Genomic DNA, 381,541 nt, shown 5'->3' with positions numbered 1-381,541 from the left:
CCTTTCACCTTTCACCTTTCACCTTTCACCTTTCACCTTTCACCTTTCACCTTTCACCTTTTACATCAATTGTAACTTTACAGTAACTAATTTCTTTTAACCATAAGTTTTCAGCATATTTAGGTTTGACATCTTTCCTGTATGCGTAAACTTTTACTATCAGCCTGCCTGTTATTAGCTATTGGGTTTCATGTATCTGCTCAAAAAAAAGCTAAAAAACCTTTAGATCATACTGTGTTTGATGGATGGCAAAGTATAACAGGCCAACGCATCAGCAATGATGGTAAATGGATAGGTTACGTCATAAAGCCGCAGCAGGGCGATGCTGAACTGATTATAAAAGACGCCAAGAACGCTACTTTGGTAAAAATTCCAAGAGCTGACACAATTAAGATAAGCAGCGATTCAAAATTTGCTGTATGCCTTATCCGGCCGTTTTATAAGGATACCAGGCAGGCCAAAATAAAGAAGAAAAAGCAGGCGGATTTCCCTAAAGATACTTTAGGCATAATTACTTTAGGATCATCATCCGTAAGCAAAGTCCCGGCCATCCGTTCATTTAAAATAGCCGAAGATGCAGCTGTTATAGCCTACCTGGCAACGGCCGATACACTTAAAAAACCAGCACCAGGCGATACCTCAAAAAAAGCTGTGGCTGCAACTGTTGCCCCGCCTACGCTTGAAGGTGCAGACCTAACTGTTAAAAAATTAAAAACCGGCATCGCACGAACTTTTAAATATGTGACCGAATACCAGGTCAGCAAAAACGGCAAATGGGTAACGTTTGCTGTTACAGCCCCGATAAAACAAAAAGAGACTGTATCCGGTCTGTATCTATTTGATTTGGAAAAAAACTCGGTCAAACGGCTAAGCACCGGCAGAGGCAATTACCATAACATCAGTATTGATGATGCCGGGCGCCAGGTAGCTTTTACTGCCGAGAAAAATCCGGAAAAGGCATTGGTAAAACCATTTAAGCTTTATTACTACAACACTGCAAAAGATAGCGCGGAAGTTATTGCCGCTGTCGGATCTGCAGGCATACCCAATAACTGGGCGGTAAGCGGCGATGGCAAAGTAAGCTTTAGCAAAAGCGGCAATAGCCTTTTCTTTGGCACTGCACCTATCCCCAAACCTGCCGATACCACCCTTGCTGATTTTGAGGTAGCCAAGCTGGATATCTGGAACTACAAAGATGATTACCTGCAGCCCCAGCAGCTCAAAAACCTGCAAACCGAGTTGAAGCGTAGCTATCTTGCAGTGATAAAACCTGAAGAAACGAATGCCAAAATTATTCAATTAGGTAGCAAGGCCATTCCCGAAATGTTAACTGCCGAAAATAAAGATGCCCGCTATGTTTTAGGGCTTACAGATACCGGCGCCCGCGTATCGGCCCAGTGGGAAGGCAGTACCAGGCAACAAGCCATTTTAATTGATACCCGGAGCGGCAATCACAGGTTTATTAATGCCTCTTTGGGCCGTTATTATATCTCTCCGCAGGGCAATTATGTACTATGGTTTGATGCTAAAGATCAGGCATGGTACTGCTATACCATAGCAACGGGGCAAAAAATAAACCTGAGCAAAGCAACCGGCACCAAAACGGGCGACGAACTGAACGATGTGCCCGGCTATCCTTCAGCTTACGGTGTGGCAGGCTGGACGGCTGGCGACAAGGCCGTATTTATTTACGACAGGTATGATATTTGGCGTTTTGACCCGGCAACGGGCGACGCGCTTAACTTTACCAAAGGCATAGGGCGCAAAAACAAACTGATCATGAGGTATGATCAAACCGATCCGGAGCAAAAATTCATCCCCCTGAAAGAGCCGATGTGGCTGTTAACCCAAAACGAAGAAACCAGGCAATGGGGATATTTCCGGAAGTTTCCTGAGACTAACAATCTGCCCGAAAAAGTGACCATGGCCCCAATGAGTTATGATAACCTGCTGAAAGCTAAAAATGCAGATGCTTACATCTACACCAAGGCAAGCTATAAACAGTCGCCTGATTTGTACTTTTCATCTGATTTGAAGAAAGAGATCAAGCTGAGCAACATCAACATACAACAAAATGAATATAACTGGGGCACTGCCGAGCTTGTGAGGTGGACGACACCTAAAGGCTATCAGTCGCAAGGCATCTTGTATAAGCCCGAAGATTTTGACCCGGCCAAAAAGTACCCGATGATAGTTTATTTTTATGAGAAACTTTCTGACGGGCTTTATAATTACATTGCTCCGGCTCCCACTCCTTCCCGCCTGCCTATCTCATTTTTTGTAAGCAACGGTTATCTTGTTTTCGCACCTGATATCAGCTACCAAACCGGTCATCCGGGGGCATCGGCAGTCGAGTTTGTAAATTCGGGCGTTGAGGCTTTAAAGAAAAACACATGGGTTGATGCTGCACATATTGGCTTACAGGGCCAAAGCTGGGGTGGTTACCAGGTGGCTTACCTCATTACCCAAACCAATATGTATGCCGCAGCCTGGGCAGGCGCGCCGGTAGCTAACATGACTTCGGCCTACGGGGGACTCCGCTGGGAATCGGGCCTGAACAGGCAATTTCAGTACGAAAAATCACAAAGCCGCATTGGTGCCACGCTTTGGGAAAAGCCTGAGCTGTACATCGAAAACTCGCCCTTGTTCCAGCTGCCCAAAGTAAAAACACCGGTGATGATCATGAGTAATGACGCCGACGGCGCTGTGCCATGGTACCAGGGGATTGAAATGTTTACAGCTTTACGCCGTTTAGGTAAACCTGTTTGGTTACTGCAATACAATGGCGAGGCTCATAACCTGGTACTGCGCCAAAACCGCAAAGACATTACTATACGTGAGCAGCAATTCTTCGATCACTTTTTAAAAGGCGCGCCAATGCCGGTTTGGATGGATAAGGGAGTGCCTGCGGTTGATAAAGGGAAAGACTTAGGCCTGGAGCTGGAAAAATAAAAACTTTATATAAAAATTAATTTTACATAAAGTAATAGGATTAATAATCTACAGCTCCTTCAAAAAACCCAGCAGCGCAATGACTACACCAGCTAATACCGCCATCATTTTACGCATATTGAAACGGTGATCAGCACTCGATTCAAAGAGGATGGTAGTGGAGATATGCAGGAAGATGCCGATAACAACCCCCATGATCCTGTTAAAATAATGCTGTAGGTTACCAATGTTTCCGCTGCTTAACGCGTCGCTGAAAAAATAACCTGCCGGCGCCATTACCGCGAATACCGCCACAAAAAGTATGGTTTTGTTTTTACCTTGTTTATTAGTGAGCAACACTGTAGCCAGTGCGAAGGCTGCCGGGATATGGTGTAAGGCAATGCCGTAAACTAATTGGTCCTGGTTGCCCTGGGCAAGCGGCATTCCCTCCAAAAAAGCATGCAGGCAAAGGCTTGCCATGATACCAATAGGGAAAACTGCCAGATCATGCGGGTGTTTCTGCATGTGGCCATGCTCAATCCCGTCCGAAAATTGTTCAAGCACAATCTGGAACAGGAAGCCGACCAATATGAATACGCCGACGTAGTTATCATTACCGTGGTAAGCATCGGGAATCAGGTGCAAAACGGTAATACCAAACAGGTAAGCCCCGCTGAACGACAGTACCAGTTTCAGCGTTTTATGGTTATCGCCCTTAAATAAAAACACAGAAGTACCGCCAAAAAAGGCAGCAAAAAAAAGCAGCAGAATTTTCCAATATCCCATTAAAAGGCAGGTTGTAATTTTTTAAACAATAATGAAAACAGCCATCCAACAAAGGCCCCATATAAAGCGCCGCACAATACATCTACCGGGAAATGCACCCCCACGTATACCTGTGCAAAGCAAATGCTGCCTGCCCAAAGTATCGCCCAAAGCCATACCCACTTCCATTTTCTGAAAAACACAAAGCTAAGGAATATCGCCATGGCAAAATGATCGGTGGCGTGGGTTGATGGAAAACTATACCCGCTACCACAGGGCACGCGGCTGATATCGGTTGCAGATACAACCGGGTCACGGCAAGGGCGAAGCCGCTGAATATTGTGCTTAATAATAACTCCACTGGTGAAATCAGCAACGCCTGCCGATGCCGCCAGCAGCATTATAATAATAGCGCCTGTTTTTTTATATCGCCATAAACAAAAAATAATGATGAAAATATACAGCGGGATCCAGAATTTGGGGTTACGCAACAAGGGCATGATCCAGTCGAAAAATGAATTGGACAGGTCATGATTAATGAAATAAAATAAATGCCGGTCGAGGTTTAAAAGATAGTCGGGCATTGTTTTTTACTATAGGTGTTTGTTTGCTGTAATTTCCAAAGTTATCAAATAGCTTAAAAAATCCTTTAAATTTTAATACTTAGCAGCAGCATTATCCCGTTAAGCATAAAATAATGCGCAGGGATGACAATTGAAACCACCCTGCACCGTATTAAAAAACAATAAATTAGCCGTAACCTTATATGCAAGCGTTTGCGTAAATCCTTAAAACAATATCATTTGTAGCTTATATTTTTTACTTTTACCACACCAAAAACTTCGCATTTTGACATTAATAAAATCTATTTCAGGAATACGCGGCACCATAGGCGGTGCTGTTGGCGATGGTTTAACACCGCTTGATATTGTAAAATTCACTTCGGCCTACGGATCATGGGCTGTAAAAAAATCGGGGATTAAAAAGATTGTAGTAGGCCGTGATGCCCGTTTATCGGGTGCTATGGTGAACAATCTTGTTATTGGCACGCTACAGGGTTTGGGGATTGATGTTATTGACCTCGGGTTATCAACTACGCCGACAGTTGAGGTTGCCGTTACCGGTGAGCAGGCGGCGGGTGGTATCATCCTAACCGCGAGCCACAACCCAAAACAATGGAACGCCCTTAAACTGCTCAATGCAAACGGCGAGTTTATCAGTGATGCCGATGGCAAGGAAGTGCTAACAATTGCCGAATACAGCGACTTTAATTATGCCGATGTAAACGATCTGGGTAAAGTTACTCATGATGATACATGGCTTCAAAAACACATCGACCTTGTACTGGCCTTGCCGCTGGTTGATGTTGAGGCTATAAAAAAAGCCAACTTTAAAGTAGTAATAGATTGTGTTAACTCAACAGGCGGTATTTTTGTACCGGCCTTGCTGAAAGCTTTGGGCGTTGAAACCGTTCACGAACTGTATTGTGAGCCGGATGGCAATTTCCCGCATAATCCCGAGCCGCTTCCTGAAAACCTGATAGCTTTATCAAAAGAGGTTGTGGGTAAACGTGCCGATTTGGGTATTGCTGTTGATCCGGATGTGGACCGCCTTTGCTTTGTTTGCGAAGATGGTAACATGTTTGGCGAAGAATATACGCTGGTTGCCGTAGCCGACTATGTTTTGAAAAACAATGTGGGCAACACGGTATCTAACCTGTCATCAACCCGTGCGCTACGCGACGTAACTGAAAAAGCAGGCGGCGAATACCACGCGGCTGCGGTTGGAGAGGTTAACGTGGTTAACAAAATGAAAGAAGTTAACGCGGTTATCGGTGGCGAAGGTAATGGCGGGGTTATCTACCCTGAGTTACATTACGGTCGTGACGCTTTAGTTGGTATCGCGTTGTTTTTAACTCATCTGGCTAAATATGGTAAGTCGGTTTCAAGTTTGCGTGCGTCATATCCGGGTTATTTTATTTCAAAAAACAAGATCACTTTAACACCTGAAATGGACATAGACGCCCTTTTGGCGAAAGTTGAAGAAAAATACATCAAGCAGCCCCACTCAACAATTGATGGCCTGAAAATAGAATTTGATAAAGAATGGGTACATTTGCGGAGGTCAAACACCGAGCCCATTATCAGGATTTACTCTGAAGGCAATTCTGAAACCGTGGCAAACGGTTTGGCCAATAAGATCATCATCGATATTAAGGAGATCTTACAGCTGAAAGGTTAATTTTACTGGTATTAAAAATAGCAGGCAACCGGCGGTAAATACCGTTGGTTGCTTGCTTATATATACATTACCGGGCATGTGTTTTTGAAGTTACTGATCCATTAATTTATAATTTTTAAAAAAATGCGCGTTTATTTTGATAATGCCGCCACTACACCGCTTGATCCTGATGTGATGAAGGAGATGTATAAGGTGATGGAAAGCCAGTTTGGTAATCCGTCGTCAATACATGCCCACGGCAGGGAAGCCCGTACTTTAATTGAGCGTTCGCGGAAAACGATTGCCGGTTTACTGCACACCTCGCCCGCCGAAATCTTTTTTACATCAAGCGGTACGGAGGCCGATAATACGGCTATCAGGTGCGGGATCATTGATCACAAAATTACCCATGCTATCACCAGCCCCACCGAGCATCACGCAGTGCTCCACACGCTGGAAGCAATGGAAAAATCGGGCATTATTAAATTGAGCCTGGTAAACATAGACAGCAAGGGTGTTATTGATTATAACCACCTGGAAACATTATTGAAAGAAAATGAACGCAGTTTTGTTTCATTAATGCATGCCAATAACGAAATAGGCACCCTATCAGATATGGAGCGCATTGGTGACCTGTGCGAAACATACAATGCCATTTATCATTGTGATACTGTGCAAACCATGGGCCATTACCAGCATGACCTGAGCAAGCTTAAAGCTCATTTTGTGGTATGTGCCGGTCATAAATTGCATGGGCCTAAGGGTGTAGGGTTCCTGCATATCAATCATAAAATCAAAATAAAACCATTTATTTACGGCGGCGCCCAGGAACGCAACATGCGCGGCGGTACCGAAAATATTTACGGCATAGTAGGTTTGGCCAAAGCGCTTGAACTTGCTTACGGCGAAATGGAACAGCATCAAAACCACATTCAGGGCTTAAAATCATACATGATGGAGCAACTGATTGCCAACGTGCCCGGTGTAAGCTTTAACGGCGAAACCGACCCCGAAAAAAGTTTATATACAGTATTGAACGTAGCATTTCCTGAGATGGAAATGAGCGATATGCTGCTGTTTAACCTTGATATTGCCGGCATTTCTGCGTCGGGCGGCAGTGCCTGCAGTTCGGGCAGCGATATTGGTTCGCATGTGTTAACTGCTATCGGTGCCAGCTCTTCACGGCCATCGGTACGTTTCTCGTTTTCAAAGTATAATACAAAAGAAGAAGTTGATTTTGTAGTAGCTAAAGTTCGCGAGCTTTGTGCTGTGAATGTGTAAACTTTGAAAGTACTGATATTATAAACGCCTTAAGGACTGGTTCTTAAGGCGTTTTACTTTGATAGGGGCATGCTGAGTAAATTAAATCCGGGGCCTCTGAAGGTGAAATGACAAAGAGGGCTTGTCAGTCTGAGCCCGTCGAAGACTCGTGCGCAGAGGCCTGCCCGCCATACTTCGACGGGCTCAGTATGACACCTCTCTTTTTAAGTTGTCATGGGTAACTTGTTTCAGCACCTCATATGCTAAGCACACTGCCAAGCAAATCGCCCACCCGTCCAGTGGGGTGCTGAAACAAGTTCAGCATGACGGTATGGGGGATTTTTCGTTAAGGATCGTGATTTGCAACTAATCTCTAATCTCCGGCCTCTAATCTCTAAGCTACAACTCCTTCCTTAACCTTGCCACCGGGATGTTCATTTGTTCGCGGTATTTGGCTACAGTACGGCGGGCTATGTTGTAGCCGGCATCTTTAAGAATCTCGGTCAATTTTTCATCAGCAAGCGGATGACGCTTATCTTCTTTGCCGATATGCTCTTCCAAAATCTTTTTAACTTCTTTATTGGATACTTCCTCACCGCTTTCGGTTTGGATGGCTTCAGAGAAGAAAGATTTCAGCAGGAAGGTACCAAACTCGGTTTGTACATACTTGGAGTTGGCTACACGGGATACCGTTGAAATATCCATGCCAATCCTGTCGGCAATGTCTTTCAGTATCATCGGCTTCAGATTTTTATCATCACCGGTAAGGAAAAACTCATACTGGTACTGCATAATGGCATTCATGGTTTTGAGCAGCGTTTGCTGGCGCTGTTTAATGGCATCAATAAACCATTTGGCCGAATCAAGCTTTTGCTTTACAAATTGCACTGCTTCCTTCAGTTTTTTATCCTTTTGGGAAGCCTTGTCATAATGCTGAAACATTTCCTGGTATGAGCGGCTTACTCTAAGTTCGGGGGCGTTTTTTGAATTGAGGGTAAGGATGAGCACACCATCATTGTTAGTGATATGAAAATCAGGGATCACCTGCATTTGCTTGGTGTTGATCTCGTTTGAATCGCCGGGTTTGGGATTGAGTTTCAAGATCTCATTGACCACCGCACGCAACTCAACGGAGTTCATATTCAATGATTTTTCAAGCTTATCGTAATGTTTGCGGGTAAACTCATCCAAATAATGTTCAACAACCTGTATCGCTTTTTTGATGATAGGGTCGTTTGCATCTTTTTTGCGAAGCTGGATCAGCAGGCATTCCTGTAAGCTGCGCGCGCCCACACCGGGAGGGTCAAAGCCCTGGATCACCCTGAGCATCTCTTCTACTTCGTCATCCTCAGCCAATACATTTTGTGAAAATGCAAGGTCGTCGGTTAGCGACATGATGGGGCGGCGCAGATAGCCGTCGTCATCAAGGCTGCCTATGATCTGCTTGCCGATCATGAAATCTTTATCACTCAAAGGAAGCAGGTCTAACTGGGCTTGCAGGCTTTCAAAAAATGAGCTTTGCACAGCAATGGGGATCTCTTTACGCTCATCCTCATCGTCACCATTTTGATCATAGCGCGATCCGTAATCATTTACGTTGTCTTCCTGCAGATAGTCGTCAATATTAAATTCATCCATCTCGCCCTTTTCCTCGTCATTGTTATAATTATCTTCGTCGGGGTCGCGGTCAGGATATTGTTCTTCGGGTTCGTTTAGGTTGGTAAGGCTCAGATCTTCAAGTGCGGGGTTTTCTTCCAGTTCTTCTTTTATCCGGGTATCAAGCGAAACAGTAGGCACCTGCAGCAATTTTATAAATTGTATTTGCTGGGGCGAAAGTTTTTGTAAAAGTTTTTGTTGAAGGTTCTGTTTAAGCATAATTAAGATGTAGCCAAAAATACATCAAATTAATATTAACTAAAAATTACTTGAGGTATCTGCTTTAAAGTTGTTAAATGTTTTAGGCATGCCAATTGTTTTAGCGCTATCAAAAAAACTATATGAATTGATAGTTTATGTAATATTATTAACTTTAAGTAACCAAACTTTAATTTATGGCAATAGTAAAAGAGTTCAAAGAATTTGCAATGCGGGGCAACGTGGTTGACCTTGCTGTAGGTGTTATCATTGGCGCTGCTTTTGGTAAAATTGTTACCTCGCTGGTTGCAGATATTATTATGCCGCCTATTGGCATGGCAACCGGGGGTATTGATTTTAAAGATTTAAAGTATGTACTTAAGCCGGCTGTTGATAAAACACCGGAAACCGCAATTAATTACGGTTTATTTATCAATAATGTAATTGATTTTTTGATCGTTGCTTTTTGTATCTTTTTAATTGTTAAGGGTATCAACTCATTGAAGAAAAAAGAAGAAGCAGCCCCTGCAGCACCACCTGAACCAACTAAAGAAGAAGTTTTACTTACAGAAATCCGCGATTTACTGGCTAAGAAAGCTTAAGTAATTTAGTTCGTAGTTGATGGTTCATAGTTCATGGATCATAGTTCATGGTTTTTGTGCTATATGGCTATGTATGAACCATCAACTATTTCTTAACTATCAATCATGGTTACCAAATTTTATGGTTCGCGGTTTTTCTTAATAGCTATGAACCATCGACACTAAAAACTTTTCGGCAGCTTAGGATCAGTTAAAATGATATAGTCGGCCATGCCAGCTAATTTGCTCCAGTCGGGCTTGTCAAAACTATCATCCATGTAGGTTGCTATGTTAAGCACACGTAATTTGGGTGCGTATTTTTTAAGTTGGGCTACCGCACCCAGTTTTTCTTCACTATGAAAGCCGCCGTTGAGCTGCAATACTTTAAAACCCGAATGGTTTTTCAGGAATTTCGCTATCGACCAGCCCATCGTAGCATCCCAAAGGTTTTGCGATTGGTAGATCTGCATGCCCGGCATTGAGGCATGACCTCCCATTATTTTAGCAAATTTATCATAATAAGCCCCGGTAGCGGTATCAATTGGCAGTGGTGCAAGATAGCTTTTAGCCTGGGCATCAAGCTGCTTTAAAGCATCAAGGCCGCCGCGTGTAACCATGTTGGTATAGCGGGTTGGAGCGTTGGCTGCTATTACCGGCAGATGATTGGATTTGGCAAGTTCAACAAGTGGTTTGTAATCCTTATAGTTAGGCCAGGTACGTGCATCTGTTACCAGATTTTTTTCGCGAATAAGCCCCGCGAGATATTCATTCAGCACCAGCTGACAGTCAGTTTGAAACATCTCCATGGAAAGCGCTGTTTTCTGCGGATATTTTTCCGAAAGCTTTTTGAACAAGCTAAATTCCAGGTAGTGCGCTGTTGAATCATTATGCTCTTCGCCAAAGAAAATCACGTCGGCATTGGCCATATCATTAACAATATCGTCGGGCGTGATAGTCTTTTGCGCGGATGTGCTGTAAATTTTATAATGTGTTGCAGGTAGCTCCTGCGCTATGGTAACGGCCGATAGAAATATGAATATTACGGAAAGGATTAATTTCATTTGTTAGGATAAGCTGTTGAATTTACACTTTGTTAATGATTCGGACCTGTTTATTCAGCTTTTTTTAATAAATGCACACTTCGCGAGTGCACATTGTTGCAAAATCTGAATCTGTAACAAATAATTAATGTTAAATTTAACTTTTTATTTAATTTGATTTGGAATGATAGCTTGCCGCTGTTATTTAGTTCAGATAATGAACAGGATTTCGAATTTAATTATTGCGCGTACAATTAGTTTTCCGAAAAAAGAGCCGCTGATTTACAGCCGCCGGGCGGCGGTACACATGTTATTATAAATAAGAAAAATAGTGTTTGAATTATTAAATAAAATAACTACATTTGCGCTCTTGTTTTAAAAAGACGAATAGAATAAAATATAGCCATGAAAAGAACGTTTCAGCCTTCTCAAAGAAAAAGAAGAAATAAACACGGTTTCCGTGAACGCATGTCAACTGCTAACGGTAGGAGAGTATTAGCAGCCAGAAGAGCTAAAGGCAGAAAAAGGTTAACTGTTTCTGACGAAGGCAGGCACAAAGCATAATTGAGGTTGCCCTACCCTATTTATAAGGGTTTGGAACCGCTTATCTGCTTTATCCTTCGGTTCAAAAATGGCAACTATGTATACTTTTAAAAAAGAAGAACGGTTATGTAACAAGAGGCTTATTGACAAGCTTTTTCATAACGGTTCTTCTTTTTTATGTTATCCCTTCCGGGTATCCTGGCTTGTCAATCCCGAGCCACAGCCCTATCCTGCGCAAATTCTTTTTTCCGTTCCTAAAAAGCGTTATAAGCACGCCGTTGACCGTAATTTGGTAAAACGTCTGATGCGCGAAGCGTACAGGCTCCACAAACAGCAGCATCTTTATGATATTTTGCAGCAAGCGGATAAAAAGATCATTGTTTCGGTAGGCTATGTAGGCAAAGAAATTGAACCATACCTTTTCATCGAAAAAAAAATGCTGAGGATGCTTGCCCAGCTTTCCGGTGAGTTAACTGCTGCAATACCCGTCACAGCTAATTAACATGAATGGGCTTATGGATACAATCGCCAGGTTTTTAAAAGTATTAGTTGGGGGAATTTTCATCATCCTGATCAAATTTTACCAATATTTTATATCGCCGCTTTCGGCGGCATCATGCCGGTATACACCCACCTGCTCGCAGTACGGTGTTGAAGCCATCAGGAAGTATGGTGCTTTTAAAGGTGGTTGGTTAACCATAAAGCGCATTGCCAGTTGTAATCCCTGGGGTGGTCATGGGCATGATCCGGTACCATAAATTTATAATATGAGCCTTATACTTCAAATAGAAACAGCAACAACATCCTGCTCGGTAGCACTTGCCCGCGATGGCAAGGTTTTAGGCTTTAAGCAAATAAATATCCGTAATATCCATGCTGAAGTTATTACTTTATATATCGATGAATTGCTGAATAAATCGGGATTAACTTATAACGAGCTTGATGCTATTGCTGTAAGCAGCGGTCCGGGGTCATACACCGGTTTACGGATAGGTGTATCTACCGCCAAAGGATTGTGCTTCGCCCTTGATAAACCTTTGATAGCGGTTGAAACACTTGAGGCTATGGCTTATGGCGTTATTAACAGCCCGGGGGATGCTACTGATGGTAATATGCTGTTATGCCCAATGATAGATGCCCGCCGAATGGAGGTTTATACAGCATTATTTGATGCTGCCGGCAACAGGGTGCGTGAAACAGCTGCTGATATTATAGAAGGAAACAGCTTTGCCAACTATTTGAAAGACCATCAGATCCTGTTTTTTGGTGATGGTGCCGAAAAATGCAAAGCTGTTTTAAGTGAAAGCCCAAATGCTTTGTTTTTGGATGATTTTGTAAATTCGGCAACATATCTTACTCAAAAAGCAGCTCAAAAATTTGCTGATGGCGCATTTGAAGATGTAGCTTATTACGAACCTTACTACCTTAAAGATTTTATAGCCGGGAAAAAAGCGCTTTAATTATTGGTTTTAAAAATACGGCCAAACAAACGGCCCAAAAACCCTTTTTCGCCCATAGGGATATAGCTGGAATTCATTGGATGTTCAATTACCCGTCCAAATTTCAGTGAAAAGCCCAGGAAGATATCCGCCCCGCTATAATTGCCTACCCTATTTATTTGATTGGTATTATTTAAAGCGGCCAGAGTAAGGCGGCCCGTATTTAGTAAGCGTTCGGAACCTATAAAAAATTCGACATTAGGGGATTTTACCATAATTTGTGCGCCGAGATTAAATAATTTATAATCGTCATAAGTGGCCGTTAAGGTAGCTATCAGGTTGTTTTTCTGTACCGAGTTAACCATTGCTCCGGTAAAACCGGAAAAGAACATTTCTTTTTGGGCTACAACTGTTGGGAAATATCTGTATGTTTTTTCATCATCAAGCCAATAGCTTTTGGATACGCTCAATTCGGCTTTGGCATTGGTTTTTGTGTTAAATGAAGTAACCATTCCGTTGCCCCTGACCAATTCATATACAGCGTTATATATATTCTCATCACGATGCTGGGATGTAATATCTGTTATATTTGTTGTGTTATTAAAATCAGTAATGGTTGAGCGCTTGTTCCAGTGAATAAAGCCAAGGTCTTTTATATTACCTTGTATCAGGATCCCATCCTCTGTTCGGTAAGTTGCACCCATTGATATCGCCGCACCTGGGTTGCGAAACGTTGGTAAAAAGTCACGCCCATCCAGTCTGCCGGGCACATAGCTCCTGTAATACCGTCCCCTCATATAAACGTCGGCATTGTCATTGTCAGGATTTGTCGGGTCCCGGTTAATCTGCAGGCTCGACTCCTCCACATCTATTTTGTTATATTGAACACCAGACAGGTAGCTCAGCTTAAAGCCTAAGGAGAGTTGTTTACTAACCTGCTCCCGGTAGATATAACTTAACTGGTCATACATCTGCATCCTATAATGGTTGTTGAATATATTATCATAATTATCACGCGCAAAATTTGACGGTCCATCAAGAAAAGCTATAGACTCATCGGTGACCAGGCCTTTACCTTCTACTTTGGTTTGGGCCGAAAAGCCCATTTCAACGTTGCCGTTTAAACTGGTGAAAAGTTTAACCATTACCGCATATGCATTGGCGTTTACATTGAAATGATTTAAAGCATTTTGACCGATGCGCAGTGATGAGGTATTATAATAAGAAGGGCTTGCAAATGCGCGGCTTTTTAGCGGCCGTTGTATATCGCCGGTTATATAGAAATTAGCATTAAAATTCGGGATTAAAAAATTGAAAGCTATTTCCCGGCTCGAATCGGGGATAAAGGCTCTTTGTGAAGGATTTTCAAATGAATCGTAAAGGGTGCCGGTATTATACTGCGAAAACTGTTGAGCCGATACCGATAAAGAATAAAAGATAAAAAAAAGAATAGTAAAGAAGATCTTATTCATAATTGGCCCACATATCTTGCCCGAATTTTCTTAAAGAAAAGAACTCAAAGCTGATTGTCTGTAAAATTTTTACAAATTGCTATTTGTAATGTTCTACGAAATTGAGCGGGTATTGTTGTGTAAACGTAAATAAATTTATTTTTTTACTGTACTTGTATCCGGAACATTCAGGCGCATACAAAAATTGGTATAAAAGTTTTTGTCGGATGCGGTGAGCTGGAAGGCAGCACCATAATAATTTTTCCACCCGGGGTCACTGTTTTCAAAAGCATCATAAAAAGTTTTTTTTAAATCGCGCTTTAATACAGGCTGTATGTTTTTAAAGTTAATAAAGAATGCCACATTGCTCCTTTCGGCCAGCAAATTATCAAACTGGGTATACTGTTCGGTTTTGCCGATGAATTTGCGATTGAAGTAAGTATCGTTATAACTTTCTAACTCGGATACCGACGTGGCAAGTATGAGATAATTATCAATGATCATAAAGTAGGGCTTCCGGAAAACGCTGAATGCATCCCCCAATAAAAAGAAAGGCAGTTTTTCATAATTAAACTGGCCTACTTTATCAGTAACCATATTACTGATGTTCATCATCACCGGAAAAAGCTTTGAGCCATCCCTAACAGAAATGATGGCAAATTTTTCAAAGTACCGCGTGGTAACTATCGCGAACTCGTTACCGAGCAGCTTTTCAAACTCAGGTTTTACAAACAGCCCTGCTTCTGATTTTACCTTGTTCAAAAGTTCATTCTTTTCCCTGCCCACTCCCGCTTTATCATGCCATTGTGAAAGGTCGGCCTCAAACTTTTTAGGATCTGAAACGGCGAAGCTTGTGCTGTAGGCAGTTGTAGCCGGGAAAATATCTTTTAAATGATTCTCGACAGGTTGCTGGGCTGAAAAAATGTTTAAATAACTGGTTGCATTATTTCGTTTAGTGGTGAACCCGTTAAACATCAAAGCATCGCTTTTATAATTTAAGTTTAATGCCGCATAGGCCGGCAGCATTCTAAAGCTCTTAAAAAGATCGGTAGTTTTATTAAGGAACAGCTGATCAAAAAACGGGTTTAGCTGGTTGTAATTAATATAAAGATTGGCAAGCGAATTGGCGTTTTGCTGCTCAGGCAACAGTACAAAGCCATTATGGCCTTTATCCTGCTGGTAGATGGCGCTATGATCAACCAAATCTTTTGAAAAACTGCCCGAAAATATATTGTCGCCGGTTTTAATGAGGTAAAAATGTTTGTTGAGCGACTTGACATATATATTATAACCCTGGCTTGCCGCTATTTGCATAGGTGCTATTTGTAAAGCGCTTTTGGCATTGCCTGTTAAATGATTGAACATGGTTGCCGAAAAAGCTTTTGATGCCGAGGTGGTTACGAGCAAGTCTATATTATCATTATTTGTAGGATGAAGGGAAACGAAAATGTTTTGGCCTGTAAAAAATTGATCAAGCTGTGGAGAGGCAATAAGCAACTTGCGTAAGGTGTCAAGTTCATGTAATTTGCCGGGGCCAACAAAAGTGCTCAAGAGCTGGTTGCCGGCAAAAATATCATAAAATCCCTTTTCATTACCAAACTCAAATACTGCCACCGCATTATCAGGAATAGCGCGCATAACCTGCCCGGTACGCACTCCCGGCGGACTTAAATTTTTAAAATATAACACCGTTACCAGCACGGTAGCTATAATCAAAAATATAGTGGTTACTATCAGTCGTTTCATAGCAGGGGGCGTGCAGCAAATATAGAATTTTACCCCACGGCGTTAAAGTAATACTTTCAATTGGTTAACTTAGCTTTTTATATCGCATGAACAAACAAATAATTATTACCGCTTCGTTTTTAGGTATGCTGGCCGTTATCACCGGCGCTTTTGGAGCCCACGGTTTAAAAGCGTTGCTTGCCCCCGCCCAGCTTGAGGTTTGGCATACTGCTGTACAATACAACTTCTATCATGTATTTGCTTTGCTTTTTTTAGCAGTTTTTGCGCGGGAAAAGAGCGGGGGCTTAATATCAGCAGCTTACTATCTGTTCACTTTCGGCATTATATTTTTTTCAGGCTCGCTGTACCTGTTATCATGTCGCGATCTGCTTGGCTGGAACTGGCTTATAGCCATGGGGCCAATTACACCCATTGGTGGTTTGTTGTTCATTTTGGGCTGGCTGATGCTGGCATTAGCTGCTATCCGCAACAAATAATAAACAATGTTAGAGTTTGCAGAAATTGAACATACCGACCGTGAAACACTCTTTGCCGAAGTGATTTTGCCATTGGCTATTTCAAAAAACTACACCTACCGGGTTCCTTATGAGCAAAATGATGCTATTGCTATTGGCAAAAGAGTGGTGGTGCAGTTCGGCAAAAGCAAGCTTTATACAGCCATCGTTAAAGAGATAGGGAAACTGGCGCCCGAAAAGTACGAAGCAAAATATATCATCGAGATCCTGGATGACCGCCCGGTTGTGACTCCTAAGCAGCTCGAATTTTGGCAGTGGCTGGCAGATTACTATATGTGCAACATAGGCGAAGTTATGAACGCCGCGCTGCCATCGGCATTGAAGCTGGCCAGCGAAACCCGCATCATGCTTAACCGGGAATATGAGATAGATAAAGCCACGCTTCACGATAAAGAGTTTTTAATTGTTGAAGCCCTCGAAATTCAACCGGAGCTTACCATAAGCGATATTACCAAGCTTTTGGGACAGAAAACTGTAATGCCGATATTGAAGCTGATGTTTGAAAAAAACATCATCAACATATCCGAAGAAGTAAACGAACGTTATAAGCCCCGCAAACGCACTTTTATTACACTTAACCCGGTTTATAATAACCAGGATAATCTGCGGGAGCTATTCCCGATATTGGAAAAGCGCGCGCCTAAACAGGCCGATGCCCTATTAGCTTACATCAAGCTTTCCCGTCATCAAAAAAACATCACCAAAAACGAACTTATTGAAGAGAGCGGTGCAGGTGAATCAAGCATTAAATCGCTCATTGAAAAAGAGATCTTCTTTTCGGAAGACAGGAGCGTTAGCCGCCTGCATTTTGAGGAAGAAGGAGAAGAAGGCAACAACTTTGAATTGAGCGAACAGCAAACGGAGGTACTTCAAAGTATCCGCGGGCAGTTTAAAGAAAAAGATGTAACGCTGTTGCATGGCGTAACCTCGTCAGGCAAAACACAATTATATGTAAGGCTGATAGAAGAGATTGTACGCAGCGGCAGACAGGTACTTTACCTTTTGCCTGAAATAGCCCTAACAACACATATTATTGAAAGGTTGCGGATGTATTTTGGTGCTGATATCGGCGTTTATCATTCGCGTTTTAATGACAATGAGCGGGTTGAGGTTTGGCAGAAAGTTTTAAGCGGAGAGTATAAGATTGTGCTCGGCGCGCGGTCATCCGTGTTTTTACCTTTTGCCGATCTGGGATTGATCATCGTTGATGAAGAACACGAAACATCATATAAGCAATTTGATCCGGCGCCGCGCTACAACGCACGCGACACCTCGATTTTTTTGGCTAACATGCACCAGGGTAAAGTGCTTTTGGGTTCGGCCACGCCATCCTTTGAAAGCTACTATAACGCCCGCACTCACAAATACGGTTTTGCAGAGCTCACCGAACGCTTTGGCGGCGTTGAGCTGCCCGATGTGCAGGTGGTGAGCATCGCTCACGAAACCAAACAAAAAACTATCCAGTCGCACTTTACCAGCGTACTGATGGAAGGCATCAAGCAGGCGCTTGAAAATAAAGAGCAGGTGATTTTATTCCAAAACCGCCGCGGATATGCCCCCATCCTGATGTGCAAAGTATGTGCTTATACTCCAAAATGTATCAACTGCGATGTAAGCCTTACTTATCATAAAAGCAGCGGCAAACTGCATTGCCACTACTGCGGTTACAAGGAAGATACGCCATCCATTTGCCCCGCCTGCGGATCTACCCACTTGGAATATAAAGGCTTCGGTACCGAAAAAATTGAAGATGAACTGAGCGTTTTATTGCCCGAAGCCCGGATTGCCCGGATGGACCTGGATACTACGCGGTCACGGAACTCCCTGCAAACTATCCTCAACGATCTGGAAGAGAAAAGGATAGATATATTGGTTGGCACCCAGATGGTGGCCAAAGGGCTTGATTTTTCAGATGTGACACTTATTGGTATTATTAATGCTGATAGCCTGCTGAAATTCCCTGACTATAGGGCAAATGAGCGTGGTTATCAACTACTTGCACAGGTAAGCGGCAGGGCCGGCCGCCGGGGTAAGCAAGGCAAAGTAGTAGTGCAAACCTATGATATTTATCACCGGGTGTTGAAGCAGGTGATTGATAACAACTACGCCGATCTTTATTTTACCGAGATGGAAGAGCGGAAAAGCTTTAAATACCCCCCCTTCTACCGGATCATTAACCTCGATATCAAGCATAAAAATCCCGATGTGCTCCATAACCAGGCAGAGTACCTTGGCGCACGGCTCCGGGAGCATTTTGGCGAGCGCGTGATTGGCCCGGAGCAGCCGCTCATCAGCAGGATCCGCAATTATTACATTAAAAGCATTATGCTCAAATTTGAGAAGGATGGGATCTCTATCATAAAAGCAAAAACTGTTTTAAGGGATGTGATCACTCAGTATTATACAACCAAACTTAGCACGGGCAGTATTGTACAGCCCGACGTTGATCCGTATTGATACAATCTTGAGTCGTGCCGGGCGGGAATTTTCTGATTAACAAATTCTGTATCTTAGTTAAATGCATATTGAACGCTTTACGCCCGGCGAAATACTAAAGCCTTTTATACGGCAATACGTTTTTATCGAGACTGCAAATGATCTGGTCAATCGTATTTTGCCCGATACATCGCTGGTAATGGCATTCAGGTACGGTGGCAAGATTAGCGATATTACCGAGGCACATAGCGGTAAGCTTCCCTCTTCTTTGATCACCGGCTTAAAAAAATCGCCCAGGCTAATTAATTACGCATCAGGCACAGGCAATATGTTGGTTTTATTTAAAGCAGCCGGCGCGACAGCGTTTTTCAAAAATCCGCTTCATGAATTGTTTGAAACAACTCTGCCGCTTGATAACTTTATTGACCGGTGTGAATTAGCGTTAATTGAAGAACAACTGGCAGAAGCTGCCAATAATCAGCAACGGGTAATCATCACCGAACAATTTCTGCTTAAACATATTGAAAGCCACAAACAGGACCAGTTGATCATATCTGCCCTGCAAAAGATCCGCTTATCAAAAGGCATGATCAAAATTAAGGACCTTGCCGATACACATTATATAAGCCAGGATGCATTTGAAAAACGCTTCAGGCGAGTGGTTGGTACTTCGCCAAAGCAGTTTTCCAATATTATTAAGATCAGGTCGTTAGTTGATAGTAAACCTAAAAACGTTTCGCTCAGCCAGGTAGCTTTAGAAGCCGGGTACTTTGATCAGCCGCATTTCAATAAGGAATTTAAACTGTTTACAGGGTTACCCCCTACCGATTTCTTTAAAATACCGCAAGCCTGGTAAATCAATGATTTTTTACAAGTATTGAGCTTCCATTATCCCGATTTTTGAAGAAAAACAAGGATAATCATGAAACAGATATTTATAGATCAATTTATTGTTCCCGCAACAGCTCAACATGAATTTAAAGAACGCATGAAAGTCAACAGGGATTTTATTAAAAAACTTGAGGGCTTTATTGAAGACAGGGCTTTTGAACGTTATGATGAGCAAGGCAACCTCATTTGCATTACAACTGCCATTTGGCAAAACGAACATGTTTTGCAAAAGGCTAAAGAAGCAGTGCAGCAGCTATATCAGCAACAGGGCTTTGATATGAAGGCGATGTTGCAAAGGCTAAAGGTAAGCATGGAAAGGAACACTTACCGGGAGATTGCCGATTAGAAACCAGCAACATATAATCAACACATAAAACGTTTTATATTGAATTAAAAGAACAGGCAAATATTACCCGGCCTAATTTTGCCGGGTAAGCCCGTTTTGTAATTTAATTTCTGATAGATTTGTGTTACGATTATAGTGTTTTATGACAATAACCAACTCCGATTTTAAAATAGATGTAACCTCCGAAATTGGCACACTCCGCACTTTGCTTATTCATAGTCCGGATAGCGGTTTGGGCAAAGTTGTGCCTTCAAAGGCGCAGGACTGGCTTTTTGAAGATATAATTCACCTGGATACGGTACGCAGGAATGAATACGATTACTACGTAAAGCTGTTGCTCTATTTTCTTGACCCGGATAAAATAAAAGGCAAGCTGCATCAAATTGATGATGAAGCTACCCGCCGTTCGTTTTTTAAACCTGATAATGCAGGCTTCCATTCATCAGATAAGGTTATCGAGATCCAAACCCTGTTAGCCGATATTTTACAGCAGCCGGATATCCGTAAAAAACTGGTAGCTTCTGTATGCGCGGTTGAAAGCTGCAATTACCGTTTACAACAGCAGCTTACCGATACCGACCCGATTGAGCTGGCCAAGATCTTTATTTCGGGCTCGTTAACAACTGAAGAAATGATCTTTGCCCCTATCCCCAACCTTATTTTTTCGAGGGATCTGGGTATAGCAGTGAATAATCATATGCTGCTCAACAAGCCGGCAAAGAAAGCCCGTTTCCGCGAAACTTTGCTGATGCGTTACATATTTTTCAATCATCCGCTGTTTGAGGCTTATCGCGATAATATTTTGGAGATTCCTGAAACCGCGCAGCATTTTTTACGCCCGGGCGAAGACGCGGAAGGCCGCACAACTTTAGAAGGCGGCGATGTGATGATGGTAAGTCCCGATCATTTAGTGATCGGCTGCAGCGAGCGGACATCTGTCAGCGGGGCTAATGAAGCTATCAGGCTGTTGTTTGAACACGATGTACTGAAGAAGGTAACCATCGTAAAAATTCCAAACAAGCGTGATTATATGCATATCGATACTGTTTTTACGCAGGTAAAGCGCGATACCTGGGTACTACTCCGCTCGCTTGCGGTGGCCGAAGCCCCCATTGAGGAACGGGAGCCGATATCATGGTTTGCTGATAAAAAACAAAAAGAACGGGCAGAAATTGTACAGTTTGAAAAAGATAAAAAACCAAGGCTATTTGGTTGTATTGAGGACCTGCTTTCCGACATCAGCGAGAACGATCTCAAAAGCGGTGTAAAAACCAAGTTTATTTACTCGGGCAACAACACCTTCCCCTTTGATGCCCGTGAACAATGGACAGACTCCTGCAACCTGCTTGCCCTAAAAGAAGGCGTTGTTGTTGGATATGATCGGAATGATAAAACTGTAGAGGCTTTTAAAGAAGGCGGTTTTAATGTGATCCGGGTAGCCGAACTGCTTCAAAAATTTGAGAATAATGAACTTGATCCGCAAAGTTTGACTGATACGCTGATATTAATGCCTTCAGCCGAACTTTCCCGTGCCCGCGGTGGTTTCCATTGCATGAGCATGCCGGTATTCAGGGACACTGTAATTTAATTTATCATTGAGTCATCTGGTCATTAAGTCATTGCTTTGCATGATTTAAAAAAAATGACTCAATGACTCAATGAAATAATGACAAAAATCATGAGTCAATCAACATCACATATATTAATGATCCGCCCGGTTAATTTCGGGTTTAACGAAGAAACCGCTGCAAGCAATGCTTTCCAAAACCCTGATGCCGAAAAAAATGGCGTACAGGAAAGAGCCTTGAGTGAGTTTAATAGTATGGTTAACATTTTGCGCCATAATGGCGTAGATGTTAGCGTTGTAGATGACACCCCACAGCCCTATACACCCGATTCAATATTTCCTAACAACTGGGTATCTTTTCACAACGATGGCGGCATTTTCCTTTACCCCATGCAGGCCGAAAACCGCCGGCTTGAGCGCAGGGAAGATATCATAACTGACCTGGAGGATAAATTTAAAGTAGCCCATGTAATTGACCTGAGCCGTTTTGAGCACGAGCACCGCTTTCTGGAAGGCACCGGCAGCATGGTACTTGACAGGGAGAATAAAATAGCATACGCCTGTTTGTCTCCCCGAACAGATAAAGATGTGCTTAATTATTTCTGTGAGCAATCGGGTTATCAGCCCATTAGTTTTGAAGCTGTAGATGAAAAAGGCAAGGCTATTTATCATACCAATGTATTGATGTGCATCGGCAGCCGGTTCGCGGTGATCTGCCTAAACAGTATTCCTAACCCGCATGAAAGAATAACGGTTATCGAATCGTTAAAATCATCGCACAAAGAAATTATTGAAATCACTTTTGAGCAGATGAGCCAGTTTGCAGGCAATATGCTGGAGGTGCAGAACAAAGCCGGTGATACTTTGATCGTGATGTCGCAAAATGCTTTTAGCGCTTTAACTGAGGCGCAGCGTTCCGCTTTACAACAGTATGGCAAATTGGTTCATGCTGATATCAATACAATTGAAACAAACGGCGGCGGCAGCGCAAGGTGTATGATGGCAGAGGTGCATTTACCGACTATTTAACTTAGCAGCTATCGAGCGAAGGCACTGCAGAGATAAAGAATTATCATTATGACGATATGCATAAGCAGGTACTTATCCTTAAACATACGTTATTAATTAGGATTTTTTACTAACGAATAAGCCCCTTCGTCAGGGGCCTATTCGTTAAGTATCCAATTAAACAGCTATTTAAGTTTATTCTGTAATGAAATAGAGGTAAGCCTGTTTTTGCTTCATTTTTGAGCGTACGCGTTTAAAACTATCTTCAATGTCTTTACGCTCGTCTTTTTCGGTCACTTCCATAAAGGCTTCCTGGTAATAGCCTAAGGATTTATTCCAGTCCTTTTGCTTTTCATAAAATAAACCAAGCAGCTCAAAGGTGCGGGCCTTGTTCACTCCCGGTGTGGTTAAAGCCTGGGCCGAAATTGTTGAAACCAGCTTATCCATTCCCAGGAATACTACCAGGTCAAGATAATGGGTGTAATTATCCGGAAAAGATGGCTCCAGCTCCATACAGGTTTTAAAATGATAACCTGCGGTTTGGTAATCCTGGATCTTGTAATAGTAGATCATCCCTAACTGGTAATGCGCCCTTGCAAAAAATGGCTCATCTGTAATGATCTGGTTTAATATGTTTAAGCCCTTAGGTGTCTCTCCGAACGATAGTTCATCAACAGCCTGGAGGTACTTTTCTTCTATTGAATAATAATTGTCCATATAAATTTCAAATTCAGTTAGGCTTACGTTTATGTAAGGCTTAATGTTATACTAATGTGGTAAATGCAGGATCGGTTTGGATGCTTCGAAAGCACTACACCGGAGTAGAGAAGAGAATTATCGACACAAAACCCTTCTGCTGTGACACCATGGGCCACATTATTGTTGAGCAGATTGATTTATTAAACAGCATCGGTTTGTACTTTATGAATACAAACTTACAATTATTGAACGAGAAAAGCAAGAGAAGAAGTGTTCATGCACAGCCCAATACTCTGTGCATGAGGTTTATTGACTTTATATGACTTGAAAAAGCAATGTGAAAAAATAGCAGCCTAAAATCAAGCTGCTATTGCGTTTTGTTTAACTGCCTCAATCAGGAAGTTGTTTTTTAATTCTTTTTCAGAGATCATGACGCTGAAATCATCAAACTTAACGCCGTGTTCAAGCGGGTAAAGTACATAGCCGCGTTTAAGGGCATCATATGCGCCAAGTTCAAATATTTCGTCGTGCTTTTTGCCTTTTATTTTCGCACCGTTTACTAACTGGTAAGCGTCGGATATGGTTTCAAAATTATTATTTTTCATAGTACGGGTAGCTATACAATTACTTTGCCAATTTTTATGCAAACCAGTCGAACAAGTCGCTTTGTTTTAAAGAAGCTTTGCCCGCGCCAGATAAGTCGTTAATAATCAACCCCTCGCCCATTTGTATTATTCGTGTGCCATAATTAAAAGCATCCTTCAAATTATGCGTAATGAATACTGCCGTTAAATTAAAATCGCGGATCAGTGTATCAGCTGTCCGCATAACCACGTCGGCCGAGCGTGGATCGAGGGCCGCGGTAGGTTCGTCCAGCAATAAAACTTTACAACTATCCATTACACTCATCAGCAGGGTAAGCGCCTGCCGCTGCCCGCCCGATAAAGTACCCATCGGCTGTTCTATCTTATCCTGCAAACCCATGCCAAGGACGGCTACTTTTTCCTGCACCTGTTTTTTAAAAGCGTCATTTACCCCAACGGATAAACCTTTTCTTTTTGTGCGGATAGATGCCAGCCGGAAATTATCTAAAATACTAAGATCTGGCGCAGTACCACTCAAAGGGTTTTGGAATACCCTCGCGATCCATTGGCTGCGTTTATAATCAGGCATGTTGGTTACATCGTTACCATCGATGCTTATAGTGCCGTTATCGGGCGATACGCTGCCGGCAATTAAATTAAGCATCGTGGTCTTGCCTGAGCCATTAGAACCAACTATCACCAAAAACTCACCGCTTTGTATCTCCAGCGTAACGCCATTAACCGCGTTTACCTGGTTAGCCTTACCTTTATTAAATATTTTATGTACGTCGGTTATCGTTATCATGATGATCTTAATAAGGATAAACGCGGCAAGCTTACAATTACCAGCACAAAACCGGCGGTAACTATTTTAAGTAATTTAGGGTCGACACCAACTGAGAGTGTAAATGCCAAAACCAGCTGAAATATCACTGCCCCTGCTAATACCAATACCAGACTTAACCATACTGAGGTAAGCTTAAACCAATTAATTAATGTTTCGGCAATGATCACCGATCCTAACCCTACTATCACAATCCCAATACCCATGCTGATATCTGTAAAACCCTGGAACTGGGCTACCAGGTAACCGCTCAAAGCCGTGAGCGCATTGGCCAGTGCCAGCCCGGTAATTTTCATCCTGTCGGTATTTACGCCTAATGAACGGATCATGGATTCACTGTTACCTGTAGCCCGCATGGCTATGCCAAAATCGGTTTTGAGCAGGTAGCCGATCAGAAAAGTGATCACGATAACAAAAATGGCAAGGATCCAGAATGTATTTTGATTAGGGTCGCTCACAACACTTACTATAGTAAATAACGAAGGCAAATTGATAAGCGGTAAATTTGAGCGGCCTAAAATAGTAAGGTTAACTGAGTAAAGCGCCGTCATAACCAGGATGCCGGCCAGCAGTGCATTGATCTTTAATTTGGTATGAATAATGCCGGTAAGTGCCCCCGCTGCTGCGCCTGCCAAAAGCACAGCAGGTAAAATAACATAGGCAGGCTGATGATTGGTCAGCAATACTGCCGTAACCACGCCACCCAGTGTATAACTGCCATCGGTTGTGATATCCGGAATATTGAAGATTTTCATGGATATATAAATCCCCAGCGCTATGGCCGAAAAGCATAGGCCCTGCAGTAAAGCGGTAAGGTAAAAATCCATTTATTTTACAGGCTCAAAATTTGGCGGAATGGTAATATTGTATTTTTTAGCAGCAGCCGGGTTATATACCCTCTTTCTGACCTTTACCATTTCGGGTTGCAGGCCATCGGTTTTATGAGTTTTAAGAAATTGGGCTGCCTGCTCGCCGGCTTGGTACCCCCATTGATAAATATCAGCCCCAAAAGCAGCGACGGCTCCACGCTGTACCAAACCTGCTTCGCTTGTAAAAATCGGGATGTTTTTTTGATTACAATTTTTAAGGATAGTTTCAAAAGATGCAAAAACGGTATTGTCCGGATTAGCAAAAAAGGCGTCGATGTTTTTACTTAGCAGCGACTGCGTAACCAACTGCGCATCGGCAGATGTATTTAACGGAAGCGCAACAATATCAACGTTTAGTCCTGCGGCCAATGATTTAATACGGTTTAAGGCATCGGCCGATTGCGGCTCCGACTGATTATAGATCATCCCGATAACCAGTTTTGCGCCTTTAGGCTTAAGTAGTTTGGGAATAATGCTAAACGAAGTATCGATATAATTTAGCTCTTCTACCGCACCGAAAAGGTTGGCGGGCGCTTTCCCGTTGGCATCAGTTACCTTCATGCGTTCGGCAGTTGGGGATACCATGGCAAAAACCGGGATATATTTTGTTTTTTGAAGCGCTGTTACCGTTGATAGCGTTGTACACGTTGCCAGCAGGTTAACACTATCAGTAACAAAGTGGTTAACTATCTGTGTAAGCGTTGGGATATCGCCCTGGGCATTGCTGTACTCAATCTGCACGGTCTTTTTTTCTTCGCTGAAACCATTTTTGTTCAAGGCATCAGTAAAGCCTTTGCGGGCCTGTGATATGGTGGCATCTTCAAAAGCATCAACAAAACCAACTACAGGCACCTGCATTGATTTGGTTTTGGGCTTACAGGATACAAAAAAAACAAGTAATATAGCTACCGGCAGATATTTGATAAACTTCATTTTACTAAATTAACTTTTTAGCCGTAAAGCTGAAAGTACAATGGCAAAAGCCGAAAATTGTTTTACAATAAGATTATCATTATACGAAAGCTTAAAGCAGAACACACAAAGCCAAGCCGGCAAGCCGATTGTGAAAGTCGGTTAATTATATATAATAATTTACTGCATTACCTTTCCGGGTAATGAGCTAACAACTATTCAACCCTAATATGATTAAAACACAATAATTTTAAAGCAGCTCTTTAAGGCCGGCAAAATTACTGATAGTTGCTACCATGCCATCAGGCACAACGCCAAAACCATAATTTGCAAAAATAAAAGGTACACCGGCTTGTTTGGCGGCATTATAATCGCCCATGGTGTCACCTACGTAAACCGGAGCTTTCAATTGGTGGTCGTTTACTACATCTTTGATATTATCGGCCTTAGGGTTTCCTTTTGTGCCAAAACACTGATGCCCAAGAAAATGGCCATGCAATTGGTTCAGATCCAAAAACAGTTCGATATAACCGTTTTGGCAATTACTCACGATATAAAGTTTATAATTTGCAGCAAGGTATTTAAGCGTTTCTACCAATTGCGGATAAAGCTCCCCTCCTTTGGTATGTAATATTTCCAGTTCGCTGACAGCACAAAGCGATTGTACTTCTTTACGTTGCTCAATATTTAGTTCCGGGAATAATTTATCAAAAATGGCATCGTAGGTCATTCCGGTGATGGAACGCACACGTTCCTGCGTCATTTCCTCTTTAATGTAATCAACCTTGCTTATAGCTGCCTGCCAAGCAAGAGCTACGTTTGCAGTGCTATCCCAAAGTGTACCGTCAAGGTCAAAAATTATGCTGTCGTATTTATTTTTAAGCGAATCATTCATATCGCCGGCAAAAGTAAAGGTTTTTTATTCCTGCCGGCTATCAGATTGATGTTAATTTAGGAAGTAAAGAGATATGAGGTTATTGAGCTGTAAGTACCCTTATCATATTATTAAAAGTATCAGCCACATAAACCTTCCCTACTCCTACAGACAGGCCATAAGGAACTGAGAAACTTGCCTTAGAACCCTCTCCATCGGCCAATCCCGAAAAACCTGTACCCGCAACTGTGGTAACCTGTCCAAAAGTATCAACAGCCCTGATAAAATGGTCTGAATCCCCTACATAAATGTTACCCTGATTGTCGGCGGTTATACTTACAGGTGCGTTAAAAGTAGCAGTATTACCAGCACCATCTGCCGAGCCTTTGATTCCGTTACCGGCCAATGTCGAAACAACGCCATCAGAAGTAATCTTCCTAATCATGTTATTGCCCAAATCTGTTACGTAGAGGTTACCCGACAAACCAATTACAATACCTGTAACCTGTGAAAAACTTGCTGCAGTTCCTGTTCCATTTGCTGAGCCACTTACACCCGAACCTGCAAACGTAGTCACAACACCGGCCGGAGTTATTTTACGGATCTTATAAACATCGGCAACAAATAAATTTCCACTTCCATCTACCGCTATTCCGGTTGGCGCACTGAAGCCTGCAGCTGTGCCTGCACCATCAACCCCGTTCGCCCCTCCCCCCGCCAATGTAGTAACAGCACCTGCCGAAGTTATTTTCCTGACCACTTTACCTGTACTTTCGGCTACATATAAGTTACCGTTCCCATCCAGTGTTATATCCTGAGGATTGTTAAAACTGGCAGCGGTACCAATACCGTCAGTGTCTCCCTGCGCACCACTCCCGGCAAAAGTAGTAACTACACCAGCCGGGGTTATTTTACGGATCAGGTTATTGCCAGCATCAGCTACATAGATATTGCCTGCTGCATCTGTGATCATACCGCTGGGCCTGTTAAAAGACGCTGTCGTTCCGGTGCCATCAGCTTTGCCCGGATTTATATTGCCTGCAAATGTGCTTACTACAACCTTTAGCGCCTGGGGAGCATTGTCATTATTTTTTTTTGAGCATGCGGAAACAGCAAGTAAAACTATTAGGCATGATATGGTCACTTTAAAAAAGGCTAATTGAGTTTTTTTCATAATGTAGTTTTAGATCGATGACCTCTTAATTGGTTTTATTGTAGATAAATGTAGTGAGCCAAATTAATTAAAATCAGGAAAGGCTAACCTGATTAAACACTAATATCACAACTGAAAATTTATTCATCTTTTAAACAAGATTACGAAGATAAACTGCTGTTTGTAACAGTGTAAAAAGTTTAATTTTTTTTATCGATCTTATAACGTTATATCAAATTTTCTTTCTACATTTAACTATTCATCTGTATCTATTAAAAAATGCGTAAAACTACGTACGCAAAACGGTGAAATCCCTGATTATTTTTTATAAAGCGTTGGTTATTTTTGGAGCATAATATGTTTCTGAACATCCGGAGGCATCTTTTAAAAACTTATACCTTGCTTATGAAATTATTCTACCATTTTCTTGTTTTGGTTGCGGCGTCTCTCATTTTGGTAGCTTGTGCCAATATGTTTTCCTCAACACCCGAAAAAAAAATCGATAAACCTGCGCAACGCAGCGGCATCTACTTAGGCAAAGATTCATTGTATAATTCAGAAATAAACACCCGGCTCACATTCTCGGATTCTTATTACTATGATGTTTTAAACCGGTATACAATCGGCAACCACCAGGCCTGGCACAAAATCAATAACAATTTATTTATTGCTGCAAATTACCTGGGCCTTAATCCAATCGAAAAATAATTTAGTTTAATAGTTAGTTAATTAGTTAGGAACAGTTGTAAACAGTCGCCGCAGAACGCTCCGACTGTTTTTTTATGATCAGAATTTGGGAAATGAACCCAGCCCGAAAAATATGGCGAATAAAGGGATAGCCAGCAAAAAGTATGCTTTTGCCAATTGCCTGTCATCGGCATTCCCTACTACAAATACATTATATAGATCGGCTTTCAGTGATTTAAGTTTCGCTTTCATGATAATAGATTTTAAGTAATTATAAACAGCTTAATTTCAAATACTTATTTAATTTACATAAATTAAGCTTGTTATTATTATGACTGTAGCTGCAGGTTTTGGTTTAAATGAAAATGCCCTTGATTTTTCAATCAAGGGCATCTGCGTGTATCTCAGTCAATTAAATTATTCCGGTTTATCCTCGCTCATCTCCGGATGATAATGCAAGCCCGGTGTAAGCCAGTGCAAAAGCATCACTCTTGAATACCTGAAATTAAACGGCGCTAAAATTACCGCTACCCCTAAAATAATAGTTACATACAACCAGGGGTTACTGCTACCTGTTAAAACGCTGATAGCAACTGCCAGTGTAACCATCTCGGCAACGTTAAGCGCATAACTGGCAAACATTGCTACATAAAAATAACCGGGTTCACGCTCATACACCAGGCCGCAGTGTGAACAGGTTTTATACATCTCCTGTCCTTTAAATTCATACATACCGGTGATAAATAAGTCTCCCCTCCTGCAACGCGGACATTTGGCGTTTACAAAGGCAGACCAGGCGGATAATTTATATTTAGGGGTTTCCATAACGTTATGATTTATTGTTTAAGGTTTTTTTTCTGAACTCTTCGGGGGTAATGCCCTCAATTTTTTTAAAGAACTTGGTAAAATAGGAGTTATCGCTAAAATTAAGGTTAAAAGCTATTTCACTTATATTAAGTCGCGGATTAGTTAATAGCCTTTTTGCTTCAAGCAAAGTACGGTTACGGATCACCTCTCCTGCCGATAGGCCAAGCACATCTTTACATACCGCATTTAAATGATTGGGGGTGATATAAAGCAGTTCTGCATAATCTTTAGGAAGCTTTACATCGATATAATGCTGTTCAATCAGCTTCTGAAAGTTACGGATCAGTGTTTGATTATAGCCCTGTTTGCCAAAGCTATCGCCTTTGCCCTGGCAACGATTTATCAGAATGAAAAGCTGAAGCATAAGCACCCTTACCATATCGCTGCCCAAAACTGCAGGCTTTTCAACTTCAGATACAATCCTTTCAAAAAGGGCAATGATTTCGGGTAACTGGTTGGCAGGTAAGTCAACTACTTCATCCTTTGGATTGCCGTTCAAAAAGTTAAAATTGTCAAAGTAGCCTGAGCGTAATAAAAACGACTGGATAAACGAGCTTGAGAAATTGATGATATAACCGTCAGTAAAACCTTCAAAAGCCCATGAATGCACCTGCCCGGGAATCATAAAGTAAATCTGCCCCGGCCTTACCTCAAAGCTTTCAAAGTCAATGGTATGTGATCCTCCGCCATCAGTAAACAATACCAGGTGGTAAAACGAGTGGCGGTGCGGGAAGAAAAGGTTTTTATGAGCATCCAAATAAGACGCAAACCTGCTGATCAGGATGTCATCCTGTTTAATATCATCGGCAAGTGTGCAAATATCAATTGTTGGAATACTTTGTAACATGACACAAAACTACACACAATAGCTTTGCCCTTAATGGTACTATTTTTATTTTGTATGGTACTAATCAACGATTGACATTTTTTTGATAAATCACGTCCATTTTTGGATGATATCTTCCAGCCGTTCAAAAGTAAAAGGTTTACTTACAAAATCTTTCATACCGGCCTGGGTGCATTCACGCTCATTTTCGCTAAGCACGTTGGCTGTCATGGCAATAATAGGCGGAGCGCCTTTACCATGCTTTGTTAATATATGGCGGGTAGCCTGTAAACCATCCATTTCGGGCATTTGAATGTCCATAAATATCAGATCGTAGTTACACTGCTCAACCATATTTACCGCGGCCAGTCCATTTTCGGCAATATCAATATTATAACCAACCTTTTTAAAAATCTTACTGGCTATTAACTGGTTCATTTTATTATCCTCGGCCAATAAAATGCGTAAAGGCCGGTACTGAAAAGCTTCCTTTTCATCCGGTTGCATCTCCGGTTCAATAATACCATAGGTAACATGTAAAGGCAAGGTAAAGCTAAACAATGAGCCCTGGGCTTCCTTACTTTCTACCCAGATTCTGCCGTGCATCATCTCCACAAGTTTTTTGCAAATGGATAAGCCCAGCCCCGTACCGCCATATTTGCGCAAAGCGGTAGTATTTACCTGTGAAAATGGTTTAAATAACTGTGCTAATGCCTCTTCACTTATGCCAATCCCGTCATCTTTGATGCTAAAGGTTATGTCCTGGACGTTGTTCCTGATCTCAGATGCCGTGACGCGTAAACTTACCGAACCTTCGTCGGTAAACTTAATGGCATTTCCGATCAAATTAACCAGGATTTGCTGAAGCCTGCCCTCATCTGCTATTACATAGTTTGCTACATTAGCATCAACATCATAAGTTAAGCTTAGGGGTTTGTGAAGAGATGTAATGGCCGGTTCGGTAATCTCAATAACTGTTTTTATACAGTTACGCAAATGCGTTGAAACCGGGTGAAGGACCAGTTTATCTGCTTCGATTTTTGAAATATCAAGAATATCACTGATGATGTTAATCAATAAATTACTGCTCGATTGTAAAGTTTGAAGCAGTTCCTGTTGCTCGGGCTGTAAATTGGTGCGGGATAGCAATTGAGCGGTACCGATGATACCATTAAGTGGTGTGCGAATTTCGTGGCTCATATTGGCCAGAAAATTCGATTTGGCAAACGTGGCCGCCTCAGCCTGGTCACGTGAGGCCGAAAGTTCAATTTGAGAAGCTTGTAACTCTTCACTCTTATGAATCAGGTCGCGCTTATCGGTTTCGTGGCTTTTTTTAATAAAACCTACCAGTAGCCCAACAGTCAATATGTTTACTACAGCCGAAGTGATGAGGTCAGATTCTTTTGATGCCGTGCTATCATAAGGCTGTACTAAACCAGGAAAATGTTTTTCAATAAAGTAGCATCCTAAAAATATAGCTATCAGCGCGCCAATAAAAATATAATGATATCGTTTTTTTACAAGCAGGGTTATAAGTACAATAAAAAAGACTCCCGAAAGCGTTGTTGATCCGGAGATACCGCCATTGTAAAACCAGCCCGGAATAATTGCAAACAGCCCTAAGCAAATGTAAATGAGGGTTGCATCCTCTTTATACTTTACGAACCTGCTCCTGTAAAAAGCCCAGCCCGACATCAGTATCACAAAAAGCTCAACAAGCTCAAGCTTATAACTTAAGCCTAAAAACAAATTGCAGATTAGCGAAAAAACGCTGCTGGCACAAATGAATAATGAGAGCGCATTAAACAGCTTATTCTCCAGCGACAAATCAGGCATCCCGTAGCCAATAATCCGCTTCAGCTTTTCCATTTAAAATAAAAAATTAATTAGAGAGAACTCTTTATACTCAAAAACAGGGAGTTCGGTTTAGTAAATAAACTATTTTTTAGGAAATATTTAAAACTTTAGTGTTTAAAAAAGTAAAAAACAGGATATTATTGTTTAATAATTAATTTAAAAAATCAATGTAATTATTAAGTAATCCAAAGTCAGTGATTGAAATGTTAATCAGGCAACTAAAAACAAACAGCGCAGCTTTCATTTAAAAAGCGCGCTGTTATATATAGTGAAATATAAATTAATATTTAATAAACACTGGCGATATTCAGCATTTCAATAGCTTCATTATCTAATTTCAAAGCGGCTGATTCAAAAAGATCAGTAAGTTGCTCCAAACTGGTGGCACTAACAATGGGTGCTGTAATACCAGGCCTTGCAATTAACCAGGCCAGTGCAATTGCCGACTGACTGGTTTGATACTGCCCGGCAAGGTCGTCCAGGACTTTTAATATTCTGTAGCCTCTTGGGTTAAGATATTTTTTGACCATACCGGCGCGGCTGCTTCCCTTCAGGTCGGCTTCCGAACGGTATTTGCCGCTTAAAAAACCGCTGGCCAACGAAAAATAACTGATCACCCCAAGGTTTTGCTCTTTAATGAAAGGCTCGTAAGTAGTTTCATATTTTTCCCTGTCGAACAGGTTATATTCGGGCTGAAGCGTTTGATAAGCTACCAGGCCTTTTTCAATACTCGTTTTGAGCGACTCATGCAACCGTTCGACAGACATATTGGAAGTTCCTATAGCCCTCACCTTACCGTCCTGCATAAGTTGATCATAAGCACGCAGGGTTTCTTCAACCGGGGTTGAGGGGTCATCGTAATGGGTTTGATACAAATCAATATAATCGGTTTGCAAGCGCTTTAATGAAGCCTCGGCCGATTTAATAATGTAATCCTTTTTAAGCCCTTTACTGCCCGAATCCATTTCGGCGCCTACTTTAGTGGCTATAACTACTTTATCGCGTTTGCCGCTTTGCTTAAGCCAGTTACCAATTTCGGTTTCCGATTCGCCGCCTTTATTGCCCTCGACCCAGCGCGAATAAACATCAGCGGTATCGATAGTGTTAAAACCGGCATCTACAAATGCATCCAATAAAAGGGCTGTATCTTTACCTTTAACAGTCCACCCAAACACATTTCCGCCAAAAACCAATGGCGCTGTTGATATGCCGGATGCTCCTAATTCACGATTTTTCATAATAATTTATTTAGGGTATTACAGGGATAAAGCGGCGTTAAGCGTATTTGTTTGTCAGTATAATGAAATAAAGGCTCAACCTGCGATGATGTTACAAAACGCACAAAACTTAACAAATTAGAGATTGAGAAGACATATCCTCAGCCAAAACTAAGTACATTTGCGCTTTGTTAACTTAATATAATGGCTAAAGTTTCTATCAACCTGGCAACAGGCTCATTGCAAAAAGAAGAAATCATTGTAGGAATTGATCTGGGTACCACTAACTCGCTGGTAGCGTTCATCAACCCTGATAAAAACCCGCAGGTAATTAATGATGCAGGCAAAGGTGTATTGGTGCCCTCTGTAGTTCATTTTGGTGATGCAGGCGATGTGCTGGTAGGTAATGAGGCAAAAGAATTCCTGATAACCGATCCGCAAAACACCATATTTTCGGTTAAACGCTTGCTTGGCCGCAGTTACCACGATATTGAAAACTACAAAGACTTTTTTAGCTATAAAGTAATTGACGACGATACCGAAAGCCTGGTTAAGATCAAAGTAGGCGATAAATTTTACACCCCTATCGAGCTATCGGCCCAGATATTGAAAGAACTTAAGGCACGCGCCGAACATGCCCTTAAAACCCCGGTTAACCGTGCTGTGATCACTGTTCCGGCATATTTTAATGATTCGCAGCGCCAGGCCACCCGTGATGCTGGTAAACTTGCAGGGCTTGATGTATTGCGGATAGTTAACGAACCTACCGCGGCAAGTTTGGCTTATGGGATAGGCCTCAACCCCGAAGAAACTAAAACTATAGCGGTTTATGACCTTGGAGGCGGTACGTTTGATGTATCCATACTGCAAATTCAAAACGGCATTTTTGAGGTATTATCTACCAATGGCGATACCTTTTTAGGTGGTGATGATTTTGACCGCATTATAGTTGATTACTGGATTGAGAAAAACCAGCTTAATAAAGCCGAAGTCCTTGCAAATAATGAGCTGGCCCAGCAACTACGCTTAAAGGCCGAAGAAGCTAAAAAAGCCTTCGCGCACCAAAGCCTGGTTAATGATAAAATCGGCGAGATCTGGTGTACGCTTGACCGCACTACTTTTGAAGAACTGATATTACCAAAAGTACAGCAAACCATCACCAGTTGCCGAAACGCACTTAAGGATGCTAAACTAACTATCGATCAGATTGATGAAGTGGTTATGGTTGGCGGCTCAACCCGTACGGCATTGGTTAAACGTATGGTTGCTGAGTTTTTTGGTCGCCCGGTGCATGATGATGTGAACCCTGATGAAGTAGTTGCTTTAGGCGCCGCCATACAGGCCGATATTTTAGCAGGCAACCGTAAAGATATTTTACTATTAGATGTTACCCCCCTGTCCTTAGGTATTGAAACTATGGGCGGCCTGATGGATGTGATCATCCCCCGAAATTCTAAAGTGCCAACCAAAGGCGGCAGGCAATATACGACATCAATAGACGGACAGGTAAACATGAAAATTGCCGTTTACCAGGGTGAGCGCGATCTGATCAAAGAAAACCGTAAACTCGCCGAGTTTGATTTAAAAGGCATCCCTTCCATGCCTGCAGGTTTCCCTAAAGTTGATATTAACTTTTTATTAAATGCCGACGGCATCCTAACCATACAGGCCATCGAACTACGTTCGGGCGTAAAGCAGGAGGTTGAAGTAAAACCAACCTATGGCATTACCGACGAACAGGTGGAACAAATGCTGATGGACAGCATTACCCACGCCAAAGATGATGTAAATCAGCGGATGCTTATTGAGGCGCGCACTGAAGGCGAACAAATGGTTTATACCGTTGAACGCTTCCTGCAAAAAAATGCTGATTATGTTTCGGTTACAGAAATTGCCGATACTACCAAACTTGTTCAGAAACTGAAAGAGGCCCTCACCAGCGGCGATAAAGACCTGATTTTAAAAACGATTGATGAGGTTAACGAGTTCACTCGTCCGTTTGCCGAACGCTTAATGGATCAGGCAATAAGTACAGCTATGAAGGGCAAAAGTATAGAATAGGCACAGATATTGCTCATTAAGTCAAAAATCTTAAAATTTGAAAAGGACAATTTCTGCTTTAGCCCTGTTTATTTTTATTGCCGTTGCTAATACGGCCTGTTCTACAACCCGCAAACATTTCCGCGATACGTCGGCAAGGTCATCCATGCTGGATACTTTAAAGTACGATTCGCTGATGAAAAAACTGGCCAACGGCGATAAAAGTGGTCGCTGGCCGGTAAAAACCAAAGAATATCCGCTTCCCGGAGCTATTTTACCATTTAACCGCATTGTAGCGTTTTATGGTAACCTCTATTCAAAAAACATGGGCGTGCTGGGCCAATACCCACGCAAAACCATGCTCAATAAATTAAAGGAAGAGGTAAAGAACTGGGAAAAGGCTGATACAGCTACTAACGTGGTACCGGCCTTACATTATATCTGCGTAACGGCCCAGGCTGATGCCGGCCGCAACGGCCTGCATAATCTGCGGATGCCTTTTAGCCAGATTGATACCGTGATTAGCTGGGCAAAAAGCATCAACGCACTTGTGTTTTTAGATATCCAGGTTGGCTTCAGCACAGTACAAACCGAATTGCCTTTATTAGAGAAATACATGAAGATGCCAAACGTTCATTTAGGCATCGACCCGGAATTTTCTATGAAGGAAGGCAGTGTGCCCGGCAAACGCATAGGTACCTTTGATGCCGATGATATTAACTACGTAACCGGCTACCTGGCCAAACTGGCAAAAAAGAATGACCTCCCACCTAAAATATTTGTTGTACACCGCTTTACCAAACGCATGGTAACCAACTACAAGGATATTAAATTACGTCCCGAAGTACAGGTGGTGATGGATATGGATGGCTGGGGTGGTCCGGAACTTAAAAAAGGCACTTACAAATATTTTATTTCAGAAGAGCCTGTACAGTTCACCGGCTTTAAACTTTTTTATAAAAACGACTTAAAGAACGAACCACACAGGATGCTTACGCCTAAGGAAGTGTTAAGTCTGAAGCCTGCCCCTATTTATATTCAGTACCAGTAGTGATGAACTATAAGACTTGCGAAGCTTAAAAACTTCGTAAGTTATAAGTTATTCAGTACCTGTAAAAGTTAACATTTTGGTTAAACTGGTTTCATATATTTAACCCATCTAAGCTTTATATATGAAACTTTTATTAAAGTACGTTTCTCTTTTTTCCTTTGTTATTTTAGGAAACTGTGCCTCTGCTCAAAACGGATTGCCCGCTGTTAACAATACATCTAACAAGCAAAACATGGACTTACAAATGGATCAACAGACGCCTCTCGCTATGTGGGACTTTTGGAGTGATCACAACAAGAGTACCAACAACCCAGCGTATACTTTCCTGGTAACGATGCGCAACGGATCTAAAAAAGAAGTTAAGTCCAGAATTTACGTAGATGCCTATGCACACAAAAGTTATCTGCTGTTTGTTGACCAGTCACTATCTAAAGCGGATACAAACAGGGAACAAGTGATATATCCGGAACAAACTATTGAAATAGCCCGAAACCTTACACCTCCATCAGCTGAAAAAAATGCCAATACTTTGGCCCCCAATTATTATGCAAGTATTGCTAAAGATAGCTGCTGGATGTTCAAGTTTATAAGCGGTCATATCAGTGCATACTCGCTTTTAAGCGAGCCTGAAGGAAAAATGTTCAATCCCAAATCCATCGTTGCCATTCAGCTTAACAATGGGCCAATTGTGCAATACAGCGAAGAAAATCTTAGGGCAATGGTTGGCGACGATCTTGATGCCATTGAAAGCATCCAATGGAAAAATTATCTTCAGGCCATAAAAAGGTATAACCGGAATAGTGGAAAAATCAACAAAAAATAATAGTGCTTTAGTATTAACACAACTATAAAAAAGAAAGGCCCCGGTTTCCCGGGGATTTTCTTTTTAACTTATTTTCCTAATGCTTCCTGTTCTTTCAGGGCTGCGATATTATTGCTATTGCTGAAGTTTTCAGTCTGATTAGCAAAATCCTCAAGGATAGCTGCAATAGTATCCAGGTTTTCGGATACGCGCTGGTGCATATCGGGCAGGTCCTTTTCAAGGCGTTTATCACCAAGTTCGATATTATCAACTTCTATTTTAGTTAACTTAGCAATAATAGCCTGCTGGCTGTTTTTCAAGTCTTCCAGTTCATGGACAATTTTTTCCATCAGTCCAAATTTCTTTAACTTATCCATAATGTGTGGTTTTAAGTATCACTTTACATTTTAACCACACCAATAAAAAATTGTTTCAGATTTGGATTTAACACCCATAACTAATAACTTAGTTTAACTAAATAATTAGTTATGAAAAATCTATTTATAACCCTATTCCTTATCCTATCAGTATCGCAATTATGCGCTCAGCAAGCCGCTAATGATTCGCTCCTGCTTGATTATTATCAAAACCAGCGTTTTGCCGACGCAGCAGATTACCTCAAAAAAATATATCCCGAGCCTGTTACCGACATAAAAGTATTGGCTAAACTGGCCTACACCTCCAAAATGGCCTCCCGCCTGCCCGATGCTGAAAACTATTATCAACGTATTTACGCTACTGATACCACCAGCCTAACTAACTTGTATAACATGAGTGAGATCATTAAAAGGCGCGGTAATAATAAAAAAGCGATCGTGTTTGTAAAGAAGATCCTGTTGAAAGATACCACCAACTTTGATGTGTATAAGCAACTGGCAGACCTGTCGCAAAATTTAGGCGATATAGAGGGGAGCATTGTATATCTGCAAAAAGCCAATAAGATCAATCCGCTTAATCCTGATGTGGCATATGACCTGTCGTCCTTCTTCATCAACCTAAAACTATATAGCAATGCTGAAAATATTATCGACAAAGCGCTTGTTGCCGATACTTCCAATTTGCTGCTCCTGAAAGGCAAGGCCCAGGCCTCGTACGCATTAAAAAGGTATCCGGTAACTATCGCCATTACCAAAAAACTAATAGACGCGGGCGAGCAGGCCGGCAGTATTGTATCCATGCTGGCCACTTCTTATTACATGACCGGCAATTATCCGGATTGTATTAAAACTTTCAAAACATTGGAGGACGGCAATACCGGCACCGAAGCTTCATATTATTATACAGCCATGAGCTACAAAGCCCTGCACAACAACTCAAAAGCGATAACTTACCTGGATAAGGCCATTGAAGAGGCCATATCTACAGGGGTGAGCTCCTATTGCAGTGAAAAAGGTGATTCGTACGACAGGCTACACCAGCTTAGAAATGCAGTTCAAGCTTACCAGAAAAGCTTGCTTTATAAACCGGACCCTATTACCTATTATGCCCTTGCAACCCTGTATGATACCGAACTGAAGAATAAGGCAACAGCTATTAAGTACTATAAAAAGTACCTGGCAAGCAAGCCAAAAGAGTCACAAAAAACTTATATCGCTTACTCCAAACAGCGCATTAAATCATTAGGGATTTAGCGTTGCATCAAGCGGGCAACGTATTTGCCTATGATATCGAACTCAAGGTTAACCTGGCTGCCAACTTGCACATTGTGCAGGTTGGTATGCTCAAATGTATAAGGAATAATTGCTACAGAAAAGCTGTTGGCGTGCGAATTAACCACGGTTAGGCTGATACCGTTCACACAAATGGATCCTTTCTCTACGGTTACGTTGCCGCTTGCTGCATCATATTCAAAGGTATATTCCCAACTGCCGTCAAGTTCTTTAAACGCGGTGCAAACAGCCACCTGGTCAACATGGCCCTGAACAATGTGGCCATCGAGCCGGGCATTCATTTGCATGCAGCGTTCCAGGTTTACCGGGTCGCCAACTTTGAGCTGGGAAAGATTGGTTTTATTTAAGGTTTCCTCAATCGCGGTTACCACGTGCAAGCCATCGGCTAAAGCCACCACAGTAAGGCATACACCATTGTGCGCTACCGATTGATCGATCTTGAGCTCGTGCGATATAGCCGATTCTACTGTAATATTAAGGTTGCCTTTTTCCCGCTGCAGATCGGTGATCTTCCCTAAAGTTTCTATAATTCCTGTAAACATATGCTTCCCGGCCCGTTGAAAGGGGCTATTTTGATTGGCTCAAAGCTAAAATATTTTGCACTATGGTTTGTCAGCAGTAAATGAAATTATTTGAAACTTGAGAACAGGTCTTTACGCTTATTGCGAAGATCTTTGCCACCCTCCAATACCGATTTCAGATTGGCCAGATAAAATGTCCAGCCAAGTTGGCATTGCACATAAAGGTTTTTTTCGGGGTCTGCTTCCTCGGGGATGTTTTCCTGCACCAGTTCAACAATAACAACGCCCAGTTTAGCAGTGATAGATACACTCACTATACTACCGCCTGTAAAAGTAAATTTTATGAAATCGGCACCGTTGGCTTCCAGCACCTGCCCGTTTTCGGAAATGGTATCATCAAACCCATGCCAATGCCAGGTATAAGTATCCTCTTTTTTTATAAATTCCTGCGGTTCACGCTGACGGCCTGCTATGGCAAAAAAATCGGCTTTACGCAAAAACCAGGTTTCCAGGCCTTCGGGAGTAGCCCAGGCTTCATACATGCTGCGTACGTCCGTATCAACATCAGCAGTTACTTTAAATTTGCTCCATCTGTTGTCTGCCATAATAATTGTATATCGGTTTGGGGCGTTTGTATCAAAAATAACAATTATAATTAAGCCTTTCATTAACTTGCCTTTAAATCTTAAACATGCCAAAGCAAAGCGCAGGGATCTTATTATACCGTAAAGCAGCGAAGGGTTTACAGGTATTTCTTGTACATCCGGGGGGGCCGTTTTTTAAAAACAAGGACGAAGGCTCATGGTCGGTACCCAAAGGTGAATATCTTCCCGACGAAGATCCCCTCATGGCGGCAAAGCGTGAATTTCAGGAAGAAACCGGGCATGAAATAACCGGGGATTTTATTGCGTTGAACGCTATCAAACAAAAAGGGGGTAAAACGGTACTGGCCTGGGCTGTTGAAGGCAGTATTGATCCGGGAAATATCAAAAGCAATACATTTGAAATAGAATGGCCGCCTCGCTCAGGAAAAAAACAAACTTTTGATGAAATTGATCGTGCCGAATGGTTTGATATGGCGACAGCAAAAATAAAGATCAACCCTGCTCAGGCAGCTTTGATAGATGAACTGGCCGCGATCAACAATTATTAAATCTGCTTCCTGTTCTTGATCCAGTTGCTTGAGTTAGCTACCTCCACCGGGGCTGCAATTGAAACCCTTTTTTTGCTCAAGAGCTGTTCCATTACTATTGCTGCTACTATAGCTTCATCCTCGCGACTTTCGCGCAGCACCTCGGGCGAAAAATATTTTTTTACAAAATGGGTATCAAAATTACCAGAGGTAAAAGCTTCGTGCTGCATTACAAAACGGCCGAAACCGAGGGTGGTAGTAATACCGGTGATCTGATATTCATCTATAGCCCTTATCATCCGCTCAATTGCTTCAGCGCGGGTATCCGCAAAGGTTATCAGCTTGGCTATCATCGGGTCGTAATAAATGGGAATCTCCATGCCTTGCTCAAACCCATCGTCTACCCGTACACCGGGCCCTTTGGGCGTTATATAAGTTTGCAGCGTACCAATATCTGGCAGGAAATTATTAGCCGGATCTTCGGCATAAACACGCAGTTCGACGGCATGACCATGAATTTTCAGATCTTCCTGTTTAAAACTGATAGCCCCGCCCCTTGCAATTTTAATTTGCTCCTTTACAAGGTCAATACCGGTTATCAGTTCCGTAACAGGGTGCTCAACCTGTAAACGGGTATTCATTTCCAGGAAATAAAAATTCAAACCTTCATCCATGATAAACTCAACCGTACCCGCTCCTGTATAATTTACAGACCGGGCTACATCAACCGCACAACGCCCCATCTTTTCCCTGATTTCAGGCGTTAATATTGCCGATGGAGCTTCTTCAACTACTTTTTGATGGCGGCGCTGTACCGAGCAGTCACGCTCAAACAGGTGCACGATATTACCATGCGTATCGCCAAGTACCTGGATCTCGATGTGTTTGGGGGATGATACATAGCGCTCAATGAAAACAGAGCCGTCGCCAAAAGCTGATGTAGCTTCAGATACCGCTAACTGCATCTGCTCTTCAAAGTCTGCCGGGCTTTCAACAATGCGCATCCCTTTACCCCCGCCCCCCGCAGCCGCTTTGATCAATATTGGAAAACCTACCTCAATAGCCCGCTTCTTAGCTTCGTTAACATCAGTAATGGCTTCCTCCGTTCCGGGGACCATCGGGATATTATACCTGAGTGCCGCAGCTTTGGCCGATAACTTGTTACCCATTACTTCCATGGCCTCGGGAGAAGGGCCAATAAGAATAAGTCCCGAATCCTTAACCAGCCTGGCAAAACCGGCATTTTCGCTCAAAAAACCATATCCCGGGTGGATACCTTCGGCCCCGGTTTGCTTACATGCAGCTATGATCTTTTCTCCAATAAGATAGGATTGACTGGATGGAGCTTCCCCGATATTTACAGCCTCATCGGCATAGCGCACGTGCAGGGCGTCCCGATCAGCATGTGAGTAAACCGCAACGGTTTTAATACCCATTTCGCGCGCCGAGCGCATAATTCGTAAAGCTATTTCACCACGGTTGGCAACCAGTATTTTCTGCATAAAACAAATGTAATTGATTTACACAAAAAGATACTACATACCCAATGCTTATAAAACGATTGAAATATTATTTGGGTGCCCACCTGTAGGTTTTACGGGAGCACTTATAACAGATATATTTTTTAAAGGGTAAACCCAACAATAAAAATTTGGCAAGGCTGCTCCGTTTGATACGGCTCAACCGGCTTTTGCAATTCCGGCAAAATAAATCGCTGGAATTTGTTGAGACATTAGCTTGCTCCTGTGGCTTAATCCGAAACTCAGCAGTCATTTATTAATTATGATAATATTAAAGGTTACAATAATCAGTCCCCGGTTTCATAAATCAACATTGCAAATTTGATCATAAATCAACCAGCAATTCCTAAATAAAACCAACGAATCTTTATCGTGTATAAAGATCGTTACCAAGCATGAATTTTTCATGAATACAGTTTGAAGCTATCTGTCAAAAAGGATAAATATTCAATAGTTAAATACAAAATCCTTAACCTAATTTTTACTTGCAGGTAAACACAGCTGATAATAACCCCTATAAAACAAAAATGCCCCTGGGATCACCAAAGGCATTTAATTATACTAATACGCTTGTTAATTATGGCTTAGTTGGCGCAGGGTTGCCCGGGGCAGGACCAGCAGGCGGCGGACCAGGCTGACCACCCGGACCTTTTCCGTCAGGTACCATAACCTCAGGATGAGCTGTACCACGGTGACAGGTATTGCAGTTAACACCACTTTGCATAATCATGCCTAAAGAATCCTTTTTGGCATGAAAATACTTCTGATTAATTTTGTTCATCATTTTATACATATCGCGCGCCATTGCTTTTTCAGGCTTGGCATCGCTTGCCCAATCCATCTTTTTAGTTTCTTCATTACGGGCATGGCAAAAGTTGCAATGTACACCTAATGAATGTTCCCAATCTTCCATAACCTTGTGCAGGTTCTCGCCCGAAATGTTTTTAGGCAAAACCTTAAGATTTTTAAAACCTTCGTCCTGTGGTTTAATGTTGGTCATGGCGCCAAACACTACTATGGATAGCAGACCGAGTGTAACTAATAATTTTTTGTTAACAGGCATAATTGTCATGTTTAAGTCATCTAAATTAAATCATTGGTTTTAATGTTGCAACATTTTTAAGCAAATGATTGAATTATTCACGGTAACTTCATTATTACAGAAGCATGTTTCCCGATAGTTAACCTGGCCGGACTACGCATTGCTGCCGACATTGTTAAGAAACTAAGTATTTTAGGAATAGCTTAAGGTTCCTCCACGAGTTTAAATTTGCTCACAAAATTGCTTGTCGTTTAAACAGCAAGTCGTCGTGTTTCGCCCCTCTGGGGGCAAAGGGCATTCTATAACTTTACGAGCTACAAGCCTTTTGCACCTTTGGTGCATCTGTCCTTGGGCAATTAATACATGTTTAATAAATTGTAAAATCCCCCAGAGGGGGAACAGGTTTGTAGAAATTGATTAAAGCAGAGAAAGGGAACACTAAATTACTTTTGCATTACCATTACACCATTCATGAGCAGGGTGCTACCGCCATCGGCAACAATGTTATATACTCTTTGTACACCGCCCGCGTGTTCTGTTTTTTGCAGTACGGTGAAAGTTTCATATTTGCCGGTTAGCTCGTTCAGGCAAAGTACTTCCTGGCCGGTAGCTACCTCTCCTATTTTTATATTGCCCTGTTTGGTTAACATAGGGTGATTAGGTGTTGCCTGTAACACTTTACTATTCAGTTTTACCTGCCTGCCTTCGGCCGTGTTTTTTGTTTGGGCCGATACCAGTACCAGTTGCGTTAAAGCGTAGTTTTTGGCCTCATGTATGGTAAGCTCTTTTACTTTTACAGCTGCACTTTTTTTAGTCAACGGATCAACCGTTATTACCTCATCGCCACTTTTCACAGCTTTCAACATTTTTTTATCGCCATTGGCCATGGTAACCAGTTCTTCGCCAGGAAAACAGATATCATTGCCATAGGTAGCTGCCTCTTCCTTCAGATCCTTACCCGCGTTAAGTGCCTTATATTGTTGAAAGCTAACTTCCTTTGACAGCACGTACGACAGCTTCAGGATAAAGTTCTGCTCCACTTTGTTGATATTATCAATATCCTGAAAATACTGCTCCCAAACTTTAGCATCGGCAGTAAAATCGGGCACGAGGGCTTTGTAAAGCTTGCCTTTTTCGTTGGTATAAAACACCATCAGACCTATTTCCTGCATACCTTCTTTGGCAACCAGTTTATACAGGTCGATACGTTTTTTCAAGCCGTCGGCCCCGGTTATAAAATAAGGCTTACGGTTTTCATAACGGTCAAGTACGTAGGTATTTTCAAATTTAACGTAGGTGTCATTATCCAAATTAGCAATCGCGAATGATTGCGCCTTTTTATACTCATCCATAGTAAGCGGACGAGGGTTTACAGTTTGCGCCTGGGCAAAATACAATGAAGAGCTCAGTAATAGTGTTAATGTTAGTTTGTGCACTTTGTTTTAGAGATTAGAGGTTGGAGATTAGTGATTAGGGAATGGTCAGAAATTGAAAGTTAGGGTTATTTGTATAAAACTATTGAAACCTAACCTCCAATCTCTAACCTCCAATCACTTAAGATAACTGTTTAAACGCATCGGCAAAGGCTTCCATTTCGTCCATGCGGCCAATACTTACGCGGCACCAGTCTTTGCCGTTAAATTGCCAGTTACGAATGCCTACGCCGCGCTTCATCATTTCGCCGACAAATTTTTTGCCGTCCATTTTCAGCGGGAACATGACAAAGTTTGCCGATGAGGGGATGTATTCATATCCTTCTTTTTTAAGCACCGAGTACAGGTACTCCTTAGAAGCATTTGTTTTTTCCAGGGTTTCTTTCAGAAATGCTTCTTCGCGATAACCCGCTATGGCGGCGGCGAGTGTAGTTGCGCTAATACTCCAGGCCTGGGTAGTATATTTTTCAAATGTTTTGATGGTATCCGGCTGCGATATAATATACCCGAGCCTTAAGCCGGCAAAGCCATAAAGTTTTGAAAAGGTACGTGCAACTATCACATTATTACCCGATTTGACAGAACTTATCATACTTGCAGCCTTCGGATCAGGCAGGTAATCTATATAAGCCTCATCGACAAAAACGGTTGTTTTTTTTGACACCCGCTCGCAAAAGGCCTTTAACTTTTCGGTATCAACCACAGTAGCGGTTGGGTTATTGGGATTGCATATATAAACTAAACCGGTATTGTCATCAACCTTTGCTTCCATGGCGTCCAGGTCGAGTTTATAATCGACGGTCAGCGGCACTTTTACCCACTTTCCCTCAAGCGCCTGGGCCCTGCCTGGCAGGTCATCATATGAAGGGTCGCCGGTGATTACGCTTTTACCACCCTTAGTAAAATGCATGGCAGCCGCAAGTAAAAGCGGGGTTGAGCCTGCATCCATCAGTATATTATTTGAGTTTACGCCTTCGTACGCAGCAATTTTCCCATAAATCTGGGACAGCTGCATAAAAGGGTACTGATAACTTTTATCAATAGCATCCTGAATGGCTTTTTTAACAGTAGCCGATGGACCAAACGGATTCTCGTTAGCAAGGAGCCTTGCTTTTAATTCAAAGCCTGCATTGGTAATAGCTTCCTGGTCGGTTAGGCCGCGGGTTAAGGGTTTAAATACACGGGCCGGCATGGCTGCCAGCTTACCAATTGTTCCTGAAAAAAGGGCCAGTCCCCCGGCCATAAATGCGCTGGATTTGATCCAGTTTCTGCGGTTAATTGTACTTGACATGGTGGTGGTATTTAATGTTTTTTTAACGTCGTTTTATTTTTGAACCGGGTATTGGGTACGCTGGTTGGTAACCCTTGCATGTACAGCGGCAACCGTGCTCCTGGCCGATTCAAAGGCACCGGCCATCCAGGCATTAAGGTATGTCAAATGCTCACCTGCAAAATATACCTGCTTATCGGGCTTTAACAGTACCGGGTATTGTGTTTTGCGGGTTTCTGTGGTATAAACCGCCCATCCGCCTAAATTATATTTTGTTTTATGCCAGCTTACCGAAAACGAGCTTTCAAACTCCTTGTCATATTGCGGGTGAATCAGCCTGCCTTTTTCCAGCGCGAACTTCTCCCTTTCGGCGTAGCCTAAAGCGCCGATCTTTTGCGCTTTTTCGTTAAAGTTGTAATATCCAATCAAGATACCCTTTTTTCCTAAATAATCATAGGATGGATAAAAAATCTGCGTTAAATCATTGTTAGTGTGCGTTATACCCCCGTATATATGTTCATCCTCCTCCCAAAACCTGCGTTTAAACTGCAGGCCAATCTTCCCGGTTTGGTTATAGCTGATATAATCAATAGCACGACTAACATCACCGCTGAAATTATTGCTGATATTGCTTAGTACCGGCAGCGGAATAGTGCAAATACACAGGTCGCCGTTTAAGGTATGCTCCCCTGTAGCGTCTTTATAAGTTATCTTAACACCATCAGGTACATTATTAATGGCAGTAACCTCCGCCCCCGTTTTTATTGACGGCGCCACTTTCTTTTCCAACGCTTTAGCTATCTGATCCATCCCACCCACGGCCTGAAACATGGTCATCTGCAGTTCGTAGGTATATTCGGCCACATTATAAAAATCGGGATCCATCAAACCTGAATGCAGCAGATCGGCCAGCTTATGCGGATCAGCAACTTTACCGGGCTTGTCGCCGGCTCCCGGCGTTTCGACATAACCCCGGCGTGCCGAAGCTTTGTACAGTTTATCAACATCCAATCCACCTTCGGCTTGCAGGTATTCGATGATCTTTTCGCCATCCTCTTTGGTAAAGCTGCTATCGAGACTACCGTGGTCAATGCTTTTAGCCAGCATTTCGGTCATGTATCCACGGATATCATTATGCACCTCCCTAACCTTTATCTTTTTGTTGGATAAAGGGCCTTTGCCTTCGGCAAAGTAATAAGCGCCTTCATTTACATTGTTATAAACCTGAATAGGCACCCCCAGCTCTTTACAGTAATGCAGCGTAAGCTCATGGTTGTGTGGTATGCGCGATGGGCCGGCATTGAAATATTGGCCGGCATCAAAACGGGCTGTAGCCGCAGGCTTATCAATTTCGGTATTGGTACTGCCGTTACGAATACTAAAGCAGCGACCGCCGGTGCGTTGCCGCGCCTCCAAAATGGTACATTGATAGCCGAGCTTACCAAGCTCATAGGCACAGGTCATGCCGGCTAACCCGGCCCCTAAAATAATAATGTGTTTGCCTTTGCCGCTGCCCTCAAGATTGAAAGCATGTGCTGGCGATGGTTTCAATAAGCCAAGGGCAAGCATAGCGGGATAAGCACCGCCAGCCAACATGGCACCTTTACTTAAAAAGTCCCTGCGGGTAATAGTTTTCAATAAGCGCGTATTTATGTTTTACAATCAACTCTGGTTTAAATATAGTTTTTTGTTTGCTTTTATGTTAAGCGTAAAACAACTTTTGTTACAGCTTTTATAAAATTAACAACGTTGTTTTGATGACCGGGGAATTTATGTTAAGATATGGTTGATGTTTTTGTCTGAACTCGAATTTTAGTCTGAATCAGAATTTTCAGAATTAATGAATTAACAAAATAACAGGCAAATTCAATAAATTATAACAATTGGTCTAACTCGGGTTCAGACAATTTCAAAGTAACATCCTGCCAATCCATTAATCCTAAAAATCATGGTTCAGATTAAGGGCGTTGCCTGCGGCCGGGCTTTCCGCTCATACGCCTGCAGGCCTTACGCTCATTGGCTGGTATCCGCTCCTCTCCCTAACGCATTTGTCTGAATCAGAATTTTCAGAATTATAAAATTTTCAGAATTGGTAATTTTCATGGAAGTAGCATTCAGTTAATTCTTAAATCTGTTAATTCTGATTAAGACAAGATTCTGTAAATTCTAAAATCCTGTTAATTCTGATTCGGACAACCTCCTAATCACTGATCTCCAATCACTAACCTCTCCTCCCAAACGTTAAATTCTGTTAAAAAGTTAAAATAAATTTGCATTACTACGAATAGTTCGTAGATTTACGAAACAATCGTAAAAACAATGGAAAAACTATCGCAACAAGAGGAAGAAGCAATGCAAGCGGTGTGGCAATCGGGCCCGGGATTTATCAAGGATTTTTTAGATCAGCTGGCCGAACCTAAGCCACCCTACACCACCCTTGCCTCGACCATAAAAAACCTGGAACGCAAAGGATTTTTGAAAAGCGAAAAATTAGGCAACTCGTTCCGCTACCTGCCCCTGATACAAGAAGAGGAATATAAAAAGCGCTTTATGAGCGGTTTTGTAAGCGACTATTTTCAAAACTCCTATAAAGACCTGGTGACGTTTTTTGCCAACGAAAAAAAGATCAGCGCTACCGACCTGAAAGAGATCATTAAACTCATTGAAAAACAATAAACCTTACAACCATGCCGGCAACATTTGTTTTTTTACTGAAAGTGAACATAGCCCTGCTATTGTTTTGCGCGGGCTATTACCTGGTGCTAAGGCCCCTCACCTTTTATACGCTTAACCGGATCTATTTGCTTGCAGCCATCCTGTTTGCCAGTATTTATCCACAGATCAATTTTTCGGCTTTTGTGCAGCGGCATGAGGAGCTGGCCAAACCTATGGAGCAGATAGCCATTAACTGGCAGTCGCCGGCTCAACTGGTGAACCAGCCGGTTCAAACATTTGATTACTGGTACTGGCTGAGCATTATTTTCTGGACGGGTGCCGGCTTGCTGCTCATCCGCCTGGCCTTACAGCTTTTTTCCCTTTTACGATTGTATAAAAACTCCAAACCTCAATACATAGGCGACCATTTAGTTAGGGTGATGGACAAAGACTCCGCCCCGTTTTCCTTTTGGCGAAGCATTTATGTAAACCCCGCCAAACATGAACCCGCCGATCTGAAATCAATCCTGCTGCATGAGCAGGTACACGTAAACCAGTGGCATACTGCCGATATTTTGTTAGCCGAGCTCAGCAGCATTTTCTACTGGTTTAACCCGGGCATCTGGCTTATTAAGCGGGCGGTAAGGGAAAACATCGAGTTTATTACTGATCGAAAGATCCTCAAAAACGGTATCGACAGTAAAGCATACCAATACAGTTTGGTTAATGTAAGCTTTAACAACAACCAACCCGGCATTGTAAACCATTTCAATATTTCAACTATAAAAAAACGGATAATCATGATGAACGCGAAAAGATCGTCGAAACTTAACCTCACCCGCTACGCTTTTGTAGTGCCGGCCGTTATGGCCCTGTTGCTGGTATTCAGCATTTCAAAAGCTGACTTTGCCAAACCGGTGAGGATCACCCTTGCCGCCGCGGTACAACCACTGGCCAGGATCATTAACATCAATGCAGACGAAATTCCATCTGCAAAACCGGTAAAAGCAGGTAAACCAATCCACAAAACACCTGCTGCAAAACCAATGGTTACACCGGCGGCCGTGCCTCAACCCTCACTTACACCATTAATAGCTATCGCGCCAATGGCCGCCAAACCGGATACTAATAAAGAGCTAAAGATATCTTTTGCATTCATTAAAAAAGATTCTTTGGTATTTGTGATAAATGGCGTGGTATCTACCAGTAAAACCCTCGATCCGACAAAAATCGAGAACATGTATATACTTACCGGCGATAACGCCCGAAAGTTTGTAAAAATTGATGATGACAAACCTGTTAAAGTTGCTTACATAATTACTAAAGACGCTCCTAATAAGGACGAGCTCGAAAAAGATGTACCCAACATTACTTTTAAAAAGGTTAACACCAACCTAAGCGGCTATACTGTGCTAAATGACAATGACAATATTAACATAGTAACTGTTGGTCCGGTTAGTAAAAGTGGTGGTAAAACTTACAGCAATGTAAAAACTTACATTTCAAAAAACACTACCAGCTCATCAAGCGGAACTGGCAGTAGCAGCATAACCATAAACGGCGTAAAAGCTAAACCAACGGCCCTTTCATACAGCATAAAATCCGATGATGACGCGATAGTGGCAAATGGAGGCGATGTGGTTGTTACCGGCTACGGCAAAAAAGCAAACGTTAAGGCGTTAAACGTAAACGGAATGAGCATTATGACTAATGGCGATAAAGACCCATTAATTGTAATAGACGGTAAAACAAGTTCCACAGAAGCCTTTAAGAAACTTAATCCCGACAAAATAGAAAGCATTTCGATATTGAAAGGCGATGACAGTACGAAAAAATACGGCGATAAAGCCAAAGACGGTGTAGTAGTGATTACCACCCGTAAAAAGTAAAGTAATTGGTTGATTAAGTTGGATTAGGTGAGTAGTTTTATTTCGATAAGATAAGATCAGTTAATATTTAATAGAAATAACCACTCTCTTAAGCAACTTTAAACATAATCAACCTTCAACTGGCCTCGGCCAGTTTTTCCGTTTCCAGCAGGTTGAGTAAGGCTTTCTCAGCAATATTAAGTTCGGCGGCTTTTACCTCTTCGCGTTCATCAAGCTGGCTGATATACTTAAAAATGGTGCCTTCTTCATAACTTTTAATAACCGATGGGTGCACGTAGTACTTTTTGCACACAGTACGCGTGTTCCCAAGGTTTATAGCAACTTCATCCAAAACGCTCACAATCTTCTTTTTGCATTCGGTTATACTATTAAACTCCCCGGCTTCTTTAAAGGCGTATAGCGCACTCACACTGCCGGCCCAGGTACGGAAATCCTTGGCTGTAAAATCCTCGCCGGTTATTTCGTGCAGGTAATTATTGATATCGCCTGAACCAACACTGCAACGGGTTCCATCCTCATTATAGTATTGAAAAAGCTCTTTTCCCGGAATATCCCGGCATTGCTTTACTAAACGGGCCAGCTTACGGCTCTGGAGCGATACTTTGTGAAACACCCCTTTTTTACCTTTAAACTCAAATCGTAAATTAGAACCTTCAACCTTTACATGCCTGTTTTGCAAAGTTGTTAAACCAAATGATCCATACAACTTTTTGTACGACTCATTCCCCACCCTGATACTTGTCAACTCCATTAACCTTACAACCAATGCTACCACCTTTTCATGACCAAGATCACGTCTTGCCAGATCTTTATCTACCTGCTCACGAATTGCCGGTAAGTGCGCGGCGAAAGACTGCATGCGATGATATTTGGATTGATTGCGGATCTGGTTCCAATAGGTGTGGTAACGGTATTGTTTGCGCCCAGCGGCATCTGTACCGGTAAATTGCAGGTGACCGTTGTCGTAAGGCGAAATCCAAACATTCGTATAAGCCGGCGGAATCACCAGCTTATTGAACCTTGTTATTAACTCTTTGTCTTTTATAAGGTTACCATCCGCATCATAATAGCTCCAGCCCTTTCCCGATTTTTTGCGGGTATATCCCGGCGATGAGTCAGAAACATAACGCAAGCCAACTGCCCTTGCAGTGATCTTAGGATCGCGGCCAATTTTTTCGAGCTTTTTAAGGAGACGGTTCATGTTGAGATAACATGTCAAGGCAAGATTAAGTTTTAATTAGGGATTTATCTTATGGAGATATTTCTGCAAGCTCAAGCGTGCTAACACCGACCACAAGCTGAATTATTGCAAATCTTTCGCGTAACCCCAACATCTTATTAAACAATTGACAATCAATAATTTATTTTAATAATTTTCAAATTATGTTAACCCTGTTAACCCCCTCCTGCTGCCTGTGTTATCATGCTATCGCATAATTTGATAAATTCTGTTTCATTGGAAAAGGTAAGCAGCCTGCTGGTGCGGTGATAATACCATAAGTGTTCGGAAGAAATAACAGAGCGTGGGATTGTGCGACTCCCTCCTTTGGGAGGGTGCAGGGAGGGGTTTCATTGACGTACTTATTCGTTTGAAATAGCGGATAAACCCCTCCCTGCCACCGCACATTTCCAACACACCCCTCCCAAGGGGGGAATTTGAAATCTTCCGAACACTCATAGTGATAACACCGACCACGCGCAAAAATTAAAAGGGATGCCGCCGGGCATCCCTTTTTAATTCAATAAACTCATGTCATTGCTGTAAGGTACGAAGCAATTGCATGCTGTACATGGCGGCTCTGCTTCCGTGCGATTGCCGCGCTACGCTCGCAATGACGTAGCAAGATGATCTACTTCCAAGAGGATCTACTTCAACACCGAGACCGCTTTGTTAGCTTCCCCAACGCCCCAAACAGTACCGGGCTTATCGCCCATGGTAATTACCAGTTCACCGCCTTGCATCACATCAGTGTGCTTGATATAAGTTTTGGTGTAATTAGCTCCATTAAGCGTCATGGCCTGGATATACTTATTTTTAGGGCCATTATTTTTAACTACTACATGGAATTTCTTGTTTCCCTGCAATTGCAGTGTAGCCTCGTTAACCACCGGGCTGCCAAATACGTACAGGCCGTTAGCCGGGTTAACCGGATAAAAACCAACTGCGGATAACACGTACCAGGCCGACATCTGGCCAACATCTTCGTTACCGATAATACCATCTGGTTTATCTGTATAAAAATCATCAAGGATGAACCTTACCTTTTCGGCTGTCTTCCATGGCTTGCCTGAGTAAGCATAATAGTAGCTCATCGGGTGGCTTGGCTCGTTACCGTGGGCATACTGACCTATCAAACCAGATACATCCGGCGATTTAAATTTACCCATATCGCCCTGTGCAATAAATAATGAATCGAGCTTGGTATTGAATTTATCAACGCCACCCAGCATATCAATCAAACCTTCCACATCCTGCGGAACAAGGAAAGTATATTGCCAGCCGTTGCCTTCGGTAAAATCGCCGGTTTCATGGATAGAGATGAATGGGCTATAAGGTGTACGCCATGCATCCTGCGATAAACGCCCACGCATAAAACCAGCTTTGGCGTCATAATAGTTTTTGTAGTAGGCACCGCGTTTGCTGAAGTAAGCATAATCTTCAGTTTTACCCAGTTTTTTGGCCACCTGCGCCAAGCTCCAATCGTCAATGGCATATTCCAGACCCATTGAAACTGATTCCCGGCTACTATCTGCCGGGATATAACCATATTTTTTCACATATTTAATACCACGGTCATCGCCCATGGCTGTAGTTTTCATGGCTTCGTAAGCCAGATTAGCATCAAAGCCTTTATAGCCTTTTAATAAAGCATCGGCAACAACAGGTACTGCGCTATAGCCCACCATACAATTGGTTTCATTAGCCATCAAATGCCAAACCGGCAAACTGCCCTGTTGCTGGTAGATGGCCAGCATAGAGTTGATCATATCGTTCACATGCTCCGGGTGGATAATGGTTGACAACGGGTTGTTGGAGCGATACGTATCCCATAATGAAAAGGTGGTTACATTATTGAAACCTTCGTTTTTGTGCACCTTTTTATCGGTTCCCCAGTATTCGCCATTTACATCGTTAAAAATAGACGGCGCTATCATAGTGTGATAAAAAGCTGTATAAAACTTCTTCATCTGAGACAATGAATCAGCTTTGATCACAATTTTCTGGAATTGCTTATTCCAGGCTGCATCGGCATCTGTAACAACTTTATTGAAATCCCAGCCCGGGATCTCCGCCTTAATATTAAGCATGGCATTTTCTGCGCTTACCGGCGAGATTCCCACTTTAGCGTAAACCACTTCACCTTTGGTGGTAGTAAAACTGATTACGCCTTTTACCTTTTCCCCTTTTAGCTCAGTACCTTTAACGTTGGCCGTACTGTCGTAAACCGCGAAAGTTTTAATGGGCTTTGAAAACACAGCAGTAAAGTAAATACGCTGATCATCTGCCCAGCCTTTGGAAAAACGGTAGCCGCAAATGGTATTCTTATCAACCTGTTTAATATAGGTTTCCATTGGCCTGTCCCAGCCTATGCCTTCCTGCAGATCAATAAGGATGTGCGCATCTTTTGACGCCGGGAAAGTGTACTTATGCATACCAACACGGGTACTGGCGGTAAGCTCGACGCCGATATCATATTTTTTAAGCTTTACTTTATAATATCCGGGTTTTACAACCTCATCCTTGTGACTGAACAACGACACATAACCACTTTTTAAATCTTTGTTACTGCCCTTGTATACGTTGATTGGCCCGGTTGTTGGCATAAAAGAAATATCGCCTAAATCACCTATGCCGGTACCGCTCAGGTGGGTATGCTGGAAGCCGATGATGGTAGAATCAGAAATGTGATAACCGGAGCACCAGTCCCAGCCTTCAGAAATGTTGGTTGGGCCTAACTGCACGGCACCAAAGGGAACGTTTGCGCCCACAAAAACGTGACCGTGGAAACCGGTACCGATGTACGGATCGACATATTGCGTTAAACCGCCTGCTTTTTTCATAGGCTGCGATTGATGCCTTTGTGCCTGGGAGCTTAAATTAACCAGGGCCAGTAAACTGGCCAAAACGAGTTGTTTTTTCATTCTTTACTTAAATGATAGTATTGAGGTTTATATTGCTGCCAATTAAACCCCAATACTTAATAGATTATTAATAAACGCTTAATTCGGCTACGGTAATACCATTGCCTGCAATTACATGCGTAGCTTCAAATTTAATATAACGCGCGCTAACCTCCTGCTTTAATGCGACAGGCTGCTCAATTGGGTTCGATTTGATATTAGAAAACTCGCCCGACGCCACCTTTTCCCAGGTTTTGCCGTCGTTGCTGACATAAAACACGTAGCTATCAACAATGCCCTGGGCCTGTTTATCCTGCCTTGGCAAATAGCCAAATGCTTTTATCTTTTGTTCTTTACCCAAATCAACGCTGATCTGCTGCGGGAATTGCGCATCTTCTTTTTTCAGTGTGCTGTAAAGACTACCGGTATTTTCATCAAAGGCATTTTCGGCCTTGTTCCATTGGTCATTAGCCGCAGTAGCATCCACTAATTTCCAATCGGTTTTAGCAAAGCCGAATGATGCATAAGCGCTTTCACTTTGTTGATTTTTACCTTCAAAGCTCCGGGCTTTTACTACTCCGCCCTCATTAAGCACAAACGGCTTAGTATAAACCGGAGAGCTCGATGTTGGCTCATGCCCGTCAAGCGTATAGCGTATCGCGCTTACCGGCGCTTCGGTGGTAATACTAATCTCTCCTTTTTTATTGCGTGATACTTTTGGTGCTGTTAAATGCACCGGCTCTTTATAGATCCCGAAATCGCTCAAGGCAATAGCCACCGGCGAAGCAGTAACCCTCAGCCGTAATTTACTTGCAGTGATATTTTGCGTTAAACGGATCAGCCTGTTACCTCCAATACTGGTAGCTTCGCCTATTTGCTCCCATTTGCCATTTAAATAAGCATCTACGGCAACGGCTTCAATACGCTGTCCAAGCTTGATATTTTCGCGCAGGCGGATCACATTAAATGTTTTAGGTGAATGCAGATCGATAGTTAATTCAGGAGTAGTCACTTTATCGTCAGTTGCCCAATAGCTGTAACGGTTGTCATCTAACAAAAACTGCGGACCGAATTTGGCTTTGTTGCCACCACGCACATTACTGGCTGTTAGTGTTGCGCCTTTTGCCAAATTAACTGCGAAAGTTTGTTTAAGCAGGTTACCAAACTCAGTTAATGATTTAACATCGATCTCGTTAATAATACCACGCGGATCAGGAGATAAACCTAAATCAAGCGCTGCACCACGGCCTACACTTTTGTAATACAGATCAAGCAAGGTATAAGGCGATTTCACACCTTCATCCTGTGTTTTATGGTAAAACCATCCGGGGCGTAATGAAACATCGCACTCGGCAGGCATCCAATATTTACCGTTACGGGTGCCTTCGGTGCCTTCATAATCTTTCACATAACCATTAGCCGGGGTTTTGCCTTCATCAGGAGCATGTGGCGTATAAGTTGCCCAGCAGGTTTCGCCCGCATGACCTTCCTCATTACCTACCCAACGCACATCCGGACCAACATCGCCAAATAAAACAGCATTTGGTTGCAATTTGCGGGTTATAGCCCAGGTAGTATCCCAGCCATAATAAGTTGAACGGTCAATTTTTCGCACTTCTCGTTTGCCGCCATAGTAGCCATCGCCACCATTAGCACCGTCATGCCATGAAATAAACAACGGACCGTAATTGGTATACAACTCTTTCAATTGCTCACGATAAGTCTTAACATATTCGGCCGTGCCATAGTTGGGGTTGTTCCTGTCCCATGGCGAGCAGTAAACACCCAGTTTCATACCAAGCTTATCGCAAGCCTCACGATATTCTTTCAGCATATCGCCCTTGCCATTTTTATATGGGCTTTTGGTGATATTGTGCTCCGTAGTTTTAGTTGGCCAAATACAAAAACCATCGTGGTGTTTGGCAACCACAACTACACCCTTAAAACCGCCGGCTTTTGCGGCTGCCACAATCTGCAGTGCACTAAACTGCGATGGGTTAAAAATCTTTGGGTCTTCATCGCCAAAGCCCCACTCCTTGTTGGTGTAAGTGTCCACCCCATAATGGATAATGCAATACATCCCGGTTTCCTGCCAGTTGAGCTGTCCCTGTGTGGGCAATACGCCATAAGGTTTTGGGGCCGTTTGACTAAAACCGTTTAAGCCTGTAGCCAATAATAATAAGGCGATGCCTGTAAACTTCTTCATAATTGGTTATTAGATAATTAGTTTTTGAACCATGACGACGGCACATCCTGTGGGGCCGAGCCATTAACACTATATTTTAGCAGCAGTTTAAAGCCGCCGCCGCCTTCAATAAAATCAAGCTTAAACGGATGTGCACCCATTTTAAGGGCAACCTGCCCGCTCCGTTCCTGCGCCGAGTGATTGCCATCGTTATCTACAACCGTTTTATCGCCAACGTAAAGTACGCCACCATCATCGCAGGTTAAATAAAAGCTGTAAATACCATCAGCTGGCACATCGATGTAACCTTTGTAAGTAATACCAAATGACGGAGCTTTAACCGTAGCAGGTACTTCTATTTTATCAGTACTAAACGTGCTGTCAACCTTTGCATTTTGCATTAACGCAGTCTTTTTAAAGAAAGCCTTATAATAAGTAGCTGTAAGCCCGGGTTTAGGTGGAGCAATTTTTACCGGACCAAGCATTTGCTGTTGTGTGTAGTTCAAATTATAAACATCACCACGTGTCCCGGTTGGTGTAAACGCGGCAACCCTTACCAATTCCGACTTTGAAATAGTTAATGGAGATGGCAATACAGGTGATTTAGCATCTGGCAAAGTACCATCGGTAGTGTAGCGGATAGTAAGGCTTGGCAATGGAGACGCTATGCTTAGCTTGCCTTCATCTATAAAAACATATTGATTAAGCAAATTTGGCAGATCGGGCAAACGATAGTTGATCTTCAACGCGTCCATCCTTTTGTACTGCTCTGTTAAACGCTTCAGGTATGAATCGTACTCACTATCCTTATGTGTCCAAAGCATTTCAGACAATGCGGTTAAACGCGGCATGTACATATAATCGGCACGCTTTTCTGAAGGGATCATTTCTGACCAAAGGTTAGCCTGCGCGCCTATAATTGACTTTGCTTCTTCGGCATTCAGCACTTTGGGTACCGGGTTAAAATGATATACCTTGCTAACAGAATACTGATCTGGCTGATTATCGAAATAAAGCGGTTCGCCGGGTGTCATGATTACGGTGTTGCCATTCTTAACAGCTTTAACCGGTGCATCAGGTACCCAGGTGCGCCAGTACATGATAATAGCCGTTGGGCTAATGCCACCTTCAATTACCTCATCCCAACCAATCAACTCACGACCTTTGGAATTGAAGAATTTCTCCATACGGTTAATAAAATAACTGTGCAAGCCGGCCAGGTCTTTAATACCTTCTTTAGCCATCAGGGCTTTACAAGCATCTGATTTGCCCCAATTGGTGCGATCAACCTCATCGCCGCCAATGTGGATATATTTTGACGGGAAGATCTGCATGATCTCGGTAAACACATTCTCGGCAAACTCAAAGGTGCTTTCGTTACACGGGCAGATTGGTTTGGTGAACAGCTCGCCCCATTTATTTTCGCCATCGCAGGTTAAAAACGGATATGAGTTGATCGCAGCCATCATGTGCCCCGGCATATCAATTTCAGGAACAATATCGATGTGACGTGCAGCAGCATAAGCAACAACGCCTTTCATTTCCTCCTGCGTATAAAAACCACCGTACATGGTTTTGCCATTTTTTTGAACGATGTGCTCTTTATCGATCACAAAATCGGGATTGTCCTTAGCCTTTTTCATGCAGGCCGAATCCTGGTTATTGAACGTACGCCATGCGCCAGCTTCGGTAAGCAGCGGGTATTTTTTTATTTCGATACGCCAGCCTTGATCATCCGTTAAATGCAGGTGCAGCTTATTCATTTTGTACAAAGCCATCCGGTCGATAAACTTTTTCAGGTAACTTACCGAGAAGAAGTGCCTCGATACATCCAGATGCATACCACGCCATTCGTAAACAGGTGCATCCTCTATAGCCACAACCGGCAATGACAATTGCCTTTGCACAACACCAGCTTCTATACCAACGGGCAATAACTGACGAATAGTTTCTACCGCATGAAACACACCTGCCGGATCTTTCGCGCGGATAACCACCTGCTCTTTAGTAACACTCATGCGATAAGCTTCGGGAGTAGTTATGCTTGCATCATAAACAAGATTTATGGCGTGGGCCTTCTTTATCTTGCTCACTTCAACAGGCGTGCCTAAACCTTTGTGCAACAAATCCTTCAAGGCATAAGCTTCGGTATTAAAAGCGCCGGCATTTACAATAGCCGTTTTAGAGGTGATAGTAAATGAGCCCTCTCCCGCAGTTAATTGGGCAGGATAAGGTATCAATGGAAATTTCGACGCCGTTTCCTGGGCATTAACACCACTTGTACAGGCAAGCAATAATGCTGCAGCCGACAAATATTTTGAAATAGTCTTCATTGTCTTCTTTTTGTTATTTGTCGATAGATATAGTACGTTCTGTTATGTTCCAGCCTCCAATAGTTACTGCAAGGTTTTTATCTGCACCTGGATTATGGTCGATAACAACTTTTTTAGTTTGTCCCGGCAATACCGTTACATAATTATCACTGTAAAAGGCCGGGAGGACGCGTTGTTTCGTATCAGCATTAACTAAAGACAGGCGGTTGAAAAATGCAAGCGCGCCATTACCTTCGTTGGTCAGCGTTACTTCTACTTTGCCATTTTTCAAATACCTGGCAGTAGCGCCCAAATTACCTTTCGGCATTGTTTGTAAGCCGGAGAAATCGCCGTTAGCGTCGGGCAGCCAATAAACGTTTTCGCTGATCACCTCTTTATCCGATTTAAACAGCTGCAGGCAAAGGAAAACACCTTTGTCTTTTGCTTCTTTTTCAATCTCTCTTTTAAGCGATAAATAGCGTTTGGTAGTAGTTGGTGTAACATCGGCAAAAACCTTTGTCAGCACTTTCTCCTTACCATCCATATCATAGGTTTTGGCAACCAGTAACATATTACTATGTGTTTTAAAAGTATTGTTGGCTACCATAACCATACCATCGGTTTGGTTATACATGATGTGTAACGGTTCGCTACCGTTATGTAAACCGTAAAGACAAGCATTAGGATCAAGGTAATAATCATACATCTGGCCACGCATGGCTGTCCATGGGTTTTGGGTTTTCCAGATGATAGTGCCTGTATACCAATCCCACATATGTGAGCTGAAGCCTTCCATGAGGGCACGGTACTGATCGTAATTTACTAACTGTGCTTTAGTTGCAAAGTCTTCAACGTTTTTAGCCTTACTGTATTTATCAATAAACCCATCATAACCAATGTATTTATGATACTCCCACACCGGGTCTGTTTTAGTTTTTCCGGTAGAAGCGTCAAACTCGGGCACTACCATATTTTCGGCAGGGATAAAGCGTTTTAATGATTCATAATCGCTCACCCCAACCGAACCTACTTCGGAGTTGAACGGATAGGTTTGATGGTCCCAGAAAGTTGTAAGGCTTTGGATGCCATAAGGGCCATCCCCGTTGCCGCCCTGTACATTGCGCGACATTTCTTCGGAGTTTGAATACGGGATAAACCAACGGGTATTATCGAGCTTAGGCATAATGGTATCACGCAGGGCCGCAAAAATATCTTCGGGCGGAGTGATCTCATTACCACCACACCAGATAGCAAGCGATGGGAAGTTACGCACCAGTTTAACCTGATCGGCAACCGATTTTAAATACAGGTCATGATCATCAGGGTATTTGCGGCGGGTCCATTGGTCATCAGCCTTCATCGGATCTATCCAGCGACCATTGCAATCGCCCGATCCCCACATATCCTGAAAAACCAGCATACCGTATTTATCGCAAGCCTCATAAAACTCCGGGCGTTCAATCAGCGCACCACCCCAAACACGGATCAGGTTCAGGTTCATATCACGGTGAAAACGAACTTCGGCATCATAACGGGCATCGCTGAAACGTAACATCTGATCAGAGATGATCCAGTTACCGCCTTTAATAAATACCTTTTGGCCGTTCACATTAACCTGGCGACTTTCGGTTTTATTGTTCCACTCGGTAGTGATCTGGCGTACGCCAACTTCAATGCGTTTTTGGTCGGATACCTTGCCACCTGCTACAAACTGCAAATTAAGCTTATACAAATTTTGCGGACCGTAGCCATTAGGCCACCAAAGCTTAGGGTTTTTAAGGCTGTAATCCGCCAGTTTAACTTCCTGTTTTGAATTGGCTTTCAGGGTAACCGGCTGTGACACCAGCTTGCCATCTAAATTATATTGTAAAGTACCACTTACTGCAGTACCTGTAGTATTTTCAACTTCGGCAGACACCTGTACAATAGCCGGCTGCTGCGCACCTTCCGGCTGACGAACACCCGGAACAAGGGTAACTACATGGGGATCTTTAATAACTACCGCGCCGGTATGCTCAATAGTTACCTTATCCCAAATGCCTGTGTTACGGTCACGAATAGGCTGGATCCAATCCCAGCCTGCGGTATATTGAATACCTACGCCACGTGCAATAGTGCCATCGCCACCCTGGCCCCCATTGGGGTTACCAACCACATCCGGAGGATAGACAACCACCGCTAAACGGTTATTACCATTTTTACTCAGCCATTTCGTAATGTTATAGCTCTGGCGCAAAAACATACCTTTATGTAGTTTGCTGTTAAGCTTATGCCCGTTAAGAAAAACATCGCAACTGTAATTTACACCCCTGAGGTTAAGGTAAGTTTGATTGCTGCCGGTTGGCGCGGCCTCTTTAAAATCTTTGGCGAACCAGTAAGTATAATAATCGCGGCCTACCTTATAGATATCAGGGATCTTCTCATTATTCATCCCGTAAAATGGATCAGGTACCTGTTTGTTGGCTACCTGGGTTGTAAGCACCGTTCCAGGCACAACTGCAGGATTCCATGCAGCCAGATCATAATTGGCTTGAGATATAATAGTGCCATTATCTTTAACACTATTCATTGACGTACATTTCCAGCCGCTATTAAGCTCGTAGCTGGTTTGCGCCCCTGCGTTTTGATAAACGCCAGAAGCAAGGACGGATAACACTAATGAAAATTTAAACAATGCAGATCTGCCTGCCGAACGGGTTGTTGTCATTTATTTGGGTTGGATGGATGATCAAAATTAAAAACTGCAAAATCATTTTAGCTGTAAAAACTTGGCTATATAATATGGGATTTTGTCGGTATAATTGTCATTTAGACGAGTATACAAGGCGTATGTGGTAGTAATCAGGAGAAATCTTGTACACCCTGTAAATTTGCCCGTCGCTTGTACAAGATTTCTCCTCGCCTTTCTTAGCCCTACCCTATTCGTCGAAATGACATTGTGGTTATTTGGTTGTTATGAAATATTAATAAACTATTTTAAAACCGGCCGCTTCATTAAGCCCGCTCGCTTGTTGTAATTTTGCCGGAATACTGATATCAATACCATCAGTCACCCGTTTCCATTTAAGGCTTTGAGTGCTGCCAAGCAAGGTCACTTTCTTTACCCTTTTTATATCCTTTAATTTTATAGATACTGTAGCAGGTAAAACCACCTTTTCCTGATCACTCAAAGCGAAGGCATAAATAGTGTTGCTGTTTTTAGCTTTCGTATAGTATATATTACCTGTTGAATATGGTGCAACCGACTGGCTGGCATAAATACCTTCACCGTTGATTTTCATCCAATTGCTAATACCTTGCAGGCGTTCATAGGCAACCGGATCCCAATCACCATCAGGGCCGGGGCCAATATTCATGAGCAGGTTACCACCGCGCGATACGATCTTCACCAACAACTGAACTATTTGCTGTACCGATTTATAATGATCGCCGGGAACATAGCTCCATGAATTACCCATGGTTATGCAGCTCTCCCAGGGATGATCAAGCGGTACTTCGGGTACTTCCTGTTCGGGAGTAGTGTAGTTTTCATATTTGCCTGCAACGGTACGATCAACCACAATCAAGCCTGGTTGCTTTTGCCTGCCCATAGCGGCTATTCTTGGCATGTCAATATCCTGGTCAAACTTAATTCCTCGCTGCCATTCTATGGTAGTATCAACACTGCTTTTCGGGCGTACCCATCCCCCATCAAGCCATAAAATATCAACCTTGCCATAATCGCTCATGAGCTCGCTGATCTGGTTATAGGTAAAATCTTTAAACTTTTGCCAGCGTTCAGGATATTTTTTCGGATCGTAATTTACGTTACGATCTTTAGGCGGGAAGTATGGCCACCAGTAATTTTCGGTGTGCCAGTCGGGCTTTGAAAAGTAAGCGCCAATCATAAAGTTATCTTTACGGAAAGCGTTGAAGATCTCCTTAGTTACATTGCTCCTTGGATTGCTTGAAAAAGGTGTTTTGCTGCTGGTGATCTTATAATCGGTTTCTTTGGTATCAAACATGCAAAAGCCATCGTGGTGCTTGGTAGTGAAAATCACATATTTCATTCCGGCATCTTTGGCCGCCTTTACCCATTTTTCGGGATTGAATTTGGTTGGGTTAAAAGTTGTTTGGAGATTTTCGTATGCCGCCTTATAACCATTATAGGTAGCGCCGTACGGACCGCGGCGTTGTGTCCAGCCTTCATCCTCGGGGCAAATACTCCAGCTTTCAACTACACCCCACTGGCTGTACGTACCCCAATGCATAAATAAACCGAACTTGAGATCCTGCCAGTTTGCAATTTTTTGCTCAACTGCAGGGTCGCCGGCAGGAACATATTGTTTTGACATATTGTGCTGTTGTCCAAACACTTCAAAGCCACCCAAAACCAAAAGAAATACTGTAAATAATCGTTTCATCAAGCTATTATTTTATTAATTACTGACAATTTTATATGGTGTATTGCTTACACACTTTTTAAAATTTTTTAAAAAACATCGCAACTTACATCATAAAATTTTATTTTTTGGTATTAATATGTTATTATTGTTACACCATTATTAAGTTTTAAATTTAGTTGATTAATTAAAAATCCTTCGGTTTGAGAGACAGAAAAGTTGATACGCTGAAATTATGGAAACTCATTTGTAATAATGATGATGAGAATGCTTTTGAGCTGTTTTTCCATATCCTTAACAACTCGCTCATTAAATTTTGTGTGTTATACGTACATCAACGGGAAATTGCCGAAGAGATAGTGTCAGATGTGTTTGTAAAGTGTTGGCTTAACCGTAAAAACCTCATCGAAATTCAAAACCCCGAAACCTACCTGTTTGTAGCGGTAAAAAACCAGTCGCTAAACCACATCAAAAAATACTCAACCATTCATCTTGTACAAATTGAAGAAACCAATTCGGTAGAATTTGTAAATACCTATAATCCCCAAAAAGAAATTGAAAACAAAGAGCTTATTTTTAGGATGGACCAGGCCATAGCCGGTTTACCGCAACAATGCCGCATTGTTTTCAGGCTGATAAAAGAGGATGGTATGAAGTATAAGGAAGTGGCCGAAATTCTTAATATTTCGCCCCGTACAGTACAAACGCAACTTTTCAGAGCGATCAAGAAGCTTAGTGTCGTTTTGACACAATATAACAAGCACCACGAAGCTGTATTAAAACCAATACAATCAACATTTTAGGAAGCACAATTGTAATTTTCAATTATTTTTTTTAACCTTGTAAGTAATTAACCTAAATAAGTTGTCCTATCATAAATAAGGATGCAATTATACGATGGGCAATGATAAATTTATAGAGCTGGTGGGCAAAAAACTGTCGAATGAAATCAGCTCTGATGAAAATAATGAATTTCAGCGTTGCTTAGCTAATGATGCTTCCCTTCGTGAACAATACGAAGCCCTTTCTGCTTACTGGAAACATAGCGATGCCCAATATGCCGACAATGCCCTCGCCTTTCAAAAAATAAAGTCAAAAATTAAAGCACAGGAAGTTATTGAACCTGCAACGGCCATTAACCCCGTTAAAAAGGGCACGATGCATTATCTTTGGCGTGCTGCGGCCGCTGTTGTTCTAATAGCAGGTTGCGCGTACCTTTTTTATTCAAAAACAGTTACTTTGGGCCACGGAATTGCAAGCGCAACATCCGGCGCCTGGCAAAATAAAAACACTTCTGCCCGCGATAAATCAACCATTGTATTAACCGACGGTACGCGTATCACCCTTAATTCGCAAAGTTCGTTAAGATATCCAACAAACTTCACAGGCAAAACCCGCGAAGTTTATTTAAGCGGCGAAGCCTTTTTTGATGTACATAAAGATCATGAACATCCGTTCATTATCCATACCGAAAAAATGAACATTAAGGTGCTGGGTACCGCTTTTAACGTTAAATCATACCCCGATGATCCGTCAAGTGAAACAACCCTGATCAGGGGCGCCATTGAAGTTACCCTTGACGACCGGCCATCGGACAGGATTATTTTAAAACCAAGCGAAAAACTGATTGTTAAAAAGGGCTCGTTTACTACTGTACGTAAAAACCAGGCTAAGCTTTCACCAGCTACCGACAGCAGTGCCGGTACGCAATATGTCTTAACCAGCTTTACCCGTCTTCACCAGGACGACAGTGCCATTTTAGAGACTTCGTGGACACAGAATAAACTCATTTTCAGGGATGAAAGCTTTGCCGACCTCGCCATGCGCATGGAACGCTGGTATGGTGTTGAGATCAAATTTAAAAATGATGAAATGAAAAAGTACCGTTTCAGCGGCACTTATGAAAAAGAATCCATTACTCAGGCTCTTGACGCATTACGCATTACCGAAGATTTTCATTATAAAATTAAAAATGCCGCTATTTATATCTATTAACTGATAATTCTACAGTTAGTTATCAGTACATTTGTTCCCATCAGTTGGCTTGGCTGTGGCTTTACAATATTCGTAATTGTTACCTACCAATTCGGTCATTTTACACTATTACCTGTGCTAATTATAAAATTTATGTAAATTTAGGCATCCCCAATGGATGTCGGCGACAGGTTTAGGTTATCAGTATAAATGAAAATACGGTTTACGTTAATATTATTCTTCAATTTACTGGCTATATTAACTGTATATTCACAAACCCGCGTCACTATCAATTTAAAATCGGCCGATTTTAAAAAGGTGATCTCAGCAATCGAACATCAAAGCATTTATCATTTTGTTTATAGTGAAAGAAAAATCCCTGCTTTAAACAAAGTTGACATAGATTCTGATAATGAAGATGTTAAAAGTATTTTAGATAAAATTTTGGCCAATTCGGGCTTCGCTTATACCGAGCTTGCCAATCACCTGATAGTAATTGCCCCGATTGATGAAATAGTTAATGTAGTTAAAGTAACGGGCGTTGTTGTTGATGAGAATGGCGCGCCGCTTGCAGGCGCTACAGTTAGGGTAAGAGGTTCAACCATGGGCTCACTCACCGACGCGAAGGGGGCGTTTTTGCTTGAAGTACCCTCCGGGTCAACATTGATAGTGAGTTTCGTAGGCTACGTTACAAAAGAGGTAAAACTTATTGGCGCTGTACCGGTAACTATTTCGCTTACGGTAAGTAACGTGCTAAACGAAGTGGTTGTAACGGCACTTGGCATTAACAAGGAACAAAAAAAGGTGGGTTATTCAGTAACTACTATTAGTGGTGAGGTGCTTGATAAAGCCAAGGAATCAAATGTAGCATACTCGTTGGAGGGGCGCGTAGCAGGTTTAAGTATCAATGGCATAAACGGCGGACCAGGATCTTCTGCGCGTATTTTACTAAGAGGCGTTACAAGTTTTGGTGCAAGCGCGCCACTCTTTATTATTAATGGTGTGCCCATGGATAATACCCAAAGGGGATCGGCCAATGAATGGGGCGGGGCCGACTTTGGCGATGGCATCAGCAATATAAATCCCGACGATGTTGAAAATATGACCGTTTTAAAGGGCCAGGCGGCATCGGCACTTTACGGAGCGCGAGCGGCCAATGGCGTAATTTTAATAACTACCAAAACAGGAAAAAAAAACACTCCATTTGGTGTTGAGTTTAATACCAATTACCAAACTGATAAGGCAATTAATACCTTTGATTATCAAACACAATACGGCCAGGGTTTGTATGGGATAAGGCCGACTACCGTAACCAATGCAATATCCTCAGGCAACTATGGCTGGGGTGAAAAACTGGATGGTAAACCCACAATTCAGTTTGATGGCGAATATTACCCCTACTCCGCCGTAAAAAATAATATCAGTAAGTTTTACCGGCAAGGTTATACTTTTACCAACACTGCTGCATTTAGCGGCGGTAACGACAATGGTAATTTCCGGTTGTCGTTATCAAACCTTAGCAACGGCTCAATAGTGCGTAACAGTGATCTCAATCGCAAAACGTTCAACTTATCGGCAAGTCAAAATGTTACCAAAAAACTGAATATTAATGTTGTAGCTAATTTTATCAACGAAACTTCTAATTTAAAACCCAACCTGAGCGATGGGCCTTTTAATGTAAATAACATTCAATACCTGGCAGCCAACGAAGATCAGGCTATCCTTGCGCCGGGTTATGCCCCAGATGGCAGTGAAATAAGATGGAATAGCGACACCTTTACTACAAACCCTTATTTTACCGTTAATCGGTTTATTAATGATGTAAACCGTAACCGCTTAATAGCCGCATTATCGGGTAAATACAATTTCAATAATTGGATGTATGCACAGTTGAGGTTAGGTAACGACATCCTTTACGATAAACGAAAAACGGTTACCCCAACCGGAACCGCTTATTACGCCGGCGGAATGGGAGGACTTGATGAACAGTCAAACACGCGACGATCTGAACTAAACAGTGACCTGCTAATAGGTGCCAAACATGACATTATTGCTAAAGTGCTGAGTTTTGACATATCTGCAGGGACTAACCTACGTAAAAACACATACGAATACACGAAGCTTTTTGGAGGCCCATTCATTATACCATATTTTTATAGCTATAATAATTTGAACATCAAAAACAGCAATTACAACTATAATAGTACCGAAACGCATTCAAGCTATTATGCTGTTGATTTTTCATTAAGAGACTATTTAACAATAACTACTACCGGCCGCTACGATACCTACTCCACGTTGCCAAGTGATAACCGGAGTATCTTTACGCCTTCGGTATCGGCAAGTCTTTTATTTTCCGATCTCGTTCATATCCCCAGCCTTGACTTCGGAAAATTAAGGTTATCGTATGCGCAAACGAGCGGCGAGCCAACTGATGCATATGTAACAACCCAATACTACACAACAAATTATTCAATAAACGGTGTTGCCATCGGGAGTTTCAGCGACAGCCTGCCCAATTTATTCCTTAAGCCTTACACGCTTACCGAAATGGAAGCCGGCACCGAGCTTAAATTTTTAAATGGCAGGCTTGGAATTGATGTAGCCTATTTTCACCGTAAAACAAAAAATGAGATCATTAAAGGAGACCTTGATCTGGCAACCGGTTTTGCACGGCGGTTTATCCCTACGGGCTCAACCCAAAACAACGGCATTGAAATTGAGCTAAGCGGCACTCCTGTTAAAACAACGAGTTTTAACTGGTCGCCATCGTTTAATTTTACCTATGTACAAAACAAGATCCTTCAAACAGACGGTACTCCCGAGTCGGCTAACATAAGCTTCGGTACTTACCGCCCGCTAAATGCCGCTACAGCACTGGTTAAAGGCTTGCCAGGTCCCCAGATTATGGCCAACGATTACCTTAGAAACGATAAAGGACAGATCATTTTCGACGAAAATGGTTTACCCATGGCCGGCCCCCGTGTACCTATGGGTAGCGCGGTACCTAATATATACGGCGGATTAAACAACAATTTCGCATTTGGCAAACTAAGTCTCTCATTTTTGATCGATTACCGTTTTGGCAACAAAATATTATCGGCTACAAATTATAATAGCATTTACAGGGGCTTTAACCAGCTTACCCTTGCAGGCAGGGAAAACGGCGTTGTTGGCGATGGCGTAAACGCCAATGGTGAAAGGAATACCATTGCTGTACCTGCGCAAAACTACTACCAAGCGCTGGCCCAAAATGTATCTGCATTAAATGTGCTTGACGGCAGGTTTATTAAATTACGGCAGGTTACTTTTGGCTATACTTTTTCAAAGGGCTTTCTTAATAAAACACCGTTTGAAGGCATAACCTTTTCACTGGTAGGCAGAAACCTCTGGACCATCATGAAGCGCTCGGCCAATATCGATCCGGAATCTGGATTTTCGCCGGATATAAAATATGCCGGAATCGAGGGAGCAAGCCTTCCGCCAACCCATACTTATGGAATAAATATTAACTTTAAACTCAAAAAATAAATCATCTAAAAATGGCTTCCACCATAAAACACAAACTCCTATGTTGTTTGGTAATGCTTACGGCATTACTAAAATTTTCTACCGCAAATGCACAAGCTCCTTTTTATAAAGACGGTTCGCAATCGATTGATTCACGCGTAAAAGATCTTTTATCGAAATTAACCATCGAAGAAAAAATCTCCTTATTAGGCTACCGCAGCCAGGCCGTGCCACGTTTAGGCATCCCTGCCTATAACTGGTGGAACGAGGCTTTGCATGGCGTAGCCCGTGCCGGTGAAGCTACCATATTCCCACAGGCTATCGGGATGTCGGCTACATTTAATGAAGATCTGTTAAAACAGGTATCAACGGCAATATCAACTGAAGCCCGTGCAAAATATAACCTGGCCATTGCACAAGACAGGCACCTGCAATACATGGGACTTACCTTTTGGACGCCCAACATCAATATTTTCCGCGATCCGCGCTGGGGACGCGGGCAGGAAACTTATGGCGAAGACCCTTTCCTGACCGGCCGTATGGGCTCAGCTTTTGTTAAAGGTTTGCAGGGCGATGATCCTAAATACCTGAAAACATCTGCCACGGCCAAACACTTTGCCGTACACAGCGGCCCCGAAGCCACCCGCGATAAATTTGACGCTAAGGTTGATGAAAAAGACCTTCGCGAAACCTACCTGTATGCTTTTCACGAACTGGTTAAAAACCACGTTGAATCGGTAATGAGCGCCTACAACCGTGTTAACGGTGTACCAAACTCTATCAATAAAATGCTACTTACCGACATTCTGCGGAAAGAATGGGGCTTTAACGGCCATGTAGTAACCGACTGTGGTGCCCTGGATGATGTGTACCTTACCCACAAAACACTACCAACTGCGGTTGAAGTAGCTGCTGCTGCCATCAAGGCTGGTGTTGACCTGGATTGCTCATCCATTTTGCAGAACGATGGTATCAAGGCCATTAAACAAGGTTTACTTACCGAAAAAGATGTTGACCAGGCCTTGAGCGCTATCTTACGCACCGAATTTAAACTGGGTTTTTATGACGATCCGGCCGCTAATCCTTATCATGGTTACGGGGCCGACAGTGTTCACAATGAACAACATTTGGCTTTGGCCCGTAAAGTGGCCCAGCAAAGTATGGTATTGTTAAAGAACAACAACAATGTTTTGCCATTCAAAAAAAGCAGCTACTCCAGCATTATGGTGGTTGGGCCAAACGCGGCCTCGCTCGACGCCATGATAGCTAATTACCACGGCACCAGCAGCAAGGTGATCAATTTTGTTGAGGGCATTACCGGCGCTGTTGATAAGGCAACCCGTGTTGAGTATGATTTAGGGTGCGACTATAAAGATACCACCCATTTTGGCGGCACCTGGGCTGCGGGTAATGCTGATGCTACCATTGCTGTGATAGGCCTCTCCCCCGTTTTGGAAGGCGAAGCAGGCGATGCTTTCCTATCTGAAAGCGGCGGCGATAAAAAAAACCTGAGCCTGCCTGCCAGCGAAATTGCCTTTATGAAAGAACTGCGCAAAAGTGTAAAAAACAAGCCCCTTGTAGCAGTAATTACCGCAGGCAGCGATGTTGATATATCCGCTATTGAGCCTTATGCCGATGCCATTATATTTGCCTGGTACCCCGGCGAACAGGGCGGTAACGCTTTAGCTGATATTATTTTTGGCGAAGTTTCGCCATCTGGTCACCTGCCGCTTACTTTTTATAAAGATATGAGCGACCTGCCTGATTACAGCGATTACAATATGAAAAACCGCACCTACCGTTACTATACCGGCCCGGTGCAATATCCTTTTGGTTTTGGTTTAAGCTATACGTCGTTTAACTACACCCTGGGCAGTAAATTAAAAACTACCTATAAAAAAGCCGATACCCTTGCAGTAACAGTAAACGTTAAAAACGCCGGTAAATTTAATGGCGATGAAGTAGTGCAGGCGTATATTAAATATCCCAACATCGACAGGATGCCGGTTAAAGAATTGAAAAGCTTTAAACGCATCAGCCTGGAGCAGGATAAAGAAGGTACCGTTACTTTGAAAATCCCTGTTCAGGATTTACAGAAATGGGACCTTGCCACACACAAATGGAAGCTTTATCCCGGCAGCTACAAATTAGTACTGGGCAGCAGCTCGGCCGATGAAAAGTTGGTAGCTGATTTCAAGATATCTAATTAAAAACTAATAAAGACTTACGAAGTTTTAAAAACTTCGTAAGTCTGGTAATACTTAAAGGTGTCATTGCGTGGAACGAAGCAATCCCAAGCTATACAGGCGAACCTGCTTATCGGGGATTGCTTCGTTCCTCGCAATGACGTTTTTTTTATAACTAACTCACAGTAAAGCCTCTAAATCCTTCATAATTCTACTTTTATCTGTAGCGGTCTTAGCCAGTTTCAGGGCAGTTTGCAAATGCGATACTGCCTTTTTACGATCTACCCCTGTATACAAGTAACCAAGCAGCACATGGTACAAATGATTAGTATCCAATTTTAACTTTTCGGCCTCAATAATGGCATTCTCCTTCCCTTTTACCTTTGCCAGGGCATAAGCCCGGTTCAACGCAGCCGCGGGCGAATAAGCAGCGATAAGTAACCTATTGTAGAGCATTAATATATTTTCCCACTTTTCGGTAGTATCAGTTTTAACGGTATGCCAATAAGCTATAGCAGCTTCAATATGATATTTACCGGCGTCGTTTCCTTTTTTTGAGGCAAGGTTTAGGTAGTATCGTCCTTTTACTATCAAATCATCATTCCAAAGCATTCTGTCCTGGTCATCATAGCGGATCATTTCGCCATGTTCATCTACCCGGGCATCAAACCTTGAAGCATGAAAACACATCAATGATAACAAGGCATTCACCTCGGGCAGGTTGGTTTGCTTGTTTTCTATAAGGAGATAGTTAAGCCGCATGGCTTCTAAACACAAATCTTTTCGCAATGTAGTGCTCTGGCAGCTGGAGTAATAGCCCTCATTAAACAGCAGGTATAAAGTTTTCAGTACGATGCCCAGCCGGTTAATAATATCAGCCGGTTCAGGAAAAACGATCTTTACTTTTTGTTCCCGAAGCTTTTCCTTAGCCCTGAACAGACGTTTGTTAATGGTTTCTTTATTTGATAAGAAAGCCTCCGCAATTTCATCAATTCCGAAACCGCAAAGGATACGTAACGCCAGGCCAATCTGCGCCTCGGCCGGCAATACCGGGTGACAAATAGCAAACATCATTTGCAGCTGGCTGTCGCTAATATTTTGGTCAGAAAGATCGATCTCTACATCGTAATTATCCTCTGCAACAACCCCTTCGGCTATTTTTTGCTTAAACCTGGAGCCACGCCTTACATAATCGGTTGCTTTATTGCGGGCCACAGTATATAACCATGCTTTAGGGTTATCCGGCAACCCTTTGATCCCCCATGTTTCGGCAGCAGTGAGGAAAGTATCACTGGCAATATCTTCGGCGGCTTCTATATGTTCAAAGCCGAAATAACGGCATAATACCGCGATTATCTTTTGATACTCGGAGCGGAACAAATGTGGTAGAAGCTGATCTTGCTGCATAAAACAAGCAGCCTCCCGTATATGGGAGGCCGCAAATCAATTAAATTTCCATTGGGATGATAGGACGCACCTCAACACTTCCCCCTACCGACAGGATCGGGCAGCCCTTTGATAACTCCGTGGCTTCTTCCAGCGATGACGCTTTGATAATACTGTAACCGCCTATGGCTTCCTTAACCTCAACATAAGGTCCGTCTGTTACCACATTGTCAGGTTTTACTACGCTGCCGGCGGTATCCAACCTGTTGCCTACAGCAACCAGTTTGTTTTGCGCGGCAATCCCGCCAATCCATTCGCGCCAGTAATTCATCATGGTTTGCATTTGCTCGGGCGACCGCGTTGCTGCAGTGGCTTCTGCGTCTCTTCTGAAGATCAATAAGAACTCGTTCATGTTTTTTGAATTTAATGGTTAAAAACCAAAAGACGATCAGGTTTAGCTGAATTGGACAACCACTCGATTTTTTTTTCAAATTAACCAGAAAAAGTTAATCTGCAATGTATAACCTTACATAATACTTATAAATTGAGGTTGATGTGCTTTTGTAATTTCACGTACTTTGATAGTACAACAATACTACCACGTTATGAAATACAGAAAATTAGGAAAAACCGAAGTACAACTTTCGGCCATTGGACTGGGATGTATGGGCATGAACCATGCTTACGGCCAGCCGGATGATGATGAATCAATAGCCACCCTTGAAAAATCAATAGAAATAGGTATTAACTTTTGGGATACGGCCGATGTTTATGCCAATGGCCGAAATGAAGAACTGGTATCCAAGGTATTGGTACCCAATCGTGATAAGATCTTCATTGCCACCAAATTTGGTTTCAGGGCCGGTGCCGATGGCAGGCTGACTGAATTTGACGGCTCGCCGACTTATCTTAAAACCGCGGTTGAGCAGAGCTTAAAACGCTTAAAAACGGATGTGATTGACTTGTACTACGCCCACCGGATCGACCCAAATGTGCCTGTTGAGGACATGGTTGGCGCCATGGCCGATCTGGTAAAAGAAGGTAAGGTAAAATACCTGGGCCTGTCTGAAGCTTCGGCAAATTCTGTCCGTCGTGCACATGCGGTGCATTCAATCAGCGCATTACAAAGTGAATATTCCTTGCTAACGCGCGATGTAGAGGCTGAGATATTACCAGTTTGCAAAGAGCTTGGGATTTCATTCGTGCCATTCAGCCCACTGGTACGTGGTTTGGTAACAAACGCGTTGGATGTAACCAAACTGGCTGATAACGATTTCAGGAAAAGCCTGCCCCGTTATCAGGATGCCAACGCCGAAAATAACATGGGGCTGGCTCATGAGTTTGCAAAGCTTGCCACTCAAAAAAATTGCACACCTGCCCAGTTGGCGCTTGCCTGGGTGCTGGCACAAGGCGATAACATTATCCCTATTCCAGGAACAAAGAGGAGAAAATACCTTTTGGACAATGCAGGTTCGGTTGATGTGGAATTAACAGCCAATGATTTACAGGATATTGAAACCGTTTTAGCTAAATACCCGGATACCGGCGACAGGTATAATGAGGCTAATTACAAATTTGTTGATAAGAATTAATTGTAATTTTATTTCACTAAGGCGCTAAGACGCCGGATTCCGTTGCCGTCTTGGCGCCTCTGCGTGAAAAAATATAAACCCTTATGGCATATAACGAACAAATGGCCGATCGTATTCGCGAAGAATTAATGGACCTTCCGGTGGTGGAAGAAAAGAAAATGTTCCAGGGAGTTTGTTTTATGGTAGATGATAAGTTATGTGTTTGCGTACGCGACAATAGCATTTTGTGCCGCATTGGCGAACAACAAGCCGCTATTGAACTTGAGAAAGGAAACTGTAACCAAATGGTAAGCGGCGAAAGAGTAATGAAAGGCTATGTTTATGTTGAAGACTTCAACCTGCAAACCAACGACCAGCTGAATTACTGGATTAATTTGTGCCTTGAATTTAATCCGCTGGCAGAAGCATCTAAAAAGAGGAAATCCAAAAAGAAATAACCCTCATTTATTCACCGTTGGTTTATCGACCATAGTAGTCAGTCTGAGTGATTAAATCCGATGGCCCCTGAAGGTGTAATGACAAACTTTGAACTGTCAGTCTAAGCCCATCGAAGACTCGCGCGCAGAGGCCCCGCCCACCATGTTTCGAGAGCCTCAACATGACATCCTTTTTAACTTGTCATGGGCAGGTAGGAAGCAACAACGCTTTCTTTACTTTTAAATAGTCGCTGCAAAACGACAACGTTTTACTTCTTCACCATTTTATAATGTTTGATCCCGGCTTCTTCAAACTCCGGCCCTGATGCTTCAAAACCCAGTTTTTCATAAAAAGGTACCGCGTGGGTTTGCGAATTAAGATAAACATAATCCGCATCGGCCGGCAAATCAGTTAACACCGCTTTAACCAGCTCTCCTCCTATCCCAAATCCTCTGAACGTTTTCAATACGGCAAACCGCTCAAGCTTATAACCATTTTCGGTTTTACGCCAGCGGCAGGCACCGGCCGGTTCTCCATCAACGGTAGCTAAAAAATGATGAGATACATCTTCATGTTCATATTCCAGCTCGGGAGGGCAATTTTGTTCAACTACAAATACTTCCCTCCTTATGGCATGCACGATATCAAGATCAGCTTGCTCCGTTACTTTTTTTACTATGATTTTTGCGGGCATTGATGTAATGCGGTTTTGTTTTGAAATGATTGAGTTTTGTGGTGTGGTTTTCTCTTGCCGCATCAATAGAGTGCGTACAGGTGATATCATCTTCCTCTTCGGCAAGTCCGGCCAGTTCCACATAAAATTTATGCAATTGATCGAGCTCCTTTTCGGTAATATCTTCAATATCAACCATCCGGTTACTTGCCCCCTGGTGCGAGGCAAGCAGCTCATTCAGTTTCAAATGTATAGCCTTCGAATCTTTATTTTGCGATTTTTGGATCAAAAAAACCATCAGAAAAGTAACCACAGTAGTACCGGTATTGATAACCAACTGCCAGGTATCTGAATAATGGAATAATGGTCCGGTTATTCCCCAAACAATGATGATACCAAAAGCCGTGATAAATGCGCCCGAACTGCCCGTGGCTATAGTGGCCCAATTGGCAAAGCGTTCAAACAAATTCTTTTTCTTTTTATTAATTTCAACCATATAGCAGACTTTATCTTTTTTTAATGGAATCGCCAGCTGCCTGTAAACAACAAAGCGCCTGTACAACAAATGTACAGGCGCTTTGTTAATTTCTGATGAATATTATAATTTGCTGTAAACGTCGATACAGTTAAGGTCTTCAAAGGCAACAGAAAGCCTTTTTACAAAGTTTTCCTCACCTTTGCGTAACCAAACGCGCGGGTCATAATATTTCTTGTTTGGAGAATCCTCACCATCCGGGCTACCGATCTGGCTTTGCAGGTATCCTTCTTTTGATTTATAGTAATCTTTAATGCCTTCCCAGTAAGCCCATTGCATATCGGTATCAATATTCATTTTGATAGCACCATATGAAATAGCTTCGCGGATTTCTTCCTGGCTTGAACCAGAACCACCATGGAATACAAAGTTGATCGGTTTTTCGGCAGTTAAACCAAATTTTTGTTTAACATACTCCTGTGAGTTATGCAGGATAACCGGTTGTAACTTAACATTACCTGGTTTGTACACACCATGAACGTTACCAAAAGCAGCAGCTACAGTAAAACGGGGGCTTACTTTTAAAAGGTGCTCATATGAATAAGAAACCTCTTCTGGCTGGGTATATAAACGAGAGCTGTCAACATCAGAATTGTCAACACCATCTTCTTCACCGCCGGTTACACCCAACTCAATTTCAAGGGTCATGCCCATTTTGGCCATACGCTCGAGATATTTAGCCGAAATTTCGATATTCTCTTCAATAGGCTCTTCTGAAAGGTCGAGCATGTGCGATGAAAATAGAGGCTTGCCTGTTTCGGCAAAAAATTTCTCGCCATGATCCAGGAGGCCATCAATCCACGGTAACAATTTCTTGGCAGCATGGTCTGTATGCAGGATAACCGCAACGCCGTAATGCTCAGCCAACAGGTGAACATGCTTTGCAGCAGATACACCACCTAAAATACAGGCCTGAAGTTTTGAATTATCCAATGATTTGCCGGCGTAAAACTGTGCACCGCCATTTGACAGCTGAATAATAACCGGAGAGTTAACAGCTTTAGCTGTTTCCATAACTGCATTGATAGTATTAGTACCAATAACGTTTACTGCCGGTAAAGCAAACTGGTGCTTTTTTGCTGCTTCAAATAGTTCCTGCACCTGATCGCCGTGCAGAACACCTCTATAATTTTTTAAATCCATTAGCGTTTATTTGGGGCTCGAAGTTATAAAATTTATTGAATTCGGATAAGCAATCTTAAAAGTATATTAAAACGGTAGTAAAAATAGGGTTAATTTAAAAATATGATATAATTAATTAACAATCCGATCCTTTTATTACAAAAATAGCATTAAATAAGTAATTAAACTTTCAAGCAAACAATTTGCCCCCTATAACTTTTTATATACCGGCACCACATGTTTAATATTTTTTGTTTCTTTGTACCCAATTGAAAGAGTTAGACACAGATATGGCATGGTTTAAACGAGAGTTGAAAGGGATAATTACGACTACTGAGGAAAAGAAGGAAGCCCCCGATGGCATCTGGAATAAATGCCCTAATTGTAAGAAACCTTTACACTATTCTGAGCAGGTAGAAAATCAATATGTGTGCCATTACTGTGGCTTCCACCTGCGCATAGGTTCAAAAGAATATTTTTCGGTACTATTTGATAATAACGAGTTTACAGAGCTTTTTCCTGAGCTTACATCCGGTGATCCGCTTCATTTTGAAGACACCAAAAAATACACCGACCGGCTTAAGGAAACTCAGCACAAAACAGGTTTAAAAGATGCAATAAGGGCAGGCGCCGGTAAAATTGACGGTCAGGACCTGGTTATCGCCTGTATGGACTTTAACTTTATTGGGGGCTCAATGGGATCGGTAGTTGGCGAAAAGATAGCCCGCTCTATTGATTACTGTATCCAACATAAAGTTCCGTTCCTGATGATTTCAAAATCGGGTGGTGCGCGCATGATGGAAGCGGCATTTTCACTGATGCAAATGGCTAAAACATCGGCTAAGCTTGCCTTGCTTTCACAGGCAAAAATCCCTTATATATCTTTACTTACCGATCCAACCACTGGTGGCGTAACAGCATCATACGCCATGCTAGGCGATATCAACATTGCCGAACCGGGCGCGCTGATAGGCTTTGCAGGGCCAAGGGTAATTAAGGAAACTATTAAAAAAGATCTCCCGAAGGGTTTCCAGACTGCCGAGTTTGTGCAGGAGCATGGTTTCCTTGATTTCATTGTCGACAGAAGAGAAATGAAAGAAAAATTAGCTTCGTTTATTAAGATGATGGCCAATTAACGATATAATCAATCTTTATATGGTAAGGGATAAGCTTAAATGTTTATCCCTTATTTTTTGCTATAGCTTCTGGAAAATCGTCATTGCGAGGAGGAACGACGAAGCAATCGCGAACTCTGCAGGGGCACTTACATAGCCGTCTGTAAAGTTGGGGATTGCTTGGAACCTCGCAATAACGGGTGAATAAGCCTTACCTCCACGACTTATCTGACCAAATTCCCCTGCCCCTGCCATTTTGACAATATAATAACAATTGGAACACACATTGATGTTGCATTGGCGACAATCATTAAATCAATCCTATTAAAATATAGTTATGCAAGAAAAAGGCAGCATTTCGATCCACACCGAGAACATTTTCCCGATCATTAAGAAGTTCTTATACTCTGATAATGAGATATTTTTGCGCGAGCTGGTATCAAACGCGGTAGATGCTACCCAAAAAATTAAACGTTTAGCTTCATTAGGCCAGTACACCGGCGAACTTGGTGACCTCCGTGTCGAGGTTGCTTTTGATGCAGACAAAAAGACCATCACCATTAGCGATAATGGTATCGGTATGACTGCCGAAGAGATTAAGAAATATATCAACCAGATCGCTTTCTCAGGCGCCACTGAATTCATGGAGAAATTCAAAGAAGCAAAAGATGCCAACGAGATCATCGGTCGCTTTGGTTTAGGTTTTTATTCGGCTTTCATGGTAGCTGATAAAGTAGAGATCCAAACCCTATCCTACCAGGAAGGTGCAGAACCTGCTTTCTGGGTATGCGATGGCAGCACCGAATTTGAAATTGGCGAAGGTATTTTAGAAGAGCGCGGTACTGAGATCACTTTGTATATCAATGATGAATCGGCCGAGTTTTTAAGCCAGTACAGATTACAGGAAATCCTTGATAAATACTGCAAATTTTTGCCTGTACCTATCAAATTCGGCACCAAAACCGAATCTGTTGAAGATGGCGTTGATGAAGAAGGCAAACCAAAATATACTTCAGTGGAGGTTGATAATATCATCAACACTACCAACCCTATCTGGACAAAAGCGCCATCTGAATTAAAAGATGAAGATTATCTTGACTTTTACAAACAGCTTTATCCTTTCAGCGAAGATCCATTGTTCTGGATCCACCTGAATGTTGATTATCCTTTCAACTTAACAGGTGTACTATATTTCCCTAAGCTGAAAAATGATTTTGAGTTCCAAAAAAACAAGATCAAATTATTTAGCCGCCAGGTATTTATTACTGATGAAGTAAAAGATATTGTCCCTGAATTTTTAATGCTGTTGCATGGTGTTATCGATTCACCGGATATTCCGCTTAACGTATCACGCAGCTTTTTGCAAGCGGACAGCAATGTTAAAAAGATCAACAGTTATATTACCAAAAAGGTAGCTGATAAATTGTCAGACCTGTTCAAAGCAGACCGTAAAGCTTACGAAGAAAAATGGACCGACATTGGCCTGTTTGTAAAGTATGGTATGGTGAGCGAAGACAAGTTTTATGACAAAGCCAAAGACTTTGTTTTGGTTACCAACACCGAAAAACAAAACTTTACGCTGCCCGAGTATAAAGACAAAGTTGAAGCTAACCAAACAGATAAAGACGGTCAATTGGTTTACATCTACACCAATGACCCTGCGAAACAGGATTCGTTTATCCAGTCTGCCAATAAAAAAGGCTATGATGTATTGGTGATGAACTCTCCTATTGACAATCACTTCATCAGCCAGTTGGAGCAAAAATTAGAGAAAACATCATTAAAACGTGTTGATGCTGATGTTGCTGATAAACTGATTAAAAAGGATGACGCGCTTGAAACGGTACTTACCGAAGAACAAAGCACCCAGGTAAAAAGCATTTTTGATAAAGCCATTAACAGGCCAGCTTACAACGTTCAAATAGAAAGCCTTAACCCAGACGAGTTACCGGTTACCGTAACTATGGACGAGTTTATGCGCCGCATGAAAGATATGGCAGCTATGGGCGGTGGCATGAGTTTTTACGGAAACATGCCTGATAACTACAAAGTAATTGTAAATGGCAACCACAAACTGGTAAGCCGTATTTTGCAGGAAGAAGACGAAACTGTACAGGCACAACTTTCAAAACAAGCTTTTGATTTGGCATTGTTATCACAAGGCTTATTAACCGGTGCCGATTTAACCGAGTTTGTTAAACGCAGTGTTAGCTTGATATAATACATTGCTTTAATAAAGCAGCAAATCCTTTACTTTAAAGGCCATCTGAAAAACAGGTGGCCTTTTACATTGAAAGGATCTCTGCTAAGTTTTCTTTAAGAAGAATAATTTCAAAAGGATCATGTGTTATTTTGCAGATTTGGCCATTACTTTCAATCCCTATAAAATCACCGTCTTCAAGATCTTCTATATGATAAAACACCCGGCCTTTCAGGTTTAGTTTATAAACATTCTCCGGCTTAATCAACTTCAGGTCATCTTTACTTATTATCCTTTTCAGGCTTTCATAATCCTCATTGTCATCCGCATAAAACTCCTTGACATAAGCATCTGTATCAGCACTAATAACATCAATAATCTGTTTTTTTAAACCGTGTATAGAATATCCTGTGATAACTCCGTTATGTACGTATATTACATACATAAATGTTTTACTCCCGCCAATATCCCGCACTTTTATATTGGTAATTTTATAGCCATGCTCGCGCTTGCGTTCAAAAGCACTAATCCCGTCGGCATAAGAAAATGCCACATAATCAGGATAAGAGGCACTATAACCAACAAGAGATGAGGCAAATATATCTGCTTCTATCTGGCGTTTCAGATATTCAAACTCCGTTGGCAGTTTTTCAAGCGTTTTATACATCAGCACCAATTCCCAATCCTGTACAGGGCGCTTTGACTTTTTTCTATTAAATAGCCGAAACATAATTTCAATATCTTTTTAGTGCCTAAATCTACTGAATTACCAGTGGGCTTTTTTGTTTAAAAGATTGCTTAAATTTGAATGTACTTAAACCTAAATAACTCTTTACTGTCTAACCACTTAAACATTTATATCATGAAAATCTTAAACAAAATAGCCCTTTTGGCTGCTTTCATATTTATTGGCGTTAACGTAAGCTTTGCTCAAACCAAGGCTGAAAAAAAGGCAGCCAAACAGGCTGAAATCAAAAAGATGGTAGAGGACCAAAACTTTGTATTTAAGGCAAATTATGCTTTACCGATGCGGGGCGGTACCAGGCCGCTTACCTCTGATTATGACATGACGATAAGCAAAGATACCATTGTATCATTTTTACCTTACTTTGGCCGGGCCTATGTAGCGCCTCCTCCGGGAACAACAGATGGCGGCATCAAAGTTAATACTACCAAATTCACATATTCGTCAGTAAAAAAGGGAAGCGGATGGAATATCACGATCAAACCCAAAGAAAAAAACATAGCCGACTGGCGCGATGTACAAACATTTAACCTAAGTATTTCGCAGGATGGATACGGCTCCCTGCAAGTGATCAGCAGTAACCGCGACCCAATATCATTCAATGGTTATGTGGAAGCGAGAAAAAGTAAATAGGAAAAGCCTAAGGCTTAAAGCAGCAAGAATTGGCCCGGAGCACAATGCTTTGGGCTTTTTGCTTTCAGCGTTTAGCTCATTAACCTTCAGCTATCAACCCCGCATTATCCTTCAGCTCCACTCCCGACAGTTTCCGTTTGAACGCTTCATTAATTAAATAAAAAATTTTCTTTGCTGCTTTTTTATAGGTTAAACCTTTGGGGCGGATATTAGAAACGCAGTTTCGTGATTCGTCTGTCAAACCGGGTTTGGGATTATAGGTAAGATATGCACCAAGACTATCCGCGGCACTTAGACCAGGGCGTTCACCTATCAGGATCAGCGAAAGTTTAGCCTTCAGGCCATACCCAATATCGTCGCCAATGGCTACCCTCCCCTGTTCAACCAGACTTATTGGCGCAAGCTTTAAACCATCGGCAACCAACAAAGGAATTAGTGCATCAAGCAGGCCTACAGCGTTTTCATTTACAGCGGTTGCCGAAAGGCCGTCAACTATCATGATAGCTATATCACTTTTAGCGCTATAGGCGTTTAATTCGTTCAGCGAGGCGTCGTTCAGCCTTCGTCCAAGGTCGGGTCGTTGCAGGTACTGCCGACGGTCGGTTATCCGGCTATGCAAGTGTAAAACCGGCAGTTCAAAGTGCATCAGCGAGTTTGTTAGCTTAGCAAGATCAAGCTCAGAATATACGGCATCACGTGCATGTGCATGTGCCAGTTTAAACTCAAGCGACTGTTTTAAGGGGATACTCGTTCCCACCCGGCCAATAGCTATCCGCGCGGAAGTAAATTCCTGCAAAGCTTTTAGTGGCTCAATTTCCTGTGGGATATTTCGTTTCATTTAATGGTTTACTTATGTCCTTGATATAGCAGCAACCTGTCACTCTGCCTTCGCTCGGCTCCAGCTGAATGACCATTATTCATAGGCCTCCGGCCTGTGTGCCATAAGAGCTACGTCGGCCAGAGGCCGTGAGATAGCTGACACTCGGCTGGAGCCGGGCGACGGCAGAGGATGACGCCGTATTTTTTATTTTTCGTCAGTTCAAAAAACCTTTTACCTTTCGCCTTTACCCTTTCGCCTTCAATCAAAAACCTCTCAACAACCCGTGTTCCGTAACAGGCAGCATATAACCTTTATCATCAACAATCCTCTGCTTTATCAACCAACCCTCAAACTCGGGAGCGGGTTTCAACCCCAATACTTTACGCAGGTAAAGGGCATCATGAAACGAAGTTGACTGGTAATTAAGCATAATATCATCCGAGCCCGGAATACCCATCACGAAGTTACAACCCGCTACACCAAGCAACGTAAGCAGGTTATCCATATCGTCCTGATCGGCTTCCGCATGATTGGTATAGCAAACGTCAACTCCCATGGGCAAGCCAAGCAGTTTTCCACAAAAATGATCTTCGAGCGCGGCACGGATGATCTGCTTGCCATCATATAAATATTCGGGGCCAATAAAACCAACTACAGTATTCACCAGCAAAGGATTAAACTTACGGGCGACGGCATAGGCCCTCACTTCGCAGGTTTGCTGATCTACCCCGAAATTGGCATTGGCTGATAAGGCGCTACCCTGTCCGGTTTCAAAGTACATTACATTATTACCAACAGTACCCCGCTTTAACGATAGTGTGGCCTGGTAAGCTTCCTCAATCAAGCTTAAATTAACCCCGAAACTGGCGTTGGCCTTCTCTGTACCGGCTATGGATTGAAAACACAGATCTACAGGAGCACCTTCGTTAACCAATTGTAATGTGGTAGTTATGTGGCTTAGCACGCAGGTTTGTGTAGGGATATCGAAACGGTGCCGTAACTCATCCATCAACGTCAATAAACTGCTCACCGCCGCCGGACTGTCAGTCGCCGGGTTAATGCCTATAACAGCATCGCCGCTACCAAATAATAAGCCGTCGATGATGCTGGCCGCTACTCCACGCGGATCATCAGTTGGGTGATTGGGCTGTAAACGGGTACTGAAATGTCCCTTTAAGCCTATGGTATTACGAAAGCGGGTAACCACCTGGCATTTATTGGCCATAGCAATCAGGTCCTGGTTGCGCATCAGTTTGGATACTGCAGCAACCATTTCGGGTGTCAAGCCGGGAGCTATAGTTGTTAAAATAGCACAGTCGGTTTCGTCACTTAATAACCAATCACGTAATTCGCCAACGGTTAAATGGCCAATGTGACTAAAGGCAGCCTTATCATGATCGTCAATAATCAGGCGGGTAATTTCATCGTCCTCATAAGGGATTACCGCTTCATTTAAAAAGTTTTTAAGCGGCACATCGGCCAGGGTAATTTGTGCAGCCACACGTTCCTCATACCCCACGGCACAAAGCCCGGCCAGTTCATCGCCCGAGCGGTAAGGTGACGCCTTGCCCAGCAATGTTTTCAGGTTGGGAAACTTATAAACCCGGTGATGTATGTTGTGGCGGTACATATTTATATCATTATGTCATTGATCATTGGGTCATTTTTTTCAATCATTATGTCATTGGTTAATTATTCAAAAAGCGAACAAACAAATGACTTATGACTCAATGATTAATGACCTCATCATCCATCGGTGCGCTCATCATGTCTTCTGTTAATGCAACTTTATGTTTACCCATCACTATAAAAATCAGCAATACAATTACTAATCCTCCTGCAAAAATGAGGCTCATATCGGGGTTAAAATATATAGTAGCAAATAAGCATACTACACAAATAACCAAAGCTATTGCCGGGAAAACCGGGTATACCGGGGCCAGGAAGGGCCGGTTTAAGCGCGGCTCCTTTTTGCGTAGTATAAACAGGCTCAGCATACTCATGATATACATAACCACTGCACCCAGTACCGAGAGCATGATGATCTGATCTGTTTTAAATTTATAAATGAAGATGGAACTTACTATACCGCTTATCACAAGGGCCCAATGCGGCGTTTTGAACCTGCGGTTAATATCAGATAGCATCCGGGGTAAATATCCACTGCGCGCCATGGCAAATACCTGCCTTGACGAAGCAAGGATGATCCCGTGCAGCGAGGCAATCAAACCAAACAAACCTATACTGGCAAATACTTTGGTTAAGCCATTACCTTTACCCAATACTATCCCAATAGCCTCGGGCAGCGGATAATCCAAATGGCTTAGCTTGCGCCAGTCGGTCAAGCCGCCGGTTATGATCATTACCCCTAAAGCCAGCACAACTAATGTTACGATGGCCGAAATATAGCCGCGGGGGATATTCCTTTTGGGGTTCTCCACTTCTTCGGCCACCATGGCTACCCCTTCAATAGCGAGGTAAAACCAAACTGCAAAAGGCAAGGCTGCAAATACGCCAGCCCAACCAAAAGGCATAGGATTTGTAAGATAGTTTACCATTTTAAAATGCGGCGACACAATGCCCAGGTAAAGCATTAGTTCAACCACAGCAAGTATGGTAATGAATACCGAAAAGGTTGCCGACTCCTTTACGCCCAACATATTGAGCAAGATAAAAAGAACATTAAAGCCCATGGCGGCCGCAGTTATAGGAATTACCGGATATAAAAAGTGAAGGTAACTTCCCAAAGAAACCGCCACGGCAGGCGTAGCGACCAGGAAGTCCACAAGCGTTGCATAACCCGCTATCAGCCCGCCAAACGGTCCCATAGCCCGATACGCATAAGCAAAAGCGCCTCCCGCATGAGGTATGGAGGCGGTGAGTTCGGTATAGCTAAAAATAAATGTAATATACATTAAGGTGATAACCAGGGTGGCTATGAGCAAACCTATAGTGCCGGATACAGCCCATCCCAAATTCCACCCGAAATATTCGCCCGAAATAACCAGACCTACGGCTATGGCCCATAAATGGATGGGGTTCAAAACCCTTTTTAAATGTTCTGTAGATGTTTCTGCCATACGCCGCCGTTATAAATAATATTTTATCGCCTTAAATTACTCAACAGGCAGGTTAAATCAAAATTACGGCACATTATGGAATTGTTAAGCCATACTTTTCCGAAAAATACAATAAGTTCCGGCGTCTTCTTTTACAAAAAAAGCTCATAAACTAAATTAAGAGACAAACAACGATCGTTAGCAAACAAAACAGCCGATAAAACTTAATCTATCGGCTGCAATTGTATTATAAAAACAATTAATAGTTAACAATTCGGATATCACTCCCTATTTACACCATCAGCTTATCCTTCAAATATCCCATACTGGCTGTAATACTTGCAAAGGCATCTTTAGGCATATCATGCTCTACAAAAAAGTGTTGCATACCTGCTGATTTAGCGGCTGCAAAAATTGGTTTAAAATCAATAGTGCCGCCTCCTACAGGTTGTATATTCTGCCTGCCTGCATCCAAATCTTTCACATGCCAAAGCGGGAAACGACCGGGATGTTCCTTAAACATTTCCACCGGATTTTTACCTGCCTTAACAGCCCAGGCCAAATCAAGCTCCATTTTTACATTACCCGCATCTGTTTCGCTTAATAGCATGTCATAAGGAACTTTACCGTCAACCGCGTGAAACTCCATATCGTGGTTATGATATGCAAACTGGATGCCGGCTTTTTTAGCAGCTTCTCCCGTTTTGTTCAGCACCTCAATGGTCGATTTTATTTCATCAAGCGTAGCCGTAGGCGAATTGGCGCAAACCAGGTATTGAACGCCGCCGTCAGCAACCTCGTCAATCACCTGCTGCATATTATCGCGCAGGTTCAATACAGGAGGCAATACCATCGGCTTACCATCTGCACCTGCAGGCATTTTTGCTCCCGGTGGCAGTTTAAACGGAGCGCCAAGAACATGGTGCGAGGTCCAGCTCATGCCCAAGTTATTCACCATGGCTTTAAATTCTTTAGGCTTCATACCATAATAGCCACCTTTTTTACTAAAGGCCGATTCTATTTCTTTGTAGCCAATAGCGGCTATTTTGCTAAGCGTACCCTTAACATCTTCGTCAATAACGCCAAAAAAAGTAAACAACTGCAGTCCTACAGGATGATGCTCCATGTTACTCAAAAAACTTGCTGCTTTACCCGATAAGGCCATGCCGCCAAGCACCAATGCACCGGTGCCTTTAATAAAATTTCTTCTGCTGTAAATCATGCTTGATAATGGTTAATAATTAACTGGTACAGTAAAGCTAATTAATTAATAATAAGCCAGGAAATTTTATTGTGTCTTTTTTACACAATAGTTTTATATAAAAGCTAAAAGCGCAATACTGAAAGTTTAAAACCGATAAATAGGTGGAATCAATATTAGTTAATGTTATCTATAATCTTTGTTAATTAACTATCACATGGTATTATTTAGTTAACAAACTGACGGGCTGCTGCAGAGGTGCAAAAGGTTTGTAGAAATAAATAGATGAACGTTAAGTGTGCCAGAGGTACGCAACCATTATGAGGATTTAAGTCGTTAAGACTCTACTCACAAAATGATATTTTTAATACGATCTTTGGGCGTTGCCTTCGGCCGGGCTATCCGCTCATACGCCTGCAGGCATTACGCTCAGGGCCGGTATCCGCTCCTATCCCTAACGCATTCAAAATAAAAGCATTACCTGTTTAATTGATCCTGATCAAACAATTCCAGGTAATTGATTATACAACGCCGACAGTATAATGATTTTTATTTCTGTAAATTTAGGTTATCAGGTTAACATTTATAAAAAATACAGGGTTGTGAGCTTTTACTCCAGGTACAAACAATTGGCTATCAAGCCTGTCCAGCCGGTTTGATGTGCGGCACCTAAACCAAGACCTGTATCGCCATCAAAAAACTCATAAAACAAAATGTGATCTTTAAAATGCGGATCGGTTTGCAGTTTGGGATTTTTACCATACACCGGCCGCTCAGCATTTTCGTTTTTCATAAACAGTTTGGAAACCCGGGCATATAGTTCGTTCGCTACCTCTTTCAGGTTCATAAAATTTCCCGAACCGGTTGGGCATTCTATTTTAAACTCGTCGCCATAAAACATATGGAACCGGTGCAAACTATCAATAATCAGGTAATTGATGGGCATCCAGATAGGGCCGCGCCAGTTGCTGTTACCACCAAATAAACCGCTGTCACTTTCGCCCGGCACATAGGATATGCCAAATTCAACTCCATTTACCGAAACATGGTAAGGGTGTTTAAGGTGATACTTTGAAAGTGACCGGATCCCGTAGTCGCTTAAAAATTCATTTTCATCTAACATGTATTTGAGCAATGACTTCATCCTGTAACCACGCAGCAAACTTATCAGGTGTTTGCCGTTGCTTCCCTTCTCGTTCCAGCGTGAAACCAGCGATGCAAGATCGGGGCGATTTTCGGCAAACCATTTCATGCGGTCTTTAAACACCGGGCTTTCCGTAATATCTTTTTCATCCAATACCTCGGTAGCAAACAGTGGAATCAACCCTACTATACTCCTAACCCGCATTTTAATAGAACCATCATCAGGGAAACGGATCTGATCATAAAAAAAGCCGTCGTCATCATCCCAAAGGCCTTCATTGTTTTCGCCCAGGTTTGACATGGCCCCAACAATATAAATGAAATGCTCAAAAAACTTAGAAGCGATATCAGCGTAGGCTTTGTCGGTTTCGGTAAGTTCGGTGGCAATGCGAAGCAGGTTAAGCGAATACATGGCCATCCAACTGGTACCATCGGCCTGTTCCAAATGCTGCCCGGATGGTAAATGCATATTACGGTCAAAAACACCGATGTTATCCATCCCCAGGAAACCACCCTCAAAAATATTATTGCCCGATTGGTCCTTGCGGTTAACCCACCAGGTAAAATTGAGCATCAGTTTGTGAAAAACCCGCTCCAGGAAATAAGTATCCCCTTTTCCATTGTTATTTTCCTTATCGGTTTTATATACGTTCCATACAGCCATGGCATGTACCGGAGGGTTTACATCACCAAAATCCCATTCATAGGCAGGCAACTGGCCGTTAGGGTGCATATACCAATCGCGGGTAAGCAAAATCAACTGATTTTTGGCAAAGGCCATATCAACGGTTGCCAGCGGCAGGCAGTGAAAAGCAAGGTCCCAGGCGGCAAACCAGGGATATTCCCACTTATCTGGCATTGAAACAATATCGCGGGTATTAAGATGCGTCCACTTACTGTTTCGGGTTTTTTGCCTTTGTGCAGGCGGGCGGGGCATCCCTTTATCACCGCTAAGCCAATGGCGGGTATCTGAATAGTAAAACTGCTTGTTCCATAACATGCCGGCAAAAGCCTGCCGCTGAATAAGGCGGCGATCGGGGTTCATGGTAGCGCCATGAATATCGTTATAAAACTGGTCGGCCTCTGTTTGGCGAACAGCAAAAACCTCGTCAAAATCCTCAAAACTATAATTTGCATCTTCAGACAGTCGCAAGCGTATGGTTACGCTTCGCCTGGCCGGGATATTTAAATCGTAGTTTATAGCTGCTTTGGTACCCATGTTTTTAGGATTTACCGTATCGGCAGCATGAATAATGTAATCGTTTATACCATCCTTATAATACTTTCGGCCATCGTCATAATTATAAAGCCTGCGCGAGTTAGTTTCATTATCACAGAACAGGAGTTGAGCTTGCCCTTCGATGTGCAGCCACATCTGCCCAAGGTCTTTATGAAAAATGCTGATCACTTTATCCGAAGAAGCACAAAGATCTGGTTTGCGCGAATCATATCCCCAAGCCCAGGTATTGCGGAACCATAAAGTAGGCATTACATTAAGCGGGGCATCCTCTTCACTCCGGTTATGAATAGTTATTTTAATTAGGATATCTTCCTGCGCGCTTTTGGCATATTCGGTAAAAACATCAAAATATTCGTTACGATCAAATATCTCCGTGTCCATCAGTTCAAATTCTGGATCCTGGCGGCCCCGGTGTTTGTTCTCATCAACCAGCCATTTGTACGGAAACTCGTTTTGCGGATATTTATACAACGTTTTCATGTACGAGTGTGTAGGTGTACTATCCAGATAGTAGTACATCTCTTTCACATCCTCGCCATGATTACCTTCGGGGTTGCTTAAACCAAAATATCGTTCTTTAATTATAGGGTCTTTCTTATTCCACAATGCTATTGCAAAACACAGATATTGCTGCCTATCGCAAATGCCGGCTATACCTTCCTCGCCCCAGCGATAAGCTTTGCTGCGGGCCATATCATGGGTTATGTAGTTCCAGGCATCACCATTTGCACTGTAATCCTCCCTCACGGTACCCCACTGCCTATCACTTACGTAAGGCCCCCACTTTTTCCAACCTGTATCCTTTAACCTTGATTGTTCTGCGTTCATAGTTTAGATGACAATTTACACTATCCCTAATTTAAGGTAAGTGTTTCGCAAAGTAGATTTAATTAAGGAAAGTTACAGATATAAAAGGCAGGTTTTACTGTTTAATGAAGAAATGGAAGGATTTGGGGGTATCTCTTTCGACTAAAACTTATCGACGACTTAACCTTCTGTCTTATAAATCTACCATTCGCCCCAAGAATGAAACATTGTCATCCGGTGCTTATTGGCATCTACCAATACATACCCTTTTGCTATCATAGCCTCTCCCTCAGTTACATAAGTCCAACCAGAATTAAATTCATACAGGGTACAGTAATCGTTAACGCAACCCGAAAAACTTAAATCAGCTTCGGTATTACCACCATAAACTGCTAAATCTGCTTTATCTGGTGTTTTATTGCCTTCGTTTCTGATGGAGATTTTTTTATTTCTAATGGTGTCGATAACCATGGTCTGTAGTAACCTCCAACCGTTGCCTTCTGCAAATCTGATTACATCCTGGCTATTATAATTACGTAACCGATTTTTCCAGGCAATCGTGCGTGTTCCGCCCCATGGTCCCTGATCGCTGGCAGATTTTATGATATGATCGCTGTCAAACCCTTTCCAAAACCCTGCCGGGCTCAATTTATTACAGCTAACCAATATCACAGCAAAAGCCATTATTGAAATCCGCTTCATCGATATCAAAGTAGATTAACATGCTGTACAGCCCACTGCAAGCTAAAAACTGCCAACTGATTTACGCCCATGCATTCCTTAAAAACCTGAGCCAGTTGCCGTGCATCATATTTTGAATATCCTCATCAGTATAACCGCGTCTCTTTAACAGATCGGGCACTTTTTGCAGATCGGCAATGGTTTCAAGGTCATAAGGGCATTGCTCACGTCCGAAAGCGCCATCCAAATCAGTACCCATACCTACGTGCAGGGCATTACCGGCAATCTGGCAAATATGATCGATATGATCAACCATAACTTCCATATTACAGTTCATTCCTTTTGGGGTAGATACACCCCTTACCCATCCGGGCACCATCATCCAGGCATCAAGGGCGGCGCCGATCACTGCGCCGCGGTCGATAAGGGCTTTGATCATCTCATCGCTGTACTGGCGGTTATGATTTACCAGTGCCCGGCAATTGTTATGACTTGCCCAAACGTGCCCGTTAAAATGATCAAGTGCTTCCCAAAAACTGTCATCGCAGAGATGGGTAGCATCTAAAATGATATTCAGCCGCTCCATTTCTTTAAGCAACTCATGACCTTTAGGCCCCATATAGCCGGTAGCATCAGTACCCTGAGCATACCTGCCGGGGCCATAATGCGCCGGACCAACAGCCCGCAAGCCATAATTATAAGCCCGTTCCAAATGCTGAACCGTCACTATCGAATCGGCACCTTCCAAACTTAAAATATACCCCACCGGCTTTTTTTCTGACGGGGTAACATCATTCCAAAGTTCCAGGTGTTTTTCAAGCGATGGCATATCGTTCACCTGCACCATTTCGCCGGCATCTTCCATGGCCTTGTACCAGGCTACCTGTCCCTGGGTTTGCGCCCAGGCCTGCTCGGGCGAGTGCCAGCCGGGCAAAGGGTTACCAGGTGCTACATAGCGCCCTATCTGGGTAGCTACCACCAGGCCAATATTCCCTCTACGCAATTCGGGCAGGGTAACAACAGCCTTGGCACGATCTGGCTTGTCGGTTAAGCCTTCTTCGCGCTGGTTTACTTCAGCAAGCGGACGCGTAAGGTCGCGGTTCCACTCCAGGGCGTTCATGCTTAAATCTAAATGGGCATCTATAACAAACATGGTATCAGGGGTATTTAGATGGTAATTTTGCGGTCGCGGGCCTTGTTAAGCCACTCACCGGTAACATTTTCGTTTTCGATAGTATAAACGCGCTCATACAACGCAACCGTAGGGCAAACATGGTGCGGAATGCCGTAAAGCACATCGCCTATTTGATATTGATGATTATCGCCTGCCTCAACCACCAAATGTTCTTCGCTTTGGCTCACCGGGTAAAGCTCCTGCGCATTTAAAAAATAAATACGTTTGCTTAATTCGTTTTCAGCCGATATCGACTTATGCCCCACATCCAGACAAAGCTTTGTTGGGCCGGGCAGGGAAATCACCCGGGTAACAATCAATGCTGCAGGTAAAAAGTCCTGCTCAGGCATTCCCACCTGGTAACCTTTATCCCAGTAAACAAACGTACCCGGGCTGCATTCAACATAATTACGTTTGGCATGGATAGGAAAAGTTGGTGAGCCTCCTGCTACGATAACCGGTTCGGGGTAACCTTTACTTTTTATAGTTTGCTGCAATTTAAGCACAGGATCAAACGCAAAATTACAGCGTTCGGCCCGTTTTTGCAGGTCTACATCATGGATGTGGCCATCATAGGCATGCAAACCCACGGGATTAATACCCGGCAGTACACCGCAATCCATATAAAGCTGAAGAGCTTCAAAACCTGGTGTTATACCTGTACGGTTCATGCCTACGTTCAAGTCCAGGTAAACATCGATATTAGCATTAAATCTTACCGCTTCGTCAGAGATTTCCTTTGCCGACGCGGAGTTATCAACCAAACACGAAAAACGCGTGTGCGGATAAGCATGGATCAGCCTGATGAAACGGTGCAGTTTAGGCCCCTGGGGTTGGTAAGCCAGCAAAACATCGGAGGCCTTGTTTATGGCCAGCAGTTCGGCCTCGGCAATGGTGGCGCATTTGAACTTACAGATGCCGGCCTCCAGCAGTAAAGCGGTAACCTCGGCATTTTTATAGGTTTTAACATGTGGGCGCAAACGCTTAATATCATCAATCATGCCTGTAAGCATGGCTATGTTTGTTTTAACCCTGTCGGGATAAACCACCAGTGCCGGGGTATCCAGCTTATCAACATCCTGTATATTATACCAGTTGGGGGTCATGGGTTTAATATTTTTTTGTAGAGACGTATAATTGCGTCTTCGAACATACAGAGCCGCCCTTATGGTGCCTCTGCAAGCGGGAGACGCAATTATGCGTCTCTACAGAATGGAAATTGTAGATTTTATTCTAATTCAAACAGGGCTTCAATCTCAACGGGGATATTATCAGGTAATGAGCCCATACCCACCGCGCTGCGTACGCCTATGCCGTTCTCCTCGCCCCAAATTTTGGCAAAAAGTTCGCTTGCGCCATTTATGATGAATGGGTGCTTTTCAAATTCGGGTGTACAGTTAACCATACCCAGCACTTTTATAACACGTTTAATTTTATTAAAACTGCCGATGTTGGCTTTAATGGTAGCGAGCATAGTTAAACCAACCTGTTGTGCAGCAAGCTTGCCATCTTCCTGGCTTACTGTTTCACCAATGCGGCCAATAATCAGCGAAGCATCATCCTGTACCGGACCATGGCCCGACAGGTATAAATATTTACCATCAACTAAACATGGTTTATAAACGCCAAGCGGCTTTGGTGCAGGCGGCAGATTTAAACCCAGCGCTGCAAAGTTTTCTTCGGGAGTGTTCATGAACGTAAAACTATTGTTTTTAAGTAAAAAAGTATCCATAAAAAATAATTTTACACGAATGCTGTCTGCCGAAGAGAATTTAATTCGGAAAAATTAGTTTTAAATAAAAAAGCCGGGGATCTCACTCCCGGCTTCACCAAATCAACTAAGTAGTATATATAATCTCAAAATTTAAACGACACACCAAAATTGATAGCATAATCGGCAAATGCCGCGTCGCCGATAACGTATTTACCGGTGGCTATCGAGTTTTCTTTATCAGTAACACTTTGTGTGCGGTCGCGTTTCAGGGCGATGGGCACGCTGGCAAAGATATTTACCCTTTTAAATGCATAGCTCAGGGCAGGCTCTGCAGAAATGATATAACCCGGACGGCGGAAAGCATCGCTTTTACCTATCAGGTCATGAACAGGGATCCCTTCAATACGGCCACCTGCAGATATGGTAAACACATGCGCTATGGTATAATTAACACCTAAACGGGCCAGGTACTGATCGGGCACACTTGAAATAGCTTCGTTGGCCAGTGATGAGCTCAAAGTTTCACGATAAGTGCGGGTGCCGTTGGTATTGCGCGGATTACTCATATAGTACAAGTTAGTATACCCGCTAAAGCCGCTGCCAAAACCCAGGTAACCGTTTGCTTCGGCAATGATGCCCAGGCCACCATCGCCTAACTGGATGGATTGATCAACAGGGCGCTCGGAAGGGATGACATTGTAAAAATGTGATTTATAATTAAAATCGCCGGTAGGCAACTTGATACCTAAACCAACCTGGATATTTCCCCTGGTTTTACGGCTATCAAACAACCACCTGTTAACAACGATGCGGGCATCGCCAATACCCTGAGAGTATGAATTATGGCGCTCTTTACCGCCGTGCTCATATAATGAAGAGCGGGTATTAACAAGATAAGGTACACCAACAGATACTGACCAATACTGGTTAAAATTACGGGTAAGATTTAGATCAAAAGTATGCTGATGGTTAATCACCTCGTTACCTATCACCAGGCGCTGCTTTTGCTCATCGCTGCCTTTAAAATGACGGAACGATTTAAAATAGCGCCACGAAGCGGTAAGCTCCCAGCCTTTGTATGAGGTATCCTGAGTAGTATGCTCCATGTTGCTGAACGGGCCATCAGCCTTAATGGCAACACAGCCCTGGGCATGCACACCAGTATAAGTTAACGTCAGGCATATCGCTGTACAAAAAAGAAATTGTAAAGTATGTTTCATAATATAATGTTTACGTTAAGGCGTTTTGTAAATGATTGGTTAAATAAAGCCGGGGATTCACGCCCGGCTTTAATCGACAAGCCAATTCTCTATTTAATTCTAAAAGTTACTCCTACGTTAATGGCATAATCTGCAAATGCAGCATCACCCTGGGCATAAGTTCCTGTTAAGCGGGTTGTAATTTTATCCGGTACACTTTGAGTGCGGTCGCGTTTTAATGCTACAGGAACAAAAGCATAAATTGAAAATGATTTAACACGATAGGTAACGCCGGGCTCGGCAGAGATGATATAGCCAGGCCTGCGGAAGCCATTACTGCCACCTACCAGGTCATGCACGGGCAAGCATTCGTAACGAACACCGGCCGAAAAATCAAACTTGCTGACACCATAACTTGCACCACCGCGGATCATTACCTGGTCGGGCACGCTCATAACATCGCTGCCGTTAGCAACCGCTTTGGCACTTGGTGTACCGCCACGGGCCGATGATACACCATTTTGCTCCCTTGGACTAATCAGGTAGTAAAAGCCGCCATACAGACCAAAGCTGTGTGTAAAATTGTAATAGGTATTGATCTCGGTGGTGATACCGGTTCCGCCGTCACCCAACTGAATGGATTGATCAACCGGTCCAAGCGTTTTGCCATCGTTGGCAGCTGTATGATAAAAATAATCCTGATAGTTGTAGTTTCCGGTTGGCAGTTTTAAACCCAAACCAACCTGGATATTTCCGCGGCGGGCCTTTGCTGGGTTTAGCAACCAGGCGTAAGCGGTTAAACGTACATCGCCCAAACCAAAGGAATGTGTTTCCAAACGCTCCTTACCTCCATGCTCATATAATGATGAGCGGCTGTTATCAACTATAGGTAAATCAACAGCAAACGACCAACGGTTATTAAATATGCGGGTTAAAGTAAGATCCTGTGTATATGAATGATTAATTACATTAGTTCCTTGTTGAATTCGTTGTTTTTGCTCTTTGGTACCAACGAAGTGTTTATATGAGCGAAAGTAACGGTTATTGCTGTTTAACAACCAGCTGCCATTGTTGGAAACACTATCAGGATGTTCATCCATAGTGCATAAGCCGCCTGTGCTCCTGATGGCAACGCAGCCTTGCGCATTTGCCTTTGCAAAAGTTGCAAATATGATGACCGTTGTAACGCCAATAAATTTCAGTACCAGTTTTTTCATAGTATTATTAAAAGTATTTGTGTGCATTTGCAATTGTTTAGTTAATATATTTACAAAGCAGGGCGATTTTTCAACCTGTTCAATAAACTTTTTTATGTTTTGATGATTTAGCTTACTCTTAAATGTGATGTATGTTTAAAAGGCCAGAGAATATAACCAGCCGGTGCTTTTTTAACCGCAAACCATAAGGCCAGCAATACACCGTAGCTGCCGCCGCGTTCTATCCACTCAAACATTTCGTATTTTGGATAAAAGAGCTCGCTGGATATTTTCCATATAATAAAAACGAGGAGTATATTTTTAAAAGGACGAATAAGCACTGTTAACGCAGCCAGCACTTCAAACAAGCCAACAAACTGAGCCGTTTTAGCCGGTTCAGCAAAACCAAGCGTATGGTATTGACTTAATAAACCTTGCTTTTGGATAAGGTTGAGCCAGCCATGGCCTATTAGCAGCAAAAATGCAAATACCCTTAACCAGGTAATAACTTTAGCCAGGGTTTCGGCATTGATACTAACATTATCATCCATATGGGCAAACCATTGTTTTTTACCTAATGGGAACCCTCCCTGTACCAACAGTAAAGCAAACGGTGCACCATAGTTACCGGCACGTTCAATGAACTCGGCAAAAGGTTCGCCCGACAGTGGGCGCATAGATGCAGTAGCCAGTCCCCAAACCACCAGCCATGCAGCTATGGCACGGGTTGGATAAACCAGCATAGAAATGCCCATTAATATATCCACGGTACCTACATAAGGCATCAGTGTATAGGCCATTTCTTTACCGATACCGAAAACACCAAAGTAGTTACACCAGATTTGTTTGGTAATAATACCAAAGCAACCGTGCCCTATAAAGCACATAACTACAGCCAGGCGAAGCGTGTGATATATTTTCTGATCGTTTGTTAAGCTGCGCATTGTTTATTCGTCCTCAATTCAACATCCTGTTATTTTGCGTCTGCCCTATCAGCCTTCCCTCTGTTAACTGCGTACTGGCCAACTTTATTTCCGGTTACCAAACCAACTTCGCAGTCGCTACGATAATGAATAGCCCCATACAACCTCGACATAGCCGCCGCATGCGCCATATCGGTAAATTTACTCCCCCTATCAGGCAGCAAATAGGTTAGCACAGTAGCAGCCGCACCGCTAAAGTTAGAGTGGCCTGATGTATAAGCCGGGAAGTTTGGCACCCCGGTTAAGGTTTTGATATTTGGATTGGCTTGCGACGGACGCTGGTTAAAGTAAAAATATTTGGTATCCCAGCATACAATAGCAGCATCCATTTCGGCCATGTTTAACAAGGCAAAGTTACGAGCCCAGCGTACTTCGCTGTAATTTTGTTTTACAAATTCATCAGCTGCAATAGCATTCCAGTGACCTGTAGGCGTATAAGTACCAGCACCATCGGCCCAGAAAGCAACCAGCTCTTCATGATCGCGGCTATGGTCTTTACTGAATGACAATACTTCTTCTGTTTCTTTTTTAAATTCGGCTGAATTTGTTGCGTACGGAGCCGGGGGCCTGATTGCAGCTACAGTAGTTGAATCGAACAAGAAAGGCGTAACTTTTGAAAACAACGGCAGCATTGGTGGCCTTTTGGGGGTTTCCAGGCTCACCCAAAATTGCTCGCCTTTTGCAGCGGTGATGGTTTCAAAGTTTTTCCAGATAGCGGGAGAACCGCCGGCCTTGCCTGCACCATCATTACGGGCGCGGGTGGCAAATATGGCGGCTACCTGCCTGCCTAACGATTCGCCGGCAGCAAATTCGCCACGGGTATTAGCTCCTGATGCCATCCTGTATAATCTTTCTTCATCAACCTTTTGTTGTATATAGGCTACATCCGCAGGGAATAATAATTTCATGATCTCAGATGTCGCACCAGATACTACCGCGTCCTCGCTTGGGTATGAGGGCAGTTCGGATGCCGGGATCAGTGCTTTAACACCCGAGTCATTTTTATATGGTGCTGTACGTTTATAAACGTTTTTGAAATGCCATGCAGCTATCAGCGCATCATATTGTGCAGCACTTACATAAGCGTAGGCACGTGCAGCATAAGGCGGGTTTGAAAACGGAAATTCGGGGTAATTAAAAGGATTGGTAGAACTTGGAGCCGGATAAGTACCATCAGGGTTCTGGTATGGCGGTATATTATGTTTGGCTACCAGTTCGCGCAAAATCTCATTCCATCTTAATACAGAGCCCGCGCTCCAATATTGGATCTTTGACTGCTGATCACTGGTTAGATTTTTCTGTAATCCTTTGATCTCGTTCAGGTCGGCTACATAGGCCGGTGATGTAACAGCATCAGGCGCGCCTACGTTCAACACACTAAAATCTTTAACAAGCACGGGGTTCCAGGTATCGGCAGTAAGGCCAAGATTTGAGGGTTTAAGTGCGGGATACAGCGAAGTACGGTCTAAAATATCCTTTCGGCATGAGCTAAAGGTTACCGCCGCCAAAGCTGTGATTGTAAATATATTAAGTATAGTTTTTTTCATTTCATTGATCATTGATTGTCCAACCTGTTATTACTTCTCCTTTTTGGTGCTAAACACATAGTACACACCTGCAAATCCCGACCGGGTTTGGCCTACATTACGTCCGTTTAAAACATAGTTACCGCCTGCAGTAAACTCAAGTCCGCTGACAGACTGGAAACTGTATTTCAATATTAGACCAACAGCTGTGCTATTCATGCGGTTACTTGGAAAAGGCATATCGTTTTTACGGATATCAAAGCCGCTTGTGCTTGTAATCTTTGTAAAAGTGGCCTCGGCATTAAATTTGAGGCTGCGGTAGCCGCTGCTAAACATAAAGTTGGTAGCGTTTGGTAACTGCACCTCATTGGTGTAATGCATTTCGGTAGTGTAGTATGAATTTCTATCGATAGTAATATTATCGCGGCGAATGTACTGACCTGAGCCTGCCACAAAGAATCTGCCTGTTTGATAGTTAAGCAACGCACGGAGCGCTACACTTTTACTATGTAAACCTACAGATAGGGGTAAATAATCGGCCTCATAATTGGCTAACGGCAAACTACCTGTAGCAATTGCATGAACGCTGAATAAACCGCGGCCTATCTCTTCTTTTACCGCCATCCATTTAAATGAAACCATAAGGTCCTGAAATGACTTTTCGCCCCTTAAAGTACCCGCAGAGGCGTTGGTGGTTACGTAAGGCACCATAAATAGCAGGTTGATCCGGTTTGAAAGACCATAATTTCCACCCAGACTGTAAACATTGGTACTTACAGTGCCCAAATTTGGATTATCCCTTTTAAAGGTACCCTCCCAGTAGTGGTCCCAACTCCCATGGGTGTATACTGCGGCAGCACAAAAATAATTTTTAGGGATCATCAATGCGTCAGCATCGGTTTGGGCTTTGGCACATTGTGCAACAGCCATTAAAAAAGAAACTACAATACAACATCTGTAAAAATACAGCGACATAAATTTCATTACGTTTAAATAAAGGGTATAAAAAAATGGTAAAACAAAAGCCGGATCAACATTATCAACTGAAATCGCTTAACCACCGATTGTTGATAATATCTCAGCATTAAAGAGCATGATCAAAGCCGTAAAAAAAGAAGCTATTGTCCCTAAATAAGGCGCGCAGACAATGTGCAGTCCAAAAAGCCAAATGATAAAAACGGTTTGTATCCTTAAAATACAGGCACACAAATCAATTTAACTCATAATTTACAGGCAATAATCAGCAGGCAGAGTTTGGCGGCTTGCCGGGTGACTCGATGAAGGGTGAATTTACATGGTAGGCTATAGGGCGTGGTTTTACCTTTAATGTCCTTCCGTAAGATAAGAATTGGTAATGCATAATCTGGAAGCTGTATTCCCCTCCAGCGTTTATCTTTTTTTGCGATGAATCATGTCCCTTTTTACTTAAGGGCACATCGCTTATTTCTTTGGCAATAATGAGGTTTGCATTAACCAAACGGGTTTTAACACTATTGGCTATACAAATAAATGACATGGTATCCTGTGTAACTTTATAACGCAGGTAGTTGTAGTAAACACCTTTTAATTGTAACTGGCCCTGATCGCGCACGTACCCGTTCCAACTGTGGATTTTTGGAAGATGTACAGGAATCTTGATCTCTACAAGTTTGGTAGCGTCAACCTTATTTTCATAGATCTGCTTAACAATTTGCACTTCGGACCGGTGAATAAAATACTCAAATACTAAACTGTATCCGCCCAAATTGAACAGATGTACGTTTAATAAAAGTATCGCTATAAGCTTCTTCACCAAGAGAAATTTTTGTTAGGGTATATAATTGCCAGTAAATATATGTAACAATATTGTTAAAACAAATAAAAAGTAAAATTGTATCAATCACAATTAAACGCCAGCCTAATTAGGATTTTGCCAATCTACATTAGATATATTTGCGGGTATTAACCCGTAAACTATGGATCTGATAACCCAACCCTGGCCCTGGTATGTAGCCGGCCCGCTGATAGGCCTTATTGTACCTGCCCTGCTTATTATCGGAAATAAAACTTTTGGTATCTCATCATCACTGAGACATATCTGCGCGGCATGCATTCCGGCTAATATTTCCTTTTTTAAGTACGATTGGAAAAAGGAAAGCTGGAACCTGTTTTTTGTTGCCGGCATCGTTTTAGGAGGCTTCATATCCGCGGAATTTTTATCAGCCAATCACCCGGTCGATATTAATCCGCAAACCCACGCTGTGTTGCGGCAACAGGGCGTTAAGGATTTTAACGGGTTACTGCCAAAAGATGTTTTTAGCTTCGATCAGCTCCTTACCTTAAGAGGTTTTATTTTTATGGTGATAGGCGGCTTTTTGGTAGGCTTTGGCACCCGGTATGCAGGCGGCTGCACATCAGGCCACGCCATTATGGGCATCTCCAACCTGCAGGGGCCATCCCTTGTGGCAACATGCTGTTTTATGGCAGGCGGCTTTATCATGACCTGGTTTATTTTACCCTACCTATTACATTTATAATATGCGCAATATCAAATACCTATTTGCAGGCCTCCTTTTTGGCATAGTGCTGGTGAAATCAGAAGTGATATCGTGGTTCAGGATCCAGGAAATGTTCAGGCTTCAATCGTTTCATATGTATGGTATCATTGGCAGCGCTATTATTGTAGGGATGATTTCTGTTATGATCATTAAACGCTATAAGATCAAAACCCTTACCGGCGATGCCATCGTTATTCCCGACAAAAAATTTAGCTGGGGCAACGTATATGGCGGGTTGATATTTGGTTTAGGCTGGGCAATTACAGGTGCCTGCCCCGGTCCGTTGTTTGCGCAGATTGGAAGCGGCTTTTTGGTCACTTCGGTTACGCTTTTAAGCGCTATTTTGGGGACATGGGTTTATGGCTTGCTCAGAGAAAAATTACAACATTAAATTAATTTCATGCAAAGGCGCAAAGCAGCAAAGAATTTACAAGCCCTTAATATCACTTCATGAGCCAACAAAAAAAGATCCCGGTTTCAAATATTTTCAGCATCCTCATTATGGCATTGGCGTTGTTGGTAATTTTTAATCCAAATGCAAAAGGCCATCTGATCAGGGGATTGATGTCGCTGGGCTTTTTCCAGCCCGATCCCGGGGGATACGTTAAGCATCCCGAAAATGTTACCAATGTACCGGATATCCAGTTTAAAGATGCAACCGGTAATACCATATCGTTAAGCACCTTAAAATCTAAAGTGGTATTTATAAACTATTGGGCTACCTGGTGCCCTCCCTGCATCGCCGAAATGCCCAAAGTAAATGAACTCTACAAAAAATTCAGGAACGATCCAAAAGTAGCCTTTCTTTTGGTTGATGTAGATAACGACCTGCCCAAAGCCAAAAATTTTATGCTTAAAAACAACTACGACCTACCTTTATATATACAAATGAGCAATGTACCCGGCACTTTACTGGATGGCACTATCCCTACTACCCTCGTATTTGATAAAGAGGGCATGCTTATTTATAAGCACTCCGGCGCGGCAGATTATAGCAGCGAAGAATTTGAAAAATTTATGAGGAACCTTGATTAGCTTGATTAAAGGATTCCCTGATAATACTTTTCTTAAAGGCTAACCACCGGTTTTATTCAATTATGCTTATAATTCAAGGTAATCCTTTAATCAAGCTAATCATGGTCAATATTTTTTATTGTTCTTTTAACACTTATTCTCATTTTTTTTCTTTTCTTTACTGCACAATTAGTTAAATCCTAAGTTTCAATGAAAAAGAACCCGTTTTTACACCTCGGCGTTATCGCTTTGTCCTTATTGAGCTCGGCATCCTTCGGGCAAACAGGTACACTTAATATCAGTACCGATTCAAAAACAACCATTAGCAAACACATTTATGGTCAATTTGCCGAACACCTTGGCCGTGGTATTTATGGAGGTTTTTGGGTTGATAAAACCCTCCCTGTAAAAAAACAGGACCGCATCAGGCTTGATATTGTTGATGCCCTCAAAAAGATAAAGATCCCTAACCTGCGCTGGCCCGGCGGATGCTTTGCCGACGAGTATCACTGGCGCGATGGTATTGGTCCGGCTACCGCGCGCCCACGCATGGTAAATACTAATTGGGGCGGTGTTACCGAAGATAATAGCTTTGGTACGCATGAGTTTTTGGAACTTTGTGATTTACTGGGTTGTGAACCTTATATTGCCGGTAACGTTGGCAGCGGCACGGTTGACGAAATGTCGAAATGGATAGAATATCTTAACTCAAACAGCAGCAGTACGGTAGTACAGGAACGCAAAAAGAATGGGCATCCAGCTCCTTATAAAGTAACATTTTGGGGCGTAGGTAACGAAAGCTGGGGTTGCGGCGGTAATATGACACCTGAATATTACTCCGACCTTTTTAAACGATATGCTTCATTCGCTAAAGATTACCCCGGCGCTAAATTAAATAAAATAGCCAGCGGACCGAATGCAGATGATTACCGCTGGACGGAGGTTTGCATGAAAAACATCTCGAGCGGTATGATGGCAGGTTTATCGTTGCATTATTATACCATACCAACAGGTAATTGGGGCAAAAAAGGTTCGGCAACTAACTTTGACGAAAAAGAATACTTCAGCACTATGGTAAATTGCCTTAAAATGGAGGAACTGGTTACCAAACATTCGGCCATTATGGATAAATATGACCCGGATAAAAAAGTGGCCCTCGTTGTTGACGAATGGGGCATCTGGACCGATCCGGAACCCGGCAACTGGGGTGTTCTGTATCAACAAAATAGCTTGCGCGATGCTTTAATAGCAGGCACAACGCTTAATATATTCAATAACCACAGCGACCGCGTTAGAATGGCTGCACTTGCACAAGCCATCAACGTACTGCAGGCGTTGATATTAACTGATAAAGAAAAAATGGTGCTTACGCCTACCTACCATGTATTTGATATGTATAAAGTACACCAGGATGCCAAATATCTGCCCATTAAGTTGAGCGTACCTGATTACGAAGTTGACGGCAAAAAAATTGAAGCTGTAAATGCATCTGCTTCGCAGGATGCGGCCGGCAAGGTACACATCTCATTAGTTAACCTTGATCCGCACAATACCATTACTATTACAACCAACCTAAGCGATATAAAATGGCAAACCGTTAGCGGCCAGGTATTAACTTCGGCTAAATTAACAGATATTAATACATTTAAAGATGCCAACAAAATTCACCTTAACGCTTTTACCGGCGCTAAAAAAGATGGTGACAAATTGGTAGTAAATCTGCCTGCAAAATCAATCGTAACGCTCGAATTGAAATAAAATCCTTTCCCCTAAATACAAAAGAGGCTGCATCATATACAAATGATGCGGTCTTTTTTTGCATATAAAGCAATTGAACAAACACGGATAACCAACTTATTAGTTTTAAGCTTTACGTATTCTGCTTTTAACTTTATAATGGCTCACGGTTTTTTCTTAAAGTTTGACGGCAGAGGCTTTTCAGACTAAATGTCAAAACCTTTGAAAGCTTTTGACGCAGCCCATCATGATCATATAATTAAATCAAAAAAAAATCCACCTGCTATTGCTAACAGGTGGATGGGGATATAAATTAAAACAATAAACTCTTAAGCCAAATTGCGCCCGGCATTTACAATACCGTAAACCGTACGGATCACCAGCTTGTTATAAACATCATTAAGCTCAGTATCCTTTTCATAATTGATACATTGCAGGGCGTAGTGCTGAATGATCACCAACGGTAACACTATTTTTTCGCGAATAGCGATAGAACGGCGCTCAACCGGGTATTCTTCCATCAGTACAGTGCTGCCGGTTAGTTCAAGAAGCATTTCGCGGGTAAGAATAAACTCATCGCGAAGCATTTTCCAGAAGGTGCCAAATTTTTCATCCTGTTCCAGGTACGCTGTAACCCTGAAGTCCGACTTCGACATCGACATCATACAGTTATCCAGCATAGTTTTAAAGAAGCCTGAGGTTTGATAAAGCTCTTTAATCTCGTCCCAACCGCCAGTTTCTTTAACCTGTTTAAGTGCTGTACCCACACCATAAAAACCGGGGATACTTTGCTTTAACTGGCTCCATGAAGTTACAAAACTGATAGCCCTAAGGTCTTCCAGTTTCAATTGAGCCCCTGCATTACGTTTAGTTGGGCGGCTGCTGATATTAATCCTCGACAATAATTTCAGCGGACTGAATTTTTCAAGGTATTCAACAAACAGCGGATGTGCGCGCAGATCGATAAACAGCTTGTAGCTCACGTCGGCCATTTGCTGAATGAGTTCCTTGTGACGGCTATCCAGCAGATCGTTACGGTTGGGGTGCAATGCTGAAATAATACCTGCATTGATCAGCTGCTCCATATTAAATTGGGCCGTTTCAACCGAACCATATTGCGAACTAACGGTTTGCCCTTGTATAGTTAACTGGATATGCTCGTTAGCAATCTCTTTACCCATCGATGCATAGAAACGGTGTGTTTTACCACCACCGCGGGCAGGCGGCCCTCCCCTGCCATCAAAAAACGCCAGCTGGATGCCGTATTTGCGGGCCATCGCGGTAAGCTCAACTTTAGCTTTATATATTGACCAGTTAGCCATCAGGTAACCGCCATCTTTAGTACTGTCGGAGAAACCAAGCATGATTGTTTGCTGGCTCCCCCTGTTTTTTAAATGTTCTGCATAAAACGGATGTGTATACAACTGTTCCATGATGCCTGCAGCATGTTCCAGATCGTTCACGGTTTCAAACAGCGGCATAAAATCAATGCTTAAGCTGTCTTTTTTCCACCCGCTCCATAAAAACAGGTTAATCAACTGCAAAATATCCGAAGCGCGCTGACAGTTACTGATAATGAAGCGCTGGCACGCCCTTTCACCATTACCCTGTTGAATTTGCTTAACCAACCTGATGGTATCCAGTGTATCGTGGATCATAGCATCTTTTTCCTCTTTAGGGCAAACAAAATCGGCCTCTTTAAAAGTGATGCTCTTTATTTTATCTTCTTCGCTTAGTTCCGAATAACCTTCCGCTACGCCTGTGTCAATATTTTGGGTTCCATATTCAAACACCTTACGTAAAATACGGCTGTCCTGCCTGATATCAAGTGTTGCAAAATAACATCCAAAAAGGCGTACCTTCTGGATCATATCCTCAACAATATTCACAAACAAACCATCGTGATCCCGAAGGATAACTTCTTTTATAGAAAGCAGCAACTCCAGCAGTTCGCCTTGAAGATCAACCGGGGTTAACTGTTCATTAGCGTTTTTGTAAAACAGCGTTTCCAGTTTAGTCATGGCCCCCTCAACACCGCGGAAAGTAATTCGGCGTTTTAGTACCCTGAAATCGCGGTAGTAACACCTGAACAGGCGCTGCCTTAAAAAGCTGGCAACTTCTTTAGTAGTTTGGGTTGTTACGTTAGGGTTACCATCACGGTCGCCACCTGGCCAAAAACCAAGTTCCAGTATCTGACGGCTTGCAGCGTCGATATCAAACTCCTCTTCCAGTTTTGATTGGATCCCAGATACGGCATGATAAAATATATTTTCCAGGAACCAGGAAAGGCTGATAGCCTCATCAACCGGCGTTGGCGATGTTTTATTAAAGAATGGCGTTTTACCTAATTGCTGCAGCAATACATCAATATTATTGATGTCGTTGGTTTTTACAGCTTCAATTAAATCCGTCATGATGCCCAGCACCGTACCGGGATAAAACTGCGTAGGGTGAGCGGTAAGCACCAGGCGCAACGAAAAATCTTTTAATTTTTCACTGATATCCTGCCGGCTTTCATCACTGATGGCTGCATGCTGCAACAAGCTTTGCAGGGTACCACTGTCATCAAACTTACCTATTTTATTAAATGAGGAATCTTCAATGGCGTCAAATAAAACCACCTGCCGTTCAATGTACTGAATAAACCTAAACATGCGGTTAATCTGCTCGCGATGATCGATATCCGGTACATACTTTTCAAAAAACGACTCGATAATATCTGTCGGCGAATCATGGGTGATAGCGCCTTTCTCACAATGTGAACTGAAAAACGGTAATAAGATCCCTGTATCCTTTACCTGGTAAAACGGAAGTGTTTGAAACAAACTGTTATATAACTCAAATCGGGTAACAACCTCGTTATTGAAGGCTGCTTCTCTTTGGCTGAGTTTTAACGTTGGCGACATAGTAAAAAATTAAATTGAGGTAAAATTGATTGGTTTAGCTTTTGGCCTTTTCCGGGGGGTGAATTTACTGATCTTTAATTTAATTTCATCAAAAAGTAAATATTTATTAACACAAATCTTCAATTAATGCCATTTTTATCAAAAACAGATACATAAATTAAAATTATGTAAATTTGAAACGTCATTTTAGGCCAATAAATTATATTTAATAAAAACAGGCCGAACAAACAAAATTGCTTATAATAGTTCTGTTATTTACAAAGCTACTGCTACCATGTCTATAAACATCAGGGAGATAAAAAGTTTCTTTTACAGTCAATATTTTTCTGATGGGATCCGCATTTGTATAGGCATTTTATTGCCCTCACTGCTCCTAATGCAGTTTGATAAGTTTGATCTGGGCCTCACACTTTCACTGGGCGCATTGTGTATCTGCGTTATAGATACTCCCGGGCCGGTATCGCACAAGCGTAATGCTATGGCGGCCGGCAACCTGTGTTTATTTTTGGTTGCCGCTATTACCGGGTTTGCTCGGCTCAATGTATTTACCCTTGGCTTCGAGATCACCTTCTTCGCTTTTTTGTTTTCCATGTTTACGGTTTATGGCAACAGGGCAGCATCCGTAGGTACTTCATCATTATTGATCATGATCTTTATGATGGATAAGGCATTGACAGCTCCCGAGGTATTGGGTTATAGTGCGACTATCTTAGCAGGCGGTGTTTGGTATATGATCTTCAGTTTGTTGTTTTTCGGTATCCGCCCTTACCGCGCGGCGCAGCAGGCCCTTGGCGAAAATGTGACCGATATAGCACGTTTTTTACGCATCAAAGCCGATTTTTATTTATCGGATACCGATATCGACGAAAACTACCGCAAGCTGGTTTCCAAACAAATTCAGGTGAGCCAGCACCAGGATGCTGTGCGCGAACTGCTTTTTAAAAGCCGCATCATGGCCCGCGAATCGACAGCACCAAGCAGGATCCTGGTGCTCACCTTTGTGGACCTTGTTGATATTTACGAACAGATCATGGCCACGCACTATGATTACAACCACATTCGCGAAAAATTTAAAGACACCGGCGTACTAACCGAAATAGCCCGTATTATCCATAATATGGCCGATGAGCTTGACGATATAGCCTATATTATATTATCCAACACACGCCGCCGCCATCTTACCGATTTTACAATTGAGTTGGAGAAGCTAAAAGTAAAGATCGACTCCATCGGAAAAAACAACCAGGAAACCAGCAATCTGGTGCTTAAAAAGGTGCTGGTAAACCTGCGTTCACTTAGCGAGGGGATCAACAATATTTACAAGTACTACAGCTCAAAAGCCGCCGAATCATTAAATGAGCCCAAAGGTGATGTGGAGTATTCGGCTTTTGTTACCCACCAGGATTTTGCACCGCATATTTTTTTCGACAACTTTACGCTGGCATCCGGCGCATTCAAACATGCCCTGCGTGTAGCGTTGGTATGTTTGGTAGGCTTTATCACAGCTAAATTGGTTTCATTAGGCCATCACAGCTATTGGGTACTGCTTACCATCATTGTAATATTGAAGCCCGGGTTTAGTCTTTCAAAACAGCGTAACTACCAGCGTTTAATAGGCACCATTGGCGGTGGTGTTATAGGTATAGCCATACTTACCTTTATCCCTAATCTTACTGTGCAGTTTATTTTCCTGGTGATATTTATGATGGGCGCCTACAGTTTTCAACGGCTTAATTATGTAGTGAGCGTAATTTTCATGACCCCGTATGTGCTTATCCTATTCAAGTTTTTAGGTGTGGGACTGTTAAATGTGGCGCAGGAAAGGATCATCGATACTATTATTGGCTCAACCATTGCCCTGGTAGCCAGCTACCTCATTTTCCCAACCTGGGAGTTTGAACAGATCCAGGAAACGCTTCGGGACGTCATTGTAGCCAACATCAATTACCTGGTTACCATTGCCGAAAGCATTTCGGGCAAAATGATCAGCATTACAACTTATAAGCTGGCGCGTAAAGAGGTTTATGTAAAATCGGCCAACCTTTCGGCCGCTTTTGAGCGCATGACATCAGAACCTAAAAGCAAACAGCGTAAAATAAAGGATGTACATAAATTTGTGGTGCTTAACCATATCCTTTCATCATACATCGCTACCATTGCATCAGCACAAAGCAAAAAGGAAATCCCGGTTGCGCACCCCGACGCCATGAAGCTCATCAAAAAAAGTATAACCGTTTTGAACGATACCGGTCAAAAACTGCATGCTCAAAATATTGAATTTAATATAGGTAAAATCCCCCCTGTTAACCCGGAAGCTCTAAAGCCGGTAGCCCAGGCCGAAGATGCTTTGTTGAAAGAGCAATTGGGCTTTATCAATAAGATCAGCTACGATATTGCAAAGATTACGGATAGTATATTGCTTGAACCATGATTTAGAGGATTTAGGATTGCCCTGACGCCAGGTAATGTAGGGTAAAGACCTATAATCTCCTCTCTATAGTATCAGAATAATCTTCTAATCCTAAAAATCATGGCACAGCAATATGTTTAAACCTTTAAATTAAAATATTTCCAAATACAAAAAATACCGGGTTATGGGGATACGTTCATAATGATTTTTCCCTACTTTAGCCATTGATGATACCTGTTGTTTCAAAATTACCCCAAACCGGAACTACCATATTCACCATTATGTCGGCCCTGGCCAACGAACTGGGTGCAATAAATCTGTCGCAGGGTTTTCCTGATTATGACTGTTCGCCCGACCTGATTGAGCTTGTAAATAAAGCCATGAAAGAAGGGCATAATCAATACGCGCCCATGGCTGGTGTCATGGCTTTAAGAGAGCGTATTGCCGAAAAAACCGAAAAGCTTTACGGCGCGGTTTATAACCCCGAAACAGAGATTACCATCACTGCCGGTGGTACACAGGCCATTTTTACAGCTATAAGTGCTGTAATTCACCCCAACGATGAGGTGATCATATTCGAGCCGGCTTTTGACTGCTATGCCCCTGCCATAAAACTGATGGGCGGCGTTGTAAAATCGCTTGCCCTTGAGCCGCCTAATTACCGCATTGCATGGGACATGGTTAAGCGGTTGATCAACCAAAAAACAAAAATGATCATCCTTAACTCGCCTCATAACCCAACGGCAACTATTTTGCATAAGGAAGATATTGACGAGTTGAGCGCATTGGTAAAAAACCAGGATATCCTGATCCTTAGCGATGAGGTATATGAACACCTGATCTATGATGGCGAAACCCACCACAGCATGGCCCGCTACCCTGATCTGCAGCAGCGCAGCTTCATCGTAGCATCGTTTGGCAAGCCTTTTCATGCCACTGGCTGGAAGGTGGGCTATTGCATGGCGCCTGCTTATTTGATGAATGAGTTCAGGAAAATCCACCAGTTTTTGGTATTCGCCGTAAACACTCCTATTCAGTATGCCATCGCCGAGCATTTAAAAAACGAAGAAACTTATCTCGGCCTGGCCGAATTTTTCAAGGAAAAACGCGACTATTTTAGAAAAGGCCTTGAACAAAGCCGTTTTAAGCTTTTGTCATGTTCAGGATCATACTTTCAGTCAGTAAGTTACCGCTCTATTACCGACGAAAAAGATGCCGACTTTTCTATCCGTGTGGCAAAGGAGTTTGGGGTAGCGTCCATACCTGTTTCGGCCTTTTACAGCAAGGGGATTGATCACCATGTGTTAAGGTTTTGTTTCGCCAAAAGGCAAGAAACTTTAGATAAAGCCGTTGATAGGTTAATTCGAGTTTAATTTTTGGTTAATGATCCATAGTTTATGGATAATAGCCAGATCATAAGTTTGATTTTGGATCATGGTCCATAGTTCATGGATCATAGCCAAATTGTATAAGTTTTATCCGTATGGGTCAACCAATCATCATGCGTTTTTTGCCGTGATCCATGATCCATCAACTATGAACCAAATATTATGGAGAATCTTAAAATTACTGTTTTTCAAGGCTACCTTTTTTGGGAAAATACCGATAAAAATCTTCAGAATATTACCCTCAGGTTATCGGGAGGGATCCGCGAAAAAACAGATCTCATCATACTGCCCGAGATGTTCAGTACGGGTTTTACCATGAACGCCGCCGAATTGGCTGAGCCTATGAATGGCAAAACCATGCAATGGATGGAAAAAATAGCCAAACAATATGATTGTGTGATAACCGGGACCGTTATTATTAAAGAGGGCGGCAAGTACTACAACCGGTTAATCTGGATGCGCCCTGACGGCAGCCATGAACATTACGACAAACGCCACCTCTTTGCACTTGGCCAGGAACACAATACCTACACCGCCGGCACCAAAAAGCTTTTCGTTGAACTTAACGGCTGGAAAATTTGCCCGGTAATCTGTTATGACCTGCGTTTCCCGGTGTGGCTGCGTAATATAGAAGCTAATCCTTACGATCTGCTCATCGTGGTTGCTAACTGGCCCGAGCGCAGGGCTGCACACTGGCGTACCCTGATACCTGCCCGTGCGGTTGAAAACCAGTCGTACGTGATAGCAGTTAACCGCGTAGGCCACGATGGAAACGAAATTTACCATAGCGGGGATTCCACCTGTATCGATCCTAACGGTAAGGTAGTTTACTATAAACGTGATGAAGAAGACCTTTATACTTTCAGTATCATAGGTGATGAGGTTGAAAAAGTACGCCGTGCACTACCTTTTTTGAAAGATGCGGATGATTTTGAAATAAATATCTGAAATAACCCTGATTCATGGGATTTGAAGATTTCTTGATTTTATCTGAACCGGAATTTGAAGAATTTATTGAATTGCCAGAATATAGAATTCAATAAATTCTTCAATTCGTTTAATTCGAGTTCAGACAGTTCCCCTTCTTACCATTAGTTTTCTTTCACTTCATACAAAATTCATAACCGTTTTGAAATTTTGTACTGTAGAATTGAAGAAGGAAACATGCGTACTATAAAATCCCTGCTATTTATATCACCGTTATTTTTTAGTTTATTAACACAAAAGGCCGAAGCACAAACAGATACGTTAAAGATCACTTTCCCTGATGCTGAAAAACAGTTCATTGAAAATAACCTGAGCCTGCTTGCCCAAAAGTATAATGTTGATGCCTCAAAGGCGCTCATTCAACAAGCTAAACTATGGGATAACCCAACCCTAAGCACCGATCAGAACATTCATGACGGCAGCACCAATAAGTTTTTTAACCACTCAAACGGAGGCGGACAAATATTTGTCCAGTTAAACCAGGTGTTTGCCACTGCCGGCAAACGCGGCAAACAGGTAAAAGTAGCCGAAGACGATGCTAAAGTTCAGGAAGCCGCCTTTAATGACTTGATGCGTAACCTGCGTTATAATCTGCAGCTTGATTTTAGCCAGTTGGGCTCCTTGAATGCACAGCAATTAGTTTATCAAAACGAAATTAAATCAGCCACTGAACTGGTTAATGCAATTCAAAAATCATTTGATGTAGGTAATACCTCCATGAAGGACCTCATCCGCCTGAAAGCTCTATTGTTCGGTTTGCAAAATGACATGGTTGAAAATAACCGCCAGATCAATGATCTGCAAACAGAGCTTAAAACATTACTCCAAACCAAGGAAACCACATTTGTACAGCCTGTCATAAATGACAAGCCGGTTGAAACCGTTGATCTTGATGTGCAATCGCTCATTAGCCAGGCCATGACCAACAGGCCCGACTACCTGTCAAACCAATACCAGTTAAGTTCGGCTACCCATAACCTCGCTTATCAGAAAGCACTTGCGGTGCCTGATGTTACCTTAGGTGTATCCTACGATCAACACAGCAGCTACGCCGCACACTACTATGGTTTACAAATTGGTTTCCCGATACCGTTGTTTAACCGCAACCAGGGCAATATAAAGTCGGCACAATACAATATCAAAAGCCAGGAGAGCACCCTGAAACAAAATGAATTCCAGCTTAAAAATGATGTAGTTGCTGCTGTTAATCAATATAAGCTAAACGTGCAGTTGTTCTCAACCCAGCAAATCGCCTTTAATGAGCAGTACGATAAACTGTTTGGCGCAATGCTCAAGAGCTTCCAGCAGCGCCAGATAAGCCTTGTGGAGTTTGTAGACTTTTTTGACACCTATAAGGACACCAAATTAAAAATATTGCAACAGCAATTCAACCTGCAAAAAGCAATTGCCGACCTCAATTTTGCCGTTGGCACAACCGTAATAAAATCCTGACTAAACTTTTAAGACTTACTATGATGAAAAGAGAAACGCTGTTTTCCGGCATCTCAGCTTTGCTACTACTTGCCGCCTGCAAAGGCAAGACACCTCCCGCTGTTGAAAACAAACAGGTAACTGTGAGTGATTCGATGGCTAAAATTATCACAATCGATACTGCCAAAATCGCTACCATAAAAAATGAGCTTACACTTTCGGGCGAGGTATCATATGATGACAACACTGTTGTTAAAGTATTCCCTTTTTCAAGCGGGCAGGTGTTAGATGTAAAAGTTTCGCTGGGCGATAAAGTGAGCAAAGGCCAAACCCTCGCCATTGTACGCAGCGCCGATGTTGCAGGTAATTATACCGACCTGAGCTCGTCAAAATCCGACCTTGCTATTTACAAACGCCAGCTTGAACAGGCCGAATACCTCTACAAAAACGGCATCTCAAGCGAGCGCGATTATACCGAGGCTAAAGAAAATTTCAACAAAGCCGAAGCCGCCTACAACAAAGTAAAAGAGCAGATTGCAATCAACGGCGGCGGTAATACCAGCCCCGGCGGTACATTGGTGATCAAAGCGCCTGAAAGCGGTTTCGTGGTCGAAAAAAATATTACAGCAGGCGGTTATATCCGTCCGGATAATAACAACAGCATGTTTACTATATCCAACATGAAAGATGTTTGGATTTGGGCCAACGTGTTTGAGTCAGACATTAGCCGTGTTAAAGTTGGTTATACCGCGAAGGTTACCACTATCGCTTATCCGGATAAAGTTTTTACCGGCAAGGTAGACGCCGTTAGTTCTGTGCTCGATCCGGACAACAAAGTATTGAAAATTAAAATCGTATTGCCTAACGATGGCATGCTGCTTAAGCCGGAGATGTTCACCAGTGTGGTAATAGCCAACAGCGAAAAAGCGCAGTCGGTTGCTATACCAGCAAAAGCCGTTGTTTATGACAATAGCAAAAACTTTGTAGTGGTTTATAACAATAAAGACGATTTGAAGGTGCGCCAGGTAGCGGTTATCAAAACCGTTGAAGACACCACCTATATATCGTCAGGTTTGCAAGCCGGTGATAAGATCATCTCAAAAAACCAGCTGCTTTTTTATGACGCCATTGCCGGCAACAACTAACAGGTGGGTAAACCAAAAATTGCCAGGTTTTAACCAGGGCATTTACGTTTTTAAAATACAAAGACTACAATGAACAAGTTCATCAAAAATATAATATACTTCTCGCTCAGGCACCGTTACTTTGTGTTTTTTATGACACTTGTATTGGTAGCATTGGGTGTGTGGAGTTACACCAACACCCCTATCGAGACTTTTCCCGACGTTACCAATACACAGATCATAATTATAGCCCAATGGCCGGGGCGCAGTGCCGAAGAAATGGAAAAAATGGTTACCATACCAATGGAAACCGTTTTAAACTCGGTGCAAAAAAAGGCTAACCTCCGTACCACATCATCTTTCGGTTTATCATACATCCGCATTATTTTTGATGATGATGTTGATGATGCGTTTGCCCGCCAACAGGTATTAAGCCGCTTGGGCAACGCTGATTTGCCCGATGGTGTTAAACCCGAGGTTGAACCGCCATACGGCCCAACAGGTGAAATTTTCCGCTACACCCTAAAAAGCCACACCAAATCTTTGCATGACCTTACCGCCATACAGGATTGGGTGCTTGACCGCCAGTTTAAATCAATCCCCGGCGTAGCTGACGTGAACAGTTTTGGTGGCGAGGAAAAAACTTATGAAGTGAGTGTAAACCCGTCGCTGTTACAAAAATACGGTCTTACTTCGCTTGATGTTTACACGGCCCTTAATCGCAGTAACATTAACGTAGGTGGTGATATCATCGAAAAAAACGACCAGGCTTATGTAGTGCGTGGTATTGGCTTAATCAATAATATCGAAGAAATTCAGAATATTATTATCAAAAACGTTAATAACGTTCCTATCCTGGCCCGTGATATTGCCGAGATTAAAGAGGGTGGTTTACCGCGTTTAGGCCAGGTGGGCCGGGATAAAAACAACGACGTTATTGAAGGTATTGTGGTAATGCGTAAAGGTGAAAACCCTGCCGAGGTATTAAAGCTCATTAATCAGAAAGTTGTCGACCTCAACAAAAGCGTGTTACCTGCCGATGTAAAGATCTCCACCTTTTATGATCGTACCAACCTGATGGATTTTTGTACCGAAACGGTGATCCATAATTTATGCGAGGGTATTATCCTGGTAACCGTTATCGTATTCCTGTTTATGGCCGATTGGCGCACAACGCTCATTGTTGCTATCATTATACCGCTGGCATTATTGTTTGCTTTCATCTGTCTACGATTAAAGGGAATGAGCGCCAACCTGCTCTCTATGGGTGCAGTCGATTTTGGTATCATTATAGATGGCGCGGTGGTAATGGTTGAGGGTATCTTCGTGGCGCTTGATCACCGGGCTAAGGAAGTAGGGATGCAAAAATTCAACGGGTTGGCTAAACTTGGCCTATTCAAAAATGTCGGAGCCGAGATGGGTAAAGCTATTTTCTTCTCCAAGCTTATCATCCTTACCTGTTTGGTACCAATTTTCGCTTTCCAAAAGGTTGAAGGTAAAATGTTCTCTCCGCTGGCTTACACTTTGGGTTTTGCTTTGCTTGGCGCGTTGATCTTGACCCTTACCCTGGTACCAGCTTTGTCAAGTATCTTACTTAACAAAAATGTAAGGGAGAAGCATAACCCGGTAGTGATATTCTTTGAAAACGGTATCCGCCGTATGTTCAGCTACACTTACCGTAACCAAAAACTGAGTCTCATTGTAGCAATAGCCTTTATGTCGGTTACCTTCTTTTCGGCTAAGTTTTTAGGTTCGGAATTCCTTCCGCAGCTTAACGAGGGCGCCCTGTGGGTAACCGCGCAGCTGCCAATGAGTACCTCGCTGGAAAGTTCGGTTAAGGTAACTGATAAAATGAGGCAGATCCTGTCAACCTTCCCCGAGGTGAAGCAAACCCTATCGCAAGTGGGCCGTACCAACGACGGTACCGACCCGAAAGGTTTCTTTAACGTTCAGATCCAGGTTGACCTTCTGCCTAAAAAGGAATGGAAACGAAGCATCAGCCAGGAAGAGCTGATAGCCGAAATGGACAAGAAATTAAGCCAGTTTCCGGGTATTGTATTTAACTATTCGCAGCCTATTATCGATAACGTAGCTGAGGCTGTTGCCGGTGTACCTGCATCTATGGCGGTAAAAATATTCGGGCCCGATTTCCAGGTGCTTGATCAGAAGGCCGACTCGGTAATGGCCGTGCTCAAGAAGATCCATGGTGTTGAAGACCTTGGTATTTTACGCAACCTTGGTCAGCCGGAGTTTCGTATTGAGCTTGACCAGCGCAAGATGGCGCTTTACGGTGTGTCTACTGCCGATGCCAACTCGGTTATTGAGATGGCGATAGGCGGTAAAGCCGCCTCGCAGCTTTATGAAGGCGAACGTAAATTTGATATCCGGATCCGTTATCAAAAACAATTCAGGGATACTCAAAGCAAAATTGAGAACCTGATGGTACCTACATTAAACGGTTCAAAAATTGCGATTAAAGAGATTTCTAAGATCACCACACTAACTGGCCCCGCATTTATTTACCGGGACAATAACATGCGTTACATCGCTGTGAAATTCTCGGTGCGTGGCCGCGACTTAGGTAGCACCATAGCCGAAGCGCAGGAAAAAGTAGGCGCCGCTGTAAAACTTGACCAGGGATATTCATTTACCTGGAACGGTGAGTTTGAAAACCAGATCAGGGCATCAAATACATTAGCGCACGTAGTGCCTGTATGTTTACTGGTGATATTCCTGATCCTGTTCATCACCTTCGGTAACGCTAAAGATGCAGTGTTGGTTATCCTGAACGTGCCTTTTGCGTTGATAGGCGGTATTTTAGCATTACATATTACTAATACAAATTTTAGTATATCAGCTGGTATCGGTTTCATTGCCTTGTTTGGCGTATGTATTCAGAATGGTGTGATCCTGATCTCAGTGTTTAAGAAAAACATTGAAGAAAAAATGCACCTTGATGAGGCCATTATGCAAGGCGTGATATCACGTGTGCGCCCGGTAGTGATGACCGCGCTGATGGCTGCCATTGGTTTAATGCCGGCAGCTATCTCAACCGGTATTGGTTCGGAAACTCAGAAACCGCTGGCTATAGTAGTTATAGGTGGGCTTGTGACATCTACCATACTAACCTTATTGATATTACCTATTATTTACGCAATCGTGTACCGTTTAATACACCTTCGTGAAAACCGTAAGCTACTGAAAAAAGTAGGTATGATAAAAGGATAAAACTGAATACTAATTATTTCGAATTAAATCGAATTTCACGAATTAGTTATTCTAATAAAATTTAACAAGTCGTCATTGCGAGGAACGAAGCAATCCCCTACTTACAGAGCCGCTCTGCATAGTTTGGGATTGCTTCGTTCCTCGCAATGACGTTTCGGGGCTATGCATGCTTCACACGGTTATTATTTATTGCGTTCAATCAGGTAATAAATAGTGACCGTTCCTGTTAGTAAATATTCGTGGTAATTAGTGTAATTTGTGCACACTCAAATCATATAATTGGTTTTAAATAATATGTCATTGATCAAACCCGTATTCCGCTCTGCTTTGCCGGTCACCCTGTTGCTTGTTCTGCCTTTTTTATCATCGGCACAAAAGAAAAAAGAGAAGGAAAAAGACTACGCCCAGCTGGTTGATCCATTTATAGGTACTGGGGGACATGGGCATACTTATCCCGGTGCAGTGAGGCCTTTCGGCATGGTACAGCTTAGTCCGGATACCCGGTTGGAGGGTTGGGATGGCTGTTCCGGTTATCATTATACCGATAGCCTGGTATATGGTTTCTCGCACACGCACCTGAGCGGTACCGGTGTCCCTGATTACTGTGATGTATTGTTTATGCCAACCACCGGCGATCCTAAATTTAAAAACACCGATTATCGGTCGCACTTCAGCAAAAAGAATGAGAGTGCAACACCGGGTTATTATAAAACACTGCTCGATAAATATAATATTGGCGTTGAGCTAACTGCAACTACCCGTGTAGGTATGCATCGCTACACTTACCCATCAACCGATAAGGCAAATATTATTATCGATTTGCAGCACCGCGATGAGGTTTTGGATTCATGGATAGAAGTAGTAAATGATCATGAAGTACGTGGTTTCCGTATGTCGAAATCATGGGCCGACAAACAGCAGATATATTTTTACGCTAAGTTTTCAAAGCCTTTTAAAACTTACGGTATTGCTGTAAATAACGAGGTACAAAATGGCCAAAGCAAAGCACAGGGCAAGAATATAAAGTTGTTTTTGCAGTTTGATAATCCCGGCGAAGTGATCAGTAAGGTGGGTATCTCCTCGGTAAGCACCGAAGGTGCTTTAAAAAACCTGGATGCAGAAATACCTGATTTCGACTTTAAAAAAGTTCAGAAAGAAGCCAAAATAGCCTGGAACCATGAATTGAATAAGATTCAGGTAGAGGGCGGCGCACCGGCCCCGGCAACCCAAACCCAACCCGTAGGCGGAACAAGTCCATACAGTTATGCTCCCCCTGCTAAAAAAGTAGTGCAGCCCGATTATGCTAAAATCAAACAAACCATATTTTATACCGCCTTATACCACAGCATGGTTGCTCCCAATATTTACAGTGATGTGGATGGGCAATACCGTTGCATGGACCAACAGGTACATACAGCTCAGGGATTTGACTATTATACCGTGTTTTCCTTATGGGACACCTACCGGGCCGAGAACCCGCTGCTTACGCTGATAGACCGCAAGCGCACGCTCGATTTTATCAAGAGTTTTATGGCGATGTATGATCAGGGCGGCTTATTACCGATATGGCCGCTTGCGAGTACCGAAACTTATTGCATGATCGGCAATCATTCTATCCCGGTTATAGTGGATGCTTACGCGAAGGGCATTCGTGATTTTGATGCCGAGAAAGCTTTCACCGCCATGAAAGCCGCCGTAAACCGTAACCAGTTTGGGCTGGATAATTATCGCCAAAACGGAGCTGTTCAATCAGACGAAGAAGATGCGTCTGTGTCTAAAACATTGGAGTATGCTTATGACGATTGGTGTATAGCCCAGATGGCAAAAATGCTCAATAAAACCGACGATTATACCCAATACATTCAGCGGGCACAATACTGGAAAAACGTCTTCAACAACCAGAATACTTTTATGCAAGCCCGTGCCAACGGCGGCTGGCTGGAGCCTTTCGATCCTGCAGAGATCAACGGCAATTATACCGAGGGCAACTCCTGGCAGTATTCGTTCCTGGTACCCCACGATGTAGGAACCCTGATTGATAAAATGGGCGGCAAACAGGCATTTGAAAATAAGCTCAATGAATTGTTTAGCACACAATCAAAACTTAGCGGCAGTGACATTCCCGATGTAAGCGGATTGATAGGCCAATACGCCCATGGCAACGAACCAAGTCATCACATGGCGTACTTATATAATTTTACCGACTCGCCGGATAAAACCCAGTTTTATGTGAGCCGTATTTTGCGGGAAGAATACAGCAACAAACCTGATGGTTTAGCCGGTAATGAGGATTGCGGGCAAATGTCAGCCTGGTATGTGATGAGTTCTTTAGGAATTTACAATATTGCCCCCGGCCAGCAGGGTTTTCAGATTGGGATCCCGCAGTTTGATAAGGCAGTGATCAATTTGGAGAACGGCAAAAAATTCAGCATTATTAACCCCGGCGCCGGCATTACCCGCAGCAATATCTATCTGCAGGGCATGAACCTTGATAAAAAGGTGTACAGTAAGCTTTTTATCAACTACGATGATATTACCAAAGGCGGGGATTTTGAAGTGTTTACCGGCAGGCTGGCTAATAAGATCTTTACCCAGGATCTGGAAAAACCAGTTTCAAAGGTTACTGATAACCTTATCGTACCTAATCCTTACATTATATCGCCCGCCAGGTCATTCAAGCAGCCGTTCAGCATCCAGATCAAAGATCAGGATACCGATGCAAAAATCTATTACACACTCGATGGCTCTGCTCCTACTGCATCGTCAACGCCTTATACACAGCCAATTACTATTAGCGATAATATCACGGTAAAAGCTATCGCGATAAAGGAGGGCAAAAGCAGCTTTGTTGATGAGGCAAGTTTCATCAAACTCCGCAACGATATTAAGCTAACTATACTGAATAAATACCTGCCTAATTACGCAGCAAAAGGCGATGAGACATTAATTGATGGACAGCACGGCACTATCAACTGGCGTTTAGGCAATTGGCAGGGTTACCAGGGAAAGGATTTTATAGCCATTGTTGATATGAGCGCCGTTAAACCCATCAAACAAATCAGCGTCAGTACCTTGCAGGATAGCCGCGCCTGGATTGTGTTCCCTAAATATGTACAGTTCTGGACATCAAATGATGGCAAAACTTACAAACTGGCGACCACCATTAACACCAAAGTTGATATTAAAGATACCAACGTGCAAACGCAGGAATTTACCGCGCCGTTAAACACCAGTGCCCGCTATATTAAACTGATAGCCAAGCAATACGGCCCGCTACCCGACTGGCATGAGAACAAAGGCAATCAATCCTACATTTTTGCCGATGAAATAACAATAGAGTAATGATTTGATGTGCGGATAAATAAAGTCTGCTATGAGATATCATTTAAAAATGAATAAAACTATTTCATTTTTAAACGGTTAGCTTTATACAAAAAACTTTACCACACATGGAAAATTACAAACCTACCTCTGACGACGGTAAGACCGCCGGCATCATCAGTTATTTTACGCTTATTGGATGGCTTATTGCCTACTTTGCATTGTACACTAATAATAAAACACCGCTGGCTGCCTACCAGATGAGACAAACATTATTGTTTCATCTCGTTTCAATCGTAATTTCATGGCTTGCCGGTTTTATTATAGGCATGGCCTTTGTAACATCAGGAATATTCATAGGTGCGTCAATCCTTTGGATTATACGTTTAGGCTTACTGATCATATGGGTTATCGGCTTAATTGGTGCTGTTAATGGCGAAAGAAAACCGATGCCGCTCATTGGAGAGCCCGCACAAAATATGTTTTCGGGCATTTAAGATTTTCACAGCGCAGTCTAAGACTTACGAAGTTTTGAAAATTTCGTAAGTCTTAATATTTCCGTTATTGCTTTTCTAACAAATGTTTAGCCTCCTGTAGTTTTTCCATTTCGTTTTTAGGCAAAACAGGGAATTCCAGCTTCAACTTTTTCAAGGTATCTCTGATTATAGTTGATATCGCGATGCGCGTAAACCATTTCTTATCAGCCGGGATAACATACCAGGGGCAATCATCTGTAGCGGTTTCGTTAATGGCTTTTTCATAAGCTTTCATATACTCATCCCAATGCTCCCGTTCCGCAATATCGCTGGCCTGGAACTTCCAATTTTTTTTGGGGTTATCTATTCGCTTTAAAAACCGCTTTTTTTGCTCCTGCTTTGAAACATTAAGGAAAAATTTGATCACAACAGTACCGCTGTTACAGATATGCTTTTCAAAATTGCGGATGCTCTCATACCGTTGTTCCCAAAACTGTTTATCAATATCTTCAACTTGTTTTATGGCCGGGTTATTTTCTTTTAAAACAAGTTCGGGATGGACTTTAACGACAAGTACATTTTCATAGTGCGACCTGTTATGGATACCAATACGCCCTCTTTCGGGCAGGGCTTTGTAATGCCGCCACAAAAAGTCGTGATCATAGTCTTCTGAACTGGGTTGTTTAAAGCTATAAACCTGGCACCCCTGCGGGTTTATGCCCGACATGGCGTGCGCTATAGCGCTGTCTTTTCCGGCAGCATCCATCGCTTGAAAAATAATAAGCAATGAATAACTATTTGAGGCATAAAGTTGTGCCTCCAATTTAGAAGTTTCAGCTATCAGTTCATCCAAAACAGACCCGGCATCTTCTTTTTCGTAACCATCACTAAATGCAGGATCATGATCATTCAGTGAAAATTTGCTATTACTTGGTACTTTAAATTGCTCTGTTAAACTTTTCATATAAATAGATATCCATACAAAGTACAAAAACAACATTAAAGTTTTAGCAACTTGATTTCAAATACACGCGGCAACCTTCAACAGGCTATTTTTTATATCCAAACAGCTTTTGATTTATTTATTGTGTACTTTGCACAATATAAATATGTATTATGCCAGTGTTAACCTAAAATTTACCTGTCTATTTTACGTTGTTTATATTTGTTAAACTGCACTATGATATAGTGTCATAATTTTACATTTTTACCCAATGTTCAGACGTATACGCAACCGATTTCTGAGATATTTTGTCATATTCATTTACTTCGTAATTATATTCTTTTGTTCTATTGAGCTTAACTTCCTTTGGCTTTTCGGATACTCACCTGACATGCAGGATATTAAAAGCCCCGTACTTTCGGTGGGATCAGAAGTTTACACTGCCGATGGAAAGCTAATAGGCCAATATTACAAGGAGAACCGCTCACCAATTGAATTTAAAGAGATCTCCCCCAACCTCATAAACGCCCTTGTGGCAACTGAGGATGTACGGTTTTACAGTCACGGCGGCGTAGATTTTTACTCCTTTTTTACCAGTGTACTCTCAACAGCCAAAGGCGACCGCCGCGGCGGCAGTACCATAACCCAGCAGTTAGCCAAAAACCTTTTTGAAACACGTAAAAAGAAATCGCAGGGCGTCATTAAGCATATCCCGGTACTGCGCACCATTGTTTATAAATGCAAGGAATGGCTTACCGCTTTTAAAATTGAGCACGTTTACAGCAAGCAGCAAATATTGACGCTGTACTTCAATACCGTGCCCTTTGGCAACAATTCATACGGTATTAAAACAGCATCGTTAAAATATTTTAATAAGCAGCCCGGCACCTTAAACCCTGCCGAATCAGCCTTACTTATCGGCATGCTGAAAGCCACATCGAGCTACAACCCCATTAAAAATCCGCAGCGCGCTACCGAAAGGCGCAATACTGTATTGGGACAAATGGAAAAATATAAGTTCCTCACTGCCGACCAGTATAAAAGTAACGTCGCATTGCCACTCGGGCTCGACCTGAGTTATGTTGAAGACGACTCCCACGGCGATTCATACCTGCGCCGCGCCGTTGAGAAATGGCTGGATAAATGGTGTAAGGAAAATGATTACAACCTTTATGAAGATGGCCTGAAGATCTATACTACCATCGATTCAAAAATGCAGCAATATGCCGAAGAAGCTGTTACCGAAAAAATGAAGATGCTGCAAAAACGCTTCTATAACCTTTGGGGGAACAAAAATCCGTGGCGCGATTCAAAAGGCGTTGAGATCAAAGATTTCATCCTCAAAAACGAACAAAGGCTCCCTATTTACAAGCTACTTGAAAAAAAATACGGCGGTGATACGATTAAGATCCAGGATTACTTTAAAACGAAAAAACGGATGACCGTGTTTACCTGGCATGGAGAACAGGACACTACTTTTTCTACTATAGATTCTATAAAATATTACGCTAAGATCCTGAACACCGGCATGATGACACTGGAGCCATCAACCGGTAAAATAAAAGTTTGGATTGGTGGTATCGATCATCGTTTCTTTAATTACGATCACGTAAACCAAAGCCGCAGACAGGCAGGCTCCACCTTTAAGCCATTTGCCTATTTAACAGCGCTTGATAATGGCTTTACCCCTTGCGATAAGTTTACCGACAAGCCGGTATCCATCAAGTACAAAGACAATGGCGAGGACAAAGTTTGGGAGCCTAACAATGCCGACTTCCATTTCTCCTATCGTGAAATGTCACTGCGCTGGGCTATGGGTAAATCTGTAAATTCCATTACGGCACAACTAACCGAAAAAGTGGGCTGGGATAAAATTGTGGAATATGCTCACCGCTGCGGCATCGAAAGCCCTTTAAAGTCCGTTCCATCGGTATCATTGGGTTCAAATGATGTTTCGGTTTATGAAATGGTTAGGGCTTATAGCACCTTTCTTAACAAGGGTGAAAAATTGGATCCGTTACTGGTCACTAAAATCACTGATCAGCAAGGCAATGTGATACAGGAGTTTAAGCTTAAAACCGAGAAAGTCTTAAGTGAAGAAACTGCCTGGCTGATGCTTTACATGTTCCGCGGGGGGATGGAAGAACCTGGCGGAACCTCACAGGCGCTTTGGGAATACAACGGCCTTTGGAAAAAAGACAACCAGATAGGCGGCAAAACCGGTACATCATCCGATTATGTGGATGGCTGGTATATGGGTATCACCAAAGATCTGGTAACAGGCATTTGGGTTGGTGCTGATGACCGTTCAGTACACTTTACCACATCCGAAACCGGCGAAGGCTCACATACGGCGTTGCCTATCTTCGGCAGGTTTATGGAAAAAGTATATGCCGATCAGTCGTTAGGTTATACTTACGGACCATTCCCCAAACCATGGACCAAGATCACCAAAACTTATAATTGCCCATCGCCGCATATTGAAGAAGATACAACTTCAACTGATAGCATAAGCAACCCTATTGATACAACAGGCGTAACACCTGTACAGGAAAACAATCCGGAAAACCCGGAAAGCACACCGCCTAATAACCAACGGTAAACGGATACAGGCGTTTTTTTCCATACTGTGAAGAGAAAATGAATAAGGTTGTTTTTTGAACTAAGAACAACCTTATTTTATTAAATTAGCCATATCTATTTAGTTAAATAATATATGAATAAAGTTTACTCACTTTTCAATAGAGTTAAAAAGCACACCATTATATTCATTTGTTTTGTTGGCTCGCTGTTGATAAGCATCAATGCCAGGGCACAATATTTTGGCCAAAACAAGGTAAGGTACAAAAACCTTAAGTTTAACGTTTATAAAACCCCTCACTTCGAGATTTACTATTACCTGAAAAACGATAGTATGGTAAAACGCTTTGCCCAGGAAAGTGAGCTTTGGTATACCTTGCACCAACAAGTTTTCAGAGATACCTTTAAACACGCCAACCCGATAATCCTATACGCCAACCATCCCGATTTTCAGCAAACAACCGCTATTGATGGTGAAATTAGCGTTGGCACCGGCGGTGTTACCGAAGGCCTTAAAAACCGTGTGGTAATGCCGGTGATGGAAACCAACCAAACCACAAGGCACGTAATAGGCCACGAGCTGGTGCATGCGTTTCAGTATCGCCTGCTGATGGGACATGATTCGTCCGAATATGAAAATATAAACAACATTCCGCTTTGGATGATTGAGGGTATGGCCGAGTACCTGTCCTTAGGTAAGAAGGACAGCTATACAGCCATGTGGATGCGTGACGCGTATTTGAACCATGATATCCCTACCGTTCGCGATCTTACCGAAAGCAGCAAATACTTCCCTTATCGTTATGGCGAAGCATTCTGGTCATTCATAGGTTCAACTTATGGTGATACGGTTGTAGTGCCCTTCTTTAAAAACGCGGCCAAATACGGTTTAGAGTATGGCATCAGGCGTACGTTTGGTTATGATGATCGCACCCTCTCCCGACTTTGGAAAAACTCTATCGAGGCTACTTATAAACCCTTTTTAAAGGATACCACTCAAACACCTAAAGGCATCAAACTGGTTGACAGTAAAAACGGTGGCGACCTTGTGGTTGCCCCGTCCGTTAGTCCCGATGGTAAATATGTCGCCTTTTTATCAGCCAAAAGTTTATTCAGCATTGATCTTTATTTGGCCGATGCTAAAACAGGGCGCATATTACGAAAACTCACGAGTAAGGTATCCAATACCCATATTGATGAGTTTAACTTCATCGAATCGGCGGGTGCATGGTCGCCGGATGGAACTAAATTTGCATTTAGCGTATTTAGCAAGGGCCGTAACAGGCTTGATGTAGTTGACCTGAAAAGCGGCAATGTAATTGACGATATTTCGATGGAGCAGGTAGGTCAGTTCAGTAACGTTTCATGGTCGCCCAATGGCAAGGATATTGTTTTCCAGGGATTGGTTGAAGGGCAGAGCGATTTGTATTCTTATAACTTCGATACCAAAAAGATTACGCAGCTTACCAACGATAAGTTTTCTGATTACCAGCCAAGCTATTCGCCGGATGGTAAAAAGATCATCTTTTCAAGCGACAGGACTACGTACGATCAAAGCCTGGAACAGGATATCCCTTTTAACCTTGCCGAACTTGATCTAACAACGGGAAAAGTAACCGATATTAAGATCTTCAATGGCGCAAACAATCTGAACCCGCAATATTCGGCTGATGGCAAGCAGATCTACTTCCTGTCAAACCGCGATGGCTTCCGTAACCTTTACCGCTATACTATCGCGTCGCGTCAGATAGAACAAATGACCAACCTGTTTACCGGCATCTCCGGCATTACAGAATATTCACCGGCATTAAGTATTTCCAATCACGATGATGTGGTTTACTCTTACTATCGCGCGCAAAAATATTCCATTTATAACGCCAAAGCGTCCGACTTTACTCCTGTTGTTGTGCAGCCGGGTGAAGTTAACTTTGCAGCAGGCACTCTGCCGCCAAACCGCTCTGTTGGCGTCGACCTGATCAACTCTAACCTGAACAACTTTTTAGCCTACCGTAAAATCCCGACTGATTCGGTTAAGGCTATTCCGTTCCGTTCAAAGTTTAAGCTTGATTACCTTGCAGGCAGCGGCATTGGTGTTGGTGTAAGTAACTTCTATGGCACAAGTCTTTCAAGCGGGATCCAGGGTGTATTCAGTGATATATTGGGGCGCAACCAAATCTTTGCCGCTGCATCGGTAAACGGGCAGATCTATGATTCAGGCGCTGCTGTAACCTACGTAAACCAAACCGGCCGCTGGAACCTTGGTGTGGGCGTTTCTCACATTCCTTACCAGTTCGGCTTCAATACAACCACCTACCCGGTCAGGAATGTGGGCGGTAAAAATCAAACCGTTTATTCTGATAACATTGACATTATCCGCAATTTTGAGGATGCGGGCAAGGTGTTCACCTCATACCCTATTTCCAGGACAACACGCTTTGAAGTGAGCGGAGCAGCTTCACACAACTATTACCGTGTTGACCGTTACAGCGATTATTACCTGCTTGATACCGCTATGGTAAATGGCAAGCAGCAAATAGGAATTGGTAATTACATCAGCTCCGACAGGAAAAAAATCCCTAATGAAGAAGAGTCTGCAACCCTTAATCAAAATTACGGTTCAACCTATTTCTATAATTTAAAATCATATTCCATTTTAACGCTTTCAACCGCGCTAATTGGTGACAACTCATTTTTTGGCGTTACAGCACCGTTGAATGGTTTCAGGTACAGGCTGGAAGCCGGTTATAATTTTGGCACCTATAAGTTCTTTGCGCCAACAATTGATGTAAGAAAATATGTACGTACAGCACCGGTTACCTTTGCTGCCAGGTTTTTTGCAACCGGTCGTTTTGGTGACGATAAAGGGCTTTATCCATTATTTGTGGGCTACCCTTTTTACATCAGGGGGTATGAGGGACAAACATTTTATAATAACGGCAAAGCCACAACTAATGGCTTCACTATCGATCAATTATCAGGCAGCCGTTTAGCTGTATTTAACTTTGAGGTACGTTTGCCGTTTACCGGCCCCGAAAAATTGGCTGCTATTAAATCCAAATTCCTGTTTACCGATCTTAACTTGTTTTTTGATGCGGGATTGGCCTGGAATGCCGGCGATCATATCTATTTTCAGAAAGATCCTCCGGTGATTGGTCAGCAGGATTTTATAAACTCTGATGGTACTACTACAACACAAAACATTTACGGCCGGGTACCTGCATTGAGTGCAGGTATTTCCCTGCGAATAAACGTTTTTGGTGCCTTTATATTAGAGCCTTACCTGGCTGTTCCATTTAACCGCAGCGATGTTAAAAAACCGTTGTTTGGTTTAGGTTTTACACCAGGTTGGTAATAATAATTATTGCTACGATATAAGAAAAGCGGCTTCCCGGCCGCTTTTTCTATTTTATCTCTGCGTCAATATCAAACTTTGGCAATAAACTGTGGGCCGTGTCCATCCACTTCTTAATTAATGCAACCCGGTCTTTCATAAACTTAGGCCCCCAAAACAAATTCGACCAATCATCAAAGTTTTCATACTGAAAGCCAAAATAAAACACCCAAAATCCAAAACCTAAATATGGTATGGCGGCTATTTCTTCATTTGATAAGGGCCGTACTTTACGGTAACTATTAACAAAAGTCCGGAAAGCATCACGCGCTTCTTGCTCAGTGATCTTTCCGTAGGTAAACTCTAAAAAATAGTGAATAAAAAATGATGTAACATCATAAGCCATCAAACCTTTACCTACGAAATCAAAATCAAAGAAAGTTATGTCACCCGCATCATCGAAATGAAAGTTTTTCGGAAGAAAATCAAAATGGCAATAGCCATAGCTAAAACCTTCATCAAATTGATTATACCTCTCCATTACTTCAGCGGCAGTTTGCTTTAAATAGGCATGGTCATCTTCAAGGCCTGCAAATGCAGGCTCAAGTATTTTAAGTGGATTAACGATAACAGTTTCTATTGAGTACGTATGACGGTGATAGCTAAGTTCAATTGCAGATGTAATATTATGTATCACAGCCATCTCCCTTCCAACGGTTTCAATCTGCCGATCATTCATAGTATAAACAACGTTACCTTGTGCCCATGCAAACAAAACACCATACCGGGTTCCTTCAGCAGCATTGAATACCTGTAACATTTCACCGCTTTTATCAGAGATAGGTCGGGACACTTTTGCACCTCTTTGAAATAGGATAGTTAATAACTCTACCTCGCCTTTGATCTCTTCCAGCTTTCGGTGCGCATCCCTGTAAATTTTAAAAATGTACTTTTCGGCTGCATTTTCTATAATATAAGTGTCGCTCACATTGCGGATCAATAACCGGCACGTTGTATGACTTAAACCATAACTTTCCTGAAGTTTTATATTCAGTGCTTTTGATGATAAGGTTGAGTATTGCGTAGGGAAGATTTCCATAGGTTAACAAAGGTAGCTTATAATCTACAACCCGGCTATCCATTTTAAAACCTATTTATATTTTGTATGTTTAACCTATAACCTACACACTATGAAAAAGTTACTGCTTTTAATATCCATTGTATTTTGCCCGGCATTATTGCTGGCCCAAACCGACAGCAAAAGCAGTAATACAACAACAATGCTTCCTGCCAATGATATTGTAAAAAACATATCTGTAGCGCCCAATACGCATACATTTTATATTTTCATTCAAAAAACAAACCTCGCACTCACTTACACAAGCCGCGGGCCTATCACCGTATTTGTACCGATTGATGGCGGGTTTAGCGACATGCCTACCGGTAAGTTCGACTCCCTTGCCAAACCTGCGCATATTTGGGAACTTACAGATTTAGTAGCTTATCATGCCATTGCAGGACAGCTAAAGGCAAGAGACATTCAGAAAAAGATCAATAAAGGAAAAGGCATAGCCACATTTACCACACTTTCGGGTGGTAAATTATTCGCTAAAATAGATAGCAACAGTAATATTGTTTTGATTGACGGCAATGGCGGTAAAAGTACAATCAGTCAGGTTGATATTAAACAAAACAACGGTATAGTACATCTGGTAAACAAAGTACTGGTACCCAAAAAGAAGCTCATATAAACAGACTGCCAAATGACAATCCCCATATAATAAAATTTCGTATTTGAGTTAAAGCATATAGTAGTTTCCGGCAACGAAAAGGAAGCATCTATAATTAAGATAACATCAAAACATAATGGGTTATGAAAACACTCATCTTAACAGTGATAGCTTTAAGTATCCTGATAGCATTTGGATGCCAAAATACCAACGGACAGGACGCTAAACGTAAACTGAGCAAACCTGCCGATGAATGGAAAAAGACGCTTACATCCAATCAATACCATATTATGGTTGAAAGCGGCACCGAGCCTCCCTATCAGAACGAGTATTGGAACAATCATGAAAAAGGTGTTTACGTAAGCGCCGCAACCGGCGATACGCTATTCACCTCTGATGACAAATTTGATAGCGGTACGGGCTGGCCAAGTTTTGTTAAACCTGTCGACTCGAAAAAAGTAGCAATAATTACTGATAACAGCTACGGCATGAGCCGTGATGAAGTTATTGAAAAAAGTACAGGCTTACACCTTGGCCACGTATTTGATGACGGACCTGCCGACCGCGGCGGCAAAAGGTACTGCATGAACTCAGGGGCTTTAAAATTTATTAAAAAGCCATAACCCTGCGGTTCACATTTAAGGACGGGCGTAGCTGCGGCCTTACACGTAAGCCCTGCTCATATTTTAACCCAATGGTCAAATCTATCCAGTCGGCATTAACAGATCTGATCATTTTTTCTTTTTGCGGGCGTGTAAAAGTGCTCACCACTTTAAAACGTTCCATTGCCTGCTCTTCGGTATTGATCTCCTCAAAGTAAACCAAACGGTTAAGCTGCTGCGCATTGTCGAAAAACAAAGTCGGCATTTCGCTGTAAAACTGGATGGTTTTCATCAGGTCTGAACATAAGCCTACATGCAGATTTTTACGGTTCCTGTCGGTAATGATATAAACAAAACGTTTCATTTTATGATAAAAAATTTGGTGAACAGATAATTATTACTAACTTTATGAGCATAAAATTACTAATAAATTTAGCAAATCCAAATTTTATGTCAATAATTTCACAAAATATTAAGTTTCTCCGCAAAAAGAAGGGTTTAACGCAACAGCAATTTGCGGATGAATTAGGTATAAAACGTTCATTAGTAGGCGCATACGAAGAAGACCGGGCCGATCCCAAATACGACTTACTAAAAACATTAGCAACCTATTTTGATGTTACTATTGATGACTTTATCAACGAAACCATCAACGAAAAATGGCAGCCAAAACCAAAAGGCAACCCCGCCAACCTGCGGATCCTGAGTATTTCTGTTGATAAGGAAGAAAATGAAAATATAGAAATGGTGCCCGTAAAAGCCAGCGCCGGATACCTTAATGGTTATGCCGATCCTGAATACGTGGCACAGCTTCCGAAGTTTTACCTGCCTATGTTTAAACAGGGCACTTACCGCGCTTTTGAGATCAAAGGCGACTCCATGCTCCCACTTGTATCAGGCACTATTATAATAGGTGAATATGTAGAAAACTGGGGCGATGTAAAAAGCGGCGAAACTTATGTGGTAATATCTAAAAATGACGGCGTGGTTTACAAACGCATTGGCAATAAATTTAAGGAGAACAAAAAGCTAAAGCTTATTTCTGACAACCCGGTTTACGAACCTTATGAAATATCGGGCGAGGATGTACTGGAACTGTGGAAAGCAAAAGGTTATATCTCCACCCAATTGCCATCGCCCTCACCGGAGCCAACCATGGAGAGCCTTACAGCAATGATGGCCCAGATGCAGCGTTCGATATCCAACTTACAGCAAGGCAACAATTAAGTTACATCGGCTTTTTTAAACTATTACGATATATCTTTATCATACTGATAAAACGTAAATTAAATTAAAAAGCTATGAAAAAATTATTGTTAATGTGCTGCTTCCTTTTAGGAATTTCTGCAGCCAGCTACGCGCAGGGCGGCATGAGAAGAAGCCCCGAAGAAAGAGCAAAAGAATTGCAAACCCAGCTTAAATTAACAGATGATCAAACAACTAAGATCACTGCAATTTACAAAGAGCAGGCAACCAAAATGGACAGCGTACGCACTGCTGCCAACGGCGACAGGGATGCAATGCGCTCGGCAATGCGCCCCATGATGGAAGCAACCAATACCAAGATCAAAGCTATTTTAACAGCAGAGCAGGCTGCTGCTTATGATAAGGCAATGAAGGAAAGAATGGATCGCATGCGCCAGGGCGGCGGCGGCCGGTAAATATTATCAAATAGAAAAAAGCGGCCAATGGTCGCTTTTTTTATTTTTGCACAAAACGAAGCACATTGAATACAGCCGAAGACTTTTTAAAACGCAGATTAGATGAAAGACAACAGGCAGGCACATACCGGCAACTGAAACCCGAAAGCAGCCTGATTGATTTTTGCTCTAATGATTACCTCGGCTTTGCCCGATCGGCAGTTCTGAAACAAAGCATCGCTCGCGAGGTAAACAACCATCCGCTTAGCTTAAATGGAGCCGCCGGTTCAAGGCTGCTATCGGGCAACATACAATATGCCGAAGATCTGGAGGATCAAATAGTTGCTTATCACCAAAGTGAAGCCGGCCTGCTTTTTAATTCGGGTTATGATGCTAACCTGGGTTTGCTTTCGTCCCTGGCCCAGCGCGGTGATACGCTAATTTTGGACGAGCTGGTACATGCCTCGATCATCGACGGCGCAAGGTTAAGCTATGCCAATCGCTATAGTTTCAGGCACAATGACCTGGAAAGTTTAGAAGCCAAATTAAAGTTAGGTAAGGGCAATTGCTATGTAGTTATTGAAAGCGTTTACTCCATGGATGGAGATACCCCTCCCCTTTTAGAGATTTTCAACCTTACTGAGAAATATAATGCCGCCCTGATTGTTGATGAAGCACATGCTGTAGGTCTCTATTCTAAAGGGTTGGTTTGTGAACTTGGTTTACAGCAAAGGATCTTTGCCCGTGTGATTACGTTTGGTAAAGCTTTGGGTAGTCATGGTGCAATAGTACTTGGAAGCAGCAACCTACGGAATTACCTCATCAATTTTTCACGTTCTTTTATTTATACTACTGCTGCATCTTTCCATCAGCTTGCGGCGATCAAAATGGCATATCAGCTATTGGAAAACTCAGACGAGGCCATCATTAACCTAAAAAGGAACATCCGGTTATTTAAACAGAAAGTAAACGCGGGCGAAACCTATACACTGCTAAACAGCGATAGCTCCATCCAATGTATCGTGCTCAAAAGTAACGAAACAGCCCGGGAAGCAGCCAGGCAGCTGCAAACCAATAATCTTGATGTGAGGCCCATTTTAAGCCCTACGGTTGCACAAGGTACCGAGCGCATCAGGATCTGCCTGCATAGTTTTAATACCGAAAATGAGTTAACTTTGCTTGCTGCAACGCTTAACAAATTTATACTATTACATGCCTGATAAGCAACCGATATTTATTTCCGGTATTGATACCGGCATAGGTAAAACCCTGGTTTCGGCTATTTTAACCGAAAAATTAAACGCAGATTACTGGAAGCCCATACAGTCGGGCGATCTTGATAAAAGCGATACGCTGAAAGTTAAAAGTCTTATCTCAAATCCGGTTACCCAATTTTTCCCGGAGGCCTATGCTTTAACTCAGCCATTCTCCCCTCATAAATCTGCTGCCCTTGATAAAGTGACTATCGATCTGGAAAACATCGTTCTGCCTAAAACCGATAACCAGTTAATTATAGAAGGAGCCGGTGGTTTGATGGTACCTTTGAATGATAACTTCCTGATCATCGATCTCATTAAACAGCTTAATGCCCGGGTAATACTGGTAAGCAAACACTATTTGGGCAGCATTAACCATACCCTGCTTTCCTTACACGCGTTAAAAAAATATGGCATCCCTGTTATGGGAGTGATTTTTAACGGTGATAAGGATATCTATTCAAAAAGTTATATTCTTGAATATTCAGAAGCTGCCGATCTCGGACAGATTCCTGAATTTAAAACTATCAACAAAAAAACTGTTAAAGAGGCCGGTAAGTTTATTACCTTGTAATACCGGCAGCTTATATAAACCGATATTTTGCCGGTTTCGTAAACATATACTATGAAGAACATTACCGTAATTGGCTCCGGAACGATGGGCAACGGCATTGCCCATACCTTTGCCCAGCATGGATTTAAGGTATCATTGGTTGATATCAGCGATGATGCATTGAGCAAAGCCCTGCAAACCATTAGCAACAACCTGGTGAGGCAGGTAAAAAAAGGCACTATAACAGAAGAGGGTAAAACCGAAACCCTAAGCCGCATACAAGTTTTTACTGATTTGGCTGAAGGAGCTAAAAATGCAGACCTGGTAATTGAAGCTGCTACCGAAAATCAGGAAATAAAACTAAAACTGTTTAAACAGCTCAGCGAAATTTGCAATGATAAAGTTATCCTTGCTTCCAATACCTCATCTATCTCCATTACTAAAATTGCTTCGGTTACCAGGCACCCCGGCAATGTAATAGGCATGCATTTCATGAATCCTGTACCGGTAATGAAACTGGTGGAGGTGATCAGAGGGTACGCCACAACCAATGCTGTTACCGAAGCCATTATGGAGCTTTCGCGTACATTAGGCAAAGATCCGGTTGAGGTAAACGACTATCCAGGCTTTGTAGCCAACCGCATTTTAATGCCCATGATAAACGAGGCTATTTATACCTTATATGAAGGCGTTGCTGGCGTACAGGAAATTGATATGGTGATGAAACTGGGTATGGCCCACCCGATGGGGCCGCTGCAATTAGCCGATTTCATTGGGCTGGATGTTTGCCTTGCTATTTTGAAGGTATTGCATGATGGCTTCGGAAACCCTAAATATGCCCCATGCCCGCTGCTGGTAAATATGGTTACGGCTGGCCACTTAGGAGCCAAGACAGGCAGTGGATTTTATAAATACTCCGCGGGCAGCAAAGATTTGGTTGTGGCCGATAAATTCATAGCCTAAACGCCGTTAAACTTTCGATGTTGGATGTTGTCAAAAGTTATTATACTGAACAACTAAAAACATCTGAAATGAAAACCATTGCTAAATTAGGAATAGTACTCGCCCTAACAGGCTCATTATTTGCATCATGCTCAAGCCAGGCTTACGTAACCGAACGCCCGGTTGAACCGGTTTATGTTCGTCCGGTAGCTCCCTACCCTAATGCTGTTTGGGTACCCGGCGAATGGGTTTGGCGCGGTAACCATTACGTTTACCGCCAGGGCTTTTATGCAAGGCCAAGATATAACCGGGTATATGTTCAGGGACATTGGCAACCAACCAATCGGGGATATGTTTGGGTAAGGGGGTATTGGAGGTAGCCCCCGGCCCCCTAAAGAGGGAGTTATAAAACAGAAAGCCTTTAGCAATTTTTTCTGCTAAAGGCTTTTCTTTTAACCGTGCTCGTTCCCCTTTCAGGGGGTTAGGGGGCAATTACATCCTCTCAGGCACTTCAATCCCCAAAAGTTTCATCCCTTTGCTGATCACCTTGGCTGATGATGCCGATAAGGCCAAACGGAATTGTTTTGAATCCTCATCTTCAGCCTGTAAGATCGACTTTTCATGATAGAACTTGTTATATGTTTTAGCAAGCTCATATACATAGTTGGCTATTACTGCCGGGCTATAACCTTTTGCTGCTTCTTTAACCGTTTCGGGGTATTTATCAAGCAGTACAATTAAATCGCGTTCAACGCCTGCCAGTTCAGTTACAGTCGGTTTAATTCCAACCTGATAATCAGCCCTGCTTAATACCGACTTAATCCGGGCGTGGGTATATTGAATAAATGGTCCTGTGTGCCCCTGAAAATCTACCGATTCGTTAGGGTCAAACAGCAAACGTTTTTTAGGATCAACTTTTAACAGAAAGTATTTAAGCGCGCCCATACCAATAGTATGATATAACGCAACTTTATCTTCCTTGCTAAACGCGTCAACCTTGCCCATGGCTTCGGTTTGCTCTTTAGCGGTTGTTTCCATCTCGGCCATCAGGTCATCGGCATCCACTACCGTCCCCTCGCGCGATTTCATTTTACCTGAAGGCAGGTCAACCATACCATATGACAGATGGAACAATCCATCCGCACCCGTTTTACCTAATTTTTGTAAGATCAGGAACAGCACCTTAAAATGATAATCCTGCTCGTTGCCCACCACATAAATGGACTTATCCATATGATAATCGTTGTACTTCAATTGTGCGGTACCCATGTCCTGGGTAATATAAACTGAAGTACCGTCACCACGAAGTACCAACTTTTCGTCAAGCCCCTCTGAGGTAAGGTCTATCCAAACCGAGTTATCCGCTTTTTTAAAGAATACGCCTTTTGTAAGCCCTTCTTCAATAATATCTTTACCTAACAGGTAAGTGTTGGATTCGTAATAGTATTTATCAAAATAAACACCCAGTTGCTTGTAAGTTTCAGCAAAACCGGCGTACACCCAGCCATTCATGGTGCGCCAAAGATTCATTACCTCTTCATCACCGGCTTCCCATTTTTGCAGCATCTGCTGGGTTTCGATCATGATAGGAGTGGCATTTTTGGCTATCTCTTTAATCTTGTCTTCTTCGCCGGCAATTTTATCGTCCAGTTCGCCAATAAGCTTTTGATTTGCTTCGTCGGTTTGAGTAACTTTTTCTTTTACCTTAGCTATGGTAGCTAACGATTCTTCAATCTTTGCTTTTTGGTTTTCTTTAAAGGCCGAAAGATCATGTTTTTCATAAACTTCGCTCAAAACCGGTTTAAGCTGCTCTCTCAGTTCCTTATCAAAAAGCACATAATATTTGCCTACCAGGTGATCGCCCTTCATGCCCGAAGATTCAGGCGTTTCGCCATTACCGAATTTTTGCCAGGCCAGCATGGATTTACAGATATGGATCCCACGATCATTCACCAGGTTGGTTTTGATCACCTCGTAACCATCAGCAGCCAAAATTTCAGCAACCGAATAACCCAACAGGTTGTTACGGATATGGCCAAGGTGCAGCGGTTTATTGGTATTGGGCGATGAATACTCAACCATCACCTTTTGTCCGTTAGGTTTTGCTGCCGCGAAGTCATCGGCTATAATATTGTTATATAAGCGGCCGATCCAATATTCATCGGTTATTGAAAGGTTCAAAAAGCCTTTGATTACATTAAAAGAAGCAACTTCCTTTAATTCGTTTTTGAGGTACTCCCCTATTTCGGTGCCGGTTTGCTCCGGGCCTTTGCGCGAAAATTTGGTAAACGGAAAAGTTACAATGGTTACTTGTCCTTCAAACTCTTTACGGGTTTCCTGTATGCTAACGGCAGCCGGTTCAATGTCAGTTTGGTACAATTGTTTAACTGCTTTTACGGCTGCTTCTATAATAAAATCCATTCGGCAAAATTAAATAAAATGGGCAGATTGCGAATACTAAAATGGCGATGTTTACATGTAGATTAGGAGGCACCTACAGAATCAACAGCAATTTATAATTGGCGCTACAAACAGGACACAGCTGTGGAGTACTGAGCTGCAAATATTGTTATGAGCTACATGCTTAAAGCATGCCCATAATCATTGCTTACCCGATTATATGCAAAAAAACACCCGGTCAACACTATTTTTGAGATCCATTATAAGAATAATTATTTAATTCAAGAGGTAAACAACTTCAAAACTCCGGTCTGATTATTTTGCTCTGCCAATTTCCTGGCTGATATCCCCTGTTTATTCTCTATATTAAAGTCGGCGCCATATTTCAGCAACAACCTGATCTGATCCAGTTTATACTTTCGTTTCACCGCATAAAAAAGTGCAGTATTCCCGTCTTTATCGGTAAAATTTACATCGGCGCCATTGCTTAAAAACCATTCGGCCACTTCAAAGCGTTTCCAGTTGAATGCGGCCATAAACGGGCTGTCATCTCCAGCACCCGGGTCTGTTTGTGCACCATAGCTTTTAAACAGACCGGCGGCTTTCACATCATTATACCAGGTTATGGCATACATGCAATGCTCCGGATTGGCGCCATTAGCCAGCAAATATTCATATAACAGCTTATTTCTTCCCCGGGTATAAGCATACCAAAGCGGGGTGGCCGGAAAAAAGCCGCATTCCTCTTTTATCCGGTGGATTGAATTGATATCCATGCCTTTTGCCAGCAACAGCTTAAGCATGGTCAAACTTTCTTCGGCTTTTGCAGGGCGTTTGGCGATTTCAATGCCACACAGGTAATGAAGTGCGTTTTTACCGCTGTCTTCAGCCCAGGTAAGCCAGCCGTGGTCTTCTTCGATCATCACTTTAACAGCTCCAACGTTAAGTTCTTTTATGTGCTGAATAAATTTGATCATAGCTTTCTCCTTTTATTTATCCAGCAAAGTCAACCAGGTTTTCACAACGTTTCGCAAAGCTTCTTCTTTTGCCTTAACTTCTTCCATATTGTGAAAAAAAGCCAACCGGCGGCCGTCGGCATAATCGCCGGAAAGCAAACCGGATGTATCATTGATCTTTGCCCCTGAGGGGAATACCAGTCTGATACAATCTTTTTGGTACACGTTCGAAACGATAATATATCTTTTATACTCTTTAGGATCAAAGGGTTTCATTTCACCGATATATAAAAAGCTCGGTGCATTCCATTTGATATGCTCGCCAATTTCATCGTCAATAGCCAGGATAATTTTTCTCAGCGCTCCTAACACTCCCTTCAATGGGTGATCAAGCTTTTGCATATAACTGTCTACCCCTGCCGAGTCGGCAAGGACAACTGGTTTGGTACTTTTGGCTTTCATGATTAACAGGTAATAAACTGGTTAAGAGGGCCTATCTAAATTTAAAAAAAGAAAACATAATACCAAAGGAACGTTGAATAGTACCATTAAATAACCCTGCATCGTCTTAACTTTGATATATCAAATCAGATTATTACCATCATGGAACAAAAGCTGCCATTACCGCCATTTAACTTTGAAACAGCCACCCAAAAAGTGCAATTAGCCGAAGACGCCTGGAACAGCCAGGACCCGGCAAGGGTTTCTTTAGCTTACACCATTGACACCGAATGGCGCAACCGCTCGGAATTTGTAAACGGGCGCCAACAGGTAGTGGAATTTTTAACCCGCAAATGGGAAAAAGAATTCGATTATAAATTAAAAAAAGAACTGTGGGCCTTTACAGATAACCGTATTGCAGTACGTTTTGAGTACGAATATCATAATGCCGAAGGCCAATGGTTTCGTGCTTATGGCAACGAGAACTGGGAGTTTGACGAAAACGGCTTAATGCAAAAGCGCTATGCCAGCATCAATGACCTGCCCATCAAAGAAGAAGACAGGCGGCTGTAAAAAGAAATAGCCCATTACGAAAGCCGATGACTCTTATAATGGGCTAAACATCAATATTAAATAATTGAGCAAAAAGGTTTAGGCCTTCCTTAAATTCAGTTAATATCGTTTCGAGCTGTAATTTCAATATCCCGACGCCTCTTCGCAGCACTTGAATATTTATTTTATCAGGTGTGTAAATTAAAAGTTGGGTATATTTCTTTCAACAACCAAATCTCGCTTAACAATTAAGAATTAAAAAGGGTGAAACCACCCTTTTTTGCTTTAAACTGCATGGTAAAATGAAATATAAGTTCATTATTTTTTTTACTTTGGCAATATGATTAACATCAGTTAACATATACACCTAATATTAATGCACACTTCAACATTTACCGGGCCTGTACAAATTGCCATAGTTGATAATCATACCTTATTTAGACAGGGAATGATCAGCTTACTGGGCGATTTTAAAGAGATCAATATCCTTTTTGACGCCGAAAATGGAGAGGATATGATCAGCAAGCTAAAAAAATCCTCCTTACCTGATATTATATTGATGGATATAACCATGCCGGTAATGGATGGTTACGCAGCTACGGCCTGGTTACGTGAAAATCACCCTACAGTAAAAGTGCTGGCGTTAAGCATGTCTGACGAAGATAAACCGATTATAAACATGCTTAAGAACGGGGCTGTTGGCTATATGCTTAAGGAATCGAAGATAAGAGACGTAGTTTATGCGATGCAAACTATCCAAAAGCACGGCTATTATCTAAATGAACTGGTAAGCGGCAAATTGCTTTATACCATGCAAAATAAAAATACACCCGCCGATAAATCCAAAGAGCTTAGCTCCAATGAACTTATATTTCTGAAACTAAGCTGCTCTGAGCTCACCTACAGGCAAATTGCCGACGAAATGAACCTGAGCCCGCATACTATTGATAATTATCGCGAATCGTTATTTCAAAAGTTTGGGCTTAAATCAAGAACAGGCATGGTACTTTTTGCCATCAAAAATCAGATCATAACCGTTTAAAAGATTTTATTAATACAATCCATTTGTTAAAAAATCAGCTTAAGCACAAAAGGGATCACTATTATACCCAAACTTATTAAAACATAATTACGATAGAGTTTACTATCCTTAGCGGGATATAAGTTCATCAACTTATTATAACGATTGTTGTAAAATATAAGCAGGTAATTCAATAGCACAAAGGGGATAAAAAATACAAGTAGCCCGGCTATGAATCCATTTATGGCTTTATCCCTGGTTAAGTCCAACGTAAAAAGGATAGGAATATCAGTAAAAAAACGAAGGAAAAACAATAATGTTAGCAGGTTAACCCCCTGAATCAAAGATATGGGGATAATTGTAAATGCCTTCCAATACTTGCCATCTTCGCCTTTCTTCGCCCTTTCCTGCGTAATGGCGTCAACCCAGATCTTATAATAAATGCTCAACATTTGTTTCAGATTTAGCATGCAACTATTTTAACTAACCTTAGCGCCGCAGATAAGTTTGTTTTACTATTTTATAACTCACAATTGCTATATTCCGTTAGTGATGGCAAATCGTGACGAGATTTCGTCATTTCAAAGTCAAACAGATTACAAATAACTCATTATCAATAATATAACAAAAAGGCATAAGTATTGATAAAACCTGTTTATTCTTAAGCAAATCACTTTTCAAAATATTATTAACCTTAAAAATCACTGTTATGCCAAATCATTTATCAACATTAGGAGTTATTCATACAGCCATAAGTCTTGTGGGAGTTGCCATCGGTTTTATTGCATTGTTTCAGGACGGGAAAATCGCCCCTAAAACAAAAAACGGCAGGCTTTACGGTGTTTTTACCGTGCTGGCCTGTTTATCCTCATTTTTGGTTATGAAAACCGGTCACCTGAGCAGTGCCCACAACCTTTCGTTTCTTATTTTAATATTATTGCCTGTTGTTTACTATGCCCCCTCCCTGCGCATTTTTGGCAGCAAGGCCGATTATGTACAAACTATAGGCATGACAGCCACCTTATTTTTCTCATTAGTACCTGCTGTAGTTGAAACGCTCACCAGACTTCCGGTTGAACAACCACTGGCTGAAGGACCTGACTCTCCCGTAGTAAAAATGGGACTTTTGATCCTGCTGGTGTTATTTATTCTGATTATGATATACCAGGCGATTAAACTAAAGGGCCAACGCAAAGGGTTTACTCCAGCTATGTGAATTGATATTTCGCCGGCACTTATGCCGATAATTTAAGCAAAGGGAATCATGTATTCGTTAGGCTCAACGTGTGGCCGGCGGAATTAATAAAGTATAAACAAAAAAGCACCCCGACCGGGGTGCTTAAAAAACAAAACTAAATCAAATAACTTTATCCTGAAGTACCATCGAAAAAATACTTTTCATAGCAGCCCCGGTATTGTCTTTATAGTTTATGGTCAATTTATAATTGTCGACAACAAACGCCGAATTGGTATAAAATTGAGCGTTAGAAGGGGCGGTACTGATAACATTACTACCTTCACTTACGATTTTTTTTGCGATAACAATGTTTAATCCATCTCCTTTAGTATGAAATTTCCCGGTGTACTGAACCGTTGTTGAATTACCATTTTTATAAGTTACATCAGCCAAAATAAAAGTACTATCCGACGAGAATACTAAATAACGCGCTTGTTCCCCCTCTTTAACCGGAATATACCACTGGCCAAAAAGGGATGTATTTTTTTTGACGGGTTGCTGCGCCTTGTCTTTTTTACAGGCGCCAAGAGAAAACAAAACCGATAGCAACAGGCAAACAGTTAAATTCTTAAATATCAATACAGGCTTAATCATAAAGTGAAGGCTTTACCTATCCATACGATAGAAACTTTTAATTCGCTACACTAATAACAAAAAAAGACCGCTATGAAGAAGCAGTCTTTCGATATAGTGAGTTAACCAGGTTTTAATCAGCTTTGCTAACCCTGCCTGATCCCGCGTAACGGGTTGTACCAATTGTTGCGGTACCGGAATATACAACACTTCCTGAACCAGAAATACGCGCAGAAACTGTTTTACTGGCAATCAAATTAATATTTCCTGAACCTGCAATTGAAGCTTCAACAGTTTCAGTTCTTAATGATTTACCGTTTATCTCTCCCGAACCTGAAATACGGCAGTCGGCCATACCTGTACTGCCATTAACATCAATTGAGCCCGATCCGCTGATTTTCAGGTCCAAAGTACCTGATTTAACGGCAGTTTTAATATTACCAGAACCGCTTAACGCAATTTTGGCATTTTCGGCGGTCATTGTACCATCAACAGTTGCATTTCCTGAACCGCTGTTAGCAAGGTATCCAAGGCTTTTGGCGGTGATATAAATGTTGGCGCGTTGCATATTGCGGTGGTTTTTCCAGTGATCTTTAAATTCAACTTTTAATATGCCGTTTTCTACTTCAGTTTTAATATCATCAACTACATTGGCATCAACATCAAGTTTCAGACTTTCGGTTCCATCAATTTTAATAAATACGTTAAACGGGCCACCACAGGCAATACCGTTATAACCCGATACGTTGCGGGTTACAGTTTGCGCGGAAGCATTAAAGGCTATCGAAACCGTTAGTAACGAAGCCATAAGTGAGAAGATTAGTTTTTTCATGATCGCGTGTTTAAGAATATGACGCTTTTTCAAAAAAAACGTTGCAATTTTTTTGATTTTTTTACCTCTACCAACTTCGGCAAAGATTCACTACAACCTGAAGTTAAGCGATATGTAAGGATACCAGCCCTCACTTGAATGACCGGCCAGCAATTGCAATACTGTTAAACTTGCCGGTGCAAAATATAACCCGCCGCCGGTACCGGTATGCCACTTATCCGAATGCTCATCTTCTATCCAAACACGCCCCGTATCATAAAAGCCTACCAAACCCAACTGGCCAGGTAAAATATAGCTGGCTATATCAGCAAGTTTAACCCTTGCCTGTAAATTATTGAACACGATATGCTTGCCTGCAAACCGGTTTTGCAGATACCCCAATAGGTTGCCTTGTCCGCCCAAAAACATTGATTGATAAAAGGCCGGCTTTCCAAAACTTACACCGCCACCAACACGATCAGATAATACAATAGCACCGCCAGGGGTTAGTTTTTGATAGAAAGTAAACTCTGGCTTAATCTGTACAAAAGATTTGGAATAACTGTTAAGTCCTTCATAACCTTGTACCGTTACAGTAAAATAGTAGCCCTTTGTAGGCAGGATGTTATTATCACGTTGATTTGTGATATAATTGATCAGTGCGCCAAGATGAGCTTTATTTTTCCCAACTGTTAAGCTATCGTAAGAATTGATGAGCGATGTTTGATTGATGAACCGCCCGGTATTGTCATTGAGATTGAGATGATAATATTGAAATGACGGACCAACACTGATATCGCTGTTCTTGCCCGTATGCCAGCGTAAAGCCGGATCAAACTGATAAATATCATACCGTGTACGGTAGTAAGTACGATAACCAGGAAATTTATTTAACGGGCTTTCATTACCCAGGCCAAAAAAGTTCACCGTATTATCAGGCGACTGGATGTTGGCCTGCATAGTAAAATCAGCTTTGCCAACGGCATCTATCCATTCCCCCCGGTATTTGATCCTGAAAGCATCCGTAGCAAACGAATGGGTGATCATTACCTGCTGTAATGTTGAATAAGGCAATTTCCTGAAACCATCATGACCGGTATATTGAAAACCCAGGCCAAGTAAAAAGCCATCATCCTTATTTAATGCTGCAGTGGCGAGCGGCATCCACACATTGTATAAATTGGTGGGTAAAAACTGAGTATTTGAGGTATCATTTGAAAGATGCTTATTTAATTGGCCGACGTTGCCGGTAAAATTGGTGCTATCCCGCCGACCATAAAATTTTATTGTTTGTGCCGACTGCTTAACCTCAACAGTTTTACTACCCACACTATCAATCAATCTTAACTTAATGGGCGAATTGGCATTATTAATAACTATGCGGTCATTTCCGGCAGAAACATACAATCTTATTTCTTTAGTGATTTCGGGCTTGTACACCATATCCATAAACTGATCTTTGGTTTCGCCATCTTTATTCAGTTTATTAATTGTTATACGCATAGCCTTGTCGGGCGCATCGGCAACGGTGATCAGTTCGCTTTTATCAGTAGCGCGGATATCCACTATCCTATTAGTGAATTTATAATACTCACTCATTGCTGCCGGTATATTATCCCGGCGTTGTTTTAATATGGCAAGCAACTCTTTATGCCTCAATTTATAGCTTTCTGCAGGCAGGCGTTTTAAACTTTCTTCGAGCACAGCATCAGTTTCGGCTTTAACAAATTCATTGGCAATCTGCATCCATCGTTCGTAGCCTATTTGTGCATCCGGATACTGTTTCATGAACCTTGTTTTGAAAAGAGAATATTTCACATGCGGAATATCCCCGGTAAAATCTTCCAATAAAGGATCAATCCATGGCAATGCAGCAATACTCGGAAACACACCCTGTGTAACATGAAATACCTGGTCACGATCTCGGGGTACAGCAACATAGGTTTTACCTTTACCATCTTTAGTATCAGCCCAGCGCCATTGATCTTCGTGCCTGTCCCAGTCGCCCATTAAAAGATCAAGCATGCGGGCACGTAAAAAGCCTTCCCCATCCAGCCTGTTATCGTAGCTTTTAAGCAGCTGCTCTTCCATTTTAAGGGTATTATCTGATGAACCAATCGGCTCTCTTTCTTCTATCAAACAAACAGTGCCAACAAACAACTTGCTGTATTGCCCAAGCGCCGGGTCTTCGGCCACAACACCTATGATAGGGTTAGCATGTGCTACATGCGCAGCTTCGGCAAGCGGTGGCACAATCAAAGCGGAATATGGGTGCTGGCCGCTAAATTCATCACCAACCCAATCAACAGCAAAGGTACCCTGCAAATTTTCGGGCAACAGTTTATCCGGTGTTTTTTCAACACTACGCAATACCCACTCGCGGCCGGTTTTATCTTCCAAACGTAACGACTTTGATTCCATACCACCACCCTGTTTAATAGGTGATAGGCCGCCATTTATTTGTGATAGTTTTATAACCGGAAGCTTCACTTTCATGGCCCAGTCCTTACGATAGTTTTCGCCGAACAGCCAACGGTGAATCCCGCTTACATCATCATATGAGGCGTGAACACTTACAACAGTGCTATCCGGAAATTTTTGCCAGGCCGATGGCGCTATAGCCTGGGCATTAGCATACACTGCCGAGCCCGTAAGAAATAAAATAGTAAGTATCCTTTTTGTCATGAGGTGATGTGTTTAAGATGCAGGACTTAAAATACAATAAACTAAACTGTTAACAAGAGACATACCAAACACGCAAGCATCTAAAATACAGATACTTAACAAAAATCAGCACAAAAAAAGTAGCGATATATCGTTATTTTAAAAGGCGATTCTGAATAACACAACAATATCGCTGTTATCTTAATAGTCTTTTAAACTCTTACACAGGTATAAAAATAATCAATCTGTAATCATTTTACACATCAGGCAGGCGGTTATGTTATTACCGTTCTGATATTGACCGAAAAAGATTTTGAAAGCAAACAGCCTCTAAATACTAAATTTTATTAGTTTTATGATTGTATGACCCGCAACGATAAATCGCCACACATCCTTAACGCAGCATCAAATTTACTGGGCTTGTGCTTTGTGGTGCTTACCTCATTGAAATTCCTGAAAATGTCCGACCGGACCTATATTGACGAAACAGTAACCATAGCACTTGTTTTTTTTATGCTAAGCTGTATACTGTCTTTTCTGTCCATCCGGGGAAATATAAAACCCGGCGGACGTTCGGAAGCCGTGGCAGATTACCTTTTCCTTGGTGGGATGATAGTGCTATTCATAACGGCTATACTGATCTTGTTTAAAATAATGGTTTAGCCATACTAAATATACCACTAAATTTTTCAAGATAACCTATTATAAAGAGACCTACAACATTAAAAGCATCTACCCCCCCGAGGGCAATATTTACTTTCCCCAACTGATATTCAAACTTCAAAAACCAGTTAAATTAGTCATTACATATATCAATTTATTGTTTGTAAAAAAAATTTTGCAATAGTGTAAATTGATTGTAACTTGTATTTCAATTAACCTTACTGCATTTTTTAATTTCTCTCTCCTGCACTATAATACTCTGTTTAAAGCAATTAACAGAGCGGCGCGTTTGTTAATAAATAATTTACTGAAAATTACGGCTTAACGATTTGATAACTTTGGGTTTTCATTATTTAAAAACTACCCTCCTACATTTATCAAATCATAAGTTTTAGCCGGATATGGCAACTTCTTATTTAAATTCTGAATCAGGAATTTGTAAAGAATTGGCCATGCAATATTTTGAAATTTGATATGACAACTACTCAACCTAACAATATTACTATGTCATCCGGCCAATTTCTTTTCACAACGGCTAACTACAGAATCTATACAAAATCGGTCTATACCTTAATGCCTTTCACAAACAAAATTTCGGGAATTAAAGCTAATTGAAATAAAAGGATGAAGAAAATATTATTCATTACCGGTTCAATTAACCAAACCACTCAAATGCACCAGATAGCTAATGAGCTGCCTGAGTTTGACTGCTGGTTTAGCCAGTTGTTTACTGATAATACTACCTTAAATACCATTATTAATAAAACTACCCTGCTTAGCGGCACAGTGCTTTCTACCAAATTCAGGCTTATTTCTGAAGAGTACCTTCAAAAACATGCTTTACAAATTGATTTCAGGGCACAAAAAAACAAATATGACCTTGTTGTATTCTGTACCGATTTGATTGTGCCTCCGCGCATGCGCAACATTAAAACCATTTGGGTGCAAGAGGGTATGATTGATCGTTACACTCCCTGGAGCAGTGTTGTTAAAGCCCTAAAGCTTCCTCCTACACTTTGCGGCAACACCTCGTTAAACGGTTCGTCAAACATATGTGATGTCTATTGTGCCGCATCAGAAGGTTACAAACAGTACTTTACAGGTAAAGGTACCAGCGAACGCAAAATTGTGGTAACCGGCATGCCAAACTATGATAACCTGGTTCAGCACGTTAATAATGATTTTCCGCACCACAACTATGTAATGGTAGCCACTACTGATATGCGCGAAACATTCCGCATTGAAAACAGGATTGCCTTTATTAAAAAAGCGGTAAAAATTGCCAATGGCCGTCCATTGCTCTTTAAGCTTCATCCTAACGAGAATTTTGCCAGGGCCGAAAAAGAAATCTACGCCAATACGCCGGCCGGTACATTGGTATACAGTAAAGGCAATACCAACCATATGATAGCTAATTGCTGTGAGCTCATTACTCAATACTCAACGGTAGTTTATACAGGTATTGCTTTAGGCAAAAAAGTTCATTCACTTTTTGATGTCGATGAGCTTAAAAGACTTGCACCGATACAAAACGATGGCGTATCAGCAAGAAATATCGCTGCCATTTGCCGCGGTTTTTTAAACCACGATGGCGATAAGAAAAGCTTTGACCCGCACGCGGCTATGGATAAATACCAGGTTAATAAGCCGGAGACGCAATTAACCGAAGAACTAATAGCTAACTGGTAATCATTTACCGTGAAACAGAAAATATTAATTGTAGTACAGGCCCGCATGGCTTCGAGCCGTTTACCGGGTAAGGTAATGCTGCCTATATTGGGTAAAAGCCTGCTGGCAAGGATGATTGAGCGGCTTAAAATGATCGGTCACGAGGCAGAAGTGATCATCGCCACATCCGAAACGCCGGCTGATGATATCATCATCAATGAAGCTATCAACATAGGTGTCCCTTATTATCGCGGCAGTCTGAATAACCTGCTCGACAGACATTACCAGGCAGCGAAATTGCATAATGCAGATGTTGTATTAAAGATCCCCTCTGATTGCCCGCTCATTGATCCGCGTATTGTGGACCATGTATTGGATTACTTTTTTGCCAACCAAAACAGCTTTGATTTTGTAAGCAACCTGCACCCGGCTACATATCCCGATGGTAACGATGTGGAGATCATGAGCATGGATTGCCTCACCAAAGCTTGGGAACAAGCAAGCCGGGAGCTGGAACTGGAGCATACCACTCCTTATATATGGGAAAATCCTCAATTATTCAGGCTTGGTAACGTAACCTGGCCTGCCGGTTTGGATTATTCCATGTCGCACCGGTTTACGATTGACTATGCAGAAGACTATTATTTCATAGAACGGGTATTCCGCGAATTATATGCAGATAACAATAATTTCTCGTGCGATGATATTCTTAACCTGCTAACTCAAAAACCCGAGATCTATAATATCAATGCACAATATGCCGGGGTAAACTGGTACAGGCACCATGTAGATGAGCTAAAAACCATTACATCTGCCCAAACCAAACAGGCACCCTCAAAAAACTTACAGGAATTATAACAAGCGAATGATAACAGTGGAGAACAACAATTACCAGGAATTAACAGGCACCGCTCTGAAGGTACGGGAGCACATCATCCGCATGTCTACCGATGGCGGGTGTTTTACAGGTGCATCGCTATCGGCGGTGGACCTTATTGTTTATTTATATAACCGCTTTTTAAACATTAACAAGGATAATCTTGATGATCCAAACCGCGATTACCTTTTTCTGTCAAAAGGCCATGATGTACCTGCCTTGTACGGCACCTTTGCCGAACTGGGTTTATTGGAAAAAGAACGTTTAAAAAACCACTTGCTACTTAATGATCATATTTACTGGCACCCAAACACCAAAATTCCAGGCATTGAGTTCCACTCAGGCTCATTAGGCCATTTACCTTCGGTAGCTATTGGCGTCGCTATGGATTTGAAGATCAGCGGCGGCACAAACAAAGTTGTTTGCATTTTGGGCGATGGCGAGTTGAATGAAGGCACCTGCTGGGAAGCCATGTTGGTAGCAAACGCTTATAAACTGGATAACCTGCTATTCGTGGTTGACCGCAACCATTTCCAGGCTAATATGCGTACGGAAGACTTGATTCCGCTGGAGCCGCTTACCGATAAATTTGAAGTCTTTGGCGCAGCCGTTAAAAGAATAAACGGACATAGTTTTGCCGAGCTTGACGAAGCATTTGGTGCTTTCCCTTTTCAGGCCGAAAAACTTAATGTCATTATTGCCGATACAGTGCGCGGCAAAGGCCTGCCAAGCATACAGGAACGTGCAGATAGGTGGTTTTGTAATTTCAATGCAGACGAGATTCAGCAGCTTTTATTAGAGCTGCACGGCGAACATCAAACAACATTAACATCAGAAACTTTAGTGGTGCGATAAGATGAGTTACGAAGAACTTTTAACCCAAACAGCCCTTGCCAACGAGCAAGTGATTGTAATGACCGCCGAAAACCGCGCGCTGGTACGTAACCTGCCCGGTATATTAGGCAAACGTTTTATTGATACCGGTATTACCGAGCAAACCATGATTGGTGCGGCGGCGGGCCTTGCCCTGCGTGGCCGTACCCCGGTAGTACACGCGCTTGCCGCTTTTTTAACCATGCGTGCGTTTGAGTTTGTACGTACCGATGTTGGCATCGCCAATTTGCCGGTTAAGTTGAGCTCATTCATCCCCGGTTTTTTATCAGATGGTAACGGGCCAACCCACCAGGCTGTTGAAGATATCTCGATTATGCGTGGCATCCCTAATGTAACCGTATTTGCCCCGGCTGATGAAGATGACCTGGTAAAAATGCTGCCTCAGATCTGGGAAAGCAAAAGCCCGGCATATACCCGCATCAACACACGCAAAACCACTTACGTACACGAACCTTTTACCCCAGGCAAAGCCGAAGTGATAGCTGAGGGCAGCGATGTAACCATTTTAACCTACGGCTTATTATTTGAGCAGGCGCTCATCGCTGTTGAAATGCTGAAAAGCGAAGGCCTTTCTGTGGGTTTGATCAACATGCGTAGCCTTAAACCTGTTGATGAGCAGGCTATATTGAAAGCATCGGCACAAAGCAAACTGGTAGTTACGCTTGAAGACCATTTTTTAACCGGTGGTCTTTACACCATCGTAGCCGAAGTTTTATTAAAACACCGTACCACAGCTAACGTACTGCCTATGGCGCTGAACGAAAAATGGTTCAGGCCGGCACTGCTTCCATCAGTATTGGAGCACGAAGGTTTTACAGGCAAACAGATCGCCGAAAAAATACTGGGCTACCAAACTACCCACAACCAACCACAAATTTTAACACCTGAATTTTCAGAATAAAAATATTGACCATGGCTAATAAAATAGACCTTAACAACGATTATCCAAACATTACCGAGTCAGATAAATTATACGAACGCGCTTTAAAAGTTCAGAAACCGGTTACTCAAACCCTCGCTAAAGGCCCGGGTCAATTTACCAAAGGTGTAGCGCCAAAATATCTTGTAAAAGGTAAAGGATCGCATGTATGGGATGTAGACGGTAACGAATATATTGACCTGAACTCGGCTATCGGCCCTATTTCTTTGGGTTATGCCTACCCTGCTGTTGACGAGGCTATCCGTCAGCAATTGAATGATGGTATTACCTTTTCATTGATGCACCCACTTGAGGTTGAACTTTCAGAACTGGTACAACAGGTTGTACCTAATGCTGAAGCGGTAAAGATCTCTAAAACAGGAGCCGACGTTTGTTCAGCAGCTATCCGCGTAGCACGTGCATTTACTGGTCGCGATAAGGTATTTTGCTGTGGTTACCATGGCTGGCACGACTGGTATATTGGTATCACCAGTCGCAACTCGGGTGTGCCTGAAGCTATCCAGGATTTAACTTACACTTTTGAATATAATGACATTGAATCAGTAAAAGCAGCTTTGGATGAAACAGTTGCTGCCCTTATACTGGAGCCTTTCATTTTTGAGGCACCGAAACCGGGCTATCTGCAGGAACTGGCAGAAGTTTGCAAAGCTAATGGCACCCTGCTCATTTTTGACGAAATGTGGACAGGCTTCCGTGTAGCAGTTGGTGGCGCGCAGGAGTATTTCAATGTTAAAGCTGATTTGGCTGTGTTTTCAAAAGCATGTGCCAACGGTATGCCAATAGCATTGTTAACAGGCCGTGCCGATGTGATGGAGTTGTTCAACTCTGAAGTATTCAGCTATACAACCTTTGGCGGCGAAGCTTTATCATTAGCGGCTTGCATCGCTACGATCAATGAGCTTCGCGATAAAAAGGTACCACAATACCTTGACGAACATGGTGCACTTTTAAAAGATGGCTACAACAGTCTTGCCATTGAGTTGGGCGTTGATAAATACACCTATTGTGTAGGTTTTAACTGCCGCAGCATGGTAACCTTTACTCCTGATGCAGGTAACGGTCTGGAAGTAAAAACCTTCATGCAGCAGGAAATGATAAAACGCGGCGTGCTTTGGGCTGGCTTCCACAATATGTGCTACAGCCACACCACCGAGGATATCGACTACATCCTTGCTGCTTACCGTGATGTATTGCCATTGCTAAAAGCAGCCATCGAAAGCGGTAACATCAAAGGTCAACTAAAAGGTGAAGTGTTAGAGGCCGTTTTCCGTAAGGTGAGCAATTACAACATCAAACCTAAAAGTATAGCCTAAGTCATGGATCTGTTTTCATTAAAAGGGAAAACTGCAGTTGTAACGGGTGCTTTAGGGCTCATCGGTCGTAAACATTGCGAAGCCCTTGCAGCAGCAGGTGCAAACGTAATAGTGGCCGATATAAATGCTGAAGCAACCACGGCATTTGCCGCAGAACTGGGCGATAATCATTTAGGGCTGGGCGTTGACGTAACCAGCAAGGAATCATTAATTGATGCGCTCAATGCAGCACTTGATAAATATGATTCGGTTGATGTATTGGTAAACAACGCCGCCATTAACGATAAATTCGAGAACCCGGCCATGGCTAAGGAGCTATCTGCGTTTGAAAACTATCCGCTGGAAGCTTTTCAGCAATCGCTTAATGTAAATGTTACCGGCGTATTCTTATGCTCACAGGTATTTGGTACACACATGGCCTTGCAACGCAGCGGTAGTATCATCAACATAGCTTCAACATATGGCATGGTTGGGCCCGATCAAAGCATTTACCGCGATTCGCGCGGTCAGCAGACTTTTTACAAGTCGGCAGCATACCCGGTTACTAAGGGGGCTATTATCAATTTCACCCGCTTTTTAGCAGCCTATTGGGGCCATACCGGCGTGAGGGTAAATACCCTTTCTCCGGGCGGCGTTGAAGCCGGGCAAACCGAAGATTTCATTGGCAACTATTCAGCAAAAACTTTATTAGGGCGCATGGCCCAAGCGTCAGACTATCAGGGCGCGCTTATATTCCTGGCCAGCGAGGCATCGGCTTATATGACCGGCGCTAACCTGGTTGTGGACGGGGGGTGGACAGCTATTTAATTTAAACCAACTATTATGAACGAGATTTTAAAACAAAAAGCGGCCGGCATTAAACTATTGCTTACCGACAACGATGGGGTTTTAACAGATGCCGGAGTATACTACAATCACGACGGCGAGCTTTTAAAAAAATTCAGCATGCGCGATGGTATGGGGGTTGAACGCCTTCGCAAATTTGCTGATGTAAATACTGGTATTATTACCGGCGAAAACTCGCCGTCATTAATTAAAAGAGCAGAAAAATTACACATCACCGAACTGCATTTAGGTACAAAAGATAAAGTAGCTGCTTTTAAAGAAATTTGCAGCCGCTTAGAGCTGCAACCTACCGAAGTTGCTTTTATCGGCGATGATTACAACGACCTTGAAGTGATGAAGCTGGCCGGGCTTACTGCCTCTCCTGCCGATGCTTTACCGCACGTTAAAGCACAGGTAGATTTCGTAAGTTCATTAAATGGTGGCGACGGGTGCTTCCGGGAGTTTGCCGAACTGATTATCGAAGCCAAAAACGAAAAATACCTATCGGGTAAAAGAAATGGCACCATCACTTTACAAAACGGCCGGATAATTGGCAAAGGCCAGCCAAGCTATATCATTGCCGAAATTGGCATCAACCACAATGGTTCACTTGATATTTGTAAGAAATTAATTGATGAGGCTGTAGCAGCCAAAGCCGATGCGGTTAAATTTCAAAAACGCACACCTGAAATTTGCGTGCCGCGCGATCAGTGGGAAATTATGCGTGACACCCCATGGGGCCGCATTACCTATATCGACTACAAACGTAAAACCGAATTTGGCATAGCCGAATATGCAACCATCGACCAATATTGCAAAAAAGTAGATATCGACTGGTTTGTATCTGCCTGGGACGCACCATCTGTCGATTTTATGGAACAGTTTGATACCATCCTATACAAACTGGCGTCGGCGTCATTAACCGACTTTGCCCTGATTCAGCGTATCCTTGAAACCGGCAAACCGTTAATGCTTTCAACCGGTATGTCGACCATGAAAGAGATCGAAGCAACTATGGATTATATCAATGCCTTTGATGAAAACTATCCACTGTTTATTGCTCATTCAACTTCGGCTTATCCATGCCCTCCGCATGAGCTTAACCTTAAAATGATCCAGACGCTGGAGAATAAATATCCGGGCATCCCTATCGGCTATTCGGGCCACGAAACAGGTTTGGCAACTACCGTGGGTGCAGTAGCTATGGGCGCAACTTTTGTTGAGCGCCACTTTACGCTCGACCGTGCCATGTGGGGATCTGACCATGCTGCTTCTGTTGAGCCTCAGGGTTTACAACGTTTAGTGCGCGACATCAGGGATGTTGAAACGGCAGCTGGTGACGGTGAAAAACGTGTTTACGAATCAGAACTTGCACCAATGAAACGTTTAAGGGTAAACATCAGCGACGAATATAAAGAGAAACCAAGCGTTAAATCATAATGTCTCCGGAAAAACTAGCCACCATAATTACATCTATTATCCTTTTTTGCTGGATAGGATTCATCATTGCCTGGGAACGAATATCGCCTTACAGAAAAGGCTTGAAATTTTTCAGGGAGGGGTTTTGGATTGATTTAGTGTGGTATACACTGATACAAAGTTATTTTTTAAAAATCCTCATTTTCGATTATATCATTAAGCCTTTAGAGGCGCATTTTGATCTGTCGCATATGCATTTAATAAGTAACTGGCCTGTAGCATTACAAGTTTTGTTTTTCCTGCTTACGCATGACCTTTATATCTATTTGTTTCACCGCTTTCAGCACTCCAATAAATTTTTCTGGCGTATTCATGAGGCGCACCACTCGGGCAAGGAGGTTGACTTTTTAGCCGGTTCGCGTTCGCATATCATGGAGATCATCATTAATCAAACCATTGAGTTTGCACCTATCATTTTGTTAGGTGCCAACCCAATAGTTATACCGATAAAAGCTATGTTAGATGCCATGTTTGGCATGTTTATACACGGCAATATTAAGGTAAACATGGGCAAGCTTAAGTACATCATTAACTCGCCCCAATTGCATTTATGGCACCATGCCAATTACCAGGAAGTTTTTCACGCCAACTTCGCAACGAAGTTTTCATTTTGGGATTACCTTTTCGGTACCGTTTATGACCCGGGCCACACGCCTGGCAACAAGCCCGAAAACTGGGGCCTCTATTATGATTACCCCAAAGATTACTTTTTGCAGCATGCATTCAGCGTAAAACGCTTCGACGAAAAAACGCTGCTCAAATACCGCTGGTTTAACTGGTATTATCACCTGCGGCCACGGTTTATGAATTGGATGAAAACTTTACTTCCTGTTAAAATAAACAATGCACCTAAATTGGAGATTGAGCAGCAACCCGTTACCTTAGTATCCGAACAAGAAAACGTACTACAACAAAACTAAAAACATATTGGCCTGGCTATATATTTTAATCGCAGCCGCATTTGAAGCGGCCTGGACATTCTCGCTAAAATTCATGAAATTCAGCGATTTGAAGGCACTTCGTCTTAATTCTGTTTTAAGCCTGCAACATGGCCTGCCAGTATGGTTACCTTTTGTTGGCTATATTGTTTTTGGCATCGGCAATATCTACTTTTTTTCGCTGGCCATAAAACTGGTGCCAACAGCCGTAGCATATGCTGTTTGGACAGCGGTAACCCTCATCCTGATTAAATTAGTAGAAGTTTCGTTTTTAAATCAGCGCCTCTCCTACGTGGAAATATTTTTCATGCTACTGATCATGACAGGTGTTTTAGGTTTGAAATTTTATGGACCGGAAATAAAGTAAGCCTGGCGAGTTATTTACCCAACGCCTCCTTTTTTAGTTTTGCCTTCAAAGTATCAAACCGTACCCAATAAAGGCAACAATCCTTTTCACTGGTGCCTTTGGTATAAATCAGGTATTTACCATCAGGAGTAACATATTCACCCCAGCGGTGGGCATCACCATCATTAATCAGCGGACCAAGGTTTAACGGTGCTGTCCAGCTATGATCGGGCTTACGAAAAGTGATCCCGAGCTCACATTCGTAATCTGGCTTTTCCTTATAGCTGATGATCATGTATGACTCATCGGACGCTACATAGAAATCGCCGTCGAATGCCGGTGTATTGATAACCGGTCCTAAGCTTTTAATAACTGTATCTGTTTTGGAGATGGTAAGCGTGCAGAAATCGTAAGTACTATAGTCCCTTACGTTGCCCTTATCACCGTTACTACCTACATAAAAAGTTCCGCTGTTGGTCGGCATAAAATTGTAAAGGCCATAACCCTTTTTCAGAAATACATATGGATCTGTCCAACCATCTTTGTTGCGATGTGATATCCAAACATATGAATGTTTACCATCGCCTTTGCCTGCAAAGTACATGCTCCTGCCATCAACAGAAAAAGTTGGTGTGCTATAATCATAGTTAAGTACAAAAGGGCCTTGCCATCTGTTATCATCATATTTAAAATAACGGATCTTATTACCTTTTGCATTAAACCAGTGTATGGAGTTGCCGTAATAGAACTCCTTGCCATTTGCAGAAAAGGCCGACCGCCCCATGGCTATGCCACTATCGGGCACCAACATGTGTTGCGCAAAAACACGCGGTGTATCATTAGGGCGCTGCTGTCCAAGATAAGCGTCCTTGCTATTGAAAAAATTGCTTTGAGCGCTTACACAGCTATAAAAGCAGCACAACACAAGCAGGAAAATTAAAATTCTCATGGTAAAATGGTTATGTTTATTTTATTGGATTTACTATCTGCAAAACAAAGTTAGCGGTGGTTAATTACAAACACCGGTTCAAACCCATTCAAGTTTGTTTCAATTAAAATCAAGTTGTTTTGCCCGTACCATATTCCTCCAGATTGCTCTCTTAAATTAGTGTAAATCAAAATAAAAGCACTTATGAAAAAGCCCATTTTATTAATCATCACCGCCGCCCTGCTTGGTACCGGTGCCGTGGTAAAAGCAACCGGCAGTTTAGAAGTACCAGTCGCTGTAAAGCAAAGCCTCGCCAAAAAATATCCAAATGCCACAAAAGTTACCTGGGAAAAAGAAAAAGGAAATTATGAAGCCAATTGGGGAGGCAAATCGGGCGAGGATACTTCGGTAACTTTTACCCCCAAAGGCGAATTTGTAGAAGAGGGGGATGCCATACCGGTTAACCAACTACCTCCTGCTGTTTTTGAATATGTTAAAACTAATTATAAAGGCACAAAAATTAAAGAAGCCGGGCGTGTAACCAATGCGGCGGGCAAAAAGATGTTTGAGGCAGAAATAAAAGGGAAAGATCTGTTATTTGACCAAAAAGGAAAGTTCATTAAAATTGATTGAATATAGCCGTCACAATCCTGTTAATCTTAAAATAATACTATCTTTTGTAACAATTCAAATTTAATTTGTACGTTTAAAACAATTGAAAAGCATATTCCGGGCACACGCCCGAAATATGAATAAAACTGAACACTTTTTGTACCCTTAATCTACCACAATTTGCTATCCTCTTTTGAGATTTATTCCCGAACGTCAAACTCAACAAGACTGCTATTCTCTAATCTTTTAACTCCATTGCTTATCCTTATGTTGTTTCCGTTGTGCAGCACAGCACAACAACCAGACAGCGTTAAAAAACCATCAGCTCAGGTAATAACGAGCATTAAAGGACAAGTGGTAGATGACGCCTCGGGGCAGCCGCTTCCGGGTATTAATGTTAAAGTTGTTGGCGGCAGGTACGGAACCATTGCAGAACCGGACGGGAAATTTGAGTTAAACGCCCCGGGAGCTTTTACGCATGTTACCTTCTCTTATATTGGCTATCAAACCGTTACAAAAGTGATTAAACCTGGACAGGTAAACGTTCTGCACATCAGGTTACATGATAGTCAAACCCAGCTTAAAGAGGTTAAGGTTGTTTCCGGAAAGAAACAACGATACCGTAATAAAGGCAACCCTGCGGTTGAGCTTATCCAGCAGGTGATCGACCATAAAAAGCAAAACCGCATGGAAAGCGCCGATTACCTGCAATATGACCAATATGAGCGCATCAATCTGTCATTTATCGACGTTCCTTCTAAACTGATGAACAGCCGTTATTTTAAGATGTACCAGTTTATGCTTGATACTGTAAAAGATAACGGGCAAACCCAGGTGTTGCTTCCCGCGTATCTTAGCGAAAAGCAATATCAAAATTACTATCGCAAAGATCCGGCTAAATCCATCAGTGTGCTCAAAGCGCAAAAGGAAGCCAACATCCTTAAATTTATTGATACGGCAGGCCTTGATGTTTATATGAACCGCCTTTACGGTAATGTAATTGATATTTATGATAACAATGTTTTTATCATTACCAACCAGTTCCTGAGCCCTATTGCAGATCACTCTCCTAATTATTACAAATTTTTCATTACCGATACCATACAGACTGCTAAGGAAAAACTGATTGAACTAAGTTTTACACCACGTACCAAAGGCGACTTGCTTTTTGAAGGTAAATTGCTTGTAAGTATGACGGGCAACTATGCCGTACGGAGCTGTGAACTTAATGTGAACAAACAGATCAATATTAACTTCATGCGAACGCTCAAGATCACGCTTGATTTTGAGCAAAACCCTAACGGCCGGTATTTTTTAAGCAAAAGCGATGTTAAAGCCGATTTCGGCATTTTAAAAAACAAGGGCCTTGGGTTAATGGGCGAACGAACGGTAATTTTCTCTAACTATATAGCAGACAAACCGCTTCCCGCCGCATTTTATGAGGGCAAAGAATTGCAGATAGCTCCCGATGCAGACAAGCCCGACACCTCATACTGGGCTCGTAACCGGCCGGATACACTAACCGATCATCAGTCGAAGATGTACCCGCGCATCTCCCGGTTAGAAAAAATGCCGCAATTTAAACGGGCAACCTGGTTTGCAGCTACTTTTACCGGAGGTTATGCCAAGGCGGGCCCGGTGCTGATAGGCCCCATTGGCACATTTTATTCCCGGGACAGCCAGGAAGGCTCCCGCTTTCAGATTGGCGGACGTACCACCACCGATTTAAGCAAATCAATTTATTTTGAAGGATTTGGCGCCTATGGTACTCGCGATAAGGCTTATAAATACAATATCGCAACTTTTTACTCATTCAATAAAACACCTTTTTACCGCTACCCTAATGACTACCTTAAGGCAAGCTATTTAAATGATGTTAATGTACCGGGGAGGGACCTTTCTACTATCAATCAGCAAGCCGCGCTTGCATCGTTTTCAACAGGAAAAACAATATACTGGCTTTATAGTAAGATTGCCAAAATTGAATATGTAAAGGACTTTGAAAACCATTTTTCGTTCGATCTTGCGTTTAGAAACTGGAACCAGCGCCCCGCCGCGGCATTAGTGTTTCAATATAATGATGATGCCAACACTATGGTTCATGACATTACTACCAGCGAGTTGAACCTCGCTTTCAGGTATGCACCGCATGAGCAAATTTTACAGGGAACGGTTTACCGCCGCACCATCTACAGCAAATACCCGATCATAAATTTGCAGATCAATCATGGCTTTAAAGGCCTGTTCAATGGTGAATATGATTTCACCAGTGTTAAAGCAAGCATTTTCAAACGGTTTTACCTGTCTCAGCTTGGTTATACTGATATTACTGTACTTGGAAATTATTTAGTGGGTAAAGTGCCATTTCCACTCCTCAATCTGGCCCCGGCTAACCAGTCACTCGCCTATGATGAGGATGCCTATAACCAGCAAACCTACCTTGAGTTTGTAAGCGATCATTATGCGGGTATTAACTTAACCCATAGCTTCAGCGGCTTTTTGCTGAATAAATTCCCATTGATAAAACACCTGAAATGGAGGGAATTTCTATCAGCCAAAATACTATTCGGTGGCTTGCGTAACGAAAATAATCCACTTTATTCACCTAACTTGTTCCGGTTCCCGGTAGGTGGTAACGGGGCAAATGGTACTTATGCTTTAGGCACTAAACCTTATATAGAAGCCGGAGTAGGTATAGGTAATATCTTTAAGTTTTTGCGGATAGACGGGATCAAAAGGTTTAATTACCTTGACCATCCGGGGGCTGCGGAATATGGCGTTAAATTTAGTTTCGCCCCGGATTTTTAAGCAATTTGGCATTACAGGTAATCATAGCCATTGACTAAAGTCAACGGCTATGAAACTTTCATTTTCAAACAACTTAAAAATTACAATCTTTTCCTGGATCGATATTTTCCTTATCGCGGGTAAGAACAGCTTCGCCGTTTTCAAAGGAGACAACCCAAATGCTATCGTAATCATCATCCGGCCATTTCAGGTTATCCTGTTTTATGCCTAAGGAACGTACTATTGGTGCAATGCCGCTATGCTCCCATACCACTAATATTACACCGGTACGGCTTTTTAAATCGGCAGCCAAACCTAAAGAATCCTTCTCGGTACGTGAGCTGTTTACCGTTAAATTGTATTTGGCAGCAAGCGGCACAATGGTCTGAAACATTCTCGAGTGTTTGGTAGCCTCTCCCAGCCCCAGGCCGGGCACAAATATTTTGTCAGGCACTCCAAATCTGGCGGTTAGTATAGCCGGTAACTTTAACGATCTGTTTATTCCCTGGCAATTCAGATTATCGCCCTTCAATGGCTTTTCAGCATGACGGATAAAGGCAATCTTTAAATCAGTTGATTGCGCCTTAACTGATAGTATAGCTAACAGGGATATGATAAATAAAAACAGGATACGAATGATCTTTTTCATTTTTGTAATTGAGTCTTTAAAAGGACGAGGCTGTATCATTAGTCGAATTGACTACCTTGGAGTTATGTTACCTGTGAATTGAAATTCAGCCGATAATATTTATACAAAACGGGGTTAACATGTTTTCTGAAGAAAGAACTATCAACTAACTGATTATTAGACACATAATTAAATATTTATACAAAAAAAGGGGGTTAACACTTTTTTGGATAAAAACAAATTCAATTAACTGATTATCAGCTATATAATTAAATGTCAACCCTGAATTGTGTTAACCCTGTTACCTCCCCTTTTATTAGTAAATTCAACCCGGAATTATATATCGCTTAAGCATCTGAATAAGTCAAAAAATGAGGCCGATCATGATATATGATACAGCCTCATCCTTATAATAGTTAATAATTTAATGCTGATTTCCTGAGCCATTTAACTGGTATGCCCCAAGATCGGCACCAGGTAATGTTGCGTCAGATAAGCCATAAACCTTATCAAGCGGTACCGTAATTAACGGTTTAATGGTAGTGTTACCCTTACCGATAAGCGGCGAGCCGGCCAGCAAACGGAAGTTAAAGTTACCTATGGCGTTATATTGGTACAACGGATGACCTACAGTTGGCAGCGGAAAGTTCAGGAACATCGGGTTATTTTTTTGTACAACATCGTTGCCATCATAAATAGAACCTAAAGTATAATTTGAAGGCAGGTATTTTGCCGATGTTGTGATTGATGGAATATCCGTGCTTTGCGGCTGCGTGATGTAGCCTGTTGGATAAAACTGGTTGGCTACACTTAATGAATCGGCCCATTGATAGTTATTACCATACGAAAGGTGGGCAACATCGGCAACCGGGCTGCCAACTACGCGATAACCGACCTTGCAATTAATTGCCACATTATTGTAATACATACCCGCTGCACCTTCTTCAAAATTGATACAACCACCGCGACCGCTTTGCACCTGGCGGTAGCCACCACTAACAAATGTATTGTTATACATTACAATATTGGTTTGCGGTGCACCCGTAGCCTGACCTTTGTTTGAAGCCTTTTGGCCATTGGTGGCGGTACCGATAAACATATTGTAGGCCATTGTACCAACAGTACCACCTTTGGCATTTAAACAGTCACCGCCGCTGACACCATTTTTTTCAAAAGTATTTCTGAAGATAGCTATTTTACCTGCTGAGATCCTAATAGGGTCATCCACCCCACCGTATAACCAGGAATCTTCCATTATGAAGCTGCCTTTATAGTTGGCAAATAAGATACTGTATTGGTTGCCTGTACCCGAACCGGCAATAGTTGATGTTGCTTTTCCCTCGGTTAAGCCGGCATACTCCACATGTGTCCATCTTAGCACTAATAAATTACAAGTTGGTCCGCCAATAATGCCTTTCCATTTACCAGCGTATGCAGGATCGGCAGCTGCTGTAAGGCCACCGGGAGCATCGTTTTTTACAATACCAGGGACGGTGATCCAGTTTGGCTGATTTTTTGACCCGTTACTCACCAGGGTACCAAGCGCTATAAGGCTGCTCCCGGCACCCATGTTTAATCTTACACCAGGCTGCAATAATAAAGTATCAGTTGGGTTGATCACCAAATCACAACCGTCTTCAACGGTGTATGTTTTGCCGGTAAGCATGGTACCTTTTACCGGGATTACTGTTGAACCGCTTGAGCTGCATGAAAGCGGGGCTTTATCACTTACCGGGTTTGCAGCCGGTGGTGTATAGCTGTAAATGTCCATGTGCTCACCTTTCCATTTCTGACAACCGGAAAACGCGGCTGCCATCAGGATACAAATAACTGGGATTATATATTTTTTCATCGTTGTTTTTATTATAATTTATACCTGAAACCACCAAGGAATAGTGTTTTGTAATAGTCGCTTTGTACAAGCGTTTGACCTGCAATGTCCTGTTTGCCTAAAAACTCCTGCTGCTTTGCATCAAGACTACCATGCGGGTATTTCAAATAGATTTTGCTGGCCGCGTTGGTGATATTATTAACCTTGCCATAGAAAGAAAATCTTTTGGCTATAGTTTTTTCGAAAGAAAAATCTAACTGGTTGTAGGCATGCTGGTAAAAATCGAGGTTATAATATGGTGATACCTGCGCCAAACGCTCGCCGGTGTAAACAAAAGCCAGTTGCATATCCAAACCTAACTTCGCGCTTTTGTACAATACAGATGCGTTACCCACATGGTCTGCCTGACCTTGCAGCGGACGCGTTTGATTCACATTGGTTTGCTGTAAACCCAATGTTGGGTCATTTGAGTAAAGCAATTTGTTGGTGGTTATCCTTGAGTGGGTATAAGTATAGTTGATTGAAAAGCCTATCACACCAAAGAATTTAGTAGCCAAAGCTTCAAAACCATAGTTGGTAGCATTACCAGGGTCATTTTGAGGTTTAATAACCTGATCGCTCGGACCACCATTGCGCACAACAAAGTACTCAATTGGATTATAGATCTTTTTGTAGAAAGAACCTAACAATAACTGATCGGCACCGCCAGGGAAAAACTCATAACGTACGTCGTAATTATCGGCAGTGATATGCTTTAAATATGGGTTACCTACCTGGTCATAATATTCCCCGGTAACTTTATATGGCACCTGCTCACCAAAGCCCGGACGGCTTATTGCCGCAAAGTATGAAGCACGGATATTTTGATTATCTGTTAACTGGTATTTTAAGTGGATGCTTGGTAATACATCGGTGTATTTAATGTTACCGCTTCTTTGTGTAACCGTTTCGGGCGATTGGGTGTTGTAGGTCAAATCGGTATTTTCGATTCGCACGCCGCCTAATATCTGCAGTTTCGGGAACAGATCAAACTTAATCTGTAAATATTCGGCATTATCATTTTCCCTTACGTGGTAGTTGTTTTGCAGATCGGGGTTATTGGCACCGATACCATCAGCAGCCGAATTGAATGCAAAAGGGATAGCGTCGAAATTATTATTGAACAAGGTTGATTTACCACCGGTTAATGAATAAGTGATATAATCAGCATCCCTCACTTTATGGCGATATAAACCACCTGCAGAAAACTCAACATCTTTACCGGCAATTTTAGGAGTATAGATCAGATTAGCGTATCCCGAAATGTCTTTATCGCGGTTATTTTCCCAATGATGGTCTAACTGGGTATTGTTGTCAACCTCGGCAGTGACGGCTCCCGAGTTATTGAGGCTTTTATTGGCATCATAAAAAAACTCGGTTCTATCCGGCTGGTGCCTCGTAGCTTCAGAATATACCCCATCCCAGTTTAAGCGCCACTCGTTACCAAGCCAGTGATCACCATGCAAGGTTGAGTTATAGATATTTTGCTTGGTTAGCATACTCCTGTTTGAGATGGTGATCTGCTTGCTTAAGCCAGTTGAGTTTAAGCCCAAACCAAGGGTATCAGAAGTAAAGCGCGATTCAAATTCGCTTTGATGAATGTATAGGTTGTATAACGAGATCTTGTTTTTGTCGTTAATCGCGTAATCTATTTTGTTGTGGATACCTACGCGTTCTGTTTGGGTTGAATAAGTACGGTCATAAGCATCAGAAAACTGCGGCGAGTTTGGTAGTGGGATAGCTGAAGGCTGCGCATTTGGCGTAAGCTGCTTTGAGTTAGAACCACGGTATATGTTCTGATAACTTGCAGATACAATAACGCCTAATTTTTTATTCAAAAACCTATCACCAATAGTGAGGCCGGCGGTTGAGCTAAAAGGAGTTGAAATATTTTTATCGCTTGTAAGCGCCTTATTGCTAAAATCGGCATAGGTAGCGGCATAGCTGTTACCATTGATTGCTGCCGGAGATTTGCTGTTAGGAGATGCGCTGAAACCAACAAATGGCCTGCTTGACGAAAACAGGGTAGAAAAGCCACCTGATACGTTAGCGCTGAAAGTAAACTGGCTTGGAGCACTTTTCATCACCAGGTTCATCACGCCGCCAATGGCATCGCCTTCCATACTTGGGGTAAGCGCTTTGATCACTTCAAGCCTTTCCAGCATTTCTGAAGGGAATATATCCATAGGCACAAACCGGTATTGAGCATCCGGGCTTGGTATTTTAATACCGTTTACCAATGTTGAGTTGTAACGCTGGTCCATACCCCTAATGATAGCGTAACGACCTTCGCCACTTGCCGAACGCTGAATGGTTACACCGCTAACACGCTGTAAAGCGTTAGCCACAGTAACGTCGGGCAATAACTTTATTGCATTTGCCGAAAGTACGTTGATAACCATCGGTGCATTTTTTTCAATGCTACGCACAGCGCCATCAGATTCTTTATTTGTCTGGGCTTTAACCTGTATTTCTGTCATCTGCATATCGGCGTCCTGCAAGGCCACGTTTACCGTAATGACTTCATTGACCGATGTAATATTGCCCTCCCTAACTTTAGAAGGGCCGTAACCAACATAATTTACCTGTATTTTGTATGGCCCATTCTTTAAATTTTTAAAGCTATAAGCGCCATTAAGGTTAACCGCAACAAATTTGCTAACCCCATCCTGGGTTAAGTGAACTGTTGCTCCGGTAAGGGGTTCGCCGGTTTTAGTATCGGTTACCTTTCCCCTTATGGTTTGGGCATTAGCCGAAACAGAAAATAACAGGCATATTGAAAACAAGAGCAATAGCCTGTAAAGAAAGTAGGTGTATTTCATGAACAACGGGTTTAATTTTCCGCAAAGAAACCCGCTGAAAACTGGAGAAAAATTGAATAAAAGAGCCTAAAACTATTAGATAACCCAAACTTAATAAATGCTTAACATAAAAGGCTGAATTGCATTAATTACCTCCAAATTAAGATGGGCAGCTTCTATAACAAGGCTGTCCTTTCAGCTTATCCGGCTTTTATTTTAGGTAGGATCAACTCCTAACCTGTTGATGCTACTATCCTCGAAAACAAGGTAGCTGATTATCCCCGATTAACACGATAGCTTAAAAATACACCATGCGAAGCTATGCTAACAGACTGTTTATCAATTAAAAATAACATTTCCATAAAATTGGTTAACCAAGCAAAAACGCAAACGTTTGCGTAAATAATTAACAGCATTGTGGGTGCAATATGTAAATACCATGTTATAATTGGTAATCGGTAAGTATTCTGTTAACCAATTTCTTTTAAGCTACCGGGTTAAACACATTAAACATCGAAAAATATGACGGCATTTAAAACTCTTGGACAATTTATTATTGAGCGGCAAAAAGATTTTCCTTATGCCAAAGGCGAGCTTTCTCGGCTACTTCGTGATATTGGGATCGCCGCCAAAATAGTAAACAGGGAAATTAACAAGGCCGGCCTTGTTGATATTTTAGGTGATGCCGGCTCCTCCAATATTCAGGGAGAGTCACAAAAAAAGCTGGACATTTATGCCAATGAGCAGTTTATAGCAGCATTAAGAAGCGGCGGGGAATGCTGTATAGTTGTTTCGGAAGAAAATGATGAATACCTGGTTATAGATTCGGATATTTCAAAAGAAGCAAACTACGTTGTTGCACTTGATCCTTTAGACGGATCATCCAATATCGATGTCAATGTAGGCGTAGGAACCATATTTTCTATTTACAGACGAAAATCAGACACAGGGAAACATTCCACAAACGAAGATGTATTACAGCTTGGTACCGAGCAGGTGGCTGCAGGATATGTCATTTATGGATCTTCAACGATGCTTGTATATACCACAGGCAAGGGTGTTAATGGCTTTACCCTTGATCCTTCAATCGGTGAGTTTTGTCTTTCGCACCCTAACATGACTGTTCCGGCAGCAGGAACAATTTACTCAATAAACGAAGGCAATTACATTCATTTTCCGGATGGGGTAAAAAAATATATCAAATATTGCCAGGTAGAAGATCCGGATACCAACCGACCATATACTTCCAGGTACACAGGATCGATGGTTGCGGATATACACCGGACCTTAATAAAAGGCGGAATTTTTATTTATCCCCCTACTACAGGCGCAAAAAAGGGAAAACTGCGGCTGATTTACGAGTGTAACCCTATGGCTTATATTATTGAGCAAGCCGGCGGCAAAGCATCAGACGGATACAAAAGAATTATGGAAATTGAAGTAAAGGAACTACACCAGCGATCCTCCATATTTATTGGCTCAATGGATATGGTACTCAAAGCCGAAGAATTTATGTCATCATTTTCTCCAAAATTATTTGTGAAATCGTTTGAAGGAGAAGTTAAAATTCAATAAGAATATTGAAAAACGCGATAGTGACCACGTTAAGCGCCAACTTTTTGTAAAGCTGCTTTCACAATTTAATGCTTTAATTGCAAGTTAAAAATACTGGGCAAAACTTGGTTTTAAAGTGACATAAGACAATAATCGACGAAAATTGTTTTTTCTTCTGAACTAAAATTGTCATCCAAATGTCATGAAGTGTAAAATACTTCACAACTATACGTGTCACAAATACACATAACTTTACACGTTTAAACAGCAGAATCAGCATTTTTGAACTATTTAAGCTTTTAGTCTATATCTTTAGGAAAAAATCAACGGTAATTTTTAATATAAGACCACGTTTCGAGGGCTTAATTAAAAATTATAACATGCAAAAAACAAAATCTTTAAAAAAAATGACTTTTGGCAGTTTGGCACTGAGCGCAATTATCCTCATCGGAAGTTGCTCCAAAAATGCAGACCAACCAGTAACCGTTCCAATTAATGATTTAAACGCCAGCAAAAGCCTGGCAACAACAGCCCCCACCGTCTACACGATGGCCACATCTTCAATCCGGTTAGATCAAGGTTACGCTTACAAATTCAGCCCCGTTCAGGTAAGCGGCGATTCAAACACGCAGCCAACAGCGTCAACACTCCAACTTTATGAAAATGGTGTTGCGTTAGGTCCGGCTCATTCTGTTCACAGTGACATCAGAAACCTTGGTAAAGGGCGTTACAGTCACTGGGATACCGGATTGTATTTCTCAACTTCCGACAATAGCAGCCCTCTGACAAACGGAAGAAAGTACACTTACACCCTTACCGGTACAACAACTACTACCACCACAACCGCTCCGGCTACAAGTACTTCAACAACAACCGCATCGGGCTCCGTTTTGAGTACAGTATTAACCGGTTACGCTGCTGTTAACGGTACAACAACCGGTGGTAAAGGCGGTACCACGGTAACTGTAAACACACTGGCTGCGTTCAAATCTGCGGTGTCAGGCAATTCGCCCAAGATTGTGTATGTTTCCGGAACAATTAGCGGATCAGGCGTAACTCCTGTGTATGTTGGTTCAAATACCACCATCATCGGTAAAACCGGCGCCGTTTTATCAAGCCTTAACCTTTACCTGTTCACTGTAAGCAATATCATTATCCAAAACGTTACGTTTAGAAACTACGTAACCGAATGCGGTGTTTACGTTAAATTCCAGTCGAACCACGTTTGGATTGACCATTGCGATTTTGCAACAGACCGCAGCCATGGCTGGGATTACTGGGGTAAAGATATCGGCGTTGCCGAAGGCTCTGACTACGTAACCATTTCATGGAACAAATTCCATGACACCTACTTGTCATTGCTTATTGGCTCGGTAACAAGCGATGCTGTTACAGCCAACACCGGCAAACTACACGTTACATTGCACCACAACTACTGGTACAATGTGTCTGAAAGGGAGCCAACTTTGGTATTCGGTACTATCCACATGTACAATAACTACCACTTAAACAACGATGGTTATTCCATCGGTGCAAGATACGGTGGTACAGTAAGGACAGATAATGAATATTTCTCAGGCTGCAGAAAGCCACTTACTACTAACTTAGATGGCGACCCTGTAGGTTACTTCAGCGGTATATCAACCAACATTTATTCTAATTGCGGTGCTAACGACATCACCTCATCTTTATCAAGTTGGGTGCCGTCATACGCTTACAGCACGTTGCTTGATGCTGCTGCAAACGTTCCGGCAGTGGTAACAGCAGGTGCCGGCGTTAAAACAGTTAATTAATTAAATTATTCATCCCCATGCTAAGTGAAAGGCCGCTTTATGAATTATCATAAAAGCGGCCTTTCACTTTTTATTGATCCCAGCTACGATACAATAATCAATTTTCACGCAGGGGCTCCTGGTTTTTACTGAAGTATTGAACGTTAGCCGCAGGGCTTAATCTTTTTTTCATAAAAGCCACAATGGTATCGGTATACAGGTCGGCTCCTCTGCCGTTTAAATGCGCCCTGTCCGAATAGTATTCCGGGTTTTTAAAATATGCATCGTTGGTAAAATCGTGAAAAACAACCTTGTTACTGTTACAAGTACTTTTCAATTTTAAATAGGAATTCTGTTGGGTATCATCGTTATACCTCGGCGATACAAATACAAACAATTGAATTTTTTGCCGCTTACATTCATTTATAAACAAATCCAGCGCATTTACATTATCGGCCGATATGCTGTCTGAATATGGTTTAAGCGATGTATGGGTTGAAACCCGGCTGACGTCCATTTTATTATCTAAAGGATTAAAGCCCATGACAGTGTTTCCTGATGATAAAAAGTAATGCTGAAATATAGAAACCACCTGGCCATTGTAGCGGTATGTTTGAAGATGGCTTTTTATTAGCTCCAGCCGGTCTTTCTTTTCAATCATATTGCCGATAACATCCGATTGTTTTAAATAAGGCAGTAAAATGGAAAGCCTGTTCTTTTCATCTTCCTTTTCACTTAACACATCGCTCGTTACATCTAATACAACAACCTTAGGAACGTGGTGCTGTAATGCCAGTTCAAAAATTGCTGTACTATATAAAAGCCCTTCGCCATCCCGGCCGCCATTAAAACAACTTAGGTGTAAACCATCCTTTATAATCGATGAGTTATAATGATGAGAAGCTCTTGAGCTTCCCAAAACCAACACATCTTCATTTAAATTATACACAACGTGATTAGCGACAGCGTATTCGCCGGAAACCTGGTGTGTAAAAAAATAATAAAGGAACATACCGGCTGCCTGATCAACAGCCACAAAAGCCACAATCATCAATAACAACCTGATAAAAAACTTATTGCTGTTTTCTTTCAACTGCTTCATAATCTAAAACTGAAAGTAAATGAATTGTCCGCCGTCAAAAACGCCAAACAACAGGATTATAAAAACCAACCCTAAATAGGAAGCCATGCGGATCCCCCAATTTTCATTGTGAAGAAACCGTAATGAATGATGGCCGTATTCCTGCTTTATTTCGTAAAAAAACAAGGCGGCTATAGCCATCAAGTCATACAGAAAATAAGAAGGTTCGCCTATGAAAAAGCCGGGTTTATAAATAAAAACACCTTTTAACAAACCCCAGGCCTGCTCTAATGATACAGCCCTGAAAAAGATCCAGCTTATAGTAACCAGGAATATTGTAAAAGATATATTTAAGAAATTGGCAAATACTCCGCTGCCTAACCCTAATTTACTTGCTGTTGCCGTCCTCCACTTCTGCGTTGCCATTCCGCAAATGAGGTAAAACCCGTGTAAAGCGCCCCAAACAATAAATGTCCAATTGGCGCCATGCCACAAACCGCTGATCATAAACACGGCGAATAAATTTAAATACAACCGGCCTTTGCTAACCCGGTTGCCTCCTAAGGGTATATACACATAATCTTTAAACCACGTAGAAAGTGATATATGCCACCTGCTCCAAAACTCGCTTATGCTTTTTGCAAAATAAGGTTGTTTAAAATTTTCCATCAGTTTAAAGCCCATCACCCTGGCACTGCCTATCGCAATATCCGAGTAGCCCGAAAAGTCGCAATAAATCTGGACTGCAAAAAACAATGAAGCAAGCACAATTGTGGCCGAGCCGTGTTCAGGATAATTGTTAAAAACAGTTTTTACATATATAGATAACCTGTCGGCAACAACAACCTTTTTAAAAAAACCGATCAGCATTCGTTTTAACCCTTCAGAAACATCCAAGGCATTAAAATGATGTTCGGTTTTAAATTGTGGTAACAGGTTTTGAGGACGTTCAATTGGGCCTGCAACTAATTGCGGATAAAACATCACGTATAAAGCATAAATACCGAAATGCCGTTCGGCCTTTTGATGGCCCCGGTAAACTTCAATAGTATAGCTCATGGCCTGAAAAGTGTGAAATGACAAACCTATGGGAAGCAGGATCTGTAAAAACGGAATCGGGTTAGTGTACCCCATCCAGTATAGCAATCCCGATAAATTGGCATTAAAAAAATTGAAATACTTAAATACCGCCAGTACGCCAATATTTGCCGTAAGACTTAATATTAACAAAAGCTTCTTCTTCTTAGGGGCATTAACTTTTTCCAGGTAAATGCCCGCGGTATAGTCGATAATTATTGTAAAAAACAGAATGAGGATATAAATGGCTTTAAAGAACATATAAAAATAGCAACTTGCTATAAGAAGCAGCAGCCACCTAAATTTATGGGGCACCAGAAAATATAAAGCCGTTACCACAGGAAAAAACAGCAGAAAAGTAAATGAGTTAAATATCATCGCCAGGTTCTTTTTGGTTAATTAAACCTAACTGAAAATAAAATGATATAAAATAGCGGCACTGCGATCGTAAATCATTCTGTAAAATCAGGCAACAAACTTCACAGCCAAAATCTGATCAGCACATAGCAAGTTCAGGAATACATGCACTGTAACCCCAAAGTGAATTGATTCTCCAACCATTTGATAAAAAATCTTTAACCGGCTTATCATATAACACAACAACTAAAATGTAAAGCGATTTATATCCTTTTACAGTTTAAACGTGTAAAATGGCGTCAGATTTACAATTTACGGGCAATTGAACTTAGCTCATACTTTATTGATAGTCAATTAAATAATTTTACTCACCAAGTAACAAATAAACTTAATTTATCATTTAAAGACCTAAAACTATGTGCGGAATTGTTGGTTACATCGGATCAAGAGATGCGTGGCCCGTTGTGTTGAACGGCCTCAAACGATTAGAATATCGTGGTTATGATAGCGCCGGTATTGCTATCATAAATAATGTAGGCTTCAATGTGTATAAAAAAACCGGAAAAGTGGCGTGTCTTGAGGCTCACACAGCAGATAAAGACAAAAGCGGGCATGTTGCAATAGGACATACCCGGTGGGCCACACATGGCGCCCCATCTGATGCAAATTCGCATCCGCATAGCTCAAACGATAACCGCCTGCACATTATCCATAACGGGATCATCGAAAATTACCTGATCCTTAAAGAAGAACTACTTGCCCGTGGGCATACCTTTAAAAGTGAAACAGATACAGAAATCCTGATCCACTTAATTGAGGAAATTCAAAATATCGAACAAACTGATTTACTGGAAGCTGTTCGATTGGCTTTAAATACAGTGATAGGTGCTTACGCTATAGTTATCCTGGACCGGGAAAACCCCGATCAGCTGATTGCCGCCCGAAAAGGCAGTCCATTGGTTATTGGTGTTGGCCATGGCGAGTATTTTATTGCATCAGACGCCACTCCTATTATCGAGTACACCAAAAACGTAGTGTATTTAAAAGATAACGAAATAGTACAGGTTAAACCCAGTGGGCTTTTAATAAAGAAGCTTGACAATGTTGTTCAAACCCCATTGATCCAGGAGTTAGAATTAAAACTTGAATCGTTAGAAAAAGGCGGCTTTGAGCACTTTATGATGAAGGAAATCTTTGAGCAGCCGCGTTCTATAAGGGATTGCATGCGTGGTCGCATCTTTCCGCTTGAAGGCAAGGTTGAGTTAGGTGGCATTAAACAATATACCGACAAGCTTAAAAATGCCGAGCGGATAATTATTATTGCCTGCGGTACCTCGTGGCATGCCGGCCTAACAGGCGAATACCTTATTGAAGAATACGGACGCATTAAGGTAGAAGTTGAATATGCTTCCGAATTCAGGTATCGTAACCCCATAATTACTGATAAGGATATTGTAATGGCGGTATCCCAATCGGGAGAAACTGCCGATACATTAGCCGCCATTGAAATAGCTAAAGAACGGGGTGCAACTATCCTGGGGATCTGCAATGTTGTTGGCGCTTCAATTCCGCGCGTAACTGATGCAGGGGTTTACACCCATGCCGGCCCGGAAATAGGCGTTGCCTCGACAAAAGCCTTTACAGCGCAGGTTACTGTTTTAACTTTAATTGCTTTATATATTGCGCAGCACAAAGGTACTTTAACACCAGGCAGGCTCACCAATTTATTAACGGAGCTTGATACCATACCCGATAAAATACAAACGCTGCTGCAGGATAATGAATTGATTGAAGACATTGCCTGCAAAATAAAGAATGCCCCTAACTGCCTGTTCTTAGGGCGTGGTTTCGGTTTCCCGGTTGCTTTGGAAGGGGCTTTAAAACTGAAGGAGATCTCCTATATCCATGCCGAAGGTTATCCCGCCGCCGAAATGAAGCACGGGCCAATTGCGTTAATTGACGAGCAGATGCCGGTGATCTTCATCGCCACAAAAAACTCATCGTATGAAAAAGTGATCAGCAATATACAGGAGGTTAAAGCCCGGAAAGGAATAGTAATAGCTATTGTTACCCGTGGTGATGTTAAAGTGAAAAACATGGCCGATTACTGCATTGAAATACCCGATGCCGACGAAGCCTTTTTACCACTGCTGGCCACTATCCCGCTACAACTTCTCTCCTATCATATAGCCGTAAAACGGGGCTGTAATGTTGATCAGCCCCGTAATCTGGCTAAATCGGTTACAGTAGAATAATTTGGAATAATTAACCAACAAACTCCATAAAAAAAGCAGGCTCAGGCCTGCTTTTTTTATGTGCTGTTATTTCTGGGTGTAACCACTATTATATGAACGTGTAGCCCCAAATTCCCAACTCAGACACTTTTTTCTCATCCCTTTACACATGCCTGCATTACTGGTTTACATGTTCTGTAAAGACTAAGATACAGGTTTACAAAAAAACGGCAATCGACTAAAACCGTATACTATCGATGCCCAAATAGATAAATTTGACTAACCAAATAAACCAGTTCAAAATAGTTCCCTAAACTCTCTTAAACTATTGATGATGAAAAAAATTAATATATACTGTTTCATTACAACATTGCTATTGATAACCGGATGTGCCGGAAGTCGGGATCTTGTTTACTTCAGCAACATGGCAAATACAGGTGCAGCAAATAACAATACAAGCGGAACAGTAGTCATTCATCAGAAAGACATTTTAAATGTAACTGTTACCAGCTTAAATCCCGAATCGAATATGTTATTCAACGGTAACAAAAATGTAGGCTTAAACAATCAATCAACCCGCGGCGGATATAAAGTAAACGAAAATGGATTTGTGAATTTACCGCTTATAGGTGACTATAAAATTGAAGGGCAAACCATTGAGGAAGCACAGACTGAAATAGCTAAAAAGCTATCGGCTTTTGTTAAAAGCCCGGTAGTTGACATCCAACTCCTAAATTTTAAAATAAGCGTGATAGGCGAGGTTAACAAACCATCAACATTTATAATAACTGATGAAAATGTAAACTTACTTGAAGCATTAGGTATGGCAGGGGATATGACAGTTTATGGACGCAGGGAAAATGTATTGGTGATCCGCACAGAAAACGGACGCAGAACAATGAACCGCCTTAACCTTAATAAAGTTGAATCAATGGATTCGCCTTACTTCAACCTTAAACAAAATGATATTGTTTATGTGGAGCCCGACAAATCAAAGGCGGTTGAGTATAGCCAAAGCACACGCTTAGCACCAATAGTAGTAGCCTCAATTTCGGCATTGGCCGTATTGGCGGCAGTACTGTTAAGAAGATAAAATACAGTTTTAAAGATACCTAAGAATAGCTGACATGGATAATAATTTTATTTTAAAAGAACCTTTGCCGGGCAACAAGTTCAGGAACAACATTAAGCCTTATTTAAATGGCTGGTATTTATTCCTGATAAGCATGGTTATCTGTTTTGGCGCAGCCTGGACATACCTTAACTATGTTACCCCGCTGTATAAAATAACAAGTACACTGCAAATCCCTGACGATAAAAAAGGCGATGGTATTTTAAAAGCTACTGCTTTCAGTGACCTGAACATGTTTCAGGAAACTAAAACCGTGGATAATGAAATGGAGGTATTACGATCAAAAGATTTGATTTATAGCGTATTCAAAAAACTTAACCTGGAAACTTCCTATTTTGATGAAAGCGGCTTTAAAGTAAAAGAACTGTATGGTAATGAGCGGCCTTTCACCGTTACTGTAAAGAGAATAGGGAAAACCGGCTATTTGAAAAAACTATATATCCAGCCATATTCACAAAGTAAGTTTTTGTTAAAAGAGGAAACCAAAACATGGATTTACAGCTATAACCAACTGATTAATCATAAGGATTATTCCTTTAAAGTAGAAAAAGGGCCGGCCCTTGCAGATAATGACACGCCGATACTGATCCAGTTTAAAAACCTTACCGGGCTGGCAGCAGCTTACAGCGCCGGATCATTACAGGTTAACCCTGTAGTTAAAGAATCAAACACCTTAACCTTAAGCCTGGTTGATGCTGTGCCCGAAAGAGGGATTGATATTTTGAACAACATCATATCTACCTATAACGCCGAAAACGTTGTTAAGAAAAACGTTACAGCCGTAAACACCATATTATTCATTGATAAACGATTACATGATTTAGAACGGGACCTGTCATACACCGAAGGTGACATTGAAACTTTCAAGCAAAGGAATGGAGCTGCAGAGATCAATGCAAGCACACAGGTAAATCTGACAAAATCTGCAGAATATAATCAACTGCTTGAAGAATCAAATACTCAGTTGGGTATTGTGAATTCCATTGAAGCATATTTAAAAAACTCGGCTAACCAATACGATGCTGTACCCAGTACCATGGGATTGAAGGATCCGGCGTTAAATACACTGGTTAGCCGTTTCAACGACCTGCAGTTGGAAAGGAACCGCATGCTGGGCAGCGCAAACCCTGCCAACCCTCTTATTGAAAACCTGAGCAACCAGATAGCCAGCCTTCGTGTAAATATCATGGAAAACCTCAGTAATATTAAAAAAGGCTTCTCAATCAGCCACAAATTGCTCAGCCAAAATTCTGCCCAGTATGACTCCCGCATCCGCTCGGTTCCGTCGCTTGAACGGGGGCTTTTACAGCGGAGCCGTGAACAGGGGGTAAAAACTAATTTATACCAATACTTGTTGCAAAAAAGAGAAGAAACGGCGTTGTCGTTATCAGCTACAATTCCTTCATCGCAATTGATTGATAAACCTGCCGCTAATCCGATAGCTGAATTTCCTAAGCAACAGCTCACCTATTTATTCGCTATTATAGCCGGGTTATTTATGCCGGGAATTTACATCTTCCTGAAAGATAAATTTAGCCTGAAAATCAGGAATCAATCAAGCCTGCTGAATATAAAAGGCGTAAAGATCCTGGGCGAATTATGCCATAATAATGAAGGTCAGAGCCCTGTAGTTATATCTAACGGCAGTAATACCAACATTTCAGAACTGTTCAGGTATATCAGGAGCAATATTGGCTTCCTGAACCAGGGAACACAGCACAAAACCATGCTTGTTACATCGTCTATGAAAGGCGAAGGCAAAACCTTTTTCAGCATCAACCTGGGCTTAACGCTTGCCATGCTCAATAAACGGGTATTAATTATGGAGTTTGACCTGCGCAAGCCCGATTTGCTTAAAAACATCAACATGGAGCAAACCAAGGGCATTACAGATTTTTTAATGGGTGATACCAATTCACCGGCCGAATGCATCCAGGCTTATAATGAATCAGATAACCTTTTTGTAATGGGAAGCGGCAGTAAAGCAATTAACCCCGCCGAGCTATTGTCAGATAAACGGCTTGACCTGCTTTTTAACTGGTGCAAAACTGAGTTTGATTATATCGTACTTGACACATCGCCTGTTGGTGCCGTTGCCGACGCTTTTAGCCTGGCGAAATACGCCGAGTTGAGTATTTATATCGTACGGTATAATTATACCAATACCGAGCAATTAAGTATCCTCAGAGATATTTATGATAATGATAAACTAAATAACCTTATGGTAGTGTTTAACGATGCGAAAAAAGAAAACCGGGAGGCCTATGCCTATGGTGGTTATGGATACGCATCTGCATATGGCAGTTGATAGCTATCATTTTTACAATAGCATAAGGTTAATGCTAATACGTGTTATAAACTTTTAGTTAGACTGTTTATTTGACCGCCGCTGTTCCATGTGACTGGATCGGCGGAGCCGTAAGCAACATAAGTTGCAATTGTTATGAACCAATAACCGGGTAAAACCGGAGAACTATATAAGCCGTTAGCTTGCTTTTTTACTGCCTGACCAGTGTGACTGGATTGGCGAAGCCGCAGAGAGACTGAGACACCTGTTATATTTTATAGTAAACGGGAAAAACCGGCGAATATTATAAACCATTAGTTCGATTATTTTTTATTAACCGCCTAACCATGTGACTGGATTGGCGGAGCCACAGCCAGCACAGGCTGCGTCCGTAATAAATCAGATAACCAGGTTAGTAATTTTCAATTACTATTTTTTAAAACCATCATCACTTGCGCCATGTGAGTGAGTTGGCGAAGCTATAATAAGCCCTTATTAATTCCCCTATCCAACTTTATTCATTTTATGGAAACCCAATTAAGAACACCGCAATTTCGCATGACAAATTATCATGAAAAAAAATGGCTTGTTATTTACACCAAGCCCCGATGGGAAAAAAAGGTGGACAAGCTTTTAAAGCAAAATGGCATTGAATGCTATTGCCCGGTCAGAGATGTAGTAAGCCAATGGTCTGACAGGAAAAAGGAGATCAGTGTTCCTCTGTTTAGCTCCTACGTATTTGTTCATGTCGATGCTTATGAGCAGTCAAGGGCGCTTTACGTAATGGGGGCGTTAGGCTTTGTTTACTATATGGGTAAACCTGCTGTAGTGAGGGACAACGTAATAGACGAGATCAGGACAAATCTTGTACGCTACAAAGACATGGAAATTGTGAGCCTTAACAACCTCAGTGTTGGTGATACAGTTAAAATAAAAGATGGCGCTCTTGTAAATCAAATGGGTAAGGTGTTGCAGATACAGGGTAAAAATGTATTAATGATTTTTGAAACCATCAATTGCGCTTTGGTAACACGTGTTTCAATCCAAAACTTATCAGTTCATAACATCAGCAGAAATCATGAAAATTGAGAATTACCAACCTAAATTAGGCATTATCGGTCTTGGTTATGTAGGCTTGCCCCTGGCCGTTGAATTTGCAAAAAAATACAAAGTTATTGGCTATGACATTAATGTAGATCGCATTAATGAGCTCAAATCGGGCATTGATCACACCTTAGAGATCGACCCCGATCAATTAAATGCTGTAATTACCCCTGTTTGTACAACCGCAACCGGTTTATACGTTACTGATGAAATTGAAAAACTACAGCAATGTTCCATATTCATTGTAACTGTGCCAACCCCTGTTGATAAAAATAACCGGCCTGATCTCTCACCGTTAATAAACGCCAGCAGGGTTGTAGGCAAAGTGTTAAAAAAGAATGATATCGTGGTTTACGAATCAACCGTATATCCTGGGGTAACAGAAGATGAATGTATGCCTATTTTAGAAAAAGTATCGGGGCTTACCTATAATGTTGATTTTTTTGCGGGCTACTCGCCTGAAAGGATCAATCCCGGAGATAAATTACATACCGTTTCAAAAATCCGCAAAATTACATCAGGCTCTACTCCGGAAACAGCCGAAACTGTAGATAAGCTTTACCAATCAATTATTACAGCCGGCACATTTAAAGCGCATTCGATAAAAGTAGCTGAGGCTGCTAAGGTAATTGAAAATGCGCAACGCGATATAAATATTGCATTTGTGAACGAGCTGGCCATGATCTTTAATAAACTGGGTATCGATACCCATAAAGTATTGGAGGCGGCGGGCACTAAATGGAACTTTCTGAATTTTCGCCCGGGCCTTGTTGGCGGCCACTGTATCGGGGTTGACCCATATTATCTTGCACAAAAGGCCCAGGAAGCAGGGTATCACCCTGAAATTATTTTGGCTGGCCGGCGTATCAATGACTCTATGGGTGCATATGTTGCCGATCAGTTTATTAAACAGATGATTTGTCGCGGTACTTCAATAACAGATAGTGAGGTGCTGATACTTGGTTTCACATTTAAAGAAAACTGCCCCGACGTAAGGAATACCCGTGTGATAGACATTGTTAAACGGTTGAAGGAGTATAAAGTAAAAGTGCATATCCATGATCCCTGGGCCAACGCGGCACATGCCAAAAAAGAGTATGGCATCATCTGCGAAAACGGCGAATCAAAAACCCGTACCTATGACGGGGTTTTACTTGCTGTTGCCCACGAAGAGTTTAAAGAAATGAATGTAAAAGCGCTTTGCAAACCCAATGCAGTATTGTATGATTTGAAGGCATTTTTACCAGAAAACGTTGTTAACGCCCGGCTTTAAAAATTTATGACCTACAAACAAAGAGCCGTGTCCGGCATAGTATGGGCGCTGTGGCAGCAATTAAGTTCAAAGGTGGTGAGCTTTGGCATATCCATTTTTCTGGCACGGATCCTGGAGCCGTCACAATTTGGTTTGATAGCTATGCTGTATCTTTTTATATCGATAGGCAATAGCCTTTTGGACGGCGGCCTTACAGCCTCGCTGATCCGAACCACCAATGCAGATCAGCGCGATTATTCAACCGTTTTCTATTTTAATATCATTGGCAGCAGCATTCTTTACCTGATACTTTTTATAACTGCGCCGCTCATCGCCGCTTTTTATCACCAGCCACTGTTAACCTCTGTTGTGCGCGTTTACACCTTAATTTTAATTATAAACGCGTTTTTTGGGGTACAAAGCACCTTACTGGTCAAGGATCTGAAGTTTAAAAAACAAACCAACATTCAAGTCCCGTCGGCCATTGGCGGCGGAATATTGGGTATCATACTTGCAAAATTAGGATACGGAGTTTGGAGCCTGGTTTGGATGGGCTTATGCACATCTTTTTTATCAACGGCCATACATTGGATCACTTCAAGCTGGCGACCGGCACTGATATTTGATAAGGCTTGTTTTAAAAAACATATCCATTTCGGCTACAAAATGACATTATCAGGTTTAATTGATACCGTTTATCAAAACATTTACCTGATAATCATAGGTAAGTTCTTTTCGGCAACCCAGCTTGGCTACTACAGCCGGGCCGATTCGATAAGCCAATTACCGATAAGTAATATTTCAGCAGCTATAAATAAAGTTACTTACCCAATGTTCGCAGAGATCTCAAACGACCCAATACAACTAAAAAATGTATATAAACGGCTTATGCAGCAGGTAGTATTCTGGAACGCACCGGCACTTATATTGCTCAGCGTTATTGCCAGGCCTTTGTTTCACATTTTGTTGACCGACAAATGGCTGCCAGCCGTTCCGTTTTTCCAGTTGCTATGCATAGGTGGCATCATGTACCCGCTTCATTCATACAACTTAAATGTTTTGAAAGTAATGGGGCAAAGCGCATTATTTTTAAAGTTAGAGGTTATTAAAAAGGTTTTAAGTGTAGTCGGCATCCTGCTCTTTATTCCCTTCGGGATTTATGGGTTATTATACTTTCAGTTACTTTTTAACATAATAGCCTACTACATCAATTCCATTTACAGCGGGCGCTTAATTGACTACCCGGTTACCGAACAGGTGAAAGATATTTTGCCAACAGTAACGTTGGCCGGAAGTATCGGCCTCTGCTGTTATTTTCTTGACAAGTTGCTGATCAATGATTTTTTCATCCCGACTATGCAAATTGGCATATTACTCATAGTATTCATTGCGGTTTATTATGGTGCCAGTTTATTAATTAAGCTCTCCGCTATTAAAGATTTTAACCAATTAATCCTAAAAAGATGATTCCAGTAACCAAACCATTTCTCCCTGCCGAAAAGGAGTTCAGAGCCTATGTTAAAAGTATCTGGGAAAGGCAATGGCTCACCAACAACGGCCCCCTTGTGAACACGCTCGAATTAAAGTTAAAACAATACCTGGGCGTTAGTCATATGCTGTTTGTTACAAACGGTACAATAGCTTTGCAACTGGCCATCAAAGCCCTTAACTTAAGCGGAGAAATTATCACAACGCCATTTTCATTTGTTGCTACTACAAGCACTATTGTATGGCAGGGTTGCGAACCTGTATTTGTGGATATCGACCCTGAGACGCTGAATATTGATCCGGCTAAAATAGAAGCAGCCATCACACCCAACACATCGGCTATACTGGCAACACACGTATTTGGTAACCCATGCGATATAACAGCCATACAGGCTATTGCTGATAAACATAACCTTAAGGTGATCTATGATGCCGCGCATTGCTTCGGTACTTTTTATAAAAACCGCTCCGTATTTGAATATGGCGACATCAGTGTAACCAGCTTTCACTCAACCAAATTATATCACACTATCGAAGGCGGCGCTGTATTTACCCAGGATCCGGAGTTATTAAAAACCATGGCACTGATGCGCAACTTCGGATATTCAGGTGTTGACACTTTTTCTGAAGAAGGTATCAACGCAAAAAACAGCGAGTTTCATGCAGCAATGGGTTTATGCAACCTGCGCCATGTTGACGAAATACTTAAAAAAAGAAAGTATTTGTATGAGCAATATCTGCAGCGCCTGGAAAACCTGGATGTTCAGTTTCAAAAACTTGAAAACGAACAGGATTACAATTATGCATATTTCCCCGTCGTTTTTCAAACAGAGGCCCTTATGCATCAAAGTAAAGCAAAATTAGAGTTGGCACAGATTTATTGCAGGAGGTATTTTTACCCCTCACTGTCATCATTGCCATACGTAAAAAGCCAACCAATGCCTGTTTGCGATTCCATAGCGTCACGGGTGGTTTGTCTTCCTTTATATCATACGCTGTCGCTGTCAGATCTCGACCTTATTTGCAGGTTGTTGCTCCGCGCACAAAACTTCGACAACAACTTTAAACCGAAACATTTTGGCACACTGGTGACAGATAAAATTGAATCTGAAATAAATGTAAGGGCAGCGAATGTAAATGGAACGGTATGAATGATGAAGAAATAATGGTAAGTGTTCTTTGTATTACTTACAACCATGAAAAATTCATTTCCGAGGCTATCCGAAGCTTCTTGATGCAGAAAACCAACTTTAAGTTTGAGATCATTATTGGCGACGATTGCTCGACAGATAAAACCCAGTCAATAATTAAATTTTACTCAGAAACCTATCCCGGCAGGATCAAGCTTATAGCCTCCCCTACCAACTTAGGCACGCATAAAAATTTAATTAATTGTGTTACACAGTGCAGGGGCAGGTACATAGCTCTTTGCGAGGGCGACGACTACTGGATAAATGAATATAAACTGCAAAAGCAGGTTGATTTTTTAGAAAACAATGCCGACTTCGTTATTTGCTGCCATTACCACAAAGTGATAAACGTTAATAACAAAACACTTTACGTACATCCTAACCCCACACCGCTAATACATACATATGCCGATTTGCTGGCGGGGAAACAGGAAGAAACAAAAACGGCAACAGTTGTTTATCGCAATATTCCCGAAACTCATCAGTTGTTCGCTGCCCCCTGGTTTTTTGAATGTTTTGCCGGCGATAAAATGTTTAAGCTATGGGCCACCCAGCATACCGGCGGTAAAATTTATGTAATACCCGAGGTAATGAGCTGTTACCGCAATCATGAAGGAGGTGTGTGGAGCATGATCAACGCCAAAGCACGCATGGAAATGGTTATAAGTGATTTCAATTTAATCATCAAGAACTTCACATACTCCGCGATCGCTAAAAAAAGACTTTTGCTGCTTTACATAAAACGCTATCTGCTTTTTGAATTACAAAACAAGCGGTTTCGTAAAGCTTACGATACGGTAAAATACCTGCTATAACTGCCCAGCGCATTTAACATTAACATGAACATACAAGCCGCCCCTTTTTCAAAACCCGTTCTGTTTTTCATTATTCCGTCGCTTAGAGGCGGAGGAGCAGAAAGAGTTATCATTTCGCTTGCTAATTATTTTAATAAAAACAACTTCCAGTCGGTACTTATTTCTTTAAACAATGATGTTCCAGCATATGAAATTGATAATGATGTTAAGGTATTTTACCTTGCTGACCGTCAAAAAAATTTGTTTGTTTACAGGTTGTATCATATTGCCGAAACTTTTTTTAAACTTATCAAGTTATTGCGGGCTCAAAAACCGGTGTGCGCTTTATCATTTATCACATCCGCCAATATTTGGACTGGTATTACCTGTTGGTTTACCCGGGTACCTTACATTGTTTCAGAGCGCACTTCGCCCGATAGAAGCGTTATCAGGTTTAACTATTTGCGTAAACAACTGGCTTTAAACTTATATAAAAGAGCCGAAGCGGTTGTAGTAAGTGCTAAAGGAGTTGGGGACTGCCTGCTTAAGGACAAAGACTTTAAAGTGCTAACAAACATCGAGCGCATAACAAATGCTGTTACTATTTTCCCATTACCGTCAGAGGAGAAGGTTCACCATCGGAGGTTTATTTTGGGAGTTGGCCGTTTGGCCTATGTAAAGGGCTTTGATATCCTTATTGAGGCCTATGCAAAATCAAGCCTTACCGATGTCGATCTGATAATCGTTGGCGATGGCGAAGAACGTGCTAACCTCGTTTGCCAGATCTTTAATCTGGGGTTAAGAGAACGGGTATTGCTACCTGGAAGCAAAAACAACCTTCAGGATTATTACAACCAGGCCGAAATGTTTGTCTTACCATCGCGCAACGAGGGATACCCTAATGCTTTAGTTGAGGCTATGAGCTTTGGATGCCCTTCCATAGCAGTTGATTGCAATTTTGGACCTTCGGAGATCATCAACAACGGCCAAAATGGGATATTGGTAAAAAGAGGATCAATAAGTGATTTAGCCGATGCAATGCACCGTTTGGCCAACAATGAGGTTGTAAAAACAACTCTTGGAAATCAGGCCCGCGTCATATCTAAAACCAACCATCCTGATAAGATACTGGGAGAATGGGAAACGTTAATCAAAAAGCACGTCGCTGCAACTGCAACAGCGGCACAACTAACAAACAGCCAACCAGCTTTATAAAACTATCAAACTGTTAATATGCTACAGTACTTAATTCGTTTGGATGATTTATGCCCGACAAATAACCTCCAAAAATGGCAACGTTTCTTCACCCTGTTTGACAAGTATGGCATAAAACCCATAATTGCTGTTATACCGGCAAATAAAGACCCAAAGTTAAAAGCCTGCGGTAATTTCAATCCTTACTACTGGCAGTTGGTGCGCGAACTTCAAAATCAAAATTATGTGATAGGCATGCACGGTTTTGATCATTATTACATAAATCACAACTCCGGCTTGCTGAAGATGAATAACCGGTCGGAATTTGCAGGCTTACCATTGCAAACACAAAAAGAAAAAATAAGAAAAGCAGCCCAAATTTTCAAACGTGAAAATATCAACCCCACTGTTTTTATTGCTCCTGCACATACTTTTGACCGTAATACATTGCTTGCTTTACACGAATACACCGACATTAAAATAATAAGTGACGGCCTGCTTAAGTCACCTTATGTAAGATTTGGCTTTAATTGGGTACCTGTTCAACTATCAGAAGTTGAACAAAAAACAAAACACACCTGGACATTCAATTATCATCCCGAAACCTGTTCTGACAAAACGTTTGCTGAGCTTGAAATTTTCATAGAAAAAAACCATCACCTTTTTGTTTCATTGGATGACCTCGATTTTTCAAATTATACCTGGGCAGATGCCCTTGCCGAAAAATATTGCATTTATAAACGATTAGCCCGTGATTATGCTCAAAAAGCAATCGCTTTTTTGGAACGGGTCCCTGCCGGAAACTAACTCTATTAAACCTGATATGAAAATTTCTTTTGCGCCACCTTACATTGACCAGGCTGTTATAAACGAGGTTATGGACACGCTTAATTCTGGCTGGATAACCACCGGGCCCAAAGTAGCCGCACTTGAACAGCAAATGAAGCAGCGTACAGCTTCGGATGCAGCTGTTTGCGTAAACTCCTGGACATCAGGAGCTATCCTGATGCTGAAATGGTTCGGCATAAAGGAAGGCGACGAGGTTATCATACCAGCATACACCTATTGTGCTACCGCCTTAAGTGTAATGCATTGCGGGGCTACGCCGGTGATAGTTGATGTTGATGACGACTGCTGCATCTCCACAGAAGCTGTGATTAAAGCAATAACTCCAAAAACAAAAGCAATTATTGCTGTTGACATAGCCGGCTGGCCATGCAACTACGAAGAATTAAAGGCGATTATCAATAAACCGGAAATTAAAAAATTATTCGTTGCTGAAAGCCCTAAGCAAAAGATTTTAGGCAGGATCCTCTTAATTGCCGATGCAGCGCACTCAATCGGTGCAACCATAAATGAATTGCCGGCAGCAAAGTATAGTGACGTATCGATATTTTCTTTTCACGCGGTAAAAAACATCACTACAGCCGAAGGAGGTTGTATCTGCATCAATTTACCTGCCCGCTTTAATTCGGCTGAAGAATACCGGTATTTAAAACTATATACTCTTAACGGCCAAACCAAAGATGCCTTCACCAAAAGTAATGGCGGCGGCTGGAAATACGATATTCTGTTTATGGGCCTCAAAATCAATATGCCCGACATTTGTGCCGCGATAGGCCTCGGCCAGCTCAGAAATTATGAGGCCAGCTTGCTCCCTATGCGCAAGCATGTTGCATCCGTATATTGTGACAGGTTCAAATCAATGGACTGGTTTGTTGAACCGCCACTAAAAAACGAGCAAAGGGAATCATCCTACCACTTGTTTGCCCTGCGGGTCAAAGGCATATCAGAGACACAGCGTGACCAGATAATTGAAAGTATTATGGCTGAAGGGATCATGGCCAATGTACATTTTACCCCGCTGCCAATGCTTACTCTTTTTAAAGATCTGGGTTATAAGATCGCTCAGTATCCATCAGCTTATGCTCTTTACGCAAATGAAATCTCGCTGCCCATTTATCCTCAACTTACCGGCGAGCAGATTGATTTCATAATTACAACCGTCATAAACTCGGTTAACACTGTGCTGGATGAGTGTAAAGAACTTGCAAAAGTGGAATTATAAAATAGAGTTATGATTAAACGGCTTTTTGATATTGTCATATCACTTATAGCACTGATAATGTTGCTCCCATTGTTTATTTTAATTGCCATAGCTATTAAAATAAATTCGAGGGGAAGCGCATTTTATAAACAAACAAGGGTTGGGAAAGATGGAAATGAGTTTGAACTGTTCAAATTCCGGACCATGTACATAAACTCGGACAGGGCCGGATTATTAACCATAGGCAGTAAAGATTACCGGATCACCAGTGTTGGTTACTGGCTCAGGAAATATAAACTTGATGAACTGCCGCAATTACTAAACGTGTTAAAAGGTGACATGAGCTTTGTTGGCCCGCGCCCCGAAGTACGGAAATATGTAAACCTGTATACACCTGCTCAACTAAGGGTATTAAGTGTTAAACCGGGAGTAACAGACTGGGCATCCATCAAATATTTTGATGAAAATGATATCCTGGCCGGCAGCGATGATCCTGAAGATATGTATATCAAGGTAATAGTTCCATCAAAGATCAGCAAGAATCTCGAATACATCGACAATCAGGATCTTTTCATGGATCTGAAGATAATACTATCTACAATAAAACGAATTTTTCAATAGTTCCACTTTATTATGCTGCTTAAAAAGTGCCTCTTTTATGGTTTAATGCTCTTCTATCTGTACACACTTGCTTTTAACATTTTCATGACAGATACTTTGAGGATTCCTGCGCCTGTAATTTTTTGCATGCTGCTATTCTTTGTGCAAAAACCTTTGCTGGATTTCGGCTATACCAAGGAGTTAATAATTTTTTTAATCGGCGTTTTTTTATATCAGGTAGTAGGGATGAACAATTATATTACCTTTTTTGCCATTCTCCTTACTATAATACCATGTTCGTTATACTTCAACTATTTTGTTGGTGCAAATAAATCGCGCTATTACGCTTCAATATTAATGTTTTTCTTTCTGCTCATGTGCTCTATGATCATTATGGTACTTGATCACAGCATGGCAGGCACCATTGATCCGATCAGGAGCATGCTATTGGGCGAGCCGGTTAAACAAAGTCCAGCCGGCCTGGCAGTAACGCAATTCAACTTCGGGTACCAGGTTGTAGCCATTACCACGTTTGCCTTTATTGCATCATGCACTACCGGGCAATATCTTATAGTAAGAGCATTGGTTTTAGCGGCCTGCATTGTTTGCATTTACCTTGGCATGAACAGGTCGGCATTTATAAGCTTTGGAGCCGGTGTAACGCTCTTCCTGTTTATTTACTATCGCTATAGAGCCGTTTTCCTGGTTGCAGCTACAGTGATCATATGTTTTGGGTTGTACACTTATGTATTAAAAGATAACACTGATGACAAAAACAACATCCTGTCAAAAAATCAGGCTAAAGAGGCAAATGATTTTAACAGGGCCGACATGGCTGCCGAAAACCTTAAAATATTTGCTGACTATCCTTTCGGACTTATATTTTATGGTAAAACCTGGAACGACGTAACTTACCGGAACCCCTTGTTCACTTTCGGATTATCATCGCACAATGCCTACCTGATGTTTATTACCCTGCTTGGCCCGTTTTTGGGGCTGGGGTTGCTATGGGCCATATATTACAAAACTGTCCGACTGTTTTGGCAAACTATAAAAAACGTAAAGCATAAAGGGAGTGCAATTTATGTAGCTATATTTTTCACTTTTATAGCAATTTCATTAAACGCGCTGTCACATAACGGGTGGCTGATGAGCGTGGACGGCCCTACTATATTTATTTATTTCGCCGTATTACACTACAACAGGTTGAAAGACCCTGTAAAACAAACCGAACCAGTGCAGGAAGAATTAGCTGTCGCTTAAAACTTGATCCAGATTTTTATTTATAATGAGAAAAAAGATTTTCCTTGTTCTTGGCTCGCTTGGCACAGGTGGTTCTGAGCGTGTTTACTGGCTGTTATCGCAATATTTCAACAAACCCGATTATGAGGTAGTTGTAGTATTACTTAATGGAGACGAGTGCAGTTTCTCAACAGAAATAGCAGGTATCAGATTTTTAAACCTGAAAACAATAAAGGCTTCACGCTCATTTTTTAAACTTCGCAAACTGCTGAAAGATGAAAAACCATACGCTGTTTTTTCAACTACCGATCATATTAATATCCTGGTAGCCTTTGTTTCAATGTTTGTTAAAGTGCCTAATTTAATAGCCAGGGCATCTAACAATCCGCAGCAAATGGCACAGTTTTATGGGTTTAAATCCCGTTTTTACAATTACTTTTCCAGGTTTTTGTTTGTACGCTTTAACTCAATAGTTTGCCAGTCGGAAGAAATGAAGCAATCCATTGCCCGGTTTTATAACATCAACCTAAACAAGCTTATTGTTATTCATAACCCGGTTATTATAACGAATGCAATAAAACCTCAAAACCAAATTTCGGGACTAAAGAGGCTTATTGCAGTTAACCGGCTCATCAAAGAGAAAGGATTATTTCGCTTGCTTGAGGTTATGAAAGCACTGCCTCAAAACTATGTTCTAACTATAGCCGGCAAGGGCCCGCTGATGGATACCTTAAAAGCAGAGGTACAAAATATCGGCCTCAACGAACGCGTGAAGTTCATCGGTGAAATTAAAAATGTTGCCGATGTTATTTCTAAGCATGACTTACTGGTTTTAAGCTCATTTACCGAAGGCTTCCCTAATGTAGTGCTCGAAGCACTGTCGGTAGGCGTTCCGGTAGTTACATTCAGAGTTGGCGGTGTTAACGAACTGATAAGGGAAGGCTTTAACGGTTTTATAGCCGAACAAAATGATCTTTGCACACTACGCCATCAAATTATCAGGGCATGCAATCAAACCTGGCAGCATCCTAATATCAAAGCCGATATCGTTGATCGCTTTAGTCTCGAGAAAATAGGCATGGAATATGAAACCCTGCTTGCTAATTAAACAAAACTATTAACCCCTTAGCGTTTTTTTATGTGCGGCATTTACGGATCAACAGTGAGATATGACGATAACATCATATTTCAAAAACTGGCTAGGGCCGATTTCAGGGGGCCCGATTATTCTGGCTTTGAACACAATGGTCCGGTTACCCTGGGCCATAACCGGCTGGCTATTGTTGATCTGGATCACCGGTCAGATCAGCCCTTAACTTACAATCACCTTAAAGTTGTATTTAATGGCGAAATCTACAACTATAAAACCTTAAAGGTAAAGCTCACAGCCCTGGGTTACAGATTCCTGACCGATTCCGATACAGAGGTTATTACAGCCGCCTATCTTGAATACGGCGAAAACTGTGTCAACCATTTCAACGGGATGTTTGCCTTTGTAATTTTTGACACCCGTACGCTCCAGCTTTTTGGCGCCCGCGACAGGCTTGGCAAAAAGCCGTTTTATTATACCCAAAATGGTTTAGATTTTGAATTTGCCAGCCAGCCATCGCAAATATGTATAGGCCGGAATGTAACTATCAATGAACAGGCTATTAACGAATATTTTGTATGGGGATACGTTCCCGAACCCAAATCGGCCTGGAACGAAATCCAAAAGCTTGAGGCCGGGCATTCATTTTGTTTTGATTGCAACACCGGCAGTTTCAGAAAAAGAAAATACTGGGAACTGGACTTAAACCATGCCGAACACTATGAAGGAGCATATCAGCAAGCACAGGCCGATTTAACCCGGCTGATTACCAACGCTGTTGATATACGCATGCATGCCGATGTGCCCCTTGGAGTATACCTTTCAGGCGGTATCGACTCATCACTTGTTGCGGCTATAGCTTCAAAAAACTATGATAATGTAAAAACCTTTTGCATAAAATTCAGAGAAAAAGGTTTTGATGAAAGCGTTTTTGCACAAAAAATTGCCGATCATTTAAAAACAGATCATCATACAATTGAATGTAATAAAGAAGAAGGCCTTGAACTAATTGAGAGTTTCGGCCGCTATTATGATGAGCCTTTTGCCGATTCAAGCGCCATCCCATCCCTGCTGTTAAGTAAACACACCAAAAAACACGTTACCGTGGTTTTAAGCGGTGATGGCGGCGACGAAAGCTTTTTAGGATACAGCCGTTACAAATGGTTTAATATGGTTAACCAGCTGTTTAAATGTCCGTTGGCGCTGCGTAAAAAAATAGCCGATGTAATTAGCATCTCTCCTAACTATCGTCATAAGCTAATTGCAATGGGGATCTGCAATCCGGAGGTCAAATCACTTTACGGGCTTATGCTGGGCGGCCTGGAATACTCCTGGCTCGAAAATCCTAACATTGGCCTGCAGGTTCCCTTCATGGACATCTGGTCGTCAAAATCAACAAGCATGCTTCAAAAGCTGTCGGCATTTGATACCAAGACCTATTTAAACGGTGATATAAATACTAAGGTTGACAGGGGCACAATGGCCTTTTCGTTAGAAGCAAGGGCGCCGCTTATGGATTACCGGGTAATTGCATTTGCGCAAACCCTGCCCGACAGCTATAAATTTAAATACGGTATTCAAAAGAGGATTTTGAAAGATATACTATACCAATATGCGCCGGCGCAACTGTTTGACAGGCCAAAATCCGGCTTTACAATGCCGCTAAGCCATTGGTTTAAAAACGAACTGAGAGATCACGTGATGGATCATCTTTCAATCAGCGAGTTAAAGAACATCCCCGGTATTAACGTACAAAAATCATTTGCTATGATAAACGACCACATGAGCGGCAAATGGAACAGGGCAACCCAGATCTGGAAACTGCTTGTGTATACACAATGGCTTAAAGATCAGCGTTCAAAAGCAATTTCAACATACCAGGTAGCTTAAAACATTCTAACCTTATGATCCAGATTAACAACAGGGCTATGCGTATAGTACCATACACAGTTGTGTGGTTTGCTGCTAAGCCCAATTTATGGGGTTGCCTGTTAAAATACTATAAACAAAGTAAAAGCAGCGAAACTGTTCCGGGATATCGTAAAGAGGATTTTTTTACAAAAATAATTGATATAACCGTACCTGTACCTGCTATTGAAGCCAATTTTGACAAAAACACAACATACGAAATACGCAGGGCCCTTAAAGATGGCGTATCAACCGTGATGGGTACCGGCATTAAACCCTTTATTGACTTTTACAATGCATTTGCAGTTACCAAGGGCCTAAAAAAAATCAATAAAGAATTTTATAAATACAAACCGCACCTGTTTATCTCCAAAGCGGTTTACCAGGACCAGGATATTGTTATGCACGCTTACATCCGCGATCATTCATCGCAAAGAGTAAGATTATTGCATTCGGCTTCCCTGTTCAGAAATGAAAATGACAGCCAGTTAAGAGCTGTCACAGGCCGGGCAAACCGCTTGCTGCATTTTGAAGATATCCGCTTTTTTAAACAGCTTGGGTTTAAAATATATGATTTGGGCGGCTATGCTTACAATACATCGGATGCCGAACTTTTAAAGATCAACAAATTCAAAGATAGTTTTGGTGGAAGCCTGCTGCAGGAAACCGATTATCTGCCTATATCACTAACGCTCCTGTCATTTTTAAAAAAAACATTTCGATTATGAAAGACCTTATCTCCTCATTCATTTCATTTATTCACAGAGTGTTTAGTTATGACAAATGGAATATAGGTTATATATCACAATCTCCAGAAAACCTTATCCACACTCAGCAGCTAAACGGAAAAATCAATTGGTTATCAGAAGATAAGGCGGATTATACGGCCGATCCTTTTACTGCAAATATCAACGGCCGTTTACATCTCTATTATGAAGAGCTTAATTTTTGGAAGGGAAAAGGCGAAATCATGATGACGGATAACATGCATTTCAAAAATAAGAAAAAAGTAAATGGCATCATGGAAGACGAAATACACCTCTCTTATCCTCACATGTTCACTGATAGTAACCGGTTATACTGTATTCCGGAAACAGGCAGAGCTAAACAGGTGGCTCTTTATCAAATTGATATGAACAACCCTTATAAGTTTGAAAAGATTAGGGTATTGCTGGAAGGCCAGGCATTTGTTGACAGTTCTATTATCCATTATAACAACAAATATTGGCTCTTTACAAGTGTTTCGGGTGAACAGGGTGTACTGTACTTATTTTATGCCGACACACTCGACGCTCCATTTAAGGCACATAAACAAAACCCGATAAATGTGGCGTCAAACGTGAGCCGGTCGGCAGGGAGGCTATTTGTAGTTGGGCAAAAACTTTATATGCCCAGCCAAAACCCTAAAAGGTGTTATGGAGGCTCGGTAATGATCAATGAAATAACCACTATAACCGAAACAGATTTTCAATACCATACTGCTTTTGAACTACTTCCCCAGGCACCTTATGACGAAGGGTTGCATACTATAAATTTTGAAGATGGATTGTTGATTGTTGATGGAAAACGCAAAGTATTGAGTGCAATGGGCCCCTTTAAAAAAGTGATCAGGAAACTGAAGACCCTTAATAACGCTAACTAATGCCCAAGATGAAGCCTAAATTACTTTTTGTTTCAATTACCAACAAGGCAAACGGCGCCGAGAACATACTGCTACAAGCCGCCCGTGCGAGTAACGCTTCTCTGCTATTTTTAAAGAAAGTTGAAAGCGGCGGGTTAAATATTCCCATCGATCAACAAGTGGAATATGTGAGCAACGGAAGCATATTAAGTGGCTTTTCAAGGTTAATAAAAAGCTTAAGCCCTTACCGCACAGATCATATTATTTTTAGTACACATCCTTACTTAAATGCTTTCCTGGGTTTTTTAAAGCGCATTGGATATTTAAAATCAAAACTCATAGTAAGGGAATGCTCTTCTGTTTTAACCCGGTACAGCGGTTTAAAAAAATTGAGTTACCAGATAGCATATTGGCTTGGCTACCCCGGGGTAAATTTGGTTGTATGCCAAACCAACAGCATGCGGGATAGCTTTGTACAGCATCTCCCATACATCGACAAGCGAAGGGTTATCATTCAGAAAAACCCGATCGATATTGAACAAAACCTGATAAAGGCCGAAGAAGCACTGCCCCCTGCCGATGCCGCTATTGAATTTATTTGCGCAGCCGGGCGGCTGATTCCTGAAAAGGGTTTTGATATACTAATTATGGCTTTTGATGAAATTAAAGCTTCCCAGCCCAATTTGCAGCTCCTGATATTTGGCGAAGGCCCGGAGCAAGCTTCGCTTCAGAAACTGATCAGTGAATTAAAATTGGAAGGCCGGGTAGTATTAAAAGGGTGGGTCGCAAACCCAATGCCTTATTTTAAGCATGCAAAAGCCTGCGTTATATCATCAATAAAAGAGGGCTTTCCGAACGTATTGTTGCAAATGATGATCCTGAACCCTGTTGTAATCAGCACCAATTGCGCGGGAGGTATCGATGAGATCCCGGGCATTTACCTGGCTGAAGCCGATAATGTAAACTCGTTAACAACAACGGTAAACACCGCCCTCAGCACTAATAGCAATCATAAAGACCTTATAATGCAATACGTAGAAGACCGCACCCCCGAAATATTCATCAAGTCGATACTGAATGCACTGGTATAAACAGCCCCTGACTTATACATAGTAGCGCAACAACTTTAACTAACTAAAATAAAATTTTTATGAAAACAATTATTAAATCCACCCGAAATGTTGTGTTGCCTATAATAACAATTGTAGCCATGCTATCTGCTATTAACGGCTGTAAAAAAGCCGACCAGCCAACACCAACTCCAACACCGCCTACAACTACTCCTCCGGTTACAACACCACAGGACGAATCTATCAAATCGATAAGCTTGATAGGGTTGAGAGTAGATAGCGGCTTTTGTTACAAAATTGGCTATGATTTACCTGAAATTGGGGATTCAAACACCTCTCCAACTGTTTCAAAGCTCAGGCTGTTTGAAAATGGCGTTGAACTGGGGCCGGCCCACTCTACCCACCATGATATCCGCAGTTTTGGACTGGGACAATTTAGCCATTGGGGCAACACATTGTATTTCTCAACGTCGGACAATAGTAATCCACTTACAAACGGGAGAAAATACACTTATACCATGAAGTAAGATTTATCAAATCACACTCAAACGCGCGCAATTTGATAAACTCCTTACTCAAAAGTATTCTGCAACAAGTACATCTACCTCCTTTTTCGTTACCATTCCTGATTCTTTTTCATACAGGCATTTACAATTAGTTAAGCGTTCGCGCTTATAATCAACCAATAATCAACGCCTTTCTCTAAGGCTTTCATTTAAACCTAATTTCACTTATTTATGAAAATTTTAATTACCGGCACTGCGGGATTTATCGGCTATCATTTAACCCAAAAATTACTTAAACGCGGTGACACCGTTGTAGGCATTGATAATATTAACGATTACTACGATGTAAAGCTAAAGCACGCCCGATTGCTGGATGCCGGCATAAAAGTATCAGGAATGGTTTATAACAAACCTGTTTGCAGCACAAAACATCCAAACTATACGTTTATAAAACTGGATATAACGGATAAAGAAAATCTGCAGCAGCAATTCCAAAACTATCAGTTTGATGCCGTTTGTAACTTGGCCGCACAGGCCGGTGTACGCTACAGTCTTACTAATCCTGATGTTTATATTGACACAAACGTAAAAGGATTTTTAAACATCCTGGAATGCTGCAGGCATTTCAAGATTAATCACCTTGTTTACGCCAGTTCATCAAGTGTTTACGGTTTAAACAAAAAAATGCCCTTCAGCGAGCATAATATTGCCGACCATCCGGTTTCATTATACGCAGCATCAAAAAAAGCCAATGAAATGATGGCCCATACCTACAGCCATTTATTTAATCTGCGAACTACGGGGTTACGTTTTTTTACAGTTTACGGACCGTGGGGCCGGCCGGACATGGCTTTATTTATTTTTACCAAAGCAATTCTGGAGGGGAGGCCTATTGAAGTTTTTAACAACGGCAATATGCTCCGCGATTTTACTTACGTAGATGACATTGTTGAAGGCATTACACATGTTATTGATCAACCGGCAGAGACCAATTTTCTGTGGGATGCCAAAGATCCCGATCCGGCTACATCATCTGCACCTTTCAGGGTGTTTAACATTGGCAGAGGAGCACCGGTTAACCTACTTGATTTTGTAAGCGAAATTGAGGCACAGGTGAACAAAAAAGCAATCAAAACACTAATGCCGATGCAGGATGGCGACGTTGCCGAAACCTGTGCTGATGTTTCAAATTTAGATGAAATGCTGAACTACAAGCCCCAGGTTTCTGTCCATACAGGGGTTGAGCGATTTATTGCATGGTATAAAAAATATTACCATATTAAAAGCATCAGCCCTGAGCCGGTCCTTGTTCACTAAAATACATCCCCGATAACAGTGCATTGTCTTTGACCAGCATTACATCCCCAATTAAATCCTCGCTCATAACCTATTGCTTATTATACCATCATGGCAAGCAAAAAAGTGCTGATCGCCTGCGATTCGGCCAAATCGTTGATTGATTTTAGAGGTAAATTAGTTGAGCTGATGCGGAGAGAACATACTGTTTATGCTTTTATCCCTGCGATACCGCCCGAGCAACGCGCAAGACTGGCATTGTTAAACATCGTTTTATTTGAAAATAATCTAAACGGAAGTAATGTATCGATCTTATCTGATCTGAAATATGCGTTGAAACTTTACCGGCTCATCAAACAGCTAAAGCCGGATGTTTTTTTTCCATACACCCTTAAACCGGTTATATATGGAACACTTGCAGCCAAACTGGGCGGCGTGCGAAAAATAACCCCAATGCTTTCGGGCCTTGGTTATAACTTTGTTAGCGGTAACACATCTTTAACAAGCAAAATTACCCGCTTCCTGCTTAGGTTCAGCCTTAAAAACAGGCAGGGGTTGTCTGTCATATTTCAAAATAAAGATGATGTACAAACTCTGCTTGATTCTAAAATAATATCAGCAAAACATCAAACCGCAGTAGTTAACGGATCGGGAGTAGACTTGAGCTACTATACCCCTACCCGGCCGGACATTAATAACATAAGCTTTATCATGGTATCCAGGCTAATCAATGCCAAAGGGATCCGCGAATATTTTGAAGCAGCGCAAATTGTATTCCTAAAGCATCCGCAGGTAACGTTCAAGCTAATCGGATCCTATGATGATAATGTTGACGCCATTCACCCCGACTTATTTTCGGAGATAAAGCACCGGAGTGTAATTAACTACCTGGGTGCCGTTGATGATGTAAGACCATATATAAGCAGTTCGTCTGTTGTGGTACTGCCTTCATACTATCGGGAGGGAATTCCACGGTGTTTACTTGAAGCCATGGCTATGGCGCGTGCCATTATAACCTGCGATTCTGTTGGTTGCAGGGAAACTGTTGATGCGTCACCCAACAGCAATGGATTTTTAATACCCGTAAAAAACACAGCCGAACTTGTGCACAAGATGGAGTATTTCATAACCAACAAGGAAGCTATCAGCAGTTTCGGGCTTAACGGACTGGCCTTGGCAAAGGAAAAATTTGATGTGCATAAAGTAAATGCTATGATGATGCAGATTATGGACCTGAATTAATTAGCCGAAAATCAACAATACAAATTCATGAGAAATAGACTTAACTACGGAGACAGGCATTTTGAAGATTTCCGCGTTGCGATGCGTGATTACGGATGGGTTATTTTTGAGAATGCATTAGACAGCGATTTTGTTGCAGTTATTAATGAGGATTTAAAGGAAGCGTACGTAAAACGACGGGCCATTCAGGAAAAAAATGGGATAAGCTCTAACATGGCCGGCACACTTCATCACCTTGTTGAAAAGGACAATTTCAGCTTGCCGTTTATTGAAAAAATGTATTGTGCCGATGAAATAGCTTATTTTTTGAGTGGTAATTATATACTGAATGGTTTTAATGCTGTAATACACACCCAGCAGCAACATCCTTATGTAAGTAACATGCACCGTGATGTGCGCACATTTTTAGGCGATACGAAATTATTAGTGCAAATGATAGTTACCCTTGATGATTTTACCGCAGAAAACGGTGCTACCTATTTTCTGTCGGGCTCACATAAAACAGATATCAAACCTAACGAAAATTATTTCTACGAAACCGCCGAAAGGGCTGTAACACCAAAAGGAAGCATCATCCTTTTCGACTCCAACATATGGCATGCTGCCGGAGAAAACAAAACAATTAAGCAACGCCGGGCATTAACACTGGGATTCACCCGCCCTTTTATTAAACCACAAATGGACTACCCAAGGGTATTAGGTTACGACTTTATTGATAAGCTTAGCTCTGATCAGCGGCAGGTATTGGGTTACAATTCACGTATCCCGGAAAGCCTGGAAGAATATTATCAACCCATTCATTTAAGAATGTATAAAAGCGACCAGGGATAACAACTTTATTTTTCACACTCAATTTACAGTCATGCAAAAAAATAAAGCCGCGTTAAAACCGATAGGCGGGTATTTGGAGCTGGAACTGCCCAAAGGGAATGAATACTATCCCGATTTGGTTAGGTTAAACACAGGACGTAATGCGTTAGAATACATATTGATACAAAAAAAATATCATAAAATTTATATTCCTTATTTCACCTGCGATGTACTGCTTGAACCAATTGCACGAACAGGTATTCAATACCAGTTTTATCATGTTGACCGGCAGTTAGATCCCATCATCGATTTTGAGATTGAGCCTGACGCTTGTTTTTTATATACCAATTACTTTGGCATAAAACAAACAAAAGCATTAGAGCTTAGCGGCAAAATCAAAAATCTTATAATTGATAATTCGCAAGCCTTTTTTTCAGAGCCCCTTGCCGGCATTGATACATTTTACTCGTGCCGTAAGTTTTTTGGCGTTCCAGACGGCGCATACTTAAGCATTAAAAGAAAACTTACTAAAAAGTTGCCCATAGATAGCTCAGTAAACCGGTTTTCGCACCTTATAAAAAGTATAGACGCAGGTATAGAAGCCGGGTATTCTGACTATATAAACAACAGCAAGGACCTGGAAAACAACGAGATAAGGTCCATGTCGTTATTGACCCGAAAGATACTTACAAGCATCAATTACAACGAATGTGTATTTGCAAGGCAACGAAACTTTAATTTTTTGCATAAGCACCTTGCTGAATTTAACCTGCTCAAGTTTGATGCCGCTGATGAGCACACAGTACCGTTGGTATACCCTTTTTTAACTAATGACCGGCACTTAAAAGTACATCTGATCCAGAAAAAAATATATGTTGCTACCTACTGGCCTAATGTATTTAAGTGGACTAAGAAAAACACCAACGAAAATTACCTGGCCCGGTGCTTAGTGCCATTACCAATTGATCAACGGTATGACCTTCAGGATATGTTTTATATGTTAAATACGCTAAGACTTTTTTTATGACCATTTCAGTTTACATACGCCCCCTTGTAATAGAAGATGCGTCCGTATCTTACGCATGGCGTAACGACCCATTGATATGGGTATATACAGGCTACAAACCCACTCATTATATTAGTTCGGAAATAGAAACAGCCTGGTTACGTGAAAAGCTGGCCAAGCCCGATCAGCTTAGATTTGCAATTTGTGTTAAAGAACTTAATACATATATAGGGAATATACAACTGCTCGATATTACTGATCATGACGCAGAACTACACCTGTTTATTGGTAACAAACTTTACTGGGGTAAAGGAATTGGTTACCAGGCAACAGTGCAGATGATACGATATGGCTTTTTAATAAAGGAACTGGATGAGATTTATTTAAAGGTACACCCTGCAAATATCGCGGCAATCACTGTTTATGAAAAGGCCGGATTTGAAATTACAGGTAAGGTAAATGATTTGATTACAATGAGTATTACCAAAAGTAAATTTGTTTGCCTTCAAAATCAACAATCATAATTTACTATCTCCTAAACTTTAATTCAATGATTAAGATCTTTACCCTGCTCAATAAAGAGGAATGGATTTCTTACGTCGGTAATTCGGCCGAATATGATTTTTATCATACATGGCATTATCACTCCCTTGAAACAGCGGGAGATCCTGTTCTATTTATTTATGAGGAGTCAGATACCTATATCGGCTTCCCCCTGCTGCAGCGAAAAATTCCGGGTTCTGATTATAGCGACCTAACCTGCGTATATGGTTTTTCGGGCCCGTTTTCAAACAAAAGAATTGATGAGATAGATGAGGAGCTGATGGAAAATTTTAAAAGCGCTTTCAACAATTTCCTTATAAAGGAAAAATACGTATCTGTTTTTGTAAGACTTCATCCTTTTTATAAGCAGCAAAAATTACTGGATAAATTTGGAGGTGTTCACGAAAACGGAAAAACGGTAGTATTTGACCTTTCAGTGCCTATTGATGAACAGCGCAAAAAATACAGGCAATCAACCATGGATGCTATTAAGCACGCATGGAAAAGAGGGTTTAAAGTAAAGGACGAAACAAATGCTGACGGCATAAACACCTTTGTCGAAATTTATACCGAAAACATGAAACGCGTTGGCGCCAGCAGCTACTACCTGTTTAATGAAAAATACTTTTCAGAAATATTAAACACATCTGAATATGAAGCCCGTTTGCTAACTGTTTACTACAACGACATTGCAATTGCAAGCACTATAATAACCTTTACAAATGGCATTATTCAAGCCCATTTAGTAGGTGCCCGCGCAGAATATTTACATCATAGTCCAACCAAATTTCTGGCCGATTGCATAACGCAGATAGGCAGAGAAAAAGGAATGAAATATTACAACCTGGGTGGTGGCCTTGGATTTAAAAACGACAAGCTCTTTGACTGGAAATGTGCCTTCTCCGACCTCCATCTTGACTTTAAAACATGGAGATATATTGCCAATCCCGAAATATACCAAAAGCTTTTGCAGGATAAGGGCATTGAAGAAAATGCCGAAGTAGACTTTTTTCCACTATACAGATACGCTTAAGATAATACCTAAATAAACCAGTTATGATATACCTCAAAAATTTGTTGTTCCAGGATAAGTTCCATTCAAGATGGCTAATCCTGGTAATTGACCTGATGGTAGTTTTGTTATCATTATGGACATCACTATATTTTAAAAACCGGCTTCAGTTTGATCCCATCAGTCTTTATTATATGCTCTTTTATTGCAGCAATGCGGTGCTGGTTTTTATGATAATGAAAATACATACCTGTATTATCAGGTATTCCAACACACGCGATATGATGCGGATTTTAATAACCGTACTGGCAAGTAACGTTACTTTTCTGCTGTTTTATAATTTGTTCTTCGCTTTCTATCTTAAAATAGATGTCAGCGGATTGATGGACGTGCTGCTGATCAATTTCTTTATCACTTCGTCTATGCTTATGTGTATGCGTATTATTATCAAGGATGTTTTTAAATACATTGAGGCAACAAGCTATAAAGTTGAAAAAGAAAATGTACTGATCTACGGCTCCAACGAACCTTCCATACTAATTAAAAATGCCCTTGAAGCGCAAAAAGGATTTATACTCAATGTTCAGGGCTTTATCGACACCGGGGTTGACAGAATATCAAAATGCATTGAGCAAAAGCAAGTTTATCCTATCAAATCAATTGATATGCTAAAAAAACGCTACGATATAAAGTCAATGCTGATAACATCCGAGGATATAAAAATCGATGGAAAACGAAAAGCGGTTGAAAAATGCATTGAACTTGGCATAAAAGTAATTATTGTGCCGTCATCAGACCAGTGGATCAACGGCAAGCCAAACCTAAATCAGTTTAAAGACTTAAAAATAGAAGACCTGTTGGAGCGAAAACCCATAAAAATCTGCAATGAACATATTTTAGATGACATTAAAGGTAAAAGGATTTTGATCACGGGTGCTGCCGGTTCAATAGGTTCTGAGCTGGTAAGGCAAGTGTTAATGTATAGTCCCGAATTTGTTGTATTATGTGACAGGGCCGAAACCCCGCTGCATGATATTCAAATGGAAATTGAAGATGGTTTGTACGGTAACCGCACCAGGATCTTTATTGCTGATATTCAAAATGCCGGTCGTATAAAAACACTATTTAATTTATACAGGCCTCAAATAGTATTTCATGCGGCAGCTTACAAGCATGTACCGATGATGGAAAATAATCCAACCGAAGCTATTTTAACCAACGTATGGGGCACAAAAATCCTGGCAGATATTTCAATAGAATTTAATGTCGAAAAATTTGTAATGATCTCAACAGATAAAGCGGTGCGTCCAACAAACATCATGGGGGCCTCAAAACGGATAGCCGAAATGTATATTCAATCGTTAAATAACCTGTTGTTTGAAGAGCATTTTTTTAACTCCGATCCGTCAAAAGGCAACCAAACCAGGTTTATAACAACCCGCTTTGGCAATGTCCTTGGGTCAAACGGCTCCGTGATCCCTCGCTTTAAAGCACAAATTGAAAAAGGCGGGCCCGTCACTGTTACCCATCCGGATATCACAAGATACTTTATGACTATACCCGAAGCTGTACAACTGGTACTTGAGGCAGCCGTAATGGGCAAAGGAGGTGAAATATTTTTATTTGACATGGGCGAGCCGGTAAAAATCGCCGATCTGGCGGCGAATATGATAAAAATGGCTGGTCTTGTTCCGGGAAAAGATATCCAGATTGTTTATACCGGATTGCGGCCTGGCGAAAAACTATATGAAGAGTTGTTAAACGCGGAAGAAGAGGTAATACCTACTTATAACAAAGACATCAAAATCTCCAAAAATATCCCGGTTAGTTACGCTAAGATCAATAATTTAATAAAGGACCTTTTGGAACTTAACCTGCATAATGAAGTTGATTTGATGGTATCGAAAATGAAAACCATATTGCCTGATTACATCAGCAACAACTCCCAATATGAAAAGCTCGACATAAAATTGATTGATAAACAAATGGTAAATTGAGCTTTTTTTTAATTTATATGATTTATCTTATAGGTTATCAATAATAATTTGCAGATTTAAGCAAATTAAAACCTAAGATCCCATTTACATCACGATGGGTAAAGCTGATGATTGTTATTTTTAAAGAGGAAATCTAATGTCCTTTGATCCGAATTCTGATTTTTTTGAGATAGCGTTCAACGTGACGGAGCATACAGAGGCTATGCTGGCTTATTGGGATAAAAACCTGATTTGCCGCTATGCCAATAAAGCTACCGCCGATTGGTTTGGGATAACCCCGGAGCACATGATCAATAAATCACATCTTTCAGAAATTTTAGGAACATTATTTGAAATACAACTTCCTTATATTAATGGTGTGTTAGGCGGTAAAATACAGGTTTTTGACCAGGTAATTCATTTGTATTCAGGCAGAGCAAAAAATGTGCGGGTAACTTATCATCCCAACTATGTTGAAGGTGAAATAAAGGGATTTTATGCACATATGGCAGACATTAGCCCGCTAAATAATAAATCCCACGATAATAATAAAACAGGGGTAGAAAAACTACCGGAGTTTGTAACTCAAAACGACCAGCTCCTTGAAAATGTTGCAAAAACACTAAATGAGAATGTGTTTATCGGATTTCCGAGTATCTCTGCACTTTCAAAAAAACATTTTGTATCCGAGTCAAAATTAAAAAGGGATTTTAAGCAAAGTTTCGGCAGAACTATTTTTTCCTATTACCGGTATCTGCAAATGGAAATTGCAGACAGGTATATCAGGGAAAAGCGCTGCAATAAAAACCAAATGGCAGTAATGCTTAATTTTTCCAATCCGTCGAATTTTTCGGCATGCTACCATAGATATTTAGAAGAAAAATCATCCGATAGTGAGCTCATCGAAACACAAAAAGAAGATAATACGCATAATAAAATGCTTATAGAACAGGCCCCTATTGCTATTGCCATGTTCGATAACCAGATGCAATTTATTGCGGCTTCAAAAAGATGGATTGCCGAATATAAACTTGAAAACACAGGTTTTATTGGAAAAAGTATTTATGAAGTTTTACCGGCTACAAAAAAGAAATGCGAAAAGCTCCACAATCATTGCTTAAAAGGTAATATATATCAATGTGATGGCCTGCTCTTAAAAAAGAATGATGGTACCCGCGTTTGGTTAAAGTGGAATATTCACCCATGGTTTACAACTTCGGGAGAAACAGGCGGACTATTTATCCATACCGAAGATATCTCCAAAATTAAAGCCATAGAGAAAGAAAACAAACAGGCCGAGAAGCTTTTAAAAAGAGCTGCAACCTTGTCAAAAATAGGTACCTGGACTCGGGATCTGCTTACCCATACTATGCAGTGGGATAACGTTATAAAAAGCATCCTTGAAGTACCTGAGTACTTTGTACCTGATATAAAAACGATATGGAAGCTTTTTAAACAAGGTAAAAGCGAGCGGCTTAGTAAAAAAGCTTTAAAAGACGCATTAAAATACGGAAGCTCTTTTGATATTGAAGTTGATATGATAACCGCCAAAGGTAATTCAAGAAAAATAAGAATTATTGGTTATCCTGAATTTCAAAATAATAAGTGTAAAAAGCTATCTGGAATATTACTGGATATCACTCCTCTTTCACCTTTCAAAACGGCCAACTTTTTGACGGATTGAGCTGTTTAGAAAAATACTTTATCGTGATGATCTCCAACCGGAAGACAAAAAAAATGATAATTCGCCATTATTTTATGAATTTATGCGTTTGCATTAGCTCCATGCGCTAAATTTATCTTATTTTGAAATAAATTACACCATTAGTAAAATTAACTAAAATAACACTTCATTGGATGGATAACAGTTTAATAACTTAACTACCACTCACAAAACCTGGCAAATATTGGCCCCAAAAACGTGCAGTGCCATTTTTACCATTCCCAATTAGTGTGTATTAACGCCTTCTACAGGTATAATTTGGCCTTTTATAGGTTGAATTAACAGCGGAAGTATACATAAATTTAATTCACAAACGATGATACGAATTATCAAATAAGGCCATCGTTTGTTTATTGATAAACAAATGTGAAGCACTAAATACTAAACAAATGAATAACCTAAACTCAAATCATGATTCAGAAAAAGCCGAGAACCGATATTTACGATCATAAGTATCTATAAATAACTTGCAGTTTATTATAACCTAAATTTAATTATGCTAACCAACTAAAATTGACACCTAATCGAATCTAATCTTATGCACAGCAAAGTTTATTACCCTGTTAGCTCATATATCAATAATGATCAAAGATCTATTGGTATTAATGACACTCAAGATTTACATTTTGGCAAAATTGTAGAGCGAATTGTTAGACGTGACCATATGGGGATAAGTGAAATCGCCCGGAAACTCAACGTAAGCCGCAGAACCTTATACAATTGGTTCAACACCAAAAGGCTTAGCTTTGATATAATTTGTCAGATCGGAATTGTTATCGAACATGATTTTTCAAAGGAATTTCCCAACGAATTTGCCTTGAGATTTAACTCGCCGAATGCCGAAAAGGATATCGAAACCCATGAGGCAAAAGACGCTCCGCTTGATGCCATATATTATTGGATGGACAAGTATATTAAATTGCTTGAAAAATTCAATGAAGCCTTGCGTAACGAGAACACATTAAAACCAGATTGACAGGTCCATCGGTATTACAAAATTATTATATTGACAAAAGACCTTTACTTTTTTATATTGTTATAAGTTGGTTGTTGTAAACAGCAATCAATTTTTTGTTGCTTTTTTATACATCTACCTCCACCTATTTTCCAGCCTCTGTACTTACTAAATATTCCTAAGTCAGCCACTTTGGCTATTTTTTAAAATTCACCATCATGCTTTTTAATTCCTTTGGGTTCGGAATATTTCTGATTGTGGTTTTTGTGCTTTATTGGTTTGTACTTAACCGAAAACTGCAACAGCAAAATTTATTACTGCTCGCTGCAAGTTATTTTTTTTACGCATGCTGGGATTGGCGGTTTCTTTTGTTGTTAATTTTTTCTACCCTTTTAGATTATTTTACCGGGCTAAAAATGTACCAGGCAAAAACACATAGCCTAAAAACCTTTTGGCTTTGGTTAAGCATATCTGTAAACCTGGGTTTTTTGGGTGTTTTTAAATACTACAACTTCTTTGCAGCATCGCTTGCCGGCCTATGCGCCAGTATAGGGATTCATTTAAGCCCGTTTACTCTAAATGTAATCCTGCCTGTCGGTATCTCTTTTTATACATTTCATGGTTTATCATATGTAATTGATGTTTATAAAAACTGTATTAAAGCCGAACGGAACTTCATTGACTATTCATTGTTCGTAAGTTTTTTTCCGCTTTTGGTGGCCGGCCCTATCGAGCGGGCAACACACCTTTTGCCCCAGGTAAAAACCAAGAGAGAGTTTAACTACCAGGAGGCAATTAATGGGCTGCGGCAAATTCTATGGGGCCTGTTTAAAAAAGCTGTAATTGCCGATCAATGTGCCGACTATGCCAACATGATATTTGCAAATAGTTCGCATTATCCAGGCAGTACCCTGGTTTTAGGCGCTATATTTTTTGCATTCCAAATCTATTGCGATTTCTCGGGGTATTCTGATATGGCATTAGGCATAGCAAAACTTTTTGGATTTGAACTGCTGAGAAATTTTGCATTCCCGTACTTTTCAAGAGATATGGCCGAGTTTTGGCGCAGATGGCATATCTCACTATCGTCATGGTTTAGAGATTACTTATACATACCTCTTGGGGGCAGCAAAACAGGCACCTGGCTCAAAGTAAGAAACACATTAATCATTTTCTTGGTTAGCGGTTTTTGGCACGGCGCCAACTGGACCTTCATCATCTGGGGCCTTCTAAATGCTTTATTCATTCTCCCTTCTATCCTTTTAAAAACAAACAGAAACCACCTCGAAATTGCAGCCAAAGGCAAAGCTATGCCAACGTTCACCGAATTCATGCAAATGGGGGTCACATTTCTACAGGTAATTTTTGCTTGGATCTTTTTTAGGGCTGATAGTGTTACACAAGCCTTTAAATATATCGGCCGGATTTTTTCACGATCTCTTTTTTCCGTACCTCAATTAGATGTTAACAAGGCACAATTGCTTGAAGTGATCATTCTTATCCTATGTTTTATAATAGTTGAGTGGCAGGGACGGGAAAATCAATATGCCATTGAGAAGTTAAGCTGGTTAAGAAAAAGAGGGTACAGATTGACCTTTTATTATACATTGGTTGTGGTGATTTTTTTATTTACAGGAAAAGAGCAGCAGTTTATTTACTTTCAATTTTAAGCAATGCACCGCTTTTTAATTAAAACCATATCATTTGTTTTAATGAGCTGCCTGCTCATATTGGCTATTGCCCTGATTCCGGGTTATATGGTAAATAAATTTTCAAAGTTTAGTGTAAAGAAAGACAATACTATTGCACTTTTTGGTCATTCACATTCAGAATGTGCCTACAATGATACCCTGATACCCAAACTAACCAATCTGTCGCACTCAGCCGAATCTTATTTTTACACCTTTCAGAAGGTTAAAAAATACCTGTCGCAAAACCCTCAGATAACCACTGTACTTATAGAATTTTCAAATAACCAGATTGACACAAAAATGGATGACTGGACATGGGGGTACACCTACATGTCAAATATGTTTCCGCAATACGCCTCTTTTATGAGCCTGGCCGATTTTGAATTGCTGGCTAAGCATAATTCAAAATATTTTATGAATTGTGTAGGCATAGCTGCGCGTACCAATTTTATTAAAGCACTTTCATTCAATTATGATTACACAGGAAAAACAGGAGGATATTTCAAAATAGAAGGTTCCAGGCCTTTACCTTCAAATAATCCGGCGGGTAAAAATATTCAAGCAGCATCAAATAAAAGTGCAATCTCAACAACCAATATTCAATATCTAAGGAAAATAATAGATTATTGCAACGGCATGCATAAAAGTGTCTTCCTGATCAGGAGCCCGCAACATCCTTTGTATGAGTACAGAAATAATGAGGCAGAGTTTTCGCGGATCCGTGAGCGTTACTTTAGCGATATAAAATTCCTGGACTTCAATAACTTTCCGCTAAAAAATGATGACTTTGCCGATTTTGGGCATTTGAATTTCAAAGGAGCTTTAAAGTTTTCAGCATACATCAATCAGCGCATTATGAACGGGATGCTTAATACCGTTAATACCGCATCCCTAAGTCAGCTTGATAATAAAACGGTCAGCGGCAATTAATAATAACATATCAAACAACTAACTAACAGCGCCTGGTACAAATGTATCGGGTTTTTTTGTCTTATAAGCTATCCGACGAACTATTACAGGAGGTTGCCGGCAATTTTAATAGCAGGTTAATAATAAAACGCCGATCAGGGACGGAGCTTTATTATTAACTAAACTGCATTTAAATAAGCAACATTATAAATCAACAACGTAGATAGCCAGGATATTAAAAACCCCGCTTCCTCCATCCTTAGTAATCCCGGCTTTGCCGCACTTTATTTAGCCGGGGCATACGCGCCGGTTTTTAACCAGGTAAGCCAGGCTTTCTTAAATGCTGCATGGCTCATTGGTGGAAGTTTACGGCCCTCCCCCGGTTTCCAGGCCCAAAGCACCAGTCCATCATCTGCATGTGCAATGAGCTTCTGCATGTCCTTATGCCCGTTTTGCTTCGGATCTATGATTTGTTTTGCCAATTGGCGGGGTGTCCTCCCCTGGAAAACCATTTTCATATCGGCCGGTGGGAGATGCCAATTGGGATTGCCCGGGGGCGTATGTAAGCCCGGAGTATTTGTTGGCTGATGGCAATTAGCGCATTTCATGGCATAAACACCCTTACCGTCCACCCCTCGTTTGGGCAACATGGCGTGCAAGTGATTATCTTCACCCTGCAGCGGTATATCACCTGAAGGATGACAATTCATACAGCGGGCACTCATCAATACAGTGTAAACCTGTTTAAAAGCTGCAACAGAAGCCACACTATCTTTAGGTAGTGCCGCATAATTAAATGTTGATTTTTCCTCTTTGAACGATAATATGACCGCGCTTGACATAAACAAAACGATCATGGTGATTATTAGTTTTTTCATGCCTGTTTTTCGAGTCGGTTGTTAACGATAGGTAAATTGTAAATCCGTTTTCCGGTTGCTGCAAAAATAGCATTAGCTACAGCCGGTGCTGTTGGCGGAACTGCACATTCTCCGGCACCTCCCATTTTTTCCTTGCTATCCACAATGTAAACATTGATCCGGGGTGCTTCATACATCCGGGTGATCCGGTAATCATAAAAATTATTTTGTTGTACTTCTCCATTAACGAACGTCAGCTCGCCGTACATTGCCATCGAGATACTGAAAATGATCCCGCTTTCCATTTGGGCTTTTACACCGTCGGGGTTCACGGCCAGGCCGCACTCAATTGCACAATCTACCTGATGTACCTTCGTAACTCCTTTTTCAACGCTTACTTCGGCTATAATCGCTACAACGCTGCCAAAAGCCTCATGTACCGCAATGCCTTTAAACCGCCTTGGAGCCAGTGTTCGGTTCCAATTGCCTTTTTCAGCCACAAGGTTAAGCGCAGCCAGGTGCCTCGAATGATTTTTAAATAAGCCGCGGCGGTACTCCACAGGGTCGATACCTGCATTTTGGGCAAGCTGGTCTATAAGCGTTTCCATAACAAATGCAGTATGCGTACCACCTACAGACCGGTACCACAAAACAGGTACTACTTCTTTAGTGGTGTGAAGGCCTACAAAATGATTTGGTATCTCGTCCAGGTATGGTGATCCTTTTACGCCTTCCACCGTTGTATCATCTATTGCCGGAGGCGGACCAAAAAGTATTGCCGCATCCGCCATAATTGACTGACCTGCAATATTATGGTTCCAGGCAATGGGAAGACCGTCCTTATCAACGCCAATCTTTACATTATGGACATAAAAAGGCCGGTAAAAGCCGCTCTTCATATCATCTTCCCGTGTCCATACCATTTTTACCGGCCTGCCGCTTGCTTTCGCAATATGAACCGCCTCCGAAACAAAATCGCAGGCAGGTGTAGCACGCCTGCCAAAGCCTCCGCCAAGGAATGGTATATTTACTTTTACCTGCTCCGGCTTAAATCCAAGAATTTTTGCCGCAGCAGCCTGTTCCCCGCCTGGCAACTGTGTACCCGTCCATATCTCGCAGCTGTCATTTTCAATCTTTACTGTGCAATTCAGTGGTTCCATAGGTGCGTGGGCCAGGTAAGGAAAAACATATTCTGCCGAAATGGTTTTTACCGCTTTTGTAAACGCTGCTTTAACATCGCCTTTTTCCTGAACCGGGAGGCCATCCGATGCAGCCAGTTTTCGGTAAGCCGCGGTCTGCGTACCGGTATTTAACTGCACGCCGGCGCCATAATCCCAGGTTATCTGTAAGGCCTTCCGTCCCTGTTGTGCCGCCCAGAAGTGGTCGGCAATAACAGCCACACCCGTCGGAATTTGTACAACCTCCCTTACGCCGGGAATTGTTTTCGCCTTACCGGCATCAAACGATTTAACTTTACCACCAAAAACAGGTGCATGTGCAACAACAGCGGTAAGTAACCCGGGAAACTGGATATCCATGCCAAATTTTGCGCTACCATCAGTCTTTACTCGCGCATCCATCCTTTTGCTTCCTTTGCCTATATACCTCCAGTCGGTAGATGAACGCAGCGGAACCTTTGCTGGTACAGGTAACTTTGCGGCATCGTTAGCTAACTCTCCATAAGTGTATCTTTTGCTCCCGGCAATAACAAACCCATCTTCCGTTTTGCAGCTTTCAACAGCAGTCCCCGAACGGGTAGCGGCTGTTTGAAGCAAGAGCGTCCGCGCGGTTGCGCCGGCATTACGATACCTGTCAAACTCAGACCAGGTGGTACTTGACCCGCCGGTAATTTGGGCACCGTAAATAACATGGTTAAACGCCTTATCGGCACCGCCATGTTTAATATTGATTTTTTTCAGATCCACATCAAGCTCATCCGCGATAAGCATGGGCAGTGTAGTCCAGATCCCCTGCCCCATTTCCACGTGGCTCAGATATACCGAAATGCTATTGTCTGTACCTATATTTAAAAATGCATTCGGGGCAAACACATTTAAATCAGCCGTATCTGCAAGGGCAGCAAGCTTATTGGCCTTTGGAATAGTAAATGAGATGAGCAAGCCACCGCTCAATAATGCACCTGATTGTATGAAGTTACGCCTGTTCATGATTTTGCTCCTTCCCGCTGCAGTTCTGCCGCTTTGTGTATAGCCGCCCGGATGCGGGGATAAGTACCGCAACGGCAAATATTACCTGACATCGCATCATCAATATCCTGATCTGTTGGGTTGGGATTTTCCCGCAGCAAAACAGCTGCAGACATGAGTTGACCCGACTGGCAATAACCACATTGCGGAACATCGAGTTCGGCCCAGGCAATTTGCAAAGCGTGGTCATTTAATTTAGACAGTCCTTCAATTGTAGTGACCTGCTGCCCTGCCGCACGGCTCACTTTTGTTACGCATGACCGTACAGCTTCGCCGTTCAGGTGTACAGTACATGCTCCGCACTGCGCCACGCCACAACCGAATTTGGTGCCGGTAAGGCCTAAAAGGTCACGAATAACCCACAATAAAGGCATGTCCGGGTCAGCGGCAACCTCCCGCTGTTTCCCATTGATTGTTATCGTTATCATATTGAAGAGTTTAAGTTAGGCTTGAGATCGGGAATTAATAATTAAATTTAAGTATTTCTACGAGGAATACCAGTGTAAATCAAATAGTTATTTTTCTTTAAATCTATTGCAGGTTAAATCTGGTGCCAGGATGAACCGATCTGGCCATTTCTCAATTCAATGTTCTATATTCCTGACGTGTTTGGCCAGTTACTTTTTTAAATACCCGTGTAAAATGCTGCGGGTACTTAAATCCCAAGCTGCAGGCGCTAACCAGCTAACTCATCCCGGTCACGCAACATGTCTCAAAAATCCGCAACGCTATTTATATGCATTGATAATTAATCACTGTTATTAACCTGTGTTACAACCTGATGGCCGTTTAATACCATCGGAGCAGGCAGATTTATTTGTTCAACTCATTTTAACATTTGCTGGCATATTATTTATCTTCACAACAAATACATATTACCCATGTCAAAAACAATCAAACCCTTGTTAGTTACCTGTGCAATTGCTTCATTTTGCTCTTTTTTTGATATTACGCAGGCTGTTGCCCAGTCACTGCCGCCCGTTGAAACGCAATCGCCAACGGCCGACTACAAGCCCGCTTTTCCGGGTCAGACAAGGGCCCCTGGTGCACAAACTAAAACCAAACTCAGTGTAAACGTGATCAATCATGAGCTGAAGCAGCCATTTGCTTTACGCTGCCTGCCCGACGGGCGCTTTTTAATTACAGAAAAAGGCGGCACCATGCGGATATTAAAGGCTGATGGAGGTTTAGACAAGAATATTCAAGGTTTACCGACAGTAGCGGTGGGTGGCCAGGGAGGCTTGTTAGATGTTAATTTTGATGCTTCTTTTGTAAAAGACCGGACTTTATTTTGGTCATACTCCGAAAAAGTTCCTGAGGGATTCCAGTTGGCTGTCGCCACTGGTGTACTTTCGTCAGATTACAGCAGGCTCGAAAACGTAAAGGTGATCTATCATGCTAAACCCGCCTATAACGGTCACCTGCAATTCGGCTCACGAATCGTTTTCGATAAACAGGGTAACCTGTTTGTAAGCACAGGCGAACATGGGGATGATGAAATGCGTGTCAAGGCCCAGGACCTGAATACCGCAATCGGAAAAGTATTGCATATAACCCGTGACGGGAAACCGGTGCCTGGCGGACCATTTTCGCAAAAAGCCGGCGCTTTGCCCGAAATTTATGCTTATGGCTTAAGAAACCCCGAAGGTATGACGATGAATCCAAATACCGGCGAATTATGGGAATCAGAATTCGGTCCGCGCGGAGGTGATGAAATTAACATTATCCGGCCGGGAAAGAACTATGGCTGGCCGGTTATTACTTACGGCATCGAATACCGGGGTGTAAAAGTTGGCGATGGAATACAGCAAAAAGAAGGCATGGCCCAACCCATTTATTACTGGAACCCAAGCATTTCACCGTGCGGCATAACCTTTTATACGGGCAACCTGATTCCCGAATGGAAAGGAAATCTATTTGTAGGCGCCTTAGGTGGATCACATATCATCAGGCTTATTATTAAAGACAATAAGATTGTAGCGGAAGAACGCCTGCTGAAAGACAAGGGCGAACGCTGGCGTTCTCTTGTTACCGGTAAGGACGGCGCATTATACGGTGTTACGGACAATGGCAATCTTTACAAAATAAGTAAGCTTTAATGTGAAAAGTTTATGGGAGAGTAATTTTGCTTAAATCGATCAGCGCTGCTTAATATAGCGGAACCGCCTGTTTACAATTCGGGAACGGGATATACAATTACATCAAAGGTTAGAGCTTGTCTTTTTAATTGGAAATTGAAAGTTTGAGTTTCATAACTTTAAGTCATGGACAATAAAATAGCGAGATCGGTTTCTCTCTTTAACAATGACCTCAGGTTAAAAGGCTTCAATGTTTTCCAGATAAAAGAAGACGATCAGGCTGTTCGGTTTTACAGTAGAAAAGACTTTTACAAAATTTGTTTAACTACAGGCAAAAGCAAGATTCACTATGCCGACCGCAGCTTTGAAGTGGAGGGCACTGTTTTGTTTTTTGGCAATCCGCATATTCCATATTCCTGGGAAACTATCTCAACCACTTATGTGGGTTATACCTGTCTCTTTTCCGAAGAATTTCTGTGCGTTTCAGAACGTACCGATATGCTGCAGCAATCACCCTTTTTCAAGATCGGCGGCACACCGGTACTAAAGATCACCGAACAGCAAAGAGCGTCTCTGAACATCCTCTTTCAGAAGATGATAGATGAGCAAAACAGTAGTTACGTATATAAAGACGACCTGATACGCAGTTACATCAACCTGATCATGCATGAAGCGATGAAAATGCAGCCCTCTGAAAATTTTGATCAGCATAAAAACGCTGCCTACCGGGTCGCTGCTGTATTTATGGAATTGCTTGAAAGACAATTCCCTGTAGAAAGCCCCAATAAGCCGTTGCAGTTGAAGACGGCCCAGGACTACGCCCAAAACCTCGCCCTTCACGTAAATTACCTCAACCGTATGGTAAAGGAAGTTACCGGCAGGCCAACATCTGCGCACATTGCAGAGCGGATTATCAGCGAAGCAAAAGCACTGTTACAACATACTGACTGGAACATAGCCGACATTGCTTATGCACTTGGCTTTGAATATCCCAGCTACTTCAACAACTATTTTAAACGCATGACTGGCACCAATCCAAGTTCGCTTCGCACCATGGAAGTTTGATTTTCATAAGCATTGGTTTGATTTTCTTAAACAGCAAAGTTGGCAACAGCACTAACTTTGCAAAATGAAAAACATCGGCAGATACAAAACTTCCATCATACTGCAGCTGATGATTTTAGCTGCAGGTAGTCTGTTTTCACTAAGTGCCACGGCGCAAAAATTTCTACATAAAGGTGATGTGGTCACCATTTCGCCGGGCATCTTACACTGGCATGGTACTACGTTCCAAAACAGCTTTACGCAAATAGCACTGAATTTCAATATAGAAAAAGGCATTGCGACATGGCTACATATTTCTGATAATGAATACAATATCGTTAAATAACCACATTATTATGAAAGATATTTTCGAACGGTTGAAAGCAGGGGAATTTGTTCCGCTTACTGACCTGGAATTTTACAAGGTAAATGCTGTGGTGGCCCGCACTCTGGCGTTGTCGCCTGCACTCAATGCAGCAACCACCGTTGAGCAGATCCGCCAGCAACTTAGCAACATTATTGGCGCAACAATAGACAAAAGCACCACTTTGTTCGCACCCTTCCATACCAACTTTGGCCGTTTCATTAGTATTGGCAAGCATGTGTTTATTAATCATGCCTGCTCGTTTCTTGACATGGGCGGTATTACGCTGGAAGATCATGTACTCCTCGGCCCTAAGGTAAACCTGATCACTGAAAATCATCCACTCGACCCGGTCAACCGGCGGGGTATGATTTGCAAACCTATCGTTATCAAGCGCAACGCATGGATTGGTGCTGGCGCTACTATATTGCCGGGTGTAACCGTTGGAGAGAATGCCGTTGTTGCCGCGGGTGCGGTTGTTAGCAAAGATGTGCCGGCAAATACTGTTGTCGGGGGTATTCCGGCAAAAATTTTAAAAACTATTGAACAATGAAGAACAATGGCGCATTAGCATATCGGAAACTTAAAAAGTTAATTACTATACAGATAATAACATTTACCCACAAATACAGGTTATTAAAGCACGACAAGTTAACGAAGCCAGGAAAATATAATGGCTGAAAAATACACTACATTATGTCATTGATGTCAAAACCATATAAACTCTCTCAATCTATTTATTATGGAAATAATTAAAAACGGTGCGCAAGCATCAGTAAAAGGTCCGGAAGCTTGGTTTACCGGCGCCGTGCGTATAGATCCCCTGTTTGCAAAAAAAGAAGCTACCAAAGGCGCGGGTGCGTTGGTCACCTTTGAGCCTGCCGCCAGAACAGCCTGGCACACTCACCCGGCAGGTCAAACACTTATTGTTATTTCCGGTCTTGGCCGGGTACAACGCGAAGGCGGGCCGATCGAAGATATAGGGCCGGGTGATGTAGTTTGGTTTGAACCAAACGAGAAACACTGGCATGGTGCATCGCCGGGTAAAGCTATGAGTCATATAGCCATTCAGGAAGCCGTTAACGGCGAGGTGGTTACCTGGCTGGAGAAAGTAAGTGATGATCAATATTCAAAATAAACGATTATGAAAACAACAACAGTAAAAGCATACGGTACTGAAGCTGCAGATGCCTCGATTCATGATTCCAATCTCAAATCGGCCGGCATCCTGCCGACCGATTCAGTAGAGAAAGCCAGTTACGGCAACTTTGTACATCTGATGGACCCGAGGGCAACAAAATTGAACTATGGGAACCTAATGATGTGGAATATGCCAAATTGGGTAAATTAACAACTAAATAGTGGTATCACGCCAACATGGGTCAACGGCTATCAGAGGCCTGCTGTAGGGCTGCGACGTCAACTTTCTTCATCGTCATAAAAGCCTGCGTAACGCGTGCAATTTGTTCGGGGCTGCCGTTTTTCAGTGTTTTTAACATAACTGTTGATGCAACCTGCCAGGACACGCCATATTTGTCCTTCAGCCAACCGCATTGGCCGGGTTTGCCATCAGCTGAAAGCGCTGACCAATAATAATCGATCTCTTCCTGTATTTCACAAGGGATCAATAGCGACACCGCGTCGTTAAAACTAAAACCGTGTGGATGCGCGCTGTCCATCGCTGCCAGCCAGGTTTGGTCGATATGAAAATCGGCAAACATAAGCGTGCCGGCTTTATCGGGCCCTATATCCTCGGGGCGCGGGGCAGTAATGCCTCGTTTACCATCTTTAAACACAGAACAATAAAAGTCAATGGCTTCATTGGCTTTACCGGCCACCTGGCCGGTATACATCAGCGACGGAACGATCACCGGTCTTTCTTCACCTGCCGGGTTGGTCAGTATCAGTTGCCAGGATACGCCATATTTATCGCTTACCCAACCGTAACGCTCGCTAAAAGGATACCGGTCGAGCGGCATCATTATCTTTCCGCTTTCTGACAGTTTGCTCCAAACTTCGTCAATACGCCTTGCGGCATCTGGATCACGCGACGGATCAAAATTGATCATAAAAGAAATAGAGGGACTGATCTTTAATCCATCCCCGGCGCTGATGCCCAGGAATGGCTGGCCGGCAAAGGTAAATTCAACTATTTCGCACTCCCCGCCGGGCATTGGGAAATGATTAACATAGTTTAAAGCCGAATCAGGCATTAAAGTTGCATAGAACTCGGCAGCTTCCCGGGCTTTATCCTGGTCGAACCAGATGTGTGGTTTGATGGGTAACATGGGTAAATGATTTTAGTGGTGATATATAATAAAAAATTGTAAGCGTTAATTGTTTTTACAGGCAGCACCGCCGGTTAAGGCTTCACCTTGCAGCCTTTATCGGGAATAAGAACTCAAGATCCTAATCTGTTCTTATTTTTCTTATTCAATACCTCAAAACTAATTGGTTTTTCATGGACAGACAAGGTGCATTAGTGACATTTAAGCGGCATATTATGACATGAGTTCGTTCACCGTCGGTCTGTAAAACCAAATGAAAAGCCCTCTATTTTCATCAGGGTGCACTATATTGCACATTCATTGAAAAACTATGAAAAAAACCGTGCCATTTGACTTCCTGCTCGATTACTTGCCGACAGGTATAATCATCAAGCCGGCGGTAGGCATGTTCTATATCTATTTCGATAAAAAGATTGTGCTGATCTTCCGAAAGGTTAGTAAAAATCCGCAGCATAACGGTATTTGGATCTCTACCAGGCGGGAAAATCATGCCAGCCTCAAAGGGGAAATACCGGCCATCACTGATTTTGTATTAGACGAGGGCTTTGATACGGCCTGGCTCCTGCTTAGTGACAGCCACGATGATTTTGAGAGTTCGGCAATACAGCTGTGCGAACTTGTTTTGCGCAGGGATAAAAGGATCGGGAAAGTAACGTCTAAAAGCACAGCGATGTTTTAATAGCCTCCTTAACAATTTAATCGTTGTCAGCATCAGCTTCTTCGGGATGATCTTTAAAATATTCCCGTGCCTTTTTTAAACCTGTGGCTATGGCAATGCCTTCATCGCCGCTTTCCTTCAAAATTTCATTGGCAATTTCTACCGCCTTTTCCCGCAATTTGGGAGGTTGATTTTTGTAAGATGGCGGGTAGTCTCCGTTATACCAGGGCATGCTTCCTCCTTTTTAGGTAACAACAATTACGATGAAGATTTGATTGCAAAAAGTGTTGATTGAGCGGCAAGAAGTTCAAAGCATTTCTTCAAAAGATCATTCGAACTACTCTTTCAAATACTTGCGAATAATATTCTTACGAGAGAAGCGGCCTGATTAAAAGTTAAATTCTGATAACGCTTTTCTGTTAGCATGCATTTGCATCAGCTTACTTTAAAAAATTGTTCAAGTAGGTCAACACCGTTGTTGTCTGCATCATCAGGCTTACATGTCCTTGCGAAGGGACAATGGCCAATTGCGATTTTGGCATTGGTGCTAAATCAGCAGAAACGCCGCCGCCTAATAATCTATATGTTTTTGCCAATTCAATTTTGTCCAGCCCATCGTTATCACCGGCTATGATCAATACCGGAGCAGAAATTTTCGAAATATTGTCATCACCGAAGTCGAACGGCTCCTGCGCGAAAGCGATCATCTGCCCTATAAACTTTGTCCATTTTGTTTTATCTGATGCTATTGCATCGTATGCGGTTTTCATAGGAGTATTCATAAAAAGCCCGGGCTTCCAGGATTTGAAAGCATTGGTTATTTCAGGCAGCCATCCGCTACTTTTATAAGTAGAAGAAATGATCACTAATTTTTTTAACCGTTTAGGGCTTTGTAAAGCAAACTTGTAAGCCACAGAGCCACCCATACTATACCCTGCTACGTCGGCACTGTCAATTTTCAGGTAGTCCATAACTCCTTCCACATCATTAGCTAAGGTAGCATATGATAACTTTCTATCCGAAAACGGTGTATGCCCGTGTCCCTGTAATTCAATGGCAATTACTTTCCTGTTTTTTGATAGTTCAGGGATCAATTCGGCCCAGTTTCCTTCAATTGTCATAAAAGCACCATGTAGTAAAATGAGCGGTTTACCCTCGCCATATACCTCATAATAAACTTTGATACCGTTCACAGGCGCGTAGCCACCGTTGGAAGGCTTGATTTGTTGTCCATTTGATCGTGATGTTGCAAACATAATTACAATTAACAGTATTGATTTAAGAGGGTTAAGTGCTTGGAGTAAATTTTTCATGGCGGTTAAGTTTGATTTTATTAACAATACAAAGATGGAACTCATTTCAGGGTTTGATAGCGTACAAAAACGACTACTTAGGGGACAATTGCGACAAAATATGCTTGTAAGCGAGGAAATGATTCTGCCTGCTCCCCGTTAAAGAAGATCAAGCATGGAAGCAAGTAAACATGAATCTGTAAAAAGAAAACCCTCTAAAATTGTAATTTAGAGGGTTTGATACTTGATATCGCTTTTTGTCGGGATGGCAGGATTCGAACCTGCGGCCTCCACATCCCAAATGTGGCGCGATACCGGGCTACGCTACATCCCGTTTTTTTATTCAGCCTGCGCTGGCATACTATTTCGCCAATCAGAAAAGAAAACCCTCTAAAATTCAATTTAGAGGGTTTTGATACTTGGTATCGCTTTAGTCGGGATGGCAGGATTCGAACCTGCGGCCTCCACATCCCAAATGTGGCGCGATACCGGGCTACGCTACATCCCGTCTCCCTGATTGGGTGTGCAAAAGTATGATTTTAAATTAAGTTGCAAAATTTTTTTTGAAAGATTTTGCAAGCCTGCCTATAATCTGCTCATTAACAAAATATTGCCTTAAATTAAATTCTTTATGGTTTCTCAAAATACTGAATAACCCTGTTATTACACTTGATTTCCCTCCAAAAAACTTAAAAAAGGATTGCATGTTGTTATGCTATAGCTGTTCAAATCCATGAATTTATATGAACAACAGCCTTACTGGCTAATAAAAAATGGCATAATTGCCTCCTACCCTTCTCTTCAAAAAGATTTGAAGCTGGATGTGGCCATTATTGGGGCCGGCATCAGCGCCGCTTTAACAGCCTGGCAGCTCCGCAACTCGGGTTTAAGTATAGCTGTTTTTGATAAGCGCCACGTTGGTATGGGCAGTACCGCGGCCAGCACTGCGTTCCTGCAATATGAAATTGATACGCCCCTTACATCTTTAAAACACCTGGTTGGCGAAGCAAATGCCGTAACAAGCTATCAACTTTGCCGCAAAGCTATTTATGACATTGCTGATTTATGTAAATCGCTTAAACCCGCCTTTGATTTTAGCTTGAGGCCAAGTTTGCAGTATGCCAGCTTCAAAACACATACAAATTCACTAAATCAGGAATATAACTTCCGTAAAAAGCATGGCTTTGAGGTACAATGGCTCGAAGCTGATGAAATTGAACAGAAATTCGGGTTTAAGGCTTCCGGGGCTATTTTCTCTGCAGATGGCGGGGAGGTTGATGCATATCTGCTTACCCATGCTTTACTTGCAAATTTTGCCAAAGCCGGTCATAAAGTATACAGCAATACCGATATTAAAGCCATTGAGCATCATAAACAAGGCATAACGCTGCAAACCGGCAACGGCTCAGTTATCAAAGCTAAAAAGCTGATTATTGCATGCGGTTATGAAAGTTTAAAATACGTCCCTAAAAAAATAGCCGAAATTAACTCAACTTACGCACTGGTTTCGGAGCCTTTGCCCGATGTACGTTTTTGGTATAAGAACAGTTTGATTTGGGAAACTGCTGTACCCTACATGTACTTTAGGGCTGTAAGTGAAAACCGCATCCTTGTTGGAGGCCGCGATGACCAGTTTCATCATCCGCATATACCGCCTTCTGTTATTAAACGAAAGGCGGACATGCTACAGCAGGCTTTTCTCAAAAAAATGCCGCACATCCCGTTAAAAGCTGATTTTAGCTGGGCCGGTGCTTTTGCGATCACTAAAGATGGCTTGCCTTACATTGGCTGCATTCCCGAAAGACCGAACACTTATTTTGCGCTTGGCTTTGGAGGTAATGGTATCACTTTTAGCGTAATTGCTGCCGAAATTATCCATGATCTTATCCTGGAGAGAAAGAACGAACATGTTCAATTGTTCAGTTTTAACAGGTAGCGCGTTTTCAAATAATAAAAGCCGATATTTAACCTTGAAATGACGGATCAATTACCCAAAATATACCTTTACCGCAGGCTTATACAGGCTAAGTTGTTCATTGATAAAAACTATCATGAACCGATCGACCTGAACGATATTGCCGACGAGGCCTATTTTTCCAAATATCATTTCATCAGGTTGTTTAAAAACATCTATGGTAAAACACCACACCAATACCTCATCCAGGTGCGGGTTGAAAACGCCCGGCTGCAATTAAAAAAAGGCCTTCCCATTGCTAATGTTTGTTATGCTGTAGGTTTTGACAGTGTTACTTCATTTTCTGCTTTATTTAAAAAGATCACCTCCCGTTCTCCTGCAAACTACCAGCAAACAGAACTTAAACGGCAGGCGGAGATGCAGCAATCGCCCCTCAAATTTATACCCGGTTGCTTTGCCCGGGAAAAAGAATGGCTGCGAAATCGCAATTTTCAATAAGCCCGGTTCTTTTTTGATAACGACTTTTGGTTTATCAAACAACATTAACATGATAACCAAATTAAACCATGTAAGCGTATTTGTACTTGACCAGAACAGCGCTTATGATTTTTATGTAAACAAATTAGGCTTTACCGTAAATACAGATGCTGCCATGGGGCCGGGAATGCGCTGGCTTACTGTATGTCCTCCCGGGCAGCCCGAATTGGAAATATCACTCATGGCTGTAACGGAGGGAATGATGTTCGACGCACAGTCGGCACATCAAATGCGCGAATTGGTACAGCGCGGCACCTTTGGGTTCGGGGTTTTTGAATGCAACGACCTTATAGCTACTTACGAAGAGTTAAAAGCGAAAGGCGTTGAGTTTACTAAAGCCCCCACTAAAGAGTTTTACGGCTTTGAAGCCTTATTCAAAGACGACTCGGGTAATTGGTTTTCATTAGGTGAAAAGAAAAGATAAACGCCTGCACATACGATGGCGCAAAACCACCCCAATTATGGCACAAACGACAAGGTGTAAATTTTGATTTTGCATGGAGATTTGTATTAATCAATCTTCAAAACATCATGGAAAATCAAATAACCACCACCCTCCAAACCGATGCACGTATTAACTTACTGGCAGTATTTGAGGATACTGCCAGCAACCTTTTATCAACCATTGCTTTATTCAATGAGCAACAAATTAATATTATACCACCCCACGGCGGATGGACAGCCGGACAGATAGCGGAACATGTTTTTAAATCGGCTTTACAACTTGTTCCGGTACTTACCGGCTCCGACAAACCAGCAGAAAGAGACCCGGCCGAAAAAGTCAAAATGATAAAAGACCTGTTTCTTGATTTTGAGGCTAAATTCAAATCAGCACCAAACATATTGCCATCAGACGGGCCTCACAATAAATCTGAGCTTATCGAATTATTACAAACAGTTATCATCCAGGTTAGAGAAATAATTAACTCCAAAGATCTTTATGCCATTAGTACTGATCTGGTAGTTCCTTTTTTTGGTGAGCTTACCCGGTTAGAATGGCTCTATCTTATTTGCTATCATACTCAAAAGCACATTCACCAGTTAAAAAACGTCGGGCAGTCTTTATGATTCATTTAATGATACCTGCATGTTCCTGGCTACCGAATTTACAACGTAAATAATGAGCCATAGCAAACCGATTAAAGCATACATACTAAGTATAACAAGCGATAAAGTGCTCACAGAAGCGCCTTCATCGCTTGTTTGCATAAAAAGTGTGAGTATAGACAAACCTACTCCGGCACCTAAAAAGTAAGCGGTAGTACCCAGGCTTGATGCCAACCCGTAGTGTTGTTTGGGGATGTTTTTTACAGCAAGTACCGACAAGCTTGTAAAACAGATGGTCATACCTAAACCGGATATAAAAGCAGCGGATAACAGCAGTAAAGCGAGAGAGTAACCTGTAAATACCGCGCAAATTAAAACCAGTCCCCCGGTTAACATACAACTCATACCCAACAACCCGGTTTGTTCGGTTGTTAACCGTTTCATGATGCCGGGTAGCATAAACTTAGCCACAATAGCTGATAAAAAACTAAAAGGTACCAGTAACAAGCCTGACCGTGCTGCGGTGTAATGCATATCTTTTTGCAATAATTGAGATATAATGAAAAGGTAACCGGTAAAAAATGCGCCTAATAAAATGAATACGCCATTTGCGGTAATAACTGATGACGCTTTAAAAACTGAAAGATCGATCAGCGGATTTGCACTCCGGGTTAAACGGACATATAAGAGCCTCATGCAAATAACCACGCCTATGGCACAAAGCATAATAAAAGTATATTGTTGTTTGATATCTGCAAGCTGGTGCACACCATAACTAAGCATCAGCAAACCTATCACCAATAAAATACCCGAAAACAAATCGGGGGATGGCTGCTTTTGTTCAGGAGCGTCATTAGCCAGGGACAGCCAGCCTATAACAATAATAAAAACCAGTATTGGCACGTTGATCAAAAACACCCAATGCCAGCCTAAGTAAGTGCTGATGATTCCGCCAATGGAAAGACCGCTTCCTGAACCAACCGCCGCGAATGAGCTAAAGATCCCGATAGCCTTGCTCCGCTCCAGTTCTTCGGTAAAAGTATGCGTTACTATGGAAAGTGCTGATGGCATGATCAACGCTGCTGCCAAGCCTTGTACAGCCCTCGATAAACTAAGAAACACAAAAGTACCTGATAAGCCGGCACCTAATGAAGTTACCAGGAATAATACCGCACCGGTAATAAAGACCTTCTTTGGTCCGGCAACATCAGACAGCTTCCCTCCTATAATCAGGAAACCACCGTACAATAGCACATAGAGCGTTTGAAGCCATTGAACTTGGTCGTTAGTGACCACAAACTGCTTTTGTATTGCCGGAATGGTGAGGTTAATGATGGCGATGTCAAGCGCTTCGACAAATATGGCCATAGAGGCTATGATCAGGACTTTGTTCTTTTTTTGTGCCATAATTTTGATTTTTGTCCTTTCAAAACTATGTTAATAGAAATTAACAATATTATTTATTATAATTTTGGAACATAATTAAAAATTAAAGCGCTTTAAAAGAACAAACGCCCAATTAACACACCGTTATGGCCCCACAAACAGAACAAGAAAAAGCCGGCATCCAGCTTGATGAAAAAGATTACGAAATATTACGGCTGGTTGAACGGAATGCCAAGCTTACTGTGCGGGAAATAGCTGTTAAGATCAACCTAAGCCCTACGCCTGCGCACGAACGCATTAAACGCCTTGAAAAAGCGGGGGTTATTAAAAGCTATACCGCCATTTTAGATAAGCGGATGCTGAACAAACGCATCATGGTTATTTGCATGGTAACCCTGCGCGAACATAGCCGCAAAGCAGGTGCCGATTTTATTAACGCTGTATTGGAATTTGACGAAGTGATAGAATGCTATAACATATCGGGCGATTTTGATTTTATGCTCAAAATTGTTTCTGAAAGTATGGATAGTTACCATTCGTTTTTTGTAAATAAACTAAGCGAAGTAAAGGGTATTGGCCACTCAAAAAGCACTTTTGTAATGGATATTATCAAAGAAACCAATCATTTGCTTTAACTTACACAATAGCAGCGTTCTCCGTCCGTTTATATGTCCGGATAATTAATCGGTTCAACACCCAGTTTTATCGATTCATTAACCCGGTATATCAAATTGTTATCTTAATTTTAAGCTCAACTAAAACGGCACTTTTATCGTAATTATTACCAACCGGGTTTATATACAGACATATATGACTGCAAAACATTTACTTTTTACTTCCAAAATTATTGGTTGTTTATTAATAACGGTTGCCTTTTTTTCCTGTAAAAAAGATAAAACCGCAGCGCCTCAAACACAAGTTAGTCCTGTTACACTTGGTTTATATGAATACGCCAGCGGGGTAAACAAACGGATCTTTTTACCCATTACGCTGGTAGGCACAAAAGCAGTGACTTATTATACCGTGTTTGATACGGGTTCATCGGGGATGACGCTTGATGCCGCAGGTATCCTGCCTGCATCAATGATCACATCGTCAGGCATCCAGTTTACCGGGGACTCGGTGGTTGTGAACGGTATTACGGTTACTAATACCAAGGGCACAATAAGCTTTGGCGACCAGTTAAGCTCCACAAAAGAATACGGCAATTTAGCCTACGCCAATATCACCATCGGCGACGCACAGGGCAACCTTACGTTAAAAAGGGTGCCATTTTTTTTATACTACAAAATAGTTGATGAAACTGGTGCGCAACTATCGGCCCATGCCAGCGATGTTTTTGGTGTTGGCCCCGGTACAAGTTATGTAACCAGTCTGATTCAGAGCCCGTTAAGATCCTTTAGCACCGGCACAGGTCTTACAAGCGGATTTAAGCTGGCCACGTTAAATAAAAGCTTATTTTCCACCAGTGGAACTTATGTAAGCAATCTGTTAACTATCGGCTTAAGCAACAGTGATCTTTCATCATCCGGATTCATTATGCACCCGCTTTCTTATTCAAACAGCGGCGGATACTCACCTAATATCCCTGCAACTATCACTTACAATGGAAAGACCATCTCCGGACAGATTTTGTTTGATACCGGAACCCCATCAACTACTGTAATTGAAGACAGGCTGGCAACCAATTCAATAGGCAGCCTTCCCGCAAATTCGACCGTAACCATAACTACCAACAAGGGCTTTGTTTATACTTATACGACATCAAGCACCGGAAACCTAACAGAAGTGCAAAATCCCAATAATACGGGTGATTACCGTACCATTTTCAGTCTCGATTTTTTCATCAGTAATGAATACCTAACCGATTATGGCAACCATCAGATCGGGTTAAAAAACAACTAAACATTAATGCTTAAGGTCGATACCATTATCTTCAAAAACCATACCCTCATAATTTCAACTCCTTTTTATACTCTGTCACGAGGTGAGTTTTTCAATGCGCTACAAATTTACAGCGACGCTTTTTAAATAAATCAAAGGATATTAAAAGTCTATTTTTTATTACAGATCTCTGTAACAGCAGTACGGCGGGTGGCAGTGTAAACTATTCCATTTACCATTTCATAGCCAGTAGAAACGCTTTGCGAATAGCGTTTTAAAATAACCCCGGTGTTGTTATCTATGAGCATTGATCCGTTTATCCGGCTATTTAAGCTACCGCCTAAAACCGAAGTTTTATAGGTAACAACGGTAGTTGTGCTGCTTATAGCATAAACTGTATAGTTGGTTTCGGCCGATGAAGTAGTCACCTTCCATGAATAGCCCTTTTTAAGCGCGACGCTTACTGGAAAATCAACCATTAACTGTAGTGTGGTCCCTGGCGACAACCGTTCGGGCTGGATGCCGGCAAAAGATAAAAGTGTATCATTGGCAACAGCCGGGCGTTTTAAATTCAGGATCTCGCCTTTGTTGTTTACTGAAACTATCGATTGATTATTGAACATCTTTTGCAAACCAACCTGGATAACAGAATTTGGGTCGGCAGGTTTACCTGAGTTATATACCAGGTTCTGGTTCATTGCATTTATGGTATCGATAAGCTTATCAGTAGTAATAGTAAAAGAGGCCCCCCTTTCAGAAGCATCGGTTACCTTGTACGTTTTAATAACTATTGAAACCGAACCAACACGCAAAGTTTGGCTGCCGCGCTGTAAAACACAATTTGACTTTGTATTTACCTGCCTTTGAAACTCATCTCCCTGTTTAAATCTGCCCTGGGCATAGGTAACACCGCTCGCAAAAGCTAATATTATAACAAATATATATTTTAACTCAATTGGGGTACTTTTCATTTTGGTATTCTTGTTATAATGCCTTTAATAATTTGACATTATGTCACAGTTAGTGTTTTTTCCTGTTTGATTGGGGTTTGCCTTTTAACTTATCATCCTTCGTTCCCGCAGGCGATATCATTTTAAAGCTCTCGCTTTCGGGAATTTCCGGGATAGACCAGGGTGTAAGATTTTCGGAAGGCTGTAAAAGCGGCACCGTACTTGTTATATCGGGCATTATCGGAATGGGGCCTTTTATAATATTCACCTGGCCTGATACGGTTGGCTCAACAGGCGCTGGCGGCAATTCCGGCGATTCTGGCAAAGGGAGGTCCATAACAGCTGAAAACTGAAGGTCCTGCATTGTTTGCTTTGGCAAATGTGGAGCCTCGGGCGCTTCAGGCGATGGAATTTCAGGTAACCCCGCAGTTGAACCATTAACATCGGGTTGGTCGGGTGCATCAACCACAGGCGGTGTTGAGCCAACTGCAGCCAGCACAGGCATTTGAGTTGCTGAAACAAAGGGCTGAGCAACTACCGGGATATCCGTAAGCGTAAGTACAATCGGCTTACCCGCTGAACCATTGCCTTGAGTGTTTCCTTTGGTAATTGTACCAGGCGTTAATGGCGGCGGCACGTTCCAGTCCGACTGATTATTGCGGCTCTGGGCCATAGTATTACTTAAGCCCCCCCAGGCAACTAATAACCAAATAAAGCATGGTATTAAGCTGTTGAGTCGCCGGTTTCTCTTCTTTTTTTGGACGATGTATGACATTTCCATTTAATTATCTTTATGCAGAAAGCGATTGCTTTCAATACAGTCAGTCAGTTTTATTTGGTGAATAATAGCTTATTAATTTAATTTTTATCGATTGTTAATGAGCAATAATGATTTTAGGTATAGGTTAGAATTATATTGTAAAATCATTATTAAAGTTAATCCTTTTTATCGATTACGGCACACGGCTTTCCAATATATGCTATCTGTATAATACTAAATAGTGTTTCTACATGATATACTTACCTCCAATATTTCATCTGTAAAAATAAGCTTTATGGTGTTACTCCAAAATACCAACTGCTTTGTATTGTGTGAATTTCGGCCTCTCCATAAAATTGTACTGTCAAGCACGATGGTGAAATAATATAAAACAAAGCCATAATGGTTTTGACCAAATTAATTCATCGCGTTTCATCTAAATTAAAAAAACCATGGAAAGTACTTTAAATTACCTCGCGGGCTTTGTTTCCCTAACTTTTATGGGATTATCGGCTATGTATAAATTTAAGCTCGACAAATTGCAGGGAACAGGCAAAATACCCAACATTATCAGTGCCAGGCAACGGCAAATTATGTTTTTCGTGTTAGCCGTATTATCTGCTTTAATAATATTCATCTCCAGATTTTAAAAACACATTAACCGGTAACAACCCCAAGCCCAACGGCTTTTGCTGATAAATATCAAATTGCTATCTTTAACCGGGACCAAAAACCCGGACATGAAATACCCTTTGTTTTTTCTGCTTATTTTGGCTGTAATTCCGTGTTGCGGTCAAAATATTGACAGTTTAGAAAAGGTTGTTTTCAGCAAATCACCCATACAAAAACGCTTAACCGCCGCTACTCAGATTGCCAACTATCCGGCTGAAAAAAATCCGACTAAAATCATTATAGTTGCAAAAGAAGGATTGAACCTTGCACATAAGCTAAACAATAAAAAAGCAATTACTTTACTATCGCAAACTTTAGGAGAAGCTTATTTCCAAACTAACCAATATGATTCCGCATCATATTATTACAACCTTGCCGCGGTTGCACTCAACAAAATAAATCAACAGTACATTTTAACCGATGGTTACTACAGGTTAGCGAAAGCGTATGTAAAATTAAAAAATCATAAAAAAGCGCTTGAATTTTGCATGCTGGCAATTTCGTATGCCCCAAAAACCGGCGACCGTACAGAATTGATAGAAGCTTTAAACCTGGCCGCAACGTTATATGAGGCAAAAAACAATTACCGGGAGGCCTTAAATTACTCCAGGCAGGCTTTCGACATAAACGACTCTTTAAACCTTGCCCGGCAAACAAATGAAAACACCTCTGAAGCCTACAGCCATAAATTTATGGGGGATGTTATGGGAAGTATTAAACCAAACGATTCAGAGCAGGAAATTTTAAAAATCATCGATGTCAAAAAATCATTAAATGATACCCTTGCGCTTTCAATTAACTATTTTAACCTTGGCGTATTGTATAAAAACAAACGGTTATATCTACAATCTCTCGATGCATTAAAAAACAGCCTTCAGTTTGCCACACAAATAAATTATGCAGATATGCAAAGAAGCGCCACAAATGAAATAGCTGATTTGTATGAGCAATTGGGCGACTATAAGCAATCGCTGATTTACTTAAAAAGGCATGCAGCAATTAAAACCTCAGGCAACAGCACCATTGATGAACTACAGGCAAAATACGAAATAAAACAACGTGAAGATCAGGTACTGCAACAACAATTTGAAATAACAAAGCGTAATTACTGGATGGCGGGTATCTGTGTTTTTATACTTTTAATGTTCTTTACAGGCTTTTTTTACTATAAACAAAACAAGCTAAAACAGCGCAATATGGCTATGCAGGCTATAATTGCAGCTGAAGAAAGTGAAAGGCAAAGAATTGCCAGGGATTTACATGATAGTGTGAGCCAAATAATATCGGCGGCAAAAATAAACCTGTCAGTTATAGGCAGTGAATTAGCTTTCATAAATGAAGAGCAAAGAACCCGTTTTGAAAAAGCAATTAACCTTGTTGATTATGGATTTAAAGAGGTAAGAACGATATCACACAATATGATGCCCTGGACACTTCATAAAACAGGGTTAGCACAAGTAATTAAACAATTTATTGAGAATATCAAGAACAATAATATTGCAATAAACTTTTTTTGCCAGGGATTTGATTCGCCGTTTGACGATACCATCGAGATCATTTTATACCGGGTATTACAGGAAAGTGTAAACAATGTAATGAAGCACGCTCATGCCGACAGGGTTGACATTTCACTTATAAGAAGTGATGAAAACATCAGCCTCACTATTGAAGATAATGGCATAGGTTTTGACGCAACCAATCCTGATATTTTTAAAGGCATGGGCTTAAACAATCTAATGTCGCGGATAAATTTTTTAAAAGGCATGGTTGAATTTGATTCGCATCCTAACAGGGGCACACTTGTTTCTATTTATATCCCACTCACCAATAAACCTTTATAAGTTATATTGCATGATAAACCGGTTAAGCTCAACCGGATTTTTCAGATTAAGCTTTTGCATAATATTTTTACGGTGTGTTTCAACAGTATAAATACTTAAGTGAAGATGATCGGCCATTTGCTGGTTGGTAAAATTCTGTTTTATAAATTGTAAAAGTTCAGTTTCCCGCTTAGTAAGCTGGAACTGCTTTAAAAAAGGATCTGGTTCATTAGGCATGGAATTAACAACCGGCTGCTTGCAGGGAAAACACAGTTGCCCTTGCGCTACGGAGCGCATTACCTGTAATAGTTCCGCCTTTTCGGCATTTTTGAACAAGTAGCCGTTAGCTCCTTCAGCTTTTGCTTTTTCAATCAGGTGCTCCTCATTGTATGTAGAAAGCATGATTACCTTAATTTTAGGATAGTAGTCCTTTATGCGCTTAAGTACGTCAAACCCGTTCATACCCGGCATATTGATATCAAGCAATACCAGATTGGGCGTTTTGGTGTGTAACGAATGCAATAACTCCTTACCGTTTGCTGCAATACTTATTACCTCTATATCCGGCTCTCCCTGCAACAACATGTGTAAACCGTTTATAAATAAAGTATGATCATCTGCTATTATTACTGATAATTTTTCCACGGTGCTTTCCATATAATAAATTCACTGTAAATCTATATTTTATCTTTATTTCATAAAATACCAACTGACTTGTATTGTGCATCCCAGCCTCTGTTCATAAAATTGTTCTACCGAAACAAACTTAAATAAATGAAAAGCCATCGCACATCTTATTTATATGAATTACGCTTACCCGGTTACTGTATCCAATATATACCGAAATCTATTAACAGAAAAAGTGATGGAATACTTTATTAGCACATTTATAATAATGCTGATTTGTATAATCGCATTATTGCAGGATAAATCTTATGACAACGGGATAGTTTTACCAAGGCCCCAAAACAAGCGCCCTTATTTAAAAAACAACCAGTTAACCCAATGTAATTATGTTCATCCTACGATTACAAAGGAGCCAGCCAGGTTTATTATCGATAAAAATGAATCACAAACTGAAGTATTTGTTACGCTATTGACGGATAATCTCGTAAATCCTTCAATTTTCAACACCCCTACAACAGTGTTCATCAAGGCCAATCCAACGATTCGTTTAAATATTAGTAAGAATGTTAACTCTGCGAATTGCTTCTGTTTTCAATACCGGATAAACCAGTTTACCCCCTACTATCTATATTTCGGGCAATGTTTTAACAAGCAGCAGGATAAATAGTTGACAGCTTGGTGCATGTATTTTCTATATACGCAATGACGAAATATCTGAGATAAAATAGATTTTCAAACATTTTTGATTAAAAAACCATCAAAATTTAGATTAAGAAAAAAAATAATTAATTATTTTTTTCCTTAATCTAAATATAAAAAGCCACGACCGGTCATTATTATTTACAAGAATACTGCATCAAAGAAATAAATCACCTTCAGGAATAATAAACCCCATCTACATAAAATAAATAACATACTCACAATCAATAACTTAAAAAAACAATCATTTAAGCTAATATTAATGATAAAAGCTTTTACCAAAAAATCATTCAATTTCGTCGTCCTGTAACTTTTTTTTTACAAAAAAATATTATTATTTTTAAAAGCCGAAACAGTTAAGCTTTTGTTAAACATGTATTCAACATTAAAAAACAAAATAAGCGCCTTTTTTGGCTCCTATCACTCAATTATAAAAAATAACTGAGTAATAGTACGTGATATTTCGCATCTTTTATCCATATTCCTACCTCAACCATTCCCAAAAATAAAAATCATATAAAATTTACATGAATTTTATATGAAGAATCTAAAAAAACCGTCATTTTATCGAAATTGAAGTAACGTTTTATCACTTTTTTTATCAATATTTAAATATATAATTGAAATATTAAACTTTTTTCAACTTTTTTTTCATTTTATTACAAAAATCGTAGTTTTGGGTATTAACTAAAACTGATTTTTTAACAATGAAAAAACTCCTACTCGCAAGCTGGTGTTTGTTCATGCTATTTATTAGTGTGGTACATGCACAAAACAAAACGGTTACCGGCCGGGTAACTTCAAAAGACGATGGACTACCGCTGCCAGGCGTGTCCGTAAGAGTTGTAGGTACCACACTCGGTACACAAACAAATGCAGATGGTAAATTTTCTTTATCTGTTCCTGCCTCTGCAAAATCTTTAAGCTTTAGCTTTATCGGTTTTACATCTCAAACAGTTGAAATCACTTCAGCACCATTAGATGTTAAACTAACAAGCAGTGCTAACAAATTATCAGAAGTGGTAATTACCGGTGCTTATGGTACCAAACAGTCATCACGTTCGGCTTCTTATGCGGCACAGGTGGTAAAGTCAGATGCACTTAATACCATACGCCAGCCTAACGTTAATAACGCGTTGGCCGGTAAAGTTGCAGGTGTTCAGGTACGTAGCCAGTCAGCTGCAGCTTTAGGTCGTAATACCAATATCAGGCTGCGTGGTGCTACCGGTTTTGGCAGCGGCAACAACCCTTTATATGTTGTAGACGGTACTATAATGCCAAATGCCGACGATTTGAGCAATGACGACATCGACAACATCAGTATCCTGAATGGTCCTGCAGCATCTGCTCAGTTCGGTTCACAAGGTGCTTATGGCGCTATCGTTATCTCAACTAAAAAAGGCAAGAAAACAAAAGGCGTTGGCGTTGAATTAAACCTTGGTGCCAATTTCGACAAGGCTTACATCCTGCCTAACTACCAAAACAGTTATGGCGGCGGTGCTTCTGCCGATTTTATCCAATACCATTGGAAAGATGGTGACCCTGAAGGATGGAAAGCTTTAGATGGCAAATATTACCCGGATTATACAGACGATAGCAGTTGGGGACCTAAAATGGTTGGCCAGGAGTATATCCCATGGTATGCATGGGCTGCTGGTACCAAATATTCTTTCAAAACTGCGAAATGGACCCCTCAGCCAGATAACGCCAAGGATTTCTTCCGTACCGGTGTTTCTTTAAATAACAGTGTGGCATTTACTAAAGCGGCTGATGATTACAACATCAGGATGTCATACAATAACCAGCACACTACAGGTATAGTGCCTGAAACCTGGCTAAACAAAAACAACTTCACCTTAAACGCCAACTACGATCTTAACAAACACCTCACAGCAGGTGCAAGTATTAACTTTTCGGGTACACAACTTCATGGCCAGATCAGTGATGCATACGCAAGCGCTTCAAGTGGCTCGTTCAACTCATGGTTCCACCGTGATTTGGACATGGGCATCATGAAAGAATTACAGGATCTAAAATCGCCCGACGGCACTTATGTGAGCTGGAACCACCAGAACCCTAACTCATACGATGCCTCTAATCCAAGCTCGTTTTATGCAGGCAACTACTGGTATAACCCATATTTATGGCAAAAACAATGGCAAAATATGAATACCCGTGATCGTTTGTACGGAAATATCTACTTACAGTACAAGATCAATAATGATCTTAGCTTCAAAGTTACCTACCGTCGCAACCAAACCAACACCTGGAACGAAGGTAAAATTTCATCTGAAATACAGGCAAGCGGCACTCAAACAGGGCAAAAAGCAGGTTATGGCACTTCAACGTCTTACTCAAACCGCGAAAACTACGAAACCTTGCTTAACTATGATAAGCAGATCAAAGATTTTCACATCAATGTTAACGCCGGTAGCGACTTTTATAACTGGAGCTATAAAGATAACGGCGCCAACACCAACAATGGTTTAAGTGTTCCTGACTTGTATACCCTGGCAAACTCTGTGGATCCGATCAGCGCTAGCAATACCAGGATCCAGGAGCAATACCGTGCGGTATTTGCGAAAGCTTCTGCCAATTACAAAAGGATTGTATATGCTGATGCGACTTTACGTAACGACTGGTTTTCAACCATCTCTACTATAAACAACGCTAACTCAGTGTTGTCAAAATCATTTGGTGGGTCATTCGTATTCAGCGAGGTATTGCCTGAATTTAAAGACTGGTTAAACTATGGTAAAATAAGGGGATCATGGGGCCAGGTACCATTAGCTTTAGGTAACACAACCGAAACATTTGGTGCATACAGGAACAATACACTATACGGTATCGCTCCAAATAAATGGAATGGCGCCTTATTGCAAGGTGGCCCAACCCAATTTGTTGACCCTGCCTTACATGGCACAACCACTACTTCAAAAGAAATTGGTTTAGACTTAGGTTTCTTTAACGACCGTTTAACTTTTGGCGCTACTTACTGGGCTGCAGATGACAAAGACCTTCCATTGGGCTTAGCGGTTAACGCTGCCAGTGGTGTATCATCTATCCTGACCAACGTAGGTTTGATCAAACGGAGAGGTTTGGAGATAACTGCAAGCGGTACCCCTATCCGGTTACCAAACTTTAGCTGGACAATTAATGCCAACTTTGCACAGTTATTGGATAATACAGTAGTAGAGATCAGCAATAAATACGGTGTTGACCGTGTGCAGGTTGCAGGTGTATGGGGTACAGACATGCCTTATCTGATCAATCAAAAAGGCAAATGGTGGGGCCAAATTTACGGTAACGGTATCAAACGTAACGCTGCCGGGATCCCAATCCTTACTTCATCCGGCGCTTACATCAATGATCCTAACGTATATTTCGGCAGTGCATTGCCTAAATATACCGGTGGTATACAAAATACATTCACTTTATTTAAAGAGTTTGTGTTGAGCGCAAATATCGACTATCAGTTTGGTGGCAAATTCGCTTCATTATCAAACCGTTGGGGGCAGTATAGCGGTTTAACGGCTAATACGGCGGCACTTAACGATAAAGGCATGTCGGTACGTGACCCTGTTGCTGATGGTGGCGGTGTTAAAGTTACCGGTGTTGATGCCGACAATAAAGCCGTGACCTATTACGTCGACGCAAAATCATACTATCAGGGTTTAACAAACAATAAAACTTACGATCCCTACATCTACGACTTGACTTTCATCAAACTTCGTGAGGTTGCTGTAGGTTACAACCTGCCGATTAAAAGATGGGGTTTAGGAAATGTATTCCAATCGGCAAGGATTGATTTAACCGGCCGTAACTTATTGTTGATATACGCTAAATCTAAGGATTTCGATCCGTCGGAGATCACCGCGACAGAAGGTGAAACTGCCCAATACCCAGGCACGAGGGGGTTTGGTTTCAACCTAAAAGTAACATTCTAAGCGAACAAGGATTATTAGACTAAGAAAAAATGAAAAAGATATATCTATATACATTAGCAGGCGCGTTCGCCTTTTTAGGCGCGGGTTGCAATAAGCTAAAGGATTTTGGCGACGTAAACAACAATCCTGCAGCAACAGTAACGCCAATCCCTTCGGCCTTGTTATCAAACGTTGAGGCAAATTTGGGTGGTTATGCATCAACCGGTACCGAGGCAATAAGCGGAGGCCAGTATGCTCAATATTTTACTGAAACACAGTATTCAGGTACTTCATTGTACAACCTCCCTCAAAACGGCTTTACCGGCAATTACGCAGGCAATCTTAATAACCTGCAGCTTATCATTAACCAAAACCCAAGTAAAAACATGGTTAATGTGGCTAAAATACTGCAGCAGTATATTTTTTGGATAGTGACGGATTCGTGGGGTGATGTTCCCTACAGCGACGCACTCAAAGGGGCGGCTAACATATTGCCTAAATATGATTCCCAGGAAACCATTTATAAGGGCATACTTACCACGCTGACTACGGCTATAAATTCGTTTGATTCATCGCCAATAAGCGGTGACATCATTTATGGTGGTGATGTAGCATCATGGAAAAGAATGGCAAACTCTCTTAAATTGCTTGTTGCAATTCAAATGTCAAAGGTAACCGCTTCTTCTTCCATCGCATCTGCTGCTACCAACGAAGCTATTAACCCAGCTAATGGAGGAGTGATTACTACTACCGATCAAAACTTCAAACTTCAATATCCTGGAGGTAATTACAAAAGCGCATGGTGGAACCTGTATAACGGACGTAAGGATTTTGCCGAATCAAAAACCCTTACCGATTATACCGCGAGCACCAGCGATCCGCGCCAGGCAGCTTTTGGCGGCGAAAGTGAGCAGGCGGGTAACGTTACAACATCAAATATTGGCGTTCCATACGGCTTAGCGCGTTTAGCGGTGACCTCTTTTACCGACGCTAACCCAAAATGGGCACGTGTTTTACGCGGCGACTTCAGGCTTGAAAACGGATCAGTAACCCTGATCACAGCTGCAGAGGTGTGGCTGGCAAGGGCCGAAGCTGTAAACCTGGGCTGGATCACCCCAACAACATCTGAAACAGTAGCTATCGATTTCCAAAATGGTATAGGTGAATCGTTCGTACAGTGGGGACTAACATCTGCTGCGGGTAAAACTTTCGCCCAAGGCTTGGGCACACCTAACATTCAGCTAATTTCAACTCAGCGTTGGGTGGCAAGTTATCCTGATGGCCATATGGCCTGGGATATCTGGAGGAAAAGTGGTTACCCGGTTCTTACTCCCGCTCCTGATGCTACAAACGCATCTAAGCAAATTGTAAGGAGGTTCGTGTATGCTACTTCAGAGTATAACACTAACGGCGCAAACGTTAACACGGCAGTTGCACGCATGGGCGGCGATACTCAGGATACAAGAGTTTGGTGGGATGGTGGTAAATAATCATTAAAAAAATTGACACAACATGAAAAAGAATATATTTATTAAGTATTTGCTTGTTGCCGGTATCGCATCTGTTGCCCTTTTTTCGGGCTGCCGGAAAGAAACTGCCGCCGATAAGGTTGGCGGCCAGGCAGCTGATAATGGAAAAACACTCATTGGTTTCCCTAATGGCATGATTAATGCAACTTTCTTTGAGCCATTCACCAATGTAAAAACCGTTAATGTATTTACACTAAAAAAAGATGCAAAGAGTGAGGCTGAATTAAACAAAGCCCAAACTTTTGTGCTTACATCTTTACCTGACGCGCTTACAAAATACAATGCAAAAAACGGATCATCTTACGAGTTGTTACCACAATCGTTTTATACATTGGGCAACGCAAACACTACACAGGCAACCAACGGCGATCTGACCTTTAAGTTTGCTTCAGGTACATTTGCGGAAGATTTCATTATAAAACTTAATGGAAGTAAACTGGATCTTTCAAAAACCTATGGTTTGGCTTACAAACTTACCGGAACTGATGGTTTAGGAGTTCACGCCGCCAGCAAGGATACCCTTTATGCTTTTTTTAGCGTAAAAAACAAATGGGATGGTGTTTATGAGATAACCGGCACAATGACTGATAAAGCTAATGCTACCTTAGGTCATATCAATGAGTACTTGTCAAGTGCAACCAACACATCGGATCCGAAAGGCCCTATGCAATTTGAGTTGAGAACAATATCTGCAACGAAATGTGAGGTTTATGATAATTACCTTTTTGGTGGTAACTACATGCCGATAAGGTCTGGAACCGGTGCCAGCTATTATGGTAACTTTGCCCTAATAATCGAATTTGACCCTGCCACCAACAAAGTTGCGGCTGTTACAAATTATTATGGCCAGCCGGCTTCCAATACCAGATCTGCAGCATTAGACCCTTCTGGCGCAAATGCATATGATCCCGGGACTAAAACTATTGATATTATCTACAATATGTTACAACCAAGTGTAATTACGACTGCTCCATATATCAGAGCTACCTGGACTGAGAAATGGAAGTATATCGGTTCACGTTAATAAAATCAAAAAAGAGCCGTTTTGCATTGCATAATGCGGCTCTTTTTATATCCTGTTACATCACATAATTGATGACATACTGACCTTATTAAACTAAATAAATCCGTATTGAATTGGGGTTTTAATAATTATTATAAACACCAACACTTTTAACTGCAGCTTCGTTCTTTTAGTTAATAGTTACAACAAGAAACCGTACACCGTAAGCTCGTGTACGGTTTTCCCTGTTATATCCCGGTTGTCAGAAATTCGGATCAAAATTAAAACAGATCGGGTTTGACAATCCTACCATATTCCCGCTCAGTGCTGCCGATTGCGGCACTTGTGGGTAAGGTGTAGACGGCCCTTCAACCGTAACCCGGTAATAAGTACGGCCGGCTATTGCCGGTGTATCAGTAAATTCAATCATGGGCGTTTTGCCTTCCATTTTTAAAGTACCAAACGGGTTGCCGTTTTTTACCACATTGATAGTGTAGGTAGTATCCTTTATACTGTTTCCGGTTAACTGAACTTTAAATTTAACCGGCTTACCGGTTGCCTTCACGTTATCCCCCATCATCAGATCCATTTTATCGTCGCCATTTAAATCGGCATAAAACTCAACACGGGGAGCATATGGGTTTGAACTTATGGATACCCGTCCGTTGGTTAAGGCGTCAATAACAGCTTGCTTAGTACGTGCAGTTGCAAATACCCAGGTAGTAGGCGTTCCTGCATAATTGGCTTTAGCCTGGTAAGTATTAGGGCCTGGTTTTTCGTCCCCTACAGGCACGCCGTGATGTGCATCGCTCCCTCCCCTGCCGGTTAGCTTTCGGCCCGATGACAGCATATCATCCCAGATCATGATCGCATTGGCATTTTTTGACCAGATGGCCGAATTCCATACTTCGATAGAATTAACCATATCATACGAATACCCAAAATGATCTTTACCGCTGGGATGGTTTGCCGACAGGTGAATACCAAGTTTATTTTTTATGCGCCCCACCACAGTATCGCGCTGATCGCGCACATCGTATAACTGCTGATGATCATAAGGCCTGGCCGAAAAGGCGTTGCCGTGGCCGCGGGTAGTTGTCCATTCGGCAGCGTAAAGCAGCAATACCGAATCTGATTTAAACTCCGGATCAGCCCAGGTATTGTGGGCTACGTCGCCTTCTACATGATTATCGTGATCGGTAATAGCCAGGAAATCGATCCCTACCAACTTGCAAAAAGTAATGATCTTGCTGATTGAATTATTTGACGACTCCTTGCTATGCCTGGAGTGCATATGCAGCTCGCCTTTAAGCCAGACACCCTGACTGAGACTGGCCGGCGGCGGCAGTGTGCCCAGCGGTTTGGGAGCCCAGGGGTTTACATGGGCCGATTGCCCCAACGCCGAACCGCTGATGCAGCCCGCAACCATAATTATTAAACCGGTTTTAATTAACAGTCCAATGTTCCTGTTAGTGCTTAGTACCATAAGTAATTTTGTCGATCTTTTTATTTTGTAATACTTTCGGCAGCCAACTTAGCCCACTCATGTTAGCTCACCGTTAACAAGAACAAATGATATAAAAATGTGACAGTGAAGCAAAAACCGAAACACCTGCTTTTATTTTTATTTGACTGAAAATTAAAGCTAACATCCCACAAAACATTTGTAATTTAGAGTTAAGCGATTAAAACCACAAACTATACCTATGAGCAACCCGACAACAACACGCTGGCCTAGGCTCGATTACCATGACCTTAAAGATACCCTTGCAAGTGTCCATATGTGGACTCAAATCATAGGTAAAGTAAGGTTACAGCAAATGCCCTGGATCAATCACTCCTAGCAAGTTACGCTGTATGTAAGTTCAACTGGCCTTACTACGGGGAGCATGCCGTTTGAGTGCGGTGTTTTTCAGATCGATCTTGACTTTATCAGTCATATGCTGAATATATCCACCAGCACTGGCGAAAAGCGGTCATTTGGGCTTGGTACCGGCAGCGTAGCCGTTTTTTACAGCTCCCTGATGGATAGCATCGCTTCGGTTAACGCGGGAGTGGAAATATATGCCGTACCAAATGAAGTGGAACCAGCTATTCCCTTTGCCGAAAACCATACACCCTGTAAGTATGACGCATCCATCATGCATGATTACTGGCAGGCGCTGGTGCGAATCCACAATGTTTTCACCGAATTCAGGGCCGGGTTTCAAGGAAAAAATAGCCCGGTACATTTCTTTTGGGGAGGATTTGACCTGGCGGTCACCCGCTTTTCGGGCAGGCCTGCACCAAAACACCAGGGCAGCGTTCCCAATATGCCCGCGATAGTAATGCAGGAAGCCTATTCGCAGGAAGTAAGCTCATGCGGCTTTTGGCCAGGCTCAGATGCCTTCCCTCATCCCGTTTTTTACGCATATTGCTACCCCACTCCCGAAAATTTTGCCAAACAGCAGGTATCGCCTCCCGAAGCATTTTACAGCGGGGAAATGGGTGAGTTTTTATTGACCTACGAAGTTGTTTCCCGATCGGCCGACCCGGAACGGACTTTGCTTCAATTTTTGCAATCCACGTATGACGCCGCGGCTAAAACGGGTAATTGGGATAAAGATCTGCAATGTGATTTGTCGGCATTAAAGAACGCATGAGATAAACATTGAGAGGACTCTTTCGACAGACCCTGAGGAAGCTGTTCTAAGAACCTGGAAATACATTTCAATTTGCTATTATGCAAATTATAAGTTAACTTTATTTAGCAATAATTATTTGATTATGAGCCAATTTCCAGATCCTGACGAAACCCCAACCCCTGAAGAAGACAGTGGAAATATCCCTGATATATGGGATATCAAAACATCGGGCAAGGGTCGTGTGGGCAGGTCTGACATTAACCTGGATGAGGCCATGCCTTGTGCCGAAGACAGCGAGCCTTATTGGGAAGGGGATATAGGTACACCCGGTTTATGGGATGATAACGACCTGTCATCGTCTGATCAGGCGGATTATCTGGGATCGGAATAGTCAGGAAGCTATAGTTGCAATAGCAAAAGCTATCCCCATAACTATGGGCGAAAAAAATATTGCCCGTAAACAAAGTACGTAAATATTCCATCTATCATCGTTTTTCTTTGTGTTTTGCTCAATCCGTTCCTGGTAATTGATGATCTCAACTTTGTAAAACCTCAGGATCCTTTCATCATCAGCAATATCCTTATGGAAAAATGCCTTATCAAAGTATATTTTGGGGCTTGTACCTGGCAAAAGATATTCGCTTGGGGTTAAACCTTGCAGTACAAACATTAAACCTACTATCAAAAAATAAAAGATCCCTACAATTGCTGTAAATAACAAACTATCCAAGTGAGGTGTATCCTTCCATTTTCCGATAGCATAAGCCACAAGACCAATTAAAACACCTGAAACCAGGGTTAATAATCCGTTTGATCGTTCATAAATACCCTTTGCCGTTTCTATGGTGTAGTTATATGATTTTTCGGCCTGTTCAAATATGAACTTTGCATCTTCCAGGGTCAATTTATTGAGCCATTCCTTTTTTTCCTGCCAGAAGTTTTCCATATGGATACTTTTAACCTAATTTAAACTAAATCTGGCGTAATTCATACAAAATCAAGCAAATAGATATTAAAACATCCACTTAAAGCTTATTAAGTGCCGGCAGAGTAATGATCAAGCTACGAGATTAATTAAGCAGGTTTAAGAGGCAAAGGATATTTTTATCCTTTGCAAAAGGTGTACAGATACTGAGCGGACTTTCACTGATGTTTAAGCGTTACGCGCCGTTTTCGGCCTTGATATTATGCTCGATCAGTCGGAAATTCACCATGAAATCGGTTGGGAAATAAAAAGGCATTAATGCCTGCAATGGAGCTATAAGAACTAAAGTTTATTAAAAAATTCACCAAAATGCCAGAGGATTCCGGAAGGGTCATGTAAAAAACATTCCCTACCCCATTGCTCTACACGGATTGGGGTTAATCTTACTCCGGCATATTTTGCAGGCAGATCAAGAGCCAGCAACTCATCCCAGTAGCGGGCAACATCATCAACCTCCAAAAACAGCATGGTATTATCTATCCAATCTTTAACATATGCGTTTTGAAGATAAAATGCCAGCTGACCTGTCTTGAACACCGACATATTAGGATCCAACACAACCTCCTCAAAACCCAGTTCACGATAAAAACTGCGAGAGGTTTCAAAATCTTTTGCACCGATGAACGGCCTGAGCGATATAGCTTTGTGTTGCATATTTGTGGCTTTAGATTTCGACCTGCAATCTACGTAAACATAACGCAGATTGCAGGTTAATTAGATACCAAGATACTTCATGGCCGTTGATTTTCAAATAACTAATTAATTCGCTTTTAATGTCAATTTTTTTGCTGAGATAGAAAAGTAACCAGTGAGGCAAATTCATCATATGATAATGCATTGGCAAGCCCTACAGGCATCATAGATGTTTTCAGTTCCTTCCTGGTAATCACATCGCTGGATTTAATGGTAAATACATCTCCGGTAATGTTTCTCATCACTATTTTTTGGGCAGACTCATCTGTAATAAATCCCATATAATTTTTATTTCCTTTAGCTGTGATCATCACCGTGGCAAATCCCTGCGAAATAGAAGCGCTGGGTTTTAGGATGGATTCGGCAATTTGCTGGCGGTTCATGATAGATCCTATCTGTCCCATAAACGGCCCTTTTAATTTTTCGCCACGGGTAAGGCTATGGCAGGCTACACAACCTTGCTGCATAAAGAGTGCCTTTCCTTTCTTTGGATCTCCTTTAACTTTGGCTAACATCAACATCACATCTTCAATAGATGAATTACCGATCTGCCCTTTTTTGTTCAGGATCTTTGACAAATCTACTTTAACCTCTTTTGTTGGAACACTTTTTTCTTCACCGCCAAAAGCTGTAATTCCCATTTGGTGGCGCTCATTCAGGTCGGCATAAAATTGTTTGCCCGCAGCGCCTGCTTTGCTTCGTTCAAGCGTCAGGAACTTCTCGATACGAGCCGAGCCTTCCCAGGTTATACCTTTGTAAATTGGGCCATGTGAATCGGGCCGGGTTCCCCACCACCAGGATGCATCATAAGGAGCTTCCTGCTTATAAAGGCGTGCCAGGGTTACCAATATTTGTTTCTTTGTTTTTACATCTTTGATTTTAGGGTAAGCAGCAATCAAACCATTTACCGCTTTAGTATCGTACATATACCGCAATGCCCATAATGCTAATGTCGAATTGGTAGTTCCAATTGCACCAACGCACGCATCAACCGCATTTATGCTTACAAGTGCTCTCACAGCCAGGTGGGGCAGTATTATGGCCGAATTGGGTGTGGCGTGCGGCCCTTCGGTATTTTTAGCGGGCGCTGCAAAACTTGCAGGAACTTGTGTTTTAAGTAATTCAGAAGCTGCCTCTAAACGGCCAAGACGACCCAAACCTATAATTGCCGCAGCCTTCACGCGCGGAGACGGATCTTTCAGCCCGTTCAAAAAGGGAGCTATTGGCACTTGTGCTATTCCTTCTTTCCTGTCTGTTAAGGCTCGTAATGCAAATTCCCTCAAAGCATTATCCTCCGTAAGTTGTACAAGGTTAGCTATTCCGCTCTCCCGGGCAATTTGTCCGTAAGTAAAAAGAGCAGCCACCCGTGCATATAAAGCAACACTTGCATCTGATGCTACGGCAAAAGCTGCCTTGCTGCTTTCGTCAGCCGGTCTTGTAATAAGTTCCTGTGAAGCATTTAATCTCGCCACTGCGCTTTCTGATTTTAACATATTGGCCAAATCAGCTACGGCCAGCGCTTTAACATCAGGAAATGCTTTATAGTTCCATCCATTAGGTATAGCCCTGATAACATAGCCCTTTGATGCACTGCCCGAATATCCCGCGCCATCCCAGGCTGAAAGATAAAGCCGCCCCGAACCATCAACATCTAGGTCAGTGATCTGAGGTAGTTCAATAAACGGTTCCTCAGTTTGTTTAAAACTGGCACCATCTGGTTTTATCCTATTAATATAAAGTTCGCTCCGTCCCCAGTCTGCCGTCATAGGTACATGGTTATATTTTTCGGGCCAGGTAGGTTCATCCATAAACAGCGAACCAGTCCCTGATCCGCCGCCCAAATCAACCAGGGCGGGCAGAATCTCATCTGTAAAATGCTGAAATAATAAGGGGTAACCATATTCTCCCGATTGAATATGATGCGAAAAACGGATGTTCCAGCCGCCGCCATCATTGGTATTGTCTCGGGTAAATACATTCATGTACGGATCTATGGCAACATCATAAATATTGCGGGTACCATGAGTATAAACCTCCATTTCTTTGCCATTAGGCCTTACCCTTATAATGCCGCCGCCAAGCATGGTCAGTTTTTTACCATCGCGGTCGGTAGCATCATGAAAGCCGAAATCGCCAACAGCTATGTAGATCCATCCATCAATCCCCATACGGATGCCATTAGTAGCATGGTCTGTTCCGCGTTCAACCAGCATGTGAGCATTACTCAGGTGCTCGACGAGTGGTTTTGGCGGCCCGTCGGCTATGCCATCATGATCTTTATCTTCAAAAACTTCAAGGATCATACCGGTCGCCTTAAGAGTTTCTTTTGAAAAAACTGTATGGAGCACAAAAACCTGGTCGCCCATGATGAGTATACCGCGCGGGTCATCAACATCAGCAAAATCTGTATGCTTATCTAATTTACCATCATTATCGCTATCGATAAGTTTAATTATCCGCCCTTTCCCGGGATCTTTACCCAGCGAACCAATCATATCAACGCCAACAAACACCTCGCCTGTGGCAGCCACAGCTAAACAAGCCGGACTTGGTGTAAGCTCAGGTCCGGCAAACCTGGTGATTGTAAAGCCGGCTGGCCAATGGAGCGAATCGCTCTTAGAATGACTTTGTCCTCGTATTGAAGCCAAAGTATTTGATTTAGTGGGTCCCGCTTCGTTACTGTGGATATTTGCAAAATATTTGAACGTCAAAATGAAAGAGAAACAGAGGAATAGGGTTAAGGAAAACTTTAACATTGTTATTTTTTAATTATACAGGTAAAAGGCAGTCAAATTAGTCTTTTTATTTTATTTATTGTTTAGGAATCCGTTTCTCAGCGGTCAACTGCTTAATTACGTCGGCTAATTTCTGAGGATCATGCGCGTATTTTTCAAGATTAACAATTTCAACTTTCCTAAACTCAACTGGATGGCTTTCGCTTTGCAGGGAAATTGTACCGCTTTTTAACAACGCACCTTCCTCTGCGCTGCCAACGGGATCTAATTGCGGACGCTGATAACTTAACACTTCTTCTCCGTTTACATAATGTACCACCAGCGAATCGCCTAAAACAAGGGCCTCCACCCTAACCCACTGATCGCCATGAAAGGTTTCGGATTTTGAATCCAGACAATGACTTTTAACAACCGAGTTATTTAAAACGTACTGTGTACCGGGGGTGCACACGTTGGCGGTCGGCCGTTTATCTTTACCGTTGCCGCCCAATAACTGAACCTCAATGGATATTGGAAAATCCTGGTCTACCTTCATAGTTTTAGGATCTTGCCCGTGTATCATAATTCCGCTGTTGCGGAACGCCCATGCTGGGCCACCTTTTACCTGGTTACCTGTGAAACGATACTCCACACCTATAAGATAATAAGAAAAAGGCTTTTTGTAAAACAAATGCCCAAACTGGTCATCAAATTTTTCATATTGATCATAATTTACCTGGATCTTATGATCAACAACCCTGAAGGTGTTACCAAAATTTTCATTTAATTGATGTTTCCTGATTTTAACAGTCCAATCCGTTAAATCCTTTCCGTTAAAAAGCTGTTCCCACTTAACTTTCAACTTTGGGTCTGGGCTTTTCAACGCCAGCAATATGGGCAGGCTTATTAAAAATAAAACATTCAATATTGAAAAAGTGAGTCCACGCTTTATCATGACATATTTTTTTATTATCTAACTATTAGTTTATTGCCCGAAAAATAAAAAAGCAGATTGCTATATAGGTTTAACCGGCTGCTGATCAAAAATGCAATAATAGAATTAGAAAAAAAGGGGGTAAAGCCCTAAATTTAAGGGGGTAAAATAAATTGCATGTAAAAATCAAGATACAGAAACCTATCTGGTAGTATAGAAGCAATTAGCTTATAGACATATACTCAAAACAGCACCCTGAACACTACCCCTGCCCTTGCTTTGTAACATTATCACTTGGATTAAAAAACAAGACACTTTTGTAAATCATTTTGATATTTTTACTTACCAATTATTAACTAATAATTTATAATGCATAGTAGGATAAATAACGTCTTAAATCCGAAAATATACTTTAGTTTCCTGTTCCTTTTCGTTTACCTAAATGTTTTTGGTTTCACAGCCGGGCAGCCCGTGCGGTATCTTGGTATCGAAAACGGACTATCTAATAATGCGGTTACATCTCTCTACCAGGATCAATATGGTTTTATGTGGATGGGTACTTATGATGGCTTAAACCGGTATGACAGTGATGAATTTAAAGTCTACAGAAACGAGTGGAACAACAACAAATCCCTCCCATACAATCATATAAGTGCCTTAAATGGTGTTGGTAACAAAATATTGATAGGCACACAACGCGGGCTTGTTTTTTATAATTACCCCAACTCTTATTTCTATCCGGAATATTTCCGGGAGCACAACAGCGGGCACCGGTTAAAAATAGCTTCAAATATCAATGTTATTGTAACCGGTAAGGACAGTAGCATATATATAGGATCCGATGAGCTGGGATTATTGAGATATGATAAAACCAGGAAACTTTACCTGCAAACGGGCCTTACCAACCAATATAATTATAGTGTAAAAGCATTATGCCTCACCCGGGCAGGAGTTTGGGTATTTGTAAAAAACCGCGGACTGGGTTTATACGATCCAAAATCTGATCGTATAAATATCATCAATACTCAACTTTACAGTGCCAGTTGCCTGCTTTCAGATAAAGCGGGTAACCTTTGGATAGGCACCGAAAACGGCTTGTTTATATTTAACAGTAAAACACTAGCTATCAAGAGGTTTAACCAGGCTATTGATAAACTTACAAGCGATAACATATCCAATTTAACTCTCGACGAAAAAGGTAATATCTGGATAGCTACCGACGGTGGCGGCATCAATATTTTAAATACAGATAGTGGCAAACTCACTTTTATTACCAATGGTAACAAAGCAGGTTCATTGCGCAGCGGGGCTGTTACCGCGGTTTATCATGACAGGGAATCAAGAAAGTGGATAGCAACCCTGCGCGGCGGGGTTAGCGTGGTGGACAATTTTAAAAAGTCATTTGCACTTTTTAACAATGATCCCTTCAACAAAAACAGCGTGATCAACAATTTTATCCTTTCATTTTGTGAAGATGAAAAGCATAACCTATGGATAGGCACAGATGGCGGCGGGCTTTCTTACTGGGACATAAAAAATAATTTATACACCGGTTATACTCATGCATCAACCGGTGGGGGCCTGAGTACCGATTTTATCGTGAGCATACTTAAAACCTTCGATAATAAAATATGGGTGGCTTCTTTCAACGGTGGTATTGACCAGTTTAGCAAAGCTACCGGCAAATTCAAGCATTACAACTGCTATAATACATTAACTCAAACAACCGATAGAAACCTATGGAAACTTTTTGAAGATTCCAGGCACCATTTATGGGCAGGTACTACCAGGGGCGGCCCATTGTATCTTTATAACCGAAAAAATGACCGCTTTGAACTATTTGATGAAAACCTCGTTAACATACATGCTATATTTGAAGACAGTAATGGAAACTTGTGGGCAGGCAATTACACCCGGCTCATTAAAATAGATACCGTTAAGAAGGCTCATCATTTTTTTAATGTGGGTTATGGCATCAGAACCATAGCGGCTGATAATTCAAATCATTTATGGGTTGGAACTGAGGGTGGTGGATTGTTAAAATTCAACCTTCCTGATATGGTCCGTGTGAGGTATACCAAGGCCAATGGTTTGCCGGGTAATTCCATCCTTAATATCCTTATCGACAATAAAGAAAACCTATGGTGCAGTACTTACAATGGTTTAAGCAGGTTTTCCCCGGCAAAAAATAAGTTTACAAATTATATTGTTTCTGACGGTTTGCAAAGCCTCCAATTTAATTACAACGCGGCTATCCGGCTTCAATCGGGCAATATGGCCTTTGGAGGGATTAATGGATTTAACATTTTTAATCCCGACAGCATACAGGTAGCAGACCATAGGCCCGATCTTCGCATTACCGGCTTGAAAATTGACAATTCAGAAACCGATGGCTCCAGCGAATTGCTCAAAAATCAATCTGTAGCGGATCTTAAAACAATCCGGCTTAATTATGAACAGGCTGCGCTTACCGTTCATTACACGGCGCTCGAATATTCGTTTCCGGATAAAATTGAATACGCTTATTATCTTGAGGGATGGGACCATGGGTGGAACTATGTGGGCAAGACCAAATCTGCATATTACACTCATTTAAATGAAGGCAATTACAGGCTAAGGATCAAAGCTACAGACACCCGGGGAAACTGGATGCCGAAACAGATCAGTGTTAAAGTTATTGTGTTTCCGCCATGGTACAGAACGTTGTGGGCCTACGGGGTATACCTGGTTATTATCTTTGGGATAATATACCTTTATTTCTTATATCGGGTAAAGCAGGCAAAGCTTAAATTTGAAATTAACCTGGCTAACTTAAAGGTTGAAAAGGAAAAAGAACTGAATGAAAAGAAGCTCGCTTTTTTTACCAATGTTTCGCACGAGTTCAGAACGCCGCTTACGCTGATCATTAATCCTATCAAAGATCTGCTGGACAAAAATAAAAGCCATTCGGACGAGCTAAATACGGTATATAGGAATGCCCGCCGCTTATTAGGATTAGTAGATCACCTCCTGTTGTTTCGCAAAACTGAAAGCGAAAACGCGCAGTTAAATATAAGTGAGGTAAATTTTGTACGGGTATGCGAAGAGGTATTTTCGTGCTTTGCACATCAGGCTAAAATCAAAAACCTCAATTTTACCATTGAAACAACCAGCAGGAATATTACGGTATTTGCCGATGTCGAAAAAATAGAGATCTCATTGTTTAACCTTATTTCGAACGCAGTTAAGTTCACACCTGATCATGGCACCATCAAGATTTTTGTAGATGAAGATGACACACATGTTTACTTTAAAATAACAGATAATGGCATTGGTATCAATACCGACACCGGCGATAAACTGTTTGATAAATTCTACCAGGTAAAGGATAATAATTACTTTAAAAAGGGTTTCGGTATCGGTTTGTACCTGGTTAAAGTATTTATTGATTACCATAAGGGCACAATAAATTATTTAAATAATAAAAATGGCGGAACAACCTTTACCTTAAAGCTATCAAAAGGAATAAAACACTTCTCGGCAGAGGAGATAAATATTGTAACAGCTCCTGACTATAATTTTGTAAATGACCTTATAGATCATGACAGTAAAGACCTGATTGAAGAAAATAGTGAATTGCAGAAGCTTGAACTATTTAGCCAGGAAAAGCATACCCTCGTTGTTATTGACGATAATGAACAGATAAGGACATATATAAAAAAAATATTTTTTGCCGACTATTTAGTTCTTGAAGCAAAAGATGGAGCAACCGGTCTTGAACTGATTAAAAAATACATACCAGATCTGATCATCAGCGATATTGTAATGGACGGAATAAACGGGTTGGATTTATGTAAAATGATTATGGAAGATGCGGCGATAAAGCATATCCCGGTTATTTTGCTCACCGGCGATACCACACCCGATATTATGGTTAAAAGCCTTGAACAAGGCGCAATAGACTTTTTGCGAAAACCATTTGATAAAGAATTGCTCACAGCAAGGGTTAAAAGTGTATTGAGGAATAAAACCAAACTTCAGCAATATTTTTATAAGGAGGTTACGAAGGAAAACATAGCCATTAATATTTCGCGGGAAAATAAAGACCTGCTCAACAACTGTATTGCTGTTATTGAGCAAAATTTCAACAGCGACAATTTTGATGTTTATGCCCTTGCCGATGCAGTCGGCATTAGTTATCCAACATTATTTAAAAGGATCAAAAGCACTACCGGTCAGTCTATCAACAACTTTATCAGGTTTGTTCGCCTGCGTAAAGCCGCCGAGCTCCTGATCCAAACCAATTGTAATATTAATGAGGCGGCAATACAGGTAGGTATCAGCGATATCAAATATTTCAGGGAACAATTTCACAAACAATTCGGCGTCAATCCATCAGAATTTATCAGAAAACACCGGGCAAATTTCCAGGTTTCCTATCGGTTAAACGAGTTTGAAAAACCTCCCGTAAATTAAATATCAACGGTACAAAGTTGGGAAGAAGAAACATCAGGCTGTCTTAAAAAAGAAGAACAACCTTGAACATAATTTCCCCCCCCTTTAATTTATGGTTTTATCCCTCCTTTATGCGTTAAACTATGCCTTATTTTGCTTCGGACGAAATCAATAAGATCATTTAAGATTTAAACTTATTTCATTTATGATTACTAAAATAATTACTGTCATACTGCTGATAGCAATTCCGGTTGTCGGTAAATGTCAGCAGGATACTGTGGGTGGCTATAAATTGGTTTGGGCAGATGAGTTTAACGAGTACGGCCCTCCCAGTCCGGATAACTGGGGGTTGGAATCGGGATTTGTACGCAATAACGAAGATCAATGGTATCAGGAACAAAACGCAATTTGCCGTGATGGTAAACTGATAATCGAAGCACGGAGGGTACATCTGACAAATCCTGGGTACGTACCTAACAGTACCAACTGGAAACAGAAAAGACAATTTATAAATTATACATCGTCAAGCATTAACACAAGGGGCAAGCACAGCTTCCGATACGGCCGGTTCATTATGCGCGGCCGTATAAGTACCGATGCCGGGCTATGGCCCGCTTTTTGGACCTTAGGTGTAGAAAAGCCCTGGCCTGCCAACGGAGAAATTGACATTATGGAATATTACCAGAATAAGCTTTTGGCTAATATTGCCTGCGGTACAGAGGTTCCTTATAAAGCTAAATGGTATAGCAATCGCAAAGCACTTGATACCTTTAAAGCCAACTGGAACAAAAAGTTCCATACCTGGCGTATGGACTGGGATCAAAACGCTATAAACTTATATGTAGATGATCTTTTACTTAACCATGTGGACCTGAAAGACCTGGTTAACCAGGACGGCACTCAATTTAATCCCTTTATGCAGCCTCATTATATATTGCTTAACCTTGCAATAGGTGGTGATAACGGTGGCGACCCATCTGCCACAAAATTCCCTAAACGGTTTGAAGTTGATTACGTTCGGGTGTATCAAAAAAATTAAACCGCCGGATCAATACATTTTGTTTGCTGCCTTTTAAAATTGTCATATATACATTATTCCTCACCAAAAACAGGGACATAAGACCGTTTTATTTTAAAAACATTGCATATAATGGATTTTATCCCCTTTTTTTTACAGCTTTACCCCCTTTTTTTCCAAAAAAATAGCGCTTAATTGTCGCTACCAATTAACATAGACTGTTTGTTATACCCTGCAAAAAAATTATACGGCCTTTTCGTACAGATTTTTTATTTGTTAAAAATTGCCTGCTGATGTTGTTCAATAATATAGCTTCTTAAGTTTTAAGAAACACCAGGCTATAATTATTAATGCAAGCTTAAAACGGGAAGCCATTGTTCTTTGAAATTACTGCCTGAATTGCATCCTAAATTTAAACTGTTGTTTTAACAATTATTCTATTAACTCATTTCATAACCTAACAAAAAATTATGACAAGACAGAAAAACTAAAAGGAAAACGGACCATGATCCATACGCATTAACTAATGCCAAGTTTTAAATTCTAATCACTCCCAATTATGCAATATTTTTTACCCGATAAAATATCTTTGAGAAGAAAATCCGGATCAGTAGTTTTATCACTGATCCTGCTGATAGCTATGCAAACAAGCAGCTATGCAGCTACTGCCTTTAACTCTTTCAGCGGAATAAAACTTAACCGATATACCGTCGCTGTACCTATTAAAGGTAAAGTAATTGACAAAACCACCGGCGAAACCATCATCGGCGCGTCTGTAAAAATCAAAGGAACCAGCACAGGTGCCGTTACCGATGTAAATGGTAGCTTCACGCTTAATGCCGATCCTAATGCTATATTGATAGTTAGCTATATAGGTTATGAACAGGCGGAGTTTCCTTTAAACGGACAAACTTCAGTAACCATCAGGTTGCAGGTGAACGCAAAAAACCTGAATGAAGTTATCGTTGTAGGTTACGGTACTCAAAAGAAAACATCCTCAACCGCAGCCGTATCAACCATTCAAACCACCGAAATTGCAAAAAAACCGGTGGTTAACTTAACCAACAGCCTTGTTGGTCGTGCCTCTGGCTTAATCATAACCCAGGGTAGCGGCGAACCAGGTTATGACGGTTCAAACATATTGATCAGGGGCATCGGATCAACCGGCGGCAGTTCTCCCCTGCTTATTGTTGATGGTGTGCCACGCGATTTCAGCCGTCTTGATCCTAATACTATCGAAAACGTATCGGTATTAAAAGATGCTGCTGCTGTTGCTCCATATGGTGTGGCGGGTGCAAATGGCGTAATACTGGTTACTACCAAAAAGGGTAAATCAGGCAAACCAACGCTAACTTATAACGGATACTATGGTATCCAAAACCCAACCAAGGTGCCCACATTTGTAGGCTCGTATGAGTATGCATTGCTGCGTAATGAGGCCAATGCCAATGATGGTCAGCCACCGGCATATACAGCAGATGATATTCAAAAATTCAAAGATCATTCAGATCCCGATGGGCACCCCGATGGACATCCTTTGCAGCAAATTATCCAGAAAAACCGTCCAATCACGTATCATAATGTGACACTTTCGGGAGGTACAGAAGACATCAAGTATTTCGCAGCCCTTGGATATACTCACCAGGCAGGTATGTGGAGCACAACCTATCTTGATAAATATAATGGTTCGTTAAACTTAACTGCAAACGCCACTAAAACCACAACGGTATCACTCTCTGTTAACAGTTATGTAGAAGATCAGCACTTTCCATCCCAAAGTGCTGCCACAATTATTGGGCAGGCTCAACGCCAGGCGCCGACAACGCCTATTTATTACAGTAACGGGTTATGGTCCGGCTATATCGGTCAGTCGCTTATAGGCGAAATTTATCACAGCGGTTATCAATTCAATGAAAATACCGCTGTATTATCACAGTTTACTGTGGATCAAAAATTACCGATTAAAGGGTTAAGCTTAAAAGGCGTAATCAGCTATGATAACGGGCCTGATCCGTTATTCACAGGAAATCAAACTTCGTTCCAGCGTATTTACACCACACCCATACCTTTCTATAACGTTGATGTAACTACTACTCCTTATACTTACAAACAAGGGATCCAGGGAAATTCAAAGGCGACCTTTGCGGAAAATTATAGTCAAAACCACACATTAACCATTCAGGGGTTACTATCTTATTCGGGTTCTTTCGGTAAAAGCGATATCACCGCTTTAGGCGTTTTTGAGAGCCGCCGCGTAAAGTATCAAACATTTGGGGCCACTAAATATAACTACAACCTTGATATTGATGAACTGGATTTTGGCGGTCCGGCAGCAGCGGATGCAACTAACTTCGGTCATTCTGAAGGCCAAAAACAAATTGGTTATGTGTACAGGATTGGCTACGCCTATGACAAGAAGTATCTGCTTGAAGCATCAGGAAGATATGACGGCAGCTATCTATTTGCCCCGGGCCAGAGATACGGCTTTTTCCCTGCTTTTTCTGCTGGTTGGCGACTATCTGAAGAAAAATTCATCAAAGATAATATCCTCTGGCTTGATAATTTAAAACTTCGGGCTTCTTGGGGAAAATCGGGAGCTTATCCGCGTGATGGTGGTGCTATACAAACATATCAGTATTTAAGCCCTTACAAACCTTACGCAAACTCGGCCGTTATTAACGGTAGTGCTACCCAGGGTATTTATGAATCTTTACAGGGCAATCCTGGAATTGGCTGGGAAAAAGCGACCAAAACCGATATTGGATTTGAAGCGACATTATGGAAGGGCCTATTAAGTATTGAGGCAGATTACTTTTATGAAAAAAGGGGGAATATGCTCGTGAAGGTTCAAAATACATTACCTGGTGAATATGGTCTGGGTTTAGGGCTTGTTAATGGCGGGATCATGAGCAATCACGGTATCGATCTTACACTACAAAGTTCTCATAGCTTTTCAAAAGACTTAAGGCTGGACGTTACGGGAACATTCACCTTTGCCAGAAATAAATTATTACAAACTTACGAAACAAGTGCTACAGCCGATAATCCCAACAGAAGAACCACCGGCCGGCCATTAAATACCATATTCGGGTACCAGGCCTTAGGTTATTTCAAAACAACTGATTTTAATGCTGACGGAACGCTAAAAGCCGGGTTGCCAGTTCCTTCTTTCGGGCCGGTTAAACCAGGTGACATCGAATACGCCGATTTAAGCGGTCCTAACGGCACGCCAGATGGTAAGATAGATGCCAATGACCAAACCGTAATAGGGCACCCTAATACCCCTGAAATCATCTATGGCTTAGAGCCCAGACTGACCTTCAAAAACTTCGATCTTGATGTTCTGTTCCAGGGTTCGGGAAACAGCAACATTGTTATCAGTAACTATTTCGCATTCCCTTTCAATGCATCTGGTTCGGCCTCTCAATTGGTGTATGATGATCATTGGACACCATCTACCCCTAATGCCTTATATCCAAGGGTTACCGGCACACCAACCTCAAATAATACACAAACCTCGTCCTGGTTCGTCAGAAATGACTCTTACATCCGCTTAAAAAGCTTTGAACTTGGTTATACGCTGTCAAACAAACTATTAAAAAACAAGGTCCAATCCATAAGGATCTATGTTGCAGGGCAAAACGTCATTAACCATTTACCTCATGTAAAGGAAATTATTGACCCGGAAAATAGCGGCAATAACACCAACTACTATCAGCAGCGTGTATTTTCATTAGGTTTAAATGCCACATTTTAACTAAAAATAAGAAAGCGATGAAACAGATTTTTATAAAATACCGAGAACTTTTTTTACTTGCTTTGCTTGTTGTAAGTATTAGTGGATGTAAAAAAGATGATTCTTTGAATGTCATTAACAAAGGATTTCTTACTGACGTAGCAACATTTAGTTCTCAAAACAACGCAGACCTCTTTATAAATGACATTTATAATCAAATCCCGGATGTCAATAACGATTACCAGTTAACCGAACAATATGCTGATAACAGCTTTTGTGGAGCGGCCTGGGAAAACGGTCAGGCAACTGTAAGGGCAGGTTCAATTGGGCCAAGTAATGTACCTACCGGCCCTGGCGGTATGTGGTCATGGGAAGGTAACTATACCAAAATACGAAAATGTAATGTATTTCTGCAGCAGGCAGCCTTAAATAAAGCCAAGTATACCGACGACTGGTATAAGCAACGCGTTGCCGAGGTTACGTTTCTAAGAGCTTATTTCTACTCACTATTGTTCACAGCTTATGGCGGGGTGCCTATTATTACTGTCCCGCTTGATAACCGGAACGGAACTGATATTTTTACTGCCCGTGGTACTATTGATGAAACAGTCGCTTTTATTGAAGCTGATTGCGATGCCGCGGCCGCTGTTTTACCCACAAAAGCAGCACAAACCGGGAGAGCCACAAAAGGCGCTGCACTAACACTTAAAGGCTGGGTAGAGCTTTTTGCAGCCAGCCCGCTGGTAAACACGGCCAATGACGCGGGAAAATGGAGTAAAGCAGCAGCTACCAACAAATCGGTGATGGATATGGGTACTTATAGCCTGTTCAACACTTCGGCTACTTCTTATGCCGATCAGTTTCTATCGGCAAACAACTGGAATGTTGAAACGATATTTGCTCGCGGCTACGCTACCGGACCAGCAAAGGGCAGTCACCGGGAAGGTTACCTGGGCCCGGTGTATGTAAACGGTGTTCAGCAGTCATGGGGAAACCTTGCTCCAACACAGGGCCTGATTGATGATTACTCGATGGATAATGGCTTGCCTATTACAGATGCGGCTTCAGGTTATAATCCTCAAGCCCCTTACACGCATCGTGAGCAACGTTTCTATCAGTCAATCTTATATGATGGTGCAACATGGCAGGGAGACATAATAAAAACGCGAATAGGTGGCAGTAACCAGATAGACCTTGGCTCGTCAAGTGATATTACCAATACCGGTTATTATGCCCGCAAAACACTGGATGAAAGCATCACCGGGCAAACCAGTATCAACCTGGCGCCGAGCTTTGCCAATTACATTATTTTCCGTTACGCGGAAGTGCTGTTAAGCTATGCTGAAGCGCAAAATGAAGCGGTCGGGCCGGATGCATCGGTTTATGACGCGGTTAATAAAGTAAGGGCGAGATCTGCATTGCCTGCTGTAAAAGCGGGCTTAACAAAGGATCAAATGCGTGCATATATTCGTCGCGAACGCCGCATTGAGCTCGCATTTGAGGATAAGCGATGGTTTGATATTCGCAGATGGCTGATAACTACCGGCACAAACGGTGTGCTTACCACGCCGGAATATGGTATGAAGATCGAAGCCGGCGGCTCAGGACTAACGTATACCCCGGTCAAGATATTCACCAATACCTTCTTCGAGCGGCAAAACTGGATGCCAATTCCGCAAGCGGAAATTGACAAGAATAAAAAACTGGTACAAAACCCAGGATACTAAAAGATTAATACCTTGATTTTACATAACCCCGGGGCAAATGTCCAGGGGTTATGTATTTAAAGACAACTCTCACCGATTAATATTTTTTAGCTTTAAGCTTTGTGCATTCTGTTTTTAGCTTTTGTATATTAAACGCCTTTTAAAATATTCATGAATAATAAACCTGATAGTCACCGTCCTGCAAAAAATCGCAAAGTTGTAATTGTTGGTTCGATTGTTTTGGTCATAACCGTTTTGGTAGTTTATTCAATATGGCATTTCTCTGAAAACAAACAGGATAATGCCGGTACAGATCTACGTACCGATTACCCGATGGCAACCCTTCAAAGCATTGCCAGGGGTAAGATATTATCACAACAATATTGCCGCTCGTGCCATATGCTGCCCGAACCAGCCTTGCTTAGCAGGTTTAAATGGAAAAATGTATTTCCGCAAATGGGTTTACGTATGGGCATTAAAGCCCACAGAGGTGAGTCATACGTAGGGACAATTAAGGGCGACGATTTGATTGTGCCCGACAAGCCCGCATTAAATGAGGAACAATGGCAGGATATTATCGATTATTACATGAACACCGCCCCTATCGCCTTACCTGCACAAAACAGGCCCATGGCTATTAAACGGGAACTCCCCTTTTTTAACATCCAAAAATCACAGCAATCATTTGACGGCAAACAAGTGCTGGGCTGCTATGTAAGAATTGACAACAGTGTTAAGCCCGCTCGTGTTTTTGTTGCCAACGGGCAAACAAAAAAGCTTTATCTTTTATCAGGTCAATTAAATATCATCGATTCGGTATCAACAACCGGCCCTGTGGTTGATATGCTTTTCGACCATGGCAATACCATGATCTGCACCATAGGCAATGAATTAGGTGCCAACAGCGATAAACTGGGGACTATAACCCCATTAACCATTTCCGCCGAAGGCAAAATGCAATTAGCATCTCAGCCTGTATTCAATAAGCTTGGTCGCCCGGTTCAAATACTGGCGGCCGATTTAAATAATGACAACAAAACCGACTATGTTATTTGTGAATTTGGGAGTATAACCGGTGAGCTTTGCTGGATGGAGAATTTGGGTAACGGCGCTTTCACCAAACACTTGATAAGTAATTTACCCGGAGCTATAAAAGCGTATATCGATTACCAGGACAACAAGTTGCCCGGCTTATATGTGCTTTTTGCACAGGGCGAAGAAGGCATTTTTCATTTCGAAAACAAAGGGAGCGGCAAATTTGATTCAAAGGAAATTTTAAGGTTCCCGCCGATTTATGGGTCGTCCTACTTTGAAATGGTTGACATGAACCATGACGGCTATAAAGACATAGTTTACACTTGCGGCGATAATGGGAATGCAACGCTCGTATTAAAACCATACCATGGTGTCTACATTTTTTTGAACGATGGGAAAGGCAATTACAAACAGCGGTATTTTTATCCCATAAACGGCTGCTATAAAGCCATCGCTAAAGATTTTGATGGTGACGGAAATATTGATCTTGCAACAATCAGCCTTTTTACCGATGCAAAGCAACCCGAAGAAGGTTTTATATATTTAAAGAACACCGGTAACTTAAACTTTGTACCATATGCTTTTCCGGCCGATACAAAGTTTGAACGCGCGGTAACTCTCGACGCCGGTGATATAAACGGTGATGGAAAACCCGACCTGCTTATCGGAAATGCTTTTTTTGATTTTGGCCCCTTCAGCTATAATATCAAAGAGCCGCTTTTCTACATTTTGAAAAACGCTTCTAAGTGAAAGCAGCAACTAAATTAATTTTCAATGCAAATGATCAGGGTTATTTGAGGGAATTATAGCTGTTTTTCAAACACCATATATATATCATTAGTACCCACATATGTAAAGCCTAACCTTTTACAAATATTTACTGCTTTGATGTTGTCAGCATTCACCTCGGTGCGGCATTTTTCAAATCCCTTCATTGTTAAATCTTTTAACGCAAATTCAACAAGCCTTCGGCCATAACCCATCCGTTTTGTAGAAGGATCAATGATCAGCATGGAGATAAACCCAACTTTATTCTCATAATCATTGGCATAATAAGCCAAAAAACCCTGTAAAGCATCCTGTGCCATAATAGTTATGATACATGCTTTTTCAATTAACTTATCAATATAACCATCCAAATCGCCTACTTCAAACAACCCGCTTTCATCGTTGATCATCAGGTTCATTAAATCATAAATTTTCGACTTTAGGTAAGTTCCCTGTTCAATCATGATTGGTATAAAATTTATTTTACTTAATTAAAATCGGTTATATCAGCCAGGTTGGCGACAAGTAACAGAGCAGATTAATACATATTAACCCTTTATCGAAAATCAAATAATGCCGATATAAAAGTGACTGATATTTAGATTACAGAACCAATTTATAGGTATGTTTTTAAAGAAACAACAAGAGTAAAATAATGGTATTAAATTGTATATGACTGCACATAAGGTTTACACCATTTGTAAATCGTTTTTTAAAGTTCTATCAATAGTCCTTTATGATGCGAATTAATGGAAATTTTGAGTATTTGACATAAAAATAAAAGCCTGCAATTATTTTATTTACAAACTTTTAAATAGCCCCACATCAACATCAGCAGAGTGAATGGAAACCTGTTAGAACACCTGGAAGGGATTTTGGAAATCGTAAAAAGTATTAAGAAAGTGTAAACTCAGTCCTGCTTTTAGTACTTGCCTACCAAATCGTGTATAAATTTGTTGTATTCATCCCGCATGGGCAGTTCCATGTTTGTATAAAGTGCACGTCGGTTAATTAACACGTGTTCATCGGTCTTCGGATTAAATCCTTCCTTTTTTAAATCCTTCCAATACAAACCTATTCCTCTTTTTTGCCAAGCGGGAAGATTGTTGAAATTTACGCCATACTGAAATAATAATTCATTTTTATTAGCAATGCTCATCCCCTCGATTTTTAAAGTTGCCTCATTCATGGTAAAACCATCTTGTCTTAGCCGCCAGTAACAATGTGCATTTAAGGCGTTTCTGTGTGCGTCTTCATTACGCCATCTAAAATAATCTTCCACTAAATTTCTATTGGGAAGCTCTGAGAGGCGGCAGTCAAAAGCTGCCACGCTGCCCAGCGATGCTGAGAATTTGGCGCTGGCTTCGCTTGCTAATATGGAAATGTATTTTCTGGTCTTTCGGCCAAAAAGATTTTCGTTTGGATGCAGGAGCAGTGATATTTCGTCACTTTCGGTATAACCATATATCACATTGAAACCGCAATTCATCAGGTGTTTTACTGTTTCAACCATCAAGTCCCGAAATTTTTCGTCAAAAGGTGCTTCGAATTTGTGTGTTTCTTTTGTAAGTCTGGTGAAACTTCGTCCATGGCTACAATGTACATATCAGGGAGTACGCAGCGGTCTTGTGAGGTTTCGTATATCCTCATTTTTTCATCTAAATCATCAAACTTCATCTGACCATTTGTTTACTGTAAATGTATTATTTTCCGCTACTACATAATAAAGTTCATCAAAACCTTCTGTTATCTGCGGTAAGACAAGACGCTTAAAAGTTCCCCGTATGCCAATTTCAGGGATATTTTCTTTACCAACACGTTGATTATTCCGCTTTATGGCATCCGTTATCTTATATTGAAAATAATATCCAATCACTTTAAAGTTATTTGCTTTCGCGATAGTTATATATTTTGCTCTTTCTTCCAGGGAAGAATTAGTGTTATCTATTACAAAAGGATGGGATGTTGGATGCAAGTTTCTATAAACCTCAATTCTTTATTTCTTGTGTTTAGCTGGTCTAAGGAAATACGCATGTGGGTGTTAAAAAAACTCTCTTTAAAGAAAGTAGTTTTACCTGTCGCCTGAATTCCGCAAAATATTAAACGCTTCCATTTGTGCAAATGTAAGCGTTTAATGGATGTAAGTAAACAGTGTCGACTTTTATGACGGGACCTATAGCAACAAAAAAGGACCGCAACTTGCGATCCTCTTGCGAAGCGGAGAGAGAGGGATTCGAACCCTCGGTACCGTTTCCAGTACGACAGTTTAGCAAACTGTTCCTTTCGGCCTCTCAGGCATCTCTCCGTTTTGTTTTTTTTAATTATATCCCTTTTTTCAGGGACTGCAAATATAGTAATTCAAGTATCCCCGCAAAAAAAAATTACATTTTTTAATAATCTATTCTAACATGATAAATACTCATCAGCATGCGCTTAAAAATAGCCTTGATTGTTTCTATGTCTTTCAAAGTTATATTACTGTCTTTCAACTGGTTTTGATCAAGCTTGTATTTTACAATACGGTCTACCAGTACACTGATGGATTCTTCATCGGGCTCTTTTAATGAGCGCGATGCGGCCTCAACTGAGTCGGCAAGCATTAAAACGGCACCTTCTTTGGTAAAAGGAATGGGGCCGGGATAGCGAAATATGTTTTCGTTGATGAATTTTTCCGGGAAATTTTTCAATGACGACTGGTAAAAATAATCCACGCGGGTATTACCATGATGGGTACGGATAAAATCGATCACCACCTCGGGCAGATTAGCTTTGCGTGCCATTTCAATACCCCTGCTCACGTGGCGGATAATGATCTGGGCACTTTCTTCATAAGGCAGTTTATCATGCGGGTTAAAGCCCGAACTTTGGTTTTCGATAAAGAACAGGGGGTTCTCCATTTTGCCTATATCATGATAAAGCGCCCCCGCCCTAACCAGCAGGGCATTGCCGCCAACTGCATAAATAGCGTTTTCGGCCAGGTTGGCCACCTGCAGCGAATGCTGAAAGGTACCCGGAGCGTTAAAAGCCAGTTCGCGCAATAATGGCGCGTTTGTATTGGTAAGCTCAATGAGCGTAATTTCGGAAGTGATGGCAAAAACCTTCTCGAACAAATAAATAAGCGGGTAAGCCAGCAGGGTAAGCAGCACGCTAACTACAAACGGCAAAAAGTCCATCCAGTCGATATTCAGGAAATCACCCTCACGAATAAAGGTAATCCCCAAAAATGCCACGAAGTAGGTAAAAATAATGATCACTGCCGAGATCAGAAACTGCTCGCGGCGTACCAGGTTTTTAATACTGTAGATGGATACCATACCCGCCGTAATTTCATAATAAGCAAACTCAAAGCTGTTAGGCACAAAAAAACCGGCTATGAGCACCACCAGCAAATGGATATTAAGCGCCAAACGGGTATCAAACAATATCCGGATAATAATAGGTACTATACAATAAGGGATATAGTACAAATTAGTCGGGAACTGGAGTTTTATAGCCAGCGATAAAGTGGCCAGCATGGTAGTAATTACCAGTAATATCAAACTTACCAACCTGTTATCGGCGTAAATATCCTTACGAAAAAGATACAGGAAAATCATGAGCAGCGAGATAGCTATAGCCACCAGGAAAAATTGCCCCAAGAGGACTAAGTTCCTGTTACCGTTAACACGGGCGTTATCCTCAAAGGCTTTTTTAAATGATTCCAGTTTTTGATAAACATCGTCATTAACTACCGAGCCTTTGTAAACTATCACCTCTCCTTTTTGCACCATTCCGCGTGTTACCGAAAGACCATCTACAACTTCCTTCTCCAGTCTTGAAGTAAGGTTATTATCATAGGCAAGATTATTTTGGAGGCGGTTGCTGATCAGATCGAGCAGGAAGGCTTTATCTAAATCAGTATGCCTGCTCAATACCTTATCACAATAAGCCTGCGCTTTTTCTTTGGTAAACAGTTCGCTGGTGTTTTTATCAGTGGCCACATTCCTGTCCAGGATCCGTATGGGATAATTTTCGGAGCTTTGCTGATATTTGGCATTGGGTTTAAAAACCCCTGTCTGGTAAATTTCGGTCAATAAATCGGTACCGACAGCAATGTACTTCGACTTGAGTTTGTCATTGATACCGGCATTATGCCATTTAATTTCCAGGTCGGCTTTAAAACCTTCTATCTGCTGGTTTTGCATCCCTGCGTCCAGCTGGTAAATTGGCGTTATGCTTTCTAGTGCCGATTTTTGATCGGCCATGATTTCCTGCGGTGTTTTTAGTATTGCGAAATTATAGGGCGATACCAGGTCTTTCTGGTTCCAGATCCTCCCCTTTTCGTGCTCGTAGCTAAATTTTGCCTGCTTCGGTAAAAAGTAAACAATAAGCACGATACTAATCAGCATCATCAAAAACTTAACATTACGGGCGTATTTGCGCAGTAAAGCCTTTTGGCGCGAAGTGGATAGTTTTGCCATTTAAATGATTAACCTGCCAAAAATAATATAAGTTTCTGTTATATGCAGTTTTTCTTGCTTTTGTAAAAATAAATTTGATATCTTTATGATATCATTTTAAAATCAAACTAAATCATGAATCCTGAAAAAACCATCAACCCGCCATCCGGCTTTGCTGTGCTTATTGTATTCCTTGCATTACTGGTAATAGCTGCCCTTTGCTTTTGGGCGGGTGAAGAACCTATTGGCGCTATGTTAGCTATCATCGGCTTCGTTTTTCTGCTCCCGGGACTTGTTGTCGTTAATCCTAACGAATCAAAAGTGCTTACCCTTTTCGGCAAGTACCTGGGTACTGTAAAAAAAGATGGCTTTTTTTGGGTGAACCCTTTCACCGTAAAAAGAAAAGTATCATTAAGAGCCTTTAACCTTAATGGCCAGCAACTGAAAGTAAACGATAGCATTGGCAACCCTATTGAAATCGCAGCGGTTATAGTATGGCAGATAAAAGATACCGCCGCTGCCGTATTTGCGGTTGAAAATTACATTCAATATGTAAATATCCAGAGCGAAGCTGCAGTAAGGCACCTGGCCAACTCTTTCCCTTATGATAACCTGGAGGATGAAACTGCAGCCATTACTCTACGCGGCGGCGCCGAACAGGTAAGCTCCATGCTGGAGAAGGAATTGAACGAAAGGCTTGACCGCGCCGGCATTGAAGTATTGGAAGCCCGCATCTCGCATTTGGCCTACGCGCCGGAAATCGCGCATTCCATGCTGCAAGTACAGCAGGCATCGGCCATTATAGCTGCCCGTAAGCTGATAGTTGAAGGTGCCGTTGGCATGGTTGAAATGGCACTGAACAAGCTATCCGAAAAAAACATAGTTGAACTTGATGAAGAACGCAAGGCGGCCATGGTAAGCAATCTGCTGGTTGTACTTTGCGGCGATAAAGCCGTTAACCCTGTTGTTAATACCGGTACTTTATACCATTAATACCATGGACCAATTCAGAAGCTTAGACCAACTCCGCGTGTCGGAATTACCAGTACTGAGGCATGGTTTTTGGCGGCCATGGTACGAACTTACCGACGGGCAGTTTAGCTATGGTAAACTCACCTATACAGGAGCTTTAAAACGCGCTTGCTTACTGGAAACAGCGAATGGAAACTGGATAGTAAAACGCAAGAACTGGTTAGGCCGAAAACTTGTTATTGAGCAGCCCGATGGCATGGAAACAGGTTTGGTGACACCAGACATCTGGAACCGTAAGATAACGCTCAATTTAAACAATGGGCTCATGGCTACTTTTTATAATAAAAAGATCCTTTCACGCACCTGCACCTGGGTAAACGAGCAATTGGGCGATATCCTGAATGTAGAAACCAAAATATGGAGCCGGAAAAAGCCATTTATTGTAAAAATGAACCTCGATATGATCAAAAAAGTACCAGAACTGCCGCTATTGGCGTTACTGGGCATAAATTTAGTTTTGTTAAAACAGGCCCAGGCAGCGGCCGCAAGTTGATATGGCCGAAAAAAAAGCATTTGTATTACGCATTAACCCCGACATGCTGAAGGAGATTGAGAGCTGGGCTGCCGAAGAATTCAGAAGCACCAACGGCCAGATCGAATACCTCATGCAACAAGCCCTGTATGCTCGTAAAAAAGGGAGTTCGAAGAAGAAAAAGGAAGATAGTGATTAGTGGCAGTAGCAGTAGGTAGCAACTGTTTGCCGTTTATAGTTTGCAGTTAGTATAATTATTGTCCCATTACAGAAGCCCTAATTTTACATAATCAAAAAACTGCAAACTAAACTATCAACTGATTTAAAACCTGCTACTGCCACTAAAAAACAGCAACTAATTTTATTATGCATGCATAGTATTTTCTTTCATCCAAATCACTAAATTTGCCCACCAATTTTAATGAGGGACACATGAAAGAAGTAGTAATAGTTGCAGCTACACGCACACCTATAGGTAGTTTTGGAGGCAGTCTGGCCGCTATCAGTGCCACACAGCTGGGCGCGGCAGTCATCAAATCGGCAGTTGAAAAAGCGGGTTTACAGCCCGATCAGGTTCAGGAAATTTATATGGGCAACGTAATGTCGGCCAATGTTGGGCAGGCGCCTGCTACACAGGCAGCCATATTTGCAGGGCTCCCCTATCTGCCCGCAACAACCGTTAACAAAGTTTGTGCATCGGGTATGAAAGCCATTATGTTAGCCGCCCAAAGCATAGCCATAGGGCAAAACGATATTGTTGTTGCAGGCGGCATGGAAAGCATGAGCAACGTACCTTATTACCTGGATAAGGCCCGCAACGGTTACCGTTTAGGTAACGGGCAAATCATTGACGGTTTGGTAAAAGACGGTCTTTGGGATGTTTACAACGACTATCACATGGGCTCAGCAGCCGAACTTTGCGCCGCCGACTGCAACATCAGCCGGGAGGAACAGGATGCATATGCCATACTATCATACCAGCGCGCCCAAAAAGCACAGGCAGACGGTAAATTTAAAGACGAAATTACCCCGGTTGGTCTTAAAGACAAAAAAGGCGATATCACCATGTTTACTGAAGATGAGGAACCTCAAACAGTTAAGTTTGACAAGATCCCATCATTAAAACCCGTATTTAAAAAAGATGGCACGGTTACGGCCGCCAACGCCTCGACCCTTAATGACGGTGCCGCAGCTGTAGTGCTTATGAGCCGCGAAAAAGCGGATGAACTCGGTATAACCCCATTGGCTAAGGTGGTTTCCTACGCCGATGCCCAGCAGGCACCCGAATGGTTTACCACTGCGCCCTCAAAAGCTATTCCGCTGGCACTGCACAGGGCGGGCCTGCAAAATTCCGATATCGACTTCTTTGAGATCAATGAAGCCTTCTCTGTAGTATCAATAGCCAACAACCAGCTTTTGACCCTCGACCCGGAAAAAGTAAACGTTAACGGTGGTGCTGTTTCATTGGGCCACCCTCTCGGCGCTTCGGGTGCGCGAATCATTGTTACCCTTTTACACGTATTAAAGCAAAATAACGGTAAATATGGCGCTGCAGGTATCTGTAACGGAGGCGGCGGTGCCAGTGCAATGGTTATCGAAAATTTACGTTAGTATTTTATAAATAACGTCATTATAAGCAAAATATATTTTTAGTGATGTTGCGTGTGGGCGCGTTAGGGATTGCAGTGAAAAGCCCACAGCGCAGGTTGGGTCGCGGGCATGCAAAGCGAGGACTTGTAACGGAAAGCCCGGGCCTCAGGCAACGCCCATATTTATAAAATAGATTATAAATACAATACTAACCAACAGCTTACTATTACGTCATTATAAGAAACGAAACAATCTCATTCTATATAAAGAAACTTACAAAGCCATCTCGCAAAGACATAAAAAATAAGCTCAACTAATTAAATTAAAATAGTGACAAAAAAAACCCTTCTTACTATCTTCTCCATACTGCTTTGCATGCAAACTTTTGCGCAATACCATGACGAAGGTACAAGGCTCAAAAAACTTAACGAATACCAGGATAGTCTCACTCGCCTTGGCAAAAAAATTGTAAATGATGAGAACGACATGGAGCGTAAAAATGCCAATTATCAGTTCATTAAAACACTGGTACAAGCGCTGAAGGTCAATAACTCATTCCTGTTCCCTTTTGATTCGGTTAAAAGCATCAGCATTGTAAACTCACCCGATAACCGTTTTCGCATCCTGAGCTGGCATGTTACAAACCTCGATGGCAGTTATCGCTTTTATGGAACTGTTCAAATAAATACCGGCGGCCCGCTCAAAATGTACCCGCTCGAAGATTATTCGCCTTTATTGAAGAACCCAGAGGATTCGGTAACCGATAGCCATAAATGGTATGGTGCCCAATACTATAAGATAATGTCGGTGTACGGCCCCAAACCATATTATGTATTATTAGGGTGGAAAGGTAATACCGTTAAATCCACAAAAAAAGTGATCGATGCAATTTCATTTAACAATGGTGTGCCGCAGTTTGGCATGCCCGTGTTTAACGGAAATGGCAAAACCCGCAGCCGTGTTATATTTGAGTACGCCCGGCAGGTATCGATGCTATTGAGATTTGTGCCAGAGAAAAATATTATTGTTTTTGACCATCTTTCGGCGCCAGATGGCCGGAGTAAAGACAAACCTGAAACCTTTGGCCCCGATTTGAGTTACGATGGCTACCAATTAAAAGATGGCCGCTGGACTTATATAGAAAACCTTGACATGCGCAACATTGCCGACGGCAATTCGGCCACCGATAACGAATATATTGATCCCAAAAAGCAAGCCGCAAAAGACCGCGCCCTTTTACCGGTAAAACATTAAGAAATTAAACAACAGCAATAGCCCCAAAATCAACACTTTTATTGTTTAAATTGTAACACTTTCGGTATTAAATTTCGGATTGGAAGATTTATATTACCTTTAGCAAATTTTAAGTTAACTGATGCAAGAAAAAACTGCTCCACTAAAATCAAAATTCCCCAAGAGCGTCCCTTACATTATTGGCAATGAAGCCGCTGAACGTTTTAGCTTTTATGGCATGCGTTCCATACTTACCCTTTTTTTGGTAAAACAATTCTTTAACCCTGCAGGTAATCCCGCGTTAGCCCAACAGGCTGATGCCCATGCCAATAAGCTGAACCATTTATTTGTTATGGTGGCTTACGCTTTACCATTTGTAGGCGGCATGGTGGCCGACTGGTTTACCGGCAAATACAAGCTCATCCTTTATATTTCTGTAGTATATTGCTTTGGACACCTGTTGCTGGCGATGTTTGATACAAGCCTTAGTGGCTTTGAGATAGGTATGCTTGTTGTCGCCATCGGTGCGGGTGGTATCAAATCGTGCGTTTCGGCCAACGTAGGCGACCAGTTTGATGCCAGCAACCAGGATTTGCTCTCAAAAGTTTACGGTTGGTTTTACTTTAGCATCAATGCAGGCTCTATGTTATCAACGATTGCTATCCCTACCATTTACAAATATTACGGCCCTAAATGGGCTTTTGGTGTTCCCGGCATATTAATGGGTTTGGCAACTGTGATATTTTTTATGGGCCGCAAAAAATATGTAAAAGTGCCTCCGCAGGGCGTAAACCGAAATAACCTGGTGTTTATTACCTGGTATGCACTTACCCATTTAAGTAAAAAGAAACCAGGGCAATCATTACTTGATATTGCCAAAGAAAGTTATGACCCGGAACGTGTTGAAGGAGTTAAAGCGGTATACCGCGTAATTTCTGTATTCTTTTTTGCGCTGGCGTTTTGGGCTGTTTGGGACCAATGCCTTTCAGAATGGACGCTGTATGCTGCAAAAATGGATCGAAACATCAATCTTGGTTTTACCTCATTCCAGATAGAACCGGGTTCAATGTCTACATTTAATACCATTTTCCTCCTGTTATTCATCCCGCTTTTTAACTATGTGATTTATCCAAATTTAGATAAGATCGGGTTGAAAACAACACCTTTGCGCAGGCTCGGAGCGGGCTTGATTTTGACGGCGTTATCGTTTGTAGTTATCGGTTTTACACATGTAAGTATTGATCATGGTGGCTCTCCGTCAATGTGGTGGCAAGTGCTGGCCTTTTTAATATTATCAGCTGCGGAAGTATTGGTGTCAATTACCGGTTTGGAATATGCTTATACCCATTCTCCAAAATCAATGAAAAGTACTATGTCAGGAATTTGGTTCCTGGTTGTTTCGTTTGGAAACCTGATCACCGCCCTTGTAAATGGTCTTATTGAAGACGGGGGCTGGTGGGCTGAAAATCTTAAGGGTGCCAATTACGAATGGTTTTTTGTGGCTTTCATCAGTGTATTCATCATCATATTCCTGATCGTTTCTCCACGCCTTAAAGAAAGAAATTACATTACCGACCCATACGTGGAAAACCAGGTTATTGCCGACACTCATAACCTGTAAAATATTACCCAAAATTGCAGGATTGCGCAAGCTTTCCTGTTTTTTTGTTTTGATGCTCTGTAAATTGATTATTTTCGCACCTTAAACGTTTACATCATTTTTCAAAATACGATTCAGTGCCCGATAGCATAGTAATTATACCCACGTATAACGAGAAGGAAAATATCGAGCGGATGATCCGCAAGGTATTTTCCTTGCCTCATGATTTTCATATCCTGATCATTGACGACGGATCACCCGACGGTACCCCGCAGATAGTAAAAAGTTTGCAAGCTGAATATGACGGTCGGCTTTTTATGGAAGAACGAGCGGGTAAACAGGGATTGGGCACTGCCTATATACATGGTTTTAAATGGTGTATAGCCCGCCATTACGACTATATTTTTGAGATGGATGCCGACTTTTCGCACAATCCGGATGACCTGTTGAAACTAAGGCAAGCCTGTATTGATGGTGCCGACGCGGCAATAGGCTCCCGTTATGTAACTGGCGTAAACGTGGTAAACTGGCCCATGAGCCGGGTGTTGATGAGCTATTTTGCATCAGTATATGTACGTTTTATAACCGGCATGAAAGTGCAAGACGCCACCGCGGGTTTTATGTGCTACAAACGCAGGGTGCTTGAAACCGTTAAGCTGGATAAAATCAAGTTTGTTGGTTACGCTTTCCAGATCGAGATGAAATATACTACCATTAAACATGGCTTTAAGCTGGTAGAAGTCCCGATTATATTTACCGACCGCACTGCCGGTACCTCCAAAATGTCGACGCGTATTTTCCGGGAAGCATTTTTAGGCGTGATCCAGATGAAGATCAACAGCATTTTCAGGAAGTACCCGGAGGGGTGATTTTTTAAAGGTGAAAGGATAAAGGCGAAAGGTTAAAGGTTACATTACAAAACTTTAACTTTTTGTCTTTAAAGCAAATTAATCTATCCACTGAAAGAAAAAACCTTTTGCCTTTTAGCTTTAACCTTTCGCCCCCTCAAAAGAAACAAACCTTTTACCTTTAACCTTTCACCTTTGGCCTAAAAAATTACTAATTTCGTTGGCAATGAATGAGCATCTTGACCCTGAACGCGAACGTCTCAGTCCGGCCGAACGTGATATTGAAAAAGTATTGCGCCCGCAGCAATTTGAAGACTTTACCGGTCAGCATAAAATATTAGCTAATTTAAAGATCTTTGTACAGGCGGCCCGCCAGCGCGGAGAGGCGCTTGATCATGTATTGCTGCATGGCCCTCCGGGTTTAGGCAAAACCACCCTTTCACACATTATCGCCAATGAAATGGGTGTAGGCATTAAGATCACCTCAGGCCCTGTTTTAGATAAACCCGGGGATTTGGCGGGTTTGCTTACCAATCTTGAAACCGGGGATATTCTTTTTATTGATGAAATTCACCGCTTAAGTCCGCTGGTTGAAGAATACCTTTACTCGGCCATGGAGGATTTTAAGATAGATATTATGCTGGAGAGCGGCCCCAATGCCCGTTCGGTACAAATTTCGCTTAATCCGTTTACCTTGGTAGGCGCAACTACCCGTTCCGGCTTGCTTACTGCGCCTCTAAGGGCCAGGTTTGGTATCAACTCGCGCCTGGAATATTATGATGCCAAACTGCTTACCACCATTGTACTACGTTCGGCATCGATACTAAAAACACCTATTACTGATGAAGGTGCTTATGAAATCGCCCGCCGCAGCCGTGGTACCCCCCGTATTGCCAATGCATTACTTCGCCGCACACGTGATTTCGCCCAAATCAAAGGAAATGGCAAGATTGATACGGAGATTGCCCAGTATGCATTGAACGCTTTAAATGTAGATAGTCACGGACTGGACGAAATGGACAACAAGATCCTGCTTACCATTATTGATAAGTTTAAAGGCGGTCCTGTAGGTTTAAAAACCGTTGCAACAGCAGTTGGTGAAGACGAGGGCACAATTGAAGAAGTTTACGAACCGTTTTTAATACAGGAAGGCTTTTTAATGCGTACAGCCCGCGGCCGTGAAGCTACTGAAGCTGCCTACAAACATTTAGGAAAGATAAAGCTGGGAGGAAATCCATCCTTATTTTGAGATAAACGTATACATCGCCACCAATCATGAAAACCAAATTAAAACTACTGCTCACTACAACTATGCTCTTTTTAAGCTGCATAACTATCGCATCGGCACAAACAACACCACCGCCACCGGGTACAGCACCAGCCCCTTCGGTTACGGCACCTACCGATTCAGTTAACAAGGCAAAAAAAGACACCATACCGGTGATACACAAGCCTGTACCGACGCTAAAAGTAGGTATTATGGGCTTAAACCATGACCATATCCACCTCATATTAAGTGAGTACCGAAAAGGAAACGTAAATATTGTAGGCATTGCCGAACCTGATAAAAAGCTTTGGGAAAAATTTGGCAAAGCATATAACCTGCCCGATTCCCTGTTTTTTGATGACCTAAGGAAAATGTGCACCACCCGTAAGCCTGCTATTGTGTTGGGTTACAACGCTGTTGGCAAACATGTGGATATTGTGGAGACCTGCGCACCCTTAGGTATTTCTGTAATGGTTGAAAAACCGTTGGCCGCCACCCTTGAGCAAGCTAAACGTATGGAGTTTCTGGCCCTTAAATACTACGTCAAAGTATTAACAAATTATGAAACTACCTGGTACCCATCCTTTCAGGATGTTTATAATACCGTTAAGCAGGACAGCATAGGTTTGATCCGTAAAATGGTGGTGCATGACGGGCACCAGGGGCCACGCGAAATTGGCTGCAGCGAAGACTTTTTGAGCTGGTTAACAGATCCCGTATTAAATGGTGCAGGCGCCCTGAATGATTTTGGCTGCTATGGCGCTGATTTGATGACCTGGCTAATGAAGGGCCAGCGCCCGATAGCAGTAACCGCTATCGCAAGGCATTATAAACCAAACATATATCCGAAGGTTGAGGATGATGCCACCATATTGGTTGAATACGCCAATGCCACCGGGCAAATTGAAGCCTCCTGGAACTGGCCTTTCAGTATCAAGGATATGGAGATTTTCGGTGCTAAGGGTTATATCCATGCCTTCGATAAGGATAGTGTTGAAATAAAAGTTAATAACCGTGTAAGAGGTTATAAAGCTGCCCCACTGGTAGCACCAGCTGATGCGCCGGTAGCCTATTTTACTTCGGCCCTCGCAAATCCGCTCAGGCACCCGGATGACCGTTCATCATTAAAATACAATATGATTGTTATGCAAATCCTGGATGCCGCCAAGCGGTCAATAAAAGAAGGAAAGCGTATAGTTTTATAACAAACACAACAGGGCCGATGAAATACATAACTTTATTACTGTTATTTTCCTCGGCCTTGTTAAGCTGCAGAACCAAAAAAGACAAAGCATCCGCTGAGATTTACCCAACGGTTAGTTACTTAAAGATCAAACTTGATGCTGCCGGGCACCTGCCTGCCAATCCCTACATATTAAGGTTTAAAAACGACAAAAAGGAGATTGTTTTTTGTGGCGTTAACCATTTGCCGGATAACAACGACACCGAAAATCCGATGTTTAAGGGGATCGAAAAGGCATTTTTTGAATTCAGACCTGATGTGTGTGTTAACGAAGGAGGAGATGTTTCAAAAAAGGTTTTCGCCTCAAAAAAAGAAGCCATTCAAAAAGATGGTGAAATAGGGCTTACCAAAACCCTTGCAGATAGCCTTAAAATTATAACCGTTAACGGCGACATGACCGATAGCCTTGAATTTAAAGAGCTATTGAAGAGATACACTACCAGCGAATTTTTAGCTTATATAGTTACCGAACGTTTTATGTGGGGCCAACGGCCTCCTGTTACCGATAGCGCGGCATTTAAAGCAAATTACGCTAAATTTATACAAGGCTATATCATGAAAACAGGTGGAGTAAAGCTTTCACCGGCTGAGCAAACCCTGGATTATTTTGAAGCCGCCTATCAAAAACTGCTTAACCGCCCTTTTAAGCTCGAGGAGCTGGAACCTACCAATCCGTTTGACCCCAAAGGAAAATTTCAGGAAATTGGCAGAGCCTCCAAAGAGATCAGGGATCAAAGCCTGCTTCGCACCATTGACAATCTGCTTAAAACCCATAACAAAGTGTTTGTAGTTTTTGGCGGATGGCACCTGCTTACATGCGAGCCGGGCCTGAAGCAGATCATCAATAAAAGCGAATAATTATCCGGTTATCATACTTAAAGTCTTAATTAATTTTGTTTACATCGCAAGGCTTGCGTGTTATATAATTATTATTTTAGCTGCCGTTAATTAAGGAATAAAACCAACCTATAATATGATAAAACAAACGTTAGCCATGCTGGCCCTTTGTGCTTTCGGCGCTGTTTCATGCCAGTCGAAGCCATCAGATAAATCAACTACTGCTGCCCCTGTTGCCGAAGTTCCGGCTGCCAATGCAACATCACAGGGTGATGCGGCCGCTATTTTAGCCCGCAAACAGGTACCTATCCTCTGCTACCACCAAATCCGCGACTGGAAGCCTACCGATTCAAAAAACGCTAAAGATTATATAGTTCAGGTTGCTGCTTTTAAAGAGCACATCAAAATGCTGGCCGACAGCGGTTACCATACCATACTGCCCGATCAGCTTTATGCATACCTTACCAAGGGCGCGCCGCTGCCTAAAAAGCCTATCATGCTTACGTTTGATGATACTGACCTTGATCAGTTCACCATTGCCAATCCTACCCTTAAAAAGTATGGTTTTAAGGCAGTTTATTTTGTGATGACCGTATCGTTAGGCCGTCCGCATTACATGACCAAAGAGCAGGTAAAACAACTATCTGACGAAGGTAACGTTATTGCCAGCCACACCTGGGACCACCACCGTGTTGACCGTTATTCACATACATCAACCCTTAAGATCATCGGCAAAAATGGTAAAATAACCAATCGCCCGGTGGACGACTGGGTTACCCAAATCGAAAAACCAACTAAAACATTGGAAGAAATCACCGGCAAAAAAATGGACTACTTTGCTTATCCGTTTGGTATCTGGAACAAAGCCGCTTTACCTGAACTTAGGAAACGTGGTTTTAAAATGGCTTTCCAATTAGCTGATAAACGTGATCAAGCCGATCCATTAATGACTGTGCGCCGGATTTTGGATAGCGGGTACTGGAGCACTAAAACGTTAAGCAACAGTATCAGGAACAGCTTTTAGCCCCCGCCCCCTTAAAGGGGAGATACGGAGGATATTTAAATAAGAAATGCCGGCTCAAAGAGTTGGCATTTCTTGTTTTCTGCCATCTATTTAGGCATAGCCATCAATTTAAGGACTAAAAAGCTGGGAACTTGCGATTCCCCTTTTGGGGGCGGACGCCTCACAAATCCTCACCCGCCGGGCCTTGCCCTTTGTTTGACGACGGCATTTTGCTAATATCCTTTTCGTCGGGTTTTAAATGAACTATCTCGGCTATTATGGTATCATCACCGGTATTTTCACCTAACTCATCATTGTGCAGATCTGAATCATCATTATTCATAGCTGCTCTTTCATCTATAGTTTCCATAATGATATTTATTTATTTCCTGTTATCCATTTTACGGCTTCGTCTAATTCTTCCAGCCTATAGCCTGCAAACTTGCCCGGTAAAATATATTTAAACAAATGACTGAACTCCCGAACACCGTCCTGATCGGTTACAACAGCAACTTTGTTCCATCGGGTAAAATATTTAAGGCCCAGCCTGATATTACCGCACCAGGCACCTGCTGTAAAATTTTTAATATTAGTTTCCAGCACCAGTAAAAAGTTTATCCGCCCGGTTTGTTTTACCTGTTGCTCAAGCAATGGTCGTAAAGCCCTTTCATAATCGCCAATAGTAACGTGGCCTGCTGCATGCATCCCTAACACATGCGCAGGCAAATATTTAATATGCTCAAGCATGCTATAAATTCTTATTTTTTAATCAGATACAAAAACTGAACCAATAGTAAACTTATAGCAAAACGGAGTAAAGTATAATAACGAATAATGTGCTTATGCAAGTATACAAACCTGATTGGGGGGGCGTCTCTGTACACTCACCAATTTCAATTTATAGTATCTTTGCACAAATGCAGCAAAACAAATCAACATACAGTCAACTCATTAAAAACGAGGCGCAAAAACTTGGCTTTCTGTTTTGCGGCATCGCCAGGGCTGATTTTTTGGAAGACGAAGCTCCACGCCTTGAAGCCTGGCTTAATAAAAACATGCATGGCGAAATGGCGTACATGGAGAACCATTTTGATAAGCGCCTTGACCCTCGTTTGTTGGTTGATGGGGCAAAATCTGTCATCTCGCTTGGTATAAATTACTATACCGATCAGCAACAGGATGATCCGTTATCGCCCAAAATCTCTAAATACGCTTATGGAATTGACTACCACACGGTGATTAAAGATAAGCTGAGGCTATTACTGCAAATCATTAATGATAAAATTGGTGAAGTAGGCGGCCGTGCGTTTGTTGATTCGGCCCCGGTACTTGATAAGGCATGGGCACGTAAAGCAGGAATGGGCTGGATTGGCAAAAACAGCAACCTGCTCAACAAAAAAGCCGGCTCGTTCTTTTTCCTGGCCGAACTGATCATTGACCTTGAACTGGAATACGATATAGCCCCCACAGCCGATCATTGCGGCACCTGCACCAATTGTATCGACGCCTGCCCTACCGATGCTATAGTTGGCCCATATGTGGTTGATGGCAGCCGCTGCATCTCCTATTTAACCATCGAGCTTAAAAATGAAATTCCGCAGGAGTTTAAAGGCAAGATGGATAACTGGATGTTTGGCTGCGATGTTTGTCAGGATGTTTGCCCCTGGAACCGTTTCTCGGTGCTTAATACCGAGCCGGCCTTTACTCCGCACCCCGATTTGCTACACTTGAAAACCACCGACTGGCAGGACATTACCCAGGATATTTTTCAGAAAGTATTTAAAAACTCGGCTGTTAAACGCACGAAATTTAGCGGGCTAAAAAGGAATATTGATTTTTTAAAGGCTAAAGGCTAAAGGCTAAAGGCTAAAGGCTAAAGGCTAAAGGCTAAAGGCTAAAGGCTAAAGTTGAACGAATCCATGAAGCTTAGGTTTCAGAATATTATCAACAAAAAGCCCTTGCACAAATACCTGCAAGGGCTTCATAAAAAATCCTGAAAATCCTTTAATCCTAAAAATCAGGGTTCAGACAAATTTACCCCTTTTTAAACTTCAAAGCTAACTGGGCCAGCATATCATCGTTAACCGGCTGGGCTGGTTCATCCTTCTTTTTAAAAGATTTGTTTTGATAATGTTGGTTTTTAGTATGATCGGGCTTTGTGTATTCTTTTTTCTGATACTCAGGTTTGGGGGCAGCAGGTTGTTGATCGGCCGGTTTTGGCTGGGCTGCTTTGTTTGCCTGACGCTCGGCAACTTTTTTGGCGTTCCAGCGGGTATAAATTTCTTCGAGCTTGCGCTTGGTATAAAGCGGAAAATCGCCCTGCATCATCCACGAATAATAACTTGGTTCAGCGTTTAATACGTCTTCAACACGTTTGCCTTTATGTTTGCCAAAGTTTATCAACTCCTCGCCCTGTTCATTATAAACCATACGACCGGCAAAATCAACCGGTTTGCTCAGGTTAGTAAATGCGTGCAGCGCTTCAACATCGCCCACAACAGGGATTACTTTATTACCTTTTTTATCCTCCCACTCCACATTTTCATAACGCTCAATCTGCGCCAGCAAAACCTCCATGGTAGCACGGGTATCTGCTTCGGCCGAATGGGCGTTTTCAATTACTTTATTGCAATAAAACTGGTAGGCCGCCTTTAACGTGCGTTGCTCCATTTGATGAAATATGTTCTGTACATCAACAAAATGGCGGGCATCCAGGTTGAAATCCACTCCGGAACGTAAAAATTCCTCCATAATCATGGGGATATCAAACTTATTTGAATTGTATCCGGCCAAATCACTATCACCAATAAAATCGGCTATTTCCTGTCCAAGTTCTTTAAATTGCTTTTCGTTTTGTATATGCTCATCATAAATGCCGTGCACCAGCGACGACTCGAGTGGGATAGGAATGCCCGGGTGAACACGCCACGTTTTCACTTCTTCGCTGCCATCAGGGTTAAGCTTGATAACAGATATTTCAACTATACGGTCGGCACCGATATTGGTACCTGTTGTTTCAAGATCAAAGAAAGCCAGGGGCCGTTTTAAATTTAATTTCATTTGTAAGTGTTCAGAGATGCAAAGGTCGCAAATGTCCTAAAATTAATCAGCAGAATAAATTTTTTAATTTATTTAATATACCAATTTATTATTTAATTTGATTATCCCTAATTATCACAATTTGCATGAACAGATTTCTTCTTATTCTTTTGATTTTCATTACCTTATCACACCTCGCGTCGGGCCAGGACTTTGAAACCGGTATAGAAGGACCGGAAATTGATATGGTTAAATATGATAAAGATCCGCAGGCCAACGCCGTTTTTTTAAACGAGTTTGGCAGTGTTCGTATAGATGAATACATGGACCATATCAGGCTCATTCACACCTATCATGCCAAAATTAAAATTTTCACCAAGGAAGGATTAACTCACGGTACTATAGCTATACCTATCCACAATGGCGATAACTCCGCAGAAGAAGTTAACAATGTTAGCGGGTTTACTTATTATAAAGATGATAACGGTATTATTCAAAAGGCCGAACTTGATTCCAAAAAGGTATTTACATCTAAAGATTATAAATATGGCAGCACTGTAAAGTTTGCGTTGCCGGCATTACGGCCCGGCTGCGTTATTGAATTTAAATACGAACTTATCTCACCATATTGGGACAATTTCCGGGAATGGGCATTTCAGGACGATATCCCCAAAATAAATTCGCAGTATGAAGTACACATCCCGGGCTTTTGGACATTCAACGCTTCGTTACGCGGGGCGCTGAAATTAACCAAAAGTAGTTCGGAAGTTGAGCGTGAATGCTTTTCATCGGGAGGTGCAAAAGCCGATTGCTCACATATTACTTACAACATGAAGGACATTCCTGCATTTGTTGATGAAGATTATATGACCGCCCGTAAAAACTTTTTATCAGCTATATTTTTTGAGCTTGTTGAATACACCAACCCTTATAACAACGTCAAAACCGTTATGACAAAAGAATGGGGCGACGTTGACCATCAATTAAAGATATCCGATGAATTTGGCGTTCAAATGAAAAGGACCAGCTTACTTAAAGAACGCATTGGGCCGGTAATTGCAGGTAAGGCAAATGACCTTGACAAGGCAAAAGCTATTTATGCATGGATCAAAAGCCAAATAAAGTGGAATGATTATATAGGTATCTACAGCACCGATGGCGTAAAAAAATCATTGGATACACATGCCGGCAGTATCGCCGATATTAATCTGACACTTATTACCGCGCTAAGCGCCGCTGGCCTTAACGCCGATGCCGTATTGCTTTCAACCCGCGACCATGGAATGGTGAATAACCTTTACCCGGTACTTAGCGACTTTAACTACGTTATAGCCAGGTTAACTATTGGCGATCAAACCTATCTGCTTGACGCTACCGATCCGCTGCTCTCGTTTGGCTTGCTTCCCCTTAAATGTATCAATGATAAGGGCAGGGTAATCAGCCTCAATAAACCATCATACTGGATAGAGTTAAGCACCCAGCCCAAAGCAGCCACTACACGGATGTTCGATCTTACACTGCTTGATAATGGGAAGTTAAAAGGCACAATAACCAATTACTACAAAGGTTACGACGCTTACGAAAAACGCAAAGCCATTAAAAAGTTTAATACAGTTGATGAATACGTTGAAGATTTTGATGAGAAACAACCTAAATTAAAAGTATTTAAATCAGATATAGCAAATCTCGACAGCCTTGACAACCCGCTACGTGAAACCTTTGAAGTGGAGATAGATGCGTTTGATAATACCAATCATGATAAGCTTGCATTTAACCCTTACTTTTGGGAAAAACGCACTACCAATCCCTTCAAACTTGCCGAACGTGATTATCCGGTAGACTGGGCCTTTGCCTCAGACAAGAGGCTGGTTTTGGTAATGCACCTGCCTGCACAATATATCATTGAAACCCCGCCCCAGATAGTGGCGTTTTCATTACCAAACAAAGGCGGCATGTTTGCTACCACGTTTGAGAGCCAGGACAATAGCAGTTTTACCTTTTCAAACATTACCCAGTTTAACAAGTCGGTTTATGATTCGGCCGAATACCCTTATCTTAAGGAGCTGTTTAATAAGATCATTCTAACGGAAAAAGGGGATATGATCTTCAGGAAAAAATAATGAAAGCATTTTTAACTACCCTTTTTATCTTTTTGGCGGTAACCTGTGTAAAAGCACAGGAAAACTACGACGTATCGCTCATTTCAAAAGACCTTTTGCCTTATGCCAGTTCAATAGTGCGTAATGAGGAAGTTACTGTTGAGGTTAAAGACTTAGATAACACACTTTGTCACGTAAAACAAGTAATAACTGTACTCAATAAAAATGGTGACGATGACGTTGATATAACGATATGGCATGACAAAAGCCGGTATATCAAGGATATAAAAGGCGTTATTTATAACCAATGGGGCAAACCCACAGGCAAATTTTCAGAAAGCGATTTTGAAGATAATACCAACCGTGATGGCTTTTCGCTTTTTACCGACCTGAAGATAAAACATTACCGGCCCAGGGTAGCAGATTATCCTTACACCATCAGTTATGAATATGATGTAAAGTCGAAACAATCACTTGACCTTGAAGGCTGGCTCCCAATACCTTCGGATGGTATAGCCGTTGAAAAAAGCTCATATACATTAATCTGCAAGCCCGATTTTAAGATCAAATACAAACAAACCAATTTATCTGTTAAACCAACAATTGGTACCAATAAACAGGGTATGCAAACATACACCTGGCAAACTAATAACCTTAAAGCTTTAAAGCATGAGCCATATAGCCCTGTTTACCGATCAATAATGCCCCGCCTGGAAATAGTGCCCGAAAAATTTATTTACCGTGGTGTCAGCGGCTCATTTACCAACTGGAAAGAACTTGGGCAATGGCAATATGATAAGCTTAATGCAGGCCGCCAGCAGCTTTCGCCTCAAACTGTGGCAAACATGAAAGAGCTTACAGCCTCAATAACTGATCCCAAAGCCAAAGCACGCAAGATTTATGAATACATGCAGGGCAAAACGCATTACATCAGCATCCAGGTAGGGATAGGCGGCTTACAACCCTTCCCGGCATCGGATGTTGATGCTCAAAATTACGGCGATTGCAAAGCCCTGGTTAACTACACACAGGCCTTGCTAAAAGCAGTTGACATTGATTCATATTACTGTGTGGTGTATGCGGGATCATCGAAGGTAAATTTCCAGCCCGACTTTGCAAGCATTGACCAGGGCAATCATGTTATTTTATGCCTGCCTTTTAAAAATGATACCACCTTTTTAGAATGTACCAGTCAGAACATACCGTTTGGCTTTTTAGGCGATTTCACCGACGACAGGATCGTACTGGCCTGTACCCCACAGGGCGGCAAATTAATGCATACGCCAAAATACACGGCCCAGGCTAATCTTGAACAACGCAAAGCCAATTTTACATTGAGTGCCAACGGTAACCTGTCGGGTACAATGGTTACCAATTTCAAGGGCACTAATTATGAAGATCGCGATCATGTGATCTATGAATCGAAAACAGAACAGATCAAAGATCTGAAGAAGATTTATCCCATTAATAACCTTGATATTGAAAGTGCAGATCTGAAGCAGTTTAAAGTTGAACAACCATACACCACCGAAACGTTAAAAATTTCGGCTACAGACTATGGCTCGGTATCTGACGGAAAAATAATTTTTCTGGCCAACCCGGCTAACCGTGTAAGTTCGCCGTTACGTGAGGTCCGTAACCGACATAACGATGTTTACATTAACCGTGGATATACCGATGAGGATGAGATCACTTATACCCTACCCGCGGGATACAAGGTTGATATGCGTCCTAAAAAAGTAAGTATCGAAAAACCTTTCGGAAAGTTTGAATCAAGTGCAACTGTAAATGGGGATAAGCTGGTATACAGTCGCAAGCTACAGATCATAGATGGTACATATAGTAAAGACACCTATCAGGACCTTGTTGATTTTTACCAGTCAATTGCGGATGTAGATAATGATAACGTTACCTTAGTTAAAGGTAACTAAATATCACGATACCGAGGATAATACCAAGCACCATGATCACATAAAGCATGATTTCGGTGCCTGCGAACCGCTTGTACTTAGTCCAGAATGAGTAATCTTGTTTTTTGTCGGCCATAACAGCGCAAAATTATTGAAAATAAACACACCAATTGGGTCAAATTTTAACGAATTACACGAATGCGATTTAAGCTTAACATTGGTGTAATTCGCAAAAATCCTTCTAAAATTTGTGTTACTTAATTCATGCTGGTGGGCACATTTTCGATTGAGCCAGCCCTTGAAAAGTATTTATATAACGAGGGATCGCGCAGTTTTACGATGATCACTCCACGGCGCGAGCTGGCATGCACAACATAGCCATTTTGCAGGTAAACACCCACATGGCTAAACTGCTTGCCATCGAAATCAAAAAACACCAGGTCGCCTTCCTTTAGCTCATCTTCATATTTTCGTTTGATGACGGAGATCTGCTTGCTGGTCATGCGGGGAATGGTGACGCCATAGACCTGCTGTTCCAGCAGAAATGCCAGGCCGGAGCAATCAATACCATCTTTATCAAGTCCGCCAAATTTGTAAGGCGTACCCATCCATTGATCAATAAAAGCGTAAAGGCGACCATTTTGAATACTGCCCTTATCAACCTCCATAATTTCAGAATATTTTGAAGCGATATCAGGCGAGGGATTAACCACCTCACCCGGCTGGCCGCGCATAGCGGCCTTGCGCGAGTGACATGAACTTAATATAAATGGGGAAAGGAAAAGTATAAACAAATAAAAACTACGACGCAGGTATATGCTCATAAAGTAAAATTAACTTTAATGTTTATTGAGAGGATGCGGATGTTTTTAACATATTAACATGGGTGGAAGAAGTCTGCAAGTCCGATGTCCGAAAGTCCGGAAGTTAATTTCTTTAAATTAAAACCTTTACAAACTTCGACCTTTCTGACTCGCCGACTTTCGGACATCAGACTTTCGGACCTCGAAAATCAACTCTTCACCACCCTTTGAATTTCATCCAGTTTCATGAGTGCTTCAACCGGGGTTAGGGTATTTACATCAAGGTTGTTCAGCGTATCGCGTATCTTCACCAATACGGGGTCATCTATTGAAAACATCTGCATTTGTACAGCTTGTTTCTGAACCTTGCGGATACTTTCTTTGATATGCTCGCCGCCGGTACGTTCGTTTTCCAATTTCTTTAGGATCTCATTGGCGCGGCTTAACACTTTTGAGGGCATCCCAGCCAGTTTAGCTACGTGGATCCCGAAGCTGTGTTCACTGCCACCCGGTACCAGCTTGCGTAAAAATATGATCTGCTGGCCCACTTCTTTTACCGATACGTTAAAGTTTTTAACCCGGTTAAATGAGTTGCTTAATTCATTAAGCTCATGATAATGTGTAGCAAATAAGGTTTTAGCCCTTGCCGTCGGGTGGTTATGCAGATACTCGGCGATTGACCAGGCAATAGAAATCCCATCATAGGTTGATGTACCACGACCGATCTCATCCAGCAGGATCAGGCTCCTGTCGCTCAGGTTATTGAGGATGCTTGCCGTTTCATTCATCTCTACCATAAAGGTTGATTCGCCGGATGAAAGGTTATCCGAAGCTCCCACCCTTGTAAAGATCTTATCAACCAGGCCTATTGACGCAGCTTTAGCCGGCACAAAACAGCCCATTTGGGCCATCAGTACTATCAAGCCTGTTTGCCTTAATAAAGCCGACTTTCCTGCCATATTAGGGCCGGTAATAATGATGATCTGCTGGGTTTCTGAATCGAGATAAACGCTGTTGGTGATGTACTCCTCGCCTATTGGCAGGTTCTTTTCAATAACAGGGTGGCGACCGCCCTTAATGTCAAGTACCTTACTTTCATTAATTTCGGGCTTAACGTAGTAGTTTTTAATGGAGATAGTTGCAAAGTTGAGCAGCACATCCAAACGGGCTATCAGTTGGGCATTCAACTGGATTGGCTTAATATATTCGGCCAGTGAATACAACAGGTCATTATATAATTGTGTTTCAAGCGCCAGGATCTTTTCTTCGGCACCTAAAATCTGTTCTTCATATTCTTTAAGCTCGGGCGTAATGTACCGCTCGGCATTAACCAGCGTTTGCTTGCGGATCCACTCGGTTGGTACTTTATCCCTGTGGGCATGGGTAACCTCCAGGTAGTAACCAAATACGTTATTGAACGATACTTTAAGCGACGGGATCCCGGTTAGCTCAGCCTCACGCTTCTGGATCTCCAACAGGTAACCTTTACCGCCGAAGGCGATCTTACGCAGCCTGTCAAGCTCTTCATTAATCCCCTCGTTCATTACAGAGCCTTTTACCAGCATCACCGGCGGCTCGGGGTTCAATTCCCGTTCTATCTTTTCACAGATCAACGCGCAGGGGTTAAGCTGCTCGCCAATGGCACGCAGCGGGGCACTTTGTGATGATTCGGCAATCCGCTTAATTTGTGCTATGGCAGTAAGTGCCTTTCTTAACTGGCAAACCTCGCGCGGGTTGGCTTTTTGGAGGCCAATTTTTGAGATGAGCCTTTCCAGGTCGCCTATCTGGCGCAGGTATTGGAGCAGCTCTTCCCTTAGTTCTTCGTTTTCTATCAGGTATTCAACCACACCTAAACGATCATTGATAGCTTTGATCTGCTTCAACGGCATCACAATCCAGCGGCGCAATAAACGCGCGCCCATGGGCGAACAAGTATGATCAAGTACATCAACCAGCGTCATGGCGTTTTCGTTAGCCGAGCCAACCAACTCCAGGTTGCGGATGCTGAACCTGTCGAGCCATAGGTACCTGTCTTCCTCTATCCTGCTGATGGCCGAAATGTGGCCCAGGTTGCGGTGTTCGGTTTCATTCAAATAATGAATAGCCACGCCGGCAGCGATGATGCCTAAATTCAGTTTATCAATACCAAAGCCTTTGAGCGATTTTACACCAAAGTGCTTAAGCAACGTTTCCGTAGCGTAATCGCCGCTGTAGGGCCATTCGTCAAGAGCATAGGTATAGAAGCGGTCGCCATAAGTATCCTTAAAATCGCGCGTACGGCTTTTAGGATAGATCACCTCACTGGGCGAAAAACTTTGCAGCAGTTTATCAATATAATCGCTGTTACCCTGGGCGGTCATGAACTCACCTGTCGAGATATCTATCAGCGCAATACCTATGCTGTTTTTTTCAAAGTGCAGCGAAGCAAGGTAATTATTGCTCTTTTGCTGTAGGATATTATCGTTGGTGGCCACGCCGGGGGTAACCAGTTCGGTTACACCACGTTTAACGATGGTTTTGGTAGTTTTGGGATCTTCCAGCTGATCACAGATGGCCACACGCTGCCCTGCGCGTACCAGCTTAGGCAGGTAAGTATCCAGCGAATGGTGCGGAAAACCGGCAAGCTCAATATGTGTAGCGGCGCCGTTTGCCCGGCGGGTTAGTACGATGCCTAAAATACCGGCAGCCTTAACGGCGTCTTCGCCAAATGTTTCATAAAAATCGCCCACCCTAAACAGCAGCAAAGCACCGGGGTACTTTACTTTAATAGCATTATATTGCTGCATTAAGGGGGTTTCTTTGGTAGTATCTTTAGCCAAGCGGTTACTCCTTCTGTTAATCGGGTAAAGTTAATGCATTGGCAGGGGTTTTAGGGCATTGTTGAAAAGTTGGGGGAGTGTGGAATACAAAGCTATCTTTCGGTCCGGTTAATATAATAAACACAATTTTTTATAGCAGCAAAGTGACTCTCCCGATTAAATGGGTAAGATATTTCAAAGAAATTATTTACTACGCAAATAGGTTGCGCATTGCATATTTTATTTTGTAAAAAAAAGTTATGAATAAGGGAAATTTAGAAAAGGAAGTTTTCAGATTGATGCGTTGTGATAATCTTGGGGATTGTCGAGATATGTTAAACATTTTTTTAGAGTACTTCTTTCGAGTTATCAGAAATAATGACAAGGTAGGAGGCTCAACATCTATGTATAAAGATGCAAGAATGGTTAATCAAATGATTTTTTCAAAAGTCGCTCATTTAAAGGAATTTTTAAATGGGATAGAGTATCAAGCAACTGATGGCATGAGGCTGAATAGAATTATTGACCCTACATTATTGGCAATTTTAGTAAGAAATATTTTCGAAACTATCGGGATGTTTAACGTTGTATATGTAAAACCTAAATCGAATGACGAAAAAAGCATCCTTTATAATTTATGGGTTTTAGCGGGGTTAAATTACAGACAAAGATTTGCTACAGAAAGTATGACAGAAGATGCAAAAAGAAAAGTGGCACATGAGATTGAACAGATAAAAACCTTTAAGGAAAGAATAACGGACACTAAACTCTATAAGTCGCTTTCGTTAAAAGACCAAGGGAAGATACTGACTAAAATAAAGGAAAAGGATTATAAAATATACTTTGAAAATAATGAAGTGCATTTTTTAACATGGTCAGACATTACTAAAATAATGAACATAAAGGATAAAATCACAGATGAAATGTATACCTATTTCTCCCTTTATGCTCATCCGTCAAATGTATCTGTATTTCAATTTGCAAATCTATTTAAAGCTTCTGAGGAGCACTTCGTTAACATGACTATATTCAATTTAAAATACTCTTTCTTTTTAATAAGCACATTCATCGATGATTATCGAAATCTTTTTCCAGAGATTATGCAAACGTTTGAAACTTTATCGATAAGGGATAAAATGGTACTACATAATCTTAACGTTATTTCCCGAGCGACATAATTTCATTGTCGTCGGTTAAACCGACAGCTTATGTTAGAAACAAACAGGTCTTGGCGATCCTTACCTCGCCGCTAACTTCCCGTTCACAATCCTGTCTGCATAATCTTGTATCAGGGCTTTACAATCCTGCATGCCTTTTTGCATTTCAGCGTTGGGTTGCGCGGTCATCAGGTTTTTCTCCAATCCTTTATCGGCAACGGCAAAAACGCCTGTGAAGTTTTTGCCATCAAACAGGTAGGTATAATTACCCTGCATAAACTGGTAGATGTTACCTGTTGAGTTAATAACCCTTGGCTGCTCATCGGGCAGGTTGCTTACCAAACTCCTCCCCCATGACCTGAAGGGTTTGTTATAACCGACTAAATCGACCAATGTTGGATAAATATCCATTTGTGATGCCAGGTCGGTACGCACGCCTTTCAGATTATAAGCGCTGTTGGCACTGTAAAACAGGATAGGCACCGCGAAACGGTTAACCTGCTTACTATATTCGGGATAATAAGTTTGGCTGGTATGATCGGCTGTGATCACAAAAATGGTGTTGTTAAACCAGGGCTGTGTTTTAGCGTAATTGAAAAAGATACGCAGGGAGTTATCTGTATACTGAACACATTTATCAATAGCCAGCGGACCGCCCTTAAACCTTGCTTTATATTTTTCGGGCAGTTGATATGGATCATGCGATGACAGTGTGAACAGCGTAGCCATAAATGGCTGCTTCTGGTTGCTTAGCGTACGCCCCATGAATGGGAAAAAATGCTCGTCCCAAATGCCCCAGATGCCGTCGAAATCTTTGTCGTCGTTGTATTCTGTACGGCCATAATAATTTTTATATCCCAAAATACTGCCAAAACCCTGAAATCCCATCGACCCATTGGCTGCCCCATGGAAGAACGAGGTTTGATATCCCATACTGTCACAAACTGATACCACCGACTGGATATTCTGCTTAGCATAAGGCGATGATGTAAAAGCATTCTGAAAAGATGGGATCCCCGCTATTACCGATGATACAGCATGAATGGATTGCCGTCCTGTAGCGTAAGCATTGGTAAAAATAAGACTGCTGTTTGATAGTGAATCCAAAAACGGCGTATATGATTTAAAGCCTGGGATATTAACATCGCGATTCATGCTGCCCCAATACTCGCGGGCCATGCTCTCCAGTATAATGATAACTACGTTGGGTTTAGCAGCCGGTTTGGTGTTGTATTTTTTTACGGGTTTGATATTACTGCTGATGTATGCTTCGTCTACCCAGTGTTGAAGCTTGTAGTTATTGGTTCCCAGTGTGCGGAATACAGCAAAAGGGGTGTTCAGCACAATATCGCCCTGGTTGGGAACAGTGATGTGTTTATATGCATCAACCATGTTGATAGGCCGTGTGCTATGTGCAAAATCGCCCCTGATACCACCAATAACCAGGGTAAGGATCAACAGGAAGGAAACTATCGACGATAGAAAATACACTTTCTTATCCGTTACCGCAGCGGGCTTTAACTTCACCTGTTTGTACAGCCAAACCCAGCAAACGGAACATAATATAAATATGATGATCACATACCAGTAAGCTTCCGAAAAATGGGTAAATAACAGTTTCTTGTTATTTTCATCGGCCAATACGTCAAGTGTTGCCTTGGTTGAACGCACCTGGCTAAAGCGATAGTAAATGATATCAACAAAGTTGGTGGCGTAAGCAAGCAAATTGGTAACAAAGTACAGGATAGCCATACCTTTTTGAAAAGCCGGCCGGGTATTTACAGTTAAGGGCAAAACGCTGAGCAGGATAAACAGGCTATTGATGTACAGTAAAGCCGTGGTATCAAAGGCCATACCGTAATAGCACAATTTGAGCAGCGCCCAAAAGCTATCAACAGCGAACAGGTGCGTATTGAATGCAAAGAACAATACCCTGGCAATAAAATAAAACAAATACCCCAAAAACAGCCTGTATAAAAGTACTTTATATTCGGCCAACCTCAATTTACTTTCCATGAAAAACGCTTTGCTTTAGTTTCCCCAAAAGCTTGACCGGCAGGAGTTGATCAAACCTAATTTACCCCAGGGAGCTAATAAAAAGCGAAAGTAAAAAAAATAGAATAACAATTATTTAATACGAAATCAACGGTGATTTAATGACATTAGGTTGGCAAAACGGAATGTTAAATATTTTCAAGAGAGGAAAAACGAACCCTGGGAAAGCTGAATCCCCTCTTTTATAAAAATATATCAAATAGCTTTCAATTGCCTGTACTGCCTTAAGGTAGCCTGATTGTTTCTTTTGATCCGGTAAGGCAGCTTTTTCAATTTTTCCTGTAATTGCATATAGGCCTGAAAATCGGCATTGCCCTGTAGTTTTTTCACCAGTTTATCCAACTGATCTTCAAACTTTACAATTTGCTTATAGGCCTCGTTATTATCCCTTAAGTTGGGCAAAAATTCCCGGATGGTGCTATACACCCAAACTTCAAACTTAGGGTTAAGCCAGCCTGCAAATTTCAATGCTAAAATTTCGCACATCCATAGCCCATCCAGCTTATTCACAAATATCATGGCTTCCAGGTCAGCAGAATTCTTTGCGCTGTTCCCTTCAAAATTCGATTCATTAAACGGCAAGGGCATGCTTTTCAATTCGTCAATAAAATCTTTAGTTTGTTTCAGCTTTAAAAACTCTGTTGGGTTTTTCCCAAAGATCTTGCCCATTTCTGTGGCATTGATCATTAAATCCTTATCGCTGATATCAAACTCAACAACCTGATTATTAAATTCAAATTCAAAAACTGCATTTACCATAAGCCTGCTTTAATATATATCTAACTAAAATACAAGTATACCACCAGCAATTTTAAAACTAAAAAAATTAGCAAAAAAGTTTTAAACAATCAAAAAGCGATAAAAATCAGCAATCGAATAACAGCCTAATTTAATACCCATCTCCCCCACTCTAAATAAATCGCCTGCTTTCTATTGCGAATCTCAAATTTTTCATTAACTTTGAAATACAAAGTACTTTTATATAACAAAGTAAAAACAACTAAAAACATATAACATGGAACTTTTTGTCGATGAACATTCGATAGTGCGCAGGATTTGGGGCAAGGCAGATACCATCCTGTTCATTTTCGCCGGGGCCGCAGCCGAGTTTGCCTTAAATAAGGCTGTCGACTGGCTTTATTTTACAGGTAAACTTCCCGCAGATCCATTAGCACGCTTGTTTAACACCGTAGCTTATTCGCGGCAAATCATCTTTTCGGAGCACGAAGCAGCTTTAAAGGCTATCGATAAAATAAACGCCATTCATAAAGGTGTTGAAACCGCCCGTGGTTCCCAAATACCCGACTGGGCTTATCGTGATGTGCTGTTCCTGTTGATCGATCTGTCCATCCGTTCATATGAATTACTGGAAAAGCCTCTTAGCGCAGCCGAAAAAGCCGAAGTGTTTAACGTATTTAACCGGGTTGGCAAACGAATGCAGCTAACAGTGATACCATCAGATTATCAACACTATCTTCAAATGCGTAAAGAACACCTTGAACGCAATTTAATTAACAGCGCCTTCACTGCCGATTTATATCATCAGTATAAAAAACATCTTGGTTTTGCCAGGTATCAGATTCTGAAGCAGGCACAGTTGCTAACCGTGCCCACGCAGGTTAGCCAACAACTGCCGCTGGGTAAAATAGCCTGGCTTTGGCCTGTACTAAAGGTATATAAGGCAATAAAAAACCTTAAACCCGGAAAGTTTTTAAGGGATGCCCTCCTGCCGGTGCAATACAAAATCCAGATCCAGGGAATGGACCATGCATATGCTTTAAATTAATCCATGAAAACAGCTATTAAACATTTCGGGATCTTTGTGCAGCAGCAGGCGCTCTCCTGCCTGTTCCCGGTTTTGGTATTTGCCATGCTGGCACTTTCGCATTTGTTTACAGGCATTTTGCCCCGTTATGACTTTATGCTGATAGCCTGCCTGCTTATTCAGGCTGCTTTATATTACACCGGGATCGAAACTAAGGATGAAGTACTGGTAATTTGCATATTTCACCTGCTGGGCCTGGTAATGGAGCTCTTCAAAGTTCACTACGGCTCATGGGCCTATCCTGAATTTGCTTATCTGAAAATAGGCGGCGTTCCGTTATACAGCGGCTTTATGTATGCCAGTGTTGCCAGCTATATGTGCCAGGCCTGGCGAAGGCTTAACCTGCAAATACAAAACTGGCCTAATCGTTACATTACCCGCATTATAGGTATTTTGATATACTTTAATTTTTTTAGCAATCATTTTATGCCCGATATCCGCTATGGCATAGGCGTGCTGATCCTTTATTTTTTCAGGCGGTCGGTAGTAGTTTTTCATTTACAGGGAAAAGTCTTTCGCATGCCAACAATATTATCATTTATGCTGATAGGTTTTTTCATCTGGCTTGCCGAAAATATAGCTACCCGGCTTGGGGCCTGGCGCTATGCATACCAGCACCATGCCTGGACAGTAGTAAATTATCAGAAAATAAGCTCCTGGGCCTTCCTGGTAATTGTAAGCTTTATCATTGTTGCCGAACTGAAATTATTAAAAGACAGCACAAAGCCGTTACCGGTGTTATCAGCTTGAATACTTTCACAATGTCAAGCTCGGTAATTTCAAAGTAAAGGGGCTAAGCATAAAAGAAGTTTCTTCAGTTCCTTCACATATGTCTAAAATAGCTTGCTCCCAAAGTCCCCAAATCCGAAATCGAAATTCCGAAATCCGAAATCGAAATTCCGAAATCCGAAATTATAATGAAATCACAATTCCCTGATCACCCGGCATGGATTTCCTGCAGCAACTATATTTGCCGGAATACTTTTGGTCACCACACTTCCTGCACCTATTGTCGTATTATCACCTATGGTGACTCCGGGACAAACAATTACACCACCACCCAGCCACACGTTATTGCCAATAGTAATAGGTGCCGCATATTCGGGGCCTTTGATCCGTTCGGCAGCTATTACCGGGTGATAGGCTGTATAGAGCTGCACATTGGGCGCCAGGAACACGTTATCGCCAAAGGTAACACGGGCACAATCCAATATAATGCAGTTAAAATTCAGAAACAGATTATCCCCGGCTATTATATTAAAGCCATAGTCGCAGTAAAAAGGCGATTGAATATCAATATTGCCTTTAAAGCTTCCCAGCAGTTGTTTTAACAGGGCGGTTTTGGTTTCTTTATCATCATAGCTTGCGGCATTGTATTGTGTAAACAATTGCCGGGCCTTTGAACGGGCGGCAACAAGTTCGGCATCTCCGGCATTATACAGTTCGCCGGATATCATTTTTTCAAGTTCAGTCATAGGGTAATGTTTGCATATGCAGGTTACAGGCAAATATAGGTGCTCAATATTTAAACCGGCCACTCATCAACAATGCAAACGCTGTTATAATTCGTTGCATTACCAGGGCATTTGCTTCAATAGGTGTGGTTAATGCACTGGACTTGGATTCATTTCAAATTTCAAAAACTATTCCTTTCCCGTTAAGTTATCTTAATAGTTAACTTTTCATAAATAAAAAGAAAAAAATATGAAAAATTTAAGAATAACAGCCGCAGCTATCGCCCTGTCATTAGCCGGCTCTTTGGCATTAGCTAACGGACACCAAGGTCAAAATACCGGTGTATCAGTAACAAAGTACACATTGACTACTGATACTGTGCCAGATAAAAATAAAAAGAAACCAAAAACTCCGGTACCCACACCAAAACCAACAGATCCTGTGCCAAGTCCAACACCAACACCAACGCCTACTGATCCAAATCGGGTACCAACTCCTGCGCCAACGCCAACACCAAACCCTTCACCAACACCTAATACCCCTAATCCGGCGCCGCAGCCAAACACCCCTAACCCAAGCCCTATACCAAATACGCCAAGCCCGACAACACCAAGCCCGACACCTAATCCGTCGAGCCCAACCAGGCCAAGTCCTGGCCAATAATTACGGATCGGTTTAAAAAAGAACGCCCCGGGATATTGCAACCCGAGGCGTTCATGTTATATTTTCTAATTTATTTAATTACTGACCTGGGTAAAGGTGTAAGGCAGATTAGTGAATGTACCACCTAATATCTGCGACGTTTCAATAGAGGCAATGGTACCATCATCATTATAGTTTACTTTTTTCGTGGTCATGCTATAGGTACCGGTTATCACATTTTTTGATGGATCTATAGAGGTAATTATGATAGAACCCGAACCTGGCTCAACCACCCCCACCTGATTATAGGATGTACCGCCTGTTGATGTGAAGTAAGCCATATTTACCCTGTTGGTAGCGTCAACCTTATAAGTAGCCACCGGAAAAGTATTGACATTGGTAGCATTAGCATCACTTAAAGTAATCGTCCATTTTACTCTTTTCAGGTCAGCAGTACCAACTACATTAAATGATTTTGTTTTAGCAGTAGCATCATAATTTATAGTAGCGGTAACATCATCCGGGATCCATGATGTACCATTTATAGTTGCGGCAAGTATTTGGTCGGAAGTAGTGGAAGCAGAAGTAACAACGTCCTTTTTACAGCCCTGGAATATTATAGCTGATAAAACGAACAGCATTAATAGTTGGATTTTCCTCATATATAAATTTTATGCAAATAACGATGTTTAAGAAGTAATAATCACAACCGAAATTACTTTTTTCACATATTTTAACATTCGCCGGCACGGCGGCTTTTAATAGTTAAGCCCCAATTATAATACAATTCATTTTATTTAACCATATTAGGCCGAAATTTTTAAACATGATCAACGTAAACGAATATTTTGAAGGTGCCGTAAAATCACTGGCATACACCACTCCGCAAGGGCGCTCAACCATCGGCGTTATTGAACCCGGCGAATATGAATTTGGCACATCAAGTCACGAAACCATGACCGTAATTGAAGGCAGCCTTGAAGCTTTATTACCAGGCCAAAGCCAATGGCAAACTTTTACCAACGGTCAAGTATTTGAGGTTGAAGCCAATACATCATTTAAAGTAAAAACAGAAATACAGAGTTCATATTTGTGTACTTACAGATAGTTTATAACTATGGTTCATGGATCATAGTTGATGGTTCATAGGACCGATCAATAATTTGAAGCGAATGGTGCATTAGGAATAATAGGAGCGGATACCGGCCCGTGGCTAATCCTGTGTAGTATAAGCGGATAGCCCGCCGCAGGCAACGCCCATTCAGTTGGCAGCTTAAAGTAGGCGGTTAGCCGTTTTTTTGTCTGAACCCGAATTAAGCTATTCCTTCGTTTACCCTGCAAAGATATTATGTGCCTCCGGTATCCCGAAACTTCTCCTATCTTCCTCAATTAATCCAACTTTCAACCATGATCTATGAACCATCAACTATGAACTAACTTCCCAAATCCTACTAATCACATAGAGAAACACCACAAAATTTAATTTGGTTATAGCTAAAAAGTCAGCTTTAATAAATGTATTGCACAAGTTTGGTATAACTTTATATTGATTCTAAATAATTTTTTTCGTACTTTCATTTTGTACATCATAATATTTGTCTCTTTTCGTTGAGATAATGTTAAATAATTATGATTTAAATAATTGATTTTTTAGAAATCTTTAAAAATTACCGTAAATTTTATAATTTATTTGAGTTTTGGTAACTTCGTGGTTACACCCCTTATAAAATTGTAAACGGTTTAATTTAAACAATGGATCAAACTGATAGCCACCAGGGTCTTTACAGACCGGAATTTGAACACGATTCGTGCGGAACGGGATTTATAACCAATATTAACGGTCATAAAACCAACCAAATTATTGATAACGCGTTAACCATGCTCGAAAACATGGAACATCGCGGTGCGTGCGGATGCGACCCCGAGAGCGGGGACGGTGCGGGAATTTTAATACAATTGCCCCATGAGTTTTTAATGGAAGAATGCTCAAACCTCGAGATCAGCCTGCCGGAACCCGGCGAGTATGGTGTAGGTATGATATTTTTACCTAAAGATTCGGCCCAGAAAAAGGCCTGCCGTACCATTATTAACAATGCTATTGAAAAATTAGGTTTACATAAGCTGGGCGAGCGTAAGCTTACCGTTGATTCATCAGTTATTGGTGAAACAGCCCGCCAGGCCGAGCCTGATATTGAGCAAATTTATATTGCCCGCCCACATCATATTACCAACGCCGATGATTTTGAACGCAAATTATTCGTGCTCAGAAGGTATATCAACAAAACCATTACTGAAACGGTAGCCGGCGCTTCTGATAATTTTTATTTTACATCGTTAAGCTGTAAAACAATTATTTACAAAGGGCAGCTTACTACCTACCAACTGCGTAAATACTATACTGATCTTTCTGATCCGCGTATTGCATCGGGCTTTGCCATGATCCACTCGCGTTTCTCTACCAATACTTTCCCTTCATGGAAACTGGCCCAACCATTCCGCTTAATTGCGCATAACGGCGAGATCAATACCCTTACAGGTAACTTAAACTGGTTTTATGCCGGCCTGAAATCATACGCTTCGTCGTACTTTACTGCCGAAGAAATGGATATGTTGTTGCCGGTGATTGATAACAACCAGTCGGATTCTGCCTGTCTGGATAATATCATTGAAATATTGTTGCACTCCGGCCGTTCATTGCCACATGTAATGATGATGCTGGTACCTGAAGCATGGGACGGCAACGAAGCTATGGATCCGCTTAAAAAAGCGTTCTACGAATTTCACGCTACTTTGATGGAGCCATGGGATGGACCTGCCGCAATTACCTTTACCGATGGTAAACTGGTAGGAGCTTTACTTGATCGTAACGGCTTGCGCCCACTGCGTTTCGTGATCACCAATGATGGTCGTGTAATAGCTGCTTCTGAAGCAGGTACTTTAGCTATCGACGAAAGCACTGTTTTACGCAAAGGCCGTTTACAGCCCGGTAAAATGTTATTGATCGACACTGAAAAAGGCCGTATCATTACAGATGAGGAGATCAAGAAACAAGTTGCTTCACAGCAGCCATATGGCCGCTGGTTAGAAAACTATAAAATTAACCTGAGCGAGCTTTCAGAACCGCGTTTGGCTTTCGCCAGTCTGTCTGAAGCTTCTGTTTACCGTTACCAGCAGGTGTTTGGCTACAGCCGTGAGGATATTGACACCATCATTAAACCGATGGCATTAGACGGCAAAGAACCGGTAGGCTCAATGGGTACCGATGTGCCTTTGGCTATCCTTTCGGACAAACCTCAGCACCTGTCAAGCTATTTCAAACAGTTCTTCGCACAGGTAACCAACCCGCCAATCGACCCAATCCGTGAGCGTTTGGTGATGAGCCTTGCTACCTTTATCGGCAACAATGGCAACCTGTTGGATGAAGACAAAATGCATTGCCATTGTGTGGTATTGAAACACCCGATATTGAAAAACCATCAGTTAGAAAAACTGCGTAGTATTGATACCGGCCTGTTCCACGCTAAAACACTGCAAACATACTTTAAGGCTGATGGCCTGCCGGGTTCACTGGAAAAAGGCATTGCACGCCTTTGCCGCTACGCCGAGGATGCCGTTGATGATGGTTTTGAGGTATTGATCCTTTCGGATCGTGCGGTTGACTCTGAGCATGCCCCCATCCCTACCCTGCTTGCAGTTTCTGCTGTACACCACCATTTGATCCGCAAGGGTCGCCGTGGCGCTGTTGGCCTGGTTGTTGAAACCGGCGATGCCTGGGAAGTGCACCACTTTGCCTGTTTACTGGCCTTTGGTGCTACAGCTATAAACCCGTACCTGGCGCTTTCAACCATTGAAACGCTCAAGGACAATGGCAGCCTTGAAACCAGCTACGATATCAAAAAGCTGCGTAATAACTACGTTAAATCTATTAACGATGGCTTGCTGAAGATCTTCTCAAAAATGGGGATTTCAACCTTACAGTCATACCATGGCGCACAGGTATTCGAGATCCTTGGCATAAACAAAACCGTTGTTGACAAATACTTCCACGGTGCTGTTACCCGTATAGGTGGTTTAGGCCTTGACGAAATTGCCCGTGAAGCACTTTGCAAACACAAAATGGGTTTTGAAGCTAAAGGAGCTGATAACCTGTTACCTGAAGGTGGTATTTACCAGTGGAAACGCCGCGGTGAAGCCCACTTGTTTAACCCAACCACTGTTCACCTGTTACAGCACGCCACACGTACTAATAGCTACGAGGTATATAAAAACTACGCTAAGGTAGTTAACGAGCAAACTGAAAAGCACTTCACCATCCGTGGTTTGCTTGATTTTGCCCACCACCGCGAAGCTATCAGCATCGAAGAGGTTGAGCCTGCAGAAAGCATCATGAAGCGTTTTGCTACAGGTGCCATGTCATTCGGCTCTATCTCTCACGAGGCACACAGCACCATGGCTATTGCTATGAACCGCATTGGCGGTAAAAGCAACACCGGCGAAGGTGGTGAGGATGAAATGCGTTACGACAAATTGCCAAATGGCGATTCATTACGTTCGGCTATTAAACAGGTAGCATCAGGCCGTTTTGGGGTAACTTCAAACTACCTTACCAACGCCGACGAGTTACAGATAAAAATGGCGCAGGGTGCAAAACCAGGTGAAGGCGGTCAGCTGCCGGGCCACAAGGTTGACGACTGGATCGCTAAAACCCGTCACTCTACTCCGGGTGTCGGTTTGATCTCTCCTCCGCCGCACCACGATATTTACTCTATCGAAGATTTGGCACAGCTTATCTTCGACCTTAAAAATGCAAACCGTGCTGCCCGTATCAACGTTAAGCTGGTATCAAAAGCCGGTGTAGGTACAATTGCAGCCGGTGTTGCCAAAGCTCATGCCGATGTGATCCTGATTGCAGGTTATGACGGTGGTACTGGTGCATCGCCAATAAGCTCTATCAAACACGCTGGCTTGCCATGGGAGCTTGGTTTAACCGAAGCTCACCAAACACTGGTACGTAATAAACTGCGCAGCCGTGTGGTACTACAAACAGACGGTCAGCTGAAAACCGGCAGGGATTTGGCAATCGCAGCTCTGATGGGTGCCGAAGAATGGGGTGTAGCTACTGCTGCCCTTGTTGCAGGCGGCTGTATCATGATGCGTAAATGCCACCTGAACACCTGCCCTGTAGGTGTAGCTACTCAAGATCCTGAATTACGTAAATTATTCTCGGGCAAACCTGAGCACATCGTTAACCTGTTCCGCTTTATGGCCGAAGAGTTGCGCGAAATCATGGCCGAGCTTGGTTTCCGTACTATTCATGAAATGGTTGGCCGCGTACAGTTCCTGAAAGTGAAAGATAACCTGCAAAGCTGGAAAGCCAAAAAGATCGACTTGAGCGGCATCCTGCACCCGGTTACCAACACCAAAGGTATGACCTTGTACAACAGTGAATCACAGGATCATGGCATGGCCAATATCCTTGACTGGAAACTATGGGAAGCTGCGAAGCCTGCTATTGAAGATAAAACCCCGGTATTTGCTTCGTTTGATGTGATCAACGTTGACCGCACTATCGGTACCTTGTTATCTAACGAGATTTCTAAAGTGTATGGTTCGGCCGGTTTACCTGACAATACCGTTAACTTCAAATTTAAAGGTTCGGCCGGTCAAAGTTTTGCAGCATTCACCACTAAAGGTGTTTCTTTCGAGCTGGAAGGCGAAGCTAATGATTATGTAGGTAAAGGTCTTTCGGGCGCTCAGATAGCCGTTTATCCGGCAGCTAACGCCACATTCGTACCTGAAGATAACATCATCATCGGTAACGTAGCCCTTTATGGTGCTACATCAGGTGAGTTGTTTGTAGGCGGTATGGCCGGCGAGCGTTTCGCGGTACGTAACTCTGGCGCTACCACTGTTGTTGAAGGTATCGGCGACCATGGTTGCGAGTACATGACCGGTGGTCGTGCGCTTATCCTTGGTAATACAGGCCGCAATTTTGCAGCCGGTATGAGCGGAGGTATAGCATGGGTTTACAATCCTGAAGGTACGTTTGCAGAAAATTGCAATACTGAGATGGTTGACCTTGACCCGCTAAGTGTACAAGACGAAGAACAGATCCTCACCCTGCTGCGTAAACACATCACCTTAACAGGCAGCAAGCTGGCGCAAAAGATACTAAACAACTGGAATGAAGCATCAACCCAGTTTGTGAAAGTATTCCCGAGAGAGTATAAAAAAGTATTAGAGAAATTACAATATCAAACCATAGGCTAAGAAATGGGAAAACCTACAGGATTTCAGGAGTTTAATCGCGAACTTCCATCAAAAGTTCCGGCTGCTGAACGCGTTAAGAACTATAACGAATTTGTGAATTTATATACTGAAGAGAAGCTTAACCAGCAATCGGCCAGGTGTATGAATTGCGGTATCCCTTTCTGCCATTCGGGATGCCCCCTTGGTAATATCATTCCTGAGTTTAACGACGCCGTGTATCGTAAAAACTGGGAAGAAGCTTACCATATATTATCATCAACTAATAACTTCCCTGAGTTTACGGGGCGCATCTGCCCTGCTCCATGCGAATCTGCATGTGTGTTAGGCATCAATAAGCCGCCTGTTGCTATTGAGGAAATTGAGCGCCACATCATCGAGATCGCTTATGAGAAAAACCTTGTAAAACCAACTGCACCGCTTGTTAAAACGGGCAAAAAGGTAGCCGTTGTAGGTTCGGGCCCTGCGGGTCTTGCCGCAGCAGCCCAACTGGTAAAAGTTGGCCACACCGTTACCGTTTACGAACGTGATGACCGTGCAGGCGGCTTGCTTCGCTATGGCATCCCCGATTTTAAACTGGAAAAATGGGTTGTTGAGCGCCGTGTTGAGGTGATGGAAAAAGATGGCGTTGTATTTAAATACAACAGCGAGGTTGGCGTAAACGTAGCTGCCGACGAACTGGTACGTAATAACGATGCCGTGATTTTAGCAGGAGGTTCAACAATCCCGCGTAACCTTAACATTCCGGGCCGTGAGTTAAAAGGCATCCATTTTGCAATGGATTTCCTGAAACAGCAAAACAAACGTGTTAGCAATATTGAAGTTACTGCCGAAGATATTATAGCTACAGGTAAAGATGTAGTGGTAATTGGCGGTGGTGACACCGGATCAGACTGTGTGGGTACTTCAAACCGCCAGGGTGCTGCATCAATCAAGCAATTTGAGGTGATGTTCCAGCCGCCGGCTCAGCGTACACAGCATATGCCATGGCCTACTTACCCAATGGTACTGAAAACTACCAGCTCACACGAGGAAGGTGCCGACCGTTTTTGGGGTGTTAACACCTTAGAATTTTTAGGTGATGAAGAAGGTAACCTGCGCGCGTTAAAAGTAGTTGATGTTGAATGGGAACAGGATTTCATGGGTCGTCCGGTAAAATTCCATGTGGTTGAAGGTTCGGAGCGTGAAATCCCTTGTCAGCGTGTATTCCTGGCTATGGGTTTCTTACATCCACAACATGATACTTTCATCAGCCAGCTTGGGGTTGAACTTGACGACCGTAAAAACGTTAAAGCCAAAGAAGGTGTTTACCGTACCAACGTAAGCAAAGTATTTACAGCAGGCGATATGCGCCGCGGACAATCATTAGTAGTTTGGGCCATATCTGAAGGCCGTGAAGCTGCCCGCAAGGTTGACGAGTTTTTAATGGGCCACTCTCTGCTGGAAAGTAAAGACGCTGTTAACCAGTTCGACCAGGTGTTTTAAGTTAGTGATTAGAGGTTGGAGATTAGAGGTTAGTTTCTTTTCTCCTTTTTCATAAAAACAACAAAGCCGGGCGTTTGCCCGGCTTTGTTGTTTTTACGTTATTTGTTTACTTTTCAAGGTATTCTTTAAGCGAAATACCGGTAATATGTGTCCATCCGGCAATAAAGTTTTCTCTTTTGAAGGAATCAAGCGGTGGAAAGGTTTCGAGGCCGCTATGGGTAAGTATCAATTTGGTACCCTCCCCTTCCGGGAAAAGCTCCCAGGTAACTTCTGAATTGCCTTCGTAACCGTCATAGCGCCAGGTGTAAGCAATAGTTTTGCCTTCAACAACTTTAGTTACCCGGCACAGGTGACGATATTGAAAATTATTGTTATCTCCTGCCGTAAATTCAAATTCAAAACCTACCTCGGGTTTAAACTCGGCAAGGTCAAAATACCATTCTTTCATTTTTTCCTTAACAGTAATCGCTTCCCATACTCTTTGTATAGGCGCCGCATAAATCCTTTCAATAACAAATGGTTGCGTACTCATAGTTTGTTGTTTTTATGGTTATCTGTATTGTGTTCGGTTAAAAAAGCGTCGAGGGCATCCAGCTTCTGCGTCCAAAACCGGCGGTATTGCTCTGCCCAGTCTGTAACTTGCTTTAACTGTTTCAAATCGGCATGACAATAGCGTTCCCTCCCCTGTTGCTTAATAATGAGCAAACCGCATTCGGTTAATATTTTTATGTGTTTGGATACGGCCGGCCTGCTGATATCAAAATTATCGGCCACGGCATTAAGGTTCATTTGCCGGTTGGCCAGCAGGTTAATGATCTCACGACGGGTTGGGTCGGCAATGGCCTGGAAAACATCTCTTCGCATAGTAACAGAACGGAAACATGAAACCGTTCGGTTACAAATATAAATGAAACCATTTGGTCACGCAATATCTATTTTAATTTTCTTAAAAAGACGCAACACGCACCTACAGGGTGTTACTTTACTTTCAACATACTTATTTACAAGCATATGCAATACACTCCTATCCGCAAATCATTTCATTATTCGCCAAATAAGCGATATGGTCAGCAAGCAGCAGCGCCTATACCATAGGTAATTTTACGTAGTGAAAATTGGGTGATTATACCTATTTCGGGGTATTGCTTTTTACCATATTTTTATCCCACCTGAATGTTTAATGCAATTTAATACAATGGCAGTACGTATAGTATCTATAAAAACCGACAGCGCACCGCACGATAACCCGTATGTGGCCATCGACTCACTTGAATGGATCAACGAGCGGATCAATGTAAAAGGCCTCACCGAAAGGTCGAAACTTTATGACTGGATAAAACATGAGGATGGTGAGGCTTACATTATTGACGACAAAGGCAATAAAACCAGCTTGATCCCTGCTGTTTGTCCCAAGGGCAACAAGTATGTTAAGACTGTTTACGACGAATCGAAACCCGACTATCTGCTCGGCTTACCGGAATGTGCCTGAAAAGTTGTTACCAGTTTTTAAAAGGATGAACGCTTAACCTGGCATTGTAATACCGATCATCGCCGGTTACCTCAGCTGTTACCCATGGCGGCAGCTCAAATTCTTCATCCTCGCTGCCAAGCTCAATTTCGGCCATCAACAAACCCTGGTTATCGCCTAAAAACTCGTCAACTTCCCAAAGTTTACCGGCGTGGTGGATGTCATAGCGGTATTTTTCCAACTCGGAGGCGGCAAAATTATCAAGCAACTGAACGCCATCGGCTGCGGGAATAGTATATTCAAACTCGCTTCGGCTAAAACCTGCTGTACTTCCTTTTATAGTGATATATGCTTCGGTATCAGTAACCCGTACCCTTATTGTTTTCTTTTCATCACTAAAAATATACCCCTGCCTGAAATGCATTGCCTCAGGCTTTGTTACCAGCTGCCATTTTTCCCGATCTACCAAAAATTTACGTTCTATTTCAATTGCCATCAGTTTATATCAGATTTACTTACAATCTGCAATTTTAGCATTATTTAACATTTGGGCATTGGTAAATATCATATATTTATAATATATCGAACCTATATGCTAATTGCTAAACCTTTTACAAATTTAACCTGCATTGTATTGACTTTGTTTTGCCTTGGCTGTAAACACCGCAACATTGTTAAACATGACGGCGAAAAAGATCTGATCTCATTTAAACCTGTCTTTGGCATCAGCTATACCGAAATTGCGCGGCGCTCACAAAACGGGCTATCATTTAACCATTTTGGTTACCAGTTAGAACCGGAATGGAAAATGCGATTTGTTTCAAATGATTCTACCAGTATCTATAGCCCAACAAAAAAACAGTTCATCAATTTTCCCCTTACCCGTGGTTATGACTCTATTTTTAATACGGCCCGCACCTGGCTCAAAGTTAAAACCATGACAAAAGACAGCATGATCATTGAATTGCTCAAGGCCTATGCAGATTCGGTTGACACTCGCGGCGCTAAAGTTTACATGGTTTTTTATGCGGATAAGTATATAAACAATGTACTTCATGGCGATTTAAGCAAATGCAAAAGTCCCAGCCGAAGGGATACTGTATATATACAATCATTAACCAATGCAGCCAATAAAGATTTTACCAAAGCATTTGCCGCAAGACAACCTGTTGAACTCGAAAGCAAAAGCCCGCATGTTACTTTTAGTAAACGCCATACAGAGCCCACCATGCTCAACAACTTCGATACTTCCTATGATTATATGAACCCCGAGTTTGATATTACCATCGATAAAGCATACAGCAATTTTTACTATTCATTCTCCATGTTTATTGATCCGGCCGGGCAAATACATTATGGAAAACCCCTTACGGTATTTACAGAAAAAAGCTACGAGGAAAATTATATTCACCTCTCTACAGCGGTAATGAACAGTTACCTTAAATACTACCTGAACTTTATTCCCGGTAAAACACTTGGTATAGTGCATACCAGTGAGATAGCCGTTCATGTTACGGGAAACCGGGGCGTATAGATTCAAGTCACGAGGTTATGTAACCTCCTCGTTTTAGCGTTCATAATAAGTCATATATTTAACAAATACCTATATGATAACTAACAAATCTATAGCAAAATTAACCTGCATTGTTTTGGCTTTGCTTTGCATGGGCTGCAAACAACGTAACATTGTTAAACACAATGGCGAAAAAGACCTGATTTCGTTTAAACCTGTATTGGGTATCAGCTATACAGAAATAGCGCGCAGATCAGATAACGGGCTGTCATTTAATAACTCCGGTTATCAATTAGAGCCGCAATGGAAAATACAATTCGTTTCCGATGACTCAGTCAGCATTTACAGCCCGACAAAAAAACAATTTATCAATTTTCCGCTTACCCGCGGATACGATTCCGTTTTTAATACCGCCCGCAGCTGGTTAAAAATTAAGACCATGACTAAGGATAGCATGATCATCGAAATGCTTAAAGCTCGCGGCGATTCAGTTGATACCCGTGGCGCAAAGGTTTATATGGTTTTTTATGCCGATAATTATATTAAAAACACACTTCACGGTGATTTGAGCAAATGTAAAAGCCCTAACCGCAAAGACTCGATATATATAAAGCAGTTAGCCGAAGCTGCCAATAAAAACATTAAAAAAGCTTTTGCAGCCCGCCAACCGGTTGAGCTTAGCAGCAGCAGTAACCGGATAAAAATAAAAAAACTCCATACCGAGCCAACCATGCTCAACAATTTTAACCCATCCGACTATATGCGCCCCGAGTTTGACATCACTATTGACAAAGCCTATGCAAACTTTTACTATTCGTTCTCAATTTTTGTTGACCCCGTGGGGCGGATGCATTATGGTAAACCCCTACGGGTATTTTTCGAAGAAACTCAAAGGGTAAGCAATACCCATCTTTCAAAAGCCGTAATGGAAACTTACCTCAAGTTTTATCTTGATGTGAAGCCAGGCAGTACACTTGGCATTGTGCATACCAGCGAGATTGCAGTAAACGTTACCGGCAAAAGTGGCTTATAATGATATCGGTCCATTTTTTAGCCATTTATCAAATTATCTATATCTTTAGCAGCAATGCTACTTATCAATCTTAAAAAGTTAAAACCGGCAGCATTTGGGCTGCTCATCATTATATCTGCCTTTATTTCAGGTTGCGGCAGCGGCTCTTCAGGTAACAAGAAAAGAGAGTTGATCTCCTTTAAACCTTACAATGGCATCAACTACTCTGAAGTATCCAGACGTCAAAAAAATGGCCTCTCGTTTAACGAATACGGTTATCAACTGGAGCCGCAGTGGAAGCTAAAATTTGTTTCAGACGATTCGATAAGCATTTTCAGTCCAACAAAAAATGCATTTATTAATTTCCCGCTAACACGTGGCTATGATTCAATCTTCAACGCAGCGCGCTCATGGTTAAAGATAAGGCAAATCAATAAAGACAGTATCACCATGGAGATCCTGATCCAGAAAGGGGATTCACTTGATGTTAAAGGCACCAAGGTGTTCATGCGATTTTTTGCTGATAATTATGTAAAAAACGTTTTGCACACCGATACCGCTACATTAAGAAGGCCAAGCCGTGCCGATACAGTATTCATCCGTTCGCTTGCCGCTAAAGCAACTGCAGATTATACCAAGGCTTTTGCAGCCAGACAGCCGGCTACAATAACCAGCAATAGCCCGCTGGTAACCGTATCTCGCCGCACTACCAAACCGGACATACTTAATAATTTCGATAACTCTGATGACTACCTCGACCCTACTTACGACATTGTGATCAAAAATGCCTATAAGGATTTCTATTTTTCCTTCACCATGTATGTTGATGATAAAGGTAGTTTGTACTACGGTGCCCCGCTTGTCGGATTTAACGGCGACCAGGAAAGAGAAGCCGATTATATTCATACCTCAAAAGCCGTTGTGGACAGCTACTTTAAATTTTACCTTAATGTAAAGCCTGGTACTACCCTGGGCATCATCCACTCAAGCATGGTTTCGGTACATGTTGAGGGCAAGGCCAAAACTGCAGCCAAGTAACAATTGTGCTATTTTGTATAAGCGCATAGCTTTTAGCGTTTAACTTTCGCAAGCGGCTAAAAAAGCATTTGTAAAAAAGTGTTAAATAAACGGCCGCTAAAAATGCAATACGGCTAAATGTTTATATTAGCCCCTGTTACTTCTTTAACTTATATTGATGATCATACGTCGATTTTTACTCCTATTAAGCCTGTTAACCGCCTTTGGCGCATCTGTTTTTGCCCAGCAGGATAGCATCCCGCTAACAACCATAATTGAAAAAACAAGCAAGTTTAACAGCAGCTACCCTATCGAGAAAGTTTACCTGCATACAGATAAACCTTATTACGCTGTTGGCGATACCATTTGGTTTAAGGCCTATGTAACCATTGAAAAGCACCAGCCATCGGCATTGAGCCGCATTGTTTATGTCGACCTGATCAACAACCGCGATTCTGTAGTTGAGAGTCAGCGCATTGCAGTTACAAACGGTTTTGCAAGTGGTAACATTGTGCTTAACGGAGATACTTATAAACAAGGAGCTTACCGCCTGCGAAGCTACACCAACTGGATGCGTAATTTTGACCCGGATTATTTTTATGATCATACTTTTAATGTTGGCAATGCCATAGATAACCAGGTACGCACCAACATCACTTATAAAAGCTCAAGCAAAAGAACAGGCGTTAAAGTTGATGCTACCATCCTTTACAAAGGGCCGGATAACAGTCCGTATGCCAACAAAAAAGTAAACTGGCAGCTGATGAAAAATGGTGACCCTGTAAGCAAAGGCCACGGTATTACTGACGATAAAGGCATATTGCAGGTTGACCTGCCCGAAAGCCAGGCCGATGTAATTACTGGCGGTATCCTGGTTACTTCCATTGACGTTGGCGACCGTAAAACTATCAGCAGCAGCTTTTCTATGCGCACTGCGGTTAAAGGCTATGATGTGCAGTTTTTTCCGGAAGGAGGGCAGTTAACCAACGGGATCCGTACTAAAGTTGCGTTCAAAGCCATAGCTTCAAGCGGTTTGGGTGTAGACATTAAAGGAACGATAGTTGACGATAAAGGCGCCGAAATAGCCCAGATCAGCAGCGCGCATTTAGGCATGGGAATTTTCGCCATCACGCCGGATCTTGAAAGATCATACAAAGCGAACATCACCTTCCCTGACGGGTCGCAGGCTACCTATAACCTGCCACGCGTACAATCAATGGGGATAAATATTGCCGTTTACAACAATGACCCAACCAATCTTACTGTAAAAATATCGGCTAACGACCTGTTCTTTCAGCGTAAAAAAAACAAAAGCTTTTACCTGGTGGCGCAAGGCGGTGGCGTTATTTACTACGCGGCGCAAACTGTATTGCAAAGCACAGTTTATTCGGCCAATATCCCTAAAAGCAAGTTCCCCACAGGTATTGTGCAGGTAACGCTGTTTTCATCGGGCGGGTATGCTCTGTGCGAGCGGATTGTGTTTATTCAGCATAACGACCAGATGAACCTCGCCCTTAAAACTGATAAACCATCATACACTACAAGGGGCAACGTTAAGATCACTGTATCGGCAAAAAACAATACAACCCCGGCCGAAGGCAGCTTTTCGGTAGCTGTTGTTGATGATGGTACAGTACCGTCAAATGAAGATGCAGAATCAACCATATTGAGTAATATGCTGCTCACCTCCGATCTGAAAGGATACATCGAAAAACCGAACTATTATTTCAATAAACCTGATGATGAAAAACTGACCAACCTGGATATTTTGATGCTTACCCAGGGTTACCGTCGCTTTGATTATGAGGATATACTGGCCGACAAAAATCCGCCTATATACCTGATGCCGGAGCAAGGCATTGACGTAACAGGAACATTGAGGACCAATGCAGGTCTTCCGGTAGCCAAAGGCAGCTTAAGGTTGCTCATTCCAGATAAAAACTTTTCGGCAGAAACAATTACCGATATGTCGGGCAATTTTAAATTCTCAAACGTGAATGTGCCGGATACATCAAAAATTACCCTGAGCGCCCGCAACAACCCTAACGGACGCAACATGGTCATATCGGTTAATGGCGAAGCTTATCAAAAACTGAGCAAAAACAACAACATCCCCGATGAGATCCTGAATATTGACAGTACTTTCCGTCCTTATTTACAAAACAGCTATAAGCAATATCAAAGCTCACGCACTATAAAGGAGGTTGTTGTAAAATCAACCAAGATCGTAAAAAAAGCCAGCCATGCCGATTATGGCACCTTCTCAGGTTTACCTATGCAGGCCGATCATGAAGTATCGGCACAACAATTGCAGGGCTGCCCTTTGTTGTTAAACTGTTTATCAACCATGGCAATGGGCCTTACCTATATCGACAACAATTTTTACGTTACCCGCGATTACAATGCAGGCGGCCGCACCCCTGTGCAGGTATATGTAGGCAGCCTGCCTGTTGATGCCAACTTTTTATCAAGCATACAATCGAGCGAGGTTGAATCTGTAGAGATCTTTTTAAATGATGGGGTAAGCGGCATCAACCGTAGTACCCAAACCAAGGGTGTACTGGTGATTAACAAAAAGGTTGTTAAAAAACAAAAGATAACACTTGCACAATTACAGGAACTTATTCCCAAGCAAAATGTGATCACTTTTGCAGTGCAGGGCTACACTAAAGCCAAAGAGTTTTACTCGCCTAAATATGATGTAACCAAAGCAGGCACGCTTGGCGGCGATTTGCGTAATACTATTTATTGGAAACCTAACGTAATTACCGATAAAGCAACCGGCACTGCAACCATCAGCTTCTTTAACAGCGATCAGCGCGGCTCATACCGTGCTATAATTGAAGGGATTGACGCCGAAGGTAATATCGGCCGAAGTGTGATACATTATAACGTAAAATAAGATAACTCACCCCCGGTTATTATACTTTGAAAACCCTGATCGCTTAAGCAGCAATCGGGGTTTTCCATTTATACCTATTCAGTGTTTTTTTCAAAAAGCTTTAAGCCTTGTGCATTCAGCTTTTACCTATTAATAGTTATATTAGTACAACCAATTAATTTAAACATATCATCATGAATTTTCAACTTATCAACTGGCTGGCCGTTGTGGTTGCAGCATTATCCGCGTTTTTAGTTGGCGGTATCTGGTACTCTCCTGCGCTGTTTGCCAGTGCATGGATGGCAGATAATAAACTAACCAGTGCCGAATTACAGGCTTCCAATAAAGGCAGGGCCTTCGGCTTTACAGCCTTCTTTTCTATCATTATGGCTGTAAACCTTGCTATATTTTTAGCCGATGCAAAAACTGATCTTGCCTGGGGAGCGACAGCGGGTTTTCTTGCGGGCATCTGGACGTTTTGCGCTATCGCTATTCACAGCCTGTTTGAGCTCAAAAGCTGGCGGCTGATCTTCATAAACGGCGGTTACAGCGTGGTATCCCTAACCCTGATGGGCTTAATATTAGGTGCCTGGAGATAAGATGGTTCACTAATAGAAAACGAATTTATGCGAATTGCACAAATAGTCATCAAGCTTTAATTCGTGTAATTCGTTCACACCCATTAGTGCAATTAATGTAGGTTCAAAATGACATTGATGTTATATAATCCATGAACAATACCGGTACTTTTTAGTTGAACTTTACAGTAGTCAATCCAAAATACATTACCATGGCAAGCACAACAAGTTCATTTGAAAAGACATTCACCATTGGTGGCGACATTACCATTAATCGTTTAGGTTACGGCGCAATGCGGATTACCGGCAGCGGTATCTGGGGACCGCCAAAAGATAAAGACGAAAGCATCCGTGTATTGAAACGCGCTGTTGAGCTGGGCGTAAACTTCATTGATACGGCCGATAGTTATGGGCCAAATGTATCGGAAGAGTTAATTGCCAAAGCCCTGCATCCATACCCAACCGACCTCCTGATAGGTACCAAAGGCGGTTTGTTGCGTACCGGCCCTAACGAGTGGCCTGTAGATTCTTCGCCGGAGCATTTAAAGGAAGCTCTTGAAGGCAGTCTGAAACGTCTTCAGGTTGATCGTATAGATCTGTACCAGCTACACCGCATTGACCCTAAAGTTCCTGCCGAAAAATCATTTGAGTTTTTGCAAAAAGCACAGCAGGAAGGTAAGATCAGGCATATAGGCTTATCTGAAGTAAGCGTTGAGGATATCAAGCTTGCCCAGCAATACTTTGAAGTAGTATCAGTACAAAACATGTACAGCGTTGATAACCGCAAATGGGAGGCCGAACTGGAATACACCCGCGATCATAACATCGCCTTCATTCCATGGTTTCCGCTTGGCGGCGGTAATGTACAGGGCGAAGACATGTTGGGCCGTATTGCTGCGAAACACGATGCTACCATTCACCAGGTGGCATTAAGCTGGTTATTGCATCATTCACCAAATATCCTGCTCATCCCCGGCACATCCAGTGTTAAACATTTGGAGGAAAATATGAGAACCGCCGATATTCAGCTGTCAGATGATGATATAGATATATTGAACAGCCTGTCTGAAGCATAAATAAAACTTTGAAGAGCTGAAATTAAAAGGATGTCATTAATTTGGCATCCTTTTAATTTTGAATCAAATTGAAAAGGATGAACACCGGCTGCTATTATGAAACATTAGTCCTGAATGAAAAGTAAAGAAGAAATACTAAACAGCTATAATACTACTGGCAAGGATGGCCTGCCGGAAATATCAGCCGAAGACTTGCTCAACGCCATGGAAGCCTACAAACAACAATGGGCCGAAGCTGCTTTTAACGCAGCAAGGAAACAACGTAACGAAGCTTACGAGTTTGAAACTTTTAATGATTTTATGGCGAGTACCCAGGCTAAGGAACAGGTACAGGATGACTTCGGTGCTATGATAACCGCGGTAGCTGATAATGTAGTCGCCAATTTTTTGCCTGATGACAGTTCGGTAAATCAGTTTGATTTTAATTTTACGATGCAGGGCAAAGGTTATACTGCTTTTTATGCTAAAGATGCTCAGGGATACTGGCAAATGAGCAGATGGGCGGAGCAGTAGGCAGTTTTGAGTTAGCAGTTTGCAGTGAATCTGTTTGACATTCTGTGGTATTCGCTGTCCGAAGTCTCTGGCTTCGAACAGCGGAGTTTTTTTGTAACTGCAAACAGCAGACTAATGACTGCAAACCGTGTTAAACGTCTGCCACTTTAAAGGGTTTTACATCAACACTTTCCCATACTTTTTGAGTAACATACGGATCATTTTGTTTCCAGACTTCCATCTCTTCGTCGGTTTCAAACTGTACTATCATGGTTGAGCCTATCATCTTGCCTTCTTCGTTCAGCATAGCTCCTCCTAACACAAAATTACCATTGGCTTTTAAAGCCCTGGCACCATCAAGATGATGAGGGCGGGCACCTAACCGACGTTCAAATGCTTCGGCATCGGTATAATCGTAGGCGGTAACGAGGTATTGTTTCATGGGTATCTATTTTAATTGGTATTTAAATAACATGCATGCAGTTTTTGCGCATGCATGCTTTTATCAGGTCCGAATATCTGCAAAACTATCCCATTAAAATAAATTAAAAATTAAATTAAATTTATAACTGTAAAGTTGACAATTTTTACAATATTTGTTTCCCGAAAAACCAACCTGAATAATGAAGAATAATTTGCACCAGGAATTTATTAAGATCTTTAACAAAGAAGCAGACAACGCGTACTTTTCGCCCGGTCGTGTAAACCTTATTGGCGAACATATTGATTATAACGGTGGTTTGGTTATGCCATGCGCCATTACTTTTGGCACTTATTTACTAACCTCCCCTAATGAGGATGGCGTTTTCCGCTTCAGGAGTTTAAATTTTAGTGAGCAAAAAGATATTCCGTTGCAAATCAGTTATGAAAAAACCGGCGAAAACTGGTTTAACTTTCCTATTGGTGTTATTGACCGCTTTATTAAGGATGGTCACCCGTTAAAAGGCCTGGATATGTTATTTTATGGCGATATCCCAATTGGCTCGGGTTTGTCATCATCAGCTTCTATCGAGGTGGTTACCTCCTATGCACTTAACGACTTGTTTAACAGCGGCTATAGCAAGCTCGACCTGGTTAAACTGTCAAAAGATGTAGAAAACAACTTTATAGGTGTTAACTGCGGTATTATGGACCAGTTTGCAGTTGCCTTTGGCGAAAAGAACAAAGCCCTGATGCTTAACTGCGATACCCTGGATTACCAGGCGGTTGACAGTAATCTTGGCGATTATGTACTTGCCATTATCAACACAAATAAACCCCGCAAACTGGCCGAATCAAAATACAACGAACGCGTAGAAGAGTGCCAGGCAGCCCTAATGGCCCTGCAACAGCAACTGGACATTAAATATCTTTGCGAGATCAATAGCACTACTTTTGAACAATACAAACACCTGATAACCGATCCGGTTGTGTTGAAACGCGCAAAACACGTAATTGAAGAAAATGACCGTGTAAAACTGGCCGCAACGGCCCTTGCAGATAACAACCTGACCGAGTTTGGCAGGCTGATGTACGCCTCACATGATTCCCTGCGCGATTTGTACGAAGTAAGCGGTGTTGAACTGGACGCTGTTGCCGAATACAGCAAAACCAACCCTGATGTTGCAGGCGCCCGTATGACGGGAGCAGGTTTTGGCGGTTGCGCCATTGCCCTGGTAAAAGGTGACGCGTTTGATAATTTCAGCAAAGAAATAACCGAATACTATACGCAAAAAATTGGCTATGCACCTTCAGTTTATAGCTCGCTTATTGGCGATGGTGTAGGCGAACTGGCTTCAGTAACTAACTAACCGCTTTTTTGTATTTTTGCACTTGGTTAATAGTTGATAGTTCATGGTTCATAGCCTGTTATTAAACAAATATTGGCTATGAACTACGGTCTATGAACCATGAACTAAAGAGTATGCGCAAATTAAAATTGGATGAGCTGAACCGGGCTACGGTTGATGAATTTAAAGCACAGGATAAATTGCCGGTAGCCGTGGTGCTGGATAACGTGCGGAGTATGCACAATATTGGCTCTATTTTCCGCACCTCTGACGGTTTTGCGGTTGAACAGATTTGCCTTTGCGGTATTACAGCCCAGCCCCCTCACCGCGAAATTGAAAAAACAGCCCTTGGCGCAACCCAATCAGTAAACTGGACTTATTACGAAACTCCTTTGCAGGCTGTTGAACAATTACGTAACGATGGCTACCAAATCATAGCCATTGAACAAGCCGAAAACAGCACCATGCTTCACGAGTTTAAACCTGCCGACGATGGCAAATATGCCCTGATTTTTGGCAACGAGGTAAACGGCGTAAGCGATGAAGTGATGCAGGTAATTGACTCTTGTATCGAGATCCCCCAGTTTGGCACCAAACATTCGTTTAATATTGTAGTATCGGCAGGCATCGTGCTTTGGGATTTTTTTGCTAAGATGGCGATATAGAACCTCACCCAAACCCTCTCCAAAGGAGAGGGCTTAAAAAATTGCTTCTTAAAGTCTCCCCCCTCGGGGGAGATTTAGAGGGGGTTACTTCCTCAACACATAAAACGACATTTCCTTCCTCGTTACAAAACCGAGCTTTTCATACACTTTAATGGCCCTTTCATTTTCAGATTTCACATGCAGAAATGGAATTTCAGAAGCTGCTTTGATCCGCTTAGCCTGGTTTAACAATAATTTGCCTGCATAACCACGCCCCAGATAATCGGGGTGTGTACAAACTGCGCTGATCTCGGCATAGGGTGCAGGGTTTAAGCGCTGGCCGGCCATAGCAACCAACTTATCTCTATCAAATATGCCGTGATAATGTCCAAACTCAATAGTTCGCTCTATAAAGGGGCCAGGATTGGTTAGTTGAGTAAGTTCAATCATTTGGGGTACATGTTGCTCTGTAAGCGGCAACAGATCGTCATCAGCAAAACCAGCAGGCACCTCTCCCTCAAAAACCATCTGCAGACACTTCAGATAATGTACTATGTTCCACTGCTCCGGGATTACAACATCATGTGGTGCAATAAATATAAAGTGGCTTTCAAAAGGAATGGTATCGTAAAGCAGGTTGAAATTTTCCGCAGATATTTCGGGAATAGCAACAAAAGGCGAAACCTCCTTCGGGAAATATTTAGCTATATCATTACCGCCCGCAAAAGCTTTATTACCGGTGCTAAGGGCGTTCCAGGCCGGGTTGTCAAGTACATGTTCCATCAAGGCAAAGCTATTAAAAATACCATGCAGCAGGGTTTGGGCTTGTCATTCAATTTTAATTTATTGCTTACATTAGCTTTATCCATAATCAATGTGCTTACTATGAATGCCCTTGCTAAAAAACTGCTGATCAAACCAAATTCACGCTGGTTGTTGCAAAATGCGCCCGCAGGTTACCAGGATAGCTTGTCTCCCCTGCCGGATAATGCCAGCCTTGTATTTAACACCGAAGGCGAATTTAACGGTATCCAGCTATTTGTGACCAACAGTACAGAACTGACATCCGAACTTAAGGTAATCACCCCCTTACTTAAAGACGATACTGTTTTCTGGATTATCTACCCTAAAAAAAGTTCAAGTATCCAAACAGATCTGGAAATGATGAGCAGCTGGGACGCCCCTGCTCTGTATGGCTTACGGCCTGTAGCATCAGCTGCTGTTAACGAAGTATGGACTGCATTGCGCTTTCGGCCGGTTGAAGCTGTAAAAGTTTCTGAAGGACGAAATGAGGCTGTACGAAATAATGAGTACGGCGATTATATTGACGTGGATAATAAAATAGTAACCCTCCCTGATTACATAAAAGAAACATTGGAGCAACATCCGGCAACGCTTGACTACTTTCAATCGCTGGCTTACAGCCATAAAAAGGAGTATGTACTTTGGATCCTTACAGCCAAACAGGAAAAAACCCGCCAGGACCGCTTAACTAAAATGGTGGAAATGCTGCAGAATAAAAAGAAGAATCCTTCGGATAAATAAAAAATTTCAAATGGTTACTAAACAAAAGCGCCCTGCATTTTCAACAAATACAGGGCATTTTTATGTTTAGTTTTATTTACCAGCCAGAGCCTTTTTTAGCATTACCATTTTTGATATGCTCTTCGGCAGTTGCTTTGCCCATGATGGCAGCCATTTTGTTACCTTCACTGTCAGTTCCTGTTGCAATGTATCTGCCCGATTTTACGTCGATAACGGGATTGATCATTGGTACATTTTTAGTTTTTGTTTTCACTGAATAAGCGGTGATGCCACTTCCTTTTTCTGTTGCCATGATAAGTTTCTTTTGTTTTTTAATGTTAACCCCATTTAAACTGAATTGTTTTCAGCACAGGTATAATTGGTTTCTATGCGTAAACATGCATCATTTTTTTTTAATTAAAAATAGCTGGGATAAATAATTTGTTAACAGATTTAAGTTTGTGTTAATAACGAATATACCATCGTATCCTCAAAACGACCGTTATACAAATGATCTTCCTTAAAATAAGCCTCCTGCACAAACTTATTTTTGAGCAATAATTTAATTGAAGCGAAATTCGCCGGACTTACATAAGCTCCTATAGAATGCAGTTTCATCACATTAAAACCATAGTCGATAGCGGCTGTTATTGCCTCCTGCATGAGCCCCTGACCCTGGTATACCGGGTTTAAAAGGTACCCGATCTCGGCACGGTGACTGTCTTTCTCTATCCGCCAAAAACCTATGCTCCCAATATATTTATTATTGTTTTTCAGGCAGATACACCAGGTAATACCATCATTTTTGCCAAGCAGGTCTTCTATCACGTCTATCAGTGCAACAGCGTCATCAATGGTTTTGTTGATTGGCCGGTGAATGTACTGCATCACGGTTTCGTTCGATCGCATTTCAAACAAATCGGCAGCGTCATCACGGGTAAAACGCCTTAATATAAGGCGCTCAGTTACCAAAACAGGAAACGGATTAAAGTTGGGACTAAGCATAAATAATGTTAATAACCGGCTGCGTTAGCGGCATTTTAAATAAAACTGTCCGCCTCGCGATATGCTTTAATTAATGCAAGCTCACCTTCTTTTCCTGTTCCGGCTGTGCCATGTTCCATACCCATTACGCCTTTATAGCCTTTATTATAAATGTGTTTGAATATGTTTTTATAATTAACCTCACCGGTTCCCGGTTCTTTACGGCCGGGGTTATCTCCTATCTGGTAATAGCCTATCTCATCGTAAACCAAATCAAGTGTCGGGATAATATTACCCTGGTTACGCTGGACGTGATACATATCATACAGGATCTTACATGACGGACTTCCCACAGCCTTACAGATGGCATAGGCCTGGTCGGGTGTACGCAGGAACAGATCCGGATTATCGCTTAGCGGCTCCAAAACCATAATAATTCCGTGCGGCTCCAGTATAGCAGTTCCCTTTTTTATGGCTTCAATAACATTGCCTGTTTGCACACCGATAGGAAGTTTCCGCGCAAAATCGCCGGGGACCACGGTAACCAGTTTGCTGCCTATGCGTTTGGCTACCTCAACCGCCTGCTTGCAGGAGGCGATGAACTTTTCAACCTGGTCGGCATTGCCGGTTGCCAGCATGTTACTATCGTTGCCCAAGCCTGGCTGCACAAAAACGCCCATGGCCATGCCCAGCTTTGCTAATATCTCGCCAATCTTTTTTTGCTGCTCAACCGGCCGGCCGCTCATCCCGTTATCCTCAATAGCGCGGAAACCTTTATCGTATGCAAATTTTATCTGGTCGATAAAATCATCGCCTGCATGGCTTTTAAACATGCCGTCGTGAATGCCATAGTTAAGGTTAAAAGGTTTATCGCCGGCTACAGCAGCTACTTCTCCTGTAGGTTGAGCGCAACCGGTAAGCGCGGAGGCTTTTAAAACACCTGTGGTAAAAAGTGAAGCACCGGCCAGTACCGAGCTTTGAACAAAGTTTCTGCGTTTCATGAGGTTTTTTGGGTTGGTTTGCGGGCTAAATATAGTCATTGTGACAGTTAATTAAACAGCACAAGGCTTTTACTATCACAATTAATCGGATTATGCAACCCCTTAAACTTGCCGGCCCGTAATAGTATATAGTCGTTACATTGTAACTATTTCGTGGCGGTAGCCCGGAGTGATTGAACCTTTTAGTATTTTAATTGTCATAACAAAAAAATTAACCACAGTTATGAAATTTCAATTAGGCTTTGTTTCCCTTATCACAATAACGGTTGCCTCTTGCTCGGGCAATCATTCAACAAATGATGCCGACACGGCAATAAAAAAGGAAGACACTGCCATGGCTAATGCACCCGACGCGCCGGCTGTAAATATGGAGTATTGCTTTTATACTACTGAAGGTACCGCCAGCCAGGATACTACAAAAGTTAACCTGCATATTAACGGCAATAAAGTTACCGGCGATATGGACTGGCTGCCCAAAGAAAAAGATGCCCGCAAAGGCAGCCTGATGGGCAATTTAAACGGCAATGTTATTAAAGCCTTATGGACTTACGGGCAGGAAGGCCGCACGGATACGCTGAGCGTAGAGTTTCAGCTAAGGGGTAACCAGCTTGCCCAAAAGCCTTACAGGTACGATCCCAAAACCGGCAAGCAACAAACCAACAGCACAGCTGATTATACAGTAATTTACAGCATGAAAAATTGCCGTTAATTTAAACGCAATTTATAAATTAGCTAAAAAATAAAAGGTCAAGAAAATGGAAAAGCGCGAAACCAGTATACTATATCTTGTTTTAGGATTATATAGTTTAATGATAAGCTGGTATTACAATCACAGTGTTATTTTACTTATTATCCATTACATATTTTGGCCTGTTTACCTGATATATGAGCTGTTGATAGGCCACCTTGCCCACGGCATGTGGAAAACCATCCCACTTTCATATTTTAAATAAAGTAAAGCAGTACTCTATAAAACAGAAAAACCACCCTAAAATCATACCAGGGTGGTTTTTCCTTTTTTATTAAACCTTTTCAACCACGACAGCGGTACCGTAAGCAAGCACTTCTGTAACGCCCTGCATTACTTCGTTGGCATCATAACGCATGTTAATAATGGCATTGGCACCAATAGCCTGCGCGTGCTGAATTAAAAGCTGGTAAGCCTCTTCGCGTGCGTTTTCGCACAGTTCAACATAAATTGAAAGCCTGCCGCCAAACAGCGATTGAAAACCGCCGGCAATATTGCCCAAGGCGCTGCGGCTGCGCACCGTAATGCCGCGTACAACGCCTAAATGCCTGGTAACCCTGTAGCCATCTAAGGCTGTACTGGTAGTAATAAGTGATGTATCCATTTTTAGTTTAAGTTTGTTAGCCAGCAATTTAACCGGCCTGATTTTTATTTAGATGTAGTATGGTTAACGATATTACGTAAATATCTGTTTTTATTTTTTGAGATCAATGGTTGTGATCAGAGATTAGTGGCTGGAGGTTAGAGATTAGTTTCTTTGCATATACAATCGCTAATGATATCTGAATTAAGAGCAAATCCTAAAATCCGTTTAATCCAGGTCAGAAACATAGCCGGTATCCGCTATTAACCAACGCAAACTCCGTTTTCAATTTAAGTAATCGAAGCAAACTACCCATGCTCCTTAAACCACCAACCATGATCTATGAACTATAAACCATGGTCTATAGACCATCGACTATGGACTAAAAAACGTACCTTCGCCAAAAAATTAAAATAGATGCCTGATAAAATTAAAGCTGTTTTTTTAGATCGTGATGGTGTGTTAAACCAGGAAATGGGTGATTACGTTCGCCGTTTTGAGGATTTCCATGTACTTGATAACTTTGATGCCCTTAAAACCCTGCAGGATCGCGGCTATATGCTGCTTGTTGCTACCAACCAGGGTGGTTTGGCCAAAGGCTGGTATACCGAAGAGGAACTGGCAAAAATGCACGCTCACCTGAAACAGGTTTATCATGAACACGGCGTTGAACTTACCGACTTTTTTTACTGCCCGCATCACCCCAACTTTACCGGCGACTGCGATTGCCGCAAACCAAAACCGGGGCTCCTGCTGCAAGGCATAGCTAAATATAACATTGATCCGTCAAAATCTTACTTTATAGGCGACCGTGAACGCGATGTTGAAGCGGGAACTGCTGCCGGGGTAAAAGGCATCCTGATTGACAGCGACCAGCCGATCAGTACGGTGCTGGATCTGATACTGTAAAAGCAAAAACATATGTCATTGCGAGCGTAGCGCGGCAATCTCGTAGCCAATGCATTTCCGATCTGCTTGGCTACGAGATTGCTTCGTCGTTCCTCCTCGCAATGACATAAAAATAAAGCCCTTTCCCTAAAACATTTTCTTCTCTCCTGCTTTTTACAAATATTTATATTATCCTATGCAAAAAAGCCGCTACTTAAAAAACCTTGATGCTGTAATAGCCGCCTTAATCGGCTGGTTTATATTAAGCTTGTTTTTCAGGTATAGCGGTGTAGGAGTTTCTCCGGATAGTATCATGTATACCAGCGCGGCCAGGAGCTTTAAAGACCACGGTACCCTGCTAACGTTTAACCATGTACCTATTGTTGACTTTCCGGTTTTCTATCCTATTTATCTTGGTATAATTTCAGTTATCACCCAGATAGATCCTGTTAAGTTTGGCGCAATGTTGAATGGCATCATGTTCGCCACACTCATTTTCACCAGCGGCTGGATCATGGAACACTTTGTACCTGCCTCAAGAATTTATAAATGGCTGATGCTGGCGGCAATTATCCTCAGTCCACCGTTGTTACAGGTATATTCATACTTATGGTCGGAGACCTTGTTCATTCTTGAGATCCTGTTTTTTTTGGTTGCTTTCCGCGAATACCTTTTAAAACACACGCTTAAAGCACTTATAGTGGCAGCCGTTATAGCAGCAATAAGTTGCATAACCAGGTACGCGGCAGTTACCATTGTAGGTACAGGCGGTTTACTTTTGCTATTGGACAGGGTATTGCCCCTTAAAAAGAAGATTACCCATATCATTGTTTACGGGCTAATTTGTATCTCGCTATTGGTAAGTAACCTCGTATTCAATGCTTTTGTGACAGGTACAACAACCGGTCCGCGGGAGCCATCTATCACTCCGTTTAGCAAAAACCTGTATTACTTCGGCACCGTAATGTGCGACTGGATGGGTCTCACTCCCAATCAATACTGGGCTGCTACACCTATAGCTATTATTATTTTCCTGGGCTTTATCGCTGCCCCGGCATTTAATTATTATCGCCGCAAGCTGGATAGCTTTGAAAATTTGGCCATTACTTTCGCATTGGTTTACGGGGCTTTTATTGTGCTCTCATCTACTTTCTCAAGGTATGAACGGATCAATCACCGCCTGTTATCGCCATTGTACATTTCGGCTTTATGGGGATATACCAGTTGGGCTTTGCTCCTGCTGAAAAAAATAAACAATACCACTACCCGGCGCATTATCGGTGCTGTAATGATTATGCTGATGCTGGGTTTTATCACCAGCGAATTTTTGATAGATAAAGCCCGGTACAACGACCAGGTAGCCGACGAATACGGTAACCCCGGCTATACCGACGAAAGCTGGATAGATTCGGAATTTGCAGCCTATTTAAGGGGTACAGACCACAGCCTGTTTAAACCCGGCGTCAAAATCTATACCGACGCGCATGAAGCCGTTTACTTTTTCTCGGGCATGTCATCATACCTGGTGCCGCACCGTTTCTTTACTAAGGATATCGATAAGTTTTATAAGGTGAAACATTATTATCTTATTTGGTTTAATGTATTGGAGAACCCTGAACTGATCAACCTGAAGGATATTCAAAAAGTTAAAAACCTTAAAAAGATCAAGGATTTTGGCGAAGAAGGGGCGATTTATGAATATAAGTCTGAACCATGATTTATAGGATTTTAGGATTACCATGAATTCCATTCCCACCGTTATTGGTGATGACACGCTCCCGCCATTGTTGGTGTTGTCACCAACAACTTGTTCCCGTATCTTTTTATGAACCTATAAGGCCGCTATGCATAGCGTAAAAGTTGTAGGTGACAACACCAACAACGGCAAAAGTGATGACAAGCTGACCACAAGTTTAATATTTTAACAAATCTTTTGCCGTAACCCCCTATCTAAATCAAGTAATTGACAGCTAGTAACTTAATTCCGAATATTCAAATTTATGTTAACCCTGTTAACCCCCTCTCATTGCAATCAGCGATTGCTGTTGTCACCAACAACGGCAAAGGTTAACAAAATTAAATTCTAAAAGCTCGTTCAATCGGACATAAAACTTCTTGAAAATTTCACGCACCCGTATACTTTTTTACATTAAATTTTGATTTAAAAAACATCTGTCTATATTTGCACCGCTAATCTATAGTTTTACTATATAAAAAATGAACGGTATCGCACTACATCATCTTCATCTGCATCACCACCATGTGGTGATCAGCTAATATGTATGTTTCTACGCGAAATAACAACCTCCGTTTATATTCTTTTTTATCATAGTCTCTTAAATTCAATCTTTTGAAAACACTTAAAATAGCTATCCAAAAATCGGGTAGGCTCAACGAAAAATCTGTTGAATTATTAAAAAATTGCGGCTTAAACTTTGAAAACTACAAAAGCTCGCTTATCTCTCCGGTATCCAATTTCCCTTTAGAGATCCTTTTCCTCCGTGATGATGATATCCCTGAATATGTGCAGGATGGTATTGCCGATTTAGGTATCGTAGGCGAAAATGTGATCCAGGAAACCGAAGTTGAAGTAAGCTATCTGCAGCGCCTTGGTTTTGGTAAATGCTCGCTCAAGATAGCAGTGCCCAACAACAGCGATATCAACTCACTGGCCGATTTACACGGCAAAGCAATTGCTACCACCTACCCTGCCATTTTAGGCAAGTTTTTAAAACAACAAAATATTACTTCAGATATCCGCACCATTTCCGGTTCGGTTGAAATATCACCAGGCTTAGGTCTTAGCGACGCCATTTGCGATTTGGTATCAACAGGCGGTACCCTTAAAAGCAACGGACTGAAACCTTTTGCCGATGTAATGTCATCTGAAGCGGTACTGATAGGCAGCAAGGCCATTGCCGAAAGCGACCTTGTGCAGGAACTGATCCAGCGTATTCAATCAGTTTTACGCGCTAAAGAAACTAAATACGTGGTACTTAACGTTGAGAAAAAAAACCTCGATGCCGTTATTGCTTTATTGCCGGGCGTAAAAAGCCCGTCGGTAGTACCATTGGCCGAAGATGGCTGGGTAGCAGTACACACTGTAATTCCCGAACGTGATTTTTGGAACCGTATAAGCCAGCTTAAACAGGCCGGCGCGCAAGGCATTGTAGTAATGCCTATTGAGAAGATCATTTTATAGTAGTTGGCAGTGGCTGTTGGCAGTTTGCACTATGGTAAATTGCTGATTGTTGCAAACTGCAAACTGATAACTGCAAACTGGAATGAAGACATACAATTATTCAGAACTTACTGCATCCGATATCCAGAAGCTGGTTCAGCGTAATGTTGACCCGGCCAATGAGATCAGGACTATTGTTGAAGATGTGATTGCCAACGTGCAGCAGCATGGCGACAAGGCCCTGCTTGATTATGCTTTAAAGTTTGACAAGGTGGAGCTGAACAAGCTTTACCTCGATAGAGCCGAACTGGAAGAAATTGCCAAAGCCATATCTGCCGATCAGAAAGCAGCGTTGGAAACAGCGTATAACAACATTTACAAGTTTCACCAAACGCAGCTAAAAACCGAGGACAAAGTTGAAACCATGCCCGGCGTAACCTGCTGGCGCGAATTAAGGCCGATTGAAAAAGTAGGCTTGTATATCCCCGGTGGCTCTGCTGTATTGCCAAGTACGTTTTTGATGCTGGGAATCCCGGCATGTATTGCCGGTTGCCATGAAATAGTAGTTTGCTCACCCCCGCAAAAAAACGGTAGGGTAAATGCCTTTATAGCTTATGTAGCGCTGATGCTGGGGATCGATAAGATCTACCTGGCAGGTGGTTCGCAGGCTGTGGCGGCAATGGCTTACGGAACTGCAAGCATCCCTAAGGTAGATAAGATCTTCGGGCCCGGCAACCAGTTTGTAACCAAAGCTAAAACCATTATCCAGTCAACCACCACAACGGCAATTGATATGCCTGCGGGCCCGTCGGAAGTATTGGTTATTGCAGATGAAACGGCTATTCCGGCATACATTGCAGCCGATCTGCTGGCCCAGGCCGAGCATGGCATCGACAGCCAGGCTGTATTGGTTTGTACCTCCGTTGATGTTGCCGAAAAAGCCATTGCCGAAGTTGAAAAACAACTGCCTGTATTGCCCCGTGGGGAGATAGCCAAAATGGCCATCGATAATTCATATGTGGTGATCACTGATAACCTGAACGAAGCAATGAGTTTCAGCAATCAATATGCTCCTGAGCACCTGATCCTGGCAACCGACAGTTGGGAACAGATCACCGGAGACATCATCAATGCGGGTTCAGTATTTTTAGGAAACTTAACACCAGAAAGCGCAGGTGACTATGCATCAGGAACCAACCATACCCTGCCAACCAGCAGTTATGCAAGGGCTTATTCGGGTGTGTCAGTTGATTCGTTTGTGAAAAAGATCACGTTTCAGCATATCACTCGCGAAGGGATCCAAAACATCGGTCCAACAGTTGAAGTTTTGGCCGAATTGGAGGGTTTACATGCACACAGGAATGCTGTGAGTGTCAGAAACAATAGTTGATCATGAAAAAGCTTGCATACCTTTTGAGTTTGTTTGCACTCACTGCTTGTCACAACGGTAATCATAAACAATTAATATCTGATACAGTTAAACGAGATACCACTACCTCGTTTAAGCCTTATCAGCTTAATAAAGACTACATTGTAATTGACACAGGTATTTTTGATGCAACTGTTATGGGAGGCAGCTATGCCGTTGTAACAAGAAACGGAAAGCTTGCCGATACTATTGACAAATATTACGGAATTGAGAAAATTGGCAACGATAACTATTTATATCTAACAATAACAGGTACAGGGCCGGGAGAAGATTATACTTCGAAAACACAGAAATCTCAAAAATCAATCAGTGGGTCTTTGGGCAGTTATATAATGGTCGTAAATGGTAAAAAACAAAATCTGTCAGCGTTTATAACTGACTTTAATGACTATTTTTCTTCACCATCTGTAATAAACGGCAACATTTATTTCTGGCAAATAAAAAAAATAGATACAACAGGTAATAACAGTATATCGGCTGCTAAATATGATCCGGTTACCAAGAAAACCACGAATTATTATTTGGTTGATGATTATATCGAAACAGATGATGCCAACTATTTTTCAGCGCCATATTTAAAAAATGACACCATCTATTTTGACGGAGAGAATAAAAAATTAAGAAAATTCACAAAGGATTTTAAGCCTTACAATTAAAATGTTCGACATAAATAATATACTCAGAGAAAATATAAAACGTCTTGTACCCTATTCATCGGCACGCGATGAATACCAGGGTGAAGCAAGCGTTTTCCTGGATGCCAACGAAAATGCTTTTGGCTCTCCTTTAGATCAGCAGTTTAACCGCTACCCTGATCCTTTACAGTACGATTTAAAAAAACGCATTACCGAAATTAAAGGCGTACCGCCGCGCAATATTTTTGTAGGCAACGGCAGTGATGAAGCTATCGATATCCTGTTCCGCAGCTTTTGTAACCCGGGTGTTGACAATGTGATATTGGTGCCGCCTACTTATGGCATGTACGAGGTATCGGCCAATATCAACGATATCCAGGCCCGCAAAGTAAACCTTACGGAAGATTATCAGCTAAATTTAGAGGGAATTGCCGAAGCTATCGACAAAAACACCAAGCTCATCTTTATCTGCTCACCCAACAACCCGACTGGCAATTCTATCAACCGCGATGATATTCAAACCCTGCTGGCCAACTTCAGCGGAATTGTAGTGGTTGATGAGGCTTACATCAACTTCAGCCGTCAAAAGTCATTTATACAGGAATTGACCGAATGTGCCAACCTTGTGGTAATGCAAACCCTTTCCAAAGCCTGGGGCCTGGCCGGTTTACGTGTTGGTATGGCTTTCGCCAGCGAGGAAATCATTGAGGTGATGAACAAAGTAAAGCCGCCTTATAACGTTAACGAGTCCTCACAACAGCTGGCATTGGCTGCCCTGGCAAACGTTGGTCAGGTTAATGAATGGATTAAAGAAACCCTTACACAACGCGACAGGTTGGTTTTACAACTGAAAGATTTTGAGTTTGTGGTAGATATTTACCCTTCAGATGCCAACTTTATCCTTGTAAAAACCACCAATGCTAACGGTATTTACGACTACCTGGTAAAACAGGGCATTATAGTGCGCAACCGTTCAAAAGTTGAGCTTTGCGAGGGCTGTCTGCGCATCACTGTAGGCACACCAGATGAGAACACTATTTTACTCGAAGCGCTTCAAAACTTTAAATAAAAAAATCACTAACTCAATAATTTGCTAATTCACTAATTATAAATAATGAGTTTACAGAAAATATTATTTGTCGACCGCGACGGCACCCTGATCAAAGAGCCTGCTGATGAGCAAATTGATTCATTTTCCAAGTTGGAGTTTTATCCGGGCGCGTTAACCTATCTGCCCAAAATAGCCAAAGAACTTGATTTTGAACTGGTAATGGTTACCAACCAGGACGGTTTAGGAACTTCTGTTTATCCTGAAGATACATTTTGGCCTGTCCACAATTTCATCCTGCAAACCTTTGAAGGTGAAGGCGTAAAATTTGCTAACCAGATCATTGACCGTACTTTTGCGCGTGATAATGCCCCCACCCGTAAGCCGGGCACTGCACTGTTAACGCAATACTTAGATGCGGATAAATACGACCTGAAAAATTCGTTTACCATCGGCGATCGTAAAAACGATGTGCTGCTGGCAAAAAACCTGGGTGCAAAAGCTATCTGGCTTAACAACAACAGCAACCTTGGCGGCAACGAGTTTAGCGAAGCAGATCATATTGATGACGTTATCGCCCTTGAAACTACCGACTGGCAAAAGATCTATGAGTTTCTGAAACTTGGTCAGCGGGTATTTGAACATCGCCGTGCCACTAAGGAAACCGATATCTATATCAAAATAAACCTTGATGGTAAGGGCGATGCCAAAATATCAACCGGTTTGCATTTTTTTGACCACATGCTGGATCAGATTGCCCGTCATGGTAGTATTGACCTGGAAATTACAGCCAAAGGAGATCTGCATATCGACGAGCATCATACCATTGAAGATACCGGCATTGCTTTAGGCGAAGTATTTGCCGCTGCTTTGGGCAACAAAATGGGAATTGAACGTTACGGTTTCTGTTTGCCAATGGACGATTGCCTTGCACAAGCTGCTATTGATTTCGGCGGCCGTAACTGGCTTGTTTGGGAAGCCGATTTTAAACGCGAAAAAGTAGGCGATGTGCCTACCGAAATGTTCTACCACTTCTTCAAATCATTCAGCGATGCCTCAAAAAGCAACCTGAATATAAAAGCAGAAGGACAAAACGAACATCACAAAATTGAAGCTATATTTAAAGCCTTTGCCAAGGCAATAAAAGTGGCTGTAAAACGTGATGTAGATAAGATGGTTTTACCAAGCACTAAAGGGCTTTTGTAACTCCCCAGCCTTCTAAAGGGGGAGTAACTAATCAAAATGGAAACACCAGATCAAAACAATACATCGGGAACCGATAAAAGCCTCGCAGAGGCCCCCCCTTCAGGGGGCGGGGGGGGTATCGGCATCATCCTATACGGAGCCGGAAACATATTTTCCCTAACTGCCGCTTTAGAGCGCTTAGGTATCCCCTATGGCTTTATAAACAGCGAGGAGGATTTTGACAAGTACGACCGCTATATCATCCCCGGTGTCGGACATGCGGGCGCAGCCATGAATAAGCTTAAAGCTACCGGGCTTGTACCTTCCATCAAAGCGTTAAAAAAGCCCACCCTCGGTATTTGTGTAGGTATGCAATTGCTTACCTCTTACTCTGAAGAGGGCGACTCTAACCTGTTGGATATCATACCGGTTAAAACTTTAAGGTTTAAAGATAGCGCCGATCATAAAGTGCCGCACACGGGCTGGAACAGGGTTTACCCTGAAAAGGACAACCCGCTATTTGAAAATATACCGTCAGGTTCACATTTTTACTTTGTACATTCATACTTTATTGAGTATGATAAAGCATACACTTTATTAGCCTCCGATTACGGAAATCAATTTTCGGCATCAATTTGGCTTGATAATTTTTACGGCGTACAATTTCACCCCGAAAAGTCGGGCGTGTTTGGCGAAACATTGTTAACTAATTTCTCAAAAATATAAAGGATATGTACATTATTCCTGCCATTGACATTTTGAACAAGAAGGTTGTCCGTCTTCGTGAAGGCGACTACAAACAGGTAACCGAATACGATGTTACCCTTGAAGAAATGATTGAACGCTACCAGAGCAACGGCACCAACTTCATCCACATTATCGACCTTAACGGCGCAAAAAATGATTTCAGCAATCAGCAGTACCTGTTTGACGTGATCCGTAAAACTGATATGAAGGTACAGTATGGCGGTGGTATACGCAGCATCGAAAAAGTAAAAGAGCTGATAGATGCAGGCGTTCACCGCGTTATCGTTGGCACGCAGGCACTTACCAACCCTGATTTTTTACCAGATCTGAGCAAAGAGATCTGCGGCAAAGACAAATGCTCCGACCAGGTGGTAGTAGCCATCGACGTACTTGACGAGGTAATCAAATACTCAGGCTGGATGGAAAGCTCCCCCATCAAACTGATGGATTACGTTGATAAATGCCTGGCTTTAGGTTTCTTCCGTTTCCTTTGTACTGACATTAATAAAGACGGTAAATTGGGCGGTGCCGGCATTGAACTGTACGAAAAACTGCTTGATCATTCTCCGTTCATTAAGTTGATCGCCTCAGGCGGCGTTAGCTCCATGAGCGATATCGAAAAACTTAACCGCTTAAAAGTTGAGTCGGTAGTAGTTGGCAAAGCCATATATGAGGGCCATATCACCATTGAAAACGTGAAACACTGGAATTTGGACGCATTGATATCGATATAATCGCCCCCTAACCCCCTAAAGGGGGAACAATAGTTTTATAATGAAAAGAAAAATGTTTTTGGGAGCAGATCGATTAGTCTTTCAAAACGCAGAAGCACTTCGTTATAGAATGACAGTTGCCGAAGAGTTACTTTGGGAACAATTAAAGGGTAAACGGTTGGGTGTAAAATTTCGAAGGCAGCATCCTTTAGGAATTTACATCGCTGATTTCTATTGTCACCAACATAAATTAATCATTGAATTGGATGGAAGTATTCATAATCTTCCTGATGTAATTCAAAATGATATTGTTAGACAAAACAACTTGGTTTCCGATGGACTTAAAGTATTGCGCTTTACCAATGACCAGGTGCTTAATAATTTAGAAAAAGTATTGGAAAATATAAATACGCAAATCAAAAGCTCCCCCTTTAGGGGGCGGGGGGGGCTTGCCAAGCGAATTATTCCTTGTTTAGACGTTAAAGACGGGCGCACCGTTAAAGGTGTGAACTTCGTAGATTTGAGAGACGCCGGCGATCCCGTTGAACTGGCATGGAACTATTCCAACCAAGGGGCCGACGAACTCGTTTTTCTGGATATCACAGCTACCGTTGAGCGCCGTAAAACTATGGTGGAGCTGGTAAAAGCTGTTGCCAGGCAGATCAATATCCCTTTCACTATCGGAGGAGGTATTAATGAAATTGCGGATGCCGATGCACTACTCAATGCCGGAGCCGATAAAATCTCCATCAATTCGGCCGCGGTGCGTAATCCGAAGCTGATAGATGAACTTGCTAATGCCTTCGGTGTTCAGTTTGTAGTAATAGCGGTTGATACCCGTAGCATTGGTGATAAAAATATAGTACACCTGAATGGCGGCAGGCTGCCAACCGAGCGCCAAACACTGGAGTGGATCCTGGAGGCTGAAAGCCGTGGCGCAGGCGAAATCCTGCTCACTTCTATGGATCATGACGGCACCAAAGGCGGCTTTGATAATGGTTTACTGAAAACCGTTAATGATGCCGTGCATATCCCGGTGATAGCTTCGGGCGGTGCAGGCAAGGTTGAACACTTTGTTGATGTATTTGAGAAAACCAATGTGGATGCAGCACTGGCGGCTTCAGTGTTTCATTATGGTGAGATATTGATACCCGATTTAAAGCGGACGTTACAGGGTAATAAAATAGAAGTTAGGATTTGAGATAAAGCGGCGGCCTTGCGCGATTCCCTCCCTTGGGAGGGTGTAGGGAGGGGTTTTAGCAACAGGTGTATTATACAAAGCGCATAAACCCCTCCCTGCCACTACACATTCCCCATACACCCCTCCCCAGGGAGGGAATAAAAAGAAAAGAATGAACATAGATTTTGAAAAAACCGGTGGACTTGTCCCCGTAATTATACAGGACGAGCAAACTTTAGAGGTACTGATGCTGGGTTACATGAACCAGGAAGCTTACGATAAAACCGTTCAGGAAAATATCGTTACTTTTTATTCCCGTACAAAAAACCGTTTATGGACTAAGGGGGAAACCAGCAGCAACTTCCTGCATGTAAAAAGCATCAGCATTGATTGCGATAATGATACGCTGCTGATCAAAGTGAAAGCCGACGGCCCAACCTGTCATACAGGCTCACGCAGCTGCTTCAATACCGAATTTAATCAAAATTTTATCCTGGAGCTGGAAAATATCATTGCCGACAGATATACTAACCCGGTTGAAGGATCATATGTAAATAAACTTCGCAACAAAGGCATTAACAAAATAGCCCAGAAAGTTGGTGAAGAAGGAGTTGAAACTGTTATCGCCGCCCTTGCCGAAACAGAAACCGACCTGATCAATGAATCATCAGACCTGGTTTTCCATCTATTGGTTCTGCTTCGTGAAAAAGGTTTAACACTGGAAACTATCGCTAAAAATTTAGAATCAAGACATAAGTAAATAGTTGGCAGTTTTGAGTTTGCAGCAGGCAGTTGGAGAGTTTTAACTAATATTGCAAAATACAAAACTATAAACTGCCAACCGGAAACTGCAAACTGAAATGATTACCGTCCAAAAAACAGCCGAGCTCACAGGCCATGCCAACCCGATATTCACGCTTGAGTTATCGCAAAAGCCGGGTATATTGTTTACAGGCGGAAATGATAAAGGACTGGTTGAGTGGGGCCTGAATGATTTCACTTTTATTAAAGTGATGTTCCCGGTTAATGCATCTATTTATGCTATTCATTGTCCCGAGGGATATCCGCTAATGTTTGCAGGTTTACGCAGCGGCGAAGTTCTGGTGTTTGATTTTATTCAGCAAAAATTGCTCAAACCTTTAAGGCACCACCGCAAGGCTATCTTCGATATCAAATCATCAGTTAAAAAAGATGAGTTATTAATAGCATCGGAAGATGGCACCGTATCTGTATGGAACCTTAAAACGCTTGAAATGGTGCACAGCATAACAGTATCCAGGGACACCGTTCGTTGTATTGCCGTTTCGCCGGATCAAAAACAGGTGGCATTCGGTTGCCGGGATAATCACATCGCCATTTACGACCTGGAAGATTATACTATTATTAAAGCTCTTCACGGCCATACTATGGCTGTTTTTGCGCTTGTCTACAGTCCCGATGGGAGTTACATCGCTTCCGGCTCAAGAGATGCACAGGTAAAGATTTGGGATAGCAGCAGTTATCATGAAATAAAAAATGTTCCTGCCCATTTATTTGCGGTGAACCATATTGCATTCCATCCCACCCTACCCTATTTTGCTACCGCCAGCATGGATAAAAGTATCAAGATTTGGGGATCGGACGATTTTAAACTCTACAAAAATATCAGCAGGGAAAAAGGCTATCCAGGCCATGTGTTATCTGTCAATAAATTAGCATGGGGAACTCCCGACCAACTCCTTTCGGTAAGTGACGATAAAAAGATCATTTCATGGGAGATTAAATTTAGTTGACATCCTTCTTTTTTTCAGGAAACTTATCTTACCAAATTAAACTATCTTCCTTCCGTATGCCTTTACATTATTGGGGTAAATAAGGCATGGAGCTAATTAAAAAAACGCCTTATGCCGCACAGGTTATGGGTATATTTTTTTTGCTCCCGTGAGTATATACCATCTTCGTTAATAGTATCAATTTTAACCTTGCCCGATGCATGAATGATGTGCTCATTATTAAGTATAATACCCACGTGAGTTACCCTGCCTTCGGAATTATCAAAAAAAGCCAGATCGCCTAACCGTGCTTCCTTTATCGAATCAACCTTGATACCTTCTTTCACCTGCATGCTTGCATCCCTCTTAATTCTGAGGCCTTTAAGTTTGTAAACCATTTGTGTAAAGCCCGAGCAATCAATACCAAAATGCGTTCGCCCGCCCCACAAGTAAGGAGAGTTCAGAAATGCTTTAGCGGTGGCAGCAATATCTTCAGGCTCACCAATTTTACCAATTATTTCAAAACGTTCATGACCAATGCGGCATGAGGTCCCTTCTAAAAAAGCAAGCGAGCTGCCCGCCGGCAAATAAACAACACTATTGTCGCTCATTTTCCATGCCTGCGTAACCGGCTGGTAAGTGAGCTTTGAGGGATCGTTCCTGATATTTTTATACGCTACATGACCAAGCATAGCAAATTGCAAGCGGCCTATCCACCCGATATACCCATCCGCCTCGGCAATGATCTTAACCCAGTTGTTTTGCCACTCAGTAATTTCAAACACTTCGCCAAATAGCAATTGCGATACCTGCTCACTCCGCTCACTGGGCTCGGCCCTTAGCGGGATTACAGCAAGATTACATATCCCGTACTCCATAGTTCTGTAATGTCAAATAAACAACAATCTGGCACGTATTTTTTAATCTATACGCGGTTAACATTTTAATATGATATTATTTAATAATTGGTATCAGTAACTTTTGGGGTAAAAGCTATACGATAATACAAAATATTTTTGAAATATTTAACCCAACAGAAATCTTCCGGCAATCCTTAATACTTAATTTATCACTCGCCGAATCATCGCTAACTAAAAAGGGACATGCATTGCATATCCCTTTTTATATCCCTAAAATAATGTCCTATTCGTTCATATGCAGCCACTCTTTTTTGGCAAGCAGCTCTTCTTCGCTTTCGCGGATATCTTCGTCATCAACACAACAATCTACAGGGCAAACCGCAGCACACTGGGGTTCATCATGGAAACCTACACATTCGGTACACTTATCGGGTACTATATAATAAATATCGTCAGATAATGCAGCTTGTGTTTCTTCGGCATTCAGGGTATTACCATCGCCAAAATCAATTATCCCTCTAAGGCCAGTCCCATCGCTGAAACGCCAGGCCGCTCCTGCATCATAAATAGCATTATTAGGGCATTCCGGTTCGCAGGCCCCGCAGTTTATGCATTCGTCGGTGATTTTAATCGCCATATTTCTAAATATCTAATAATCTCAATTAACTTTGCCTGCAAATTACAAGCGTACAAATATAACAAAAAAAGGCTTTAAGGGTTTAATCCCTTAACATATATATGTCAAAAATTAATCCAAAAAACTCAATAAATTCATTTTCGGAATTAGGCAGGCAACTTCTGGCTCCCGATGCGGCATTAAGCGCACTCATTGAAAACGAACAATATCATAATGCCTGGTTTACGCCGGCAAGTGTTTCAGAAGCGGTTACCGCCATAGGCGCCATGCTTAATGTGGAAGATCTAACTACGTGGCTTTCGAAATATGTGCTTGAAACAGGCAAACCTGCAAAAAACGTAGGGCTTATACTGGCAGGCAACATCCCGCTGGTAGGGTTTCACGACGTGCTTTGTGTTATTGCTTCCGGCAACAAGGCGCTTATCAAAGCCTCATCACAGGATGCACGACTCATCAAAGCTGTTTTGGAAAAACTGGTAGCTATTGATCCTGCTTTTGCCGGCAGCTTTAACTTTGTTGACAGGCTGGAAGGTTTTGACGCCATCATAGCCACAGGCAGCAACAACAGCTCGCGTTATTTTGATTATTACTTTGGCAAAGTGCCTAACATCATCCGTAAAAACCGCAACAGCATTGCCGTACTAAGTGGCAAGGAAACCGCCGAAGAGTTGTTTAATCTCGGTCATGACATTTTAGATTATTATGGTCTTGGCTGCCGTAATGTATCCAAAATACTGGTACCGGAGGGGTATGACTTTACTTTCTTTTTTGAATCGATAGAAGATCATAAAGCCATTATTAATCATCATAAATACAACAATAATTATGATTATAACAAATCCATTTACCTGGTTAATGGTGATAAACATTTTGACAATGGATTTTTGATGGTGAAAGAAGATGACAGGCTGACATCTCCGCTGTCAGTATTGTTTTTCAATTACTACCATGACATCACGGAGGCAGAAAACATGATCAACCAGAATGCGGAAAACATTCAATGTATTGTAAGCCCCCTGCCTTTGCAGGTAAATAACCAGGTAGTTGGTTTTGGCCAAAGCCAGCAACCAAAACTTTGGGACTATGCCGATGGCGTGGATACGATGGAATTTTTGTCAAGTCTTTAAATAAAATAAATACCTTTGGGAAGTAAGGTGAAAGGATAAAGGTAAAAGGCGAAAGGTTACTACCTTTTTCACTTTAAAAGGCACCTTTTGCCTTTTACCTTTCAGCTTTAACCTTAAAAAAATGTATATCATAAAAGTTAAAGGTGTCGCTAAAATACCCGATTATGTGCAGTTGCGTGATGATAAATTTACGCTGCTGGCTTATTTCAGGGTTGACAGGCCGGATAAATCGCTGGACAAAGTTGGGTTGGGCGACAAGGCCGACGAAATCATGAATATTATCAAAGACCTGCCGTTTGGGCAGATCTTAAAATTAGAGCTATAAAAACGATGATTGGAAATTCTATAATAAAACTAAACAACGTTGATATTTTTCAACAGGCTCACCTGGTACTTTCAAACGTGAATTTACATGTTGATAAAGGTGACTTTGTGTGGCTGATAGGTCAGACCGGATCAGGGAAAAGCAGCTTGCTGAAAGTAATTTATGGCGACTTGGGGATTAAAGCGGGTACCGGTCATGCCTGTGGCTATGAATTAAGCAAGCTGCCCAGCCGCGACATTCCCTACCTGCGCCGTAAACTGGGTATAGTTTTCCAGGATTTTCAGTTGCTTACCGATCGTACCATTGAGCAAAATCTCAACTTTGTAATGCGCGCCACCGGTTGGAACGATAAAAAACTGATTGCAGATAAAGCTCTTGATGTACTTGAAAAGGTTGGCCTGCGGTCAAAATTAAAGAAAATGCCTCACGAACTTTCAGGCGGCGAGCAGCAGCGTGTAGTTATAGCACGCGCCTTGCTTAATGACCCGGAAATAATCCTGGCCGATGAACCTACAGGCAACCTCGACCCTGAAACATCTGAAGAAATTGTACTCCTGCTCAAACAAATCAGTCAATCGGGCACTGCTGTACTGGTAGCCACGCACGATTATCACATTATCCGCGCTTTTCCATCGCGTATTATCAAATGCGAGAACGGTAAGGTTTTGGAAGATGTGGAAATATGACCGCTGATCATTGATGATTACGTTGATTTCGTTGATCTTTTAATTTAATGATTGAACTGATGTTTTAAATTCGCCGGCAAGTCAAAATCATGCCGGCTAATAGTCATAAACACTCTTCAAGTACAATAAACGAAATCAGCGCCACCAAAAACCAACGGTGACAAATCAACGGTTCGCCTGTCACCCTTTCTTAAAATCATTTCATGCTACTGACAGCTTGACTGCTTTACAGTTGTGGCAAGATACTTGATTGGCACTACTCGCTATGAAATTTAACGATATGTTGAAGAAAAAGAAGAAAGAAAATACGGATAATACTGAAAATATAAACGAAGTGAACAACGAGCAATTACATGATGAAGGGCAGGAACAAGCCCCGGTAGCAGAAGCTACAGCCACGGAAACCCAACAGGGAACTGCCGCTGCCCCAACTGCCGAAGAAAAGTTGAAAGACGAGCTGGCACAGGCTAATGACAAGTACTTGCGTTTATATGCCGAATTTGATAACTTTAGAAGGCGTACCATTAAAGAACGCGAGGAAGCCCGCAAAACTGAAGGCAAAGATGTAATTGTGGCTTTACTACCTGTACTTGACGACTTTGAACGCGCGCAGCGTGCCATGGATAAGGCTACCGAAGTTGCCCCGATTAAAGAGGGCGTTACTTTGATCCAACACAAGCTAAAAAATATACTTGGCCAAAAAGGCCTGAAAGAAATGACATCAATAGGCAATGCCTTTGATGCCGACCTGCATGAAGCTATTACCAATATTCCGGCACCTACTGATGACCTTAAAGGCAAGGTAATGGACGAAATGGAAAAAGGCTACACCCTTAACGACAAAGTGATCCGCTTTGCTAAAGTGGTTGTAGGAGCGTAACTGATTTCGGATTTGAGACTTTCAATTTCGGATTTATCCGGATGTGATAGTCTATCCTGATCTTACACAATATTAAATAATAATAAATCCGAAATCTGAATTTCGGAATCCGAAATTTTTAAAATTATGGCTAAAAGAGATTATTACGATGTGCTTGGGGTTGCGAAAGGCGCAAGTGCTGATGACATAAAAAAAGCATATCGTAAAATGGCTATTAAATATCACCCTGATAAAAATCAGGGTGATAAGGAAGCGGAAGAAAAGTTTAAGGAAGCTGCCGAAGCTTACGAAGTATTAAGCACTCCCGAAAAACGTCAGCGTTATGATCAGTTTGGTCACGCAGCCAACGCTTCATCGCCAAATGGTGGTGGTTATGGTGGCGGTGGTATGAATATGGACGACATATTTAGCCAGTTTGGCGATATTTTTGGTGGTGGTAGTCCGTTTGAAGGTTTCTTTGGCGGCGGCCGTCAAAGCGGTGGCGGCGGCAGGCGTGTAGCCCGCGGCAGCAACCTGCGTATCAAAGTACGCTTAACCCTCGAGGAAATTGCCAACGGCGCCGAAAAGAAGATCAAAGTAAATAAACAGATCATCTGTAAAACCTGCGATGGCAGCGGGGCTAAAGACAAATCATCGTTCCAAACCTGCAAAACCTGCGGTGGTTCAGGAGCGGTACGTAGAGTAACCAATACCATTTTGGGTCAGATGCAAACTACCAGCACCTGCCCTACCTGTAACGGCGAAGGATCAACCATACTGTCAAAATGTAACGTTTGTCATGGTGACGGCGTGGTTCGCGGTGAAGAATTGATCACCATCCAGGTGCCTGCAGGTGTTAGCGAAGGTATGCAGTTGAGCATGAGCGGTAAAGGTAATGCAGCCCCACGCGGCGGTGTTCCCGGCGACCTGATCATCCTGATTGAAGAGGTACCTCACGAAACATTAAAACGTGATGGCAACAATGTGATCTATGATCTGCATGTAAACTTTGTTGATGCAACTTTAGGCACATCTATTGAAGTGCCAACCATTGACGGTAAAGCCAAAATAAAAATTGACCCCGGAACACAAGGGGGCAAAATCCTGCGTCTGAAAGGCAAGGGTTTACCGGAAGTAAATTCATATCACCGCGGTGATCAACTGGTGCACATTAACATATGGACACCAAAAGCATTAAGCCGCGAGGAACGCGAGATCCTGGAAAAACTGCAGGGCTCTCCTAACTTTAAACCCAATCCGGGCAAAAACGAAAAAAGTTTCTTTGAACGGATGAAGGAATATTTTGAATAATATTTTTTTCAGGTAAAAGGATAAAGGCGAAAGCTGAAAGGTATATGCAAAGCCCGGAGTTACTATGACTTCGGGCTTTTTAGCTTAAAGAAAGTTGAAGCGTACACGCCTGACTTGCTTTATATAATGCCTGCCTTTTCTAACTCCGCCTGCATCTGTTGCTGCAAACTTAGTGCTTCCGCACGGGCGGCATCGGCAAAATCTTCGCCATTGCTTGCATATAATATAGAACGCGACGAGTTTACGATAAGGCCGCAATCTTTAGTGATGCCGTATTTGCAAACTTCTTCAAGGCTTCCTCCCTGTGCCCCTACTCCGGGTACTAATAAAAAATTATCAGGCGCATATGCGCGGATGTTAGTAAACTCGGTGCTTTTGGTTGCGCCTACTACATACATGATCCTGTCGGCTCCGGCCCAGGTGTTGGCCTTTTTTATCACATTTTCATATAAATAGCCATCCCCGGTTTGCAGGTATTGAAAATCCTTACTACCTACAGATGATGTTAGGGCCAAAATAATAACCCATTTACCCTCGTAAGCAAGATATGGCGTAACACTGTCATTACCCATATAAGGTGTAATGGTTATAGCATCAAAGCTCATCCCGCCCGATTGCTCATCAAAAAATGCTTTGGCATATTTATCGGATGTATTGCCGATATCGCCCCGTTTAGCGTCAATGATGCTTAAACAATCTTTGGGCAGGTATTTATAGGTATCAATTAAGCTTTGTAATCCTTTTATACCATAGGCTTCGTAAAAAGCGGCATTAGGCTTATAAGCTATACAGAGATCCTGCGTAGCATCAACGATGCGTTTGTTAAATTCAAGTACAGGATCGGGATACGATCTTAAAAATTCCGGGATCTTGTTGAGATCGGGATCAAGCCCAACACATAAAAACGATTTCTTTTTTTTGATTTGTTCAATTAATTCCTGGCGGGACATCATCAGCGACTGAATAATATTTTAATTGTCAAAAAAACTAAAAATTTGGCTTATGTGTTCTGATATAAGTGATATTTATTTAATTAGTTTGAAATTAAAGAATAATTGTTTACACTTGCATCGTTTTCCATTGAATTTTTCTTGCACTAAAGAAACAATTTAAATCACCACGCTTTTTATTATCACTTTAAATAATACTTGTATGGGGTTGGATGTTTACTAAAACAAGGTTTCAAGATCAATTTCTTTCAATTATAGCCTCATATGTTTTTACATGTGGTCAAGCTTTAACACTTGCATAGAAATTTTTGCCGTTTGAAAACAAATTACAATTAAAAAATCCCATTGAACTATAATTCATATCATGTCTGATAAAATTGAATTGAACGACAAACTCGTTTCTGAGTTGCGCGAAATTGCCAGAAATTTAGGTATTGCTGAGGCCGACGAACTACGTAAAGCTCAGCTTGTTGCCCGTATTATTGAACAACAACAGCTTATTGAAGCCGCCAAGGCCCAACAAGATCTAATTGAATCAAACTATACCCCTACACCCGCGCCAGGCGAAGCGCCTGCCGAAACAATTGAAAAGCCCCGAAAAAGAACTCGTGTTATAAAAACCAAAGATTCATCAAAACCGCGTATAGAGGTTCCTTTAGATGATACCAATCTTTTTGATGCGCAGGATGATGAGCTATCACAGGATGATCCGGAAACTGAAATTCCTGCTGTAACCACAGAAACGGAAGCGCCGCAAGCCGGTGAAACAGTTACTCGTACAGAAGAAGTTGTTCCGGAAGCCCGCCCGCAAAAATTTGAGCGCAGGGTTAACAGCAACAACCAAAACCAGCAAAAAGCACAGGAACCGCCAATCAATCTCGATTTTGATAATGTAATTGTAAATGAGGGTGTTTTGGAAATCATGCCTGATGGTTATGGCTTCCTTCGTTCATCTGATTACAACTACCTTACTTCTCCCGATGATATTTACGTATCACAATCACAGATAAAACTATTCGGCCTTAAAACAGGTGACACTGTTAGGGGCAGCATCCGCCCACCGAAAGAAGGTGAAAAATACTTCCCGCTGGTACGTGTTGAGGCCATCAACGGCCGCATCCCTGCCGAGGTACGTGACCGTGTTCCTTTTGATCACTTAACACCTTTGTTCCCTTCCGAAAAACTGAGCCTCTTCACCGATCCGAACAACTATTCAACCCGCATCATGGACTTGTTTTCGCCTATTGGTAAAGGTCAGCGTGGTTTGATCGTGGCACAGCCAAAAACAGGTAAAACCATGTTATTAAAAGATGTGGCCAATGCTATTGCCAAAAACCACCCCGAAGTATATCTTATTATATTGCTGATAGACGAACGTCCGGAAGAGGTTACCGACATGGCCCGTAGCGTACGTGCCGAAGTTGTATCATCAACCTTTGATGAGCCAGCCGAGCGTCACGTAAAAATTGCTAACATTGTGCTTGAAAAATCAAAGCGTATGGTAGAGTGTGGTCATGACGTAGTGATTTTGCTTGACTCTATCACCCGTTTGGCACGCGCTTATAATACTGTTGCCCCCGCATCAGGTAAGATATTATCAGGCGGTGTTGATGCTAACGCTTTGCACAAACCTAAACGATTTTTTGGTGCCGCCCGCAACATTGAGGATGGCGGTTCATTAACTATCATCGCTACCGCGCTTACCGAAACCGGCTCAAAAATGGATGAGGTTATTTTTGAAGAATTTAAAGGTACTGGTAACATGGAGTTACAACTGGATCGTAAATTATCAAATAAACGCATCTTCCCGGCTATCGATATCACTGCTTCAAGTACCCGCCGCGACGACTTACTGCTTGACCGTGACACGCTTCAGCGTATCTGGATTCTCCGTAACCACCTTGCCGATATGAATTCGCAGGAATCAATGGAGTTTTTACAAGCTCAAATTAGGGGCACAAAAACTAACGAAGAATTTCTGATTTCGATGAATTCGTAATATTTTAGCGATAATGAAGTTATAAGTAAGTAGAATATTATTTGTAACTTCATTATTACTTAATAAATTCCTGATAACTTCGATGGCGAAATGAAGAGACGCGTCAAAAAACACCTTCCAAATGCTATTACCTGCGCCAACCTTTTTAGCGGTTGTATAGGTATAGTTTTCGCTTTCCAGGGTAACCTCATAGTGGCTGCTTATGCCATTTTTCTTTCCTCAATATTTGATTTTTTTGATGGCCTTGCATCAAGGGTTTTAAACTCTTATTCATTTATAGGCAAAGACCTCGATTCGCTGGCCGATATGGTAAGCTTTGGCGTATTGCCGTCGGTGATCATGTACGAACTATTTTTACAGGCCCCGCAATTAAACGGCATAAGTCACCTGTTAAACTTCGTTGCATTCCTTTTACCGGTATTTTCGGCATTGAGGCTTGCAAAATTCAATAACGACACGCGGCAATCAGATAGCTTTATCGGTTTACCAACACCGGCAAACGCCATCCTTATAGCATCGCTGCCTTTAATAGTACAACAGTACGATGCTTTGGCGCATTACATTTTAAATCCTTACTTTCTAACAGTTCTGGTTTTAATAATGTGTACGCTACTCGTATCCGAAATACCGCTCATGTCGCTTAAATTCAAGAACCGCGACTTTAACAAAAACATTTTCCGTTATTTACTGCTCTTGTTTTCGGCAATACTCATACTATTTTTTAAATTTGTGGCCGTTCCGGTGGTTATATTTATTTATATCACCTTATCTCTAATTCAAACAAAACTCACAAATGACAAAGTTCCAGGCTGAAATCGACGTAATGCCAAAAAAAGAAATACTTGACCCACAAGGAAAAGCAGTAACCGGTAGCATGAAAAACCTTGGCTTAGCCGAAATTCACAACGTGCGCATTGGCAAACACATTACGCTTGAAATAGAAGCCGAAAATGCCGAAGCTGCCAGCGCCAAAGTTGACCAGGCCTGCAAAAACCTACTGGCCAACCTGATTATGGAAAGCTATACTTTTAAAATATCAGAAGTTTAGGTTAAAGGCGAAAGGCTTTTTTAGGATAAAGGCGAAAGGTAAAAGGCCAAAGGTTTCTTATCTGCATAAACAACTAAAACTTTATAAAATACAAAAGGCAAAAGGGAAACCTGTTGCCTTTGCTTTTTATATCTAACCGGCGAAACTTTCACCTTTCACCTTTTACCTTTCACCTTTCACCTATAAATTAGCTTCCTTCTCTGCCTTAATTTGTTTTAAAGTGATGAGGTTTGCTGACACCATGCTGTTTACCTGGTTAAATTTTTCAAATATTTCGGTTGGGTTTTGACCGCCGGCTTTACAGGCCAGCTCAACTTCCTGTATGGTAGCCTGGCTTATGGGCATACCAAAAAAACCAAGGTTAGGCTTTAATTTATGAGCTGCCTGGGCTGCTAAAGCCCAATCCTGGTTATTTAACGCGTTGCTGATCGTATTAAGTAGATCGGGCGATTGCTCAAGGAACATCCCAATCGAGTCAACAATAAAATCGTCACTACCGTCGGCGATCTCGTATAAAAAAGAAAGATCAAGATCCTGTTCTGGTGAAATATCTGCCATTATAAAAGCTTTGTGTTTATTCAAAAATATGCTTTTTTACGATTAAGTTATCCTTTAGTTCTTGCTTTAGCTGCAAAATATTTTTTTTGAACACAGGATGAACAAGGTTAGGCGCTATCTCGGCCAGGGGGATCAGCGTAAAACTGCGCTTATACAATTCGGGATGGGGCACCACCAGGTTGAAATCATGGATCACTTCATCGCCATAAAACAAAATATCAATATCAATAATGCGCGATCCCCATTTAACCTCCCGTTTACGGCCCATTTGTAATTCGATACTCAATATTTTTTTCAATACATCCTGCGCCGAAAGCTCAGTTTGGAGCATCAGCACCTGGTTTAAATAGTCGGGTTCATCGGTTTTACCCCACGACTGGGTTTCATAAACCGACGATATCAGTTTAACCGGAGCAATTCGGGCCGAAACAGATTCAATTGCCTGCTGCAGAAACAATTCGCGGGTGCCAAGGTTGCTCCCAAGCAATAAAAAAACATCAATCATGTTGTAACAAATATAATGGAAACCGCTCTTAGCATTATACGGCTCCTTATTACTAAGTTTGCATAGTTAAAAAGATTTATAACATTAATGAAACAATTCTTCAAATTCGTTCTGGCCACTATTGTAGGGGTAATTATTTCGGGTATAATAATAGGTGTTGTAGGGGCGGTTCTTGTTATCGGCCTTATTGCATCCGCCGGCAGTGATAAAACTGTAGATGTTAGCCCAAACTCTATTTTATACATGTCGCTAAAAAATCAGATCACCGAGCGTACACCAAACAATCCTCTTGCCGGTCTGGATTTTTTGGGTTTGAATGAAGATAAATCAATCGGCTTAAATGATATCCTGGCTGATATTAAAAAAGCAAAAACCGACGATAATATTAAAGGCATATACCTTGATGAGAGTTATATGACCGCCGGCCAGGCCACTACCGAAGAGATCCGCAACGCACTTATCGACTTTAAAAAATCAGGCAAATTTATTGTAGCCTACGCCGAAGTATATACACAGGGTTTTTACTATCTGGCATCAGTAGCCGATAAAGTTTATATTAACCCAAAAGGCATTTTTGAGTTTCATGGCTTCAGCTCTCAAACCACTTTTCTGAAAGGTGCACTGGACAAATTAGGTATTGAGGCACAGATCATTAAAGTTGGTACCTTTAAAAGCGCTGTTGAACCATTGTTCCTTACCAAGATGAGCGATGCCAATAAACTACAGGTAACTTCATATCTTGGTTCACTGTACAATCATTTTTTAACCGGCATCAGCAAAAGCCGGGGCCTTAACAGGGATTCATTATTCAGCTATGCCGATAATATGTGCATTCAATTTCCTGAAGATGCCTATAAATTGAAGCTGGTTGACGGCTTAAAATATAAAGATGAGATCCTTAACGATTTGAAAAGGCGCACCGGTACCGATTTAAAAGACGATTTAAAAAGCGTTGATCTTAGGGACTACGCCAAAAGCAAAAGTGATGATTCGGACGATAAGGAGGATGATTCATCATCTAAAAACCGTATTGCCCTTGTCTATGCATCGGGCGATATTACCGGTGGCGATGGCGACGATAACAGTATCGGTTCAGAAACTATTTCGAAAGCATTACGCAAAGCCCGTTTGGATGATAAAGTTAAAGCTGTGGTATTGCGTGTAAATTCGCCGGGCGGCAGCTCACTGGCATCTGACGTGATCTGGCGCGAGGTGAAACTCATCCACGAAAAAAAGCCGATCATTGTTTCTATGGGTGATTATGCTGCATCGGGCGGTTATTACATTTCATGTGCGGCCGATTCGATCATTGCCCAGCCTAATACTATTACCGGTTCTATCGGCATTTTTGCTGTATTGCCCAACATGCAAAAACTGTTTAACGATAAACTGGGTGTCACCTTTGATGGTGTAAAAACCGGGAAGTATGCAGATTTGGGCGATATTAGCCGTCCGCTTAGCCCCGACGAACGCCTGGTATTACAAAACAGCGTAAACCGTGGTTATGATGAATTTACCAAAGCAGTGGCCGAAGGCCGCGGCAAAACACAGGCTTACATTAACAGCATTGGCCAGGGCCGTGTTTGGACCGGTGAGCAGGCCCTCAAAATTGGCCTGGTTGACCGTTTGGGGAATATCAACGACGCTATCTCTTCAGCTGCCAAAAAAGCTAAGATCAAAACCTATAATATTGTAAGTTACCCTGAGCAAAAAAGCTTTTTCAACAAGGTGGGCAGCGGTTTAAGCGCCGAAGTACAAACCCACATGGTGAAAAACGAGCTTGGCGAAAATTACCGTGTTTATCAGCAAATAAAAGGGATCACCCAAATGATGCGCACCCCGCAAGCCCGCCTTCCTTACGATTTGGTGATCAAATAATATTTCATTAATACATTAATTTTGATTGTGAAAAGCTGCCCAGTTGGGTGGCTTTTTTTATTGGGAATTAGTATAAATATGAGTAATCTATCAAGTCATCAAGGTTCTGATTAAAGCTTCTAATTGATTTTATCAATTTGTCATTAATTTCAAAGTTCTTCAAAAGCCACACACGTATCAAATGCGTAAGAAGCTGCCGCAGTCTGGAAGTTATCTAAATCTGGAAAATTCCGTTCAAGTTCTTTTTTCGATAGTTCATAATAAGCTTTACCGTCATTTCTAAAATGTCGGAATAGATGTATTCTGTTAATGATAAAAAGAAATCATAATCTCCCCAAGCCTCTAACTCTGTAAATATCTTATAGCCCCGAAGCATCTTTTCACAATTTAAAGCTCCGAACAGCACGGCTTGCCGTAATGAAAAATCGGAAACTCTTTCTCGCACCACTTTTATATAATCGTCCATTAGCGCCAATTTAAAGCATTTTAGTTATTCTATTACTATCCTCTCTTCAAATAAGCATTTGGAACATTCCCTGGCACGTAATCAATCCCAGGCATGTTTTATAAGCAGGCTAACTACCTCCATAATAGTTTGCTCCTTGCGGTGAAATTGTGGTAGTGCCCCCATCATGGCATAACTTATTGGGTTTACAGATGGAATAAACGTTTCCCATTCATATCCCCGGCCCCAGATCAACCCTTTAACTGTATAGAACAGATCGGTACCGTTTTGCAACAGAAAGTGAAGCATATCAACAGAACTATTCCCGTTTTGATTAACCGTATGAAAAATAGGTGTATGTCCGCCGAAACCATGATCATCATAAGCTGCTTTGGCATTTACATCAGCCCCATGCTGTAAAAGTATTTTGGCGCAGGCAAGGCTATTATATTCGGCGCAAAAATGCATGAGTGTTCCACCCGTTAAAGGAGTATAGGTATTATTATATAAAGAATAGGTTTTGTTAACAGCAGATGGATCTATCGTCAAAGCCTGTTTTAACATCTCCTCATCGTGGGCAAAAACCGCCAGTAACGCCTTGTATTCATAATCAAGTCCGGCATCAATAAAAGCTTGCACACAGTCTTTAAACCGGGGGCCGCGGGCATACATTTCAACCATCATGGTAAAAACAGGCATGCCATCATGAACTTCGTTCGGGCTGCCGCCTTTATTAAAATACGCTTTGATCTCATCAACAGCATGAGTTTCGGCGGCGTAAAGGATGTCGTTATAATCGGGCATGATCTTTTTATTAAAGTTAAAGAATCCAATGATTACTCATTCAATAATTTAAAAGACGCCAGCCAGGTATTCTCAAACTGTATTATGGCTTGCTTTTCGCGAGAAAATAGCCCTGCTCAAAAACAAACCCACCGCATAAGCTGTCATTACAATGGCTTTTTGTATTTTTACGGCCTCATTGTAATTATGGAAAATAAACCCATAGCCCGTACACTTCGTTTACTCTCACAACTCATGGAACTCCATGAGGTTAATCCGTTCAAGATCAAATCGGTAGCCAACGCAGCTTTTAAAGTTGATAAGCTCCCCTTCCCTATCGCCGGTAAAAAACTGGACGAACTGGAGAAGATTGATGGCATAGGTAAAAGCATAGCCGGCAAAGTTGCTGAGTTGCTTGAAACCGGCACCATGACCGAGCTGCAGGATATGTTGGATAAAACCCCTGCCGGTGTGGTTGAAATGATGGGTATTAAAGGCATCGGCCCCAAAAAGGTAGCTGTCATCTGGAAAGAGCTGGGCATTGAAAATACCGGTGAGCTTTTTTATGCCTGCAATGAAAACCGCCTGATAGAGGCAAAGGGCTTCGGTCTTAAAACGCAGGAAGAGATCCGTAAGGCTATTGAGTTCAGGATGGCGAGCAATGGCAAATTTCTTTTTGCCCAGGTTGAAAAGGAAGCCAACGAACTGATGGATGAGGTAAAAGCCATTTTCCCTGATGCGCTAAAGCATTTCGCCGGCGAATTCAGGCGTTTGAATGAGATCATCACCGAAATTGTGATCGTAGTAGGTAGCCTTAACCATGATGTTGCCTACGAAGCGCTGGTAAATTCAACCATACTTTGCAATGTAAGTAAAAATCAAAACCATATTCAGGGCGAGCTGCAAAATGGCTTGCTCGTTGATATTGTTTGTGTAGATAAGGCTGATTATTACAAAGAACTATTTATCAATACAGGTACTGATGATCATGTACAAGCCGTTTTCGACAGGATTAATGTTCCTGTTGAACAGCCAGAAACAGAAGAAATGATCTACACCAAAGCCGGTTTAAGCTGGATGCAGCCCGAATTGCGTGAAGGTACCCTGTTTATTGAAAAGGCCGAAAAGAACATACTGCCAACGCTCATTAACTGGCACGATTTGAAAGGCACGCTCCATAACCACAGCACATGGAGCGATGGTGTAAACAGCATTGAAGAAATGGCCTTATACTGCCGGGATACCCTGAAACTGGAATACCTGGGCATGTGTGATCATAGTAAAAGCGCCTTTTATGCCAAGGGCTTAAGCATTGAACGGGTATTGCAGCAACATGAAGAAATAGATGCCCTGAATAAAAAACTCGACGGTTTCCATATTTTTAAAGGTATTGAATCGGATATTTTGTATGATGGTTCGCTTGATTATCCTGACGAGATCCTGCAAAAGTTTGATTTCATTGTAGCCTCAGTTCATTCAATCCTCAAAATGGACGAGGAAAAGGCTACGTCAAGACTGATCACCGCAATCGAAAATCCTTATACAACTATATTGGGACACCCAACAGGCAGACTTTTACTAAGTCGTAGCGGATATCCTATCAACTATAAAAAAGTGATAGATGCCTGCGCAGCGAATAACGTAGTTATTGAAATCAATGCCAACCCGTTAAGGCTCGATCTCGACTGGCGCTGGCACCAATATGCTTTGGATAAAGGCGTTATGTTATCTATAAACCCCGATGCCCACCGTATTGAAGGCTTCACAGATATGCATTACGGTATTCTTGCCGCACGTAAAGGCGGTTTGTATAAAGAAATGTGTATGAATGCTATGTCCGTGGCTGAAATTACGAAGGCGTTTGCTGCAAAGAGAGGTTAGTGATTAGAGATCAGAGGTTAGTGTTTTTTACGCGATAAACAATGACCTAATGAATCAATGAAACAATGACTAAATTAAATGAACCTAAAAGATAAAGTACACGCTATACAGGCTACGGTTCGCAAACCGGCAATACTTGTTATTGGCGACCTGATGGTTGACCATTATATATGGGGCAATGCTACCCGCCTTTCGCCCGAGGCGCCTGTGCCTATTGTAAACGTTAAAAACGAAACCACTACATTAGGTGGTGCCGGTAATGTGGTTCAAAACCTGGTATCATTAGGTGCAAAAGTTATTGTTGCCGGCATAATTGGAAATGACCAGGCTGCCGGAGAATTGATCAAAATCCTGACCGACGAAGGGGTTGAAACTGACACTATTATTAAAGATAGCAACCGCCCTACCACAGTAAAAACCCGCGTTGTTGTTGGCAGCCACCAACTGGTACGTGTTGACCGTGAAGTTACCGACGAAGTATCGGAGCCTATCGCCAACGAGCTTATTAGTAAGCTAAGCGGTTATATTGACAACGCAGATATGGTACTTTTATCTGATTATAACAAAGGCCTGTTTTCGCCGTTCCTAACCCAGGGCATTATAAAAGCAGCAAATGCTAAAGGCAAAAAAGTAATCATCGACCCCAAAGGGCTTAATTACGAAAAATACAAAGGCGCTTTTATCATTAAGCCTAATCGCAAGGAATTGTCTGAAGCTGCTAAAACCGATAAGATCAACTCGATAGAAAGCCTGCAACAGGCCGGTAAGGTAATTTTTGAACAAACCGGGACTCAATATATAGTAGTTACCTTATCCGAAGAAGGCATGGTAATATTAAGCGAAGAGGGCTATCAAAGTTTACCGGTAAAGGCAACCGAAGTGTTTGATGTAACAGGTGCCGGCGATACTGTACTGGCCACCATGGCATACTTTATGGCGGGAGGCTTAAGCATTGAGGATTCATGCGAACTGGCCAACCACGCGGCTGCTATAGTAATTCGCCACGTGGGCAGCGCAACAACTACGGTAGATGAGATTGTTGAGGATATTTTAAAAAGCGAAAGGTAAGGCAGAGGTTAAAGGCCAATGGTTTGAATGTGCTTGCCCTAACCAACCAATGAACTAATGAACCAGTGAACGAATGAACGAAAAAATATTAAACGAACTTAAAGATCACCAGGATACGCTGCAAAGGGTAATTGATACGCTTGGCGGCGATATCGAGATAGCCTGTGATATGATTACCTCAACCATAAAAAAAGGCAATAAAGTATTACTGGCTGGCAACGGCGGTAGTGCTGCTGATGCTCAGCATATTGCAGCAGAGCTTACCGGGCGTTATGTAAAAGATCGTAAACCCTTGCCGGGCATTGCATTAACAGTTGATACTTCGGCGCTTACATCTATTGCCAATGATTACGGCTACGAACATGTATTTTCACGCCAGTTGGAGGCATTTGCCAAACCGGGCGACTTGTTCATCGGCATTTCGACGAGCGGAAACAGTCCGGGGATCCTGGCGGCATTTGAGTCTGCTAAAAAACTGGAAGTTAAAACCTTAGGCCTTTCGGGCCGAGATGGCGGTAAAATGAATGGTCTTTGCGATCTTAACATCATCGTGCCGTCAAACATTACCGCGCGTATCCAGGAAATGCATATCCTTATCGGGCATATCCTGTGTACCGCCGTTGATGACCTTTTTGATTAAACAGTACCGTAGAGACGCATCACACGCGTCTTTCTGATAATATACAAAGACACATGTGATGTGTGTTTACAGGAAAAACAAATGAGGACCGGCTTCGAAAAAACCCTTCTTGATAAAATAACAGATCAGCCGTCGCTACAGGCACAGATCAAAAACTGGCAAGCTGAAGGCAAAAAGGTGGTGTTCACCAATGGTGTTTTTGACCTGCTGCACATAGGCCATCTCACCTACCTGGCCAAAGCGGCCGAACTTGGCGACAAGCTGGTGATTGGCCTTAATGCCGATAGTTCGGTTAGGCGCATCAAAGGCCCAACCCGCCCGGTAAATGATCAAAACAGCCGTGCAGCACTGTTGGCGGCATTGTTTTTTGTGGATGCCATCGTTGTTTTTGAAGAAGATACCCCTCTTAATTTGATCAGCTTCCTTCTGCCCGACATACTGGTAAAGGGAGCCGATTATGCGGTTGAAAACATCGTAGGCGCCAAAGAAGTGATTGCAAACGGAGGCGAGGTTAAAACCATTAATTTTGTTGAAGGATATTCATCCACTTCTATAATCGAAAAAATCAGGAGCCAGATTTCCTGAACGTAATAACAACATGAAAATATTGGTGATCCGCTTTAGTTCAATGGGTGATATAATTTATACCACCCCTGTTGTACGTTGCCTCAAAAGGCAGGTCGCCAATGCCGAAGTCCATTTTTTAACTAAACCGGCCTTTAAATATATTTATGATAATAACCCTTACCTTGATAAGCTGCTGTTATTAAAACCGTCTTTGGCAGATACCATCAACGAAATTAAGGCCGAAAAGTATGATCACATCATCGATCTGCATAATAATCTCCGCACAAGCATCATCAAGCTGCGTACCGGTATCAAAGCATCAACTTATAAAAAACAGCCAATTTTAAAGTGGCTAAGTTTAAAGTTGAAACGCAACCTGGTAAGTAAAGAGCATTTGGTTGACAGGTATTTAAAAGCTGTTAAGTTTTTAGGTGTGGTTAATGACGATAAGCCTATCGATTATTATATCAAAGCCCAACACGATATAACTAAATTACTACCGGTTAGTCATCAGCATGGCTATGTTGCTTTTGTAATAGGTGCAACACATTTTACGAAGCGGATGCCTAATTACAAGATCATCAGCATTTGCAGGCAGCTTAATTTACCTGTTTTGTTATTGGGCGGTAATGATGTAAAAGCAAATGGCGATGAAATAGCTACGGCAGTTGGTGAATCTGTTTACAATGCATGCGGAGTAACTTCTCTTGATGAATCGGTTTTTCTGGTATCGCGCGCAAAAAATGTAATTGGTTTTGATACAGGTCTCACACATATTGCCGAAGCGTTTAATGTGCCTATAGCCTCGGTTTGGGGTGGCACCACACCCGATTTGCTGGGGGTTTGGCCTTATAAAGTAAAAGAAACACTGATTGCCGGTATTGAACTATCCTGCCGTCCCTGCTCCAAATTCGGACTTGAAAAATGCCCGCTCGGACACTTTAAATGTATGAACGATATGCCAGAAGCTGATATTGTAGACTTCTCCAATCTTTAATTGCGGGTGTGACCTTGCCTAAGTTATACTTACAAATCCACAATTGTTAATATTTCACCAAAAAACATCAGATACCTTTTAATGTTAGTGTATTTGTATACTTTTGTGTATTAACTTAAATCCCTTACACGATGAAAAAAACATTACTAAGCCTGTGCCTTTTAATGGCATCCTTTGCAGCATTTGCACAATTACCTACTGTTGGTTTTAAAGGAGGTGTAAACTTCGCAACGTTACACGCAACTTCAAACGGCAGCAACCTGTCTATTAACTCAGGTACTTTAACAACATTTAATGTAGGTGCTTTTGTTGATTTCAAATTCGGAAACGTTTCGTTACAGCCGGCCCTTAACTTCACTGGCAAAGGTGGAAGTTTTAGTGGATCAAATGACGAAGATTTTGAAGGTTCTGCACAATTTAAATTGTATTATCTCCAAGTACCTGTAAACGTCGTTTACCACGTTCCTGCTGTTGTAGGCGATTTTTATTTTGGCGCCGGCCCTTTCTTAAGTATGGGTATTTCCGGCAAAGAAAAAATCAAGGTAAACGGAGATGAACAATCTGAAGACGTGAAATTCGGTAGCGGAGAAAATGAAGTTAAACGGACGGAATTTGGAGCAAATGCTATTGTGGGATTCAAATTTAAAACCGGTTTCCTAATCAATGCTAACTACGACTTGGGCTTGTCGAACATTACAAACGACGATACCGGCAAACTTAAAAACCGCGTTTTCGGAATTTCAGTCGGTTATGCGTTTTAATAACCTGGTGAAAAATTGAAGTAGACTTTGTCTGTCTTTTATTATAAGGAGAAGCAACAGCTTCTCCTTATTTATTTAGTATTATTGGAAACTTATTATAAATGTCTCACGTTATAATCACAAAACCGTAACATTACAAACCGATCAGTCAACCGTTCAAAATCATGAAAAAGTTATTATTAATACGCCACGCAAAAGCTACCCATGAAAGCGGTTATGTTGATTTTGACCGGCCTTTAAAACAATCGGGTATGCAGGATGCGGTTTTAATGGCCACCCTTTTAAAAGGACAGTTACAAATACCTCAAATTATAATAACCAGCCCTGCACTGCGTACCAAAACTACTGCCGAAATTTTTGCTAACCAGTTTAAATTACCGGCTCCGGGGGAAGACAAAAGAATTTACGAAGCCAGCGAAAACACCTGGGTTAAAGTAGTTAATAGCCTGCCCGATGAATATGATTATATAGGCATAGTTGGCCATAACCCGGGTATAAGCCAAATACTATATTACCTCACCAGCCAGCTAAAAGAGATGCCGACCTGTGCCGTGGCCATCATTACCTTTGAAAACGATACATGGCAATCCATCAGCGAAGAAGACGGAACACTGACGCATTTTGATTCGCCGAAGGGATAGTCTTAAGTTCTAAGTCTATATCTATAGTCTTCTAAAATCATATTTTTTCAAGACTTTGAACTGGCGACTTAAGACTCCAGACTTATAACACTCAATTCACTCTATAAGTTTTTCCCGGCAGCGAGCTGATATACCCTTGCATTTCCATATTAAGGAGGTTCATGGCCAGTTGGCTCATAGGCATATTAGCCCGCAGGGTTAAATCATCAATAGCAACGGGCGTATTGTTTTGCCGTAATATATCCATGATCAGCCGTTCATCGTCCGATAGATCAAACGGCAGCATAAATTGCTCAACAGGTTTACTTATATCATTCTTTTCCCAACCTAAACTAAAAGCCAGATCAGCAGGGCAGGTTAGCAGGCTCGCTTTATTATTGCGGATCAGGAAGTTACATCCTTCAGAAAATTCATCACCCAATCTGCCCGGAAAAGCAAAAACATCCCGGTTGTAGGAATTGGCAATTTCGGCCGTGATGAGCGCACCTCCTTTTATACTGGCTTCAATTACCACAGTTGCATCGGCAATGCCGGCAACTATCCGGTTTCGCTGCGGAAAGTTTTCCCTGTCGGGATTAGTGCCCGAAGGATATTCGGATAGTAAACCGCCGTTTTCGAGCATTTTATCGGCGGTACCCCTATTTTGAGCCGGATAAAGCCTGTCGAGCCCATGGCCCAGTACACCGATGGTTGGCACGTTTAGCTTTACACATTCTTTATGTGCCGCTACATCAATGCCATGCGCCAAACCACTTACTATTAATACATTATATTGCTGTAATTCTTCAACTAACTGGCGGCATAATTGCCTGCCATAATCGGTAGCGTTACGGGTGCCCACTATACTGATAATGTGGGGCGGGTTAAGATCCATTTTGCCCTTTGCATAAAGCAGCACCGGCGAATCGTGGCAATTTTTTAAGCGCTTTGGGTAACGGGCATCTGTATAAAATATAACATCGATATCGTGACCTTCTAAAAACTTCAGCTCCTTTTCGGCTTGCCTCAAAGCATCGTCAAAATCCCATTTTACAGCGCGCTTCTCACCTATTCCCGGGATCCTGGTCATCTTTTCGGGCGATGAGTTAAACACTTCTTCCACGCTGCCAAGATATGCGATCAGTGACTTAGCCGCTACGGGCCCAAGGTTTTTAACAAAAGATAAAGCTACTTTATGGAGTAATGACATTGGGTTTAGACATGCATATTAGAGCCCTGCAAATTATAAATATTCGGGCGATTTGCAAGCAGGACCTGTTATTTGCAATGCAATAAATAAAGTCTGGATATCATATTCAGCTTTAAAACATATGCCTTTCGTTACTTAATTTGCACATCTGCACAGCCTTAATTTGCACACCTATTTAAAAACTACAAAAATAGTTTGCAAACTATAAAAATAGTTTTACCTTTATCTAACTATAAAAATAGTTTGCTATGCATATCAAAGAACTAACCAAAGCCGAAGAGCAGGTAATGCAGATCCTTTGGCAACTGAAGGAAGCCATTGTTAAAGATATTATTGAAGAAATGCCGGAACCTAAACCGGCTTATAATACGGTGTCGACTGTGGTAAGGGTATTGGAGGGCAAAGGCTTTATCGACCATAAGGCCTATGGTAACTCGCATGTTTACTTTCCGCTCATCAGCGATGCGGAGTACAAAAAATTCACATTTGATAAGATGATGAAAAACTATTTCAGCAACTCATATCAAAGTTTGGTATCCTTTATTGTGGATGAAAAGAACATCAGCGTAAAAGAACTGGACGAGCTAACATCATTAATTGATAAACTTAAAAGCAAACAACAATGAACTGGCTATATTATTTGCTTGAAGCAAACTTGTACCTATGCGTATTTTATGCAGGGTACTGCTTGTTTTTAAATAAAGAAACACACTATACCTTAAACCGTATATACCTGTTATTGAGCTGTGTGATTTCATTTGTATTACCCGTTGTACAAATTGGCTGGCTAAAACCGGTTGAAACTGCAACAAAAACAATCGTTATCATTCCGCAAACGGCTTACCAAACCACCGTGCAAAAGCTTACCGTGCAGCCAACGTTAACCTTTAACGATATTTTGGTTTACGCCTATATACTTGGTACAATAGTACTTACCACAGTACTCTTTATCAGGCTTTATCAATTGGTCAAACTAACAAAGGCCACCAAAACTCTGGTTAATGATAAGTATAAACTCATCAATATAGAGGGATCAAACACCGCCTTTTCCTTCTTTAACTACCTTTTTATTGGCACAAAAACCCAAGCTAATAATATCATTATCAGGCACGAGCTGGTTCACATTCGTCAAAAACACTCGGTTGATATTGTTTTTCTGGAGTTGATCAAGATTATCAATTGGTTTAATCCGCTGGTTTATTTATTGCAAATCAGCCTGAAAACCATCCATGAATATATAGCCGACGAGCAAACTGCCGCGCAGGAAAGTGATGCCCTCAGCTATTCGTCGTTTTTGGTAAGCAATGCTTATGGGTTAAACGGCTCGCCCCTGGCGCATTCATTTTTCAATTATAACTTATTAAAAAAGAGGATAATTATGTTAAACCAAAAACGTTCGGGGAAATTAGCCAGGCTAAAATACCTCGTGGCCGTACCCATATGCGCCGGCCTGCTTTGTGCATCAACCCTGGTATTCAGTAAAACTTACGGTTTTTTCGATCTGATGCCCCAACCGGAAATTGCTAATAAAAAGCTGGCCGGTACGCATACCGCCCCTGCCGACACTGTAAAAGTAGACCCCGTCCGAATAAAAAAAGCAGATGTTACTGCCAAAGGTTTTAAATACGAAGAAACCGGTTACCTTGTTAATAAAAAAATCGATTTCAGGGTAATTATTACCGAAAAGAACGGAGAGCAAAAAGAATACTATAAAAGCAAAGCTACCCCGGAAGAACTGGCTACACTGAAAACTAAATACGGCTATACATTTCCTAAAATGTTAATTTATCCAAAGCTTCCACCACCTCCGCCTGCTCCACCCGCAAACAGCAAAAAACCTAAGGTTATTGATGTAAAGCTGCCACCTCCGCCACCGCCTGCAAATCCGGAAAAGATAAAGAAAGCACCTAAAGTGATAGAAGGGGCACCTGTTACCCCGAAGGCTCCCACACCAGCTGTTGCAGAACGTGTCCCGCCGCCCCCGCCACCTGCAGATCCATTTCAAACCCTATATATGTACATTGCTAAACACACACGCTATCCGTCAAAAGCACGTGAAAACCACATTTCGGGAAAAGTGACGTTAAATTTTAATATTATTAATGGTAAAATAAGTGAAGTGGCCCTTGTCGAAGGCGTTGATCAGGATATAGATAATGAAATATTAAGGGTTGTGAACAATTTTGACGGTGACCTCAGTATAAAATCAGGGCATTATAATTTACCTGTGTCTATGGCTTTATTAAGTGACAACGAAAACTATTACACCCCGGTTCCTTCAAAACAATATGATCAGGCAATGGCTTCTACAAAAGCTTCAACTACCCTTCGCGAAGTTATTGTGGTAGGCTACCCCGCAAAAGAAAACAAATAAAAATAAAGCTTTAAACAAGCTTTTATAATTGCCGACCGGCCTAAAACCGTCCCGGCAATTTTCTGCGTAAATCCCTGCTCTCTCCTTAACCCAGTTTTACAAATCGTTAAATAATTTCTTTTAGTATTCAAAAGTTTGTAACTTAGATATATCCCATCGGGACAACTTCTTTTAAAATATATCTAAAACAAAGCAAACACATTAAAATACGCTTTGTTTAATAAGTACCAATTATACTTCCTGGACCTTACCGTTAACCTGATTTTGTTCATTTTTAAACCTCATAATATGAAAAAGTTTGGGATCATTTTAGCAATAGTAGGCATTGTGATGCTTATTGCAGGTAATTTTTTTTATAAGCATACCATCAATGCGGTAGATAGCTCTGGCAGTTCAATTATCACTACCGGCTTAAATGGCGGATGGACATTTAAACTGCCTGTTTTTGCCGGCGGTGCTTTATTTTTCCTGGGGTTTGTTTTTTGGGCAGCATCACGCACCGACAACCAGCATCATGATCATTTGATATAGAAGTTAAACCGCATTTTATAAATGATTTCTCGCAAAGACGCGAGGGCGTAAAGTGATTTACTTTAACGCAGTAGCGTCTTTATGTGCATATTTATAATCAGAAAGGTGGATTACAAATAGATTATCCCTTCACGTATATCACCTGTTTTGTTTCGAAAAACTCCTCTTTAAAGTAATGTTTCAGATGATATTGGGTAACTTTTAAGCCCGATTCTTTGATCTCCTGCTCCAAATCGCCGCCCTTTAAATACAGGATACCGTTGGGTAATTTGTTATTCGAATGCTTGTTGAATTTACCTTTTACCCATGGATAAAAATCCTTTAATTGGGTAACAGCGCGTGATACTACAAAGTCAAATTTATCCGCAATTTGTTCGGCCCGCAGGTGTGATGCTTTCACGTTTCTGAGGCCTAAGGCTGCAGCTACTTCCGTAACAACCTTGATTTTTTTGCCTATAGAATCAACCAAATGAAATTGTGTTTCGGGGAATAAAATAGCCAGGGGAATACCAGGAAAGCCCCCACCGGTACCCACATCAAGCACATTTTCGCCCGGTAAAAAAGCCATTACTTTGGCAATCCCAAGCGAGTGGAGCACGTGACGTTCAAATAAAAGATCAATATCTTTGCGGGAAATTACGTTGATCTGGCTGTTCCAGTGTTCATATAAAGCTGGCAATTTTTCAAATTGCTCACGCTGTTCGGCACTTAAATCAGGAAAATATTGTAGAATTATTTCAGATGTCATCCCTGTTAAAACGGTTAATAATATTGCCAAGCAGGTACCTTGCCCTAAATAATTGCGCCTTTACCGTCCCTAACGGGAGATCGAGTTGCTGGGCTATTTCTTCGTACGAAAGCTCATCAAAATAGCGTAAGGTAATCAAGTTCCTATAACGCGTGGGGAGGCTTTCAATTAATGATCTTAGCTCCTGAGTTTGTTGCTTTTTGATAGATGTTTCTTCGGGGTTAAGGCTATCCGCCTTAATTTGCAGCGGTTTTTCATCCCCTTCATCGTCCATCATGCCATGAATTGACATGGTACTTAGTTTCTTTTTGCGGATAAAATCAATGCAATTGTTAGTTGCTACCCTGAAAAGCCAGGTGCTAAAAGCAAAATCAGGCTGGTATTTTTCAAGTTTTTCAAATGCTTTGGCAAAGGTTTCAACCGTTAAATCCATTGCATCTTCTTTGTTGTTTACCATCTTAAGCACCATGAAATAAATCGAGTCTTTATAACGGTGCATCAAATCGGCATAGGCTTTTTGATCTCCCTGCCTGGCCTTCACTACCAGGTGAAAATCATTCTTTGCGTTCTCGGTAAAGTTGGCGTTTATTTCCATTGAGTAGTTTTTAAAAAGGTACCGATCAATCCAAAAACATTTAAATATGTATAATATAATAGGTCAAAAAAGGGGAGATACCACCAAAGGTCTTTGCCATTAAGTTTTTTAAATATACGATTATAAATGGCCATTTGTAATATCAACCTAAAAACGTACAAACCTAATGCCAGTAACGGTTCATACCTTAAAATAAGGAATAATATCAATAAAATATAGAATATAAAGCCGCTAACTGCATCAAAACTAAGCATACGCCTGTGCTGGTTTTTATACAGTTTCCCCACCCCCATGTGTCGCTTTTTTTGTTTAAACCATGATTTAAAAGTGGTTTTAGCCTCTGTAAACATAAATGATTCGGGACTCAATTCAACTACTGTGTTATCAGGAGTGGCATGCTGGTTAACAAACAGGTCATCATCGCCTGATATTACGTGCATGTGCGAAGCAAAACCTTTTGCACTAAAAAATAACGTTTTTGTATAGGCAAGGTTGCGTCCAATACCCATATAGGGGTCGCCGGTTAACGCGCCCGACAGGTAATTAGTTGCTGTTTTTATGGTTTCAAAGCGGGTAAAAGCATTAATAAAACCACCTTTTTTATAATAAGGAGAGTACCCCAAAACTATTTGCACACCGCTTGTAAAATTGGCAGCCATACGGCTTATCCAGTTTTCGGAAGCTGGCTTACAATCAGCATCGGTAAATAAAAGGTGTTCATTTTTTGATGCCTTGATGCCTAAGGTAAGGGCAAACTTTTTACCTGTTTTAAAGCGGTCATGCTCGGTAATGGTAACAACTTTCAGGTGGGCGTATTTTTTTTGCATAGTTTCAAGCACCTCGTCGGAAGTATCAAAAGAGCAATCATTGATAACAACCACCTCAAAATCAGGATAGTTTTGTTCCAGTATCGATGGGAGATTTTCCTCTAAGTTACGGGTTTCGTTGCGGGCGCTGATAATAACAGAAATGGGGATTAAGACTCTGGGCGGCGGCCCTTCGGCGGGTTTATGGCCTGCAAGGCGGGTATGCCTGCTTACCAGGTAATATAGCTGAACTATAAAACAAAGCTGAAAAAGAATAAAAAGCGCGTCGTGTAAGTACGTTTCCAAACAAAAAAAATAATGAGGCAAATTTGTTAAAAATCAATGAAATTAAGGCTCAATATCAGCGTTAATTTGAAGTTTAATGTACTCTTATTTAATCCCCCTTAAAATAAAAGTACTTTAATTAACATGGTTTTAATATTCAGCACGTTTATAAATAGCTTTTATCCTGCCGCCGTTTTGGAAAGGACGGGCATGAGGGTTTTTTTTGCTAATTTTGCAACCCTAAAATGAAATTTAACTTAACAGCACAAGACCCGCTTTCAAAGGCCCGCGCCGGCGAGATCACTACCGACCACGGTACCATACAAACCCCTATTTTTATGCCCGTAGGCACTGCCGGCACTGTAAAGGCGGTGCACCAGCACGAGCTTAAACAGGATATTTCGGCGCAAATTATATTGGGCAACACCTATCATCTATATCTGCGTCCTGGTTTAAACACACTTGAAAGCGCCGGAGGACTACATAAATTTAATGGATGGGACGGCCCCATCTTGACCGATAGCGGCGGCTACCAGGTATATTCATTAACCGAAGTACGCAAAATAAAAGAGGAAGGGGTTACGTTCCGCTCGCATATTGACGGATCAAAACATTTGTTTACTCCCGAAAATGTAATGGACATTCAGCGCATAATCGGCGCCGATATTATCATGGCGTTTGATGAGTGTACCCCCTATCCCTGCGATTACAACTACGCAAAACGATCGATAGAAATGACCCACCGCTGGCTGAAACGCTGCTGCGACAGATTTGACAGCACTGGGCCAAAATATGGCTACAGTCAAACACTTTTCCCAATTGTACAAGGTTCGGTATATAAAGATCTGCGCGTACGATCTGCCGAAGTAATAGCCTCATATGAGCGTGAAGGTAATGCCATAGGCGGCCTTTCGGTCGGTGAACCGGCCGAGGAAATGTATGCCATGACCGAAATTGTATGCAATATATTACCGCAGCAAAAACCGCGTTACTTAATGGGTGTAGGTACGCCTGTAAACATTTTGGAAAACATAGCTCTGGGTATTGACATGTTTGATTGCGTTATGCCAACCAGGAACGCGCGCAATGGCATGCTTTTCACCAAAAATGGCATCATCAACATCAAAAATGAGAAATGGAAAAACGACTTTTCGGCCATTGAAGATGACAGCGATCTGTTTGCCGACAGGGATTACAGCAAAGCCTATTTACGTCATTTGATCCACTCTGGCGAAATGTTAGGCGCTCAGATCGCCACCTTGCACAACCTCCATTTTTATCTATGGCTGGTTAAAGAGGCGCGAAAAAAAATTATTGCGGGTGAGTTTTACGATTGGAAAAACATGATGGTAAAGCGCCTTGGACAGCGTTTATAACAACTCATAAAATCACAAGAAATCTCCAGAAAAAACATGGAAATTAACAATCAAACAACCGACAGATGAAAGCTTTTTTTCATAGATATTTAAAGATCATCGACAGGTTTATTATTGGCAAATACCTTGGCACTTTTATATTTACTATGGGCATTTTCATGGTGATATCTGTAGTGTTTGACGTGTCAGAAAAGCTTGATAACTTCCTGAATAAACACGCCAGTTTGCACGATATCGTCTTCAGATATTACGCGGGTTTTATTCCATTTTATTTGAATATGTTATCGCCGCTGATCAACTTCTTGGCGGTGATTTTCTTTACAGCCAAGATGGCAAACCAAACAGAAATTGTTCCGATATTGAGCGGCCGGGCAAGTTTTAATCGATTTTTAAGACCTTATGTAATCGCTTCATCAATCATATTTGTGGTGTCTTTTTTTGCAAATGTATACCTTATTCCTTTCACAAACCGGCTGAAAATCGACTTTGAAAATGCCAATGGCATGATGGACAATGACCCGACTAAGGTGGAGGTACACATGCAAATTGACAAACATACTTTTGTTTATCTTGCCAATTACGATCCCACAACTCACTTCGGTTACAATTTTATAATGGAGAAATTTAATGGTGATACGTTGCGTGAAAAACTGATTGCCGAACAAATTCAATACGATTCTTTAAAACGGATCTGGTCGCTTAAACAATACAGTGTTAAATATGTAAACGGAATGAAAGAACAATTCATTACAAGTAACACGCCAAAAGACACTGTTTTGGATATGCACCCGAGCGATTTTATTGTATATGATAACGTATACCAGGCCATGTCTTTAAGCGACCTGAACAAGAATATTGACAAGGAAAAACTGCGCCGCCCGGAATATTTAAAGGCCATTTATTTTGAAAAATATCACCGTTTTGTGTACCCTTTATCAGCCTTCGTACTTACTTTAATCGGTGTTTCCATATCTTCGAGAAAGGTACGCGGAGGCGTTGGATTACCCCTGGGGATAGGTATTTTATTATGCTTCGCTTATATTATATTAGAACGGTTTGCGCTTGTATTTTCGGTAAAAGGGGGCATGTCGCCTCTGGCAGCTGTATTCATTCCTAACATCGTTTTTGGCATTTTGGGCTATTACCTACTTTTAAAAGCACCCAAATAATGGCGCAAAACACCCCCTTGGCCCTAAATAAGAACCTTATAATACTCCATTTTACTGTTTTTGTGTGGGGATTTACCGGAATTTTAGGCGCCCTGATCACCATTTCGGCCGTACAATTGGTGTGGTACAGAGTACTTATTGCCTTTGTTTCGCTGTTTTTGTATTTTAAATTCAATAAAACCGATTTTAAAGTCGACAGAAAAACCCTGGTAAAACTGGTGTGTACGGGAGCAATTGTCGGCGGACACTGGATCCTTTTCTTCGCCGCCATCAAACTTTCTACCGTCGCTGTCACCTTGGTTTGCCTGTCATCCATCACACTTTTCACGGCAATATTTGAGCCGATCATCAATAAAAAAAGCATTTCAAAATTGGAAATTTTAGCCGGGATTTTAATTATTTCAGGCATCGTTTTAATTTTCAAATTTGAAACAAGATACACTAAGGGTATTGTAGCCGGACTTGTAAGCGCCGTTTGCGCCAGCTTTTTTTCCATCATTAACTCTCGCCAGGTACAAAAATTACAAGCGCCGGTCATTGCATTTTATGAGCTATCCGGCGCTTTTGTATGGATCTCGATTTACCTTTTTATAACCTCCGGCTATACCCGGGCCATGTTGTTAAAGCCAGCGGACATTGGTTACCTGGTACTACTTGGCACCGTGTGTACATCGCTGGCCTACGTTGCCGGTGTATCCGTAATGCGCGAGCTTTCGGCGTTCAGGGTGGCGCTTATCACCAATCTTGAACCGGTGTACGGCATCATAATGTCGTTTATTTTTTTTGGTGATCTTAATAAAATGACGCTTGGATTTTGGGGCGGGGCCATCCTTATTTTGTCTACAATTTTTTTATACCCCGTAGCCCGAAAGCAAATTTCACGGCATAAAAGCTTGTCCTAATTCTTAGCTTCCTCATTTGCTTGCCTCATACAGATACTTGTAACGGCCGTACTTCTGCCTGTTATTAAACAGCGATTCAACAACTCCAATCAGCCTTAGTTTTCACATCCTCAACTCCAAAATAGGAGCGAAATATCAGCGTCCGCTTTGGCTATTTTTAGCCCCTCAGAGCGATTTAAATTTTTCAAGGCATTCCGGGCTCAACTAACATCTCAGCGCAAAACAGCGGCAAAATCCAATTTTAACTTAGTGTATTAAGTTCCAATATAAAAATTGGATCGGCAAACTATACAATTTCAATTTAAGTCATTTTACATCGATTAATAAATTTGAACTAACTATTTATATTATAAAAATATAAATTTAAAAATCAGATATTTATATAATTCATATAAACAAATAATCAAACAAAAGCAATGCAAATAAAATTACAAAAAACTAAAAAAATTAGCATTTAAAAAACAACAAGAAAAAAATCATCATATAAATTTATAAATCAAATAATTAATACATCTTATTTAGCGTAAAACTTTCTAATTCGGCACGAACAAAGCCCACGTCAGAAAGTGTAGTGAAGTAATGATTCAGGAATAAAAAAAAATCGCGGCATCTCTCCTGCTTGTATACAAAATCAGTTTTCGAACGGATTTTTTTTCACTCTCGCAGGATTCTCGCAAAGAAATTTTGGGCGAAAGAAATCCTCGCAATATCAAATTCCAGGGGTATTAAAAGTTCTGATTTTAGCCTTTGAAAAATACGGGCAAAATTTCACTGCGGTTATTGTCACCTCATTTTTTTGAAAGGGCAATTATCAACCGGGCAAGATCTGGGCGACTTAAATTGAAGAGCTACCGGAGGTGGACACAGCCAATAAAATATGAACCTAAAAATGCAGACACATCTCCGCACTATTTCGCGATCAAATTCCATGACCTCGATTTACATGAGATCAATTTTTATTAAACATTTAAAAAGCGGATATTGTATTAACTCTAAAACCACATCCATAATGAGCATTAAAACAATAGTCATTGTAATTATCGCTGTTTTGCTTACCATCGTACTGATGCAAAACACCGACGAGGTTTACTTCAAATTTTTGTTCGCCACTTTCAGGGTATCCAAACTAATGATGATGCTGGTAGTTGCGGTAACAGGTTTTATATTGGGCTTGATCGTGGCATGGCCTAAAAAACAAAAGTTCGATATTGAAGGCTATCATGACGCCATGCACAAAAAAGACGACACCGATACACTAAGTGACGAAGACAGGGAATACATCAGCTAAAATATGAAAACAAAGATTGGATTTATAGGCCTTGGCAACATGGGTATCAGCATGGCCAAAAACCTCATTGACTCAGGGTACCATTTGCAGGTTTACAACCGCACACTTTCAAAGGTAGACGAGCTTGGCACCGACAGTGTAACCAAATGCCAGAGTCCTGCCGAAGCCGCGGCAAATGTGCCATTTTTGATCACCATGGTATCAGATGACGAGGTGCTGCGAGAATCGGCTGTAGGCGACGGCGGAATTTTAAAAACGCTACAGCCAAATGCTGTACACATATCCATGAGTACTATTTCACCTGGAACTTCTGAAGAATTGGCCAGGTTACATGAACAGGCAGGAAATCGCTACCTCGCTTCTCCTGTATTCGGAAGGCCCGAAGCAGCGGCTGCACGTAAACTATGGATCTGCGTTTCGGGTGATGAACAAACTAAAATTGACGCCCGTCCTATACTTGATTTACTCGGCCAGGAAGTGATTGATTTTGGCCCCTCGGCGGGAGGCGCAAATGTGGTTAAAATAGCAGGCAATTTTATGATCATGGCATCCATGGAAATGATGGCCGAGGCATTCACCCTTGCCGAAAAAAACGGACTAAGCAGAATGCAGGTAGCCGACTTTTTCAGCTCGACGCTTTTCAACGCTCCAATTTTCCAGAGCTACGGCAAAGCCCTTGCCGACAAGCAATATCAACCAGTAGGCTTCAAATCAAAATTGGGTTATAAAGATGCGCGCCTCGCATTTAAATTATCGCAGACAAGCGAGATGCCCATGCCTATTGCAAACGCCGTACACAGCCGTTTACTAACCGCTATTGCCAAAGGCTGGGGCGAGCACGATTGGGTGGAAGGGATAGGGCGCGGCGTGAGTGAAGACGCGGGCATTTGATTTCGGATTTCGGATGTTTGATTTCGGAATTTGTAAGTAGGATTTTGGAATCGGATATTTCTTTTAAATAAAATGCCGGATGGCCTATCGACTGATAAAATTATCGATAAATCATCCGGCATTTACATGCAGCAGGCTAAGTAAGTTTCGTAGCAGAATTGCTTTATATCACAACGTCATTGCTGTAAGGTACGAAGCAATCCCAAACTATACAGGGACGACCTGCCAATCGGGGATTGCTTCGTATCTCGCAATGACGATTTTATTTTGCTTCGGGACAGCTTCCCGAATCCTACCAAATCCGAAATCAAACATCCGAAATCCGACATCACAAATAGAACACTTGGTTCTCCCCTTCCAAAAATTTCAAATCGGGAGTTTCAGCAAAAATACCGAACACAGATGCTCCGGTTCCACTCATGCTTGAGTATATGGCACCTGCCTCATAAAGGGCCGCTTTGATGCCTCTGATTTCCGCATGATTTTCAAACACGGTTTGTTCAAAATCATTTTTGATAAGCTTCTTCCAATCAGCTATCGGCTCGTTGATCAAATCGAACAATGAATCTTTTACCGGGGTCGGCTTTATACCGCGAAAAGCTTCCCCTGTTGATACATGGACAGGCGGCATTACCAACACAATTTTGTAAGCCGACAGGTCGAGCCTGATGTTCTCAAATTCATCACCGCGTTCAAAAGCAAACACAGGTTTGTTCTCGATAAAAAAAGCGCAGTCGGCACCGAGGCGGCGCGCGTAATTGGTCATTTCATCTACCGAAAGGCCGAGTTTAAATTCATCATTCATCAACCTGATAAAAAATGCGGCATCGGCCGATCCCCCGCCCAACCCCGAGCCTATCGGAATATGCTTATGCAGATGAATGCTCACCGGTGGCAGGTCATGGTCCTGCTTGAGCATTTGATAACCTTTAACGCAGAGATTATCCTCCGGTAGGCCAGGAATATCCAGCCCGCTTGAGGTGAAGCTAAATTTGTCGCTTTTCACTACTTCAAGGGCGTCTTTAATGTCGATAGGGTAAAAAATGGTTTCGAGATTATGATAACCATCCGGCCGGCGTTCGGTAATATTGAGGCCGATGTTTATTTTTGCATTCGGAAATAAAATCATACAAATTAATTAACACGTGATGTATTTGCCAACATCCGTAGGAAACCAAAGGTAGATTATTTTTCTTTGCCTTTTGAAACTTTGGTCATTGAGTCATTAGGTCATTAAGTCATTGCCTTCTCAAAGCATTAACCTAATCACCCAATTTAACTCAATCAACCGAATCTAACTTAAAATAAAATGAAACAGTATCTTGACCTGATGAGACATGTGATGGAAACCGGAGCGCAAAAGCATGACAGAACCGGCACCGGTACAGTAAGTGTGTTTGGCTACCAGATGCGTTTCAATCTCAAGGATGGTTTCCCGATGGTAACCACCAAAAAACTGCACCTCAAATCTATCATCCATGAGCTCATCTGGTTTTTGAGCGGCGACAGCAATATCCGCTACCTGAAAGAAAATGGCGTAAAAATATGGGACGAGTGGGCCGACGAAAATGGCGACCTTGGCCCCGTGTACGGCAAACAGTGGCGCTCGTGGCCTACACCAGATGGCGGTCATATCGACCAGATCAAACAGGTGGTGAACCAGCTTAAAAACAATCCCGACTCGCGCCGTATCATCGTGTCGGCCTGGAACGTTGCCGAGGTTAACCAGATGGCCCTGCCGCCATGCCATAGTTTGTTCCAGTTTTACGTAGAGCCGCCCGATATTTCAAAAGGCGAGACTAAAGGAAAACTTTCGTGCCAGTTGTACCAACGCAGTGCAGATATTTTCCTTGGCGTTCCGTTCAACATAGCTTCCTATGCGTTGCTCACCATGATGATGGCACAGGTATGCGACCTTGATCTTGGCGACTTTATACACACTTTTGGTGATGCCCATTTGTATAACAACCATATGGACCAGGCGCGCCTGCAGCTAAGCCGCGGTCCTCGCCCCCTGCCAACCATGAAAATCAATCCGGAGGTAAGAGATATCTTCTCATTCAAGTTTGAAGATTTCACTTTGGAGAATTATGATCCCTGGCCGCATATTAAGGCCGAAGTGGCTGTGTAGTTTGGTCATTTGCTTCGCGTCATTGGGTCATTAAGTCATTTTTTGCTTGTCCTGCTTTTAGCTGTCCTAATCTTATCATGAGTAATAGAATTGAAGAACTTGAAGTGTATAATCTTTCAGAAGCATTTTCCGACAGGGTTTGGTTTATAGTGGCTAAATGGGAATACTTTGCTAAAGACACTTTGGGTAAACAAATTGTTCGCTCATCTGATTCGATTGGCGCAAACATTGCTGAAGGATTTGGACGCTATCATTACAAGGAGAATAAGAACTTCTGCTATTTTAGCCGCGGATCAGTAATTGAAACCAAAGGTTGGCTCAAAAAGGCAAATACGAGAAGCCTGATCAATAACGACGAATATCAATCGCTGCTCCGGGAATTAGAACAATTCACGTAAAATTAAACATCTATATCAAATTCATTGGGAAAGGCAATGCATAACTACAAGTCAAAAAATGACTCAATGACGCGAAGTAAAATGATGCAAAGCAAAATGACACGAAGCAAATGACCCAATGACTTAATGACCAAATAAAATGATTTTATCCATCATCGTAGCCATAGCCAAAAACCACGCTATCGGTAAAGACAATAAATTACTCTGGTATTTGCCTAATGATCTGAAGCATTTTAAAGATGTTACTACCGGGCATACCGTGATCATGGGCCGTAAAACTTTTGATTCGGTTGGTAAGCCTTTGCCCAAACGCCGCAACATTGTTATTACCCGGCAGGCCATCAGTATTGAAGGTTGCGAGGTAGTACCATCCATTGAAGCGGCCATTGAGCTTTGCAAGGCCGAGGATGAAGTTTTTATTGTTGGCGGGGCCGAGATCTACCGGCAGTCAATTCCGTTAACTGATCGCATATATCTCACCATTATTGACCAGGATTTTGAAGGCGATACCTTCTTCCCGGAATTAAATCCTGATGAATGGCTGGAAAAAGATCGTGAAGATTTTGAACCCGACGAAAAAAACAAGTATAAATATTCTTTTATCACACTTGCGCGGCGCTAACATTTTTTGTCATGATTTTGTTTTAATTTAAAATTTTGTGCTTACGAAATTTTATTAGATTTGCTGCCTTATTGAAAAAAAGCTTATAAACTAATTTATTACATATTACAAATTCGATGCAAGGCAAAGGGGTTATTAAATTTTTCGCCATACTACTGGCAGTGGTGTGCTTATACCAGCTATCATTTACGTGGGTGGCCCATAAGGTTAGGGAGGATGCCAAAGTATACTCAAAGGGAGATCCTGAGAAAGAAAAAGCTTATTTGGATTCTATTTCCAATCAACCGGTTTATCCGCTATTAAAACATGATTACGCTTATGTATTGCAAAGGGAAATTGCATTAGGCCTTGACCTTAAGGGTGGCATGAACGTTACTATGCAGATCCAGCTTGATGAGCTGGTTAGGAAAATTGCCAACAACAATCCTGATGCTACTTTTAACCAGGCTTTGGCTAACGCCGACAAATTGCAGGCCAATGCTCAAACCAACCAAAAAGATTACATCGCTTTATTTGTAAGCGAGTACGAAAAGCTAAACCCCAATGGTAAACTTGCCGCTATCTTTTCAACAAAAGATAACCAGGATCACCTGAAGTTCAACGCTTCAAACAGCGAGGTTAAAACTTATCTTGAGGATTTGGCTTCAACTGCGGTTAAACAATCATTTACTGTTTTAAACACCCGTATCAACCAGTTTGGTGTAACCCAGCCAAACATCCAGTTGCAACAAGGCTCAAACAGGATTTTAGTTGAGCTACCAGGCGTTAAAGAACCTGAGCGTGTTCGTAAGTTGCTTTCGGGTTCTGCGAAACTGGAGTTTTACGAAACTTTTGATAATGCTGAGGCATATCAATACCTGATCAATATTGACAACCTGCTTGCTGCAAAAAGCAAAACTGCCAAAGCGGACACAGGTAAATCAGCGAAAGCTGATACCACTGCTAAAATTGCAGCTGGAAAAGCTGATACAGCTAAAGGTGGTTCGTTGTTAAGCAAAGTTCAAAAGAATGCTGCTAAAAACGATACTTCAGCTGCTTCATTAAGCAAAACAAAATTAGCTGCACAACACCCGTTGTTTGCAGTAATGTCATTAAACGTTGGCCAGGGTGCAAACGGCCAGCAGCAATTAGGCCAGGGCCCTGTTGTTGGTTATGCTCCGCTTCAGGATACTGCTAAAGTAAATTCATACCTGCACAGTGCAGATGTTTTAGCAGTTATTCCACGTAACATCAAATTTTTGTGGGAAGTAAAACCTATTAAAAACACCAAAACTTTTGCGTTATACGCTATTAAACTTACTGGTGCCGAAAATGGCCCGGTATTATCAGGCGACGTAATTAACGATGCCCGTGCCGATAACGACCAGAAAGGCAGCCCTGAGGTTGTGATGATCATGAACTCAGAAGGTGCTCAAAAATGGCGTGCCGTTACGGCCGAAGCATCATCGGGCACCAACAAAAAAGCTATCGCCATCGTTTTAGATGATAACGTATACTCTGCTCCTACCGTACAAAACGAAATTTCGGGCGGTGTATCATCAATCTCAGGTAACTTCACCATTGATGATACGCGCGACTTAGCCAACGTATTAAAAGCAGGCCGTTTACCTGCTCCTGCCCACATCGTATCTGAGTCAATAGTAGGTCCGTCGTTAGGCGAGCAGGCTATCTCTGCAGGCATTACTTCAAGTATCTTAGGCTTAGTTGTGGTGTTGATCTTCATGATCGCTTACTACAATCGTGCCGGTACTGTAGCAGTTGTTGCAGTAATCATCAATATCTTCTTCCTGATGGGTGTACTGACCAGTTTAGGCGCGGTATTAACTGTGCCAGGTGTTGCAGGTATCGTATTAACCCTCGGTATCGCGGTAGATGCCAACGTACTGGTTTATGAACGTGTGCGTGAAGAGCTTGGCCTTGGCAAATCATTAAGGGTTGCTGTTGCCGATGGTTTCAAACATGCTTTGCCTTCAATCCTCGATTCACAGATCAGTACCTTCCTTACCGGTTTAATCCTGTTTGTATTTGGTTCAGGTCCTATCCAGGGCTTTGCAACTACATTGATGATCGGTATCGCAACTTCATTGTTCTGTTCATTGCTGATCTCAAGGGTTATATTTGAGTGGATGCTTGACAAAGGCATGGATATCAAATTCTCTAACCCTTGGAGCTCACATACCTTTAAAAATGCAAACTTCGCGTTCGTAAAAAACCGCGGCAAGTTCTACATTTTCTCAGGCTTATTCATTGCAGCAGGTTTGGTATCTATCTTCACCCGAGGCTTTACCTACGGTGTGGATTTTGAAGGCGGCCGTAACTACATTGTTAGCTTCCCTAACAAAAACGTTACTACCGAGCAGATCCACGATGCTATCGACGCCACTTTAGGTCGCAGTACCGAGGTTAAAACCATGGGTACCGATAAATTCAGTATCACTACCAACTATCTGTTCAATGATAACTCAACAGCTGCCGATGCCAAGGTAAGGGCAACCCTTGTTAGCACATTAGCTGCTAAAGCTGAAACTAAAATTACCGATAGCAACATTTTAGGTGGTTCAAAAGTAAGTGCTACTATTGCCGACGAGTTAAAAACATCAGCTATTTACACGGTATTGTTCGCAATCTTCGTAATCTCGGCTTATATCCTGATCCGTTTCCGTAAATGGCAGTTCAGCTTGGGTGCGATGATCGCGACTGCTCACGATGCGTTGTTAGTATTATCGTTCTTCTCATTGTTCAATGGTTTCCTTCCGTTCTCATTGGATATTGATCAGGCTTTTATCGCGGCTATCCTTACTGTTATCGGTTATTCAATTAACGATACAGTGGTAGTATTTGACAGGATCCGTGAATTCCTTGAACACTCTAACAAAAACGAAAAACCAGAGGATGTTATCAACAAAGCCATCAACAGTACATTAAGCCGTACAATTATCACAGCATTAACCGTGGTATTCGTATTGTTAGTATTGTTCATCTTTGGTGGTGACGTTATCAAAGGCTTCTCGTTCGCGTTATTAATTGGTGTCCTTTTCGGTACATACTCGTCGATCTGTGTGGCAACACCGGTGATCGTTGACTTTGGAAAGAAAGACCTGAAATAAGGAAAAGAATAAATTATTGAAAGGCTCCAAAGTAATTTGGGGCCTTTTTTGTTGATGTACAATGCAATACTGCTCATTAGAAAAAGCCATAATATCACCGACAGATGGTGTTGCATATCGCGTACAATGAACTATACTTACACCGTATTTCATATAAATGTTATTGGCGGCACGGAGATTGCGCTATATTCCCAAAAGCGCATTACGTTGCCCTTAAAAAGTTTTTTAACAGATACCCTGCACAAATGAACACATCAAATAATTCAAAATTTCCACTTGTAGTGATCGTAGGCGGCGGCTTCGGCGGCCTACAGGTAGCAAAACAACTAAAGGACAAACCTGTAGACGTTTTGATGCTGGATAAGCACAACTACCATACCTTTCAGCCCCTCTTATACCAGGTGGCTATGGGCAGCCTCGAGTCGGAGTCGATTGCCTTTTCTTTAAGGAAAAATTTTGCGAGCCAAAAGAATTTCCGCTTCAGGATAGCGGAAGTAACAAAGGTAGATGCTGAAAGTAATATGCTCGAAACCACTATAGGCAATATAGCTTACGATTACCTCGTGATTGCTACCGGCTCAACTACTAACTTTTTCGGCAATAAAGATATCGAGCATTATTCCATGCCGATGAAGTCGATCCCTGAGGCGTTGAACCTCCGGTACTCTATTTTGCAGAACATTGAAGAAGCCCTGCTTAAAGTAGGTAAGGCCGAGCGCGATCCCTACCTTACTTTTGTACTGGTAGGCGCTGGCCCAACGGGTGTTGAGCTTGCAGGCTCACTGGCCGAGCTTCGTAATCACGTTTTGACTAAAGACTACCCTGAACTTAAAAAGGAGGACATGAAGGTGTACCTGGTCGATTTTTTACCGAAAGTACTTGGCCCCTTCTCCGACCAGGCATCCAACGCGGCCCGCACCTTCCTGACCAATATGGGCGTTGAAGTGCTAACCGGCGTAAAGGTGGAAAGCTACGACGGCGAGGAAATCAAATTTGAAGGCGGTAAAAGCATTCGCACCAAAAATGTGATCTGGAGTGCCGGGGTTATGGGTGTTGTGCCCGATGGCTTTGATAAAGAGGTTATTGAACGTGGAAATAGAATAAAAGTGGATAGCGTTGGCCGCGTTGCCGGCTTTAACAACGTATTTGCAATTGGCGACGTTGCAGCCATGATCACCGATGAAACCCCTAAGGGACACCCCGGCGTAGCGCAGGTAGCCATACAAATGGGCCAGCACGTGGCTAAAAATATCATTCATATCATTAACGGCGAACAAACCTCACCGTTTAAGTATAACGATAAAGGCTCATTGGCAACTATTGGCCGCAATAAGGCGGTGGCCGATTTGGGCAAAGTAAAATTCCAGGGATTTTTTGCATGGCTTGTATGGATGTTTGTGCACCTGATATCGCTTTTAGGCGGCCGTAATAAGGTGATTGTATTCATTAACTGGGTATCGAGCTATGTAACCTATAATGGCGGTACAAGGCTTATTATCCGCAAATTTGAGCGCGAAGGCTTAACTGAGGATCAGCATTTGCCGAATACAGTTGATTAGCTTAAGTCCTGAATCTAAAGTCTCGGATTTTAAGGCTTAAATCAAAAGTTTTAAGTTGGAAGTTTAGCGTTTTGTAAACTAAATTGATGACTTTTGACTTAAGACTTAAAACCTAAGATTTCCAAAAATGAGCATCAAAATAACCGAATGCCCCCGCGATGCCATGCAGGGCATTCATGATTTTATTCCTACCGATATAAAGGCGGAATACATTAACCTGCTTTTACAGGTGGGTTTTGATACGATAGATTTTGGCAGCTTTGTATCGCCCAAGGCTATCCCCCAGTTACAGGACACAGCGGAGGTATTAAAGAAACTCGATCTGAGTAATACTCGGTCAAAGCTATTAGCTATTATAGCCAACTATCGCGGGGCAGAAGACGCGGCTAAACATGAAGAGATCACTTACCTTGGTTATCCATTTTCCATATCCGAAACATTTCAGCTTAGAAATACCAATACCACTATAACGCAAGCCTTTGAAAATGTGCAGCGCATGAATGAATTGTGTGGTAAAAACGGCAAACAGTTATTGGTATACCTCTCTATGGGTTTTGGTAATCCCTATGGCGATGAATGGAATACCGGCATTGTTGAACAATGGGCTGAAAAAATGACAACCGAGGGAATAAAGGACATTGCCCTTGCCGATACTATAGGCATCGCAGATGCGGCACAGATCGGCAGTATTTATCCTAATCTTTGTCGGTTATTCCCCAACGTTGAGTTTGGCATCCATCTTCATTCCACACCAAATACCTGGCAACCTAAGATAACAGCAGCCTATGAAAGCGGCTGCAAGCGTTTTGATACTGCATTAAAAGGATACGGAGGCTGCCCAATGGCCAAAGACGACCTCACAGGCAACATTGCTACCGAAAACCTGATAGGCTACCTTAAAATACAAAATGAGCCCACAGGGCTTAATATGGATAAATTCCAGGAGGCGATGGAATTTTCGGAGAAAGTGTTTGGATGAAAATAAAGATCATCCCCCCAATACCTCATTATAAGGTACGAAGCAATCCCCAATTAGCAGAGTAACTGTGCAAGTACCTCTGTATAGTTCGCGATTGCTTCGTGCCTCGCAATGACGGTAACCGGATATTTTTTACGCTGCCGCGCTTTTAGCCGCTTTTGCAGCTTTGCTTTTCACCACCCTGTCAAAGTTTTCCATTACCAATACAGCCGCACCAATTAACTCAGCATCAAACCCAAGTTCAGATACCAATAGTTCGGTACCGCCTGCCAGACGCGGGATACAGTACTTGTGAAGGGCTTGTTGTATCGGGGCCATCAGTATCTTGGCAACTTTAGCTCCGCGACCACTTAATACAATGATGGCGGGGTTCATGATGTGGATAAGGATGGCCAGGGCTTTCCCTATTTTATAACCGGCGTCGGATAACAGTTCGATAGCAAACTGGTCACCGTTATTGGCAGCCTCTATCAGGGCATCTCCCATTAGTTTGGAGTGATCTTCCTCATTATATTTTAAGCTGGTTACACGGCCTTTTTTGATACCTGCTATGGCTTTTTGAGCAACTACCAATAATGATGCTTCGGCTTCCAGGCAGCCGCGTTTACCACATTCGCAAAGGGAACCATCTTCCGATAGCGGGATATGGCTTAGCTCGCCCGCAAAACCGTTGTGGCCGCGGAACAGTTTTCCATTTACGATCATCCCCAGGCCAATACCCCAGCCCAGGTTTATTACCATAACTTCCTGCTGTGATTTGGCAATACCAAATTTTTGTTCGGCGAGGGCTATCAGACTTGAATCATTATCGATATAAGTGGCGATGCCTGTTTTGGAAGTAAGGTAGGCAGTTAAGCTTTGTCCGCCGGCATCAAGGTAGGTATAATTGATACCTTCGGTGATATTGATGAAGCCGGGCATACCGATGCCTATTCCGGCAATCTTATCTTTAGGGATCCCACTGTTTGCTATGTAGTTGTTAATCTGCTCAACCAGCGTGGGCAACGCCTCGGGGTTATTGAGTAGTTTAAGCTCAAAGGTAAGCATATCGGCAACCGGATTATTCAGCAGATCAAACATCTGGATACGGGCGGTGAGCTGATCGAGCGCGATAGCTAAAATGTGCATAGCGCTTGACTTTACCGAATACATTAACGGGCGACGGCCGCCGCTTGAAGGGGCATACCCCTGTTCAACCACAAAACCCTCGTGCATTAACTCGTTTATAGCTTTGGCTATAGACGGGATACTTTTATCAAATAACTCACTTAATCCGGCACACGACATGGCCTTATTAAAATAAAGCCTTTTAATGATCATATTTTTTAACTGGCTGCCTTTTACCCCTTTATTCGTAAGTTCCATCAACAATTATTATAGTTTGGTTTATAACAGGCAACACCTTAGTGTTCTGAATTTTATAAAATTAAAAATAAAGTTAATAAGTACAACTGTAAATATTACAGTAAACCTGTTGTATGTACATGGACACCATTAATGTGCCTTTTGCCTACAACGCACAAAAATATCTATTATATTGGTGTACGATATAAAATATGCGAAAGTTTTGATTAAAACTTGCTATCACGGCTATTTGAACCCAATAATTTACTATGGCAGCAGCCAAAACCGCCATCCGCTCCAGTATTCATCATATTGCGATCTGAAATCTTTTAAATGCCGCGATAATGGTAAACCGTATGAAACAGCAAAAGCGTTATACATTGGCTCATCACTGAAATTAACAACACCTTTAGTTCTTAAGTTATAAACTTTATATCCCGAATCAATCGACATGCAAAGGTTATCGCCTTTTAAAATAAGTATCCACATGGATTTGTTCACTTTTCCCTTTAGGCACAAAATAAGCAAACTGGTCGCTCTCCTCCATAGCTTCTCCATGCCCCAAAGGAATCCGGGATTCATCGCCGAGGCCATGATTGCCATAATAGGTAAAGGAAAACACGATCAGCGATATACTGACAATTTTATAAACTGCAAATACGCTGAACCATTTAAAGCCGGTATACTTTTTTTGTGCTTTTAAAAACAGCACCCATAAAAACCAGACTACCGGGGTATAAAGCAACCCAAGAATGGATGATTTAATTACAACAAACAATAAATGGAACAGCGTAGTCATAAGGTGGTTTAATCTCTTTTAATTTGCATAAACATCCAGCGCTGCCCCTCCAGGTCGGCAGCACGATAGCGGGTGCCGGGAAAGCCATATTCCAATTCACTTAATATCGTTGCGCCTTTACTTTTAGCAGTTCTGTAATGCTGTTCAACATCGTCTACATACACCAAAACCCCGTTGATAATATAAGGTACAGCGCTCCATTTAGCAGCGATATCACAATTCTGGGCATGATGTGCCGGGCTTTGATAATGGGACGTAGGCTCAGCCAGCATAACCAGGCTTTCGCCCATTTTGAGCTCCCCATGAGCAAGGTGATCAGCCGCATCCGTCATCCGCATATTTTCAGTAAAACCAAAAACATCGCACAACCAGTTCATGGCCGCAATACCATCTTCGTAGGCAAGCATGGGGATTATTTGTTGAATTATGTTCATTAATTTACGCCTGCTGTTATCAGCATTAATTAAAGGTAAACTATTGCGGTCTATTTATCAAAGCCGCTTATTTTTCTTCCAGTTGCTTTTTTAGCTTAGCTATTTCATACTCCAGTTTAAGCACATATTCATTTTGCGGTGCGAAGGCTTCCTTAATTTCCTCAACGGTGTAGCGCGGTGTAATATGCTGCGGACAATTCCAGTCGAATGCTTTTACATCGAAAACGAGCATTCTTTCAGGTGTATGTTTGTACTCAGCAGGATCAATCAGGTCAAATAATTCGGGATTGTCGGCAAGTTCAACGATACGGGCATCTGCATAGATCTTAAGCCTTGTTTTATGCGGATAATCCATCAAAAATAAAGATATCTGCGGATGTTCCATTACGTTACCAACCGAAATGTACTGCTTGTTGCCCCTGAAATCGACTACGCCAAGCGTATGGTTATCTATCACTTTAATAAAACCGGCAGGCCCTCCCCTATGCTGAATATACGGATAGCCGTTTTCACCAATACTGGCCATATAAAAACTGTCGCGGCTTTCGATAAACATTTGTTCAGGTTCGGTAATGCCATCTTTATCGGCCATGAGGCTTTCCATGCGGGCATAACTACTACGGCTGCCATATTTTTCCTGCAGCTTTTTAACACCATCGGTAAAAGCAAAACGTGCAAAGTTCATGATGTAAACAATTTAAAGATAAATACTTATGCCCGCCCTGCAGTGCAGGGCGGGCATAAGAGTGTAAACTATAATTATAAATCAGAGATATTATTTAACCAGTTCAGGAATAGCAGGCCAGTCAACCGGCACCTGGGTCAAGGCGTATACATAGTTGGTAATTGTTTTATCGCCCACTGCTACGGCTACGTCAATCAGGTCAGCTTGTGTATAACCGGCAGCGTAAAAGTTTTCAACCAGTTGATGATCGGCATGGCCTTTATTTTCGGTAATTGATTTAGCTACCTTAACTAAAGCATCAATTTTCGCGTCGAATGAAGCTGAACCGCCACGGATCTCAAGGATCTGGTCATCGTTAAAACCATTCATTTTAGCGATGGCTGTGTGGGCGGCAGAACAATAAGCACAATCATTTACCTGGCTTACGATAAGGTTTACGGCTTCTTTTTCTTTAGCACGTAATGATGTTTTACCGTTTGAAAGAGTTATATAGTTAGCCAGCGCATGATCTGAAGTTGCAAAAACTGCAAACAGGTTTGGCACACGGCCTACCACTTTTGTTAATGTATCAAATATGGCTTGGTTTTCTGGAGTTACTTGTTCTCTTGTTGGAATTGCGAAAGTTTTCATTTTTGTAACGTTAATTTTTGTTGTTTTGAATTAACAATACAAAGGTGGCAACTTAAGCAGCCCTGCGGAATGGGCAAATTTCCCGGGTACTTGTAATTATTTCCCTTCGGCCATTAAAACCTTGTTATTTCTGAAATCGGTTGGTGAAAATGAGGTGTGTTTTTTAAAGAAATTGCTAAAATAAGCTGCGTCATCAAAACCCAATTCATAAGTAATTTCCTTGGCCGATTTATCAGTATAATACAACAGGCGCTTCGCCTCAATAATCAAACGCTCTTGTATCACCTGTAAAGGCGTCTTATGGTTATACAGGGCAAAAAGGTTGGAAAGCGTTTTAGGCGATTTATTTAACTGCTGCGCATAATAAGCCACGGTATGGTGTTCACGGTAATTATTCTCTACCAACAAATTAAACTTACGAATGGTACCAAATTTTTCATCGGCCAAAACTTCACGAGGCCCGCTGTGCGCCTTGGCAAGGCGGGTTACGATAATGATAAGCCGCTTCAGCAGCATCCTGAGCATATCTATCTGGATATTATCTGCTGTTTCAAACTCTTCTATAAAAATATCCAACAAGCGTTGCAGTTTAAACTGCATGGCTTCGTCAAGGGTAACGAAAACCTGGTCGGAGCTACCATAAAACAGGAAGCCCACGCAGCTTACTTCTTCGTCATGATCAACAATGCAATAAAAATCGCGGTTAAACTGCCAGGCTACTATATCTTCAGGCCGCTCAAAACGGAAAGATTGGTTAACCATTAGGGGCAGAATGGTGTTGGGCAGAAAATCATAATCCACCTCATCGATGGTTACAGTTTGCTTTTCGCCACGGTTCCAGGCTATGGTAAGGTATTTATGCTGACGATCGCGGGTAAAAAACATCCTGTCGAAATGTTTTTCATTGATAAGCAGCAGCAGATCGCCGCCCGTGGATTGTTCTGTAGCTGATAATTTCATTTGCGTAAGCGCAAAGATATTTAAAAGTAATAATTAAGCGCTCACCACCATCGGTTTATCGCAGCCGGATGACCAATCGTGCTGAACATTGGTCATAAGTAACGCATTGTCAAACGTTACTGAACCCTTCGGAAAAATGCTTTCATCTTCAAAAAAGCTTGATTTAACAGCACTCACTTCGAGCGCCTGTACTTTCCAGTTATCGGTATATAACACTAACCCTTCATACTTATTGCCATTGGGTGAATATCCCGTTGCCCCGGCCTTAAAGAAATCAGAAGCTACATCAAGCGTCCCGAATATCGAATCCGGATTGAGTTCATCAGCAACTTTTGCATCCACACTAATCACCGTTCCGTCCGAACTGGTGAAAGCCACGTGATATTGGTCGTCGTGCTCATTAACGTCAAATTTGGCCTGGTGATGTCTACCGGGGAATACCCTGCCACCTGCAATCGTATTAAATAAGGACGAGGTATCCCGTCGAGGTATATAAACTCCTTCTTTCAATTCCCCGTTTTCCTCCCATTGTACGGCTATTCGATGTGCGCCATTTTCCGAACCTACGCCTAAAAAAGCAGGCATACCTTTAGGGCGAACGTGCTTAAGCCTGATCAAACAGATCCCTGCTATAGCTTTGCTGTTAACAAGCTTGGGAGTAAAGGGCGGTGGCACTATTTTTTTTGCTATGTCCGCATCCGCGGTAAAGTTCACCAATATGCGCCTGTCAATTATGCCGGTAATTTTCGGAATCTTCATATGATAAATTTATAATGATTTTTCAGCGTTCGGATAACCCAGGACAAATTATACTGTCAAATGTGCTCCTCTTCCATTCACAGTACATTAACAACCGCTTAACATACTTCATCAAACATTCATTCAAAAAAAAGATATTGCATTCTAATTGCCTTCTAATATCAAAGGCGATTACCCTACTAATTTAAGAATGACTATTACCCAATTCCTCGACCGGCATCAGGATGCTGTGCAAGTTGCTTTATATGCTTTTATTATCTGCTCACTGTGGCTGATGGAAGTCTGCGTTGCTTCTGGTATGATTTCGGTAAAAAAACGCTGGCAGCACAATAAAACCAACCTGCTGTTCATTTTCACAGCCCTCCCTATCCAACTATTACTTACCACGATTGTTTTACTCATAGTTGGCTGGACCAACGCACATCATTGGGGGCTAATCAATTACATACCCGGTCATCATAATAAATGGGTTTACTATATAAGCCTTTTTATGCTGCTTGACCTTTGCGAATACGTTTATCACGTGGTAATGCACAAGATAGATCCGCTGTGGAAATTTCACCTCGTGCATCACAGCGATCTTCATGTTGACGTTTCGACCACAGTACGTGAACATCCCGGCGAAACCTGTGTACGCACCTGTTGCTTAATGCTTTGGGTATTTATTTGCGGCCCGGCAATTGGCGTTTTGGTATTGAGGCAAACTTTTCAATCATTATTTAATATCCTGGCCCATACCGAGTTCAGGTTACCACAACGTGTTAACAAAATTGTTGGCCTGATTTTTATAACTCCTAACCTGCACCATGTACACCATCATTATCAACTACCACATACCGACCGTAATTACGGCGATGTACTAAGTATTTGGGACAGGCTTTTTGGCACCTTTGGCGAACTTGAACAGGAAAACACCCGTTTCGGCATTGATACCCATATGGATAAAGAAACTACCGGCAAGTTTTTGAATATCCTCAAAATACCATTTCAGAAGTTGGAACGGCCAAACGGGCATCGGAATTAACGGTTAACCGGGGGCAATCTTTATTTCCCATCCTCTCCAAAATCTTCCATTACACCAAAATATTCTTCCCATTCCGGGTCGTCAATAACCGTGATATTAATCGGGAGTTCATCAAATTCGGATAAGGCATCGTTTAACCTGTCGCCTGCTTCCTCAATATCTGTGGTATACCAGGCCCACCAGCGTTCGTTTTCGCCGGTAAATACAAAGGCCAGTATGCTTTGATGACCATCTTCAAGCAGATCGACTAAAGCATCCTCTACCTGTTCCATCAGCAACATTTCATCAGTTGGGGGCAACAATGACGGATCAAATGATTCATAGTTCCAGGTTACATCCATCCGCTGCAGGTAAACACCGGTTTCAAAAAAGTTTGATAAATTGGGTCTGTAGCGGACCAGCAATGGAATATCATCGTCGGATACGGCTTCTACCGATACCCAGGTATCATCTAAGATCATAAGGGATGTTTTTACAAGGTTTAGCAGAGATGTTTATATAAAATTAAAGCAAAACTATACTTAGTATAAAGATAGTCACGCTTGACCAAATCTGGTATATTTATTCAAAAAAATCATTTGTAAAAGCATCCCTTCTGCTTAATAGATACCAGACTTACGAAGCTTTGTAAACTTCGTAAGTCATAAACATCTCTTTTATTCTATCTCAAACTCTTTTTTCAATTTGATATCAACAGATGAACTGCCTATCATCACCATAAATTTACCCGGCTCAACAGTCCAGTTCATATTTTTATCCAGCAGGGCCAAATCATCAGGGTGCAAGGTAAACTGCACTGTTTTCTTCTCGCCGGGATTTAGTGTAACGCGATCAAAGCCACGCAGATCGTACTCGTAAGTAGTAACGCTGCTTACCTCATCCTTAAGGTAAAGCTGCACCACATCATCGCCTTTGCGCTGCCCGGTGTTGGTTACATCAACGCTAACCTGTATAAGTCCCTGAGAATTGCCTTTTTCGGGCGATACCTGCAGGTTGCTGTACTCAAATGTGGTGTAGCTTAACCCGTAACCATAAGGGTACAAAGCTCCTTTCACACTGGTTTTGCCCCAGCTGTTTTGCCCGCCCTGCTCTGCCTGTGACGATGGTTTAAAAGGAAAATTATATTCCAGTTGACCTGTTGTTTTTGGGAAAGTGATCGGCAATCTTCCACCGGGATTATTATCGCCAAATAAGGTTTCGGCAATCACCTGCCCGCTTTGTACGCTCGGAAACCAGGCCTCTAAAATGGCCGGCACATATTTATTTTCCCAGTTGATGGTAAGCGGCTGCCCGTTGATCATCACCATTACCACAGGTTTTCCGGTAGCCTGCAAAGCCTGGATCAGCTTCAATTGCCTGCCCGGCAGGTTTAAACCCGTACGCGATAAACTTTCGCCAACACGGTCAACATCCTCGCCTACCACAGCAATCACAATATCCGATTGTTTAGCCTGTGCAACTGCCGAATCAATACCGGCCTGCTCCTGGGCGGTTAGCGGTGTTTCAATAATTTCGCTCTCCGGCCAGGTAGCATCAATCATGTCACAGCCTTTAGCATAGCTTACTTTGGCATCGCTGCCTACGTAATTTTTAACACCGTCAAACACGGTAATAACCGGGTTGTGCGATGGACCATACCTGCTCACAGCATAGTTAGTTTCCTTAGCCAGCGGACCAGTTACCAGGATATTAGGATATTTCTTTTTATCCAACGGCAGCAGATTGCCTGCATTTTTCAGCAATACCATCGACTCGCGGTTCATTTTCAGGCTCATGGCTTTATCCGCATCGGTGTGCACTATTTTATCGGCAGCTTTAGGATCTTTAACATAAGGGCTATCAAACAAACCTAACCTGAACTTCACTTTCAATACCTCGCCAACACGGGTATCGATGATCTTCATGGAGATACGGTTTTCTTTGATCAGCTCGCGCAAAGGCATAATAAAGGTTTGCGGCATAGTGAAATTAGTACGCACGTTAAGGCCAGCCTCAACAGCCTGCCTTACAGCCTCCTTGTAATCGGCAGCAACATGATGTTTTGAATAGAGAAACTCAACAGCCTCACTATCGCTTACCACATAGCCATTAAAGCCAAATTGCTGACGTAAAAGCTGCGTAAGGAAGTAATAGCTGCCAGTTATTGGTACGCCGTCCCAATCATTATAACTGCTCATTACCCCCATTGGATGCGCCTCCTGAATCACCCTGCGGAAGGGATACAAATATAGCTGGTGCATTTCGCGCGGAGCGACATGCGGATCGGTACGGGCACTGCCATCACGGCCTCCTTTAGGTACGCTGTACACAGCAAAGTGCTTAAGGGTTGACGCTACGCCTCCTTCCTGGATGCCCAACACCATCTGTTTGCCCATTTCCGTAATGTGAAAAGGGTCTTCGCCATAACATTCAACCACACGGCCCCAGCGCTGGTCGCGGGCGGGGTCAAGTATGGGGGCGTAAACATTGGTATACCCCAGCGCTTTGGCTTCGCGGCCAACGGTTTTACCCGCCTCATAAACCAGTTCTTTATCAAAGGTGCTGCCTATAGATATCGGCGCGGGCAACGGCGTGGCCCTGTCATGGTTAAGGCCGTGAATCCCCTCATTGGTGAAATCAACCGGGATCCCTAAACGGGTTTCCTCAACAAACCATTTTTGAATGTTATTAATGGCCGATGCATGTTTACTAAACGGGTATGAATATTGTGTAGGCGCATCATCAGTATGCGAAGTAAGATTATTCAGTTCTTCATCAATATTGGCTATGCCATCTTTCCATACTTCATTTTTCCAGTTAGGGACGGGCATTTCGTCCTTTAACACACGCTTATAACCATAAAGGGTAGCCATTTGGCAGGTTTTCTCTTCAACGGTCATCTGGCTTACCAGGTCGGCCACGCGCTTATCAATGGGTTGTGACGGGTCTTCGAACACATCCATTTTACCGTTCTTGTTAAAATCTATCCAGCCTTTATGATAGATGTTCTTTTGCTGTGCCGAGGCTGCAAGGCTAAAGCTGATAGATAAAGCGGATGCCACAAATACCCGCGGCAGATAGTACTTAATTCTCATGAGGTTGTATTGGAGTTGGAACTTCAAATATATAAACCTGTGTGGGGTGCAGCCATGCCCGGGGCCGTATATTTTAACTATATCGTTTGAGTGATGAGGTTTAAACCCGCCACTTGCATAGTAACAACCCTAATCTAATCCAATTCGGCATTTGCGTACCTTCTAATTTTAACGCTGATCATTTATGGCATCTGCCGGGAAGGCCGCGAGATAACGGCAGCTATTATGTAAGGTTTGTTTGCAATTGCGGATTATATAATTGGCGTTTGCAGCTATTTGATAATATATATTATCAAAACTCCATGGCATGATCTTAACGGGCATCTGCCCAATCAGCTTCGGTAAAGGCTGGATTTATTTTATAATCGTTATATGTAATGCTGCTTTTTTGCGCACCCTCTGTTTGTAATTCGGCGGCAGGGAAAACAATACCATCAACCGTTTTAAAACCGGTAAAAGCCGATATCTGCACTACCGAACCTACTTTAGTACCTTCGCCAACCAGCTGATTTTTACCGTCTAACACTGCAAAACTGGTTACGCCGTCAAAACTATAGCTCACTATCATCACGTTATTTTTGCCCTCCTGTGCCTTAACATTTTGAATATGGTCGAGGTTCTCTTTCCTGAATAATAACGCTCCTGAACGGAAACCTTGTTTCAATTGCGATATGCGGGAAGATGAAAGCGGTTTTTTATCGCCGTTACGCCATTGCCAGCCATTATCACCTTCCATTTGCTCAACCTGCAACAACTTCCCACCTTTGCGAATCTCAGAGCGGACACGATGAGCAGACAGGTCAATCTTAATGGTAAAATCGAGGCCCGTCATCGTAGCAGAGATCTGCATGGTTTTAATTGCATTGAGCTTTGCACCGCCGTGTACTTCGGCAGCCTTGTTTAATAAACCCGCAGCATCATTATCACCGGTTTCAGCTGCCTGATTTCCGGCAGTTGTTTTGGCATTGCCGGAAGACCCGGATGTTGTTTTAGATGAGGATGACGCGCTTTTGGGTGCTTTGTCCTCCATAAAATAAATATTGCCGTCAATGGCAGCCATTACCGGTTTTTCACCGGGGCGGCAAAAGAAACTATGCGTTTCGGTTTTACCTGTATTGTAATTTAGGGTAAGTACTCCATCTTTAATTGTATAGGTACCTGCCCCGCTGTCTTTGCGACTTCCGCCGCCGCCAATGCCTTCACCCGATACCATAGTGGCCGAAGAACTATTTTGGCTAAAATTACCCTTCCCATCAAAATAAAGGCCTTTTGAGCCCGATGTGCCAACAAATACCTGCCCGGTATTTCCGCCTCCCATGCTACTTGCGTGGGTAAATTGATAATAACCCGCAGGTACCCTATCGGCAGTATTGAGCTTTAAGATACTGAAAGAACCTGCATCGATATCGCCGTCAGATTCAATTTTATATTCCTGTTTGGCGCCTTTGAGATACTGCAGCTTGAGCGTACTGCCCTGTACCTGGTAACGGCCTGCAACATGTGTTTTCCAATCGGGCTTTTCAAGCAAATCGTTAAAAGTACCATCGGGCCTTAACTGGAACACAACATCACTGCGGCCCATGCCTCCCCCCATAGTAACAGGTAAGGTTATTTCAATACCGGCGTAAACGCCGCTTACATTTTTTGGTTGCGCGCCGGCATTAACGCCGGCAAAAAGTGTGATAAGCAAACCTAACACAAAAGCTTTCATAGTATCGGCAGGAAAAAATTCTACGATTCAGATTTAACTATCAACTCCTGCACGATAAAAATGTTTTTAGCCTAATGATAAGGTTTTGTTAAATTTTACCGGCCGACTAATACTTTAACGCCGTCTTAAAAAAGCCGACAGCCAAGCTGTCCACCTGTAAGTGAATGGCATGCCTGTTAACCGAAGGATCATCGGTAAAATATATCGGAGCTTCTTTTTTTACTGCGTCAATGGCCTCGCCAAGCATTACGTAATGGCCTATCTTACCGGGCAGCTCTGTATATTTTGATCTACCAATGAGCTGATGATAATGCCTTGCATTGGTTTTAACCGGGGCTATGCTATCA

332 protein-coding genes, 3 tRNA genes and 3 pseudogenes (1 of these 338 running past the window's edge) are annotated in these 381,541 nt (G+C 42.0%); 201 read left to right on the top strand and 137 right to left on the bottom strand.

What is annotated here, in order from left to right; all coding sequences use genetic code 11:
* Nucleotides 1-141 precede the first annotated feature (141 nt).
* Nucleotides 142-2,952, top strand: coding sequence for a S9 family peptidase (locus BLP33_RS09980; RefSeq protein WP_090527076.1), 2,811 nt, complete (start codon nt 142-144; stop codon nt 2,950-2,952).
* A gap of 48 nt (nt 2,953-3,000) precedes the next feature.
* Here the strand turns inward: BLP33_RS09980 and BLP33_RS09975 are convergent, their stop codons facing one another.
* On the bottom strand, nt 3,001-3,717 hold the full coding sequence (locus BLP33_RS09975) for a ZIP family metal transporter (RefSeq protein ID WP_090527074.1): 717 nt from the start codon (nt 3,715-3,717) through the stop codon (nt 3,001-3,003).
* Nucleotides 3,717-4,280: a phosphatase PAP2 family protein gene (locus tag BLP33_RS09970; protein WP_090527072.1), complete on the bottom strand. Its 564-nt coding sequence runs from the start codon at nt 4,278-4,280 to the stop codon at nt 3,717-3,719. Before BLP33_RS09970 ends, BLP33_RS09975 begins: the two co-directional genes overlap by 1 nt.
* A gap of 265 nt (nt 4,281-4,545) precedes the next feature.
* Here BLP33_RS09970 and glmM point away from each other — a divergent pair, with 265 nt between their 5' ends.
* Nucleotides 4,546-5,937, top strand: coding sequence for a phosphoglucosamine mutase (gene glmM / locus BLP33_RS09965; RefSeq protein WP_090527070.1), 1,392 nt, complete (start codon nt 4,546-4,548; stop codon nt 5,935-5,937).
* A gap of 123 nt (nt 5,938-6,060) precedes the next feature.
* Nucleotides 6,061-7,197: a cysteine desulfurase family protein gene (locus BLP33_RS09960; RefSeq protein ID WP_090527068.1), complete on the top strand. Its 1,137-nt coding sequence runs from the start codon at nt 6,061-6,063 to the stop codon at nt 7,195-7,197.
* Between the two features lie 378 nt (nt 7,198-7,575).
* Here the strand turns inward: BLP33_RS09960 and rpoN are convergent, their stop codons facing one another.
* Entirely contained in the window at nt 7,576-9,051 is a 1,476-nt protein-coding gene (gene rpoN / locus BLP33_RS09955; RefSeq protein WP_090527066.1) for an RNA polymerase factor sigma-54, read from the bottom strand.
* A gap of 176 nt (nt 9,052-9,227) precedes the next feature.
* Between rpoN and mscL the strand changes: the two genes are divergently transcribed.
* Nucleotides 9,228-9,632 carry a large-conductance mechanosensitive channel protein MscL gene (gene mscL / locus BLP33_RS09950; protein ID WP_090527064.1) on the top strand — a complete coding sequence of 135 codons (405 nt, stop codon included), beginning with the start codon at nt 9,228-9,230 and terminating at the stop codon, nt 9,630-9,632.
* A gap of 161 nt (nt 9,633-9,793) precedes the next feature.
* On the opposite strand, the gene BLP33_RS09945 is transcribed toward mscL, so the two are convergent.
* Nucleotides 9,794-10,672, bottom strand: a complete 879-nt coding sequence (locus tag BLP33_RS09945) for a ChaN family lipoprotein (protein ID WP_090527062.1) — start codon at nt 10,670-10,672, stop codon at nt 9,794-9,796.
* 384 nt (nt 10,673-11,056) lie between these two features.
* Here BLP33_RS09945 and rpmH point away from each other — a divergent pair, with 384 nt between their 5' ends.
* From rpmH to tsaB, 4 genes are all read left to right on the top strand, one after another.
* Nucleotides 11,057-11,215 (top strand): 50S ribosomal protein L34, encoded by a 159-nt coding sequence (gene rpmH, locus BLP33_RS09940; RefSeq protein ID WP_083878950.1) that lies wholly within the window; start codon nt 11,057-11,059, stop codon nt 11,213-11,215.
* Nucleotides 11,216-11,291: 76 nt separating this feature from the next.
* Nucleotides 11,292-11,696 carry a ribonuclease P protein component gene (locus BLP33_RS09935; RefSeq protein WP_090527060.1) on the top strand — a complete coding sequence of 135 codons (405 nt, stop codon included), beginning with the start codon at nt 11,292-11,294 and terminating at the stop codon, nt 11,694-11,696.
* Nucleotides 11,697-11,709: 13 nt separating this feature from the next.
* Nucleotides 11,710-11,952 carry a membrane protein insertion efficiency factor YidD gene (yidD, locus tag BLP33_RS09930; protein ID WP_175489980.1) on the top strand — a complete coding sequence of 81 codons (243 nt, stop codon included), beginning with the start codon at nt 11,710-11,712 and terminating at the stop codon, nt 11,950-11,952.
* Nucleotides 11,953-11,961: 9 nt separating this feature from the next.
* Entirely contained in the window at nt 11,962-12,654 is a 693-nt protein-coding gene (gene tsaB / locus BLP33_RS09925) for a tRNA (adenosine(37)-N6)-threonylcarbamoyltransferase complex dimerization subunit type 1 TsaB (RefSeq protein ID WP_090527056.1), read from the top strand.
* On the opposite strand, the gene BLP33_RS09920 is transcribed toward tsaB, so the two are convergent.
* Nucleotides 12,651-14,105, bottom strand: coding sequence for a DUF5723 family protein (locus BLP33_RS09920; RefSeq protein WP_090527054.1), 1,455 nt, complete (start codon nt 14,103-14,105; stop codon nt 12,651-12,653). The genes tsaB and BLP33_RS09920 overlap by 4 nt on opposite strands.
* A 135-nt stretch (nt 14,106-14,240) precedes the next feature.
* Nucleotides 14,241-15,830, bottom strand: coding sequence for a hypothetical protein (locus BLP33_RS09915; RefSeq protein ID WP_090527052.1), 1,590 nt, complete (start codon nt 15,828-15,830; stop codon nt 14,241-14,243).
* 86 nt (nt 15,831-15,916) lie between these two features.
* Here BLP33_RS09915 and BLP33_RS09910 point away from each other — a divergent pair, with 86 nt between their 5' ends.
* The 6 genes from BLP33_RS09910 (at nt 15,917) to ctlX (ending at nt 22,614) form a co-directional block, all read left to right on the top strand.
* Nucleotides 15,917-16,306 carry a DUF423 domain-containing protein gene (locus tag BLP33_RS09910; RefSeq protein WP_090527050.1) on the top strand — a complete coding sequence of 130 codons (390 nt, stop codon included), beginning with the start codon at nt 15,917-15,919 and terminating at the stop codon, nt 16,304-16,306.
* 6 nt (nt 16,307-16,312) lie between these two features.
* On the top strand, nt 16,313-18,802 hold the full coding sequence (priA, locus tag BLP33_RS09905; protein ID WP_090527048.1) for a replication restart helicase PriA: 2,490 nt from the start codon (nt 16,313-16,315) through the stop codon (nt 18,800-18,802).
* Between the two features lie 61 nt (nt 18,803-18,863).
* Complete coding sequence (locus tag BLP33_RS09900) at nt 18,864-19,637, top strand: helix-turn-helix transcriptional regulator (protein ID WP_090527046.1); 774 nt, start codon at nt 18,864-18,866, stop codon at nt 19,635-19,637.
* 66 nt (nt 19,638-19,703) lie between these two features.
* Complete coding sequence (locus BLP33_RS09895) at nt 19,704-20,018, top strand: hypothetical protein (protein ID WP_090527044.1); 315 nt, start codon at nt 19,704-19,706, stop codon at nt 20,016-20,018.
* A 142-nt stretch (nt 20,019-20,160) separates the two neighbouring features.
* Complete coding sequence (locus BLP33_RS09890; protein WP_090527042.1) at nt 20,161-21,606, top strand: arginine deiminase family protein; 1,446 nt, start codon at nt 20,161-20,163, stop codon at nt 21,604-21,606.
* Between the two features lie 90 nt (nt 21,607-21,696).
* Nucleotides 21,697-22,614, top strand: a complete 918-nt coding sequence (gene ctlX, locus BLP33_RS09885) for a citrulline utilization hydrolase CtlX (RefSeq protein WP_090527648.1) — start codon at nt 21,697-21,699, stop codon at nt 22,612-22,614.
* A gap of 174 nt (nt 22,615-22,788) precedes the next feature.
* On the opposite strand, the gene BLP33_RS09880 is transcribed toward ctlX, so the two are convergent.
* The 7 genes from BLP33_RS09880 to BLP33_RS09850 form a co-directional block, all read right to left on the bottom strand.
* Entirely contained in the window at nt 22,789-23,310 is a 522-nt protein-coding gene (locus BLP33_RS09880) for a tetratricopeptide repeat protein (protein ID WP_090527040.1), read from the bottom strand.
* A 341-nt stretch (nt 23,311-23,651) separates the two neighbouring features.
* A complete protein-coding gene (locus BLP33_RS09875) occupies nt 23,652-23,897 on the bottom strand; it encodes a hypothetical protein (RefSeq protein ID WP_139159969.1) in 246 nt (81 codons plus the stop codon).
* Between the two features lie 34 nt (nt 23,898-23,931).
* Nucleotides 23,932-24,681: an ABC transporter ATP-binding protein gene (locus BLP33_RS09870; protein ID WP_090527037.1), complete on the bottom strand. Its 750-nt coding sequence runs from the start codon at nt 24,679-24,681 to the stop codon at nt 23,932-23,934.
* Nucleotides 24,678-25,547 (bottom strand): ABC transporter permease, encoded by an 870-nt coding sequence (locus BLP33_RS09865; protein WP_090527035.1) that lies wholly within the window; start codon nt 25,545-25,547, stop codon nt 24,678-24,680. Before BLP33_RS09865 ends, BLP33_RS09870 begins: the two co-directional genes overlap by 4 nt.
* Nucleotides 25,548-26,522: an ABC transporter substrate-binding protein gene (locus tag BLP33_RS09860; RefSeq protein WP_090527033.1), complete on the bottom strand. Its 975-nt coding sequence runs from the start codon at nt 26,520-26,522 to the stop codon at nt 25,548-25,550. It lies immediately after the preceding gene.
* A gap of 229 nt (nt 26,523-26,751) precedes the next feature.
* The gene (locus BLP33_RS09855) at nt 26,752-27,396 is read right to left on the bottom strand and encodes an HAD family hydrolase (RefSeq protein WP_090527031.1); all 645 of its coding nucleotides are present in this window, start codon (nt 27,394-27,396) and stop codon (nt 26,752-26,754) included.
* 79 nt (nt 27,397-27,475) lie between these two features.
* Nucleotides 27,476-28,549 (bottom strand): NHL repeat-containing protein, encoded by a 1,074-nt coding sequence (locus BLP33_RS09850; protein ID WP_090527029.1) that lies wholly within the window; start codon nt 28,547-28,549, stop codon nt 27,476-27,478.
* Between the two features lie 384 nt (nt 28,550-28,933).
* Here BLP33_RS09850 and BLP33_RS09845 point away from each other — a divergent pair, with 384 nt between their 5' ends.
* The gene (locus tag BLP33_RS09845; protein WP_139159968.1) at nt 28,934-29,236 is read left to right on the top strand and encodes a hypothetical protein; all 303 of its coding nucleotides are present in this window, start codon (nt 28,934-28,936) and stop codon (nt 29,234-29,236) included.
* Between the two features lie 78 nt (nt 29,237-29,314).
* On the opposite strand, the gene BLP33_RS27435 is transcribed toward BLP33_RS09845, so the two are convergent.
* The 5 genes from BLP33_RS27435 to BLP33_RS09825 form a co-directional block, all read right to left on the bottom strand.
* On the bottom strand, nt 29,315-29,467 hold the full coding sequence (locus BLP33_RS27435; RefSeq protein ID WP_167516102.1) for a hypothetical protein: 153 nt from the start codon (nt 29,465-29,467) through the stop codon (nt 29,315-29,317).
* Nucleotides 29,468-29,632: 165 nt separating this feature from the next.
* The gene (locus BLP33_RS09840) at nt 29,633-30,040 is read right to left on the bottom strand and encodes a DUF983 domain-containing protein (protein WP_090527025.1); all 408 of its coding nucleotides are present in this window, start codon (nt 30,038-30,040) and stop codon (nt 29,633-29,635) included.
* A gap of 4 nt (nt 30,041-30,044) precedes the next feature.
* Nucleotides 30,045-30,929: a helix-turn-helix domain-containing protein gene (locus tag BLP33_RS09835; RefSeq protein ID WP_090527023.1), complete on the bottom strand. Its 885-nt coding sequence runs from the start codon at nt 30,927-30,929 to the stop codon at nt 30,045-30,047.
* Nucleotides 30,930-31,019: 90 nt separating this feature from the next.
* A complete protein-coding gene (locus tag BLP33_RS09830; RefSeq protein WP_090527021.1) occupies nt 31,020-32,777 on the bottom strand; it encodes an ATP-binding protein in 1,758 nt (585 codons plus the stop codon).
* Between the two features lie 275 nt (nt 32,778-33,052).
* Nucleotides 33,053-34,003, bottom strand: coding sequence for an aldo/keto reductase (locus BLP33_RS09825; RefSeq protein ID WP_090527019.1), 951 nt, complete (start codon nt 34,001-34,003; stop codon nt 33,053-33,055).
* Nucleotides 34,004-34,186: 183 nt separating this feature from the next.
* Here BLP33_RS09825 and hscA point away from each other — a divergent pair, with 183 nt between their 5' ends.
* From hscA to BLP33_RS09810, 3 genes are all read left to right on the top strand, one after another.
* Nucleotides 34,187-36,043 carry a Fe-S protein assembly chaperone HscA gene (hscA, locus tag BLP33_RS09820; RefSeq protein WP_090527017.1) on the top strand — a complete coding sequence of 619 codons (1,857 nt, stop codon included), beginning with the start codon at nt 34,187-34,189 and terminating at the stop codon, nt 36,041-36,043.
* Between the two features lie 37 nt (nt 36,044-36,080).
* A complete protein-coding gene (locus tag BLP33_RS09815) occupies nt 36,081-37,073 on the top strand; it encodes a hypothetical protein (protein ID WP_090527015.1) in 993 nt (330 codons plus the stop codon).
* 121 nt (nt 37,074-37,194) lie between these two features.
* Entirely contained in the window at nt 37,195-37,896 is a 702-nt protein-coding gene (locus tag BLP33_RS09810; RefSeq protein ID WP_090527012.1) for a hypothetical protein, read from the top strand.
* Nucleotides 37,897-37,964: 68 nt separating this feature from the next.
* Here BLP33_RS09810 and BLP33_RS09805 read toward each other — a convergent pair whose 3' ends face one another.
* Entirely contained in the window at nt 37,965-38,252 is a 288-nt protein-coding gene (locus tag BLP33_RS09805) for a hypothetical protein (protein ID WP_090527010.1), read from the bottom strand.
* A gap of 111 nt (nt 38,253-38,363) precedes the next feature.
* Between BLP33_RS09805 and BLP33_RS09800 the strand changes: the two genes are divergently transcribed.
* Complete coding sequence (locus tag BLP33_RS09800; protein WP_090527008.1) at nt 38,364-39,506, top strand: tetratricopeptide repeat protein; 1,143 nt, start codon at nt 38,364-38,366, stop codon at nt 39,504-39,506.
* On the opposite strand, the gene BLP33_RS09795 is transcribed toward BLP33_RS09800, so the two are convergent.
* On the bottom strand, nt 39,503-40,087 hold the full coding sequence (locus BLP33_RS09795; RefSeq protein ID WP_090527006.1) for a riboflavin synthase: 585 nt from the start codon (nt 40,085-40,087) through the stop codon (nt 39,503-39,505). The genes BLP33_RS09800 and BLP33_RS09795 overlap by 4 nt on opposite strands.
* Before the next feature lie 86 nt (nt 40,088-40,173).
* Nucleotides 40,174-40,671: an SRPBCC family protein gene (locus BLP33_RS09790; protein WP_175489979.1), complete on the bottom strand. Its 498-nt coding sequence runs from the start codon at nt 40,669-40,671 to the stop codon at nt 40,174-40,176.
* A gap of 86 nt (nt 40,672-40,757) precedes the next feature.
* Between BLP33_RS09790 and BLP33_RS09785 the strand changes: the two genes are divergently transcribed.
* The gene (locus BLP33_RS09785; RefSeq protein ID WP_090527004.1) at nt 40,758-41,219 is read left to right on the top strand and encodes an NUDIX hydrolase; all 462 of its coding nucleotides are present in this window, start codon (nt 40,758-40,760) and stop codon (nt 41,217-41,219) included.
* Here the strand turns inward: BLP33_RS09785 and accC are convergent.
* The 5 genes from accC to BLP33_RS09755 form a co-directional block, all read right to left on the bottom strand.
* Nucleotides 41,216-42,700, bottom strand: coding sequence for an acetyl-CoA carboxylase biotin carboxylase subunit (accC, locus tag BLP33_RS09780; RefSeq protein ID WP_090527002.1), 1,485 nt, complete (start codon nt 42,698-42,700; stop codon nt 41,216-41,218). The two genes, BLP33_RS09785 and accC, sit on opposite strands and share 4 nt — an antisense overlap.
* Nucleotides 42,701-43,295: 595 nt before the next feature.
* On the bottom strand, nt 43,296-43,781 hold the full coding sequence (locus tag BLP33_RS09770; RefSeq protein ID WP_090527645.1) for a c-type cytochrome: 486 nt from the start codon (nt 43,779-43,781) through the stop codon (nt 43,296-43,298).
* Nucleotides 43,782-44,203: 422 nt separating this feature from the next.
* Entirely contained in the window at nt 44,204-45,196 is a 993-nt protein-coding gene (locus BLP33_RS09765) for a Hint domain-containing protein (RefSeq protein ID WP_139159967.1), read from the bottom strand.
* A gap of 118 nt (nt 45,197-45,314) precedes the next feature.
* Nucleotides 45,315-46,484 carry a pyridoxal phosphate-dependent aminotransferase gene (locus tag BLP33_RS09760; protein WP_090526997.1) on the bottom strand — a complete coding sequence of 390 codons (1,170 nt, stop codon included), beginning with the start codon at nt 46,482-46,484 and terminating at the stop codon, nt 45,315-45,317.
* Between the two features lie 33 nt (nt 46,485-46,517).
* Nucleotides 46,518-48,101 (bottom strand): flavin monoamine oxidase family protein, encoded by a 1,584-nt coding sequence (locus tag BLP33_RS09755; RefSeq protein ID WP_217633152.1) that lies wholly within the window; start codon nt 48,099-48,101, stop codon nt 46,518-46,520.
* Nucleotides 48,102-48,782: 681 nt separating this feature from the next.
* Between BLP33_RS09755 and BLP33_RS09750 the strand changes: the two genes are divergently transcribed.
* Together BLP33_RS09750 and BLP33_RS09745 are read left to right on the top strand one after the other, a co-directional pair.
* Nucleotides 48,783-49,139 carry a BlaI/MecI/CopY family transcriptional regulator gene (locus tag BLP33_RS09750; RefSeq protein WP_090526995.1) on the top strand — a complete coding sequence of 119 codons (357 nt, stop codon included), beginning with the start codon at nt 48,783-48,785 and terminating at the stop codon, nt 49,137-49,139.
* Nucleotides 49,140-49,150: 11 nt separating this feature from the next.
* The gene (locus BLP33_RS09745; protein WP_090526993.1) at nt 49,151-51,007 is read left to right on the top strand and encodes a M56 family metallopeptidase; all 1,857 of its coding nucleotides are present in this window, start codon (nt 49,151-49,153) and stop codon (nt 51,005-51,007) included.
* A gap of 115 nt (nt 51,008-51,122) precedes the next feature.
* On the opposite strand, the gene BLP33_RS09740 is transcribed toward BLP33_RS09745, so the two are convergent.
* The 6 genes from BLP33_RS09740 to BLP33_RS09715 form a co-directional block, all read right to left on the bottom strand.
* Entirely contained in the window at nt 51,123-52,208 is a 1,086-nt protein-coding gene (locus tag BLP33_RS09740; RefSeq protein ID WP_090526991.1) for a DNA topoisomerase IB, read from the bottom strand.
* A 665-nt stretch (nt 52,209-52,873) separates the two neighbouring features.
* Nucleotides 52,874-55,150, bottom strand: a complete 2,277-nt coding sequence (locus tag BLP33_RS09735; protein WP_090526989.1) for a GH92 family glycosyl hydrolase — start codon at nt 55,148-55,150, stop codon at nt 52,874-52,876.
* A 67-nt stretch (nt 55,151-55,217) separates the two neighbouring features.
* Complete coding sequence (locus BLP33_RS09730; RefSeq protein ID WP_090526987.1) at nt 55,218-57,335, bottom strand: discoidin domain-containing protein; 2,118 nt, start codon at nt 57,333-57,335, stop codon at nt 55,218-55,220.
* Between the two features lie 17 nt (nt 57,336-57,352).
* Complete coding sequence (locus tag BLP33_RS09725) at nt 57,353-59,647, bottom strand: family 20 glycosylhydrolase (protein ID WP_090526986.1); 2,295 nt, start codon at nt 59,645-59,647, stop codon at nt 57,353-57,355.
* Nucleotides 59,648-59,660: 13 nt separating this feature from the next.
* On the bottom strand, nt 59,661-62,333 hold the full coding sequence (locus BLP33_RS09720) for a glycoside hydrolase family 2 protein (protein ID WP_090526984.1): 2,673 nt from the start codon (nt 62,331-62,333) through the stop codon (nt 59,661-59,663).
* 256 nt (nt 62,334-62,589) lie between these two features.
* Nucleotides 62,590-64,029, bottom strand: a complete 1,440-nt coding sequence (locus BLP33_RS09715; RefSeq protein WP_090526982.1) for an alpha-L-fucosidase — start codon at nt 64,027-64,029, stop codon at nt 62,590-62,592.
* 182 nt (nt 64,030-64,211) lie between these two features.
* On the opposite strand from BLP33_RS09715, the gene BLP33_RS09710 reads away from it, so the two are divergent.
* The 4 genes from BLP33_RS09710 to BLP33_RS09695 all read left to right on the top strand — a co-directional run bounded on the left by BLP33_RS09710 (nt 64,212) and on the right by BLP33_RS09695 (nt 71,702).
* On the top strand, nt 64,212-64,811 hold the full coding sequence (locus tag BLP33_RS09710; RefSeq protein ID WP_090526980.1) for an RNA polymerase sigma-70 factor: 600 nt from the start codon (nt 64,212-64,214) through the stop codon (nt 64,809-64,811).
* 94 nt (nt 64,812-64,905) lie between these two features.
* The gene (locus tag BLP33_RS09705) at nt 64,906-66,003 is read left to right on the top strand and encodes a FecR family protein (RefSeq protein WP_090526978.1); all 1,098 of its coding nucleotides are present in this window, start codon (nt 64,906-64,908) and stop codon (nt 66,001-66,003) included.
* 189 nt (nt 66,004-66,192) lie between these two features.
* Nucleotides 66,193-69,513: a SusC/RagA family TonB-linked outer membrane protein gene (locus BLP33_RS09700; RefSeq protein WP_090526976.1), complete on the top strand. Its 3,321-nt coding sequence runs from the start codon at nt 66,193-66,195 to the stop codon at nt 69,511-69,513.
* Between the two features lie 11 nt (nt 69,514-69,524).
* On the top strand, nt 69,525-71,702 hold the full coding sequence (locus BLP33_RS09695; RefSeq protein ID WP_254780092.1) for a glycoside hydrolase family 3 protein: 2,178 nt from the start codon (nt 69,525-69,527) through the stop codon (nt 71,700-71,702).
* Between the two features lie 156 nt (nt 71,703-71,858).
* Here BLP33_RS09695 and BLP33_RS09690 read toward each other — a convergent pair whose 3' ends face one another.
* Both BLP33_RS09690 and BLP33_RS09685 read right to left on the bottom strand, forming a co-directional pair.
* Nucleotides 71,859-73,058: an RNA polymerase sigma factor gene (locus BLP33_RS09690; protein ID WP_254780091.1), complete on the bottom strand. Its 1,200-nt coding sequence runs from the start codon at nt 73,056-73,058 to the stop codon at nt 71,859-71,861.
* A gap of 67 nt (nt 73,059-73,125) precedes the next feature.
* Nucleotides 73,126-73,476 (bottom strand): YciI family protein, encoded by a 351-nt coding sequence (locus tag BLP33_RS09685; protein ID WP_090526971.1) that lies wholly within the window; start codon nt 73,474-73,476, stop codon nt 73,126-73,128.
* Between the two features lie 193 nt (nt 73,477-73,669).
* Here BLP33_RS09685 and BLP33_RS09680 point away from each other — a divergent pair, with 193 nt between their 5' ends.
* Both BLP33_RS09680 and BLP33_RS09675 read left to right on the top strand, forming a co-directional pair.
* Nucleotides 73,670-74,656, top strand: coding sequence for an aldo/keto reductase (locus BLP33_RS09680; protein ID WP_090526969.1), 987 nt, complete (start codon nt 73,670-73,672; stop codon nt 74,654-74,656).
* 83 nt (nt 74,657-74,739) lie between these two features.
* Nucleotides 74,740-75,093, top strand: a complete 354-nt coding sequence (locus BLP33_RS09675; protein WP_090526967.1) for a TfoX/Sxy family protein — start codon at nt 74,740-74,742, stop codon at nt 75,091-75,093.
* Between the two features lie 248 nt (nt 75,094-75,341).
* Here BLP33_RS09675 and BLP33_RS09670 read toward each other — a convergent pair whose 3' ends face one another.
* The 3 genes from BLP33_RS09670 to fbaA all read right to left on the bottom strand — a co-directional run bounded on the left by BLP33_RS09670 (nt 75,342) and on the right by fbaA (nt 77,424).
* Nucleotides 75,342-75,767: a GNAT family N-acetyltransferase gene (locus BLP33_RS09670; protein WP_090526965.1), complete on the bottom strand. Its 426-nt coding sequence runs from the start codon at nt 75,765-75,767 to the stop codon at nt 75,342-75,344.
* Nucleotides 75,724-76,242 (bottom strand): low affinity iron permease family protein, encoded by a 519-nt coding sequence (locus BLP33_RS09665; RefSeq protein WP_090527640.1) that lies wholly within the window; start codon nt 76,240-76,242, stop codon nt 75,724-75,726. The genes BLP33_RS09670 and BLP33_RS09665 overlap by 44 nt, the downstream gene beginning before the upstream one ends.
* A 102-nt stretch (nt 76,243-76,344) precedes the next feature.
* A complete protein-coding gene (fbaA, locus tag BLP33_RS09660; RefSeq protein WP_090526963.1) occupies nt 76,345-77,424 on the bottom strand; it encodes a class II fructose-bisphosphate aldolase in 1,080 nt (359 codons plus the stop codon).
* Nucleotides 77,425-77,693: 269 nt separating this feature from the next.
* On the opposite strand from fbaA, the gene accD reads away from it, so the two are divergent.
* Nucleotides 77,694-78,539, top strand: coding sequence for an acetyl-CoA carboxylase, carboxyltransferase subunit beta (gene accD / locus BLP33_RS09655; RefSeq protein WP_090526961.1), 846 nt, complete (start codon nt 77,694-77,696; stop codon nt 78,537-78,539).
* A gap of 316 nt (nt 78,540-78,855) precedes the next feature.
* Entirely contained in the window at nt 78,856-80,739 is a 1,884-nt protein-coding gene (gene htpG, locus BLP33_RS09650; protein WP_090526959.1) for a molecular chaperone HtpG, read from the top strand.
* A 64-nt stretch (nt 80,740-80,803) separates the two neighbouring features.
* Here the strand turns inward: htpG and BLP33_RS09645 are convergent, their stop codons facing one another.
* Entirely contained in the window at nt 80,804-81,448 is a 645-nt protein-coding gene (locus tag BLP33_RS09645; protein ID WP_090526957.1) for a hypothetical protein, read from the bottom strand.
* A gap of 132 nt (nt 81,449-81,580) precedes the next feature.
* Between BLP33_RS09645 and BLP33_RS09640 the strand changes: the two genes are divergently transcribed.
* Nucleotides 81,581-82,096 carry a DUF4251 domain-containing protein gene (locus BLP33_RS09640; RefSeq protein WP_090527637.1) on the top strand — a complete coding sequence of 172 codons (516 nt, stop codon included), beginning with the start codon at nt 81,581-81,583 and terminating at the stop codon, nt 82,094-82,096.
* Nucleotides 82,097-82,175: 79 nt separating this feature from the next.
* On the opposite strand, the gene eutC is transcribed toward BLP33_RS09640, so the two are convergent.
* The 15 genes from eutC to BLP33_RS09565 all read right to left on the bottom strand — a co-directional run bounded on the left by eutC (nt 82,176) and on the right by BLP33_RS09565 (nt 100,631).
* The gene (gene eutC, locus BLP33_RS09635) at nt 82,176-82,934 is read right to left on the bottom strand and encodes an ethanolamine ammonia-lyase subunit EutC (RefSeq protein ID WP_090526955.1); all 759 of its coding nucleotides are present in this window, start codon (nt 82,932-82,934) and stop codon (nt 82,176-82,178) included.
* A gap of 244 nt (nt 82,935-83,178) precedes the next feature.
* On the bottom strand, nt 83,179-84,546 hold the full coding sequence (locus tag BLP33_RS09630) for an ethanolamine ammonia-lyase subunit EutB (RefSeq protein WP_090526954.1): 1,368 nt from the start codon (nt 84,544-84,546) through the stop codon (nt 83,179-83,181).
* Between the two features lie 97 nt (nt 84,547-84,643).
* Nucleotides 84,644-85,996, bottom strand: a complete 1,353-nt coding sequence (gene eat, locus BLP33_RS09625) for an ethanolamine permease (protein WP_090526952.1) — start codon at nt 85,994-85,996, stop codon at nt 84,644-84,646.
* A 271-nt stretch (nt 85,997-86,267) separates the two neighbouring features.
* Nucleotides 86,268-87,197 (bottom strand): sugar phosphate isomerase/epimerase family protein, encoded by a 930-nt coding sequence (locus tag BLP33_RS09620; RefSeq protein WP_090526950.1) that lies wholly within the window; start codon nt 87,195-87,197, stop codon nt 86,268-86,270.
* A gap of 589 nt (nt 87,198-87,786) precedes the next feature.
* The gene (locus tag BLP33_RS09615; protein ID WP_090526948.1) at nt 87,787-90,387 is read right to left on the bottom strand and encodes an MGH1-like glycoside hydrolase domain-containing protein; all 2,601 of its coding nucleotides are present in this window, start codon (nt 90,385-90,387) and stop codon (nt 87,787-87,789) included.
* A gap of 180 nt (nt 90,388-90,567) precedes the next feature.
* Nucleotides 90,568-91,068: a hypothetical protein gene (locus BLP33_RS09610; RefSeq protein WP_139159966.1), complete on the bottom strand. Its 501-nt coding sequence runs from the start codon at nt 91,066-91,068 to the stop codon at nt 90,568-90,570.
* A gap of 61 nt (nt 91,069-91,129) precedes the next feature.
* The gene (locus tag BLP33_RS09605) at nt 91,130-92,200 is read right to left on the bottom strand and encodes a dipeptidase (RefSeq protein WP_090526944.1); all 1,071 of its coding nucleotides are present in this window, start codon (nt 92,198-92,200) and stop codon (nt 91,130-91,132) included.
* Between the two features lie 14 nt (nt 92,201-92,214).
* Nucleotides 92,215-93,327, bottom strand: a complete 1,113-nt coding sequence (locus BLP33_RS09600; RefSeq protein ID WP_090526942.1) for a D-TA family PLP-dependent enzyme — start codon at nt 93,325-93,327, stop codon at nt 92,215-92,217.
* Between the two features lie 122 nt (nt 93,328-93,449).
* Nucleotides 93,450-93,953, bottom strand: coding sequence for a RidA family protein (locus tag BLP33_RS09595; protein WP_223266270.1), 504 nt, complete (start codon nt 93,951-93,953; stop codon nt 93,450-93,452).
* 125 nt (nt 93,954-94,078) lie between these two features.
* Nucleotides 94,079-95,155 carry a hypothetical protein gene (locus BLP33_RS09590; protein ID WP_090526938.1) on the bottom strand — a complete coding sequence of 359 codons (1,077 nt, stop codon included), beginning with the start codon at nt 95,153-95,155 and terminating at the stop codon, nt 94,079-94,081.
* An 89-nt stretch (nt 95,156-95,244) separates the two neighbouring features.
* The gene (locus tag BLP33_RS09585) at nt 95,245-96,351 is read right to left on the bottom strand and encodes a hypothetical protein (protein ID WP_090527634.1); all 1,107 of its coding nucleotides are present in this window, start codon (nt 96,349-96,351) and stop codon (nt 95,245-95,247) included.
* A gap of 107 nt (nt 96,352-96,458) precedes the next feature.
* The gene (locus BLP33_RS09580) at nt 96,459-97,274 is read right to left on the bottom strand and encodes a hypothetical protein (RefSeq protein WP_090526936.1); all 816 of its coding nucleotides are present in this window, start codon (nt 97,272-97,274) and stop codon (nt 96,459-96,461) included.
* Nucleotides 97,275-97,303: 29 nt separating this feature from the next.
* The gene (locus BLP33_RS09575) at nt 97,304-98,860 is read right to left on the bottom strand and encodes a vanadium-dependent haloperoxidase (protein WP_090527630.1); all 1,557 of its coding nucleotides are present in this window, start codon (nt 98,858-98,860) and stop codon (nt 97,304-97,306) included.
* Nucleotides 98,861-98,890: 30 nt separating this feature from the next.
* The gene (locus BLP33_RS09570; protein ID WP_217633151.1) at nt 98,891-99,814 is read right to left on the bottom strand and encodes a transporter; all 924 of its coding nucleotides are present in this window, start codon (nt 99,812-99,814) and stop codon (nt 98,891-98,893) included.
* Nucleotides 99,815-100,079: 265 nt separating this feature from the next.
* Nucleotides 100,080-100,631: a hypothetical protein gene (locus BLP33_RS09565; protein ID WP_139159965.1), complete on the bottom strand. Its 552-nt coding sequence runs from the start codon at nt 100,629-100,631 to the stop codon at nt 100,080-100,082.
* A gap of 163 nt (nt 100,632-100,794) precedes the next feature.
* Between BLP33_RS09565 and BLP33_RS09560 the strand changes: the two genes are divergently transcribed.
* The 4 genes from BLP33_RS09560 (at nt 100,795) to BLP33_RS09545 (ending at nt 104,148) form a co-directional block, all read left to right on the top strand.
* A complete protein-coding gene (locus BLP33_RS09560; protein WP_090526930.1) occupies nt 100,795-101,355 on the top strand; it encodes a YeeE/YedE family protein in 561 nt (186 codons plus the stop codon).
* 1 nt (nt 101,356) lies between these two features.
* Complete coding sequence (locus tag BLP33_RS09555) at nt 101,357-101,767, top strand: DUF6691 family protein (protein WP_090526928.1); 411 nt, start codon at nt 101,357-101,359, stop codon at nt 101,765-101,767.
* A gap of 59 nt (nt 101,768-101,826) precedes the next feature.
* Entirely contained in the window at nt 101,827-102,411 is a 585-nt protein-coding gene (locus BLP33_RS09550) for a TlpA family protein disulfide reductase (RefSeq protein ID WP_090526924.1), read from the top strand.
* Nucleotides 102,412-102,600: 189 nt separating this feature from the next.
* Complete coding sequence (locus BLP33_RS09545; RefSeq protein WP_090526922.1) at nt 102,601-104,148, top strand: alpha-N-arabinofuranosidase; 1,548 nt, start codon at nt 102,601-102,603, stop codon at nt 104,146-104,148.
* A 308-nt stretch (nt 104,149-104,456) separates the two neighbouring features.
* On the opposite strand, the gene BLP33_RS09540 is transcribed toward BLP33_RS09545, so the two are convergent.
* Nucleotides 104,457-107,033, bottom strand: a complete 2,577-nt coding sequence (locus tag BLP33_RS09540) for a phosphoenolpyruvate carboxylase (protein WP_090526919.1) — start codon at nt 107,031-107,033, stop codon at nt 104,457-104,459.
* 274 nt (nt 107,034-107,307) lie between these two features.
* Here BLP33_RS09540 and BLP33_RS09535 point away from each other — a divergent pair, with 274 nt between their 5' ends.
* From BLP33_RS09535 to BLP33_RS09500, 8 genes are all read left to right on the top strand, one after another.
* Nucleotides 107,308-109,464, top strand: coding sequence for an FUSC family membrane protein (locus tag BLP33_RS09535; RefSeq protein WP_090526917.1), 2,157 nt, complete (start codon nt 107,308-107,310; stop codon nt 109,462-109,464).
* A gap of 206 nt (nt 109,465-109,670) precedes the next feature.
* Complete coding sequence (locus tag BLP33_RS09530) at nt 109,671-110,816, top strand: methionine aminotransferase (protein WP_090526915.1); 1,146 nt, start codon at nt 109,671-109,673, stop codon at nt 110,814-110,816.
* Nucleotides 110,817-110,993: 177 nt separating this feature from the next.
* Nucleotides 110,994-111,779, top strand: a complete 786-nt coding sequence (locus BLP33_RS09525; RefSeq protein WP_090526913.1) for an amidohydrolase — start codon at nt 110,994-110,996, stop codon at nt 111,777-111,779.
* 216 nt (nt 111,780-111,995) lie between these two features.
* Nucleotides 111,996-113,270 carry a TolC family protein gene (locus tag BLP33_RS09520; RefSeq protein WP_090526911.1) on the top strand — a complete coding sequence of 425 codons (1,275 nt, stop codon included), beginning with the start codon at nt 111,996-111,998 and terminating at the stop codon, nt 113,268-113,270.
* A 20-nt stretch (nt 113,271-113,290) separates the two neighbouring features.
* The gene (locus tag BLP33_RS09515; RefSeq protein ID WP_229701564.1) at nt 113,291-114,394 is read left to right on the top strand and encodes an efflux RND transporter periplasmic adaptor subunit; all 1,104 of its coding nucleotides are present in this window, start codon (nt 113,291-113,293) and stop codon (nt 114,392-114,394) included.
* A 69-nt stretch (nt 114,395-114,463) separates the two neighbouring features.
* A complete protein-coding gene (locus BLP33_RS09510; protein WP_090526907.1) occupies nt 114,464-117,601 on the top strand; it encodes an efflux RND transporter permease subunit in 3,138 nt (1,045 codons plus the stop codon).
* A gap of 294 nt (nt 117,602-117,895) precedes the next feature.
* Nucleotides 117,896-120,943, top strand: coding sequence for a GH92 family glycosyl hydrolase (locus BLP33_RS09505; RefSeq protein ID WP_090526904.1), 3,048 nt, complete (start codon nt 117,896-117,898; stop codon nt 120,941-120,943).
* Nucleotides 120,944-121,050: 107 nt separating this feature from the next.
* Nucleotides 121,051-121,419: a magnetosome magnetite crystal formation protein family gene (locus tag BLP33_RS09500; protein WP_090526902.1), complete on the top strand. Its 369-nt coding sequence runs from the start codon at nt 121,051-121,053 to the stop codon at nt 121,417-121,419.
* A gap of 64 nt (nt 121,420-121,483) precedes the next feature.
* Here BLP33_RS09500 and BLP33_RS09495 read toward each other — a convergent pair whose 3' ends face one another.
* Nucleotides 121,484-122,362, bottom strand: a complete 879-nt coding sequence (locus BLP33_RS09495; protein WP_090527627.1) for a polyphosphate kinase 2 family protein — start codon at nt 122,360-122,362, stop codon at nt 121,484-121,486.
* A 250-nt stretch (nt 122,363-122,612) separates the two neighbouring features.
* On the opposite strand from BLP33_RS09495, the gene BLP33_RS09490 reads away from it, so the two are divergent.
* Nucleotides 122,613-124,943: a penicillin-binding protein 1A gene (locus BLP33_RS09490; RefSeq protein ID WP_090526900.1), complete on the top strand. Its 2,331-nt coding sequence runs from the start codon at nt 122,613-122,615 to the stop codon at nt 124,941-124,943.
* Nucleotides 124,944-125,057: 114 nt separating this feature from the next.
* Complete coding sequence (locus BLP33_RS09485; protein ID WP_090526898.1) at nt 125,058-128,273, top strand: DPP IV N-terminal domain-containing protein; 3,216 nt, start codon at nt 125,058-125,060, stop codon at nt 128,271-128,273.
* Nucleotides 128,274-128,322: 49 nt separating this feature from the next.
* On the opposite strand, the gene BLP33_RS09480 is transcribed toward BLP33_RS09485, so the two are convergent.
* The gene (locus BLP33_RS09480) at nt 128,323-129,351 is read right to left on the bottom strand and encodes a phosphotransferase enzyme family protein (protein WP_090526896.1); all 1,029 of its coding nucleotides are present in this window, start codon (nt 129,349-129,351) and stop codon (nt 128,323-128,325) included.
* 91 nt (nt 129,352-129,442) lie between these two features.
* Between BLP33_RS09480 and BLP33_RS09475 the strand changes: the two genes are divergently transcribed.
* Both BLP33_RS09475 and msrB read left to right on the top strand, forming a co-directional pair.
* Nucleotides 129,443-130,003, top strand: coding sequence for a fasciclin domain-containing protein (locus tag BLP33_RS09475; RefSeq protein WP_090526894.1), 561 nt, complete (start codon nt 129,443-129,445; stop codon nt 130,001-130,003).
* A 122-nt stretch (nt 130,004-130,125) separates the two neighbouring features.
* A complete protein-coding gene (gene msrB / locus BLP33_RS09470) occupies nt 130,126-130,605 on the top strand; it encodes a peptide-methionine (R)-S-oxide reductase MsrB (protein WP_090526892.1) in 480 nt (159 codons plus the stop codon).
* Here msrB and BLP33_RS09465 read toward each other — a convergent pair.
* A complete protein-coding gene (locus tag BLP33_RS09465; protein ID WP_090526890.1) occupies nt 130,592-130,948 on the bottom strand; it encodes a GIY-YIG nuclease family protein in 357 nt (118 codons plus the stop codon). The genes msrB and BLP33_RS09465 overlap by 14 nt on opposite strands.
* 86 nt (nt 130,949-131,034) lie before the next feature.
* On the opposite strand from BLP33_RS09465, the gene BLP33_RS09460 reads away from it, so the two are divergent.
* The 6 genes from BLP33_RS09460 (at nt 131,035) to BLP33_RS09435 (ending at nt 135,355) form a co-directional block, all read left to right on the top strand.
* On the top strand, nt 131,035-131,811 hold the full coding sequence (locus BLP33_RS09460) for an XRE family transcriptional regulator (RefSeq protein WP_090527624.1): 777 nt from the start codon (nt 131,035-131,037) through the stop codon (nt 131,809-131,811).
* Between the two features lie 74 nt (nt 131,812-131,885).
* The gene (locus BLP33_RS09455) at nt 131,886-132,245 is read left to right on the top strand and encodes a hypothetical protein (protein ID WP_090526887.1); all 360 of its coding nucleotides are present in this window, start codon (nt 131,886-131,888) and stop codon (nt 132,243-132,245) included.
* A 65-nt stretch (nt 132,246-132,310) separates the two neighbouring features.
* Nucleotides 132,311-133,444 (top strand): aminotransferase class I/II-fold pyridoxal phosphate-dependent enzyme, encoded by a 1,134-nt coding sequence (locus tag BLP33_RS09450; RefSeq protein ID WP_090526885.1) that lies wholly within the window; start codon nt 132,311-132,313, stop codon nt 133,442-133,444.
* The gene (bioD, locus tag BLP33_RS09445) at nt 133,437-134,054 is read left to right on the top strand and encodes a dethiobiotin synthase (RefSeq protein ID WP_090526883.1); all 618 of its coding nucleotides are present in this window, start codon (nt 133,437-133,439) and stop codon (nt 134,052-134,054) included. Before BLP33_RS09450 ends, bioD begins: the two co-directional genes overlap by 8 nt.
* Nucleotides 134,055-134,105: 51 nt before the next feature.
* On the top strand, nt 134,106-134,996 hold the full coding sequence (locus BLP33_RS09440) for a 3-hydroxybutyryl-CoA dehydrogenase (protein WP_090526881.1): 891 nt from the start codon (nt 134,106-134,108) through the stop codon (nt 134,994-134,996).
* A 68-nt stretch (nt 134,997-135,064) separates the two neighbouring features.
* Nucleotides 135,065-135,355 (top strand): YXWGXW repeat-containing protein, encoded by a 291-nt coding sequence (locus tag BLP33_RS09435; RefSeq protein ID WP_175489978.1) that lies wholly within the window; start codon nt 135,065-135,067, stop codon nt 135,353-135,355.
* A 112-nt stretch (nt 135,356-135,467) separates the two neighbouring features.
* Here the strand turns inward: BLP33_RS09435 and argS are convergent, their stop codons facing one another.
* The 3 genes from argS to BLP33_RS09420 all read right to left on the bottom strand — a co-directional run bounded on the left by argS (nt 135,468) and on the right by BLP33_RS09420 (nt 138,793).
* Nucleotides 135,468-137,396 carry an arginine--tRNA ligase gene (gene argS / locus BLP33_RS09430; protein WP_090526878.1) on the bottom strand — a complete coding sequence of 643 codons (1,929 nt, stop codon included), beginning with the start codon at nt 137,394-137,396 and terminating at the stop codon, nt 135,468-135,470.
* 260 nt (nt 137,397-137,656) lie between these two features.
* Nucleotides 137,657-138,352: an ankyrin repeat domain-containing protein gene (locus BLP33_RS09425; RefSeq protein WP_090526876.1), complete on the bottom strand. Its 696-nt coding sequence runs from the start codon at nt 138,350-138,352 to the stop codon at nt 137,657-137,659.
* 12 nt (nt 138,353-138,364) lie between these two features.
* Nucleotides 138,365-138,793, bottom strand: a complete 429-nt coding sequence (locus BLP33_RS09420) for a DUF1801 domain-containing protein (RefSeq protein WP_090526874.1) — start codon at nt 138,791-138,793, stop codon at nt 138,365-138,367.
* A gap of 141 nt (nt 138,794-138,934) precedes the next feature.
* Here BLP33_RS09420 and BLP33_RS09415 point away from each other — a divergent pair, with 141 nt between their 5' ends.
* Together BLP33_RS09415 and BLP33_RS09410 are read left to right on the top strand one after the other, a co-directional pair.
* Entirely contained in the window at nt 138,935-139,345 is a 411-nt protein-coding gene (locus BLP33_RS09415) for a nuclear transport factor 2 family protein (RefSeq protein ID WP_090526872.1), read from the top strand.
* Between the two features lie 355 nt (nt 139,346-139,700).
* Nucleotides 139,701-140,366 (top strand): response regulator transcription factor, encoded by a 666-nt coding sequence (locus tag BLP33_RS09410; protein WP_090526870.1) that lies wholly within the window; start codon nt 139,701-139,703, stop codon nt 140,364-140,366.
* A 26-nt stretch (nt 140,367-140,392) separates the two neighbouring features.
* Here the strand turns inward: BLP33_RS09410 and BLP33_RS09405 are convergent, their stop codons facing one another.
* A complete protein-coding gene (locus BLP33_RS09405; protein ID WP_090526868.1) occupies nt 140,393-140,797 on the bottom strand; it encodes a hypothetical protein in 405 nt (134 codons plus the stop codon).
* Nucleotides 140,798-141,054: 257 nt separating this feature from the next.
* Here BLP33_RS09405 and BLP33_RS09400 point away from each other — a divergent pair, with 257 nt between their 5' ends.
* Nucleotides 141,055-141,561 carry a hypothetical protein gene (locus BLP33_RS09400; RefSeq protein WP_090526865.1) on the top strand — a complete coding sequence of 169 codons (507 nt, stop codon included), beginning with the start codon at nt 141,055-141,057 and terminating at the stop codon, nt 141,559-141,561.
* A gap of 141 nt (nt 141,562-141,702) precedes the next feature.
* On the opposite strand, the gene BLP33_RS09395 is transcribed toward BLP33_RS09400, so the two are convergent.
* From BLP33_RS09395 to BLP33_RS09385, 3 genes are all read right to left on the bottom strand, one after another.
* The gene (locus tag BLP33_RS09395; protein WP_090526862.1) at nt 141,703-142,176 is read right to left on the bottom strand and encodes a hypothetical protein; all 474 of its coding nucleotides are present in this window, start codon (nt 142,174-142,176) and stop codon (nt 141,703-141,705) included.
* Nucleotides 142,177-142,288: 112 nt separating this feature from the next.
* Nucleotides 142,289-142,987, bottom strand: a complete 699-nt coding sequence (locus tag BLP33_RS09390) for a head GIN domain-containing protein (protein ID WP_090526860.1) — start codon at nt 142,985-142,987, stop codon at nt 142,289-142,291.
* Between the two features lie 90 nt (nt 142,988-143,077).
* A complete protein-coding gene (locus BLP33_RS09385) occupies nt 143,078-145,651 on the bottom strand; it encodes a BamA/TamA family outer membrane protein (protein ID WP_090526858.1) in 2,574 nt (857 codons plus the stop codon).
* Between the two features lie 342 nt (nt 145,652-145,993).
* Here BLP33_RS09385 and BLP33_RS09380 point away from each other — a divergent pair, with 342 nt between their 5' ends.
* The 10 genes from BLP33_RS09380 to BLP33_RS09335 all read left to right on the top strand — a co-directional run bounded on the left by BLP33_RS09380 (nt 145,994) and on the right by BLP33_RS09335 (nt 155,594).
* Nucleotides 145,994-146,293: a hypothetical protein gene (locus tag BLP33_RS09380; RefSeq protein ID WP_090526856.1), complete on the top strand. Its 300-nt coding sequence runs from the start codon at nt 145,994-145,996 to the stop codon at nt 146,291-146,293.
* Nucleotides 146,294-146,917: 624 nt separating this feature from the next.
* Nucleotides 146,918-147,982 carry a UDP-N-acetyl glucosamine 2-epimerase gene (locus tag BLP33_RS09375; RefSeq protein WP_090526855.1) on the top strand — a complete coding sequence of 355 codons (1,065 nt, stop codon included), beginning with the start codon at nt 146,918-146,920 and terminating at the stop codon, nt 147,980-147,982.
* Nucleotides 147,983-147,991: 9 nt separating this feature from the next.
* Nucleotides 147,992-148,819, top strand: coding sequence for a glycosyltransferase family protein (locus BLP33_RS09370; protein ID WP_254780090.1), 828 nt, complete (start codon nt 147,992-147,994; stop codon nt 148,817-148,819).
* A gap of 7 nt (nt 148,820-148,826) precedes the next feature.
* Complete coding sequence (locus tag BLP33_RS09365) at nt 148,827-149,693, top strand: transketolase (protein WP_090526853.1); 867 nt, start codon at nt 148,827-148,829, stop codon at nt 149,691-149,693.
* Between the two features lies 1 nt (nt 149,694).
* On the top strand, nt 149,695-150,633 hold the full coding sequence (locus tag BLP33_RS09360; RefSeq protein ID WP_090526851.1) for a transketolase family protein: 939 nt from the start codon (nt 149,695-149,697) through the stop codon (nt 150,631-150,633).
* Between the two features lie 11 nt (nt 150,634-150,644).
* A complete protein-coding gene (locus BLP33_RS09355; protein ID WP_090526849.1) occupies nt 150,645-151,985 on the top strand; it encodes an aminotransferase class III-fold pyridoxal phosphate-dependent enzyme in 1,341 nt (446 codons plus the stop codon).
* A gap of 3 nt (nt 151,986-151,988) precedes the next feature.
* Nucleotides 151,989-152,792: an SDR family oxidoreductase gene (locus BLP33_RS09350; protein WP_090526847.1), complete on the top strand. Its 804-nt coding sequence runs from the start codon at nt 151,989-151,991 to the stop codon at nt 152,790-152,792.
* Between the two features lie 15 nt (nt 152,793-152,807).
* A complete protein-coding gene (locus BLP33_RS09345) occupies nt 152,808-154,250 on the top strand; it encodes an N-acetylneuraminate synthase family protein (RefSeq protein ID WP_254780089.1) in 1,443 nt (480 codons plus the stop codon).
* Nucleotides 154,251-154,480: 230 nt separating this feature from the next.
* Nucleotides 154,481-155,209 (top strand): sterol desaturase family protein, encoded by a 729-nt coding sequence (locus BLP33_RS09340; protein WP_254780088.1) that lies wholly within the window; start codon nt 154,481-154,483, stop codon nt 155,207-155,209.
* A 7-nt stretch (nt 155,210-155,216) separates the two neighbouring features.
* Nucleotides 155,217-155,594, top strand: coding sequence for a DMT family transporter (locus BLP33_RS09335; protein ID WP_208102497.1), 378 nt, complete (start codon nt 155,217-155,219; stop codon nt 155,592-155,594).
* Nucleotides 155,595-155,604: 10 nt separating this feature from the next.
* Here the strand turns inward: BLP33_RS09335 and BLP33_RS09330 are convergent, their stop codons facing one another.
* Nucleotides 155,605-156,522 (bottom strand): PD40 domain-containing protein, encoded by a 918-nt coding sequence (locus tag BLP33_RS09330; protein WP_090526841.1) that lies wholly within the window; start codon nt 156,520-156,522, stop codon nt 155,605-155,607.
* A 183-nt stretch (nt 156,523-156,705) separates the two neighbouring features.
* Here BLP33_RS09330 and BLP33_RS09325 point away from each other — a divergent pair, with 183 nt between their 5' ends.
* Both BLP33_RS09325 and BLP33_RS09320 read left to right on the top strand, forming a co-directional pair.
* On the top strand, nt 156,706-157,134 hold the full coding sequence (locus BLP33_RS09325) for a PepSY-like domain-containing protein (RefSeq protein ID WP_090526839.1): 429 nt from the start codon (nt 156,706-156,708) through the stop codon (nt 157,132-157,134).
* Between the two features lie 246 nt (nt 157,135-157,380).
* On the top strand, nt 157,381-159,921 hold the full coding sequence (locus tag BLP33_RS09320; protein WP_090526837.1) for a DUF5686 and carboxypeptidase-like regulatory domain-containing protein: 2,541 nt from the start codon (nt 157,381-157,383) through the stop codon (nt 159,919-159,921).
* A 73-nt stretch (nt 159,922-159,994) separates the two neighbouring features.
* Here the strand turns inward: BLP33_RS09320 and BLP33_RS09315 are convergent, their stop codons facing one another.
* From BLP33_RS09315 to BLP33_RS09305, 3 genes are all read right to left on the bottom strand, one after another.
* The gene (locus BLP33_RS09315; RefSeq protein WP_090526834.1) at nt 159,995-160,549 is read right to left on the bottom strand and encodes a histidine phosphatase family protein; all 555 of its coding nucleotides are present in this window, start codon (nt 160,547-160,549) and stop codon (nt 159,995-159,997) included.
* Nucleotides 160,550-160,952: 403 nt separating this feature from the next.
* The gene (locus BLP33_RS09310; protein WP_090526832.1) at nt 160,953-162,380 is read right to left on the bottom strand and encodes a hypothetical protein; all 1,428 of its coding nucleotides are present in this window, start codon (nt 162,378-162,380) and stop codon (nt 160,953-160,955) included.
* Between the two features lie 11 nt (nt 162,381-162,391).
* Nucleotides 162,392-165,220: a TonB-dependent receptor gene (locus BLP33_RS09305; RefSeq protein WP_090526831.1), complete on the bottom strand. Its 2,829-nt coding sequence runs from the start codon at nt 165,218-165,220 to the stop codon at nt 162,392-162,394.
* 501 nt (nt 165,221-165,721) lie between these two features.
* On the opposite strand from BLP33_RS09305, the gene fbp reads away from it, so the two are divergent.
* Nucleotides 165,722-166,774: a class 1 fructose-bisphosphatase gene (gene fbp, locus BLP33_RS09300; RefSeq protein WP_090526829.1), complete on the top strand. Its 1,053-nt coding sequence runs from the start codon at nt 165,722-165,724 to the stop codon at nt 166,772-166,774.
* A gap of 359 nt (nt 166,775-167,133) precedes the next feature.
* Nucleotides 167,134-168,546 (top strand): pectate lyase family protein, encoded by a 1,413-nt coding sequence (locus BLP33_RS09295; protein ID WP_090526827.1) that lies wholly within the window; start codon nt 167,134-167,136, stop codon nt 168,544-168,546.
* A 97-nt stretch (nt 168,547-168,643) separates the two neighbouring features.
* On the opposite strand, the gene BLP33_RS09290 is transcribed toward BLP33_RS09295, so the two are convergent.
* Together BLP33_RS09290 and BLP33_RS09285 are read right to left on the bottom strand one after the other, a co-directional pair.
* Entirely contained in the window at nt 168,644-169,627 is a 984-nt protein-coding gene (locus BLP33_RS09290) for a hypothetical protein (protein WP_090526825.1), read from the bottom strand.
* A gap of 3 nt (nt 169,628-169,630) precedes the next feature.
* Nucleotides 169,631-171,061 carry an MBOAT family O-acyltransferase gene (locus BLP33_RS09285; RefSeq protein ID WP_090526823.1) on the bottom strand — a complete coding sequence of 477 codons (1,431 nt, stop codon included), beginning with the start codon at nt 171,059-171,061 and terminating at the stop codon, nt 169,631-169,633.
* A 395-nt stretch (nt 171,062-171,456) separates the two neighbouring features.
* Between BLP33_RS09285 and glmS the strand changes: the two genes are divergently transcribed.
* From glmS to BLP33_RS09135, 30 genes are all read left to right on the top strand, one after another.
* The gene (gene glmS, locus BLP33_RS09280; RefSeq protein WP_090526820.1) at nt 171,457-173,295 is read left to right on the top strand and encodes a glutamine--fructose-6-phosphate transaminase (isomerizing); all 1,839 of its coding nucleotides are present in this window, start codon (nt 171,457-171,459) and stop codon (nt 173,293-173,295) included.
* Nucleotides 173,296-173,698: 403 nt separating this feature from the next.
* On the top strand, nt 173,699-174,367 hold the full coding sequence (locus tag BLP33_RS09275; protein ID WP_229701566.1) for a polysaccharide biosynthesis/export family protein: 669 nt from the start codon (nt 173,699-173,701) through the stop codon (nt 174,365-174,367).
* A 34-nt stretch (nt 174,368-174,401) separates the two neighbouring features.
* Entirely contained in the window at nt 174,402-176,714 is a 2,313-nt protein-coding gene (locus tag BLP33_RS09270; RefSeq protein ID WP_090526817.1) for a GumC family protein, read from the top strand.
* A 504-nt stretch (nt 176,715-177,218) separates the two neighbouring features.
* The gene (locus BLP33_RS09265; RefSeq protein WP_243770798.1) at nt 177,219-177,782 is read left to right on the top strand and encodes a UpxY family transcription antiterminator; all 564 of its coding nucleotides are present in this window, start codon (nt 177,219-177,221) and stop codon (nt 177,780-177,782) included.
* Nucleotides 177,772-179,070 carry a nucleotide sugar dehydrogenase gene (locus tag BLP33_RS09260; protein ID WP_090526815.1) on the top strand — a complete coding sequence of 433 codons (1,299 nt, stop codon included), beginning with the start codon at nt 177,772-177,774 and terminating at the stop codon, nt 179,068-179,070. The genes BLP33_RS09265 and BLP33_RS09260 overlap by 11 nt, the downstream gene beginning before the upstream one ends.
* Before the next feature lie 6 nt (nt 179,071-179,076).
* Nucleotides 179,077-180,516 carry a lipopolysaccharide biosynthesis protein gene (locus BLP33_RS09255; protein ID WP_090526813.1) on the top strand — a complete coding sequence of 480 codons (1,440 nt, stop codon included), beginning with the start codon at nt 179,077-179,079 and terminating at the stop codon, nt 180,514-180,516.
* Complete coding sequence (locus BLP33_RS09250; protein ID WP_090526811.1) at nt 180,513-181,688, top strand: DegT/DnrJ/EryC1/StrS family aminotransferase; 1,176 nt, start codon at nt 180,513-180,515, stop codon at nt 181,686-181,688. The genes BLP33_RS09255 and BLP33_RS09250 overlap by 4 nt, the downstream gene beginning before the upstream one ends.
* A complete protein-coding gene (locus BLP33_RS09245) occupies nt 181,685-182,542 on the top strand; it encodes a glycosyltransferase family 2 protein (RefSeq protein ID WP_090526810.1) in 858 nt (285 codons plus the stop codon). Before BLP33_RS09250 ends, BLP33_RS09245 begins: the two co-directional genes overlap by 4 nt.
* 24 nt (nt 182,543-182,566) lie before the next feature.
* Nucleotides 182,567-183,736 (top strand): glycosyltransferase family 4 protein, encoded by a 1,170-nt coding sequence (locus BLP33_RS09240; protein ID WP_090526806.1) that lies wholly within the window; start codon nt 182,567-182,569, stop codon nt 183,734-183,736.
* An 18-nt stretch (nt 183,737-183,754) separates the two neighbouring features.
* Nucleotides 183,755-184,522, top strand: coding sequence for a DUF2334 domain-containing protein (locus tag BLP33_RS09235; RefSeq protein ID WP_090526804.1), 768 nt, complete (start codon nt 183,755-183,757; stop codon nt 184,520-184,522).
* Between the two features lie 16 nt (nt 184,523-184,538).
* Nucleotides 184,539-185,783, top strand: a complete 1,245-nt coding sequence (locus BLP33_RS09230) for a DegT/DnrJ/EryC1/StrS family aminotransferase (RefSeq protein ID WP_090527614.1) — start codon at nt 184,539-184,541, stop codon at nt 185,781-185,783.
* Nucleotides 185,784-185,792: 9 nt separating this feature from the next.
* A complete protein-coding gene (locus BLP33_RS09225) occupies nt 185,793-186,383 on the top strand; it encodes a sugar transferase (protein ID WP_090526802.1) in 591 nt (196 codons plus the stop codon).
* Between the two features lie 84 nt (nt 186,384-186,467).
* Nucleotides 186,468-187,625: an O-antigen ligase family protein gene (locus BLP33_RS09220; protein ID WP_175489977.1), complete on the top strand. Its 1,158-nt coding sequence runs from the start codon at nt 186,468-186,470 to the stop codon at nt 187,623-187,625.
* A 25-nt stretch (nt 187,626-187,650) separates the two neighbouring features.
* Entirely contained in the window at nt 187,651-188,712 is a 1,062-nt protein-coding gene (locus BLP33_RS09215) for a glycosyltransferase (RefSeq protein ID WP_090526798.1), read from the top strand.
* 30 nt (nt 188,713-188,742) lie between these two features.
* Nucleotides 188,743-190,584, top strand: a complete 1,842-nt coding sequence (gene asnB, locus BLP33_RS09210; RefSeq protein ID WP_090526796.1) for an asparagine synthase (glutamine-hydrolyzing) — start codon at nt 188,743-188,745, stop codon at nt 190,582-190,584.
* 14 nt (nt 190,585-190,598) lie between these two features.
* Nucleotides 190,599-191,330, top strand: a complete 732-nt coding sequence (locus BLP33_RS09205) for a hypothetical protein (protein WP_090526794.1) — start codon at nt 190,599-190,601, stop codon at nt 191,328-191,330.
* Complete coding sequence (locus BLP33_RS09200) at nt 191,327-192,244, top strand: glucosamine inositolphosphorylceramide transferase family protein (RefSeq protein ID WP_090526792.1); 918 nt, start codon at nt 191,327-191,329, stop codon at nt 192,242-192,244. The genes BLP33_RS09205 and BLP33_RS09200 overlap by 4 nt, the downstream gene beginning before the upstream one ends.
* An 8-nt stretch (nt 192,245-192,252) precedes the next feature.
* Nucleotides 192,253-193,314, top strand: a complete 1,062-nt coding sequence (locus BLP33_RS09195; protein WP_175489976.1) for a glycosyltransferase — start codon at nt 192,253-192,255, stop codon at nt 193,312-193,314.
* Nucleotides 193,315-193,373: 59 nt separating this feature from the next.
* Nucleotides 193,374-193,820 (top strand): hypothetical protein, encoded by a 447-nt coding sequence (locus BLP33_RS09190; protein WP_090526788.1) that lies wholly within the window; start codon nt 193,374-193,376, stop codon nt 193,818-193,820.
* A 210-nt stretch (nt 193,821-194,030) separates the two neighbouring features.
* Nucleotides 194,031-195,116, top strand: coding sequence for an NAD-dependent epimerase (locus BLP33_RS09185; protein ID WP_090526786.1), 1,086 nt, complete (start codon nt 194,031-194,033; stop codon nt 195,114-195,116).
* A 90-nt stretch (nt 195,117-195,206) separates the two neighbouring features.
* Entirely contained in the window at nt 195,207-196,337 is a 1,131-nt protein-coding gene (locus BLP33_RS09180) for a glycosyltransferase family 4 protein (RefSeq protein WP_090526783.1), read from the top strand.
* Between the two features lie 27 nt (nt 196,338-196,364).
* Complete coding sequence (locus BLP33_RS09175) at nt 196,365-197,168, top strand: phytanoyl-CoA dioxygenase family protein (protein ID WP_090526781.1); 804 nt, start codon at nt 196,365-196,367, stop codon at nt 197,166-197,168.
* Nucleotides 197,169-197,199: 31 nt separating this feature from the next.
* Nucleotides 197,200-198,174 carry a hypothetical protein gene (locus BLP33_RS09170; RefSeq protein WP_090526777.1) on the top strand — a complete coding sequence of 325 codons (975 nt, stop codon included), beginning with the start codon at nt 197,200-197,202 and terminating at the stop codon, nt 198,172-198,174.
* Entirely contained in the window at nt 198,171-198,677 is a 507-nt protein-coding gene (locus BLP33_RS09165) for a GNAT family N-acetyltransferase (RefSeq protein ID WP_090526775.1), read from the top strand. The genes BLP33_RS09170 and BLP33_RS09165 overlap by 4 nt, the downstream gene beginning before the upstream one ends.
* Nucleotides 198,678-198,703: 26 nt before the next feature.
* The gene (locus tag BLP33_RS09160) at nt 198,704-199,729 is read left to right on the top strand and encodes a GNAT family N-acetyltransferase (RefSeq protein WP_090526772.1); all 1,026 of its coding nucleotides are present in this window, start codon (nt 198,704-198,706) and stop codon (nt 199,727-199,729) included.
* 23 nt (nt 199,730-199,752) lie between these two features.
* The gene (locus BLP33_RS09155; RefSeq protein ID WP_090526770.1) at nt 199,753-201,705 is read left to right on the top strand and encodes a polysaccharide biosynthesis protein; all 1,953 of its coding nucleotides are present in this window, start codon (nt 199,753-199,755) and stop codon (nt 201,703-201,705) included.
* Nucleotides 201,706-201,841: 136 nt separating this feature from the next.
* Entirely contained in the window at nt 201,842-203,368 is a 1,527-nt protein-coding gene (locus BLP33_RS09150; protein WP_090526768.1) for a PAS domain-containing protein, read from the top strand.
* A gap of 577 nt (nt 203,369-203,945) precedes the next feature.
* On the top strand, nt 203,946-204,383 hold the full coding sequence (locus BLP33_RS09145; RefSeq protein WP_090526765.1) for a helix-turn-helix domain-containing protein: 438 nt from the start codon (nt 203,946-203,948) through the stop codon (nt 204,381-204,383).
* Nucleotides 204,384-204,778: 395 nt separating this feature from the next.
* On the top strand, nt 204,779-206,032 hold the full coding sequence (locus BLP33_RS09140; RefSeq protein ID WP_254780087.1) for an MBOAT family O-acyltransferase: 1,254 nt from the start codon (nt 204,779-204,781) through the stop codon (nt 206,030-206,032).
* A 3-nt stretch (nt 206,033-206,035) separates the two neighbouring features.
* Complete coding sequence (locus tag BLP33_RS09135; protein WP_090526762.1) at nt 206,036-206,983, top strand: hypothetical protein; 948 nt, start codon at nt 206,036-206,038, stop codon at nt 206,981-206,983.
* 263 nt (nt 206,984-207,246) lie between these two features.
* On the opposite strand, the gene BLP33_RS09130 is transcribed toward BLP33_RS09135, so the two are convergent.
* Genes BLP33_RS09130 through BLP33_RS09120 form a run of 3 tightly spaced genes read right to left on the bottom strand, consistent with a single transcriptional unit; the run spans nt 207,247 to nt 210,454 of the window.
* Complete coding sequence (locus tag BLP33_RS09130) at nt 207,247-207,840, bottom strand: hypothetical protein (protein WP_090526760.1); 594 nt, start codon at nt 207,838-207,840, stop codon at nt 207,247-207,249.
* Nucleotides 207,837-209,987, bottom strand: a complete 2,151-nt coding sequence (locus tag BLP33_RS09125) for a xanthine dehydrogenase family protein molybdopterin-binding subunit (protein ID WP_090526758.1) — start codon at nt 209,985-209,987, stop codon at nt 207,837-207,839. Before BLP33_RS09125 ends, BLP33_RS09130 begins: the two co-directional genes overlap by 4 nt.
* Nucleotides 209,984-210,454 (bottom strand): (2Fe-2S)-binding protein, encoded by a 471-nt coding sequence (locus tag BLP33_RS09120; RefSeq protein WP_090526757.1) that lies wholly within the window; start codon nt 210,452-210,454, stop codon nt 209,984-209,986. The genes BLP33_RS09125 and BLP33_RS09120 overlap by 4 nt, the downstream gene beginning before the upstream one ends.
* 453 nt (nt 210,455-210,907) lie before the next feature.
* Here BLP33_RS09120 and BLP33_RS09115 point away from each other — a divergent pair, with 453 nt between their 5' ends.
* From BLP33_RS09115 to BLP33_RS27425, 6 genes are all read left to right on the top strand, one after another.
* Nucleotides 210,908-212,125, top strand: a complete 1,218-nt coding sequence (locus BLP33_RS09115; protein ID WP_090526755.1) for a PQQ-dependent sugar dehydrogenase — start codon at nt 210,908-210,910, stop codon at nt 212,123-212,125.
* 165 nt (nt 212,126-212,290) lie between these two features.
* Nucleotides 212,291-213,169, top strand: coding sequence for a helix-turn-helix domain-containing protein (locus BLP33_RS09110; protein ID WP_090526753.1), 879 nt, complete (start codon nt 212,291-212,293; stop codon nt 213,167-213,169).
* A gap of 64 nt (nt 213,170-213,233) precedes the next feature.
* Entirely contained in the window at nt 213,234-213,494 is a 261-nt protein-coding gene (locus BLP33_RS09105) for a cupin domain-containing protein (protein WP_090526751.1), read from the top strand.
* Nucleotides 213,495-213,504: 10 nt separating this feature from the next.
* Nucleotides 213,505-214,065, top strand: a complete 561-nt coding sequence (locus BLP33_RS09100; protein WP_090527611.1) for a DapH/DapD/GlmU-related protein — start codon at nt 213,505-213,507, stop codon at nt 214,063-214,065.
* Nucleotides 214,066-214,254: 189 nt separating this feature from the next.
* Nucleotides 214,255-214,650: a (R)-mandelonitrile lyase gene (locus BLP33_RS09095; protein ID WP_090526749.1), complete on the top strand. Its 396-nt coding sequence runs from the start codon at nt 214,255-214,257 to the stop codon at nt 214,648-214,650.
* A 6-nt stretch (nt 214,651-214,656) separates the two neighbouring features.
* Entirely contained in the window at nt 214,657-214,863 is a 207-nt protein-coding gene (locus BLP33_RS27425) for a hypothetical protein (protein ID WP_175489975.1), read from the top strand.
* 31 nt (nt 214,864-214,894) lie between these two features.
* Here the strand turns inward: BLP33_RS27425 and BLP33_RS09085 are convergent, their stop codons facing one another.
* A complete protein-coding gene (locus BLP33_RS09085) occupies nt 214,895-215,800 on the bottom strand; it encodes a VOC family protein (RefSeq protein WP_090526747.1) in 906 nt (301 codons plus the stop codon).
* Nucleotides 215,801-216,110: 310 nt separating this feature from the next.
* On the opposite strand from BLP33_RS09085, the gene BLP33_RS09080 reads away from it, so the two are divergent.
* A complete protein-coding gene (locus BLP33_RS09080) occupies nt 216,111-216,479 on the top strand; it encodes a hypothetical protein (protein WP_090526745.1) in 369 nt (122 codons plus the stop codon).
* Nucleotides 216,480-216,495: 16 nt separating this feature from the next.
* On the opposite strand, the gene BLP33_RS09075 is transcribed toward BLP33_RS09080, so the two are convergent.
* The 4 genes from BLP33_RS09075 to BLP33_RS09060 all read right to left on the bottom strand — a co-directional run bounded on the left by BLP33_RS09075 (nt 216,496) and on the right by BLP33_RS09060 (nt 218,258).
* Nucleotides 216,496-216,690, bottom strand: a complete 195-nt coding sequence (locus tag BLP33_RS09075) for a DUF2188 domain-containing protein (RefSeq protein WP_090526743.1) — start codon at nt 216,688-216,690, stop codon at nt 216,496-216,498.
* Nucleotides 216,691-216,898: 208 nt separating this feature from the next.
* Nucleotides 216,899-217,771: an alpha/beta fold hydrolase gene (locus BLP33_RS09070; protein WP_090526741.1), complete on the bottom strand. Its 873-nt coding sequence runs from the start codon at nt 217,769-217,771 to the stop codon at nt 216,899-216,901.
* A 239-nt stretch (nt 217,772-218,010) separates the two neighbouring features.
* Nucleotides 218,011-218,084 (bottom strand) — tRNA-Pro (locus tag BLP33_RS09065).
* A 100-nt stretch (nt 218,085-218,184) separates the two neighbouring features.
* Nucleotides 218,185-218,258, bottom strand: a tRNA-Pro gene (locus BLP33_RS09060).
* Nucleotides 218,259-218,483: 225 nt separating this feature from the next.
* Here BLP33_RS09060 and BLP33_RS09055 point away from each other — a divergent pair.
* The 4 genes from BLP33_RS09055 (at nt 218,484) to BLP33_RS09040 (ending at nt 221,270) form a co-directional block, all read left to right on the top strand.
* The gene (locus BLP33_RS09055; RefSeq protein ID WP_090526740.1) at nt 218,484-219,686 is read left to right on the top strand and encodes an NAD(P)/FAD-dependent oxidoreductase; all 1,203 of its coding nucleotides are present in this window, start codon (nt 218,484-218,486) and stop codon (nt 219,684-219,686) included.
* Between the two features lie 39 nt (nt 219,687-219,725).
* Nucleotides 219,726-220,163, top strand: coding sequence for a helix-turn-helix domain-containing protein (locus BLP33_RS09050; RefSeq protein ID WP_090526739.1), 438 nt, complete (start codon nt 219,726-219,728; stop codon nt 220,161-220,163).
* Between the two features lie 49 nt (nt 220,164-220,212).
* Nucleotides 220,213-220,626 carry a VOC family protein gene (locus BLP33_RS09045; protein ID WP_090526737.1) on the top strand — a complete coding sequence of 138 codons (414 nt, stop codon included), beginning with the start codon at nt 220,213-220,215 and terminating at the stop codon, nt 220,624-220,626.
* Between the two features lie 107 nt (nt 220,627-220,733).
* Nucleotides 220,734-221,270, top strand: coding sequence for a DinB family protein (locus BLP33_RS09040; protein WP_090526735.1), 537 nt, complete (start codon nt 220,734-220,736; stop codon nt 221,268-221,270).
* On the opposite strand, the gene BLP33_RS09035 is transcribed toward BLP33_RS09040, so the two are convergent.
* On the bottom strand, nt 221,265-222,656 hold the full coding sequence (locus BLP33_RS09035) for an MFS transporter (protein WP_090526733.1): 1,392 nt from the start codon (nt 222,654-222,656) through the stop codon (nt 221,265-221,267). The two genes, BLP33_RS09040 and BLP33_RS09035, sit on opposite strands and share 6 nt — an antisense overlap.
* A gap of 125 nt (nt 222,657-222,781) precedes the next feature.
* Here BLP33_RS09035 and BLP33_RS09030 point away from each other — a divergent pair, with 125 nt between their 5' ends.
* The gene (locus tag BLP33_RS09030) at nt 222,782-223,270 is read left to right on the top strand and encodes an Lrp/AsnC family transcriptional regulator (RefSeq protein ID WP_090526731.1); all 489 of its coding nucleotides are present in this window, start codon (nt 222,782-222,784) and stop codon (nt 223,268-223,270) included.
* Between the two features lie 175 nt (nt 223,271-223,445).
* Nucleotides 223,446-224,540, top strand: coding sequence for a pepsin/retropepsin-like aspartic protease family protein (locus BLP33_RS09025; RefSeq protein WP_090526729.1), 1,095 nt, complete (start codon nt 223,446-223,448; stop codon nt 224,538-224,540).
* A gap of 149 nt (nt 224,541-224,689) precedes the next feature.
* On the opposite strand, the gene BLP33_RS09020 is transcribed toward BLP33_RS09025, so the two are convergent.
* Nucleotides 224,690-225,490, bottom strand: a complete 801-nt coding sequence (locus tag BLP33_RS09020) for a hypothetical protein (protein WP_090526727.1) — start codon at nt 225,488-225,490, stop codon at nt 224,690-224,692.
* Between the two features lie 49 nt (nt 225,491-225,539).
* Nucleotides 225,540-226,142, bottom strand: a complete 603-nt coding sequence (locus BLP33_RS09015; RefSeq protein ID WP_090526725.1) for a hypothetical protein — start codon at nt 226,140-226,142, stop codon at nt 225,540-225,542.
* 827 nt (nt 226,143-226,969) lie between these two features.
* Between BLP33_RS09015 and BLP33_RS09005 the strand changes: the two genes are divergently transcribed.
* Nucleotides 226,970-228,742: a tetratricopeptide repeat-containing sensor histidine kinase gene (locus BLP33_RS09005; protein WP_139159964.1), complete on the top strand. Its 1,773-nt coding sequence runs from the start codon at nt 226,970-226,972 to the stop codon at nt 228,740-228,742.
* Here the strand turns inward: BLP33_RS09005 and BLP33_RS09000 are convergent.
* Complete coding sequence (locus BLP33_RS09000; RefSeq protein WP_090526719.1) at nt 228,737-229,378, bottom strand: response regulator transcription factor; 642 nt, start codon at nt 229,376-229,378, stop codon at nt 228,737-228,739. The two genes, BLP33_RS09005 and BLP33_RS09000, sit on opposite strands and share 6 nt — an antisense overlap.
* A 1,376-nt stretch (nt 229,379-230,754) precedes the next feature.
* Between BLP33_RS09000 and BLP33_RS08990 the strand changes: the two genes are divergently transcribed.
* The 3 genes from BLP33_RS08990 to BLP33_RS08980 are packed head-to-tail and all read left to right on the top strand — an operon-like array spanning nt 230,755 to nt 236,526.
* Nucleotides 230,755-233,994: a SusC/RagA family TonB-linked outer membrane protein gene (locus tag BLP33_RS08990; RefSeq protein WP_090526715.1), complete on the top strand. Its 3,240-nt coding sequence runs from the start codon at nt 230,755-230,757 to the stop codon at nt 233,992-233,994.
* A gap of 29 nt (nt 233,995-234,023) precedes the next feature.
* Nucleotides 234,024-235,463, top strand: a complete 1,440-nt coding sequence (locus BLP33_RS08985; protein WP_090526713.1) for a SusD/RagB family nutrient-binding outer membrane lipoprotein — start codon at nt 234,024-234,026, stop codon at nt 235,461-235,463.
* Between the two features lie 22 nt (nt 235,464-235,485).
* Nucleotides 235,486-236,526, top strand: a complete 1,041-nt coding sequence (locus BLP33_RS08980) for a DUF1735 domain-containing protein (RefSeq protein ID WP_090526711.1) — start codon at nt 235,486-235,488, stop codon at nt 236,524-236,526.
* Nucleotides 236,527-236,767: 241 nt separating this feature from the next.
* Here BLP33_RS08980 and BLP33_RS08975 read toward each other — a convergent pair whose 3' ends face one another.
* Nucleotides 236,768-237,991 carry a CehA/McbA family metallohydrolase gene (locus tag BLP33_RS08975; protein WP_090526709.1) on the bottom strand — a complete coding sequence of 408 codons (1,224 nt, stop codon included), beginning with the start codon at nt 237,989-237,991 and terminating at the stop codon, nt 236,768-236,770.
* Nucleotides 237,992-238,211: 220 nt separating this feature from the next.
* Here BLP33_RS08975 and BLP33_RS08970 point away from each other — a divergent pair.
* Nucleotides 238,212-239,147 (top strand): annotated as a pseudogene (locus BLP33_RS08970) (DUF5996 family protein).
* Nucleotides 239,148-239,271: 124 nt separating this feature from the next.
* Complete coding sequence (locus BLP33_RS08965; RefSeq protein WP_090526707.1) at nt 239,272-239,520, top strand: hypothetical protein; 249 nt, start codon at nt 239,272-239,274, stop codon at nt 239,518-239,520.
* Here BLP33_RS08965 and BLP33_RS08960 read toward each other — a convergent pair whose 3' ends face one another.
* The 4 genes from BLP33_RS08960 to BLP33_RS08945 form a co-directional block, all read right to left on the bottom strand.
* Nucleotides 239,521-240,075, bottom strand: a complete 555-nt coding sequence (locus BLP33_RS08960) for a hypothetical protein (RefSeq protein ID WP_090526705.1) — start codon at nt 240,073-240,075, stop codon at nt 239,521-239,523.
* Between the two features lie 321 nt (nt 240,076-240,396).
* Complete coding sequence (locus tag BLP33_RS08955) at nt 240,397-240,768, bottom strand: VOC family protein (RefSeq protein ID WP_090526703.1); 372 nt, start codon at nt 240,766-240,768, stop codon at nt 240,397-240,399.
* Nucleotides 240,769-240,890: 122 nt separating this feature from the next.
* Nucleotides 240,891-243,455 (bottom strand): DUF7133 domain-containing protein, encoded by a 2,565-nt coding sequence (locus BLP33_RS08950; RefSeq protein WP_217633148.1) that lies wholly within the window; start codon nt 243,453-243,455, stop codon nt 240,891-240,893.
* A gap of 163 nt (nt 243,456-243,618) precedes the next feature.
* Nucleotides 243,619-244,476, bottom strand: coding sequence for a 3-keto-disaccharide hydrolase (locus BLP33_RS08945; protein WP_090526700.1), 858 nt, complete (start codon nt 244,474-244,476; stop codon nt 243,619-243,621).
* A 348-nt stretch (nt 244,477-244,824) separates the two neighbouring features.
* On the opposite strand from BLP33_RS08945, the gene BLP33_RS08940 reads away from it, so the two are divergent.
* From BLP33_RS08940 to BLP33_RS08920, 5 genes are all read left to right on the top strand, one after another.
* A complete protein-coding gene (locus BLP33_RS08940; RefSeq protein ID WP_090526698.1) occupies nt 244,825-248,910 on the top strand; it encodes a hybrid sensor histidine kinase/response regulator transcription factor in 4,086 nt (1,361 codons plus the stop codon).
* Nucleotides 248,911-249,094: 184 nt separating this feature from the next.
* Complete coding sequence (locus BLP33_RS08935; protein WP_090526696.1) at nt 249,095-249,928, top strand: glycoside hydrolase family 16 protein; 834 nt, start codon at nt 249,095-249,097, stop codon at nt 249,926-249,928.
* Nucleotides 249,929-250,496: 568 nt separating this feature from the next.
* The gene (locus BLP33_RS08930) at nt 250,497-253,664 is read left to right on the top strand and encodes a SusC/RagA family TonB-linked outer membrane protein (protein ID WP_217633147.1); all 3,168 of its coding nucleotides are present in this window, start codon (nt 250,497-250,499) and stop codon (nt 253,662-253,664) included.
* 17 nt (nt 253,665-253,681) lie between these two features.
* Complete coding sequence (locus BLP33_RS08925; RefSeq protein ID WP_090526694.1) at nt 253,682-255,370, top strand: RagB/SusD family nutrient uptake outer membrane protein; 1,689 nt, start codon at nt 253,682-253,684, stop codon at nt 255,368-255,370.
* Between the two features lie 150 nt (nt 255,371-255,520).
* Nucleotides 255,521-257,134: an FG-GAP repeat domain-containing protein gene (locus BLP33_RS08920; RefSeq protein ID WP_090526692.1), complete on the top strand. Its 1,614-nt coding sequence runs from the start codon at nt 255,521-255,523 to the stop codon at nt 257,132-257,134.
* Between the two features lie 53 nt (nt 257,135-257,187).
* Here BLP33_RS08920 and BLP33_RS08915 read toward each other — a convergent pair whose 3' ends face one another.
* The 6 genes and pseudogenes from BLP33_RS08915 to BLP33_RS08895 form a co-directional block, all read right to left on the bottom strand.
* Nucleotides 257,188-257,616 carry a GNAT family N-acetyltransferase gene (locus BLP33_RS08915; RefSeq protein ID WP_090526690.1) on the bottom strand — a complete coding sequence of 143 codons (429 nt, stop codon included), beginning with the start codon at nt 257,614-257,616 and terminating at the stop codon, nt 257,188-257,190.
* 458 nt (nt 257,617-258,074) lie between these two features.
* The gene (locus tag BLP33_RS27730; RefSeq protein WP_254780104.1) at nt 258,075-258,434 is read right to left on the bottom strand and encodes a hypothetical protein; all 360 of its coding nucleotides are present in this window, start codon (nt 258,432-258,434) and stop codon (nt 258,075-258,077) included.
* A gap of 27 nt (nt 258,435-258,461) precedes the next feature.
* Nucleotides 258,462-258,728: pseudogene (locus BLP33_RS27785) on the bottom strand (tRNA(His) guanylyltransferase Thg1 family protein); the annotation flags it as partial.
* 90 nt (nt 258,729-258,818) lie between these two features.
* Nucleotides 258,819-259,127: an ATP-binding protein gene (locus BLP33_RS08905; protein WP_217633145.1), complete on the bottom strand. Its 309-nt coding sequence runs from the start codon at nt 259,125-259,127 to the stop codon at nt 258,819-258,821.
* A 243-nt stretch (nt 259,128-259,370) separates the two neighbouring features.
* Nucleotides 259,371-259,457, bottom strand: a tRNA-Ser gene (locus tag BLP33_RS08900).
* A gap of 85 nt (nt 259,458-259,542) precedes the next feature.
* Nucleotides 259,543-261,612, bottom strand: coding sequence for an HD family phosphohydrolase (locus BLP33_RS08895; RefSeq protein ID WP_090526688.1), 2,070 nt, complete (start codon nt 261,610-261,612; stop codon nt 259,543-259,545).
* Nucleotides 261,613-261,726: 114 nt separating this feature from the next.
* Here BLP33_RS08895 and BLP33_RS08890 point away from each other — a divergent pair, with 114 nt between their 5' ends.
* From BLP33_RS08890 to BLP33_RS08840, 11 genes are all read left to right on the top strand, one after another.
* On the top strand, nt 261,727-262,584 hold the full coding sequence (locus BLP33_RS08890; RefSeq protein ID WP_090526686.1) for an SPFH domain-containing protein: 858 nt from the start codon (nt 261,727-261,729) through the stop codon (nt 262,582-262,584).
* 4 nt (nt 262,585-262,588) lie between these two features.
* On the top strand, nt 262,589-263,116 hold the full coding sequence (locus BLP33_RS08885; RefSeq protein ID WP_139159963.1) for a hypothetical protein: 528 nt from the start codon (nt 262,589-262,591) through the stop codon (nt 263,114-263,116).
* Between the two features lies 1 nt (nt 263,117).
* Nucleotides 263,118-263,294: a type II toxin-antitoxin system antitoxin gene (locus BLP33_RS08880; protein WP_090526683.1), complete on the top strand. Its 177-nt coding sequence runs from the start codon at nt 263,118-263,120 to the stop codon at nt 263,292-263,294.
* A gap of 233 nt (nt 263,295-263,527) precedes the next feature.
* On the top strand, nt 263,528-264,706 hold the full coding sequence (locus BLP33_RS08875) for an acetyl-CoA C-acyltransferase (protein ID WP_090526680.1): 1,179 nt from the start codon (nt 263,528-263,530) through the stop codon (nt 264,704-264,706).
* 309 nt (nt 264,707-265,015) lie between these two features.
* Entirely contained in the window at nt 265,016-265,939 is a 924-nt protein-coding gene (locus BLP33_RS08870) for a hypothetical protein (protein WP_139159962.1), read from the top strand.
* Nucleotides 265,940-266,060: 121 nt separating this feature from the next.
* Nucleotides 266,061-267,539 (top strand): POT-type proton-dependent oligopeptide transporter, encoded by a 1,479-nt coding sequence (locus BLP33_RS08865; protein ID WP_090526676.1) that lies wholly within the window; start codon nt 266,061-266,063, stop codon nt 267,537-267,539.
* Between the two features lie 116 nt (nt 267,540-267,655).
* Nucleotides 267,656-268,387 (top strand): polyprenol monophosphomannose synthase, encoded by a 732-nt coding sequence (locus BLP33_RS08860; protein ID WP_090526674.1) that lies wholly within the window; start codon nt 267,656-267,658, stop codon nt 268,385-268,387.
* Nucleotides 268,388-268,592: 205 nt separating this feature from the next.
* A complete protein-coding gene (ruvB, locus tag BLP33_RS08855; RefSeq protein ID WP_090526672.1) occupies nt 268,593-269,615 on the top strand; it encodes a Holliday junction branch migration DNA helicase RuvB in 1,023 nt (340 codons plus the stop codon).
* Between the two features lie 26 nt (nt 269,616-269,641).
* Nucleotides 269,642-270,838, top strand: coding sequence for a Gfo/Idh/MocA family protein (locus BLP33_RS08850; protein ID WP_217633144.1), 1,197 nt, complete (start codon nt 269,642-269,644; stop codon nt 270,836-270,838).
* 17 nt (nt 270,839-270,855) lie between these two features.
* Nucleotides 270,856-271,734 (top strand): hypothetical protein, encoded by an 879-nt coding sequence (locus tag BLP33_RS08845; RefSeq protein WP_090526670.1) that lies wholly within the window; start codon nt 270,856-270,858, stop codon nt 271,732-271,734.
* Between the two features lie 115 nt (nt 271,735-271,849).
* The gene (locus tag BLP33_RS08840) at nt 271,850-272,737 is read left to right on the top strand and encodes a polysaccharide deacetylase family protein (protein ID WP_090526668.1); all 888 of its coding nucleotides are present in this window, start codon (nt 271,850-271,852) and stop codon (nt 272,735-272,737) included.
* A gap of 160 nt (nt 272,738-272,897) precedes the next feature.
* On the opposite strand, the gene BLP33_RS08835 is transcribed toward BLP33_RS08840, so the two are convergent.
* Together BLP33_RS08835 and BLP33_RS08830 are read right to left on the bottom strand one after the other, a co-directional pair.
* Nucleotides 272,898-273,086, bottom strand: coding sequence for a hypothetical protein (locus BLP33_RS08835; protein WP_090526666.1), 189 nt, complete (start codon nt 273,084-273,086; stop codon nt 272,898-272,900).
* Nucleotides 273,087-273,094: 8 nt separating this feature from the next.
* A complete protein-coding gene (locus BLP33_RS08830) occupies nt 273,095-273,463 on the bottom strand; it encodes a SpoIIAA family protein (RefSeq protein ID WP_090526664.1) in 369 nt (122 codons plus the stop codon).
* A gap of 170 nt (nt 273,464-273,633) precedes the next feature.
* On the opposite strand from BLP33_RS08830, the gene queG reads away from it, so the two are divergent.
* Nucleotides 273,634-274,572: a tRNA epoxyqueuosine(34) reductase QueG gene (gene queG / locus BLP33_RS08825; protein WP_090526662.1), complete on the top strand. Its 939-nt coding sequence runs from the start codon at nt 273,634-273,636 to the stop codon at nt 274,570-274,572.
* 178 nt (nt 274,573-274,750) lie between these two features.
* On the opposite strand, the gene BLP33_RS08820 is transcribed toward queG, so the two are convergent.
* Nucleotides 274,751-275,776: a 3'-5' exonuclease gene (locus BLP33_RS08820; RefSeq protein ID WP_090526661.1), complete on the bottom strand. Its 1,026-nt coding sequence runs from the start codon at nt 275,774-275,776 to the stop codon at nt 274,751-274,753.
* Between the two features lie 125 nt (nt 275,777-275,901).
* On the opposite strand from BLP33_RS08820, the gene BLP33_RS08815 reads away from it, so the two are divergent.
* Nucleotides 275,902-277,875 (top strand): DUF3857 domain-containing protein, encoded by a 1,974-nt coding sequence (locus tag BLP33_RS08815; protein ID WP_090526659.1) that lies wholly within the window; start codon nt 275,902-275,904, stop codon nt 277,873-277,875.
* Complete coding sequence (locus BLP33_RS08810) at nt 277,875-279,785, top strand: DUF3857 domain-containing protein (protein ID WP_090526657.1); 1,911 nt, start codon at nt 277,875-277,877, stop codon at nt 279,783-279,785. The genes BLP33_RS08815 and BLP33_RS08810 overlap by 1 nt, the downstream gene beginning before the upstream one ends.
* Here BLP33_RS08810 and BLP33_RS27780 read toward each other — a convergent pair.
* The 3 genes from BLP33_RS27780 to mutS all read right to left on the bottom strand — a co-directional run bounded on the left by BLP33_RS27780 (nt 279,772) and on the right by mutS (nt 283,386).
* A complete protein-coding gene (locus BLP33_RS27780; RefSeq protein ID WP_255485375.1) occupies nt 279,772-279,900 on the bottom strand; it encodes a hypothetical protein in 129 nt (42 codons plus the stop codon). The genes BLP33_RS08810 and BLP33_RS27780 overlap by 14 nt on opposite strands.
* Nucleotides 279,901-280,021: 121 nt before the next feature.
* Complete coding sequence (locus tag BLP33_RS08805; protein ID WP_090526655.1) at nt 280,022-280,588, bottom strand: C40 family peptidase; 567 nt, start codon at nt 280,586-280,588, stop codon at nt 280,022-280,024.
* Between the two features lie 188 nt (nt 280,589-280,776).
* Nucleotides 280,777-283,386, bottom strand: coding sequence for a DNA mismatch repair protein MutS (gene mutS / locus BLP33_RS08800; protein ID WP_090526653.1), 2,610 nt, complete (start codon nt 283,384-283,386; stop codon nt 280,777-280,779).
* A 239-nt stretch (nt 283,387-283,625) separates the two neighbouring features.
* On the opposite strand from mutS, the gene BLP33_RS08795 reads away from it, so the two are divergent.
* Nucleotides 283,626-284,543 (top strand): hypothetical protein, encoded by a 918-nt coding sequence (locus BLP33_RS08795; RefSeq protein WP_090526651.1) that lies wholly within the window; start codon nt 283,626-283,628, stop codon nt 284,541-284,543.
* A gap of 60 nt (nt 284,544-284,603) precedes the next feature.
* Here the strand turns inward: BLP33_RS08795 and BLP33_RS08790 are convergent, their stop codons facing one another.
* A complete protein-coding gene (locus BLP33_RS08790; RefSeq protein ID WP_090526649.1) occupies nt 284,604-286,538 on the bottom strand; it encodes an LTA synthase family protein in 1,935 nt (644 codons plus the stop codon).
* Between the two features lie 234 nt (nt 286,539-286,772).
* Nucleotides 286,773-287,336 carry a KilA-N domain-containing protein gene (locus tag BLP33_RS08785; RefSeq protein ID WP_090526647.1) on the bottom strand — a complete coding sequence of 188 codons (564 nt, stop codon included), beginning with the start codon at nt 287,334-287,336 and terminating at the stop codon, nt 286,773-286,775.
* Nucleotides 287,337-287,592: 256 nt separating this feature from the next.
* Between BLP33_RS08785 and BLP33_RS08780 the strand changes: the two genes are divergently transcribed.
* Nucleotides 287,593-288,363, top strand: a complete 771-nt coding sequence (locus tag BLP33_RS08780; RefSeq protein WP_090526646.1) for an oxygenase MpaB family protein — start codon at nt 287,593-287,595, stop codon at nt 288,361-288,363.
* A gap of 3 nt (nt 288,364-288,366) precedes the next feature.
* Nucleotides 288,367-289,152, top strand: a complete 786-nt coding sequence (locus BLP33_RS08775) for a DUF817 domain-containing protein (protein ID WP_090526644.1) — start codon at nt 288,367-288,369, stop codon at nt 289,150-289,152.
* 173 nt (nt 289,153-289,325) lie between these two features.
* Here the strand turns inward: BLP33_RS08775 and BLP33_RS08770 are convergent, their stop codons facing one another.
* From BLP33_RS08770 to BLP33_RS08760, 3 genes are all read right to left on the bottom strand, one after another.
* Entirely contained in the window at nt 289,326-289,877 is a 552-nt protein-coding gene (locus BLP33_RS08770) for a sugar O-acetyltransferase (RefSeq protein WP_090526642.1), read from the bottom strand.
* A gap of 309 nt (nt 289,878-290,186) precedes the next feature.
* Nucleotides 290,187-290,561: a hypothetical protein gene (locus tag BLP33_RS27420; RefSeq protein WP_175489974.1), complete on the bottom strand. Its 375-nt coding sequence runs from the start codon at nt 290,559-290,561 to the stop codon at nt 290,187-290,189.
* 33 nt (nt 290,562-290,594) lie between these two features.
* The gene (locus BLP33_RS08760; RefSeq protein WP_139159961.1) at nt 290,595-291,161 is read right to left on the bottom strand and encodes a DUF6252 family protein; all 567 of its coding nucleotides are present in this window, start codon (nt 291,159-291,161) and stop codon (nt 290,595-290,597) included.
* A gap of 164 nt (nt 291,162-291,325) precedes the next feature.
* Here BLP33_RS08760 and BLP33_RS08755 point away from each other — a divergent pair, with 164 nt between their 5' ends.
* The 3 genes from BLP33_RS08755 to BLP33_RS08745 all read left to right on the top strand — a co-directional run bounded on the left by BLP33_RS08755 (nt 291,326) and on the right by BLP33_RS08745 (nt 298,251).
* Nucleotides 291,326-291,607, top strand: coding sequence for a pyrimidine/purine nucleoside phosphorylase (locus BLP33_RS08755; protein ID WP_090526637.1), 282 nt, complete (start codon nt 291,326-291,328; stop codon nt 291,605-291,607).
* A gap of 644 nt (nt 291,608-292,251) precedes the next feature.
* Nucleotides 292,252-296,769 (top strand): glutamate synthase large subunit, encoded by a 4,518-nt coding sequence (gene gltB / locus BLP33_RS08750; protein ID WP_090526636.1) that lies wholly within the window; start codon nt 292,252-292,254, stop codon nt 296,767-296,769.
* A 3-nt stretch (nt 296,770-296,772) separates the two neighbouring features.
* Complete coding sequence (locus tag BLP33_RS08745; RefSeq protein WP_090526634.1) at nt 296,773-298,251, top strand: glutamate synthase subunit beta; 1,479 nt, start codon at nt 296,773-296,775, stop codon at nt 298,249-298,251.
* 106 nt (nt 298,252-298,357) lie between these two features.
* On the opposite strand, the gene BLP33_RS08740 is transcribed toward BLP33_RS08745, so the two are convergent.
* The gene (locus BLP33_RS08740) at nt 298,358-298,783 is read right to left on the bottom strand and encodes an SRPBCC family protein (RefSeq protein ID WP_090526632.1); all 426 of its coding nucleotides are present in this window, start codon (nt 298,781-298,783) and stop codon (nt 298,358-298,360) included.
* Entirely contained in the window at nt 298,780-299,115 is a 336-nt protein-coding gene (locus BLP33_RS08735; RefSeq protein WP_090526630.1) for an ArsR/SmtB family transcription factor, read from the bottom strand. The genes BLP33_RS08740 and BLP33_RS08735 overlap by 4 nt, the downstream gene beginning before the upstream one ends.
* A 331-nt stretch (nt 299,116-299,446) precedes the next feature.
* Here BLP33_RS08735 and BLP33_RS08730 point away from each other — a divergent pair, with 331 nt between their 5' ends.
* Nucleotides 299,447-299,740: a hypothetical protein gene (locus tag BLP33_RS08730; RefSeq protein WP_139159960.1), complete on the top strand. Its 294-nt coding sequence runs from the start codon at nt 299,447-299,449 to the stop codon at nt 299,738-299,740.
* Between the two features lie 7 nt (nt 299,741-299,747).
* Here BLP33_RS08730 and BLP33_RS08725 read toward each other — a convergent pair whose 3' ends face one another.
* On the bottom strand, nt 299,748-300,215 hold the full coding sequence (locus BLP33_RS08725) for a CYTH domain-containing protein (protein WP_090526626.1): 468 nt from the start codon (nt 300,213-300,215) through the stop codon (nt 299,748-299,750).
* Nucleotides 300,216-300,311: 96 nt separating this feature from the next.
* Between BLP33_RS08725 and BLP33_RS08720 the strand changes: the two genes are divergently transcribed.
* The 7 genes from BLP33_RS08720 (at nt 300,312) to BLP33_RS08690 (ending at nt 308,309) form a co-directional block, all read left to right on the top strand.
* Nucleotides 300,312-301,253: a hypothetical protein gene (locus BLP33_RS08720; protein ID WP_090526624.1), complete on the top strand. Its 942-nt coding sequence runs from the start codon at nt 300,312-300,314 to the stop codon at nt 301,251-301,253.
* A 73-nt stretch (nt 301,254-301,326) separates the two neighbouring features.
* Complete coding sequence (locus BLP33_RS08715) at nt 301,327-302,265, top strand: hypothetical protein (protein WP_090526622.1); 939 nt, start codon at nt 301,327-301,329, stop codon at nt 302,263-302,265.
* 54 nt (nt 302,266-302,319) lie between these two features.
* Nucleotides 302,320-303,282 (top strand): hypothetical protein, encoded by a 963-nt coding sequence (locus tag BLP33_RS08710; protein WP_090526620.1) that lies wholly within the window; start codon nt 302,320-302,322, stop codon nt 303,280-303,282.
* A 157-nt stretch (nt 303,283-303,439) separates the two neighbouring features.
* A complete protein-coding gene (locus BLP33_RS08705) occupies nt 303,440-306,163 on the top strand; it encodes an alpha-2-macroglobulin family protein (RefSeq protein WP_090526618.1) in 2,724 nt (907 codons plus the stop codon).
* A gap of 173 nt (nt 306,164-306,336) precedes the next feature.
* On the top strand, nt 306,337-306,741 hold the full coding sequence (locus BLP33_RS08700; protein ID WP_090526616.1) for a DUF1761 domain-containing protein: 405 nt from the start codon (nt 306,337-306,339) through the stop codon (nt 306,739-306,741).
* Nucleotides 306,742-306,932: 191 nt separating this feature from the next.
* Nucleotides 306,933-307,796: an aldo/keto reductase gene (locus BLP33_RS08695; RefSeq protein ID WP_090526613.1), complete on the top strand. Its 864-nt coding sequence runs from the start codon at nt 306,933-306,935 to the stop codon at nt 307,794-307,796.
* Nucleotides 307,797-307,910: 114 nt separating this feature from the next.
* The gene (locus BLP33_RS08690) at nt 307,911-308,309 is read left to right on the top strand and encodes a hypothetical protein (protein ID WP_090526610.1); all 399 of its coding nucleotides are present in this window, start codon (nt 307,911-307,913) and stop codon (nt 308,307-308,309) included.
* Between the two features lie 130 nt (nt 308,310-308,439).
* Here BLP33_RS08690 and BLP33_RS08685 read toward each other — a convergent pair whose 3' ends face one another.
* Nucleotides 308,440-308,730, bottom strand: coding sequence for a YciI family protein (locus tag BLP33_RS08685; RefSeq protein ID WP_090526608.1), 291 nt, complete (start codon nt 308,728-308,730; stop codon nt 308,440-308,442).
* A 181-nt stretch (nt 308,731-308,911) separates the two neighbouring features.
* Here BLP33_RS08685 and BLP33_RS08680 point away from each other — a divergent pair, with 181 nt between their 5' ends.
* A complete protein-coding gene (locus BLP33_RS08680) occupies nt 308,912-310,078 on the top strand; it encodes a galactokinase (protein ID WP_090526606.1) in 1,167 nt (388 codons plus the stop codon).
* Nucleotides 310,079-310,191: 113 nt separating this feature from the next.
* Nucleotides 310,192-310,722 carry an RNA methyltransferase gene (locus tag BLP33_RS08675; RefSeq protein WP_090527603.1) on the top strand — a complete coding sequence of 177 codons (531 nt, stop codon included), beginning with the start codon at nt 310,192-310,194 and terminating at the stop codon, nt 310,720-310,722.
* Between the two features lie 84 nt (nt 310,723-310,806).
* On the opposite strand, the gene BLP33_RS08670 is transcribed toward BLP33_RS08675, so the two are convergent.
* Nucleotides 310,807-311,484: a GNAT family N-acetyltransferase gene (locus BLP33_RS08670; RefSeq protein ID WP_090526604.1), complete on the bottom strand. Its 678-nt coding sequence runs from the start codon at nt 311,482-311,484 to the stop codon at nt 310,807-310,809.
* On the opposite strand from BLP33_RS08670, the gene BLP33_RS08665 reads away from it, so the two are divergent.
* Nucleotides 311,476-312,246, top strand: a complete 771-nt coding sequence (locus tag BLP33_RS08665; RefSeq protein WP_090526602.1) for a YdeI/OmpD-associated family protein — start codon at nt 311,476-311,478, stop codon at nt 312,244-312,246. The two genes, BLP33_RS08670 and BLP33_RS08665, sit on opposite strands and share 9 nt — an antisense overlap.
* 76 nt (nt 312,247-312,322) lie before the next feature.
* Here the strand turns inward: BLP33_RS08665 and BLP33_RS08660 are convergent, their stop codons facing one another.
* The 3 genes from BLP33_RS08660 to BLP33_RS08650 form a co-directional block, all read right to left on the bottom strand.
* Nucleotides 312,323-312,538, bottom strand: coding sequence for a hypothetical protein (locus BLP33_RS08660; protein WP_090526601.1), 216 nt, complete (start codon nt 312,536-312,538; stop codon nt 312,323-312,325).
* Nucleotides 312,539-312,678: 140 nt separating this feature from the next.
* On the bottom strand, nt 312,679-313,230 hold the full coding sequence (locus BLP33_RS08655) for a GNAT family N-acetyltransferase (protein ID WP_090526597.1): 552 nt from the start codon (nt 313,228-313,230) through the stop codon (nt 312,679-312,681).
* Nucleotides 313,231-313,265: 35 nt separating this feature from the next.
* Nucleotides 313,266-314,210, bottom strand: a complete 945-nt coding sequence (locus BLP33_RS08650) for a hydroxypyruvate isomerase family protein (protein WP_090527600.1) — start codon at nt 314,208-314,210, stop codon at nt 313,266-313,268.
* A 223-nt stretch (nt 314,211-314,433) separates the two neighbouring features.
* Here BLP33_RS08650 and BLP33_RS08645 point away from each other — a divergent pair, with 223 nt between their 5' ends.
* Nucleotides 314,434-314,919 carry a hypothetical protein gene (locus BLP33_RS08645; RefSeq protein ID WP_090526595.1) on the top strand — a complete coding sequence of 162 codons (486 nt, stop codon included), beginning with the start codon at nt 314,434-314,436 and terminating at the stop codon, nt 314,917-314,919.
* 46 nt (nt 314,920-314,965) lie between these two features.
* A complete protein-coding gene (locus tag BLP33_RS08640; RefSeq protein ID WP_090526592.1) occupies nt 314,966-315,163 on the top strand; it encodes a hypothetical protein in 198 nt (65 codons plus the stop codon).
* A gap of 69 nt (nt 315,164-315,232) precedes the next feature.
* Here the strand turns inward: BLP33_RS08640 and BLP33_RS08635 are convergent, their stop codons facing one another.
* Nucleotides 315,233-315,562 (bottom strand): YbjQ family protein, encoded by a 330-nt coding sequence (locus tag BLP33_RS08635; protein WP_090526590.1) that lies wholly within the window; start codon nt 315,560-315,562, stop codon nt 315,233-315,235.
* Nucleotides 315,563-315,958: 396 nt separating this feature from the next.
* Between BLP33_RS08635 and BLP33_RS08630 the strand changes: the two genes are divergently transcribed.
* The 13 genes and pseudogenes from BLP33_RS08630 (at nt 315,959) to BLP33_RS08575 (ending at nt 328,319) form a co-directional block, all read left to right on the top strand.
* The gene (locus BLP33_RS08630; RefSeq protein WP_090526588.1) at nt 315,959-316,450 is read left to right on the top strand and encodes a D-glycero-alpha-D-manno-heptose-1,7-bisphosphate 7-phosphatase; all 492 of its coding nucleotides are present in this window, start codon (nt 315,959-315,961) and stop codon (nt 316,448-316,450) included.
* Between the two features lie 175 nt (nt 316,451-316,625).
* Complete coding sequence (locus BLP33_RS08625; RefSeq protein WP_090526586.1) at nt 316,626-318,146, top strand: hypothetical protein; 1,521 nt, start codon at nt 316,626-316,628, stop codon at nt 318,144-318,146.
* Nucleotides 318,147-318,779: 633 nt separating this feature from the next.
* Nucleotides 318,780-319,631, top strand: a complete 852-nt coding sequence (gene hisG / locus BLP33_RS08620) for an ATP phosphoribosyltransferase (protein WP_090526584.1) — start codon at nt 318,780-318,782, stop codon at nt 319,629-319,631.
* An 82-nt stretch (nt 319,632-319,713) separates the two neighbouring features.
* Complete coding sequence (gene hisD / locus BLP33_RS08615; RefSeq protein WP_090526582.1) at nt 319,714-321,000, top strand: histidinol dehydrogenase; 1,287 nt, start codon at nt 319,714-319,716, stop codon at nt 320,998-321,000.
* A gap of 2 nt (nt 321,001-321,002) precedes the next feature.
* Nucleotides 321,003-321,695 (top strand): hypothetical protein, encoded by a 693-nt coding sequence (locus BLP33_RS08610; protein WP_090526580.1) that lies wholly within the window; start codon nt 321,003-321,005, stop codon nt 321,693-321,695.
* A 1-nt stretch (nt 321,696) separates the two neighbouring features.
* Nucleotides 321,697-322,743, top strand: coding sequence for a histidinol-phosphate transaminase (gene hisC, locus BLP33_RS08605; protein ID WP_090526578.1), 1,047 nt, complete (start codon nt 321,697-321,699; stop codon nt 322,741-322,743).
* A 45-nt stretch (nt 322,744-322,788) separates the two neighbouring features.
* Nucleotides 322,789-323,928, top strand: a complete 1,140-nt coding sequence (hisB, locus tag BLP33_RS08600; RefSeq protein ID WP_090526576.1) for a bifunctional histidinol-phosphatase/imidazoleglycerol-phosphate dehydratase HisB — start codon at nt 322,789-322,791, stop codon at nt 323,926-323,928.
* A gap of 36 nt (nt 323,929-323,964) precedes the next feature.
* Complete coding sequence (gene hisH, locus BLP33_RS08595) at nt 323,965-324,633, top strand: imidazole glycerol phosphate synthase subunit HisH (RefSeq protein WP_090526574.1); 669 nt, start codon at nt 323,965-323,967, stop codon at nt 324,631-324,633.
* A 5-nt stretch (nt 324,634-324,638) separates the two neighbouring features.
* On the top strand, nt 324,639-325,388 hold the full coding sequence (locus BLP33_RS08590) for a 1-(5-phosphoribosyl)-5-[(5-phosphoribosylamino)methylideneamino]imidazole-4-carboxamide isomerase (RefSeq protein WP_090526572.1): 750 nt from the start codon (nt 324,639-324,641) through the stop codon (nt 325,386-325,388).
* Between the two features lie 40 nt (nt 325,389-325,428).
* Nucleotides 325,429-325,773, top strand: a pseudogene (locus BLP33_RS27720) (endonuclease domain-containing protein); the annotation flags it as partial.
* Nucleotides 325,774-325,782: 9 nt separating this feature from the next.
* Nucleotides 325,783-326,568: an imidazole glycerol phosphate synthase subunit HisF gene (gene hisF, locus BLP33_RS08585; protein WP_254780103.1), complete on the top strand. Its 786-nt coding sequence runs from the start codon at nt 325,783-325,785 to the stop codon at nt 326,566-326,568.
* Between the two features lie 151 nt (nt 326,569-326,719).
* The gene (hisIE, locus tag BLP33_RS08580; protein WP_090526569.1) at nt 326,720-327,307 is read left to right on the top strand and encodes a bifunctional phosphoribosyl-AMP cyclohydrolase/phosphoribosyl-ATP diphosphatase HisIE; all 588 of its coding nucleotides are present in this window, start codon (nt 326,720-326,722) and stop codon (nt 327,305-327,307) included.
* Nucleotides 327,308-327,407: 100 nt separating this feature from the next.
* Entirely contained in the window at nt 327,408-328,319 is a 912-nt protein-coding gene (locus BLP33_RS08575; RefSeq protein WP_090526567.1) for a WD40 repeat domain-containing protein, read from the top strand.
* 92 nt (nt 328,320-328,411) lie between these two features.
* Here BLP33_RS08575 and BLP33_RS08570 read toward each other — a convergent pair whose 3' ends face one another.
* Both BLP33_RS08570 and BLP33_RS08565 read right to left on the bottom strand, forming a co-directional pair.
* The gene (locus BLP33_RS08570; RefSeq protein ID WP_090526565.1) at nt 328,412-329,176 is read right to left on the bottom strand and encodes a C40 family peptidase; all 765 of its coding nucleotides are present in this window, start codon (nt 329,174-329,176) and stop codon (nt 328,412-328,414) included.
* 265 nt (nt 329,177-329,441) lie between these two features.
* Nucleotides 329,442-329,795 carry a 4Fe-4S dicluster domain-containing protein gene (locus BLP33_RS08565; protein ID WP_090526563.1) on the bottom strand — a complete coding sequence of 118 codons (354 nt, stop codon included), beginning with the start codon at nt 329,793-329,795 and terminating at the stop codon, nt 329,442-329,444.
* A 101-nt stretch (nt 329,796-329,896) separates the two neighbouring features.
* On the opposite strand from BLP33_RS08565, the gene BLP33_RS08560 reads away from it, so the two are divergent.
* From BLP33_RS08560 to dnaJ, 5 genes are all read left to right on the top strand, one after another.
* Nucleotides 329,897-330,922 (top strand): aldehyde dehydrogenase family protein, encoded by a 1,026-nt coding sequence (locus tag BLP33_RS08560; RefSeq protein ID WP_090526560.1) that lies wholly within the window; start codon nt 329,897-329,899, stop codon nt 330,920-330,922.
* Nucleotides 330,923-331,043: 121 nt separating this feature from the next.
* On the top strand, nt 331,044-331,247 hold the full coding sequence (locus BLP33_RS08555; RefSeq protein ID WP_090526558.1) for a fructose-6-phosphate aldolase: 204 nt from the start codon (nt 331,044-331,046) through the stop codon (nt 331,245-331,247).
* A 5-nt stretch (nt 331,248-331,252) separates the two neighbouring features.
* Nucleotides 331,253-331,933 (top strand): cell division ATP-binding protein FtsE, encoded by a 681-nt coding sequence (locus tag BLP33_RS08550; RefSeq protein WP_090526556.1) that lies wholly within the window; start codon nt 331,253-331,255, stop codon nt 331,931-331,933.
* 265 nt (nt 331,934-332,198) lie between these two features.
* Nucleotides 332,199-332,813: a nucleotide exchange factor GrpE gene (locus BLP33_RS08545; protein WP_229701572.1), complete on the top strand. Its 615-nt coding sequence runs from the start codon at nt 332,199-332,201 to the stop codon at nt 332,811-332,813.
* 126 nt (nt 332,814-332,939) lie between these two features.
* A complete protein-coding gene (gene dnaJ / locus BLP33_RS08540) occupies nt 332,940-334,103 on the top strand; it encodes a molecular chaperone DnaJ (RefSeq protein ID WP_090526554.1) in 1,164 nt (387 codons plus the stop codon).
* A 119-nt stretch (nt 334,104-334,222) separates the two neighbouring features.
* On the opposite strand, the gene pyrF is transcribed toward dnaJ, so the two are convergent.
* Nucleotides 334,223-335,053 carry an orotidine-5'-phosphate decarboxylase gene (gene pyrF, locus BLP33_RS08535; protein ID WP_090526552.1) on the bottom strand — a complete coding sequence of 277 codons (831 nt, stop codon included), beginning with the start codon at nt 335,051-335,053 and terminating at the stop codon, nt 334,223-334,225.
* Between the two features lie 364 nt (nt 335,054-335,417).
* On the opposite strand from pyrF, the gene rho reads away from it, so the two are divergent.
* The 3 genes from rho to purS all read left to right on the top strand — a co-directional run bounded on the left by rho (nt 335,418) and on the right by purS (nt 338,100).
* Nucleotides 335,418-337,052 carry a transcription termination factor Rho gene (rho, locus tag BLP33_RS08530; protein WP_090526551.1) on the top strand — a complete coding sequence of 545 codons (1,635 nt, stop codon included), beginning with the start codon at nt 335,418-335,420 and terminating at the stop codon, nt 337,050-337,052.
* A 90-nt stretch (nt 337,053-337,142) separates the two neighbouring features.
* On the top strand, nt 337,143-337,865 hold the full coding sequence (pssA, locus tag BLP33_RS08525; RefSeq protein WP_090526549.1) for a CDP-diacylglycerol--serine O-phosphatidyltransferase: 723 nt from the start codon (nt 337,143-337,145) through the stop codon (nt 337,863-337,865).
* Complete coding sequence (purS, locus tag BLP33_RS08520; RefSeq protein ID WP_090526546.1) at nt 337,846-338,100, top strand: phosphoribosylformylglycinamidine synthase subunit PurS; 255 nt, start codon at nt 337,846-337,848, stop codon at nt 338,098-338,100. The genes pssA and purS overlap by 20 nt, the downstream gene beginning before the upstream one ends.
* 180 nt (nt 338,101-338,280) lie before the next feature.
* Here purS and BLP33_RS08515 read toward each other — a convergent pair whose 3' ends face one another.
* Both BLP33_RS08515 and folK read right to left on the bottom strand, forming a co-directional pair.
* Complete coding sequence (locus BLP33_RS08515) at nt 338,281-338,658, bottom strand: Hpt domain-containing protein (RefSeq protein WP_090526544.1); 378 nt, start codon at nt 338,656-338,658, stop codon at nt 338,281-338,283.
* 16 nt (nt 338,659-338,674) lie between these two features.
* The gene (gene folK / locus BLP33_RS08510; RefSeq protein ID WP_090526542.1) at nt 338,675-339,163 is read right to left on the bottom strand and encodes a 2-amino-4-hydroxy-6-hydroxymethyldihydropteridine diphosphokinase; all 489 of its coding nucleotides are present in this window, start codon (nt 339,161-339,163) and stop codon (nt 338,675-338,677) included.
* A gap of 87 nt (nt 339,164-339,250) precedes the next feature.
* Between folK and sppA the strand changes: the two genes are divergently transcribed.
* On the top strand, nt 339,251-341,041 hold the full coding sequence (gene sppA / locus BLP33_RS08505; protein WP_090526539.1) for a signal peptide peptidase SppA: 1,791 nt from the start codon (nt 339,251-339,253) through the stop codon (nt 341,039-341,041).
* Between the two features lie 214 nt (nt 341,042-341,255).
* Here sppA and BLP33_RS08500 read toward each other — a convergent pair whose 3' ends face one another.
* Together BLP33_RS08500 and BLP33_RS08495 are read right to left on the bottom strand one after the other, a co-directional pair.
* Nucleotides 341,256-341,507 carry a YjaG family protein gene (locus tag BLP33_RS08500; protein WP_090526537.1) on the bottom strand — a complete coding sequence of 84 codons (252 nt, stop codon included), beginning with the start codon at nt 341,505-341,507 and terminating at the stop codon, nt 341,256-341,258.
* 81 nt (nt 341,508-341,588) lie between these two features.
* Nucleotides 341,589-342,290: an ankyrin repeat domain-containing protein gene (locus BLP33_RS08495; protein ID WP_254780086.1), complete on the bottom strand. Its 702-nt coding sequence runs from the start codon at nt 342,288-342,290 to the stop codon at nt 341,589-341,591.
* A 186-nt stretch (nt 342,291-342,476) separates the two neighbouring features.
* On the opposite strand from BLP33_RS08495, the gene BLP33_RS08490 reads away from it, so the two are divergent.
* From BLP33_RS08490 to BLP33_RS08460, 7 genes are all read left to right on the top strand, one after another.
* Nucleotides 342,477-344,150 (top strand): DNA polymerase/3'-5' exonuclease PolX, encoded by a 1,674-nt coding sequence (locus BLP33_RS08490; RefSeq protein ID WP_090527593.1) that lies wholly within the window; start codon nt 342,477-342,479, stop codon nt 344,148-344,150.
* A gap of 78 nt (nt 344,151-344,228) precedes the next feature.
* Nucleotides 344,229-345,218 carry a D-glycero-beta-D-manno-heptose-7-phosphate kinase gene (gene rfaE1 / locus BLP33_RS08485; RefSeq protein WP_090526535.1) on the top strand — a complete coding sequence of 330 codons (990 nt, stop codon included), beginning with the start codon at nt 344,229-344,231 and terminating at the stop codon, nt 345,216-345,218.
* Between the two features lie 73 nt (nt 345,219-345,291).
* A complete protein-coding gene (gene gmhA / locus BLP33_RS08480; protein WP_090526533.1) occupies nt 345,292-345,858 on the top strand; it encodes a D-sedoheptulose 7-phosphate isomerase in 567 nt (188 codons plus the stop codon).
* 81 nt (nt 345,859-345,939) lie between these two features.
* Nucleotides 345,940-346,443, top strand: a complete 504-nt coding sequence (gene rfaE2 / locus BLP33_RS08475) for a D-glycero-beta-D-manno-heptose 1-phosphate adenylyltransferase (RefSeq protein WP_090526531.1) — start codon at nt 345,940-345,942, stop codon at nt 346,441-346,443.
* 13 nt (nt 346,444-346,456) lie between these two features.
* Complete coding sequence (locus BLP33_RS08470; protein ID WP_090526529.1) at nt 346,457-347,422, top strand: glycosyltransferase family 9 protein; 966 nt, start codon at nt 346,457-346,459, stop codon at nt 347,420-347,422.
* 131 nt (nt 347,423-347,553) lie between these two features.
* Complete coding sequence (locus BLP33_RS08465) at nt 347,554-348,183, top strand: porin family protein (protein ID WP_090526526.1); 630 nt, start codon at nt 347,554-347,556, stop codon at nt 348,181-348,183.
* A gap of 164 nt (nt 348,184-348,347) precedes the next feature.
* Nucleotides 348,348-348,824: a SixA phosphatase family protein gene (locus BLP33_RS08460; protein ID WP_090526524.1), complete on the top strand. Its 477-nt coding sequence runs from the start codon at nt 348,348-348,350 to the stop codon at nt 348,822-348,824.
* A 91-nt stretch (nt 348,825-348,915) separates the two neighbouring features.
* Here BLP33_RS08460 and dprA read toward each other — a convergent pair whose 3' ends face one another.
* Nucleotides 348,916-350,013, bottom strand: coding sequence for a DNA-processing protein DprA (gene dprA / locus BLP33_RS08455; protein ID WP_090526523.1), 1,098 nt, complete (start codon nt 350,011-350,013; stop codon nt 348,916-348,918).
* Nucleotides 350,014-350,261: 248 nt separating this feature from the next.
* On the opposite strand from dprA, the gene BLP33_RS08450 reads away from it, so the two are divergent.
* From BLP33_RS08450 to BLP33_RS08440, 3 genes are all read left to right on the top strand, one after another.
* A complete protein-coding gene (locus BLP33_RS08450) occupies nt 350,262-350,639 on the top strand; it encodes a BlaI/MecI/CopY family transcriptional regulator (protein ID WP_090526521.1) in 378 nt (125 codons plus the stop codon).
* Nucleotides 350,636-352,387 carry a M56 family metallopeptidase gene (locus BLP33_RS08445; RefSeq protein WP_090526519.1) on the top strand — a complete coding sequence of 584 codons (1,752 nt, stop codon included), beginning with the start codon at nt 350,636-350,638 and terminating at the stop codon, nt 352,385-352,387. The genes BLP33_RS08450 and BLP33_RS08445 overlap by 4 nt, the downstream gene beginning before the upstream one ends.
* Before the next feature lie 288 nt (nt 352,388-352,675).
* Nucleotides 352,676-352,918, top strand: coding sequence for a hypothetical protein (locus BLP33_RS08440; protein ID WP_091162272.1), 243 nt, complete (start codon nt 352,676-352,678; stop codon nt 352,916-352,918).
* A 121-nt stretch (nt 352,919-353,039) separates the two neighbouring features.
* Here the strand turns inward: BLP33_RS08440 and rsmG are convergent, their stop codons facing one another.
* The 3 genes from rsmG to BLP33_RS08425 are packed head-to-tail and all read right to left on the bottom strand — an operon-like array spanning nt 353,040 to nt 355,373.
* The gene (rsmG, locus tag BLP33_RS08435; RefSeq protein WP_090526515.1) at nt 353,040-353,666 is read right to left on the bottom strand and encodes a 16S rRNA (guanine(527)-N(7))-methyltransferase RsmG; all 627 of its coding nucleotides are present in this window, start codon (nt 353,664-353,666) and stop codon (nt 353,040-353,042) included.
* Complete coding sequence (locus tag BLP33_RS08430) at nt 353,656-354,261, bottom strand: RNA polymerase sigma factor (RefSeq protein ID WP_090526513.1); 606 nt, start codon at nt 354,259-354,261, stop codon at nt 353,656-353,658. The genes rsmG and BLP33_RS08430 overlap by 11 nt, the downstream gene beginning before the upstream one ends.
* Nucleotides 354,252-355,373 carry a glycosyltransferase gene (locus BLP33_RS08425; RefSeq protein WP_254780085.1) on the bottom strand — a complete coding sequence of 374 codons (1,122 nt, stop codon included), beginning with the start codon at nt 355,371-355,373 and terminating at the stop codon, nt 354,252-354,254. The genes BLP33_RS08430 and BLP33_RS08425 overlap by 10 nt, the downstream gene beginning before the upstream one ends.
* 224 nt (nt 355,374-355,597) lie before the next feature.
* Here BLP33_RS08425 and tgt point away from each other — a divergent pair, with 224 nt between their 5' ends.
* The 5 genes from tgt to BLP33_RS08400 all read left to right on the top strand — a co-directional run bounded on the left by tgt (nt 355,598) and on the right by BLP33_RS08400 (nt 360,978).
* Entirely contained in the window at nt 355,598-356,728 is a 1,131-nt protein-coding gene (gene tgt / locus BLP33_RS08420) for a tRNA guanosine(34) transglycosylase Tgt (protein WP_090526509.1), read from the top strand.
* A gap of 65 nt (nt 356,729-356,793) precedes the next feature.
* Nucleotides 356,794-357,897, top strand: a complete 1,104-nt coding sequence (locus tag BLP33_RS08415) for an LptF/LptG family permease (RefSeq protein ID WP_090526507.1) — start codon at nt 356,794-356,796, stop codon at nt 357,895-357,897.
* Nucleotides 357,897-358,799, top strand: a complete 903-nt coding sequence (locus tag BLP33_RS08410; RefSeq protein WP_090526505.1) for a DMT family transporter — start codon at nt 357,897-357,899, stop codon at nt 358,797-358,799. The genes BLP33_RS08415 and BLP33_RS08410 overlap by 1 nt, the downstream gene beginning before the upstream one ends.
* A 1,009-nt stretch (nt 358,800-359,808) precedes the next feature.
* The gene (locus BLP33_RS08405; protein WP_175489973.1) at nt 359,809-360,087 is read left to right on the top strand and encodes a lipopolysaccharide assembly protein LapA domain-containing protein; all 279 of its coding nucleotides are present in this window, start codon (nt 359,809-359,811) and stop codon (nt 360,085-360,087) included.
* A gap of 3 nt (nt 360,088-360,090) precedes the next feature.
* Complete coding sequence (locus BLP33_RS08400; protein WP_090526500.1) at nt 360,091-360,978, top strand: NAD(P)-dependent oxidoreductase; 888 nt, start codon at nt 360,091-360,093, stop codon at nt 360,976-360,978.
* A gap of 328 nt (nt 360,979-361,306) precedes the next feature.
* Here BLP33_RS08400 and ispE read toward each other — a convergent pair whose 3' ends face one another.
* Nucleotides 361,307-362,107, bottom strand: coding sequence for a 4-(cytidine 5'-diphospho)-2-C-methyl-D-erythritol kinase (gene ispE / locus BLP33_RS08395; protein ID WP_090526498.1), 801 nt, complete (start codon nt 362,105-362,107; stop codon nt 361,307-361,309).
* Between the two features lie 180 nt (nt 362,108-362,287).
* Between ispE and BLP33_RS08390 the strand changes: the two genes are divergently transcribed.
* The 6 genes from BLP33_RS08390 to BLP33_RS08365 all read left to right on the top strand — a co-directional run bounded on the left by BLP33_RS08390 (nt 362,288) and on the right by BLP33_RS08365 (nt 369,774).
* Nucleotides 362,288-363,109: a thymidylate synthase gene (locus BLP33_RS08390; protein ID WP_090526496.1), complete on the top strand. Its 822-nt coding sequence runs from the start codon at nt 362,288-362,290 to the stop codon at nt 363,107-363,109.
* 77 nt (nt 363,110-363,186) lie between these two features.
* Nucleotides 363,187-363,507 (top strand): four helix bundle protein, encoded by a 321-nt coding sequence (locus tag BLP33_RS08385; RefSeq protein WP_217633143.1) that lies wholly within the window; start codon nt 363,187-363,189, stop codon nt 363,505-363,507.
* 139 nt (nt 363,508-363,646) lie between these two features.
* Complete coding sequence (locus tag BLP33_RS08380) at nt 363,647-364,129, top strand: dihydrofolate reductase (protein ID WP_090526494.1); 483 nt, start codon at nt 363,647-363,649, stop codon at nt 364,127-364,129.
* A gap of 116 nt (nt 364,130-364,245) precedes the next feature.
* Nucleotides 364,246-367,236, top strand: a complete 2,991-nt coding sequence (secDF, locus tag BLP33_RS08375) for a protein translocase subunit SecDF (protein WP_090526491.1) — start codon at nt 364,246-364,248, stop codon at nt 367,234-367,236.
* A 245-nt stretch (nt 367,237-367,481) separates the two neighbouring features.
* Nucleotides 367,482-368,795: an NAD(P)/FAD-dependent oxidoreductase gene (locus BLP33_RS08370; protein ID WP_090526489.1), complete on the top strand. Its 1,314-nt coding sequence runs from the start codon at nt 367,482-367,484 to the stop codon at nt 368,793-368,795.
* A 127-nt stretch (nt 368,796-368,922) separates the two neighbouring features.
* On the top strand, nt 368,923-369,774 hold the full coding sequence (locus tag BLP33_RS08365) for a hydroxymethylglutaryl-CoA lyase (protein ID WP_090526487.1): 852 nt from the start codon (nt 368,923-368,925) through the stop codon (nt 369,772-369,774).
* Between the two features lie 132 nt (nt 369,775-369,906).
* On the opposite strand, the gene BLP33_RS08360 is transcribed toward BLP33_RS08365, so the two are convergent.
* The 8 genes from BLP33_RS08360 to BLP33_RS08325 form a co-directional block, all read right to left on the bottom strand.
* Nucleotides 369,907-371,139 carry an ROK family protein gene (locus tag BLP33_RS08360; RefSeq protein ID WP_090526485.1) on the bottom strand — a complete coding sequence of 411 codons (1,233 nt, stop codon included), beginning with the start codon at nt 371,137-371,139 and terminating at the stop codon, nt 369,907-369,909.
* A gap of 246 nt (nt 371,140-371,385) precedes the next feature.
* The gene (locus tag BLP33_RS08355; protein WP_139159959.1) at nt 371,386-371,571 is read right to left on the bottom strand and encodes a hypothetical protein; all 186 of its coding nucleotides are present in this window, start codon (nt 371,569-371,571) and stop codon (nt 371,386-371,388) included.
* Nucleotides 371,572-371,578: 7 nt separating this feature from the next.
* Nucleotides 371,579-371,917 carry a hypothetical protein gene (locus BLP33_RS08350; protein ID WP_090526481.1) on the bottom strand — a complete coding sequence of 113 codons (339 nt, stop codon included), beginning with the start codon at nt 371,915-371,917 and terminating at the stop codon, nt 371,579-371,581.
* An 8-nt stretch (nt 371,918-371,925) separates the two neighbouring features.
* A complete protein-coding gene (locus tag BLP33_RS08345; protein WP_139159958.1) occupies nt 371,926-372,324 on the bottom strand; it encodes a VOC family protein in 399 nt (132 codons plus the stop codon).
* A 94-nt stretch (nt 372,325-372,418) separates the two neighbouring features.
* Nucleotides 372,419-373,036 carry a pyridoxamine 5'-phosphate oxidase family protein gene (locus BLP33_RS08340; protein WP_090526477.1) on the bottom strand — a complete coding sequence of 206 codons (618 nt, stop codon included), beginning with the start codon at nt 373,034-373,036 and terminating at the stop codon, nt 372,419-372,421.
* Between the two features lie 90 nt (nt 373,037-373,126).
* Nucleotides 373,127-373,666, bottom strand: coding sequence for a carboxymuconolactone decarboxylase family protein (locus BLP33_RS08335; protein ID WP_090526475.1), 540 nt, complete (start codon nt 373,664-373,666; stop codon nt 373,127-373,129).
* 96 nt (nt 373,667-373,762) lie between these two features.
* Complete coding sequence (locus tag BLP33_RS08330; RefSeq protein ID WP_090526473.1) at nt 373,763-374,626, bottom strand: helix-turn-helix domain-containing protein; 864 nt, start codon at nt 374,624-374,626, stop codon at nt 373,763-373,765.
* Nucleotides 374,627-374,659: 33 nt separating this feature from the next.
* On the bottom strand, nt 374,660-375,385 hold the full coding sequence (locus BLP33_RS08325; protein ID WP_090526471.1) for a DUF2071 domain-containing protein: 726 nt from the start codon (nt 375,383-375,385) through the stop codon (nt 374,660-374,662).
* 190 nt (nt 375,386-375,575) lie between these two features.
* Here BLP33_RS08325 and BLP33_RS08320 point away from each other — a divergent pair, with 190 nt between their 5' ends.
* Nucleotides 375,576-376,409 (top strand): sterol desaturase family protein, encoded by an 834-nt coding sequence (locus BLP33_RS08320; protein WP_090526469.1) that lies wholly within the window; start codon nt 375,576-375,578, stop codon nt 376,407-376,409.
* 20 nt (nt 376,410-376,429) lie between these two features.
* On the opposite strand, the gene BLP33_RS08315 is transcribed toward BLP33_RS08320, so the two are convergent.
* From BLP33_RS08315 to BLP33_RS08300, 4 genes are all read right to left on the bottom strand, one after another.
* Complete coding sequence (locus BLP33_RS08315; protein WP_090526468.1) at nt 376,430-376,870, bottom strand: DUF695 domain-containing protein; 441 nt, start codon at nt 376,868-376,870, stop codon at nt 376,430-376,432.
* Between the two features lie 195 nt (nt 376,871-377,065).
* The gene (locus BLP33_RS08310) at nt 377,066-379,483 is read right to left on the bottom strand and encodes a glycoside hydrolase family 3 N-terminal domain-containing protein (RefSeq protein WP_090526466.1); all 2,418 of its coding nucleotides are present in this window, start codon (nt 379,481-379,483) and stop codon (nt 377,066-377,068) included.
* 313 nt (nt 379,484-379,796) lie between these two features.
* Complete coding sequence (locus tag BLP33_RS08305; protein ID WP_090526464.1) at nt 379,797-381,194, bottom strand: hypothetical protein; 1,398 nt, start codon at nt 381,192-381,194, stop codon at nt 379,797-379,799.
* A 106-nt stretch (nt 381,195-381,300) separates the two neighbouring features.
* Nucleotides 381,301-381,541: the end of an alpha/beta hydrolase family protein gene (locus BLP33_RS08300; RefSeq protein ID WP_090526462.1), read on the bottom strand. The gene runs 782 nt beyond the window's last position; 241 of the gene's 1,023 nt are visible here — the last part of the coding sequence; the start codon falls outside the window, past its right edge — the gene reads right to left on this strand; the stop codon is at nt 381,301-381,303.

The organism is Mucilaginibacter sp. NFR10 (assembly GCF_900100445.1).
In the GTDB taxonomy this organism is placed as follows: domain Bacteria; phylum Bacteroidota; class Bacteroidia; order Sphingobacteriales; family Sphingobacteriaceae; genus Mucilaginibacter; species Mucilaginibacter rubeus.
This window is presented reverse-complemented; position numbering and strand designations above follow the sequence as displayed.

Bases quoted from the DNA above. Each gene is read 5' to 3' on its own strand.
- BLP33_RS09675 (WP_090526967.1), top strand. From the start codon at position 74,740: ATGGCATATAACGAACAAATGGCCGATCGTATTCGCGAAGAATTAATG.
- BLP33_RS08445 (WP_090526519.1), top strand. From the start codon at position 350,636: ATGAACTGGCTATATTATTTGCTTGAAGCAAACTTGTACCTATGCGTA.
- hisB (WP_090526576.1), top strand. From the start codon at position 322,789: ATGAGTTTACAGAAAATATTATTTGTCGACCGCGACGGCACCCTGATC.
- BLP33_RS09255 (WP_090526813.1), top strand. From the start codon at position 179,077: ATGACCTACAAACAAAGAGCCGTGTCCGGCATAGTATGGGCGCTGTGG.
- BLP33_RS08590 (WP_090526572.1), top strand. From the start codon at position 324,639: ATGTACATTATTCCTGCCATTGACATTTTGAACAAGAAGGTTGTCCGT.
- BLP33_RS08720 (WP_090526624.1), top strand. From the start codon at position 300,312: ATGCTAATTGCTAAACCTTTTACAAATTTAACCTGCATTGTATTGACT.
- fbp (WP_090526829.1), top strand. From the start codon at position 165,722: ATGACGGCATTTAAAACTCTTGGACAATTTATTATTGAGCGGCAAAAA.
- BLP33_RS08885 (WP_139159963.1), top strand. From the start codon at position 262,589: ATGGACCAATTCAGAAGCTTAGACCAACTCCGCGTGTCGGAATTACCA.
- dprA (WP_090526523.1), bottom strand. From the start codon at position 350,013: ATGTCATTACTCCATAAAGTAGCTTTATCTTTTGTTAAAAACCTTGGG.
- BLP33_RS08610 (WP_090526580.1), top strand. From the start codon at position 321,003: ATGAAAAAGCTTGCATACCTTTTGAGTTTGTTTGCACTCACTGCTTGT.
- BLP33_RS09750 (WP_090526995.1), top strand. From the start codon at position 48,783: ATGGAAAAACTATCGCAACAAGAGGAAGAAGCAATGCAAGCGGTGTGG.
- BLP33_RS08820 (WP_090526661.1), bottom strand. From the start codon at position 275,776: ATGAAATTAAATTTAAAACGGCCCCTGGCTTTCTTTGATCTTGAAACA.
- BLP33_RS09170 (WP_090526777.1), top strand. From the start codon at position 197,200: ATGCAAAAAAATAAAGCCGCGTTAAAACCGATAGGCGGGTATTTGGAG.
- BLP33_RS09825 (WP_090527019.1), bottom strand. From the start codon at position 34,003: ATGAAAAATCGTGAATTAGGAGCATCCGGCATATCAACAGCGCCATTG.
- BLP33_RS08650 (WP_090527600.1), bottom strand. From the start codon at position 314,210: ATGAAACGCAGAAACTTTGTTCAAAGCTCGGTACTGGCCGGTGCTTCA.
- BLP33_RS09360 (WP_090526851.1), top strand. From the start codon at position 149,695: ATGAGTTACGAAGAACTTTTAACCCAAACAGCCCTTGCCAACGAGCAA.
- BLP33_RS08345 (WP_139159958.1), bottom strand. From the start codon at position 372,324: ATGCTTGCCTACGAAGATGGTATTGCGGCCATGAACTGGTTGTGCGAT.
- BLP33_RS09970 (WP_090527072.1), bottom strand. From the start codon at position 4,280: ATGCCCGACTATCTTTTAAACCTCGACCGGCATTTATTTTATTTCATT.
- BLP33_RS08640 (WP_090526592.1), top strand. From the start codon at position 314,966: ATGGAAAAGCGCGAAACCAGTATACTATATCTTGTTTTAGGATTATAT.
- BLP33_RS09325 (WP_090526839.1), top strand. From the start codon at position 156,706: ATGAAAAAGCCCATTTTATTAATCATCACCGCCGCCCTGCTTGGTACC.
- asnB (WP_090526796.1), top strand. From the start codon at position 188,743: ATGTGCGGCATTTACGGATCAACAGTGAGATATGACGATAACATCATA.
- BLP33_RS08975 (WP_090526709.1), bottom strand. From the start codon at position 237,991: ATGGTACTAAGCACTAACAGGAACATTGGACTGTTAATTAAAACCGGT.
- BLP33_RS09585 (WP_090527634.1), bottom strand. From the start codon at position 96,351: ATGAAAAAACTGGTACTGAAATTTATTGGCGTTACAACGGTCATCATA.
- pssA (WP_090526549.1), top strand. From the start codon at position 337,143: ATGAAGAGACGCGTCAAAAAACACCTTCCAAATGCTATTACCTGCGCC.
- BLP33_RS08625 (WP_090526586.1), top strand. From the start codon at position 316,626: ATGCAAAAAAGCCGCTACTTAAAAAACCTTGATGCTGTAATAGCCGCC.
- BLP33_RS09270 (WP_090526817.1), top strand. From the start codon at position 174,402: ATGGATAATAATTTTATTTTAAAAGAACCTTTGCCGGGCAACAAGTTC.
- sppA (WP_090526539.1), top strand. From the start codon at position 339,251: ATGAAACAATTCTTCAAATTCGTTCTGGCCACTATTGTAGGGGTAATT.
- BLP33_RS09315 (WP_090526834.1), bottom strand. From the start codon at position 160,549: ATGAAAAAGATCATTCGTATCCTGTTTTTATTTATCATATCCCTGTTA.
- accC (WP_090527002.1), bottom strand. From the start codon at position 42,700: ATGCAGAAAATACTGGTTGCCAACCGTGGTGAAATAGCTTTACGAATT.
- rpmH (WP_083878950.1), top strand. From the start codon at position 11,057: ATGAAAAGAACGTTTCAGCCTTCTCAAAGAAAAAGAAGAAATAAACAC.
- BLP33_RS09455 (WP_090526887.1), top strand. From the start codon at position 131,886: ATGAAAAAATTATTGTTAATGTGCTGCTTCCTTTTAGGAATTTCTGCA.
- BLP33_RS09810 (WP_090527012.1), top strand. From the start codon at position 37,195: ATGAAACTTTTATTAAAGTACGTTTCTCTTTTTTCCTTTGTTATTTTA.
- BLP33_RS09040 (WP_090526735.1), top strand. From the start codon at position 220,734: ATGGAAAATCAAATAACCACCACCCTCCAAACCGATGCACGTATTAAC.
- BLP33_RS09840 (WP_090527025.1), bottom strand. From the start codon at position 30,040: ATGGAAACCCCTAAATATAAATTATCCGCCTGGTCTGCCTTTGTAAAC.
- BLP33_RS09915 (WP_090527052.1), bottom strand. From the start codon at position 15,830: ATGAAACGACTGATAGTAACCACTATATTTTTGATTATAGCTACCGTG.
- BLP33_RS09555 (WP_090526928.1), top strand. From the start codon at position 101,357: ATGCGCAATATCAAATACCTATTTGCAGGCCTCCTTTTTGGCATAGTG.
- BLP33_RS09640 (WP_090527637.1), top strand. From the start codon at position 81,581: ATGAAAATCTTAAACAAAATAGCCCTTTTGGCTGCTTTCATATTTATT.
- BLP33_RS09630 (WP_090526954.1), bottom strand. From the start codon at position 84,546: ATGTACCGCCACAACATACATCACCGGGTTTATAAGTTTCCCAACCTG.
- BLP33_RS08450 (WP_090526521.1), top strand. From the start codon at position 350,262: ATGCATATCAAAGAACTAACCAAAGCCGAAGAGCAGGTAATGCAGATC.
- BLP33_RS09560 (WP_090526930.1), top strand. From the start codon at position 100,795: ATGGATCTGATAACCCAACCCTGGCCCTGGTATGTAGCCGGCCCGCTG.
- BLP33_RS09460 (WP_090527624.1), top strand. From the start codon at position 131,035: ATGTCAATAATTTCACAAAATATTAAGTTTCTCCGCAAAAAGAAGGGT.
- BLP33_RS09220 (WP_175489977.1), top strand. From the start codon at position 186,468: ATGACAGATACTTTGAGGATTCCTGCGCCTGTAATTTTTTGCATGCTG.
- BLP33_RS08370 (WP_090526489.1), top strand. From the start codon at position 367,482: ATGAACACATCAAATAATTCAAAATTTCCACTTGTAGTGATCGTAGGC.
- BLP33_RS09740 (WP_090526991.1), bottom strand. From the start codon at position 52,208: ATGAACCGTCTCCTTAAAAAGCTCGAAAAAATTGGCCGCGATCCTAAG.
- BLP33_RS09070 (WP_090526741.1), bottom strand. From the start codon at position 217,771: ATGAAAAATTTACTCCAAGCACTTAACCCTCTTAAATCAATACTGTTA.
- BLP33_RS09295 (WP_090526827.1), top strand. From the start codon at position 167,134: ATGCAAAAAACAAAATCTTTAAAAAAAATGACTTTTGGCAGTTTGGCA.
- BLP33_RS09165 (WP_090526775.1), top strand. From the start codon at position 198,171: ATGACCATTTCAGTTTACATACGCCCCCTTGTAATAGAAGATGCGTCC.
- hisD (WP_090526582.1), top strand. From the start codon at position 319,714: ATGAAGACATACAATTATTCAGAACTTACTGCATCCGATATCCAGAAG.
- BLP33_RS09645 (WP_090526957.1), bottom strand. From the start codon at position 81,448: ATGTTTCGGCTATTTAATAGAAAAAAGTCAAAGCGCCCTGTACAGGAT.
- BLP33_RS09725 (WP_090526986.1), bottom strand. From the start codon at position 59,647: ATGAAGACTATTTCAAAATATTTGTCGGCTGCAGCATTATTGCTTGCC.
- BLP33_RS09610 (WP_139159966.1), bottom strand. From the start codon at position 91,068: ATGAAGCGGATTTCAATAATGGCTTTTGCTGTGATATTGGTTAGCTGT.
- queG (WP_090526662.1), top strand. From the start codon at position 273,634: ATGCAGCAAAACAAATCAACATACAGTCAACTCATTAAAAACGAGGCG.
- BLP33_RS08865 (WP_090526676.1), top strand. From the start codon at position 266,061: ATGCAAGAAAAAACTGCTCCACTAAAATCAAAATTCCCCAAGAGCGTC.
- BLP33_RS09145 (WP_090526765.1), top strand. From the start codon at position 203,946: ATGCACAGCAAAGTTTATTACCCTGTTAGCTCATATATCAATAATGAT.
- BLP33_RS09390 (WP_090526860.1), bottom strand. From the start codon at position 142,987: ATGAAAAAACTAATCTTCTCACTTATGGCTTCGTTACTAACGGTTTCG.
- BLP33_RS08850 (WP_217633144.1), top strand. From the start codon at position 269,642: ATGAAAACCAAATTAAAACTACTGCTCACTACAACTATGCTCTTTTTA.
- BLP33_RS08550 (WP_090526556.1), top strand. From the start codon at position 331,253: ATGATTGGAAATTCTATAATAAAACTAAACAACGTTGATATTTTTCAA.
- hisC (WP_090526578.1), top strand. From the start codon at position 321,697: ATGTTCGACATAAATAATATACTCAGAGAAAATATAAAACGTCTTGTA.
- BLP33_RS08875 (WP_090526680.1), top strand. From the start codon at position 263,528: ATGAAAGAAGTAGTAATAGTTGCAGCTACACGCACACCTATAGGTAGT.
- BLP33_RS08810 (WP_090526657.1), top strand. From the start codon at position 277,875: ATGAAAGCATTTTTAACTACCCTTTTTATCTTTTTGGCGGTAACCTGT.
- BLP33_RS09375 (WP_090526855.1), top strand. From the start codon at position 146,918: ATGAAGAAAATATTATTCATTACCGGTTCAATTAACCAAACCACTCAA.
- BLP33_RS09015 (WP_090526725.1), bottom strand. From the start codon at position 226,142: ATGGCCCAGAGCCGCAATAATCAGTCGGACTGGAACGTGCCGCCGCCA.
- BLP33_RS09155 (WP_090526770.1), top strand. From the start codon at position 199,753: ATGATATACCTCAAAAATTTGTTGTTCCAGGATAAGTTCCATTCAAGA.
- BLP33_RS09945 (WP_090527062.1), bottom strand. From the start codon at position 10,672: ATGAAATTAATCCTTTCCGTAATATTCATATTTCTATCGGCCGTTACC.
- BLP33_RS09700 (WP_090526976.1), top strand. From the start codon at position 66,193: ATGAAAATACGGTTTACGTTAATATTATTCTTCAATTTACTGGCTATA.
- BLP33_RS09465 (WP_090526890.1), bottom strand. From the start codon at position 130,948: ATGAAACGTTTTGTTTATATCATTACCGACAGGAACCGTAAAAATCTG.
- hisH (WP_090526574.1), top strand. From the start codon at position 323,965: ATGGAAACACCAGATCAAAACAATACATCGGGAACCGATAAAAGCCTC.
- accD (WP_090526961.1), top strand. From the start codon at position 77,694: ATGGCATGGTTTAAACGAGAGTTGAAAGGGATAATTACGACTACTGAG.
- BLP33_RS08515 (WP_090526544.1), bottom strand. From the start codon at position 338,658: ATGGCAGATATTTCACCAGAACAGGATCTTGATCTTTCTTTTTTATAC.
- BLP33_RS09615 (WP_090526948.1), bottom strand. From the start codon at position 90,387: ATGAACGCAGAACAATCAAGGTTAAAGGATACAGGTTGGAAAAAGTGG.
- BLP33_RS09260 (WP_090526815.1), top strand. From the start codon at position 177,772: ATGAAAATTGAGAATTACCAACCTAAATTAGGCATTATCGGTCTTGGT.
- BLP33_RS09485 (WP_090526898.1), top strand. From the start codon at position 125,058: ATGAATAAAGTTTACTCACTTTTCAATAGAGTTAAAAAGCACACCATT.
- BLP33_RS09105 (WP_090526751.1), top strand. From the start codon at position 213,234: ATGAAAAACATCGGCAGATACAAAACTTCCATCATACTGCAGCTGATG.
- BLP33_RS09110 (WP_090526753.1), top strand. From the start codon at position 212,291: ATGGACAATAAAATAGCGAGATCGGTTTCTCTCTTTAACAATGACCTC.
- BLP33_RS08365 (WP_090526487.1), top strand. From the start codon at position 368,923: ATGAGCATCAAAATAACCGAATGCCCCCGCGATGCCATGCAGGGCATT.
- BLP33_RS08705 (WP_090526618.1), top strand. From the start codon at position 303,440: ATGATCATACGTCGATTTTTACTCCTATTAAGCCTGTTAACCGCCTTT.
- BLP33_RS08835 (WP_090526666.1), bottom strand. From the start codon at position 273,086: ATGGAAACTATAGATGAAAGAGCAGCTATGAATAATGATGATTCAGAT.
- BLP33_RS09320 (WP_090526837.1), top strand. From the start codon at position 157,381: ATGTTGTTTCCGTTGTGCAGCACAGCACAACAACCAGACAGCGTTAAA.
- msrB (WP_090526892.1), top strand. From the start codon at position 130,126: ATGAAAACACTCATCTTAACAGTGATAGCTTTAAGTATCCTGATAGCA.
- BLP33_RS09135 (WP_090526762.1), top strand. From the start codon at position 206,036: ATGCACCGCTTTTTAATTAAAACCATATCATTTGTTTTAATGAGCTGC.
- BLP33_RS27425 (WP_175489975.1), top strand. From the start codon at position 214,657: ATGAAAACAACAACAGTAAAAGCATACGGTACTGAAGCTGCAGATGCC.
- BLP33_RS09850 (WP_090527029.1), bottom strand. From the start codon at position 28,549: ATGAAAAAAACTCAATTAGCCTTTTTTAAAGTGACCATATCATGCCTA.
- BLP33_RS08405 (WP_175489973.1), top strand. From the start codon at position 359,809: ATGAGCATTAAAACAATAGTCATTGTAATTATCGCTGTTTTGCTTACC.
- BLP33_RS09035 (WP_090526733.1), bottom strand. From the start codon at position 222,656: ATGGCACAAAAAAAGAACAAAGTCCTGATCATAGCCTCTATGGCCATA.
- BLP33_RS08830 (WP_090526664.1), bottom strand. From the start codon at position 273,463: ATGCTTGAGCATATTAAATATTTGCCTGCGCATGTGTTAGGGATGCAT.
- BLP33_RS09345 (WP_254780089.1), top strand. From the start codon at position 152,808: ATGAACGAGATTTTAAAACAAAAAGCGGCCGGCATTAAACTATTGCTT.
- BLP33_RS09785 (WP_090527004.1), top strand. From the start codon at position 40,758: ATGCCAAAGCAAAGCGCAGGGATCTTATTATACCGTAAAGCAGCGAAG.
- BLP33_RS09880 (WP_090527040.1), bottom strand. From the start codon at position 23,310: ATGGACAATTATTATTCAATAGAAGAAAAGTACCTCCAGGCTGTTGAT.
- BLP33_RS09310 (WP_090526832.1), bottom strand. From the start codon at position 162,380: ATGAAAAAATATATAATCCCAGTTATTTGTATCCTGATGGCAGCCGCG.
- BLP33_RS09900 (WP_090527046.1), top strand. From the start codon at position 18,864: ATGCATATTGAACGCTTTACGCCCGGCGAAATACTAAAGCCTTTTATA.
- BLP33_RS09175 (WP_090526781.1), top strand. From the start codon at position 196,365: ATGAGAAATAGACTTAACTACGGAGACAGGCATTTTGAAGATTTCCGC.
- BLP33_RS08330 (WP_090526473.1), bottom strand. From the start codon at position 374,626: ATGAAATTATCAGCTACAGAACAATCCACGGGCGGCGATCTGCTGCTG.
- BLP33_RS09330 (WP_090526841.1), bottom strand. From the start codon at position 156,522: ATGAGAATTTTAATTTTCCTGCTTGTGTTGTGCTGCTTTTATAGCTGT.
- BLP33_RS08570 (WP_090526565.1), bottom strand. From the start codon at position 329,176: ATGGAGTACGGGATATGTAATCTTGCTGTAATCCCGCTAAGGGCCGAG.
- BLP33_RS08695 (WP_090526613.1), top strand. From the start codon at position 306,933: ATGGCAAGCACAACAAGTTCATTTGAAAAGACATTCACCATTGGTGGC.
- yidD (WP_175489980.1), top strand. From the start codon at position 11,710: ATGGATACAATCGCCAGGTTTTTAAAAGTATTAGTTGGGGGAATTTTC.
- BLP33_RS08565 (WP_090526563.1), bottom strand. From the start codon at position 329,795: ATGGCGATTAAAATCACCGACGAATGCATAAACTGCGGGGCCTGCGAA.
- BLP33_RS09180 (WP_090526783.1), top strand. From the start codon at position 195,207: ATGGCAAGCAAAAAAGTGCTGATCGCCTGCGATTCGGCCAAATCGTTG.
- BLP33_RS08545 (WP_229701572.1), top strand. From the start codon at position 332,199: ATGAAATTTAACGATATGTTGAAGAAAAAGAAGAAAGAAAATACGGAT.
- BLP33_RS09130 (WP_090526760.1), bottom strand. From the start codon at position 207,840: ATGAAAAAACTAATAATCACCATGATCGTTTTGTTTATGTCAAGCGCG.
- BLP33_RS08660 (WP_090526601.1), bottom strand. From the start codon at position 312,538: ATGGCAACAGAAAAAGGAAGTGGCATCACCGCTTATTCAGTGAAAACA.
- BLP33_RS08895 (WP_090526688.1), bottom strand. From the start codon at position 261,612: ATGGCAAAACTATCCACTTCGCGCCAAAAGGCTTTACTGCGCAAATAC.
- BLP33_RS09100 (WP_090527611.1), top strand. From the start codon at position 213,505: ATGAAAGATATTTTCGAACGGTTGAAAGCAGGGGAATTTGTTCCGCTT.
- BLP33_RS09365 (WP_090526853.1), top strand. From the start codon at position 148,827: ATGATAACAGTGGAGAACAACAATTACCAGGAATTAACAGGCACCGCT.
- BLP33_RS08495 (WP_254780086.1), bottom strand. From the start codon at position 342,290: ATGCCCGATTATAACGACATCCTTTACGCCGCCGAAACTCATGCTGTT.
- BLP33_RS08340 (WP_090526477.1), bottom strand. From the start codon at position 373,036: ATGAACTTTGCACGTTTTGCTTTTACCGATGGTGTTAAAAAGCTGCAG.
- BLP33_RS09160 (WP_090526772.1), top strand. From the start codon at position 198,704: ATGATTAAGATCTTTACCCTGCTCAATAAAGAGGAATGGATTTCTTAC.
- BLP33_RS09735 (WP_090526989.1), bottom strand. From the start codon at position 55,150: ATGAAAAAACAACTCGTTTTGGCCAGTTTACTGGCCCTGGTTAATTTA.
- BLP33_RS09420 (WP_090526874.1), bottom strand. From the start codon at position 138,793: ATGAAAGCCAAAAGTACCAAACCAGTTGTCCTTGCCGACTCGGCAGGG.
- BLP33_RS09265 (WP_243770798.1), top strand. From the start codon at position 177,219: ATGGAAACCCAATTAAGAACACCGCAATTTCGCATGACAAATTATCAT.
- rpoN (WP_090527066.1), bottom strand. From the start codon at position 9,051: ATGCTTAAACAGAACCTTCAACAAAAACTTTTACAAAAACTTTCGCCC.
- BLP33_RS09620 (WP_090526950.1), bottom strand. From the start codon at position 87,197: ATGATTTACAGCAGAAGAAATTTTATTAAAGGCACCGGTGCATTGGTG.
- BLP33_RS09195 (WP_175489976.1), top strand. From the start codon at position 192,253: ATGAAGCCTAAATTACTTTTTGTTTCAATTACCAACAAGGCAAACGGC.
- ruvB (WP_090526672.1), top strand. From the start codon at position 268,593: ATGAATGAGCATCTTGACCCTGAACGCGAACGTCTCAGTCCGGCCGAA.
- BLP33_RS09855 (WP_090527031.1), bottom strand. From the start codon at position 27,396: ATGAATGATTCGCTTAAAAATAAATACGACAGCATAATTTTTGACCTT.
- BLP33_RS09770 (WP_090527645.1), bottom strand. From the start codon at position 43,781: ATGCCTGTTAACAAAAAATTATTAGTTACACTCGGTCTGCTATCCATA.
- eutC (WP_090526955.1), bottom strand. From the start codon at position 82,934: ATGAAACGAAATATCCCACAGGAAATTGAGCCACTAAAAGCTTTGCAG.
- BLP33_RS09405 (WP_090526868.1), bottom strand. From the start codon at position 140,797: ATGTTGAGCATTTATTATAAGATCTGGGTTGACGCCATTACGCAGGAA.
- BLP33_RS08790 (WP_090526649.1), bottom strand. From the start codon at position 286,538: ATGGAAAGTAAATTGAGGTTGGCCGAATATAAAGTACTTTTATACAGG.
- BLP33_RS09440 (WP_090526881.1), top strand. From the start codon at position 134,106: ATGAAGAACATTACCGTAATTGGCTCCGGAACGATGGGCAACGGCATT.
- BLP33_RS08690 (WP_090526610.1), top strand. From the start codon at position 307,911: ATGAAAAGTAAAGAAGAAATACTAAACAGCTATAATACTACTGGCAAG.
- BLP33_RS09920 (WP_090527054.1), bottom strand. From the start codon at position 14,105: ATGAATAAGATCTTCTTTACTATTCTTTTTTTTATCTTTTATTCTTTA.
- BLP33_RS08815 (WP_090526659.1), top strand. From the start codon at position 275,902: ATGAACAGATTTCTTCTTATTCTTTTGATTTTCATTACCTTATCACAC.
- BLP33_RS09525 (WP_090526913.1), top strand. From the start codon at position 110,994: ATGGAGAATCTTAAAATTACTGTTTTTCAAGGCTACCTTTTTTGGGAA.
- BLP33_RS09480 (WP_090526896.1), bottom strand. From the start codon at position 129,351: ATGGAAATCTTCCCTACGCAATACTCAACCTTATCATCAAAAGCACTG.
- BLP33_RS09085 (WP_090526747.1), bottom strand. From the start codon at position 215,800: ATGTTACCCATCAAACCACACATCTGGTTCGACCAGGATAAAGCCCGG.
- BLP33_RS09975 (WP_090527074.1), bottom strand. From the start codon at position 3,717: ATGGGATATTGGAAAATTCTGCTGCTTTTTTTTGCTGCCTTTTTTGGC.
- BLP33_RS09890 (WP_090527042.1), top strand. From the start codon at position 20,161: ATGACAATAACCAACTCCGATTTTAAAATAGATGTAACCTCCGAAATT.
- BLP33_RS09205 (WP_090526794.1), top strand. From the start codon at position 190,599: ATGATCCAGATTAACAACAGGGCTATGCGTATAGTACCATACACAGTT.
- BLP33_RS09275 (WP_229701566.1), top strand. From the start codon at position 173,699: ATGGCAAATACAGGTGCAGCAAATAACAATACAAGCGGAACAGTAGTC.
- secDF (WP_090526491.1), top strand. From the start codon at position 364,246: ATGCAAGGCAAAGGGGTTATTAAATTTTTCGCCATACTACTGGCAGTG.
- BLP33_RS08465 (WP_090526526.1), top strand. From the start codon at position 347,554: ATGAAAAAAACATTACTAAGCCTGTGCCTTTTAATGGCATCCTTTGCA.
- BLP33_RS09800 (WP_090527008.1), top strand. From the start codon at position 38,364: ATGAAAAATCTATTTATAACCCTATTCCTTATCCTATCAGTATCGCAA.
- BLP33_RS08745 (WP_090526634.1), top strand. From the start codon at position 296,773: ATGGGAAAACCTACAGGATTTCAGGAGTTTAATCGCGAACTTCCATCA.
- mscL (WP_090527064.1), top strand. From the start codon at position 9,228: ATGGCAATAGTAAAAGAGTTCAAAGAATTTGCAATGCGGGGCAACGTG.
- BLP33_RS08775 (WP_090526644.1), top strand. From the start codon at position 288,367: ATGAAAACAGCTATTAAACATTTCGGGATCTTTGTGCAGCAGCAGGCG.
- BLP33_RS09835 (WP_090527023.1), bottom strand. From the start codon at position 30,929: ATGTTACAAAGTATTCCAACAATTGATATTTGCACACTTGCCGATGAT.
- bioD (WP_090526883.1), top strand. From the start codon at position 133,437: ATGCCTGATAAGCAACCGATATTTATTTCCGGTATTGATACCGGCATA.
- BLP33_RS09865 (WP_090527035.1), bottom strand. From the start codon at position 25,547: ATGGATTTTTACCTTACCGCTTTACTGCAGGGCCTATGCTTTTCGGCC.
- BLP33_RS08990 (WP_090526715.1), top strand. From the start codon at position 230,755: ATGAAAAAACTCCTACTCGCAAGCTGGTGTTTGTTCATGCTATTTATT.
- BLP33_RS09190 (WP_090526788.1), top strand. From the start codon at position 193,374: ATGAAAACAATTATTAAATCCACCCGAAATGTTGTGTTGCCTATAATA.
- BLP33_RS09240 (WP_090526806.1), top strand. From the start codon at position 182,567: ATGAACATACAAGCCGCCCCTTTTTCAAAACCCGTTCTGTTTTTCATT.
- pyrF (WP_090526552.1), bottom strand. From the start codon at position 335,053: ATGTCCCGCCAGGAATTAATTGAACAAATCAAAAAAAAGAAATCGTTT.
- BLP33_RS08630 (WP_090526588.1), top strand. From the start codon at position 315,959: ATGCCTGATAAAATTAAAGCTGTTTTTTTAGATCGTGATGGTGTGTTA.
- BLP33_RS08735 (WP_090526630.1), bottom strand. From the start codon at position 299,115: ATGCGAAGAGATGTTTTCCAGGCCATTGCCGACCCAACCCGTCGTGAG.
- BLP33_RS09935 (WP_090527060.1), top strand. From the start codon at position 11,292: ATGTATACTTTTAAAAAAGAAGAACGGTTATGTAACAAGAGGCTTATT.
- BLP33_RS09245 (WP_090526810.1), top strand. From the start codon at position 181,685: ATGAATGATGAAGAAATAATGGTAAGTGTTCTTTGTATTACTTACAAC.
- hisIE (WP_090526569.1), top strand. From the start codon at position 326,720: ATGAACATAGATTTTGAAAAAACCGGTGGACTTGTCCCCGTAATTATA.
- BLP33_RS08685 (WP_090526608.1), bottom strand. From the start codon at position 308,730: ATGAAACAATACCTCGTTACCGCCTACGATTATACCGATGCCGAAGCA.
- BLP33_RS08500 (WP_090526537.1), bottom strand. From the start codon at position 341,507: ATGGACGATTATATAAAAGTGGTGCGAGAAAGAGTTTCCGATTTTTCA.
- hscA (WP_090527017.1), top strand. From the start codon at position 34,187: ATGGCTAAAGTTTCTATCAACCTGGCAACAGGCTCATTGCAAAAAGAA.
- BLP33_RS09520 (WP_090526911.1), top strand. From the start codon at position 111,996: ATGCGTACTATAAAATCCCTGCTATTTATATCACCGTTATTTTTTAGT.
- BLP33_RS09235 (WP_090526804.1), top strand. From the start codon at position 183,755: ATGCTACAGTACTTAATTCGTTTGGATGATTTATGCCCGACAAATAAC.
- BLP33_RS08805 (WP_090526655.1), bottom strand. From the start codon at position 280,588: ATGAGCATATACCTGCGTCGTAGTTTTTATTTGTTTATACTTTTCCTT.
- BLP33_RS09425 (WP_090526876.1), bottom strand. From the start codon at position 138,352: ATGATCAAATTTATTCAGCACATAAAAGAACTTAACGTTGGAGCTGTT.
- BLP33_RS09670 (WP_090526965.1), bottom strand. From the start codon at position 75,767: ATGCCCGCAAAAATCATAGTAAAAAAAGTAACGGAGCAAGCTGATCTT.
- BLP33_RS09115 (WP_090526755.1), top strand. From the start codon at position 210,908: ATGTCAAAAACAATCAAACCCTTGTTAGTTACCTGTGCAATTGCTTCA.
- BLP33_RS08710 (WP_090526620.1), top strand. From the start codon at position 302,320: ATGCTACTTATCAATCTTAAAAAGTTAAAACCGGCAGCATTTGGGCTG.
- BLP33_RS09510 (WP_090526907.1), top strand. From the start codon at position 114,464: ATGAACAAGTTCATCAAAAATATAATATACTTCTCGCTCAGGCACCGT.
- BLP33_RS08915 (WP_090526690.1), bottom strand. From the start codon at position 257,616: ATGATTGAACAGGGAACTTACCTAAAGTCGAAAATTTATGATTTAATG.
- BLP33_RS08935 (WP_090526696.1), top strand. From the start codon at position 249,095: ATGATTACTAAAATAATTACTGTCATACTGCTGATAGCAATTCCGGTT.
- BLP33_RS09150 (WP_090526768.1), top strand. From the start codon at position 201,842: ATGTCCTTTGATCCGAATTCTGATTTTTTTGAGATAGCGTTCAACGTG.
- BLP33_RS08955 (WP_090526703.1), bottom strand. From the start codon at position 240,768: ATGCAACACAAAGCTATATCGCTCAGGCCGTTCATCGGTGCAAAAGAT.
- BLP33_RS09400 (WP_090526865.1), top strand. From the start codon at position 141,055: ATGCCAAATCATTTATCAACATTAGGAGTTATTCATACAGCCATAAGT.
- BLP33_RS09050 (WP_090526739.1), top strand. From the start codon at position 219,726: ATGACGGATCAATTACCCAAAATATACCTTTACCGCAGGCTTATACAG.
- BLP33_RS09680 (WP_090526969.1), top strand. From the start codon at position 73,670: ATGAAATACAGAAAATTAGGAAAAACCGAAGTACAACTTTCGGCCATT.
- BLP33_RS09475 (WP_090526894.1), top strand. From the start codon at position 129,443: ATGAAAAAGTTACTGCTTTTAATATCCATTGTATTTTGCCCGGCATTA.
- BLP33_RS09340 (WP_254780088.1), top strand. From the start codon at position 154,481: ATGCATTTAATAAGTAACTGGCCTGTAGCATTACAAGTTTTGTTTTTC.
- BLP33_RS08305 (WP_090526464.1), bottom strand. From the start codon at position 381,194: ATGAAAGCTTTTGTGTTAGGTTTGCTTATCACACTTTTTGCCGGCGTT.
- BLP33_RS08655 (WP_090526597.1), bottom strand. From the start codon at position 313,230: ATGCTTAGTCCCAACTTTAATCCGTTTCCTGTTTTGGTAACTGAGCGC.
- BLP33_RS09760 (WP_090526997.1), bottom strand. From the start codon at position 46,484: ATGTCAAGTACAATTAACCGCAGAAACTGGATCAAATCCAGCGCATTT.
- BLP33_RS08360 (WP_090526485.1), bottom strand. From the start codon at position 371,139: ATGGAACTTACGAATAAAGGGGTAAAAGGCAGCCAGTTAAAAAATATG.
- BLP33_RS09605 (WP_090526944.1), bottom strand. From the start codon at position 92,200: ATGTTTGTTATAGATGCCCATTTAGATTTAAGCATGAACGCCCTGGAG.
- BLP33_RS09005 (WP_139159964.1), top strand. From the start codon at position 226,970: ATGAAATACCCTTTGTTTTTTCTGCTTATTTTGGCTGTAATTCCGTGT.
- BLP33_RS09000 (WP_090526719.1), bottom strand. From the start codon at position 229,378: ATGGAAAGCACCGTGGAAAAATTATCAGTAATAATAGCAGATGATCAT.
- BLP33_RS08400 (WP_090526500.1), top strand. From the start codon at position 360,091: ATGAAAACAAAGATTGGATTTATAGGCCTTGGCAACATGGGTATCAGC.
- BLP33_RS09600 (WP_090526942.1), bottom strand. From the start codon at position 93,327: ATGACCCCCAACTGGTATAATATACAGGATGTTGATAAGCTGGATACC.
- BLP33_RS09805 (WP_090527010.1), bottom strand. From the start codon at position 38,252: ATGGATAAGTTAAAGAAATTTGGACTGATGGAAAAAATTGTCCATGAA.
- BLP33_RS09025 (WP_090526729.1), top strand. From the start codon at position 223,446: ATGACTGCAAAACATTTACTTTTTACTTCCAAAATTATTGGTTGTTTA.
- BLP33_RS09080 (WP_090526745.1), top strand. From the start codon at position 216,111: ATGAAAAAAACCGTGCCATTTGACTTCCTGCTCGATTACTTGCCGACA.
- rsmG (WP_090526515.1), bottom strand. From the start codon at position 353,666: ATGACATCTGAAATAATTCTACAATATTTTCCTGATTTAAGTGCCGAA.
- BLP33_RS08740 (WP_090526632.1), bottom strand. From the start codon at position 298,783: ATGAGTACGCAACCATTTGTTATTGAAAGGATTTATGCGGCGCCTATA.
- BLP33_RS08680 (WP_090526606.1), top strand. From the start codon at position 308,912: ATGAAGAATAATTTGCACCAGGAATTTATTAAGATCTTTAACAAAGAA.
- BLP33_RS09290 (WP_090526825.1), bottom strand. From the start codon at position 169,627: ATGAAGCAGTTGAAAGAAAACAGCAATAAGTTTTTTATCAGGTTGTTA.
- BLP33_RS08350 (WP_090526481.1), bottom strand. From the start codon at position 371,917: ATGACTACGCTGTTCCATTTATTGTTTGTTGTAATTAAATCATCCATT.
- BLP33_RS09055 (WP_090526740.1), top strand. From the start codon at position 218,484: ATGAATTTATATGAACAACAGCCTTACTGGCTAATAAAAAATGGCATA.
- purS (WP_090526546.1), top strand. From the start codon at position 337,846: ATGACAAAGTTCCAGGCTGAAATCGACGTAATGCCAAAAAAAGAAATA.
- BLP33_RS09795 (WP_090527006.1), bottom strand. From the start codon at position 40,087: ATGTTTACAGGAATTATAGAAACTTTAGGGAAGATCACCGATCTGCAG.
- tsaB (WP_090527056.1), top strand. From the start codon at position 11,962: ATGAGCCTTATACTTCAAATAGAAACAGCAACAACATCCTGCTCGGTA.
- BLP33_RS08335 (WP_090526475.1), bottom strand. From the start codon at position 373,666: ATGAAAACTTTCGCAATTCCAACAAGAGAACAAGTAACTCCAGAAAAC.
- BLP33_RS09415 (WP_090526872.1), top strand. From the start codon at position 138,935: ATGGAACAAAAGCTGCCATTACCGCCATTTAACTTTGAAACAGCCACC.
- BLP33_RS08925 (WP_090526694.1), top strand. From the start codon at position 253,682: ATGAAACAGATTTTTATAAAATACCGAGAACTTTTTTTACTTGCTTTG.
- BLP33_RS09125 (WP_090526758.1), bottom strand. From the start codon at position 209,987: ATGAACAGGCGTAACTTCATACAATCAGGTGCATTATTGAGCGGTGGC.
- BLP33_RS08845 (WP_090526670.1), top strand. From the start codon at position 270,856: ATGAAATACATAACTTTATTACTGTTATTTTCCTCGGCCTTGTTAAGC.
- BLP33_RS09705 (WP_090526978.1), top strand. From the start codon at position 64,906: ATGGGCAATGATAAATTTATAGAGCTGGTGGGCAAAAAACTGTCGAAT.
- BLP33_RS08310 (WP_090526466.1), bottom strand. From the start codon at position 379,483: ATGAGAATTAAGTACTATCTGCCGCGGGTATTTGTGGCATCCGCTTTA.
- BLP33_RS08380 (WP_090526494.1), top strand. From the start codon at position 363,647: ATGATTTTATCCATCATCGTAGCCATAGCCAAAAACCACGCTATCGGT.
- BLP33_RS08880 (WP_090526683.1), top strand. From the start codon at position 263,118: ATGGCCGAAAAAAAAGCATTTGTATTACGCATTAACCCCGACATGCTG.
- htpG (WP_090526959.1), top strand. From the start codon at position 78,856: ATGCAAGAAAAAGGCAGCATTTCGATCCACACCGAGAACATTTTCCCG.
- BLP33_RS09790 (WP_175489979.1), bottom strand. From the start codon at position 40,671: ATGGCAGACAACAGATGGAGCAAATTTAAAGTAACTGCTGATGTTGAT.
- BLP33_RS08700 (WP_090526616.1), top strand. From the start codon at position 306,337: ATGAATTTTCAACTTATCAACTGGCTGGCCGTTGTGGTTGCAGCATTA.
- BLP33_RS09140 (WP_254780087.1), top strand. From the start codon at position 204,779: ATGTACCAGGCAAAAACACATAGCCTAAAAACCTTTTGGCTTTGGTTA.
- BLP33_RS08795 (WP_090526651.1), top strand. From the start codon at position 283,626: ATGAATAAGGGAAATTTAGAAAAGGAAGTTTTCAGATTGATGCGTTGT.
- BLP33_RS08730 (WP_139159960.1), top strand. From the start codon at position 299,447: ATGGCAGTACGTATAGTATCTATAAAAACCGACAGCGCACCGCACGAT.
- BLP33_RS09550 (WP_090526924.1), top strand. From the start codon at position 101,827: ATGAGCCAACAAAAAAAGATCCCGGTTTCAAATATTTTCAGCATCCTC.
- BLP33_RS08320 (WP_090526469.1), top strand. From the start codon at position 375,576: ATGACTATTACCCAATTCCTCGACCGGCATCAGGATGCTGTGCAAGTT.
- eat (WP_090526952.1), bottom strand. From the start codon at position 85,996: ATGGCAGAAACATCTACAGAACATTTAAAAAGGGTTTTGAACCCCATC.
- BLP33_RS09200 (WP_090526792.1), top strand. From the start codon at position 191,327: ATGAAAGACCTTATCTCCTCATTCATTTCATTTATTCACAGAGTGTTT.
- dnaJ (WP_090526554.1), top strand. From the start codon at position 332,940: ATGGCTAAAAGAGATTATTACGATGTGCTTGGGGTTGCGAAAGGCGCA.
- BLP33_RS09500 (WP_090526902.1), top strand. From the start codon at position 121,051: ATGGAAAATTACAAACCTACCTCTGACGACGGTAAGACCGCCGGCATC.
- BLP33_RS09305 (WP_090526831.1), bottom strand. From the start codon at position 165,220: ATGAAATACACCTACTTTCTTTACAGGCTATTGCTCTTGTTTTCAATA.
- BLP33_RS09225 (WP_090526802.1), top strand. From the start codon at position 185,793: ATGATTAAACGGCTTTTTGATATTGTCATATCACTTATAGCACTGATA.
- BLP33_RS08890 (WP_090526686.1), top strand. From the start codon at position 261,727: ATGAATCCTGAAAAAACCATCAACCCGCCATCCGGCTTTGCTGTGCTT.
- BLP33_RS09045 (WP_090526737.1), top strand. From the start codon at position 220,213: ATGATAACCAAATTAAACCATGTAAGCGTATTTGTACTTGACCAGAAC.
- BLP33_RS08670 (WP_090526604.1), bottom strand. From the start codon at position 311,484: ATGGAACATGTACTTGACAACCCGGCCTGGAACGCCCTTAGCACCGGT.
- BLP33_RS08575 (WP_090526567.1), top strand. From the start codon at position 327,408: ATGATTACCGTCCAAAAAACAGCCGAGCTCACAGGCCATGCCAACCCG.
- BLP33_RS08785 (WP_090526647.1), bottom strand. From the start codon at position 287,336: ATGGTAAATGCAGTTTTTGAATTTGAATTTAATAATCAGGTTGTTGAG.
- BLP33_RS08980 (WP_090526711.1), top strand. From the start codon at position 235,486: ATGAAAAAGAATATATTTATTAAGTATTTGCTTGTTGCCGGTATCGCA.
- BLP33_RS09120 (WP_090526757.1), bottom strand. From the start codon at position 210,454: ATGATAACGATAACAATCAATGGGAAACAGCGGGAGGTTGCCGCTGAC.
- BLP33_RS09535 (WP_090526917.1), top strand. From the start codon at position 107,308: ATGTCTATAAACATCAGGGAGATAAAAAGTTTCTTTTACAGTCAATAT.
- BLP33_RS08560 (WP_090526560.1), top strand. From the start codon at position 329,897: ATGTCAAAAATTAATCCAAAAAACTCAATAAATTCATTTTCGGAATTA.
- BLP33_RS08965 (WP_090526707.1), top strand. From the start codon at position 239,272: ATGAGCCAATTTCCAGATCCTGACGAAACCCCAACCCCTGAAGAAGAC.
- BLP33_RS09380 (WP_090526856.1), top strand. From the start codon at position 145,994: ATGACCCGCAACGATAAATCGCCACACATCCTTAACGCAGCATCAAAT.
- BLP33_RS09215 (WP_090526798.1), top strand. From the start codon at position 187,651: ATGAGAAAAAAGATTTTCCTTGTTCTTGGCTCGCTTGGCACAGGTGGT.
- rfaE1 (WP_090526535.1), top strand. From the start codon at position 344,229: ATGAACCTAAAAGATAAAGTACACGCTATACAGGCTACGGTTCGCAAA.
- BLP33_RS27780 (WP_255485375.1), bottom strand. From the start codon at position 279,900: ATGGCCGACAAAAAACAAGATTACTCATTCTGGACTAAGTACAAGCGG.
- BLP33_RS09980 (WP_090527076.1), top strand. From the start codon at position 142: ATGCGTAAACTTTTACTATCAGCCTGCCTGTTATTAGCTATTGGGTTT.
- BLP33_RS09230 (WP_090527614.1), top strand. From the start codon at position 184,539: ATGAAAATTTCTTTTGCGCCACCTTACATTGACCAGGCTGTTATAAAC.
- BLP33_RS08415 (WP_090526507.1), top strand. From the start codon at position 356,794: ATGAAAGCTTTTTTTCATAGATATTTAAAGATCATCGACAGGTTTATT.
- gmhA (WP_090526533.1), top strand. From the start codon at position 345,292: ATGAACGAAAAAATATTAAACGAACTTAAAGATCACCAGGATACGCTG.
- BLP33_RS09355 (WP_090526849.1), top strand. From the start codon at position 150,645: ATGGCTAATAAAATAGACCTTAACAACGATTATCCAAACATTACCGAG.
- BLP33_RS08635 (WP_090526590.1), bottom strand. From the start codon at position 315,562: ATGGATACATCACTTATTACTACCAGTACAGCCTTAGATGGCTACAGG.
- BLP33_RS08470 (WP_090526529.1), top strand. From the start codon at position 346,457: ATGAAAATATTGGTGATCCGCTTTAGTTCAATGGGTGATATAATTTAT.
- BLP33_RS08355 (WP_139159959.1), bottom strand. From the start codon at position 371,571: ATGTCGATTGATTCGGGATATAAAGTTTATAACTTAAGAACTAAAGGT.
- BLP33_RS09385 (WP_090526858.1), bottom strand. From the start codon at position 145,651: ATGACAAAAAGGATACTTACTATTTTATTTCTTACGGGCTCGGCAGTG.
- BLP33_RS09895 (WP_090527044.1), top strand. From the start codon at position 19,704: ATGAAACAGATATTTATAGATCAATTTATTGTTCCCGCAACAGCTCAA.
- BLP33_RS08410 (WP_090526505.1), top strand. From the start codon at position 357,897: ATGGCGCAAAACACCCCCTTGGCCCTAAATAAGAACCTTATAATACTC.
- BLP33_RS09435 (WP_175489978.1), top strand. From the start codon at position 135,065: ATGAAAACCATTGCTAAATTAGGAATAGTACTCGCCCTAACAGGCTCA.
- BLP33_RS08780 (WP_090526646.1), top strand. From the start codon at position 287,593: ATGGAACTTTTTGTCGATGAACATTCGATAGTGCGCAGGATTTGGGGC.
- BLP33_RS09570 (WP_217633151.1), bottom strand. From the start codon at position 99,814: ATGTCGCTGTATTTTTACAGATGTTGTATTGTAGTTTCTTTTTTAATG.
- BLP33_RS09910 (WP_090527050.1), top strand. From the start codon at position 15,917: ATGAACAAACAAATAATTATTACCGCTTCGTTTTTAGGTATGCTGGCC.
- BLP33_RS09845 (WP_139159968.1), top strand. From the start codon at position 28,934: ATGAAATTATTCTACCATTTTCTTGTTTTGGTTGCGGCGTCTCTCATT.
- BLP33_RS08760 (WP_139159961.1), bottom strand. From the start codon at position 291,161: ATGAGGAAAATCCAACTATTAATGCTGTTCGTTTTATCAGCTATAATA.
- BLP33_RS27435 (WP_167516102.1), bottom strand. From the start codon at position 29,467: ATGAAAGCGAAACTTAAATCACTGAAAGCCGATCTATATAATGTATTT.
- BLP33_RS09715 (WP_090526982.1), bottom strand. From the start codon at position 64,029: ATGAAACGATTATTTACAGTATTTCTTTTGGTTTTGGGTGGCTTTGAA.
- fbaA (WP_090526963.1), bottom strand. From the start codon at position 77,424: ATGGATTTAAAAAATTATAGAGGTGTTCTGCACGGCGATCAGGTGCAG.
- BLP33_RS08920 (WP_090526692.1), top strand. From the start codon at position 255,521: ATGAATAATAAACCTGATAGTCACCGTCCTGCAAAAAATCGCAAAGTT.
- BLP33_RS09875 (WP_139159969.1), bottom strand. From the start codon at position 23,897: ATGAAAAATAATAATTTTGAAACCATATCCGACGCTTACCAGTTAGTA.
- BLP33_RS09685 (WP_090526971.1), bottom strand. From the start codon at position 73,476: ATGAACGAGTTCTTATTGATCTTCAGAAGAGACGCAGAAGCCACTGCA.
- rfaE2 (WP_090526531.1), top strand. From the start codon at position 345,940: ATGAGGACCGGCTTCGAAAAAACCCTTCTTGATAAAATAACAGATCAG.
- rho (WP_090526551.1), top strand. From the start codon at position 335,418: ATGTCTGATAAAATTGAATTGAACGACAAACTCGTTTCTGAGTTGCGC.
- BLP33_RS08430 (WP_090526513.1), bottom strand. From the start codon at position 354,261: ATGGAAATAAACGCCAACTTTACCGAGAACGCAAAGAATGATTTTCAC.
- BLP33_RS09530 (WP_090526915.1), top strand. From the start codon at position 109,671: ATGATACCTGTTGTTTCAAAATTACCCCAAACCGGAACTACCATATTC.
- BLP33_RS09830 (WP_090527021.1), bottom strand. From the start codon at position 32,777: ATGGAAAAGCTGAAGCGGATTATTGGCTACGGGATGCCTGATTTGTCG.
- BLP33_RS09185 (WP_090526786.1), top strand. From the start codon at position 194,031: ATGAAAATTTTAATTACCGGCACTGCGGGATTTATCGGCTATCATTTA.
- BLP33_RS09030 (WP_090526731.1), top strand. From the start codon at position 222,782: ATGGCCCCACAAACAGAACAAGAAAAAGCCGGCATCCAGCTTGATGAA.
- BLP33_RS08675 (WP_090527603.1), top strand. From the start codon at position 310,192: ATGCGCAAATTAAAATTGGATGAGCTGAACCGGGCTACGGTTGATGAA.
- BLP33_RS08945 (WP_090526700.1), bottom strand. From the start codon at position 244,476: ATGATAAAGCGTGGACTCACTTTTTCAATATTGAATGTTTTATTTTTA.
- BLP33_RS08985 (WP_090526713.1), top strand. From the start codon at position 234,024: ATGAAAAAGATATATCTATATACATTAGCAGGCGCGTTCGCCTTTTTA.
- BLP33_RS09515 (WP_229701564.1), top strand. From the start codon at position 113,291: ATGATGAAAAGAGAAACGCTGTTTTCCGGCATCTCAGCTTTGCTACTA.
- BLP33_RS09745 (WP_090526993.1), top strand. From the start codon at position 49,151: ATGCCGGCAACATTTGTTTTTTTACTGAAAGTGAACATAGCCCTGCTA.
- priA (WP_090527048.1), top strand. From the start codon at position 16,313: ATGTTAGAGTTTGCAGAAATTGAACATACCGACCGTGAAACACTCTTT.
- BLP33_RS09505 (WP_090526904.1), top strand. From the start codon at position 117,896: ATGTCATTGATCAAACCCGTATTCCGCTCTGCTTTGCCGGTCACCCTG.
- BLP33_RS09870 (WP_090527037.1), bottom strand. From the start codon at position 24,681: ATGATAACGATAACCGACGTACATAAAATATTTAATAAAGGTAAGGCT.
- BLP33_RS09580 (WP_090526936.1), bottom strand. From the start codon at position 97,274: ATGCGCAGCTTAACAAACGATCAGAAAATATATCACACGCTTCGCCTG.
- BLP33_RS08840 (WP_090526668.1), top strand. From the start codon at position 271,850: ATGATAAAACAAACGTTAGCCATGCTGGCCCTTTGTGCTTTCGGCGCT.
- BLP33_RS08755 (WP_090526637.1), top strand. From the start codon at position 291,326: ATGATCAACGTAAACGAATATTTTGAAGGTGCCGTAAAATCACTGGCA.
- BLP33_RS09540 (WP_090526919.1), bottom strand. From the start codon at position 107,033: ATGTCGCCAACGTTAAAACTCAGCCAAAGAGAAGCAGCCTTCAATAAC.
- BLP33_RS09395 (WP_090526862.1), bottom strand. From the start codon at position 142,176: ATGATTAAGCCTGTATTGATATTTAAGAATTTAACTGTTTGCCTGTTG.
- BLP33_RS09590 (WP_090526938.1), bottom strand. From the start codon at position 95,155: ATGAAACATACTTTACAATTTCTTTTTTGTACAGCGATATGCCTGACG.
- BLP33_RS08385 (WP_217633143.1), top strand. From the start codon at position 363,187: ATGAGTAATAGAATTGAAGAACTTGAAGTGTATAATCTTTCAGAAGCA.
- BLP33_RS08960 (WP_090526705.1), bottom strand. From the start codon at position 240,075: ATGGAAAACTTCTGGCAGGAAAAAAAGGAATGGCTCAATAAATTGACC.
- BLP33_RS08325 (WP_090526471.1), bottom strand. From the start codon at position 375,385: ATGAAGATTCCGAAAATTACCGGCATAATTGACAGGCGCATATTGGTG.
- BLP33_RS08770 (WP_090526642.1), bottom strand. From the start codon at position 289,877: ATGACTGAACTTGAAAAAATGATATCCGGCGAACTGTATAATGCCGGA.
- BLP33_RS09695 (WP_254780092.1), top strand. From the start codon at position 69,525: ATGGCTTCCACCATAAAACACAAACTCCTATGTTGTTTGGTAATGCTT.
- BLP33_RS08440 (WP_091162272.1), top strand. From the start codon at position 352,676: ATGAAAAAGTTTGGGATCATTTTAGCAATAGTAGGCATTGTGATGCTT.
- BLP33_RS09095 (WP_090526749.1), top strand. From the start codon at position 214,255: ATGGAAATAATTAAAAACGGTGCGCAAGCATCAGTAAAAGGTCCGGAA.
- BLP33_RS08315 (WP_090526468.1), bottom strand. From the start codon at position 376,870: ATGATCTTAGATGATACCTGGGTATCGGTAGAAGCCGTATCCGACGAT.
- BLP33_RS08390 (WP_090526496.1), top strand. From the start codon at position 362,288: ATGAAACAGTATCTTGACCTGATGAGACATGTGATGGAAACCGGAGCG.
- BLP33_RS09575 (WP_090527630.1), bottom strand. From the start codon at position 98,860: ATGAAAAAAACTATACTTAATATATTTACAATCACAGCTTTGGCGGCG.
- BLP33_RS09860 (WP_090527033.1), bottom strand. From the start codon at position 26,522: ATGAAGTTTATCAAATATCTGCCGGTAGCTATATTACTTGTTTTTTTT.
- BLP33_RS08665 (WP_090526602.1), top strand. From the start codon at position 311,476: ATGTTCCATCAAGGCAAAGCTATTAAAAATACCATGCAGCAGGGTTTG.
- BLP33_RS09285 (WP_090526823.1), bottom strand. From the start codon at position 171,061: ATGATATTTAACTCATTTACTTTTCTGCTGTTTTTTCCTGTGGTAACG.
- BLP33_RS09020 (WP_090526727.1), bottom strand. From the start codon at position 225,490: ATGAAAAGTACCCCAATTGAGTTAAAATATATATTTGTTATAATATTA.
- BLP33_RS08555 (WP_090526558.1), top strand. From the start codon at position 331,044: ATGTATATCATAAAAGTTAAAGGTGTCGCTAAAATACCCGATTATGTG.
- BLP33_RS09730 (WP_090526987.1), bottom strand. From the start codon at position 57,335: ATGAAGAAGTTTACAGGCATCGCCTTATTATTATTGGCTACAGGCTTA.
- folK (WP_090526542.1), bottom strand. From the start codon at position 339,163: ATGATTGATGTTTTTTTATTGCTTGGGAGCAACCTTGGCACCCGCGAA.
- BLP33_RS09495 (WP_090527627.1), bottom strand. From the start codon at position 122,362: ATGAAAAGTTTAACAGAGCAATTTAAAGTACCAAGTAATAGCAAATTT.
- glmS (WP_090526820.1), top strand. From the start codon at position 171,457: ATGTGCGGAATTGTTGGTTACATCGGATCAAGAGATGCGTGGCCCGTT.
- BLP33_RS09075 (WP_090526743.1), bottom strand. From the start codon at position 216,690: ATGCCCTGGTATAACGGAGACTACCCGCCATCTTACAAAAATCAACCT.
- BLP33_RS08490 (WP_090527593.1), top strand. From the start codon at position 342,477: ATGGAAAATAAACCCATAGCCCGTACACTTCGTTTACTCTCACAACTC.
- BLP33_RS09595 (WP_223266270.1), bottom strand. From the start codon at position 93,953: ATGGATACTTTTTTACTTAAAAACAATAGTTTTACGTTCATGAACACT.
- BLP33_RS08645 (WP_090526595.1), top strand. From the start codon at position 314,434: ATGAAATTTCAATTAGGCTTTGTTTCCCTTATCACAATAACGGTTGCC.
- BLP33_RS09960 (WP_090527068.1), top strand. From the start codon at position 6,061: ATGCGCGTTTATTTTGATAATGCCGCCACTACACCGCTTGATCCTGAT.
- BLP33_RS08940 (WP_090526698.1), top strand. From the start codon at position 244,825: ATGCATAGTAGGATAAATAACGTCTTAAATCCGAAAATATACTTTAGT.
- BLP33_RS09490 (WP_090526900.1), top strand. From the start codon at position 122,613: ATGTTCAGACGTATACGCAACCGATTTCTGAGATATTTTGTCATATTC.
- argS (WP_090526878.1), bottom strand. From the start codon at position 137,396: ATGGATTTTATTATAGAAGCAGCCGTAAAAGCAGTTAAACAATTGTAC.
- BLP33_RS08725 (WP_090526626.1), bottom strand. From the start codon at position 300,215: ATGGCAATTGAAATAGAACGTAAATTTTTGGTAGATCGGGAAAAATGG.
- BLP33_RS09545 (WP_090526922.1), top strand. From the start codon at position 102,601: ATGAAAAAGAACCCGTTTTTACACCTCGGCGTTATCGCTTTGTCCTTA.
- BLP33_RS09665 (WP_090527640.1), bottom strand. From the start codon at position 76,242: ATGGTTGAAATTAATAAAAAGAAAAAGAATTTGTTTGAACGCTTTGCC.
- tgt (WP_090526509.1), top strand. From the start codon at position 355,598: ATGAAATTTAACTTAACAGCACAAGACCCGCTTTCAAAGGCCCGCGCC.
- BLP33_RS09250 (WP_090526811.1), top strand. From the start codon at position 180,513: ATGATTCCAGTAACCAAACCATTTCTCCCTGCCGAAAAGGAGTTCAGA.
- BLP33_RS09350 (WP_090526847.1), top strand. From the start codon at position 151,989: ATGGATCTGTTTTCATTAAAAGGGAAAACTGCAGTTGTAACGGGTGCT.
- BLP33_RS09720 (WP_090526984.1), bottom strand. From the start codon at position 62,333: ATGACAACAACCCGTTCGGCAGGCAGATCTGCATTGTTTAAATTTTCA.
- ispE (WP_090526498.1), bottom strand. From the start codon at position 362,107: ATGATTTTATTTCCGAATGCAAAAATAAACATCGGCCTCAATATTACC.
- ctlX (WP_090527648.1), top strand. From the start codon at position 21,697: ATGAGTCAATCAACATCACATATATTAATGATCCGCCCGGTTAATTTC.
- gltB (WP_090526636.1), top strand. From the start codon at position 292,252: ATGGATCAAACTGATAGCCACCAGGGTCTTTACAGACCGGAATTTGAA.
- BLP33_RS09410 (WP_090526870.1), top strand. From the start codon at position 139,701: ATGCACACTTCAACATTTACCGGGCCTGTACAAATTGCCATAGTTGAT.
- BLP33_RS08715 (WP_090526622.1), top strand. From the start codon at position 301,327: ATGATAACTAACAAATCTATAGCAAAATTAACCTGCATTGTTTTGGCT.
- BLP33_RS08460 (WP_090526524.1), top strand. From the start codon at position 348,348: ATGAAAAAGTTATTATTAATACGCCACGCAAAAGCTACCCATGAAAGC.